The 460,213-nt window shown below is 56.4% G+C and carries 411 protein-coding genes, 5 tRNA genes, 1 other RNA gene, 2 pseudogenes and 3 riboswitches (2 of these 422 only partly in view); of the genes and pseudogenes, 235 read left to right on the forward strand and 184 right to left on the reverse strand.

Features of this window, described 5'->3' with window-relative positions:
• Positions 1 to 41 carry the 3' end of a glycosyltransferase family 4 protein gene (locus KP707_RS00240; protein WP_211501773.1) on the forward strand. 1,027 nt of this gene lie to the left of the window's left edge, so 41 of the gene's 1,068 nt are visible here — the last part of the coding sequence; the start codon falls outside the window, past its left edge; it ends in the stop codon at positions 39 to 41.
• A 7-nt stretch (positions 42 to 48) separates the two neighbouring features.
• Here KP707_RS00240 and KP707_RS00245 read toward each other — a convergent pair whose 3' ends face one another.
• Complete coding sequence (locus KP707_RS00245; protein ID WP_211501774.1) at positions 49 to 5,328, reverse strand: Hint domain-containing protein; 5,280 nt, start codon at positions 5,326 to 5,328, stop codon at positions 49 to 51.
• Between the two features lie 240 nt (positions 5,329 to 5,568).
• Here KP707_RS00245 and tsaE point away from each other — a divergent pair, with 240 nt between their 5' ends.
• From tsaE to KP707_RS00275, 6 genes are all read left to right on the forward strand, one after another.
• Positions 5,569 to 6,018, forward strand: a complete 450-nt coding sequence (gene tsaE / locus KP707_RS00250) for a tRNA (adenosine(37)-N6)-threonylcarbamoyltransferase complex ATPase subunit type 1 TsaE (protein WP_211502203.1) — start codon at positions 5,569 to 5,571, stop codon at positions 6,016 to 6,018.
• Positions 6,015 to 9,050, forward strand: coding sequence for a double-strand break repair protein AddB (addB, locus tag KP707_RS00255; RefSeq protein ID WP_211501775.1), 3,036 nt, complete (start codon positions 6,015 to 6,017; stop codon positions 9,048 to 9,050). The genes tsaE and addB overlap by 4 nt, the downstream gene beginning before the upstream one ends.
• Positions 9,047 to 12,604 (forward strand): double-strand break repair helicase AddA, encoded by a 3,558-nt coding sequence (gene addA, locus KP707_RS00260; RefSeq protein ID WP_211501776.1) that lies wholly within the window; start codon positions 9,047 to 9,049, stop codon positions 12,602 to 12,604. The genes addB and addA overlap by 4 nt, the downstream gene beginning before the upstream one ends.
• A gap of 83 nt (positions 12,605 to 12,687) precedes the next feature.
• Complete coding sequence (trxA, locus tag KP707_RS00265) at positions 12,688 to 13,014, forward strand: thioredoxin TrxA (protein ID WP_211501777.1); 327 nt, start codon at positions 12,688 to 12,690, stop codon at positions 13,012 to 13,014.
• Positions 13,015 to 13,100: 86 nt separating this feature from the next.
• Positions 13,101 to 14,303, forward strand: coding sequence for a ribonuclease D (gene rnd / locus KP707_RS00270; protein WP_064273550.1), 1,203 nt, complete (start codon positions 13,101 to 13,103; stop codon positions 14,301 to 14,303).
• Positions 14,304 to 14,436: 133 nt separating this feature from the next.
• The gene (locus KP707_RS00275; protein WP_211501778.1) at positions 14,437 to 15,084 is read left to right on the forward strand and encodes a GcrA family cell cycle regulator; all 648 of its coding nucleotides are present in this window, start codon (positions 14,437 to 14,439) and stop codon (positions 15,082 to 15,084) included.
• A gap of 57 nt (positions 15,085 to 15,141) precedes the next feature.
• On the opposite strand, the gene KP707_RS00280 is transcribed toward KP707_RS00275, so the two are convergent.
• The 4 genes from KP707_RS00280 to KP707_RS00295 form a co-directional block, all read right to left on the reverse strand.
• On the reverse strand, positions 15,142 to 16,770 hold the full coding sequence (locus tag KP707_RS00280; protein WP_211501779.1) for an efflux transporter outer membrane subunit: 1,629 nt from the start codon (positions 16,768 to 16,770) through the stop codon (positions 15,142 to 15,144).
• The gene (locus KP707_RS00285; protein WP_086634233.1) at positions 16,767 to 17,948 is read right to left on the reverse strand and encodes an efflux RND transporter periplasmic adaptor subunit; all 1,182 of its coding nucleotides are present in this window, start codon (positions 17,946 to 17,948) and stop codon (positions 16,767 to 16,769) included. The genes KP707_RS00280 and KP707_RS00285 overlap by 4 nt, the downstream gene beginning before the upstream one ends.
• On the reverse strand, positions 17,948 to 21,121 hold the full coding sequence (locus KP707_RS00290) for an efflux RND transporter permease subunit (RefSeq protein WP_211501780.1): 3,174 nt from the start codon (positions 21,119 to 21,121) through the stop codon (positions 17,948 to 17,950). The genes KP707_RS00285 and KP707_RS00290 overlap by 1 nt, the downstream gene beginning before the upstream one ends.
• Before the next feature lie 303 nt (positions 21,122 to 21,424).
• Positions 21,425 to 22,108, reverse strand: a complete 684-nt coding sequence (locus KP707_RS00295) for a polymer-forming cytoskeletal protein (protein ID WP_249211332.1) — start codon at positions 22,106 to 22,108, stop codon at positions 21,425 to 21,427.
• On the opposite strand from KP707_RS00295, the gene KP707_RS00300 reads away from it, so the two are divergent.
• Positions 22,002 to 22,268 carry a hypothetical protein gene (locus tag KP707_RS00300; protein WP_167386095.1) on the forward strand — a complete coding sequence of 89 codons (267 nt, stop codon included), beginning with the start codon at positions 22,002 to 22,004 and terminating at the stop codon, positions 22,266 to 22,268. The two genes, KP707_RS00295 and KP707_RS00300, sit on opposite strands and share 107 nt — an antisense overlap.
• Positions 22,269 to 22,402: 134 nt before the next feature.
• On the forward strand, positions 22,403 to 23,383 hold the full coding sequence (locus KP707_RS00305) for an adenosine kinase (RefSeq protein ID WP_211506896.1): 981 nt from the start codon (positions 22,403 to 22,405) through the stop codon (positions 23,381 to 23,383).
• A 55-nt stretch (positions 23,384 to 23,438) separates the two neighbouring features.
• On the opposite strand, the gene KP707_RS00310 is transcribed toward KP707_RS00305, so the two are convergent.
• From KP707_RS00310 to KP707_RS00330, 5 genes are all read right to left on the reverse strand, one after another.
• A complete protein-coding gene (locus tag KP707_RS00310) occupies positions 23,439 to 24,239 on the reverse strand; it encodes a cytochrome c (protein ID WP_249210265.1) in 801 nt (266 codons plus the stop codon).
• A 113-nt stretch (positions 24,240 to 24,352) separates the two neighbouring features.
• Entirely contained in the window at positions 24,353 to 25,177 is an 825-nt protein-coding gene (hpnK, locus tag KP707_RS00315) for a hopanoid biosynthesis-associated protein HpnK (protein ID WP_211506898.1), read from the reverse strand.
• Positions 25,178 to 25,274: 97 nt separating this feature from the next.
• Complete coding sequence (hpnJ, locus tag KP707_RS00320; protein WP_086634238.1) at positions 25,275 to 26,699, reverse strand: hopanoid biosynthesis associated radical SAM protein HpnJ; 1,425 nt, start codon at positions 26,697 to 26,699, stop codon at positions 25,275 to 25,277.
• Positions 26,696 to 27,910, reverse strand: coding sequence for a bacteriohopanetetrol glucosamine biosynthesis glycosyltransferase HpnI (hpnI, locus tag KP707_RS00325; RefSeq protein WP_211501783.1), 1,215 nt, complete (start codon positions 27,908 to 27,910; stop codon positions 26,696 to 26,698). The genes hpnJ and hpnI overlap by 4 nt, the downstream gene beginning before the upstream one ends.
• 58 nt (positions 27,911 to 27,968) lie before the next feature.
• Entirely contained in the window at positions 27,969 to 28,625 is a 657-nt protein-coding gene (locus tag KP707_RS00330; protein ID WP_086634240.1) for an ABC transporter substrate-binding protein, read from the reverse strand.
• A gap of 302 nt (positions 28,626 to 28,927) precedes the next feature.
• Between KP707_RS00330 and hpnH the strand changes: the two genes are divergently transcribed.
• Positions 28,928 to 30,124 (forward strand): adenosyl-hopene transferase HpnH, encoded by a 1,197-nt coding sequence (gene hpnH / locus KP707_RS00335; protein WP_099210969.1) that lies wholly within the window; start codon positions 28,928 to 28,930, stop codon positions 30,122 to 30,124.
• 154 nt (positions 30,125 to 30,278) lie between these two features.
• Positions 30,279 to 31,571, forward strand: coding sequence for a hemolysin family protein (locus tag KP707_RS00340; protein WP_064273570.1), 1,293 nt, complete (start codon positions 30,279 to 30,281; stop codon positions 31,569 to 31,571).
• A 12-nt stretch (positions 31,572 to 31,583) separates the two neighbouring features.
• Here KP707_RS00340 and KP707_RS00345 read toward each other — a convergent pair whose 3' ends face one another.
• From KP707_RS00345 to KP707_RS00355, 3 genes are read right to left on the reverse strand one after another with little or no spacing between them, the layout of a single operon-like run.
• Positions 31,584 to 31,991 (reverse strand): flagellar protein FlgN, encoded by a 408-nt coding sequence (locus KP707_RS00345; protein WP_249202699.1) that lies wholly within the window; start codon positions 31,989 to 31,991, stop codon positions 31,584 to 31,586.
• The gene (locus tag KP707_RS00350) at positions 31,988 to 32,287 is read right to left on the reverse strand and encodes a rod-binding protein (protein WP_211499838.1); all 300 of its coding nucleotides are present in this window, start codon (positions 32,285 to 32,287) and stop codon (positions 31,988 to 31,990) included. The genes KP707_RS00345 and KP707_RS00350 overlap by 4 nt, the downstream gene beginning before the upstream one ends.
• Entirely contained in the window at positions 32,287 to 33,417 is a 1,131-nt protein-coding gene (locus KP707_RS00355; protein ID WP_099210967.1) for a flagellar basal body P-ring protein FlgI, read from the reverse strand. Before KP707_RS00355 ends, KP707_RS00350 begins: the two co-directional genes overlap by 1 nt.
• Before the next feature lie 231 nt (positions 33,418 to 33,648).
• Here KP707_RS00355 and dksA point away from each other — a divergent pair, with 231 nt between their 5' ends.
• The 3 genes from dksA (at position 33,649) to KP707_RS00370 (ending at position 36,362) form a co-directional block, all read left to right on the forward strand.
• Entirely contained in the window at positions 33,649 to 34,062 is a 414-nt protein-coding gene (gene dksA, locus KP707_RS00360) for an RNA polymerase-binding protein DksA (protein ID WP_046900902.1), read from the forward strand.
• Positions 34,063 to 34,117: 55 nt separating this feature from the next.
• Positions 34,118 to 34,192 (forward strand) — tRNA-Thr (locus KP707_RS00365).
• A gap of 718 nt (positions 34,193 to 34,910) precedes the next feature.
• Positions 34,911 to 36,362 carry a phosphomannomutase gene (locus KP707_RS00370; RefSeq protein WP_211502209.1) on the forward strand — a complete coding sequence of 484 codons (1,452 nt, stop codon included), beginning with the start codon at positions 34,911 to 34,913 and terminating at the stop codon, positions 36,360 to 36,362.
• 152 nt (positions 36,363 to 36,514) lie between these two features.
• Here the strand turns inward: KP707_RS00370 and KP707_RS00375 are convergent, their stop codons facing one another.
• Positions 36,515 to 38,524: a glycosyltransferase family 32 protein gene (locus KP707_RS00375; protein WP_211501826.1), complete on the reverse strand. Its 2,010-nt coding sequence runs from the start codon at positions 38,522 to 38,524 to the stop codon at positions 36,515 to 36,517.
• Between the two features lie 24 nt (positions 38,525 to 38,548).
• Positions 38,549 to 40,066 carry a glycosyltransferase gene (locus tag KP707_RS00380; RefSeq protein WP_211501827.1) on the reverse strand — a complete coding sequence of 506 codons (1,518 nt, stop codon included), beginning with the start codon at positions 40,064 to 40,066 and terminating at the stop codon, positions 38,549 to 38,551.
• A 454-nt stretch (positions 40,067 to 40,520) separates the two neighbouring features.
• Between KP707_RS00380 and galE the strand changes: the two genes are divergently transcribed.
• From galE to KP707_RS00395, 3 genes are all read left to right on the forward strand, one after another.
• Positions 40,521 to 41,507, forward strand: a complete 987-nt coding sequence (gene galE, locus KP707_RS00385; RefSeq protein ID WP_211506910.1) for a UDP-glucose 4-epimerase GalE — start codon at positions 40,521 to 40,523, stop codon at positions 41,505 to 41,507.
• Positions 41,508 to 41,919: 412 nt separating this feature from the next.
• Positions 41,920 to 42,720, forward strand: coding sequence for an ABC transporter permease (locus KP707_RS00390; protein ID WP_338085294.1), 801 nt, complete (start codon positions 41,920 to 41,922; stop codon positions 42,718 to 42,720).
• A gap of 145 nt (positions 42,721 to 42,865) precedes the next feature.
• Positions 42,866 to 44,803 (forward strand): glycoside hydrolase family 66 protein, encoded by a 1,938-nt coding sequence (locus tag KP707_RS00395; protein ID WP_211501828.1) that lies wholly within the window; start codon positions 42,866 to 42,868, stop codon positions 44,801 to 44,803.
• Between the two features lie 296 nt (positions 44,804 to 45,099).
• Here the strand turns inward: KP707_RS00395 and KP707_RS00400 are convergent, their stop codons facing one another.
• Entirely contained in the window at positions 45,100 to 46,335 is a 1,236-nt protein-coding gene (locus KP707_RS00400; RefSeq protein ID WP_211501829.1) for a discoidin domain-containing protein, read from the reverse strand.
• 672 nt (positions 46,336 to 47,007) lie between these two features.
• On the opposite strand from KP707_RS00400, the gene KP707_RS00405 reads away from it, so the two are divergent.
• Both KP707_RS00405 and KP707_RS00410 read left to right on the forward strand, forming a co-directional pair.
• Positions 47,008 to 48,174 (forward strand): capsule biosynthesis protein, encoded by a 1,167-nt coding sequence (locus KP707_RS00405; RefSeq protein WP_249202704.1) that lies wholly within the window; start codon positions 47,008 to 47,010, stop codon positions 48,172 to 48,174.
• 13 nt (positions 48,175 to 48,187) lie between these two features.
• Positions 48,188 to 48,838 carry an ABC transporter ATP-binding protein gene (locus KP707_RS00410; RefSeq protein ID WP_211501830.1) on the forward strand — a complete coding sequence of 217 codons (651 nt, stop codon included), beginning with the start codon at positions 48,188 to 48,190 and terminating at the stop codon, positions 48,836 to 48,838.
• Positions 48,839 to 48,857: 19 nt separating this feature from the next.
• Here KP707_RS00410 and KP707_RS00415 read toward each other — a convergent pair whose 3' ends face one another.
• The 4 genes from KP707_RS00415 to KP707_RS00430 all read right to left on the reverse strand — a co-directional run bounded on the left by KP707_RS00415 (position 48,858) and on the right by KP707_RS00430 (position 53,091).
• The gene (locus KP707_RS00415; RefSeq protein WP_211501831.1) at positions 48,858 to 50,078 is read right to left on the reverse strand and encodes a polysaccharide biosynthesis/export family protein; all 1,221 of its coding nucleotides are present in this window, start codon (positions 50,076 to 50,078) and stop codon (positions 48,858 to 48,860) included.
• Positions 50,079 to 50,093: 15 nt separating this feature from the next.
• Entirely contained in the window at positions 50,094 to 51,407 is a 1,314-nt protein-coding gene (locus tag KP707_RS00420) for a glycosyltransferase family 1 protein (RefSeq protein ID WP_306792298.1), read from the reverse strand.
• 588 nt (positions 51,408 to 51,995) lie between these two features.
• Positions 51,996 to 52,649 carry a TetR/AcrR family transcriptional regulator gene (locus KP707_RS00425; RefSeq protein ID WP_211501833.1) on the reverse strand — a complete coding sequence of 218 codons (654 nt, stop codon included), beginning with the start codon at positions 52,647 to 52,649 and terminating at the stop codon, positions 51,996 to 51,998.
• A gap of 301 nt (positions 52,650 to 52,950) precedes the next feature.
• Complete coding sequence (locus KP707_RS00430) at positions 52,951 to 53,091, reverse strand: hypothetical protein (protein ID WP_211501834.1); 141 nt, start codon at positions 53,089 to 53,091, stop codon at positions 52,951 to 52,953.
• Positions 53,092 to 53,127: 36 nt separating this feature from the next.
• Here KP707_RS00430 and KP707_RS00435 point away from each other — a divergent pair, with 36 nt between their 5' ends.
• The 14 genes from KP707_RS00435 (at position 53,128) to KP707_RS00500 (ending at position 69,833) form a co-directional block, all read left to right on the forward strand.
• Entirely contained in the window at positions 53,128 to 54,624 is a 1,497-nt protein-coding gene (locus KP707_RS00435) for an aldehyde dehydrogenase family protein (RefSeq protein WP_064273575.1), read from the forward strand.
• A 2-nt stretch (positions 54,625 to 54,626) separates the two neighbouring features.
• On the forward strand, positions 54,627 to 56,219 hold the full coding sequence (locus KP707_RS00440; RefSeq protein ID WP_083956318.1) for a GMC family oxidoreductase: 1,593 nt from the start codon (positions 54,627 to 54,629) through the stop codon (positions 56,217 to 56,219).
• Between the two features lie 91 nt (positions 56,220 to 56,310).
• Entirely contained in the window at positions 56,311 to 57,882 is a 1,572-nt protein-coding gene (locus KP707_RS00445; RefSeq protein WP_211501836.1) for an acyl CoA:acetate/3-ketoacid CoA transferase, read from the forward strand.
• Between the two features lie 44 nt (positions 57,883 to 57,926).
• Positions 57,927 to 59,186 carry a glycerate kinase gene (locus tag KP707_RS00450; RefSeq protein WP_211501837.1) on the forward strand — a complete coding sequence of 420 codons (1,260 nt, stop codon included), beginning with the start codon at positions 57,927 to 57,929 and terminating at the stop codon, positions 59,184 to 59,186.
• A gap of 160 nt (positions 59,187 to 59,346) precedes the next feature.
• On the forward strand, positions 59,347 to 60,489 hold the full coding sequence (locus KP707_RS00455; RefSeq protein ID WP_046900154.1) for an acyl-CoA dehydrogenase family protein: 1,143 nt from the start codon (positions 59,347 to 59,349) through the stop codon (positions 60,487 to 60,489).
• Positions 60,486 to 61,253: a 3-ketoacyl-ACP reductase gene (locus tag KP707_RS00460; protein ID WP_046900153.1), complete on the forward strand. Its 768-nt coding sequence runs from the start codon at positions 60,486 to 60,488 to the stop codon at positions 61,251 to 61,253. The genes KP707_RS00455 and KP707_RS00460 overlap by 4 nt, the downstream gene beginning before the upstream one ends.
• 9 nt (positions 61,254 to 61,262) lie before the next feature.
• Positions 61,263 to 62,411: a dihydrodipicolinate synthase family protein gene (locus KP707_RS00465; protein ID WP_046900152.1), complete on the forward strand. Its 1,149-nt coding sequence runs from the start codon at positions 61,263 to 61,265 to the stop codon at positions 62,409 to 62,411.
• 2 nt (positions 62,412 to 62,413) lie between these two features.
• Complete coding sequence (locus KP707_RS00470; protein WP_211501838.1) at positions 62,414 to 63,271, forward strand: sugar phosphate isomerase/epimerase; 858 nt, start codon at positions 62,414 to 62,416, stop codon at positions 63,269 to 63,271.
• 16 nt (positions 63,272 to 63,287) lie between these two features.
• Entirely contained in the window at positions 63,288 to 64,049 is a 762-nt protein-coding gene (locus tag KP707_RS00475; protein ID WP_211501839.1) for an electron transfer flavoprotein subunit beta/FixA family protein, read from the forward strand.
• Positions 64,049 to 64,975: an electron transfer flavoprotein subunit alpha/FixB family protein gene (locus KP707_RS00480; RefSeq protein ID WP_211501840.1), complete on the forward strand. Its 927-nt coding sequence runs from the start codon at positions 64,049 to 64,051 to the stop codon at positions 64,973 to 64,975. The genes KP707_RS00475 and KP707_RS00480 overlap by 1 nt, the downstream gene beginning before the upstream one ends.
• Positions 64,976 to 65,009: 34 nt before the next feature.
• Positions 65,010 to 66,662 (forward strand): electron transfer flavoprotein-ubiquinone oxidoreductase, encoded by a 1,653-nt coding sequence (locus KP707_RS00485; protein WP_249202705.1) that lies wholly within the window; start codon positions 65,010 to 65,012, stop codon positions 66,660 to 66,662.
• 122 nt (positions 66,663 to 66,784) lie between these two features.
• A complete protein-coding gene (locus KP707_RS00490) occupies positions 66,785 to 68,185 on the forward strand; it encodes a sugar porter family MFS transporter (RefSeq protein ID WP_099210947.1) in 1,401 nt (466 codons plus the stop codon).
• A gap of 91 nt (positions 68,186 to 68,276) precedes the next feature.
• Positions 68,277 to 69,296, forward strand: a complete 1,020-nt coding sequence (gene gap / locus KP707_RS00495) for a type I glyceraldehyde-3-phosphate dehydrogenase (protein WP_211501841.1) — start codon at positions 68,277 to 68,279, stop codon at positions 69,294 to 69,296.
• Positions 69,297 to 69,368: 72 nt separating this feature from the next.
• A complete protein-coding gene (locus KP707_RS00500) occupies positions 69,369 to 69,833 on the forward strand; it encodes a DUF3465 domain-containing protein (RefSeq protein WP_211499846.1) in 465 nt (154 codons plus the stop codon).
• Positions 69,834 to 69,880: 47 nt separating this feature from the next.
• Here the strand turns inward: KP707_RS00500 and clpA are convergent, their stop codons facing one another.
• Together clpA and clpS are read right to left on the reverse strand one after the other, a co-directional pair.
• Positions 69,881 to 72,193, reverse strand: a complete 2,313-nt coding sequence (gene clpA / locus KP707_RS00505; protein WP_099210941.1) for an ATP-dependent Clp protease ATP-binding subunit ClpA — start codon at positions 72,191 to 72,193, stop codon at positions 69,881 to 69,883.
• Between the two features lie 124 nt (positions 72,194 to 72,317).
• Entirely contained in the window at positions 72,318 to 72,746 is a 429-nt protein-coding gene (clpS, locus tag KP707_RS00510) for an ATP-dependent Clp protease adapter ClpS (RefSeq protein WP_249202706.1), read from the reverse strand.
• A gap of 247 nt (positions 72,747 to 72,993) precedes the next feature.
• Here clpS and KP707_RS00515 point away from each other — a divergent pair, with 247 nt between their 5' ends.
• From KP707_RS00515 to KP707_RS00550, 8 genes are all read left to right on the forward strand, one after another.
• Positions 72,994 to 74,049, forward strand: a complete 1,056-nt coding sequence (locus KP707_RS00515) for a D-alanyl-D-alanine carboxypeptidase family protein (protein WP_046900142.1) — start codon at positions 72,994 to 72,996, stop codon at positions 74,047 to 74,049.
• A gap of 86 nt (positions 74,050 to 74,135) precedes the next feature.
• Positions 74,136 to 74,939, forward strand: a complete 804-nt coding sequence (gene map, locus KP707_RS00520) for a type I methionyl aminopeptidase (protein ID WP_046900141.1) — start codon at positions 74,136 to 74,138, stop codon at positions 74,937 to 74,939.
• Positions 74,936 to 76,735, forward strand: coding sequence for a gamma-glutamyltransferase (gene ggt, locus KP707_RS00525; RefSeq protein WP_211501842.1), 1,800 nt, complete (start codon positions 74,936 to 74,938; stop codon positions 76,733 to 76,735). Before map ends, ggt begins: the two co-directional genes overlap by 4 nt.
• A 46-nt stretch (positions 76,736 to 76,781) precedes the next feature.
• An RNA gene (ffs, locus tag KP707_RS00530) (signal recognition particle sRNA small type) lies at positions 76,782 to 76,876 on the forward strand.
• 101 nt (positions 76,877 to 76,977) lie between these two features.
• On the forward strand, positions 76,978 to 78,921 hold the full coding sequence (locus KP707_RS00535; RefSeq protein WP_211501843.1) for a DNA polymerase III subunit gamma/tau: 1,944 nt from the start codon (positions 76,978 to 76,980) through the stop codon (positions 78,919 to 78,921).
• A 16-nt stretch (positions 78,922 to 78,937) separates the two neighbouring features.
• Positions 78,938 to 79,261 carry a YbaB/EbfC family nucleoid-associated protein gene (locus KP707_RS00540; protein ID WP_211501844.1) on the forward strand — a complete coding sequence of 108 codons (324 nt, stop codon included), beginning with the start codon at positions 78,938 to 78,940 and terminating at the stop codon, positions 79,259 to 79,261.
• 33 nt (positions 79,262 to 79,294) lie between these two features.
• Entirely contained in the window at positions 79,295 to 79,888 is a 594-nt protein-coding gene (gene recR / locus KP707_RS00545; protein WP_211502214.1) for a recombination mediator RecR, read from the forward strand.
• Positions 79,885 to 80,631 (forward strand): SDR family oxidoreductase, encoded by a 747-nt coding sequence (locus KP707_RS00550; RefSeq protein ID WP_211501845.1) that lies wholly within the window; start codon positions 79,885 to 79,887, stop codon positions 80,629 to 80,631. Before recR ends, KP707_RS00550 begins: the two co-directional genes overlap by 4 nt.
• 1 nt (position 80,632) lies before the next feature.
• Here KP707_RS00550 and KP707_RS00555 read toward each other — a convergent pair whose 3' ends face one another.
• Together KP707_RS00555 and KP707_RS00560 are read right to left on the reverse strand one after the other, a co-directional pair.
• Positions 80,633 to 81,112 (reverse strand): hypothetical protein, encoded by a 480-nt coding sequence (locus KP707_RS00555; protein ID WP_249202707.1) that lies wholly within the window; start codon positions 81,110 to 81,112, stop codon positions 80,633 to 80,635.
• Positions 81,113 to 81,173: 61 nt separating this feature from the next.
• Positions 81,174 to 81,506, reverse strand: coding sequence for a TIGR02300 family protein (locus KP707_RS00560; RefSeq protein ID WP_046900134.1), 333 nt, complete (start codon positions 81,504 to 81,506; stop codon positions 81,174 to 81,176).
• A gap of 150 nt (positions 81,507 to 81,656) precedes the next feature.
• Between KP707_RS00560 and aroA the strand changes: the two genes are divergently transcribed.
• The 7 genes from aroA (at position 81,657) to KP707_RS00595 (ending at position 93,637) form a co-directional block, all read left to right on the forward strand.
• On the forward strand, positions 81,657 to 82,982 hold the full coding sequence (gene aroA / locus KP707_RS00565) for a 3-phosphoshikimate 1-carboxyvinyltransferase (RefSeq protein WP_064274152.1): 1,326 nt from the start codon (positions 81,657 to 81,659) through the stop codon (positions 82,980 to 82,982).
• Complete coding sequence (cmk, locus tag KP707_RS00570) at positions 82,979 to 83,617, forward strand: (d)CMP kinase (protein WP_211501846.1); 639 nt, start codon at positions 82,979 to 82,981, stop codon at positions 83,615 to 83,617. The genes aroA and cmk overlap by 4 nt, the downstream gene beginning before the upstream one ends.
• Positions 83,618 to 83,868: 251 nt before the next feature.
• Entirely contained in the window at positions 83,869 to 85,578 is a 1,710-nt protein-coding gene (rpsA, locus tag KP707_RS00575) for a 30S ribosomal protein S1 (protein ID WP_086633806.1), read from the forward strand.
• A 234-nt stretch (positions 85,579 to 85,812) separates the two neighbouring features.
• Complete coding sequence (locus tag KP707_RS00580) at positions 85,813 to 89,163, forward strand: glycosyltransferase (protein ID WP_211506899.1); 3,351 nt, start codon at positions 85,813 to 85,815, stop codon at positions 89,161 to 89,163.
• Positions 89,164 to 89,182: 19 nt separating this feature from the next.
• A complete protein-coding gene (locus KP707_RS00585) occupies positions 89,183 to 92,164 on the forward strand; it encodes a glycosyltransferase (RefSeq protein WP_211501848.1) in 2,982 nt (993 codons plus the stop codon).
• A 47-nt stretch (positions 92,165 to 92,211) separates the two neighbouring features.
• On the forward strand, positions 92,212 to 93,234 hold the full coding sequence (locus KP707_RS00590; RefSeq protein ID WP_086633807.1) for a glycosyltransferase: 1,023 nt from the start codon (positions 92,212 to 92,214) through the stop codon (positions 93,232 to 93,234).
• Between the two features lie 73 nt (positions 93,235 to 93,307).
• A complete protein-coding gene (locus KP707_RS00595; protein WP_211501849.1) occupies positions 93,308 to 93,637 on the forward strand; it encodes a hypothetical protein in 330 nt (109 codons plus the stop codon).
• A gap of 45 nt (positions 93,638 to 93,682) precedes the next feature.
• Here the strand turns inward: KP707_RS00595 and KP707_RS00600 are convergent, their stop codons facing one another.
• Positions 93,683 to 96,382 (reverse strand): pitrilysin family protein, encoded by a 2,700-nt coding sequence (locus KP707_RS00600; protein ID WP_211501850.1) that lies wholly within the window; start codon positions 96,380 to 96,382, stop codon positions 93,683 to 93,685.
• A 145-nt stretch (positions 96,383 to 96,527) separates the two neighbouring features.
• On the opposite strand from KP707_RS00600, the gene KP707_RS00605 reads away from it, so the two are divergent.
• Positions 96,528 to 97,061: a hypothetical protein gene (locus KP707_RS00605; protein ID WP_211495857.1), complete on the forward strand. Its 534-nt coding sequence runs from the start codon at positions 96,528 to 96,530 to the stop codon at positions 97,059 to 97,061.
• A 12-nt stretch (positions 97,062 to 97,073) separates the two neighbouring features.
• The gene (locus tag KP707_RS17105) at positions 97,074 to 98,105 is read left to right on the forward strand and encodes a glycosyltransferase (protein ID WP_211501851.1); all 1,032 of its coding nucleotides are present in this window, start codon (positions 97,074 to 97,076) and stop codon (positions 98,103 to 98,105) included.
• Between the two features lie 9 nt (positions 98,106 to 98,114).
• Here the strand turns inward: KP707_RS17105 and KP707_RS00615 are convergent, their stop codons facing one another.
• Positions 98,115 to 98,708 (reverse strand): DUF4339 domain-containing protein, encoded by a 594-nt coding sequence (locus tag KP707_RS00615; protein ID WP_064273616.1) that lies wholly within the window; start codon positions 98,706 to 98,708, stop codon positions 98,115 to 98,117.
• Between the two features lie 116 nt (positions 98,709 to 98,824).
• On the opposite strand from KP707_RS00615, the gene KP707_RS00620 reads away from it, so the two are divergent.
• The 3 genes from KP707_RS00620 (at position 98,825) to KP707_RS00630 (ending at position 101,509) form a co-directional block, all read left to right on the forward strand.
• On the forward strand, positions 98,825 to 99,226 hold the full coding sequence (locus tag KP707_RS00620) for an MliC family protein (RefSeq protein WP_249202708.1): 402 nt from the start codon (positions 98,825 to 98,827) through the stop codon (positions 99,224 to 99,226).
• Between the two features lie 81 nt (positions 99,227 to 99,307).
• Positions 99,308 to 100,363, forward strand: a complete 1,056-nt coding sequence (add, locus tag KP707_RS00625) for an adenosine deaminase (RefSeq protein WP_211501852.1) — start codon at positions 99,308 to 99,310, stop codon at positions 100,361 to 100,363.
• Between the two features lie 219 nt (positions 100,364 to 100,582).
• Positions 100,583 to 101,509, forward strand: coding sequence for a lysophospholipid acyltransferase family protein (locus tag KP707_RS00630; RefSeq protein WP_211501853.1), 927 nt, complete (start codon positions 100,583 to 100,585; stop codon positions 101,507 to 101,509).
• Between the two features lie 40 nt (positions 101,510 to 101,549).
• On the opposite strand, the gene KP707_RS00635 is transcribed toward KP707_RS00630, so the two are convergent.
• Both KP707_RS00635 and KP707_RS00640 read right to left on the reverse strand, forming a co-directional pair.
• Positions 101,550 to 102,728, reverse strand: a complete 1,179-nt coding sequence (locus tag KP707_RS00635; protein ID WP_211501854.1) for a nucleoside hydrolase — start codon at positions 102,726 to 102,728, stop codon at positions 101,550 to 101,552.
• A gap of 99 nt (positions 102,729 to 102,827) precedes the next feature.
• On the reverse strand, positions 102,828 to 103,304 hold the full coding sequence (locus tag KP707_RS00640; RefSeq protein ID WP_211501855.1) for an Lrp/AsnC family transcriptional regulator: 477 nt from the start codon (positions 103,302 to 103,304) through the stop codon (positions 102,828 to 102,830).
• A gap of 141 nt (positions 103,305 to 103,445) precedes the next feature.
• Here KP707_RS00640 and KP707_RS00645 point away from each other — a divergent pair, with 141 nt between their 5' ends.
• Positions 103,446 to 104,462, forward strand: coding sequence for a 1-aminocyclopropane-1-carboxylate deaminase (locus KP707_RS00645; protein ID WP_211506901.1), 1,017 nt, complete (start codon positions 103,446 to 103,448; stop codon positions 104,460 to 104,462).
• 71 nt (positions 104,463 to 104,533) lie between these two features.
• Here KP707_RS00645 and KP707_RS00650 read toward each other — a convergent pair whose 3' ends face one another.
• Genes KP707_RS00650 through KP707_RS00660 form a run of 3 tightly spaced genes read right to left on the reverse strand, consistent with a single transcriptional unit; the run spans position 104,534 to position 108,676 of the window.
• Positions 104,534 to 106,846 carry a molybdopterin cofactor-binding domain-containing protein gene (locus KP707_RS00650; RefSeq protein ID WP_086633754.1) on the reverse strand — a complete coding sequence of 771 codons (2,313 nt, stop codon included), beginning with the start codon at positions 106,844 to 106,846 and terminating at the stop codon, positions 104,534 to 104,536.
• Complete coding sequence (locus tag KP707_RS00655) at positions 106,839 to 107,315, reverse strand: (2Fe-2S)-binding protein (RefSeq protein WP_046900117.1); 477 nt, start codon at positions 107,313 to 107,315, stop codon at positions 106,839 to 106,841. Before KP707_RS00655 ends, KP707_RS00650 begins: the two co-directional genes overlap by 8 nt.
• A gap of 26 nt (positions 107,316 to 107,341) precedes the next feature.
• Positions 107,342 to 108,676, reverse strand: coding sequence for a c-type cytochrome (locus tag KP707_RS00660; RefSeq protein WP_211498799.1), 1,335 nt, complete (start codon positions 108,674 to 108,676; stop codon positions 107,342 to 107,344).
• Positions 108,677 to 109,106: 430 nt separating this feature from the next.
• Here KP707_RS00660 and KP707_RS00665 point away from each other — a divergent pair, with 430 nt between their 5' ends.
• From KP707_RS00665 to KP707_RS00685, 5 genes are all read left to right on the forward strand, one after another.
• On the forward strand, positions 109,107 to 110,129 hold the full coding sequence (locus KP707_RS00665; protein WP_099210907.1) for an iron ABC transporter permease: 1,023 nt from the start codon (positions 109,107 to 109,109) through the stop codon (positions 110,127 to 110,129).
• On the forward strand, positions 110,126 to 110,908 hold the full coding sequence (locus KP707_RS00670) for an ABC transporter ATP-binding protein (RefSeq protein WP_211501857.1): 783 nt from the start codon (positions 110,126 to 110,128) through the stop codon (positions 110,906 to 110,908). The genes KP707_RS00665 and KP707_RS00670 overlap by 4 nt, the downstream gene beginning before the upstream one ends.
• Positions 110,905 to 111,861, forward strand: a complete 957-nt coding sequence (locus KP707_RS00675; RefSeq protein WP_099210903.1) for an ABC transporter substrate-binding protein — start codon at positions 110,905 to 110,907, stop codon at positions 111,859 to 111,861. Before KP707_RS00670 ends, KP707_RS00675 begins: the two co-directional genes overlap by 4 nt.
• Before the next feature lie 69 nt (positions 111,862 to 111,930).
• Positions 111,931 to 114,081, forward strand: coding sequence for a beta-N-acetylhexosaminidase (locus KP707_RS00680; RefSeq protein ID WP_211501858.1), 2,151 nt, complete (start codon positions 111,931 to 111,933; stop codon positions 114,079 to 114,081).
• Positions 114,082 to 114,215: 134 nt separating this feature from the next.
• Complete coding sequence (locus KP707_RS00685; protein ID WP_211501859.1) at positions 114,216 to 116,285, forward strand: M13 family metallopeptidase; 2,070 nt, start codon at positions 114,216 to 114,218, stop codon at positions 116,283 to 116,285.
• A 43-nt stretch (positions 116,286 to 116,328) separates the two neighbouring features.
• On the opposite strand, the gene metE is transcribed toward KP707_RS00685, so the two are convergent.
• Positions 116,329 to 118,641: a 5-methyltetrahydropteroyltriglutamate--homocysteine S-methyltransferase gene (gene metE / locus KP707_RS00690; protein ID WP_211506902.1), complete on the reverse strand. Its 2,313-nt coding sequence runs from the start codon at positions 118,639 to 118,641 to the stop codon at positions 116,329 to 116,331.
• A 115-nt stretch (positions 118,642 to 118,756) separates the two neighbouring features.
• Positions 118,757 to 118,961: riboswitch (cobalamin riboswitch) on the reverse strand.
• Between the two features lie 67 nt (positions 118,962 to 119,028).
• Between metE and KP707_RS00695 the strand changes: the two genes are divergently transcribed.
• From KP707_RS00695 to KP707_RS00705, 3 genes are read left to right on the forward strand one after another with little or no spacing between them, the layout of a single operon-like run.
• Positions 119,029 to 119,955 (forward strand): metalloregulator ArsR/SmtB family transcription factor, encoded by a 927-nt coding sequence (locus tag KP707_RS00695; RefSeq protein WP_211501861.1) that lies wholly within the window; start codon positions 119,029 to 119,031, stop codon positions 119,953 to 119,955.
• Positions 119,956 to 119,984: 29 nt separating this feature from the next.
• The gene (gene metF, locus KP707_RS00700; protein WP_211501862.1) at positions 119,985 to 120,851 is read left to right on the forward strand and encodes a methylenetetrahydrofolate reductase [NAD(P)H]; all 867 of its coding nucleotides are present in this window, start codon (positions 119,985 to 119,987) and stop codon (positions 120,849 to 120,851) included.
• A gap of 46 nt (positions 120,852 to 120,897) precedes the next feature.
• Positions 120,898 to 121,560 (forward strand): HAD family hydrolase, encoded by a 663-nt coding sequence (locus KP707_RS00705; protein ID WP_211501863.1) that lies wholly within the window; start codon positions 120,898 to 120,900, stop codon positions 121,558 to 121,560.
• 11 nt (positions 121,561 to 121,571) lie between these two features.
• Here KP707_RS00705 and KP707_RS00710 read toward each other — a convergent pair whose 3' ends face one another.
• The 4 genes from KP707_RS00710 to KP707_RS00725 all read right to left on the reverse strand — a co-directional run bounded on the left by KP707_RS00710 (position 121,572) and on the right by KP707_RS00725 (position 124,200).
• The gene (locus KP707_RS00710) at positions 121,572 to 122,660 is read right to left on the reverse strand and encodes a LacI family DNA-binding transcriptional regulator (protein WP_046900105.1); all 1,089 of its coding nucleotides are present in this window, start codon (positions 122,658 to 122,660) and stop codon (positions 121,572 to 121,574) included.
• A 142-nt stretch (positions 122,661 to 122,802) separates the two neighbouring features.
• Positions 122,803 to 123,060 (reverse strand): hypothetical protein, encoded by a 258-nt coding sequence (locus KP707_RS00715; protein WP_373687763.1) that lies wholly within the window; start codon positions 123,058 to 123,060, stop codon positions 122,803 to 122,805.
• Between the two features lie 97 nt (positions 123,061 to 123,157).
• On the reverse strand, positions 123,158 to 123,559 hold the full coding sequence (locus KP707_RS00720) for a helix-turn-helix transcriptional regulator (protein ID WP_215751567.1): 402 nt from the start codon (positions 123,557 to 123,559) through the stop codon (positions 123,158 to 123,160).
• Entirely contained in the window at positions 123,556 to 124,200 is a 645-nt protein-coding gene (locus KP707_RS00725; protein ID WP_211501864.1) for a peroxiredoxin, read from the reverse strand. Before KP707_RS00725 ends, KP707_RS00720 begins: the two co-directional genes overlap by 4 nt.
• Before the next feature lie 105 nt (positions 124,201 to 124,305).
• Here KP707_RS00725 and KP707_RS00730 point away from each other — a divergent pair, with 105 nt between their 5' ends.
• From KP707_RS00730 to KP707_RS00745, 4 genes are all read left to right on the forward strand, one after another.
• A complete protein-coding gene (locus KP707_RS00730) occupies positions 124,306 to 125,232 on the forward strand; it encodes an MBL fold metallo-hydrolase (RefSeq protein ID WP_198942076.1) in 927 nt (308 codons plus the stop codon).
• Positions 125,233 to 125,273: 41 nt separating this feature from the next.
• Positions 125,274 to 126,959, forward strand: a complete 1,686-nt coding sequence (locus tag KP707_RS00735) for a bifunctional protein tyrosine phosphatase family protein/NAD(P)/FAD-dependent oxidoreductase (RefSeq protein WP_211501865.1) — start codon at positions 125,274 to 125,276, stop codon at positions 126,957 to 126,959.
• Positions 126,960 to 126,974: 15 nt separating this feature from the next.
• Positions 126,975 to 127,742: a sulfite exporter TauE/SafE family protein gene (locus KP707_RS00740; protein WP_211501866.1), complete on the forward strand. Its 768-nt coding sequence runs from the start codon at positions 126,975 to 126,977 to the stop codon at positions 127,740 to 127,742.
• Positions 127,743 to 128,016: 274 nt separating this feature from the next.
• On the forward strand, positions 128,017 to 128,562 hold the full coding sequence (locus tag KP707_RS00745) for a cupin domain-containing protein (protein WP_064273653.1): 546 nt from the start codon (positions 128,017 to 128,019) through the stop codon (positions 128,560 to 128,562).
• Between the two features lie 23 nt (positions 128,563 to 128,585).
• Here KP707_RS00745 and KP707_RS00750 read toward each other — a convergent pair whose 3' ends face one another.
• On the reverse strand, positions 128,586 to 128,774 hold the full coding sequence (locus KP707_RS00750; RefSeq protein ID WP_249202709.1) for a hypothetical protein: 189 nt from the start codon (positions 128,772 to 128,774) through the stop codon (positions 128,586 to 128,588).
• A gap of 405 nt (positions 128,775 to 129,179) precedes the next feature.
• Here KP707_RS00750 and KP707_RS00755 point away from each other — a divergent pair, with 405 nt between their 5' ends.
• Complete coding sequence (locus tag KP707_RS00755; protein ID WP_046900097.1) at positions 129,180 to 129,833, forward strand: TetR/AcrR family transcriptional regulator; 654 nt, start codon at positions 129,180 to 129,182, stop codon at positions 129,831 to 129,833.
• 9 nt (positions 129,834 to 129,842) lie between these two features.
• Here the strand turns inward: KP707_RS00755 and KP707_RS00760 are convergent, their stop codons facing one another.
• Positions 129,843 to 132,110 carry a TonB-dependent receptor gene (locus tag KP707_RS00760; protein ID WP_211501867.1) on the reverse strand — a complete coding sequence of 756 codons (2,268 nt, stop codon included), beginning with the start codon at positions 132,108 to 132,110 and terminating at the stop codon, positions 129,843 to 129,845.
• 169 nt (positions 132,111 to 132,279) lie between these two features.
• Here KP707_RS00760 and KP707_RS00765 point away from each other — a divergent pair, with 169 nt between their 5' ends.
• Positions 132,280 to 134,544, forward strand: coding sequence for a TonB-dependent receptor (locus tag KP707_RS00765; RefSeq protein WP_086633769.1), 2,265 nt, complete (start codon positions 132,280 to 132,282; stop codon positions 134,542 to 134,544).
• A gap of 85 nt (positions 134,545 to 134,629) precedes the next feature.
• Here the strand turns inward: KP707_RS00765 and KP707_RS17110 are convergent, their stop codons facing one another.
• The 4 genes from KP707_RS17110 to KP707_RS00785 all read right to left on the reverse strand — a co-directional run bounded on the left by KP707_RS17110 (position 134,630) and on the right by KP707_RS00785 (position 141,018).
• Entirely contained in the window at positions 134,630 to 136,432 is a 1,803-nt protein-coding gene (locus KP707_RS17110; RefSeq protein ID WP_211499873.1) for a GGDEF domain-containing phosphodiesterase, read from the reverse strand.
• 318 nt (positions 136,433 to 136,750) lie between these two features.
• Positions 136,751 to 138,256, reverse strand: a complete 1,506-nt coding sequence (locus KP707_RS00775) for an efflux transporter outer membrane subunit (RefSeq protein WP_211501868.1) — start codon at positions 138,254 to 138,256, stop codon at positions 136,751 to 136,753.
• Between the two features lie 8 nt (positions 138,257 to 138,264).
• Positions 138,265 to 139,341, reverse strand: coding sequence for an HlyD family secretion protein (locus KP707_RS00780; protein WP_211501869.1), 1,077 nt, complete (start codon positions 139,339 to 139,341; stop codon positions 138,265 to 138,267).
• Between the two features lie 18 nt (positions 139,342 to 139,359).
• Positions 139,360 to 141,018, reverse strand: coding sequence for an MFS transporter (locus tag KP707_RS00785; RefSeq protein ID WP_211499876.1), 1,659 nt, complete (start codon positions 141,016 to 141,018; stop codon positions 139,360 to 139,362).
• A 190-nt stretch (positions 141,019 to 141,208) separates the two neighbouring features.
• Here KP707_RS00785 and KP707_RS00790 point away from each other — a divergent pair, with 190 nt between their 5' ends.
• The 6 genes from KP707_RS00790 (at position 141,209) to KP707_RS00815 (ending at position 148,678) form a co-directional block, all read left to right on the forward strand.
• Entirely contained in the window at positions 141,209 to 142,156 is a 948-nt protein-coding gene (locus KP707_RS00790) for a LysR substrate-binding domain-containing protein (protein WP_099210867.1), read from the forward strand.
• Between the two features lie 235 nt (positions 142,157 to 142,391).
• Positions 142,392 to 144,719: a TonB-dependent siderophore receptor gene (locus tag KP707_RS00795; protein ID WP_211501870.1), complete on the forward strand. Its 2,328-nt coding sequence runs from the start codon at positions 142,392 to 142,394 to the stop codon at positions 144,717 to 144,719.
• An 81-nt stretch (positions 144,720 to 144,800) separates the two neighbouring features.
• Entirely contained in the window at positions 144,801 to 145,556 is a 756-nt protein-coding gene (locus tag KP707_RS00800) for a tetratricopeptide repeat protein (RefSeq protein WP_211501871.1), read from the forward strand.
• Between the two features lie 109 nt (positions 145,557 to 145,665).
• The gene (locus KP707_RS00805; protein WP_249202710.1) at positions 145,666 to 147,477 is read left to right on the forward strand and encodes a tannase/feruloyl esterase family alpha/beta hydrolase; all 1,812 of its coding nucleotides are present in this window, start codon (positions 145,666 to 145,668) and stop codon (positions 147,475 to 147,477) included.
• Positions 147,470 to 148,075, forward strand: coding sequence for an O-methyltransferase (locus KP707_RS00810; RefSeq protein ID WP_211501872.1), 606 nt, complete (start codon positions 147,470 to 147,472; stop codon positions 148,073 to 148,075). The genes KP707_RS00805 and KP707_RS00810 overlap by 8 nt, the downstream gene beginning before the upstream one ends.
• Positions 148,076 to 148,123: 48 nt before the next feature.
• On the forward strand, positions 148,124 to 148,678 hold the full coding sequence (locus KP707_RS00815) for a hypothetical protein (RefSeq protein ID WP_211501873.1): 555 nt from the start codon (positions 148,124 to 148,126) through the stop codon (positions 148,676 to 148,678).
• A gap of 42 nt (positions 148,679 to 148,720) precedes the next feature.
• On the opposite strand, the gene KP707_RS00820 is transcribed toward KP707_RS00815, so the two are convergent.
• Positions 148,721 to 149,404, reverse strand: a complete 684-nt coding sequence (locus KP707_RS00820) for a Fe2+-dependent dioxygenase (RefSeq protein WP_086633776.1) — start codon at positions 149,402 to 149,404, stop codon at positions 148,721 to 148,723.
• A gap of 232 nt (positions 149,405 to 149,636) precedes the next feature.
• Here KP707_RS00820 and exbB point away from each other — a divergent pair, with 232 nt between their 5' ends.
• The 4 genes from exbB to KP707_RS00840 all read left to right on the forward strand — a co-directional run bounded on the left by exbB (position 149,637) and on the right by KP707_RS00840 (position 152,561).
• Entirely contained in the window at positions 149,637 to 150,350 is a 714-nt protein-coding gene (gene exbB / locus KP707_RS00825) for a tonB-system energizer ExbB (protein ID WP_046900085.1), read from the forward strand.
• Between the two features lie 8 nt (positions 150,351 to 150,358).
• Complete coding sequence (gene exbD / locus KP707_RS00830; protein ID WP_046900084.1) at positions 150,359 to 150,793, forward strand: TonB system transport protein ExbD; 435 nt, start codon at positions 150,359 to 150,361, stop codon at positions 150,791 to 150,793.
• Positions 150,790 to 151,626, forward strand: a complete 837-nt coding sequence (locus KP707_RS17115; protein WP_211501874.1) for a TonB family protein — start codon at positions 150,790 to 150,792, stop codon at positions 151,624 to 151,626. Before exbD ends, KP707_RS17115 begins: the two co-directional genes overlap by 4 nt.
• A gap of 194 nt (positions 151,627 to 151,820) precedes the next feature.
• The gene (locus tag KP707_RS00840; RefSeq protein ID WP_215751566.1) at positions 151,821 to 152,561 is read left to right on the forward strand and encodes a siderophore-interacting protein; all 741 of its coding nucleotides are present in this window, start codon (positions 151,821 to 151,823) and stop codon (positions 152,559 to 152,561) included.
• A 52-nt stretch (positions 152,562 to 152,613) separates the two neighbouring features.
• Here the strand turns inward: KP707_RS00840 and KP707_RS00845 are convergent, their stop codons facing one another.
• The 7 genes from KP707_RS00845 to KP707_RS00875 all read right to left on the reverse strand — a co-directional run bounded on the left by KP707_RS00845 (position 152,614) and on the right by KP707_RS00875 (position 161,539).
• Positions 152,614 to 154,518 carry a hypothetical protein gene (locus KP707_RS00845; protein ID WP_373687768.1) on the reverse strand — a complete coding sequence of 635 codons (1,905 nt, stop codon included), beginning with the start codon at positions 154,516 to 154,518 and terminating at the stop codon, positions 152,614 to 152,616.
• 327 nt (positions 154,519 to 154,845) lie between these two features.
• Positions 154,846 to 154,921: transfer RNA gene (locus KP707_RS00850), tRNA-Glu, on the reverse strand.
• 41 nt (positions 154,922 to 154,962) lie between these two features.
• The gene (gene recJ / locus KP707_RS00855) at positions 154,963 to 156,762 is read right to left on the reverse strand and encodes a single-stranded-DNA-specific exonuclease RecJ (protein WP_211501876.1); all 1,800 of its coding nucleotides are present in this window, start codon (positions 156,760 to 156,762) and stop codon (positions 154,963 to 154,965) included.
• Between the two features lie 10 nt (positions 156,763 to 156,772).
• Positions 156,773 to 157,774 carry a class II fructose-bisphosphatase gene (gene glpX, locus KP707_RS00860; protein WP_211501877.1) on the reverse strand — a complete coding sequence of 334 codons (1,002 nt, stop codon included), beginning with the start codon at positions 157,772 to 157,774 and terminating at the stop codon, positions 156,773 to 156,775.
• Positions 157,771 to 159,060, reverse strand: coding sequence for a homoserine dehydrogenase (locus KP707_RS00865; protein WP_211501878.1), 1,290 nt, complete (start codon positions 159,058 to 159,060; stop codon positions 157,771 to 157,773). Before KP707_RS00865 ends, glpX begins: the two co-directional genes overlap by 4 nt.
• The gene (locus tag KP707_RS00870) at positions 159,057 to 160,283 is read right to left on the reverse strand and encodes an LL-diaminopimelate aminotransferase (protein WP_046900077.1); all 1,227 of its coding nucleotides are present in this window, start codon (positions 160,281 to 160,283) and stop codon (positions 159,057 to 159,059) included. The genes KP707_RS00865 and KP707_RS00870 overlap by 4 nt, the downstream gene beginning before the upstream one ends.
• Before the next feature lie 98 nt (positions 160,284 to 160,381).
• Positions 160,382 to 161,539 (reverse strand): hypothetical protein, encoded by a 1,158-nt coding sequence (locus KP707_RS00875; RefSeq protein ID WP_373687764.1) that lies wholly within the window; start codon positions 161,537 to 161,539, stop codon positions 160,382 to 160,384.
• Positions 161,540 to 161,557: 18 nt separating this feature from the next.
• Here KP707_RS00875 and KP707_RS00880 point away from each other — a divergent pair, with 18 nt between their 5' ends.
• Together KP707_RS00880 and KP707_RS00885 are read left to right on the forward strand one after the other, a co-directional pair.
• Positions 161,558 to 162,199 carry an ATP-dependent Clp protease proteolytic subunit gene (locus tag KP707_RS00880; protein WP_249202751.1) on the forward strand — a complete coding sequence of 214 codons (642 nt, stop codon included), beginning with the start codon at positions 161,558 to 161,560 and terminating at the stop codon, positions 162,197 to 162,199.
• A 54-nt stretch (positions 162,200 to 162,253) separates the two neighbouring features.
• The gene (locus KP707_RS00885; protein WP_086633786.1) at positions 162,254 to 163,243 is read left to right on the forward strand and encodes a hypothetical protein; all 990 of its coding nucleotides are present in this window, start codon (positions 162,254 to 162,256) and stop codon (positions 163,241 to 163,243) included.
• A 232-nt stretch (positions 163,244 to 163,475) separates the two neighbouring features.
• Here the strand turns inward: KP707_RS00885 and recA are convergent, their stop codons facing one another.
• From recA to flgB, 7 genes are all read right to left on the reverse strand, one after another.
• Positions 163,476 to 164,513 carry a recombinase RecA gene (gene recA, locus KP707_RS00890; protein WP_046900074.1) on the reverse strand — a complete coding sequence of 346 codons (1,038 nt, stop codon included), beginning with the start codon at positions 164,511 to 164,513 and terminating at the stop codon, positions 163,476 to 163,478.
• 197 nt (positions 164,514 to 164,710) lie between these two features.
• Positions 164,711 to 165,787, reverse strand: coding sequence for a flagellar biosynthesis protein FlhB (locus KP707_RS00895; RefSeq protein WP_211506904.1), 1,077 nt, complete (start codon positions 165,785 to 165,787; stop codon positions 164,711 to 164,713).
• Between the two features lie 3 nt (positions 165,788 to 165,790).
• The gene (locus KP707_RS00900) at positions 165,791 to 166,618 is read right to left on the reverse strand and encodes a flagellar biosynthetic protein FliR (protein WP_211501881.1); all 828 of its coding nucleotides are present in this window, start codon (positions 166,616 to 166,618) and stop codon (positions 165,791 to 165,793) included.
• A complete protein-coding gene (locus KP707_RS00905; protein ID WP_086633790.1) occupies positions 166,615 to 166,887 on the reverse strand; it encodes a flagellar biosynthetic protein FliQ in 273 nt (90 codons plus the stop codon). The genes KP707_RS00900 and KP707_RS00905 overlap by 4 nt, the downstream gene beginning before the upstream one ends.
• A 3-nt stretch (positions 166,888 to 166,890) precedes the next feature.
• Positions 166,891 to 167,211 (reverse strand): flagellar hook-basal body complex protein FliE, encoded by a 321-nt coding sequence (locus KP707_RS00910; protein WP_046900070.1) that lies wholly within the window; start codon positions 167,209 to 167,211, stop codon positions 166,891 to 166,893.
• 3 nt (positions 167,212 to 167,214) lie between these two features.
• Positions 167,215 to 167,622 (reverse strand): flagellar basal body rod protein FlgC, encoded by a 408-nt coding sequence (flgC, locus tag KP707_RS00915; protein WP_046900069.1) that lies wholly within the window; start codon positions 167,620 to 167,622, stop codon positions 167,215 to 167,217.
• A 13-nt stretch (positions 167,623 to 167,635) separates the two neighbouring features.
• Complete coding sequence (gene flgB, locus KP707_RS00920; RefSeq protein ID WP_046900068.1) at positions 167,636 to 168,028, reverse strand: flagellar basal body rod protein FlgB; 393 nt, start codon at positions 168,026 to 168,028, stop codon at positions 167,636 to 167,638.
• Positions 168,029 to 168,234: 206 nt separating this feature from the next.
• Here flgB and KP707_RS00925 point away from each other — a divergent pair, with 206 nt between their 5' ends.
• Positions 168,235 to 168,528 carry a flagellar biosynthetic protein FliO gene (locus KP707_RS00925; RefSeq protein ID WP_211501882.1) on the forward strand — a complete coding sequence of 98 codons (294 nt, stop codon included), beginning with the start codon at positions 168,235 to 168,237 and terminating at the stop codon, positions 168,526 to 168,528.
• A complete protein-coding gene (fliP, locus tag KP707_RS00930; RefSeq protein ID WP_211501883.1) occupies positions 168,525 to 169,262 on the forward strand; it encodes a flagellar type III secretion system pore protein FliP in 738 nt (245 codons plus the stop codon). The genes KP707_RS00925 and fliP overlap by 4 nt, the downstream gene beginning before the upstream one ends.
• On the opposite strand, the gene KP707_RS00935 is transcribed toward fliP, so the two are convergent.
• Complete coding sequence (locus KP707_RS00935; protein WP_198942079.1) at positions 169,263 to 170,657, reverse strand: gamma-glutamyltransferase; 1,395 nt, start codon at positions 170,655 to 170,657, stop codon at positions 169,263 to 169,265.
• Between the two features lie 201 nt (positions 170,658 to 170,858).
• Between KP707_RS00935 and KP707_RS00940 the strand changes: the two genes are divergently transcribed.
• The 4 genes from KP707_RS00940 (at position 170,859) to folE (ending at position 174,247) form a co-directional block, all read left to right on the forward strand.
• Positions 170,859 to 171,623, forward strand: a complete 765-nt coding sequence (locus tag KP707_RS00940) for a DsbA family protein (protein WP_167386101.1) — start codon at positions 170,859 to 170,861, stop codon at positions 171,621 to 171,623.
• A gap of 328 nt (positions 171,624 to 171,951) precedes the next feature.
• Positions 171,952 to 172,716: a dihydropteroate synthase gene (folP, locus tag KP707_RS00945; protein WP_211498838.1), complete on the forward strand. Its 765-nt coding sequence runs from the start codon at positions 171,952 to 171,954 to the stop codon at positions 172,714 to 172,716.
• Positions 172,713 to 173,600, forward strand: a complete 888-nt coding sequence (folK, locus tag KP707_RS00950; protein ID WP_211501884.1) for a 2-amino-4-hydroxy-6-hydroxymethyldihydropteridine diphosphokinase — start codon at positions 172,713 to 172,715, stop codon at positions 173,598 to 173,600. The genes folP and folK overlap by 4 nt, the downstream gene beginning before the upstream one ends.
• A gap of 8 nt (positions 173,601 to 173,608) precedes the next feature.
• Complete coding sequence (folE, locus tag KP707_RS00955) at positions 173,609 to 174,247, forward strand: GTP cyclohydrolase I FolE (protein WP_046900061.1); 639 nt, start codon at positions 173,609 to 173,611, stop codon at positions 174,245 to 174,247.
• 6 nt (positions 174,248 to 174,253) lie between these two features.
• On the opposite strand, the gene KP707_RS00960 is transcribed toward folE, so the two are convergent.
• The 3 genes from KP707_RS00960 to queE are packed head-to-tail and all read right to left on the reverse strand — an operon-like array spanning position 174,254 to position 176,123.
• Positions 174,254 to 174,787, reverse strand: coding sequence for a 6-carboxytetrahydropterin synthase (locus KP707_RS00960; protein WP_211501885.1), 534 nt, complete (start codon positions 174,785 to 174,787; stop codon positions 174,254 to 174,256).
• Positions 174,784 to 175,485, reverse strand: a complete 702-nt coding sequence (gene queC / locus KP707_RS00965; protein ID WP_064273714.1) for a 7-cyano-7-deazaguanine synthase QueC — start codon at positions 175,483 to 175,485, stop codon at positions 174,784 to 174,786. The genes KP707_RS00960 and queC overlap by 4 nt, the downstream gene beginning before the upstream one ends.
• Complete coding sequence (gene queE, locus KP707_RS00970) at positions 175,482 to 176,123, reverse strand: 7-carboxy-7-deazaguanine synthase (protein ID WP_211498841.1); 642 nt, start codon at positions 176,121 to 176,123, stop codon at positions 175,482 to 175,484. The genes queC and queE overlap by 4 nt, the downstream gene beginning before the upstream one ends.
• Before the next feature lie 122 nt (positions 176,124 to 176,245).
• On the opposite strand from queE, the gene KP707_RS00975 reads away from it, so the two are divergent.
• Positions 176,246 to 177,085: an ABC transporter permease gene (locus tag KP707_RS00975; RefSeq protein WP_211501886.1), complete on the forward strand. Its 840-nt coding sequence runs from the start codon at positions 176,246 to 176,248 to the stop codon at positions 177,083 to 177,085.
• A gap of 4 nt (positions 177,086 to 177,089) precedes the next feature.
• Positions 177,090 to 177,854 (forward strand): ABC transporter ATP-binding protein, encoded by a 765-nt coding sequence (locus tag KP707_RS00980; protein WP_211501887.1) that lies wholly within the window; start codon positions 177,090 to 177,092, stop codon positions 177,852 to 177,854.
• Positions 177,855 to 177,864: 10 nt separating this feature from the next.
• Here the strand turns inward: KP707_RS00980 and KP707_RS00985 are convergent, their stop codons facing one another.
• Entirely contained in the window at positions 177,865 to 178,110 is a 246-nt protein-coding gene (locus tag KP707_RS00985) for a hypothetical protein (RefSeq protein ID WP_211501888.1), read from the reverse strand.
• Positions 178,111 to 178,300: 190 nt separating this feature from the next.
• A tRNA-Asp gene (locus KP707_RS00990) sits at positions 178,301 to 178,377 on the reverse strand.
• A gap of 313 nt (positions 178,378 to 178,690) precedes the next feature.
• On the opposite strand from KP707_RS00990, the gene KP707_RS00995 reads away from it, so the two are divergent.
• The 10 genes from KP707_RS00995 (at position 178,691) to KP707_RS01040 (ending at position 186,810) form a co-directional block, all read left to right on the forward strand.
• Positions 178,691 to 179,542 carry a retroviral-like aspartic protease family protein gene (locus tag KP707_RS00995; RefSeq protein WP_235271721.1) on the forward strand — a complete coding sequence of 284 codons (852 nt, stop codon included), beginning with the start codon at positions 178,691 to 178,693 and terminating at the stop codon, positions 179,540 to 179,542.
• A 121-nt stretch (positions 179,543 to 179,663) separates the two neighbouring features.
• The gene (locus tag KP707_RS01000; protein ID WP_249202711.1) at positions 179,664 to 181,133 is read left to right on the forward strand and encodes a methyl-accepting chemotaxis protein; all 1,470 of its coding nucleotides are present in this window, start codon (positions 179,664 to 179,666) and stop codon (positions 181,131 to 181,133) included.
• Positions 181,130 to 181,402, forward strand: coding sequence for an STAS domain-containing protein (locus KP707_RS01005; protein WP_249202712.1), 273 nt, complete (start codon positions 181,130 to 181,132; stop codon positions 181,400 to 181,402). Before KP707_RS01000 ends, KP707_RS01005 begins: the two co-directional genes overlap by 4 nt.
• Positions 181,399 to 181,758: a response regulator gene (locus tag KP707_RS01010; protein WP_211501889.1), complete on the forward strand. Its 360-nt coding sequence runs from the start codon at positions 181,399 to 181,401 to the stop codon at positions 181,756 to 181,758. Before KP707_RS01005 ends, KP707_RS01010 begins: the two co-directional genes overlap by 4 nt.
• Positions 181,755 to 183,764, forward strand: coding sequence for a chemotaxis protein CheA (locus tag KP707_RS01015; protein WP_211501890.1), 2,010 nt, complete (start codon positions 181,755 to 181,757; stop codon positions 183,762 to 183,764). Before KP707_RS01010 ends, KP707_RS01015 begins: the two co-directional genes overlap by 4 nt.
• Positions 183,765 to 183,792: 28 nt before the next feature.
• On the forward strand, positions 183,793 to 184,209 hold the full coding sequence (locus tag KP707_RS01020) for a chemotaxis protein CheW (protein ID WP_215769402.1): 417 nt from the start codon (positions 183,793 to 183,795) through the stop codon (positions 184,207 to 184,209).
• Positions 184,202 to 185,029 carry a protein-glutamate O-methyltransferase CheR gene (locus tag KP707_RS01025; RefSeq protein ID WP_211501892.1) on the forward strand — a complete coding sequence of 276 codons (828 nt, stop codon included), beginning with the start codon at positions 184,202 to 184,204 and terminating at the stop codon, positions 185,027 to 185,029. Before KP707_RS01020 ends, KP707_RS01025 begins: the two co-directional genes overlap by 8 nt.
• Complete coding sequence (locus KP707_RS01030; protein WP_211501893.1) at positions 185,029 to 186,090, forward strand: chemotaxis response regulator protein-glutamate methylesterase; 1,062 nt, start codon at positions 185,029 to 185,031, stop codon at positions 186,088 to 186,090. Before KP707_RS01025 ends, KP707_RS01030 begins: the two co-directional genes overlap by 1 nt.
• Positions 186,087 to 186,482, forward strand: coding sequence for a response regulator (locus KP707_RS01035; protein ID WP_211497684.1), 396 nt, complete (start codon positions 186,087 to 186,089; stop codon positions 186,480 to 186,482). The genes KP707_RS01030 and KP707_RS01035 overlap by 4 nt, the downstream gene beginning before the upstream one ends.
• A 4-nt stretch (positions 186,483 to 186,486) precedes the next feature.
• A complete protein-coding gene (locus KP707_RS01040; RefSeq protein ID WP_211501894.1) occupies positions 186,487 to 186,810 on the forward strand; it encodes a hypothetical protein in 324 nt (107 codons plus the stop codon).
• Between the two features lie 7 nt (positions 186,811 to 186,817).
• On the opposite strand, the gene KP707_RS01045 is transcribed toward KP707_RS01040, so the two are convergent.
• The 3 genes from KP707_RS01045 to KP707_RS01055 are packed head-to-tail and all read right to left on the reverse strand — an operon-like array spanning position 186,818 to position 189,888.
• Positions 186,818 to 187,216: a hypothetical protein gene (locus tag KP707_RS01045; protein ID WP_249202713.1), complete on the reverse strand. Its 399-nt coding sequence runs from the start codon at positions 187,214 to 187,216 to the stop codon at positions 186,818 to 186,820.
• A 15-nt stretch (positions 187,217 to 187,231) separates the two neighbouring features.
• Entirely contained in the window at positions 187,232 to 188,128 is an 897-nt protein-coding gene (locus KP707_RS01050) for a 4-(cytidine 5'-diphospho)-2-C-methyl-D-erythritol kinase (protein ID WP_211501895.1), read from the reverse strand.
• On the reverse strand, positions 188,125 to 189,888 hold the full coding sequence (locus KP707_RS01055; RefSeq protein ID WP_211501896.1) for a tetratricopeptide repeat protein: 1,764 nt from the start codon (positions 189,886 to 189,888) through the stop codon (positions 188,125 to 188,127). Before KP707_RS01055 ends, KP707_RS01050 begins: the two co-directional genes overlap by 4 nt.
• Before the next feature lie 54 nt (positions 189,889 to 189,942).
• Here KP707_RS01055 and KP707_RS01060 point away from each other — a divergent pair, with 54 nt between their 5' ends.
• Positions 189,943 to 190,749: a uracil-DNA glycosylase family protein gene (locus KP707_RS01060; RefSeq protein ID WP_211501897.1), complete on the forward strand. Its 807-nt coding sequence runs from the start codon at positions 189,943 to 189,945 to the stop codon at positions 190,747 to 190,749.
• Between the two features lie 165 nt (positions 190,750 to 190,914).
• A complete protein-coding gene (locus tag KP707_RS01065) occupies positions 190,915 to 192,885 on the forward strand; it encodes a transglycosylase SLT domain-containing protein (RefSeq protein ID WP_244591055.1) in 1,971 nt (656 codons plus the stop codon).
• 90 nt (positions 192,886 to 192,975) lie between these two features.
• On the opposite strand, the gene KP707_RS01070 is transcribed toward KP707_RS01065, so the two are convergent.
• Together KP707_RS01070 and KP707_RS01075 are read right to left on the reverse strand one after the other, a co-directional pair.
• Positions 192,976 to 194,343, reverse strand: coding sequence for an MFS transporter (locus tag KP707_RS01070; RefSeq protein ID WP_064274160.1), 1,368 nt, complete (start codon positions 194,341 to 194,343; stop codon positions 192,976 to 192,978).
• 467 nt (positions 194,344 to 194,810) lie between these two features.
• Entirely contained in the window at positions 194,811 to 195,389 is a 579-nt protein-coding gene (locus KP707_RS01075) for a YqaA family protein (RefSeq protein ID WP_046900041.1), read from the reverse strand.
• 125 nt (positions 195,390 to 195,514) lie between these two features.
• Between KP707_RS01075 and KP707_RS01080 the strand changes: the two genes are divergently transcribed.
• Positions 195,515 to 196,045: a cytochrome b gene (locus KP707_RS01080; protein WP_211501898.1), complete on the forward strand. Its 531-nt coding sequence runs from the start codon at positions 195,515 to 195,517 to the stop codon at positions 196,043 to 196,045.
• A gap of 49 nt (positions 196,046 to 196,094) precedes the next feature.
• Here the strand turns inward: KP707_RS01080 and KP707_RS01085 are convergent, their stop codons facing one another.
• The 4 genes from KP707_RS01085 to ccmA form a co-directional block, all read right to left on the reverse strand.
• Complete coding sequence (locus KP707_RS01085; protein ID WP_211501899.1) at positions 196,095 to 199,400, reverse strand: S41 family peptidase; 3,306 nt, start codon at positions 199,398 to 199,400, stop codon at positions 196,095 to 196,097.
• Between the two features lie 151 nt (positions 199,401 to 199,551).
• Positions 199,552 to 201,606, reverse strand: a complete 2,055-nt coding sequence (locus KP707_RS01090) for a Hint domain-containing protein (protein ID WP_252348818.1) — start codon at positions 201,604 to 201,606, stop codon at positions 199,552 to 199,554.
• 181 nt (positions 201,607 to 201,787) lie between these two features.
• Positions 201,788 to 202,453, reverse strand: coding sequence for a heme exporter protein CcmB (ccmB, locus tag KP707_RS01095; protein WP_086634019.1), 666 nt, complete (start codon positions 202,451 to 202,453; stop codon positions 201,788 to 201,790).
• On the reverse strand, positions 202,450 to 203,079 hold the full coding sequence (gene ccmA / locus KP707_RS01100; protein ID WP_211501900.1) for a heme ABC exporter ATP-binding protein CcmA: 630 nt from the start codon (positions 203,077 to 203,079) through the stop codon (positions 202,450 to 202,452). The genes ccmB and ccmA overlap by 4 nt, the downstream gene beginning before the upstream one ends.
• Positions 203,080 to 203,243: 164 nt before the next feature.
• Between ccmA and KP707_RS01105 the strand changes: the two genes are divergently transcribed.
• Positions 203,244 to 204,035, forward strand: a complete 792-nt coding sequence (locus tag KP707_RS01105; RefSeq protein WP_244974517.1) for an amino acid ABC transporter ATP-binding protein — start codon at positions 203,244 to 203,246, stop codon at positions 204,033 to 204,035.
• Positions 204,035 to 205,612, forward strand: coding sequence for an ABC transporter substrate-binding protein/permease (locus KP707_RS01110; RefSeq protein ID WP_046900034.1), 1,578 nt, complete (start codon positions 204,035 to 204,037; stop codon positions 205,610 to 205,612). The genes KP707_RS01105 and KP707_RS01110 overlap by 1 nt, the downstream gene beginning before the upstream one ends.
• Before the next feature lie 75 nt (positions 205,613 to 205,687).
• Here KP707_RS01110 and KP707_RS01115 read toward each other — a convergent pair whose 3' ends face one another.
• Genes KP707_RS01115 through KP707_RS01125 form a run of 3 tightly spaced genes read right to left on the reverse strand, consistent with a single transcriptional unit; the run spans position 205,688 to position 208,509 of the window.
• Positions 205,688 to 206,623: a hypothetical protein gene (locus KP707_RS01115; protein WP_202206345.1), complete on the reverse strand. Its 936-nt coding sequence runs from the start codon at positions 206,621 to 206,623 to the stop codon at positions 205,688 to 205,690.
• 3 nt (positions 206,624 to 206,626) lie between these two features.
• Positions 206,627 to 207,877 (reverse strand): AAA family ATPase, encoded by a 1,251-nt coding sequence (locus KP707_RS01120; RefSeq protein WP_211496058.1) that lies wholly within the window; start codon positions 207,875 to 207,877, stop codon positions 206,627 to 206,629.
• Positions 207,878 to 207,909: 32 nt separating this feature from the next.
• Complete coding sequence (locus KP707_RS01125) at positions 207,910 to 208,509, reverse strand: hypothetical protein (RefSeq protein ID WP_211501901.1); 600 nt, start codon at positions 208,507 to 208,509, stop codon at positions 207,910 to 207,912.
• Between the two features lie 203 nt (positions 208,510 to 208,712).
• On the opposite strand from KP707_RS01125, the gene rimP reads away from it, so the two are divergent.
• From rimP to KP707_RS01175, 11 genes and pseudogenes are all read left to right on the forward strand, one after another.
• Positions 208,713 to 209,330 carry a ribosome maturation factor RimP gene (gene rimP / locus KP707_RS01130; protein WP_046900031.1) on the forward strand — a complete coding sequence of 206 codons (618 nt, stop codon included), beginning with the start codon at positions 208,713 to 208,715 and terminating at the stop codon, positions 209,328 to 209,330.
• Positions 209,331 to 209,361: 31 nt separating this feature from the next.
• A complete protein-coding gene (gene nusA / locus KP707_RS01135; protein ID WP_046900030.1) occupies positions 209,362 to 210,909 on the forward strand; it encodes a transcription termination factor NusA in 1,548 nt (515 codons plus the stop codon).
• Positions 210,857 to 211,561, forward strand: coding sequence for an RNA-binding protein (locus KP707_RS01140; RefSeq protein WP_373321863.1), 705 nt, complete (start codon positions 210,857 to 210,859; stop codon positions 211,559 to 211,561). Before nusA ends, KP707_RS01140 begins: the two co-directional genes overlap by 53 nt.
• Positions 211,558 to 212,374, forward strand: a pseudogene (locus tag KP707_RS17120) (translation initiation factor IF-2 associated domain-containing protein); the annotation flags it as partial. The gene KP707_RS01140 and the pseudogene KP707_RS17120, both read left to right, overlap by 4 nt.
• 92 nt (positions 212,375 to 212,466) lie before the next feature.
• The gene (infB, locus tag KP707_RS01145; protein WP_373687769.1) at positions 212,467 to 214,344 is read left to right on the forward strand and encodes a translation initiation factor IF-2; all 1,878 of its coding nucleotides are present in this window, start codon (positions 212,467 to 212,469) and stop codon (positions 214,342 to 214,344) included.
• The gene (gene rbfA / locus KP707_RS01150; RefSeq protein ID WP_046900027.1) at positions 214,341 to 214,760 is read left to right on the forward strand and encodes a 30S ribosome-binding factor RbfA; all 420 of its coding nucleotides are present in this window, start codon (positions 214,341 to 214,343) and stop codon (positions 214,758 to 214,760) included. The genes infB and rbfA overlap by 4 nt, the downstream gene beginning before the upstream one ends.
• A gap of 100 nt (positions 214,761 to 214,860) precedes the next feature.
• Positions 214,861 to 215,862, forward strand: coding sequence for a tRNA pseudouridine(55) synthase TruB (gene truB / locus KP707_RS01155; RefSeq protein WP_211501903.1), 1,002 nt, complete (start codon positions 214,861 to 214,863; stop codon positions 215,860 to 215,862).
• Complete coding sequence (rpsO, locus tag KP707_RS01160; RefSeq protein ID WP_007283842.1) at positions 215,822 to 216,091, forward strand: 30S ribosomal protein S15; 270 nt, start codon at positions 215,822 to 215,824, stop codon at positions 216,089 to 216,091. Before truB ends, rpsO begins: the two co-directional genes overlap by 41 nt.
• 193 nt (positions 216,092 to 216,284) lie before the next feature.
• Complete coding sequence (pnp, locus tag KP707_RS01165; RefSeq protein ID WP_211497697.1) at positions 216,285 to 218,435, forward strand: polyribonucleotide nucleotidyltransferase; 2,151 nt, start codon at positions 216,285 to 216,287, stop codon at positions 218,433 to 218,435.
• Between the two features lie 64 nt (positions 218,436 to 218,499).
• A complete protein-coding gene (locus tag KP707_RS01170; protein WP_046900024.1) occupies positions 218,500 to 219,918 on the forward strand; it encodes a nitronate monooxygenase family protein in 1,419 nt (472 codons plus the stop codon).
• A 1-nt stretch (position 219,919) separates the two neighbouring features.
• Positions 219,920 to 221,926, forward strand: coding sequence for an FUSC family protein (locus KP707_RS01175; RefSeq protein ID WP_211501904.1), 2,007 nt, complete (start codon positions 219,920 to 219,922; stop codon positions 221,924 to 221,926).
• 8 nt (positions 221,927 to 221,934) lie between these two features.
• Here the strand turns inward: KP707_RS01175 and KP707_RS01180 are convergent, their stop codons facing one another.
• The 7 genes from KP707_RS01180 to KP707_RS01210 form a co-directional block, all read right to left on the reverse strand.
• A complete protein-coding gene (locus KP707_RS01180; protein WP_211501905.1) occupies positions 221,935 to 222,360 on the reverse strand; it encodes a hypothetical protein in 426 nt (141 codons plus the stop codon).
• A complete protein-coding gene (locus tag KP707_RS01185) occupies positions 222,357 to 223,289 on the reverse strand; it encodes a VOC family protein (RefSeq protein WP_211501906.1) in 933 nt (310 codons plus the stop codon). Before KP707_RS01185 ends, KP707_RS01180 begins: the two co-directional genes overlap by 4 nt.
• 108 nt (positions 223,290 to 223,397) lie before the next feature.
• Positions 223,398 to 223,817: a DUF1489 family protein gene (locus tag KP707_RS01190; protein WP_046900021.1), complete on the reverse strand. Its 420-nt coding sequence runs from the start codon at positions 223,815 to 223,817 to the stop codon at positions 223,398 to 223,400.
• A 28-nt stretch (positions 223,818 to 223,845) separates the two neighbouring features.
• Entirely contained in the window at positions 223,846 to 224,928 is a 1,083-nt protein-coding gene (locus KP707_RS01195) for a nucleoside hydrolase (RefSeq protein WP_211501907.1), read from the reverse strand.
• Positions 224,929 to 224,963: 35 nt separating this feature from the next.
• Positions 224,964 to 226,115 (reverse strand): radical SAM family heme chaperone HemW, encoded by a 1,152-nt coding sequence (gene hemW, locus KP707_RS01200; RefSeq protein WP_211497702.1) that lies wholly within the window; start codon positions 226,113 to 226,115, stop codon positions 224,964 to 224,966.
• Positions 226,112 to 228,139, reverse strand: a complete 2,028-nt coding sequence (locus KP707_RS01205) for a potassium transporter Kup (RefSeq protein ID WP_064273768.1) — start codon at positions 228,137 to 228,139, stop codon at positions 226,112 to 226,114. Before KP707_RS01205 ends, hemW begins: the two co-directional genes overlap by 4 nt.
• 99 nt (positions 228,140 to 228,238) lie before the next feature.
• Positions 228,239 to 228,973, reverse strand: a complete 735-nt coding sequence (locus KP707_RS01210; protein WP_099210766.1) for a YggS family pyridoxal phosphate-dependent enzyme — start codon at positions 228,971 to 228,973, stop codon at positions 228,239 to 228,241.
• Positions 228,974 to 228,994: 21 nt separating this feature from the next.
• On the opposite strand from KP707_RS01210, the gene KP707_RS01215 reads away from it, so the two are divergent.
• From KP707_RS01215 to KP707_RS01235, 5 genes are all read left to right on the forward strand, one after another.
• On the forward strand, positions 228,995 to 230,335 hold the full coding sequence (locus tag KP707_RS01215) for an RsmB/NOP family class I SAM-dependent RNA methyltransferase (RefSeq protein ID WP_046900016.1): 1,341 nt from the start codon (positions 228,995 to 228,997) through the stop codon (positions 230,333 to 230,335).
• 363 nt (positions 230,336 to 230,698) lie between these two features.
• Complete coding sequence (locus KP707_RS01220) at positions 230,699 to 230,881, forward strand: hypothetical protein (RefSeq protein WP_211501908.1); 183 nt, start codon at positions 230,699 to 230,701, stop codon at positions 230,879 to 230,881.
• Positions 230,882 to 231,111: 230 nt separating this feature from the next.
• Positions 231,112 to 231,471, forward strand: a complete 360-nt coding sequence (locus KP707_RS01225; protein WP_080951414.1) for a GntR family transcriptional regulator — start codon at positions 231,112 to 231,114, stop codon at positions 231,469 to 231,471.
• Positions 231,468 to 232,343, forward strand: a complete 876-nt coding sequence (locus KP707_RS01230) for an ABC transporter ATP-binding protein (protein ID WP_211501909.1) — start codon at positions 231,468 to 231,470, stop codon at positions 232,341 to 232,343. The genes KP707_RS01225 and KP707_RS01230 overlap by 4 nt, the downstream gene beginning before the upstream one ends.
• Positions 232,340 to 233,260 carry an ABC transporter permease gene (locus KP707_RS01235; protein WP_211501910.1) on the forward strand — a complete coding sequence of 307 codons (921 nt, stop codon included), beginning with the start codon at positions 232,340 to 232,342 and terminating at the stop codon, positions 233,258 to 233,260. Before KP707_RS01230 ends, KP707_RS01235 begins: the two co-directional genes overlap by 4 nt.
• 50 nt (positions 233,261 to 233,310) lie before the next feature.
• Here KP707_RS01235 and aroE read toward each other — a convergent pair whose 3' ends face one another.
• The 4 genes from aroE to KP707_RS01255 form a co-directional block, all read right to left on the reverse strand.
• The gene (aroE, locus tag KP707_RS01240; RefSeq protein WP_211501911.1) at positions 233,311 to 234,171 is read right to left on the reverse strand and encodes a shikimate dehydrogenase; all 861 of its coding nucleotides are present in this window, start codon (positions 234,169 to 234,171) and stop codon (positions 233,311 to 233,313) included.
• A gap of 115 nt (positions 234,172 to 234,286) precedes the next feature.
• Positions 234,287 to 235,885 (reverse strand): ATP-binding protein, encoded by a 1,599-nt coding sequence (locus tag KP707_RS01245; protein ID WP_211501912.1) that lies wholly within the window; start codon positions 235,883 to 235,885, stop codon positions 234,287 to 234,289.
• Positions 235,886 to 235,887: 2 nt separating this feature from the next.
• The gene (locus KP707_RS01250; RefSeq protein WP_046900890.1) at positions 235,888 to 236,613 is read right to left on the reverse strand and encodes a response regulator; all 726 of its coding nucleotides are present in this window, start codon (positions 236,611 to 236,613) and stop codon (positions 235,888 to 235,890) included.
• Between the two features lie 60 nt (positions 236,614 to 236,673).
• Positions 236,674 to 237,717, reverse strand: a complete 1,044-nt coding sequence (locus KP707_RS01255) for a cysteine synthase A (protein ID WP_086634001.1) — start codon at positions 237,715 to 237,717, stop codon at positions 236,674 to 236,676.
• A gap of 58 nt (positions 237,718 to 237,775) precedes the next feature.
• Here KP707_RS01255 and KP707_RS01260 point away from each other — a divergent pair, with 58 nt between their 5' ends.
• The gene (locus tag KP707_RS01260; RefSeq protein ID WP_174694771.1) at positions 237,776 to 238,168 is read left to right on the forward strand and encodes a rhodanese-like domain-containing protein; all 393 of its coding nucleotides are present in this window, start codon (positions 237,776 to 237,778) and stop codon (positions 238,166 to 238,168) included.
• Here the strand turns inward: KP707_RS01260 and KP707_RS01265 are convergent.
• Together KP707_RS01265 and mtnA are read right to left on the reverse strand one after the other, a co-directional pair.
• A complete protein-coding gene (locus KP707_RS01265; protein ID WP_086634000.1) occupies positions 238,144 to 239,064 on the reverse strand; it encodes a DUF2272 domain-containing protein in 921 nt (306 codons plus the stop codon). The two genes, KP707_RS01260 and KP707_RS01265, sit on opposite strands and share 25 nt — an antisense overlap.
• 273 nt (positions 239,065 to 239,337) lie before the next feature.
• Positions 239,338 to 240,435, reverse strand: a complete 1,098-nt coding sequence (gene mtnA, locus KP707_RS01270; RefSeq protein WP_211501913.1) for an S-methyl-5-thioribose-1-phosphate isomerase — start codon at positions 240,433 to 240,435, stop codon at positions 239,338 to 239,340.
• 249 nt (positions 240,436 to 240,684) lie between these two features.
• Between mtnA and KP707_RS01275 the strand changes: the two genes are divergently transcribed.
• Both KP707_RS01275 and KP707_RS01280 read left to right on the forward strand, forming a co-directional pair.
• A complete protein-coding gene (locus KP707_RS01275) occupies positions 240,685 to 240,834 on the forward strand; it encodes a hypothetical protein (protein WP_232309094.1) in 150 nt (49 codons plus the stop codon).
• Between the two features lie 99 nt (positions 240,835 to 240,933).
• On the forward strand, positions 240,934 to 242,013 hold the full coding sequence (locus tag KP707_RS01280; RefSeq protein WP_211502224.1) for a glycosyltransferase family 4 protein: 1,080 nt from the start codon (positions 240,934 to 240,936) through the stop codon (positions 242,011 to 242,013).
• Here KP707_RS01280 and KP707_RS01285 read toward each other — a convergent pair.
• Positions 241,988 to 242,986 carry an aldo/keto reductase gene (locus tag KP707_RS01285; RefSeq protein WP_211501914.1) on the reverse strand — a complete coding sequence of 333 codons (999 nt, stop codon included), beginning with the start codon at positions 242,984 to 242,986 and terminating at the stop codon, positions 241,988 to 241,990. The two genes, KP707_RS01280 and KP707_RS01285, sit on opposite strands and share 26 nt — an antisense overlap.
• 59 nt (positions 242,987 to 243,045) lie before the next feature.
• Between KP707_RS01285 and KP707_RS01290 the strand changes: the two genes are divergently transcribed.
• From KP707_RS01290 to KP707_RS01300, 3 genes are read left to right on the forward strand one after another with little or no spacing between them, the layout of a single operon-like run.
• Positions 243,046 to 244,344: an O-antigen ligase gene (locus KP707_RS01290; RefSeq protein ID WP_249210268.1), complete on the forward strand. Its 1,299-nt coding sequence runs from the start codon at positions 243,046 to 243,048 to the stop codon at positions 244,342 to 244,344.
• Between the two features lie 21 nt (positions 244,345 to 244,365).
• The gene (locus tag KP707_RS01295; protein ID WP_211501915.1) at positions 244,366 to 245,352 is read left to right on the forward strand and encodes a GTP-binding protein; all 987 of its coding nucleotides are present in this window, start codon (positions 244,366 to 244,368) and stop codon (positions 245,350 to 245,352) included.
• Positions 245,349 to 246,389, forward strand: a complete 1,041-nt coding sequence (locus tag KP707_RS01300; protein ID WP_211495938.1) for a WD40 repeat domain-containing protein — start codon at positions 245,349 to 245,351, stop codon at positions 246,387 to 246,389. The genes KP707_RS01295 and KP707_RS01300 overlap by 4 nt, the downstream gene beginning before the upstream one ends.
• A 53-nt stretch (positions 246,390 to 246,442) precedes the next feature.
• On the opposite strand, the gene KP707_RS01305 is transcribed toward KP707_RS01300, so the two are convergent.
• Complete coding sequence (locus KP707_RS01305; protein ID WP_211501916.1) at positions 246,443 to 247,498, reverse strand: aromatic ring-hydroxylating dioxygenase subunit alpha; 1,056 nt, start codon at positions 247,496 to 247,498, stop codon at positions 246,443 to 246,445.
• Between the two features lie 176 nt (positions 247,499 to 247,674).
• Here KP707_RS01305 and KP707_RS01310 point away from each other — a divergent pair, with 176 nt between their 5' ends.
• A complete protein-coding gene (locus KP707_RS01310; protein WP_211501917.1) occupies positions 247,675 to 248,205 on the forward strand; it encodes a DinB family protein in 531 nt (176 codons plus the stop codon).
• Here KP707_RS01310 and KP707_RS01315 read toward each other — a convergent pair.
• Positions 248,190 to 248,471, reverse strand: a complete 282-nt coding sequence (locus KP707_RS01315; RefSeq protein WP_046899997.1) for a SelT/SelW/SelH family protein — start codon at positions 248,469 to 248,471, stop codon at positions 248,190 to 248,192. The two genes, KP707_RS01310 and KP707_RS01315, sit on opposite strands and share 16 nt — an antisense overlap.
• Positions 248,472 to 248,652: 181 nt before the next feature.
• Between KP707_RS01315 and KP707_RS01320 the strand changes: the two genes are divergently transcribed.
• Positions 248,653 to 249,438, forward strand: coding sequence for a phosphatase PAP2 family protein (locus tag KP707_RS01320; RefSeq protein WP_211501918.1), 786 nt, complete (start codon positions 248,653 to 248,655; stop codon positions 249,436 to 249,438).
• Between the two features lie 94 nt (positions 249,439 to 249,532).
• Here the strand turns inward: KP707_RS01320 and KP707_RS16955 are convergent, their stop codons facing one another.
• The 5 genes from KP707_RS16955 to KP707_RS01345 form a co-directional block, all read right to left on the reverse strand.
• Positions 249,533 to 251,488 carry a Hint domain-containing protein gene (locus KP707_RS16955; RefSeq protein ID WP_211501919.1) on the reverse strand — a complete coding sequence of 652 codons (1,956 nt, stop codon included), beginning with the start codon at positions 251,486 to 251,488 and terminating at the stop codon, positions 249,533 to 249,535.
• 401 nt (positions 251,489 to 251,889) lie between these two features.
• Positions 251,890 to 253,140 carry a chloride channel protein gene (locus tag KP707_RS01330; protein WP_373687770.1) on the reverse strand — a complete coding sequence of 417 codons (1,251 nt, stop codon included), beginning with the start codon at positions 253,138 to 253,140 and terminating at the stop codon, positions 251,890 to 251,892.
• A gap of 371 nt (positions 253,141 to 253,511) precedes the next feature.
• Complete coding sequence (locus tag KP707_RS01335) at positions 253,512 to 254,873, reverse strand: L-serine ammonia-lyase (RefSeq protein ID WP_211501921.1); 1,362 nt, start codon at positions 254,871 to 254,873, stop codon at positions 253,512 to 253,514.
• 20 nt (positions 254,874 to 254,893) lie between these two features.
• Positions 254,894 to 255,787 carry a cation diffusion facilitator family transporter gene (locus tag KP707_RS01340; RefSeq protein WP_046899993.1) on the reverse strand — a complete coding sequence of 298 codons (894 nt, stop codon included), beginning with the start codon at positions 255,785 to 255,787 and terminating at the stop codon, positions 254,894 to 254,896.
• Positions 255,788 to 255,795: 8 nt separating this feature from the next.
• The gene (locus KP707_RS01345; RefSeq protein ID WP_211501922.1) at positions 255,796 to 256,842 is read right to left on the reverse strand and encodes a cation diffusion facilitator family transporter; all 1,047 of its coding nucleotides are present in this window, start codon (positions 256,840 to 256,842) and stop codon (positions 255,796 to 255,798) included.
• A gap of 214 nt (positions 256,843 to 257,056) precedes the next feature.
• Between KP707_RS01345 and KP707_RS01350 the strand changes: the two genes are divergently transcribed.
• A complete protein-coding gene (locus KP707_RS01350) occupies positions 257,057 to 257,650 on the forward strand; it encodes a DUF805 domain-containing protein (protein ID WP_211501923.1) in 594 nt (197 codons plus the stop codon).
• Here KP707_RS01350 and KP707_RS01355 read toward each other — a convergent pair.
• Genes KP707_RS01355 through KP707_RS01365 form a run of 3 tightly spaced genes read right to left on the reverse strand, consistent with a single transcriptional unit; the run spans position 257,647 to position 260,233 of the window.
• On the reverse strand, positions 257,647 to 258,447 hold the full coding sequence (locus tag KP707_RS01355; RefSeq protein WP_211501924.1) for an ABC transporter permease: 801 nt from the start codon (positions 258,445 to 258,447) through the stop codon (positions 257,647 to 257,649). The two genes, KP707_RS01350 and KP707_RS01355, sit on opposite strands and share 4 nt — an antisense overlap.
• Positions 258,444 to 259,268, reverse strand: coding sequence for an ABC-2 family transporter protein (locus KP707_RS01360; protein ID WP_086634362.1), 825 nt, complete (start codon positions 259,266 to 259,268; stop codon positions 258,444 to 258,446). The genes KP707_RS01355 and KP707_RS01360 overlap by 4 nt, the downstream gene beginning before the upstream one ends.
• Positions 259,265 to 260,233 (reverse strand): ATP-binding cassette domain-containing protein, encoded by a 969-nt coding sequence (locus tag KP707_RS01365; RefSeq protein ID WP_211501925.1) that lies wholly within the window; start codon positions 260,231 to 260,233, stop codon positions 259,265 to 259,267. Before KP707_RS01365 ends, KP707_RS01360 begins: the two co-directional genes overlap by 4 nt.
• A 195-nt stretch (positions 260,234 to 260,428) precedes the next feature.
• On the opposite strand from KP707_RS01365, the gene KP707_RS01370 reads away from it, so the two are divergent.
• Genes KP707_RS01370 through KP707_RS01385 form a run of 4 tightly spaced genes read left to right on the forward strand, consistent with a single transcriptional unit; the run spans position 260,429 to position 263,642 of the window.
• Positions 260,429 to 261,010: a DJ-1/PfpI family protein gene (locus KP707_RS01370; RefSeq protein WP_211501926.1), complete on the forward strand. Its 582-nt coding sequence runs from the start codon at positions 260,429 to 260,431 to the stop codon at positions 261,008 to 261,010.
• A gap of 26 nt (positions 261,011 to 261,036) precedes the next feature.
• Complete coding sequence (locus KP707_RS01375) at positions 261,037 to 261,360, forward strand: ribbon-helix-helix domain-containing protein (protein ID WP_046899987.1); 324 nt, start codon at positions 261,037 to 261,039, stop codon at positions 261,358 to 261,360.
• 60 nt (positions 261,361 to 261,420) lie between these two features.
• Positions 261,421 to 262,038: a TIGR00645 family protein gene (locus tag KP707_RS01380; RefSeq protein WP_064273814.1), complete on the forward strand. Its 618-nt coding sequence runs from the start codon at positions 261,421 to 261,423 to the stop codon at positions 262,036 to 262,038.
• On the forward strand, positions 262,035 to 263,642 hold the full coding sequence (locus KP707_RS01385) for an NAD(P)/FAD-dependent oxidoreductase (protein ID WP_211501927.1): 1,608 nt from the start codon (positions 262,035 to 262,037) through the stop codon (positions 263,640 to 263,642). The genes KP707_RS01380 and KP707_RS01385 overlap by 4 nt, the downstream gene beginning before the upstream one ends.
• Here the strand turns inward: KP707_RS01385 and KP707_RS01390 are convergent.
• Positions 263,639 to 264,925 carry an MFS transporter gene (locus KP707_RS01390; protein ID WP_046899984.1) on the reverse strand — a complete coding sequence of 429 codons (1,287 nt, stop codon included), beginning with the start codon at positions 264,923 to 264,925 and terminating at the stop codon, positions 263,639 to 263,641. The genes KP707_RS01385 and KP707_RS01390 overlap by 4 nt on opposite strands.
• Positions 264,926 to 265,165: 240 nt before the next feature.
• Here KP707_RS01390 and KP707_RS01395 point away from each other — a divergent pair, with 240 nt between their 5' ends.
• On the forward strand, positions 265,166 to 266,155 hold the full coding sequence (locus KP707_RS01395) for an EAL domain-containing protein (RefSeq protein ID WP_249210269.1): 990 nt from the start codon (positions 265,166 to 265,168) through the stop codon (positions 266,153 to 266,155).
• A 52-nt stretch (positions 266,156 to 266,207) separates the two neighbouring features.
• On the opposite strand, the gene KP707_RS01400 is transcribed toward KP707_RS01395, so the two are convergent.
• Together KP707_RS01400 and KP707_RS01405 are read right to left on the reverse strand one after the other, a co-directional pair.
• Positions 266,208 to 266,567, reverse strand: coding sequence for a YidB family protein (locus KP707_RS01400; RefSeq protein ID WP_086634368.1), 360 nt, complete (start codon positions 266,565 to 266,567; stop codon positions 266,208 to 266,210).
• A gap of 131 nt (positions 266,568 to 266,698) precedes the next feature.
• Positions 266,699 to 267,403, reverse strand: a complete 705-nt coding sequence (locus KP707_RS01405; RefSeq protein ID WP_211499936.1) for a pirin family protein — start codon at positions 267,401 to 267,403, stop codon at positions 266,699 to 266,701.
• Positions 267,404 to 267,515: 112 nt separating this feature from the next.
• Between KP707_RS01405 and KP707_RS01410 the strand changes: the two genes are divergently transcribed.
• Together KP707_RS01410 and hemA are read left to right on the forward strand one after the other, a co-directional pair.
• Positions 267,516 to 268,469, forward strand: a complete 954-nt coding sequence (locus KP707_RS01410) for a LysR family transcriptional regulator (protein ID WP_211499937.1) — start codon at positions 267,516 to 267,518, stop codon at positions 268,467 to 268,469.
• Positions 268,466 to 269,677, forward strand: a complete 1,212-nt coding sequence (hemA, locus tag KP707_RS01415; RefSeq protein ID WP_046899979.1) for a 5-aminolevulinate synthase — start codon at positions 268,466 to 268,468, stop codon at positions 269,675 to 269,677. The genes KP707_RS01410 and hemA overlap by 4 nt, the downstream gene beginning before the upstream one ends.
• A gap of 75 nt (positions 269,678 to 269,752) precedes the next feature.
• On the opposite strand, the gene KP707_RS01420 is transcribed toward hemA, so the two are convergent.
• Both KP707_RS01420 and KP707_RS01425 read right to left on the reverse strand, forming a co-directional pair.
• Entirely contained in the window at positions 269,753 to 270,100 is a 348-nt protein-coding gene (locus KP707_RS01420) for a gamma-glutamylcyclotransferase family protein (protein WP_249202716.1), read from the reverse strand.
• Between the two features lie 31 nt (positions 270,101 to 270,131).
• On the reverse strand, positions 270,132 to 270,629 hold the full coding sequence (locus KP707_RS01425; RefSeq protein WP_211501929.1) for a DUF1543 domain-containing protein: 498 nt from the start codon (positions 270,627 to 270,629) through the stop codon (positions 270,132 to 270,134).
• A 99-nt stretch (positions 270,630 to 270,728) separates the two neighbouring features.
• Positions 270,729 to 270,878, forward strand: a riboswitch (TPP riboswitch).
• A gap of 58 nt (positions 270,879 to 270,936) precedes the next feature.
• Here KP707_RS01425 and thiC point away from each other — a divergent pair.
• Genes thiC through purF form a run of 4 tightly spaced genes read left to right on the forward strand, consistent with a single transcriptional unit; the run spans position 270,937 to position 275,192 of the window.
• Entirely contained in the window at positions 270,937 to 272,790 is a 1,854-nt protein-coding gene (thiC, locus tag KP707_RS01430; RefSeq protein ID WP_249202717.1) for a phosphomethylpyrimidine synthase ThiC, read from the forward strand.
• 13 nt (positions 272,791 to 272,803) lie between these two features.
• Positions 272,804 to 273,160 (forward strand): hypothetical protein, encoded by a 357-nt coding sequence (locus KP707_RS01435; RefSeq protein ID WP_211501930.1) that lies wholly within the window; start codon positions 272,804 to 272,806, stop codon positions 273,158 to 273,160.
• Positions 273,161 to 273,163: 3 nt separating this feature from the next.
• The gene (locus KP707_RS01440; protein ID WP_086634374.1) at positions 273,164 to 273,727 is read left to right on the forward strand and encodes a CvpA family protein; all 564 of its coding nucleotides are present in this window, start codon (positions 273,164 to 273,166) and stop codon (positions 273,725 to 273,727) included.
• 25 nt (positions 273,728 to 273,752) lie between these two features.
• Positions 273,753 to 275,192: an amidophosphoribosyltransferase gene (purF, locus tag KP707_RS01445; RefSeq protein WP_046899973.1), complete on the forward strand. Its 1,440-nt coding sequence runs from the start codon at positions 273,753 to 273,755 to the stop codon at positions 275,190 to 275,192.
• Positions 275,193 to 275,280: 88 nt separating this feature from the next.
• On the opposite strand, the gene KP707_RS01450 is transcribed toward purF, so the two are convergent.
• From KP707_RS01450 to ccmC, 11 genes are all read right to left on the reverse strand, one after another.
• Entirely contained in the window at positions 275,281 to 277,485 is a 2,205-nt protein-coding gene (locus tag KP707_RS01450) for a histidine kinase dimerization/phosphoacceptor domain -containing protein (RefSeq protein ID WP_211501931.1), read from the reverse strand.
• 155 nt (positions 277,486 to 277,640) lie between these two features.
• The gene (locus KP707_RS01455) at positions 277,641 to 279,143 is read right to left on the reverse strand and encodes a S10 family peptidase (protein ID WP_211501932.1); all 1,503 of its coding nucleotides are present in this window, start codon (positions 279,141 to 279,143) and stop codon (positions 277,641 to 277,643) included.
• 114 nt (positions 279,144 to 279,257) lie between these two features.
• Positions 279,258 to 280,664, reverse strand: coding sequence for a lyase family protein (locus tag KP707_RS01460; protein WP_211501933.1), 1,407 nt, complete (start codon positions 280,662 to 280,664; stop codon positions 279,258 to 279,260).
• A gap of 151 nt (positions 280,665 to 280,815) precedes the next feature.
• On the reverse strand, positions 280,816 to 281,100 hold the full coding sequence (locus KP707_RS01465) for a hypothetical protein (protein ID WP_046899971.1): 285 nt from the start codon (positions 281,098 to 281,100) through the stop codon (positions 280,816 to 280,818).
• Positions 281,097 to 281,837, reverse strand: a complete 741-nt coding sequence (gene ccmI, locus KP707_RS01470) for a c-type cytochrome biogenesis protein CcmI (protein ID WP_211501934.1) — start codon at positions 281,835 to 281,837, stop codon at positions 281,097 to 281,099. Before ccmI ends, KP707_RS01465 begins: the two co-directional genes overlap by 4 nt.
• A 4-nt stretch (positions 281,838 to 281,841) precedes the next feature.
• The gene (locus KP707_RS01475) at positions 281,842 to 282,300 is read right to left on the reverse strand and encodes a cytochrome c-type biogenesis protein (protein ID WP_211502229.1); all 459 of its coding nucleotides are present in this window, start codon (positions 282,298 to 282,300) and stop codon (positions 281,842 to 281,844) included.
• Positions 282,300 to 282,854: a DsbE family thiol:disulfide interchange protein gene (locus tag KP707_RS01480; protein WP_211495959.1), complete on the reverse strand. Its 555-nt coding sequence runs from the start codon at positions 282,852 to 282,854 to the stop codon at positions 282,300 to 282,302. Before KP707_RS01480 ends, KP707_RS01475 begins: the two co-directional genes overlap by 1 nt.
• A gap of 12 nt (positions 282,855 to 282,866) precedes the next feature.
• The gene (locus KP707_RS01485; protein WP_211501935.1) at positions 282,867 to 284,846 is read right to left on the reverse strand and encodes a heme lyase CcmF/NrfE family subunit; all 1,980 of its coding nucleotides are present in this window, start codon (positions 284,844 to 284,846) and stop codon (positions 282,867 to 282,869) included.
• Positions 284,847 to 284,854: 8 nt separating this feature from the next.
• Positions 284,855 to 285,358 (reverse strand): cytochrome c maturation protein CcmE, encoded by a 504-nt coding sequence (ccmE, locus tag KP707_RS01490; protein WP_064273832.1) that lies wholly within the window; start codon positions 285,356 to 285,358, stop codon positions 284,855 to 284,857.
• Positions 285,355 to 285,522 carry a heme exporter protein CcmD gene (locus KP707_RS01495; protein WP_143412318.1) on the reverse strand — a complete coding sequence of 56 codons (168 nt, stop codon included), beginning with the start codon at positions 285,520 to 285,522 and terminating at the stop codon, positions 285,355 to 285,357. The genes ccmE and KP707_RS01495 overlap by 4 nt, the downstream gene beginning before the upstream one ends.
• A complete protein-coding gene (ccmC, locus tag KP707_RS01500; protein ID WP_203548383.1) occupies positions 285,519 to 286,280 on the reverse strand; it encodes a heme ABC transporter permease CcmC in 762 nt (253 codons plus the stop codon). The genes KP707_RS01495 and ccmC overlap by 4 nt, the downstream gene beginning before the upstream one ends.
• Before the next feature lie 148 nt (positions 286,281 to 286,428).
• Between ccmC and KP707_RS01505 the strand changes: the two genes are divergently transcribed.
• Entirely contained in the window at positions 286,429 to 286,845 is a 417-nt protein-coding gene (locus tag KP707_RS01505) for an EVE domain-containing protein (protein WP_046899964.1), read from the forward strand.
• Positions 286,846 to 286,860: 15 nt separating this feature from the next.
• On the opposite strand, the gene KP707_RS01510 is transcribed toward KP707_RS01505, so the two are convergent.
• Positions 286,861 to 287,376, reverse strand: a complete 516-nt coding sequence (locus tag KP707_RS01510; protein WP_099210700.1) for a hypothetical protein — start codon at positions 287,374 to 287,376, stop codon at positions 286,861 to 286,863.
• 120 nt (positions 287,377 to 287,496) lie between these two features.
• Here KP707_RS01510 and KP707_RS01515 point away from each other — a divergent pair, with 120 nt between their 5' ends.
• Complete coding sequence (locus tag KP707_RS01515; protein ID WP_086634383.1) at positions 287,497 to 288,330, forward strand: EcsC family protein; 834 nt, start codon at positions 287,497 to 287,499, stop codon at positions 288,328 to 288,330.
• A gap of 31 nt (positions 288,331 to 288,361) precedes the next feature.
• Positions 288,362 to 288,754, forward strand: a complete 393-nt coding sequence (locus KP707_RS01520) for an MAPEG family protein (RefSeq protein WP_232309097.1) — start codon at positions 288,362 to 288,364, stop codon at positions 288,752 to 288,754.
• Between the two features lie 3 nt (positions 288,755 to 288,757).
• On the opposite strand, the gene KP707_RS01525 is transcribed toward KP707_RS01520, so the two are convergent.
• On the reverse strand, positions 288,758 to 288,925 hold the full coding sequence (locus KP707_RS01525) for a hypothetical protein (protein ID WP_157091174.1): 168 nt from the start codon (positions 288,923 to 288,925) through the stop codon (positions 288,758 to 288,760).
• A 92-nt stretch (positions 288,926 to 289,017) separates the two neighbouring features.
• Here KP707_RS01525 and aat point away from each other — a divergent pair, with 92 nt between their 5' ends.
• From aat to KP707_RS16960, 11 genes are all read left to right on the forward strand, one after another.
• Positions 289,018 to 289,677 carry a leucyl/phenylalanyl-tRNA--protein transferase gene (gene aat, locus KP707_RS01530; protein ID WP_211501936.1) on the forward strand — a complete coding sequence of 220 codons (660 nt, stop codon included), beginning with the start codon at positions 289,018 to 289,020 and terminating at the stop codon, positions 289,675 to 289,677.
• Complete coding sequence (locus KP707_RS01535; protein WP_211516013.1) at positions 289,677 to 290,555, forward strand: hypothetical protein; 879 nt, start codon at positions 289,677 to 289,679, stop codon at positions 290,553 to 290,555. The genes aat and KP707_RS01535 overlap by 1 nt, the downstream gene beginning before the upstream one ends.
• Positions 290,552 to 291,124, forward strand: coding sequence for a hypothetical protein (locus KP707_RS01540; RefSeq protein WP_215751565.1), 573 nt, complete (start codon positions 290,552 to 290,554; stop codon positions 291,122 to 291,124). The genes KP707_RS01535 and KP707_RS01540 overlap by 4 nt, the downstream gene beginning before the upstream one ends.
• A gap of 142 nt (positions 291,125 to 291,266) precedes the next feature.
• Positions 291,267 to 291,653, forward strand: a complete 387-nt coding sequence (locus tag KP707_RS01545) for a hypothetical protein (protein WP_046899957.1) — start codon at positions 291,267 to 291,269, stop codon at positions 291,651 to 291,653.
• Between the two features lie 60 nt (positions 291,654 to 291,713).
• Positions 291,714 to 292,199 carry a thioredoxin-dependent thiol peroxidase gene (gene bcp / locus KP707_RS01550; RefSeq protein WP_086634387.1) on the forward strand — a complete coding sequence of 162 codons (486 nt, stop codon included), beginning with the start codon at positions 291,714 to 291,716 and terminating at the stop codon, positions 292,197 to 292,199.
• A 64-nt stretch (positions 292,200 to 292,263) separates the two neighbouring features.
• A complete protein-coding gene (locus KP707_RS01555) occupies positions 292,264 to 295,494 on the forward strand; it encodes a DUF3971 domain-containing protein (RefSeq protein ID WP_211501938.1) in 3,231 nt (1,076 codons plus the stop codon).
• Between the two features lie 77 nt (positions 295,495 to 295,571).
• Positions 295,572 to 296,984 carry a replication-associated recombination protein A gene (locus KP707_RS01560; RefSeq protein WP_211501939.1) on the forward strand — a complete coding sequence of 471 codons (1,413 nt, stop codon included), beginning with the start codon at positions 295,572 to 295,574 and terminating at the stop codon, positions 296,982 to 296,984.
• Positions 296,981 to 297,973 (forward strand): RluA family pseudouridine synthase, encoded by a 993-nt coding sequence (locus KP707_RS01565; protein WP_211501940.1) that lies wholly within the window; start codon positions 296,981 to 296,983, stop codon positions 297,971 to 297,973. The genes KP707_RS01560 and KP707_RS01565 overlap by 4 nt, the downstream gene beginning before the upstream one ends.
• Positions 297,970 to 300,543, forward strand: coding sequence for an AsmA family protein (locus tag KP707_RS01570; RefSeq protein WP_215751564.1), 2,574 nt, complete (start codon positions 297,970 to 297,972; stop codon positions 300,541 to 300,543). Before KP707_RS01565 ends, KP707_RS01570 begins: the two co-directional genes overlap by 4 nt.
• Positions 300,540 to 301,229 (forward strand): ATP12 family protein, encoded by a 690-nt coding sequence (locus KP707_RS01575; protein WP_215751563.1) that lies wholly within the window; start codon positions 300,540 to 300,542, stop codon positions 301,227 to 301,229. Before KP707_RS01570 ends, KP707_RS01575 begins: the two co-directional genes overlap by 4 nt.
• A gap of 140 nt (positions 301,230 to 301,369) precedes the next feature.
• Positions 301,370 to 301,498, forward strand: a complete 129-nt coding sequence (locus KP707_RS16960) for a hypothetical protein (RefSeq protein WP_255376441.1) — start codon at positions 301,370 to 301,372, stop codon at positions 301,496 to 301,498.
• 125 nt (positions 301,499 to 301,623) lie between these two features.
• Here KP707_RS16960 and KP707_RS01580 read toward each other — a convergent pair whose 3' ends face one another.
• Genes KP707_RS01580 through metZ form a run of 3 tightly spaced genes read right to left on the reverse strand, consistent with a single transcriptional unit; the run spans position 301,624 to position 304,551 of the window.
• Positions 301,624 to 302,790, reverse strand: coding sequence for a bifunctional 2-C-methyl-D-erythritol 4-phosphate cytidylyltransferase/2-C-methyl-D-erythritol 2,4-cyclodiphosphate synthase (locus tag KP707_RS01580; protein ID WP_211502230.1), 1,167 nt, complete (start codon positions 302,788 to 302,790; stop codon positions 301,624 to 301,626).
• A gap of 52 nt (positions 302,791 to 302,842) precedes the next feature.
• Positions 302,843 to 303,316, reverse strand: a complete 474-nt coding sequence (apaG, locus tag KP707_RS01585; RefSeq protein WP_086634393.1) for a Co2+/Mg2+ efflux protein ApaG — start codon at positions 303,314 to 303,316, stop codon at positions 302,843 to 302,845.
• 41 nt (positions 303,317 to 303,357) lie between these two features.
• Complete coding sequence (gene metZ, locus KP707_RS01590; RefSeq protein ID WP_211501942.1) at positions 303,358 to 304,551, reverse strand: O-succinylhomoserine sulfhydrylase; 1,194 nt, start codon at positions 304,549 to 304,551, stop codon at positions 303,358 to 303,360.
• A gap of 79 nt (positions 304,552 to 304,630) precedes the next feature.
• Positions 304,631 to 304,710: riboswitch (SAM riboswitch) on the reverse strand.
• Between the two features lie 110 nt (positions 304,711 to 304,820).
• On the opposite strand from metZ, the gene KP707_RS01595 reads away from it, so the two are divergent.
• A tRNA-Gly gene (locus KP707_RS01595) sits at positions 304,821 to 304,894 on the forward strand.
• Between the two features lie 17 nt (positions 304,895 to 304,911).
• Here the strand turns inward: KP707_RS01595 and KP707_RS01600 are convergent.
• The 5 genes from KP707_RS01600 to KP707_RS01620 form a co-directional block, all read right to left on the reverse strand.
• Positions 304,912 to 305,472, reverse strand: coding sequence for a hypothetical protein (locus KP707_RS01600; protein ID WP_064273848.1), 561 nt, complete (start codon positions 305,470 to 305,472; stop codon positions 304,912 to 304,914).
• 53 nt (positions 305,473 to 305,525) lie between these two features.
• A complete protein-coding gene (locus tag KP707_RS01605; RefSeq protein WP_211501943.1) occupies positions 305,526 to 306,275 on the reverse strand; it encodes a 2OG-Fe dioxygenase family protein in 750 nt (249 codons plus the stop codon).
• A gap of 52 nt (positions 306,276 to 306,327) precedes the next feature.
• Positions 306,328 to 307,557: an NAD(P)/FAD-dependent oxidoreductase gene (locus KP707_RS01610; RefSeq protein WP_211501944.1), complete on the reverse strand. Its 1,230-nt coding sequence runs from the start codon at positions 307,555 to 307,557 to the stop codon at positions 306,328 to 306,330.
• Positions 307,558 to 307,660: 103 nt separating this feature from the next.
• A complete protein-coding gene (gene argJ, locus KP707_RS01615; protein ID WP_211501945.1) occupies positions 307,661 to 308,896 on the reverse strand; it encodes a bifunctional glutamate N-acetyltransferase/amino-acid acetyltransferase ArgJ in 1,236 nt (411 codons plus the stop codon).
• Positions 308,897 to 308,906: 10 nt separating this feature from the next.
• The gene (locus KP707_RS01620) at positions 308,907 to 309,827 is read right to left on the reverse strand and encodes a peptidylprolyl isomerase (RefSeq protein WP_099211107.1); all 921 of its coding nucleotides are present in this window, start codon (positions 309,825 to 309,827) and stop codon (positions 308,907 to 308,909) included.
• 272 nt (positions 309,828 to 310,099) lie between these two features.
• Between KP707_RS01620 and secA the strand changes: the two genes are divergently transcribed.
• The 16 genes from secA (at position 310,100) to thiD (ending at position 327,556) form a co-directional block, all read left to right on the forward strand.
• A complete protein-coding gene (gene secA / locus KP707_RS01625) occupies positions 310,100 to 312,838 on the forward strand; it encodes a preprotein translocase subunit SecA (RefSeq protein ID WP_211506708.1) in 2,739 nt (912 codons plus the stop codon).
• Positions 312,839 to 312,870: 32 nt separating this feature from the next.
• Positions 312,871 to 313,620: a YebC/PmpR family DNA-binding transcriptional regulator gene (locus KP707_RS01630; RefSeq protein WP_046899943.1), complete on the forward strand. Its 750-nt coding sequence runs from the start codon at positions 312,871 to 312,873 to the stop codon at positions 313,618 to 313,620.
• Positions 313,617 to 314,123, forward strand: a complete 507-nt coding sequence (gene ruvC / locus KP707_RS01635) for a crossover junction endodeoxyribonuclease RuvC (RefSeq protein WP_046899942.1) — start codon at positions 313,617 to 313,619, stop codon at positions 314,121 to 314,123. Before KP707_RS01630 ends, ruvC begins: the two co-directional genes overlap by 4 nt.
• Complete coding sequence (gene ruvA / locus KP707_RS01640; protein WP_211501947.1) at positions 314,120 to 314,722, forward strand: Holliday junction branch migration protein RuvA; 603 nt, start codon at positions 314,120 to 314,122, stop codon at positions 314,720 to 314,722. Before ruvC ends, ruvA begins: the two co-directional genes overlap by 4 nt.
• Complete coding sequence (gene ruvB / locus KP707_RS01645; protein ID WP_046899940.1) at positions 314,719 to 315,762, forward strand: Holliday junction branch migration DNA helicase RuvB; 1,044 nt, start codon at positions 314,719 to 314,721, stop codon at positions 315,760 to 315,762. The genes ruvA and ruvB overlap by 4 nt, the downstream gene beginning before the upstream one ends.
• A 29-nt stretch (positions 315,763 to 315,791) precedes the next feature.
• Entirely contained in the window at positions 315,792 to 316,217 is a 426-nt protein-coding gene (ybgC, locus tag KP707_RS01650; RefSeq protein WP_046899939.1) for a tol-pal system-associated acyl-CoA thioesterase, read from the forward strand.
• Positions 316,218 to 316,294: 77 nt separating this feature from the next.
• Positions 316,295 to 317,038, forward strand: coding sequence for a protein TolQ (gene tolQ, locus KP707_RS01655; RefSeq protein WP_046899938.1), 744 nt, complete (start codon positions 316,295 to 316,297; stop codon positions 317,036 to 317,038).
• 3 nt (positions 317,039 to 317,041) lie between these two features.
• Positions 317,042 to 317,479 (forward strand): protein TolR, encoded by a 438-nt coding sequence (gene tolR, locus KP707_RS01660; RefSeq protein ID WP_046899937.1) that lies wholly within the window; start codon positions 317,042 to 317,044, stop codon positions 317,477 to 317,479.
• 12 nt (positions 317,480 to 317,491) lie between these two features.
• Positions 317,492 to 318,487, forward strand: a complete 996-nt coding sequence (locus tag KP707_RS01665) for an energy transducer TonB (RefSeq protein WP_211501948.1) — start codon at positions 317,492 to 317,494, stop codon at positions 318,485 to 318,487.
• A 17-nt stretch (positions 318,488 to 318,504) separates the two neighbouring features.
• Positions 318,505 to 319,869, forward strand: coding sequence for a Tol-Pal system beta propeller repeat protein TolB (gene tolB, locus KP707_RS01670; RefSeq protein WP_086634401.1), 1,365 nt, complete (start codon positions 318,505 to 318,507; stop codon positions 319,867 to 319,869).
• 596 nt (positions 319,870 to 320,465) lie between these two features.
• Positions 320,466 to 320,945, forward strand: a complete 480-nt coding sequence (gene pal, locus KP707_RS01675) for a peptidoglycan-associated lipoprotein Pal (RefSeq protein ID WP_046899934.1) — start codon at positions 320,466 to 320,468, stop codon at positions 320,943 to 320,945.
• A gap of 155 nt (positions 320,946 to 321,100) precedes the next feature.
• Complete coding sequence (locus tag KP707_RS01680) at positions 321,101 to 321,988, forward strand: tetratricopeptide repeat protein (RefSeq protein ID WP_211501949.1); 888 nt, start codon at positions 321,101 to 321,103, stop codon at positions 321,986 to 321,988.
• A 61-nt stretch (positions 321,989 to 322,049) separates the two neighbouring features.
• Complete coding sequence (gene tilS / locus KP707_RS01685; RefSeq protein ID WP_249202719.1) at positions 322,050 to 323,210, forward strand: tRNA lysidine(34) synthetase TilS; 1,161 nt, start codon at positions 322,050 to 322,052, stop codon at positions 323,208 to 323,210.
• 167 nt (positions 323,211 to 323,377) lie between these two features.
• Positions 323,378 to 325,282 carry an ATP-dependent zinc metalloprotease FtsH gene (ftsH, locus tag KP707_RS01690; protein WP_064273855.1) on the forward strand — a complete coding sequence of 635 codons (1,905 nt, stop codon included), beginning with the start codon at positions 323,378 to 323,380 and terminating at the stop codon, positions 325,280 to 325,282.
• A 102-nt stretch (positions 325,283 to 325,384) separates the two neighbouring features.
• The gene (glmM, locus tag KP707_RS01695) at positions 325,385 to 326,743 is read left to right on the forward strand and encodes a phosphoglucosamine mutase (RefSeq protein ID WP_086634403.1); all 1,359 of its coding nucleotides are present in this window, start codon (positions 325,385 to 325,387) and stop codon (positions 326,741 to 326,743) included.
• A gap of 3 nt (positions 326,744 to 326,746) precedes the next feature.
• Complete coding sequence (thiD, locus tag KP707_RS01700) at positions 326,747 to 327,556, forward strand: bifunctional hydroxymethylpyrimidine kinase/phosphomethylpyrimidine kinase (RefSeq protein WP_211501950.1); 810 nt, start codon at positions 326,747 to 326,749, stop codon at positions 327,554 to 327,556.
• A 10-nt stretch (positions 327,557 to 327,566) separates the two neighbouring features.
• Here the strand turns inward: thiD and KP707_RS01705 are convergent, their stop codons facing one another.
• The gene (locus KP707_RS01705; protein ID WP_211501951.1) at positions 327,567 to 328,307 is read right to left on the reverse strand and encodes a response regulator transcription factor; all 741 of its coding nucleotides are present in this window, start codon (positions 328,305 to 328,307) and stop codon (positions 327,567 to 327,569) included.
• Between the two features lie 153 nt (positions 328,308 to 328,460).
• On the opposite strand from KP707_RS01705, the gene fliI reads away from it, so the two are divergent.
• On the forward strand, positions 328,461 to 329,837 hold the full coding sequence (gene fliI, locus KP707_RS01710; protein ID WP_211501952.1) for a flagellar protein export ATPase FliI: 1,377 nt from the start codon (positions 328,461 to 328,463) through the stop codon (positions 329,835 to 329,837).
• A 20-nt stretch (positions 329,838 to 329,857) separates the two neighbouring features.
• Complete coding sequence (locus KP707_RS01715; protein ID WP_211501953.1) at positions 329,858 to 330,283, forward strand: flagellar export protein FliJ; 426 nt, start codon at positions 329,858 to 329,860, stop codon at positions 330,281 to 330,283.
• Here the strand turns inward: KP707_RS01715 and KP707_RS01720 are convergent.
• The 3 genes from KP707_RS01720 to KP707_RS01730 all read right to left on the reverse strand — a co-directional run bounded on the left by KP707_RS01720 (position 330,275) and on the right by KP707_RS01730 (position 332,521).
• Positions 330,275 to 330,691 carry a hypothetical protein gene (locus tag KP707_RS01720; protein WP_211501954.1) on the reverse strand — a complete coding sequence of 139 codons (417 nt, stop codon included), beginning with the start codon at positions 330,689 to 330,691 and terminating at the stop codon, positions 330,275 to 330,277. The two genes, KP707_RS01715 and KP707_RS01720, sit on opposite strands and share 9 nt — an antisense overlap.
• A 73-nt stretch (positions 330,692 to 330,764) precedes the next feature.
• Positions 330,765 to 331,277 (reverse strand): hypothetical protein, encoded by a 513-nt coding sequence (locus KP707_RS01725; RefSeq protein WP_211506707.1) that lies wholly within the window; start codon positions 331,275 to 331,277, stop codon positions 330,765 to 330,767.
• Positions 331,274 to 332,521 (reverse strand): aminopeptidase, encoded by a 1,248-nt coding sequence (locus tag KP707_RS01730; protein ID WP_211501956.1) that lies wholly within the window; start codon positions 332,519 to 332,521, stop codon positions 331,274 to 331,276. Before KP707_RS01730 ends, KP707_RS01725 begins: the two co-directional genes overlap by 4 nt.
• A gap of 197 nt (positions 332,522 to 332,718) precedes the next feature.
• Between KP707_RS01730 and KP707_RS01735 the strand changes: the two genes are divergently transcribed.
• On the forward strand, positions 332,719 to 333,510 hold the full coding sequence (locus KP707_RS01735; protein WP_211501957.1) for a glycosyltransferase: 792 nt from the start codon (positions 332,719 to 332,721) through the stop codon (positions 333,508 to 333,510).
• A 19-nt stretch (positions 333,511 to 333,529) separates the two neighbouring features.
• Here the strand turns inward: KP707_RS01735 and KP707_RS01740 are convergent, their stop codons facing one another.
• The 4 genes from KP707_RS01740 to KP707_RS01755 form a co-directional block, all read right to left on the reverse strand.
• Complete coding sequence (locus KP707_RS01740; RefSeq protein ID WP_046899925.1) at positions 333,530 to 333,814, reverse strand: hypothetical protein; 285 nt, start codon at positions 333,812 to 333,814, stop codon at positions 333,530 to 333,532.
• A 133-nt stretch (positions 333,815 to 333,947) separates the two neighbouring features.
• Positions 333,948 to 335,018, reverse strand: coding sequence for a histidinol-phosphate transaminase (gene hisC / locus KP707_RS01745; RefSeq protein ID WP_211501958.1), 1,071 nt, complete (start codon positions 335,016 to 335,018; stop codon positions 333,948 to 333,950).
• The gene (locus KP707_RS01750; RefSeq protein WP_211501959.1) at positions 335,015 to 335,518 is read right to left on the reverse strand and encodes an ankyrin repeat domain-containing protein; all 504 of its coding nucleotides are present in this window, start codon (positions 335,516 to 335,518) and stop codon (positions 335,015 to 335,017) included. Before KP707_RS01750 ends, hisC begins: the two co-directional genes overlap by 4 nt.
• 35 nt (positions 335,519 to 335,553) lie before the next feature.
• The gene (locus tag KP707_RS01755; RefSeq protein WP_338085298.1) at positions 335,554 to 336,573 is read right to left on the reverse strand and encodes an MBL fold metallo-hydrolase; all 1,020 of its coding nucleotides are present in this window, start codon (positions 336,571 to 336,573) and stop codon (positions 335,554 to 335,556) included.
• A gap of 121 nt (positions 336,574 to 336,694) precedes the next feature.
• Here KP707_RS01755 and tkt point away from each other — a divergent pair, with 121 nt between their 5' ends.
• From tkt to KP707_RS01810, 11 genes are all read left to right on the forward strand, one after another.
• Positions 336,695 to 338,752: a transketolase gene (gene tkt / locus KP707_RS01760; RefSeq protein ID WP_086634411.1), complete on the forward strand. Its 2,058-nt coding sequence runs from the start codon at positions 336,695 to 336,697 to the stop codon at positions 338,750 to 338,752.
• Between the two features lie 11 nt (positions 338,753 to 338,763).
• Positions 338,764 to 341,634 (forward strand): bifunctional transaldolase/phosoglucose isomerase, encoded by a 2,871-nt coding sequence (locus KP707_RS01765; RefSeq protein WP_211497755.1) that lies wholly within the window; start codon positions 338,764 to 338,766, stop codon positions 341,632 to 341,634.
• Between the two features lie 2 nt (positions 341,635 to 341,636).
• Positions 341,637 to 342,635 (forward strand): phosphogluconate dehydrogenase (NAD(+)-dependent, decarboxylating), encoded by a 999-nt coding sequence (gene gnd, locus KP707_RS01770; protein WP_046899919.1) that lies wholly within the window; start codon positions 341,637 to 341,639, stop codon positions 342,633 to 342,635.
• A gap of 82 nt (positions 342,636 to 342,717) precedes the next feature.
• Positions 342,718 to 343,578 (forward strand): Cof-type HAD-IIB family hydrolase, encoded by an 861-nt coding sequence (locus tag KP707_RS01775; protein ID WP_099210652.1) that lies wholly within the window; start codon positions 342,718 to 342,720, stop codon positions 343,576 to 343,578.
• Entirely contained in the window at positions 343,575 to 344,315 is a 741-nt protein-coding gene (gene pgl / locus KP707_RS01780) for a 6-phosphogluconolactonase (RefSeq protein WP_211501960.1), read from the forward strand. The genes KP707_RS01775 and pgl overlap by 4 nt, the downstream gene beginning before the upstream one ends.
• Complete coding sequence (gene rpiA / locus KP707_RS01785) at positions 344,312 to 345,004, forward strand: ribose-5-phosphate isomerase RpiA (RefSeq protein ID WP_211501961.1); 693 nt, start codon at positions 344,312 to 344,314, stop codon at positions 345,002 to 345,004. The genes pgl and rpiA overlap by 4 nt, the downstream gene beginning before the upstream one ends.
• Complete coding sequence (locus KP707_RS01790) at positions 344,992 to 345,570, forward strand: gluconokinase (protein WP_046899915.1); 579 nt, start codon at positions 344,992 to 344,994, stop codon at positions 345,568 to 345,570. Before rpiA ends, KP707_RS01790 begins: the two co-directional genes overlap by 13 nt.
• On the forward strand, positions 345,554 to 346,033 hold the full coding sequence (locus KP707_RS01795) for a YaiI/YqxD family protein (RefSeq protein WP_211501962.1): 480 nt from the start codon (positions 345,554 to 345,556) through the stop codon (positions 346,031 to 346,033). Before KP707_RS01790 ends, KP707_RS01795 begins: the two co-directional genes overlap by 17 nt.
• 75 nt (positions 346,034 to 346,108) lie before the next feature.
• Complete coding sequence (locus KP707_RS01800; RefSeq protein ID WP_211501963.1) at positions 346,109 to 346,975, forward strand: LysR family transcriptional regulator; 867 nt, start codon at positions 346,109 to 346,111, stop codon at positions 346,973 to 346,975.
• Positions 346,976 to 347,118: 143 nt separating this feature from the next.
• Entirely contained in the window at positions 347,119 to 348,561 is a 1,443-nt protein-coding gene (gene aldA, locus KP707_RS01805; RefSeq protein WP_211501964.1) for an aldehyde dehydrogenase, read from the forward strand.
• A 57-nt stretch (positions 348,562 to 348,618) separates the two neighbouring features.
• Positions 348,619 to 349,146, forward strand: coding sequence for a type 1 glutamine amidotransferase domain-containing protein (locus KP707_RS01810; protein ID WP_086634417.1), 528 nt, complete (start codon positions 348,619 to 348,621; stop codon positions 349,144 to 349,146).
• A 409-nt stretch (positions 349,147 to 349,555) separates the two neighbouring features.
• On the opposite strand, the gene KP707_RS01815 is transcribed toward KP707_RS01810, so the two are convergent.
• The 6 genes from KP707_RS01815 to KP707_RS01840 all read right to left on the reverse strand — a co-directional run bounded on the left by KP707_RS01815 (position 349,556) and on the right by KP707_RS01840 (position 360,175).
• Positions 349,556 to 351,043, reverse strand: a complete 1,488-nt coding sequence (locus KP707_RS01815; RefSeq protein WP_211501965.1) for a glycosyltransferase family 2 protein — start codon at positions 351,041 to 351,043, stop codon at positions 349,556 to 349,558.
• A 216-nt stretch (positions 351,044 to 351,259) separates the two neighbouring features.
• Positions 351,260 to 352,372, reverse strand: a complete 1,113-nt coding sequence (locus KP707_RS01820; protein WP_211501966.1) for a glycerophosphodiester phosphodiesterase family protein — start codon at positions 352,370 to 352,372, stop codon at positions 351,260 to 351,262.
• A 10-nt stretch (positions 352,373 to 352,382) separates the two neighbouring features.
• A complete protein-coding gene (locus KP707_RS01825; RefSeq protein WP_046899908.1) occupies positions 352,383 to 354,761 on the reverse strand; it encodes a TonB-dependent receptor in 2,379 nt (792 codons plus the stop codon).
• Between the two features lie 99 nt (positions 354,762 to 354,860).
• Positions 354,861 to 356,306 carry an ATP-binding protein gene (locus KP707_RS01830; protein ID WP_211501967.1) on the reverse strand — a complete coding sequence of 482 codons (1,446 nt, stop codon included), beginning with the start codon at positions 356,304 to 356,306 and terminating at the stop codon, positions 354,861 to 354,863.
• A gap of 4 nt (positions 356,307 to 356,310) precedes the next feature.
• Positions 356,311 to 357,534: a TIGR03862 family flavoprotein gene (locus tag KP707_RS01835; protein WP_211501968.1), complete on the reverse strand. Its 1,224-nt coding sequence runs from the start codon at positions 357,532 to 357,534 to the stop codon at positions 356,311 to 356,313.
• A gap of 82 nt (positions 357,535 to 357,616) precedes the next feature.
• Entirely contained in the window at positions 357,617 to 360,175 is a 2,559-nt protein-coding gene (locus tag KP707_RS01840) for a TonB-dependent receptor (RefSeq protein WP_211501969.1), read from the reverse strand.
• Between the two features lie 207 nt (positions 360,176 to 360,382).
• Between KP707_RS01840 and ade the strand changes: the two genes are divergently transcribed.
• Positions 360,383 to 362,080: an adenine deaminase gene (ade, locus tag KP707_RS01845; RefSeq protein WP_211501970.1), complete on the forward strand. Its 1,698-nt coding sequence runs from the start codon at positions 360,383 to 360,385 to the stop codon at positions 362,078 to 362,080.
• 62 nt (positions 362,081 to 362,142) lie between these two features.
• Here the strand turns inward: ade and KP707_RS01850 are convergent, their stop codons facing one another.
• Entirely contained in the window at positions 362,143 to 362,343 is a 201-nt protein-coding gene (locus KP707_RS01850; protein ID WP_046899903.1) for an entericidin A/B family lipoprotein, read from the reverse strand.
• 144 nt (positions 362,344 to 362,487) lie between these two features.
• On the opposite strand from KP707_RS01850, the gene KP707_RS01855 reads away from it, so the two are divergent.
• The gene (locus KP707_RS01855; protein ID WP_211501971.1) at positions 362,488 to 363,675 is read left to right on the forward strand and encodes a glycosyltransferase family 4 protein; all 1,188 of its coding nucleotides are present in this window, start codon (positions 362,488 to 362,490) and stop codon (positions 363,673 to 363,675) included.
• A gap of 28 nt (positions 363,676 to 363,703) precedes the next feature.
• On the opposite strand, the gene KP707_RS01860 is transcribed toward KP707_RS01855, so the two are convergent.
• Both KP707_RS01860 and KP707_RS01865 read right to left on the reverse strand, forming a co-directional pair.
• The gene (locus KP707_RS01860) at positions 363,704 to 364,549 is read right to left on the reverse strand and encodes a YgcG family protein (protein WP_211501972.1); all 846 of its coding nucleotides are present in this window, start codon (positions 364,547 to 364,549) and stop codon (positions 363,704 to 363,706) included.
• 17 nt (positions 364,550 to 364,566) lie between these two features.
• Positions 364,567 to 365,160 carry a LemA family protein gene (locus KP707_RS01865; RefSeq protein WP_046900877.1) on the reverse strand — a complete coding sequence of 198 codons (594 nt, stop codon included), beginning with the start codon at positions 365,158 to 365,160 and terminating at the stop codon, positions 364,567 to 364,569.
• 293 nt (positions 365,161 to 365,453) lie between these two features.
• On the opposite strand from KP707_RS01865, the gene gltX reads away from it, so the two are divergent.
• Positions 365,454 to 366,788, forward strand: coding sequence for a glutamate--tRNA ligase (gene gltX, locus KP707_RS01870; RefSeq protein WP_211497771.1), 1,335 nt, complete (start codon positions 365,454 to 365,456; stop codon positions 366,786 to 366,788).
• A 48-nt stretch (positions 366,789 to 366,836) separates the two neighbouring features.
• Here gltX and KP707_RS01875 read toward each other — a convergent pair whose 3' ends face one another.
• From KP707_RS01875 to cysS, 4 genes are read right to left on the reverse strand one after another with little or no spacing between them, the layout of a single operon-like run.
• A complete protein-coding gene (locus KP707_RS01875; RefSeq protein ID WP_249202720.1) occupies positions 366,837 to 367,706 on the reverse strand; it encodes an aldose 1-epimerase family protein in 870 nt (289 codons plus the stop codon).
• Positions 367,699 to 368,658: an ion channel gene (locus tag KP707_RS01880; RefSeq protein WP_211501974.1), complete on the reverse strand. Its 960-nt coding sequence runs from the start codon at positions 368,656 to 368,658 to the stop codon at positions 367,699 to 367,701. The genes KP707_RS01875 and KP707_RS01880 overlap by 8 nt, the downstream gene beginning before the upstream one ends.
• A 31-nt stretch (positions 368,659 to 368,689) precedes the next feature.
• Positions 368,690 to 369,466 carry an RNA methyltransferase gene (locus tag KP707_RS01885; protein WP_099210616.1) on the reverse strand — a complete coding sequence of 259 codons (777 nt, stop codon included), beginning with the start codon at positions 369,464 to 369,466 and terminating at the stop codon, positions 368,690 to 368,692.
• Positions 369,467 to 369,470: 4 nt separating this feature from the next.
• On the reverse strand, positions 369,471 to 370,829 hold the full coding sequence (cysS, locus tag KP707_RS01890) for a cysteine--tRNA ligase (protein ID WP_211501975.1): 1,359 nt from the start codon (positions 370,827 to 370,829) through the stop codon (positions 369,471 to 369,473).
• An 87-nt stretch (positions 370,830 to 370,916) separates the two neighbouring features.
• Here cysS and KP707_RS01895 point away from each other — a divergent pair, with 87 nt between their 5' ends.
• Positions 370,917 to 372,299 carry an MATE family efflux transporter gene (locus KP707_RS01895; RefSeq protein WP_211501976.1) on the forward strand — a complete coding sequence of 461 codons (1,383 nt, stop codon included), beginning with the start codon at positions 370,917 to 370,919 and terminating at the stop codon, positions 372,297 to 372,299.
• Here the strand turns inward: KP707_RS01895 and KP707_RS01900 are convergent.
• Both KP707_RS01900 and KP707_RS01905 read right to left on the reverse strand, forming a co-directional pair.
• Positions 372,262 to 373,467, reverse strand: a complete 1,206-nt coding sequence (locus KP707_RS01900; protein ID WP_211496010.1) for an MFS transporter — start codon at positions 373,465 to 373,467, stop codon at positions 372,262 to 372,264. The two genes, KP707_RS01895 and KP707_RS01900, sit on opposite strands and share 38 nt — an antisense overlap.
• 97 nt (positions 373,468 to 373,564) lie before the next feature.
• A complete protein-coding gene (locus KP707_RS01905; protein WP_046899893.1) occupies positions 373,565 to 374,035 on the reverse strand; it encodes a BON domain-containing protein in 471 nt (156 codons plus the stop codon).
• A gap of 347 nt (positions 374,036 to 374,382) precedes the next feature.
• On the opposite strand from KP707_RS01905, the gene rpsD reads away from it, so the two are divergent.
• Positions 374,383 to 375,000, forward strand: a complete 618-nt coding sequence (gene rpsD / locus KP707_RS01910; protein WP_007282513.1) for a 30S ribosomal protein S4 — start codon at positions 374,383 to 374,385, stop codon at positions 374,998 to 375,000.
• 118 nt (positions 375,001 to 375,118) lie between these two features.
• Positions 375,119 to 376,666 carry a peptide chain release factor 3 gene (locus tag KP707_RS01915; protein WP_211501977.1) on the forward strand — a complete coding sequence of 516 codons (1,548 nt, stop codon included), beginning with the start codon at positions 375,119 to 375,121 and terminating at the stop codon, positions 376,664 to 376,666.
• A 53-nt stretch (positions 376,667 to 376,719) separates the two neighbouring features.
• Here the strand turns inward: KP707_RS01915 and mtnK are convergent, their stop codons facing one another.
• The 8 genes from mtnK to aroB form a co-directional block, all read right to left on the reverse strand.
• Positions 376,720 to 377,910, reverse strand: coding sequence for an S-methyl-5-thioribose kinase (mtnK, locus tag KP707_RS01920; RefSeq protein WP_211501978.1), 1,191 nt, complete (start codon positions 377,908 to 377,910; stop codon positions 376,720 to 376,722).
• Positions 377,910 to 378,602 (reverse strand): hypothetical protein, encoded by a 693-nt coding sequence (locus KP707_RS01925; protein ID WP_211502233.1) that lies wholly within the window; start codon positions 378,600 to 378,602, stop codon positions 377,910 to 377,912. Before KP707_RS01925 ends, mtnK begins: the two co-directional genes overlap by 1 nt.
• An 88-nt stretch (positions 378,603 to 378,690) precedes the next feature.
• Positions 378,691 to 379,536 carry an endonuclease/exonuclease/phosphatase family protein gene (locus KP707_RS01930; RefSeq protein ID WP_211502234.1) on the reverse strand — a complete coding sequence of 282 codons (846 nt, stop codon included), beginning with the start codon at positions 379,534 to 379,536 and terminating at the stop codon, positions 378,691 to 378,693.
• Positions 379,537 to 379,550: 14 nt separating this feature from the next.
• Positions 379,551 to 380,234 (reverse strand): carbonic anhydrase, encoded by a 684-nt coding sequence (locus KP707_RS01935; RefSeq protein WP_086634437.1) that lies wholly within the window; start codon positions 380,232 to 380,234, stop codon positions 379,551 to 379,553.
• A 116-nt stretch (positions 380,235 to 380,350) separates the two neighbouring features.
• Entirely contained in the window at positions 380,351 to 382,990 is a 2,640-nt protein-coding gene (alaS, locus tag KP707_RS01940) for an alanine--tRNA ligase (protein ID WP_211501979.1), read from the reverse strand.
• Positions 382,991 to 383,073: 83 nt separating this feature from the next.
• Positions 383,074 to 383,637 carry a GtrA family protein gene (locus KP707_RS01945; RefSeq protein WP_211501980.1) on the reverse strand — a complete coding sequence of 188 codons (564 nt, stop codon included), beginning with the start codon at positions 383,635 to 383,637 and terminating at the stop codon, positions 383,074 to 383,076.
• Between the two features lie 145 nt (positions 383,638 to 383,782).
• The gene (locus KP707_RS01950; RefSeq protein ID WP_086634439.1) at positions 383,783 to 384,922 is read right to left on the reverse strand and encodes an OmpA family protein; all 1,140 of its coding nucleotides are present in this window, start codon (positions 384,920 to 384,922) and stop codon (positions 383,783 to 383,785) included.
• A gap of 319 nt (positions 384,923 to 385,241) precedes the next feature.
• The gene (gene aroB / locus KP707_RS01955; RefSeq protein WP_211501981.1) at positions 385,242 to 386,924 is read right to left on the reverse strand and encodes a 3-dehydroquinate synthase; all 1,683 of its coding nucleotides are present in this window, start codon (positions 386,922 to 386,924) and stop codon (positions 385,242 to 385,244) included.
• A gap of 62 nt (positions 386,925 to 386,986) precedes the next feature.
• Between aroB and KP707_RS01960 the strand changes: the two genes are divergently transcribed.
• From KP707_RS01960 to KP707_RS01970, 3 genes are read left to right on the forward strand one after another with little or no spacing between them, the layout of a single operon-like run.
• Positions 386,987 to 387,367 (forward strand): hypothetical protein, encoded by a 381-nt coding sequence (locus KP707_RS01960; protein WP_211501982.1) that lies wholly within the window; start codon positions 386,987 to 386,989, stop codon positions 387,365 to 387,367.
• 17 nt (positions 387,368 to 387,384) lie between these two features.
• Entirely contained in the window at positions 387,385 to 388,293 is a 909-nt protein-coding gene (locus KP707_RS01965) for a tyrosine recombinase (RefSeq protein ID WP_211501983.1), read from the forward strand.
• A gap of 60 nt (positions 388,294 to 388,353) precedes the next feature.
• Entirely contained in the window at positions 388,354 to 389,328 is a 975-nt protein-coding gene (locus KP707_RS01970) for an acetyl-CoA carboxylase carboxyltransferase subunit alpha (RefSeq protein WP_086634443.1), read from the forward strand.
• Between the two features lie 44 nt (positions 389,329 to 389,372).
• Here the strand turns inward: KP707_RS01970 and KP707_RS01975 are convergent, their stop codons facing one another.
• On the reverse strand, positions 389,373 to 390,137 hold the full coding sequence (locus KP707_RS01975) for a molybdopterin-binding protein (RefSeq protein WP_086634495.1): 765 nt from the start codon (positions 390,135 to 390,137) through the stop codon (positions 389,373 to 389,375).
• A gap of 100 nt (positions 390,138 to 390,237) precedes the next feature.
• On the opposite strand from KP707_RS01975, the gene KP707_RS01980 reads away from it, so the two are divergent.
• Positions 390,238 to 391,131 carry an SMP-30/gluconolactonase/LRE family protein gene (locus KP707_RS01980; protein WP_202206456.1) on the forward strand — a complete coding sequence of 298 codons (894 nt, stop codon included), beginning with the start codon at positions 390,238 to 390,240 and terminating at the stop codon, positions 391,129 to 391,131.
• 42 nt (positions 391,132 to 391,173) lie between these two features.
• Here the strand turns inward: KP707_RS01980 and KP707_RS01985 are convergent, their stop codons facing one another.
• Together KP707_RS01985 and KP707_RS01990 are read right to left on the reverse strand one after the other, a co-directional pair.
• A complete protein-coding gene (locus tag KP707_RS01985) occupies positions 391,174 to 392,187 on the reverse strand; it encodes a bifunctional GNAT family N-acetyltransferase/(deoxy)nucleoside triphosphate pyrophosphohydrolase (RefSeq protein WP_211501985.1) in 1,014 nt (337 codons plus the stop codon).
• Positions 392,184 to 393,296, reverse strand: coding sequence for an aromatic ring-hydroxylating dioxygenase subunit alpha (locus KP707_RS01990; protein ID WP_211501986.1), 1,113 nt, complete (start codon positions 393,294 to 393,296; stop codon positions 392,184 to 392,186). The genes KP707_RS01985 and KP707_RS01990 overlap by 4 nt, the downstream gene beginning before the upstream one ends.
• A 261-nt stretch (positions 393,297 to 393,557) precedes the next feature.
• Between KP707_RS01990 and KP707_RS01995 the strand changes: the two genes are divergently transcribed.
• Positions 393,558 to 395,972: a TonB-dependent receptor domain-containing protein gene (locus KP707_RS01995; protein ID WP_211506705.1), complete on the forward strand. Its 2,415-nt coding sequence runs from the start codon at positions 393,558 to 393,560 to the stop codon at positions 395,970 to 395,972.
• A gap of 6 nt (positions 395,973 to 395,978) precedes the next feature.
• Here the strand turns inward: KP707_RS01995 and bla are convergent, their stop codons facing one another.
• Positions 395,979 to 396,902: a class A beta-lactamase gene (bla, locus tag KP707_RS02000; protein ID WP_215751561.1), complete on the reverse strand. Its 924-nt coding sequence runs from the start codon at positions 396,900 to 396,902 to the stop codon at positions 395,979 to 395,981.
• On the reverse strand, positions 396,899 to 397,855 hold the full coding sequence (locus tag KP707_RS02005; RefSeq protein ID WP_211501989.1) for an ATP-binding protein: 957 nt from the start codon (positions 397,853 to 397,855) through the stop codon (positions 396,899 to 396,901). Before KP707_RS02005 ends, bla begins: the two co-directional genes overlap by 4 nt.
• A gap of 17 nt (positions 397,856 to 397,872) precedes the next feature.
• Here KP707_RS02005 and yajC point away from each other — a divergent pair, with 17 nt between their 5' ends.
• Positions 397,873 to 398,217 (forward strand): preprotein translocase subunit YajC, encoded by a 345-nt coding sequence (gene yajC / locus KP707_RS02010; RefSeq protein WP_086634449.1) that lies wholly within the window; start codon positions 397,873 to 397,875, stop codon positions 398,215 to 398,217.
• 80 nt (positions 398,218 to 398,297) lie between these two features.
• Here the strand turns inward: yajC and KP707_RS02015 are convergent, their stop codons facing one another.
• Positions 398,298 to 398,906, reverse strand: a complete 609-nt coding sequence (locus KP707_RS02015) for a superoxide dismutase (RefSeq protein ID WP_046899798.1) — start codon at positions 398,904 to 398,906, stop codon at positions 398,298 to 398,300.
• Positions 398,907 to 398,977: 71 nt separating this feature from the next.
• The gene (locus KP707_RS02020; protein ID WP_211501990.1) at positions 398,978 to 399,850 is read right to left on the reverse strand and encodes an NAD(P)-dependent oxidoreductase; all 873 of its coding nucleotides are present in this window, start codon (positions 399,848 to 399,850) and stop codon (positions 398,978 to 398,980) included.
• Positions 399,851 to 399,929: 79 nt separating this feature from the next.
• Here KP707_RS02020 and msrP point away from each other — a divergent pair, with 79 nt between their 5' ends.
• Together msrP and msrQ are read left to right on the forward strand one after the other, a co-directional pair.
• A complete protein-coding gene (gene msrP / locus KP707_RS02025; RefSeq protein WP_211501991.1) occupies positions 399,930 to 400,874 on the forward strand; it encodes a protein-methionine-sulfoxide reductase catalytic subunit MsrP in 945 nt (314 codons plus the stop codon).
• Positions 400,861 to 401,508: a protein-methionine-sulfoxide reductase heme-binding subunit MsrQ gene (msrQ, locus tag KP707_RS02030; RefSeq protein ID WP_211501992.1), complete on the forward strand. Its 648-nt coding sequence runs from the start codon at positions 400,861 to 400,863 to the stop codon at positions 401,506 to 401,508. The genes msrP and msrQ overlap by 14 nt, the downstream gene beginning before the upstream one ends.
• On the opposite strand, the gene KP707_RS02035 is transcribed toward msrQ, so the two are convergent.
• Complete coding sequence (locus KP707_RS02035) at positions 401,480 to 402,058, reverse strand: hypothetical protein (RefSeq protein WP_211501993.1); 579 nt, start codon at positions 402,056 to 402,058, stop codon at positions 401,480 to 401,482. The two genes, msrQ and KP707_RS02035, sit on opposite strands and share 29 nt — an antisense overlap.
• Positions 402,055 to 402,660, reverse strand: a complete 606-nt coding sequence (locus KP707_RS02040; RefSeq protein ID WP_046899794.1) for an NYN domain-containing protein — start codon at positions 402,658 to 402,660, stop codon at positions 402,055 to 402,057. Before KP707_RS02040 ends, KP707_RS02035 begins: the two co-directional genes overlap by 4 nt.
• 205 nt (positions 402,661 to 402,865) lie before the next feature.
• Here KP707_RS02040 and rpoZ point away from each other — a divergent pair, with 205 nt between their 5' ends.
• From rpoZ to gloA, 19 genes are all read left to right on the forward strand, one after another.
• On the forward strand, positions 402,866 to 403,261 hold the full coding sequence (gene rpoZ / locus KP707_RS02045; protein ID WP_046899793.1) for a DNA-directed RNA polymerase subunit omega: 396 nt from the start codon (positions 402,866 to 402,868) through the stop codon (positions 403,259 to 403,261).
• A 38-nt stretch (positions 403,262 to 403,299) separates the two neighbouring features.
• Complete coding sequence (locus KP707_RS02050; RefSeq protein WP_064273905.1) at positions 403,300 to 405,600, forward strand: bifunctional (p)ppGpp synthetase/guanosine-3',5'-bis(diphosphate) 3'-pyrophosphohydrolase; 2,301 nt, start codon at positions 403,300 to 403,302, stop codon at positions 405,598 to 405,600.
• Between the two features lie 4 nt (positions 405,601 to 405,604).
• Positions 405,605 to 406,009, forward strand: coding sequence for a holo-ACP synthase (gene acpS, locus KP707_RS02055; protein ID WP_211501994.1), 405 nt, complete (start codon positions 405,605 to 405,607; stop codon positions 406,007 to 406,009).
• Positions 406,010 to 406,049: 40 nt separating this feature from the next.
• Positions 406,050 to 406,865: a signal peptidase I gene (gene lepB, locus KP707_RS02060; protein ID WP_249202725.1), complete on the forward strand. Its 816-nt coding sequence runs from the start codon at positions 406,050 to 406,052 to the stop codon at positions 406,863 to 406,865.
• Complete coding sequence (gene rnc / locus KP707_RS02065) at positions 406,862 to 407,596, forward strand: ribonuclease III (RefSeq protein ID WP_046899789.1); 735 nt, start codon at positions 406,862 to 406,864, stop codon at positions 407,594 to 407,596. Before lepB ends, rnc begins: the two co-directional genes overlap by 4 nt.
• A gap of 25 nt (positions 407,597 to 407,621) precedes the next feature.
• Positions 407,622 to 408,509, forward strand: a complete 888-nt coding sequence (gene era / locus KP707_RS02070) for a GTPase Era (protein ID WP_046899788.1) — start codon at positions 407,622 to 407,624, stop codon at positions 408,507 to 408,509.
• A 126-nt stretch (positions 408,510 to 408,635) separates the two neighbouring features.
• Positions 408,636 to 409,373, forward strand: coding sequence for a UMP kinase (gene pyrH / locus KP707_RS02075; RefSeq protein ID WP_086634455.1), 738 nt, complete (start codon positions 408,636 to 408,638; stop codon positions 409,371 to 409,373).
• A gap of 70 nt (positions 409,374 to 409,443) precedes the next feature.
• On the forward strand, positions 409,444 to 410,010 hold the full coding sequence (gene frr, locus KP707_RS02080) for a ribosome recycling factor (RefSeq protein ID WP_046899786.1): 567 nt from the start codon (positions 409,444 to 409,446) through the stop codon (positions 410,008 to 410,010).
• A 14-nt stretch (positions 410,011 to 410,024) separates the two neighbouring features.
• A complete protein-coding gene (gene uppS / locus KP707_RS02085; RefSeq protein ID WP_211501995.1) occupies positions 410,025 to 410,786 on the forward strand; it encodes a polyprenyl diphosphate synthase in 762 nt (253 codons plus the stop codon).
• Complete coding sequence (locus tag KP707_RS02090) at positions 410,783 to 411,631, forward strand: phosphatidate cytidylyltransferase (protein WP_086634457.1); 849 nt, start codon at positions 410,783 to 410,785, stop codon at positions 411,629 to 411,631. The genes uppS and KP707_RS02090 overlap by 4 nt, the downstream gene beginning before the upstream one ends.
• On the forward strand, positions 411,624 to 412,847 hold the full coding sequence (gene dxr, locus KP707_RS02095) for a 1-deoxy-D-xylulose-5-phosphate reductoisomerase (protein WP_046899783.1): 1,224 nt from the start codon (positions 411,624 to 411,626) through the stop codon (positions 412,845 to 412,847). The genes KP707_RS02090 and dxr overlap by 8 nt, the downstream gene beginning before the upstream one ends.
• Complete coding sequence (rseP, locus tag KP707_RS02100) at positions 412,840 to 413,940, forward strand: RIP metalloprotease RseP (RefSeq protein ID WP_086634459.1); 1,101 nt, start codon at positions 412,840 to 412,842, stop codon at positions 413,938 to 413,940. Before dxr ends, rseP begins: the two co-directional genes overlap by 8 nt.
• A gap of 168 nt (positions 413,941 to 414,108) precedes the next feature.
• On the forward strand, positions 414,109 to 416,577 hold the full coding sequence (gene bamA, locus KP707_RS02105; RefSeq protein ID WP_086634460.1) for an outer membrane protein assembly factor BamA: 2,469 nt from the start codon (positions 414,109 to 414,111) through the stop codon (positions 416,575 to 416,577).
• A gap of 58 nt (positions 416,578 to 416,635) precedes the next feature.
• On the forward strand, positions 416,636 to 417,547 hold the full coding sequence (locus tag KP707_RS02110) for an OmpH family outer membrane protein (protein ID WP_174694768.1): 912 nt from the start codon (positions 416,636 to 416,638) through the stop codon (positions 417,545 to 417,547).
• Positions 417,548 to 417,558: 11 nt separating this feature from the next.
• The gene (gene lpxD / locus KP707_RS02115; RefSeq protein ID WP_211501996.1) at positions 417,559 to 418,620 is read left to right on the forward strand and encodes a UDP-3-O-(3-hydroxymyristoyl)glucosamine N-acyltransferase; all 1,062 of its coding nucleotides are present in this window, start codon (positions 417,559 to 417,561) and stop codon (positions 418,618 to 418,620) included.
• A 102-nt stretch (positions 418,621 to 418,722) separates the two neighbouring features.
• The gene (gene fabZ, locus KP707_RS02120) at positions 418,723 to 419,241 is read left to right on the forward strand and encodes a 3-hydroxyacyl-ACP dehydratase FabZ (RefSeq protein ID WP_080951397.1); all 519 of its coding nucleotides are present in this window, start codon (positions 418,723 to 418,725) and stop codon (positions 419,239 to 419,241) included.
• 4 nt (positions 419,242 to 419,245) lie between these two features.
• On the forward strand, positions 419,246 to 420,103 hold the full coding sequence (lpxA, locus tag KP707_RS02125) for an acyl-ACP--UDP-N-acetylglucosamine O-acyltransferase (protein WP_046899779.1): 858 nt from the start codon (positions 419,246 to 419,248) through the stop codon (positions 420,101 to 420,103).
• Between the two features lie 2 nt (positions 420,104 to 420,105).
• A complete protein-coding gene (locus KP707_RS02130) occupies positions 420,106 to 420,951 on the forward strand; it encodes an LpxI family protein (RefSeq protein ID WP_083956267.1) in 846 nt (281 codons plus the stop codon).
• Entirely contained in the window at positions 420,948 to 421,337 is a 390-nt protein-coding gene (gene gloA / locus KP707_RS02135; RefSeq protein WP_046899777.1) for a lactoylglutathione lyase, read from the forward strand. The genes KP707_RS02130 and gloA overlap by 4 nt, the downstream gene beginning before the upstream one ends.
• Here gloA and KP707_RS02140 read toward each other — a convergent pair.
• Entirely contained in the window at positions 421,321 to 421,530 is a 210-nt protein-coding gene (locus KP707_RS02140) for a hypothetical protein (protein WP_232309105.1), read from the reverse strand. The two genes, gloA and KP707_RS02140, sit on opposite strands and share 17 nt — an antisense overlap.
• Before the next feature lie 142 nt (positions 421,531 to 421,672).
• Here KP707_RS02140 and rpmH point away from each other — a divergent pair, with 142 nt between their 5' ends.
• The 6 genes from rpmH (at position 421,673) to argB (ending at position 425,827) form a co-directional block, all read left to right on the forward strand.
• Entirely contained in the window at positions 421,673 to 421,807 is a 135-nt protein-coding gene (gene rpmH, locus KP707_RS02145) for a 50S ribosomal protein L34 (RefSeq protein WP_010501271.1), read from the forward strand.
• Positions 421,804 to 422,151, forward strand: a complete 348-nt coding sequence (rnpA, locus tag KP707_RS02150; RefSeq protein ID WP_046899775.1) for a ribonuclease P protein component — start codon at positions 421,804 to 421,806, stop codon at positions 422,149 to 422,151. The genes rpmH and rnpA overlap by 4 nt, the downstream gene beginning before the upstream one ends.
• Positions 422,148 to 422,396, forward strand: coding sequence for a membrane protein insertion efficiency factor YidD (gene yidD / locus KP707_RS02155; protein WP_086634463.1), 249 nt, complete (start codon positions 422,148 to 422,150; stop codon positions 422,394 to 422,396). Before rnpA ends, yidD begins: the two co-directional genes overlap by 4 nt.
• A 90-nt stretch (positions 422,397 to 422,486) precedes the next feature.
• Positions 422,487 to 424,208 carry a membrane protein insertase YidC gene (gene yidC / locus KP707_RS02160; RefSeq protein WP_099210558.1) on the forward strand — a complete coding sequence of 574 codons (1,722 nt, stop codon included), beginning with the start codon at positions 422,487 to 422,489 and terminating at the stop codon, positions 424,206 to 424,208.
• Between the two features lie 6 nt (positions 424,209 to 424,214).
• Positions 424,215 to 424,895: a ribosome biogenesis GTP-binding protein YihA/YsxC gene (yihA, locus tag KP707_RS02165; RefSeq protein ID WP_086634465.1), complete on the forward strand. Its 681-nt coding sequence runs from the start codon at positions 424,215 to 424,217 to the stop codon at positions 424,893 to 424,895.
• On the forward strand, positions 424,892 to 425,827 hold the full coding sequence (argB, locus tag KP707_RS02170) for an acetylglutamate kinase (RefSeq protein WP_086634466.1): 936 nt from the start codon (positions 424,892 to 424,894) through the stop codon (positions 425,825 to 425,827). The genes yihA and argB overlap by 4 nt, the downstream gene beginning before the upstream one ends.
• A gap of 6 nt (positions 425,828 to 425,833) precedes the next feature.
• On the opposite strand, the gene KP707_RS02175 is transcribed toward argB, so the two are convergent.
• Positions 425,834 to 426,811 carry a diguanylate cyclase domain-containing protein gene (locus KP707_RS02175; RefSeq protein ID WP_211501997.1) on the reverse strand — a complete coding sequence of 326 codons (978 nt, stop codon included), beginning with the start codon at positions 426,809 to 426,811 and terminating at the stop codon, positions 425,834 to 425,836.
• A gap of 275 nt (positions 426,812 to 427,086) precedes the next feature.
• Here KP707_RS02175 and dapD point away from each other — a divergent pair, with 275 nt between their 5' ends.
• The 3 genes from dapD to KP707_RS02190 are packed head-to-tail and all read left to right on the forward strand — an operon-like array spanning position 427,087 to position 429,681.
• Positions 427,087 to 427,917, forward strand: a complete 831-nt coding sequence (dapD, locus tag KP707_RS02180; protein ID WP_099211095.1) for a 2,3,4,5-tetrahydropyridine-2,6-dicarboxylate N-succinyltransferase — start codon at positions 427,087 to 427,089, stop codon at positions 427,915 to 427,917.
• 4 nt (positions 427,918 to 427,921) lie between these two features.
• Positions 427,922 to 429,067, forward strand: a complete 1,146-nt coding sequence (dapE, locus tag KP707_RS02185; protein ID WP_211501998.1) for a succinyl-diaminopimelate desuccinylase — start codon at positions 427,922 to 427,924, stop codon at positions 429,065 to 429,067.
• Between the two features lie 38 nt (positions 429,068 to 429,105).
• The gene (locus KP707_RS02190; protein WP_211501999.1) at positions 429,106 to 429,681 is read left to right on the forward strand and encodes a hypothetical protein; all 576 of its coding nucleotides are present in this window, start codon (positions 429,106 to 429,108) and stop codon (positions 429,679 to 429,681) included.
• Here KP707_RS02190 and truA read toward each other — a convergent pair.
• The 3 genes from truA to def are packed head-to-tail and all read right to left on the reverse strand — an operon-like array spanning position 429,678 to position 431,922.
• On the reverse strand, positions 429,678 to 430,448 hold the full coding sequence (truA, locus tag KP707_RS02195) for a tRNA pseudouridine(38-40) synthase TruA (protein ID WP_046899768.1): 771 nt from the start codon (positions 430,446 to 430,448) through the stop codon (positions 429,678 to 429,680). The genes KP707_RS02190 and truA overlap by 4 nt on opposite strands.
• 1 nt (position 430,449) lies before the next feature.
• On the reverse strand, positions 430,450 to 431,361 hold the full coding sequence (gene fmt, locus KP707_RS02200) for a methionyl-tRNA formyltransferase (protein ID WP_211502000.1): 912 nt from the start codon (positions 431,359 to 431,361) through the stop codon (positions 430,450 to 430,452).
• Positions 431,362 to 431,367: 6 nt separating this feature from the next.
• On the reverse strand, positions 431,368 to 431,922 hold the full coding sequence (def, locus tag KP707_RS02205; protein ID WP_046899880.1) for a peptide deformylase: 555 nt from the start codon (positions 431,920 to 431,922) through the stop codon (positions 431,368 to 431,370).
• A 166-nt stretch (positions 431,923 to 432,088) separates the two neighbouring features.
• Here def and KP707_RS02210 point away from each other — a divergent pair, with 166 nt between their 5' ends.
• The 3 genes from KP707_RS02210 (at position 432,089) to KP707_RS02220 (ending at position 433,302) form a co-directional block, all read left to right on the forward strand.
• Positions 432,089 to 432,601, forward strand: coding sequence for an Hsp20 family protein (locus tag KP707_RS02210; protein WP_046899766.1), 513 nt, complete (start codon positions 432,089 to 432,091; stop codon positions 432,599 to 432,601).
• A gap of 76 nt (positions 432,602 to 432,677) precedes the next feature.
• On the forward strand, positions 432,678 to 432,929 hold the full coding sequence (locus tag KP707_RS02215; RefSeq protein WP_046899765.1) for a DUF1150 family protein: 252 nt from the start codon (positions 432,678 to 432,680) through the stop codon (positions 432,927 to 432,929).
• 10 nt (positions 432,930 to 432,939) lie between these two features.
• Positions 432,940 to 433,302 (forward strand): RidA family protein, encoded by a 363-nt coding sequence (locus tag KP707_RS02220; RefSeq protein ID WP_211502001.1) that lies wholly within the window; start codon positions 432,940 to 432,942, stop codon positions 433,300 to 433,302.
• A gap of 93 nt (positions 433,303 to 433,395) precedes the next feature.
• Here KP707_RS02220 and KP707_RS02225 read toward each other — a convergent pair whose 3' ends face one another.
• Entirely contained in the window at positions 433,396 to 435,783 is a 2,388-nt protein-coding gene (locus tag KP707_RS02225) for a TonB-dependent receptor (protein ID WP_211502002.1), read from the reverse strand.
• Between the two features lie 216 nt (positions 435,784 to 435,999).
• On the opposite strand from KP707_RS02225, the gene KP707_RS02230 reads away from it, so the two are divergent.
• Positions 436,000 to 437,166: a phosphatidylinositol-specific phospholipase C1-like protein gene (locus tag KP707_RS02230; RefSeq protein WP_211502003.1), complete on the forward strand. Its 1,167-nt coding sequence runs from the start codon at positions 436,000 to 436,002 to the stop codon at positions 437,164 to 437,166.
• Positions 437,167 to 437,222: 56 nt separating this feature from the next.
• Here KP707_RS02230 and fucP read toward each other — a convergent pair whose 3' ends face one another.
• On the reverse strand, positions 437,223 to 438,557 hold the full coding sequence (gene fucP, locus KP707_RS02235; protein WP_211502004.1) for an L-fucose:H+ symporter permease: 1,335 nt from the start codon (positions 438,555 to 438,557) through the stop codon (positions 437,223 to 437,225).
• 503 nt (positions 438,558 to 439,060) lie between these two features.
• On the opposite strand from fucP, the gene KP707_RS02240 reads away from it, so the two are divergent.
• Positions 439,061 to 440,680 (forward strand): ABC-F family ATP-binding cassette domain-containing protein, encoded by a 1,620-nt coding sequence (locus KP707_RS02240; RefSeq protein ID WP_046899760.1) that lies wholly within the window; start codon positions 439,061 to 439,063, stop codon positions 440,678 to 440,680.
• 16 nt (positions 440,681 to 440,696) lie between these two features.
• On the opposite strand, the gene rpoN is transcribed toward KP707_RS02240, so the two are convergent.
• The 7 genes from rpoN to KP707_RS02275 form a co-directional block, all read right to left on the reverse strand.
• On the reverse strand, positions 440,697 to 442,022 hold the full coding sequence (gene rpoN / locus KP707_RS02245; protein WP_211506704.1) for an RNA polymerase factor sigma-54: 1,326 nt from the start codon (positions 442,020 to 442,022) through the stop codon (positions 440,697 to 440,699).
• 9 nt (positions 442,023 to 442,031) lie between these two features.
• Positions 442,032 to 442,787, reverse strand: a complete 756-nt coding sequence (gene lptB, locus KP707_RS02250) for an LPS export ABC transporter ATP-binding protein (RefSeq protein ID WP_046899759.1) — start codon at positions 442,785 to 442,787, stop codon at positions 442,032 to 442,034.
• Positions 442,784 to 443,728, reverse strand: coding sequence for an LptA/OstA family protein (locus KP707_RS02255; RefSeq protein ID WP_211502006.1), 945 nt, complete (start codon positions 443,726 to 443,728; stop codon positions 442,784 to 442,786). Before KP707_RS02255 ends, lptB begins: the two co-directional genes overlap by 4 nt.
• The gene (gene lptC, locus KP707_RS02260; protein WP_202206494.1) at positions 443,725 to 444,495 is read right to left on the reverse strand and encodes an LPS export ABC transporter periplasmic protein LptC; all 771 of its coding nucleotides are present in this window, start codon (positions 444,493 to 444,495) and stop codon (positions 443,725 to 443,727) included. Before lptC ends, KP707_RS02255 begins: the two co-directional genes overlap by 4 nt.
• Positions 444,492 to 445,478 carry an SIS domain-containing protein gene (locus KP707_RS02265; RefSeq protein WP_046899756.1) on the reverse strand — a complete coding sequence of 329 codons (987 nt, stop codon included), beginning with the start codon at positions 445,476 to 445,478 and terminating at the stop codon, positions 444,492 to 444,494. The genes lptC and KP707_RS02265 overlap by 4 nt, the downstream gene beginning before the upstream one ends.
• A 21-nt stretch (positions 445,479 to 445,499) precedes the next feature.
• Complete coding sequence (locus KP707_RS02270; RefSeq protein WP_211502007.1) at positions 445,500 to 446,144, reverse strand: ribonuclease D; 645 nt, start codon at positions 446,142 to 446,144, stop codon at positions 445,500 to 445,502.
• A 61-nt stretch (positions 446,145 to 446,205) separates the two neighbouring features.
• Positions 446,206 to 446,292: transfer RNA gene (locus tag KP707_RS02275), tRNA-Leu, on the reverse strand.
• Between the two features lie 110 nt (positions 446,293 to 446,402).
• Here KP707_RS02275 and KP707_RS02280 point away from each other — a divergent pair.
• The 3 genes from KP707_RS02280 (at position 446,403) to gltB (ending at position 453,487) form a co-directional block, all read left to right on the forward strand.
• Positions 446,403 to 447,359, forward strand: a complete 957-nt coding sequence (locus KP707_RS02280; RefSeq protein WP_249202726.1) for a complex I NDUFA9 subunit family protein — start codon at positions 446,403 to 446,405, stop codon at positions 447,357 to 447,359.
• A 177-nt stretch (positions 447,360 to 447,536) separates the two neighbouring features.
• Entirely contained in the window at positions 447,537 to 448,970 is a 1,434-nt protein-coding gene (locus KP707_RS02285; RefSeq protein ID WP_046899753.1) for an NAD(P)-dependent oxidoreductase, read from the forward strand.
• Complete coding sequence (gene gltB / locus KP707_RS02290) at positions 448,967 to 453,487, forward strand: glutamate synthase large subunit (RefSeq protein WP_211502009.1); 4,521 nt, start codon at positions 448,967 to 448,969, stop codon at positions 453,485 to 453,487. The genes KP707_RS02285 and gltB overlap by 4 nt, the downstream gene beginning before the upstream one ends.
• A gap of 75 nt (positions 453,488 to 453,562) precedes the next feature.
• On the opposite strand, the gene KP707_RS02295 is transcribed toward gltB, so the two are convergent.
• Positions 453,563 to 454,132, reverse strand: coding sequence for an NADPH-dependent FMN reductase (locus KP707_RS02295; protein ID WP_211502010.1), 570 nt, complete (start codon positions 454,130 to 454,132; stop codon positions 453,563 to 453,565).
• A gap of 77 nt (positions 454,133 to 454,209) precedes the next feature.
• Positions 454,210 to 455,403, reverse strand: a complete 1,194-nt coding sequence (fdhA, locus tag KP707_RS02300) for a formaldehyde dehydrogenase, glutathione-independent (protein WP_211502011.1) — start codon at positions 455,401 to 455,403, stop codon at positions 454,210 to 454,212.
• A 315-nt stretch (positions 455,404 to 455,718) separates the two neighbouring features.
• Here fdhA and KP707_RS02305 point away from each other — a divergent pair, with 315 nt between their 5' ends.
• Positions 455,719 to 456,531, forward strand: a complete 813-nt coding sequence (locus KP707_RS02305; RefSeq protein WP_215751560.1) for a mechanosensitive ion channel family protein — start codon at positions 455,719 to 455,721, stop codon at positions 456,529 to 456,531.
• Between the two features lie 279 nt (positions 456,532 to 456,810).
• On the opposite strand, the gene KP707_RS02310 is transcribed toward KP707_RS02305, so the two are convergent.
• From KP707_RS02310 to KP707_RS02320, 3 genes and pseudogenes are all read right to left on the reverse strand, one after another.
• Positions 456,811 to 457,791, reverse strand: coding sequence for a GNAT family N-acetyltransferase (locus KP707_RS02310; protein WP_211502012.1), 981 nt, complete (start codon positions 457,789 to 457,791; stop codon positions 456,811 to 456,813).
• Positions 457,792 to 458,092: 301 nt separating this feature from the next.
• A pseudogene (locus KP707_RS16695) lies at positions 458,093 to 458,765 on the reverse strand (IS5 family transposase).
• Positions 458,766 to 458,944: 179 nt separating this feature from the next.
• A protein-coding gene (locus KP707_RS02320) for a hypothetical protein (protein WP_211502013.1) crosses the window boundary here: on the reverse strand, positions 458,945 to 460,213 show its 3' portion. It continues 645 nt past the right edge of the window; 1,269 of the gene's 1,914 nt are visible here — the last part of the coding sequence; its start codon lies beyond the right edge, outside the window — the gene reads right to left on this strand; its stop codon occupies positions 458,945 to 458,947.

Genomic DNA, 460,213 nt, shown 5'->3' on the forward strand with positions numbered 1-460,213 from the left:
CCATCATGGATCGATGGATGGCTCTCCTGGGTCAGTCCTGACTTTTCTTCAGCCTGCTGCCTGAAGCGTTACTTTCCGCTCAAGTGCCATACCTAGTGCCGTTGTCACAGCGTCTTCAGAGAATGTGACGCTGGTGTATGTCTGTCCGGCTTCAATGATGCCAGACAGAGTTTTGGCGGAGTGCAGCGCCACAATCTGTTGGGCCATGTCTTGGGTGGTAGATTGGACGAGGCCACGCAGGCTTTCCGGAAGCGCCAGTCCTTCTGCGGCCACGGGCGTCATGATGCAGGGCACGCCCGCAGACAGGCTTTCCAGCACCTTACCCTTGATGCCTGCCCCGAACCGGAGAGGAGCGACACTGAGGCGCACCTGATTCAGCACGTTGTCCAGGTTCTGGACATGACCAAGAACCCGGATGCGATCGCTGGCCAGAGCATGGATGCTGTCTGGCATCTCTGCCCCAACCAGAGTGCAGGTAATGGTCGGATCCATGGCCCACACTGCGGGCATGATGTCATGCACCAGCCACTGCACGGCATCGCTGTTTGGGGCATGTGCGTAGTTACCAATGAACAGTAGGCCGTTTCTGTCGTGGCTTGTGGACGATGTGCTGGCCGCAGGTGTTGCCCATGGAACCACATGCACAATGGCTTGCGGCAGATCTTTCCGAAGCTGGGCCGCTTCTGCTTCAGAGTGCGTCAGGACAGCATCCGCCTGTAGCGCTGCACGGTATTCCGCCACACGAATCTGATTGGCCTTTGCCATCAGTTCCGGTCGGCCCTGCACTGCAGCCTGACGTGCCAGACGCAGGAAGTGAAGGTCTGCGACGCTGTAGAGGACGTAGGCTTTCTGCTGGTTACGGCGGACGAGTGCCATGTAGCGCGTCGCGATATCTTCACGGTGCAGATACACGACGTCGAAGCTGTTCAACTGGCGGCGCAGAACGTCTTCGACGGACGCAAAGAACGGTAGTCCCTGCACCTTTACACTCGGCAGTGAGTCCAGAGGTGCGGTCATGTCCATTTGGTCAGCGGCTACGAAACAGACGTCATATCCCAGAGTTTCGAGGGCCATCATGTGAGACAGGATCGCCTGCGACCCTGCATCCCGCTTGGCATCGGGGCGAAGGCTGTCAATTACGAGTGCGCGCTTGCGTTGCGTGGTGGCCTTCGTGAGCATTCCCCGGCGACGGCGCGTGGCATGAAGCGACTGTTCTGCCAGACCACTCACGGCCAGCGCACGGGACTGTCGGAGTTTTTCCACCTGTCCAAGGAGGAAGGACAGAACCTGATCGCCGGACTGTTCGTCAGCGGCGGCAGACACAGCGCGGGCTACAGTCTGCTCCATATCCGCGTCGAAGGCCGTTACGGGTTCCAGAACCTGTGGCGTGCCTAGAAGTGCTCCGTCCTCTTCCCGACGCACTTCCAGAACATGGCGTGTGAGGGGGGAGAGGCCGCCGGGCAGGATCACATCGAAGCCGCAGAGCAGGGGCCGTCCGCTCTTGGCAACATCGGGGCGGCGACCGTTCGCCACGATGGAAGCGAGAACCACCCCGTTATCGACAATCTGCAGCGTCACGACATCTTCGGGGTCAGCAGGGTTCGTCGCCCAGCCGGAGATGCGATTGCGTGTAGCGATGTCGATGAAGCCATCCAGAGGGGCCACTGGGGATGGTGCCAAAACGGCCTGTGGAATTTTCTGCTCCATCTGGTCCATCATCCAGGGCGTGTTGCCCAGGGGAGCGTGATCGGTAGCGCGGCGCACTTCCAGAACGTGACGATCCAGCGGAGACAGACCGCCTGGAATTTCAAATCGGAAGCCACAGGCTCCACCAACATCTGGCCTTGCCGTTGCAGTGGTGACTTCGCCGAGAACAACCCCATTATCAAGGATCTGAAGACGAACGGCGTCAGTGCTGCCCGGAACGCGTGCCCATCCTTCAATATGGGTGTGGGTTACGACGTCCAAAAAGCCTTCCAGAGCGCCCGTTGCCACACGTGCTTTCGTCGAAAGAGCGTTCAGGCGCGTCCGGATGGCGGCGAGTTGAGCGCCTTCTTCAACACGTGGCGCACAATAGCGGGCCTGAACCGGCTCTGCTGCAGGATAGAGCACATCGTACTCAGAGGCATTGTGGAACATGCCGCGAGAGCTGTCGTCTACAAAGGTTTCAGATTCCGCACCGTTCGCGAAGATGACGTCGTGGCTTTCCAGCTCAATGTGGAAATAAGCCACCTCATCCATGCGTTCTGCCTGAAGGATGCTCGTGCCATTGACCAGGGCGACTGCAGGGATCAGGACGCCGTCCAGATACATGGCGTGGAGCGGCGAAACGGACAGGTCCTGCTGGGGCAGATTGTTGCCCAGAGAACCGCTTCGGAAAATGACTGGCAGGATGTCGCGGTTGCCATTGGCGAACGTACCCGAATAGCTGCGGCGACCGATCCAGTGAATAGCCCGCAGACCGTTCGAGCGGGTCTGAACCAGGTCACCGATTTCAAGCTGCTCGACGGGAATTTCTCCGCGGTTCGTCAGGATGAGCGTGCCACGGCAGTAGCACGGCGTCCCTTCGGCCAGGAGCAGTGTGCCACCTGTACTGTCAGACTGAACCGTAAAGAAATCAGCGGCGTAATCGCTGTCGAGAGCAATCGTATAGGTGTCTGTGCCGTTGGAGATTTCCAGCGTGGAAGGGTCTGTCAGGGTTGCTGTTGTGCTGCTGGACCAGGCGAGTTCCGGCAGATCCACTTTTGCACCACTGGCAAGATGGATATTCTTGGTCGTGCTGCCGGCATAAAGTGCCAGACGGCTGCCATCACCAACGCTGATGTTCGAGGCTGTGCTTCCGCTGTGAACGGCAGCAGTCTGACTGCTCGTCAGAGCAACATCGGACAGAGCTGCGCCACTTGTGGCGCTGTAATCTGTCATTTCCAACAGGGTCAGGGACGGATCGTGATCCGATTCGCCATCCAGCTGCCCTGTGTTGATATGCAGGGTCTGGAACTGGCCTGCATTGGCGAACCCGTCTGTGCCGATGGTGTGATCAAGGGACTGAGCGTTACCTTCATAGATGTAGGTGTAGCGGTTGCTCGCGTCTTCCTTGGTTTCCATGTCCGTCAGGCCAGCGTTGGCATAGACCTGATTGGCGTCGCTCCACGCTACGTCATTGAAGTCACCAAGGATGCCGATCTTGGCGGTCGGATCGTTCGAAAGCTGGTTCTGGACGTAGTTCGTGATGTACTGGGCCTGCGCGATACGGTTGTTAACCGTCGCCGTCGTGCCGCCATGGTTTACCGGGGGCTGGGTCGCGCCATAAAGCTCCGAACTTCCGGCCTGGGAGGACAGATGCACGTTGATGAGCGTGACGTCCTTGCCGTTGAACTCGAAGGTTCCAACCAGTGGCAGGCGGGTATTCTTGAACGTGCCGCTCAGTTCCTCACTGCCAATGGTGGTAACGGGTTCTTTCAGCGTGACGCGGTCTGCGTTGTACAGGAACACGCTACGGATGTTGCCGCCCGTGACACCGCCCTGCGTGTTATTGGCAGGATCAACCTGAGCCCACGAGTAGGTCGGGCCACCGGCATCTGCGATGGCCTTGACCAGTGCTGCGAGGTTTTGCTCGGCGCTGACCGTACCATCGCTGGTTGTGCCACTGTCGTCCTGGATTTCCTGGATAGCCAGAACGTCCGGGTTGTCGAGGTTCTGCACGATGATCTTGGCAACCTGCGCCAGACGGTCTGCATTGGCCGGATCAAGAGCGTTGAAATTCTCGATATTATAGTCACTGACGAGAAGATTCTGCTCGTCCTTGTGGAAGGTCGTGACCGGAGCAGGCGTTTCCGTGTGAATGACCGTGACCTGTGTGGTCGGGATCAGTTCATAAACGCCGTTATAATAGGTCAGAACACCTGTGATATCGCCAAGCTTGTCACCGACTTCGGCACTGATGGCCGAACCAGGGGTGACGCCGCTGTCGTAATAGATTTCGACGCGCTGGGTGTTGATGCTGCTCTCGGTGCTTTGAAGCGCACCGGTGGGTGTCAGGAGGCCATTACCATTATCAGGCACGACCCATGTGGCATTGGACGCGGTGGCGCCGGTCGCCACGACATCATGCAGGGTAATGACCTGACCGATGAGGTTACGATAGAAATCAAGAGCGTTCGTGTCCGGGCTGAGAGACGCAGTGCTCTTGTTGAGATCGATCGCTTGCTCAAGGTCGCCGAGGTAAGATGCGGCTGGAACCGTCAGGCCACCCTGACCAATGACCGTCGGAGCAATCTCTGCGTAGGTCGCGCCCGTATCGGTGTAAGAGACCAGATTGATCTCCGGCAGCGTGAGGGATTTGCTCCAGGAGGTGCCGGAGTAGTTCGTGACGGTGCCGGTAATGGTAACGGTTTCACCCACGGTCGGAAGGGTGGCTGTCTTGCCCGCATAGACAAAGATGCCCGTGCTGCCGATGCTGTCTTTGTCTTTGCTGGCCTGCTGAACCCAGAAGCCGATGCTGCCATTCGTATCGATTGCCGTGACGACGCCAGTAGTTGTGACGCTGGTACCCGCATACGGGCTGTAATAGCCGACGCCATTGATCTGCTGGATTGTCAGGGTCTGGGGCGTGGTGCTGGTTCCGCCGGACGAGCTTCCGCCTGTTTCCGATCCGGTGCCAGTGCCCGTTCCACTCCCGGTATCGGAGCCCGAAGAGCCTCCCGTGCCGGTATCAGAACCACCTGTGTTGGTGCCTGTTCCTGAACCGCCTGTAGCGCTCCCGTCATTGGCGGCTCCCGGTGTGACCAGAACCGTTCCCGCAGCGGCAGTGGTTCCGTAGCCTTCGATACCAGCCAGTGAGGGGTCATCAATTGCCCAGTCGGAGGCGCTGTTTGTGTCCGTTCCGTCAGGAATGCGGGACGCGCCAGCAATCAGCTTACCCGTCAGAACCGGAGCGCCAGCATAGGTTGGATCACCGCTGCCACCGTCTGAAACGGCAATGGTATCTCCAATCTCAGACCAGGGCGTGGAGGTGAACGTCCCACCATTGGCGGTATCGAGATCATCGCCAGCCTTGCCGGTGAAATTCTTGACCAAAAGGACAGTTTGCGTGCCGTTCTGCAAAGCATTCGTCTGGTATGGCGTCACCCAGTAGCCAGCGCTGTTGGTCGTCCCGAGTTGAAAAACGTTGTCAATTTTGCCCGCAACGCTGCCGTCACCATCAACAACGATCAGTGACCATTCACTGTAATCTGTGTCGGCGTCCCCTTTTACTTCAATAAATTCGTTCGGATCTCCCGATGTACTTGGATTGAACATGAATTCATTGATCAGAAGATTGGACGTCATCGGTAAATACCCTGATTGGAATGGTCTTGTTCAGAATGGTTACTGAAAAGTTAAAAACCATTTCTCTGTGTATGTAATAAAGAGTCAATAAGGATTGTTTGAATTTTTCAAATAATCACAAAACGTTCACTTTATTTCGTTTTGTGTCATGCTTTATGCTTGTGACGAGCAATGCCGTGTTGTCAGAAAGCAGAACATCCACCGCTTGATGGATGAGGCATGCGGCGTCACATTGCGGGGATGCAGATACGTCTTCCTGATCAGTCCTCGACCGAACATCTTGCCGCCCGAATCGCTGGGCTGTGCGCTCCGGGCGATTGCATTGCCCTGTCAGGCGGTCTTGGGGCCGGGAAAACCACCTTTGCGCGGGCATTTCTGCGGGTCTTGGCCCGTGATCCGCAGATGGACGTTCCAAGCCCGAGCTTTGCACTGGTTCAGCCCTATGACACGTCTGCCGGGCCGGTTTTCCACTATGATTTATGGCGGCTGGAGGGGCCGGATGCGCTGTATGAACTGGCCTGGGATGAAGCCTGCGAAGGCATCATGTTGGTGGAATGGCCAGAGCGCGCTGAAGATCTCCTGCCTGCCAATGCGTTGCATCTGACACTGACCTCAGGCGCGACAGAAGACGAACGGTTTGCAGAGCTATCCGGCTGGCCGGACGAACGTCTGAGCGGGATTGCGCTATGACCGTTGTGACGATTGCCGGTACCGAACCGTTTCTGGATCGGGTCGCTCATGAATGGCTGAAACAGGACCCCGCTGCCGGAACGGACGGTCCGGGCCTGCTGCTCGTGCCGAGCCGTCGTGCCGGGCGTGCGTTGATGGAAGCGTTCCTGCGCGTGCTGGATGGCAAGGCATCCCTTCTGCCGCGCATTGTTGCGATCAACGACGTGGATGAAGAGGCGCTGGCGTCCATCGGGATTGATGTCTCGTTGCCCCCGGCTGTTGAGCCACAGAGACGGCTGGCTGTTCTGTCCATGCTGATTCTGCAAACGCCCATTGTCAGTGTCGGAGTGGACAAAACCAAAGGCATTGATCGGGCATGGCCTCTCGCCAAGGCCCTGGCTGACCTGATGGATGAGGCCGAGCGCAGTGGCGTCGATCTGGCAAGAAGCCTGCCGGACGCTGTGGAAGAACGCTTTTCAGAACACTGGCAGCAGACGCTGAAATTTCTGGAAATCGTTACGACCATCTGGCCGAAATGGCTGGAGGAAGAAGGTCTATCGAACCCCGTCGCCCGTCAGGTCGCGCGTCTGAAAGCGCAGGCGGCAGCGTGGTTGCATGTTCCTCCCCACACGCCTGTCTGGGCGGTTGGGTTCGCGGACGGGTCCGCAGCGGTGTCAGATGTGCTGGCGGCAGTGGCGACATTACCGACCGGGCTGGTGATCCTTCCGGGGGTTGATCTGGATCTGCCTCAGACAATGTGGGACGCGCTGCCTGCGTCACATCCACAGGCTGGTCTTAAGGAAATTCTCGCGGATCTGGGGGTGACACGCGACGATCTAACGGACTGGGACGGCGGCAGGGATCGGGCCAGAGAGCGTCTGATGCGTGGCGTCATGCTGCCGGAACAGGGGATTACGGCCTGGGGGCGGGATCTGAACCCGCGTGATATCTCTGGCCTGTCCCTGCTGCCCGCACAGGATCAGCAACAGGAAGCGCAGTCCATCGCGTTGATCCTCAGGAACGTGGTGTCCGTCTCCGGCCAGACCTGCGCGCTTGTGACGCCAGATCGTAGCCTTGCTCAGCGTGTCGGGACCGAGCTTCTGCGGTTCGGAATTTATGCTGATGACAGTGCGGGTGAGCCTCTGGCGCAGACGCCAGCCGCCGTGTTCCTGCGCCTGATCGCCACGGCAGCCGAGGCGCAGCTTTCCCCGGTGGCTCTGCTTTCTGTTCTGAAACACCCTTTGGCGTCTCTTGGTCGGACACCGGGTAACTGTCACGCCTCGGCCCGTCGGCTGGAGCGTCTGTTGCTGCGTGGACCCGCTCCTGCACCGGGTATCGCGGGCCTTAAAGCGGCACTTGAGACGTATATTCAGAACCAGCGTGACCCGGACAATGGGGCAAGCGCAGATGCTCCTGATGAGCCGGAAGGACCAGCGGCATTCATTGCCCGGATTGAAGCCGCTTTCGAGCCTCTGCTCGGTCTGTCCGGCGCGGTTCCACTCCCTGAATTGCTGGAAGCCTTAATTCATACCGCCGAAGCCTTAGCGGCGACCGAAACAGAACTGACTGCAGAGCCCGAAGAAGGACTGCATCCGGGCGGGCGTCTCTGGATGGGGGACGATGGTGAAGCTCTGTCCCGCCATTTGGCTGCCCTGATCCAACATACCGGCATCCTGCCACCCCAAAGGCTGGCGCATCTGGATTCCTTTTTGAATACATCTATGGCCGGGCAGATGCTGACGGGCCTGCGCGCGCATCGGGGTGGTGTGGAACTGGCCCATCCGCGTGTCACCATTCTCGGTGTGCTCGAAGCGCGTCTGCTGGCGTTCGATGTGGTTGTTCTGGGTGGATTAAACGAAACGGTTTGGCCACCTGCAACAGATCCGGGGCCATGGCTGAGCCGCCCCATGCGGACGCGTGTTGGTCTGCCGTCTCCCGAGCGTCAGATCGGCATCAGCGCTCATGATTTCGTCTCAACGGCTTTGGCTGCTGGGGAGGTTGTGTTCTCCAGTTCCGCCCGGCGGGATGGTGCACCGGGTGTACCCGCCCGCTGGATGGTGCGAATGGAAGCATTTCTGGGGGGGCGTGGGCAGAAACTGCCGGTGCATCCCGCGCTCGAATGGCAAAAGGCTATGGATCAGCCGCTGGATGGTGCGGAAACGGTGGCGCCTCCAGAGCCAAGGCCTCCTGTGGCACTCCGTCCGCGTCGTTTGAGTATCACGGAGATCGAGACGTGGATGCAGGACCCGTATGCCATTTACGCCAAGCATGTTCTGAAGCTGAAGGCGCTCAAGCCTCTTGAAGAAGGGGCGGAACACGCGGATTTCGGCATGATCGTGCATGAGGCCATGGATCGGGTTCTCAAGGACTATCCGGATCGCTGGCCGCAGAATGTAGCCTCCTCCCTGAAGCGCGCGTTCACAGAAGAACTGGCCAAGGCCAATATGCGACCTGCGCTGGTCAGCTGGTGGGCCCCAAGGCTGGAGCGTATCGCAGACTGGGTGGCCGTACAGGAGCGGATCCGTCGGGAACAGGAACACGCCGTCGCGCGACATATGGAAGTGTCTGCGTCCTTCAGGATCGAAGCTGCACGTGCACCGTTCGAACTGCGCGGTAGGGCGGACCGCATTGATGTTGATGAAGACGGCAAGGCGACGATCTTCGATTACAAGACCGGCTCTCCGCCCACCGGCAAAGCCGTGGAAGGTGGATGGTCCGTTCAGCTTGTTCTGGAAGGAGCACTGCTGGCCAAGGGTGCTTTTGAAGGCGTTCCGGCTGCCGAGACGAAACAGCTTCTGTACTGGCATCTGACCGGCGGCGATGATCCGGGGAAAGAGAGCGAAGTTCCAAGTCGGAAATCCAGCCTTGATGCGGCTGTCCTGATTGGTGAGGCCATGGAAAAACTGCGTGGCCTTATTGATGAGTATGATCAGCCCGATCAACCCTATCGCTCCCAGCCCTGGGCCGGTCATGTGCCGCGCTACACGGATTACGCGCAGTTGGCGCGGGTGGATGAATGGCGCGCGGCCTATGCGGAAGGAGACGATTCATGAGCGAGACCCGCAACCGCGCTGACGTTATTGCTGAAGCCGATCGAACACAGCTTGCTGCGTCTGATCCGATGGCGTCCGTCTTCGTGTCCGCGTCTGCCGGATCGGGCAAGACCAAGCTGCTGATTGATCGTCTGCTTCGTCTGATGCTGCCCCTTGAAGTAGAAGCAGATGATGGGTCGATTGTGTTGGCCGAAGGGGCAAACCCATCCCGCATCCTGTGCCTGACCTACACCAAGGCCGCCGCCGCGGAGATGGCCAATCGTCTCCAGTCCCGGCTTGGCGAATGGGTGTCGCTTCCGGATGAGCGTCTGGGCCGGGAACTTGAGAAATTACGTGTTCCCAACACGGACGAGACGCGCCGGGCGGCCCGTGGGCTGTTCCTGAAAGTTCTGGACCTGCCGGGCGGTCTGCGGATCGAGACGATCCACGCGTTTTGTCAGTCTCTTCTGCGTCGTTTTCCGCTTGAAGCCTCCGTCGATCCGCATTTCACCCTGATGGAAGATACGGACACGACGCTGGCTTTGCGGGAAGCCATGGAAGATGAACTCGCCAAGGCTCCGAAAATCGTGGCGGAAGTGGCGGGGACTATCGGGATCGACCGGTTCTTCCAGCGGATCCGCGTCCTGAACATGGAAGAAAGCCGCGTCCGTCCCCTGCTGGATCGTTGGCAGATGCTGCCGGATGCTGTGCTGAGCGCCTATCGGGGAGCCCTGAAAGCCGGGCAGGAGGCGGCGTCTGATCTGGAAGGGTTGATCTGTAAGCCTCGCAAGGAAGCGGAATTGCGGGCCGGACTTCAGGCGGCGGTCGGCGTTGTCACGGCCGCTGCGAAGCCGACTGTGGAGCAGATGCTTCTGTGGCTCGGGACTCAGTTGGAAGACCGTTTGGCCCCCGTCTGGAGCAAATATCTGCTCACGGACAAGGGCACCTTGCGGCAGATGAATCGCATCATTAGCAAGAAAGCACAGGACGTCGTTCCTGAAGTCGTGCCGCTGCTGGAAGAGGAAGGCCAGCGCCTCCTCGATCTGACAGAGAGCATCAAGCGCGCCGTGCTTCTTTCCCTGAATCGCGCGCTTCTGTCTCTTGCTGCGCCGATGCTGTCCAGCTTCCGTGAGGGCAAGGCCGCGCGTGGACTGGTGGACTACAACGACCTTATTCAGGAAACGCGGAATCTGCTGGAAGATCCAGGTGCGGCCTGGGTGCTCTACAAGCTGGATGGCGGTATCGACCACCTGTTGCTGGACGAGGTGCAGGATAATTCCGGGCTTCAGTGGGAAATCGCCGGGGCTCTGACATCCGAGTTCTTTTCCGGTGAGGGGGCATGGGAGCAGGGACCGAGACCCCGCACCGTGTTCGCGGTCGGCGACTACAAACAGTCCATTTACGGATTTCAGGGCGCTGATCCTGAGCAATTTCATAGCTGGAGAGCCGAGTTTGCCCGTCGCGTTCAGAATGCGGGTCTGCCGTGGCGTGATCCGGATCTGAACGTTTCGTTCCGTTCGGTTACACCCGTTCTGTCTTTCGTGGATGCGGTCTTTTCGCAGCCGAATGCCGCACATGGCCTGCTGGAGAAGGGGCAGGAGACACTGCTTCCCCATGTCTCCGCGCGTCCGGGGCAGGGTGGGCGCGTTGAACTCTGGCCGCTCGTCCCGGTGCTGGAAGGCGAGGACGATGATGAAGGTCTGACGCCCTGGCAGGCTCCGAAAGCCAATACCGGCCAGCGCAGTGCGCCACAGCGTCTGGCGGAGGCGCTTGCCGGGTGGATTGATCAACAGATTGGCCGTTCGCCGCAACCGGGACAGGCGCCTTTGAAAGCGGGCGATGTTCTGATTCTCGTGCCGCGTCGATCCTCGTTCCTGCGCTCCCTGATCCGGGCGCTGAAATCGCGGAACGTGCCAGTCGCGACACTGGTGCGTGTCGGTCTGACGCAGCAGGTGGCCGTGCGCGATCTCATGACGCTCTGTGCCGCACTGCTTCTGCCACAAGACGATCTGACATTAGCGGCGGTTCTGACCTCACCCCTCGGTGGACTGAGCGATGATTCTCTGATGGCGCTGGCGACAAAAGATGGTCGCGCCCATGCCCTTGGCCCGAAAGGCCAGCCGCTCTGGACTGTCCTGCGGGAACGTCATCGGGAGCGTGCGGAGTGGCAGGCGGCATGGATGATGCTGTCCGCGCTTTATGCTCGGGTGGACTATGCCACGCCGTACCGCCTGCTGACCGAAGCGCTGGGCCCGCATGGCGGGCGCACAAGACTGCTGCGTCGTCTCGGGCCTGAAGCGGCTGAACCGGTGGATGAACTGCTGACAGCCGCCCTGCGCTACGAAGGACTGCACCCCCCTTCGCTTCAGGGGTTTCTGCATTGGCTGGAAGCTAGCGAGATCACCAGCAAGCGCGAAGCGGAAAGCGAAACCGGGGCTGTCCGCGTCATGACTGTGCATGGATCGAAGGGATTGCAGGCCCGTCTGGTCGTGATGCCGGATACGTTGTCCCGTGCGCCAGCCAGTGGAGACTTCCTGTGGGAGGAAGCCGCCGGGCTGGATCTTCCGATCTGGGTGCCGAAGAAAGATGCTGGCACGGATGTCACGACGGCTTTGTCTGCGCGGAATGCGGAAAAGGCCCGGGCGGAGAACAACCGTCTGCTCTACGTGGCTTTGACGCGTGCCAGTGACTGGCTGGTGATCTGCGGAGCATCCACGAAACGCCAGCCGGAAGACACGAGCTGGTATCGTCAGTGTCAGGCCGGGTTCGAAACGCTCGCCAATGCGCAATCCGAACCGCTGGGACTGGGTTGGGACGGAGACCGTCTGGTTCTGGAAGAAGAGCGAAGTGTGGCTCCTGCGCCGGATGCCGCGCCGCAGATCGTCGCGCCCATGCTGGACTTGCCGATCTGGCTAGGCCGTGCGCCCGACTGGCGCGCGGATGTTGCGCCGATGGAAGACGCCATGACGCGCCCTCTGGCTCCAAGCCGCCCGGATGGCGCGGAGTTTGGCGAAGTACCCGCAGCCCGCTCCCCGCTGGAACTTCTGGCAGGCAGGCCAAAGCCCGTTCGGGAACAGGCCATGCGACGCGGTACGATGATCCATCGCCTGCTTCAGCTTTTGCCGGAAACGCCTTCCGAAGATCGGCTGGCACTTGCAACCCGCTGGCTCTCCAGACCTGCGCTCGGGCTGACAGAGATCGAGGTCGGGCGTCTGACGGATCAGGTCATGGGCGTCCTGCATCATCCAGATCTCGCACCCCTGTTTCAGGCAGGCAGTCGGGCAGAGCAGCCGATTTCAGGCATCAGTGAGGGGCGCGTGGTTCTGGGGCAGGTGGATCGTCTCTGGATCGGGGACGGAGAAATCTGGATCTGCGATTACAAAACGAACCGTACTCCACCGATTCGCGTTGAGCGCACACCCGTGGCCTATGTGCGGCAGATGGCGGCCTATCGGGCTGTTCTCCAGCAACTGCACCCCGATTTTGCCATCCACTGCTCTCTGGTCTGGACGGAGGGGCCCTCTGTGATGGTTCTTCCAGATGAGCTTCTGGATCGTGTACTGGAGGGGTCTTGATTTAATGGGCAGGCTCTTGCAGTCCTGGCCAGAGAAGCCGATATCGGTTTGCAGAAACACGTTTCATCACAAGGAACACGTCCATGAGCGCAAATACGGTTGCCGTTACGGATAGCAGCTTTGAAACAGACGTCCTGAAGTCTGAGGGCCCGGTTCTGGTCGATTTCTGGGCAGAATGGTGCGGTCCGTGCAAGATGATTGCTCCGGCGCTTGAGGAAATTGGCGCTGAGTATCAGGGCCGCCTGAAGGTCGCCAAGGTCAACATCGACTCCAACCCGGAAGCCCCGACGCAGTATGGCGTTCGCAGCATCCCGACGCTGATCGTCTTCAAGGACGGCAAGCCGGTTGCACAGCAGATGGGTGCGATGCCAAAGAGCCAGCTCAAGGCCTGGATCGAAAAGTCCATCTGATCTGACGGCTACTCGCTGTTCACTGTCCCTCATTCAGGGACAGTGGGGGCGTGGTCAGAGGCGATTCCTTTGTGTAGGATCGGGCCATGCGTCCGAAAGCCTCTGATTTCCCACCCCCCGTCATCGTAACCTCCAGTGAGGAGGTTGCACGGCTCTGCAACAAGCTGAAGCAGGAGCCGTTCGTTACCATCGATACGGAATTCGTTCGGGAAAAGACCTACTGGCCCGAGCTCTGCCTCGTGCAGCTTGCTGGTGCCGAAGACGTCGCCGTTATCGATACGTTGGCACCGGGTATTGATCTGGCTCCGCTAGGCGAACTTCTCGATGAGCCCGGATGCATCAAGGTCTTTCATGCCGCGCGGCAGGATCTTGAAATTTTCCTTCATATTTTCGACCGGCTTCCGCAGTCCTTGTTCGATACGCAGGTCGCTGCGATGGTGGCCGGGTTTGGCGATCAGGTCGGCTATGACAGCCTCGTAGGGGCCATCACCGGCAATGCGATCGACAAGGCGCATCGTTTCAGTGACTGGTCAGCCCGTCCTCTGACAAAGGCCCAGATTGCTTACGCTGCAGCAGATGTGACGCATCTTCGCACGGTCTATCTTGCGCTTCGCAAGCAGCTTGAAGATGAAGGTCGCCTGCGCTGGGCTGATGCTGAACAGGCTGTTCTCACGTCCGAAGAGACATTCCGCCCTGATCCGCGCCGTCTTTGGGAAAAGCTGAAAGCCCGCACGAATAATCGCAGAATGCTTGGTATCCTGCGTGAGATAGCAGCATGGCGTGAAAAAGAGGCGCAAAACGCCGATATTCCCCGCCAGCGGGTTATTCGGGACGAAAGTCTGCTCGAAATTGCTGCGATCAAGCCGGAAAATGTTGAGACGCTAGCGCGTGTCCGTGGTGTAACGCGTGGCTTTGCCGAAGGGCGCATGGGGCAGGGGCTTCTGGAAGTCGTTCGTGTCGGTGAAAACCTTCCAGAATCCGAGCTACCCAAGCCACCGTCCAAGTCTGATCGTGGACGGCCATCAGCAGCACTGGTTGCGCTTCTTCGGGTGCTTCAGACAGCCAAGTGTGAAATGCACAAGGTTGCGCCGCGTCTGGTGGCGTCTTCCGAAGATCTGGACCGGATTGCGCTTGGTGAGACGGATGTCGGTGCTCTCAAGGGCTGGCGTCGTGAAGTTTTTGGGCTGGATGCGCTGGCGCTCGTACGTGGCGAGATCGCACTGGCTGTCGTAAAGGGATGTGTTGAGCTTCAGCGGGTTGCACCAGACGGTGAACCTGCGGACGCGTGACAAGCACCTTCGACGCGGGCATGACTTTCTGGTAAGGAACGTCACCCAAAAGATTCCGGTCCTGTAAAAAGGGTCGGCGGGTAACAGGATAGTGGGCCAAGACAGGCCCGGATGCGCGACAGAGGAACGATATATGGACTGGACGGACGAGACGATCGCCAGACTTCGCGAGTTGTGGAGTCAGGGACTTTCGACCGCCGAAATCGGCCGCCAGCTTTCCATCACGAAGAATGCTGTTGTTGGCAAGGCGCATCGCCTTGGCCTGCCGCCCCGCCCGTCACCCATCCGGAACCGCAAGGTCAAGGATGGCGAAACGCCGTCAACGGAAGTGCCACGGCGCAAGCCCCCCACCCGGAAGGCTGCGGCACCTGCCGAAGCAACTGCTGACCTTTTGGGTGACAAGGTAGATGCCAAGGCCACCCCAGCCAAGGTGGATGCGCCCAAGGCTGCTCCTGCAAAGGCAGCAGAAACTGTGGCGGCCCGTCCTGTGGTTGCTCCAGTTGCACGCGCAGCTGCGGTTCCACCCCTGAAGGCTGAAGCGCCCGCCAAGCCGCCTGCTCCGGAACCCCGTGTGGCTCCGCCGGTCCGTCCGGCTCCGCCGCCGCGTTTTACGGCCAGCATTGATCGTCCGACGCGTCGTGGTCCGTCCTGCTGTTGGCCGATCGGTGATCCGGGCACCCCGGGGTTCCATTTCTGTGGCGCAATTCCTCTGCCGGGTAAGCCCTACTGTGCGGAACATGCGGCCATCGCCTACGTCAAAATCCGCGACCGTCGCGATTAAAAAAAAGCCGTCCAAATGGACGGCTTTTTTATTGGCTTTTTCTGGCCATCCGCCTGTTCAGGGATGGTTCGCCAGATCTCCCATTGGCAGGGAGGGAAGTTGCCTGTCATGGCCGAGGCCGGGCGTCGAAGGTGCGGTGCCCGTGAGGTTCTCGAACTGCTCCGGATGCTGTGATGCCGTGACATCCCCAACAGCCTTCGGGTGGTGCAGATTGTCATACTGGAGCGGCGCGATAGACAGCGTCTGGTCCATGGTTGGCAGTGCCTTGACGGACCACCCGCCACCCAGACTGCGGATCAGGTCCACATCTGCCGTATAAAGGCGCGTGGCGACCTCCACCTGATGGATGCGGCTTTCCAGTGTGTTTTCCTGACTGAAAATCGCTTCCAGGTATGTGCCAACGCCACCTTGATAAAGGGTCATGGTCATATTCTGGGTGTCGAGATTGGCTTTGACGGCCTGCTCCAAGGCGGTATTTTCTTTGGAGAGGCGCTCAGTCCGGGACAAGCCATCTTCGACTTCGCGGAAGGCATCAAGAACCTTCATGCGGTATTCGTCGCGCGTTTCCCGGTATGCTGACCACGTTCTCTGGAGTTCTGCCCGACGCAGGCCACCATCAAAGAGCGGCATGTCGAGGCTGGCACCATACGTCCAGAGTGAATTGGCCAGGTTGGCCAGATCGAAGCCATTGGATGCGAAGCCGCCGCCGAGCTTCAAAGCGATATGCGGGTAGAATGCCGCACGGGCAATGCCGATTTCCCGGTTGGCCTGCGCCATTTCGCGTTCGGCCGACGCAATGTCTGGCCGACGTTGCAGCAGTTCGGAAGGCACGGTGGTTGGGATGCTCGGCTGGATGAAGCTAAACGTCTGAACCTGCGGAATATGGAACGCCGATGGAGACGAGTTGGTCAGAACGGCAATGGCATGCTCCGTAACCTGACGGGCCGCCTGAATATCCAACTGAGCGGCCTGCGTGGTGTAGAGCTGTGCCTGAGCACGGGCGAGATCCAGACGTGGGGCTGCCTGGTTCTGAACCTGATTTTCCGTGATGGTGACAGCCCGCTTATAGAAGGCGATGGACTGTGAGTAGATCGCATCCTGTGCGTCATAACCGCGCAGTTCAATATAATCGCGCGCCAGTTCAGCCTGGATGCTCAGGCGTGCCATGGCGAAGTCCGCCGCGCGTTGCTGGGCAAACTGCTTCTGGGAGCGAACGCGGTTCCGGATGGACGACCAGAAATCCGGCTCCCAGGACACGAGGCCGCCGTAATCCTCTTCTGTTTGCGTGAGCGTGGCACCATTGCGGAACAGACGGTCAGCAGACTGTTTGTTGTCTGACGCACCGGCTTCCAGGCTGGCATGGGGGAGCAGTTCGGACCGCGCCGCGGCTACGAGGGACCGTGCCTGAATGAAGCGTTCTGCCGCTGCCTGAATGTCCCCGTTGTCTGCGGTTGCGCGTTCTTCAAGCTCATTCAGAAGTGGATCATGCAGCATGATCCACCAGTTTTCCGGCAGGAGCGTATCAGCAGGCGTGGCGACCGCGAACGGTGCCTGACCCTGCCAGCTCGCCGGGACAACGAAGCTGGGGGCCTTGTAGGTCGGGGCGAGATCGCAGGCTGACAGCCCCAGAAGAGAGAGGGCTGAACCGCAGGCGAGTGAAAAACGGCGAAGGATGGGGCTGATCATTGGTCTTTCCCATAGCCTGACTGGTTATAGCCGCGCTGACCTTCCACGACATTGACCTTGTCGCCTTCCAGCACATCGGCTGGCGGGTTGGAGATGATGCGGTCTGTCGGGGAAATGCCATTCTGGATTTCGGTCGACGTGTCGGCCATGCGACCGACGGTGACGTTCCGATAATGGACGCGGCTGTTTTCATCGACGACGGCGACCTGCATGCCCTTTTCTTCGAAGACGAGAGCACTGGTCGGGATTTCGTAGAGATGTGCGTCTTCGTTGTGGGATTTCAGCGCGGCTGACGCAAAGGTCCCGGGCCAGAGCACTTCATCCTTGTTCTCCAGGGTGAACTCGGCCACGGCTGTACGGGTGGTCGGGTCGAAGCCGCGTGATGTCGTCAGGTAATGGGCTTCAAACGTGCGGCCACGATACTGGGGCACACTGATGGTTGCGGTCAGATCCGGCTGCAGAACATAGGAGAATGTTTCCGGCACGGACACGAACAGACGCAGCTTCTGTACATCGGCAACCGTGAAGAGTTCGGATGCGCCACCCGTTGAGTTCAGGCCGCCGCCACCATTGTTGACGTAGTCACCGACGTTGATGTTACGCGCCGTCACGACGCCATCGAATGGTGCAACGATGGTCTTGAACTTCTCAAGAGCTTCGAAGTGATCGACGTTGCGTTGTGCTGCATCCACTTCTGCATGGGCAGACTGTTCGTTTGCGTTGGACACTGAGACGGACTGCCCTGAAACGGACTGAGACCGCCCCATGGCGCGCCAGCGCTCGGCCGTCACGGTGGCGAGGTGGTATTTCGCCATTACAGAGTCCAGATCTGCCTTGGCCTGCGCATACTGTGCATCAAGGGCAGGGGCATTGATCTCGGCCAGAGCGTCGCCAGCCTTCACGTGTGCACCGTAGTCCTTGTACCACATCTTCACGTAGCCAGAGACCTGCGGGTAGATCGGCGCCTGATACCAGGCATCAATCGTGCCGGGGAGCGTCAGGGCGACCTTCTCAGGGGATTGCTTGGGCGTGACGACCGCAACGTTCTGGATCGCGCCAGCTTCAGTGTCAGCCTTCAGTTCCGTTGCCGCATGGGTTTTTTCGACAACGATGAAGCCCACGTAAAGCGCGAGAACGCAGCTTCCCGCAATGGCGAAGATTTTCGGAGAGCTGGCCATTAGACAGTTTCCTTCTGACGCGAAGAACGGTTGTGGAGGATGGCGTAAACGCAGGGGACAAAAAGCAGCGTAGAGATTGTTGCGACCAGCAGGCCGCCGATGACAGCCTTGCCCAGCGGTGCGTTTGTGGAGTTCGAAATGGCCATCGGGATCATGCCAACGATCATGGCGAGTGCGGTCATGAGCACGGGGCGGATACGGCCAAAGCCGGCTTCCAGTGCTGCCTTGAGGGCGTCACCATGGATTTCGAGGCGTTCACGGGCGAACGAGACCACGAGGATGGAGTTGGCCGTGGCCGTTCCCATGCACATGATGGCGCCCGTGAGAGCCGGAACGGACAGACGCGTATTTGTCAGGAACAGAGCCCAGGCAATACCGCCCAGAGCACCCGGCAGAGCCGTGATGATGATGAACGGGTCCAGCCAGGACTGGAAGTTCACAACGATCAGCAGATAGATCAGCACCACGGAAATGCAGAGCCCGAAGACAAGCTGGGAATAGGCCCCATGCATGGTGGTGGCTTGTCCGTGGACGTCGATTTCAGCCGAGCGCGGGACGTTATGTGCGTCGGCCGCCAATACCTTTTTCACGCCGTCCAGAACGGAACCCATGTCCGTGCCCTCGACGTTTACGTAAATGTCCATCTCGGACATCGAGTTGTAGTGAGACACTTCGCCCGGTGTTCCGGCTGCAATCACGTTGGCAACGGCACCCAGAAGCTGCGGGTCGATGTTCTCTGTGTTGCCCTCACCCTTGTCCACCGGAATGGTCAGCAGATCGCTCAGATGCGTCATCTGATCCTGTGAGGTGTAAAGGTTCAGCGGGAAGGTGACGTTGTCTTCCGGGTCAAGCCAGAACTGCGGGTCCACAACGGCTGAGCCCGAGAGCGTGTACAGTTCGTTCTGGGCAATATCGGCTTCCGTCACGCCTGTTGCCTGACCAAAGGTCCGATCACCGTTAACCATCAGCGTCGGCGTGGACATGGTCTGCTGGATCGTGACGTCTGCAGCACCTGGAACCTGACGGATCTTGCCAATGATGTGACGGGCATAATCGTAGTTCAGCAGGGCATCCGGACCGGAGATCTGAACGTCAATCGGAGCAGAAGATCCAAAGTTCAGGATTTTCTGGGTCAGATCAGCAGGCTGGAATGTGAAGACCGTGCCGGGGAAACGCTGTGACAGATCCTTGCGGAGCAGCTTGCGATAGTCCCAGACAGGGGAGGCATCATTTTTCAGGGCAATCGTCAGGTCGCAGTCCTGCGTTCCGACGCTTGGTGTGGGCATGAATGCCTGATTGTGAGGGCCTTCTGGAAGGCCGCAATCAGAAATGATGCTTTCAACCTTGCCTGCCAGATCCTGATGAATGCGATCATCCACGAGGGCAGCGATACGGCCAGCAACCTCGATACGCGTTCCCAAAGGTGCACGCATATGCATCTGGAGAGTGCCGGATTTCACTTCAGGGAAGAAGTCTCGCCCTGCGAAGGCATAGAGTCCGGTTGAGGCAATGGAGATCAGCATGAAGATGCCGACGAAAGCGCCACGGCGGCTGATGCAGCGCTCCAGAAGGCTGCCATAGCCATCGCGGAACCGATTGAAGCGGGTTTCAAATCCGGCCTGGAATCGGCCAAAGAAGCCTTTGGGTTCCGGATGGCTATGATCGGTTTCACCGTGCGCGCCATGATGGACCTGGCCTGCCAGAAGATACTTGGCCATGGTGGGCACGAGCGTCCGGGACAGGATGAAGGAGGCGATCATCGCGAAGATGATGGCTTCTGCCATCGGCATGAACAGGTAGCCCGACACGCCGTCCAGCTCGAAGAGTGGCAGCCAGACAATGCAGATGCAGGTTGTGGAGACGAAGGTTGGGATGACGATCTGGTTCGCCGCATCAATGATGGCGAGTTCCAGATCCTTGCCCATTTCAAGATGGGTATCGATGTTCTCGATCATGACGGTAGCGTCATCCACGAGAATACCGACAGCCAGTGCAAGACCACCCAGCGTCATCACGTTGATGGACTGACCCGCCCAGCCCAGCCCGATGAGCGCACACAGAATGGCCAGCGGAATGGATGTGGCGATGATGACTGTGGAGCGCCAGGAGCCAAGGAACAGCAGAACTACGATTCCTGTCAGGAACGCGGCCGTGATCATTTCCTGAACGACGTCCTTGATCTGGTCTTTCACCATCACGGAGGCGTCTTCAAGGATTGAGACATGCACATCAGGCGGCAGAATTCGACGCAGACGCGGAAGAAGCGCCTTGGTCGCAGCCACAACATCCAGAGTGGAGGCGGTACCACCCTTCTGGGTAATGACTTCTACGGCCTGACGGCCCTTCACCAGCACCAGGTTTGTCTGAGGATGGCCACCACGATAGACGTCCGCGACGTCCCTCACATAGATGACCGCATTGCCAACCCGTTTGACGGGGATATTGGCGATGTCTTCCATGCTCTGCGGGGCTGCATTGGTCTGCACCATCCAGTCGGTCGCATCGATCTTCTGGTCACCTGCCGGCAGAACAATGTTCTGCTTGCGCAGGGCAGCCTGTACGTCCGCAGCAGCAAGATGATGAGCCCGGAGTTCCGCCTGGTTCATGGAAACCATGACAAAGCTGTCCATGCCGCCATTTGGATGGGCAACGACCGCTCCGGGTACTGTTGCAAGAAGCGGACGAACTGTAATTACGCCGAGTTTGAACAGATCGGACGGTGTTTGTTTGTCAGATGTGATCTGCAGGGCAATGACGGGAACCTGAGACGGGTTCAGGGCCATGATCATTGGTGCAGGCACCATGGGCGGAAGGCCCAGGAGCACTGTCTGCGAAATTGCCGTCACTTCTGCTTCGGCTTCCCCGATGGGGGTGCCGGGCTGGAAGTAAATATCTACAATCGACCGGCCATAATAGGAGTTGGACTCCATATGTTCGATGTTCTGAACTGTTGTCGTAACAGCCAGTTCGAAGTTGTAGGTAATACGGCCAGCAAATTCCTGTGGCAGAAGACCTGGATAGGTCCAGACCGCTGCGACGACCGGAATCTTGATATTGGGGAATACGTCCGTTGGCGTCCTGAGGATCGAGAGGATGCCAAGCATCACAATCAGAATCGACAGGACGACGAACGTTAAGGGTCGTCTTAGCGCGGTGACAACAATGGCATTCATTGGTTGGCGCGTCCTGATGCGGTTTAGGTAGATGCGCCGATATACACATTATGTTGTAAAGTTAGATTTAAACTCCCATTTAATACAGAGATTTAATTAAATGCAGATTTAATCTGTTGTTTGATGTCGTAAATTCTATACGGCGTGTAATGAATATATATTTATTAAAAACAAATTTATTATAGAGAAAACGAATTTGTATCGGAAGTTTTCTTTTCTGGTCATTGTGTATACGAAAAAGCCCGCTCCCCAGTCATGGGAAGCGGGCTTTTTCGATACCTTCAGAGAAAGATGGAGGCCGGATCAGCCTTCAGCTTTTTCCTCAGCAGCTTCTGGAGCAGCCTTCGCAGGTTCCACGATCGGGGAACGTGGGGCGACGCCATCCGTGATCATTTCGAGCTGACCGGTAATCTGGCCACCATCTTCAACCTGCAGACGACGGCACTTTGCCTTGCCGATCAGACGACCGCTGCCGCGGATCGTAAGGCTGCCGTTGACGGTCAGGGTGCCGTCAATCGTGCCGGCAACTTCTGCATCTTCAACTTCGATCGCACCGCGGAAGACACCGCCCTGTGCAACAACGACTTCTGCCGCCTGAATCATGCTGGACTCGACAGTCCCTTCAACGACCAGACGCTCGGCATCCTGAACCGAACCCTGAACGCTGATACCACGGCCGACGACCAGCGTGCGACGCTCCGGACCCGTCTGGCGCGGTGCTCCCGGTACGCCTGCTGCACCCGGACGGGGCGCAGTTGCCGGCGTTGCGCCCGGCAGGTTGTTCGGGGATGGCGGCGCCGGGAAAGGGGTACGACCCATAGATGCGGGGTCCTTCTGCTGGTTGGGCTGAGGGCTGGCTGTTCCGGATCCGGACGCAGGAGTGGTCTGGCTGGAAGCATCCGGCCGGTTGGGAAAGATGGGCTGCCCGGCGAGCTTGCTTGTCTCGGCAGGCTTTGCGTCTTCTTCCGGTTTGCGTCTTCTGAACAAGGAAACCCCGCTACGGATCTGGAAAGAACAAGGACTATGTCTCGGCCGCTCGACACCGGACCTGCTGGTGCAGGGTTCGTCAGGAACGGCCTCTGACAAGGCTTACACGGTCACGCCCCGAACGGACAACCCGCGCTTGCGTGCAAATGTCATAATCTGACATGCGCAGAACAGGAGAGTGCATTCGTCCCGGGTGTTGGCGTGTTCCCAGAGGGCACCTATGATCGTGTTGATTTAATGGCGCAGATAGCGTCTTGAACGATTTTTTGCCTTTTTGTGAACTCTGGAGCCTTAATGTCAGTCCCCAAGCACGATCTCCTCTGCATCGGCAACGCGATTGTCGATGTTCTTGCCTCTGTTGATCCGGCTGTTATTGCCGATCTTGGTGCAACTCCAGGCAGCATGACGCTCATCGATGCGGCAACCGCGCAGGACATTGAAAACCGTATTGCTGTTGAACGTGTTGCCGGTGGCGGCTCTGGTGCCAATACGGCGGTGGTTGCGGCTCGTATGGGCGCAAAAGTCTCTTATCTCGGCAAGGTTGCTGAAGATCAGGCCGGGACGCACTTTACGCAGGATATCCGCGATCAGGGCCTGACTTTCCCGTCCCAGCCACTCGCTGCGTCTGAAAAAATTCCGACCGCGCGCTGCATCGTGCTCGTGACGCCCGATGGACAACGCACCATGTTCACCTATCTCGGGGCCTGTACGGAATTTACACCGGCAGATGTTCATGAAGAGACAGTCACGGATGCTGCCATCACGTACATGGAAGGCTATCTTTACGATAAGCCCCATGCTCAGGCGGCTTTCGAACATGCCGCTACGCTGGCCCGTAAGGCTGGCCGTCAGGTTGCTCTGACGCTGTCAGACACGTTCTGCGTGGGCCGTCATCACGCGGCATTCCGTGGGCTCGTTGCCGGTCACGTCGATATTCTCTTTGCCAACGAAGCCGAGCTTCTGGCGCTGTATGAAACGACTGATTTCGAAGACGCTCTGCGTCAGGTTGCTGCAGAAACTCAGCTGGCTATCGTCACGCGGAGCGAAAAGGGCGCTGTCGTCATCAGCAAGGGTGAGCGTCACGACGTTCCGACTACGCCAGTCAAGGTTGTGGATACGACCGGCGCGGGCGATGCATTTGCGGCCGGATTCCTTGCTGGCCTGAGCAAGCAGCATGACCTTGTGACGTGCGCGAAGCTCGGCAATCAGGCTGCTGGCGCCATCATCACGCGCTTTGGTGCGCGGCCGCAGGAAGATTTTGCTCTGCGCGCCTGAGGGCAATACGTGATCCGGGGAAGTTATTTCCCGGATCATCCCATAGCCCTACGCTTCAAAGATGTTTCTGGGCCAATCCTGACTGGCCGACTTCCTGAAGATAGGTCCAGAGTGCATCCAGATCGCTTTCCGAGATGGCACTTTCCGGAAAAGACTCCATGTGTTCGCTTGGCCACTTCCTGACCTGCTTCGGGTTGCGGATGATGGCCCTGAAGCCTTTAGGGGTTATGTACTCTGTTACCGGGATGGGCCGCCCGAGATCCGGTCCCATGCTTCCCTCGCCAACGCCCATGAGCTGATGGCAGGGCAAACAGTTTTCCGCAAAAATGACCTGTCCTTTTGCGGCGGGTTCACTTGTGCCAGACGGCAGCTCATTACTTGAGGATGGGGTTATGGCAGCGAGCTGGTCGACCCATTGTTCCTGCTTGATGATGCCAACTTCCTCACCGGTCCACACAAGGGCAAACGGTCCAAGGTCATGGCCGTGAGGACGGCGTTTAGGCCATTCCTTGTCTTCAATGGCGATCCACGCAGTGACGTGATGTTTGCGAGCCTGCTCAAAGACACTCCTGGGAATTTCCGCCGTAAAAAGATCTGTGGCCTGAAAAGCCAGCGCATCATCCTGATGGATCAGCGCTGAAAGCGGGATCGCGGGAACGTCTGGCCCAAGAGGCTGCTTGATGTGGGACAGATCCAGTCTCTGGGTTTCCGGGCGGTGCAGAAGCTCTTCAACGCTGAATTTATGAACGGTATCGCCGTCTTTGACGCTCAGAACTGTGGATGGATTAGCCCAGGCCGGTGAGGCTATAAGCCCGACGAGAAAAAACAGTCGTTTGAAAACATGCCGTCCGTTCATTCCTGCCTTCACCCCTCTAAATCCTTGTTAATTCAAAAGTCTACAGTTCCCTGATATCATAATGATCTCGGAACGGAGTGAGTAAACAGCAAAAAAACGAGCAGTCCGACGCCTTAAAGATCCGACCAGCCAATCTGCCTTACGTTTTCACGTGTGAAAGCATCGCGAACACCGGGATCGAGAAGCGCCGCGAGTTCACCCTCCTGATCGTAGGTGGGCATGAAGCGATGCATCATGGCGTTTTGAGCTGTGGCGGGGTGGAAATAAATTTCACTGACGCCTTGGGGAAGCTTCGGAATGAAGGCTTGAATGCGGTCAGGGGTCATATGGCCAGACCAGCGCAGCCCGAAGCACCAGTCATTGGTCTTTAGGCCTGCTTTGTGGATCTGATGGCGAAGGACTCCAATCCAGCGACGCAAGGCGCGATCACCGATGCTATCTTTTGCGTCCACAGGCTCAGGTGGCTCAAACGGAGAGCGTACAGCTTTCAGGCCATGCTCCAGCCCCGATTCAATCAGGAAGCGCCCGACAGTGGGGTGGAGATGCATATGCTTGTGGGCATTCGCGTGATCCAGCGGAAGGCCTGTACGGGCAAAGACGCGGTACTGCGCTTCAATTTCACGACGGATGGCGCTTCGGGCATGGGGACTGAAGAAATATTCGACGCCAAGCCGAAGCTGGTTGCGACCAAACCAGCCCTGTTCATCCGTGATGGCGGGAAGATCCAATACGGATTTCCCTTCGATCGCGACGACGTGCAAGCCGACTTTCAGGTCAGGCATGGTTTTCGCCCGACGGACAGCGTCCGCTGCGGCATCTCCGGCGACCATCAGGCTCGCTGTTGAAAGGACGCCCTTGCGATGGGCTGCCTCAATGGCTTCGTTGACTTCCAGGCTCATGCCGAAATCATCGGCGGAAACAATGGCGCGACGGGTCATGATGAAGCTCCGGAATAGGGGGCGAAGGTCATGAAAAAAGGGGCATGGCCGTCAAGCCATGCCCCTTTTCGAGAGAACGAGGCCGTCAGGGACGGTCTCAGGCCGCGTGACGGTCCTTAAGGAACTGGAAGAATTCCACACCTTCGCGCAGACGACGCTTCATCATTTGCGGGCTGCGGATCATCTCGTTCAGGATGGAAGCGATCTTGGAGCCGCGGAAATAGAACTTCCGGTAGAATTCCTCGACGCTTTCGAAGATTTCCGTGTGTGACAGGTGCGGGTAATGCAGGGGGGCAATCTGCACGCCGTTCTCGTCAATCAGCTCGGCCGCATCGACGTTCAGCCAGCCATTCTCGGTTGCCTGCTTGTGGAGTGCCGTACCCGGATAAGGAGCGGCCAGGGAAACCTGCAACGTGTGCGGGTTGATTTCCTTGGCGAAAGCGATGGTCTCCTGAATGGTTTCCTTCGTCTCGCCCGGCAGGCCGACAATGAACGTGCCGTGGATCTTGATGCCCAGTTTGTGGCAGTTCTTCGTGAATTCCTTGGCGACTTCGACGCGCATGCCCTTCTTGATGTTGTGAAGGATCTGCTGGTTGCCGCTCTCATAACCCACGAGGAGAAGGCGCAGGCCGTTTTCCTTCATGATCTTCAGCGTGTCGTAAGGAACGTTCGCTTTGGCATTGCAGGACCACGTAACACCCAGCTTGCCCATCTCACGGGCAATGGCTTCGGCGCGCGGCAGATCGTCCGTGAAGGTATCATCATCGAACATGAATTCCTGCACGTCCGGGAAGTACTGCTTGGCGAGACGGATCTCGGCAGCAACATGCTCCGGGCTACGCGTGCGGTAGCGATGGCCGCCAACCGTCTGCGGCCACAGGCAGAACGTGCAGCGGGACTTGCAGCCACGGCCCGTGTAGATGGAAATGTATGGGTGCTTCAGGTAGCCGATGAAGTAGTCGTTGATGTTGAGGTCACGCTTGTAGACTTCCGTTACGAACGGAAGGCTGTCCATGTCCTCAATCATCGCGCGTTCTTTGTTCGCGATGATCTCGCCGTCAGCATTACGCCAGGTGATGCCGTCCACTTCTGCCAGTGGCTTGCCTTCGGCGATTTCCTTGATCGTGAAATCGAACTCGTTGCGCGCCACGAAGTCGATCGGGCCACCCTGTCTCATGCTCTCGTCAGGCTGCACGGCAACCTTGGCGCCGACCATACCGATCATGATCTTCGGATTGGCGTCCTTGATCATCTGCGCCACGCGGACGTCCGATGCGAAGGACGGCGTGGAGGTGTGCATGACGACGAGGTCGCGATTCTTCACGTCCTCAAGGATCGGATCCATGCCCATCTTCGCCGGCGGGGCGTCGATCAGGCGGGAGCCGGGCACCAGAGCTGCCGGTTGAGCCAGCCATGTTGGAAACCAGAAAGACTTGATTTCACGCTTGGCCTGATAACGGGAACCAGCACCACCATCGAAGCCGTCGAAGGAAGGAGGCTGGAGAAAAAGGGTTCTCATCATGATCGGACACTCCTGTGGGTGGTGGCGCCAGACTGGAACGCTGTGGCGCGCGCCGAAGATTTACGTTTTCTTCGGGCGATATGGACCGTTCTGCCGCGCCATGCAACGCGTGACCCTCTTGCACTGCCCACCATGATGGCTGCGGAGAGCCAGTCACGGATGACCAGAAGAGGGATTGCAGCGGGCAAAGGACACTCCGTTGCACGGTCTATAATGCGGCTTCCAAGGCCACGAATGGCCCAGGTCAGCCCCAGCAGAAGCCAGGTCCACCATGTATTGGGACGAAAAAGAACGGCTGTGACGGCCCAGAACAGCGGAAGCTGAATGGAAGACAGGCCATAGCCGACGGGTTCAACATTCTTGACGGTTCTACCCCAGCGTAACTCGTGAGAGAGCAACTCGCTGAGGGTGTGTTCGCCAACAGTGGTATGGGTGAGGGACGGCGCAATGGCGATGCCCTGACCACGCTGACGGATAAGCTGACCAAGTTCAGCATCGTCCGCCACGTGATCGACAAGAGCTTCCAGGCCGCCAATGTCAGTCAGTGTCTGTCGTGTGAGAGCCATGGTGGCGCCCAGACAGTCCTGACGACCCAGCAGGCGTGACATCATCACGCCTGGCAGGAAATTGTGGTTGATCTGACAGGCACCAAGTTGCTGGACCAGTGTTCCACCAGCTGTGCGCCCGGCATAAAGAGTCGTCACAAGTCCGACACCGGGAGCTTCGAGGCTGGAAACAACGTGCTTCAGGTAAGTCGGAGCGCAGTGAATGTCAGAGTCTGAAATGACCAAAACATCGTGCCGCCCTTCATCGAACATGTTGATGAGGTTGCTGACTTTCCGGTTCGGACCGTGTTCGTCAGCATTGATCACAATGCTGACTGGGATCTGAGGATATTTCTGACGAAGATCCTGCACAACAGACAGAGCCGTATCGGCTTCGTCGTGAACGCCAAAGACAATCTGGAAGTCGGGATAGTCCTGCGCGAAGACACTCTCAAGCGCTTCGCGGAGCAAAGGCTCATTGCCGTGAAGAGGCTTGAGTACTGTAACAGCTGGCCAACGCCTGCCCGACATGCGGACGGCCTCGTCCTCTCGACGTTCCCGCGTGCGGAAACGTGCAAGAAGGGTCGCCCCCGTAAGGGCCTGAATATTTCCAGCTACAGATACGAGTGTACAGAAGCCAGCTGCAATGGAGAGAGGTGAAGGCACGGCGGTCTTTTATCTCCCCTTCACATCAGGAAGGAAGAGCTTCGTAGCCGCGCGGGACTCAATCATGCAGGAATTTGGTCGTTTTCCGGTCCAGCAGATCTGCAAGACCGCTTGCACCGCCCTGAGACAGAGCGCCGCCGAAATCGGCACGTTGTGCGGCAACCTGGCTGATATGGGCATCCAGAAGAATGTCTGTGATGCGCCAGCCTGAGGGGCCACTCGTCATGATGTAATCGATTGGCGTGCCACCATCGGAGCCGCCGCCAATGGTCGTATCCACAATCTGGCCACCCGTTGGGTTTGGGCGGGTCTGCGGCAGGATAGTGAAGACGGCGTTACTTCCCGGTTTGAAAGAAGATGCATATCGCGCGATTGTGAACTGACGGAACGATCCAAGCAGACGGGTGCGATCAGCTGCGCTCAGATTATTATAGCGCACCCCCACAGAGCGACGCAGAATGGCCTCAAGATCAAACGCATGGTCAACGGCCGGCGCAATCATTGTGGCACGTTGCTGTGCGGTCTTGCCCGTCGTCTGCGCAGTTTTCAGAGCATCATACAAACCCTGAATTGGCGCGGCTGGCGCGGATGCAGAGCTTTCGCTGGCTGCTGGGGCGGTCTGGGCTTGCGCTGCTGCCACCGGGACGCCTGCGAAGAGGCTGGTCACAAGAAGGGACAGAGTCGCGTTCTGGGCAAATCGGGAATTCATGGTCATGCTTTCGTCCTCTGAGACGTTTTATGCAAGAGGTCATGCTCTTGCTGCACGGTATCAACCGCCGGATGCGGAAATCGTTCTGTGGTCGAATGGCCACATCACTACATAGAATTGCAACCAACGACATTGAGGCCCACATGGCAATGAGGCTATAGCCAGTCAATCAAGAGTCCGATGCGCCTTCTCGGTGCCGGTTAACACAAACCGACATTGCCTAGGCCATACGGGCCTCATTCAGATGTTTAGGGCCCCGGCGCGCTGTCACGGCGCACACTGTCGGTGGCTAGAACCAGAGGATTATAATGGCCGTTCCTTTGATGCAGGCTGTCCGAGTCGGACGGTACGTTGTCAAGCAGCACCTCACGGGCCGCAAGCGATATCCGCTGGTCCTGATGCTCGAACCGCTGTTCCGCTGCAATCTGGCGTGTGCCGGTTGTGGTAAGATCGACTACCCGGCACAGATCCTGAACCAGCGCATGAGCTTGCAGGAATGTCTGGATGCCGACACGGAAGCAGACGCCCCCGTTATTGCCGTTGCAGGTGGTGAACCCCTTCTGCACAAGGAAATGCCTCAGATCATCAAGGGTCTGATTGCGCGCAAGAAGTACGTTTACCTTTGCACAAACGGTCTTCTCCTTGAGAAGAAGCTCGACGATTACGAGCCATCCCACTTCTTCTCCTGGGACGTGCATCTGGACGGCGACAAGCTGATGCATGACTCGTCGGTCTGTCAGGACGGCGTGTTCGAGAAGGCGACGGCAGCAATCCGGGCCGCCAAGGCTCGTGGCTTCCGCGTTTCCATCAACTGCACGGTCTTTGATGGTGCAGTTCCTGAGCGTCTGGCTGCGTTCTTTGATGAAGTCATGGCGCTTGGCGTTGACGGAATCATGACGGCTCCGGGCTATGCTTACGAGCGCGCTCCGGATCAGGCTCACTTCCTGAACCGCCAGAAGACCAAGCAGCTTTTCCGCGATGTCTTCCGTCTGGGTAAGGGCAAGAAGTGGCGCTTCACACAGTCGCCGCTGTTCCTGAACTTTTTGGCTGGCAACGAGAACTACCACTGCACGCCATGGGGCAAGCCGCTCCGTACCGTGTTTGGCTGGCAGCGTCCCTGCTATCTGCTGGGTGAAGGCTATGCCAAAACCTTCAAAGAGCTGATGGACGACACGGAGTGGGAGAAGTATGGCACCGGCGCATACGAGAAATGCGCTGACTGCATGGTTCACTCAGGCTACGAATCCACGGCTGTGATGGATGCCGTTCGTCGTCCCTGGCACATCGCCAAGGTCGCACTGTTCGGACCGGAAACTGAAAAGCCGATGGTTCCGGAAATCTCGCTCGCCAACCAGCGCCCTGCCGAATACGGCTATGAAGCGCAGGTTGAGCAGCAGATGGAAAAGATCACGACAGGTGGCAAGCCGGCGCGTGGCCCGCGTGTGCGTGTAAATGGCCGTCCGGCAGCCAATACTGTGACTGCGGCAGCTGACGCTGCTGACTGACACAGTCTTTTTTTGACTGGGTTATGCAGAAAGACCGGCCTTCAAGGCCGGTTTTTTTGTATTCTGTCATACAGAACTATGAGTGTGGCATGAATGTCATGGTGTCGAACGGCAGTCCTGACTATCATCAGGGTCTCATTACTCCGGCCGGACCATGTTGACCCCGATCTTTGTTATTTGCCTGCTTATTCTTCTGAACGCTGTTTTTGCCATGGGAGAGCTGGCACTTATTTCAGCCAAGCGCCCCCGGCTGGAAGTCCTTGCAAAGCAGGGTTTCCGCGGCGCGCCCGCAGCACTCCGTCTTGCGGAAGACCCGCATGCGTTTCTTCCTACCGTTCAGATCGGCATGACGCTGGTTTCGATTCTGGAAGGTACGTTTGGTGGAAGCCAGATTGAAGCCAACATCCGGGACTGGATAGCAACCGTTCCCGCTCTGCACCCCTTTGCGGGTGAGCTCTCGATTGTTCTGGTCGTGGCGATCATAACTTTTGCGATGCTGGTATTTGGTGAACTGGTTCCCAAACAGATTGCCTTGCAGCAGCCTGAGATCATCGCGTCTCGCCTGTCCTGGCTTCTGGTGGTCGTTGCCCGCGTTGCTCAGCCTGTCGTGTGGCTTCTGAGCGGCACGTCATCGTTAGTGCTGCGTCTGCTTCGTGTCGGGCCTCTGACCCGTGCCGCTGTGACGGAGGAAGAACTCCGAGCGGTTCTGGCTGAAGGCGCGCGCGCGGGCGTTCTGGAAACGGACGAACAGGCCATGATCGAACGCCTGCTCCGGCTGGCTGACCGGCCCGTCCGAGCCATCATGACACCTCGTAATGAGCTGTTCTGGGTAGATCGTCATGCTGATCAGGAAACGCTCGTGCGCAAGCTCAGGCAGTCATCCTATGCGCGTATCGTGGTGTGTGAGGGGGACGTCGATCATCCGGTTGGTGTCATTCTTGCCAAAGACATCATGGATCGTTTGTTGCTGGGAATGCCAGTGTCCATTGAGGCCGCATTGCGGGAGCCACCTGTCATTCCTGACAGTCTGAGCGCTCAGGACATGATTGAACGCCTGCGCGGCGTGAATATCGGCATAACTTTCGTTCTGGACGAATACGGGTCTTTTGAAGGTATCGTGACGCCGTCTGACGTTTTCGAGGCCATCGTCGGTGAAGAGAAAACCGAAGCCAATTCCTTCGAGCTTCAGGCCGCTGAGGGGGGAGATGAATACCTGTTTGAAGGTTTCATGCCGGCCGATGAACTGCGCTCGCGTCTTGATTTACCCGAGCTCCCAGGGGGTGGCAGCTATCATACCTTGGGTGGGGTGATACTGGCCCTGTTGCGCCGTGTTCCGGCCAGAGGCGATAAGGTAGCTTTCGAAGGATGGCTTTTCGAAGTGCTCGAAATGGATCGCCGTCGTGTTGCCAAGGTCAAGGTTAGTCGGCAGGTCCTGGCGGAAGACTGATTCCAGTCTCGATCAGGCACGGCTCACAAACAGTGCCTGACGTTTTGCCTCTTCATGGGCGTAAGCCCCCTTATGCCCGTAGCTCTGCACCATTTCTGACAATGGAAAAGTCGTCAGAAGCTCTATGACGCGTTTCTGCGAGGCAATTGCGTGCTGGAGCAACTCGCCATTACGCTTGCCCAGTGTAATCATCTTTTCCAGGAGACTACTGTGCTCGGGGAGGAGAGGTGTGCCAGTAAAGGCGCAGGCATCCTTTTCAGAGGCGGTTGCGATTGCCGTCTCCAGTTTTGTCGCGGCAGCCTGCTTCTGAGGGATAAGCTTCAAAGCGTCAGGAAGTCGTGCTTCTGACAGAGCACTGTTTTCAAGTGCCAGAATCGCAATGAGCTCTTCCATTGCCGTAATGATGGACGTGGTCATCATTTCTGCTCCTGCATAGCCAGCATTTGCCGATTGATGGCGTCCGTCATGCCTAGGCCGCCGTTGTTTTCCATCTGCTTCGCAATCTGCTCGACCAGCATGGGACGGAATTGCTGCTCTCCTGCTCCTCCACTGAACATATTCTGACTGTCATCGCTGGATTGGAACATGGGTTGAAGCATCTGGTTGATGGTCATGGATTCAAAATCCCTCGCTGCCTTAAGGGTCTTGGCAGCATCTAGGGCATTATCGTGAAGGGCATAGCCCTGCGATAACGACGGTAGATCTGAGACAGTCATCAGCGCATCTCCAGCTCTGCCTGCAGGGCTCCATCCGCTTTGATAGCCTGCAAAATACTGATCATGTCACGAGGGCCAACGCCGAGTGCATTCAGGCCCGACACCAGTTCCCTTAAAGTCGTTCCACCCGGAAGAACGGCTAAATGGTTGTTCTTGCCCGTATCAACTTTGACATTGGTACGAGGGACAACAGCAGTCTGGCCGTTTGAAAACGGCCCAGGCTGAGAAACCTGTGGGGTTTCCGTGATCTGAACGGTCAGATTGCCCTGCGCAACTGCCACTGTGCTGATACGGACGTCAGCGCCCATGATGATTGTTCCGCTGGCTTCGTCCACGATGACCTTGGCTGGGTTGTCGGGCGTCACCAGCAGGTCTCCAATGCGAGACAGCGTGGGGACCGGGTCACGGGTACTGAGGTCCAGCAGGACTGTTCGAGGATCCTCGACAACAGCGATGGGACCTATTGTGCGGTTGATAACGGCTGCCATTCGGCTTGCTGTCGTCAGATCAGGGTTCCGTAGGCTGAGATGCAGATTCTTGCGGTGACTGAGATCGAACGGAACCTCACGCTCTACAACTGCACCATTTGCGATATGGCCACTGGTCGGAACGTTGCGGGTCACGGAAGCAGCAGCACCGCGGGCACTAAAGGCATTTGTCGCCAGGCTACCCTGCGCGACGGCGTAAACTTCGCCATCTGCTGCCATGAGAGGGGTAACGAGGAGTGTTCCCCCTGTGAGTGATGAGGAATCTCCGGCTGCAGAGACCGTGACGTCAATCCGATTTCCGCCATGGGCAAACGCTGGTAGGTCCGCCGTGACCATGACCGCTGCGACGTCATGAGTCTGTAACTGTGTCTCCTGATCCCGAATGTTGACACCGAGCCGGTTGAGCATGGAAATCAGAGTCTCTCGGGTAAAAATGGAATTTGTCAGCCGGTCCCCCGTGCCGTTGAGACCGACAACGAGGCCATAGCCAATCAACTGGTTGGTTCTGACGCCTTCCATGTCCGTGATGTCCTTGATGCGGACAGTGGCAGCCAGCGTCAGAGACGGGGCGCCCAGGATAAAAGCGCAGAAAATAGCGGTTAGGCGCCGAAAAATTGGATGAGAGCTGAAGAGGACAGACATGAAAGTTCAGTGAAATCCTGACGGGTTAAACTGTAACAAAGACCCTTTGACACTCAGGATGACGCGGTATCGTAAAGAAACACCTAACACGGGCGCGGAATTCTGCGGTTGAAGGAGAGATAGAATAAAGATCTACGGGGTTGGCGAAATGATCTGTGATGGCTATAAGCCGCGCGTTATCGCCCGCGGCTATCGATCGGACGTTGGCGGATTAGCTGGGATTGGATGCGCATGATTACGCTACCGCCGGATTATACCCCTTCCGACGAAGAAGAATTCATGAACCCCCTCCAGGTGGAGTACTTCAGGCAGAAGCTTCTGCGCTGGCGTGCGGACCTGCTGAAAGAGGCTGACGGCACACTCGCCAGCCTCTCAGAAGGCGGGATTCATGAATCTGACATTACAGACCGTGCAAGCGTCGAAACGGATCGTGCTTTCGAACTGAGAACCCGTGACCGTGCGCGTAAGCTTATTGCCAAGATCAATATGGCTCTGCTCCGGATCGAAGACGGAAGTTACGGTTTCTGTGAGGAAACCGGCGAGCCTATCGGTCTGAAGCGCCTGGAAGCACGTCCGATTGCTACGCTTTCCATTGATGCTCAGGAACGTCACGAGCGCATGGAAAAGGTACATCGCGACGATTAAGGGGGTTGCACTTGGCGCGCTGAAGAGATACGAAGCGCGCCAAGGCACCGGTACTGCTGCTGTAGCTCAGTGGTAGAGCACTCCCTTGGTAAGGGAGAGGTCGACAGTTCAATCCTGTCCAGCAGCACCAGTCTTTTCTTCTTAAAATTGATCCTCGTAGGATAAGAATTTTCTGTACCAGCGGGCGCAAAAGGCGATTGCGGCTTGTCTAATGGACAGAGCTCGATTTGAAATTTTTTTACGCATCTCCCGATGCTCTTTGTCATTCCGATATAGCGGCTCAAGCTTATTGTTAAGTAGTGCGGCTGTCGTTCTGTGCCCTCTGAGTGTGCCGCATGGATAAATTTAAAAGGCCGGTCTGCTTATTCGGCCCGGTAAAATTCTGCCGAAAATGCCTAAGCTGTTCTGGCGAACAAAATGACTGCATAAAGTTTGGTAAGGGCGATAGATTTTTACGGCATCTTTTATTAAGCCCGCTTAGGATCCCACGAACGATCTCTCAGAGCCAGCTCCTCACATTCTCACCTTTATCGATAAGATTGCGAATCATGAGAATTAGCTCGGTCTGATACATTATTCAGTCCTAAACTAGATATACAGAATTAAACGTTGCGAAATTCTAAAATAAATTTGGAAGTAACATAGCTGCGCGTTTGTCAGTTCGTCCAATACCACCCATTATTAATCGGTAATGTGCTGGAAATTTGGGAATGAAGAGGCTTTTTTGTTCTGATTTTTGTAAAGCGATGGTCCAGTTGCTTCAGTTGGGATATCGCGGCAATCTGCAATGACTTTTTATAAACTGCGGTAGTCTATGTTGGGGTTAAGGTATGATTATTTCTGATTGGATGTCCCAGTCCAAGGTGGCTTTCGGTACAAGTGGCGCGCGTGGTCTTGTGAACGCGATGACGGACGCGGTTTGCTTTGCTTATACTGTTGGATATCTAAAGCACCTTGAAAGCCTGGGTGAGTTCTATTCAGGAGCGCCTGTTGCTCTGGCTGGCGATCTTCGTCCGAGCACACCTCGTATCCTGCGCGCCTGTGTTGCAGCGATCGTCTGGATGAAGGGCGCACCCGTTTTCTGCGGCTTTGTTCCTACGCCTGCTTTAAGCCTCTACGCGTTTGCACGAAAAATTCCGTCTTTGATGGTAACGGGAAGTCATATTCCGGATAACCGAAATGGTATCAAATTCAATCGTGCGCAAGGAGAGTTTCTAAAGGCAGATGAGGCCGCCATGCACATGCAGGATGTTTTTCTTCCAGACGGATGGTTTGACGAACAGGGTACTCTTGTAAAAGATGTTTCCCTTCCGTCCATTACAAATGTCGAGAAAGAATATATCACAAGGTATCAGAATTTCTTTGGGTCTGACGCGCTATCCGGTCTTGTCCTGGGTGTCTATCAGCACTCTGCAGTTGGGCGCGATACTTTAGTTGAAATTGTAAAAGCGCTAGGCGGAACAGCTATACCCTTGGCGCGTTCGGAGACTTTCGTTTCTGTTGATACAGAAGCAGTCCGTTCAGAAGATATTGTCCTTGCCCGAGAATGGGCAGAAAAGGACCATTATCATGCTATTCTGACGACCGATGGAGACTCTGATCGTCCCCTTTTGGCAGATCATAAGGGACATTGGCTACGAGGAGATGTATTGGGAATTCTTGCTGCGAAAATGCTGGGGGCCGAGGTTGTAGTAACTCCTGTGAGTAGCAATACAGCTCTGGAGGCTGCTGACTTTGTAAGGTCGGTGCGACGTACGCGTATTGGTTCGCCATTTGTGATCGCGGAAATGGATAACGCAGTAGCAGAGAGGTTTTCACCAGTTTTAGGCTATGAAGCCAATGGCGGCTTCTTGGTCGCTAGTGACGTAAAAAGAAACGATCGACTGCTAACGGCTCTTCCAACACGTGATGCAGTCTTACCTATCTTATCTGCCCTGATAGCCGCGCGTGAAGCAGGACTTAGTCTGGCGGACCTTGTGAAAACGCTGCCGCATCGTTTTACAGTGAGCGATCGGCTAGCTGAGCTTCCGACAGACGTCAGTTTGAAACGGCTAGCTGGTCTAAGGCTGAATATATCTGCAGGAATCCACGCCCTAGGTGTGCCGCCAAGCTATGGGGCTGTACGAACAATAGATGAAACAGACGGTTTGCGGATGACTTTCGAGGGGGGAGAAATTCTTCATCTTAGGCCATCAGGGAATGCTCCTGAATTGCGCATTTATGTTGAAGCGGACAGTGAAGAAGAAGCTAAAAATTTATTGATGTTAAGTTTGCACGGCGCAAACTGTTGGAAAGAATAGGGTTTGAAATTTACGTTGAAATTGTTCTGATTTTTTGGGGTGTACATCAGTCCCCCTAAAAGGGCCGATGAACGTCTTAAATTATTTAATATTAAATGAAAATTATAAAAGTTTGGTGTGTGATTATTAATCCACACACCAAACTTAATTTATTAAAAGAAACTCTTTATTTTTTCAAGCAAAGAATTTTTTTCTTCATTCTGTGTGGGTTCTTTTTTTTTATTATCGATAACTGATGATATCGCAGGGACGTTATTGTGCCCGGTGTCCCTATCCAAAGGGCTGATAATGAAAAAATCTAAAATTGCATTGGAAGTACCGTCAGTCTCCAGGCGGAACTCTATTTCAGAAGTTTCCTCTTCCAGACCAAAGACACATTTTAGCGTATTTCCTTTGTTTTTGTTCGTCTGGTTTGCAATTGGATTAGAGCCACCATCGCTGCAAACTTCTAACGTCATTCCTTTGCAGTCGCTCTTTTTCGAAAAAACAGCTTCTACTTCATATTGTCCTGGAGCAAGGGTGATGTATGGCCCGTAGGTGACGCGACGGGAATTCGATTTATCGATGATAATGCCTTCGCGTGTGCGCTTCACATCGATTAATTGAATTCTTGGATCCGTATAAGGAATGACAATCGCATCCATATTTATTAGTCGAATATCGTGTAAGGTGCCTTCAAAATCACCGTAAACAGTCATGCGAAATTCAACACAATCTTCATTGCTAAGAAGCTTGAAGACAAATGCTTCTTCATTGCGAGGATTGCGAGTGTGATGAGTTCGGTTGAATTCTGCAACAACATTAGATCCCCAATCTGTTGCGACATCCAAGAAAATATCCCGAAAAATGGTATTTTCACTAAATTTTAGTAATAATTTATACTGTCCGCGGGGAAGTTTGATAAACGGCCCGTACATGACACGACCAGACTGGCCTTTATGTACTATGATGCCTTGATCTGTTTTCTGCCCGGCCTCATCTGCCGTGAAACATTTATCTGTTGCAAGCCAGGCTACTTCTTTTACATTTTGCAGGCATATCTTGCTAATAGTCCCTTCGAAATCACCAAACACGTTCACACGGAACTCAACGTCCCTGACAGCCCGTTCCAAGCTAAAAAATACTGTATGCTCGTGAGCTTTAGTCTCTTCATCATGCTGAATTTCGTAACGAGCTACAGAATCGGCCCCATATCCTGACGAAATATCAATTACTAAATTTTTAAAAGTTGTATTATCACAGAATTGAAAGGTTAATTTATATTGGCCACCATTAAGGCTTACGAAAGGTCCGTACATAACTCGGCCTTTCTCACCACGCGTTACAACGATGCCTGAAGGCGTTAGAATCCCAGCTTCATCGATGACGATATTGCTATCGCTAGCTAGCCATATATGGTCTTTTTCACCATAGGCTTGTTTGGCCTTCCACATATCGCAGTAGTTGTTAGTTCCCGTCATGCCAAGTTCGGTTACGTCCCCAGCTTTTAGTTTGTTACGCTGACCGACGAGTACCTTGTCTGGAGAAACATAAACAACGTTCTGCGGTTGACGTTCTGGGGTGATATAGCGAACTTCGCCTAGGAATTGATCGTCTGCATCTGCTGTTTGTCCTTTGAGTGCCATAGCTTTCGAAAAGCTCCGGCCCAGCAGTGCACCAGCCGTAGGATAATGATCGTGCGGTCCATAAAAACGATTGCGTGTATTTGCCACGATATTATCGATAGCAATTTTCCATTCCGGGCGACCTGGCAGTGACCACAACAGGCTGGTCTGTGTACATACCCAGCACTCCATACCATCGTAGTTTTCCATAAAAGCTGCTGCGCCGTAGCGTTGCGGGATATTCCAAGGGTTCAGCAACTTTATGGCTAGATCAAAATAGATACCGCCATAAACATACATCAAGCAATAACGTGCCAGGTCACACTTATAAGAATACGGTGCAAGACCATCAAAAGCTGCAAGAACTTCTTCTCCCAACTCTTTCCCAATGAAATAACGTAATTCTTCTCCACCCCATAATTTATACTGAGCCTCTGGGTAGAGATCGCATGCAAGCTGCGCATTGCGCTCAAGATTTTCCGGAAGCTTCGCTGGGACCTGGAAACTATCAACGATAAAAACCTGGTGAAGCCAAGTTACTTTATGAAATTTTTCCATGGGACTTCTCCTTATATTCGTTTCTTATTGAGATGAAATTTCATAGCTTAGAAATTTACCCATAAAGAGCCGGTTCACGCATAACCGAAATTCAACATTCTCTTCATTCTTATCGAGAGTAAAAAAAGTCTCGATAGACCCTTTTTTCATATCGGTAGGCTTTAGTTTGAGTGTCTGGCATGTTTCGTGTTCTTCGCCTGTGGCAATCTGAATGGCGGCGCTGGTGAAGCGAGTTTCTGAAGAAAATTTGGTGCGGAGCTTGTAGCGCCCTTTTGGCAAAGAGGCATATGGGCCGTAAGTAAGCCTTCCCTTTGTCCAAGGACGCGTGGAGATGCCATCTTCTTTTATGAAACCGATTTCCGTTTTGATAGCGGGATCAGAGAACGACCATTTTTGAAGAAAGATAGGATCAAGTACAAATTTTTTAATGGCACCGCGAAATCCGGTTTCCGTTCTTATAACAAATTCAACTTTATCTTCAGGGTGGCTAATTTCGATAAGCATAGTGATGCTGTCATCATTGCTTACGTTTTCAGGGAAGAAAACGCAGGACTTTATACGTTTTTTTTGAAAATCTGCTGTAACATCGACTTCGATTTTTTTAAATTTTGTTCCAGGCTCTAATTCAATACGCAGTTTGTAGGCGCCCTTACTCAAGGATGTGTAGGGGCCATAGCTTAATACGCCCTCAAAATCTTCGGGCGCAACGATCCCGCGTTCATTTTTGAAAATGGGGAAGTCAGTGTGAATAAGGCAGTCATTTGAAGCCCATTCGCAAAGCTTTTCGCCGTAAATTGTCCTTTGATTCCACATATCATTGTAATTATTGCTGCCTGCCACTCCCAAGTGTGCCAAATCGCCCCCAATTAATTTGTTGCGGAAAGCAATAACTTCTCCGCCTTTGGAGACATATGACACATTGAGCATAGCAGAATCCGGTGTAACGCTCCGGCAACTGCCAACATACTGATCGTCAGCTGTAGGTTCTTGCCCTTTCTCTGCAAGTGCAGCGATAAAAGCGCGACCTAGCACCACTGGCCCGGTAGGATAGAGAGGATTTTCTCCATAATATTTTGATTTACAATTTTCCACTATGTATTGAATGGCAATTTGAAATTCTTTTCTTTTTGGTAAAGACCATAGAAGCCCTGTCTGGATAGCTGACCAGCTAGGAGACGTGAAAGGCACATCTCGGCAAGCCGCAACGCTTTTATTGTTAGGAATATTCCATTCCCTCGCAATTTGAACGCCAAGGTCAATATACATTCCACCGAATACATAAAGAATAACAAATTTTGCAAGGTCGGCTTTATAAGAATATGGTTTTAATAAATCATATGAATATAAAACATCATCATCAAAATATTCTTTTATAAGGTCTCGGATTTCTTGGTTGCGCCATAAAGTATATTCTGCCTGCGGATAAACATGCTGAGCAGCTTCGATATTTCTTTTTATGGCGTGTGGAATTGAGGTTGTTGGAGCTTCCTCATCAAGAATGAGGATCTGATGCAGGTGCTTGATCTTATGGTGTGTTTTCATGCTTAGCGTTGTCCGGGCTTGCTTGTGGAATGCTGGATGCTCAAGTTTAAAACAGTTTCCTGCGTGTTCAATACCTACAATTTTCTGCTGCTGAAAGCTTGTGGAGCGCGCCTTTTTTCATTGGGGATGCTTACAAACCATCTTACATGAATTTCTATAATGAAAATGCGTTTGGCGCGGCATTAAGGATGGTAAAATTTTTCATCTGGAAAATTCTTGAAACAATTAATCGCAATTAATTTTATAATTTTAATTTTTAATAAAAAATTACTATTAATAATTTAATTATTTATATCGATTTATTTTAATGAGTGGTTTATGTCAGAAATATAAAAATAATATATTAAAATAGAGATTCACTTTAAGAAAATTTGGCATTTTTTGAGTCCTTAACCTAAAGTGGGTGGAAGGTTTCTTGAGTATTTTGTTCGATTTTGGGCTTCAGGAGAGTATGATGCGTTATCTTGTGACTGGTGGGGCTGGCTTTGTAGGTAGCCATGCCGTTCTAGCTCTGCTCGATGCAGGACATGATGTTGTTGTTCTTGACAATTTGAGCACAGGGTATCGTCAGGCCGTTCCTGCAGGAGTGCTCCTACACGAAGTTGATCTTCTGGATATTCAGGCGACTTCTGCTGTGGTCGCGCAGGGGCCTTGGGATGGAGTTCTTCATTTTGCGGCTCTTTCCTTGGTTGGAGATAGTATGCGCGACCCATTCCATTATCTAAGGCAAAATTATTTAACTGCGCTGAACCTTGTTCAGATTTGTGTTCAGCATGGTGTGAAGAAAATCGTATTTTCCTCGACGGCCGCGCTTTTCGGGGGGCCTGAACGTTTGGACCCTATACCGGAAACTGCACCTGTTCAGCCCGGATCGCCCTATGGCGAAAGTAAATTCATGATTGAACGGGTATTATACTGGGCCGACGCCATCTATGGCTTAAGAAGTGCTTGTCTGCGATACTTTAATGCTGCAGGTGCAGACCCTCAAGGGCGGGCTGGAGAAGATCATCGCCCTGAAACTCATCTTATCCCCCTGACTATCGATGCTGCGCTGGGTCGTCGTCCCCCTCTTAAGTTATTTGGAACGGATTACCCCACCCGAGATGGTTCCTGTGTTCGGGACTACATTCATGTAACGGACCTAGCAGATGCTCATGTGAAAGCATTGAGTCAGATCGACCATAGAAGTGTTACGTATAACATTGGTAACGGTCAGGGGTATTCTAACCTTGAAGTCATCCAAAGCGTCGAAAGAGTTAGTGGCCGGAAAGTACCTTGGGAAGCTGCTCCCCGACGTGAAGGGGATCCCTCTTTGCTCGTTGCCGACTCTACAACTCTGCGGAATGAGACGGGATGGACACCGCGCTTTGGAGATCTGGATAGCATAGTCGAGACAGCGCTTCGTTGGCGCGAGAGCCATCCTCAAGGTTATGAAGCGTAATTCCAGCTGCTAAATCAGGTCAGCAAGATTTCGTTTCGCGCTGGCCGTACCTAAACTTTGTTGCCCTCGATGTCGCCTTAAGTAATTCTGGTTTAAAATTTGAAAAAATATCCAGAATTACTATATTATTTTTTTTGATTTATTTGAAGTATTATGCCGAGGATACCTTTAGGAGATAAGGTTGTTTATTTTATAGGGGGGCGAATGAGAAAGAATTGCTTGCAGTCAGGTCTGGGTTGCGATTTGGCGCTCTAAGCGCTTGTTATCACCCTGCCTTCGAGCCATAAAACCATAGAAGTTTCTTATTTTTGAGTGGTAACCGGCAGAAGAGGGCGTTAAACAAACTTGAAGATGCTTTCTTGTATATAAGCCTTTATAATTAAGGTATGAAATCACTAGGAATTGTGGAACCGTGCCAGCAACGATGAACATCCGGCAATTAATACATCTTTTCACTGTGCAATATAATGTTATCGTGGCTCTGATATTTCGTGAGCTTAATACGAGATTTGGACGGGAAAATATCGGTTTTTTGTGGTTTGCTGGAGAGCCAGCACTTTTCTGCGCGGGCGTTGCAATTGTCTGGACCGCAATACGATCACATTTTGAGCATGGTCTTCCGATGACTGCCATCGTCATTACTGGCTACGTCCCATTAACTATGTGGCGACATTGTATCGGTCGTGCCACTAAAGCTTTTGAGGCTAATGGAAGCCTTCTCTTTCACAGGCAAGTAACTCCTGTAGATATTATAACCGCTAGAATGTATTTAGAGATTATAGGAACTATTGCTGGTGGAATAGTTGTTTATTTTTCTGCGTTTGTTCTTGGTTACATTGAGCTTCCTGCATCTTTAGGGCTTATTCTTTTGGGATTGTTTTTCCAGTCTTGGTTTTCTTTTAATACAGGTTTAATTGTTGCCGCACTTTCTGAGCGTACAGAGTTTCTCGAAAAAGTAGTTGGTATGTTTTCTTATCTCGCCCTTCCTTTGACAGGTGCTTTTGTCATGGTTGACTGGGTGCCCCAGAAATATCGCTGGATTCTTATGTCATCCCCGAGTTCGGAAGCAGTCGAAATGATTCGTGCCGGACAGTTTGGGTTTTATGCCCATGCACACTATGACATCACATACGCGGTGGAAGTTAATTTTATATTAACTATTATTGGACTTCACTTAACGATGACTGTCAAAAAATACATCACGATTCAGTAGCTTATTATTGCTATGGGCCTCATTAATCACGCTTATACGTAAGTATGATCATGGGTTCGTGGGACTAATATAAATCCAGTGCATATTTGTATATATTTATTTGTAATTTTTGTATTTTATATATCTTCTTTTTGAGAAAGCGCAGATGGTCAGAAAATTATTTTTAGCGCTGGCTGGGCTGATTCCCTTTGTGGCTAACGCTGAGCCTCATTTATCTGGATCACTTATACAATCGGTGAACACGGATTTTTCGCATTATCGAGGTGGCGAGCGGATCCGTATGGCGATTACGCTGTCCAATCAAACAGGCGCACTTTTTACAGGGCGTGTAATTGGAATTGTCACCGGTCGTGGCGTTCAGGTTGGCGATCCGGTTGCTATTTCCGTTTCCGGATTGGCGGCTGGTGCAACAGCAATGGCAGAACTCCATTTGCCATCCAATAGCGTGAACTGGCAGGGCTATTTCGTCAATCTGGTTGCAGTCAATCAAAACGGACAACAGATTGATCAGGAAGCCAGCGCGTTTGATGTCTCTTCCGACTGGTGGACCTATCCTCGGCAATGTTGGGTTGTCGGGGCATACACTGATTGGGGAGGGTGGAAACCAAACCTGTTTAGAACGCCTCAGCAGGATGTGCAGAGCCTCAATGCCTACAAGTGCAATAACCTTCAGTTCTACAATATGCTCTACAGATGGCATCAGCCTTGGGTTAAGAGTTCTTCTTGGATCAATGGTGACGGTGAGAATATCAGCGTAGATCTGATCCAACGACACGTCGCAGCAGCAAGGTCTTTGCGTATGGGTACTCTTATGTACATGCCCCTGTACGCAGCAAACGTCGGAATCGCCCCTAATTTCCTTCGTGATGGATCTGGCGTACAGCTGTCATGGGGGGCATTTACCAGTGCTTGTGGATCTAACTGCAAGACCGCTGATCTGTGGCATGACGGATTTTCCAATATAGGCGTCATGAACCCGAATAATACATCATGGCAGACATATTGGGGAAAGCGGGCAGAGATCATGCGCCAAAAGCTCGGCTTTGATGGCATGTTTGTTGATACTTATGGGACCATTAATACGCCACTTTGGGATTGGTCAGCAAACCGCATTATCATGGACACGGCCTATTCCTCGTTCCTAAAAACGGTTCAGGGATATGTGCAGGGGCCAATGGTTCTTAACTCTGCTGGGTCGTACAATGAGCGGGATTTGGTGCAGTCTGAACGCGAGACGTATCATTTCGTCGAGCGGTGGAATAACCCTTCTGATATTGGAAATTTTGGCGATCTTCTGACCAAGGCGCGACAGGTTTGGGGATGGGCGAACCGGACGCCGAATAATATCGGCCTCGACTGGGACATGGGTATGAACAAGACGCTCGGTGCGTCGCAGGCGTGTTCCATCAACGGTGGCTCCACTGCCTGTACCTTCAATACACCAGGGGTGCTGTATCAGGAGGCGGCTGATCTCGCGACAGGCTCACATCATGCCTGGATTGTAGACGGCGAGCAGCAAGTTGGTGATGGTGCGCGGTTTATCAGCAATGATGATTTTCCGATCGGAAACATGCTTAGTCCGAAGCAGGATATGGTGCAGGGTGAATATGATTACCAGAATTTCGGGGTGGCCTATGAAAAGCTACTGCGTCTGAACATCAATCCGTCGAAGGTATCGGCTCCCTCAATTGTGTTAGGTGCCAAAGGCAGCGCGACTGCTGCGGCCGGGTCGGTGTGGCTTTTCCAAAACCATCGCAGCGGTTTTGATATCCTGCATTTGTTGAATTACCAGCAGATAAGTAGCGCGTCGTTTAACGATGTGAATGATAACGCGGGCAATGCTGCCTCGCCGACTCTAACTGGTTCGCTTCAACTTAAGATGTATTATACGCCTGGCGGAGAGCTCGGCGACCTCTATACGGCAAGCCCTGATGTAAGACATGGTGCGCCGGTTAAGCTGACTTATGTGAAGGGCTCGAATAATTTAGGTGACTATATTACTTTCACGCTACCATCACTCAAGTTTTGGGACATGGTGTGGCTTGAAAACGGTGTAGCCTCCAGCGATTATGAAACACCTTGATGGTGGGCATCAATCTTATGAATTGGTTCTATACTGTAGGGCTTACTCACGGACTGTGGTGGCGCATCACTGCTTCACACAAAAATGCGCTAATCCAGTGGGCGTGAGGCGACTCGTGGAAGTAAGGAGGCGAGATAGAAATTCTTTTTTCTAAGTGGTTCACTGGAGCCGATAAAACGAGGAATTACTCTTTATTATTGGAGGTGAGATTCCTCGCTTTATCTGTTCACATCTCGGTATAAAAAATAAAGTAATGGATCGTTGATCAAAGCCAGAAAGGCTTTCAATAATTCAACTTAATTTCCAAATATTTCTATTTTTTGATAGTGTAAAAAATCTTCCATAGCCAAGGATTTAATGCGTATTTCTTTAGCCTTTAGAGGTTTTTTAGGGCGCCATACAAATGGATTTCCATCAATTCCGCCAAACATGTTGTCATTATTTTTTTCAAAAACAGTCATCCAATTTTCACCTTCAAGTATTTCTATTGAAAATCGTAAGCCTCGTTCTGAATCTCTATCTATTCTATTGTAAATTCTTATCTCTTCTACTTCTCTAATATCTTCTAAGTCAATTTTCCACCAGGGGTTACTTTCTAAATCTGTATGGAAAGCATAAAATTCCGGAACATGATCGCTAACAGCCCGGGCGGAGTCTTCTTGCGTCGTGGTTCCCGCTGAATACTGGCAGATTGAGCTTTGATCTGTTGGGCGGTTTGAAGCTAAATCAATACAACCGAGGGGTGCGGGAGCAAAAGGTACTTCACCTACCCTCAAATGGGCGCGCTTCATGGAGGCTTCGAAATTCCATTCTCTATCATCGATCCCATAAGTTGCCAGAATCGGCTCGAGAACCGAGCGGGCGCTCTCTGCATTAAATGGTTTGGAAAAATCTAGGAAATTCTCCAGAAGCAAGGATAGGTAATTCTGCTTGTAACCTTTTTTTAGGTAGGATGCCACAAGATGACCCGAGCCATTAACCATCAGAACAGGATAGCCCTGTAAAGAATATAGTCCGGCATGGGCAGTGTCCTGCCATTGGCGTGTACCATACAGAAGAACCGAATGAGCCTGTGCTTTTTGATCTTCAGAATCAAAAGCCCAGTAACGGGGAGGGATGTCATTGTTCCAACTGGCCGCAAACTGGTTAAACGGATAAGCGAAGCTATATAATGGGGAAAAAGCTAACGTCCGGTCGATCTTATCGAAAAATCGCGGAAAAATAAGAGCGCCAGACCCCCCCATGGATTCACCCAAGACGGCAATTTTTTTGTATGGTCTAACCATCTCCGCAACTTTTGCGAACATATCAGGTGTTTCGGGCTCATGAAACCAAGAGGCATCACGATCACGCACAAATAACATGGACACACCATACTTCCGCAAGGAGCCTTTAAACTCCTCGATAGGCCCCCCGAATCGGGCGCCTGCTGAAGCAAAAACTACAACTACGGTTTCCGGGTTATCGGCGTAATGAGAGAGTGTATACCGGCCGACTTGCTCAGTGGTAGTTGTTTCAGATCCAGAGAGCATTGAGTGTTTCTTTGGCAAAAGGAAATGGAAAAGTTCTGGATACGATAAGGTTATATTGACGACTTTCCAACTTAAAAATCTATAAGGTTTCAGTGCCGTTTAGGTAGGATAAAGGTGCTTGACGGATAGGGTTTTGATGCGAATTGGAATTCAGCACTTCGTAATTTCTGATTGGTTGGACCGCATATCGCGTGTGAATGGTCATTGGGTTTCTGGATGTATGGCAGTTATGACCTTGCCAAACGGGGGCTTAAAATCGATACCCAGCCTATCCAAAAAACTCATAGACTTTATAGAGAGCACGCTCTGAGACTGGCACACAAAATATCGATGAACGAGCGTTAACCCCTCTCGCAGCTTCACGCTCGTTCGTCGATATTTTTATCTGGGGCACGATTCCTTTAAGGGGATGAATTAGAAGTGGGGAAGCGGATCACTGGCCCGCTAACTCCTCTGGTCCATAAAACAGATTTTGCAAGGTCTTGAGATCTAAGTTTGTGGAAATGAGCGTCCGGCCGAATGGTATCTACCGGATATAGGCCGGAGTTTAGAGAAAAATTTCCAAATAGCTCGATATTCCCCAGATTCTAGCCTTATCGGCTAGATTTTTTTCAAACTTATTTATTTCTTGGAGATTGCCTGATGCATCAGTTTCGGGCAAGGCGTAGAGTTATGAATCAGGTGCCTGTGGACGATACCCCTTCCGTAAATCACATACGTCTTGCTCAGAGCAAGATGCCGCGTATTAATGCTTGGGTGCGCGGTAATCTTGGGCTTTGCGTTGGCGTTATTCTGCCCACTTTGTTGTCAGCTGCGTATTATGCCTTCTTAGCGACACCCCAATATGTCTCAGAGGCTGAGTTCGTCGTACGAGGACAGAATAACCAGCCGAATCTGATGTTGGCAGGTCTGCTAGAGGGCAGTGGCGGAGGGGCCACCGAAGATACATATGCCGTTCAAACATATGTAACGTCACGTGACGCTGCGCAGCTTCTGGTGCGGACGCAGAATTTAAAGAGTGTTTACGATACACCTATTGCTGATGCGCTAGCACGGTTTCCGAATTTCTATTCTGGGCATACGTTTGAGCATTTTTATCAATATTATAAGAAGCATGTTGTTGCGGAGCTGGATACCACGACAGGTGTATCAATCCTCCAAGTTCGAACATTCAATGCCAATGATTCCCAGAGATTAGCCAGGGCTCTCCTGAATTCGGCGGAAAATTTGGTTAACGACATGAACACTCGCCAGCGAGCCAATACGATTGCGGCGTCATCCCATGAGTTGCATGTAACGTTGGAGAAGTTGTCTGTCGTCAACGAGAAGATTGATTCATATCGCAATGAAATTGCTATGCTTAATCCAGCGCAGCAGTCTCAACCTGTTTTGAAGGATATTGCTAGCCTTCAAACTATGTTGATCACGACGCGGCTTGAGCTTGCACAGTTACAGCGCTCCACCCCGAAAAGTCCTCTGATAGAGGTACATAAGCGCCGCATTGTTGCTTTGGAATCGGAAATCAAAAATACGGAAACTAAAATAACGGGTTCGGATACATCTTTTGTGCCTAAGATCAGCGGATATGAAGATCTGGTCTTCCAGAGAACGCTTCTTGAAAAAGAGGTTGCTGCTGCCGATACTGCTGTAGCAGCTGCTAAGCTTCAGGCTGACCGTCAACTTCTTTATCTTGATGAAATTACACAGCCTAATTTGCCAGATTATGCTGCTTATCCGCACGCACTTTCTAATATCGCAGTGGTATTTGCTGCGACATTCAGTGTGTATCTGATGGTCGTATTGCTGATCAGTGGTGCGCGAGAGCATAAGCTCACCTGAGGTGGATTAGACCGTGTTACGTTGCATAGATGTTACTAAGGATTATCCATCCGCGCATGGGCGTCGCAGGATTCTGAATAAGGTAAATTTTCAGCTTGCTCCAGGCGAAAAGCTTGGAGTGCTCGGCCGGAATGGTGCTGGAAAATCTACGCTTATTCGCCTCATAGGCGGTGTTGAACCTATGACGAGCGGTCTTATTGAACGGACAATGTCGATCTCTTGGCCGCTGGCATTTGGTGGGGCCTTTCAGGGAAGTCTGAGTGGCTTAGATAATCTAAGATTTATCTGTAGAATCTATGGTTTGGATTACTCAGCTACTCGGGCATATGTTGATGACTTCGCAGAACTCGGGGCACAACTGGCTGAACCTGTTAAGACCTATTCCTCCGGTATGCGCGCACGTTTGGCGTTTGCGCTTTCAATTGTGATTGAATTTGACTGCTATCTGATTGATGAGGTTATCATGGTCGGAGATGCACGCTTTCATAAGCGTTGTCAGGAAGAGCTTTTCGTAAAGCGCAAAGACCGGGCTATGATTCTCGTATCTCACGATATGGGTTTTATGCGCGACACGTGTAACCGCGCAGCGCTTATTGCGAATGGTACCTTCACTCAATATCATGAAGATATTAGCGCGGCCATTTCCGCGTATGAGGCCCTTTGAGAAGGGCCTCATGTATCCCTTAGTGGGCTACGTAAGCTGCGGTAATTGCAGGGCTGATCAGCGTGCTGATTAGCTGATCAAATTTGTAGAATTTGTTCGTCTTTGCATTGGCTATTAGTAAAACATCTTTTGTTTTCATAGGAATGCGCTGAGCAAGGAAGTAGCTGCTCGGGTTCATCATGTCGATTTGGTAGACGACTGGTATTCCTTGAGGTGTAGGAGGGGTATCGAGACCAAGTTGTTTCGCTGCAACGGGATCTTCAAAACGGAAAAGAAAGGCTGCATTTGGATCAGCGCGATTATCGTTCGGTCCGCCAACGCGCGCCAGTGCTTCTGCGAGGGAGACATGTGGGGATTTAAAGGGGGTTTCTGTAGCTTGCGCCCCTGCTGCGCCGAAGACTGTGTAGCTGCGGGGTTGATAAATAACGTGAATTCGGTCTCCGGGATGAGCATGGATATCTTCTTGTGGGAAAGATTCCAGTGTACCCAAATCTGTTGCCCCAACTTTGTCACCGCGTACCAGTTCGACATGAGAGTCTTCTGGGGGATAAACGGCACCTCCCGCTATGGCTACAACATCCGATAAATGTTCTTGAGCTGTGCTCAAGACAACTCGTCCTGGATGATGAACTTCACCTGAAACAATGACTGTATTAGCGATATCGCTTGATATGCGCACCATGACCTGTGGGCTTTGGGATTTTCCGCTCAGATTGCCCCGGATACTTTCCGCAAGTGATTGCGGCGTCAATCCAGCAGCATGCAGGCGCCCGACATATGGAATATTAATGGTGCCATCTGTTTCCACCTGCGTAGGAGGAAGATTTTGGTTGGTCACATTCGCAGAAGGTCCTGGCGCAACACCGGGAGCGGCCTGGCCCCCTGTAGGAGCAAAAAGACCGCTTCCTAATTCAAAAATGGTAATCGTCAGGACATCGCCGGCGCCAATTCGGTCGTTCCTAGATGGGGGTGAGGACGCTGTATCAAGACTGGAAATCAGGGGTGGAATTTCGGCGGACAAGATACCTGCCACCTGAGGTGTTACCGATATAATATGAAATCCGAGTGGATTAAGCTGTTGCGATCGCGCAGCCTCCAACACCTTGCTTTCTGTAGGACCACTGTCGGGCAAGGTATTACACCCGCTGAGTGTTAAAGCTCCTACACTGCTCAGGCAGGCTAAAAATGTTTGCACTGAGTTTTTACGGCGGCGAGCATATTTAAGATGTCCGAGGCGCATCAAAGGTCAAATCTTTCAGTTCTGAGCGGATGAGAGAATTGTACGATACATTTCGCTGAGGCGCCTCTGGTAGGATGGCATGCTAAATCGAGCCGCCTGCTGATATCCAGCTGTGCTTAGGTTCTCACATAAAGCATCGTCTTGATCTAATCTGCGTATCGCGTTGGTGATTGCCTCAATATCATAGGCTTCCGTTCGGAGCGATGCGTCTCCCCCCACTTCCGGAAGAGCTCCTTCCCCTGAAATCAAGGTAGGTACACCGCAGTTCATTGCCTCGATAACCGGAAGGCCAAATCCTTCACTCAACGAGGGAAACAAAAGAGCTCTCGCCTGTCGGATTAGCGCAAATAAAGTTCGTTCTGGCAGATAATTTATAAGCATGATCCGCCCGGCTGCAATCCCACGATCGAGATACCGTAGCTCGTTTTCGGATTTCCAGGCCATAGCCCCAACGAGAACGAGGCGACGCTGACAATTCGAAGCGAGAAATGCTTCAATAATACGGCCAATATTTTTCTTTGGCTCAAGCGAACCGAAGAATATAAAATATTCCTGAGGGTTTAATCCAAAATTAGCATGAATTTCAGATATACATTCCTCATTAGAGTATTTTGAAATAATTTCATCATTGTCCGCTGTTTGGTAAGTATTGTGTAATTTTTTACGAAATTCAGGGAAAAATGATAATATATCTTTTTTTGAGGCTTCGGAAACAGTGCAAAGCGCATCTGCTTTTTCGCCGATCATTTTGATGAGGCGAAAGTAATAAGGTTTGTTATCAAGGGTAGTGTGTGGCAACCGCAGGGGAACGATGTCGTGGAGAGTATAAACGTTTAGTGCGCCTTTTAGCCTCACGGGCACGGGATAGGTCCAATGCATGATATGAGGAGGGCTATCCATCTGCACACTCATCAACCGGCCTGTCAGGCGGAAATGATCTTCCGCTCTACGAAACAGGTTTTGAGCATTAAAGATTTTATCGAAGGCAGGAAGCCGTTCTGAAAATGAGCGACTGTCAATCCGTCCGCTAATTGGAATATTTTCGACCGCTGGGGGTACAACTGTATACTTTCGGTCTTGCCACCATTTTTTTGTGAATATCGATTTTCTACGTGTTGAGGGGGCAGCATTCAGAGTATCAAAAAAGCTGACTTCTCTAAGTGCGGGATCGGAGCTTTTGGGAACGTCTAACCCGTATAGCACATCAACAGGGTGCCCTATGCCTGTCAGCGCACGACTTAACATTCGCGCATAAGTGGCCACCCCTGTCCCCTTTTCAAGGCCAAGATTAAAACCATCTATCCCGATACGAAGCGGTGTATCTTTCAACAATGCGTTTATTATCCTTCAGGTAAAGGTGTGACGGCTTGGGCAAAAAAACAGGGAAGTGGCAGTTAAGGGTATATATGCGGCATGCACAAAGTATAGCGCTCGATAGCGAAATCTTACACCCGTTGCCACCCCAAGATCCCGAGAGTTGTTAGTAGAGGGCGCCATCGTGGCTTAATTATCAATGTTTGATAACGGAATAGGCCTTAGCTGCTCCGATTTTGCGTATGTGGTCTGTCTCATCTTTCACAGGGAAAGATGTAGTTATGGAGTGATGTCCTGCAGATCCAGATATGCGATATTATAGATGATGATGACGACCTATTGAAGAACGGGAGGGTATTCATAGAAAAAATAGGCTTCCGAATATGTGCTGGATAGCATCCGTCAGTATTATATTTGATGTGTGGATCTTTATACAGGCATTGGGTATCAGCTTAGTAAAATAAATTTTCCAGAATGTGGATTGGCCAAAGTTTTTATTAAAATAGAAATGCAATTGTCATTTAATGAAAACGATATTTGTTTTGTCAGCACTCTGTTGCGGAGAGTGCTTCCCAAATGAGATCTCTCTGGGACCTCTATGCTTTATAAAGAAACAATTCTCAAAATTGTCTCGATGTTAAAGCGAATGCGCTCTGCCTGAGCAGCCTCCGACATCAACTCCCGTTCAAAAATGATCGATCCTGTATATTGGTTGGTGAAGTAGTAGTAGCTGACGGCTGCTATAGTGATATTGAGCTGGACCGGGTCAACGCCCTCTCGGAAAAGTCCCTGCGCCACACCGCGCTTTAAAATCGTGTCAACGAGTCCGACGAAGCGTCTGCTGACAATCTTGACGGTTTCTGAAGACTTGAGATGCCGGGCCTGTGCCAGATTCTCGCTATTCACCAGTGAAATGAACTCAGGGTTCCGGATGTAATAATTCCAGGTAAAACGGACGAGTCGTTCAAGGGCTTCCCGGGGATCTAAGCTATCCAGATCCAGCTTTTTCTCAGATTCGCGAATATCAAAATACGCATTTTCCAGAACTGTCTGGAAGAGTTTCTCTTTACTTTCAAAGTAGTGATAAATCATGCGCTTATTGGCATTGGCTTCCAGCGCGATTGCGTCGACGCGAGCCCCTTCAAGGCCATTTTTTGCAAATTCTTTTTTTGCGGCCTCGAGAATCCGGTTTTTGGTAGCTTCTGCGTCGCGGATTCGAGGGCGGGGCGACTGTGTGTCTGGGGACTGTGCACTCAACGGGAAATCTCGCTTTTTGCTGGAGCCGGGCCTGAAGTTCCCGCTTTATGGCCGGAAACGCGCAGACGTCAAAACATCACATAAAAAATAACATATAAAAGAGATTTACTTATCACTATAACGTGATTTATGAGATTTTCCATTCTGCGCTACCAAAGTAACCAGATGGTGCGAAAGGCGCTTTGATCTCTCCATTGTGGAGGGGCGAAACCAGGGGGCAGGATTGAGAAAAATATTCCGCGGTGGCGGTTTTTTCGGAAACATTTTCGAAGGGGCGGCTTTCTTGTGGAGGGTAATATTTTCAAACCGATGCCTGGGTAAGAGATAAATCCTTTTCCAGCGCACCGCTCACAAAGAGCGGTTCAACAGTATCTTGACCGTTAAACAATCCTGGTGCGCTGACCGTCTGCTCACGGGACAATTTGAAACGACGATGCGTCATTGAGCGCTCGTCAAAAAAGACAGGGAGAAGCCGTCAATGAACAAGATGGCACAGAAACTGGCTCCATCCGGAGTGGCTCGTGACTTTGGGTTTTTCATCGATGGTGAGTGGCGCCACGGACGTGAGATGTTCGAGCGCAAGTCTCCCAGTCATGATGTTATTGTCACGCGGATTGCACGTTGCACGGAAGACGATCTGAATGATGCCGTAGCCGCCGCGCGTCGTGCGTTTGAGAACGGCACATGGGCTGGTCTGGCAAGCTCAGAACGCAGTGCGATCCTGCTTAAAACGGCTGAGCTTCTGAAGCAGCGTCGCGATGACATCGCCTTCTGGGAAGTGCTGGAGAACGGCAAGCCGATTTCTCAGGCCAAGGCCGAGATCGACAACTGTATTTCCTGTTTCGAGATGGCTGCCGGTGCCGCACGTCTTCTGCACGGCGACAGCTTCAACAATCTGGGCGAAAGCCTGTTCGGAATGGTTCTGCGTGAGCCGGTGGGTGTCGTTGGCCTCATCACGCCTTGGAACTTCCCGTTCATGATCCTGTGTGAGCGCGTGCCGTTCATTCTGGCATCGGGCTGCACGGTCGTCGTGAAGCCCGCAGAAGTCACCAGCGCCACCACGCTGATGCTGGCCGATATTCTGACGGAAGCCGGCCTGCCAAAGGGCGTCTATAACGTCGTGACGGGCACCGGAAAGAGTGTTGGTCAGGCTCTGACGCAGCATCCGGATGTGGATATGCTGTCCTTCACTGGTTCCACGGGTGTTGGCCGGTCCTGTATCCATGCGTCCGCAGACAGCAACCTCAAGAAGCTTGGCCTGGAGCTTGGTGGCAAGAACCCGATTGTCGTCTTTGCGGACAGCGATCTGGAAGATGCGGCCGATGCGGTGGCCTTTGGGATCAGCTTCAACACCGGGCAATGCTGCGTCTCGTCCAGCCGTCTGATCGTTGAAGAGTCTGTGGCTGACAAGTTTGAAAAGCTTGTTGTTGCCAAGATGGAAAAGATCCGCGTGGGCGACCCGTTTGACCCGGAAACGCAGATTGGCGCCATTACGACGGATGCTCAGAACAAGACCATTCTCGACTATATCGAGAAGGGTAAGGCCGAAGGCGCGCGCGTTCTGTGTGGCGGTAACAAGGTCGATCTGGGTCGTGGGCAGTACATTGCGCCAACGCTCTTCACAAATGTGAAGCCGGATATGTCCATTGCGACGGACGAGATCTTTGGTCCGGTGCTGTCCGTCTTCCGGTTTAGCACCTTGGAAGAAGCGATCTCCCTGGCCAATGACACGGTTTATGGTCTGGCGGCGTCTGTCTGGACGAAGGATATCAGCAAGGCCCTGAAGGTGACGCGCAAGGTTCAGGCCGGGCGCTTCTGGGTCAACACGATCATGGCTGGCGGCCCTGAAATGCCGCTGGGTGGTTTCAAGCAGTCTGGCTGGGGCCGTGAAGCGGGTATGTATGGGGTGGAAGAATACACCCAGATCAAATCCGTTCACGTAGATCTCGGCAAACGGACGCACTGGATCGCATAATGATGACTGGTTTCGATTACGTTATCGTTGGTGGCGGCTCGGCAGGATGTGTTCTTGCCGCCCGTCTCTCCCGAAACCCGGCGGTGCGCGTCTGCCTGATCGAAGCAGGCAAGCGTGACACCAATCCGCTCATTCACATGCCGGTTGGCTTTGCGAAAATGACGACAGGCCCCCTGACATGGGGGCTTGTCACCACACCGCAGAAGCACGCCAATAACCGCCAGATCCCGTATGTGCAGGCGCGTGTTCTCGGTGGTGGTTCATCCATCAATGCCGAAGTCTTCACGCGTGGCCATCCATCTGATTTCGATCGATGGGAGCAGGAGGGAGCTGACGGCTGGGGCTTCAAGAACATCCAGAAGTACTTCATCCGCTCTGAGGGAAATTCCATTCTTGCCGGATCATGGCACGGAACGGATGGTCCACTCGGCGTGTCGAACCTGGATTGCCCGAACCCCGTCAGTCGTGCCTTCGTACAGAGCTGCCAGGAAATCGGAATTCCGTATAACCCTGACTTTAACGGTCCAGTTCAGCAGGGTGCTGGCATTTACCAGCTTACGGTGCGCAACAACCGGCGCTGCTCTACGGCCGTTGGATATCTGCGTCCCGCTCTGAAGCGGAAGAACCTGACGGTTATTACTGGCGCGATGGTTCTGAAGGTCGTCTTCGAGGGGAAGCGTGCAGTCGGCGTGCAGTACATTGCGGACAAGCAAATGCACACTGCCCGCGCTGAGCAGGAAGTGCTGGTCACGTCTGGTGCAATCGGAACGCCAAAGCTGATGATGCTGTCTGGCGTTGGTCCTGCTGCGCATCTCAAAGAGCACGGTATTCCCGTTGTTCATGATCTGCCGGGTGTGGGTCAGAATCTTCAGGATCACTTTGGTGTTGATATTGTTGCTGAGCTGAAAGGCCATGACAGTTTCGACAAGTACAACCAGTACAAGTGGATGATGTGGGCTGGCCTGCAATATTCGCTGTTCAGAAGTGGTCCAGTGGCGTCGAACGTCGTGGAAGGCGGAGCGTTCTGGTACGGCGATCCGGCTGCAAGCTGCCCGGATCTTCAGTTCCACTTCCTCGCGGGCGCTGGCGCGGAAGCAGGTGTGGCCTCTGTTCCGAAAGGGACGTCTGGCATCACGCTCAACAGCTATACGCTCCGTCCAAAAGCGCGTGGGTCTGTCACGTTGCGTTCGTCTGATCCTCGGGAAGCACCGATTGTGGATCCGAATTTTCTGGGTCACCCGGACGATCTGCGGACAACGGCAGAGGGCGTTCGCCTGAGCTATGAAATGTTCGGCAGCCACTCGCTGCAAAAATACATCAGCAAGGTCTGCCTGCCAGAAGGCGGTGGGCGTACGCTCAAGGCATATGAGGATTATGCCCGCCAGCAGGGACGCACATCCTATCATCCGACCTGTACGTGCAAGATGGGCAGGGACGAGATGGCCGTTGTTGATCCACGCCTGCATGTGCATGGCCTGGAGGGCATCCGGATTTGCGATAGCTCGGTCATGCCATCATTGCTTGGGTCTAATACCAATGCGGCAACGGTCATGATTGGTGAACGAGCGGCGGACTTTATTCTGGGGAATGCTTGAGAACGATAACCTTCTCAAGCGGTGCCTCATACATCGCGATTTTTACAAGATCATAAGTAACTAACAAGATAGTTATAGTGGATCAAAGGCAATGACCAAGACCAGAACCGCAGCGGAAGCCGTCAGTCTTATCAGGGATGGTTCCACCATTGCGATCAACGCATCATCCGGGCTTCTGTGCCCCGACGACGTTCTGAAGGCGCTCGGGGAACGTTTTGAAAAGGAAGCGGCCCCGAAGAGCCTGACGACGATCCATCCGATCGCGACGGGTGACATGTTCGGGACCAAAGGCGTGGATCACATCGCCCAGCCTGGCATGATCAAAAAGATCATCGGCGGGTCTTACCCGTCCGGTCCCAGCAATGCTGAGCCACCGCTTATCTGGCAGCGCATTCTGGCCGAGGACGTCGCCGCTTATAACCTACCATCTGGCGTTATCTTCGACATGCTGCGCGAAGGTGCGGCTCTGCGTCCTGGCGTGTTGACGAAAGTTGGTCTCGATACATTCGTGGACCCGAAGCGGGAAGGCGGTGCGATGAATGAGACCGCACGCTCCAATCCCATCGTGCGTCATATGGACTTCGAGGGCGAAGACTGGCTGTATTTCCCGGCGCTCAAGCCGGACGTTGCGATCATTCGCGCCTCGACCGCGGACGAAAATGGCAATCTGACGTTTGAGCAGGAAGGCGCCACCCTTGGTGCCATGGAAATGGCTCTGGCAGCTCATAACAACGGTGGTTTGGTCATCGCGCAGGTCCGCCGCGTGGCAGAACAGGGCACGTTGAAGCCGCATGACGTCAAAGTGCCGGGTATTCTGGTGGACGTTGTTGTGGAAGCCCCGGATCAGCTTCAGACGACTGCCACGCCTTATGATCCTGCAATTTCCGGCGAGATTTTCCGGCCTCTGTCGTCTTTCGCCATTCCGGATTTCAATCCGGGCAAGGTGATTGCGCGACGTGTGGCGCAGGAGTTGAAGGATGGCTGGGCGGTCAATATCGGCTTCGGGATTTCCGCCAATGTGCCGCGCATCCTGCTGGAAGAAGGCCTGCATGGCAGCGTGACATGGGTCATCGAACAGGGACCGGTTGGCGGCGTTCCGCTGTTGGACTTCAAGTTCGGTTGCGCCAGTAATGCCGAGGCGTTCGTCGCCTCTCCTCATCAGTTCAGCTACTTCCAGGCGGGCGGTTTTGACTGCTCCCTGCTGTCCTTCCTTGAGATCGGGGCTGATGGGTCGGTCAATGTCAGCCGCCTTGCTGCCACGCCGCATCGTACGGCAGGGGCGGGCGGGTTCGTGGATATTACGGCACGGGCGAAGCGCATCATCTTCTCAGGCAATTTCAATGCCGGAGCCAAGATGCACATTGAGGACGGGCGGCTCGTGATTGATCGGGAAGGCAAGATTTCCAAGATCGTGCCGGAGGTGGATCAGGTCAGCTTCTCTGGTCGCAGAGCAACTAAAACAGGGCAGGACGTCACCTATGTGACGGAACGCTGTGTTCTCAAGCTGCTGAATGGTGAACTGACGGTCACAGAAATCGCACCGGGCATTGATCTTCAGAAAGACGTGCTCGATCAGGCGTCCACTCCGCTGAAGGTTTCTCCTGAACTGAAGGAAATGGATGCCGTTCTGTTCAGGGATGCCGTGATGGGGCTCATGCTCTGAACGCCCTAGGCCGTTTTTTCCGTGAGTGGAGTCTGAAAGAAGCCATGACAGTCGACGATCACAGTTTCCTGACAGGTCTGTTCAATGCCGCCATTACCGCGGCCGATGCAGACCTCGTGCTGGCTGCCAACCTGCCGGAACGCCCGAAAGGCAAGACGGTCGTGGTTGGGGCCGGGAAGGGGGCAGCCCAGCTTGCCGCAGCCTTTGAGCGCGTGTGGGATGGTCCGCTGGAGGGCGTTGTCGTCACCCGTTATGGCTATGGCTACCCTACAGAACAGATCCGCGTTCTGGAGGCTTCCCATCCTGTTCCGGATCAAGCCGGTCTGGCTGCAACGGCGGCTTTGTTTGAGGCGGTGCGTGGATTAGGTCCGGATGATCTGGTCGTTGCTCTGATCTGCGGGGGCGGCTCGGCCTTGCTGCCATGCCCGCCAGAAGGGTTCACGCTGGAAGATGAAGCGGAGCTCAGCCGGGTTCTCCTGTCTTCTGGCGCGCCGATTTCTGTCATGAACAGCATCCGCAAGCAGTTTTCGGGGATTAAGGGCGGTCGTCTGGCCGCTGCGGCTTCCCCCGCGAGAGTCGTTTCACTCATAGTTTCGGATGTACCGTTTGATGATCCGGCACAGGTGGCCTCTGGACCAACCGTGCCTGATACAAAAACACGCGAAGACGCGCGGCATATGGCCAAGGCCTGGAAGCTCGCACTGCCGCCTAAAGTGCAGGCATGGCTCGACGGAAAACTGGGGCAGGCGCCGCGTCCGGAAGATCCGGCATTTGCCGGGAACGAAGTGCGTATTGTGGCGTCGGCTCATCTGTCTCTTGAGGCAGCAGCCGCAGCGTCCCGGAATCTTGGAATTCCAGCTGTCATCCTGTCCGACGCGATTGAGGGGGAAGCCCGGGATGTCGGGAAGGTCCATGCAGCGATCGCGCGTGAAGTGATTATTCGTAATCAGCCATTCCAAAAGCCGGTTGTCATCCTCTCGGGGGGGGAAACAACCGTGACATTGCGTGGACGTGGACGGGGTGGTCGTAACACGGAGTTTCTTCTGTCCTTTGCGCTCGCGGCCGAAGGTCTGCCGGTTTCCGCACTCGCTGCGGATACAGATGGAATTGACGGGTCTGAGGACAATGCCGGCGCCTTTGCGGATGGCGAAAGTATGGGACGACTGCGCGCGCGCGGGATCAATCCGTCCGTCCTGCTGGCGGAAAACGACGCCTATACTGCCTTTGAGGCACTAGATGACCTATTTGTGCCAGGTCCTACCGGGACAAACGTCAATGATTTTCGCGCTATTCTGCTGAGGTAGAAAAAGATGGCGAAGTAAAAACTGTTCCTTAGCGAGAACGAATTCATTCTGGGTATTATGAACATCAAGTTCTTTTGATTTCAAAACGCAGAATGGCCTTGAAAACAGATCAGTCACCATACTAACTAACTGGTTAGTTACCAATTAAGGGAATCGGGTTATGTTTCTCAATGAAATGCAGGAGCAGGTTCGCGAGACCACACGGTCCTTCGTGGATGAAGTCATCCGCCCTGCTGCTGAGGCCCTCGACCGTGAAGAACGCTTTCCGGCCGAAATTTACGAAGAAATGGGCCGTCTTGGCCTGTTCGGCATTGCAGTTCCGGAAGAGCTCGGAGGGCCTGGCTTCGATACCCTGACCTATGCCGTCGTGATGGAAGAACTGTCCCGCGGCTATGCCAGCATCGCCGATCAGTGTGGCCTGGTGGAACTGATTTCCACGCTCCTGGTGCGTCACGGCACGGATGAGCAGAAGAAACTGCTGCCAGACATTCTCTCCATGAAGCGCAAGGTTGCTTACTGCATCACCGAACCGGAAGCCGGCACGGACGTGTCCGGCATTCGCACCACAGTTGAACGTGATGGCGATGGTTGGATTCTGAACGGCGGCAAAATCTGGATCCATAACGCCCCGGTGGCGGATCTCGGGTTCGTTCTGGCGCGGACGGACAAGGAAGCCGGAAACCGTGGCATGTCCATTTTCATTGTGGACCTGCATGCCAAAGGCGTTGAGCGCGGCCCGAAAGAGCACAAGATGGGTCAGCGGGCCAGCCAGGTTGGTGCGCTTGATTTCTCCGATGTGCGCCTCGGCCCGGATGCTCTTCTGGGCGAGATGAACCGTGGCTTCCACATGATGATGAGCGTGCTGGACAAGGGACGCGTGGGCATCGCGGCGCTCGCTGTTGGCATCGCACAGGCTGGGCTTGAAGCCGCTGTCGATTATGCTGGAACGCGCAAGCAGTTCGGCAAACACATCTCCGAATTCCAGGGTGTTCAGTGGCTTCTGGCCGATATGGCCAAGGACATCGAAGCGGCCCGTCTGCTGGTTCATTCCGCTGCGGTGAAGATCGATAACGGTCAGGACGCCACGCGCTCCTGCTCCATGGCAAAATGCTTTGCTGGTGACGTGGCTGTGGCCCGTACGGCGGATGCTGTGCAGGTCTTTGGTGGCTCCGGCTACATCCGTGGCTTTGAAGTTGAGCGTCTGTATCGCGATGCCAAGATCACACAGATCTATGAAGGTACGAACCAGATCCAGCGCATGATCATAGCGCGTGAACTGCTCAAGAAGGGCGCCCGTACATGAGGCAGGTCGCTCTCGTCACCGGCTCTTCACGCGGGATCGGCCTGGCCGCCGCGGAAGCGCTCGCTAAAGAAGGCTTTTCTTTAGCGGTAAATGGACCGGTTGATGATGCAGAACTGCGTGCAGCCGTGGCCCGTCTGGAAGGGCTGGGCGCCAAGGTTGTAGCCGCCCCGTTCGATGTGTCCGACATCAGCGCCCATGAGGGTGTTCTGGCGCGGATTGAAGACGAACTCGGCCCGCTGACAACGCTGGTGAACAATGCGGGCGTCGGCGTTCTCCAGCGGGGTGACCTGCTGGATGTGTCCGAAGCAAGTTGGGACCGGTGCCTGACGATCAATGCGAAGGCGGTGTTCTTCCTCTCACAGGCTTTTGCAAAGCGCCTTCTGAGCCGGGAACGGTCAGCTGATGCGTTCCATTCGATCGTCAACGTCACATCGTCGAACGCGACGGCTGTGGCGGTGCAACGGTCTGAATACTGCGCGTCAAAGGCTGCGGCGGCCATGGTGTCCAAGGCTCTGGCTGTGCGTCTCGGGATCGAGAATATCGCGGTCTATGACGTTCAGCCTGGCCTGATCGCTACAGAAATGACGGCTGCCGTCATCCAGCACTACCGCCAGCGCGCGGAAGAGGGGCTGACCCTGCTTCCGCGTGTTGGAGAGCCCTCGGACATGGGGCGCATCATTGCGGCCCTTGCCACCGGGAAACTGCCCTACACCACAGGCCAGGTCATTTCGGCGGATGCCGGAATGCTTGTGCCGCGCTTCTGAGAAACGGTTATGAAGATCATCCTGCCCGACGAAACCGGCCGGAAGATGGATTACCATCTGATCGGTACTCCTGTTCCTCGCAGTGTCCTTCCTGCCAATCCGGCCCGGATCGTCTATTCGGCGGCCCATGTCGTCGCTGATCCGTTCACGGATAATGCGCCATCCGGCCGCGCAACGATCGACTGGAAGAAGACGCTTGAGTTCCGTCGCTATCTCGTCGGCATGGGCCTCGGCATTGCGGAAGCCATGGATACGGCCCAGCGCGGCATGGGTCTGGACTGGCCCGGTGCGCTGGATCTGATCCGTCGTACCAAGGCCGAACTGCCAGATGCGATGGTGGTGAACGGTGCCGGGACAGACCATCTGGACCCCAAGGACGCACGGTCCGTCGATCATGTGCTTGCAGCATATCTGGAACAGGTCGAGGCGATCCAGAAAGTTGGCGCACGCGTCATCCTGATGGCCAGCCGAGCCCTCGTCCGCGTGGCGTCCAGTGCCGAGGACTATAAGCGGGTCTACCGCGAGGTGCTCTCTGCCTGTGATGCGCCTGTCGTTCTGCACTGGCTGGGCAAGGATTTCGATCCGGCTCTGGCGGGCTACTGGGGCACGGATGATTTCAATGAGGCACTGGAAACAGTCCTGAGCATCATTGAAGAAAACGTCGCGAAGGTGGACGGCATCAAGATTTCCCTTCTCGACAAAGAGAAGGAAATCATCATGCGCCGCCGCCTGCCAAAGGGCGTGCGGATGTATACGGGTGATGACTTCAATTACCCTGAACTGATCGCTGGTGACGAGCAGGGCTATAGCCACGCGCTTCTCGGCATTTTCGATCCGATTGCACCGCTTGCTGCTCGTGGTGTGAAACTGCTCGGCGAAGGGGACGTGAAAGGCTTTCACGACGCACTCGACCCGACTGTTCCACTTGCTCGGGTGATCTTTCAGGCCCCGACGCAGTACTACAAGACGGGTGTGGTGTTTCTGGCCTGGCTGAATGGCTTTCAGGATCATTTCGTCATGCTGAATGGTGCGCAGTCCATGCGGTCCCTCCAGCATTTCACGGAGATCTTCCGTCTCGCAGATGGCTGCGGCCTGTTGCGGAACCCGGATCTGGCTGTGCACCGCATGAAGTCCCTTCTGTCGGTGTACGGGGCCTGATCATGCGGGACTTTCGCCACGATCATTCGGCTCTCGCCCTCAATACCGCAACGCTTGGCCATAATGTGCCGGGTGTCGGGGCAGGGTGGTCACCGGAACAGACGATCGACGCCTGTGCTGAACGTGGCATCGGCGGGATCGTGTTCTGGCGGCGGGAGATCGAAAGCCGGGCTGCGGAAATTGGAGACCGGGCGCGTCAGGCCGGGGTGCAGGTTGTCGGCCTGTGCCGGACGCCCTTTCTGGTCGGGCCGTTGGGTCTTCAGACAGAAGAGGCAATCCTGTCGGATTTCCGTCAGTCCATCGATCAGACAGCCGCGCTCGGAACCGATGTTCTGACCATCGTTGTCGGTGGTGTGGAAACCGGCACGAAGGGCGTGGCTCACAGCCTGGACATCGTGGCGGACCGGATGGCGAAGGCCATTCCCTACGCTGAAGCCTGTGGCGTGAAACTCGCGCTGGAGCCGCTGCATCCGGCCTACGCCGGAGACCGCTCCTGCCTCACGACCACCCGTGACGCCCTGGATCTGTGCGACCTTCTGGCGTCGGATAGCGTGGGCGTTGCGATCGATATCTACCATGTGTGGTGGGACACGGACCTGCCACGCCAGCTCGCACGTGCGGGAAACCGCATTCTGGGCTTTCACCTCTGTGACTGGCTCGTTCCCACAACAGACATCCTGCTTGACCGCGGGATGATGGGGGACGGCGTTGCGGACCTGCGGGGGATCCGCAGGGAGGTGGAAGCCGCCGGGTATTCCGGCTTCTGCGAGGTGGAAATCTTTTCCGCGAATAACTGGTGGAAGCGCCACCCGGCTGACGTGCTGGACACGATGGTCGAACGCTTCCGCACTGTCTGCTGACCCATCGGAGGGCATCATGAAGATCCTCGTCCCTGTCAAACGTGTCGTCGATTACAACGTCCGCATCCGCGTAAAGGGTGACGGATCTGGGGTCGAGCTTGCAAACGTCAAGATGTCGGTCAATCCGTTTGACGAAATCGCCATCGAAGAAGCCGTCCGTCTCAAGGAAAAAGGCATCGCCACGCAAGTGGTCGCTGTCTCTATCGGTGTGCCGCAGGCGAAAGAAACACTACGCACTGTGCTCGCCATGGGCGCGGACCGCGCCATTTTCGTCGAAGCCACGACGGATGTGAATGTGGATATCGAGCCTCTCGCTGTCGCCAAACTGCTGGCGAAGGTGATTGAGGATGAGAAACCAAACCTTGTCATCGCAGGCAAACAGGCCATCGATAATGACATGAACGCGACTGGTCAGATGCTTGCCGCCCTGCTGGGCTGGGGCCAGGCCACCTTCGCATCATCCGTCGAGATTGAGGGCGACAGTGCAACCGTCAGCCGTGAGGTTGATGGTGGTCTTCAGACCATCCGCGTGAAGCTGCCCGCCATCATCACGTCTGATCTGCGCCTGAACGAGCCACGTTATGTCGCGCTGCCCAACATCATGAAGGCCAAGAAGAAGCCGCTCGAAGAACGCAAGGCGTCTGACCTCGGCGTGGACATTGCGCCGCGTCTGAAGGTCATCCGCACGGCTGAACCGCCTCAGCGTCAGGCTGGTGTGAAGGTCAGTTCCGTTGATGAGCTGGTTTCGAAACTCAAAAATGAAGCAGGAGTGATCTGATGTCTGTTCTGCTGCTCGCTGAAGTGGCCAATGGCCACCTCGTAACCGATACCATTGCCAAGGCCCTGTCGGCCATCAAAGCGCTGGGCGATGTGACAGTTCTTGTTGCTACCCAGAACGGCACGGAAGCCGCCGCCGAAGCTGCAAAGCTTGAGGGTGTCTCCAAGGTCCTACTGGCGGATGATGCGTCTCTGGCTCATGAACTGGCTGAACCTGTCGCGGCCCTCATCGTGTCTCTGGCCTCGGGCTATAGTCATATCGCTGCGGGCTCGACGGCATTCTCCAAGAATGTTCTGCCACGCGTCGCGGCTCTGCTGGATGTCATGATCCTGTCTGATGTGACGGCCGTGAAAGATGCCGAGACGTTCGATCGCCCGGTCTATGCCGGCAATGCGATCCAGACGGTGCAGTCCTCCGATCCGGTGAAGGTTTTCACCATTCGTACGGCGGCTTTCTCGGCTGTTGGCGAAGGTGGCTCCGCCAGTGTGGAAAATGTCTCCGTGCCTGCTGATCCGGGTCTCTCGTCCTGGGTGGAAGACAAGGCAGTTGAATCCGAACGTCCGGAACTGACGGCAGCCAAGAACATCGTCTCAGGCGGCCGTGGCGTCGGATCGAAAGAGAACTTCGACACCATCGCCAAGCTTGCGGACAAGCTGAATGCCGCCATCGGCGCCAGCCGGGCTGCCGTGGATGCCGGATACGCACCGAATGACTGGCAGGTCGGGCAGACGGGCAAGATCGTGGCGCCTGATCTGTACATCGCAGTCGGTATTTCCGGGGCGATCCAGCATCTGGCCGGCATGAAGGATTCCCGGGTGATCGTCGCCATCAACAAGGACGAAGACGCCCCGATTTTCCAGGTCGCGGATTATGGGCTGGTGGGAGACCTCTTCACCATCCTTCCCGAACTGACGGCAAAACTCTGACAGGCCCCGGCGGCCTGCAGGGAGGAGAAAGACCATGACTACGATCGAACGGGAAAGCATGGACTATGACGTTGTCATCGTCGGCGCTGGCCCTGCCGGTCTCTCCGCGGCGATCCGGCTCAAACAGAATGAGCCGGACCTCTCCGTGGTCGTACTGGATAAAGGGTCTGAAGTCGGGGCGCATATCCTGTCAGGCGCGGTCATTGATCCGTGCGCGCTGGATGTGCTGCTTCCCGAATGGCGGACCATGGATGCGCCCATCACCGTGCCGGTAAGGGAAGACAATTTCTTCCTGCTGACGGAAAAGAGCCAGATCCGCCTGCCGAATGTTCTGATGCCAAAGCTCATGGACAACCACGGGAATTACATTGTCTCGCTGGGGAATGTGTGCCGCTGGCTTGCACAGGTCGCAGAGGGGCTGGAAGTGGAAATCTTCCCCGGTATGGCGGCAAGCGAAGTTGTATATGACGATCAGGGTCGCGTTGCGGGTGTGGTGGCTGGCGAGTTCGGTAAAAATCCCGATGGAACGCCAGGAGATGCCTACGAGTCTGGTATGGAACTGCGCGGGAAATACGTGTTCTTCGCCGAAGGTGCGCGGGGATCACTGGCTCGGCAGCTAATGGATCGTTTCGCGCTTTCCGAGGGCAAGGACCCGCAGAAATTCGGGCTGGGCCTCAAGGAAATCTGGGAGATCGATCCCGCCAAACATCATGAAGGCACGGTCACACACACCATGGGCTGGCCGCTGAACAGCAAGGCGGGTGGCGGGTCCTTCATCTACCATCTCGACAACAATCAGGTCTGCGTCGGGTTTGTCGTCCATCTGGGCTATGAAAACCCGTATCTGGACCCTTACCGTGAGTTTCAGGAGTTCAAGCACCACCCGATGGTGGCCGAACTGCTGAAAGGCGGAAAACGCGTGGCTTATGGTGCGCGTGCGCTATCCGAAGGTGGCTGGCAGTCCATTCCGAAAGTGACTTTCCCTGGCGGCGTTCTGCTCGGGTGTTCCGCCGGGCTTGTGAATGTTCCGCGCATCAAGGGCAGCCATAACGCCATTTTCTCGGGCATTGCCGCTGCCGATGCGGCCCTCGCTGCGCTGGCGTCTGGGCGCGCTCAGGACGAACTGACGGATTATGAGGAAGAACTGCGAAACGGCCCTATCGGGACAGACTTAAAGGCCGTCCGTAACGTCAAACCTCTGTGGGAGCGGTTTGGCCTCCTGGGCGGTGTTGCGCTCGGTGGTCTGGATATGTGGATGACAACTCTGACCGGACACTCTCCCTTCAGAACGCTCGGACACGGAAAGTCCGATGCCGCGGCAACAGGGTTGGCTGCTAGTTTCAAGCCGATTGAATATCGCAAGCCGGACGGGCAACTCAGCTTTGATCGCACAACCAATGTGGCGTTTGCCTTCACCAACCACGAAGAACGCCAACCCTGCCATCTGACACTCCGTGATCCATCCATCCCAATCCAGGTGAACCTGCCGCTCTACGCTGAGCCTGCCCAGCGTTACTGCCCGGCGGGCGTGTATGAGGTTCTGCGTCCGGAGAATGAACAGCCACGGTTCCAGATTAACTTTCAGAACTGTGTGCATTGCAAAACCTGCGACATCAAAGATCCAAGCCAGAATATCGTTTGGACAACGCCGCAGGGAGGCGATGGTCCGAACTATCCAAATATGTAAATTCAAATAAAAAGAAATATAACCCATCTCTTTTATTTGATTTTACTTGAATAAACAACCTGAGAACATGCTGCGTTGAAAGACTATTCCCATAATGGGAATCTGAATTAAGGAATAAGGCAATGAGTGGCATCGACCTTTCGGCACCACCGCCGCCAGTGTCTCTGAATGGTAAAAGTGTCCTGACGGCAATTCTGGCTGCTGTTGCGGGTCTGATGTTTGGTCTCGATCTGGGTGTGATTTCAGGGGCTCTGAAATTCATCGGTTTGGAATTCAACGTCACGGACTTCGGCAAGGAGTGCATCGTCTCATCGATGATGGTTGGTGCGGCGGTAGGTGCCGTCTGCGGTGGGCGCCTGTCCTATCTTTTTGGCCGGAAGCGCCTGCTGCTGTCTTCAGCTGTCCTGTTTGTTCTCGGGTCGCTGCTGTGTGCGCTGGCAACATCCGTCACGCTGCTGATTGTGGGTCGTATGGTGCTTGGCGTGTCTGTTGGCATCGCAAGCTTTACCGCTCCACTTTATATCTCCGAGATTGCGCATCAGCACTACCGTGGGTCTCTAATCTCAGTTTACCAGCTCATGATTACGGTCGGGATTTTTGTAGCGTTCATCTCTGATGCGCTGCTGGCTTATTCCGGTTCATGGCGCTGGATGCTCGGCATTGTCGCTATTCCAGGCGTCGTGTTTCTGCTTGGCGTGCTGCTGCTGCCTGACAGCCCCCGTTGGCTCGTATTGCGGGGCCGTAAGGACGAAGCCTTTACGGTTCTGCATCAGCTGCGTGGCCATGAAGGCGACGCACGCGCCGAGATCTCGGACATTGAAGAGCAGCTTGCGCAGATTGAAGGTGGCTACGGCCTGTTCAAGGCCAACGCCAATTTCCGCCGCTCTGTTTTTCTGGGCATCCTGCTCCAGACCATGCAGCAGTTCACGGGCATCATCGTGGTGATGTACTACGCGCCCCGCATCTTCGAAGTCGCAGGTTTTGGCGATAACGCAGCCATGTGGGGCACGGCCATTGTCGGTCTGGTGAATGTGCTGTCGACGTTCATTGCCATTGGCTTCGTGGACAAATGGGGCCGTCGCCCGATGCTGATTGCCGGCTTCATTATCATGACGATCGGCATGGCTTCAGTCGGGACGCTGCTCTACTTCGGAACCGGCAATAGCGAACTTGCGCGATATGGCGCCGTGATCATGCTGCTGGCCTTCATCGTCGGATTTGCGTTCTCTGCCGGTCCACTGGTGTGGATCCTGTGCTCGGAAGTTCAGCCCATCAAAGGGCGTGATTTCGGCATTGGTTGCTCCACCTTCACGAACTGGGTCACGAACATGATCGTCGGCCTGACGTTCCTGACGCTCCTGAATACCATCGGGAATGCCCAGACGTTCTGGATGTACGCGGCGTTCAATGCGTTCTTCATCTACCTCACCCTGAAATTTGTGCCTGAAACCCGCGGTGTTTCCCTTGAGCAAATCGAGCGGAACCTGATGGCGGGCAAGCCACTCAACCGGATCGGTCTGTGATCCTGCCCCTCGGCACGACTGTCCCGGCGCTTTCACACCTGCCGGGACAAACCGCCTTTGCGGCGGTTTTCCCTGACGGAGACCAAAGACAATGACAGTAAAGATCGCCATTAACGGTTTTGGCCGTATTGGCAGACTGGCCCTTCGCAGCATTCTTGAAAGCGGCCGGGACGACGTTGTGCCCGTCGCCATCAATGGCCCTGGGTCCGTTGAAGACAAGATTCACATGCTGACATATGACAGCGTGCATGGCCGCCTGCCAGGGGAAGTCCACGTCGAAGGTGATATGCTGACCCTGACCCATAACGGGCGGTCTTACGGTCCCATTCGCATTTCATCCGAGCGTGACCCGTCGAAGGTGCCATTTGACGGCGTTGATGTGGCCCTTGAATGTTCCGGCCTCTTCACCACCAAGGAAAAAGCCTCCACGCTTCTTCAGGCTGGTGCCCGGAAAGTCCTGATTTCAGCGCCTGGCACGGATGTGGACGCGACCATCGTCTACGGCGTGAACAATGACATGCTGAAGCCGGACATGACGGTCATTTCCAATGCCTCCTGCACAACGAATTGTCTGGCGCCGCTCGTGAAAGTGCTCGACGACAATTACGGTATCGAGTGCGGATACATGGTGACGATCCACTCTTTCACCGGAGATCAGCAGATCGTTGACCGGCGGCACAAGGACCTTCGCCGGGCCAGAGCCGCGTCGCTCAACATGGTGCCTACGTCCACGGGAGCGGCCAAGGCAATTGGTCTGGTTCTGCCGCACTTGAAGGGTCGGTTGGATGGCACGTCCATCCGTGTGCCAACGCCCAATGTTTCGCTGGTATCGTTCGACTTCCTGTCCCGCCGTCCACCGGAAACAGCCAAGGACGTCAATCGCGTCATGCAGGAGGCTGCTGCGGGCCCCTTGAAAGGTGTGCTGGCCTATAGCAGCGCCTCATTGGTTAGTAGCGACTTCAACCATTCACCCGCATCCTCGAATTTTGACGCCACGCAGACGGCCATCATGGAATGTGGTCGAATGGTTCGCGTCTGCTCATGGTATGACAATGAATGGGGCTTCTCGAACCGCATGATCGATACGGCTGTTCTGTTCGGTTCCCTGTAAACGGGCGACGGTATTTGTTTCAGGATGTGTTTCGGCGCATAAAAGCACTTTCCTGACTGGAGAGTGCTTTTGATGATGTCCCGTCTGAGACTTCTGGCTGCGATGGCATGTTTTGGTGCGCCACTTCCTGCTCTGGCACAGGCGATAGCGCCGATGCCGGCAAGCTGTGACAATGCAAAATTCCTGAGTGACCAGCAGACCTTCGAGCAACGTGGCGCCACCCGGACGGATCTTCCCGAGCATATTTGCGGGCGCGTCATCGCCATTGCACCCCATGCGAAGCGGACCCGCAGCGGATGGCATGGCTATTTCTACCTGGATGTAGGGCAGGGCGTGTCCATCCGGATTGTGTCCGGGCTGGATGAAATGACTGCCCCACAATGGCCCTGGGTGCAGAAGGGTGACACCGTCGAGGTTCAGGGCCGGTACTACTACGACAGCCTGCGTAAGCAGGGGATCGACTGGACGCATCACGGCACCAGCCGCAAATGGCCTTGGCCCGGATATGTGACCGTTAACGGACACCGCTACGAATAAAAAAAAGCCCGTAGGAATGTCCTACGGGCTTTTTCGTGACGGGCGGTCTAGTTGGTCGCTTCGTCTTTCTTCTCGGCGCTGCTGTCGCCTTTGACGCCGGTCCCTTCAATGATCTCGAAGTCCAGCACGTCGTTCTTGAGGCCAATCTTGACGGCCCCGCCTTTGGCCAGTCGACCGAAGAGCAGTTCCTCGGCCAGTGGCTTCTTGATGTGCTCCTGAATAACGCGGCCCAGAGGACGTGCGCCATACAGGCGATCATAACCCTTCTCGGCCAGCCATTCTTTGGCAGCAGAGGAGATTTCGATCGTAACGTGACGGTCAGCCAACTGGGCTTCGAGCTGGAGAACGAACTTCTCCACCACGCGGCCCACCGTTTCGGGCGTCAGGTTAGCGAACGGAATGATCGCATCCAGACGATTACGGAACTCAGGTGTGAAGGTGCGTTTGATCGCCTCTTCATCCTCACCCGCACGGCTGGTCCGGCCGAAACCGATCGCTTCCTTGGACAGGTCAGCCGCGCCCGCATTCGTGGTCATGATCAGTATCACGTTGCGGAAATCGACTGTCTTGCCGTTGTGGTCTGTCAGGCGGCCATGATCCATGACCTGAAGCAGGACGTTGTAAAGGTCCGGATGGGCCTTTTCGATTTCGTCCAGCAGCAGGACGGCATGGGGATGCTGGTCGATTGCATCCGTCAGCAGTCCACCCTGATCAAACCCGACATACCCTGGAGGCGCGCCGATCAGACGTGAGATCGAATGACGCTCCATGTATTCGGACATGTCAAAGCGGATTAGTTCGATGCCAAGAGACGATGCCAACTGACGTGCAACTTCCGTCTTGCCGACGCCCGTGGGGCCGGAGAACAGGTAGTTGCCAATCGGCTTCTCAGCATCACGCAGACCCGCACGGGACAGCTTGATTGCCGCAGCCAGTGCGTCAATTGCCTTGTCCTGCCCGAACACCATGTTCCGCAGATCCCGCTCCAGATGGCGCAGGGTCTCGCGATCATCCGCCGTGACGCTCTTGGGTGGGATGCGGGCAATCTTGGCGATTGCATCTTCCACATCCCGTAGCGTCACGGTCTTGCGGCGTTTGTTCTCAGGCACCAGCATCCGCGCCGCACCGACTTCGTCAATGACGTCGATGGCTTTATCGGGCAGTTTGCGGTCATGCACATACCGGGCGGCCAGTTCGACGGCGCCACGCAGGGCTTCGTCGGTATAGCGAACCTTGTGGTGCTTCTCGTAGCTGCCCTTAAGGCCGCGCAGGATCTTGATCGTGTCCTCGACTGACGGCTCAGGGACGTCAATCTTCTGGAAGCGCCGGACCAGTGCACGGTCTTTCTCGAAGTGCTGACGGAACTCCTTGTATGTCGTGGAGCCAATGCAGCGCAGCGTGCCTGCGGCCAGAGCTGGCTTGAGCAGGTTCGATGCATCCATCGCACCACCAGACGTCGCACCCGCGCCAATGACTGTGTGGATTTCATCAATGAACAGGATCGCACCGGGCGTCTGGTCCATTTCCGTCACGACAGCCTTGAGGCGTTCTTCGAAATCACCGCGGTAACGTGTGCCAGCCAGCAGGGAGCCCATGTCGAGAGAGTAGATTGTGCAGTCCTGCAGGACTTCAGGCACGTCTTTCTCAACAATACGCTTTGCCAGGCCTTCCGCGATCGCAGTCTTGCCGACGCCCGGGTCACCCACATACAGCGGGTTGTTTTTGGTGCGGCGGCACAGGATCTGGATCGTGCGTTCGATTTCCTGATCGCGACCAATCAGTGGATCGATCCGCCCTTCACGGGCACGGTCATTCAGATTGACGCAATAGGTCGCGAGTGCGCCGTCCTTGGCTGTTTCCTTGCGCTCTTCACGCTCGGAATTATCCTTGGATGCAGCGGCAGCCTTACGGCCAGCGCCACGGTCCGGCGCTTTGGCGATGCCATGCGAAATGAAGTTCACGGCGTCGAGTCGCGTCATGTCCTGCAATTGCAGGAAGTACACAGCGTGGCTTTCACGTTCCGCAAAGAGCGCAACGAGAACGTTGGCACCCGTAACTTCATCGCGGCCTGTGCTTTGCACATGGATAGCCGCGCGTTGGATTACGCGCTGGAAAGCCGCTGTTGGTTTTGGTTCTGTCGGACGGTCGGATGCAAGACCGGCAAGATCCTTGTCCAGAAAGTCCGTCAGATCCGAACGCAGCTTGTCGAGGTCAATTCCGCAAGCGCGGAAAACCGTCAGTGCATCGGCATCTTCTGTCAGAGCCAGCAGCAGATGTTCGAGGGTGGCATACTCATGACGCCGATCACCTGCGAATGTCAGGGCGCGGTGGAGCGTCTGTTCGAGCGTACGGGACAGCATAGGGTGGCGCTCCTCTCGACCTCTCGTGGAAGAGGTATCTTGTCGTGGTGCAACACGTAACGCCAGTCAGAAACGTAAGGCTGAACAAGAAATTGTCCGATGCCTGTATGACTGTGGCGGGAAATCAGTCTTTTTCGATCGTACACTGAAGCGGATGCTGGTTCTGGCGGGCCAGATCCATAACCTGAGCGACCTTGCTCTCCGCAACTTCGTAGGTGAAGACGCCGCAGACCCCTACGCCCCGCTGATGCACATGCAGCATGATGGTGGTGGCTTCTTCCCTGTTCTTGGAAAAAAACCGTTCCAGCACGTGCACGACAAACTCCATCGGTGTGTAGTCATCGTTGAGCATAAGAACCTTGTACATCGACGGCTTGCGCGTTCGTGTACGAGGGCGAACGACAACGCTGATCTCAAGATCTTCGTCATCGGGCAGGCGTGGATTTGCCGGACCTTTTGGGTCCGATGATCCCGGCCCCATCCTGACTGGTCCGAAAATGGACTCGGCTTCAGAATGGGAGGTGGCTGGTGAAGGGAGATCGTAAGAAGACATGACTGGTATGATATGGGACGCTTCCCCCGACTTGAGAAGGGGGTAAGGATGAGTACATTTCGTGAATATCGCCATCTTCCTGACATGTTCTGGTCGGGTTTGGGTCATGCTTACGAAAAATTAAGCAAACTGCCCCAAACCTTGTGGACGGGCGCTTTTTGTTGCGCCTAGAGTAACGGGATTAAGGACTGCGTTAAACAGTCCGATGTTTCCAGCGTTCAATGTTTTGTTCAGAGGCTGCCACATAATGCGTTTCCCTGTCCGCAAGGCCCTTCTGTTATGCGCTCTGACTGCAGTTGGTGCGGGCTCTGCCAAAGCACAATACGCAGGCCACACGTCCAGTTTCGTGATGGATGCACATTCAGGTGCCGTTCTGTCCCAGTCTGACGCCGATCTTCAGCGGTATCCTGCATCCCTGACAAAACTCATGACGCTGTATCTGACCTTCCGTGCGCTGGAAGCACATCAGATTACACTGGATCAGGAAGTCCCGGTTTCCATTCATGCCTCCATGCAGGCTCCGTCCAAGCTTGGGCTGGTTCCGGGCACCCGGCTGACCGTTGAGCAGGGTATTCTGGCGCTCGTCACCAAATCAGCGAATGACGCTGCCTGCGCTCTGGGTGAGTTCCTGGGTGGTGGCGACGAAGTCCGTTTTGCTCAGCTCATGACGCAGCAGGCGCGTGCGCTGGGCATGGCCAACACGACGTTCCGCAACGCCTCCGGTTTGCCTGACCCTGATCAGGTTACGACAGCGCATGATCTAGGGCTTCTTGCACAGCACCTGATCAACGATTTCCCGCAGTATTATCACTATTTCGGCGTGCCTTCCTTCTATTTCCATCGTCATCTGGTTCCTAACCATGATCCGATGCTGAAAATCTATTCGGGCGCTGACGGCATGAAGACGGGTTACACCGATGCTGCGGGGCGAAATCTCGTCACGTCTGCCATTCGTGGAAATGTTCGTCTGATTGGTGTGGTGCTCGGGTCTTCCTCCAATGCGCGCCGTTCGATGGAAATGGCGTCCATTCTGGACGATGGTTTTGCTTCAGAAGGCGTCGCGCCACAGCCTCTTCTTCATCCGGTCGCGCCGCGCACTGTCATGATCGCGTCTGCGCGTCGTGGTGGTCGTTTCGCTCATCATGGGACGATGGTTGCATCAAGCCGCCCTGTTGAAGTGGCGGATGCGCCAACGTCACCACGTCGTTATGGCCGGGTTGCGCATCATGCTGTCTCGGTTCGCATGGTCAGTGCGCACCATGTTGCTGCCCATCACAAGGCAGGTCGTCACCCACGCGGGTGAAAAACTCGCCTCCGTGCCTTGCGATCCGCTCGTGACGGTCGCATTTTGTCCCGACCAGTTTTGAGATTGAGGATCGGGCGGTAGACATGGATGATAGTTCGCGTGGGATTGTTCTTTATGACAGTGAAGATTTCAAACATCTAAGAACGGTCGGTCATCTTGCAGCGGCAACGCTGGATATGATCACCGAGCATGTGCAGCCGGGCGTTACGACGGAAGAACTCAACACTCTTATTCATGAGTTCACTCTGGCTCACGGCGCCACGCCGGCTCCGCTGAATTATCATGGCTTCCCGAAATCCTGCTGCATTTCGATCAACCATGTTGTGTGTCACGGCATCCCCGGTGAGAAGAAGCTGGCCAACGGCGATATCGTCAATATTGACGTCACGTCCATTCTGGATGGCTGGTACGGGGATAATTCCCGGATGTACATCGTCGGCAAGGCCCCCAAGAAAGCTGAAAAACTGGTTGAGGTGACGTATGAGTCCCTCATGCTTGGTATTGAGCAGGTCAAGCCAGGCAAGACGCTGGGCGATGTTGGTCATGCCATTCAGGCCCATGCGGAAAAGAACCGCTTCTCCATCGTGCGCGATTTCTGTGGACATGGGATCGGCCGGGACTTCCATGCCGCTCCGAATGTTCTGCATTACGGAAAGCCAGGGCAGGGCGTAAAGCTCGTACCGGGAATGGTTTTCACCATTGAGCCGATGCTGAATATCGGCAAACCTGAAGTGAAAATTCTTGATGATGGCTGGACAGCTGTCACGCGTGACCGGACGCTGTCTGCACAATTCGAGCATATGATTGGCGTGACGGACGACGGATGTGAAATCTTCACGCTGTCCCCGAAAGGTTACAACAAGCCCCCATACGGAGCTGGCGCATGAAAAAACTCTTTGCCCTGATTGTCGCGGGCCTGACGGGGGGCACGGCGCTGGCTGCTCCCACGGCAGCCCCTTTGAGCTCTGCCCATGATCCTCTGGCATTTGGCCCGGATCATACCTCCCCGGGCGTTCTGGTCTCTGGCAAGCATGGCATGGTGGTTTCTGCCCAGCATCTCGCTTCTGATGCTGGTGCCAAAATCCTGGCGGAAGGTGGCAATGCCATCGACGCTGCGGTGGCCGTTGGCTATGCGCTTGCTGTCGTTTATCCCGCTGCAGGGAACATCGGCGGTGGCGGCTTTATGACGATCCGTCTGAAATCCGGGCAGACAGTGTTTGTGGATTTCCGCGAGCACGCCCCGGGTGCCGCAACAGCCACCATGTATCAGGATGCGTCTGGCAAAGTCATTCCGGGGCTTTCAACAGAAGGCTGGAAAGCAGTTGCCGTTCCGGGGACTGTCGCAGGCTTGGATACGATCCTTCAGAAGTGGGGGCGTTTGCCACGGGCAAAAGTCATGGCCCCTGCCATAGCGCTCGCCCGTGATGGGTTTGTGCTCAATGAAGGCGACGTGCAACTTCTCGACACGTCCACGAAGTATTTCCGTCAGGACCCATACGCACGTTCTATTTTTCTGCGTCCGGACGGATCATCCTTTCAGCCTGGAGACCGGCTGATTCAGAAAAATTTGGCCAATTCTCTTGAGCTGGTCGCCAAGAATGGTCCGAAAGCGTTTTACGAAGGTCCGATTTCCGCTGAAATCGTGCGGGCCAGTGAAGAAGGTGGTGGCCTTCTGAAGCCGTCAGATTTCACAAACTATCATATCCGGTTTCTTGAGCCGATCCGCTGCACCTATCGTGGGTACACGATCGACACGGCACCCCCTCCGAGTGGTGGTGGCATCGCGCTATGCGAAATTCTGAACATTCTTTCCGGCTACGATATGCACGCCCTTGGCCTGCACACGGCGGCGTCTGCTCAGCGTGAAATTGAAGCCATGCGACATGCGTACTCGGATCGACGCGATCTCGGGGATCCGGCATTCGTCAAGAATCCGATCGAACATCTGAATGATCCGGCATATGCCGCACAGGTCAGGGCAGGGATCCCGCTTGATCAGGCATTGCCGTCCAGCACCCTCCGCGCTGGTGAGGCGCTTCCGGTTAAAGCTGCCCCGGCTGCTCCTGACACGCAGGAAAAGCACGAGACGACCCAGTTCTCGGTATTGGACAAGAGCGGCATGGCCGTTTCCGCGACATATACCCTGAACGGGTGGTTCGGCTCAGGTGTCATGGGTGGCAACACCGGCATCTGGCTCAATGACGAGATGGATGATTTCTCGGCCAAGCCGGGCGCATCCAATATGTTTGGGATTGTCGGTTCAGAAGCCAACGCCATTGCGCCGGGCAAGACACCGTTGTCATCCATGTCACCGTCGATTGTCTCCAAGGATGGCAAGGTGATTATGGTTATCGGCAGCCCCGGTGGTTCCCGCATTCCGACGATCACACTCTCGGCCATTCTGGGTGTGCTCGATTACGGGCTGGACATCCGTCAGGCGGTGGATCTGCCGCGAATCCACGAGCAATGGGAGCCATCTGCTGTGGAGCTGGAACCGGGGGCCCTGACGGACGACGTCATGGATAAGCTGAAATCTGAGGGATATGCGCTGTCTCTGCACCGCCCATGGGGTGTGGCAGAAGGTATTCTTGCGGACCGCCCAAGCCTCTCCGCACACAAAACCGGGCTCATTTATGGGGCTGCTGATCCGCGTCATGCAGGCGGTGAAGCCGTGGGTGAATGATAGGGGGTTGTCAGACACCCCTATCTCCGTGTTAGGAGAGCGCCGGGAGGTCGGCTTTGGACGGATACCTTGCCAACCCGGTCAGGTCCGGAAGGAAGCAGCCGCAGTGAGTTTTATCCGGGTTAAATGTCCGGCCTCCTACCTAGTGCAGCCTGTGGGCGCGGCAGTTTTACTGCCAGGCGCCCCGGTGCAAGACCGACAGAGTGCGGTCTCATTCCCCGCTCTGACGGCTTTCCAGTTTCATGACTGACGACATCGACGATCTTCCCCTGCCGCCCGAGAGCAGTGGTGGCTTCTTTGGTGAAGCCCCGGCCGAGCAGGTTCCAGTTCCTGTTCAGGCAGAAAAAAGCACGCCTTATCGTGTCCTTGCCCGAAAATATCGCCCCCAGACACTCGATGACCTGATTGGTCAGGACTCGCTGGTACGAATCCTGCGTCGTGCGTTCGAGCTGAAGCGTGTGGCGCATGCGTTCATGCTGACGGGTGTGCGCGGCGTGGGGAAAACCACGACTGCCCGAATTATCGCACGCGCCTTGAACTGCATTGGGCCAGACGGGAAGGGTGGGCCGACCGCAGAGCCCTGTGGCGTCTGTGCAAACTGCACTGCCATCCTCGCGGACCGGCATCCGGACGTCCTGGAAATGGATGCAGCGTCTCGCACGGGCGTTGATGATGTGCGTGAAATCATTGAGGCGACCCGTTTTCGCCCGATGCAGGCGCGCATGAAAGTCTTCATCATCGATGAAGTGCACATGCTGTCTCGCAATGCGTTCAATGCTCTGCTGAAAACGCTAGAAGAGCCTCCGTCACAGGTCACGTTCATTTTTGCCACGACGGAATTGCGGAAAGTACCGGTGACGGTGCTGTCCCGCTGTCAGCGGTTTGACCTCCGGCGCGTGCCTCAGGCGCTGCTGACCGAACATTTTGGGCGTATTGCCGAAAAGGAAGGAGCCACTCTTTCCGAAGACGCTTTGGCGCTCATTGCCCGTGCAGCTGATGGCTCGGTCCGTGACGGACTATCTCTGCTGGATCAGGCGATTGCACAGGGTGCGAGCGACGCCGATGCCGTGTCAGACATGCTTGGTCTGGCAGATCGTGGACTGGTCTTTGATCTGCTTGATGCCCTTATGGCCGGCAAGGCAGCAGAGGCCCTGGACCTTACCGATCAGGCTTATGCGCGTGGTGCTGATCTCGGCGTTCTCCTGACGGATCTTCTGGATCTTCTGCATCTTGTTTCCCGTCTCAAAGCGATGCCAGGTCTTCGTGAAAGCCGGGACCTTCCAGAAGCCGAAAGACTGCGTGGTGGCGTGCTGGCAGACAGGCTCTCAACCAGCAGTTTGGGACGAGCCTGGCAGATTCTTCTGAAGGGTGTGAACGAAGTCGAATCTGCGCCGGATCGTCGTCAGGCGGCTGAGATGGTTCTGATTCGACTGTGCCACGCCAGCCTTCTCCCGACGCCTGACCGTCTGATCCGTCAGTTGACTGAAGGCGGGGTCGATCTCTCATTGCCATCAGGCCCTTCGGGTGGAGCAACTCCGTCCGGAGAGATGTCGTCTGGGTTGCAGACTGCGCCTGTGCTGTCGACGTCCGTATCGTCCACTGACACAGGTGGCCCTCGTGCGCATGTCCGTCTGGTGGCCAATGGCGGCGAAATTATTGAGCCGGGTTATGCGGAGGCTGCTCCTGAGCTGGCGCCGGAACCCGAACTTCCTCCGCCCCCGCCACGAACATGGCGCGAGATGGTCGCTCTGGTGTGGGACAAGCAGCCGCAGTTGCATGGGGTTCTGCGCTCGTCGGTGCATCTGGTACGTTTTTCACCCCCCGATGTGCAGGTTCGCCTAGAAGACCAGCACACCAAGGCGGACCGTCTCCTTCAGAATTTTCTTGAAGAGATGTTTCCCGGCCAGTGGCGCATCAGTCTTTCCACAGCCGAAGGTGAGCCAACCCTGGACGAACAGGGTGCGGAAGTGGTGGCCATCAACCGTGCAATGGTTGAGGCACACCCGTTGGTCCAAGCCATTCTTGATGCTTTCCCCGGTGCGAAAATCGGCGATGTGCAAGACCACTCCCTTGATGAATACGGTCTTCCACCCGAAATAACCGCACCATTGACGGAGGACTCTCCTCCGGATCTGGAATTCGCGCCTCTGGACGCTGATTTCCTTGATGAAGATGATCTGAACTGAAAGACCAGGAGACGTTATGAAGAACCTTGCAGGACTGATGAAGCAGGCCAGCCAGATGCAGTCCAAAATGGAAGAGGCCCAGAAAAATCTGGCAAATCTGACGGTAGATGGTTCGGCTGGCGGTGGTCTCGTGACACTTCAACTTACGGGTAAAGGCGAAATGCGGGGTCTGAAAATTGATCCGAAGCTGGCTGATCCAAACGAGATGGAAATGCTGCAGGACCTGATCGTGGCAGCCTATACGGATGCCAAGAACAAGGCTGAAGCGGCCAGCTCTGAAGCCATGCGCGACGTTACGGGCGGTCTGGATCTGCCGCCGGGTCTGAAGCTGCCGTTCTGATCTGAATAGTTTTTCTGCGGGCGTCACATCATGATGATCAGCAATGACATCGAGCAGCTGATTTCCATGCTGTCTCGCCTGCCGGGGCTCGGCCCTAGGTCAGCCCGTCGCGCTGCGCTCAGTTTGCTGCGGCAGCCGGAGGCCCGGATGTTGCCTTTGGCGCAGCTCATGGAACGGGCCGCCACAAGCGTCCGCACATGTTCCCTTTGTGGTAATCTCGACACCATCGATCCCTGCCATATCTGTACGGATTCAACCCGTGATGGCGGTCTGGTGTGCGTGGTCGAAACTGTGGGTGATCTGTGGGCCCTGGAACGAGCTGGCGTACATCGCGGGGTCTATCAGGTTCTGGGTGGGACGTTATCGGCGCTTGCCGGTCTTGGCCCTGAAGATCTGAATGTCTCGTCCCTGCTGGACCGTATTGCCGAAGGTGGAGTGAGAGAAGTCATCCTCGCTCTTGGCGCGACAGTTGAGGGGGCGACCACAGCGCACTGGCTTCAGGAAAAACTGGCATCAACGGGCGTGGTCGTCAGTCGTGTCGGACATGGTGTTCCTATGGGGGGCGCTCTGGATGTGCTCGATGATGGCACGTTGGCCGCTGCCCTGATTGCACGACGCGCATTATGATTTCCGCTCTGGTCCCCCGTACGGCGATTGTGACCGGTGGCGCGCGTCGGATCGGTCGGGCGTTGGTTGAAATGCTGGCCGGGCAGGGTTTTTCTGTTGCCATTCATTATCGCGAAAGCAAAACAGAAGCGCTGGATCTGCTCGATCACATTGGCGGCCGCGGATGTGTGATTGGCGCAGATCTGTCGTGTGAAGCGGATGTGAACAGGCTGGCTGCTGAAGCAGTTCAGCAGCTTGGTCCGATCGGTGTGCTCATCAACAATGCTTCAGCGTTCATTCGTGATGAAGTCGAGACTGTAACTCGCGAAAGCTGGGACCAGCATCTTGAGCCGAATCTGAGGGCTCCGTTCGTCCTGTCTCAGGCGATGGCAGCAGCTCTGCCGGCAGAGGCTGAAGGGCTGATTTTGAATATGCTGGATCAGCGCGTGTGGAATCTGACGCCACATTTTATCAGCTACACCGTGTCCCGAACTGGCTTGTGGACACTGACACAAACGCTTGCGCTGGCACTGGCGCCGCGTATTCGCGTTAATGCCATTGGCCCAGGGCCTGTTCTGCCAACAGTTGGCCGACAGTCTCAGGAGCATTTTGACAAGATGTGCGCGCAAACGCCTCTGAAGCGCGGGTCGTCTCCCGAAGAAATCGCTGAAGCCGCGCTCGCGCTATTTTCTCTCCCGTCCGTCACGGGGCAGATGCTGGCCATGGATGGCGGCCAACACCTGAACTGGTCGCCTGCGCGATAAATCAGGGCTGAGGTTTCAGCGCACCAGGCAGATAATCTTCCACAACCAGAGAAATTGGTGCGTTGTCTGAAGCGCGTCTGAGGACCGCACGGTTTTCGAGCACGATTCCTGTGGTGTTATCTGGAAAACGTGTTTCGAGTCGCTGGCGATAAAAATTCGTCTTCGAGACAGCTTTGCCAAAAGGCGTATCCGTCGTTTCCAGCAGATGGTTCATGTCATCTGTCAGGCGTTCCGGCACATACCAGTTCCAGGCATCCGAGAGCGGGACATCCCCACACAGAAGCTGAACGTGACGTGTGCGAACCTGCCGAGGGTCTGAGACTTCCAGAAGACGCAGGGTTTCCTGTGAAGGCTGTTCTCCAACGGGGAGGCGCACAACGCGGATGGGAACGGAGCAATGCTCCTGAAGAACGGCTGTTGCGCTGGGATGACGCTCCAGGCGGTCCTTTAATGCACGAACGGCTGCGCGATCCGGGGACAAGGCGTCTCCCGGACCGGCACAGCCGCTCAATACTGCTGCAAAGGAAAGAGCACGGACGACCTTAGTGGTCGTCGCGGTCGTCCTTGTCAGTCGAAACTTCGATGTCGTTCGAGAGATCATCGTCATCATCCAGATCGTCGTCTGCTGCGATGACATCGTCATCTGCATCATCGTCCGTGTCCAGATCGACGTCTACATCATCCTCGTTCTCGTCCTTCGGAGCGTTCGGATCTTTCTCCTCAGGCAGCGGTCCTTCGCTACGCTTGAGACGGCCGATATCGTTCGGCTGGGTGGTGCCACATTTCGGGCACACCGTAGGGACGCGGTTCAGGTCATAGAAGCGGGCGCCGCACTCAACGCACGTCCGTTTTAGACCGAGTTCGGGTTTTGCCATGTTGCGCAAGCCTGCCAATGCCTCGGATAAGGAACGCGGCCATGCCAGCTTGTTTCCGCCATGTCAAACTCCAAGTGTCCCGAAATCTGCATGAGGGGACGTATTTCAGGGTGATTGACACACAGGAATGACCCTCGCATGAAAGTGCACATGCAAGCGCGACCTCTGACAGTTTCCGCGTCCCCGAAGGGACTTTCCGGCCGTACCCTCGTACCGGGTGACAAATCCATCAGCCATCGTTCGCTGATGCTGGCCTCCCTCGCACATGGCCGTACGAAGGTTTACGGCCTTCTGGAGGGTGAAGACGTTCTGCGCACCGCAGACGCCATGCGCGCGCTGGGTGCGACGATCACGCGTGACGGCGCTGTCTGGACCATCGACGGCCGTGGCGTCGGTGAGCTGACGGAGCCGGCAGATGTGCTGGATATGGGGAATTCCGGGACAGCAGCACGGCTCCTGTCCGGTATTCTTTCTTCCCACCAGATGAACAGCGTCATGACCGGGGATGCTTCCCTGCGCTCCCGTCCAATGCGTCGTGTGATGGACCCGCTTTCTAAGAACGGTTCCGAGTTTTTGTCCCGTGAGGGCGGCCGTTTGCCGATGGCCGTGCGTGGCAATGGTCAGGCGAAACCGCTTGAATATCGTCTGCCAGTTGCTTCTGCGCAGGTGAAATCAGCAGTTCTTCTGGCCGGGCTGAATGCCGTTGGCCGGACGGTTGTGGAAGAGCCTGTTGCTACCCGCGATCATACGGAAAATATGCTTCGTCATTTTGGCGTGGATGTTGATGTCTCTGTTCTGGATGCTGGTGGACGCCGAATCGAGCTGACCGGACCGGTGAAGCTGACTGCACGGGACGTGACAGTTCCGGGTGATCCGTCGTCTTCTGCATTCCCGCTTGTGGCTGCGCTGCTGGTTCCTGGTTCCGATCTTCTGATTGAGAATGTCGGTTTGAATCCGCTTCGGACGGGTCTGTTCACCACTCTGCTCGAAATGGGTGCGGATCTGACTATCGAAAACGAGCGTGTTGAGGGCGGCGAGCCTGTAGGCGACCTTCGCGCACGACACAGCAAGCTCAAGGGTGTGGATGTGCCGCCAGAGCGCGCACCGTCCATGATTGACGAATATCCCGTTCTGGCCGTTGCCTGCGCTTTTGCGGAAGGTTCCTCCCGCCTGCGTGGTCTGGAAGAACTTCGGGTGAAGGAAAGTGACCGTCTGGCTGCTACGGTTTCCCTGCTGAATGTGAATGGCGCTGAAACCGAAGTGGTGGGCGATGACCTGATTGTCCGTGGTTTTCAGGGCCCCCTAGGTGGCGGAAGCGTGACGACGCACATGGATCATCGCTTGGCCATGAGTGGGATCGTGTTTGGTCTGGCGGCGCAGAAGCCGGTTCATATTGATGATACGGCCTTCATTGAAACCAGCTTCCCCGGTTTCGTTGACCTCATGAATGGTCTGGGTGCGGATATCCGGGCATGAGCCGTCCGCTCGTCATTGCTGTTGATGGGCCAGCAGCTGCCGGAAAGGGGACGCTGGCCAAGGCGCTCGCCTCCCGGCTGTCCTTGCCCTATCTGGATACGGGCCTCCTGTATCGTGCGGTTGCAAGGCGCATGATTGATGCAGGTCTTGACCCTGCGGGCGATGCTTCTGCACAGGCGGAAGCGCTAGAGCAGGAGGATCTGCGGAGAAGCGATCTGCGCGTTCCGGAAATCGACCGCGGCGCCTCACTCGTAGCTAGCCAGCCTGCTGTGCGTGAAGCTCTTCTGGAGCGTCAACGTGTATTCGCCGCCCAGACAGGGGCCGTTGTTGACGGGCGGGATATCGGCACAGTTGTTTTCCCGGATGCGGACGTAAAGTTTTTCATCACGGCCTCCCCTAGGGCGCGGGCCCTTCGTCGCCATCGCCAAGTGCACGGGGACGTAGCGATTGCAGAGGCTGAACTGGACGCTGCAATTGCTGAAATCATTGCGCGTGACTCGCGGGATTCTTCTCGGGATACTGCGCCTCTGGTGCAGGCCGCAGATGCGCTTCTGATTGAGACAGATGAGCTTTCTGCAGAGCAAGTGCTTGAAAAGGCGCATGAAGAAATCAGGCGGCGCATAACTCGGATCTGAGTTGCGGTATCTGCCCATCTGACACCTGTTTTTTTATTGACAGAGCGCCTGTGGAAGGTGTTGTTGCGGGTTAGCACCTTGCCCGAAGGGGGGAAGTGTCGTCCGTCATGCGTTTTGCGTGCGGGCCATAATTTAACGGACCCGGTCTGACCTTTTGAGGCAGCGGGGAGTCGTCATGCCAGATTTCGATCCGCGTGGCGCAGACGTGGATGATCGGTTTCAGGCCGAAAATCCGGGAATATTGTATTTACATGGCTTCAGCCACACAGGCCCCTGCCGCTCACGGCATGGAAGATTTTGCAGCCCTCCTCGAAGAGACCCTGGGCCGCGACACCGGTTTTGACGGCTCCGTCGTCACTGGCCGCGTGATCCGTCTGACCGACGAATTCGCTATCGTTGATGTTGGTCTCAAGAGCGAAGGTCGCGTTTCCCTTAAGGAATTCGGCCCGCCAGGCGCTGCTCCGGACGTAAAGCCGGGCGACGTTGTCGAGCTGTATGTCGAGCGTTACGAAGACCGTGACGGCTCCATCGTTCTTTCCCGCGAGAAGGCTCGTCGTGAAGAAGCATGGACCGCTCTGGAGCGTGCATTCGGCAACAACCAGCGCGTCAACGGCACGATCTATGGTCGCGTCAAGGGTGGCTTCACGGTTGATCTCGGCGGCGCAATGGCGTTCCTTCCGGGCAGCCAGGTTGATATCCGTCCGGTTCGTGACGTCGGTCCGCTGATGGGGCAGCCGCAGCCGTTCCAGATCCTGAAGATGGATCGCGCACGTGGCAACATCGTTGTGTCCCGTCGTGCCGTTCTTGAAGAGACCCGTGCAGAGCAGCGCTCCGAGCTGATCCAGGGCCTGAAGGAAGGCATGATCCTTGACGGCGTCGTCAAGAACATCACCGACTACGGTGCGTTCGTTGACCTCGGCGGCGTTGACGGCCTCCTGCATGTCACCGACATCGCATGGAAGCGCATCAACCACCCGTCCGAAGCTCTGCAGATCGGTCAGCCGGTTCGCGTGCAGGTCATCCGCTTCAACCCGGACACGCAGCGTATCTCCCTCGGCATGAAGCAGCTTGAAGCTGATCCGTGGGAAAACGTCGCCATCAAGTACCCAGCTGGTGCCCGTTTCACGGGTCGCGTCACGAACATCACCGACTACGGTGCATTCGTCGAGCTGGAGCCGGGCGTCGAAGGTCTGGTGCACGTTTCCGAGATGTCCTGGACGAAGAAGAACGTCCATCCGGGCAAGATCGTCGCTACTTCCCAGGAAGTCGACGTCATGGTTCTGGACGTGGACAGCTCCAAGCGTCGTATTTCGCTTGGTCTCAAGCAGGTTCAGCGCAACCCTTGGGAGCAGTTCGAAGAAGAGCACAAGGTTGGCTCTGTCATCGAAGGCGAAATCCGCAACATCACCGAGTTCGGTCTGTTCATTGGCCTCTCCGCAGACATCGACGGCATGGTTCACATGTCCGACCTGTCTTGGGACGAAGCTGGCGAAGCAGCCATGGCGAACTACGAGAAGGGTCAGGTCGTTAAGGCCAAGGTCCTCGACGTGGATCCTGAGAAGGAGCGTATCTCCCTGGGCATCAAGCAGCTTCAGGAAGATCCGGCAGCCGACACCCTGTCCCGCATCCAGAAGGGTGCTGTTGTGACCTGCGTCGTGACGGCAGTCCAGGCAAACGGTATCGAAGTGAAGGTCGACGATCTGCTGACCGGCTTCATCCGTCGTGCAGAGCTGGCTCGTGACAAGGCTGAGCAGCGTCCGGAGCGTTTCGCAGTTGGCGAAAAGGTCGATGCGAAGATTGTTTCCGTTGACCGTGCTTCCCGCAAGCTCGCGCTGACGATCCGCGGCCGCGAGGTCGAGGAAGACAAGGCTGCGATCAGCGAATACGGTTCTTCTGACTCGGGCGCTTCCTTGGGTGACATTCTGGGTGCGGCAATCCGTCGTCGTACTACAGACGTCTGAAGAGACTGAAAATCAGATAACTCTATGTTGTCATGATTTTAGAAAAGGGCCGCGCAAGCGGCCCTTTTTTGTATTTGAGATGTAATGATCTTCTTTCTTGTCAGGGGCTTTTGTTGCTGTAAACCTTCAGGTAAGAATTGAGTATCGTGATGGCAGCGGTCTTGTGGTCTCTTGCCCGGAAGACTGATTGCGTCGGTTTGAGATGGGAGTGGGCGCTTTGCGCTCAGGAGATTGATGGCGGTTATTTACAACACAAATTATACCCACAATCCCAATTCCTACCTTACGCTGGCGGTCGAACGGGCGGCCCGATCTCTATTTGGTAATGACCAGGTTGTTGTCGCTGACAATATGTCCCTGGGCAGTATTGCTGCTTCTGGTGAACATGATGTTCTGATCTGTCTGGATGCGCAGCGGATTAATCTTCCACTGATCCGTCGCGTTCGACCTGCATTCAAGACCTTGATTCTCTGGACGTTTGAAGACCCGTTCATGCGGGACTTCAATGTTGAAAATGCCGGTCTCTTTGATTTCGTCTTTACGAACGATCCGTCCTGCGCCGAATACTACCACGGGAAGGGGCACTACCTTCCCTTGGCAGCAAGCCGCTCCATTCATGAGCGTAAGGTTCTTCCGGCTGCTGAGCTGGAATATGATATCTTTTTTGCTGGTACGATGTGGCCGAACCGCGTCCAAACCCTGCGACGCGTGATTGCTGCCTTTCCGGATGCCAAGCTGAAGCTTGTTTGCCCTGGTAACGAATATCTGCCGCCGCTCCCCGCAGATCTTGCGGCTCTTGCGATCCAGCGCCCGATCAGCCACGAAGCATTTATTGACTTCGCGAATGTCAGCGCTGTCACTTTGACGATGTTCCGTGATTACGCCAGCCATGGTGACGTCAGCCAGGCGACAGCTCCGGGACCGCGCTTTTTCGAACTTGCTCTGGGCGGTACGGCACAGGTTGTCGAAGCGCCGGAAAGCATGGGCAGCGAGCATTTCGATACGGTCGAAGGAATCAGCCTTGCGCGTGATCCCGATGGCGTCGTGGATGCCGTCGCCCGTATCCTGAACAACAAGAACACACGCCGCAAAGCGGCGCAGGCGTCCCAGAAGTCAGTACTGGCGCATCATCTGTACGAGCATCGTCTCGAGAAAATGCGTGATATTACGGGGGCTGATTTTGGCCGCCGCAAAGCCGCCGACATCGTGCCGGTCGAGCGTCGCCGTCGTCTGCGGGTGCTGATGTGCACGCATTCCACAATTCATGAGCAGGCGTGGGGCGGTGTTGAAGTTTACCAGCAGGCGCTTTGCTCCTTGCTTGGCCGCGACGTTGAGTTTTTCTATTGGCTGCGTCGTGGCACGTTCTGCCGTCTGACGACTGCGAGTGGGCAGGAACTCGAGCGCTTTGACGTGCCGGAAGTGGGCTGGCAGGACGCGATGTGCGACGCGCCTGAAGAAATGGCGTTTTCGAGCGTAATCAGTCAGTACAACATGGACATTGTCCATTTCCAGCATCTTGGACATCACGCACTGTCATTGCCCATCATCGCCAAGGCCAATGGTGTGGGCGTGGTTTTCTCCGCGCATGACTTCTGGCTGGTCTCGGCTCGTTACAACCTGCTGAACCACGAACTGCGTTATGTGGAAGATGAGGTCCGGTCAGTCCTGTCGGCAGATATCACGCTAAAGGCTTCTGAAAATGTTGATCATGGTGGTGAACAGACGCGTCGGGCCTTTGTCGCCAAGATGCTTCATTCTGTTGATGCCATCATGTTTGGGACACAGCACTCTCGTGATCTGACGCATGAGATCTATCCGATCCTCAACGAGAAAATCAGTCTGATCACGGGTATCCCGAGCCCTGAGAACACTGTGCCCGTCAAGCCGAAGAGCTATGCTCCGTTGGGTGACGCGCCGCTGAACGTTGCGATTGTCGGTAACTTCCTGAGAACCAAGGGTGCAGATACGATCCTGAGCCTGATCGAGATCGCTCATCCGGATCATTTTGTCTTCCACATCTTCGGTTATGTGCACCCCGAGTATGAAGCTGTTCTGAACGCAAGCAGCCGCTCGAATGTGAAGCTCTATGGCCGTTATGACATGGGTGACATCGAGGCTCTGAAAAAGGCTGATGTCGCGCTCAACCTCTCGATCTGGCCGGAAACTTATTGCATTTCCCTGTCTGAGGCCTGGCAGAACGGTCTGATCCCCATTGTGACCGATGTCGGCGCTCTGGGGGATCGTGTTGAAGACGGTGTCAACGGTTTCAAGGTCCCCATCAATCGCCCAAGCATGGTTCTGGAACGTCTCGAACTTCTGCGTTCTTCCGAGCCTGTGCGTAAAAAGATTATGGCAAACATTGGCCCGCATCTTTGGACGCATGCCCGTGACTATGCGGACGGCTTGCTGAAACTTTATCAGGATGTCGTGCCACGTCGTCCGATGGGCGTTGCGGATCTTCGCCTGGATGCAGGGCAGGTGCATCTTCTGCCGCACGCATCATGGCGTCATCAGGCTCCCCCGCGTCATATTTTTGATCCGCCGACCACGCGTGATCTCTCTGTCGAGCTCCCCATTCCCGTATCGGACTGGTTCTCCATCCAGGGCGCCGAATGCTACATTGACGACGTTTGTCATCATGTCTTTGCCACGAACGAAGACGAAGATTTCAAGGGCGCCAATGAGTTCCATATTCGTGGCTGGTTCCTGCTTCCAGGTGTCAGCACGGCTGGACGTATGCTGACTGTGCTGATTGAAGAAGGCGCGGACAGTCCATTGATCTTCCTTGAATGCGAACGTGAAATTCGTGGCGACATTGTTGAAATGTTCAACGGATCTCCGCGTCGTTCAGGGTTCTCTGGTAAGACAGCCCTGCGTGGAAAATGGTGTGAAGGTCGTTTCCGTGTTGGTCTGATCAATGTCATCAACGGTCAGGCAGCTTTCCAGCTGACGTCTATTCAGATCGAAGTTGAGGGCGGCAAGATTGACGCGATTCATCGCTCAGCGCCTTCGAACGACGTGATCCTCTCTGACTTCAATCGTGTTTCTCACAGTGATGGGCTGCTTCGCGGTATCAAGCTGTCTGGTTTCCAGAAGAATGAACTGCATCCGTATGGCAGTGGCATGCTGGAAAACTTCATTGACGAATTTACAGGCGTCATTGGAGAGCCGGTTCAGGAGATTGAGCCGTTTGGAAGCATCTATGTTCGCGGCTGGGCTTTCCTGAAGAGCCTGTCTCGCGCAGGGCAAATTTATGTTGGCCTGATTCAGACGGAGCGTGACGAAGTGACGTTGTTTGCGACAGACCGTATTGCGCGTCAGGACGTGGCAGGCGTGCATCGTGATGCTCCGCTCTGCGCAGGTTTCTCGGGCACACTAAGCCCGATGCAGGGGTATGCTCGCCCGATGGATGGCGTCTATCGTGTCGCGCTGATCAATGTGACCGGGGATGTTTTCGGCACGCATATTACGGATCTGGTTGCGACGTTTGATGGTGGACGGATTGTATCGACAGGCCGTGAAGGTCTGACACCGGAACAGGCTGAGCGTTCGGAGCGGCTTTTGAATGAGAAAGCCATAGCCTGAACCTGGGGGTCAGTTTTTTATGTCCGATCCGGTTCCTGAGTTTTCTCCCGCTGCGCGCGAGCCTCGCTGGCGCCAGTTTGATGCGCAGTGGTATCTGCTGCGCTATCCGGAGGTTGGGGACTGGATGCGCGATGAAGGCCATCAGGATCTTCATGCGTTTTATCTTGAGACGGGCCAGCGCTACGGCCATTCTCCTAACCGGTATTTTGACGAGATCTGGTATCGGGAAACCTATGCGGATGTCCGCCGGGACCTGATCCAGGAAAAATACCGGTCAGGCTTTGAGCACTATTGTGCCGAGGGCTATCATGGTCATTCGGCACATTGGCTGTTTGACGAAGTCGATTATCTTCGCCGTTATCCGGAACTGACCCGACGCTCCTTGCAGGAGCAGGGGTTCTCCAACGGCTATGATCATTATCTTGAAGTTGGCGAAGCGCGCTATTACAGCGGGCATCGTTTTTTCGACGATGAACTCTGTCGCCGGCTCGCCTTACGTTATCCCGACTATTTTGACAGCCGGATTGGCCTGTTTGCATCGTGGCTCAGCCTCCCGTCCGATATCGCGGATGCTGGGCGTGTCTCTTGGTATTTTGATCCGGTCTGGTATCTGGAGCGCTATCCGGACGTTCGGCGCGATATTGCTGAAGGGCGCTATAGCAGCGCGCTTCATCATTATCTCACCAATGAAACGCCGCGGCTCTTTGATCCGCAGGAAATGTTCTCCGAGCGCTTCTATGCAGACACTCATCCAGATGTGGTCGCCTGTCTGGACATGGGCTCTTTCCGCAATGGCTATGAGCATTTTTTGCTGTTCGGGGCACATGAGGGGCGTGCGCCTGAAGCCGATGTGGATCTCGCCGCTCATCTGAGCCGTCCACAGGTCCGTAACGACGTGCGGAACCATCTTTATGACAGCCCTTTTGCTCATCTGGTTGCGGCCAGAATGGGCGAGGGGCAACGTGCTTCGCTGGTCGAAACCCCTGAGATTGAGGAAAGCCAGTCAAGGCAGGTGTTCGAGCGCGAAGCAGAAGCGCTTCTGCCGGCATTGGCTCGCCATCCGCTGGATTTCACCGTCGTGGGCGTGCCGGAACTCAGTGTCATTGTCGTGGTCTATGACCGGATTGCCCTGACAATGCAGGCTCTGGCCTCATTGCGCGCAAATTATTCCGGGGCCATCCAGCTTATCGTCGTGGACTCTGGGTCACACGATCAGACACGTCGTCTCGACGAAATGGTTCATGGCGCCAAAATCCTGCGCTTCAGATATAACATTGGATATCTGGAAGGCTGCAATATTGGTCTTGCAGAAGTTGATGCGCCGTTTGTTCTTTATCTGAACAACGATCTACGGCTCTATCCAAACAGTGTTGCACACGCTTTGCAGCGTCTGCGTTCAAGTGATGACATTGGTGCGGTTGGTGCCAAGCTCATTCGCTCGAATATGCGTTTGCAGGAAGCAGGCTCCATCATCTGGCGTGATGGTGCGACTTATGGATATCGCCGGGAAGACAGTCCGAACCTTCCTGAAGCAAACTTCGTCCGGGATGTGGATTACTGTTCGGCAGCATTTCTCATGGTGCGGTCGTCCATTCTCATTCAACTCGGTGGCTACGACCTGCGGTACCGTCCTGCTTATTTTGAAGATACGGATCTGTGTGTCCGCATTCTCAAAATGCGCGCGCGGATTGTTTATGATCCTAATGTCGTGGTGGAGCACCTTGAGTACGGCAGTTCCGGCTCTGTGGGATCTCAGACGCTGATCCACGCCAATCTGCGCATTTTTTCGCGTGCACATCAGGATTTTCTACGGCATCAGCAGCCGGCTCATATTCGAAATGCTGTGCAGGCGCGGGAGCGTCGTTCAGATCGCAAGCATATCCTGTTCATTGAAGATCGCCTTCCTCTGAGGCGTCTGGGTTCAGGGTATGTGCGTTCCAATGACGTGGTGCGGGCTATGGCGGGGCTGGGATATCAGGTCACCGTGTTTCCCCTCCTCCCTAGGGACCAGAGTGAACTGGACCTGTTTGGAGATTTTCCGGAGACGGTAGAGCTGATCGCGGATCAGCATCTTTCCACCTTCCCGGATTTTATTCAGGCGCGTGCAGGATATTACGATCTGGTATGGGTTGGCCGCACGCACAACATGGCGCGCCTCCTGCCTATCATGAACGAGGCCAGCCGCTATCTGCCGACAGCGGGTGCTGTGCTGGATACGGAAGTGATTTCCACGCCACGCACGCTGGAACGCATCAAGGTGCTTGATCTGCCGAAGCCGGCATTGAGCTTTGATGAGATGCTACGCCGGGAACTGGAATGTGCTCATTACTGCCAGCAGATCGTCGCGGTCACTGAGCAGGACGCAGATCTGGTGCGTCGCGCCGGGTACGAAAATGTCTCCGTTCTGGGACATGAAATGCGGACCCGTCCGACGAAGGCCACATTCGACGCCCGGCGAGATATTCTTTTTCTCGGTGCGTTGCATGATGAAGGTGCGCCGAATCATGACAGTCTTGAATGGTTTGTAGGGGAGGTTCTCCCTGCTCTGGATGATCTTCTGCCGTCAGACGTTCGATTTACGATTGCGGGCTTCATTCATCCCTCGGTGGATGTGAGTGTGTTTGCGCGGCATCCTCGTGTGGATATTGTTGGTCCGGTGCATGATCTTGCACCGCTGTTCAACAGGCATCGCGTCTTCGTTGCGCCTACGCGGTTTGCCGGTGGCTTACCGTTTAAAGTGCAGGAAGCTGCCGCATTTGGCGTGCCGATGGTTGTAACGACGTTGCTGGCGGGGCAGGTGGGCTGGACAGACGATGTTGAATTGCTGTCTGCGCCTGCGGATGATGCCAAAGAATTTGCGTCTGATGTCGCCCGTCTTTATCAGGACAGTACACTCTGGGCCCGACTGAGAAGTGAAGCGCTGAAGGCGGTGGAGCGGGATTGCGCACCAGCGCGGTTCCGACAGGATCTGTCCAAGATCCTTGAGGCGTGTATAGCTTGAAGACGCCACGCACCCGGGGCATGAAGTTTAAGGAAACAGGTGAGGCTATGTCGACAGAAGTGAAAGATCGTTCCTCTGAAACGGAGCGGAAAGTGTCTGGCCTGACCGGACGTGTTCTGGTGTGCAGTGGCGGCCGCTATGAAAGTCAGGCCAATGCCCAGATCCGTGAATCGATCATGGATGGATGGGGTGAGTGCTTTGGCGAAGAGAACGTTACGGCTGTTCACATTTCTGCGGCAGCAGCGTCCATCAAGATCCTGAAGCCAACGATTGTTTTCGCCATCGGGTCATATCTGCCGGAAAGCACCTATTTTGGTGAGGTCTGCCGTGAGGCCAAGAAGATTGGCGCTGTCACGGTTTTCTGGGCCACAGAAGACCCCTATGAGCAGGATGCGAACTATCGCATCGCCGATGACTTCGATGTCGTTTTCTCCTGTGATCGCTGGGGCCATAACTTCTATCAGCGTGATCTGGTGTTCCACCTTCCGCTGGCTGCAAGCCCGAGCTTGCATTACATGCCAATTGAAGAGAATGTCGAAAAGACGATCGATGTTCTGTTCTGTGGTGTGGCGTTCACGAGCCGTAAGGATATTGTCCGCAATCTGCTTCCGGTTCTGCGAAACCTGAATATCAAGATTGTTGGTCCTGGCTGGGGCGAGCTGGGCATTGGCTTCTCGGATGCCCGTATTGAAAAATCCCAGCTGGTTGAGCTGTATCGCCGTTCCAAGCTGGTGCTGAACCTTGGCCGTTCACTCCACTTCGAGAACAAGCGTTTTGTGATTGCTCCTTCCACGCCTGGCCCGCGGACGTTCGAAGCCGCTCTGGCAGGCGCGTTCCAGGTCTTTCATGAAGATACGCATGAGCTTCGTCGGTATTATAATGCAGACGAAATTCCGGTCTTCTCAAACCGGATCGATTTTGAGCGGCTTGTGGAGAAGTACATCGGAGACGATGAAGCCCGTCTGGCTATGAGCCGTAAGGCACAGGCCAGAACGATGGAGCAGCATCTTTACAAGCACCGTATCCAGCAGGCCCTGTCGGTTCTTCAGGCTGAAGGCTTCCTTGGCTGAAAAGCGACTGGAATTTGTGATTTCATTAAAAGCCGGGCTGTTGTGCCCGGCTTTTTTGTAAGGATATTAGGAAATGCAAACCGTCTGGCTTATGGCATTGTTGCTGATTGCTGCATTTCTGGAGGTCGGCGGTGATGCCCTCGTGCGAACTGGCCTGCATACAGCCGGTCTGGGACGAGTGGGCTTTATATTAGCCGGTGCGCTTGTGCTGCTGATTTACGGAATAACCGTCAATCTTCCCGACTGGGACTTCGGGCGATTGATGGGCGTGTATGTCGCACTGTTTTTTATCGCAGCTCAGGTCGTGGCGTATTTTGCTTTTGGTCAGACCCTGACCTTACCTGTCTGCATTGGTGGACTACTGATCGTCTCAGGCGGTGTTCTGATGACGGTCTGGCGTTGAAAAGGATCAGGCCGGAAAATGATATCCCGGCCTGAAGTAGAGCGTTTACTTCGGCTGTGGGCCAAGGACGATCTGTGCGAGATCATCCGGGCGAACCCACTTGCTGAACGCGGCCTGCACCTGAGCAGGTGTCATGTCGTAAATCGCCTGAGCTGCTTCTGCTGGCGCATTCAGGGGTAACCCCAGATCAATCAGATCCAGATAGCTGCCAGCCAGAGCGCCAAAGCTGGCGCGTGCCATGGGCTGGCGACGCAGCAGAGACGCCTTGGCTAGATCCAGACTTTCCTGAGAGACAGGCTGGCTGCGCATATCCTGCACATCCTTGATTGCAAGGGCGCGTGCCTTGTTCACTTTGTCCGGGTCCGCACCGAAGCTGATGCCGAAGGAGCCGCGGGTCCGGGAGTAACTGAAGGCACTTCCTGCCCCATACACATAGCCTGTGCGAACGCGCAGATCCTGCATCAGGCGGGAAGAGAACCCATCCCCAAGAATTTCGTTTCCGACAGCCAGAGCATGACGATCAGGGTCCGTGACCTTCATGCCAATGGTCTCCACGAGTTTCACGTCATCCTGTGACCGTCCTGGATCTGCGACGACAGCTTGAGAGGCCTTGCTGAGAGGAATGGACGGCAGATCAACGACAGGGGCAGGGCCTTCAGCCTTCCAGCCGCCAAAAGCCTTTTCAACCTGTTCATGAGCATCTTCAGGGCTGATGTCCCCGACAACCACAATCGTCGTCAGGTCTGGGCGATATGTGGCCGTGTAATAGGCTTTGACGTCAGCGAGCGTAATTTTGCTCAATGTAGCTGGAGTGGCCTCGCGAAGGGTCGGGTCAGTTGCAGGGACAAGTGCCCGGCGGGTGGCACGGCCAAAGCGGTAGGTTGGAGACTGAAGCTCACCCGCACGGGCCTGAATGGCTTCCATCTGCGTCACATGGAAGGCCTTTTCCGGGAAGGCAGGGTGCAGTTCGTGCTCTGCCAGCAGGGACAGACCTTTGCTGAAATTCTGGGTGAGTGTGCTGAGACTGAAGCCAGGGCCAGCGCTTTCGTCTGCCGAGATGTCATCAAGCGCGCTGGCCAGGGCCAGACGGTCATGGGAGGTGCTGCCATACAGGAACATGTCAGATGTCAGGCCCGCGACGCCTTCCTTGCCAGCAGGCTGCTGCAGGGATGCATTCTGCCGGATGGAGCCGATCAGCTCGACCGTATGGCTGACATGCTCGGGCTGGACCAGAAGGTGCAGACCATTCGAAAGTGTATAGGCCTTGGGAAGAGGTGCGGCGGCCGGAATGCTCAATCGTGCGAGGGCTTCTTCCGCCCATGCTGGGAGGCTGACTTTGCCTGATGGTGGCGTGTTGAAAGACTCTGCGCCACCAAATCCTTTACCGCCAATGGCTTTGCCCTTTTCACTCGGCGTCAGGGTGGCGCTGATGGCGTGTTGTGGATCAAGGAGCGTCTTGGCCAGCTCATCCACCTGTGCCTTCGTGACGTTCCGGAAGGCCGCGATCATATCATCCGGGCTTTCAAGATGCTGGATGGCGACAGCCTGGGACCAGTTCTCTGCGAGTTCCGAAATGCTGTTCGCATTGAACTCCAGAGACGCAATCTCTTTGCGACGGGCGGCTTCGATCAGATCCGCGGGAATTCCGTTTTTGCGAAAGTCATCCATGAGAGACGCAAGCGTCCGCCGGAGCTCGTCCGGGTTTGCTCCCTTGGGGAATCCTGCGTAGGCGACAGCGAGGCCAGCCTGAGCATCCGGGTCATACATGAACCCTGCGTCCAGAGCCTTACCGTCCGGCACCAGACCGAACAGGACACTGCGCTGGCTGGCAATGGCATCGGCCAGCAGGGTTACGGCAGCATAGTTCGGGTCACGTTGTCCCGGCATCCGCCAGGCCATGGTGACAAGGCCGATCGGTAGATCTGTATCCAACGACAGGGACTGTGCCTTGGCTGGCGTGGGTGTGACAGCCGCGCGGGCTGGAAGTGTAGCCGCTGCAATATTGCCAAAGGCTGCCTGAACTTTCTTCAGGGTGTCCTGCGGGTCCACATCGCCCGTAATGACGAGGATGGCGTTATTGGGAGCATACCAGGAGTTGTAGAACTGCTTCAGCAGCGGGGCAGTCGTGGCATCGAAAGAGGGACGCGTCCCGAGTGCGTCATGCTCGTAAGGTGTGCCTGCGTAAAGTGCGGCACGCACCTGAGAGAGATAGCGGTAGATGGGGCTCGACAGGTCGCGTGAGACTTCCTGCTCAATGGCGCCTCTTTCATGGGCCCATTCTTTCTCTGTGATGTTCAGCCCGCGCATACGACCGGCTTCGATCCGCAGAAGGACATCAAGGTCCGCAGCAGGGGCCTTGAAATAGTATTGCGTAACGTCAGACGTCGTATCGGCGTTATCATTGTTGCCGAGTTGGGCGCTGATGGTGGAAAGCTGGTCCCGTGAGAGTGTTTCGGAGCCGTTGAACATCATGTGCTCAAGGGCGTGTGCCGTTCCCGGAAAACCCTTGGGTGCGTTGACGGAGCCCACTTCATAATTGAGCATCGTCTGTACGACGGGTGCCAGAGTATCCCGCACAATCACGACACGCAAGCCATTGGGCAAGGTGGCACGGGTGACGGAGGCCGGTGCTGCCGTGGCAGCCTGAGGCACCGCAGGGGCAGCATGTGCGCCCGTCAGGAGAGGCGGGGCCAGCATGGAGGCTGCGAGCAGTGTCACACGGGTCAGGCGGGAGAAACCGGGCATAGGTTATTAACTTCCTACGGGTAAAATGTTCTGCCAGGCAGTAAATCGACTGTCAGGGATACTGTCTACCGAGGGAGGATTGCTGAAGGATGAATAAAAAATCATGTGACGCGGTCAATCAGAGGCCGCTAAGAACAAAACTACTATGACCGCTTCCAATTTTATCGTCCGCTTTGATGACTGGCTGATTGACCGGCTCTTTCAGCCCGTCGCAAACAGACTGCCGTCAGTTCTTCCCGTTGTGCAGTTGGGCATGAGCTTTCAGCTCGGTTCGCTGATGCTGAACGGCGCAGCGCTGCTTCTGCCGATTGTGCTGTTTGGCGCAACGATGGGCGGGGTGGTGGATACATCGCTGATCTGGTTCATGAACCTTGCATTCTTTCTGGGCATGAAAAAAACGATCCCGATGATCCGGCCAAACATGCTGAATCCCCTTCGGCCCATGATGCTGAGCATGCGGATGATCGCCATGGCATTCCTCATCTATCAGCTTTTCCGCAGCGTGGACGGGGTCGGCATTGGCTGGATTCTGTCTCAGCTCATGACGCTGTCTCAGCTGACGTTTGTGATCGGTCTGTATTTTGTGGCCTGCCAGCCTCAGCCACCCCGACAGCGGATGTCTTCGCGGACAGGCCCTATCATTGAAGGCGTCTGGGCCGGGAACGGTAGTATTCGCTGAAGGAGACGGGCAGTGAGAATCCTTCACTGTCTTCTAACGCGGGAATTCGCGGGTACTGAGCGTCACGTTGCGGAGCTCGCGAACCAGCAGGCTCTGACACATGACGTGACGGTGCTTCTGGAGCGCCATACCGCTGATCTTCGAACAGGCGGAGATATTGCACATCACTTTTCACCCTCAGTCCGTATCGTAAGGGCTTATCGCGCAGGATATCTGCCGACATTGACGGCGTTGGTATGGAACGAGACCTTCGATATCATCCATACTCATCTGGGTAAGGCGTCGATCCGGGCTGGGGTTTTGAAGATTCTGGGACTGATGGGTGAGACCCCCGTCATCGGTACGCTCCACAATGCTTATCGTGCCAGAACTTATAGAAAACATGACGGTCTGATCTGTATTGCCCGGTGGCAACAGGACAGCCTGCCAGCAGGCTGTCGGAACCAGAGCGCAGTGATTGCAAACTGGACCATTCCTTCCGCCCTCTGCCATCCGGAGCGTACCAGGCTTCGGGAAGGCTTCCGGCAGGAGCATCGCCTTCCATCGGAAGCTTTTGTGATCTGTGCCGTTGGAAGAATGGTGGAAGAGAAACGGTTTGATTGTCTCCTTCAGGCCTGGAGACAGGCCGCTCTGCCGACCGACACATATCTTGTGCTGATTGGGGACGGCCCAGAACGTGCGCGGCTTGAAAACGTCTGCGCAGAGTATAGGGATCGCATCATTTTTGCGGGTTACCGGTCAGATGTGCCGGACGTGTTCTGTGCCTTTGACGGATTTGTTCTGCCCTCCAGACGGGAGCCGTTCGGTCTGGTGCTGCTGGAAGCGATGGCGGCAGGATTACCGGTCTGCGCGACAGCAGCAGGCGGTGTTCTGGATATTCTTGAAAATGTATCGGACTGTCTGGTTAAGCCGGACTGTATCGACGCACTTGCCGCTGGGCTTGTGCGCCTGAGGCAGCAGCCAGGCAGAACATGGGACCTGTCCTTCCATGTTCTGGAAGAGCAGGCCTTAAAGACAGAGCAGTTCTATCGCCGTTTTTGCTGAGTATCGCGATCAGAGATCGTAGTGCTTGGAGACGTAGCTGGAGAGGCCATTCGGGTTGTGCATGATGTGCCAGCTTTCTGAAAAAGACGGCACGAACTGGAACAGGAAGACCAGCAGCGACAGGAAAAACAGTAGCATGCCTTTGCCAACAAACTGGATACGCCGCCAGAAATAGAGTGGCGGGATCAGGATCCAGAATGCAGAGCCGGGACGGAAGCCCGCGGCAATCAGGGCGCGGCGATCTGTCAGCATGGACGTGAAGATGATCGCAAAGCTGAGAAGAACGGCGATGATGCTGGACTGGCGGTCAGGGATGTTGCCGAACCAGGCCAGAACATTGACGATCATGCTGCTGACGAAGGGCCCAAGAATACTCAGCCAGGCCCAGCGGTTCGAGACCCTGCTGGGGGGCAGAGCAGGCGGGACCCCTTCGGGCTGCGGCGGCCAGAACGCGCAACTGCCTGCCGGATGCCATTCCGCACCGAAGGCCTCGGTCCAGCACAGAGTTGAGTGCTCAATACTGCCGGTCGAGATGAGGGCACGCATACCATCTTCAGAAAGCGGGCCTTTGCGGCTTCCGTGTTCTTCGTAAAACCAGCTCACAGTCCGTCCTTGGTTTGGGCAGTTGTCATCATGCTGACAGAATGGCGGCTCAATCTGACTGAAAGAGATGTCTCAGGCAATACTGAAGGCTTCAAACTGCTGGGAAGGGTCAAGTGATGAGAAAATATTCGTTTGGTTTAATGGCTGTTCTTTGTCTGGGGATAAATCCGGCTTTTGCATCAAAGGCCACTAACTTTCAGATCAAACTCGCTTCTCCCACAACAGTTGACCGCCAGACAGTGCTTTATACCTGTCAGGGAAACGGTGATGCGGCCAAGGAGCTTCTCTCGCGCTTGCCGCAGAAACGCGTTGCGGTTCAATATATCAATGCAGATGCCGTCAGCTTGGCTGTCCTGCCAATTGAAGGGCACACGCAGGTGTTTTCAAACGTAATTGCTGCGGATGGCGCCAAATATGCTGCGGCACAGTATGTCTGGTGGAACAAAGGAAACGACGCGTTCTTTTCCAGTGAGATGGACGACAAAGCACTTGTAACGTGCCATGCCGTTTCAAAATAAAGATATCATGTCGGTATCGTTTCAATTTTCCAGCAAACATGCATGATGCGGGCTTATCACGACTGATAAGGAACGCAGGTCATGTCCGTTGTCTGCATGCAGGAATTTCTTGAAAAGCTCCCCAAGGCTGAACTTCATGTTCATTTGGAAGGAACGCTGGAAGCGGACTTGAAAATCAAGCTGGCTGAGCGGAACAATCATCCTCTCAGGTCCAGCTCTGCGGAAGAAATCCGACAAGGTTACATCTATCATGATCTGCCCTCTTTTCTGACGCTGTATTACGAGGGCGTCGAGCTTCTGCAGACCGAGCAGGATTTTCATGACCTCTGCTATGACTATCTGAAAAAAGTCGCGCAGCAGAATGTTCTTTACACTGAAATGTTCTTTGACCCGCAGCTTCACACCCGTCGCGGGATAGCATTCGGAACAGTTATCCGGGGCTTCAATGCAGCGCAGGAGGAAGCAGAGAAGGACTTCGGCATCCGCTCTCACCTCATCATGTGCTTTATACGTGAAATGAGTGCGGATTCTGCCGACGAGACCTTTACCCAGGCTCTCCCTTATCTTGAAAGACCGGGTCGGAGCCGCATCATTGGCGTGGGTCTGGATTCAGACGAAAAGGGTAATCCGCCAGCCAAATTTGCGAAAACATTCGCCCGGGCAAGAGCGCTGGGCCTTCACTTGACCATGCATTGTGATCTCGATCAGCAGAATACGCATGAGCATATCCGGCAGGCTCTTCAGGATCTGGGTAGCGAGCGCCTCGATCATGGATTGAATGTGCTGGAGAAGCCTGAACTGATTGCGATGGCTCGGGACAAAGGCGTGACATTCACGCTGTGCCCGTCTCCGAACGATGTCATCAGGCCGGGGCGGTCCCGTCAGGATATTCGGGACATGCTGGCAGCGGGACTGAAAATCACCATCAATTCCGACGACCCGGGTTACATGCAGAGCGTCTATATGACGGAGAGTTTCGCCAAGGCTCAAAGTGCAGCGGACCTGACGCGGCACGAACTCATACAGATTAGCCGAAATGCCTTTCAGGCGGCCTGGATTTCGGACGACGAGCGAGTGCTTTATTTAAACGCACTAGAAACATTCGCGCGAAACCATAGGGTTGAGATGTCATCCTGAACGTGGAGCGCAGCGACGTCCCCGAGATTTATGCTCTTTGCTACAGGGCATAAATCTGGAAGTTTAAAAATAAAATCAGGAATTATTATTTATTAAAAAATTCAGATATGTTTTATTATTTCTGAAAAATTACCAATAAAGTATAAATTAAGAAACTCAGGTATTAATTAGATACAAAACAAGAATTGATTATCTTTCTTTTAAAGCGACTATCGTCGCATGGCATCAATCGCTCCTGTTCTGTCCCGTCTGTCTCAGCATATGCAATCGGCAGCGCTATGGAGCGTCATTGGCCTCCTGCGCAGTGTGGGGCCGCAATACGCCTCGACAGCGGGCGGCTGGTTGATGCGGAATGTCGGGATGAGGCTCCGGGCAACCCGCATTGCGGATCGGAACCTTCAACTCGCTCTTCCTGATTTATCTTTGCCGGAACGACAACAGATTATCCGGGATGTATGGACGAACCTGGGGCGGAACGTGACAGAACTCCCCCATCTTGCATCCTTTACCCGTACGGAAATGGGACCGGGATGGGAGATCGAGGGTGAAGAGCATATCGATGCCCTGAAAGCGAACGGCTCACAGGCTTTGTTTTTCTCAGGGCATCTGGGGAACTGGGAGCTCATTCTGCCCATCGCAACCAGTCTGGGTATGCCAGTTGCAGGTTTTTATCGGGCCTCGTCCAATCCGGTCATCGATCTTGTGACGCAGACAATGCGACAGAAAGCTCTCGGCCCGACAGGAACCATGTTTCCCAAAGGCCCCAAGGGTGCCCGACAGGCCTTAACGCATCTGCAGAGCGGTGGCTCACTGGGGTTTCTGGTGGATCAGAAAATGAACGACGGGCTCGCCATTCCGTTTCTGGGACGAGATGCCATGACGGCGCCAGCGGTGGCGCAATTGGCCTTGCGCTTTAATCTGCCCATCATACCCGTCCATATCGTGCGACTGGGGAACGGTCGGTTCCGTATGGTGTGTGAAGCCCCGCTTCAGGCTGAACGAACGGGCGATCGTCATGCGGATATCCGGTCAATTTGCATCGCCATGAACGAGACGCTGGAACGGTGGATCCGCGAAAGGCCGGGAGCATGGCTTTGGCTTCATCGCCGCTGGCCCAAAGAGCAGGTCGCTCTTCCCGCCATCTGAAAAAAGCCCCGCGGCCGGATGGCAGCGGGGCTTTTGTGTTTCAGGGGAGAGGATGTCCGCTGACAGGAGCTTGTGGGCTGCCAATCAGATCAAGGATCTGCTTTTCAAGTTTCGGAACATTGATGCGCAGGACAACTTCGTTCTTGCGCTCGCCCAGACCTGGCTCGTAGCCCGGCGTCCAGGAGACAACGTCTCCATAGCCGGGGCCAAACTGGCTGTTTACATCCACGAACAGATCCTGCTTTTCCGTGATGATGCTCGGGTCCAGCCAGACGGATGCTGCAATTTCATCCCAGAGTGGGAAGCCGCTTAGATGCCATTTCATGACATGCCCGACGGGCGTGCCTGTGGCTTCCAGCTTCTTCAGGAATTCTGGCGTCAGTTCGGTATCCGTTGAAGGATCGGCCGGAACCATCACGATGTGCTTCCATGGTGCGCGAAGGGCCGCACTTGCGCTTTCCGGGTCCAGACGGAAATTGAATTCACGACGGGGGCTGTTCAGAAATTCCCGCGCGAACTGGTGGGCCACAACGCCGGGCCGTGTCTGGCGCGGGTTCAGGCCACCGCCCATGTAAACGAGTTCTTTTGCAAGGCTCGCAAATTCCGGATCAAGTGTTTGGGCCAGTGCGATGTTGGTCATCGGACCCGTTGCAATGATGCTGACCTGTCCTGGGTATTGATGGACCATCCGAATGAGGAAGTCAGCTGCGCGCTCGGTTTCCGGCTTCTTGACCGGATTGCCATATGGCAGGTCCGGAACAACATCCGGGCCATGATAGTAGGGAAGGGGCTGCTCGGTCTTTTCGACCCATTTTTTCATCCACACCCCTTTCCAGATCAGCTTTCCGTAAAGGGCTTCCCAGCGGTCCGTCAGCTTTTCCGAGTTCAGGAACGGGTAGGTGGCGCCCGGAACAACGGGAATGTCTGCCCGGCCTGCCACTTCCACGCCACGGAGTGCGTCATTCGTCGCTTCTTTCTGCCAGACGTCACCCGTGACAGTCGTGATGCCAAGCACGCGGACGTTGGGAGCCTTGATGATCATCCACTGGGCGATGCTGAAGCCGTCATCGTCAAAAATGACAAGGCGGGGGTCAGCTTTCGCCTGCGCGGAGGCTGCCAGCAGGCCGCCAGCGACCAGTCCAAGCGCCAGCGTACGGCGCAGGGCCTTTCGCGTCTTGCTAAAACGTTCCGGCTTCGGGACGGTGGGGTGAAGGGGCATGGGCAGAGGGTTCCATAGCTGATGGCAGGCAAGGACGTGACAATACCGCAAAGGAAATCATTGCACAGAGGCAACAGGGCGTTCCATGCGAACGCAATTCTAGAACGCGAGTGGCCCGCTGTCCTTGACTTCCTTGATGACAAAAAACGTCCGTGCCTGTCGCACTCCCGGAAAGGCAATGAGCTTTTCTGCGTGAAGCCGATTGAAATCCGCCATGTCTTCCACACGGATCTTCAGCAGATAATCGAAATCGCCCGCGACCAGATGACAGTCCAGCACCATGGGCATGGTTTTCACAGCCTCTTCCAGTTCTGCGAAGCTCTCGGGAGTGGATCGGTCTAGCACGACGCCCACCAGAGCGATCGTTCCCAGCCCGACTTTGACGGGATCAATCTCGGCGCGAACGCCACGGATATAACCGTCCTGAAACAATCTCTGGGTGCGCCGATGACATGTCGCGGCGCTCACGTTCACACGCTCGGCCAGTTCGGCATTGGACATGCGCCCGTTGCCTTGCAGAAGGCGAAGAATGTTCCGGTCGATTGCGTCCAGATCTGGTGTGATGGAATCTTTCATTATTTCCTCAAAAGATAAGAGAAACATCCATTAAAATTCTATTTTAAGACTAAAATACAGAAATTATTTTCTGAATTAGAAAGCACCTTCGAAGAATATTTCACTACTGCTTTCGGGTGTGAACACCTTGGGAGGCTGTCTGTGAACCTTGAGAAATTTGAGCGCTATCCGCTGACTTTTGGAAAAACGGCTATTGAGCATCTTCCACGTCTGAGCGAAGCCCTAGGTGGCAAAGTGCAGATCTATGCCAAGCGTGAAGACTGCAATTCGGGCATGGCGATGGGCGGCAACAAGCTCCGCAAGCTGGAATATATTGTTCCGGATATTTTGGCCTCTGGTGCAGATACGCTGGTCTCCATCGGCGGTGTGCAATCCAATCATACGCGCATGGTCGCAGCGACAGCGGCCAAGCTGGGTATGAAATGCGTCGTCGTGCAGGAGAAATGGGTCCCGCATTATGACGCCGTTTATGATCGTGTGGGCAATATCCTCATGACACGCCTCATGGGAGCTGAGTCCCGCATTGTGGAAGATGGTTTTGACATCGGTATCCGTCAGAGCTGGGAAGATGCCATCCAGTCCGTGAAGGATGCTGGCGGAAAGCCCTATGCCATTCCGGCTGGTGCATCCGTTCATCAATATGGCGGCGTTGGTTACGCTGCTTTTGCGGAAGAAGTTGCGGAGCAGGAAAAAGAACTTGGCTTCACGTTCGATTATATTATCGTTTGCGTTGTAACGGGCTCGACGCAGGCGGGAATGATCGTCGGGTTTGCAGCGCAGGGCCGTGCAGATCGGGTCATTGGCATTGATGCCTCCGGAACGCCGGAGCAGACGCGCGAGCAGGTGCGGGAGATCGTGGACCGCACAGCCGAGCTGGTAGAGCTTGGTTGGACAGTGCGGGACGATGAGATCGTTATCCTCGAGGACTACGCCTATCCCGCTTACGGCGTTCCTTCCGAAGAAACGAACGAAGCCATCCGTCTGGCTGCGCGCACGGAAGCCATGATGACGGACCCTGTCTATGAAGGGAAATCCATGCAGGGCCTGATTGATCTGACGAAGAAGGGATATTTCCCGGATGGGTCCAAGGTTCTGTATGTTCATCTGGGCGGCGCACCGGCCCTGAACGGCTATAGCTACTATTACCGCAACGGCTGATGCAGCCATAAAAAACGCCGCGTCCCAGTCGGGGACGCGGCGTTTCTGTTTTCCGACGATAAAGCCGGATTTTAGCTGTTGTGACCGTTCAGTTCACGCAGCACATCTGCCGGACGCATTGGCAGATGGCGCAGACGCACACCAATGGCATTGAACACGGCATTGCCGATGGCAGGCGCCACGACCGTCACACCCGGTTCACCAAGGCCCGTAGGCTTTTCGGTGTTCTGGACGAACTCGATGTCCATGTCCGGCACGTCCGGAAGACGGACCGGCGTGTAGGTGTTGAGGTTGCTATCCTTGATCGTACCGTTGACGATCTCGGTGCCTTCAAACAGCGCCATGCTCAGGCCCCATAGAGCTGCACCCTCGGTCTGTGCCAGTGCGCCACCCGGATCAACGATCGTGCCAGCATCCAGAACCAGCCAGAGCTTCTGACAGGTGATGACGCCGGTCTTGCGATCAACGTGGACCTGTGCCGCTCCGGCCGTCCAGGTCGGCATACCGCGTTCCTGTCCGAAGCTGGTCGCGATGCCAATGCCGGTATCCGCCGGAAGCTGCGTCTTGCCGTAGTTAATCTTGTCGGCAAGGCGCTGAAGGGCTGCGGCCTGACGCTTGGCGCCGCCTACAGCATTGGGAGCGGAGCCTTCGTTCCGTCCTGTCGCTGTGAACATAGACAGGCGGAATGCCAGCGGGTCCTGCTTCGTCTGGTGCGCCAGTTCGTCGAGGAAGGACTCAAGCGCCCAGGGCGTCCAGCCTGCAGACACGGAACGGAGCCAGCCCGGACGGAAAGTCTTGTTGGCCAGATCGTTCGTGATGGCACGGACGCGGGTTGGCCCGGTTTCGTACCAGTGATCAGCGCCCGCAATCGCAAACGGATCGTAGGACTTGCCGTCTTCGCCCTTGGCCAGAAACGCCGGTGCCATAACGAGTGTGGGCCAACCTGCTGTTGCAGCGTAATCCATCGCCACAATCTTCTTCTGGTCTGCATCGAGGGCGACGCGAACCGTCTGAAGAGAGGGGGAACGAATGGAGTCAAACGCCATATCGTCCGAACGTGTCAGGATCAGCTTGACTGGTGCGCCGCCAATGGCCTTGGACGCCAGAGCCGCCGGGATGGAATAGTCACCGTTCAGGCGACGACCAAACCCGCCGCCCAGCAGGTAAGTGCGCATGACAACCTGCTCTTCAGGCACCTGAAGCGCCTTGGAGAGCTGCGGCAGAACGAGGGACTGCCACTGGTTGCCGGTATGGATTTCCCACATGCCATCAATATGACGGGCCACCGCATTGACCGGCTCAAGCTGGTAATGCGCGACTGAGGCACAGGTGTAGCTGCGTTCGAAGGAGTGTGCCGGATGGGCAAATGCCTCGTCCACACCCTTATCGTTGAAGACGCGAGCGCCAGTGCTCTGATCTGCAATCAGCTTGCGGCCATGCTCGATGATGTCTGCTTCCGAGACATTGATCGTCGGACCGGGATTCCACTGAACCTTTAGAACGTCCGCAGCTTTGATAGCGGCGGGATAGGTCTTGGCCAGAGCCACAACCCAGCCCGGAACGATGCCGGACGGATCATCCAGAACAACATAGCGAATGTATCCGGGGATCTTCTTGGCTTCGCTGTCATCGACAGACTGCACCTTCGCGGCGTAACGCGTCGGGGGCATCTTCGGGCGGCCATAGACCATCCCTTCGAGCTTCACGTCGATGCCGTAGATGGCCTTGCCAGTCGTTTTGTCCGGAATATCCAGAGCAGGAACCGGCTTGCTGATCAGGCGGCGTTCACTGGCGGGCTTGAGCGGCAGCTTGGCCATTTCGTCAGCCGTGAAGCTGCGCGTCGGCTTGGCTTTGGAAACGATCTCGCCATAGGAGACGCTCTTGCTGCCTGCCGTGACCGTGCTGTTGCGGGCAACGCATTTGTCCGGCGTGGTACCGAGCAGCTTTGCGCCTTCCTCCAGCATGATCGTGCGGGCAGCGGCGCCAGCCTGACGGAACGTGTCCCACGTATCCCAGACGGACCAGGAGCCGCCGGTCACGAACTTGCCAGCCCATTTCGGGGCGGTGTCCACTTCCGTGATCTTGATGTGATCCCAGTCGGCTTCCATTTCGTCCGCGATAATGCGGGCGAGGGCGGTTCCGACGTGCTGACCCATCTCGGCACGGACGACATTGACGTTGATGGAGCCGTCCGGCGCGATGGCGCACCACATGTTCGGCTCGAACGCGGCTTCCGGCGGCATGGCGGACGGGTAGGTCTGCGCAGCTTCGGCCTTGCGGGCGAAGCCGAACATCAGACCTGCGCCTGCTGCCGTCATCAGAAAACTGCGGCGAGACAGGCGGCCTGCGTCGGATCTCTTGGCGATCTGTTCGATCTTAGCCATTGGTGGCGCCTCCCTGCTGCGCGGCAGCTGCTTCCTTGATGGCCTTGCGGATGCGGACATACGTCATGCAACGGCAGAGACTGCCGCCCATGACGCCATCAATCTCTTCATCCGTCGGCTTCGGATAATCTTTCAGAAGGCTTGCGGCCTGCATGATCTGGCCGGACTGGCAGTAGCCGCACTGCGGCACCTGCTGGTCACGCCAGGCAACCTGCACGACGTGATTGCCTTCCGGATCGAGGCCTTCGATCGTGGTGATCGAAGCGCCTTCGATGGAGGAGAGCGGCGTGATGCAGGACCGTGTGGCGCGCCCACCGACATGAACGGTGCAGGCACCACATTCGCCAATGCCGCAGCCAAACTTGGTGCCGGTCAGGTTCAGTTCATCCCGCAATACCCACAGCAGAGGGGTATCATCCGGTGCATCGACCGAAACGGGCTGTCCGTTGAGTTCAAATTTCGTGGTCATATTTCGTTTTCCCTGTCCTGCCCGGATCAGTGCGAGGCGTTAACGGGCGGTGCGGACAGCGTGGCGCGGGCAGCCGCGGCCTTCTTTTCCAGATCCGTCCAGGGGGGCAGAGTGGTGCGGGTGCGGCGGAGATACGCGGCAATACGGGCCATGTCATGGTCCGAAAGGGCCGTGTAGAAGCTTGGCATGGCGATGTTGTCCTGACCTTCGGCAGCGCCGATGCCATGCAACATAACCTGGAAGAGATTGTTCGGCTCATCCAGCCAAAGCGCGTTGTTCAGAGCCAGTTCCGGGCGGCCAGAGACCGGCATCGGGCCGGAATTGTAATGGCAGGCGCCACAGGCCCCCTGATACAGGCGCGCATCCGCATCCAGTGTCTGCGGGCCAGTCAGATCCTTGCCGGACATCTGCATGGCACGGGCAATGGCAGCCTGATCGCCCTGAGAACGCTGGGCAGCCTTCGCGACGTCTGCATAATAATGAGCAATGGCATGCACATCTTCTTCCGGAATCTTGGACAGGAAGCGATGCGGAACCGGAGACATTGGGCCAGCAGCAGAGCCATGCAGCGGAGCGACGCCGAAGCGCAGATACTGGAAGAACTCGTCTTCCGTCCAGACAACCGGCGTTGGGTTGTGGTCGTTCAGCGGTGGAGCAATCCAGCCATCAATGACAGCACCATCATAAGCATGGCTCAGCTTCTCTGCACCCAGAAGGTTACGCGGCGTATGGCAGGCACCACAATGGGCGTTACCTTCGGCCAGATAGGCCCCGCGGTTCCATTGCGCATCATGCTTCGGGTCGTTCTGGTAGCGGCCCGGCGTAAAGAACAGGAGCTTCCAGAAACCCTGACCAATCAGACGGATGTTGATCGGGAAGGGGACCGTGTTGTCACGCGGCTTCAGGTGTACGGCCGGACGCGTCATCAGATACGCATACAGGTCCGAGACGTCCTGATCGTTGACCTTCGTGAAGTGGTCGAACGGGAACGCCGGATAAAGCTGTGAACCATCACGGGCAATGCCCTTGTTCATGGCGCGCTTGAAGGCTTCCAACGACCAGTTGCCGAGACCCCATTCCGGGTCAGGCGTGATGTTGGAAGAGAAGATGTCACCGAATGGGGTGGCCATCTTGAAGTCACCGGCCAGTTCGGGGCCGGGGCTGCCATCCACGCGGGTGTGACATTCGGCACAGTATCCACCGGCGGCAACGATTTCACCACGTTTGATGGCGTCTGCGGAAAAAGAGGCCGCAGCGGGAGGGGAGATGGGGGCGATTGCGGGGTACCACGCATAGGCGAGGAAACCGAGGCCGCCCACGGCACCGAGGCCCACAATACTGGCGGCTATCCGTTTGAGCATTCTTGTACTGTCCCGGCACTGTTTGAAAAACTGCCGTCCACAACGTGACGGATGATTGTTCCCCTCAATATGGCACGGGCACCAGAAAGGGAAGATTGAGATAACTCAAAATTCGGTCTGATCGAGGTCAAAGTGCAGTTTTCATAGGGGGCGGGTTTCAATGTCACACAAATGGGGAGGGTGTTCACTCAAATTTACGAGATGATGCGCCAATATTCATATTTTAAAATAGGGATTTTATTAGTCCTATATCGGCGTGTCATTGTCTGTTCACTCTTGAAAAAACGATTCGGAGTGATTGAATATTTTGTCACTCGGTGCCAAAATGAATTCGTTCTTCTGGGGCTGTTCGCAATCCTGTCGCATGAAAAGAAGAACCTCCCTGTTTCCGAGCGCATCTGAGCCGGAGTAGAGTGGGGCAGATCGTTGTGTGAAAGGGCGGCTCATTATCATTCGTCCGACTTACGTCCGGAGCCTCGCTGGAGGGGCTCTGGTGCTGTCCATTGTGTTGGCCCTGTGCTGCGGTCGTTACCCGCTGTCTCCGCATCGTGTGGTGATGGTGCTTGGGCGGTTACTTCACCTCTGGGGAGGACAGGATCCTGTTGCCGATGCTGTGGTCCAGCAGGTTCGGTTGCCGCGGGTTGTGGCCGGAATTCTGGTGGGAAGTGCGCTATCCTGCGGTGGCGCAACCTATCAGGCCGTTCTTCGAAATCCCCTTGTTTCGCCTGACCTTCTGGGTGTTCTGAGTGGCTCTGCATTTGGGGCGGCACTCATGATTGTTCTGGGTGCTTCACCTGCATGGATTCAGATCGGTGCGTTTGCTGGTGGTGTCGTGGCCGTGGGGTCTGGAATTTCCATTTCCCGTCTGTTGCCACAGGGCGGCCTCCTGACATTGCTGATGGGTGGCCTTGTGGCCAATGCCGTTTTCACAGCGCTTCTGTCTCTTGTGAAATATACCGCTGATCCGATGGATCAGTTGCCTGCTGTTGTGAACTGGCTACTGGGCACACTGTCCCAGACGGGATGGAAAGAGCTTTCCTGGCTGACTGTTCCAGTGCTTGTTCTGGTCGCTGTACTGGTTTTACTTGCTCCTTTACTGGATGTGCTTTCTCTCGGAGACGATGAAGCGCGGAGCCTTGGGGTTCCCATTCAGATTATGCGGCCTTTCGTCATTCTGCTTGCGACGCTGGCCTGTGCCATGACGATTTCCATGGCGGGTATTATTGGCTGGGTCGGGCTTCTGGTGCCGCACATTTCCAGAATGCTGGCGGGCGCAGAGCATCGGCGGATGATGCCGGTCTGTGCCTTGCTGGGAGCTGCCGGTGTTCTGCTGGCGGATACCGTGTCGCGCAGCCTGACCTCAGGAGAAGTGCCACTCGGGATCATGACGGAGCTTTTCGGTGCCCTTGCCTTTATTCTCGTGCTTCGGCGTCTCCGCGGGGACGCGACATGAGTCGGGATTTTCTCTCCTGCCAAGGTATTACGCTGAAACGGTCGTCTCGATCGGTGGTGCTGAATGATGTCAGCCTGACGTTCCGGCGTGGTGAACTGATTGGGCTTCTTGGCCTTAATGGTGCGGGCAAAAGCACCCTTTTGCGCATTCTGATGGGGTTGCTCAAACCGACGTCCGGTGAGGTGTATCTTGAAGGTACGCTGTTATCATCTCTGCGGCCTTTAGACGTGGCGCGGCGTCTGGCGTATGTGCCTCAAGCACACGCGATGACGTTTCCTTACACGGTCCGGCGGATGGTTGAGCTGGGGCGTATTCCCCATCATGGCGTGGCAGGGCGCCTCGGAGCGGAAGACCGGCTCCGCGTTGATCAGGCCATGGATCGTCTGGGCCTCCTGGCCTTGGCAGAGCGTCCGGTGACGGAGCTGTCTGGCGGCGAAAAGCAGCGTGTCGTGCTGGCGCGGGCCCTTGCGCAGGAAGCAGTCGGGCTTCTTCTTGATGAGCCAATGAGCGGTCTGGACTATGGTCATCAGCTTCGTTTGATGAGTCTGCTGGCAGAACTGGCCGCTGAAGGACATCTCATTCTTCTGACGTCCCACCGGCCGGAAGAATTCTTTTCCGCCGGCCATCGCGCCCTTATTTTAGAGGAAGCGCAAATTGTGGCGGACGGCCCACCCGAGCTTATTGTGACGGCTGAGCGGATGTCCCGTCTTTATGGCGTTCCTCTGGCGCAGATTGATCATGCCGGGAAACGTTTTTTCCATCGTGAGGAGAGTGAATGATGAGACTGTCTCGACTGGCTGGAGGGCTTCTGGGTCTTTCGCTCATGGCTACCACAGCATTTGCTGCTCCTCCCACACGTCTGGTGGAGGGATGGTATGCCCATAACGCCACGCTCATTATGCTCGGCGCGCAGGACAAGATCATCGCAACGGTCGCCAAGCCATCAATCATGCCGTGGATGTTCCGTCTGGTGCCGTCGCTTTCCAAAGCTCAACCTCTGGACCCGGGAAATCTGAACGGAGAAGAGCTTTTACGTCTCGCGCCGGATCTGGTGTTTGTCACCGCATCGAGCCATTCCGTCGCGGCCCTCTCCAAGGTTGGTCTGCATGTTGTCCCTGAGGGCTTTGATCGTTTTATAGGGCTTCTGGAATGTGTGGATAGCACGGCCACCCTTCTTCAGACGCCCCTGGCGACGCAGCGTGCGCAGGCTTATCGTGTGGCTTTCCTTAAGGAAATTTCGCAGGCCGCAACCAACCCGCAAGGGCCCAAAGTCCTTCACGTTGAATCTCTGAAACCTCTGCGCGTGGATGGAGATCAGAGCATTATCGACCAGTGGATCCGTTCTGCTGGTGGACGCAATGCGGCTGTGGGCGTGCATGGGAACAAACAGCCTGTCTCTGTCGAGCAGGTGCTCTCCTGGAACCCGGACATTATTATTGTGGGCGCCAATGCAGGGGACCCTGCCCAGCTTGCCAGTGATGGCGTCTGGTCTCAACTCGCTGCTGTCAAAGCTGGCCGTGTTTACCGCAATCCGGCGGGAATTTTCCCGTGGGATCGATACAGCCCTGAATTGCTTTTGCAGGTCGACTGGGCCCGTCAGATTGTTCAGACGGGTCATGTGGATGAGGCCGGAATGATTGCAAAGATGCAGCAGTTCTATCGTCAGTTTTACGGCATTACGCTCCGGACTGAAGATGCGCGGCGCATGCTTGCAGCTCTGCCGCCGGAGTGACACGATACGGCAGAGTGATACGGTGAAAATCGTTTCAGATACTGATCCGTAACTGCAAGGAAGCCTTGAATGACCCGGACCACGCCTTTCCCTTATGGTTCTTTCTGGAAGAAAGTGTATCTGGGGAGTGCTTTGCTGGCTGGCGCGGTTTTTGGAGGCATGGCCCAGGCGGCACCTGCTCTGATGCCTGTGCCGCAATCCGTCTCGGCGTCCAATGGTGTGGCATCCCTTGCAGGAGGTGTCCGGATTGTCTGGGCCACCCCACCGTCACCCCTTTTGCAAAGAGCCGCAGCCCGTTTTTCTCAACGCCTCGGTGCTCTGACAGGCGCATCATCTGCGCATGGTGGCCCATACGTTCTGCATATCAGTGCAGCCTATGATCCGGCCTATCTCACGGTTGGTGCCAAAGAGCATTATGCTCTCACGACATCAGCGGATGGCGCCCATCTGGAAGCTGACGGACCGGCAGGCGTTGTGCATGGGCTGGCCACATTCCTGCAGCTTGTTCAGAAAACATCAGATGGGGTGGTGGTAGAACGGCTGCATATTGATGATGCTCCACGCTTTGCATGGCGTGGCCTTCTGCTAGATGTGTCCCGGCATTTCGCTTCTGTAGAGACCGTCAAACGCCAGCTTGATGCCATGGAGCTTCTGAAGCTTAACGTGCTGCACTGGCATCTGAATGACGGGACCGGCTTCCGCGTGGAGAGCCGTGTTTTCCCGAAGCTGACGAGCGTCGGATCGCACGGGCAGTATTATACGCAGCCTGAGGTTCGAGACATTGTGGCATATGCTGCGGATCGCGGTATCCGCGTTGTGCCTGAATTTGACGTTCCCGGTCATGCGCTTGCGGTGTTGCAGGCCTATCCGGAACTGGCGGCACAGCCGCTGCCGGAGGTCAACGCCGTTGGTGAAAACCTGAACAATCCGGCGATGGACCCGACCAATCCCAGGACGCTGACATTCATTCGTGCGCTGTATGCGGAAATGGAAACACTCTTTCCGGATCATTATTTTCATTCGGGTGGTGACGAGGTTCTGGGCACTCAGTGGACCAGCAATCCAAAAATTGCGGCCTATATGAAGATGCACGGATACAAGGGTGCACCAGCCCTTCAGGCAGCCTTCACGGCGCAGGTGGAAAAGATCCTGTCCAGCCAGGGACGTGTCATGATGGGGTGGGACGAAGTCAGCGAAGCGCCAATTCCCAAAAACGTTGTTGTGGAAGGGTGGCGCGGCTCAAAGTGGACGGGTTCTGCCACACAGGCCGGCCATCCGGTTGTCGTGTCTTCGGGCTATTATCTGGATATGTTGACTCCGTCCCGGACGCATTACGCCATTGATCCGTATGACACCAAGGCGAATGGCATTACGCCGGAAGAACTGGCGGAGACACATCCGAAGATCACCCCGCTGCTTCAGGCTTTCATCCAGGACCCGAATGCAGCGCCTTTGACCGATGACCAGAAGAAAATGGTTCTGGGAGCAGAAGGCGCGCTCTGGACGGAGGTTGTCTCCGAAAACATGTTGGATGCCCGTCTGTGGCCCCGTACCGCAGCTCTGGCCGAGCGGTTCTGGTCTTCTGAAAACGTGCGGGATGTGGATGATCTGGAGCGCCGCCTGCCTGTGGTCATGGCAGAACTCCAATCAACAGGGTTGCAAGCCGTGCAGCATGAAAATGCGTTGAAGGAGGCTTTGGTACCTGCGCATACCGGCCCTCTCTCCACGCTTTTGAGCGTTACGGTTCCGGTGCGCAATTACGCCTTGAATCGTCTGGCCTCCAAAAGTGGCGATGCCATGTTGTCGGCGCCAGTCGCGATTGCCGATCCGGATGCTTTTGAGGCTATCCGCTTCAACGACATGGCTAAACGGTATGTCGCGGGAGAAAAGAGTCTGAAGGCTCCCTTGAAGGCCATGCTGGCAAGCTGGGCTGCCAATGATGAAGCTTTTGTCGCGATTGCCGCAGATGTGCCTGCTCTGGAGGAAGTCACGCCCGTATCTCACACGGTTGCGGCCCTCTCCAATGCGGGATTAAATGTTCTGAATGGAGCTTCAGGAACAGCTTGGCGGCTGGATGCGCAGCATCTGATCGCTGCACAGGAAGAGCTGTTTCACAACTCATCCAACCATCTGCTGTCCCTGAGGCGCGAGCAGCCTCCCGGGGGGCTGCTCATTGCCATTCTCCCTGGCATTAAAGCGCTTATTTCCAGCCAGAATTAATGCCTTTTTCCATACCTCGCTTTTCTGCGCGAGGTATGGCTCTTGGCGTCCAGGTCGTTTCGACTGTAAACTTAAGTTACAGGCCCGCGGACGGACCAAAAGGCCTGCCTGTTTTTCACATTTAGGCCTCTTATATGCATCAGAAGAAACTCTCCCCCAAGGCCGCTCTGCTGTTGTCCGCCAGTTTTGGCTTGGCAGCGCTGCCTTCGATTGCGTCTGCCAAGCCCGCAGCGCCTCAGATTACTTATGACCAGTATGGTCTGGATCTGGCCGGGCGGGATGTGAGCGTCAAGCCGGGAGACAGTTTCTTCGATTATGCCAATGGCAGCTTCCTGAAAGCGCTCGAAATTCCATCGGATATGAGCAGCTACGGCCCGTTTAACGCGCTGGCTGAAGCATCCCGCCAGCGCATTCAGTCCATTCTGAAAGACCTGTCCGCGCATCCGGTCGCTCAGCCTCAGACGATCGATGAGAAGCTGGGCACCTATTATGCGTCTTTCATGGATGAGAAGGCTGTCGAAGCTTTGGGTTCCAAGCCGCTGGATGCTGAAATCGCAAGCATCCACACAATTACGGATCTGAAGGCATTTGCGCAGTTTAGTGGGGCGTCGTCCGATACGTTCGGATCATCGCCGTTCGCGCTGGACGTGGATGTGGATGCGAAAGATCCGACGAAATATGCGCTCAGTGTGGATCACGCCGGGCTCGGGATGCCGGATCGGGACAATTACCTGAAGCCGGAATTTGCATCCAAGAAAGCGGCCTATCAGGCATATGTCACGAAGCTTCTGACGCTTGTTCACTGGGCTGATCCCGCCAAGTCAGCGGCAGACATTGTGGCTTTTGAAACCGAGATTGCCAAAGTTCATTGGGCGCGCACGGAACTCCGCGATCCGGACAAGACCTACAACCCGATGACGGTAGAAGCCCTGGTCAAGAGTGTTCCCTCTTTTGACTGGATGACATGGTTGCGGGCGTCAGGTGTGCCTGAGGGCGGCCTGGCGCAGCGGATTGTTATTGTTGGTGAGCCTTCCGCCATCAAGGCGGAAGCGGACCTGATTGCAAAGACGGATCTGAACACTCTGCGCGCTTGGCAGGCGTTCCATACGGCGAGCAATGCTGCATCGTTCCTGCCGGACGCTTTTGTGCAAACGCGTTTCGCCTATGTGAAGGCCATGTCAGGTCAGCCTGCTCTGGCAGCGCGTTGGAAGCGTGGTGTGGATTTCACGAGTTCCGCCATGGAAATGGCGCTCGGCAAAATCTACGTGGAGCGATATTTTCCGGCTTCGGATCGCGCGGCCATGCAGACGCTGACGGGAAACCTGAAGGCGGCTTTCCACAGCCGCCTCGAACACAACACATGGATGAGCGCGCAGACGCGTGAAGCCGCGCTGAAGAAGCTGGCCAGCTTTGAAATCCAGGTGGGTTACCCGAATGAGTGGCGGGACTATTCCGATCTGGTTGTGAAGAAGGGCGATGTGTACGGCAATGCCGAGCGGGCTTTCGCTTTTGAATGGCACTATCAGTTAAGCCATCTCGACAAGGTTGTTGACCGCAACGAGTGGCTGATGTCGCCCGCAACAGTGAATGCCTACAACAATCCGCGTTTTGTGGAAGTCGTGTTTCCTGCGGCGATCCTTCAGCCGCCGTTCTTCAACCCGAAGGCTGATCCGGCTGTGAATTACGGGGCGATCGGTGGTGTCATCGGGCATGAAATGACCCATTCTTTTGACGACAAAGGCCGCAAGTACGACGACAAAGGGCGTCTGCGGAACTGGTGGACAAAGGAAGACGAAGCGCGCTTCCAGAAGCTCGCAGATCGGTTTGGTGCGCAGTATGACGCGTTCGAGGTTCAGCCGGGTGTGCATGTGAACGGTAAGCTCACGATGGGCGAAAACATTGCCGATCTTGGTGGGCTGACGTTGGCGCTGGATGCATACCATGCGTCCCTGAATGGGAAGCCTGCTCCCGTCATTGATGGTCTGACGGGCGATCAGCGCGTGTTCATGGGGTGGGCACAGGTCTGGCGTGAGAAGGTTCGTCCGGATACGGAGAAGCAGATGGTCGTCATTGATCCGCACTCGCCGCCGAAAGCTCGCGTAAACATCCCGATGCACAACGTCGATCTCTGGTATAAGGCCTGGAATGTACAGCCGGGTGACAAGCTCTATCTGACCCCGGATCAGCGCGTCAAAATCTGGTAATTGCGTATGATGGGGTGGAAAACCACCCCATCTACTCGCTGGTTTACGGACGCATATAATGGGCTGCCGCAACCATGTTGATGAGTGCAGCTTTCGTCTCCGGCCATTTGCGGGTTTTCAGTCCGCAATCCGGATTGACCCAGAGGGCATCCGGGCTGATGGTTTTGCTGGCAGCCCGAAGCAGGTCCACCATTTCCTCAACAGACGGCACGCGCGGGGAATGGATATCGTAAACGCCCGGCCCGATTTCCGCAGGGTAGCGATAAGCTGCGAACGCATCGAGTAGTTCCATGCGGGAGCGGGCGGTTTCAATCGAAATCACATCCGCATCCATTGCGCCAATGGCGGCAATGATATCGTTGAATTCCGAGTAGCACATATGGGTATGGATCTGCGTGGCGTCCTGCACACCTGAGGCTGAAATACGGAAACTTTCTACGGCCCAGTCCAGATAGGATTGCCAGTCTGCGCGACGGAGCGGCAGGCCTTCACGCAAGGCGGCTTCGTCAATCTGGATAATGCCGCATCCAGCTTTTTCCAGATCACACACTTCATCCCGGATCGCGAAAGCGATCTGTCGGCACGTTTCCGAACGCGGTTGATCGTCTCGCACGAAAGACCAGTTCAGGATCGTGACAGGTCCCGTCAGCATACCTTTCATCGGGCGGCTGGTGATGGACTGGGCATATTCCCACCATTCAACCGTCATGGCTTTTGGGCGTGACACATCTCCGAAAATGATGGGGGGCCGGACATAGCGAGACCCGTAGGACTGCACCCAGGCGTGCTTCGTGAACGCAAAGCCGGAAAGCTGCTCCCCGAAATATTGCACCATGTCATTGCGCTCGAACTCGCCATGCACCAGCACATCAAGATCAATTTCTTCCTGCCAGCGGATAGTCCGGGCGGTTTCTTCCCGCAGGAAGACTTCGTAAGCCTCAGAAGAGAGCTCTCCTCGTGCATGATCCGCACGGGCTTTGCGGACTTCAGGTGTCTGGGGGAAGGAACCGATTGTCGTCGTCGGATACAAAGGCAGCTTGAGTTTGGCCTGTTGCAACGGACGGCGCGCGGGGAAGGGTGAATGGCGCTGGGCGAGAGCTGGATTGCGATCCGCAGAGCGTGCCTGAACGGCAGGATCGTTGATTTTTACAGAAGAGCGGCGCGTCCGAAGAGCCGCAGCGTTTTCGGCCAGAGTTGCTTGCACGACGTCCCGGCCTTCATTCAGGGCGCGCGCCAGTGTGTGCAACTCCTCGATTTTCTGAACGGCGAATGCGAGCCACGATTTCACATCTGCGTCCAGATCTGTCTCCCGTTCCAGATCAATGGGTGTGTGGAGGAGAGAGCAGGACGGAGCAAGGATCAGGTCACGCTGGCGCGCCAGCGGTTCAAGATGGTCCAGAAGCGCGTTCAGGTCGGCCTTCCAGATATTCCGCCCATCCACTACGCCCAGAGATAGCAACAGGTCAGGTCGTGCTTTTTCCAGAATGGATGCAAGCTGGTCGGGAGCGCGGACAAGATCCACATGCAGGCCGTGAACTGGCAGGCTTAGGGCGATGTCCTGATTGTCTCCGAGCACACCGAAATACGTCGCGAGCATCAGTTTCAGGTCTGGAACAGCTGCTGTCAAAATATTGTAGGTCGTTTTGAAAGCTGTAGCAGCATTTCCCGGCAGATCCAGAACAAGACACGGCTCGTCAATCTGAACCCAATCTGCGCCTTCTGCTCGGAGGGCGTTTAGAACCCGTTCATAAACGGGCAGCAAGGTAGGGAGCAGATCAAGGCAATCAAACGCCGGGCCGTCACATTTTCCCAGAAGCAGGAAACTGACAGGGCCGAGCAGAACAGGGCGTGTCTCAATCCCAAGCGCCTTGGCTTCACGATATTCATCCACCACTTTTGTGGAGGCGAGGCGGAACGTCTGGTCTGCTGTGAATTGCGGAACAAGGTAATGGTAGTTCGTGTCAAACCACTTGGTCATTTCGGCGGCAGGGACATCCTGAGGGGTGTCATGAGCATGCCCGCAGCCACACTCTTCGGATGTCGTTTGGGAGCCGCGCGCCATGGCGAAGTAGGTTCCCAAGTCCACCTTGCCCTGCACGTTGCCGTAAATGGCAGGAACAGCACCGACCATTGCGGATGTATCCAGCACATGATCGTAAAGCGAAAAATCGTTGGAAGGGATGATCTCTGCGCCGAGGTCTTTCTGGCGCTGCCAGGCTGACGCCCGAAGGGAAGCGGCTGTGGAAAGCAGATCATCGGCGGAAGAATTCCCCGCCCAGTACTGTTCAAGAGCGGTTTTCAGTTCACGGCGGGTGCCGATACGCGGAAAGCCCAGAGTTGCGACGCGGACGGTCATGAAAGCCTCGACAGGTTCGTGGCAGTGCGCTCGCAGGGCATGCAGGATCGTTCACGCCCCGAACAGGAAATGTGCGGCGTGGAGACATGCGTGACCCGTCCGGAACGCCCCGCCGGAGGATGTTATGTGCCGTGGCAGGTCTCCTGGCTTACGGGTCTTCGCGCTGATTCCGCCTTCCCGGACTTTCATCCAGTGGCCTGTATGGAATCGGCACTCGCCGCTGACAGTTGCGGGGGCAGCGCCGGCTTTGCATCGGCTTCCCTCTTAGCCACGCCGGATGCGTGAACATCCGACATGGAACCATGACAAGCCTTATGACTGCCGCATGTTCTGAAAAAGAGTCAATAGCTCTTGCTCATATAAAGAACTCCTTATATGTAAATCCGTATGGAACAGGCCCTCATCATTTTCCAGGCACTGGCAGACATGACCCGTCTGCGGATTCTGGCCCTTCTGCGCGAGATGGAACTGTCCATCGGCGAGGTGGCGCAGGTGCTTGGGCAAAGTCAGCCCCGCGTGTCACGGCATGTGAAGATCCTGGCAGATGCGGGATTGATTGAGCGCCGCAAGGAAGGAAGTTGGGTCTTTTTGACTTTGGGCGTTCCGGATCTTCTAGAGCCTGTCTTTATGGCGTTGGATCGATGGACTGCGCGGGAACCGGCGGAAATCCGTGCGGATCGTATTCGCTTGCAGGCCATTCGAGATGTTCGTGCGCTCGCGGCGGAAGACTGGTTTGAAACCCACGCGGCAGAATGGGACGCATTGCGTTCCTTGCATGTGTCCGAACAGGAGGTCGAAGCAGCGATCGTAAAGACGCTCTCAGCATCTCCGGTCGGCCGCCTTGTGGATATAGGCACTGGAACCGGTCGTATGATGGAATTGCTGGGAAGCGGCGCCCAGACAGTCATCGGGTTTGATCGCAGTCCCTCCATGCTGCGATTGGCGCGGACCAAGCTGGCGGAAGCTGGTCTGGAGCAGGCTGATCTGCGGCAGGGGGACTTTCAGGCCCTTCCGTTGCCGGAGCATTCAGCCGATGTCGCCGTCATGCATCAGGTTCTGCACTATGCACAGCATCCGGCTGCTGTAATTGCGGAAGCCGCGCGGATTCTGGATGCCAACGGTCGATTGCTGATTATCGATTTTGCTTCCCATAATCGGGAAGAACTTCGCACACGGGATGCGCATGTTCGGCTTGGATTTACCGACGCGCAGATGGCGACGTGGTTTCGCGCTGCCGGTCTGGTTCCCGCAGAACCAGTGGCTCTTGAAGGCGAGCTGACTGTGAAACTCTGGCTCGGCCAACGCCCCAACTAAGCTGAATTATTGAATAAGGAGCTGGCGTGATGCCCGCACAGAAAGGGCCTCTGCCCGCAATTTCGTTCGAGTTTTTCCCTGCAAAGTCGGAAAAGGCAGCCGCCACGCTGCTGGAAAACGCAAAAACGCTAGCTGCTTTTGGTCCGCAGTTTATGTCCGTGACGTATGGGGCAGGTGGGTCAACACGGGACCGCACCCTGGCCACGCTGAAAGACATGGTTCGGGAAACTGGCGCGCCAACGGCTGGGCATCTGACCTGCGTGGGGGCCTCCAAAGAAGACGTCAATGCCGTGGCGCAGGCGTACTGGGACGCTGGTGTGAAGCACATTGTGGCCCTGCGTGGTGATCCGCCGCCGTCAGCCGGGGGCGTCTATGAGCCTCACCCGGAAGGCTACGCGGGGGCTGTGGATCTGGTGCACGGATTGAAGGAGATTGCACCGTTCGAAATCTCCGTTGCGGCATATCCGGAAACGCATCCTGCCGCGCTTAGCCCGCAGTCGGATCTGGAGCATCTGCGCGCGAAGATTGATGCGGGTGCGGACCGGGCTTTGACGCAGTTCTTCTTCGAAGCAGACACATTTCTACGCTTCCGGGACCGTGCTGTGGCCATTGGAATCGAGCGGCCGATCGTGCCGGGTATTCTTCCGGTTGGAAGTGCTGCGCAGGCCTGGAAGTTTGCCGATATGTGTGGTGCAAACGTGCCGAAGTGGATGCGCGACCTGTTTGAGGGGCTGGATGAAACGCCCCAGGCACGGGCGTTTGTCGCGGCTACGATTGCAGACCGGCTTTGTCAGACACTGAAAGCTGAAGGGGTGAAGCAATTCCATTTCTATACGTTGAATCATGCAGATACAGCATCAGCCCTTTGCCGCCTTCTTGGGCGACGTCCGATCTGAATCGGAGAGGGCTGGATTTCCTGCGCAAACGGGGTGACAAAAGGGAATGACAAGATTCCCGATCGTTCTTCTCGACTACGATGGTACTCTGGCGGAAACGCAGCCGGCCATTCTTCGCAGCCTGAAGGAAGCCTTTGAAGCCAGTGGCTACAAGGGCCCTTCATCAGACGCCCTGAAGCATCAGCTGTCAAAGGGTGGGACGCTTCAGACGCTGTTTCAGGCGATCATTCCCGACAGTGATGTTGATGATGCGCAGGCTTTTGTTCGTCACTATCGGGCGTATTACCCTAAAGCCGATCAGGAAGAGACCGTTCTGTTTGACGGGGTGAAGTCAGTGCTCGACGACCTTAAGGCTGACGGGGCAACGCTGGTCATCCTCAGCAACAAGCATGCTCCGACTGTTCATGCCAGTATCGAGCGCTTCGGCCTTGGTGGGTGGATCAGTAATGTGATTGCGTCCGAACCAGACTACCCGCACAAGCCGGATCCCCGGGTCATGACAGACCGTGTGCAGCCGTTGTTTCCGGAAGTTCCTGCATCGGATTTTCTAATGGTTGGTGACACAGCGGCAGATCTTGGATTTGCCCGCAATAGTGGCATTGCATCCTGCTGGGCGAGTTATGGGCACGGGTCTGCAACGCAGTGCATTGACCTGAAGCCGGATTTCCAGATCGACAGTATTGCCGGGCTTCTGAACGTCGCCCGCTAATACAGTGTGGTTCAGCCCTTGGGGGCTGGACCAATGCTGCCGCGAGCGACGAGTTCTGTTTCCAGAATGACGTTCTTGTTCTGGCGGCCGTCCTGCTGGGTCAGGAGACGGACTGCCTCCATGCCTTTGCGCTCATGAGGCTGGCGAATTGTGCTGAGGTCCGACAGGGCAGCGGCAGGAATGTCATCAAATCCAAAAATCGACACGTCTTCAGGAATGCTGAGACCCGCCGCACGGATTGTTTGCATGGCGCCAATTGCAACGCGGTCACTCATTGCCAGAATTGCTGTCGGTGCATTCTGCCGGTTTAGCAAGAAGCGCGCGCCTTCAGCACCGGACTCTTCAGAGTTGATCGGAATTTCCCAAGCCGGCACGTTTTCGGGGGCAATGCCTGCTTCCTGAAGGGCTGTTAGGTACCCCTCAAGACGCATGGCAATCGTGCTGTGTGCAATATTGGCGCGACGCTTGGCCGTCAGGATGCCGAAATAGTCGTCATGGGCTGTTTTGAGAGACAGGATACCGAAGCGACGGTGTCCTAGCTCAAGCAGGGTCTTTGCAGCGTTGTAGGCGGCTCCACGGTCATCAATGCCGACATATGGCACGTTGTCCAAACGAGGCTGATCCACCACAACGAGCGGAACGTTCCGCTGCTGCGCCATCAAAACGCACCGGCTATCGGGGGCCACGGAATAAAGGATGTACCCGTCGACCGCAGCATTACCGAGCGAAACAGGTGTGTTCATGTTGCGGAGGCTGCTGCCTGCTGAAATCAGGGCCAGATCCGTTTCCATTTCGTCGCAGCTTTTCGCGACGCCGTTCAGGACGGCGAGAACGGCAGGATCAGAAAATGCGTATGGGAGATCTTCACTGAAGAGAAAGCCCAGTGCCCCGGAATGCCCGGTTGCAAGCTGTTTCGCTGCTGGATCAGGGCCTGTATATCCAAGCTCCTGGGCCGCTGCGAAGATCTTTTCCCTCAGCGCAGCCGAGAGTTGGCCCGGCCGGATATAGGCATTCGAGACTGTCGTATGGGACACCCCGACCTGTGCCGCTACATCCTTGAGCGTAACCTTGCGACGACCGTACTGACGGGTTGTTTTCATATGTTATCCAATAATGAAAACGCTGCCTTCGTGCAATCCTGACGGAAGAACGCGAAGGCACCTAATGTGCAGGTGCCTCAGGTAAATGCTGGTCTGAACGTCGTCTGCCCATCTTCACGATTACGACAAGAGGGTAAACGTCTCAGTTTTTTGGCTTTGTTGTCGCAGTATTTTTCTGCGGAGCTGGTTCAAACATCGCCCGGCATTTTGGGCTGAGCTGATCCATCTTCTTTTTCATACAGGCTGTAATCTTGGCTTCGTTAGGAATGGCAAACGTGCACAGGCGGATGGCGTCACCTTGGCAGGCCTGTTTCTGCTCGTCGCGTGTCGCGGCTGACGCCGTGCCAGACAGGGCGGCAAAACCGGTCAGGCAGGCCAGAAGCATCAGATAGCGGGTCATGGACCTTCTCCTTTTTCCATCTAAAAGCGTTTGAAAAGCAGCACAGTTTCCGTTGGCTCGCACGGTGAAACAGGGTGCGGTGCAAGCCGGGTTCTGATCATCGGGAGAGCGGACGGACGATGCGCGCAAACCTTGCGCCTTCCAGGGAGGAGCGTTGGGCACCTGGTTTGCGTGAAGGGGCTGTAGCCGTCGGTGAGACTGCCAGTCCGTCAGAGCGGAGTGTCATGATGAGCATTCTGGCGCGAGCGGCGTCGGGCGTATCAGCCATGCAGTAGCTGATGGCGCGGGACTCTCGCTGAGACTCAATCAGTCCACTGCGGCGGAGTGTGCCGAGATGCTGGCTCAGTGTTGGTTGGCCAATGCCCGTCATGGTCTCGATTTCACTGACAGCATGTGAGCCATCGAGCAGGGCCGACAGGATCATGAGGCGTTGAGGCTGAGCGAGCAGGCGCAGCCATTCGGCAAGATTTCGGCTTTCTTCGAGGGCGAGAAGAGTCATGGGCGCGGCTTCTTCGGCTGAAGGAACCAGTTCGGACCTGCTTTCTGAACTGCTTCCTGGGTCTGAAGAGGGGGGGCAATAGCGGCCTGTCCAGGCTGCCAGCCTTCCGGTGTCAGCACGTTGGAGCGATCTACTTCCTGCAAGGCGGAAAGCATACGCTGCAACTCGGCCACTGACCGGCCAACGCTGGCAGGATAGCTCAGGATGGCGCGAATAATCCCCGTCGGATCAATGAAAAAGACGGACCGTACCGTGGCGCTGTCCTGTGCTTCCAGATCCATCATTCCGTAGGCGCGGGCGACCTCCATGGAGGGGTCTTCAACGATCGGGAAAGGAATGCGGACATTGAAGCGTTCTTCAATGGCCGTAATCCATGCCAGGTGAGCGGGAAGACTGTCTGCGGAAAGCCCAAGGAGCACGCAGTTCCGTTCGCGGAAAAAGGTCTCCATTTTGGCAAAGGCAATGAACTCGCTCGTGCAAACGGGTGTGAAGTCCGCCGGGTGTGCGAACAGCATGACCCACCGCCCTCTCAGCGAACTCAGTACGAATTCACCGTGGGTTGTGCGTGCCGTAAAATCGGGGGCCTCGTCGCCTATGCGAAGGGGGAAAAAGGCGGAGTCTTCAGTGAGTGGGCCTGTCATGATGCTGTATCCAGCCTGTCCGGGTCTTGACTGTTGATAGTTTATTACTTTATTAAACACATAATTGTTTTCTTGGAAATGTGTAACTCCAGAGGTGAAAACGCCATGCCTGATGCTGCCATTGACGCTGCAACTGCCCAGATTGGACGTGTGCAGAGTGGTGAGGTTCCATCCCCTGTAGTTTGTACGTTCTTTGATGAAGCGACAAATACAGCCAGTCACGTTGTTCACTGCCCGATTACCAAACGCGCTGCGATCCTCGATAGCGTGTTGGACTATGATGCCGCTGCGGGTCGGACATCCAATGGCTCTGCGCAGGCGATTGTAGAGTATGTGCGCCGGGAAGGGTTGTCTGTTGACTGGCAGCTGGAAACCCATGCGCATGCCGACCATCTGTCTGCAGCGCCCTGGCTTCAGGAGCAGCTCGGCGGAAAACTGGGAATTGGCGCGAACATCGTGCGCGTCCAGAATGTATTTGGAAAAATCTTTAACGCGGGTACGCGTTTTGCGCGGGACGGATCGCAGTTCGATCATCTTTTCCAGGATGGTGAGACATTTTCCATTGGCGATCTGCCAGTCACGGTCTTGCATGTGCCAGGCCATACGCCAGCAGACATGGCGTTCGTGATCGGAAACTGCGCCTTTGTGGGCGATACGATCTTCATGCCAGACTTCGGGACCGCACGCGCCGATTTTCCCGGCGGGGATGCCCGTCAGCTTTTCCAATCCATCCGTCGGCTTCTATCCCTTCCGGAAGAAACGCGCCTCTTTCTTTGCCATGACTATAAAGCGCCGGACCGCGAGGACTACGCATGGCTGACCACTGTGGCTCTGGAACGTGCCCATAATATTCACGTTCATGATGGTGTGAGCGAGGACGATTTCGTGGCGATGCGCACAACGCGTGACGCCACTCTGGCGATGCCGAAGCTTCTGATGCCGTCAGTGCAGGTCAATATGCGTGGCGGTCATATGCCAGAACCAGAGGCTGACGGCATCAGCTACATCAAGATACCCGTCAATCGCCTCTGAGCCGGTTGACCGATTCAGATATTTTTGTCGGAGAGCACGTCATGCCAACCACGTCTTTAACGGATCGCTACGCTGTTTCCCCTCAGGTCACGCCGCAGGATGTTGCGGATCTTAAGGCCGAAGGTTTTCGGAGCATCGTTTCGTTTCGCCCCGATGGTGAAGCGCCGGATCAGCCGGATGCGGCGGCTGTAGAAGCGGCTGCAAAGGCAGAAGGGCTGGCGTTTATCGCAATTCCTGTGAAGGCGGGAACGGTGCCAAGCGATGCTCAGGTGTTGCAGGCCAGAGAGGCACTGGCGTCTCTTCCGGCTCCGGTTGTTGGTTATTGTCGGTCAGGAACACGGGCTGCCCAGATCTGGGCTCTCGCAGAAGCTGGTACGCGTCCTGCTGCGGAAATTCTCGCAGATGCCGCGCGTGCCGGTATTGATCTGGGTGGGTTGAAGTCGCGCCTGGATGCTGTGCCAGCTCCGACCATGGCTGCACGTGAAGGCGCGCGGCATTTTCAGGTGCTGGTTATCGGCGGCGGTGCGGGTGGCCTTTCCGCCTCCGCCAGTCTGCTCAAGCGCAATTCTGCTCTGGCTTTGGGAATTGTTGAACCCTCAGAAGAGCATTTCTATCAGCCGGGTTGGACCCTCGTAGGGGGCGGCGTTTTCAAGGCATCCCAGACACGTCGTCGGGAACAGGACCTGATTCCCAAGGGTGCTGTCTGGCTGAAAACGTCCGTTGAACTTTTCCGCCCCGAAGCGCGTGAGGTTGTCCTGAAGGATGGCACGGTTCTGTCCTATGATGCGCTGATTGTAGCGACAGGCATCTCCCTGAACTGGGACGCTATCCCTGGCCTGAGCGAAACGCTGGGCAAGAACGGGGTGACGTCCAACTATCGCTTTGATCTGGCGCCTTACACGTGGCAACTGGTTGAGAAGCTCAAGAGCGGCAAGGCTATTTTTACGCAGCCGCCTATGCCTATCAAATGCGCCGGTGCTCCACAAAAAGCCATGTATCTGGCCAGTGACGCCTGGCGTCGTCGGGGCGTTCTGAAAAATATTTCCGTCGAATTCAACACGGCCACGCCGGGTCTGTTTGGGGTGAAAGAGTTTGTTCCCCCTTTGATGGATTATGTGCGGGATTACGGTATCGCCCTCCATCTGGGATCAAAGCTGGTTGAGGTAAATGGTCCTGCCAGAACTGCTGTTTTTGAGCGGAAGACGGACGCAGGCGTGGAGCGTGTGGAGAGCACGTTTGACATGCTGCATGTCGTGCCACCTCAGGTTTCCCCCAAGGTTGTCAGGGAAAGTGCCATTGCTGGGTCGGACGGTTTTGTTGAAGTGAATCCGGAGACGCTCCAGCATGTTCGGTATCCGCAGATCTTCGCTCTTGGTGACGTGATTGGAACGTCCTGCGCCAAGACGGCAGCTGCTGTGCGGGTACAGGCCCCTGTGGTTGCAACGAATGTTCTGGCTTTCTTGCAGCGCAAAGATCCGGTGTCTGGATATGACGGATATGGCGCATGCCCATTGACCGTTGAGAACGGCAAGATTGTTCTTGCTGAGTTCGCTTATGGCGGGAAGCTTGCGCCGACATTGCCGAAGTGGCTGCTCAATGGCCAGAAGGCGACCCGCCTCGCTTGGTGGCTCAAAAAATACGTCATGCCGGCTCTTTACTGGAAAGGAATGCTCAAGGGGCATGAGCTCTTCGTTGCGCCAAAGTCCCTGAAGTCCGGTAAGAAATAAGTATCGGCCAGACTGATGCAAATTGCGCTTGAGCTGTTCTGTGGTGTCATTATTGGTTTTACGCTGGGGCTGATTGGCGGTGGCGGATCAATCTTGGCTGTTCCGCTGATGGTCTATGTCGTGGGGGTGAAAAATCCCCATGTCGCGATCGGGACAAGCGCCATGGCTGTTGCCGTCAACGCACTGGCGGGGCTTGTCAGTCATGCGCGACAGAAAACCGTTAAATGGCGGTGCGCAGCAGTTTTTGCGCCTTTTGGTGTTGTCGGCGCCTTGGTGGGGGCTGCGCTAGGTAAGGCTGTTGACGGGCAAAAACTGCTGCTTTGCTTTGCAGTCCTGATGATTGTTGTTGGTATTTTGATGCTTCGGGGACGTCGGAACCCTGGTATCGCGGGCGCTGCCTGTAATCGCGACAATATGCCCAAGGTCATGGCCAGCGGAACGGCCACAGGGCTTTTGTCGGGCTTCTTTGGCATTGGTGGTGGGTTTCTTATTGTGCCCTCGCTGGTTGCCTGCACGAGGATGCCCATTCTGAATGCAATAGGGACGTCTTTGGTCGCCGTCGCTGCTTTTGGGGCCAGTACTGCTCTTAGCTACATGCTGTCCGGGTACGTTGACTGGACGATGGGCGCGCTTTTTGTTCTTGGCGGTGTGGTGGGTAGTACGCTTGGGACCTCAGCGGCCCGACGCCTGGCGGGAGCCGGCGGTACCCTCACTACGTTCTTTGCATGTGTGATCTTTGTGGTGGCTACGTATATGATCTGGCGGAGTCTCACTGCCTTCTGAATTTGAATATTGGATTTCTGGTGACGTCCATCATTCGTGACGTGGTGCTGAGGCATTCATAATTAAATTAATTATCCCGTTTCAGGCAGGAAATACTACGCTTCAGCAAGAGCTGAAAGAAACCTGTGAGGGGTTTTTGAACGCGTCTGTCAAAACGAGGCCACCGGAAAAGTAATTTGCCAGCATCTCATTGGTGTATCGGGCTTTTTTCATGTTCCATTCCTCAATCGTTATGACATACTGAGATGTAATGGTCAGACGATTGGGAGAATGAATGGTGACGGATGTTGGTCAGCGGTTGCGGCTCGTTCGTGTTGCAAAAAATCTTTCCCAGCGTGAGTTGGCCAAGCGTACCGGTGTCACCAATTCCACAATTTCCCTGATTGAGTCGGGGGATATGAACCCCTCAATCGGCACTTTGAAACGTGTTCTGGACGGTATTCCCGTCACACTCGGCGATTTCTTCAGTTTCGAAACAGAAGGGCAGGAAAAATACTTCTATCTGGCTGATGATTTAACTGAAATCGGGCAGAGCGGTATCTCTCTGCGGCAGATCGGCGGGAACCTGTTTGGTCGCGCTCTTCAGGTCCTGCACGAGCGTTATGACCCTGGGGCCGACACCGGTGTCGCGTATGCGCATGACGGTGAAGAGGCTGGCGTTGTCATTCGCGGTCAGGTGGAGGTGACGGTGGAGAACCAGTCCCATATTCTTGGGCCGGGAGACGCCTATTACTTTGACAGTCGCAAGCCTCACCGCTTTCGCTGTATCAGCGACGAAGCCTGCGAAGTGATCAGTTCGTGTACACCTCCGACGTTTTAAAAACGCCGCAAGCGCTAATGGCTCTATGCCGTCAGAGCGCGCTTTTCCCTGAAGCCGTCGCGTAGATAATGTTGTAACGGGCCGATTGTGTAGTGGCGCCTTACATCGCGATGGGCAGCAAGATAGGCCTCACTGTTCCACAATGTCGTGGCTAGTCCCGGCCCCTCAACGAAAGCGAGCTCTGTTGCGCCAATCCCTATGAAAACGCGCACGCTGTCATCATACAGATGCGTGTATTCTTCGGCTATTACCAGAAGAGCCTGAACATCACAGATGGAGATTGTCTGTGGATCGACTGAGCTATTATCGAGAATGGTGAGGTTTTCGAACCCGAAGAGCCAGGCGTAATGCGTGATCCACCGCCCCAGTGCAGACAGGTCATGCGTCTGATCGCAGGGGCCGGCTCGTGTTCACAGAAATATATAAAGAGATCGGACCCACTTCGCTATCCTGTCCAAAATGGGCAGAAATGATTGGCCCTGAACTTTACCATTCACTGCTCACAATTTCATGAGGGGTGTTTTTTAGGAGAAACGCACCAATCTTAAGGCTTGTGGAAAGCCTCTCGGTTTCGTTAAGGCTAGACGCAAGACCTTATTCAATCAGGGAGGCAGGGCATGTCCCAGTCATCATCTTTAGCGGTAAAGGAAGCTTTTCCGCCGCATCTGGCAGATATGAGGGTCAGTCGCTCACCGGGCAGGCCTATCAATCTTCTGCTGAAGGATACGATTCTTTCAGCGATTGCCACGGTCCTGACGGAAGAGGGCTATCAGGGCCTCACGATCGGAAAAGTTGCCAAACAGGCAGGTGTGTCTACCGCGACGGTCTATCGCCGGTGGCCTACCAAGCAGGCCATGTTCTTTGATGCCATCCGTCAGTGGAAGTTCAGCCTCACGCCTGAAATCGATACGGGCAGTTTTCTGGGAGACGTCGACCAGCTGATCGAGGCGCGTATTCGCTTCTTGGCAACTCCGCTGGGCCGCACATATGGTACGCTCTTGGGTGAAGCCGTGCATAACCCGGAGTTCGGCACTGTGCTTCGCGAAGTCAGTATTGAGCCGGCTCGGCAGCAGATGCATCGCTTTCTTGAGCGCGCAAAGAAGCGAGACGAAGAGGCTTTCTGCTATCCGGCTGACACAGTTCTGGATGTCATTCTTAGCACCATCCACTTCCGTGCCATGGATACGCTGTGGAACAAGAGCATCGAAACGGAAGTCAACATCCGTGACCTCAAGGCTTTAACCCGCTGCCTGATTGGGACGCGCCAATAGGGGCGTATTTCAGAAACCGCAGGAGACGCGGCCGCCTATGAAACGTGGTGTGCCGGGAATGTAGAAATACGTTGTTGTCGCCATTCCTCCGCTTTCGAAATACTGGCGGTTCAGAATGTTCGAGGCGTAAATCGTTGCTTCCCAGTGCCCGGATGAGGGGCGAAGGGTCGCATGGGCGCCGAGTAGGAAGTAGGGAGGCAGGCGATAAAAGCCGGTGCCTCCTACGGCAATGGCCTGGCTGCCGCGATAAGACCAATCCGGGCCAATATCCAGTCCCAGATGGTCAGTCAGTGCCTGCCGCCACTCTGCCTGTCCGTTCAGGGTGAGTTTTGGCTGGCCGTTATCAACCCCAGCGAAGTTATTGTTAATGGCCTTCCAGACACCGGTCTTGGCATAATAGGCGTTTGTGGCAGCCCGATTGACGTTCGGAAAATCCTGATAATTGCCACGCTGCCAGCCAATGTTCTGCGTGACAAAAACATGCCGAACCGGGTGCATTTCCACCGTACCCTCAAAGCCCCAGCTTTCGGACTTTGGGACATTGGTGATCTCGCTAAGCGGGCCGTAATTCGGGATCATCACGGTCCCGACAACCTGCTGTCCGTGGAAATCATTATAGAATGCCGCACCATTCAGGCGGAGCTTTCCCGGGATTGGATCACTTTTGAAGCCAACCTCGTGGGTCAGGACCGTTTCCGGGCCAAACGGATCGAGCTGCGCCTGGATCTGGGTATTATTGGCGCTGAACCCGCCAGGTTTGAAACCTTTGCTCAGCTTGTAATACACCATCGTGCTCTGCAACATCTGCCAAGACACGCCGACCTGTCCTGCGAACTGAGCCGAGGCAGTGCTTTCAGGCTGAAAAATATGTGTCGAGCCACCAAAAATTTCTGATTTCAGACCTGTCAGAGAGCGGTCGTCGATTTCGTGTAGTAGGCCGCCAAACAGCGTGACGTTATGCGGCAGACGATAGCTGATGTGACCGAACTCGGACGTACTTTCCTGGTTCATTCCGAAATTGGTGGACATCATATAGCCACGGGCCGAGTAGTCTGTGTAATCGAACAGGAAGCGCTGTTTCATACGGCTGCGCTGATAAAATGCTCCGACAACCCATTGCAAACGGCTGTTTGGGTCGTTTGAAGACAGGCGTAATTCCTGCGTAAAGGCGTTCGCACTGATCGTTCTGTACGTATCCGCCTGAGACGCAGATGTGCCGTCCTGATCCGTATATTCCCCTTGGCGTTCCGTCTCGAAAGCGCTGATGGACGTGATTTTGGCAAAGCCGAGATCACGGTCCATATGCAGGTCAAAACCCCAGAACTGGTTGTGCTCACTTGGCTTGAGGCTGCGAGGTCGGTCGATCAGATCGGCGAACTGAGGCTTGAGAGACCATTCAGCTTGCTGTCGTCCCAGTGAGGGCAGGCCCTGTGAGCCGATCAGGCGATAGACCGGAACACCGGTGACGACTTCGCTGTTATCCTGCACGAAATGACCGGAGAGCATGATGGTCGTGCGACTGTCGGGGCGCCAGCGGAGCTTGCCGCGCAGGGCCCAGGAATCTGCGTCCCCCAGATGTGCGCCCGTGAGAGGATTGGTCTGCCAGCCACCGCCCTGTCGCGTCTGACCGGCAAGACGGAAATCCAGTCCTTTCGCCAAGGGGCCGGACACATAGGCTTCGCTCCTGCTGCGGGCATAGGATGCGATGTCTTCGCTCGCGCCATAATGCCAGGTGCTTGTCGGGTCCGCTGTCCGAAAACGGACCTCGCCGCCTGTGTCGGACTGTCCGTGCATGGTGCCGACTGGGCCGGGAGTGACAGTTGCATCTGCCAGATCGAACATCAGGCCACTGGCCATGGTTGAAAACGCAAAAGGCACGTCATCGAAATAGGTCAGAACGGTCGGAATGTTGTTTTGCGTGAAATCGTTGAAGCCGACCCCGCGAAGGTAGAAGTTTGTGGAAGCCGTTCCGTTAATGGACTGGATCGTCAGATTGGGGGCCACGCGTTCGACATCCCGTAACGTGACAACGCCACGTTCAATCAGCCGCTCGGCAGTCAGACGCGTGTCTGCGTCCGGCTGTTTCTGTGCGGCCTGGAAGGCAAAATCCGTTCGTTTGACGCTGACTTTGATCGTCTCATCAGCCTGCGCATTAACCGATTTCAGGTGCGTGTGCCGGGATGTCTTGTCATGCTGTTGTACGGCGGGTGCTGCCCACAGAGCTGATGGGAAGCCAGCAAGACTGGCTCCGAGAAGAAGAACCCTGCGGAACGACATGGGGACACTGGTCTCCGGGAGCGGAAGAACGGGAAATTGTGGCTTTTATACCGCACGTGAGCTGCAGAGCCAACAATCAGGAGGGAAAAGGTCCAGTTCTGCTTGATTTGTTATGATATAACATAATAAGGAGTCGCACTTAGAATCTTCTTCGCCTTCTGAGGACAACATGCTGCCTTTTGTGTCTGCTCGATCTTTTATTCTGCTGCTTGGGTGCACGACTGCCCTGTGTGGTACGGCATATGCTCAGGACGCAACGACAGGCACGACAACTGATACGGAAACGTCCCGTTCCAGCTTCGGTCATTCTGACGACCAGCACGGCACAACCGTGACGGAAACGAGCCGTCAGGGTGAAGACAATATTGTCGTCAATGCCCATTTGGAACGTGCCCGCGACGCGCTCCAGTCTTCCACGGGTGCCACGACCTATCATTTCAGCCGTCAGGATATCGAGACCAATCCGGGCGGTGACAATGCCCCGCTCACGTCCGTTCTGCTTCAGGCTCCTGGTGTTGCGCAGGATAGTTATGGCCAGATCCATGTTCGTGGGGACCACAACGAAGTTCAGTTCCGTCTGGATGGCGTTGCCCTACCGGAAGGCATGAGTGTCTTCGGTCAGGCGCTGATGACCCGCTTCGCACATTCCATGTCCCTGACGACGGGCGCGCTCCCCAGCGAGTACGGATTTCTTCAGGCCGGTGTGATCGATATCAACACCAAGAACGGCTATTCTGATCCCGGTGGCAGCATCTCCATCTACGGTGGCGCGCGCGACTATTTCTTCCCGTCACTTCAATATGGTGGTCACAAGGGGAAGTGGGACTGGTTCGCTACGGCTGATTATGTCCACAACCGTGTTGGCATTGAAAACACGACCCCCAGCTTCAATGCGATTCACGATCTGACCAATCAGTATCACTTCCTCGGTCACGCCCGTTACACGGTTGACGAGAACACCCGGATCAGCCTGACCGCCGGTGTGTCCAATGCCGAATATCAACTCCCGAATAATCCGGGTCAGCAGCGTCAGTTTGCCAATCCGTCCTATACGGGCAGCACCCTGTCCCAGAACCAGTATGGAAACGGCGATAGTAACAGCCTGAGCGAGCACCAGAAGGAAATCACGGATTTCGGCATGTTGTCCCTTCAGAAGGACATGGGCCGCCTGAGCTTCCAGACGTCTGCCGTGCTGAGATACAGCTCTCTGCGTTATTCGCCTGATCCGTTGGGCGATCTAGTTTATAACGGTATTGCACAGCGCGCAGCACGCTCGGTTTTCTCAACCGGCAACCAGACGGATGCGACCTGGCAGGCCGCGAAGAACCATACCGTCCGTTTCGGCTATCAGGTCTATGTTGAGCGTAATACGTCCAAGTCTGATTCAACCGTTTATACGCAGACGGGTGAAGATGATGACGGCAATGCCGTTTACTCCGGCGATACGACCAATATTCATGATGGTTCTGGCCGGACTGGCTGGATGTATGGTCTGTACGCTCAGGATGAATGGCGCCCTATCAAGAACCTGACCATCAATTACGGTCTGCGCTTTGACGGTGTGGATGAATACACCCATTCAAAGCAGGTCAGCCCGCGTATCAATATCGTTTATAAGCCCTGGCATGGTGGAACCTTCCACGCGGGCTATTCCCGTTACTTCACGCCGCCGCCGTTCGAACTCGTGACCGGAACGGCCCTGTACAAATATACGGGTACGTCGGCACAGCCTGCGAACTACAAAAATAGCACGGTCAAGGCTGAGCGCGACCATTACTTTGATGCAGGTTTCTCCCAGACGATCCTGCCGGGCTGGCATGCGTCGTTTGATGCCTATGTCAAACTGGCGAAGAACATGATCGACGAAGGGCAGTTCGGCTCCCCAGTCATCCTGTCTGTGTTCAACTATCGTCGCGGACAGGTCCACGGGTACGAGTTCTCCACAGACTACACACGGGGTGCCTTCAGTGTTTACGGCAACTTCTCCTGGTCGCGCGCCATCGGCAAGGATGTGGTGTCTGGTGAATGGAACTTCGATCCGGAAGATCTGTCGTATATCAAGAAGCACTGGGTCCATCTTGATCATGACCAGCGTTGGACGGCTTCTGCGGGGACGAGCTACACGGCCTTCTACAGAACTGGTCATCCGCTGCGTCTGTCAGCAACGATGGTTTATGGAAGCGGCCTGAGAGCGGATGGGGCGACGCCGAATGGTGCTTCTGTCCCGCAGTATGCGACGTTCAACCTGTCGCTGGTCCAGTCTTTCAAGGATCTGTTCCACGTTCCATTCCTGAAGCAGACGCAGGTTCGTCTGGATGTAACGAACCTGTTCGACAAGACCTATCTCCTGCGTGATGGCAGCGGGATTGGCGTCGGTGCGCCACAGTATGGTCTGCGCCGTACAATCCTGACCGGTATTGATCAGCGGTTCTGATCGTCTGAACTATCCAGAGTTGAAAACGGGGGCATCTGCGAAAGCAGTTTGCCTCCGTTTTTGTATGAAACGCGGCTGAAAAGGCCTATTCGGCAACATCCATTTCAGGGACGATCGACTCACTTCTGATCCAGGGTGGGCCGTCCATATTCAGAACGTGTGGGATTTGAGACAAGGGAACGGCTTTTGAAAAATGCCAGCCTTGCAGGAAGTCACATCCCATCAGACGCAGCTCTTCTGCTTGCTCAGCTGTTTCTACGCCTTCAGCCACAACAACACGGTTCATGCTGTGAACAATATCGATAACACCTTGGATAATGGCCGTATCGATGCCGCGTTCCGTAACGCCTGAGGTAAAGACGCGGTCGATCTTGATATGATCGAACGTCACGGTTCGGAGATGGGTGAGAGACGCAAAGCCGGTTCCGAAGTCATCCAGTGAAATCTGGACGCCGGCGCGATTGAGTTTCTTGAGTTCGTCCAGAATATGCTGGTTGTGCTGGCCGAAGAGAATTTTTTCCGTAATCTCGATTGTTAGTTTTTCAGCCGGGACAGCATATTTCTTCATTTCACGGAAAAGCCGTTCCGTAAAATTATGATCCCGAAAATCATCTGACGTTACGTTGATGGAAATGCGGTCAAAAGGAATCTTGTGTTGCAGCAGATACCGGATGTCCGTGAGAGCCTGTCGCAGCACGAAATTCCCAATTGCAATACTAAGCTCCGCATCGTCGAAAGCATCATAAAAATATTGCGGGCTGAGAAGACCGCGCTCTGGATGATCCCACCGTAAGAGAGCCTCGAAGGAGGGAGGGCGTTCCTGATTTAAAGGGAGGACCAGCTGATAGAAAAGTTTGAACTGCTTCTTTTTCAACGCGGCCTGCATGGCTGTCCGTAGCCGCGACCGACGCTCCGTTTTTTCTTTCATGAAAGGAGCATATTTTTTGATTCTATTGCGGCCGTCTGCTTTGGCTTCGTAAAGTGCAAGGTCTGCACAGCGTAGAATTTCGCGTTTCCGACTGTCATTCAGTTTTGAGACGGCATATCCCAGACTGGCGCTGCACAGATGCGTCAAACTGCCGCTGCGAAACCGAAATCGCATGGCTTCAAGAATTTTCTGAAGCTTGATTTCAAAGATCTGTGGATCGTTTGACACCATGATGATGGCAAATTCGTCGCCACCAATGCGTGCGATGAAACAGTCGGTCGACTGAAAGGTCTTCAGGCGACCTGCAATTTTTTTCAGCAGGCGATCACCGGACTCATGGCCCGATGTATCATTAATGATCTTGAACGTATCGATATCGAGCAGGCAAAGGCAGAAATGCCGGTTGTCCGGATGTTCCTGTGCGAAAAGGACCTTCAGATACTGTGAAAATGATGTGCGGTTGGAGATATTGGTCAGGAAGTCAGTGTTGACGGCTTCCTGCAATTTCAGCCGGTTTGCTGTCAGGCGTTGTTCGGCACGTTTACGGGCGGTGATGTCAAAGCGGATTGCCACATAATTGATGACTTTCCCTTTTTCATTGCATCGGGGAACAATAGTCGTATCGACCCAGTATAATTTTCCGTTCTTCTTTTTATTGCAGATCTCACCGTGCCAAACGCCACCCTGCGCGATGGTGCGGTACATCTTCTGGAAAAAACTGGAATCATGAACGCCTGAATGAAGCATTCGATGATCTTGCCCAATCAGTTCAGCCCTGGAATAGCCACTGATTTCTACGAATTTTTCATTAACGGAAAGAATTTTTCCTTTAGTATTCGTTACGGCAACAATAGCCGAGCAATCAAGAGCATGGAGAACAAAGGAATCGTGAGAACTTTCGGACCATGCCTGAAGTGATTCAAGATAAGTTCCGAAATTCTGTTCCTGAAAAGTGTTCACTAAGCCTGTCCCGCTTGACCATAAATCCGAGTGTCGCGAGAAAACACTAAAAAAATACTAACAACGTTCTTTTGTGTGGGTATATCTGAAAGATAATATCACAAAAAGACCTTTTTTCAGGTCATAAGCGTTAAGGCAAAAGCGTTCTGTTCGCCAGAAATAGCTTTCTGGGAAATACAGAAGGGCTTTAGCGCACGGTATTTCATGGATTTGCTGAATTTATCCTCAGCAGAGGAGACACCGAAAAGGTGTCAGATCTGTCGTCCGGCTGGTGAGACGCCGAACGACAGAATATCGGATTGGGAATATCCGGAGTGTTTAAAAAGAGCCTTCCCAACCGCCCCCTAGAGCGCGGTAAAGATGTGTCATTGAAACGGAAACGCCTGCTCTTGCCTCGGAAAGGGCGCTGCGTGTTGCGAGAAGCGCGTTTTGTGCGGTGAGAACGTTCAGGAAGTCGCCTGCACCCTGACTGTATTGTAGCTGCGCAATGTAAACGGCCGTTTCGTTCTCGGTAACGCTTTCTTCAAGCCGTTTTTGCCGGTCCTGAGCTGTACTGAGGTCCGTCATGGCATCGTCAATTTCCTCCCATGCGCGGAGGATTGTACGCTGCAGAGCAATGGCAGCTTCTTTCTGCTGGGCCTTGCGAAGGTGCAACTGTCCTGTCAGACGGCCGCCCTCAAAAAGGGGCAATGTCATGGTTGGGCCAAAGCCGTACTGACGCGACGCCCATGATCCAAGTCCGCTGAACTGGAGTGCCTGAATATCCAGGCTGCCAGACAATGTGATGCGCGGGTAGAAGTCTGCAATCGCCACACCGATACTTGCCGTTGCAGCATGCAGGCGTTCTTTGGCCGCGCGAATATCCGGTCTCCGGTCCGCGAGTTGAGATGGGAGGCCCGTTGGAATGTTGGTTGGGACGGGCGGAATGATACCAGGTTTGTTCAGTGTACTGGCCAAGGCACCGGGTTCACGTGCCACAAGGAAACTGAGGGCATTGATCAGATGCACGCTCTGGCTTTTCAGAGGAGGCAGACGGGCTTCGAAGCTGTGCATCTGTCCACGGGAATAGGCGACATCCAGTTTGGTGGCAGTTCCCTGTGTAAAGCGCAGCGTTGTCAGGTCCACGCTATGATGGGCAATGTCGATGCTCTGCTGGGTAATGGCGATCTGTGCCTGCACATTGCGGAGCGCAATATAGTCCTGTGCGGTCTCCGCCATGAGGGAGACAAGCACGTTGCGCTGCATGTCTTCCGTTGCATGCATGGCCGCTGTGGCAGCTTCAACCTGCCGCCTGACATGCCCCCAGAAATCAACTTCCCAAGAGGCACTCAAGCCGTACTGGGGAAGGTTGAACGAGGGATTGCCCTTCGCGCCATCAGCGGCGGCTGGGCCAAATCCCTGCGCACCACTGGCAATATCGCCGGGACTGGCCTGCTCGGTTGTTCCCAGAAGTCCAAGGATACCGTTGGTGCTGGCGCGCTCCCGTGCGTAGGACGCTGCTCCATCCAGGCGGGGCATTTGTGCGGCACTGGCAATCCGTCGTTCTGCGGTGCTTTCAGCCAGATTCAGGGCTGCTGTTCGCAGATCAAGGTTGTTGCGAGCCACGTCAGCTTCAAGCTGTGTCAGCACCGGGTCGTTGTAGAGACGCCACCATTGTGGATCGAGTGCAGCCTGCGTCGGATGATCCGCGGCCGGTGTAACGCTCTGGTGGTATTGCGCGGGCGCGTGATCTGGTGGGGCGTGATAGTCCGGACCGACCGTACACGCAGTCAGGGCCGTGACGGACAGCAGGGCCGTAACCTGAGAAAAGAAAGAAAGGCGCATGGGGTGTCTCACTGCCAGGCGTAACGGTTGTCGCGGGCGTGGGGCCCCTCAGGCTGTGAGGCTGTGTCGACTTCCGCTTCAACAGACATGCCGACACGGACCTTGGCCGCGAGAGGCTGACCTGCATCGAATGTGAGTTTGACCGGGACGCGCTGGACCACCTTCGTAAAGTTGCCTGTTGCATTATCGGGCTGGATTGCCGCAAAGGCCACGCCAGTCGCAGGAGCCAGACTGTCCACGTGGGCATGGAGAGGATGACCGGGGAAGGTATCGACCCAGATGGTTGCCCGCTGACCTGTTTGCATTTTGGTCAGTTGGGTTTCCTGGAAGTTGGCGAGGACATAAGCTTTCTGTACCGGCACGACAGCCAGCAGGCCTGTGCCAGGATGCACATAGGCACCCACGCGGACGCCACGCTCACCGATAATGCCATCGACTGGGGCGGGAATGGTGCAATAAGACAGATTAAGTTCGGCCTGATGTTCTGTGCTCTGTGTCTTGAGGAGAGCGCCTTGAGCACGCTGGATTTGTGCCTGAAGAACGGGAATTTGTTGTTTCGCGCTGTCCACGCCTGCTTTGTCGCGCGCGATGGCCGCCATGGCTTCACGAAGACGGGCGTCCGCGCCCTGTTGCTGCTCCAGAGTACTGGCCCCCCCGACAGACAGATTGTGGTAGCGCGTTGCATTCTGCTGGGCGAAGACAAGGCTGGCCTCGTCGGCTTTGACGGTATCGGATGCGGCGGCGATCAGGCTGTCCTGCCTTGCGAGGGCTGCCTGTAGATTACCAATTTCGCCTTCGGCTGCGGCTACATCGCCCTTGGCTGCTGCAAGGGCTGCGCGATAGTCATCGTCTTCAATGTGGGCGAGTTCTTCCCCCGCGTGCACGTATTCGTTGTCTTCCGCTAGAACGCGATCAATACGGCCGGACACCTTCGGCGCGACGGCTGTGAAGTCGGCCGTGACGTAAGCATCATTGGTCTTCTGGTGCACGCCATCACCCACGAAAAAGCGATCGGCGCTCCAGGCCAGTCCGGCCAGCACCACGACGGCACACCCTGCGAGAAGAAGAGGCTTTCCATAAATCATGTCTGAGAGATCCGGATCTTAATGGGCGGGGGCGGAGAGGGGAGCCGCCGGCACAGAGGTGGGAGCGGGTGCAGGTTTGGGGGCCGGCCCTTTGCCGGGCGGATAAACGCGTTTGGGCAGGATAATGGCCAGAACGACGTAAGCTGCGCACAGCACTGCAATCACGAGGTATATGTCTGCCAGAGCAAGCACGACGGACTGTTCATGCACGTAGGTGTGGAAGATTTGCAGCGCATTGCGTGAGACATGCGCACTGTCAGGTGAGCTGTTCTGGATGGCGTTTTCGATCGGATTTCCCATGCCTGACAATGCCGTCGCATTGTTGCCGGAACGGTCGAGCAGCATGTTGGAATGGTATTGCTCACGCCGTCTGAGGAGGATTTCGAACAAGGCCGCAGCAACAGCGTTCGCCATGCCCTTGAGCATATTCACCATGCCGGAAATGAACGGTCCATCTGCCGGTCCGAGAGACATCGTGGCCAGCATCAGGACGGGAATGACCACCATGGGCTGCCCCACGATCTGGAGTCCCTGCAGAAGATAGAAATTATCACGTACCCAGTCCGGTGTGAGCCACGTTCCAAGGAACGCAGCCAGCCCGAGGCAGCTCATGCCAATGCCGAGCAGATAGCGGCAGTCCACTGAACGCATGTTGCAAAGAGCCGCCGTCAGCGGAAGCATGATGAGCTGTGGCAGGGCAACCATGAGCGCAATAGGTGCCGTCTGCGATGGGCGATACCCCCGGACTTCTGCCAGATAGGTGGATGGAACCTCCATCATGAGGCCACAGATCACCAGGACACCCACAAGCGTGAGCATCGACATGGCGATGTTACGGTTCTTCCAGTACTGGAGCCGGAAAAATGGTGTGTGATGGTGCCATTCGTGGAACAGGAAGCCCAGAAACAGGGCGCCTCCCCAGAATGTCAGATGGGAAATAATGGGAGAGCGGAACCAGTCCAGCCGGTCTCCCTGATAGAGAACCGTCACGACGCAGAGAATGGACGGCACACCAATGAAGAACCCGCGCCAGTTGAACTTCATGAAACGTTCGAGGTGTACGGGGTCTTTGGGAAGACCATAGGCCATCATCGCAATGGCTATCGCACTGAGAGGGATGACTTCCCAATACAGCCAGTGCCAGCCGAAATGCTCAAACCATAAGGCTTCCAATGGGCCACCCAGATTAGGGCCAAAGGTCGCACTCATGGCGTAACCCCCAATACCAAACACCTTGATGGGCGGCGGCAGGTATTTGAGCATGACCGTCATCAGGACAGGCGGCAGACATCCTGCGCTCAGGCCTTGTGCCGCGCGCAGAAAACACAGGGAAATCATGTCCGGCATGAACGGCAGCGGAATGGACAGCAGGGCAAGCACTGCCGTCATGAAGATCGAAAAACGGTAGATCGAGAACGTCATGTAAAACCATGGCGTGAAGGCCATGGCGGCGATGTTGAAGGCTTCGTAGGTCGAGATGAACCAGGTGCCTTCATCATGGCCGATATGCATGGCGCCACGGATGTCCGACAGGCCGATTTCGGTGATGTGTTCGTTGAAACCCGCAACATGAACGGCCAGCAGCATGCCAAGGCACCCGATCAGGGTGCGCATCCCGAAGGGCGGCATGTAAGAGGGTTGCGCGGGTGGCGCTGCGGTTTGTGAAGGTAATGCCATCAGCTGCTCTCTTGGTGTCTGAGCGCATCTATCGAGGCATGGCAGGCGCAGAAAACCCTCACTTCAGGTAAGTGAGGATTCCACTTTTCGGAAGAGTGAGCGAGAAGTCTTTCATTTCTGTATGTTGGACCGCATCGTTCCTGTTTATGCTCACAGGAACGTTTGCCGTTACACGCAGGAAGGATGTCGCATGTCAGACAAGCAGCCTCTCGGACGCCGTTATGATCTGGATCTCCTGCGTTACCTTCAGGTGCTGGTGGAGGAGCAGAGCGTCTCCCTTGCAGCGCGCCGTCTCAAGGTGAGTGAGCCCGCCATGAGCCGGCATCTCGCGCGTTTGAGAACCGTGTTTGGGGATCCGATTCTTGTCATGTCAGGGCGACGTATGGTGGCGACGGCCTTCGCGAACCGTATTCGGGATCGTGTGCAGACGCTCGTTCGGGAAGCGGATGACCTGCTCAACGATGGCGCCACGCTGAACCTGAAAGCCATGTCCCCGAAGTTTACCATCCGGGCGAATGATATTGTGGTGGGAGCATTCGGGCGCCCCATTCTTCAGGCGCTGCAAAAGGAGTGTCCTGACTGCCGGATCGTGTTCTCGCCGGAATCGGAAGGGACAGCCAGTGAAGCTCTGCGTGGGAACAAGATTGATCTTTATATCGGCGCGACGGATGAACTGAGTCCGGAAATCATGCGCCAAACCCTGTTTGAAACGTCGTTTAGTGCGCTGGTCCGGAAAGGCCATCCTATCCTGAAGGATAAGATAACGCCCCAGTCTCTGGCCGCGTACGACCATGTGAGTGTGTCCAGAAAAGGCCGCTCGAACGGACCGATCGATGCGATCTTGAAGGAACGCTATGGGTTGTCACGCCGGATTGCGATGGTTGTGCCGACCTATCATTCTCTGATCGCTGCCATTGGCGAAACTGATCTCATTCTGCCGTTGCCCAGAACGGTTATTGAGCGTTTCCCGCTTGAACGCATGGGGTTGGACAGCTTCGAATTTCCGTTCGAACTGCCGCCCGTTCGGCCTTTTCAGGCCTGGCATCCACGCGTTGACATGGACCAGTTGCACCGCTGGCTGCGTGAAACCGTGCATCATGCCGTGCGGCAGGAACTGTGGCGAATTCGCACTGTGTGAGATGTGTTTGAAGAATATTTTATATTATTGTTGAGAATCATTTGCATTCGCACTCGTTCTGAGGAAGATAGCGCCAGTTTCGGCATGCAGATGTGATGTGCATGGTCTTGGAGGAATGCATTTCCCGAATAAGCCGTCCGCTTGAATGCGGTGATGGCGGCGGGATCGTTCCGGGTGATCAAGGCTGGCGACTGTTTCGTCTGTGTGCTGTCGGCCAATCAGTTCAGGTGGTTTCATGCCTTCGAAAAACGAACATCTCAGCCCGCGATCTCTGACAGATAGCCTGATTTCCACCGAGGCAGGTCAATCCTCCACCGTCAAATGGCAGAAACTGGCGCTTCTGGCTCTGGGGGCCGGGCTGGGCGTGACGGAAACCGGAGAGGCAGACGCCCAGGATGCCGGGGCTGCCAACGATGCGGCTTCCGTCAGTCTTCCTGCTGTTAAAGTTCACGGACAGACCGACACGGCTGCACCGGAACCGACCAATACGAACAACACCACACTCGATATAGGGCGTATGCCAGATACCGTTCGGGAAACGCCTCAGATCATCAGCGTTGTTCCTAAGGCGTTGATCGAACAGCAGCGTCTGTTCACGCTGGATCAGGCTCTGGCGAATGTTCCGGGCATCACCATGTCTACCGGTGAGGGGAACGGCGGCCTGAATGGCGATCAGTTCCGTATTCGTGGCCAGCAGGCCCGCGGCGACATTTACGAAGATGGTTTGCGGGATTTCGGCACCTATGTGCGTGACACGTTCAACACCGAAAGTGTTGAAGTGGTCAAAGGCCCAAGCGGCGAGTATTTCGGTGCGGGCAACGTGGGCGGTGTGATCAACCAGACGCTAAAAAAGGCGCATCTTGGAAATCACTACGCGCTCGATCAGTCCATCGGAAGCGGGATGCAGTATCGTGGGTCCGCAGACGTTAATTACCAGCTTGGCAAACATACTGCTCTTCGCGTGAACGGCATGTACAACAAGCAGGACGTGACAGACCGGAATAATGTTCGGTCAGACCGTTATGGCGTGGCGGCAGATCTTGGTTTTGGTTTGGGAACGAAAACCACGTATCACCTGAACTATCAGTGGCTTGGCAGCCGCGGAACACCGGATTACGGTGTGCCGATGATCCAGATTGGCAATACGTACACGCCAATTACCGAACATGGATTGAACCGAAACACGACATATACGCGCAATTTTGACCGGGATAATTCCAATATCCACATGGTCACGTCGAAATTCGCAACTGAAATTGCAAAGTGGCTGACACTCAGCAACGACACGCGTTTCAGCCATTATCATCGTGATTACGCAGCGACCAATCCCAGTGCCTGTTCCGGCACCTGTGCTTCCAGTTTTCTTGCCGGCGGAAATCCGTCTTTGGCCTATGGTGCAGGCGGTGGTGCTGCTTACCAGCAGGATGGCTGGGGCATTCAGAACGTTATGATGACGCGTTCGAAATTTGACACGTGGTTCCTGAAGCATGATCTGCGGGCGGGTGTGGATATCAACTACACCAAGGACGATCGGATCATGGGCACGTATGTGAACCGGACGAACAACCAGACCATCCGCAACCCGTACTACTCTTCGCCGGGCACATATATCACCTGGCCATCCAGTGGGCATCGGACCGCAGATTTCCGTGATCTGGGCCTGTTCCTGGCTGATAAAATTCACCTCACCAAGAAACTGTCCATTTTCGGAACGTTCCGCTGGGATAGCTATAAGAGCACGTACTGGAGTGCTGCGGCTGCCTCTTCTGGTACACAGGCGCAGAGCTCCAACAAGTTCAGTCCGTCTGCCAGCATCATGTATGACATTACCAAAGACGCGACCGTCTATTTTACGTTTGCCCGCTCTTACAAGCCTGTCGGAACGGATGTGTCTTCCCAGATCACCAATCAGGCCAGCGTCGGCGACGTTGCGGTCAACGGGCGTGATCTGAAGCCGCAGCGCAGTGATCTGTTTGAAGTTGGAAGCAAACTGGATTTCTTCAACAAGCGCCTTGGTGTGACGGGAGCTCTGTTTCAGATCAACCAGAACAACTCTTACACGTATGATGACGATGGCAGCATCATCACGGGTTTCCAGGATGCTGGAACAGGCCGCCGGATCCGCGGTGTTGAGCTGAGTGCGACCGGCAAGATCACGCAGGCTTGGGATATCTATGCCACCTACGCATATATGGGCGGCAAAGTGACGAACAGCGCTACGATGTATGGCAATCAGGCGCCCCAGCTTCCGCACAATACGTTCTCGGTCTGGAGCACCTACAACCTGTCGCATCTGGTGCTGAGAGCAGGTCAGGGTACGCTGAAGGCTGGCGGTGGTGCACAGTACAGCTCCGGCTATTGGGCTAATGAGGCCAATACGGCGCGCATGCCTTACAACTTCTCGCTGAACGGCATCGTGTCCTACGACTACGGCCGTTATCATGTGCAGTTTAATGCCAATAATCTGACTAACCATCTGAATTATGGTTCAGCGTTCAGCTCCAGCCGCGCTGTTCCGATGTCAGGGCGGACGTTCATGGGAAGCTTTGGCCTCAATTTCTGAAGCGAGCTTCAGACAGAACTGTTTGCAGCCCTTCCGGTCATTGGCCGGGAGGGTTTTTATGGTGAGTATCGGTGAAATATCATGGCGTCGTGCGGACAGCCCGTTGGTCCAGATTTTGAAAACGAAATGCCAGTGGTGAGTTGCCCTCCGCAGGTACAGGCCCAATTACTTTTGGGCCAAATGCATGTGGACAGGGGATGGCTAGCCGAGGCTTTTCCATATTTTGAAGCCGCTGCACGGAGTGGTCATCCGGTTGCCGTGAATATGCTTGGTCGCGCGTATGAAAGAGGGTGGGGCGTCCCGCGTAACCCTGCTCAGGCCGCCGCATATTTTGAGACAGCCGCCGCCCGCGGAGAAACGTGGGCCATGTTCAATCTGGCGGATCTTCTGCTGCTGGGAGACGGGGTTCCAAAGAACCGCGCGCGCGCCTATCGGCTCTATGTATCGTCTGCCGAAAAAGGCAATGTGAAAGCTCTCAACATGTTGGGGCTCTTGCACGAAGACGGCATCAGCGGGGTGCCCGATCCGGAAGGCGCGAAAGTTTTCTTTCAGGCCGCATCGGAAGGAGGGGACTGCTGGGCAGACCTTAATCTCGCACGTCTTGCGCTGGCACAGCAGGATGTCCCTGTTGCGGTATCCTGTTTCCAGAGGGCTTTGCAATCCGGTTTCCCGGATGTTTCCCAGGCTATTATTGGTCTGATTGGGCTTAGTGAAAATTCTGCTTTGCATGCCGTGAAAGCACAGGCCATCCGGCAGCTTGCACAGAAAGAGCCGCCCCGCATTGTCTCCACCACATTCGATCAGCTTTCGTCCGGCGAAAGATTATGTGCGGAGTAGCGGCGTCTGCATTGGGCTTACAAATTCATACACTTCTGTCGCAGCGCGGGACGGGCAAGCGATGTCATATGATCGGGCTATCAAAACCTTGTTCATGGAGACGTGCGTCTTGAGACCTGTTTTCCAATACTGTCGACGTCCGGTATGGCGCCTGCTGGCCGCGATATTTCCGATCATGCTGGCTCTGGGGATCGTGCAGTCTGCAAAGGCTGCCTCCATTGCAGGCCTGCCTCCGGTTGCTCCTGTCATATCTTGTGAAATGCTTGGAAAAACGGATCTGGCACCCTTTGTCGGTGCGTCTGTTGATCATCAGGTTGCGGTCGTTCTGGAAACGCCAAAAGGCAAGTTCTGCAAGGTTACCGGGCAGATCGCTCCGACCATTTCCTTTGAATTTGACCTGCCCATGGAACACTGGACGCAGCGGTTTCTGCTGGGCGGTTGCGGTGGCCTGTGTGGCATGACGCGCGTCGGTGTCAGCAATGCTGGCGCCTGCGCTCCCGCCTTGAATGGTGAATTTGTCATGGCCGGGGATGATCTGGGTCACACTGGTCCCATGATGGGATTACAACAGGGCTTCTTCGGCAAAAACCCGCAGAAGCGGATCGATTTTGCATATCGCGCCAATCATCTGACGACGGTTGCAGCCAAGGCGCTGACGAAAGCGTTTTACGGACAGGCCCCGAAGTATTCCTATTTTGTAGGCTGTTCGGATGGCGGACGCGAAGCTCTTATGGAAGCCCAGCGCTTTCCGGATGATTTTGACGGGATTTCCGCCGGAGCTCCGGCCGCACTCTTCACGGTGCAGAACTCATTTTACCACGCGTGGAATGTCCGTGGGAACCAGCGCGCTGATGGCACGAACATCCTGCTACAGGATCGTGTTTCTATTCTGCATGATGCGGTTGTTAAGCACTGCCCGACATTATCGGGAGTTGCGGACGGTATTCTGGAAGAGCCGAGAGCCTGTCATTTCGATCCTGCGTGGGTGCGGTGTCCGGCCGGTCAGGCCAATACGTCCCCTTGCCTGACAGCAGAGGAAACACAGGCAGCCCTCCGGATCTATAGTGGTGCAACCGACGCTTCCGGACGGTCCTATATTCTGCACGGGCCATTCCCCGGTTCTGAAACGCAGTGGGCGCTGCCTTCGTCCCCAACGGGCGAGAGCATGAGCAATGGAATTGCCGCGTCTGCCATTGCCTATGCCATTTCACCAGAGGTGAACGAAAAGGCCACGGATCTGACGCTGTTCCAGTTCGATCATGCGACGTTCGACGTCATGAACGAACTGGCACCGCTCTATAATGCCGAGAATACGAACCTTCATCCGTTTCAGCGCCGCGGCGGCCATCTGATCCTTTGGCATGGACTGGCCGATCAATCGATTTCCCCCGTCAACACGATTGCCTATTATCAGGGCGTACAGAAGGAAATGGGACGTACCCTGACGGACCGTTTCCTGCGTTTCTATCTGCTGCCGGGTGTTGGGCATTGTGGAAATGGTGACGGCTTCCCGCAGGTGGACTTCCTGTCTCCGCTGATGGCGTGGACGGAAACCGGGACTGCACCAAACGCGATCCTGACGGAAAAAATCGCACAGTCCGATATGCCCATGGGAAAGGCGGGAAGCGCAGGGAAAGCCGGGGGCGGTCAGATCCATGCAGCGGTGATGCCCAGTCAACCATATGCCCGGCCCAATGGTACACCCACTGCCAGCCGACCGGTTTATCCTTACCCGTTTATCGCCCGCTATACGGGGCGTGGCGATGTGAATTCCGCTGCGAATTACCATCCTGTGAAGACATCTGTCGCCCTGCCAATGATGTTTGACAGTTATTCCAACTCCCTGATCGGGCCCGATAATCAGAAGGATTACACGGTGCGCGACGGGAAGCTGGCCGTACAGGAGCATACTCATGGATGATAAACTGAATGCTGTTCTGGATCTCTATTATGAGCGGATCCTGAAAGAACGGCAGGAGCATGCGGACGGGATTTCCCGCCCCGCGTCCGAGCGTTTCATGGCGGTAGGTCCGCAGACCGGGCAACTGATCAACATTCTGGCGCGCAACCTCAAGGCACCGACGATCCTCGAACTGGGAACGTCTTTTGGATATTCCACCCTGTGGTTGGCGGAAGCGGCACGCCGGACGGGCGGTCGTGTCATCACCATGGAACTGGAACGGGAGAAGGTTGCCTTCGCCAGAGACATGGCTGCGCGTGCCGGTGTGGAAGAGCACATTGAGTATCGTATCGGGGATGCGGTTGAGATGATTTCAGAGTTGAAGGACGGCATTGATTTCGTCCTCCTAGATCTCTGGAAGGATCTCTATGTGCCGTGCCTTGAAGCCCTGATACCGCATCTGCGGTCAGGCGCCGTTCTGGTCGCGGATAATATGGTTATTCCGGGCGGTGAAGACGCTCGGCGCTACCAGGAATTCGTTCGCTCACAGCCGGGGATCTTGAGTGTTCCGCTCTCCGTCGGGACCGGGCTGGAAGTCAGCCGTTTTCTGCCCGGCTGAATTTTTCATTCTCTAACAGGGCGTGTGTGTCCTTTTCTGGAAAGCTCAATGTTCAGAACTTTCATGAACCGTTACGGAACCCCACTGACGACAGGATTTTTCCTGATTTCGGCCATTACCGGGGTGGCACTTTTCTTCCATTGGGGCCCCGGAGCTTTCCATCCGATGCATGAATGGCTGAGCATGGTCCTGCTCGTGCCGTTCGCGCTGCATCTGATCAAGAACTGGACGTCACTCGTCAATTACGCCCGGCGCGGAACACTCTACATTCCGCTTCTGCTGGCGCTGGCTTCAACAGCCTATTTCTTCCTGCCGCAATCGTCCTCAGGCCATGCTGGCAACAAGCAGGTTGCCTTCATGCTGGTACCGTTGGTGACGCAGGCGCCCCTGTCTCAGGTCGCTCCGCTCGCGCATATGGATGGGGGAATGCTGGCCCATAAGCTCTCTGCGCATGGCCTGACGGTGACATCTGAAGACCAGTCGATTGCGCAGATTGCTGAGGCGAATGGCAAGAACACCAACGATGTTTTGGCCATGGCGTTTCAGAGTGGTGGCCATGGACATCAGCATGGCCCATTAGAACACGACCATCACGAGCATTGATAAACGTTGGATTGCCCCGTTCAGAAAACGGGGCAATCCAGCTTAAAGCTCAGCCCATTGCCGCAGAAGGTTGTGGTAGGTTGAGGTCAGACCCAGAACCGCTGGGTGATCATCGGGAAGGGCCTTGCGGGTCTCGATGATGGAGCGGTCAAAATCGTACATAAGAGCGCGCTTTGTATCGTCGCGGATCATGGATTGCGACCAGAAGAACGATGCCCAACGGCTCCCGCGCGTAATGCGGTTAACGCTGTGCAGGCTGGTAGACGGATAGACTACCATGTCGCCCGCCGGGAGTTTGACGTTCTGATTGCCATAGGTGTCCTGGATGACGAGTTCGCCACCGTCGTAATCTTCTGGGGAAGACAGAAATAGTGTGGAGGAAACGTCCGTCCGGATGCGGAAACCAGCGCCTGGAATAGGGCGGATGGCATTATCAACATGTGCGTTAAAATGCATTCCGGTATCGTATCGGTTGAAAAGTGGTGGATAAACCCGCAGGGGCAGGGCCGCGCTATTAAAAGTTGGGTTGCGCCCTAAAGCTCTCAGAACAATTTCTCCAAGCTCACGGCATACTTCTGAATCCTGCGGGATCTGAAGGTTTAACTTTGCCTTTGCAGACTGTTCTCCCGCTGTAACACGCCCATCTGTCCACTGCGCCGTCTCAAGTTGGTCGCGGCAATAGCGTACCTCTTCAGGAGACAGGACATTCGGAATGTGGATCAGCATGGGTGTGGTCTTCCTAAGACGGGTCTTGGGGCTTTTTTCAAAGCAGCTGAGAATCCTGCTTGTAATTAAGAATGACTCTCATTATCGTTCTTTAAAGCTCTTTGCAGACTAGTGCAATCCATGTGGCGCGTGTTGCCCGGATTGTGCGCGGCGACTGTCGGTTTGTTGCAAGGACATCGTGTTTCAACCTCGAGACAGGAGGGCGCAGCGTGTCGCCCCGACAGGCACAGTAATGTCTCTTACCTTCTCCCCCTGGCAGATGTTTCTTGGCGCCGGGCCGGTTGTCCGTTGCGTCATGACGCTTCTGGCGGCGGCATCCGTCGTCACATGGACGATCTTCATTGCCAAAACTGTTGAGCTGATCCGCTTGCGGGCGCAGCTCAAAAAATCAGAAACGGCGCTGGAAGACGCAGACACACTGCATCTGGGAGAAGAATGGACGCGCGATGGTGCGGGTATCGCTCATGCCATGGTGCTAGCCGCAGAAGCGGAGCGCCGCCGCTCGGAAGATATTCCTGCCGATCGTGACGGCATCAAGGAGCGGATTGTCCTGCATCTTGAGCGTCTGGAAGCTGCTGAAGGCCGTCGCCTGATGAGAGGGACTGGCGTGCTCGCCACGATTGGCGCGACGTCTCCCTTCATTGGGCTGTTCGGAACGGTATGGGGCATCATGTCGTCCTTCACGGGTATTGCCGCCGCTCATGCGACCAGCCTGGCCGTTGTTGCTCCTGGTATCGCCGAGGCCCTGCTGGCCACGGCGCTTGGTCTGGTCGCGGCTATTCCTGCTGTTGTGATCTACAATCATCTGGCCCGCCAGACGGCGGCCTGTCGCGCCTGTGTGGCGGATCTGACGTCACTTGTGATGCGTCTGGTTTCTCGTGATCTGGCCCGCGCGGCGCTTGCCGCAAGCGGCAATGTCGTCCGCTTCATGGCTGCTGCGGAGTAATCGCAGGCATGGCTATTCATATTCGTCATGCCGATGAGGCGGTCCTGGAAGCGCACGAAATCAACGTGACGCCCTTTATCGACGTCATGCTCGTTCTGCTCGTGATCTTCATGGTTGCTGCACCTCTAACGACGGTCAACGTCCCGGTTGATTTGCCATCTTCAACCGAAACACCCGCTCCCCGCCCGGACGAACCGGTTTTCCTGACCGTCAAGGCTGACCATACGTTGGCTCTGGGCGAAGATGCCGTCAGTTCGGATCAGCTTATTGATGCACTCGGCAAAGCCAGCAAAGGGAACAAGGAAGAGCGCATTTTTCTGCGGGCGGACAAGACCGTCGATTATGGAACGCTGATGGATGTGATGGGGCAGCTTCGGAAGGCCGGTTTCCTCAAGGTCGCGCTTGTCACGCTCCAGGGGCAGGAGGCTGGGGAAGGGCCGTGAGTTCTTCACCCGCGTCTCTCCCCACAACCTTCCGGGACTGGTATCAGTGGTATCAGCAGACCGAAGACCAGCGGAGTGTCCGTGTCTGGGGTCTGTCTGGTGCTGCCATGACTGTTCTGACAGGCATCGCACTCTGGTGGGCCGTGACACATGCGCCGCCACAGGTTGCGGCCCCAAGTGCTGCCCCCCCGCCTGCCATTGCAATTGACATGTCCCCCATGCCGACACCTGCGCCGGCTCCTCCACAGGATGTCGATCCCGGGCCGCAGCAGATGGTCACGCCGCCGGAACCGCAGCCGGATACGCCTCAGCAGGTGGATGCCCCGCCGTCTCCGGCACCGCATCCGCCCTTGCCTGTTCCAAAGGTGGAGAAGGTCAAGGTTCACAAGAAAACAGCAAAGAGCCTGCCTCAGCCGGTGAAACCGGTCCCGATGCAGGCTCCTGTTGCCGACAAGATGACAGCGCCGCCTGCTGCCGATAGTACGCCCTCCCAGAGCAGCAGCGCGGCGTCTGCGTCTCACGCGAGTCACTCCAGCAACGCACCCGTGACTTGGCAGGGCGATATTCTGGCGCGTCTCGAACGTTTCAAGCGTTACCCGGCAGACGCTCTGGCGCAGCATCAGGAAGGAACTCCTGTCCTGTTTTTCGTCATGGATCGACGTGGGCATGTTTTGTCTGCAAAAATCCGGAAAAGTGGTGGTTTTGCATTGCTGGATGAAGAAACATTAGCGGTTGTCCGGCGTGCAGAACCGTTCCCGCCGCCGCCGGAAGAGATTGCAGGGGCGACAGTTTCTCTCACTGTTCCTATCGAATTTTCGGTCGAGGACCAGTAAAGGGAAAAGCTGAAGGAATGCTCCAGTCAGATCGTGGCTGGAGATGACATCGAGGCTGGACGTCTCCAGTTTCCGTAAGCGTTAACGTCAATCAACGCACAGAACCGAACAGCCCCTGAGCTGTGCCGGGCCTGTGCGTCTGTCGTCATGCAGTCCTCAGACCCGTTGCTCAGGGTTAATTCAAGGATGAGAAGATGACCGTTACTGACCCCACAACTATTGCTCCTCCGGAAATCCGTCGCGTTATGCATGAGCTGAAACGCCGAGACCTGACCGTTGTGGACGTCGGGCGTGTAACGCCACACATGATCCGCATCACGCTTCAGGATGAGAGCCTTCGGGATTTTCCCAGCCTGTCACCGGATGATCACATCAAGATATTTGTCCCGCAGGGTGACGGTGACATGGCCCGTCGGGATTACACGCCGCGCGTGTTTGACCGCGCTGCTGGGACGCTGGTTCTGGATTTTGTGGACCATGATGGCGGACCGGCGGCGGACTGGGCCCGGAGCGCCAAGCCCGGTGATCATCTCGCCATTGGTGGCCCTAAAGGATCGCGCGTCATTACGGGAGATATTCGCAACTGGCTTCTGATTGGGGATGAAACCGCACTTCCAGCTATTGGCAGGCGCGTCGAGGAACTGGATGCCGGAACGCCGGTCACCACGCTGGCTGCGGTGACAGATGCCTCAGAGGAACAGTCCTTCAAAACGAAGGCGTCCTACACACCTGTCTGGGTTCATCGTCCAAGCGAACAGGCGCATGAGGCCGAGCCGTTCTTACGCGCCTTGAAAACCATTCAGATCGCGCCGCAGACATTCATCTGGGTTGCGGCTGAAGCATCCGTTGCACGCTCTATCCGAAGTGTTCTGGAAAACGAGCGTGGAATTTCGCCGCAGTGGATCAAGGCGTCCGGGTACTGGACGAAGGGCTGAAAATGGAAAAAGCCGCGTGTGTTGAACATGCGACTTTTTGTGCGGGCGTGCGTTACTGGAAGGGCAGATAGCGGAAGTCGAAGAAGATCTGACTCATACTGGTATGCGGATCGCCGCCAATGCCTTTCCAGATATCCCGCCGTGCGTACGCAAGTTGGGTGCCACCTTCAACTGTGCCAAAGCGGCCTTTGAAGAACCTCCACCAGGCACCGATCGTCGCCTCTGAAACGCCGCGTGTATTGGCGGAGCAGGTGAGGGACGAAAGCTCCTGTAGGCAGCCCGCATTTGAGTACAGCGGGTTGCCGTAGCCGTAAGACGACCCTTCACTGTTGAAATAGGCATGTCCCACGCGCTGTGTGCCAAAATATCCATACACATCAATATGCGGGTTGGGATGTGCAATCAGGCCTGCCTGCGCCTGAAGACCGAAGAGGGGCACCGGGTCCCCCTTGGCATTCAGTGTCGCGTCCGGAAGCAATACGGAGCCGTAGCGGTTGATGCCCCATCCCGCGAGGCCGGCCGCGCGGAACTCCAGCTTGCCTGAAATGATTGGCAAGATCAGCGATCCCCCTGCGCCACCCGCAATGGCGGTGTTGTTGTGGCCTGTATGATTGATGGTCACGCGATCATGCGGGAAATGCAGAATCCCTTCGACTTCGTAATGGCCCCAGCTGGGATCGTAAGCCAGTTTGCCAATCAGGTCTGGTGCGATTTCGTTTGAGAAGTTCGCTGTGTCATTCGTCAGGCCAACGCCGTTTTCGCCAATCGTGGCCGTGTTGCCGTTTGGAAGGGACACCGTGCCGTTGGTGTTCGTGAAGCCTGTGGTGTCATACAGGGTTGCCGGGTTTTCGATGGAGAAACCTGCCCAGAGGCGGTGGTCCATGAAATCCTTGACGACGCGCACCTGCCATTGGCGAGCCCATGTCTGACCCGCCAGCATGGAGGCTTCAATGGTTTCCGGAAGGCTTTCCTGACGGGCCACGATACCAATACGGCCGGGCGTCAGAAGGCTCCAGGCCTGTCCGCCAAGGAAATGCCAGCCAGCTTTGTTATCATCATAGGCCAGATAGGCCTGACGCATCCGGAACGCATAGCTGTTGCTTTCATACGGATCTGTCGTAACTGCACCAGCACCGAAATCGGATTCAAAGAAGCCTGAAATGGTCGCTTCGGAATTAATGTTGCCGCGTGCCAGGAGGGAGAGGCGGCTATAGCGGGCGCTCCCTTCGAAATTATTGGTGTGATACCGCGGTTCATTCGGATACGGCATGTCCTGCCAATAATTGAATGTGCCGGACGCGACATGGCGGTTCTCAAGAACGGCTGCCATGTCCACAAAGCCACCGAGCATGAGCGTGACAGGCCCAAGGTGAAACACACCATGATCGCCAACGGCACCAGCGGCCTGAGCGCCGATTGTTTCACGCGGATGTGGGCCGACACCATTTTCAGCGAAGCGCACCATGACATCTTCTGTCCGCTTCCCGACCACGGCCAGTTCAGATCCGGCGCCAGACTCAGTCACCCCGTGGTCGCGACGATCTCGTGCAACGCGGTCTCTTGAGTCTGATGAGGGGAGAGCGCGGGAAGCGTGTCCTTCAGGCGAGTTGGCACTGGATGCGAATGTTGCTTCTGAAGCAAGTTCTGTTGGGTGCGGGGACGAATGGAGTTGTGGCGCGTGAGGTGCAACTCCATGAATGGCAGACCTCGAAGACGTGCCGCGAGCGACCAGTGTCGTGTTCGTCGTTGTCTTGTCTGCTGGCTGAGCCGTGTGATGATGCTTGGCCATCTCTGAGCGCAGCATGACAAGATCGCGATTGATCTCTTCCTGTTCCTGCTGAACATGTGCCTGCGCTTCCTGAAGGCGGTGCATCTCCTTTTCCATGCGAGACATCACATCGTCATCTGCGTGCGCCTGTGAATGAACTGCGAGCAGACCAAACGCTGTGCTCATCATCAGGAGCCCGCGGATAGAAAAAACAGTGCCGCAGGCCATGCGCAGAGGGAAACGGGACAACTACGTTCTCCATGTCAAAAGATGTCTGATCTATGACACGGAATCGTGATCTCAAGAGTTAAAAAAGGTTTCAGACTCATGGAAAATCCAGAGCTAGAGCAAAATTTGGGGGGATGTATAAGATTGGAATGTCTGAACATTCAGCTTCGTTCAAAACGCTGGGCACAAACAGAAAATTCCAGCTCTGAGACCGTACAGAGTACGATCAAAGCTGGATATCTGCGTCATTTCATTTTGAGAAATGTGCCTGTAAGCTTTTGAAAAGCTTGGTGTCCCGTACGGGATTCGAACCCGTGTTGCCGCCGTGAAAGGGCAGTGTCCTAGGCCTCTAGACGAACGGGACTGGAGGCGTGAGCGGGTGTATAAGGGGGTTCATTTGTGCCGTCAAGCACTTGAAACGTCAGAAATGAAAAAAGTTAGATTTTGTCGTTCCTGCCAGGTTTCCACCCTCAAATGCCCTGCCAGATGCAGCAGCGGCATCGTCCGATCTTCAAGCAAGGGGACAAATGGTTTGTCCCCCGCTCGGAAGACAAGTGCCTTCAGGCGTGTCCCGCCGTCTTCCCCTTGGAACATCACGCGCAGGGTGTTTCCGTCCTTACCAATGCGATCAGTCTTGACGCATCGCACATTGCTGATTGCCAGAACGGGCTCTTCATTGCCGGGTCCGAAGGGAGCCAACCGCCCAAGCTGAGCAGCGACTTCAAGCGAGGCTCCTCTGAGTGTGGTGAGGCCATCGATCCGTAATGCGTCCTGAACCGGAAGAGCGCGGGCTTCGGAAAGCGTGTTGTCCAGTAGTTCATGGAATGTGGCAGCATTACCGGCTTCTAGCGAGAAGCCGGCAGCCATGGCGTGGCCGCCACCTGTCAGAAGAAGCCCGGACTGTCTGGCAGCGATGATTGCAGCACCGATATCCAGTCCAGGCACCGAACGGGCAGATCCTTTGATAATTCCGTCCGCGAGAGCGCCGACCAAAGCCGGACGATTGAATCGCTCCTTTAGTCGCCCCGCAACAATGCCCACAACACCTGGGTGCCAGGTTTCACCATGCAGGAAGATCACCGCGTGATTGGCTTCGATCTGCTGTTCAGCCTGCTCCATAGCCTGAGCGAGAATGCCAGCTTCGACGCTCTGACGTTGCCGGTTCACGTTATCCAGCTCATCCGCAAGAGCGCGAGCTTCTACGACGTCTTCCGAAAGCAGAAGTCGCAAACCAAGATTGGCCTTGGCAATTCGGCCCCCCGCGTTAATGCGTGGCCCCAGAGCGAAGCCACAAGCCATCGCGCTGGCTTCTTCCTTCACGCCTGCCACAGAAGAAAGTGTGGCTAATCCCAGGCGCTCTCCACGCGCCATGACGCGCAAACCCTGCATGACGAGTGCACGGTTCAGCCCGGTAAGAGGCATGACGTCACAGATCGTGGCAAGGGCCGCGAGATCCAGACGCTTAAGAAGGTCAGGGGCAACGCGTCCATCCGTAAACCAGCCGTCTCGCCGAAGAAGACGGACGGTGGCGACCATGGTCAGGAAAGCGACGGCGGTTGCGCAGATTGCGCCGAGACCAGAGGTGCAGTCGAGGCGGTTCGGGTTAACGACAATGCCATTTGGCAGGATCGAACCATCCGGCTTGTGATGATCAAGGACAATGACGTCCGTTTGGCCGTGAAAGCCGTTCAGAATGTCGATCGCAGCAGTGCCGCAATCGATGCAGACGAGCAGGGTTGCACCCCCGGAAACCAGCTTTTCGAGTGCTGGTGTGTTGGGGCCGTAGCCCTCGGTCATGCGGTCTGGGATGTGTGTGCTGACGGTACAGCCAAGTTCCCGGAGCGTGTCACAGACGAGCGCTGTGCCGCAGGCGCCATCCACATCGTAGTCGCCAAAAAGGCCGATATGTTCATGGGTGCGGACGGCTTGAGCAAGTCTGTCAGCAGCTTTGTCCATATCCTGCAGGCAGGAAGGGTCAGGCATGAGATCCCGCAGACGCGGGTCCAGAAAGGAGGCTGCTTCCGTGGCTGTGACACCACGGGCAGTCAGGATACGGGCCAGAAGTTCCGGAATGGCTGCTCTTTGAGCCATTCCAAGGGCAAGGCGGTTATCCGCCTCTGCCAGACGTGGATCGCGCCAGATCCACCGACGGTTGCCTGCGCTGCGGGATACGCCGAGTACCAGGCCCGTATCGTCTTCTAACATGCTACTCCATTCAGGATGGTCGATTTGTCTTCAGGCTGAAGTCGTGATGGCTCTCAATATAGCGAACTGTGCCAGATTTTGAACGCATAACGATCGAATGCGTCTTGGCGCGGGTTGGGCTGATCCGTTCCACACCCCTCAGCAGAGAGCCGGTGGTGACGCCTGTAGCGCTAAACAAAACGTGACCGGCGGCCATGTCGTGCAGACCAAGAAGACGCGTTGGGTCTTTTCCGTCAGCCATCTCGCGAGCGCGTTCACGCTGTGCGTCGTCTTCAAACAGGAGGCGGCCCTGCATTTGACCATTCATGCAACGGATTGCAGCAGCTGCCAGAACACCCTCGGGAGCACCGCCGGAACCTGCGTAAAGATCTACGCCGCCGCCATCGATACAGGTTGCGATAGCTGCAGCAACGTCACCATCGCTGAGAAGCTGAACGCGGGCACCAGCCTGACGGGCACGGGCAATCAGTTCTTCGTGGCGTTCACGATCCAGCGTACAGAGCACGAGGTCGGACACGTCGCGGTTCTGGGCCTTGGCAAGGTTGCGCAGGTTTTCTTCGATGGAAGAGTCCAGATTGACGACATCGTCCGGCAGGTCCGGGCCGACGACAATCTTTTCCATGTAGATGTCCGGGGCGTGCAGGAACTTGCCGCGCTCGGCGAGGGCGACCACCGTAATGGCATTCGGCAGGCTCTTGGCGCACAGGTTCGTGCCCTCAAGCGGATCGACCGCGATGTCCATGGCTGGGCCGCCGGAGCCGACCTTCTCACCGATGTAAAGCATCGGTGCTTCGTCCATCTCGCCTTCGCCAATGGTGACGACGCCATCAATGGCAACCGTATCAAAGGCGGCGCGCATGGCCTGAACAGCCGCACCATCGGCGTCGTTCTTCAGGCCACGGCCTGTCCAGCGGTCAGAGGCAATGGCGGCCGCTTCCGTGACGCGGACAAGCTCCAGCGCCAGGTTGCGGTCAGTTACGCGGTAGGGAAGAACATTTGTAGGATCGATCACTGGAGAGAATCCTCGATCTTGAGCACCAGGGGAGCTCCCTTAACAACAGGGAGCGCGGAAAGTGCTGTGATAGCTGCAGAAATAGCCTTTTCTGGGGCCTGATGAGTCACCAGGGCCAGATATGCACGTCCCGCTGCAGCATCATGTTGCGAGACAAAGTGCACGGAAACATCATGGTCCCGGAGAACCGATGTCAGATCAGCCATGACACCCGAGCGATCTTCCACATCCAGACGAATATAGAAGGCGCTCTTCAGTTCCCCGAGGCTGGTGCAGGCAACGGGGGCTGGTGTGTTCCTGACGCCCCAGACCGGAAGGTCTGCACCACGGGCCAGATCGATCAGGTCTGCCACCACGGCGCTGGCTGTCGGGCCTTCGCCCGCTCCCCGGCCGGAAATGGTGATAGGACCACTGAACGGGCCTTGTGTGGTGACGGCATTGAATACCCCTTCCACGGCGGCGATGGCTGCCTTGGCGGGGACCAGACATGGGCGAACCCACGCCTCGATCCCGCTGTCATTGCTGGCACGAGCCATGCCGAGCAGTTTGATACGGTATCCCAGTTCGTTGGCGAACGTCAGATCCGCTGCTGTCACATCTCGGATACCGTGGACAGGAAGAGTGTCGAATGCGATGGGCTGAAACGCGATGCCGGCAAGGATGGCCAGCTTGTGAGCCGTGTCCCATCCGTCCACATCCGTGGAAGGCTCAGCCTCTGCATAGCCTTTGGCCTGAGCTTCGGTCAGAACATCTCCGAAATCCCGGCCAGTCGTGCGCATTTCCGTGAGGATATAGTTGCAGGTACCATTCAGGATGCCGCCCACGCTGTGGAGACGATCTGCAGCCAAACCTTCACGCACAAGTTTGATGGCGGGGATGCCGCCAGCAACAGCGGCTTCGAACAGCAGAGGCGCATTATTTCCGGCTGAAAGACGTGTCAGTGCGGAACCATGCAGGGCGACCAGAGCCTTGTTGGCGGTCACAACAGGCAAACCACGCGTGAGTGCCGTTTCTACCATGTCGCGCGCCGGGCCTTCAGAGCCGCCGATCAGTTCGACAACAACGTCGATCTCCGGGTCCTGAGCAACGGATACGGCGTCGTCATGCCAGCGGGTGGCAGACAGATCGACGCCGCGATCCTTGCTTTTGCTGCGCGCTGTCACCGCCACAACTTCGATCGGGCGGCCAGCGCGGGCGGTAATCGTTTCAGCGTTCTCCCGCAGGAGACGAATGACGCCGACACCGACAGTCCCAAGTCCGGCCAGTCCGATCCGCAGTGGTTTCACGATGATGCAGCTCCAAGAAGGTCAGCGGTCGATGCGCCGGCACCGTGCCGGCTCATGAAGCTCTTGATGGCCCGCGTCGCCTGACGCAGCCGCTGAGTATTTTCGACAAGTCCGATCCGGACGAACCCTTCGCCATATTCGCCAAAGCCCAGGCCGGGTGCGACGGCCACGCCAGCTTCTTTCAACAGGAGCTTGGAAAATTCCACGCTTCCCATGTCGGCGAAAGCGGGGGGAATAGGGGCCCATGCGAACATGGATCCGGCGGGGGCAGGAACGTCCCAGCCCGCAGCGCTCAGGCCACGCAGCAGAACATCCCGGCGATCTTTATACATGGCGCGGATGTCCGATACGTAATCCTGTGGGCCATTTAGAGCCGCAACCGAGGCCACCTGAATCGGCGTGAAAGCACCGTAGTCCAGATAGGACTTGATACGCGTAAGGGCCTGAATCAGCTTTGGGTTGCCAACGGCAAAGCCCATGCGCCAGCCCGCCATGGAATACGTCTTGGACATGGAGGTGAACTCCACGGCCACGTCCTTTGCGCCTGGCACGGCCAGCAGGGATGGTGGTGGCTCATCTGCGTTGAAATAGATCTCGCTATAGGCGAGGTCCGACAGGATCCAGATGTTTTCCCGGCGCGCGAAGGCCACGATTTCCTTGTAGAAATCGAGATTGGCGACAAAGGCCGTTGGGTTGGACGGGAAGTTGACAATCAGCGCGGTCGGCTTCGGAACGGAGTGACGCACGGCGCGGTCCAGTGCGCGCAGCATGTCCTCATCCGGTGTGGCCGGAATGGAGCGGACGGACGCGCCTGCGATGATGAACCCGAACTGATGGATAGGGTAGGACGGGTTCGGCACAAGGATCGTGTCACCGGGGCTGGTGATGGCGGCGGCCAGATTGGCCAGACCTTCCTTGGACCCCAGCGTCGCGATGACTTCCGTTTCCGGGTCAACAGAAACGTTGAAGCGCCGCTCATAGTAGTTCGCCATGGCGCGGCGCAGACCGGGAATGCCGCGGCTCACGGAATAGCCATGCGCGCGCGGATCACCCACGGTTTCGACCAGCTTCTGCACGACATGAGCCGGCGGAGCACTGTCCGGATTGCCCATGCCAAGATCAATGATGTCCTCACCGGCCGCTCGCGCGGCAGCCTTGGCCTTGTTCACTTCAGCGAACACGTAGGGCGGCAGGCGGCGGATGCGGTGGAACTCTTCGGTCATGACCAGCTCAGGGTGAGAAGATTAAGGGAGGAGGCACGATAGACAGGTTTTTCCGTAAGAGGAACAGTCCTTTACGGGGGCATGGCGCAGGGAAGGGGTCAGCCCCCAATCCGTACGCGTACACCGTCCCCAATGGCTTCCGCATGAATGCTGATGTCAGATGCCGGAACACCTCTTTTGACAAGAGCATCAGCTACGGTCCGGGCACGCAGAAGGCCCAGAGAGATTTCTCTTGCCTGATCTGCGGCGGAGAGCCCCGCATCCGCACTCATGGCTGCCCCAAAGCCCAGAATCGTCACCTTCTGCTTGCCGCGATGGGATAGCAGGCGCTGGTAATCTCCAGACGGGTCGCCCACCACATGATCTGTGGAAGGCTGAAAGCGGATCAGCGTTCCTTCGGGCGTGGAGCTATCAATATCCGGGCGAAGCGGGCCGCTCAGATTGGCGTCCATTGGAATATCAAAGCCAGGGAACTGGGGCGGCGGTGGCGGTAATACGCCAATCTGCGGATATTCGCCCGGAGGTGTTGGCGGGATCGATTTGGCGATGACGGGAGGAAGCTCTGCTTCTGGCTGCTTTTGCTGCTCAGACTTTACAGTCTTCACCGGTGCGGGCGCCTTGGCGGGCATTACGGGCGCGCTCGTCGCCGTATCTGTTGCGGCAGCATCCTGAGCTGGCTGCCCGGCAGAGGTCATGGTCAGGCTGTTTTGTTCGTCTGAGTCCGTGCCCGTTGGATTAACGGCGGAAGGGGCTGTCCGCGGAGGTGGTGGTGGCGCTACCGGCAACGTGCCGCGTGCTGCGGTTTCACGCTGGGCAAGATTGCGCTGAGCCTCAAGCTGCATCGTGAGGTTGATGCGAGCTTCCGGGGACGGCATTTCCGGGAGTTTCGTGGGGGTGCGCCCTACATGCGGGTATGGCTCGTTCTGGCCCGGCGGAGGCGGACGCAGCTTGGCAATTTCTCCGCCTTCGAAGCTATGCCACCACCCGGCGGTCGTATCGACAGGGTCCTGATGCTGGCAGCCGGCAAAGAGGGGAGTGGCCAGCAGCAGCATGAACGGGATCTTTCCCGCATTTCTGCGCGTTACCACTTTCCCGGGATGCGTCATGTTCCCTGAACCCACTGTGCCGTTCCTGCCTTCGCCAAATCTCTGAACAGGGCGGAGACTAGCCGTTCGTGATCGGGATGGCGAGACTTCGTCTTTCCCGGACTTGGCATGAAGGCAAACGAAGAGCAGGATAGGGGGATGAAGACGCACGATGGATCTGGAAACGACATGGACATCACCAGAATGACCCTTACCCGTCTGGACGACGAGCCCGAAGCCCCAGAGGCCCCGGAAGACGACAACAAGACGCTGAACAGCCCGATCAGCGAACTCGAAAGCCGCCTGTTCGACCAGCGCAAGGTTCTGATCTTTGGTGGGATCAACGACAAGATCGCCCGTGACGTAACGGGGCGCCTGCTGGCGCTGGCCGGGTCGTCCGACAAGCCGATCGACGTCTATGTGAATTCCCCGGGTGGACATGTGGAGAGTGGCGACACCATCCATGACATGATCCGCTTCGTGGATTCGATTGCGCCCATCAATATGATTGGTACTGGCTGGGTCGCCTCCGCTGGTGCGCTGATCTATGCAGCGGGTCGCCCGGAGCGTCGCGTCTGCCTGCCGAATACGCGGTTCCTGCTTCATCAGCCGATGGGCGGTGTGCGCGGTCCGGCAACGGATATCGACATTGAAGCCCGTGAGATCATCAAGATGCGTGAGCGTCTGAACCGGATTTTCGCCAAGGAAACGGGACAGACCTACGAGAAGGTCGCCAAGGATACGGACCGCAACTACTGGATGTCCGCGAAGGAAGCGATCGACTACGGGCTTGTTCACCGTATCATCCACTCCGCGACCGACCTGAAGTAAAACTACAAGCTCCAAGGGGCACGGCGTGCCGCAGGGCACGCCGCGAAGACTATCATGAAAAGCCTGGCCGAAATCTATTCCCACCTTCCCGACGCACCGTCGGAGAAGACGCTTGAACGCGTCGATTATGAAGCGCGCCACTGGAGCAGCCCAATCAAGGGGCCTCTCAAGCCGGGAACGGAGGAGCACAAGAAGGCTGTCGCGCAGATGTTCCGCGACACGTTCAATCCATACAAGCCTTCGGTCATTGACTGGCCGGAACTTGATCCGGAAACGCTGCATCGCATCACGTCCCTGCCAATCTGGGATATTGCTGTTCAGACCGAAGGCAAGGCACGCCTCCGTATGGCCGCTTATGCGGCGATGATTGATGATCCGGACATGAAGGACGCTCTGTCCCGCAATGCCTGGGAAGAAAATCGCCATAAGGAAGTTCTGACCAAGTTGGTTGAAGCCTACAAAATTCCGATGGCGCCTGAGCCTCCCTATGTGGAGCCGAAAGACACGGAATGGGCTTACCTGGTGACGGGCTTCTCTGAATGTGTGGACAGTTTCTTTGCCTTTGGCCTGTTTGCCTTGGCTGAGCGCGCAGGGCTCTTTCCGCCGGAACTGATCGAGACATTTGAGCCTGTGATGCAGGAAGAATGCCGTCACATTCTGCTGTTTGCGAACTGGCTGGCCTGGCACCGGGCGACAATGCCGTTCTGGAAGCGCCCATGGTTTGAAGCGCGTGTTATCGGCGTCTGGATATTCCTGGCGTATGAGCGCATGGGCTTGGCGCGCAGCATCGACGAGAGCGGTGAAGAGCACACGCAGGACAATAATTTCACGGTCACCGGGGCCAAGGACATGACGAATATGGACGTCAATGTTCCTGACCTGATGCAGCTCTGCCTTGATGAAAATGACCGCCGCTTTGCGGGCTATGATCCGCGGTTGCTTCGGCCGACAACCACTCCGGCCATTGCGAGAGCGATTATCAAGGGAGCAAAGACATGGGCATGTCTGCGCAGCAAGCTATGTCCTGCGAAGTCTGCTGCCTGAAATAATTTTTGGGACTTCGGAAAACCAAAAGGATCAGGTTTGCCTGATCCTTTTTTTATGCCCTGTTTCAGGTCTTTAATCTGCCGAAGGGCCCGTAGCTATCAGGTCTATGTCTTGTAATGCTTTGGGCTGAAGACAGGGCAAGAAAGCGTTTCTTCAATCTGATATTGGCTTTGCTGTCTTCCAACAGACAAAAAAAGAGGCCCCTTGTCGGAGCCTCTTTTTGCTGAAATCAGTCTTCAGTTGATGCGTCGTCATCACTCTCTGGGCCTGTCATCATGGCTTCTGCCACGACCCCGGCTTCAGAACGTACGCGACGCTCGATTTCCTGCGCCATTTCAGGATGGTCTCGCAGGAACTGTTTGGCGTTTTCACGCCCCTGACCAATCCGCTGGCTATCGAAAGAGAACCATGCGCCGGATTTCTCGACGATGTTCGCTTTCACACCCAGATCAAGAAGTTCACCAACCTTACTGATACCTTCACCGTACATGATGTCGAACTCAACCTGACGGAACGGCGGGGCCATCTTGTTCTTGACCACTTTKACGCGCGTCTGGTTTCCAACGACTTCATCCTTGTCCTTGATGGAGCCGATGCGCCGGATATCAAGACGAACGGAAGCGTAGAACTTCAGCGCGTTACCGCCGGTTGTGGTCTCCGGGTTACCGAACATCACGCCGATTTTCATGCGGATCTGGTTGAGGAAGATGACCAGCGTGTTCGATCGTGAGACGGTTCCGGTCAGCTTGCGCAGGGCCTGGCTCATGAGGCGGGCATGAAGGCCGACGTGGCTGTCGCCCATATCGCCTTCGAGTTCTGCTCGCGGAACCAGCGCGGCCACGGAATCCACAACCAGAACATCAATGGCGCCGGAACGAACCAGCGTATCGACAATTTCCAGCGCCTGCTCACCGGCATCTGGCTGGCTCAGCAGAAGGTCATCGACGTTGACGCCGAGCTTTTTGGCATATCCAGGGTCAAGCGCATGTTCCGCATCGATAAAGGCGACCGTACCGCCCTTTTTCTGTGCTTCAGCCAGAACATGCAGTGCCAGCGTGGTTTTGCCGGAGCTTTCCGGCCCATAAATTTCGACAACACGGCCGCGGGGCATGCCGCCAATTCCGAGAGCGATATCAAGCCCTAGGGAACCGGTTGAAATGACGTCAGCCTGCTCTTTCGGGCGCTGGCCCATCCGCATGATCGACCCTTTGCCGAACGCACGCTCGATCTGGCTGAGAGCGCCTTCAAGCGCCTTGGTCTTGTCCATTCAATCCTCGTAATCGTTCATGGCTGGTGGGTAGGAACACGATAGACCTTGCCACGCCCTCCGCATAGGAGGGCACCTCTCACCGGAGAGAATTTCATCGTGTTCTGAGGTGTCGTGTTCACAAATGTTCTGGTCACCATATCATGAGAACAAGAGGCTTCGCCAAGGGGGTAGCATTAGAAAAAAGAAGATTCTTTTTATCTGATCGGAGAATGGTTGCCCGCTGGCCTTCTGAGTTTCCACACATAAGCAATGACTGCGGCCACGACCTTGAAATGCTCTGCCGGAATTTCACTTTCGAGAGGCAAGGGATAAAGAGCGCGGGCCAAAGGAGGATTCGCTACGATGGGTACGCGGTGGTCTTGTGCTAGCTCTCGAATGCGCGCGGCTACGTCGTCAACACCTTTGGCAACGATCTTAGGGGCACTTGATGCGCCCTTTTCATAAACAAGTGCGACGGCATAGTGCGTTGGATTAGTCACAATGACCGTGGCGGTTTTTACGGCGTCCATCATGCGCTGCCTGGCCACCTTGGCGCGCATGGCTTTCAGTTTTCCTTTAACGTGCGGATCGCCTTCAGTATTTCGGTATTCTTCCTTGAGCTCTTCCCGGCTCATTTTGAGTTTGGCTGCGTGCCGAAAGCGCATCCAGAAGATGTCGCCTCCAGCAATCACAAGTTGAGCCAAAATCATGCCTGTGGCGCCACTGAGCCCCAGACGAATAACAGTCGTCAGAATGGCGCTTGCGTTGAGGCCTGTCATACTCCGGGCGTCAGGGATAATGCCTTTCGCCAGGTGCCAGAGTACGGCGACGAAGATAAGCAGTTTGACGAGCGCTTTGCATGTATCCGGCAAGGTTCCGCCGCCCAAAATCCTCTTAAGACCTCCCATAGGAGAAACACGGGACATCTTTGGGAGTAATGATCCGGGATGAATCAGAAAGCCGGTTTGCAGGAAGCCCACACCTAGCGTGAGTGCCGTGATGAGTCCTGCTACGGGAAGGGCGAGTGCAAGCCCTGCGGTGATGGTGTGTTGCGTTGTGGAAAGAAGGCCGCCCTGTACCATCGAAATGGTTCCGGCATTGTCCATGAGACTTTTCATGCTGTGCACAAAGTTGGGCACCAAAAACGGAAGAAGCGCGAAAATACCCAGGAGGCCGCCGAGCAGGACAGTAAAGCTCATGGCTTCCCGAGAAAGAACGATTTGTCCGTCGTCTCGGGCTTTCTGGAGCCTTTGTTGCGAAGGGGCTTCTGTTCTGTCTTCCGCGTCTGCCACGCGTTAAAGCCCCGGCAGTGCGCGGAGCACATCAAAAGCCTGCCCTTGCCAGACTGTCAGCATGGCCTGGAGTGTTAACCCCAGCAGCGCAATGCCCCCCAACATTTGTAAGGGGTTCGCGGCATTATAAATTTGTAGGTTTGGGAGCAGCCTCGTCATGATCCCGAGCATCATTTCCCAGACGAGCGACAGGATCAGAAATGGAGCGCTGAGTTCCAAGCCAAGAGTGAAAGCCTTGCCCGTCATCTGAATAATACTGCGAGCGGCATCTCCCAGAATGGGCCAGTGTGGAACTGCAGCATGGTTCATGAGCGCCCCTCCCGGCGGAATGAGGCTGTAGCTGCCAATCACTGCGTGGATTGGCAGAAGGTAGGCACCGGTGATCAACAGGATCAGAGGTGCGAGCAGATTCATGAAGCGTGCGGGCGCTGAGCTACTGGAGCCAAGGTCGGGGTCTGGCTGGAGCACGCTGGAAATACCAATGAACATGGCGATCATCTGACCAGCAATGGGGAGCGCCATCGTAATCAGGCGTGCAATCCATCCGATCAGAAGGCCAGCGAAAAGCTCCACAGATATCATTCCTGCGAGCGCTATCGGGCCGACCGTGTCGAGCTGCGAAGTGTTCAGCAGAGGGAGGACCAAGGGAAGGATCAGAAAGGTAAGCGTCAGGGCAATTCCTGCTCTGATCATCATGGGAAGTGACTGTTCCCCCAGTCCTGGCATCACCATGACCGTTGCACCCGTTCGGCAAAGAACCAGCACAAACGCCAAGGCCCATTCTGTCAGAGCCTGTCCTGAAAGATCCGTTGGAAAAGGAAACGATGTCACGTTGTTCCGACGAGAATGAGCTGATCAAACAGATGTCGGGTGAACGTCAGTAGGGTTGCCGTCATGAAGGAGCCTGCCATCACCATGACAACACCGATGGCGATCACTTTGGGGACAAAGGACAATGTGCTCTCATTCAGCTGCGTGACGGCTTGAAAGAGTGACACCAACAGACCAACGGCCAGCGCAGTGAGGAGAGCCGGAGCGCTCAGTTTGAGGGCGACAATGAAGGTCTGCTCCAGAATCGCGCCCAGATCGATTGCCTGCATTGGTCAGATCGTCATTTTCATAACGTCCTGGTACGCCTGCACCATTCGGTCTCGAAGAACCGTGGATGTTTGAAGCGCGAGCTGGGCGTTGGATACGGCTGTGACGATCTGGGTCATGTCCCCGCCGCCATGCAGTCCGGCAGCAGACTGTGCCTCTGCATCATGGCCAGTGTTGATGACGCTGCTGACGGCCTGCGACATGACAGAGCCGAAATCGCCTGAGGCAGCCGTGCCATCAGGAACGTCGTCCGTCACTCCAGTCTGAAAACGGCTCTGAAGGCTTTGGGCATATGCGCTATGCGCTTGGGAGAGGGACGTGATCATGAGTTATTTCAACAGGTCCAGTGTGCGGGACAGCATGGTACGGGTGCTTTGCATAGTGTTGAGGTTGGCTTCGTACGAGCGTTCGGCTTCGCGCATGTCCATCATCTCCACCATTGAATCCACGTTGGAAATTTTCACATAGCCCTGTGCATTGGCCGCTGGATGAGACGGGTCATACTTCGTCTGGAAGTCAGACATGTCCCGGCCGATTTCCTGCACATCGACGGTGGAACGATCCGTGTCGTTGTCCACGTGTTCTGCGAAAGTGATGGTTTTTCGTCGGTAGGGATCCGCGCCGGGTGTGGAGCCTGTCGTGTCTTGGTTGGCAAGGTTTTCGGCCACAATCCGCAGGCGCTGTGCCTGAGCATCCATCCCGCTGGCAGAAATGCCGATGGTGTTGGAGAGGTTCATGGGTCAGCTCCCCTTATTTGCCGAGAACTGTCTGAAACATGCTCATGTATTTTCCGTAGATATTGACTGCGAGATGCTGCTGGTCGCTCACGTCTGCCACCTGTTCCATCTGCTGATCGAGGGAAACCTGGTTGCCATCCAGAGACTGCTCGGTTTCAACGTCTTGCACATGCGTGACGGAGGCTGATGAGCCTATATGTTGAGGTTGCGTCGCCGTGGGCGTGATCTCGAACTGGCTTAATGCCGCTTCAAAAGGGGAGACATCCTTGGGCGTGTAATCAGGGGTATCTGCATTGGCGATGTTACCTGCAAGAACCTGCTGACGCGCCTGAAGCCAGTTCAGACGGTCCTGACCAAGGGCAAACAGGTTTGTGCCACTGGTCGCTGTGGTGTCCGTGTTGCGCATTGCTGCAGTTTCCCTCCATGCAGAACCCTGTTTCGGCCCGATAGAGTTGATCATGGCGGAAAGTGCTTAATGAATGGTTGATAGCATCCATGATTCTCCGGCCTCCGATGATAATCGGGCGCGTGATGAGCAGAATTCCCGCCGCTATTAGGCGTCTATTAATCTTTGTCCGGCACTCTTTTCCAAAGTGAAGGAAATACGGTGCCATGACCCTCCATGACGGTTTAACTGCCTGTTCGGCGTTAATGTTCATAATAGTGCTTCTTGTCGGTCTGAAGCCTTTGCTGAAGGCCGCCCGCTCTCGCCAGGGAGGGCATGGAAAGTCCGGTGCGGGGCTGTCTCTTGTGGGACAGATGGCCTTGGATCGCACCCGGCGACTTTCAGTCATACGGTACGGTAGCCGCGAAGTTCTGGTTTTGACTGGTGGCAGTCAGGACGTACTGTTGGAATGGCATGGTGACAAAACCGGTTTTGCTACAGCACTGGAGGAGGCTTCGTGAAGTCCTGCCTTCTCCTGTTTGCGCTCCTGCTCTGTCTGTTGTGTCCGCATCTGGCATATGCTCAGGCCGTCAGTATTGATCTGGGGCAGTCCGGCGGGGCTGGAACGACCAGCCGGCTGGTGCAGCTCAGTGCCCTCATCACCGTTTTGTCGCTTGCCCCCAGTCTTCTGGTGATGGTGACAGCCTTTACGCGGATCGTGATTGTGTTGTCGTTGCTCAGAAGCGCACTCGGCGCGCAGGGCACGCCGCCGAACACCGTTCTGATCGGGTTGGCGCTTTTTCTGACGTTATTTGTGATGCAGCCTACGCTTCAGAAATCCTGGGATACAGGCGTTGCTCCCATGATGGCGGGGCAGGTTGGTGAGATGGAAGGGTTAAGCCGGTCTGTGCAGCCTTTTCATGATTTCATGGCCGCTACGGCACGGCCTGCAGACATTTCAACCTTTCTGGACATTGCTCATGAAAAGCCGCCTCAAAAAATTGAGGACACACCGTGGCGTGTTCTTGTGCCGGCGTTCATGATTGGAGAGCTGCGGCGCGGTTTTGAAATGGGATTTCTGCTGTATCTGCCATTCCTCGTCATCGATCTCGTTGTTTCGAGTGTCTTGATGAGCCTTGGCATGATGATGCTCCCCCCCAGCACAGTGTCTTTGCCCTTCAAACTGATCTTCTTTGTAATCGTCGATGGCTGGTCACTGGTGGCGGGGAGCCTTGTAAGAAGCTTTACCGGGTAATCAGTTCGTTGTTCCGGCGGCAAGGCCTGCGCCGCGCGGATCGGTGTTTCCGTGGCAGTTATTGCCGTCAGTGCACGTTACTGCGTTGACGCGACCTGCGCCGGAATGGGCAATTTCTGCCCCCTGAGTTGCAGCTCGTGCCGCATCGCCCACAGCATCCGCAGCGTCATTCTGGCCGGACGCCGCAATCGCAGCCTTCAATCCGCGACGGTCTCTCAGAATTGCCGCTGCGAGGAGGGGGCGAGGTGTCGCGGCGGGAGATGCACCAAGTACGATGCCCGTGCTGCCAGCGATACGACCTGTTCCAAACAGATTGTTCTCGCTCAGGCTGCAAGCAACGGCCATGCCATTACGGTCTGTGACGACAAAGGATGTGGAGGCTGGAAGTGCAGGAAGAGCGCTACCTCCTGTCTTGCCGTTATCCAGAGCCGCCTGTGCGGCAGCGACATCCGTTGCGCCCGAAGCGCGCCAGGCGCTGACAGCGCCCTGAGCAGATGAACCGGTCGTATAGCGAATGGCTGCGCCAAGGCCGCCATCAGCGGGTGGGGCAAGGAACGAAGCGCTGATGCCGTTGGCTTGTGTGGTAAGAGCAACCGTCTCAACCGGCAGCGTTCTGCGTAGATCGCTGGTGTTGAGGCCCCCACCAGCTTTTTGAGCGGCTGTGCTGTAAACGTCCGCCAAGGCACCGTTATACAAATCGCCAACGCCTGCTGACCGAACACGCTCCAGGAAGCCAGCCAGACGAGGCTGGATCAGAGTATCGCCAGAAGTCAGGGTTCCAGCTTCGCCACGACCGAAGATCGCCCGTGCATTTTCGTCAGCCAGAAGGGCAGTGCGTACGACCGCCAGATCAGAGGCAAGAGCCCGGCTCACGGTGATACCGTTGCTGGCAAGGTTCATCGAGGGGGCGATCAGGTCGTTGAATTCAACCGAGCCATAATGGTGATGGATCAGGAACAGGCCGCGAAGCGTGGCAGGCGTGGATGCCGGGCGATTGCCGCCTGCACTGCTACCAGCAGCGGGGAGGAAACTGATGCTCTGAGCAGGGGCGCCGGGCTGGGATATGAGGCATGCGCCTCCACCGCCCAGAGACGCGCGGGAGGGAAGGGTCACACCAAGGGCAATGGCTGTGGCCACTGCGGCGTCTGCAGCATTGCCTTTGCGTGCCAGAACATCGTGGCCAACAAGTGCTGCCTGTGGTTCGTCAGCGACCACTGTGCCGATGCTGCCTGTGAGAGCCGGGGCAGGAGCTGTGCCCACGAGGGACGTGAAGCCAGGAATGCTTGAGCAGGCAGTCAGCAGGAGCCCTGAGGCTACCGAAGCCAGAAGGTGGAACGACACGCGGCCTGCCTTACGGGAGCCGCGGAGGGAAATCTGGTTTCGACGGTGCGCCACCTGGCGTTTCTCCACTATCTGGTCTCGGGTCCGGCAAGTGAGATGCTCCCCATTCGGAAGAGACCTCACATTCAGTTTGCTCAGTCATAACGGTAATCCCTCTGTTGTGGGAGAGGTCTTGGTCGCTTCTCTTTGTGACAGTCTTTCATTAATGGCCGCGGACAGTTACGGTGCCGCGTCTTCTGCAATCCGGAGCCTTCTGTGAAACATCGCCTGTCCGCAACGGTTTTCGCCGTTTTTGCTGCGCTTTCTTCCTACGGGAATGCTGCGATGGCCGCTTCGGGAAGCCCCTCAGAAAACTTTACGCCTGCACAGCGTGCCGAAGTGGTTCAGATCCTTCGGCAGGCTCTGAAAGAAGATCCTTCCATTCTGACGGATGCCATCCGCTCCCTGCGAGAGAAAGCGGAGCAGCAGAAGCAGGATTCGGCTCTTGAGGCTGTAAAAACGCATCTGCATGACCTGCAGACGGCTCCTGACTATGCTGTTCGCGGTAATCCGCACGGAAAAATTACCGTGGTGGAATTCTTTGATCCGCGCTGCTCATATTGCCGGGCCATGATGCCGGAAGTTGATCGTTTCCTGGCCCGTCATCCGGATGTCCGTCTGGTTGAAAAGGTTATTCCAGTTCTGGGAAGCGGCAGCGTGCTGGATAGCCGGGCCATTTTCGCTGCCAGCGCGCAGGGGAAATATGACGTGATGCGTCAGGCCCTGATGGCGGATACCACCAAGCCGACCATGGAACGGATTACGGAGCTTGCGAAGGCAAACGGTCTGGATGCCGATCGCCTGAAAGCAGATATGAGCTCGCCTGCGACTGTCGCTCTGATCACGACCAATCTGGATCAGGGCCGTGCCATCAATCTTGACGGGACGCCGACGTTTATTTTCGGTTCGGCTGCCGTTGCTCCAGGTGCTCTTAATGAAGAGCAGATGGAAGCCTTTCTGGAGCAGGCTAGAAAATCCTGAACCCTTAAGAGAAAATCTTCGGTGCCGGAAGGGCCATCGCCGGGAATGTGAAAAGCGTAAATTTCGGATCCCAATTAGTGCCGTAATTGAGTGCCATATGAGCATGGAAGCGTTCTCGTGAAGATCGTCTTCCATGTAGCAAGGCGGAAACTTCGCCACTGTCCGTTCACATGCGGGCGGACTACGATGCAGGTCTCTTACAGTGGAAGAAGCTGGGATTCTCAGGCTCTTCTCGCACCAAGGTATATCGAAACTGTTCTCTCTGTTTCCGTCTGAAAATAGCGCTTCACGTCTTTCTGGCTCCCCTTCAGGAAGACAGCCCTTATTGATGGGTATCCTGAATGTTACGCCGGATTCGTTTTCTGACGGCGGTCATTTTCAGGCCCCGGAAACAGCGCTGGCACACGCCCGGTCCATGCTCACTGACGGTGCCGACATTCTGGATATCGGGGCGGAGTCAACGCGACCTGGTTTTCGCTCAGTGCCGGCCGATGAGGAATGGGCACGGCTTGAGCCGATTATTAACCGTCTTGCGCCTGAGGGCGTTCCAATCTCGGTCGATACAACGAAAGCCGTGGTCGCTCGGAAATCTCTTCAGGCGGGCGCACGAGTTATCAATGATGTCTGGGGCTTTCAGGCCGATCCAGATATGGCGTTCGTGGTGGCAGACAGGGGAGCCTCGGCGGTTCTCATGCACAACCGGCATGATTGCGATGATCAACTGGATCTACTGGCGGACTGGCGCCGGTTTTTTGATCATTCACTCAATCTGGCTGAGAAGGCCGGGGTAAAGAAAGACTTCCTGATTCTGGACCCGGGAATTGGTTTTGGAAAAACACAGGATCAGAACGTCCAGGCAGTGGCTTCCCTGGGTATCCTGAAACAGGAGTATGGTCTGCCTGTTCTTCTGGGGCTCTCCCGGAAGTCTATGTTTGGATATCTTCTGGGCCGTCCTGTAGATGAACGGCTGGCGGGAACCCTGGCTGCCAATCTTTTCGGTGCAGATGCTGGCGCTGATATTCTGCGTGTTCATGACGTTCGGGAGCATGCAGACGCGCTGGCAATGCGCCAGATCCTGAAGGACTGTAAATGATTTCCGCCCAGCTGACTGCCGTCTTTGTCCGGGATCTTTGTCTGTTCGGCTATCATGGCGTGTTGCCGGAAGAGAACCGGATCGGGCAACGCTTCATCATTGATATCGAGATTCGTGCAGATCTCTCAGGGGCTATCGAAACAGACGACTACCTTCAGGCCGTCTGCTACGGCACTTTGTGCGATATCGCTTCTGACATTGTGACCGGAAAGCCCATGGGCCTGATAGAGGCCCTGGCGGGACGGATTGCTGATGAGGTTTTGAGGCGTTTGGGTCGTGTTGAGCAGGTTCTTGTGACCGTGCGCAAGCCGTCTGCACCCGTGCCCTATCCCGTATCGGAAACCGCGACGACAGTTGAGCGCCAGCGGGTTCATGAGGTTGCGTTCTCGCTGGGCGCCAATCTGGGGGACCGTGAGGCAATTCTGGCAGCCGCAACAGATTGCCTGTCTCTGGAGAGTGGCTTGCAGCTTCTGAACGTCTCCTCCCTGTACGATAGTGCACCGTGGGGTGGGATCGATCAGCCGGGATTCGTCAATCTGTGTGTAACGGGTCAGACAACGCTGCGTCCTCATGCGGTGCTGGCGATTTGTAAGCGGATTGAGCGGGAGTTGGGTCGGCAGCCGGGTGTCCGCTGGGGCGCACGGGCCATCGATATTGATCTTCTTCATTATGATGAATGCAGTATTTCTGACCGCATTTTGACGCTGCCGCATCGTCATCTGTTTGAGCGGGCCTTTGTTCTCGAACCTCTGGCGGAAATAGCGGCAGAGCGTGTGATTGGTGGACGTCGGGTGGCGGACGCGCTAGCAGTCCTGCCTCGAACCAGCGGAGATGTGACCCGGCGTGACCCGGATCGTGCCGCTTCGGGGAACGAAGGAGCCTGAAACCCGACATGACTGACCGGAACGCCACGGCTGCAAAAGCCAGCAATGAAGATCTGCGCCCGCTCGAAGGCTTGTCTCGGCCTGCCGATGCGCAGGAGCGGATTGCGGGCGCAGTTCGCACAATTCTGGAAGCGATCGGGGAAAATCCGGAACGCGAGGGCTTACATGACACGCCTCAGCGCGTGGCGAAGATGTATCTGGAAGTGTTCGAAGGTCTGTATGAAGACCCGCGCGATCATCTGAAGACGCAGTTCTCAGCAGATCAGCACCACGGTGCTGTTATCGTCAAAGATATTCATTTCCATTCCATGTGTGAGCATCACCTTCTTCCGGTGCACGGTAAGGCGCATGTGGCCTATCTGCCGGCAGGCGGGCGTTTGACGGGCCTTAGTAAGCTGGCGCGCGTTGTGGAAGGTTTTGCTCGACGTCCCCAGTTGCAGGAGCGCCTGACCGATCAGGTCGCGCAGGCCATGGAAGATGTGCTGGCGCCGGAAGCTGTGCTCGTTGTGATTGAAGCCGAGCATATGTGCATGAGTATGCGCGGTGTACGCTCGCCTGGTTCCACTACGGTTACAATGATTGCCCGTGGAACCTGGAAGCATGACCATGCAGCCCGCATGGAGATCCTGTCTCTTCTGCGAAGCTGAAAGGCTTTAAAGATCCGAGATGCTCATGTCTGCCCGGTTCCACCAGCAGGCTTGGGCAGCGCGCTTGACTTGCGGAAGATAGAATGAGGGATCGCCGCTGAGCTTGACCGTGTTGGTCGGGGTTTCTTCAAGCTCAATTTCATGAACACGGAGCTTTCCGCCCTGATCGGCCAGAATGGCTGTCAGCTTGGCAAGCAGAAGGGCAGTCATGACTTCGGTCGTGGGGTCGCCTGGCGTGACGACGATCCTGCGTGCGCGTTCAGGCTCGTGATCCCGGAACCATGCCAGCAGCGGGTCTTGCTCCGATAGCTGCAAAGCATGGTCGAGACTGTTATCCACAAAGTCATGCCAGCGGGTTTTGGCCTCTGCGAATGGCAGAATCATGTTCTGATGACCATCCAGCCGTTTCTCTTCAACCGGCCGGAGTGTCACCTTCACATATTCATTATGCCCGTGGGGAACCGCACACTTCTCACTGGTGCCAGTAATAAGCCTGTGGCCCATGCAGAAACGGCGCGTAAAGACGAGTTCTGCGGTCATGCTTTGCTCTCGCAATAACGGCGCCAGCCTTCAGCACGGAGCTGACAGGCCGGGCATGTGCCACAGCCATAACCCCAGGCGTGCTGATGTGTGCGATCTCCCATATAGCAGGAGTGGCTCTCCTGATTGATAAGATCTACGAGCGCTTTTCCGCCAAGTTCTTCCGTCAGATCCCAGGTTTGGGCTTTGTCGATCCACATCAGGGGCGTGTGCAGCACAAAGCGCTGGTCCATGCCCAGGTTCAGGGCAACCTGCAGTGCTTTGATCGTATCGTCGCGGCAGTCCGGGTAGCCCGAATAATCGGTTTCACAGACGCCCGTAACGATATGCTTGACGTTGCGACGATAAGCCAATGCGGCTGCGAATGTCAGGAAGATCAGGTTACGACCCGGCACAAAGGTATTGGGCAGACCACTCTCGTTGAAGCCAATTTCGGCTTCTCGGGTCAGAGCGGTCTCGGACAGGGCACCAAGGGACGCCAGATCAATGGTATGATCTTCACCCAGCCTTGCTTTCCATTCTGCAGAATGGGCTGCCATCTGCGCGCGCAGTGTGTCACGGCACTCAAGCTCGACAAGATGTCGCTGTCCGTAAGCGTAACCTACCGTCTCAACACGATCGAAACGGGACAGAGCCCAGGCGAGGCAGGTTGCTGAATCCTGGCCGCCAGAAAACAGGACGAGGGCGGCGTTGCTCATGGAATTCCGATCATCTTGTGAGTTTGCAGGGAAAGGCGCCAGCGCGGATGTGCCAGACAATATGCAACAGCAGCCTGCGTGTTCTCCAGGCGGTTAGGTCCATCCATTGGCTGCAACCAGAAGTGCTGGAAAGACAGCGTGTCGAACAGTTCGGGCGGAAGCTCGATCTGGGGATATACGAGCTTGAGTTCCGAGCCATTTTTCTGGACCAGGGCGCCGCCCGGCTTGGGGCTGACGCAGATCCAGTCGATCCCGTTCGGTGCGGCGATTGTTCCGTTGGTTTCAACGGCAATCTCAAACCCGCGTGCCTTCACGGCAGCAATCAGTTCCGCATCCAGTTGGAGAAGTGGCTCTCCTCCCGTGAACACAACATAACGGCGGCCCGAAGCATCAGCGACGCTTTGCCAGCATTGTTCGATCGTATCCGCCAGAGTGGCAGCGTCCTGAAAGCGGCCGCCTCCTTCACCGTCGGTTCCAATAAAATCCGTGTCGCAGAAGCGGCATGCTGCCGTTTCACGGTCCTGCTCTCGGCCTGACCACAGGTTGCACCCGGCAAACCGGCAGAATACCGAGGCGCGACCCGTCTGCGCACCCTCTCCCTGGAGGGTGACGAACATTTCCTTCACAGCATAAGACATGACCGCAGCATTTCGGCGAGGACGCGGCCAGATGCAAGGGAAAACATTCTTTTATCTGCGGACAGTCGTTTCGACGGCACGCAGGGGTGGGCAGAAACGTCTTTCATGGTAGGGAGAAGCCCATGGAAGACAGCAACTCCCGTACTCCCATACTCGATCTGGCTCCGCAGAAGGGATTCGGCCGCATCCGGGCCGCATTGGATGACCTGAAGGCCGGCTTTCGGCTGCTGCCACTGGCTGTTGCTCTTGGCTGGCTGGACATCAAGCTTCGTTATCGCGGGTCAGTGCTGGGGCCATTCTGGCTGACACTTTCGACCGCAATCATGACGGCAGCCATGGGGGTGGTCTACGGCTATCTTTTCCATATGGATCTGCCGCATTACCTGCCGTTCCTGTCGCTTTCGATTGTATTGTGGGGGTATGTCAGCGGCGTCATTAATGATGCCGCAACGGCTTTTACTCAGAGTACGTCGCTATTCCATGCCAGAAGAATTCCCGCCACGCTGCCGGTTATTCGACTGATTGTCCGTAACGTGCTGATGCTGCTTCACAACGTGGTCGTGATTGCCGTTGTGTTTGGCATCTATCATATCTGGCCCAAGCAGAGCTGGAGCCTGCTTGTGAGCGTTCCGCTCTGGCTTCTGGACAGTTTTTCGATCATTTTGCTGATTGGCATGCTGGGGGCACGCTTTCGGGATATTGCCCCGATCATGGCGTCACTACTGCAGATCTTCTTTTTCGTCACGCCTGTGATCTGGAAGCCCGATCTGATCTATGCCGGGCGCCAATATCTGCTGCTCGATCCCTTTTACCCCATTATTGAAGTCATGCGTGGCCCACTCATGGGGTACGAGGTCAGGCCTGTTCTTTGGTATGCCGCTATCGGACAGGGCATCCTTCTTTGGGCTGCTGCTGCTGCATTGTTCTGTCGTATGCGTGCCCGTATTCCATACTGGATCTGATGTAATGCCAAGTATTGTCGTTGATCAGCTTCGGATCGATTTTCCCCTGTACCATGGCCAAAGTCGCTCATTGAAGCGGCATGTAGGGGACAGGTTATCCAGTCTTCGTCCTGGTTCTCCGGCAGCGCATCTTGTTCAGGATGGCCGTGAGAGAACTATTGTTAGCGTTTTACAAGATATCAGCTTCAGTCTTGCGCCGGGTGAGCGGCTTGGTCTGATCGGCCGAAATGGTGCCGGCAAAACGACGCTTCTTCGTTCGCTCGCGGGTATTTACGAGCCAGTACACGGGCGTGTTCGCCTGGAAGGCTCAATCGGGACATTGCTGGATAGCAGCCTTGGCATGAACGTGGAGCTGACAGGACGCGAAAATATCCGCCTGTTTGCGCTGCACGGTGGCCTTTCCAAGCAGCAGACGGCGCAGTTGGATCAGGATGTCGAGGCATTTGCTGATCTGGGCAGTTACATGGATATGCCCGTCAAAGCCTATAGCTCAGGAATGACGGTTCGCTTGGCTTTTGGCTTAGCAACAGCCATGACGCCGCAGATTCTGCTCATGGACGAATGGTTCCTGGCCGGAGACGGTGCCTTTATGAACAAGGCACGGGAACGGTTGGAAGCCATGGTTCAGCACGCGGACATCTTGGTGATTTCAACCCATCAGCCAGATATTATGCGGAAATGGTGTACGCGGGTTATCTGGCTGGAAAATGGGAAAATCCGGATGGATGGACCTCCGGGTGAGGTTCTGGAGGTTTACCTCACAGCCTGAGTGAGACGGCTCAGGCCATCGTATCCAGGCTCCTGCTTTGGTCAGTGGCTCCAGACGTGCTGCTTGTTGTGCTTTCAGAAATAATATTGCCGGACGAGTCTGTAACTGTGGTGGTGACAGTGCCATCAGCGTTTGTCGTCGTGGTTGTCTCTTCGGCGGAAGAAGAGGAGGACGACGCGTTCGAGCTCTGGCCGGTTGCTGTGGCATAGAGTGCCGACATATTGGAAGCGGTACCAAGAGCAGAAATGGAAGACATAAGTGCATCCTGAGAAGATGAGAGGATGCTTAGAGTTTCTGCTTGGGAGGTTAAGAATTTCTTACGAAATTAAAGGCTCTTTGTAGCCAAATGTAACGCTAATTACTGAAAAGCTAAAAGACGGAAAATCCCGTTTTTTACTGTAGATTTTTTTTGGGAGGATGATTTAGTGGCCACTCTTTAAGGAGAGTGGCGCGAGTGACGGGGCTCGAACCCGCGACCTCCGGCGTGACAGGCCGGCGCTCTAACCAACTGAGCTACACCCGCAAATCGCTTTAAGCGATCTTTGGACCGTCCGTTCGGGGCCGTGTTGGCTTCCTCTCGGTCGGTGGCGGTGATTTAGCAGCGTGCTCTGGGGGTGGCAAGAGCGTTTTTAAAAAAAATGCTTTTTTCGAACAAAAAAAATGACTTGCAGGAAAAACGTGACCTGCGGACAGTGTAACTGTTTGAAACGTTTGATTGGGTACGTGCGGTAATGCGGGTGTTGAAGCGATTGGGGGCCGTTGGACTCCTTTCAGGGGTTCTATCGGCTTGCGCGCCTACCGGGCCTCATAATTGCAAGCTGTATATCAGTGGCGTCATGCCCATCATCAATGAGTCTGGATCGCCGATTGTCCGAGCCGGCATAAATGGGCATCCGGCGGCTCTTATAGTCGATACCGGGGCTACGACTTCTGTAATCGGGAGTGCCTATATTTCGCCGTTTGGACTGGAAGTCATGGGGCCGGTCGGTACCATGACGGGTGTAGGCGGCAGCGAACTCGTTCAGGCTGTTCGCATCAAGAGCCTGGAAATGGGGCCATCCAGCGCCAAAAATTTTGCGGTCATTGCCGGTGGGAAGTTTGGGGGGCATGCTGATGGTCTGCCTGTCGTTGGGCTGTTCGGGCAGGAATTTCTGGCAAACTACGATACCATCGTCGATGTGCCTGATCATGTTGTCCAGTTGGTTCGCACGGAAGACTGTTCGTTTCCGACACCAGGGTGGGACGGAACAGTCCACAAAATTCCCGTGACCCACTCTTCGACAGATGGATTGAAAACGAGGCTCCAGATCAAGATTAATGGCAAACCAGCCGAGGCGATCCTGGATACAGGTGCTTCCTCAACTCTGGTGACAATGAGTGCAGCACGAAGAGCAGGGGTCACTCAGGCTATGCTGAATAATGATCCCGTCATGCCTGGCTACGGGGTCACGCGAGACCCTATAAAAATCTACCGGCATTTCTTTTCTACGCTGGAAATCGGGGACATTGTTTTCAGAAACATCAGACTGGATGTTGTTGATGATCTTTCAGAAAGCGATGTTCTTCTGGGTAGTGACTTCCTGAAGCATTACCGGGTTTGGATCTCTCGGGATGATTATCTTTACGCTCAACATGATAAAGATATTCCTGCTGCAGACGCGGGCCAGAGTACGGCCTCGCAGCCGTAATCCCTGAACGCCCTGTCAGCGCTGTTAACGGAGTATAAATCAGTCACTGGTAAAACAGCCCTTCATGCCTCTCGTGCCGTGCGGACTTGGGGCAGGTTCTGTTTTGACAGGGTGATCTGGAATGTTCTTTTCGCGCGAGCCTGTACGCCCTGAGAGCAGTGGCATCACATTGCCGCTGCTGTGCGTAATTCTGGCGTTTCCTATGATGCTGCTGTTTGGAGCAGCGTACTGGCGCGTACGAGAAATGTCTGGCTACGGAATTTTAAATTGCCTTGCGCCAGATGCTTTAGTTTTTCTGGGCATAATTCTCTCCGACATTCTGATCTTTTGGAAAGTGTTTCTTCCAGCCAAGCGGCTGTCGTACGGCTTGTCTCAACTGGCAGTTCAGGATGTCTTCTCTTCTGGTAACCTTTTTCCTGATCTCGCTGGCGTGCATGAACGTTTGCTAGGTTTGCAAACTGACCTAGAGAGAAGTCAAAAGCGTGCTGTCGAAGCTCAGGCGTCCATAAAGAACGCTCAGGAAGAAGCTAATCGTTCCCAAAGTGAAGCGATGGCCGAAGCGGGCTCGCGCGATGAAATGATAGACGTACTTGGGGCTGCGTTAAAGAACCTCAAAGCAGGTCGCCTTGACCAGAAACTGGAGGAGGCTTTCCCAGAAAAATACGAGCGCCTTCGACAAGATTTCAATGCGACGCTGACTGATCTTCAGAGAATTCTGATGTCTCTGAATGATAGCGTCGGAACAATCTCTTCCGGATCTGCCGAAATTGCGTCCGCTGCCGATGACCTTGCCCATAGGACGGAACAGCAAGTCAGTCGGCTTGAAGAGACGACTCAGTCCGTTGGAAGTGTGACGGAGACGGTCAAGAAAACCGCAGACGCGGCAATGCACGCCAGTATTGTGGTGACCCAGACGCGTGAGCGCGCCGAGAGTTCTCGAGATGTCATGGCAGCAGCAATGGCTGCAATGCTTGATATTCAGCAATCATCCAAACAAATTGGGCAAATTCTGGGGCTTATCGATGATATTACGTTCCAGACAAACCTACTGGCGCTAAACGCTGGTGTAGAGGCGGCCCGGGCTGGAGATGCTGGACGAGGGTTTGCTGTTGTCGCCACAGAGGTGCGAGCTCTCGCTCAGAGATCGGCCAATGCTGCGAAAGATATCAAAAATCTTATTACGTCCAGCACGCAGCAAGTCAGCAAAGGCACGGTCCTTGTTCAGGAAACTGGTGCTGCCATGAAGACCATCGTTGAAAATGTCGGTGAGATCAGCGTGCTAATTGGAGAAATCGCGACTGCTGCGCAAAGCCAAGCAAACGATCTGTCTGAAATTAGCCTGGCAGTAAACCAGATGGATCAGAATACCCAGCAAAATGCAGCAATGGTCGAGCAAGCGACGGCTGCAAGCCATAACCTCAGCAAAGAAGCGCGAGAATTGGTGCAGATTGTTCATCATTTTCATGTCGGCGATCGGAACGTATTTGGAGCCGTTCATGCGCAGGTCGATCATAATATCGTTCCCGCGACCTCTTTATTTTCAACGAATGATTTTCAGACCTCTGATGACGGCTGGGAGGAGTTTCGATGATGACAATGCTTTGTCTCCCGGCAGATATGGGAACTGCATTTGCAAAGCATTTTTTGCAGCAGCTTAGAGACCAAGCGACAGATATTGTTTTGGATGGTGGCGCTGTCAAACGTCTGGGGGGGCGGTGTTTCGAAATTTTACTCTCAGCTCAAAAAACAGCTCATGGGCGCCAAGCCCGTTTTTTTATTCAAAATCCGTCCGCTGAATTTCAGAAAGCTCTCGAATTGTTGGGAGGCACCTTCCTACTTGAGAAGGAAAATAATCAATGAATATAATGATTGTTGATGATTCTAGAACGATCCGAAATATTCTGCGGAATATATTGGAGAAAGCTGGATATAATGTCTGTCCTGCAGAGGATGGATTGGACGCGCTAGAAAAGCTGAAAGTATTTGATCCGAATATTATTATTACGGATCTGAATATGCCACGAATGGATGGCTTAGAGCTTGTTAAAAAGCTGCGATCCGGACCTAAGACGCAATACGTTCCAATTCTTTTTTTGACGACTGAAGGAAATTCAGAGGTTCGCAACAAAGGACGTGAATCCGGGGCCACGGGATGGCTGTTAAAGCCATTTAATGCAGATCGCTTGCTTGAGACTATTGATCGAGTGTTACCATGAACGATCAAGATGGCTTGGAAGAAATTCGTCAGGTTTTTTTTCAAGAATGCGAGGAACACTTATCTGTACTTGAAGACGAACTCGGAAGCATCGGGACGTCTCCGGATAAACTGTCGAAAATAAATACGATATTTCGTTCAGTTCACTCTATTAAAGGTGGAGCTGCAGCGTTCGGAATGGAAAATCTGGTACGTCTTGCTCATTTATTTGAGGAGGTACTGGAAAAATTTCGATCAGGTCTACTTGATATTGATCAAAGTTCAGTCGAAATTTTTTTAAAAGCGACTGATTTTTTATCTGATATTGTTTCATTTTATCGATTTGGTACTTCATTATCTGATTCGAATGAAACCTACGCTGATCTCAACCATTATTTGAATGATGGAATCGATCCAGATCAAAATTTGATATTGAATTCCATGGTACCGGAAGAGATAGATGAATTTAAATTTCAGCCGGTCAAAATAGATATCGTAGATCAAAAAGAAAATACGTTCTTTTTTGAAATAAATCCGAAATATTCATTTTATTCGAACGGTGACGATGCAATAAATTTTCTTGTATTTTTACAGAAGAAAGGAATTATTGAGGTTGAATTAGATGCTACTGAAATTCCGTCTCTGACGTCTTTTGAAGCAGATGTATGCTATCTCAAATGGAAAATAATTCTGAGGACACCTGAAGCCAGGGAGAATATTGAAGAGATATTTGAGTGGTCAGGGGGAGACCTTGGCTGCAAGTTTATCGAATCTCCCTTCTCCAAAGATAATTTAGAATTACAACCTTTACCCATCCCGACGCATGAAAGTTCAAATGATGGTTTAGTCGATCCTGCATTAGTGAATCGAGTTTCTCAATACGAAAATAAAGAGCATTCTACAATTCGTATTGATACATGCAGAGTAGATAAACTCGTAGATTTAGTAAGCGAGCTGGTCATTAACCAGGGAGCTATACGGACTCAGATGCAATCAAGTAATGTTTTGCCCGGATCGTCACTTGATATCGCAGTTTCTGAATTGAATCAGCTTACCCAAGAGTTACAAGAAAATGTAATGGCAATGCGTGCGCATCCCATTAAAGCTGTTTTTCAGCGTATGAACAGAATTGTGAGAGAGGCAGCGCGTCTTTCTGGAAAGCAGGTGGTGTTTCATATCGAAGGTGAGGAAGCAGAGATTGACCGATCAATCTTGGAAAAACTTTCTGAGCCCTTAATGCACTTGATCCGAAATGCCATAGATCACGGTCTAGAAGAACCAAATATTAGAAAAAATATTAATAAAAACAATGAAGGAAATTTATATTTAAGAGCTTTTATTCGTTCTGGACGGTTTATCATTGAAGTAGAAGATGATGGATCCGGATTAAATTGTAGTAAAATTTATAAAAAGGCAATTTCTAAGAAAATTATCATGCCAGGAATTCATCTTGAAAAAGAAGAAATTCAAAATTTAATTTTTTCCCCAGGTTTTTCTACTCTTGATGTTGTTTCGGAATTGTCTGGTCGCGGTGTGGGGATGGACGTAGTAAAGAAGACTTTATCTGAGATAGGTGGAAATATTTCGGTTTTCTCTGAAGAAGGAAAAGGAACTAAATTCGCTATTTCCCTGCCTATGACGCTTTCTATTATTGATGGTTTAATATTTAAATCCGGAAATCAAAAATTTATTGTTCCAACAAATTATGTTGTTGAAGCCTTTTTATTGGAAGAAAAGAAAATATTAAAAATATCAGAAAATGAGTTAAAATATTTATACAGAAATGAATTAATACCTATAAATATTAAAGAGAAAAAATATCTATCAATATGTTTGGTTTTGCAAAATGAGAAAAAATCGAAATATGCTATAGTTGTGGATGAATTAATAGATCAATCAAAATTTGTGATCAAATCAATAGAAAAAAACTATAAAAAATTATCCGGATTTTTATCTTCAACTATTCTTGGAGATGGAAGTGTAGCGCTAATTATTGATGTCGATTCTGGCATCGGTAGTTTTTTGTAACTAATTATCTGGAATTGGAATTTAACAGATGTCAAAAAGTCTGGTTTTTTTATCCAATAATCAAGAATACTCTATAGATATATCTTATGTGAAAGAAATAAAAAATTGGATAAAATCAACCATTATTCCAAACTCCCCAGAGTTCTTGGAAGGTATTATAAATATTCGTGGGTCAGTTATACCTCTGATAAATTTTGGTAAAAAAATTAATAGTTATAATGAAAATATTTTAAAAAAAGCTATTATAATTTTAGAGGGAGATAATAAAATAATTGCCTTTTCTGTCGATGATGTTTTGGAAATACTATCTTACCATAAGGAGGATTTGYGACGAATAAATTTTAATGAAAATTGCTCTATTTTAGAGGGGATTATTTCTTTTGATGAGAGGAATATATTTAAAATAAATGAGTCGTTTTTTATAAAAGAATGCATAAATGATTAATAATAAGAACGTTCTAAGTAAAAAAGATTTATTAACTATCTCCAAGATTGCGAAAAAAATATCTGGAATTCATCTGAATCAAAGTAAAAAAACTATTATTCATTCAATAATGTCGCGGAGAATCAGGGAGTTGGATGCTGAAAATATAAACGATTATTTTAAGTTAATGGAATCTAGAGAAGGTGAATATGAAAAAGACAAAATGATATCGGCTTTAACAACAAATGTTACGTCATTTTTTAGAGAAAAACATCACTTTTATTATTTACATAAATTATTATGCTGTGATTTTTATGCAGAAATAATGAGAGAAGAGAGAATTCGTATTTGGTCTTCCGCCTGTTCAAGTGGAGAAGAAGCCTATTCTGCTGCAATGACAGCAGCTGAAGCAGTAAATTATTCGCATATAAAAAAAATAAAAATTCTAGGTACTGATATTGATCCGGAGATGATAAGGCGAGCTCAAGATGGCATCTATTTCAAAAATAATATTCCAAAAAATTTCTCAGAAAAATTTAATAAATTTTGTGATTTTTCTGGGGAGGAATTCTATTTTTCAAGAAATATTAAGGATTTAGTTTTATTTAAAAAACTAAATATTATTGGTGAATGGCCTTTTCAAGCGAAATTTCATGCAATTTTTTGTAGGAATGTCACAATTTATTTCGATAAAAAAACGACTGATCTTTTGTGGAGAAGGCTGTCTAGTCGTCTTCACATCAAGGGTGAAATTTATATTGGTCACTCTGAGAGAATAACTAATTTTGAAGAATTGGGTCTCCGCCCTATTGGAATAAACGCTTACAAAAAAGTTGTGTGATGCAAGTGCACCATAAAATTTTCGACCCTTATTTACGGCATTCACCTGTATCAGTCTTGATTGTAGATGATTCGCTTACAAGTCGAGCGCTCATAACGCTTTCATTGAATCGAGACAAACGCATTCAAGTAGTTGGAACTGCAACTACACCTCTTGAGGCGCGGGATATGATTATCCGACTGAAGCCAGATGTTTTGACACTTGATGTTGAAATGCCGGGGATGAATGGGCTGCAGTTTCTTGAAAAGATCATGCGTTTACGCCCGATGCCGGTTGTTATGGTTTCCAGCCTCTTATCTCCACATGGGGAAATTACAGAACGGGCTCAGCAGATGGGCGCTGTAAGCTGCTTTTCTAAAATGCCTTCTTTGCAAGGCGAGGACGCGTTTGCGGGGCTTGGAGAAGCTGTGGTTCAAGCTTCGTTATCGCGAACAGCGGCCCACTCAGTGAAAAAAGACGTAAGCGATGCCATCGTGGCAATCGGTGCATCTACAGGTGGTGTAGAGGCTCTTTCCGAGGTTTTGCAAAGCTTTCCCGTTGATTGCCCACCCACTGTGATTGTGCAGCACATGCCGAGGCAGTTTTCTGAGAATTTTTCTCGGCGTTTAAACTCAATTTCTCGCCCTCAGGTTAATCTTGTGACCGATTTTTGTCGTCTGGAACGGGGGCAAATTTTGATTGCGCCTGGAGGCGAGGCGCACACGGAAATTGCTTATGATGAAAACACTGCGTCTTACATCTGCCATTTGGTGCCGCGGCCGACAGTGAATGGCCATAGACCTTCGGTGGATGCGCTTTTTCTCTCTGTCGCTCGATCAGCTGGCTCCCAAGCTGTTGGCGTCATTTTAACCGGGATGGAAGCTGATGGTGCGCGAGGGCTACTGGCCATGCGAGAGGCCGGGGCCAAGACAATCGGGCAGGATCAACAGACTTCAGTCATCTATGGCATGCCCAGAGCCGCATTTGAGTGTGGCGCTGTAGAGACGCAACTCCCCTTACCTGAAATAGGCGCTGCTATTCTTCGGCTGGCCGATCCCCACAAAATGGAGACTTATCAATGATTTCTGCTTCCTCCATGTCTGTTCTGCTTGTGGATGACCAGACATCCATTCGTTCTCTGTTGAGAAACAGTCTTGTTCAGTTAGGCTTTGTGAAAGTTTCTGGCGTCCGTAACGGGCTGGAAGCTCTTGAACATCTGAATGCAAATTCAACGCACCTGATCATATCAGATTTCAATATGCCAGATATGGATGGTCTGGAACTGTTAAAGGCTGTGCGCGCGTCGTCTACGATCGGAAAAACGGGTTTCATTATGTTGACGGGGCAGGCCAATAAGGAGCTGGTACAGCAGGCTATTTCAGCCGGAGTAAACAATTTTCTGGCTAAGCCTTTTACCACAAGCTCGCTAAAATCACGGATCGAGGCAGTATTCGGTCCCATCTGTGGAGCGTAACTGTGTGGATCAGATCAAACTCGCTGTTTTGTTTCAAGGAATGGCACAGCAGTGGGCTCAGGCATCATCTTCATGCAGAAATGCTGAGACCGTCATGCTGGATGGTTGCGGCCAAAACGCGGTTGGCTCTCTGCAGGGACTGGACGTCCTGATGCAGGAGCTTGAGCAAATGAGTGCGCTCTGCCTGCGTCTTTCGAGGCAGTCTGATGTACAGCGTGTGACAATTGCTAGTCACGAAATTGAACAAGTGACCCTGGAGCATCTTCGCGGGATGCTTAAAGGGCAGCCTGTCGCTCCATTCTCTGTTGCGGATGTAGAACTATTCTAAGTGTCCCTCAGCTTGGCTGACTAGCGTCGCCAGGTTGGGAGTGAACCATTGTCCGATGCTTCTGGAGGCCGCGTAGAAGCTGCTCCGCATCTGAAGGCGTAAAAACAAAACCGACGGGCCCATATGCAGGGTGCTGAAAGGCCAGCAATGACCCCTCGGTTAGCGCATCAATCTGCAAAGCCCAGTTTGTTTTATACACGGGAGCAAAGCGCGCTCCTTCAATCGGCGCTGGTGGACGCTTTTCCAGTAGCGCGGTGCGTGCCATCCCCAAGCTGGTAATCAACTGGTTCAACTGGGTTTCATCCAGAGAAATGTCACCGGTCAGACCGCTTCCATCCAAAAAGGAGAGAATGATCTTTTGCCCGTCTTCTGAGCGGGTTACCTGCATGCGCGGGTTGTTAGTCATCTCGAGCGCCTCTTTTCAGGGGGTTCCAACGGGAGAATTCTGATGGAATGAACCACTCCATGTCCACCAACCCAAGCGTGTAGCAGTTTGGGTAAGAGCTTCTTCGGCTTCGTGTGCTTTTTGTGGGGTCGGGAAGAGGCCAAAGCAGGTAGCGCCTGATCCGCTCATACGTGAAAGAAGGCAATCTGGCTGATTTTGGATCGCAGTGAGAACGTCAGAAATAACCGGGGCATGGGCAATCGCGGGCGCCTGAAGGTCATTTACTGTTTGCCGTAATAGATCCACAAGGTCCCGCATTGACGACCATTGGCTGGGGAGCACCGGTTTTGTACGCTGAACGATGCCCCCCATTGCGGCAAAGCTGCGGAAGATATCGGGCGTTGACACACCAACACCTGGATTAATCAGCAGAATTCCGCCGTTCGGCATTTTTGGCGCTAAGGTCAGAATTTCCCCAATTCCTTCCATGCGTGTCGCCTGCTGACGAACGCAGACGGGAACGTCGGCCCCAAGAGGTTCTGCAAGTGCGCAAAGATCGGATTCTGTTGTGTTCCAGACGCCTGACAGGAGGCGCAGCGTACACGCGGCATCCGCTGAGCCACCGCCAATACCTGATGCGACAGGTAGATCCTTTTTCAGCGTCAGCCGGTATGCGTCATGAGAGCCGCTTTTTGCCTGAAGCGCTCGAGCTGCCTTGAGGACGAGATTGCTGTCGTCGGCTTCAAGGCCTTTGCCAAATCGCCCTTCAATAGACAGAGAAAACCGATCGCACTTTTCTCCCACACTGATTGTGTCGGCTGCTCCGGCGAAGACTGCGAGACTGTCGAGCAGATGATACCCGTCAGGCCGCCGCCCAGTGACATGCAGATAGAGATTGATTTTGGCGTGGGCGGTATCTTGAAGACGGGTCATTTGTTCTGTTCGAATGATTTGAGATGTGGGCCGCCCTGCTGGAGGGCATTCAGAATGAGAGTGCGATCCTGAGGCTGCGGATTGTCATCCAGAGACTGGTTCCATTGATCCTGAGCCTCTGTGTGGCGACCGAGATACCAATATGCAACGCCTAGATGATAGCCAATTTCGGCGTCACTCGAGGCATGTTCTGCAGCCTGAATAAGAATGGGTAGCGCGGTTTTCAGGTCACCTTTGGCCTTGAGAAGGGCCCAGGCGTAGCTGTCCTGAATAGATGGATCGTTAGGCTGGAGTTCCACCGCGTGCTTAAGCAACTGCAGGGCGTGGTCTTGGTCAATATCGTGTTCGATACTGGCATAACCGACGAAGTTGAGAACTTCTGGCTGGTCAGGGGCGAGTTCCAGCGCATGGTGCATATCTTCCTGCATCATGGCCCAGTCTCCGTTTTCCTGGGCAGCCATGGCGCGACCGAGAAGTATCGGCCAGGCAATCTCCTTGCGAGGAGGAGAGGCCTTGAGAGCTTTCGTATAAAGATCGATCGCCTCGGCATGATGGCCCATCTGATCCTGAACTTCAGCCAGTTGAACCAGAAATTGCGGGTTACCCGGAAGCAGGGTTAGCGCGCGATGAAGCGCATCGGCCTGAAGTGGAAGATCGTGGGAGCGGCTGGCCAGATTGACTCGCTCCTGGGCAGCCAGCGCTGCCAGAGAGTCCGTGCTGGAAACCGAATTGAGTGTCTCGAGGCCCTTCGAGATCTGATTGCCGTCACGGAAGGTGTCGGCAAGGAAAATGCGTGCAACCGTGAGGGTGGGATCAAGATAGAGGGCCTGTTGCAATGCGATGATGGCCGGATCGTGAGGAATGCCTTCCTGCTGAATAACGTCCGTGATCATCAGGGCAAGTTGCAGGTTCAGAATTGCCGCACCCTGAGAGGGAGAAAGGGGAGGTCGTTTTTTTAGGTTATGCTGAAGTGGCCCAATGATCATGGAAGCGAGAGGGGAACTCACGCCCAGTGCAGCTACGGCATCGAGTGCCGCCTTATGCTGGCCCTGATTTTCAAGCCAGCCACCATAAATCTGGGCGTAAAGAATCTGGAGTGTCAGCGGATCATCGGGGCTGTTGCCAGTCTTCTGATAGAGAAGTTCCGCCTGATGTTGAGAAGGCAGTCGCTCCGCAATCAGCGCGGCATGGAATTGGTACAAGCGGCGTGTAGGCGCGAAGGTTGCAGCGGCGTTGAGGGTGGAGAGTGCCTGCTCGACATGGCCTTCGTCTGCCTGCGCCCATGCCAGAAGAACGGGCGTTGCAACAGAGACCAGAGGGCCTCGATGGTTGTTGCGGCTCAGCGTCTGGCGCATTTCCGTCCAGGATTTCCGAGTAACCGCGTTCTGGGCAAGGACGAGGGTGGCAATATCGCTGGCGGGAAGCGTTTTGGCGAACGTCACAGCCTCATCTTCATGTCCGGTCATGGCAGCGTAGCGCAGAGCATCTTCGCGCAGCTTCAGATCGCGGGAAGATAACGTCAGGACATGTGAAAGCGCGTTATAGGCAGCGTCGATCTCACCGCGCTGCATCATGACGCTCGACGCCAGCAGCCAGCCGGTCAGGGATTTCCCGGGATCAATAGCGGGCATTGTTTCCGGAGGAGGGGCCGCAAATGCTGAGGGCAGGAGGGTTCCCGCCAGCAGAAGTGCCGAGAGACCCGCGCGAAGCGAGTGCGAAAAAACCGGAATTGATCTGGGCCAGCCGCGCGTGATCTGCATAATGGGTCAATTCTAGACCGCATGCGGTCATACGCCAACCTGAACGGATTTTTCATGACACCCCAGCCTGTTCCGAGCCGGGCAGAACTGCTTGCCGCGCTACAGCTGCAATATGACTGGGGTGTGGACGAGGTTCTTTCGGAAGAGACGATTGACCGCCTTTCGGATGTGCCTCGGAGTCTGCCTGCCCGAGTGGACACCTTACACGCCCGATCAGCGTTACCCAGGGAAGTGCCATCGCCTGCGCCGGTATCACCCGGGCTGGAACAGGCACGTGATCTGCCGGCCCTGATTCGGGCGAGCGAAACGCTTGATGATCTGTTTTTGGCGCGGACGGCAACGCATCGGCTCAAGCCCGTTTTTGTCGATGCTGCTCGCTTCATGCTGATTGGAGAGACGCCGGACGCGGATGAAGATCGCTCTGGAGAACTTTTTGCGGGGCGTGCCGGTGAGCTTTTGGATCGAATGCTGGCCACTGCCGGGTTGGAACGCTCGGTGCTCTCAATGGCACCAGCGGTTCCATGGCGGCCGCCGGGAGGGCGCGGTGTAACGGATCAGGAGATGCGGTCCTGTCGTCCGTTGCTGCTGAAAACGATCGCCCTGTGTCGGCCACCGTTTCTGGTGACGATGGGAGTAACGCCTCTACGGCTGCTTCTGGGGGATCAGGCCATGCTGAATCGGCTGCGTGGCAAATGGACGGAAATTCGGATTCCCGAGTTGGATGCACCGGTTGCTCTGCTGCCTATGCGACACCCGTTACAACTCGCTGCCAGCCCTGCTGCACGCCGGAATGCGTGGCAGGATCTTCTGGTTTTGATGGAGCGATTGAGTGCGGAAAATACAGAACTAAATAAGTCCTGATTTAAGCCTGTAAAAAACTTCGCGAAAACGCAAAAAACTACTCGAAAACAGGTGTTTGCCACTGGATTGTTCCAGTGTGTGACGATATCATCGCTTAGTCCGAGGCTCTGTTCTGGTTAACCAAAACTTGCCAGCGTGCCAGAAACCGGGTAGCACCCGGCGGCTATGCGAAGGATTACCCCTTTCATCTCAGGTGGCACGGCGCGAGCGTTGCTTGTGAGTGTGCTGATTCTGACCGGTGGAACTTTCTCCCCGGTGCGTGCTGACGGTGTGCAGACTCTGCCGCCTCAGCCAGACCATGCTGGCGATGAAACAGCGTTTGCAGAAGCCCGTCCCAGCCTCGGTGGGGACGGCATTGTATCGCTGCCACACCCTCTGACGGCCACTATGGCTAGTCGATATCGTCTGATCCTGCAGGCGCAGCGTCGTGGTGACCTGCAAGAAGCCATGGAGCAGACGCGTTTGCTTACGGATCGCGTCCTGCTGGGCGATGTTCTGGCAGATCGCTATCTTGCGCCTGGTGCTCATCCAGGAGCGGACCAGCTCCGTGACTGGTTGAAAAACTATTCAACCCAACCGGACGCCCCTGCAATTCAGGGGCTTTTGGTAAGGACTGCTCCGGCAGGCTCCGTTCAGCTCCAGACTTTTGCGAGGTCTCTGGCGCCTGAAGATCGTCCTGAAACCGTTCACCTGCCTAATAGTTCCCCTGCAGACCCATTGGCGCATGCCTTCACGCGTAATCCTCTCCTGGATCGTACGGTTCAGGAGCGGGTGATGCAGGGCGTGAAGGGCGCAGCCAGCGCACTGCACCTTGTGGATATTACGCCCGGCATGACCCCTGCCTATGCAGGGCAGCTTTACGGAGAAATTTCTCTGGGGCTGCTTTCACAGGGAGATGCTCAGAGCGCGCTGCGTCATGGTTGCGCCGGCTTCGAGCGAGGGGGCCATCAGGTTGGTCTTCCCGCTTATGTCGCTGGTCTGGCCGCCTGGCGTCAGGGGCATCTTGATGCGGCATATGAGCTGTTTGAATCGGCGGCAAATGCTCCAGTTACATCGCCTGAGCTTCATGCTGCCGCAGCGTTCTGGGCTGCGCGTGCAGAAATTCGCCGTCACGCAATGGCGGCATACGTGTCCTGGCTCCATCGTGCCGCGAACCATCACGAAACATTTTATGGGATGCTCGCCGCTCAGACACTGGAGCTTGGACGTAAGGGTCATGCCCGCCTGCCAGACAGCGTAACGGAAGTCACGCTTCATGATCCTGTTCCGGTTCTTGGGGAAATTGACGTCGAGGCCATCAGTGCGCTCCCACAGGGCCGACAGTTGTTTGCCCTGCTTCAGATTGGCGAGCGTGCACGCGCCGAGGCGCTGATGCGGCGGATGTGGACGGACGTGGCGCCTGACAGTGCGCGGTCCCGGTCCTTGCAGCTCGTTGCTCAGACTGCCGGATTTGAAGATCTCTCCGAACAGCTCGCGTCGCTCATCATGAACGGGGAGAGCCGCCCACAAGCGGCTGGTGCGGATTTGCCGATGCCTCGTCTCAAGCCCAACCATGGCTTTCGGATGAACCCGGCTCTGGTTTATGCCCTCACGCGCGTTGAATCGAATTTCGATGCTGCCGCTACATCCGGGGCAGGTGCGCATGGGCTGATGCAGATCCGGCCGATCACGGCGAGCTTCATCACACTGCATCACCAGACATATGATGCCCATGGGATGGCTGTTATTCCGGTACCGCCTGACATGGTAAACCGCCTCCACAACCCGTCATCCAATCTGGAAATCGGTCAGCTATACGTGCTGTATCTGGCTTCTCAGTCGAGCCATACATCGTTGTCGGCGCGCCCTGAGGGCGGGGATCTTGTACGGGTTCTGGCATCTTACAACGCAGGGCCTGGCGCTATCGCCCGCTGGGAAAGTGCACAGACGGCCGATCTGCATGATCCGCTGTTCTTTATGGAAACGCTGCCCAACACGGAAACGCGTGACTATGTGCATCGCGCCCTGACTTATACGTGGCTGTATGCGCATAAGATGGGGCTCTCTTCGCCGTCTCTGAAAGCGCTGACGCATTCCGAGTGGCCATCGTTTGGCGCGGAGCAGGCTCTGGCTCATGAGCAGATGGCGCTGAACTAAGAATAAAAAAAACCTCGCATCAGCATTTTGATGCGAGGTTTCTTCAGAAAATCGCCCGGCCTGAGTGCCGGGCTTTTTTGTTTTTGGGGCTTAGCTTTTCTGGGTCTGGATGCCCAGATCTTCCATTTCTTCATGAACCGCAGACGCTTTGGCGGAAGAGTAAACTTCCATGGCGGAAGCTCCCTTTGGCTGTTGCAAGCGGATGAAGCAGGTGATGACTGCGGCAAGCAGATACAGTGCTGCGTAGATGTAAACGACGCCCTGCGTGCCGTAGCCGGTCACAAACAGTGTTGCCAGTGCCGGGCCTAGGAAGTTGCTCAGGCCACCGCCAAGGTTCTGCACGGAAACTGCAGCACCCTTGTGATCGGGTGCAATGGCGGGGAAAATTGCTCCCATGGGCACAAATGCGTTGAGCGTTAAAGCCAGGAACAAGGCACCGATAATTGCGGTGAACATGTTGCCGGGCATCAGGTGCGGGATGAAATAGAAGGCAAGGCTTGCCATTGCGCAGCCGACAAAGCCGAACCAACGCATCTGACGCAGCCAGCCGATCCGGTCGCCAATAAGGCCCCAGACCACATTGGTCACAGGCTGAACCAGGAAGAACGCACCATAGATCCGCAGCCATTGCGGCATGGTGAAGCCAACTTCCGGAGACGTGTAGAACAGGGGCATGATGACCGGAAAGCCGAAGAGAGACAGATTGCAGATGACGCGCGTGATGAGTGCCAATGCAATATCGCGGTTCTCAACAATCAGCGTCAGGCTGCGACTGATCTCGATCAGCTGTTCCTTGACGGACACCTTGGCTGCCAGTGGCTTGGCCTCAGAAGGGTCTTCGCGGATGGTCAGGCAAGCCAGTGCGCCGCCAGCCAGAACCCAGGCCAAAGACATCCACAGGGTCGGCATGAACCCGAAAGCGGGGATGGTCCAGCTTGGCAGGAAGGACGCGATGATGCCGTAACCCAGCGTGAACATCGACCAGACCCAGCCGATGGCAGAGGCCAGACGATGATCCGGGGTTTTCTGGACGATCCAGAAGAAGAACGCATAGAAAAACAGCGGGTATGCAAAGCCGCGCAGACCATAGAACAGCATCATCATCGGGAAGGAGTGCTGTCCGAGGCCGAGCCCGAGGAACGCGACGTGGCATAGCGCCCACCAGATGGTGCCGATCGCCATGATGCGGCGCGCGCCATAAACTTCGGCCAGCACGCCAGACAGCCAGCTCGAAATGGCGGCTGTCGCACCGTAAATGGTGAAGAGCATTCCTGCCTGCTTCGGCGTAAAGCCGATTTGCGTGACGTATTTGGCAAGGAACGCAACTTCGATGCCGTCGCCCGTCATGTACAGGGCAACGGCGATATAACCCCACAGCAACATCACCGGCATGCCCCAGAGAATGCGGGATTTGGTGACGGCTGATCGATGGGGTGGAGAAAGCTCTGTGGCACTCATGAATGTCATGCCTTCCTGAAGGAAAGGGAGGATGGAGTGTCTTCACACGGCAACGATGACAGATCGGTGCTTTCCAGAGGGCCAAGCAGTGTGACGATCCCGGGGGAGGCCAGTCCAAGAAACTGTGCTTCGATACCACTGAACACACCTGCCGAGCGTGATGCCGGAGGCAGGATGTTAAAACGTTTAGCGCTAAAGATAGGCTGTTTTCTAAACATGGCGAGCTCCTTTGACAGCGGGAATATGCGTTCGGGTTGTCGTTCGGAGGCCGGCAGTTCCTTTCTCCTCATGTCATCCGCGCAGGACATTCTGACGTGAGGAGAACGGAGCAGGCAGGCCTGCTGGAAAGCCGTCACCGATAACCGTGTGAGTACGATCTCGCGGACGATAACATGATTCTGTTATATTCAAATAGTATTTATGTTATTTTTTATGCCATAAACGCATCATCTGATGTGACTATTCCTCTAGAAGAGCTCAACAAGCGCGACGCCCGCAACGATCACCACAAGAAGAATCAGCAGGATCACCGTCAGGCGCTTTTCGATGAACTCGCGCACAGGTTCGCCAAAGGCCTTGAGGAGGGCGGCTTCCAGGAAGAAGCGTGCGCCGCGCGTTGTGATGCTGGCAGCGATGAACGGCAGCAGCGGGAAGTGTGCCGCACCGGCTGCCAGTGTGACGAATTTGTAGGGGAGAGGCGTGAGTCCCTTGCCCAGAATGATCCATATGCCATATCGGCGGAACAGGTCTTCCAATGCCAGAATGCGACCGTCTGCATGATAGAAATGGGCGATGGGCATACCGATATGCTTCATCAGGAAAGCGCCGAGCAGCCATCCGATCACGCCACCTATTACGCTGGAAACAGTGCAGACTGTTGCGAGAAACCAGGCCCTGTCCTGTCGCGTCAGGATCATGGGAACGAGCATCAGGTCAACGGGGATCGGGAAGACCGACGCTTCTGCCATGGCGATAATGATAAGCCACCATACGGCTTTGGGTGAGGCGGCAAGGTCGGTGATGCGACGATAGAGGGAATGGATCACGGTCTGGTCCTGTGGAGGAATATCCGGTCTTCCTATCCTTCTCTGTCACTGAATGAAAATTCATTGCTTCGGAAAACAGGGTAAAGGAAGCACAAAGCTCTTCCTTTTCTGAAAATGGATGCCCCGTGCCCCAACGTTACTCTCTTCTGGCCCGCCTGTTTCATTGGGGCATGGCGGCTATCATTATCCCGGTCTGGATGATTGGATTCTATGCGGGGCGCCTGTTGCCGCGTGGGGCTTCTCCTTTGAAAGGAGAACTGCTCTCCATTCATAAGGAGATCGCATCGACAGTTGTGATCCTAGTTGTTCTCAGAATGGCTTGGCGCGCAACACATCGGCCGCCAGCATTACCTGGCACTATTCCGGAAGAGCAGCGCATTGCGGCGCGCGTGCTTCAGGGATGTCTTTATCTTCTGATGCTGACCACGCCTCTCACGGGATGGCTGATGGCCTCTGCCCACGGTGCGCCAGTCCAGATGCTGTGGACGGTGCACCTGCCGGCGCTCATTCAGAAAACTGCGTTATTCGCGCCGATCCTGGGTGTCATGCACCAGTTTTCTGCCTGGATTTTGGGGGTTCTGATTGCCGGACATTGTGTGGCGGCGCTGATGCACCGTTTTTCCCGGCGGGATCAGGTCATGGATATGATGCTCTGAATAAAAAAGGCCTCTGCAGATATGTGCAGAGGCCTTGGACTATTTTGCCTTATTGCGGTGAAGCAGGCTGCTGAACCGGGAAAGGCTCAGCCTTGAGCGCAGGGCGCGGATGATCCGTCATCTGCGTCTTCAGATACGAAACCGCCGCATCAAGCTGTTGATCCTGCCCCTTAAAGGTGGCGACCGGCATGTTCTCGATCTCGATATCCGGTGAGACACCCTTGTTCTCGACCAGCCAGTGGCCGTTCATGTCGAAATAGGGGTTTTCGGCTGTCCGGGCATTTCCGTTGTCAATCAGACGGTCACCGTCCGAAAGCCAGACACCGGCGCCTGCTGTGCGTTCCCCAAGGAGCGGCGCGATGTGGAGAGACTTGATGCCTTGAGAGAAGGTCTCACCGTCCGAGTAGGTCATTTCATCTGAAATCACGATAAGATGGCCCTGGAACGCCTGTTGCATGTCGATGGCCGGAGCGTTGCCATAGCGGCTCCAGAACATCCAGGAGCGGCGCATGAGCTGCGTCAGAACCCAGCTGTCAATGTTGCCGCCATTATTGCCGCGGACGTCAACAATGAGTCCATCCTTGTCGATATTGGCATAGAACTCACGGGCGAACGCCTCCATGTCATCGCCGACCATGGCTTGCAGATGCAGATAACCAATGTGTCCATGGCTGGCGTGATCCACAAGATCAGCACGGCTGCCTTCCCAGTCCCGTGCGCGCAAGGACTTCTGCTTGCGCCAGCTTACGGCTGTCACGACTGTTTTGTGTTCTTTGCCATTGCGCAGAAGGGTCAGAAGAACCTGTTTTCCAGCCTGATTGGCCAGAAGCATAGAGAGGTCGGGCTCGTCGGCTGCAGATTGTCCGTTCACGGCAACAATCAGATCTCCGTCCTGCGCATCAACGCCCGGAGCAGCCAATGGAGACTGCTGATCCGGTAGATCGCGGTCTCCTCTATAGATATGTGTGATGCGGAAGCCTTTTGCTTCGCGGGTAATCTGTGCACCCAGTCCAGCAATCAGGTTTGCAGCCGGGTCTTCGAGGCTTTGTGCCGGCCGGAGCTGGGAGTGCATGGCGCCAATTTCAGCAACCATCTGGCCAAGCAGATCATCCAGATCCGCACGGTCTCCAAGTCGATCCACAAATGGCGCGAAATGGGCTCTGACGGCTTTCCAGTCTACGCCATGCAGATCGCGGTCATAATAATGATCACGGTGAAGGCGCCAGGCATCGACAAATTCGTCTGACCATTCCTGAGCAGGGTCGATGCGCAGTCGTAGTCCGTCAAAGCTGACCGCTTTCCCTGCAACATCATCAGGTTTCTTGGCCCCGACTGGTAGCAGAAGAACTTCGGGTGCCTGCTTCGCGCGAGGGGCTACGGTCATGATCGTTTTGCCGTCTGCCGAGAGGCTGAAATCTTCAACCTTGGGGGAGAAGGTTTCGATCTTGTGCTCGTTATTGTCGATATGAATGGACTTCAGAGGGTTGGCGTCATCGTCCGTACCATCCACGGTGAACAGATAATCGCTGGCGGCTGCCAGCCCGTGATAATCTGCGGCAGGGACGGGAACCTGATAGAGACGATCTGTCAATCCGTTCCATTCAAACGCGGGAAGAGGTTTTTTCGGAGCGTCCTTTTTCTCATCTTTCTTGTCGCTTTTTTCCTTGCTGTCATCATGATCCAGCTCGGTTGGGGCCTGGAAAGGAAAGCGTTCTCCGGCCTGGAGTGCGAGGGCATAGATGCCTGTACGATGTGGAAACGCCGGTCCCAGATTGCGGTCTCCCCAGGGAGAGCCGTTAGCCAGCGAGAATGTGCGATCAGACAGGAACCACAGCCATTTCCCATCTGGGGAGAAGCTTGGGCTATAGGATTCGTAACGATCGCTCGTCACCCACTCCGTCCGTCCTGTTTCCGGAGAATACAGGGCAATCTGACGTCGCAGATTAGAGCCGCGCGTGCGTACGAAGGCGAGGGCCTTTCCGTCTGCTGCCCATGAAAGGGAATCGAAAACGTTCGTGCCGTCCTGAGTGGCATCATCCACGAGCTTCTCAGCTTTGCTCGAAAGGTTGAGCAACCACAGGCGCCCCAGCAAATCCGTATGCGCGGCGTATTTTCCGTCTGGTGAGATTTCGAGAGCAACAGGCTCGGTTGAGGATGGCTGGCTGAGTGCTTCTCCCTTGCCGCTGCCATCTGCCGCAAAACGCCACAGCGCAGATTCTCCGCCAGCATCACTGAACGCAATGACGGATTTGCCATCTGGCGTTACGCGGGCAAGGCGCAGGCGGACATTGTCCGGAGTGGGCAGGACGATCAGACGCCTCGGGGAAGCTGCTGCCACGACCGTGTGGCCGCGCATCGTGAAGATAGCGGCATCGCCTTTGGGAGAAATGGTCTCCGACGTGGTGAAGCGGGTTGGTCGATCCAGCCAGTACGGTGCACGAGGTGCATTGTCCGAGACTAAATTGACGGGGATCTGGTGGCTCTCGCCTGAGGTCAGATCCAGCGAAAAGAGGTCTGCCCCTTTGCGGAACACAACATGGTCGCCTGAGAGTGACGCTTCCAGAATGCTGTAATCTGTAAAATGGGTTAGCTGTCGGGCATCTGTTCCGTCTGCTGCGATGCTCCAGAGGTTGTAACGTCCGTTTTCGTCGGAAATAACGATCAGACGATCCCGCCACGGCATGGGACGGATCAGGTTCGCTGTGCGTGTGCCGATACGTTCGGCCTCGGTTCCGGACTGAAGATCAAACCGCCAGAGTTGCGAGAGTGCTCCTCCACGATAGGCCCGCATATGATCGCCTGTTACCGCGAGCCCGAACCGCACGGCATACAGCCATTTACCGTCCGGGCTAATGGAAGCGTCATTGACGTTGGCAAGCGGATAGACGTGCTTTGCACCCGTTTTTGGGTCCAGAGCTGCGACATTGTAGCTGTAGTAAGGGCCAGTTGCGTCCGGCATGGAGTACAGGATGCCTACATGAGCATCCCATCCTGCGATATGAAGTTTGGGCGCGTTTTCAAACGTCATGCGTCGGGGCGTGCCGCCGGAACTCGGCATGATGTAGAGCTCTGTCGGCCCATCAAAATTCGCCAGAAATGCGATTTCTTTGCCATCGGGCGAGAGGACAGGCTGCGGGTCAACGGCATTGGCGCCATGAGGCGCGCTGGTCAGGCGCTGGGCCGTGCCTCCCGTCAGGGGCACACTCCAGACTGACTGTTCCGCACTGAAAAGAACGGTCTGCCCCGTGAGTGACGGCTCCCTGAAGTAACCGGGCTCAGCCTGAGCGGTTAGCCCGTAGGTGCACCCCAGAAGAGCCGCGCATGAGAGAAGGGAACGTCGGAGGGAAAACCGCATGATGTGAAGGACTTCTCATATGAAAATATCCTTCGATGATGCTGCGGTTTCATATCGCCGTCGAGACGGCAGGTGCGTTTTGAGGGTGGGGAAACAAAAAACGCCAGCCCGGGATGGACTGGCGCTTCGTGTTTTGCCGTGAAAACCCGGATTAGGCGGTCAGAGCAATGGCCTTGTCTTCAGCCGCTACCAGGTAGGAGCTGTTGGACAGGACCTGAACAGCCAGCATGGCAATGCTGTGAGAAGACCGGCTGGGGAGCGAGATTGCGGCATGACCTGTGGTCCAGCGCATGGTCGTTCCTTCAGAAACACTCCAGCCAGACAGCTCTTCCTTGGCGAGATGTGCCGGAAGCACAGTGGTGCTGCCTGCCTCGTAGAGGGCAATCTGGCCAACGAGCACACCGAGTTCGCGGCGGTCATCAACAAATGGGCCAATCACATCGGACGGGCGGCTCGTGCGGGACATCAGACGGACAGAGCGAACCTTCTCCGGCAGCATGAACATGGCATAGCCGTTGGTCTCACGCGTTTTCCGGATGATGGTGCCGTCTTCCGTCATGAGATGCAGGTCAGCATCCTGCGTCAGGACTGCACTGTCAGCCTGAGACACCAGACCTGCCATGTCTGCCCGTGCTTCGATTGCGCGGAATAGGGGCTCGACTGTTGTGCGGTCCGTCGTGAGCGGGGCCGCTGCGTCGTCGTTCCAGCTCTTGACGCTGCCGCCGATGCTGAAAACATTTCCGTCCTGACGGAAATCGCCGCGGTTGCCCGTGTCGAGGAAGCTCTCCGTCAACAGGCCATTGGCCATAATGACCGAGTGATCTGCCGTCTCGATGTGGAAGTAATCGTAAGACGTGATGCTTGTGTCGTAGTGAATGGAGCGACCATTGATCAGCATCCGGGCCGGGACAAACTTTCCATCAAGGAACAGGCAATGTTCTGCCGTCACCAGAAGGTCCGTGTGTGGCATGCCAGGTGCGATAGCGTCCTTCAGAATACGAACCGGGTAGCCTGCTTCGTCTGCAAACGGACCTGGACGTACCGTCATGTGACGACGTCCAGCCCATGTGACAGTGCGAACGTCTTCACGGCCGTCCACATACACAACCACGCTGTCGCCAAGGAGCAGGGTCTCGACAGCGACTTCACCGTCCTGCGTGCGGATCATTGAACCTGCGAGGAAGCAGATGACGCCGTTTCCATTGCTGGTGTTAACCGTGACCGGGTTGCTATCGGTCGGAGCGTTTTTGTAGCTGCTGTCGTAGGTGACGCTTTTGGGGCTGACTGTGCCGCTAGACGTGGTCAGAGTTACATTGTCGCTGGTCATGGTGGCAGACGTTACGGTCTGACCATTCACGCCGAGGCTGTCGCCTTCCTTCAGGTTGGCCAGAACCAGCTTGTTGGCTGCGTACTTGTCGCTCGGAAGGATCAGCGTGTTGTTGCCCGTTCCGAAAACGACCTTGGTGCCGTCAGTCGGGTAAGTCGTAATGGTGGCTTTGGCGCCATCATTCAACGTCAGGGTAGACTGGAGGGCAGAGCTGTCCGTGAAGGACGTACCTGCGCCATTGACCGTGATGGGGCCTGTAATGGTGGTGCTGTTGCTGGCCGTCTTGACGGTCGAACCATTGGAAATATTGAGGTTGCCAGCAATTCCGCTGCCGCTGACGCTGCCCAGCGTAATGTTGGAATTATCAAAATTGAGCGTGCCGCCAGTCGCGATCGATGGCTTGAGGCCCGGATAGCCAGACCAGTCCTGCGAGACATTCGAGAATGTCGCAGTGCCGCCGTTATCAACCTGCAGGACGTTGTTAGCCGTCAGCGGGCGCTGGATGTTTGCCGTGCCACCTGAAGCGACTTCCAGATTGTTGACAGCCAGAGCGCTGGTGCCGGAGGCGATGTCGAGAGTGCCTTCAACCTTGATGTTGACGCCGGAAAGCGTTGATGTCGCGCTTGAGACGGTAACGGTCACACCTGATGGGATGGTGACTGTGCCTTGATTCGTCTGCGTATCAGGAACGTGTGTTGCTGGTGCGCCATCGTAGCTCCAGTTCGACACGTCACTCCAGTTGCCGCCGGTTGTTGGGCCGACCCATGTGTAGAGATCGCCGTTTGTCCAAGCGGGTGTAGATGTTGCCATGATGTGATGAAAATCCAGAATGCAGGGGTGCGCCGTATTGTTCGCAGAGTGAAGTGGAATTGCTCCCATCGCTTCTTCTGCAGACAAACGAAAGCTATTGATGGCGTAATTCGTTCAATTAAAGCTAACAGTCAATGTAAATGATGAAGATGAATAATTTGTAAAAAACCAACGCCTCATTGCTCGGCTTATTCAAGCCGGGCAAGAAACGTTCAAATCGAAAAAATTTATGGATTTATCGAGAGATTTTTTAACCGACCGCAGATTTGAGGCCATAGCCTGCTGCGAGTGGGCAAAGTGGCAGCATTGCAAACAGGCATGCTCCCAGAAGGTCGAATCCGGCGCTTGATGATGCACCAAGCTGCCCGGCATAGGACGAAGCCGCACCGAAAATCAGTACCGGCGTTGCGAGAGGCAAAACAAGGAGAGGCAAAAGAACGCCACCACGACGCGCGCCCAACACGATTGAGGCTGCCATGCCACCCATCAGGGACAGGCACATCGTTCCAAGCATCAGCCCGAACAAGAGAAGCGGGAGTTCGCTCCCTTTTACGCCCAGCATGATGCCAAGCGGGATCGCTGCAACAAGAAGAGGCAGGCCAGTTGTCAGCCAGTGAGCAATCATTTTGGCGAAGGCAACGGCATACGCTGGAAGGCCCGTGAGCATCAGCAGATCCAGTGAGCCATCTTCCAGTTCAGAGCCGAAAAGTCTGTCCAGCGGGAGCAGCGATGCGAGCAGTGCACAGACCCAGATGATGCCCGGCCCCATATGACGCAACAAGTCTGGTGAGGGACCAAGAGCCAGAGGGAAAAGGCTGCCACACAATATAAAGAAGAGCAGGGATGCGAGCGTATCCGCCCCAAACCGATAGGCAAGTCGCAGGTCGCGGTCGATCAAGGCAAAGAAAGCGGTCATGACAGCCAGAGCGGTTCAGCGTGAGCAAGGGAAGGGAGTTCGTGCGAGCGCGTGTTATCCAGCGGGAGCGGCACATGCGTCGTAACAATCATGGCGCCCCCATTGTCACGGTGTTGGGCCATGATTGCGCCAAGCCGTTCGATGCTCGCTACGTCCAGACCAACGGTCGGTTCGTCCAGAAGCCAAAGGGGTGCTCCTGACAGCATGACGCGTGCAAAAGCCGCCCGGCGTTTCTGCCCCGAGGACAGGAGGCGTGCTGGAAGGTCAGTCAGGAATGCCAGATCAAGGGCTTCCAACACGTCTTCCATGCTTCCGCTGCCCAGGCGATCGGCCAAGGCAAGATTTTGCGCCAGCGTCAGGCCGGGCTTGAGAGCATCCTGATGGCCCAGCCAGGCCAGTGCTCCATAGCGCTCAATCGTGCCACCATCAGGCTTGCGAAGGCCTGCGATTGTTCTGAGAAGAGTGGATTTTCCCGCACCATTCGGGCCGGTGAGTATCATGGCATCGCCATGAGCAAGCGAAAGGCTCACATCATCCAGAACCAGCCGGTCTCCACGGAAAACCGTAATATCCCTGACATCCAGAAGCACGGAAGGTGTTGTCGGGTCGGGCGGCTGGGTCGTCATGGGAAGCGTTCTGTCCGGTTCACGGTCTCATCAGCTTAGACCCTCTGAGCGCGGGAACTGCAAGGGGGCGTCTGAAAAGCTGCAATCTGGTGAATTCTCATTCCCGCATGCAGGAAAGGTCTCGATAGCCAGTGCGAGGTCCGTTAAGAGGGCTGAACGGTATAATGATCACACGTCTTGTTAAGGGATGTCTGGAACTGACTGATCTGGTGTTACAGGCGAGCGGGATCGCCAAGTCTTTTGATGGCAACGAAATTCTTCGTGGTCTGTCACTTGATGTTGAACGTGGCGAGCTGATCTCGATTATCGGACCGTCAGGGTGTGGCAAGTCCACGTTCCTGCGGTGCCTCAATTTTCTGGAGCATCCTGACGCCGGAACTGTCCGTATTGAAGATGTGACACTCGCCTGCACTGGCAAAAGCTGGACGCGTGCCAATGAGGCACAGGCCCATCGTTTGCGGGCGCATGTCGGCATGGTCTTTCAGGCCTTCAATCTTTTCCCTCATAGAACCGTCATTGATAACGTCATGATGGCGCCGATGCGCGTGAAGGGTGTCTCACGGGATGAGGCGCAGGCGACTGCCTGTACGCTTTTAGAAAAAGTGGGGCTTGCCGGCGTTAAAGACCGCTACCCGGACAGTCTTTCGGGCGGCCAGAAGCAGCGCGCGGCAATTGCTCGTGCGCTCGCCATGAAGCCATCTGTCATGTTGTACGACGAGCCGACATCCGCACTCGACCCGGAACTTTCAGAAGAAGTTCTGTCGGTGATGCGGGATCTGGATGATGATGGGATGACGCAGCTTGTCGTAACGCATGACATGCGCTTTGCCCGTGCCGCCTCGGATCGCGTGCTGTATGTGGAGGCTGGTGAAATCGTTGAAAGCGGTGACCCGGACCTGATGTTCGCCAACCCGAAAGAGGGGCGCACACGGCGCTTCCTGCGGACGCTCCTGTGATGAACAAGTTTTTTGCGTGTCTACTGGCGCTGGCTTTCATGCTGGCACCCTCCGTTCATGCCGTCGCAGCAGACGAGACTGTCGCATCCGCGCCAGACGCTCTGGTCGTGCCGGGGGCTCGGGATAACACCGATCTGCCCTGGGCTTCGGATGGTGAGGCCAATGTGCCTTACGTGTTCCATGATCCCGAGCATGAATCCCGGATGACGGGCTTCGAATACGATCTGGTCAATGCCATCGCTGAGAAAATGCATCGCAAGGCGCGTTTCATTCAGAATGACTGGGATGGCCTGATTCCGGGCCTGTCGCGTGACCTTTACAGCATGGTTGCAGACGGCATTGAAATGACGCCGGAGCACAAAGCGGCGGTCCTGTTCTCCCGTCCTTACTATGTAACAAGCGAGCGGATCATTCTTCGCAAGGAAGAAACGGGTCTCGACACGCTGGAGGCTCTCAAGGGGCATAAGATTGGCACGATCAAGGACACCACAGCCGAGCGAATGCTGCGCCGGCAGGGTGGCTCTACGATCCGGTCTTATGAAGAAGAGACAAATGCCTTTTCAGATCTGCGCAACGGAAGACTGGACGCGATCCTGCTGGATGCGCCCATCGCCCTGTATTACGGCAGCATTTCCGATGACATGAAGCTGGTGGGCGAACCGATCGGCAGCATGGAATATGGTATCGCGTTTGCACCTGGTAGCCGCGCGTTGCGCGATCAGGTGGATGCCGCCCTCGGCGATCTTATCAAGGACGGGACGCTTCACCAGATTCTGGCACGCTGGAACCTGTGGACTCCGTTGATGGAGAACTACACGGGGGACCATACCCATCCGGATATTGCCCCGGTGGAATGGGACCGGTATCGGGCCGCCATGGCCAGCACGACCGGTGGGAACTGGAAAGTTCTGGTTCACCGCTATGTCGGGTTCCTGCCTCTGATCGGCCAGGCAGCCTTGATGACGTTGGCTGTTTCAGCGCTCGCTATGGTGATTGCGGTCGCTCTGGGCCTGCTTCTTGCGTTGGCGCGGCATTATGGTGGGACGGTCCCTCGGCTTGTGGCAGGGCTATATGTGGAAATTGTTCGCGGTACACCGCTGCTGATTCAGGTTCTTTTCATTTTCTATGGCCTGCCAGCCTTTGGCATCCGGCTGTCTCCCTTTATGGCAGGCGTGTTGTCACTGGGGCTCAATTACGCGGCCTATGAAGCCGAGAATTACCGTGCGGGTTTGTTGTCTGTCCCCCGCGGCCAGATGGAAGCCGCTATCGCCCTGAACATGACGCACTGGCAGGCGCTTCGTCTGGTCGTGGTCCCGCAGGCCTTCCGCACGGTTGTGCCGGTCATGACCAATGACTTTATTTCGTTGCTCAAAGACAGTTCGTTGGTGTCCGTCATTACCTTGACGGAACTCAGTCAGACCTATGTCCGTCTGTCGTCCACCTATTACGATTATTTCGGAACAGGGCTGATGGTCGGTGCGGCTTATCTTCTGCTTGGGCTACCGTTCGTGAGATTGGCCCGTATGGCAGAACGGCGCATGGGCCGCGGTATGGGCGGCAATATCGGCCACCACTGACTGGGAGGCATGGAAGACGCCTCGTTCTATGAATTAAAAAAAGCTGCCTCTCTGTTGGAGGCAGCCTTTTTTTTGTCAGGACGCTTTGGGCGCTGACGGATCACTCGTGATGGATGGTGTAAGCGTATTCGGGTCAAGCGTCCCGTCAAACCCTTGCCGCAGAACGTCCGCCCATTTCAGCATCCACCGATCCAGATCCGTGATGAAGCGCGAGGAGTCCGGATTGGAATGAACTGTGCCCTTGCCCCAGATGTTAATGGGCGCCAGCAACTGCCGAGACCCATGCTCAATCGGGGCAATAAGCGTTTCAACAGTCTCGACCTGAACGCCCTGCGTGCCCTGAAGGGCCGCGTGATACCACCCAACATTGATCATGAGGGGTGGAATTGGAAAGCCGAGTGTTGCCATGCGGTTGAAGGCCGCTGTGATGAATGGGTCCGGGCTGACTGTATTGTTCGCCAGAACTGCGTTCCCCATATAGGTGCACTCTTCCGATGCGCCCGGTTTTCCACTGATACGTGATGCATAGTTGCGATCATCATGACAGGGCGTTTCCAGCCCATCCGTCACTTCCTGCGGAAGAGTCTGCTGGCTGGCTCGGACAACAATAACTGCCGAGACAACGCCACTATCCGTACGCGCCAGAACCTGCTGGGAAATTTCTCCGTGAGGGCCGCTACGGGCTGTCAGGATAGTGTGCCAGTCTCCGGTCGGGAGCGGAACAGTGCGCCCGGCAATCTTCAGGCTGTGCCGGAGGGTGATGCCTGGATCGGGAACACCGACCTGATCTACGCCACCGTTTGGGGCATTGCCGCTGGCGGCGTTTTGAGCGCCGCTCGCGCCTGCTGCAGACGCTGGGCTTGCACCAGGGGCATGTCCCGGGAGCCAGGGCATGGCTTTCTTCAAAGCCGGGGTCGGGAAAAACGACGCCATCCCGATCCCGCCGACCATCATGATAAGGCTTGTGCGCCAAAGAGGCGCACGGCGCCAGAGTCGTCCAAATGCTGTCATGGATCAGTGGCTCAGGCGGCCGAGTTGCGCTTCGGTATCCTTGGAAATTTCCGCGACAACGCCCTCATCTCCTGCCGTCAGGCGAACCGTCTTGGCGCCCTGCTGACGGGCGATAATCAGGCTTTCGCTCACCATATCTTCAATGGACCGCACCAGATCACGAGCGCTGGCGCCGGTGCCCAGGTTCTTCTGCTTGACCATGACCTGAAAGAGCAGGGCCGGATCAATACCGCCCGTTTCAACGTGCAGGCCATAGCTTTCGATCATAGCTTCAATTTCCAGAGCGGCCACACGGGCCAGATCCAGACCGCGGAGAGCGCGGAATACAAAGATCCTGTCGAGGCGGTTCAGAACCTCCGGAGCGAAGCCTGCCCGCTTGAGCGCTTCCACCGACTCCGCACGCATTTTGTCAGGTTCATTTTCCAGGCGGTCCGCAATCTCTGTCAGTGCGTCCGTTGCGATGTTGGACGTCAGCATGAAGATGGCGCGGGTGGTGGAGACCTGCTCGCCTGTAGACGCTTCGGTAACGTGACCATCGTTCCACGCAGTGAGGAACTTCTTGAACACGTCCGGATGGGCCTTTTCGATCTCATCCAGCAGCACGACGGCATCTGGCTGATCCTTGAGGCCGCCGGTCAGCTTGCCGAAAGTATCTGAGCCGACATAGCCCTTCGGGGAGCCGAAGAGCTGTGTGGCTGCATGGGGGCTGGACATCTGCGTCATATCAAAATGGAGCAGGGGGCGCTCCATCTGTCGGGCAATCTGCTTGGCCAGATAGGTTTTGCCAGTCCCTGGAGGCCCTGCCAGCAGAAAAATGCCGACGGGCTTGCCACGCACCTGAAGAGCGAGGCGGCGGCGGAGCTGCTGGGCAATGTCTTCGCAGACACGGTCCTGCCCGATGACGCGGGCCCGAAGAGATGCGGCAAGCTCCTCCGCATCAATGACGGTTTCGCGCTGTTCGCGGGCCATGAGTTCTTCAAGCGCACCACGATTGGTCAGCCGGCTGAGAACATCCATGATCAGACCTTTCCTCCGGCGCAGTCCACGACGCGCCAGTTTTTCTGCAGAAGTTTCGTATCCCAGACCCATGACGGTCAGGAGGGCGCCGATCCCCGCAAGGGGGAGATAGGCAGGGCGTGCCCAGTTCAGAGCTCTCCAGAAACCATCCAGAGACAGGTGTAGCATGACGGCCACCTGAATGACCGCCAGAATCAGGAAGGCCGCCATCATAACTGGCATGGCCCGGTTGAGCATGGGAACGAGGGACTTGAACACCGGGGTGGCCTTTACTGAACAATCACGCCAAGCACGATACGCTGACTCAGCGCAGTCAGGCTTGGCAGGGCTTCGGGGCCGAGGGCGGTCATGGCACCAATGGTAAGAGCGGGTGCGTGCGGCATTGTGACAGGATCAATCGTAACCTGTGCGGCTTCGGCAATCGGCAGAATGAGCCGCTGGAATTTTCCTGTCAAAACAACGCGCTGGGTCAATCCGGATACTGTGACATCAACGGTCTGTCCTGTCACGCCTGCCGCATCCAGAACCGGCATTTCCACAAGGCGCATATCGCCACGCTGCACAGCCGCTAAAATCTGGCTTCGCTGTTGGGCATTGAAACTGGTGGCAGCAAGCGCTTTAGGGGCATTCTGTGCGGAGAGCATGGAAAGCTGAACCGCCGCCTGAAGCGCCGGTGCTGTGCCAACGGCAGCATTGTCTGGCGGAAAAGCGGGAACTGCCGCCTTGGGCGTTGTGGCATGAGTGTAGAAAAATGCCCCGGCCCCAATGGTGACCACGGCCAGAAGACTACCTCCCGCCCAGAGAGGTCGGCTCCGGGGAGCATCCTGCTGCGGAAGGAGATGCGGTTTAGGCTCGGGTTCGGCTGTCATCAGGGCCTCATCTCACCCTGACTACCCGTTCAAGGCAAGCATTCTCCGCACTGATAAATGTAAACAAATCTTTCGATATGCTTATGGGGCTGTATCCCTGTCGTTCTACTTGCATTGCGAGGGTGGAGGGCCTAGATAGAGGTCATTCCATTCATCTTCCGCTTCTTTTCGGGGGGTGGCCCTGACGGGCCGCCTTTTTTGTCTTGTCTCAACAGAACACATCTTCCGGTCTCGAACTGCCTCATCTGACGGGCCTTGAAGCCCGCATTGCGGAGCGGATCGTGCCGACGCTGGCGGACCTGGGCTACGAGCTCGTCCGTCTTTCCGTTCTCGGGCGCGACACCCCGACCATTCAGATTATGGCGGACCGTGCAAACGGCTCCCTGATCTCCGTGGAGGACTGCGAGCAGATCAGTCACGCCGTCGGTGCCATCCTTGACGTGGATGACCCGATTCCAGGCGCATGGATGCTCGAAGTATCATCAGCTGGAATCGACCGCCCTTTGACCCGTGCAAAGGACTGGGAACGATTCGCCGGACATCTGGCCAAGGCTGAGCTTGATGTTCCGCTCAATGGCCGTCGTCGTTTCTCTGGAACGGTGATGGGCACGCGGGATGGCAAGGGCGTGATTCGTCTGGACGACGGGACTGAAGCGGAGCTGCCATTGGCGGAAGTTCGCAAGGCCCGTCTGATCCTGACGGATGCCCTGATTGAGGCAAGTGCTGCCCTTTCGGGTATCACACCTGAAGCGGAGAGTGACGGCGAGACGCCTCGCGTTCCGAAACTGAATCCGAAGAAGCCGGGGAAGAAGAAACAATGACCCGTCTCATGCTGGCTGGAGGTCCGATCTGATGGACACATCTGTTATCCGCCCTGAACTGCTGCTGGTCGCAGACGCAGTCTCGCGCGAGAAGAACATCGACCGCGAAGAAGTGCTGGAAGCGATGGAGCAGGCCATTCAGAAGGCTGGCCGCGCCAAGTATGGTCACGAGAAGGACATTCGCGCGACCATCGACCGCAAGACGGGCGAAGTTCGTCTCAGCCGCTGGACGGAAGCTGTCGAGCAGGTGGAGAATGAGGACACGCAGATCCCCATTCACATTGCTCGTAAGTTCCAGCCGGAAATTCAGATTGGCGAACATCTCGTTGATCCACTGCCGCCGATCGACTTTGGTCGTATTGCAGCGCAGACGGCCAAGCAGGTTATTGTGCAGCGCGTGCGTGAATATGAACGCAAGCGCCAGTTCAATGAATTCAAGGATCGCGTAGGCGAGATCGTCAACGGTACCGTCAAGCGGACCGAGTACGGCAACATGATGGTTGAAATCGGCAATGCCGAAGGCCTTCTGCGTCGTGATGAACTGATCCCTCGCGAGTCTTTCCGAAATTCGGACCGTATTCGCGCGTATATCTATGATGTACGTGACGAGCCGCGCGGCCCGCAGATCTTCCTGTCCCGCACGCACCCGGCATTTCTCGCCAAGCTGTTCGCCCAGGAAGTGCCGGAAATTTATGACGGCATCATCGAGATCAAGGCTGTTGCCCGTGATCCAGGGTCCCGCGCCAAGATGGCCGTCATTTCCCGTGATGCTGCAATTGATCCGGTCGGTGCGTGTGTTGGTATGCGCGGCTCGCGCGTTCAGGCCGTTGTGGCTGAGTTGCAGGGCGAGAAGATCGACATCATTCCCTGGAGCCCGCAGGCTGCAACATTTGTTGTGAATGCGCTGGCACCTGCTGAAGTCACCAAGGTGGTGATGGATGAAGAAGCAGGGCGTGTTGAAGTCGTGGTGCCGGATGAGCAGCTTTCGCTCGCGATCGGTCGCCGCGGACAGAACGTGCGTCTGGCCAGCCAGCTGACCCGCTGGGACATCGATATTCTGACGGAGGCCGAGGAATCGGAGCGTCGTCAGGAAGAGTTCCGCAAGCGGACTGGCCTCTTTGTTGACTCGCTGGATGTGGACGATGTGATTGCCAGCCTTCTGGTTACAGAGGGCTTCCACTCCATCGAAGAACTGGCTTATACGGAGCCGGGCGAACTGCATGACATCGAAGGCTTCGATGAGAGTGTTGCCGAAGAGCTGATGCTGCGTGCAAACGAGTATCTGGCTGGCAAGGAACACGAGCTGGACGACAAGCGCAAAGAGCTTGGCGTGACGGACGATGTTGTCGATCTCGGAGTCTTCACGAACCAGATGCTGGTGACGCTTGGTGAGAAGGGTGTGAAAACGCTCGACGATCTGGCGGATCTGGCAGGTGATGAACTCGTGGATATTCTTGGCGCAGACGCCATGGATGAAGATGCCGCGAATGAAGTCATCATGGCAGCCCGTGCCCACTGGTTTGAAGGTGACGAATCGGCTGAAGCCGAAAAGAAGGACGGGGAGTCGACCGACGTCTGATATTTCTGATACTGATAATGGTCCCATTCGCGGTGCTTTAGGGCGCCGCGGTTCAGAGCGCCGCTGCCTCGTGACCCGAGAGCAGAGGCCGCCTGAAAGCATGATCCGTTTCGTGGTCAGCCCGGATAATCGGGTTGTGCCAGATCTGGCTGCAAAGCTGCCTGGTCGGGGAATGTGGTTGAGTGCCAGCCGGGATGTGTTAGATAGCCCCCGCACCCGACAGGCTTTTGCACGTGCTGCAAAGGCCCAGGTGTCTGTACCGGACTGTCTGGCGGATCTCGTCGAGGCGGCACTGGGGCAGAGGATGTTGGACGCTGTCAGTCTGGCCCGAAGAGCGGGGCAGGTTGTCTGCGGGTTTCAGAAATGCCGGGAGTGGCTCATTTCCGGTAGGGCAGGGGTGGTGATCCGTTCCGAAGGTGCAAGCCTGGACGAGTTCTCCAGACTGGTGTCGGGCCGGCGATCTCTGCCGGCGGTGACAGTTCCCGATCGCGTCCTGGCTTCGGCGTTCGGCCGGGACCGGGCGGTCTATGCGGTGATGGCGCCGGGTGCGCTGGCACAGCGCCTGATCGCCGAACATGAGAGATTTTCGGGAGTGGCAGGACGTCCACTCCCAGACCCCAAAGGGGTCAGTAAGGAACAGGCGGAACTATGAGCGACGGCAACGAGCGCAACCAGGACGGAACACAGACCCCATCACAGGGCGGCGAACAGAACAAGACTGGCCGCCTGTCCCTACGCCCAGCAGGACGTCAGGAGGTCGGTCGTACAGTCGACGCTGGCTCCGTGCGTCAAAGCTTCAGCCACGGCCGTTCAAAGGTCGTGCAGGTTGAAGTTCGCAAGCCCAAGCGCGCAGCGTCCGGTCCGGGTGGCTCGGCTGCTGGCGGCGCACGTGGTGGTCGTGGTGCTGGTGCTGGCGGTCGCGCCCTGACGGCTGCGGAGCTTGCAACGCGTCAGCGCGTTCTGGAAGCACAGCGTAAAGCTGCGGTTGAAGAGGCTGAACGCCGCGAAGCCGAAAAGATCCAGATCATGTCGGCTGCAGAAGCAGCCCGTCGTGCTGAGGAAGAACAGCGTCTTGCTGCAGAAGCAAGAGAAGCTGAAGAAGCGGCGCGCATCGAGCGTGATCGCCAGGCGATCAAAACGGCGGAAGACGCACGCATCTTCGCAGAAGAAGAAGCCCAGCGCGCTGTGCGTCAGGCTGAACGCGAAGCTGAAGAAGCTCAGCGTGCTGCTCCGCTTGATCCGCGCACACATTCAACGGGTGGCGTGCAGCTTGCAGCCCCTGTGCAGCGCCTGCGTCCTCTCGCAGAGCGTGCAATCATGCCGGAGCGTCCGGTTCAGACTGCGCGTCCTGCACCTGCCGCGCCGGCACAGCCACGTGGTGGTGAGACGCTTCATCTGCGTTCTCCGGCCGCAGCCGCTGGTGGCGAAGAAGAGCGTCGTGCTCCTGCCCGTCGCAGTGGCGGTGGTGCTCCCAGCGGTCCGGCCCAGCGTCGTTCCACGCAACCTTCCCCACGTAAGAGCCCGGGCGGCAATGACCGTCGTAGCGGTCGCATCGACGTGCGCGCAGCGATTGAAGGCGATGACGGCAAAACCCGTTCGCTGGCTTCAGTTCGCCGTCAGCGCGATCGTGAGCGTCGCCAGGCTGAGCTTGAACGTCTTCGTTCTGATCAGGTGCGCGTTGTGCGTGACGTAATTGTTCCGGAAACCATCACGGTAGCCGAGCTGGCCAACCGTATGGCGTCCCGCCAGGGTGATGTCATCAAGTCGCTCATGAAAATGGGCGTCATGGCGACGGCAACCCAGAGCATCGACGGCGATACTGCTGAGCTGATTGTCGAAGAGTTCGGCCATCGTGTGAAGCGCGTTGCTGAGAGCGATGTGGAAATCGGCATCAAGGGTGTTGAAGATCGCCCGGAAGATCTGGCGCCGCGTGCTCCGGTCGTGACCGTTATGGGGCATGTCGATCACGGCAAGACGTCTCTTCTCGATGCACTGCGCTCTGCTGATGTGGCTGGCGCAGAAGCCGGCGGTATCACGCAGCATATCGGTGCGTATCAGGTCACGGCACCTTCCGGGAAGAAGATTACCTTCATCGATACACCGGGCCATGAGGCGTTTACGTCCATGCGTGCTCGTGGTGCATCCGTGACTGACGTGGTCGTTCTGGTGGTTGCGGCCGATGACGGTGTCATGCCGCAGACGATCGAAGCCATTAAGCATGCCAAGGCTTCGAATGCCCCGATCATTGTCGCCATCAACAAGATGGACAAGCCAGGCGCCAACCCAACCCGTGTCCGTCAGGAACTTCTGAGCCATGAAATCGTGGTCGAAGATATGGGCGGTGATACGCAGGATGTCGAAGTCTCGGCACTGAAGCGTACGGGTCTGGACAAGCTGGAAGAAGCTATTCTGCTTCAGGCTGAAATGCTTGATCTGAGAGCCAACCCGGATCGTATGGCCGAAGGTACGGTGATCGAAAGCCGCCTTGATCGCGGACGTGGCCCAGTAGCTTCCGTTCTGGTTCAGAAGGGCACATTGCGTCGCGGCGATATTGTTGTCGCTGGTGCAGAGTGGGGACGTGTTCGTGCGGTTCTCGATGATCGTGGCCGTCAGCTCAAGGACGCTGGCCCATCCATGCCTGTCGAGATTCTCGGCATCGCGGGTGTTCCGGGTGCAGGTGAGCCGTTCGTTGTTGTTGAAAACGACGTCCGCGCTCGTGAGATCAGCGAATTCCGTCAGCGGACCATCAAGGAAAGGCAGGCTGCGACGCAGGTTGCTGCCCGTGGCACGCTCGACCAGATGCTGGCTCGTATTCAGGCCGGTGATCAGAAGGAAGTTGCCCTTCTTATCAAGGCGGACGTTCAGGGTTCTGCGGAAGCAATCTCCACGACAGTCCAGAAGCTGGCTCATGAGGAAGTTGCAATTCGCGTCCTGAACGCCAGCGTCGGTCAGATCACGGAAAGCGATATCCAGTTCGCCAAGGCTTCTGATGCCATCATCGTGGCGTTCAACGTTCGTGCGACGACGCAGGCTCGTGAACTGGCGCAGCGTGAAGGTGTGGATATCCGCTACTACTCCATCATCTACCAGGTGGCGGACGACGTAGAGCAGCTCGTGAAGGGCAAGGTTGCGCCCAAGCATCGCGAGAAGTTCCTGGGCTATGCGGAGATCCGTCAGGTCTTCAACATCACGAAGACTGGCAAGGTCGCTGGTTGCTACGTCACCGAAGGCCTCGTCAAGCGTGGCTGTGGCGTGCGTCTGCTGCGTGAGAACGTGGTCATCCATCAGGGTGAACTCAGCCAGCTCAAGCGCTTCAAGGACGACGTCAAGGAAGTGGCTCGTGGGTATGAGTGCGGTCTTTCCTTCGCAGGTTACAATGATCTGCGCGAAGGCGATGTCGTCGAGTGCTACGAGATGGAAGTGATCCCGGCTTGAGCTCACGTTCCAGAAATGACCTGAAAGGCCCGGCCGGCGTCGTTGCCCAAGGGCCGAGCACTCGCCAGCTTCGGGTGGCAGAAGAGGTTCGCCGGACTCTGGCGGACATCTTCGCTCGCACGGAGTTTCGTGATCCTGACCTGCTGGATGTTCGCATCACAGTTACGGAAGTTCGGGTTTCCCCGGACTTTGGTCACGCAACAGTGTTCGTGACCCGACTGGGCAGAAGCGATGTGGAAGAAGTTCTTCCCGCTTTGAAGCGGGTTTCTCCCTTCCTTCGCTCCGGGTTGGCCAAGGTGCTGCGACTGCGAAGTGTTCCGGAAATTCATTTCCAGCCAGATACGGCGCTGGATAATGCGATGGAACTGGATCAGCTCTTTCGTTCACCGGAAGTTAGCCGAGATCTGGAAGACTGATTTTGCACAACACCTCTGGCCTTCGGGTCAGGGGTGTTTTTGCATTTACAGGTCAGACTGGTCTATCAGCGCCCGATCATGAGTGAGGGATGCTGGACCAGTGGCAAGAAAACGCGGACGCGAGATTGACGGATGGCTGATTCTCGACAAGCCGCTTGGCCCAACGTCTACGGACATGGTCAATAAACTGCGTTGGGAATTTGACGCGAAAAAAGCGGGCCATGGCGGTACGCTCGACCCCTTGGCCTCGGGCGTCCTGCCGATCGCATTTGGCAAGGCCACGCGAACAATCCCCTATATTATGGATGCGACAAAGCGTTACCGCTTTACCCTTTCTTTGGGGGAAAGCCGCACAACCGATGATCGCGAGGGAGAAGTTCTTGCGACGTCGGTTCATCGACCAATAGATGATGATCTGCGCGCCTGTCTCCCTGCTCTGACGGGCGATGTGATGCAGATTCCCCCCGTGTTCTCTGCATTGAGAGTTGGTGGAAAACGGGCTTACGATCTCGCGCGTGCTGGCCGTCCGCCGGAGCTTCCGCCACGCCCGGCCCGGATAGATTCGATAACGCTGGTAGAACGTCCGGATGCGGATACTGCGGTTTTTGAAGTGCAGTCTGGCAAGGGCGTTTATATGCGGTCTCTGGCGCGAGACATCGCTCTTGCATGCGGAACGGTGGGGCATATTTCTGTCCTGCGTCGAACGAAATGCGGGCCGTTTGATCTGTCCCATGCCATGACGATTGACGAGATAGCACTGGACAAATCGACTCAAACTGTGGACAACGCCGATGCTCTTCCGGCTCCTCTGCTGGATGTAGCGACCGCGCTGGTCGACATCCCGGCGCTGGCCGTTACCGAAGCGGAGGGAAGAATACTGATCTGGGGCCAGTCTCTTGACCCCTCGGATCTCACATATTCTCTGCCGGCCGTGTCACAGGAGGGAGACCATCTGTGGCGTGCGATGATCGGAGAGCACGTGATTGGCCTGTGTCAGATCCGCGATGGACGGCTCAGGGCAGCACGGATGCTGGAAAACCACGAGTTTTTTGGAGAACACGATGTCGATTACTGCAGAACGCCGCACGGCTCTGATCGCTGAATACCGCCAGAACGAGACCGACACGGGCTCGCCGGAAGTTCAGGTTGCGATCCTGACCGAGCGCATTGTTAACCTGACCGAGCACCTGAAGACCCACAAGAAGGACTTCCACTCCCGTCGTGGTCTTCTGATGATGGTCGGTCAGCGTCGTAGCATGCTGGACTATCTGAAGCGCAAGGATCAGGCTCGTTACCAGAGCGTGATCGAGCGTCTCGGCCTGCGTCGCTGATACGTCGTCCGGGGGCTTGCCCCCGGACACCCCTGCCATCGGTCTTTCCGGGGGTGGGGTGCGCGACCGGCGTTTCAGGCCACATGGTGTCGTGCCGGGGGCTTCCCGCCACCACCGCCATGCCGTCCGAAACGCTGCTCCGTCACCTGCCGGATGTCCAGATGATGGCTCGTTCCTAATCTAGGAGAACGATATGTTCGATTATTTCCGTAAGGAAATCGAGTGGGCCGGACGCCCGCTTATTCTTGAGACCGGCAAGATTGCCCGTCAGGCTGACGGCGCTGTCATGATCACCTATGGTGACACGGTGGTTCTGTGTACGGCTGTTGGTGCCAAGAGCGTCAAGCCGGGACAGGATTTCTTCCCGCTGACAGTTAATTATCAGGAAAAGGCTTACGCCGCAGGCAAGATCCCAGGTGGGTTCTTCAAGCGCGAAGGTCGTCCGTCTGAAGCAGAAGTGCTGAATGCACGTCTGATCGATCGTCCGCTCCGTCCACTGTTCCCGGACAACTTCCGCAATGAAGTCCAGGTTACAGCTACGGTTCTGAGCCATGACATGGAAAACGATCCGGCGATCGTTTCCCTGATTGGTTGTTCTGCCGCCCTGACGCTGTCTGGTATTCCGTTCTTCGGTCCGGTTGCTGCTGCCCGTATTGGTCGCATCGATGGCAAGCTCGTCGTGAACCCGACGCTGTCCGAAGTTAAGGACAGCACGCTGGATCTCGTTGTGGCCGGTACGTCTGAAGGCGTGCTGATGGTTGAGTCCGAAGCCAGTGAGCTTTCGGAAGAAACCATGCTGGAAGCCGTGACTCTGGGTCACACGTCTTTCCAGCCTGTGATTGAAGCCATTATCGCTCTGGCCGAACACGCAGCCAAGGCTCCGTGGGATCTGCCGACGCTGACGAAGGAAGAGATTGCTCTTCGCAAGCGCGTCGAGAAGGTCGGCAACAAGCTGATGGCCGATGCCTACAAGGAGCGCGTCAAGCAGGCACGCTACAAGAAGGTTGCTGAAGCCAAGGACCGCATCAACGAGATTCTTGCTGAAGAAGGTCTCGACGTTGAGCTGGCCAAGCCGATGCTCAAGGAGCTGGAAGCTCAGGTCGTTCGCGGGACCATTCTCAAGACCGGTATCCGCATCGACGGCCGCGACCTGAAGACGGTTCGCCCGATCCTTGCAGAAGTCGGTATCCTGCCGCGCGCCCATGGTTCTGCCCTGTTCACCCGTGGTGAAACGCAAGCTCTGGTCGTTGCAACGCTTGGCACTGGCCAGGACGAGCAGATCATTGATGCGCTGGAAGGCGAATACCGCTCGAACTTCCTGCTGCACTACAACTTCCCTCCGTACTCGGTGGGCGAGTGTGGTCGTATGGGTTCTCCGGGCCGTCGTGAGATTGGTCACGGCAAGCTGGCATGGCGCGCGCTGCATCCGCTGCTGCCGTCCAAGGAGCAGTTCCCGTACACGATGCGTGTCGTCTCCGAGATCACGGAGAGCAACGGCTCCTCATCCATGGCAACCGTCTGCGGTACGTCCCTGGCGCTGATGGATGCCGGTGTTCCGCTGCCGCGTCCGGTTGCTGGCATCGCAATGGGCCTGATCAAGGAAGATCGTGGCTTTGCAGTTCTGTCCGACATTCTGGGTGATGAAGATCATCTGGGTGACATGGACTTCAAGGTTGCCGGTACGGATCAGGGCATCACGGCCCTTCAGATGGACATCAAGATCACGTCCATCACGCCGGAAATCATGCAGATTGCCCTGGAGCAGGCTCGTGGCGGTCGTATCCACATCCTAGGCGAAATGGCCAAGGCTCTGACGGAAGGCCGTACGGATGTGTCCGGCAATGCGCCGAAGATCACGACGATGTCCGTGCCGAAGGAAAAGATCCGCGATGTGATCGGTTCCGGTGGCAAGGTGATCCGCGAGATCGTCGAGTATTCCGGTGCCAAGGTGGACATCGGGGATGACGGCACGATCACGATCGCTGCTTCCAATGACGAGCAGGCCCAGAAGGCTATCGCCCGCATTGAAGGCATCGTGGCTGAGCCGGAAATCGGTCGCATCTACGATGGTAAGGTTGTGAAGACGGCCGACTTCGGTGCGTTCGTGAACTTCCTTGGGCCGCGTGATGGTCTGGTGCACATCTCCGAGCTGACGCAGGGTCGCGTTGCCAAGACGTCCGACGTTGTCCAGCAGGGCGACGCCGTGAAGGTCAAGGTCATCGGTTTTGATGACCGCGGCAAGGTGAAGCTGTCCATGCGGGTTGTCGATCAGGAAACTGGTGCCGATATCACGGAGAGTGTGGGGGCCAAGGCCGGCCGTCCGCCCCGTCGCGACGCCGAGTGAGTCCTCGGGCGGGGCTCGCAAGGCCCCGCCTTTTTTGTGTGAGTATCGGAGACATCGAGTCCCCATGAAGTTGATCGACACCCTTCGTTTTGGTGGTCAGGATGTTCTGCCTCTCGTCGAGGGGGGCAAAGGTGTTTCTGTCTCCACCGGTACTTCGGCAGGTCATTGGGCCGCTGCCGGCGGAATTGGAACCATTTCCGCCGTCAACGCTGACAGCTACGACGAGCAGGGGCGTCCTGTTCCCCAGATTTACCACGGACGGACCCGCCGTGAACGGCAGCGCGAACTGATCCGCTACGCCATTGATGGCGGCATTGCCCAAGCGAAGATTGCCCGTGAGATCTCAGGTGGCAAAGGACGCCTCCATGCCAATATCCTTTGGGAAATGGGCGGCGCCGAAGAAATCATCGAGGGTATCCTTGAGGGCGCTCCGGGCGTTATCAATGGCCTGACCTGTGGTGCAGGCATGCCATATCGCCTGTCTGATATCGCGATCAAGTACGGCATTCCTTATTACCCGATCGTATCTTCAGGGCGTGCATTCAACGCGCTCTGGCGCAGAGCGTACAGCAAGGCTCCGGAACTGCTGGGTGGCGTGGTGTATGAAGATCCGTGGCGTGCGGGCGGCCATAATGGTCTCTCCAACACGGAAAACCCATTACACCCGGAAGATCCGTTCCCGCGCGTGCTGGAGCTTCGTCGGGTCATGCGTCAGTATGGTCTGGATGAGACGCCTATCATCATGGCTGGTGGCGTCTGGGCTCTGGAAGACTGGCAGGACTGGATTGGTAATCCGGATCTGGGGCCAATTGCCTTCCAGTTCGGAACGCGCCCTCTGCTCACGAAGGAAAGCCCAATTCCGGAGGCCTGGAAGCGCCGTCTTTTGACGCTGAAGAAAGGGGATGTTTATCTGAACCGCTTCTCTCCGACCGGCTTCTATTCCTCTGCTGTCAACAACAGCTTCATGCATGACCTGCGAGGCCGCTCGGAGCGTCAGGTTGCGTACAGCCCGGAAGCCACGGCAGAGCTGGATGCACCTTACGGCGTCGGTGCACGCAAGCGCGAAGTGTTTGTGTCCTCAACCGACCGTCAGCATATTGCAGGTTGGGAGGCCGCGGGCTTCACCGAGGCGCTGCGCACGCCTGATGACACGCTGGTTTTTGTCACCCCTGACAGTGCCCGTGAAATCCTGGCTGACCAGACGAACTGCATGGGCTGCCTGTCGGCATGCAAGTTCTCCAACTGGATGCAGCGTGAGCCCTACACCAACGGTCAAAAAGCTGACCCGCGGTCTTTCTGCATCCAGAAGACGCTTCAGACGATTGCGCATGCTCCGAATGACGAGCATGCGGATGATGTGGTTGACCACAACCTGATGTTTGGTGGCACGAATGCCTGGCGCTTCGGAACTGATCCTTTCTATGCGAATGGATTTGTTCCTACAGTTGGTCAGCTCGTGGAGCGTATTCTGACAGGACGATAACATGACGGTGCGTGATCCACTGGCGCGACAGGCTTCATTGAACCGCACCCGTCATCTGACTTTCCTGTCACAGTTTCTGGCCCGTCATTCCGTTCCCCTCAGCCCGGAGCAACTTGCTCCTGCTGAGGGTGTTCGGGCCGCCCTTGCAACAGTTGTTGCCCTTCTTCCTGCTCTTTATTTTCATCAGGCTGTTTTTGCCTGGGCTGCTTTTGCAGCATTCTGGTGTTGTCTGATTGAACCCGGTGGCACACCGCGTGAGCAGATGCGCATCCTCGGCATCTTTACGGTTGCGGGTGCGGTACTGGGCGGTGTGACGTCCCTGATTGCGACATTCCCGTATTGGGGGGTTATTCCCTGGTTGATCGTGACGGGCCTGTTCGCGGGGCTGGCACGTGCCTTAGTCCCCAGCATGGCACTCCTCTGCGCGTTGCTGGGTTGCGTCATGCTCGCCGGGATCGGGTTTCCGGCGCATTCATTCAACGATGCTCTGACGATTGCGCTCGCCTTTGGTGGCGGTGGTACATGGGCGATCGTGCTGTGCCTGATCCTGTGGCCGCAGCATCCCTATGCGCCTGCACGGCGGGCTGTTGGGGGCTGCTATCAGCTTCTGGCCGTGATGGCTGGAGAATTGGCCGCAGGTCGTCTTCAGGAGACGGTTCATCGCCAGACGATCCGCACGGCCATTGAGCGGGCGAGGGGCGTTGCCCTTCAGATTGACGCAGGCCATGCCAGTTACAGTATGCGTGGTCGCCTGATTGCCTCTCTTGCTGGCGCAGAACGTCTTTTCACAGCGATGCTTGCTGTTGAGCATCTTGTTGAAACGCGCGGACTGGATTTTGAAGCACGGGGAACGCTCGCAGCATTTTCAGCGCTTTGTCAGCATGCCAGTGAGGCTGCTTTGTCGCCAAATCCGGACTTAAAGCGTCTGTCCGGAGAGGCTCTCGGTTTAGCTGATCGTATTCGTGTGCGGTCTGGCACGATCGGAGAGTTGGTGGCGACCAGTGCACGGACGCTTGGTACGCTCGCGGACGGTCTGGCTGAGAAAGCCCGGCTCCCTTTTGATGCTGATGCGCCCAAGCACGTTGCCCGGCTGACGCCTGTGATCTGGCGTCATGCCCTCCGCATGGTCGTTGGTCTTCTGGGGACCTATCTGGCAACGCAGTGGCTTGGTCTTAGCTATGGCTTCTGGGCTCTCGTGGCCGTACTGCTTGTTATCCAGCCCTCCGGCCAGACAACCTTGGTGCGGGCCCTGGAGCGCGTTCTGGGAACAATCGGCGGGGGTGTTCTGGCACTTCTGGCAACGCCGTTCCTGCCGGGGCCGACAGAAATGATGGTCGCGCTTGCGTTGTTCGTGATTGGCGCGATTGCCATGCGGGCGGTCAACTATACGCTTCTGGTCCTGTTCCTGAGCGCACATTTCATTATCGTCACGGAAATGACGATGCCTTCTGATGGTGTCGCGTGGCTCCGTATTCTGGATAATACGCTTGGTAGCCTGATTGGCCTTGGCTGCGCTTTTGCACTTTTTCCCCAACGGCAGACGCAGGACATGGACGGTCTGTTGCGCGCCGCGATTGTGGGGAACATTCGCTATCTGTCCGCCGTGCTGAATGGCAATGATACGGTTTCTACAGATCGGACGCAGCGTCAGGCAGGTATTGACACTACACGGGCGGAGTTTGCCCGTGGCTCGCTTCCGCTTCTTGGTGGGCTTTCTGGTGTGGGGCCGGGGGCAGAGCGCATGCATGCCTTGTTACGCGCGCTCAGAAGCCTGAGCGGAGAAGTCACGCTGCTTCGGTTTGATATGGCTGCCGGTTTATGTGCGCCTGATCCTCAGACCGGCCAGTTCTGGAAGGAAAAGGCCGAAGCTCTTGAAGCACGAGAGCCCCTCGCGGAAATTGCGGGGCAGCTTGAGAGTGGTGAAATCATGTCGAGCATTGCGGCGCTGAAGCGTTCTGATCGACCTGTTGGTGAAGAAGCTCAGGGACCGGTTCTCTCCGGCCCCTGAGCAGGGTGTCAGTGGCGTCCACCACCACCGGGGCCACCGTGACCGCCACCACCATGTCCACCCCCTCCAGGGCCTCCTCCGCCGCCCGGGCCTCCGCCATGGAAGCCACCGCCGCCGGGGCGGCCACCACCACCAGAGAAGCCTCCGCCCGGACGACCGCCTCCTCCGGGTCTCCCTGGTGGTGGGCCACCCCCAGGTCGGCCGCCACCGCGGTATCCACCTCTCCAGCGGCCGCCTCCGGCCGGTCCGACAGCATAGCCCGGTCCCCAGCCGCCCCAGCCACCGCCGCCCCAGCCAGTGTTGTAGTAGCTGCCGCCGTAGCCACCCCCACCATAATATCCGTCGTAGCCGTCATAACCGACGCAGCCTGACAGAAGCGGGACGAGGGAAAAGGCGCCCATGAGGGCCAGTGTGCGAGATAAACGTCTGATCATTTTGCGTCCCCCGATGCGTTGGGGTCATGCCACTCCATCAGCCCGAAGGCCGCGCCTGCAGGGTCGGCGACAATGGCAATCGTGGTGTTTTGCCGGTCTGGATGGGGCTGTACGAGAATTGTTCCGCCAAGCATCACGGCTTTCTTGGCCGCAGCATCCACACTGTCCACCTGCACGAAGTTCATCCAGCGTGCGTGCGCCCCTTCAGGGAGGCGAGCGGGGAGCGGATTAATTGTAGCGCGCGCGAAGGATTGGGATTCCAGCAAATAAGCCGTGCCACGCTTGGCGTCCTGAACTGCTTCGACCGTGTATCCAAATAGCTTCTGGTAAAATCCGGCCGCTGCGTAGGGATTGTTCGTCAGTAGGGCGCTCCAGATCCATGTTCCCTGAGCGGGTGGCGTCTCAACATCCGGCTCGTCACCTGCGCTGGAATGGAGTGCGGCGAACAGGCCACCCTGCGGATCTGCCAGGACAGTCTCGTGGCCTCGTCCTTCAACCATTTGAGGTTTGAAGAGAATATGGCCCCCCCAGATTTTCGTTGCTTCTGCGGCCGCTTTTACGTCTGACACGGAAATGAACGGGAGCCAAAGCGGGTCCCCGTGATGTGCCATGCGCGGAAGCTCGACCAGTCCTGCGACTGGCGCTCCGTTAACCAACGCCTGTGCATATTGCCCTTTTGAGACGGGAACGTCCTGAAAGGTCCACCCCAGAAGCGAACCGTAAAAAGCTTTGGCGCTTTTGAGGTCTGGCGTTGTGAGTTGGGCATAGACAATTTTGCCCGGCAGGAGTTGCGCCTTTGACGGTGCACTGGTGGTCGCAGGTGCATCAGCGGCCTGAAGCGCAGGAGCCGCACCCAGCCACAGACTTCCGGCCAGAAACAAGGACGCGTGACGCAGTCTTTTGCGGGAAATTGAATGGAACGGAGGCAAGGAAAATCTCCTTCAGGGCAGGAGAGAGCCTGCAATGCAGTCTCAGCGTTCAGGCTCAACGCTTGAATGACTGTATTGTTCCATATCGGCCCTTTTGAGGGGGCGTTTTCAGATTAAAGCGAGTTCCGCCAGTTCTCTGCGGAGTTGAGGCGGAAGATCAGCAACCCCATCACTGCCCGCGGACTGGCCGAGATCAGGGGGCGCATCTTTTGGATCCAGATATCGCCATCCCTGGAAGGGGCGCATGGTGCGGGGCTGAACGGGGATGATGTCGTCTGAGACTACAATCAGCGTTCCTTCCGTCCCATCCGGGCGACGGCAGGCCTCAAGCCCTATGATGGGCTGACGGCACAGAATCATACCGTCCATCACGCGATAAAGAGAGCCGCCGTCCAGGACTTCGGCTGCACGTTTGGGCATTGTCCGCGTGGGGACGGCGCCATGACCGTTCACACGCGGGTGCTGCATGCGCTCACGCAGCACTTCGATGGTCGGACAACCGACGGCCAGCTTGATGATGTTCAGCATGTCGGGTGCCCTTCCGGAAAGTCTGGTGTCAGTGCGTTCCCATGGCATTCTGAGCTTGGGCGACGAACTCGTTGATAAAGCGCTTCGTATCCACGGACTGGACGATTTTCACCTTGCGAAGGCCCATGCCCTTGGGTGCAGTCGCGTCCGGCCAGACATGCGCATGTCCGTAATCCATGCCGGGTGCCGTGTTGATGTCCATATAGGCATCGACAGACTTCGTAACCAGATCTGGCTCTACAGCAATTGCAGAGGTCAGTTCATCCCACAGCGGAAGCGGGCCGTAGAACTTCTGAAGATACTCGGTGACCGGCGTTTTCTTCTCCGCGATGCGGTTCATCAGTTCATGCGTCATCATGACGTCGTTCGAGACATTGCCGACGCATGTGATGGCAGCCCACGGCGCGGTCAGTGTGATGTGGGCTGCTTCCGGATCGCCGATCATGTTGAAGTCTGAGGCAAAGTCCGCATTGCCTGTGATGGACATCATGCTGGAGTCCAGCAGGCCACCCATGAATACAAGCTGCTTGGCCGTAGCGGCAAAGGTGGGGTCCAGACGGATGGCAAGGGCGAGGTTGGTCAAAGGACCTGCCGCAATAATCGTGACCTGATGCGGGTGATCATGAACGGCCTTGATCAGCACCATCGCCGCGGGGAGCGGATCGACGGCCATGTGTGGTGTGCCTTCGGCCATCTTTCCGAGTGCGGGCTGTGTCTCTGGAGTGTGGTCAATGGAGCCCAGCCCACCCCATGCGCCCTTCCAGGGAATGGTGCCGTACTGCTTCTCACGAAGCTTCGTTGCCGCGACGGTGTTGACGAGTGGCATGGTAGCGCCATCCGCTACGGGTACCTGGGTTTGCTTTGCAATTTCCAGGAAGCGACGGAGATGCGCGGATTCAGCATTCTCCCAGTCGTCGCCGATCGTCACGGTCAAAGCCAGAAGATTGACGTTTTCGCGGTTGAGCAGCGGGATGACGGACTGGATGTCGGAGCCGCCTGGGCCGAGATAGTCGTTATCCTGAATATAATATCCCGGAGCCACAGGGGCAGCGGACGCAATGCCGGTCAGAGCGCAGGCAGCAAAGAGGGCAGAGAGAATGGATCGGCGCATGGTCTCGTCCTGTTAATTAACGCCCGATCATGCCTTCATGTGACCAATCTTGCCAGTAATGCTTCAAGACGAAGTCTTCCTTCACCCGTGGCCTTTAGAATTCCGCCGTCACGGGTGAGGTAGTTTTCTTCCAAACAGGCCTCAAGCATGAACGGATCGACGCAATCTTCCATCGGTCTACCCGTGCGTTCGGCAAATCTGGCTTCATTGATGCCTTCAGACAAACGCAGCCCCATCAGAAGCGCTTCCCGGCCACGTTCTTCCGCAGACAGAAGGGTCTCGTCCGTACTGCCGGAACCCGTTCTTTCAACGCGGTCCGCCCAGGGTTCGGGGGCACGGTGACGACGGGTTGCGTAAAGCTCTCCATCCAAAGTCAGGCGACCATGCGCGCCGGGGCCGATGCCGATATAATCGGCGTAGCGCCAGTAGGTGAGGTTGTGGCGGCTTTCCGCGCCGGGCCGTGCATAGTTGGAAACCTCGTAGGGCAGCAGGCCGTGCTTTGCGGCCGTATCGCCGGTGAGGTCATAAAGGCGCGCAGCATCTTCGGCATCCGGGAGTGTCAGTTCTCCTCGCCGGTGCAGGGCTTCGAACTTCGTGCCGGGCTCAATTGTGAGCTGATAAAGCGACAGATGATCCGCCACCAAATCCAACGCGGTGGACAGTTCATTTTGCCAATCAGCATCGCTCTGGCCGGGGCGGGCGTAGATCAGATCAAACGAAATGCGTGGAAACAGCGTGCGTGCAATTTCGAGTGCACGAATGGCCTGTCCTGAAGAGTGTTCCCGACCGAGCATCTTCAGGGCGTCGTCGCGAAGGCTTTGCACGCCGAGCGAGACGCGGTTTACGCCAGCCTGACGGAAAGCCGCAAATTTTCCGGCTTCGACGCTGGTCGGATTTGCTTCTAGCGTAATTTCCAGATCCGGCTCGGCATCAAAAAGCTGATGCGCATCTTCGATAAGAGCTGCGACCGTTTCCGGAGCCATCAGGGACGGTGTGCCGCCACCGAAGAAAATGGAGCGGAGTGGACGGCGGCCAAGACGGGCCGCGTCATGCGCCAATTCACGACGCAAGGCTGCGGCGAAGCGCTTCTGCGGAATTTCATCTCGGACGTGGGAATTGAAGTCGCAGTAAGGGCACTTCGCCAGACAGAATGGCCAGTGAATGTAGAGAGAAAGAGGTTCGGTCAAATTGCAATCCGGACGCCAAACTCCACCACGCGATCAGGCGGGATACGGAAGAATTCCGTGGTCGAGGCAGCATTACGCAGGAGAAGCAGGAACAGCCACATCCGCCAGAGCTGCATCTTGGGAACGCGGGAGCGAACCACAAGCTCATGAGATGTAAAATACGAGGCCTGAATGGCATCAAACGCCACACCAAGTGCCTTCAGCTCCATGAGCGCACGCGGCAGGTTTGGCATTTCCATGAAGCCGTAGCGGACGATCACGCGATTGATGTTCGGCGCCAGTTCCTGAACGATCGTGCGGTGCCCGCGCTCGGCTTCCGGCTGATCAAGGTTCTGCACGGTCACGAACATGACATGCTCATGCAGGACCTTGTTGTGCTTCAGATTATGTAGCAGCGAGTTGGGGACCACGTCCGGATTGGCCGTCAGGAAGACAGCCAGGCCCGGCACGCGGATGGTGCGGGACTGCGGCAGGCGAGCCAGGAACGAGGCCATGGGCATGGAGTCCGCCTGCTGCTTGGCAGCAATCAGGCCACGTCCGCGCTTCCAGGTGGTCATGACGATGGTGCTGATAATACCGATGGCGAGTGGGACCCAGCCGCCATCCGGGATCTTCAGGACGTTGGCGGAGAAGAACACCGCATCCACGACAAAGAACAGTCCGAACACGGCGCCGACGGCAGCAGCACTCCACTTGAAGGTGCGGCGGAACACGACCATTGCCAGAACGCAGGTGCACAGGAACGTACCGGTCACGGCGATGCCGTATGCGGCGGCCAGTGCAGCGGAGGACCGGAAGGATAGAACCAGTACCAGTGCGCCGAAACCGAGGATCCAGTTCAGGGACGGTAGGTAAATCTGTGCTTCTTCTGAGGCATTGGTGTGCACAATGCGGGTGCGGGGCAGGTAGCCGAGCTGAATAAGCTGGCGGCAGAGCGAGAAGCTTCCCGAAATTCCGGCCTGAGATGCAATGACGGTCGCAAAGGTGGCAAGGATCAGAAGCGGGATCTGCGCCCAGTGTGGCCCGAGATGATAGAACGGGTTGGCCAGTGTTGCCGGATCATGGATCAGCAGAGCCGCCTGGCCGAAATAGTTCAGGGTGAGGGATGGCAGCACGAAAAACAGCCATGCCTTGCGGATCGGGGCCCGGCCAAAATGGCCCATGTCAGCATAAAGTGCTTCTGCACCCGTCACGGACAGCACGACAGATCCCAGCGCGATAAACGACAGGTATCCGTGCAGGACAATGAATTCGAGGGCAAACGTGGGAGACAGCGCCAGCAGGATGTGCGGGTAAAGCAGAATCCCGCGGACACCGAGAATGGCCAGAACGGTGAACCAGAGCACCATGATCGGCCCGAAAGCCTTGCCGATCTTGCCTGTTCCGAGGGCCTGCGCCGCAAAGAGTGCGACCAGAACCACCATCGCGATCGGGATGATGACATGGCTGGCAGAGGGGACGGCGATTTCGATGCCTTCAACGGCAGAAAGCACCGACACGGCAGGCGTAATGATGCTGTCGCCGAAGAAAAGACAGGTGCCTGCAATGCCGACGAGACCGAACAGCCATCGGAATTTCTGGGATTTGCAGACGCGCTGGGCGAGGGACATCAGGGCAATGATGCCGCCTTCACCATCGTGGTCTGCCCGCATGATGAGGATGACGTATTTGAACGTCACGATCAGCATGAGCGCCCAGAACGTCAGGCTGGCCAGTCCCATGACTTCCCAGGCTGCTGCCGGATGTTTGGCAGAACCTACAATGCCGACGGAAGACTGAAGGGCGTAGAGCGGGCTCGTTCCGATATCGCCATACACGACACCCAGAACAGCCAGAAGTGCGCCAAAGCCGCCGGGCTTCTTGTGGCCGCCAGCGCCCTCTGTGTCACCGAGTTCAGAAGTGTTTCCGTCTTTGTGCGCCTGTTCGATGGTCTGAAGGACTTCGCCGCTGTCCACCGGAACCCCGGCGCCGGGGTAAGGAGGGGAAGCGTGATCGCCGTCGTGTTCTGGCATCGGTGGTTCCATTTACGGGCATCGCAGGAAACCATCGCCTCACAGGGATGTGTCGAAGCGTGGTCTATTCCCCCTCATGACAAGATTTCTTACAGGGATGCAAGGTGCGCGTTAGGATCCGGTCATGGGACGGGAACCAAAAATGGCACTTCCAACCCTTACAAGGGTGGCGCCTTCGGCAATGGCTGTCTCGAAATCAGCCGACATGCCCATGGACACCACGGGGAGTCCGTGGCGCTGTGCAAGCTGTGTCAGGAAGTGGAAATGCGGAGCGGGGTCTTCATCTTCTGGCGGGATACACATCAACCCACGCACCTTCGCTCCAAAGCGCAGCATTGAAGCCTTGATGAACGCGTCTGCTTCATCGCGGGGGATGCCAGACTTCTGTGGCTCGTTCCCTGTGTTGACCTGAATGAGCAACTCCGGAAGGCGGCCTGTCTTCTCTGCAGCCTTTTCCAGCGCATCAGAAAGGGCGGGGCGATCCAGAGTCTCGATCACATCTGCGATGCGGCAGGCATCTACGGCCTTGTTAGTCTGGAGGCCACCGATGATATGCAGGCGCAGATCTGGCCAGGTCTCACGAAGCGCTGGAAATTTGGAGGCTGCTTCCTGAACGCGGTTCTCACCAAAGACGCGCTGACCGGCCTTCAAGGCCGCTTCCACGGCATCCTGCGGATGAAATTTGCTAACGGCAACGAGGCCCACATCCGTGGCAGGGCGGCCTGATGTTTCGCAGGCCTGAATGATGCGACTACGGATGGCGGAGAGATTTTCTGCAATCTGATCGGACATTGCGGCAGAAGACTCCATTGCGTCCGGCGCCGCAAGATGCGATTTCGGCAGCATGCGAGAGATCAACGCCCGATAATGACACAGAATACGCCCCCTCGCGGCTCCGGCCGTCCGAAGAACCCGTCCGCGTCCCGCCAGGGAGGACGCCGTCCGAAGCCGGGACAGGAGCGACGCCCCAGTCCGGATCCGACACGTGATCTTGCCTTCGACATTGTCTGCGGTGTGGTTGAACATCGCCGTATGCTCGAAACGACGCTGGACCGTGCCGGGCCGATGGACCCGCGGGATCGTGCTTCTGCGCATCGTCTGGCGGCAACAACGCTACGGTACATGGGGAGCATGACTGAAATTCTTCAGCCGATGCTGCGCCGTGAACCGCCCGAGCCTGTTCGGTGTGCGTTGCTTCTGGGTGTGGCGCAGCTGTTGCATCTGGAAACGCCACCACATGCAGCGGTAGGCACGATTGTTGACCTGCTGCGTCGTCGCGGTCTGGCGCCTTTCGCCGGGCTGGCGAATGCTGTGCTTCGGCGTGTGGCGCGTGAAGGGCGTGATCTTCTGGAAGGGCTCGATGACGCCAGACTGGATGTTCCGGCGTGGTTGTGGAGCGCCTGGGGTCATCGCGCACGGTCCATTTCCCGCGGACTGCATCGTGAGGCGCCGCTGGATCTGAGCCTGCGCCCGGGGGCAACGGCGCCTGAAGGTGGCGATGTCCTGCCGACGGGGACTGTGCGTTATCCGGCGGGGACACGGATTGCGACAATGGAAGGCTTTGAAGAGGGGCAGTTCTGGGCGCAGGATGTGGCTGCTGCCATGCCTGTGAAGCTTATGGGGGATGTCGCCGGGAAGACGGTGATTGACCTTTGTGCGGCCCCAGGAGGCAAGACGGCTCAGCTTTCTGCTGCGGGCGCAGATGTCACGGCCATCGAAAAGGAAGAGTCCCGCGCAGTTCGCCTGCGTGAGAACATCACCCGGATGCGCGCAACTGCTGAGACGATTGTTGCAGATGGCTTGAAATGGCGCCCGAAAGCACCCGTTGATGCGGTGCTGCTGGATGCACCGTGTTCAGCAACAGGGACGTTCCGCCGTCATCCGGATGTGCTGTGGATCAAACGCCCGCGTGATGTCACGGCATTGGCGGAAGGTCAGGACGCGTTCATCGACGCAGCGCGTGACATGCTGAAGCCCGGTGGCATGCTGATGTATGCCGTCTGCTCTCTTCAGGATGAAGAAGGTCCAGATCGCATCGCAGCCGCGCTTGAACGCGGGGGCTGGAAGCATGTGCCGTTCACTGATGAGGAACTGGCGGACATGGCGATTGCCCGGACGCCGGAAGGATTTTTCCGAACACATCCCGGTCTCTGGTGGGATCGGGGCGGAATGGACGGCTTCTTTGCCGCCAGATTAATCCGCGTTTGAGACGTAAAGCCTGCCTGATTTTCAGGCAGGCTTTTTTTTTGCATTCGCTCCGAAAATACCAATATTTTAGAAATAATATGCAAAATACTTTCGTGCGAAGGTTGCCCGCTCAACCTGCGAGTATTTGCCGCGAAATTGCACCTCAATGTGTAGATGGAGAGCTTTTTGGGTCTTTATCAAAGTGCGCTTGTTTCCTCTAAAGATATGAAAATAAACAGAATAATTTCAACGCATATGTGCTTTTGTAGCGCCAAATTCCTTCATAAATTTTTTTTATAAATAGGTTTTCATGATCCAAAATATCTAATTCTAATATTTTTTTTAAGGAGTATGGTCCGAAAAAAACAAGAAGAGGACGAGAAAATGACAAAAAACAAGACAGTAAAACCATTATTCTCTTTGGCATTTATTCCATTGTTTCTGGTGATGTCTGCATGTTCTGGTGGTGGATTCTCGGATTCTTCTAAAAATAATGAAAAATTTTCTCAGACGATTGAGAACATTTCACCGTACGGAAATACAATTCCAGATCGCGCCATGTTCTGATCTGCCAGCATGGCTGGATCTGAGGTTTTTTAGAGCGTCATCTCTTGGGAGATGGCGCTTTATTTTTGTCCAAACCTGAAAGGACCTGACCTGCAGTTGGATACTTCGCGGGCAGGCCGGTGTGGAAATCTCCTTGCCTCCGATTTGGTGATATAGTTATGTAAATCACCAGAACGGAAATGAGGCGTACGAAATGGAGTCCCGGGCAGAGAGATTTGAGGAGGTGTGTTGTGGATGGTGCGTGGAATGAGAGCCAGCCGATCTATCAGCAACTCCGGGACAGGGTGGTCGGCATGATGCTGGATGGTGCTGTCGCTGAGGGTGATGCAATCCCGTCGGTTCGACAGGTTGCAGCCGAATGTCAGGTTAATCCTTTGACCGTGATGAAGGCGTATCAGCAGCTTTCTGATGAAGGGCTGGTCGAGAAGCGTCGTGGTCTTGGACTGTTCGTGGCGCAGGGTGCGCTGGCGCGTCTCGGTGAGAGCGAACGTCAGAAATTCCTGACGGAACAATGGCCGGAAACGCTACGGACAATCCGTCGTCTTGGTCTCAGCCTGGATGATCTTCTCAAAGAGGGAGATGTCGCATGATCTGTATTGAAGCACAGGGTCTGCGAAAAGTGCATCGCGGCGGCAAAGGTGTTCTGGGCATTGACCTCAGTATTCCATCAGGCCGGATTGTTGGGCTGATCGGGCCGAATGGCGCAGGCAAGACGACGGCTCTGAATGCCATTCTGGGCCTTGTCCCCTACGAAGGTTCCCTCAGGGTTCTGGGGCGTGATCCCTGGCGTGAGCGCGAAGCGATGATGCAGGATGTCTGCTTTATTGCCGATGTGGCTTTGCTGCCGCGCTGGATGAAGGTCTGGCAGGTTCTGAACTATGTCGAAGGCGTTCATCCTCGATTTGACCGGAGCCGGGCGGAGCACTTTCTCTCCCGGACAGACATTCAGAAGCGTTCCCGCGTGCGGGACTTGTCCAAGGGTATGGTCGCGCAACTTCATCTGGCGCTGGTCATGGCTATTGATGCCAAGCTGCTGGTGCTTGATGAGCCGACGCTGGGGCTGGACCTGCTGTATCGCCGCGAATTCTACATCACGCTTCTTAATGATTACTTCGACCATGACCGCACCATTCTGGTGACGACCCATCAGGTCGAGGAAATCGAGGATATCCTCACGGATGTGATCCTGATCGGGGATGGTCGCATCACCCTACAGGACAGCATGGAAAATCTGGCGCAGCGTTTCGTGGAACTGAAACCCAGAGCGGAGACCTCGGACGCTGCCCGACATCTGGGGCCGATCAGTGAAAGGCTCATCATGGGGCAGCCGATCATGCTTTTCGATGGTGTGCCGCACAGTGAACTGGCGACCCTTGGCGAAACACGCCAGCCGCGACTGGCCGATCTGTTTCTGGTGCTGATGGGACAGAACCGCGGGAACAGGAAAGGGGCAGGGGCATGAGCGGATATGGAAAAATGACGTGGACGCTGAAGCAATACGTCTGGTCTGTCAGGCGAGAGCTTTGGGGAAACCGGTTTTTGATATTCGGCCCTTTGGTAATGGTTTGTCTGCCATTGGTTCTTCTCTGCTTGAAGCTGCACACGAGCCACCTCAAGGTCATAAAAGGGACGGCAGAAATTGTTCCACCAACCCTGTTGTTCAGGATCACGGCGGAAATGCTGTTTGGGATCGCCAATGTCGCAGCCCTGACGGTGGGATGCATCTATGCGCTCGGTACGTTCTATAATGAACGTAAGGACCTGTCGGTGCTTTTCTGGAAGTCTCTGCCTGTCTCGGACCGATTGAGTGTGGCGGCCAAGGCGAGTGTTGTGCTTGCGATCGGCCCTCTTTTGTCGCTGTTTTTAAGCTGGGTGGCGACGATCGTTCTTATTATCGCGACTGCACAGGCATACGGAATTTCTCCGGTGGGTCTGGCAGAACAAGCCAGTGTAGGTCATCTGCTAATCTATGATGTTGCCTATATCGTGCTGAATACTCTGTGGTGGTTACCGATTTATGCTGTTCTGTTCCTGGTCTCAGCCAGTGTCAGAACGGTGCCTGCGGTGTGGGTATTAGGGGGACTGGCGGGTCTCTATATTGTGGAAGCCATTGGTCTGCGTACGAACCATATTACGGCCATCATATGGGACCGCTTTTTGCATTTTCCTGGGACCGGCTTCCACGATGCCCAGATGAAGATCATCGCCACCCAGTCTGATGGGTTTGATGTACAGCATACGCCAACAGATAAGATCGTAACCGGACATCTGGACTTTCTAGCCCTGTTTTCGATGCCTTCACTTTGGTGGGGTGTGTTGCTGGCGGCGGTCTGTCTCGTTCTGACAGTCTGGCTGCGTCGCCGGGCAGAGCCTATCTAGGCTAAATGTAAAACCCTCCGTCTGTGTGCCAGACGGAGGGGCCTCGGAGGTCAGTCTCCGGATGATTCAAAAATTTCTTCCAGTGTCTGGGCCATAACGTCTCCATCGAGCGTTTTGCCCAGCCAGATCTCAACGCCAATCAGGCCTTGGTTGACCAGCATTCCCAAGCCATCAAGGGTTGTGCAGCCTTGCGCGTGGGCTTCCTGAAGGAAGCGTGTTTGCGGTGGGTTGGGAATGACGTCCGCAACAATCTGCCCTTTGGTCAGGCTTTTGATGTCCACAGGAGGAATCGCCTCCGGATCACCAAGGCCGATGGATGTGGCATTGATAATGATATCTGTGCCTTCGGGAACGGAAACGTCGCCCTGCCAAGGCTTAGCTTCGGCATCTGCGCTTGAGTTGTCACGCACGAGTGCAGCAATGGTCTCGGCTTTCTTGACGTCACGATTGACGACGGTGAGATGGGCGACGCCGGCCAGTGCCAGTTCAACGGCAATCGCACGCGCAGCTCCACCTGCACCAAGAAGGAGAACGCGTTTTCCGGCTGGATCTGTGATCTCTTTCAAGGAAGCCAGAAACCCCTTGCCGTCCGTGTTATGGCCCGTCAGGCGCCCGTCTTTGATAGCGACGCAATTAACTGCCCCGATCAGTTTTGCTGACTCATCCAGAGCATCGAGATGCTCCAGAACCGCGACCTTATGGGGCAGGGAGCAGTTGAACCCGACCCATTCCATGGCCTTGGCACCTTTAACGGCGTCAGCGAGATTGTCTGCCTTGACGTCACAGTTGATGTAACGCGCGTTCAGCCCTTCATGGATGTATGCGGCTTCGATCATGGCGACAGTCGGATTGTCTGCGCATGGTGTCGAAAATGATCCTGTCAGAATGCTGCGAAAGTTCTGGTCACTCATGCCTTGGCTCTCCTGTGTTGGGGCGTCCCTGACATAGAAAGACATGCTGAACAGATTGGAACCGCCTTTGAGCGGTTCAGGCTATGGATGGCAGAGAAGTGATGAGGAGAGGGGGCTAAGCCGCCAGTGTGATGATCGTCCGCAGGCCGCCTTCGCCACGGTTCTGAAGGCGCACGTCGCCGCCCTGTGCCCGCAGGATTGTCCGGGCGATGGAAAGTCCCAGGCCGGTGCCGCCTGTTTCGCGGTTCCGGCTGGTTTCGATCCGTACAAAAGGTTCGAAAACCCGTTCAAGCTCGCTCTCGGGAAGGCCGGGGCCATTGTCCTCGATGATGATGCGGGCAGTGCGATCTTTTTCTTTCTTTTTTGTCGGTGGAATGAGCGTGACATGGGCACTTCCACCATACTTCAGAGAATTGAGAATGAGGTTGTTCAGTGCGCGCTTGAGTGCCACGGACCGTGCCTGAATGCGGACTGGCTGCATCGGCAACTCATAGACAAGCGCGTCTGCCTGATCTGGATGGCTCTCGGCTGCTTCATCCATGATGGTTTGTAGCAGGGTGCGCAGATCAAGGAAGACAACCTGTTCGTTAGAGGCGCTGTCACGACCGAAAGCCAGTGTGGCGGCCACCATGGCCTCCATTTCATCAAGATCCGCCAGAATCTTGTTGCGGAGTTCATCATCGTCAATGAATTCGGCGCGCAGCTTCAGTCGTGTGATGGGTGTGCGCAGATCGTGCCCAATGGCCGTGAGCATGAGCGTTCGATCCGAGACGAAACGACGGATCCGCATGGACATCGTGTTGAAGGCGATAGCAGCGCGACGGATCTCTGATGGGCCGTTTTCCGGAAGAACCGTTGAGCTGTTCACGTCCCGGCCAAGCGCCTCGGCAGCGGTGGCCAGTGTCGTGACGGGGGCGATCAGACGACGCGTCGCCCAGAGGATCAAGGCGCCTCCGAAAAGGGACATCATCAGGAACGCAATGATGAATGTCGGCGCTTCGAAAGGGTTGGGCAAGGGCATGACGTAACGGATGACAAGCCAGCACTGACCATCCGGCAACAGCATTGACGTGGAATGTGTACGAAGTTCCTGCCCGGCCCAGACTTCAAGTGGATAAAGGGATGAAGGCAGGAATGATCCGCGCATGAAAGGTGGGATTTCCCGATATCCTTCGCGGCCACCCAGTCCCGGCCCGTACCATCCTTCGGGGCCGCCTTCATGAGGGCGGTCAAAGTTCCGTTCGTCAGGGAAAGGGCCGTGTTCCGGAGCGCCAGATGGATGTTCTTCACCCGGCGGGGCTGCTCCCGGAAGGCCCGGCTCAATCATCCCTCCTGGACCAAACGGAGCCCCGCCCGGACCGAAGCCTGGCGGCGGTGCATGAAACCGCCCCTGAGAGAGCCCCCCAGATGCGAAAAAGGGGAGCGGGATTTTGTGGCTATGGATTTCCTGATCCGGTGTCCGAAGCAGCAGAACTGTTGTGTTCGACGGGATGTGCAGGTCGTCTATGGCGTTTTTCCGGTCTTCCGCCTTTGTTTCCGCAATCGTGCGGTAAATGGAAAAGACCTGGATCTGATAGTCATGCATCTGGCTGCGTTCAGCCAGATCAAGGCGGTCAAGCGCGTGGATCCCCAGTCCCGCAAGTTCAATAACGCCCAGCCCAACAATCAGGAGCAGGCTGGTGCGGGCGACAAGGGAACTGGGAAAAAAGCGCACGGTCAGACGCGTTCGACTTCTGCTGCAAGAACATAACCACCACCACGCACGGTCTTGATGACCTGTGCATTCCGGCCGTCATCTTCCAGCTTGCGACGCAGGCGGCTGATGGCGACGTCAATGGCGCGGTCAAACGGTCCAGCCTGACGGCCGCGAAGCAGCTCAAGCAGCATGTCCCGGGTCAAAACGCGGTTGGCGCGTTCCAGCAGCGCGATCAGAAGGTCATATTCGCCACCCGTCAGGGAGATTTCTGCTCCATCCGGGTTGAGCAGACGGCGGCGGACCGGGTCGAGGCACCAGCCGGCAAACATGATCTTGCGGGTATCTGTGGCTTGGCGCTTTTCGGAGGCATCAACCGTCCGGCGCAGAACAGCGCGAATGCGGGCTAGGAGTTCGCGGGGATTGAACGGCTTGGCGACGTAATCATCGGCACCAAACTCCAGCCCGATAATCCGGTCGGTTTCATCGCTCATGGCCGTCAGCATAATGATGGGGACATTATCCTGGGTGCGCAGCCAGCGTGCGACTTCAAGGCCGCTTTCGCCCGGAAGCATCAGGTCCAGAACCACAAGCTGGTAATGACCATTGGCCCAGGCTTTTCGGGCTTCACGACCATCGCGCGCAGCCGTGACGCGAAAGTGGTTCCGTTCGAGGAACTTGCTCAGAAGCTCCCGGATTTCACGGTCATCATCGACGACCAGAAGATGGGGAAGGGTTTCTGTACCCATGATGATGTTACCTTCCATCGGCTTGTGGCGCGGTTCAGGTCCGCCGCGCCACTTTCGTGCTTACGCCAGCCAGGAGGGAACCGGGAGGTTTTTCGCACGAAGGAACTCAGGGTTGAACAGCTTGGACTGATACCTTGCCCCTCCATCGCACAGGATTGTAACAATCGTATGTCCAGGACCAAGCTTCCTTGCAGTTCGGATAGCTGCTGCAACATTGATGCCTGACGAACCACCTACGGACAGGCCTTCTTCTGCGGTCAGGGCAAAGATCTGCTCCAGCGCTTCCGGGTCTGCAATTCGCTCTGCATCATCAGGTGCGCAGCCCTCAAGGTTGGCTGTGACACGTCCTTGGCCAATGCCTTCCGTGATGGAACCGCCGCTGATGGTCAGATCGTTGGATTTCACCCAGCCATAAAGTGCGGAACCTTCCGGATCAGCCAGAACGATTTTTGGGGCTGTCTTGCCGGCTGCCGCAGCCTGTTCCCGCAGGCCCATTCCGATGCCTGCCAGAGTGCCGCCGGTGCCGCAGGCGCAGGTGAAGGCATCAATCTTTCCGCCCGTCTGGTTCCAGATTTCGACGGCTGTCGTAGTGCGATGGCCTTCGCGGTTGGCAGTATTGTCGAACTGGTTAGCCCAGAAAGCACCGGTTTCTTCAGCCAGACGACGCGACACATGAACGTAGTTACCGGGGTCACGGAAGGGCTTGGCGGGGACCAGTCGCAGGTCTGCGCCGATCATGCGTAGAAAGTCGAGCTTTTCGCGGCTCTGGGTTTCCGGCACGACGATGATCGCCTTGCAGCCCATGGCCTGCGCCACCAGCGTCAGTCCGATGCCAGTATTGCCAGCTGTTCCTTCGACAACGGTTCCGCCGGGTTTGAGAGCGCCAGTGCGGAAAGCATCTTCGATGATGGCAAGTGCCGCACGGTCTTTGACAGACCCGCCGGGGTTCATGAACTCTGCCTTGCCGTAGATGTCACAGCCGGTTTCTTCGGAGGCGCGCTTCAGACGGATGAGCGGCGTTCCGCCAATGGCGGCCGTCATGCTGGAGGAGGTGCTCTGCCACCCTGCCGAAACGGACTGGTGTGGGCTGGTGATGTCAGTCATACGTTCACTCCTGTGCTAACGGAATTATAGACCGCGTTTTGTAGGGATGAGGAAGGCCATGAAGGTACTGACAGCAAAGCAGGCATGGGACGTGCTTGCAAATGAAGCCGACAGCATCCTCGTCGATGTGCGGACACCTGTGGAATGGGCGGAGATTGGTCTGCCCGATTCTTCTGCCCTGCCAAGGCCCGTTGTGTGTCTGACGTGGCAGCCGGGTCTGGAACAGATGTTTCTGGAAGGGCTGCTGAATGCCGTGCCTGATCAGAACAGCCGCGTCCTGTTTCTGTGCCGGTCGGGGATGCGCTCCCATAATGCAGCGCTTCTGGCTGAACATGCCGGATATGCGGATGTAAGCAATATTGTTGACGGCTTCGAAGACAAGCATGGCCCCGGCACGGGCTGGCGCGCCGGGGGACTGCCATTCGTTCACATGCCGCTGTCAGGTTCCTGATCGGCGTCATAACGGACTTCAAGGACGACGCACCACGGATAGCGGCTGTCGTAGCTGTGGCCTGAACCATCAGCGATCCGGCCGTTCGCATCTGTGGGAACATGTGTCAGGGACACGGCGTCGTCCACATTGCCGCCAACGATGCTCAGCTCATGACCGAAAGGCTGGTCATTCTGATTGACGGCCGCGACGATGCCGCAATGGGCCGGGAAACCGTAAGACGTAGGCAGCATCGAGAATGTCACGGTCTTGCTACGGCCACGGCCTACGCAGATCAGATCGCCGATCTTCGGAGTGTAGCTTCCCGGATCATGCGCGCTGACACCGCTGGACTGCCCACTGGCGGCCGCGTTGATATAGGTCGCGTGGTTAGGCGAGTACGGGAAGCGGTCATTCGCGCCGGCGACACGCATGACGTAAGAAATGAATGCTGCGGACCAGGCGTAGCGCCCGTCATGCACGGCTTCGAAACGTGTGCCGTTCGCATCGGTTTTGCCCGTCCAGCCAGCTTCCGTTTCATACGGGTCCTGGCCAATCCACCAGTATTCACCAATGCGCTGCCACAATCCGGGAATGCGTTCCGGTTTCAGGGCAGGATCGGTGGGTTCCGGCCGGTCTTCCGGGTCATCATCTGACACGGGGGCACCGAACATCCGCCATTCACGCAGGGCAATGGCTGCGACGTCCTGACGGTTGAACGGCTCGAAATTACGGGTCGCAAAGTCCGGAACGTGGCTGTTGTAGCCCACCGGACCTGTTGTGCCGTTCGCATACTGTGCGTTGGGAGTCTGGGCCGGATACGGACGGACACTGTTCTGACTGGCGCAGCCGGTCAGTGCGAACAGGGCGGCCGTAGCAGCTGTTCGCCAGAAAATATGCGAGTCTGACACAATCATCCTCATGCTGGCTCGATGAACCTGCATCTTGAACGGCAAGTGCGATGGGGCGTCAAGAGTTGGGGCAGAGCATGGCGTGACTGCTCGCAACCGATGCCGTTATTTTGCGGAGAGTTTTAGCCGGGCAGACTAATCAGGCGCACCCTAATGAGGAAACTCTGACGGAGTGCAAACCCGGGTGCATCGACAGAAGCGTACACCCTCATTTTGAAGGCAAGTCAGGCCCCTGCTGCTGGCAGGGGCCTATCCTCACAGGACTGTTAGGGCGTGGGTTTAGTGCCCGTCAGGGAACAGCCCCTTTAGTCCTTCTTCCGAAGCATCACAGCGGCCGCGTTCCGTAATCAGGCCCGTAACCAGACGGGCAGGTGTGACGTCGAATGCCGGGTTGGCGGCCGGGCTGTTATCCGGTGCAATGCGCACGCGTCCCGGAGCGCCGTTATCCGTCAGACCCGTCATGAACAGGACTTCGTTCTGGCTACGCTCTTCAATCGGGATTTCCTTCACGCCGTCCCGAACACGCCAGTCGATCGTGGACGACGGGAGTGCCACCCAGAACGGGATGTTGTTGTCTTTGGCTGCGAGCGCCTTGAGGTAGGTGCCAATCTTGTTGGCCACATCGCCCTGCGCGGTCACGCGGTCGGTGCCGACAATGACCATGTCCACATCGCCAGCCTGCATGTAGTGGCCGCCGGCGTTATCCGCGATGACGGTATGTGCGACACCATGGCTGCCGAGTTCCCAGGCTGTGAGTAGGCTACCCTGATTGCGGGGGCGGGTTTCATCCACCCAGACATGCACCGGGATGCCTTCGTTGTGCGCCATGTAAATGGGGGCCAGTGCTGTTCCCCAGTCTACTGTGGCAATCCAGCCGGCATTGCAGTGCGTGAGAAGATTGACGCGGCCTGTCTTACCCTTGCGCTCCCAGATTTCGCGGATCAGGTCCAGTCCATGGCGGCCGATGGCTTCATTGACCTGCACGTCTTCATCACAGATCGCATCGGCTTCCACATATCCGGCTTCAACGCGCGCTGCTGGCGTGAGCGCGCGCAGACGCGTCACCATGCGTTCAATCGCCCAGCGCAGATTGATGGCGGTCGGGCGTGTCTCGATCAGATCAGCAGCCGCTTTTTCCAGCGCAGCATCGGATGCGTCGTTCTGCAGGGCAAAAACCAGACCATAGGCCGCAACGGCACCAATCAGCGGAGCACCGCGAACCTGCATGCTGCGGATTGCATGCGCGACAGCGTCGACGTCGCGGAGTTCAAGCATCTCCACTTCCCAAGGAAAGCGGGTCTGATCGAAAATGCGGATGCTTTTGGCGTCGTCAGACGGGCGCCAGATGCTGCGATAGGCAATGCCATTGATCTTCATTGGATGCTCCTGGGAGACGCTCCGGCATTCAGGGCGCGGAACAGAAAAGACGTCTTATAGCGCATGTGCGCGATACACTCCGCGAACTCAAGAGTGGAAACCCCCGGGCCGTATTGCGCGTTGGGCGGATATTGCCTTGCGAGTGTTCAGAAACCGGTAGTATGAATTGTATTACGTTTCGTGTCTGGATTCTCTTTCTAGCTGTAGGGAAAGATAATGGCCTCTCTCGTGAACTCCGGAAATACAGCCGTGCGCTCGTCTGACGCTCAGCCACGTCTTTCCACGAAAAACAGGTCTGCCAACATGACGGCGCTGGAAAAATACCGTTTGCTACGGGAGAATCGTAAGGTGGTGCGCCGCCAGAAGCTTGAACAGGAAAAGCGCCAGATCTCTTCCTGAGCAGGCCTCTTTCACTCTTCTGTCTCAGGCTGTTAAGCCTCATCCTCGCTCGGCCCCTTGTTTGTCGGGCCGGATCTGGAAAAGGGCTGAGCAGTGTCTCTGCGTGTACTGACGGTTCTGCCGCCGCGTGAACTTTATGCTGAGGGCCACGCTGGCGCGATTTCCCTGCTCGTCAGCCGCGTGGCCCTTTGTGATGATCGGGTTATGGGCAGAGCTGTCTCCGGCGTGCCATTGTCGGGCGGCAAATTTGTTCCTCTGAAGCGTGGCATATGGCCACTTCCTCAACGCCTGAACTATGCGCTGTCCTGCGTTCGCGCAGCCCGACACTTCCGGCCTGATCTGATCGAGGTTCATAACAGGCCGGATCTCGCCATGGCGCTGTCCCGTGTCGCTCCCGTCCGTCTGATTCTGCACAATGATCCGCGCTCCATGAGGGGCGCCAAAACTGCGAAAGAAAGATCTCGGCTCGCCGCGAGGGTGCTGGTGTGCGCTGTGTCCCGATGGGTTGCGACGTGTTTTGCAGAAGGCAGCGATACATCGCCACGCGTCGAAATTCAGCCGAACTGTGTGGATCTGTCCGTATTGCCAGCTGAGCGCCCGCGGAAAAAACAGGTTCTGTTCGCGGGACGGGTCGTTGCAGACAAGGGGGTAGATGCTTTTGTCTCAGCCTGGGCAAGTCTTCGGCATCAGTATCCGGACTGGACAGCTGTCATTATGGGCGCTGACAGATTTGGCCCGGATTCACCGGAAACTCCGTTTTTGACTCGGCTGCGGCCTCAGGCGGCACAGGCTGATGTTCTGATGACGGGCTATCGGTCTCATCCGGATGTTCTGGAAGCCATGACGGAAGCGGCTATTGTTGTTGTGCCAAGCCGCTGGCCGGAGCCATTTGGCATGACGGCGCTGGAAGCCATGGCGTGCGGGGCGGCTGTGATCGTCTCGCCACTTGGCGCGCTGCCGGATGTAGTCGGGGACGCGGCCCTGCTAGCGGCTCCGGATGCTACCGGAGCGCTAGAGGCGGCGCTGGGTCAACTGATGGATAACCCAGCACTCAGAGCGGAGCTGGGCCGTAAGGGCCGCGAACGGGCCGCTCTGTTCAGTCTGGAGGCTGCCCGCGCGCGCCTTGTCGCGTTGCGTCAGGCAGCCATTGCTTTCAGTCGCGGTTCGGCGGCCCCATGAAGGTCGGGTCAATCGCATCCGGGACGTGACGTGCCAGAATTTCGTCTACGGCCTTCTTTTCCTCGTCGGTCAGAGACCAGCCGAATACATCCTTCACGCCGGAGACCTGTTCAGGCTTGCGTGCGCCCCAAAGTGCGATAACTGGCCCCTGATCCAGAACCCAGCGTACAGCGAAGGCGAGAACGGACTTGTCGCGCTTGGCGGCTAGCTCCTTGAAGTCTTCGACTGCGGTGAGATAGCTCTCGAATTTCGGCTTCTGGAACTTCGGATCACCTGAACGCAGGTCATCTTTTGGGAAGCTCGTGTCCTTGTTCATCTTGCCGGAAAGCAGTCCGCGGCAGAGCGCGCCGTAAGCGAGCACCACGGCGTTATTCTTCTTGGCGTATGGGAGAATATCTTTTTCGCAGGTGCGTTCGAACAGGTTCAGCGGGGGCTGAATTGTTGCGAGTGGGGCAACTTCGCGAAAAATATCCATCTGCTCCGGCGAGAAGTTGCTAACGCCGAGCGCCCGGATCTTGCCTTCCTGATGAAGTTTCTGCAGCTCGCGTGCGCTTTCATCGATGGGCGTCTTGTCATCGGGCCAATGGATCTGTTCGAGATCAATCGTCTCGACCCGCAGACGGCGCAGGGAGTCTTCCACTTCCTTGCGGATGCGGGCAGGGCGGGAGTCACGGAAAACCTTGCGGTCTTCGGGTTTATCATCCGTCCAGTTCAGGCCCAGCTTTGTCGCGACGAAAGCCTTGTTGGGCTTTTCGGCCAGTGCGCGGCCAACAACTTCTTCTGAGTGCCCGAAGCCATAGACGGGTGCCGTGTCGATGAAATTGATGCCGTCATCGAGAGCTGCATGGATGGTGCGAACGCCGTTTTCATCGTCCGGCCCGCCCCACATCCAGCCGCCAATGGCCCAGGTGCCGAGAGCTACGCGGGAAACCGGAGTGTCGATGCCGGGAATGAGAATGGTGTCTGAGGACATGCCTGTCTCCATAAGAAAGGGACTGTTTCAAAAAAGCGCATTCGGATGGAGGTGGTTGCATGGAAAGTCGAAACCCGCCATCCACAATGTCCATGCGCCTGTCTTCTTTTTCCCTGACCCGCCTCGGCCAGTGGCTTGCTGTTCTGCTGCCGCTGACACTCACGCATCTTAGGGGGCTGGCGGAAGCAGACCTCGATATTCTTGCCGTTCTACTGTTGGTGCAGTCGGCACGAACGCGGCAATGGGACTGGGCAAGAGAGCCCTGGGTCATCGCGACCTTTTGTTGGTGGGGCTGGCAGGTTTTGTGCACAGTCTGGGTCTCGCCCGGGCATGGGGCACTGGGCCAGTCTCTGGCAGCCATCCGCTTTCCGCTGGCTGCCGCAGCGCTGGGCTGCTGGCTATTACGCGATGACGTCTGGCGCAGAAGAGCGCTCTGGGTCACGTGTGGATGCGGGCTCTACATTGCATTCCAGATTATGGTTCAGGCGGCGTTCGGACGAAATCTGTTCGGCGTGCCGCGCTTCCATGATGGCACTCTCACAGGCCCCTACACGCATCCCCGTGCCGCTGCCCCATTGTCACGCCTTATTCTGCCGATGCTGATGCTTGGTTGTACGTTGATCGAGGGTTGGAAAAGTCGTTGGTCCCGCACTCTGGGGCTCTGCGCCGCGACGGTTCTTGCTGTGGCCGTCATGGTCCTCGCGGGGCAGAGAATGCCGTTCGCGCTTTCGCTGTTCGGAATTGGCATCTGCGCGCTTCTGTATCGGCCGATGCGCCCGGCAGCGCTTGTTGCGACGGCAATGATGCCGCTTCTGATCTTTGCAGCAAGTGCGCTGTCGCCCGGTAGCTTCTCACATCTCGTTGTGCTTGCCCGCCAGCAGTTGACGCATTTCAGCCAGTCTCCTTACGGCGAGATTTACACGCATGCTGTGGTGTTGGCGCAGGAACATCCTTTGCTGGGGCAGGGCTATGACGCCTATCGCCATCACTGTGATGACCCGGCGACGTTCCACGGTCTGTCGTGGCTTTCCATGGCAACGCCAGAAAAAGGCTGGCGCGATCTCTGTGTTCAGCATCCGCACAATCATTATCTTCAGGCTCTGGTAAATGCCGGCATTCCGGGCCTGATCCTGTTTGTGCTGATGGTGGCCTGCTGGCTCAAGGCGCTCTGGCCGGGACGGCAGGGTTCAGCCATTGCAATCGGTCTTTTTGCTGCGGTCTTCATTCAGGAATGGCCCATCGCGTCCTCTTCGGATTTCATGAATCTGCCGTTGGGTGGATGGGGATTTCTGATGCTCGGTCTGGGGTTGGCCTATCGCAACGGCTTTCAAGACACGGCGCGCGGGCCTATATCGTAAGCAAATTACGGAGGCACCCCCATGTCCAGCACCAGTGATCCGGCACGCGCCGGAACCGTTCCCGTTACTGTTCTGACCGGCTTTCTTGGCGCCGGTAAAACCACCCTGCTTAACCATATCCTGACTGCTGAGCACGGCCGCAAATATGCCGTGGTCGTCAATGAGTTCGGTGAGCTTGGCGTGGATAACGACCTCGTGGTGGATGCCGACGAGGAAGTGTTCGAAATGAACAACGGCTGCATCTGCTGCACCGTGCGTGGCGATCTGATCCGCATTCTCGGCGGCCTGCTGCGCCGTCGTGGTCGTTTTGACGGGATCATCGTTGAGACAACAGGCCTTGCCGACCCGGCGCCTGTCGCACAGACGTTTTTTGTAGATGAGAACATCCGCGAGAAGGCCCGTCTTGATGCTGTCGTGACAGTTGTTGATGCCTTCAACATCATGCAGACGCTGGAAGAAAGCCCGGAGGCCGCCAGCCAGCTCGCATTTGCGGATGTGATCGTTCTGAACAAGACCGACCTTGCCGATGAAGAGCGCCGCAAGGAAATCGTTGCCCGCATTCGCCAGATCAATGCCGTGGCTGAAATTCACGAAGCCCAGCATGGCGGCGTGAAGCTGACGGACATTCTGGATCGGGGTGGCTTTGATCTTCAGCGTGCCCTGTCCACGATGCCGGACTTTCTGGAAAACGATCATCACTCCCATGAAGAGGGCATCGTCAGCATTTCCCTCTCTGTGAAGGAGCTGATTGACCAGCGCCGTTTCCAGGCCTGGATTGGCGCGCTCCTGCAGGAACAGGGTGGTGATATCCTGCGCTCCAAAGGCATCCTGCACTTCAAGGGTGAAGATCAGCGCTTTGCGTTTCAGGCCGTGCATATGATGGCAGATGGTGATTTCATCGGCCCCTACCGTGAGGGAGAAAGCCGGGACTCCCGTCTGGTTTTCATTGGCCGTAATCTGAACCGTCCGCAGCTTCGTCGCGGCTTTGAAAGCTGCATCGCGGAATGACACGGGAAATCATTGAAGATCGCGGCGCAGAACGTCGCTTTGAAAGCCCGATCATCGGTGTCGTGTCATCGCGTGATGGCAAGACGCTGGCTGCGGCCACCGCAGACGGTGAGATCATTCTCATTCCACGCGACAAGATGAATACGCTTGGCGCCTGGACGGTTCTCTCGGTTCACGAGGGGGCGTTGTGTCTGTCACAGGACAGCCTGCCGGATGCATTTCTGACGGGTGGTGAGGACGGAAAACTTGTCCGCACCTATGCCGACGGTCGGACAGAGGTTCTGAGCGAAGGGCGCCGTTGGGTCGATTGCATTGCGTCATCCACCACGCATTTCGCGTTCTCGGCTGGCCGGGAGCTTGAAGTCCGGGCGGCTGAAGGCACGACAACGCTCAAGAAGCTGGATCATCCATCATCTGTGACGGGCATTGTTTTTGATGCCAAGGGCAAGCGCGTTGCGGCCTCGCATTACAACGGTGCGTCTGTCTGGTTCGTGCAGGCCAAGGTCGATACGGTGCGCCCGTTCGAATGGAAAGGCAGCCATATTGGCATTGCCATTCATCCGGGTGGGGAAGCTCTTGTGACGTCCATGCAGGAAAATGATCTGCATGGCTGGCGTCTGGCCGATGGGCACAACATGCGCATGAGCGGCTATCCGAAGCAGGTGCGGTCCATGGCGTTTACGCGCAATGGTCGTTGGCTGGCGACGGCCGGGGCGGATGCCATTGTGCTGTGGCCGTTCTTCGGTGGCGGCCCGATGGGCAAGGCCCCGTCCGAACTGGCCCGTCTTCCGGGGCTGTTTGTCAGCGCTGTGTGTCCGAACCCCAAGGAAGACATCATTGCGGCCGGCTACGAAGACGGGACTGTTCTTCTGGCTGAGATCGGGGGCGGGGACCAGCGTGTGTTGCCTCTCTGCTCAGGCCAGAAAGCTGCCCGTGGCAAGGTGACGTCCGTGTCCTTTACCCCGCAGGGCGGGGCTATCATCTTCGGAACGGAAGATGGAACGGTTGGTGTTGTGGACTTGTCTGCTGCAAGCTGAGCGTCGCTTCAGACCGTCATGAAAAGGAGGCCTTTGGGCCTCCTTTTTTGCGTTCAGGCAGTGAAAAAATGGCTCAGCCCCATCCCACGCAGGCCCCGGCGATAGGCGATGGAACTGCGATCTGCCATCACATGCGCCTCAAGGTTAGGGTCAAGCGGCAGGTTTTCCGGCTTCTGCGCCTCAACAATCTGACGGTCTTCTTCAAAGACGCGGCGATTGAATTCGTAAACATCCTCAACGGAGCCAGTCGTATCGAAATTCCGGCAGATTGGCGCGAACATGCGTGTCAAACGAGCCGAAACCGGTGAGGCTGCATTCATGATGACGAGCCTGCCATCGTTCGGGAAGTGGATTTCCAGCGTTGCCGTGAAGGGCAGGAAAACCCGGAAATGCCGGAGCCATTCGAAGTTCGCAAACTCTTCAACGCCCAGAAGCCCGTGCGGAAAGTTGGAGACGTTGCTGCGATATTCAGCCTCGAACCCCGTTTCCGTCAGCTTGGGTGAATAGGATGGAACGATCGGGTTTTCAGGGTCTGCAAAAGTCTCGGTATGGACGAAAGCAAAATGTGCCACGTCAATAAAGCCTTCGACCTGACGTCCTGCGAAGCCCTTGATGTCGATGGACGGGCAGGTGATCTGCTGGAAGGCTGGATCGTCCCAGTGTGGCATCGGTGGGAGATTGATTTCTCCTTCGGGGCGCAGGCACGTCCAGATGAGGCCGAACCGCTCTACAACAGGGTAGGTCTTCAGGTGGAGCTTCGGCGGGATCTTGCTGTCTGGATGTGCAGGGACACGCACGCAACGGCCATCCTGACCAAACCGAAAACCATGATAGGCACAGGCAATCGTCTCGCCGTTTCCATTCCCCATGCTCAATGGCACACCACGATGAGGGCACAGATCATCGGCAATAACGATATCATCTCCAGAGCGGTAAATGACGAGAGGTGCATCCAGCAGCACCGCCCCGAGCGGGCGCTCCCCGAGTTCACGGGACAGGGCGACAGGATACCAGGACTTGGCAAGGATCTGCCAGTCTGCGGGTTCGAACGTGCAGTTCCGTGGCAGGTCAACGGATGCAGGAGAGCGGCTGGCGCAGGCTGCGGTCATGGAAGGGTCCCCGCGGGCTGAAAAAGGATCTCGCAAATCATTTCATGGATAGGGTGTTCTCGGATATAGCATAAATATGCTTGTCGCGTTCTAATAATGAGGCACTATAGGCTGACTGAATTGTCTCGATTGGCTAAATACGGCCCATATGGAACGATATCGGAATGAGGTGCCTTATGCCCAGACTATCTTCTCCGCCTCATTTGCAGACGCTCATCATGTTCCTGGAATATCGCGCCTGGGCTGACAGCCTGACATACAACGCTCTGCTCAAGTTACCGCAGTCGGAGATTGTGAAACCGCGGCAGACAACGTTCAGCACCCTCTTGGGCACCTTGAACCATGTCTATGTCGTCGACGATATTTTCCGCCATCATCTTCAGGGTCAGGATCATGGGTATCGGTCACGTCAGACCGATGAGGTACCCGATCTCGAAACGCTCTGGCAGGCCACGCAATCCATGCATCAGTGGTATCTGAATGACGTCAGGCAATGGAGCGTGGATGATTTGAGCTGCCCGATTTCATTCACATATGTTGATGGCCAGCCTGGGGTGATGACCCGTGAACAGATCATTCTTCATGTCGTCAATCACGCCACTTACCACCGGGGATTTGTAGGCGACATGCTCAAGCAGATCCCGGAGAGCTGGCCTTCCAATGACCTGACAGTCTTTCTCCGGGATGAGTATCAGCGGTCTGTGTGACCAAGGTCCTGTTCAGGTGCGATGATATCCCTGACACGCTGTTTGAGCTCTTTCGGGCCAGGAAATCCTCCATCGCGCTTGCGTTCCCAGACGAGCACGTCATCCACATGAATTTCAAAGCGTCCACCGGTATCAGGGATCAGGGCAACTTCCCCGAGAGCCTGCCCGAACGTGGAGAGCAGTTCCTGCGCCATCCACCCAGACCGCAGAAGCCAGTTGCATTGCGTGCAATATCGGATTGAGACGCGCGGTGCTGTGGAGGACATGTCTTTTCTCCTGGGGTGAGGCGTTGAGGAGCATCATTGCACAGCACGGCAACTCTGCCATCTTTCAGATGTGTCTCTAGGCACGACTTGCAACGGTCATAAAGAAACACTTTCCCCCGACAGGAAGAGAACATTATGAAAGTGGATCGTCTTTATTCCCTTTCGTGAGACCCTGCGCCGTATGATGTCGTCTGTCCGCCTGCCTGTTGCACTTCTGATGTGCGCCACTCTGCTTTCTGCCTGTGAAACACCATCCCGGCAGCCATTACCAGAATCTGCAGTGCCGGATGCCCGTCTGGTTCTGCCGCAGCCTCCAGCCTCAGGCAGTGCCGCGCAGGCGGATGATGACCGTATTTTCCGTGAGACACGCGCTTTGAAAGATACGCCACGCTGGGCGCTTGCACAGAAAGATGCAGATCTGGAAGTGCCGCATCTTGTGCGCGATTTCTCCTGCTCCGTCGGCTATACGCTGGATCTGGCGAAGGCGCCCCATCTGGCGATTGTGCTGAAGCGCATGGAAAATCCCATCATTCACCGGACGTCAGAAGCCAAACATTACTGGCATCGGACACGGCCGTTCGTTGGCACGAACCTACCAATCTGCACCTCTCCCGAGGGATTGGGTCTGCATTCCTCATATCCATCAGGCCATACGACGGCGGGATATGGCATGGCTCTTCTGCTTGCTCATCTGATGCCTGAACATGCCACCATGCTTCTGCAGCGCGGGCGTGTTTTCGGTGAGAGCCGGATTGTCTGTGGGGCGCACTGGAAGTCGGACGTGCAGGCTGGCTTCCTGAATGCATCGTCTGAAATGGATGCGCTTCTTGCGGCTCCGGAATTGCAGGATGATCTTGCCGCCGCCCAGCAAGAACTACGCGCCATGAAGGCTACGGCCCCTGCACCAGATGCTGCTGACTGTGCTGCAGAAGCAGACGCTGCCGCACATTCCATTCTGTCTGAATGATAAAAATCCGGCCAAGAGCAGAAAGCTCCACGGCCGGATTGTTTTTGAGTCATTCGTCACACGGCCACCCTGCTTAGGGTGGCCGTTTTCAGTTTTATGCCTGAAGAGCGGAGACTTCGGTGGTCGGTTGGTCGATGTATGGTCCGCCAGCAACGATCTCTACGGCAAGAAGAGACATGCCGTGTTCTACAGCACTGGAGCCAAGATCGAGTTGGGCATCGCCGAGTGTCCAGCGAATGGCAGAGTTCTCTTTGTCAGCCCAGCCTGAGAGATCAGCATTTTCCAGATGCGACGTGATCGTACGTGTGCTCTCAGGAGTATACAGGGTGATGTTCCGAACCAGCACGCCCAGTTCACGACGATCATCCACAAACGGGCCAATAGCGTCGGATGGTTTGGCTACTCTTGAGACAAGGCGCACGCTGCGGACGTTTGATGGCAGCGTGAAGATCGCACGACCATTGCTCTCACGGGACTGACGGATCACTTTACCGGCTGGTGTGATCAAATGCAGGTCCGGGTCTGTCACCACTGCTCTGGCGTCACGGACGTCATCAAAGCCGAGGTTTATCGCGCGCTCGGCGAGAGAGTGATGAACAGGCTCAACCTTGCTGCGGCTGACAGTCAGCGGTGCAGCAGCATCAGCTTCCCATGTGCGGACCGGGCTACTCAGGCTGACGACAGCGCCATCCTGTGTGAAGCCGTCCCGGTTGCCTGTGTTGAGATAACTCTCGGTCAGCATTCCGTCAGACGTAAGGACAGAATGCACATCCGTCTCGATGTGGAAGTAATCGTAGGATGTGATGGAGGCATCGTAAATAATGCTGCGGCCATTTACGAGCATACGGGCCGGGATCAGGCCGCCATCAATGAACAGGCTATGCTCTGGTGTCACCAGAAGGTCTTTGGATGGAACGCCATCTGCAATCGCATTCTTGCAAATGCGAACCGGATAACCCGCGACATCGGGGGCCAGTCCTTGACGGACAATGGCATGCTTCCGACCAACCCAGACGACCGGGCGAACCTGCTCTCCCTCGGGCGTCCAAGCGAGAACTTCAGCGCCGATTTGGACGTCCTGAACGGGCATGTCACCGGTTGTGGTACGGATCATCGTATCCGCGAGGAAGCAGACTTCTGCTCCCTTATCCAGCGAGATGATTGTCTTGCCATTTCCGTCTGGGGAGAAATGGGCGTGATACTGGGAGTAATCGCCTACGAGCTTGATGGTGTAGGATGCCTTGCCCTGTGTCACGGTCAGGACGTTACCGACGATCTTGGCAGCCGTATTGCCCTTATAATCCAGGGTGCCGATGTCGATCTGGCCACCGGGGACAAGCATCGTATCGGTGATGCTTCCGCCTTGAATGACAAGAGATCCGCCAGACGAGATTGTCGTCCCGCTTGCGATGCCCTTACTTCCGACAACGATGTTGCCTCCAGCATTGACGATCGTGTTGACGGCGCGGCCACCACTCGAAACATTCAGTCTCGCGGCAGCGCCCGAAACAGTCGCACCTGAGGCAACGGCATTCTGGCTGATATTCTCAACGCCACCTGCCTGAATACGATCACGAACTGTCGTGCCGCCGGTCGCAGCAACTGTGCCGCCAGAGGTCACGGTGTTGGCCGTTGCCGTTCCCGATGTCAGGGTCTGCTTGCCGCCGCTCTGGATGGAGGCATTGAAGCTCGAACCGCCAAAGATGAACTGATTGCCGTTGCTTGCAACCGTGTCACTGGCAACGCCGCCGGTGTTGACGGTCTGGCCCGCGCCTTTGGTGGCGATTGTGCCTGTTGCCGTTCCGCCGGAGTAAATGACTTCCTCAGTGTCTGGAACCGTCAGAATGGAGCTAATGGTTCTGCCACCAGAGTAAACCTCCACATGGCCGCCTGCTGTGACTGTTGTCTTGATGGCGGTGCCACCAGAATTCACAATGAGGTAGTCATTCTTTCCTGAAATATAGAGTCCGCTGACGGTCGTATTGTGCTGACGACGGTTCAGTCCATCATGGCAAGGATCAGGATATCTGGAAGGATTTCTGTGATTCACTAGGATGTCTTTTCTTGGGGAAAGACGCATGTGCGCCCATAATGAATGCCCTTGAATCAATCAAAGATAATTTTGATTATGGGCATATAGGATTGTTATTGCGGTGAAGCGCCTGAAATAGCGTTCTTTTCGGGCGCGGCGGTTCAATCGCATGTTCGAATTTTAAAAACAATACGGATTTTGGATTTTTGTATCTTTATGTGAAATTTATTTTCACGGTGGCATCTCTGAATAGATGAAGAAATGCCGGAAAACTCACGATTAATCAGGCGTTATCGTGCAGTAAAATAGATTTACTGATGGATAGAGAGATCGAAGCGTATTGGAAGAGTTTGGGGTCGAATTAATTACTTATTAACGAAAAGAATCTTAAGCCTCGTTTCTTAATAAAAAAGCGCTCCTCAGAGCGCTTTTTTATTTTCGGTGGCTGCTGTGTTCGATTCTGGCGCCTCAGGTCTGGGCGGTCGCAGGGCATGTTCGTTGGCTTCCATGAATCTGTCAGCCAGCGCGGTGTACAGTGGGCGAGGACACACCATGCGAGAGACACCAAACGCCAGAAAGGACGTGGCCAGCAGCGCAAGCGTCACCTGCTGGTTGTCACACATCTCCATGACGATGATCGTCGCTGTAAGGGGAGACTGCGCGACGCCACAGAAATAGGCGACTGTCCCTAAGAGTACGACTGCGCCGGGCGTGGTGTGGGGCAGAAACTGCTCAACCCAGCCTCCAATCGCAGCACCAATCGCCAGCGATGGCGCAAACATGCCGCCCGGAATGCCTGAGCAATAGGACACCAGCATCGCTAGATATTTCAGGACGAAGAAAGAAGCTGGGTAGTGCTCTGTGCCCGAGAAGATGGCGCGAGCCTGCGCATAGCCCGTTCCATAGGTTGTCCCTTTGGAGATCAGGCCAATGATAGCCAGTACGAGCCCACAGGCTGCCGCAAAGGCAATCGGGCGCTTCCCGGCGAAACGGCCGACAGGGCCTGGAAGACCACGCGACGCCTTGATGACCAGTGCTGCAAACGTTCCACCTGCCAGGCCGCCGAGGATGCCACACGTGAGCACCGCGATCCACGCTGTACCAACCGGGATATCAACGTCGGCATGGCCGAAATAGGTGTAGTTTCCCAACAGCGCGATGGCCGTCACACCGGAGACAACAACGACGGTCAGCGTCCGACCGGAGGTGCGCTGTTCGAAAGAATGGGAGAGTTCTTCAATCGCAAAGACGATGCCGGCTAGGGGCGTATTGAATGCCGCGGCCATACCAGCCGCGCCACCGGCAAGGATCATGCTGCGCTTTGCGGCAATGTTGGATTGTCCGAGGAGGCGGGAGAAGGCATGCATGATGGATGCCCCAACCTGAACGCTTGGCCCTTCGCGCCCGATCGATGCACCGCAAAGCAGGCCCATACAGGTCAGAAGAATCTTCCCAACCGAGATCTTGAGCGCCAGAACCCTGTCGACCATCGTGTAATTCTCGATGTGCAGGGTGGCAATTGTCTGCGGAATACCTGAGCCCTGTGCACCTTTGAAAAGGGTCCGGGTCATCCATGTGATGAAAGCGAGACCTGCTGGGGCCACAAACAGCATCGCCCAGGGGTGCCATTCCAGAATTCGCGTTCTCAGATCAGCCGCAGCGTCACCCATGCGGGCGAAAAGCACGGCAACAACACCAATGAGAACGGCGCCAATCCAGTAGATGACAGTGCGCCGCCACTGGGTTGTCGTGGCGCGGGCCGAGCGTCTCAGATGATGGATACGATCCTTACGGCGCAGGGCGTGCTGTGAGGAGACATGTCCCGGAGGTAAGGGCTTGGGAGCAGGGCTTGGAGGAGTGGGCAAGGTATCGGCCAATGGAGGACGTCCAAGAAGGAGTGTCGGGCAAGGGAAGATACGCCCGGTTCAAACCCCGCGCGTTACATGTCCGGTCCTGCCAGCCTTCTTCGCGCCGGGTCAAGAAGTCTGAACCGATCAAGTAGAAAATGAACGCAATAACTCGCAATGTGGCTGCAACGGTCTCAGCATTCCGGAAAGCTGACGGCCAGACCGCCCAGCGATGTTTCCTTGTAGCGATGGTTCATGTCTGCGCCGGTTTCGCGCATCGTCTGGATCACCTGATCCAGCGAAACATGGTGCACTCCGTCACCGCGCATCGCGAGTGAGGCCGCGTTAATGGCCTTGATGGCTCCAAACGCGTTGCGCTCAATGCAGGGGATCTGGACGAGGCCACCAATCGGATCACAGGTCATGCCCAGATGATGCTCCATGCCGATTTCAGCAGCATTTTCAACCTGATCCGGTGTGGCGCCCAACGCTGCGGCAAGCCCGGCTGCGGCCATGGAGCATGCGACACCCACTTCGCCCTGACAGCCTACTTCTGCACCAGAAATGGAAGCATTGCGCTTGAACAAGGCGCCGATAGCCGTGGCGGTCAAAAGAAAATCCCGCATGCCTTCCCGTGAGGCGCCGGGACAGAAGTCCCTGTAATAACGCAGGACGGCAGGAATGACGCCGGAGGCACCATTGGTCGGAGCTGTTACAACGCGTCCGCCCGCAGCGTTTTCCTCGTTCACGGCGATCGCGAAAAGACTCACCCAATCCATGATTTCATGGGGTGCGCGCTGATTCCAGCGGGTTCCACTTTCCAGCTTGCGGTGAAGAGTGCGTGCGCGGCGTTTGACATGCAGTTTGCCAGGAAGAATGCCGTCTTCTCTTAGTCCCCGGTCGATGCAGTCCATCATCGTATCGAGAATACGATCAATATAGACAGTGACCTCGTTATCTGCCCGAAGGGTTGTTTCATTGGCCCAGATCAGGCCAGCAATAGTCAGGCCGCTTTTCTGGCAATCATCCAACAGTTTGCGCCCCGATATGACATCATGAGGAACGGCGACGGGCGGGATGATAGTAGTCTCGGTAGAGTGGTCTTCCCGAACAATAAAACCGCCACCGATGGAGCAGTAGCGCTCCCGTAAGAGAGACCTTCCAGCACTGTCAAAAGCTTCGAACTGGAGCGTGTTCGGATGGACAGGAGGAACGGTTTCGTAATCGAAGACGGTATCGGACGCCGGGTCGAAAGGGGTGGTCTGGCCCCGGAGAGTCAGATGTTTCGTAGACTGGATTTTTTCGATGACCTGTTTGGCATGATCAGGCGAAATCTGATCCGGGAGCCATCCTTCAAGGCCGAGAAGAACAGCTGTGTCTGTTGCATGTCCAACGCCGGTCCATGCCAGAGAGCCATAGAGGGTTACCTGAATTCTGGCGACAGATAGGCTTTCTGGAAGGGCCTCGGCAAAGGCGTGTCCGGCCCGCATGGGGCCGACCGTGTGGGAAGAAGACGGGCCGAGGCCAATGCGGAACAGGTCGAAAAGACTGATCATGGTCGGAATGTCCGAAGCTGTCAGGACAGGACCAGAACGCCGGAATGCTTGGCCTTGTCAGCAGGTTCTACGTGAATATGGATCGAAGCCCGGCCCAGTTCTTTCCGCAGACCCGCTTCAATACAATCGCAGATTTCATGCGCGTCATGCACACTCATTTCGCTCGGAACGACGAGGTGAAACTCGACGAAATGTAAGGGGCCCACTTTCCGCAGACGCAGATCATGCGCTTCGAGAGCGCCCGTTCCGCTTGAGGAGATGACAGCCTTTACGGTTTCCACCGCCTCTGTGCCCGGAATTTCATCCATAAGACCTGACATGGACAGGCTCATCATCGAGAAGCCAGCCCGCAGAACGTTCAGGGCAACCAGGGCAGACAGAACGGCGTCCAGCCGGTCCCATTTGATTACGGGGATCAGGGACACGCCGATGACCAGCGCAACAGTCGCCCAGACGTCTGACTGAACGTGCTCGCCCGCAGCCAGCAGGGCCTGTGAGGAGTTCTTCCGGCCGAACCCGATGAGAATGCGTGCCCAGACCAGATTGACGACACCGGCGAGTGCATTCAGTGCAACGCCCTGGAAGGGGGCATGAACCGGCGTCGGATGCATCCAGTCATGTACGGCCACGACGAGAATGCCTAGTGCCGTCAGAACAACCAGAACGCCTTCGATCACAGCGGACAGGTATTCTGCTTTGCCGTGGCCATAAGGGTGATTGTCGTCAGCGGGCAGCGCTGCAATGGAGAGTGCCCACAGGGTGCCGAACGCCGCAATGACATTCAGAATGGTTTCAATCGCATCAGACAGCAGCGCATCGGAGCCGGAAACCCAGAATGCTGCGTACTTGATGGCCAGAACCACTACGCTCACCCCAATGGAAGCGTAGGCAATCTTGATACGTGTGGACGTCATTGAAGCTCTCAGCAGCAGACCTGTTGAAGATCGCAGGACGCTGGTGGACTTTCGATCTGGAAGGTGGGGTGAGAAATTTTGAACTTGTCACGCAGGAGGATTGTGCCCTGCGTGATGATCTGTTCGGGGCTTTGCTGTGCCGTCTCATCCCGCAGCAGATGGACTGTAAGAGCTGTTTCTGTCGTGCTCATCGGCCAGATGTGCAGGTGATGCAGTCCACTGACGCCGGGAACGGCCAGTAGGGCGGTCTGAACGTCCGCGGGTACAATCCCGGCAGGAACGCCATCCAGTGATAGGGAGACCGACCCTTTAAGCAGAGACCATGTCGCGACAATAATGGACACAGAGACAATCAGGCTGACGATCGGATCAATGATCTGAAAGCCGGTCCATGTGATCAGGAGTCCTGCAATCACAACGGCAAAGGCCATCATGGCATCAGACGCCATATGCATGAACGCGCCACGGATATTGAGGTCGTTCGAGGCCCCCTTCATGAACAGGAGGGCAGTAAATGCATTGACGGCAATTCCGACGAGCGCGACCCAACTGACGACCGATCCCTCGACGGGCGCATTCGCGAAAAGACGAACGATGGATTCCCAGATGATCCCACCCGTTACCAGCAGCAGGACCGTCGCATTCACGAAGGCCGCAAGAATAGTAGAACGACGCAGGCCATAGGTGAAGCGTGTCGTGGGTGCACGACGGGCCAAACTTTCCGCCAGCCATGCTGCGCCAAGGCCCAGAATGTCCGACAGGTTGTGCCCTGCGTCTGCCAGAAGGGACAGGGAGTGTGCCCAGACACCCCAGAGGGCTTCGGCCACAACATAAATTGTGTTCAGGACGATCCCGATAGCGAACGCACGGCCGAAATTCGCCGGTGTATGCGTATGTGGACGCCCAAAACCAAACCCATGATCGTGCCCGTCACAGCTCTCATGGTCATGATCCTGGTGATCATGAGAGGCATGGTCGTGCCCATCTGCATGAGAATGGTCATGATCGGTGTGGTCATGGCCGTGTGCGCACGTGTGGCTGTGATCTGATGTCATGTCCGGGCAAATCTGTGGCTGGGGTCTCGCATCATATAGCATCTCGTTCCATCAACCCAAGCGATGATCTGGCTCGTCCAGAATTGTCAGGGCGCGCATGTTGATAGAGCACGGTTTTTCAACGCTGTGGGTGGACGCGTCGGTTATATTCCGTAACAAAGAGGAGACCTAGCCCTGCAATGTCAGCAGAGGGGGACTTGCAGGGAGAGTGTCCATGAAAGGCACCGTTCTCGGATTTGATGTTCAGACGGGCGAAGGCGTGATCCTGAATGATCAGGACGTCCGGTATGCATTTTCGAAAATGAACTGGCGGGACACTCTGGCGCCCATGAAGGGGCAGCGGGTGGATTTCGAGCCCTGGGGTACAATGGCCAATAATGTGTTTCTGGATATTCAGGCCGGGCAGTTTGCGTCTTTGCCCGCTGCGGACATGTCTTTCACTGACGCCGTTCGCAGCTGTTTCCGCCGGGCGACAGACTTTCAGGGCCGCTCCCGCCGAAAGGAGTACTGGTACTTCAGGATTGTTGAAATCTGCTGGACGATCCTGGTCTCCCTGATTTCCGATGATCTCAAGCACAGTGGCAGTGTGATTGCAGGGCTGCTGAACCTTCTCCTTATTCTGCCCTGCCTCTACATGTTCGTTGTGGATCTCAGTGTGTCTGTCAGGAGGTTGCACGATACCGGCCGGTCAGGCTGGTGGATGCTCCTGTACTTTACGGTGATTGGAATGATTCCGGTGTGGATCATGATGTGCTTCGACACTGACTATCGCATCAACAAGTGGGGCTATCCGGCCAAGCAGCCCTAACTGCCGCTTGAAACATATCCGGCTACGCCTCTTTGCCAGCACAGAACCATCAGACCGAGGAACGCAAAGCCCATCCCTGGAGACAGCAGGCCGAACCAGAGAGGCATGCCCAAAGGATCAGGATGGTTCAGCATGGCTAGAGCCGGATAGTAACAGACAGCCGATAGTGGGAGCGCCCATGTCAGGAAGCGACGGAGCCAGCGTGCGAACATGGTGAGTGGGTATTGTCCTGCTTCCACGCCGCCATAGGTCAGGACGTTTACAACCTCCAGCCCTTCAACCGTTACGAAGCACAGGGCGGCCTGCCCGATCAAAACGCCCAGAAACATGGCGGCCCCACCCGTCACTGCCCAGGGCAAAAGCCAGACTGTCGCCCATGAGACATGTGGCGAGAGCCAGAAACCTGCTCCCATAACGAATGCCCCCTGAAGGAAGCGGCCGATCGGGCGAAGTCGCAGTTCGTGACCAAGAAGCAGGACGAGTGTCGAGCGTGGGCGAAGAAGAAGCCGGTCAAATGAACCTGTCTTGACGTATTCGCCGCCAAAAACCTCAAAGCCGCGGCCAAGGGTTTCGGCAATCGCGAAAGACAGGTTTACCAGTCCGTAGAGGACGGCCACGGCACCAATATCCCAGCCCGCGATGCTGCCAAACCGCTGGAACAGGCTCCAGATTCCGAAGAAGCTCAGCAGGGTGGTGACGAAATTTCCAATGAGCTGAAGTGCGAATGTCCCGGGATACCGCAGTTGTGCCTTGATCGAGGCTGCTGCCATGCGCCGGTAGAGGGAAAATGCATTCATGCGCCCTGAACCTCCATCCGGGAGATGGTGCGATGCATCCAGAAACGCCCCACAAGGGTGAGTGCGGCCAGCCAGAAACATTGAATGCCCAACGCGGTCAGAACGCCGCCCGGGATGGCCATGCCCATGTAAAGCCGGATGGGAATGTCAGAAATTCCGGCAAAAGGCTGGAACAGGAGCAACTCACGCGCCCAGTCCGGATAAAGCGGCAGCGGCAGGAGCATTCCTGAGAGCAGAACAGCCAAGGGTGTGCCGACAGCATACGTTCCGAGAGGCGATAACGTTCGGGCCGTGACGATATTCCACCACATCACGATGCTTGCAGAGATGAAAGCACCAAGGATGAAGGAGCACAGAGCCAGCATTGCGGCCCACAATGAGGCGGGCGGGGCAAGGCTCCAGCCATTCAGCCCAACGAGGGCAGCAAGTGGCCCTGCGACAGCGGCAAGAAGAACTGCGCGCGGGATGGCGTTGCCAAGAAGACGGGCAAGCGAGGCCGAAAGCCACCAGTTCCATAGATCGACGGGGCGCAACAGGTCATAGACAATTGCTCCGCTCTTTGCCGCTTCACCAATAGCGGGGAGGCAGCCAAGGGGAAGCAGGGTGAAAAGGGATTGCTGGATCCAGGTGTACGTCATGGCCTGACGCAGCGTCATGGGAGCATCCACGCCGGGGGCATGATGGTAAACCGCGGCATAGGCCATGAGAGAAATCGCGCCGAACCACATCTGCGCCACAAGCCCCGCCAGTACCGCAAGACGATATCGCAGACCAATTTTCCATTGCAGGACGAAGGACGTCACATAGGGTTTGATGGTCACGATGCGTGGTCCGCGTAGAAGCGTGTAATAATTTCTTCAATCGCCGGGCGCCCGATCCGCAGATCACCCAAGCCCGGTAGTGTTGAAAGATGCGCCACAAGAACAGGCGCGGGCAGGCGTTGCGGATCAAACGTGATCGTCACGCTGCGAGAGCCACGCGCGGTTTCTGTCGCGCCATCGGGCAGGAACAGGTCTGGCAGAGGTCCGATAAAATCGGCTTCCAGAATTCGCTCCGACAGAGTGGTCGCCTGAAGGGCTTCAAACGGGCTATCTGCAAGAATACGACCGTGACCGATGACGATGACCCGGTCTGCCAATGCTTCGATATCATGCATGTCATGCGTGGTCAGAAGCACTGTCGTGCCGCGCTCGCGTCGCAGATCCCGCACAAACGCGCGCACCGCCAGCTTGGACGGGGCATCCAACCCGATCGTGGGTTCATCCAGAATGATCACATCCGGATCATGGATCAGGGCAGCGGCGATTTCTGCCCGCATGCGCTGGCCGAGAGACAACTGCCGGACGGACTGATCCATGATGCCGTGCAGATCCAGCGCATCTGCCAGACGCTCCCGGTTGCGGAGGAACCTCGCTGGCTCCACGCTGTAAATATCCCGGAGAAGCGCCAGACCTTCCCCAACAGAAAGATCCCACCAGAGCTGCGTGCGCTGGCCAAACACCACGCCAATCCGCGCGACATGTGCGATCCGGTTTTCCCAAGGGATCAGGTTGCCAACACGGACGGTCCCGGAGGTCGGGCGCAGAATACCTGCCAGAATTTTGATGGCAGTGGATTTCCCAGCGCCGTTCGGCCCGATGAAACCGGCAATCTCGCCTGCGGGGACGGTGAAAGAAATGCCGTCTAGAGCCGTGATTTCGCGCGTTTTGCCGCGCCAGCTGCCGCCATCACGGACCTGATATGTCTTGCGGAGGTCATGTACCTCAATCGCGGCAGCATTCTTCATGACGGAACAGGGCCTTCTGACGGCACCAGAGTGCCATGACGGAACGGAATAATAGTTCTGCGTGAGCTCTCATATTCAGGCAAGTGGGAGGCCATGGTGACAGAGCGGAATGTCGTCACCACCTATTACCCACGCGCTTCCCGAATGCGGTAAGACGGGAGCAGTATTGTGAACCTTGATTGTCAGGATGATCCAATGGCCGGTAAACGTATTCTCATGCTCGCAGGTGATTTCGTTGAAGATTACGAGATCATGGTGCCATTTCAGATGCTGCTGATGGTGGGCCACAAGGTTGATGTGGTGTCGCCGGGCAAGAAGTCTGGAGAGCAGGTGGCAACGGCCATCCACGACTTCGAAGGCCATCAGACTTACACTGAAAAGCGCGGTCATAACTTCACGCTGAACGCCACTTATGCGGGCGCAAAAGCGGAAGACTATGACGCACTGGTCATTCCCGGCGGCCGTGCCCCGGAGCAACTCAGCACCGATGAGAGCGTGCTGGACCTGATCCGCGCTTTTGTCACGGCTGACAAACCGATTGCCGCTGTCTGCCATGGTCCGCAACTTCTCGCCGCAGCAAATGTCATTTCAGGCCGCAAGGTCTCCGCTTATCCGGCCTGTCGTGCTGAAATGATCCTTGCGGGGGCTGACTATCAGGCCATCGCAATTGACGGCGCTGTGACAGACGGCAAGCTCGTAACAGCGCCGGCCTGGCCAGCACATCCGGCATGGATTGGTCAGTTCCTGAAGGTTCTGGGAACCAAAATCGAAGCCTGAGCCTTTGTTCCGTCAGGAGAGCCCATATGTGTGAACTCTATGTCCGTGCCGATCCGATCTTTTATGAAAGCCGCACGCGGTCGCTGCGGATTCATGGGGTCGTAACGACGATCCGGCTGGAAAACATGTTCTGGGACATCCTGACGGAAATCGCGGCGGCAGATGGCATGACCGTCAATCAACTCATCACCAAGCTTTCGGACGAAATTCTCGAACTTCGTGGTGAACTGCCGAATATGGCGTCGTTCCTAAGGGTCAGTTGCCTTCGCTATCTGGACCGGGAACGTCGCGTGCAGTCAGGTTCCAGTTCCGCCGTTGGTCAGACTGTTGCCTTGCGTCGGGTTGGATAATCGATACGGCGTAGCAAAGAGGCATTGGCGGAAACGCTCGCAAAATCGTACAGAAGGACCATGACGACTCCTTCTTCCCCACAGGGCCAGAAACCTGGCAGCAATCCCTTGTCCTCGCGACGCGCAGAACACGTCATGGAACGTGCCTTCTTCGCAACCCGCTGGATTGCCGCACCGCTGTATTTCGGCCTGACCATCGGGCTGCTGCTCGTAGCCTTCAAGTTCTTCCAGCAGCTTCTGGGGCTTGTTCTTAAGGCAACAGGCCTGGATTTCGATGACGTTTTCGTTGGTGTGCTGGATCTGATCGATCTGGTCCTGCTGGCGAACCTGCTGCTAATCGTCATGTTCTCGGGCTACGAGAACTTTGTTTCCCGTCTCGATATCCGCCAGCACGAAGATTATCCGTCCTGGATTGGTCACGTGACGTTCGGGGATATCAAGATCAAGCTCATGGCGTCCATTGTCGCCATGTCTGCCATCCATGTTCTGGCTGATTTCATTCGTGTGGATGACACCTCCACGCGCGCTCTGGAATGGAGCGTCGGGATTCATCTGGCCTTTGTTGTGTCCGGTGTTCTGATGGCCGTCATGGATCGCATCATGGAAGGTTCGCCGGATACGCATCATGCCGATCCGCAGCCTGACGCCGCCCAGCACAAAGAAAAGCACGACGCATGATTCGCCTGACAGAACTGCGCCTGCCGCTGGAGCACTCTGAAGAGGCGCTCCGGGAGGCGGTGCTGACGCGCCTCAATATCCCGTCCGAGGCCCTGAAAAGTTTCAAGATCGCCCGCCGCGGCTACGATGCCCGCAAGCGCGGCCATATCGTTCTGGTGTACAGCATCGATTGTGACGTGACGGACGAAGCGTCTGTCCTTGCGGCTCATGAAGCGGACCAGCATGTTCGCTCTACGCCAGACACAACCTATCATCTTCCCAAAGCCACCTTGCCCGAAGGGATGCCGCGCCCTGTGGTTATCGGGGCAGGTCCTTGCGGAATCATGGCGGCGCTGACGCTCGCACAGGCCGGTCTCAAGCCTATCATCATCGAGCGTGGCAAAGAGGTTCGCGCCCGAACGGTTGATACGTTTGCCCTCTGGCGGAAATCCGTTTTGACCCCCGAGAGCAATGTCCAGTTTGGGGAAGGCGGAGCCGGGACGTTCTCTGACGGCAAGCTCTACTCTGGCGTGTCTGACCCTCGTAATCTGGGCCGACGTGTCATTGAAGAGTTTGTTCGGGCGGGTGCGCCGGAAGAGATCCTATACGTCTCCAAGCCCCATATCGGGACCTTCCGACTGGTCACGATGGTGATGTTCATCCGCGAGGAAATCGAACGTCTCGGCGGCGAGTACCGGTTTGAGACGCGCGTCGATGGCTTTGACATGGAGGGTGAGGGAACGGAACGCCGTTTGCGAGGCCTGCGCCTTTCAACGGGAGAGACCCTGCCTGCCGAGCGCGTTATCCTGGCCGTTGGGCATTCCGCACGCGACACCTTCGAAATGCTCCGTGATGCGAATGTCGCCATGGATGCCAAGCCGTTCTCTATAGGTGTGCGGATCGAACACCCCCAGTCTGTCATTGATACAGCCCGTTTCGGCTCATACGCCGGGAACGATCTGCTGGGTGCCGCTGATTACAAGCTGGTTCATCACGCGTCGAATGGCCGGGCTGTGTATTCGTTCTGCATGTGCCCGGGCGGACAGGTCGTGGCGGCGACGTCTGAAATCGGACAGGTCGTGACCAATGGCATGAGCCAGTATTCCCGTGCCGAGCGGAATGCGAACAGTGGAATTGTCGTTGAAGTGACGCCGGAAAAGGACTTTCCGAACGATGTTCTGGCCGGTGTCGAACTTCAGCGGAAATGGGAAAAAGCGGCGTTTGTGGCCGGTGGCGGTGATTACCGTGCTCCTGCCCAGCGCGTCGGAGATTTTCTGGCCGGTCGCCCTTCCACAACGCTGGGGGACGTCGTGCCGTCCTACCAGCCGGGTGTGACACCAACTGATCTGACACTCTGTCTGCCGGATTTTGTTTCGGACGCCATTCGTGAGGCCTTGCCGCGTTTTGAGCGCAAGTTAAAGGGCTTCTCGATGGATGATGCTGTCATGACCGGAGTGGAAACGCGTACGTCTTCCCCGATCCGGCTTCAGCGAGACCGTGATGGCCAGAGCCCAACATTGCGTGGGCTTTTCCCTGCGGGCGAAGGGGCAGGATATGCCGGCGGTATCCTGTCCGCCGGCATAGATGGAATCCGTACCGCCGAGTGGCTGGCAGCCTCTCTTTAAGAGGCTGCTTCTTCGTCGCCTTCCATGGTTTCGCCCGGAAGGTGCTTCGGCTGAAGCAGGGCGATACCGGCCGTGACAGCACTGGACCCGACCACGAAGGCTTCCGCAGTAAGCGGGAGTGTGATCGGGGTCCGGCCAATTCCCGGGATCAGCCATCCGGCAATACCCTGCCCGATAGACCCTAAAGCATAACCCAGCCCCATGCCGAAGCTACGTGTCTCGGAAGGGAAGCATTTCGCCAGATAATGCGGCACGAGGGCGAAGATACCAGACGCTGCAGCGCCCATAACGAAGGCTGCCGTCAGCAGCATGCTCCAGGACGGAGCGCTCAGGAACGGCCAGATTGTCAGAACGACAATCGCAATCGCCCCAAGCATGACCTTCAGGTCACCCCATCGTTCTGCCAGCCAGCCACACAGGATTTTTCCAGCGAACGATCCGATGCAGTAGAGGGTAATGGGAATGAAGATGTCCTGTGGTGTCAGGTGGTGGCTGCCACGCAGGATCGTCGGGTAAAATGTGTAAATGGCCGCTTTCTGAAATTCCAGAAACGCCATGAAGGCAATTGCCTGTATGGCCGCTCCGTTCAGGCGGAATTTTACCTTGGGAAGAGGCTGTGTCGGCGTTTTGGCCTGACCGGCCGCCCGGTCTGCCCGGTTCCGCAGCCAGACCGGGCTTTCCTTGACCCCAAGACGAATGAAAATCGCCAGAAGGGCAGGCGCCAGCCCGATGAAGAACAGCACGCGCCAGCCATAATGCGGCAGGATCAGAGCCTGCGCACCGGCTGCTGCAAAATATCCGACTTCATAACCTGACATCATGAGCGCAGACGCCATCGGGCGTGTCCAGGCGGGAACACTTTCCATCAGCAGGGCTGCAGAGGCCGTCCATTCGCCACCAAAACCGATGCCGAACAGGAACTGGACAATGCCCAGCATCAGAAGACTGTGCGACAGACCCGTCATGGCAGAAAAGACACCGAACCAGACCACGCCGAGCATAAAGGCCAGACGACGGCCATATCGGTCCGCGAGCCAGCCCCAGCTTGTGTTGCCTATGGCGCGTCCAAGGGACTGGGCCGTCAGAACCATCCCCAGTGTGCCAATGGTGCAGCTGAAATCATGAGCGATGTCCGGCAGTGTGAACATCAGGGATGTCTGGTCAAAAGCGTCCAGAAACCATCCCAGAAAGGACGCGAACGTCACCTGCCAGAAAGGTAGCAAAGCCTTGAGAGAGTTGCGGGAAGACGTGTTCGGGGCGGAGCGAGCGAGAGCATCCGTCATCAACAATGTCCTGACAGGCAGATTGAACCTGCGCGCTTGAAGGAAGTGGCACGGAAAATCCGCTTGAGCAGAATCGGTAGCAGAATTGTCCTGATTGAGCGAACGAAGAATTTCACTCTTGGTTCCACAGCCATTTTGTTGCGCCCCCACGGGAAAGTGAGCGGGAAATGGGAGTTGTTAAGGGAAAATTAGCCTTCTTCCGTCATTCTGTCGCACAGATGGAACAGGAGATGTTCGAAATTGGATGATGCAGGACGGGATGTCAGTTTTGCGGACGCAGCCTCATTTGGCCCCGGAGTGACTGGCGCTTTGACCAGAGACCGAAGAGATGATCCTGTGAGGTCCGAGACGAATATTTCTCCGACGAGTGCCACGATGTTCGCTACCACCCTGCGCAGTCGCCGGGCGCGCCAGAAAAGTGCACCGCCGCCTTTGCGATGGCTGCCTCGGATGGGGGCTGGCCGAGCGGGAATGGAAAAGCTGATTGGTGCTCAGGTGGACATGAGTCAGCTCTGGTTGGCTATTCCCCGACGGACCGTGAGGCGAAGTCGTCGTAAGCCACTTGAGCAGCAGCAGAGAGAGTTTGATCTGGAGCTCCTGCAGGTTGCCTGTACACAGGCTGCGAGCTGGCCAGACGGTATGCGGCTCATGGTTTCACTTGAAGACGATCAGGCGCCTGACACCGCTTTCAATGGTCGCTTGAACAGTGTCCTGGATCAGAGTGGGTTTCCGATTTCACGTCTGGATCTGGTTTTCCAGGAAAGCGGGATCGCTCAGGAGGAGCGCGAAGTCTGTTACACGCTGGCATCTCTTCGGGACCGTGGCGTTCAGATCTTCACGAACGGATTTGGCTCCTCGGTCTCCAGTCTGACTTTACTGAGAGAGCGCGCTATCAGCGGCCTGCTGGATGGCGTGCAGTTTGATCTCGCAGTTCTGTCTGCATCTACGCTGTCCTGGAGTTTGCAGGGGAGTGTGCCAGAGCTCGATGAAGGTGCAGTTGTTTTCTATCGTGCTGCTCTGGAAGCCGTCAAAGCGCTGGGCTTGTGCATTCGTGCCACGGGTGTGGATACGCCAAAGCAACTGGAATTCGTTCAGAAAACCGGTTGCTCTGAGGCGTCTGGCCTTATTTTGGCGGGCGCTGAAACGACCGCTCAGATTACCGAGCGGTTCGCCAGTGTAGACGGTCGGTCAAGACGACGACGTATGACCCGGACAGCCGAAGGGCTGTAGCCAGCATAACCGGCAGCTCTCTACAAACATGAAAGAGCTGCCGGTTATGACTTCAGATCTTGCACTGGTACTGGAACAGGCGCTCTGGGTCCACGCGAAGCAGATTAGCAAGCATGGGAAGGACTTGTGTCAGGGCATCCTCAATCGCTTCAAGTGACTGTCCCGTCTGATCTGCAATATATTTGAGATGCTTCTCACCCATGAGCGTTTCGACTTCCTTGGGGGTGAGCGGGTTGGTTTCCGTATTGTGAATTTCGCTCACACGGGTGGCAAGGTGACAGTCGTCACGCATCAGACGGATTGTCACTTCCGTCAGGCCAGACCTGTCCATGCTTGCATTGCTGAGCCAGTCCCCGAAGCGGACGAACAGCGACGTGGATTTCTGGCCTTTGGTCTCAGTCGTGGTTGTCATGACCCGTACTCCTCATCAAGGGAGAAACTGGCCGCATCCGGTGGGACTTGGCCCTGTCATAACAACGTTTGAAGAAGGCGTGTGTAGCATGAGGCGGAAACACCTTTGCGTGATGTTTCCGCCCTTCCGCATCAGTCTAATGGGCCACTTTCTACCAGCACGATCTCTGCGTCTTCCAGGGCCGTCATGACGATGGTTTCCACATCCGTCAGAGCTGCCCCGTCCCGCGTTGCAACGGTGCGGCCCTCGATTTCCAGACTTCCTGTTGCGGGTACGAGATAGGAAAAATTCTCCCGGCTCGTTTCGAAAGTCAGGGTCTCTCCCGCTTTCAGGGTTGCCCCAAGAACGCGTCCCTTGGCCCGGATCGGCAGAGCGTCATCCTCTGGAAAGCCGGAGGCAAGGGTTACGAACCGTCCACTGCGGGCGTCCTTAGGAAAAGGACGCGTGCCCCAGTTGGGCGTGCCACCTGGTTCATTGGGGATAATCCAGATCTGGAAGAGGGTGGTGTCTTCAGTTTCCTTATTGAACTCGGCATGGACGATGCCGCTGCCGGCAGACATGACCTGAACGTCACCAGCTTCCGTACGGCCTTTGTTGCCAAGGCTGTCTTCGTGAGAAATGGCTCCGGTGCGAACATAGGTGATGATTTCCATGTCCTTGTGCGGATGAGCGCCGAAGCCTGTCCCACCTTCGATTTTATCATCGTTCCAGACGCGCAGACGGCCCCAGTGCATGCGGTGCCGATCCGTGTAGCCAGCGAAAGAGAAATGATGCCGGGCGTCCAGCCATCCATGGTTGGCGTGGCCAAGCGAGGAGAAGGGTCTGATATCGAGCATTGGTCGCTCCTCAGTAAAGGTTATGGTCTTCAAGATGGGCGCAACTTGGCGTAAAGAAAATGGAATTGATGGAAATATAAAGTTTCCATAAAGCGCATCTTAGAGAGGCTGTATGCTCCCCGATCTGGAAGGCTGGGCTGTTTTTGCTCGTGTCGCTGAAAGCGGCTCGTTCGCCTCTGCAGCGCGCGCTCTTGGGCTGTCCCCGCCTACAGTGTCCAAGGTGATTGCGCGTCTGGAGCATCGCCTGAAAACGACTCTCTTTCAGCGAAGTGCGCGTCATCTTTCCCTCACATCGGCCGGAGTGGCGTGCCTGGAACGCGCCCGGCGGATGTTGGCTGATGGCGAAGGATTGGAAGCAGAACTGCGGGAAGGCTCAGTCAGCCCGAGAGGAACGATCCGCCTGGCGGCTCCCATGGGGTTCGGGCTGGATATTCTCGGGCCTGTTCTGCCGGAATTTATGGACCGGTATCCGGATATTTCCATGGAGATTGATCTGGATGACCGGACCGTCGATCTGCTGAGTGGCCGGTTTGAAGCAGCCGTCCGCATTACACCGGGAGATCTTGCTCCCGTAACCAACGGCGGGGCTCATCTTCTTTGCCGTTCCGTGATGCGGCTGGTCTGCTCGCCACAGATGAAAGAGAGACTCGGGACGATCGAAAAGCCGGAAGATCTTTCAGGCAATGCAGGGTTGCTCTACGCGAATTCCGATCTGCCAGACCTGCTTCGACTTACGTATGAGAGCGGCCAGCAGGCCTCTGTTCGTCTGCGAAGCAGGATGATGGTGAATAGTGGGGACATGCTTTTGCCCGCGCTCCGAAATGGCTCAGGCCTAGCACTTCTGCCAGATTTCATGCTGCGGAGGGATTTGGATGCGGGGCGATTGGTTGAGGTTCTGCCGAGGTGGCGGGGCAGTGTTCTGTCGGTCTGGTTTATGGTCGTGGGGTGTGGTGCCACCCGGATGCAGATGCCCGCGCGGCTTCGTGTTCTTCTGGCCTATCTGGAGCAGGCACTTGGCGGAAAGATTTCACAGGATTACAGTGCCGCGCAGGAGAAAACGCGATGAATTATGATGCGATGTTCCAGTCCGCCCTGGACGGTCTGCGCGCCGATGGCAGCTACCGTTACTTTGCGGAACTTGAGCGCCGGTCCGGCAATTTCCCGAAAGCCTATCATCATGGGCTCGGTCGTGACGTCACAGTGTGGTGTTCCAACGATTATCTCGGCATGGGGCAACATCCGGAAGTCCTCAAGGCGATGCATGATGCCCTTGATGAGACGGGCGCTGGCGCAGGTGGAACGCGCAACATTTCCGGCACGAACCACTATCATGTGGAACTGGAAAAAGAGCTGGCTTCCCTTCACGGGAAAGAAAGCGCCCTGCTTTTCAACTCGGGCTATCTGTCCAACTGGGTAACGCTCGGCACTATTGCGGGCCGTCTGCGGAACTGTGTGGTCCTGTCGGATGAACTGAACCATGCCTCCATGATTGAGGGCATCCGTCATTCCCGCGCTGAAAAGCAGATTTTTCGTCATAACGATGTGGAAGATCTGGAGCGTCGCCTGAAGGAACTTCCAGCAGACGTTCCGAAGATCATCGCGTTTGAGTCCGTCTATTCCATGGATGGCGATATCGCCCCGATCGAAGCGTTCTGTGATCTGGCCGACAAATACGGCGCCATGACTTACCTTGATGAAGTTCATGCCGTGGGAATGTACGGCGATCATGGTGCGGGCGTGGCTGAAAAGCTGGGCCTGTCCCATCGTCTGACGGTGATCGAAGGGACGCTCGGCAAGGGCTATGGCGTCGTGGGTGGCTATATTGCTGCCTCTGCACCGCTTTGCGATTTCGTGCGCTCTTTCGGTTCAGGCTTCATTTTCTCCACGGCTCTGCCGCCGATGATTGCTGCGGGTGCTCTGGCCAGCGTCCGTTATCTCAAGCGCAGCAGCGCAGAACGTGAAGGACAGCAGCGCGCTGTTGCCTATCTGCGGGCCGCTCTGGACAAGGCAGGCATTCCGCATGTCGGCAACCCGAGCCATATCGTACCCGTCATGGTGGGCGAGGCTGAGCTATGTCGGGATCTCTCCGATGAGTTGCTGAACCGCTTCGGGCATTATATCCAGCCGATTAACTTCCCGACCGTCCCGCGCGGAACGGAGCGTCTGCGTCTGACGCCGACGCCGCTTCATACAAACGAAGCAATTGATGAACTGGTTGAAGCACTCTCTACGCTATGGCGCGAACGGCAGCTCAAGCGCTCTGAAGCTGCCTGAAGTCAGGTAGGTCAGCGTTCTGAATTCTGGAAAAGGCAGCCGGGTCACTGGCTGCCTTTTTTGATTCCGAGCTGGTCAGGCGAGCACGTAGACCCATGCGTTCTTGCCTGAGCGCAGTGTAACTTGCACCCTCTTGTAGCTGGACACTTCATAAGCATCCGCAGCAAGAAGCTCAGCTTCAGTGATGCGGAAGACTTGCCCTGTGATTTCGTCCTGTGGATTGTCACTCGGGTGAATAACAGGATGAAAGCGTTTGCCGCTGGCCTTGATGACAGCAGCGTCCGTGATTTCCATCATCGACGCCTGATAGCCCGTCATCGCATCTTCTTCGCCATGCAGCAGGCGACCGAATGAGGAAAGCTGAACCTCGGGTTGCTGGAGTGTTCCGTAAGAAAACAGGTAAACTGGCATTTGATCAGGCATGAGTAGCTCCGTGAGATAAAGCGCAGGGACGTCAGATCTTGCGGTAGCCTTGCCAAAGCGCTGTGACAGGGTGCCCGTCGTCCTGTGGAGTCAGATGGATGTAAAGCCCATCAATCTGTTCCAGCGGCAGGCAGTCATCCACTTCCATGAAGTTGTCGCGGTGGCGATGGTCGTAGCCTGGTAATAGGGTCTTTTTGGCCTTTGCTTTGGCATCCTCTGCCGATGTGGCGACGAGGAAGGTAAAAGCGTGCTCTTCCTTCAACTCACCGGCCGCATATCCACCCATATTGATGAAATAGAGCGATTGGGTGCCTGCAGGTTTTTCAGGGCTGAGTGTGACGGCGTGTCCGTCCGCCCATGTGATGATGCCATAAGCATCGACGTGCAGGGAATTCCGAACTCCAAACCAGCGTTCTGCAAGTGATGGATAAGCATCTTCGGGCTTTTTCGCGATTGCAAACTGAACATCATGAACTTCGATGTTTGCGCCGGGTGCTGCGCCACCGAGATAGAAAACATACAGGTTCAAGAGCGTGTCTCCTCAAAACGTAAAGCGGGTCATAGCCGGTTCCCCGGCTCACTTCACGGTGAAACGCATTGACAGGACGAAGCTGATGCGATGAGTGTGGCCCCTACCAGGGGGAGCTTCGCCAAAAGAAGCTGAGAGGTCACTGAAGGACTGTAAGGTCTGCGGTGTGACGACCCTGCCGGGTGCATCCTGCATCCGGGAAACCTGATCCGGTTAGAACCGGCGGAGGGAATGGTGTTGAGACACAACGAAACTGGCTTTGCCAGTGGTGCGTGCTGTTGCTCCCTCTGCCTCAGAGGGGGCGAACATGGGTGACATTCCACAAAACCTGAACCAGAGACCAGCTGTAGGTCATGTGACGACAGGCCCGATTCAGGGTTCCTGCAAGAAATGGTCCGAAGCGCCGGGACGCCCGGATATTCTGGTCCCATATCGCGAAATTGCGCTGCATCCGTCAGCGAATGAAGCGCCTGTCAGAGTTTATGATACCTCCGGTCCTTATACAGACACGTCTGTCACGATTGATGTGACGAAGGGCCTCTCGGCTCCACGTGCAGAATGGCTTGCCAAGCGGGGCTTCGAGCGGGTTGCAGCGCGGGCCGTCAAGCCAGAAGACAACGGCTTCGCAAGTGAGGCGCAAGCTGTTCCGGCGTGTCCGGCACCGCACGAAGTCTATTCGGGTGAGAGCGCACAGCACGTCACGCAGTATGAATACGCAAGGGCCGGGATCATCACGGAAGAGATGATCTATATTGCTCATCGCGAAAACGTCTGCCGTGCTGAAATGGCTGAGGGAGCGGAAGAGCGCCGGGCAGATGGCGAGGATTTCGGTGCGGAAATTCCAGCGTTCATCACGCCAGAATTCGTGCGCGAAGAAGTGGCGCGGGGGCGGGCTGTCATTCCCGCCAATATCAACCATCCGGAACTTGAGCCGGTTATTATTGGCCGCAACTTCCTTGTGAAGGTGAACGCCAATATCGGCAATTCGGCTGTGACGTCTTCTGCGGCCGAAGAGGTGGAAAAACTGGTCTGGTCCATTCGCTGGGGCGCGGACACGGTGATGGATCTCTCTACAGGGCGGAACATTCACAATATCCGTGACTGGATCATGCGGAACTCTCCAGTGCCGATCGGAACGGTGCCGCTGTATCAGGCGCTGGAGAAGGTGAATGGTGTTCCTGAGAAGCTGACGTGGGAGATCTTCCGCGACACGCTGATCGAACAGGCCGAGCAGGGCGTGGATTATTTCACGATTCATGCTGGTGTCCGTCTTCAGCACATCCCACTGACAGCAAAGCGTACCACGGGAATTGTCTCCCGTGGTGGCTCCATCATGGCGTCCTGGTGCCTGGCGCATCATCGCGAGAGCTTTCTCTACGAGCACTTCGAAGAGATCTGCGACATCATGCGCCGGTATGACATCACCTTTTCACTGGGGGATGGGCTGCGTCCGGGGTCGATTGCCGATGCGAATGATGCGGCGCAGTTTGCTGAACTGACGACGTTGGGCGAACTGACGAAGGTGGCCTGGGCAAAGGGCTGTCAGGTCATGATTGAAGGGCCGGGTCATGTGCCGATGCACAAGATCAAGGTCAACATGACCAAGCAGCTTAAGGAATGTGGCGAAGCGCCGTTCTATACGCTTGGCCCGCTAACGACCGACATTGCGCCGGGCTATGATCACATCACGTCGGGTATCGGGGCGGCCATGATTGGCTGGTTCGGGACGGCGATGCTTTGCTACGTGACACCGAAGGAGCATCTGGGTCTGCCGGACCGCTCAGACGTGAAGACGGGTGTCATAACCTACCGGATTGCGGCTCATGCTGCTGATCTGGCAAAGGGGCATCCGGTAGCTCAGTTGCGGGATGACGCCCTGTCCCGCGCACGGTTCGAGTTCCGGTGGGAAGATCAGTTCAATCTGGCGCTGGACCCGGATACGGCACGGAGCTTCCACGACGAAACGCTTCCAAAAGAGGCTCACAAGACGGCTCATTTCTGTTCGATGTGCGGCCCGAAGTTCTGCTCCATGAAGATCAGCCACGACATTCGCCGTGAGGCAGAACGTCAGGATGGGATGGCGCAGATGAGTGAAGTCTTTCAGGAACATGGTGCAAAACTTTATGTTCCGGAAAATGAAGTAGAAACGATTGCGGAATAACACCTGACGCGGAATGATTGAGGGTGGTGGCCTTGCGTCCATAGGCCATCACCCTCATCATAGAGTGATGCCGCTTAAGGAAGACCTTCTCCCATTCCGGAAAACCCGCAAAGTCACGAAACTGGCGACCCGGCTGGGCAATTCGGCTTCAAACTGCGTTCTGCATGTCATGGTCAATGATCGCGCCGGTTTGGTCCGTGAAAGCGCGGCTTTCGTCGGTCTTCTTGAGAAGGTGTGGAAAGCCCGTGGCGTTGAAGCTGATCAGGTCTGGGCAGAGCTGAATGAAAGAATCCGCCTTGCGGAAGAACTTCGTGCTAATGGCATCCGTCCGCGTAAAGGCGGCCACTATCGTTCCACCAAATTGCCCTGAGCCATGCCCTCTCTTCCAGATCTGTCTCATATTTCGCCGGATGACCTGAGCCGGCTGGATATCGGCGTGCTGATCGTGATTGGTCTGTCTGCTCTTTGGGGACTGACACGCGGTTTTACCACAGAGCTTTCCGGGCTTGTCGCGTGGGCTTCGGCCGTCATTCTCACCTATCGGTTCCATGCTGCCCTGGTTCCATGGATTTCTCCCTATCTGCATGAGAGCTGGCTGGCGGAGAGCGCAAGCGCGGCAGTCCTGTTCATCGTCATCCTGCTGACGCTGACGACGATCGCCGGGCGTGTCGGCGCAGCTGTGAGGGGCACTCTTTTTGGTGGCGTAGACCGCATACTGGGCGCTATTTTCGGCATTCTGCGCGGATATGTGATGCTGATCGCACTTTATCTGCTGGCAGGGTCTTTTTTCGGGTCCTGGACCTCCTACCTGATGCAGGGAAGCTTCACCGGGCCATATATTGAGGCCGGAGCATCCCGACTTGCCGGTTATCTGCCACATTCATTGCAACCACATCTTGCATCGCCGCCCACAAGCGGTCATGACGCGTCGTTGTGAACCCAGTCCGGAAAGGCCGAACTGCATGACTGCCTCCGATACTCTCAACCGTCCTTACGAGGAATGTGGCGTTTTCGGCGTCTGGGGCGTGCCTGATGCGTCTGCCCTGACCGCTCTAGGACTCCATGCGCTTCAGCATCGTGGTCAGGAAGCTGCCGGAATCGTCAGTTTCGATAACGAACGGTTCCATCAGCACAAAGGTCTGGGGCTGGTCGGTGATGTCTTCGGAGACAGCCGTGTCATGGCAACGCTGCCTGGAAGTGTCGCCATCGGTCATAACCGATACGCCACTACAGGTGGAACGCATGTCCGGAATGTGCAGCCGCTATATGCGGATTACGAGTTCGGTGGTCTGGCCGTTGCCCATAACGGAAATCTGACCAATTCTGCCACACTGAAGCAGGCGCTGGTAAAGCGCGGATGTATCTTCCATTCCTCCACGGATACGGAAGTCTTCATCCATCTCATCGCCATTTCCCTCTACACCACGGTGCTCGATCGCTTCATTGATGCCGTCAAGCAGGTGAAGGGAGCTTACTCCCTCATTACCCTGACGCCCGATGATGGCCTGATCGGCATGCGTGATCCACTGGGCGTTCGTCCGCTGGTTCTGGGGCGGATGCCGGGTTACGAAGATTCGAACGGTGGCTGGGTTCTTTCCAGTGAGACCTGTGCGCTCGACATCATTGGCGCAGAATACGTTCGTGACATCGAGCCCGGCGAAATCGTAGTGATAAACTCTGAGGGGCTTCGGTCCCTTCGCCCGTTTGGCGATCAGGGTGGGCGCTTCTGCGTTTTTGAATACATCTACTTTGCACGGCCTGATTCAGTGCTTGAAGGCCAGCCTGTCTATGAAGCCCGCAAGCGCATTGGTGCAGAGCTGGCGCGCGAGACGGCAGTTGAAGCAGACGTTGTCGTGCCAGTGCCGGACTCCGGCGTTCCGTCTGCTATCGGATATGCGGCTGAGAGCGGTATCCCGTTTGAGCTGGGCATTATCCGCAATCATTACGTCGGCCGGACATTCATTGAGCCAACGGATCAGATCCGAAATCTTGGTGTGAAGATGAAGCACTCCGCCAATCGGCCGGTTCTGGCCGGGCGTCGGGTCGTTCTGGTTGATGACTCGATTGTACGTGGAACGACGTCTCGCAAGATTGTGGATATGGTGCGCGCGGCCGGTGCGACGGAAGTGCATATGCGCATTACGTCCCCGCCGACGCGCCACCCTTGCTTCTATGGCATTGATACGCCCGAAGAGAGCAAGCTGATGGCAGCAACCCACACGATGGAAGAAATGGCTGCTGTTATCGGCGTGGATAGCCTCGCCTTCATCAGCTTTGATGGCCTCTATCGGGCGCTGGGTCATGAAAGTCGTACGGATGGCGCAGGTCGCTACTGCGATGCCTGTTTCACGGGTGATTATCCGATCACGCTCGTAGACAAAGAAGGCAATTTGGTTTCCTGAGTGATATTCGCTCTATTGCGACCTTATGGAAAAAGCGCCTGCTCTCATGAGGGAGCAGGCGCTTTTTTTTGTGCTCAGACAGATGCTTTCAGGAATACAGACCGTCAGGAATGTCTTCATGCGCTGAGGCAGGTCCGTTGATGTCGAGCGGCACAGCCATGACAGCCTCAAGGCCAGGGGAAAGCGGCGTATAGGTGAGGGTGCCACCAAGACTGCCGACGACAGCCTTCATCATGCGTGTCCCGAAACCGCTTCCGTTCAGATTGATGTCATGACGGCCCTGATCGGAAACAGTCAGCGTCAGACGGTCGCCAGTGACGGAAAGTGAGAGGTAAAGCGGACCGGCCTGGCCGCCGTAGGCATATTTGCTGGCATTGATGACCAGCTCCGTCAGTACTAGCCCGACATTAATGGCGCGGTCAGCCGAAATGGAGACGGGTGACAGAACCATGCGAAGCTGCGCCTGCCATTCCTCGCCAAGTGAAGAGCAGAGCTCTTCCATCAACTCTTCAAGGTAGCGGCTCAGATCAACCATGCCCATCTGATCGCCACGATACAGACGCCGATGTACCAGCCCGATGGCCGCAATCCGGTGCTGGGCTTCAGAAAGGGCTTCGGTGGTTTCTTCGTTCGTGGACGTCCGGGCCTGAAGCTTCAGGAAAGATGCCACCATTTGCAGTGAGTTCTGCACACGATGGTTTACCTCACGGATCAGGAAGTCTTTCTGTTGAATCAGGCTCTCACGTTCCTGAACTGTCGCCGTCAGGGTCGCATTTAGCTCGCGGAGTTGCTGGGTCTGATAATCGGCAATCAGGCTGCGGCGAAGGCGACGGGCGGCCTGCTTCTGTTCTGTCGTCCATCGATGGGAATGACCCAGAACGGTCTGCTCCCAGGACTCAAAAGACTTGCGAGGATGCAGAATCCCGTCGTGGTCAGGCGCTCCCTTGTGAGGATTGCCAGCCCACTCAATGACCTGAACGATCTCGACCCGGCTCCAGACAAGCGTCAGGGAGGTTCGGAAAGGCAGTGTGATGGCCAGAATTCCGGCAGAAGCCTCGGGCCACATTTCTGCGGGAGGGTAGTCCTTGCCCAGGCAGGAGCTACAGAAAATCCCGCCGTTGCTGCCCAGGCGGAGCCAGTCCCGAATGGCCAAGAGATCCGAATGTTCAGGAACCTTGCCAGACGTCTTAATCTCTTTCTGATCAATGACTGCAAAGCCATCGCAGGGAAACAGGCTGCGTAACTCCGTAACGGATCGCTGGAGGTTGTCCTTTACGGACGCGGCAGGGTCGAAATGGGACGTCGCGAACTCAATGGCATTTCTCAGGCGCAGACGCTCCTGATACGTGATGAGTTCTTCCTTGTTTCGAAGCTGACGTGACATGACGCCAGCGAGCGTCCGGCATGCGGCTCTGATGTCCTCAGAGAGGATGCGCGGTGTCGCGTTGTGGCAGGTGATCATGCCCCACAAAATGCCGTCCACGACCAGAGAGATGGAGGCTGAAGCCGCCACGCCCATGTTCGACATATACTGCAAATGGACGGGTGAGATGCTGCGAAGCTGCACATCACTCAGGTCGATGCCTGTGGTGCCAGCCTCAACAGGGCGAATAGGGGCAGCTTCGTAATGAATGTCTGGAATGACACGGATACGGTTGCGCAGATAAAGCGCACGCGCCTGCCGGGGAATATCGCTGGCCGGAAAGTGGTGGTTCATGAGGGATGGGAAAGCCTCATTGCGCTTTTCCCCCATCACGCAGCCAGAGCCGTCTTCCTGAAAGCGGTAGACAAGCACACGATCAAATTCGGTCAGCTTCGCGAAGACCTGTGCGCCGTGATGGCACACGGCAGCAATGTCCGGGCAACGCTCGAAACGATCAGCCGTGGCATCAATCTGGCTGAAGATTTCCCACGTCAGGAAATTACGACTGTCCAGAGGCTCCAGCTCGACCAGAAGGTGCTCGCCAGAGACGTGGAACTGGGCATTGAACGTTTCGTCCTGCAGGCCGGAGACCCGGGTATTGTTCAGGGCCTTGCCGCCTGACTGTTTCAGCCCATCTGCTGGAATGTTCAGAAGATCAGGCAGGCTCTGGCCCAGCCAGTTCGGATTGAGGCGCGCTTCCAGATCGCCTGCGCCGGCAATAATCTGAAGAGTATCGGCCTTGGCAATCAGGAGAAGCCCGTAGGGCTGGATCGCATCCGGGCGATGGATCTGCTCACGATCACAGGATGTGAGCAGCGCATCTGAAAGGGGCTGCCCCGACTGGAGAGAGATCTTCGACGATAAGGTCAAGGTCTGAAAATCCCTCTTGGCGGAAATGCAGAAAGTGTTTGGTCTTGTCATCTAGGCAGGGGCTGCTCGAAAAGCAAACCCCTGTGAAAATACGACAATTCAACAGGAATATATCGTGAACCTTAAGGTTTTCGGCCCCCTGTTGTCAATTTGGCTTACTGCTGGATTGTGTCCTGCTGCATCCAGGATGCGACGTCCAGAGACAGGGCATGACGGCTGGCGGGGCGCGTATAGAGCATGTGGCCACCCTGATAGAGATGCAGGGAAACGCGGTCTGCTCCGACCGTCAGATGGTCCTTCATCCAGCGGGCTGTGCCGAACGGGCAGGCAAGATCGTAGTACCCGTTTGCAACGAACACACGCAGACCCGGATCAAGCGCCAGCAAACGGTTCAACACTGGAATCTGATGGACAGGAGCAGGACCGCCTTCGCTCCATTTCCAGCTTGAATTGACCTTGAAGGAGAGCAGATCATAGGTCAGCGGAGTCTGGAAACCGAGGTCGTTGGCGGCATAACCAGAGAACGCGTTGCCATAGGCCCGGCCAAAGCCGAACAGCGTTGGGTCAGGGCTTTCGTCCAGACCGTCTGCCGCAGGGTCGGCAATCGTCTGGGTAAAGTCATACAGGCCATGAAGGCGACCGTTCTGGGACATGACGTCATGCGACCCGATAGCCGGAACACCATGCTGGCGTGTTACCACATCTTCCGGAAGGCCCGTACGGTGAGCGACTTCGGCGTAGAATGTCTTTCCGTCTTCGCCGCTGGGAATTTTGCCAGCAACCTTGGGAAGATAAGTGCCCATCGCCCATTCATATGCTGCATCAGCCGACTGCTGGGTGACGTTCGGGCTTTCATGCGCCGAAATCAGACTTGGGATCATGAGGGCAGCAGACAGAGGGTTCTCGTCCGTGTCCAGAAGCGGCATTTCGATGGCAGGCGACAGCATCACGACGCCGTTCAACAGAATTCCCTGTTCCATCTGAAGCGCATTGGCGACCTGGATGGAGCGGATGCCACCGTAGCTTTCACCTACTAGATAATGCGGGGAGGACTGACGACTGTTCTTGGCTGTCCAGAGCTGGATGGCCTTGGCAAACGTGCTAGCATCCTGCTTGACGCCGTAGAACTGGTCTCCAGCCTTGGCGGTGTCGAGCGGACGGGAATAGCCCGTGCCCACGGCATCGAAGAACACCATGTCCGTGAACGGAAGCCAGCTATCCGGATTGTCACCGAGCTTCGCGTGAGTGCCGTCGGTTGCATCCTTGGGAGGCATGGTCAGGGCGACCGGGCCTGCGGCGCCAAGGTTCAGGTAGGCTGTTGCGGCACCGGGGCCACCGTTGAAGAAATACGAGACAGGACGCTTGGCGTCCGCTGCGCCGTCCTTGGTGTAGGACACGTAGAACATGCGCGCCGTCGGCTTCCCATCCGGGCCACGGAGGGTCAGGGTGCCAGCATGAGCGGTGTAGGCGATGCCATTCAGATGATGCTTCGTAACGGAGTCAGTGGGAAGCAGAGCGGCTTCACCGGTAAAGCTGTCTGAGGCCTTGGCTGCGTCAGCTTTGAGCGTGTCCTTCGGGGCATCTGCCGCCAGGGCAGGAAAGGCAGAAACGGGGGAAAGAAGGGACAGGGCAAGCAGCAGCGCGCGGCGGGACATCATCTGTCTGTCATCTCCGATGAGAATTGCAGGGTTGTTTCTGCCCTACCAGCACGGATGCTCGTCTGCCACCGGCCCCGCATGAAGTTTTCGTCATGCGGGGCCGGTATTGTCTTGTTACTGGCCCTGAGGTGCCTTGATGTTGGGAGACAGCATCAGCCGCGGATCTGCAACGCGATCATAGTCATCGGCTGTCATGAAGCCCAGTTCCAGAGCTGCTTCCTTCGGGCTCAGGTTCTTTTCCATCGCATGATGGGCGACCTGTGCGGCCTTGTCGTATCCAATGGCAGGAGAAAGCGCCGTAACAAGAACGAGGGAGCGGTCCAGATCCTGCTTCAGTTTGTCTTCGTTAGCGTGAATGCCTTCGACAAGATGCTGACGGAAGTTCTCTGACCCGTCATGAAGGAGCGTGATGCCCTGCATAATGTTGTGGATCATGAGTGGCTTGTACACGTTCATGTCGATCATGCCAGACGCGCCACCCAAGCCAACCGCCACATCATTGCTCATGACCTGCAAGGCCAGCATGGACAGGGCTTCAGCCTGTGTCGGGTTGATTTTGCCTGGCATGATGGAAGAGCCTGGCTCGTTTTCCGGCAGCAGCAGTTCGCCGAAACCAGCACGAGGGCCACAGGCCAGCAGGCGGATGTCATTGGCGATCTTGAACAGGCTTCCCGCCGCAGTCCGCAGGCAACCCGACAGGTGGACCAGTGCATCGTGCGCGCCCTGAAGGGCGAATTTGTTTTCGCCAGCCGTGAAGTCCAGTTGCGTCAGATGCGCGATTTCTCCACAGGCACGCGTGTCAAATCCGGCGTCTGTATTTACGCCAGTGCCGAGCGCCGTTCCGCCAAGAGCCAGTGGAAGGAGGCCATCCCGGGCCGCTTCAAGGCGTGCAATATTGTCTGTCAGCATCCCGGCGTAGCCATACCATTCCTGACCAAGCGTAATGGGGACAGCATCCTGAAGATGCGTGCGGCCAACCTTGACCAGATCCTTCCACTCTTCCGCTTTGGCAGCGATGGCATCCCTCAGTCTGGTGAGGGCAGGAATAAGGCGGCGATGTACACCCAGAACAGCCGCAATGTGCATGGCGGTTGGGAAGTTGCAGTTGGTGGACTGCGCCATGTTGACGTGGTCGTTCGGATGCAACGGTGCCTTGCTACCTAGCGGCTGACCCGTGAGTTGGCTGGCCCGGTTTGCGATGACTTCATTGACGTTCATGTTGAACTGCGTGCCAGAGCCCGTCATCCAGACATGGAGTGGGAACATCCGGTTATGCTGTCCGGTCATGATCTCATCGCAGACGGTATGGATCAGATCCGCGCGATCCTGGGACAGGCGGCCACTGGCCGCATTGGCCGAGGCGCAGGCACGCTTCATGATCGCATAAGCCTCGATCATTTCCTGCGGCATCAGTTCGCGGCCGATGCTGAAATATTTCAGGGAGCGCTGTGTCTGGGCGCCCCACAGAACATCATCAGCAACTTCGATCTGGCCCATGCCATCGGTTTCAATACGGCTCATGCGGTCTGGAGCTTTCCTGCAGGACGGAGTTCATGCCTGCGCGGAAACTATCCCAGAAGGATCAGGGGGAAAACAGGGGAAGGGACGCAGACAATCAGCAGATGGTGCTTCCGCTTGAAGCACAGACAACTGCTGACTGAGATGTCGGCCTTTAACGGCCGAGCCAGCGATCCCCACCGAAGCGATTGTGGGAGAACAGAAAACCCGCGCAAAGACCTGCGGCCGCAAAGACGATCGTCCACAGGGAGATCGGGAGGAGCATGGTCGAAACGGCTGAAAGCAGAACCATCCCTGCGAAGGCACAGATGGCGGATTCGATCATCCGGGGCCCGAAATGACGTTCAGCACCGCAATTCGGACAGTGCTCTGCGGTCGACCGGATTTTTTGCCGGCAGACCGGACAGATTGTGACGGCTGTGGAAAGGGGTTCCATCATTGGCCGTGATTCTCCTCATGTTCACCGACGGCGATCCGCGCTTCCACAGCCAGGCGCCATTGCGCATCAGCCGGGGCGGCCGCCAGGGCACGGCGATACAGATCAAGACTGCTCGCGGAAATGTGCCCGTCCTTCTGGGTCTGGAGTTCTGCGAGCTGGATTGCAAGCTCTGGAGTAAAATGAATGTCCAGAGCGGACTTCCAGTCGGCGATGGCTTCTGAAGTCAGGCCAGCGCGCGCCTCGATCTGACCCAGCAGGACATGACCAGTCTCGTAGGTCGGATTGTCCTTTGGAATCGTGGCGACCTGCGCCTGAAGCTTCTGGATCATGACCATCGCTTTAGCGTCTGGCTTGACCTGACGTGCGCTTAAAGGCTGTGGCGGTAGGGACGGGTGCCCGTTCACGATATACAGCGCAAATGCTGCAACCGGGATGCCAAGACCAACGGCGAAAACGGGGAGAAAGCGCTTCGAACGGGCCGTTGCGTCTTTCAGGTCTGGTGTGGCGGAAGATTCGTCAGCAGCCAAAAGCCTCCGCTGGATCTCGATGCGGGCTGCCCCGTATTCGTCTCCGTTGACGAGACCCAAATCCCGGTCCCGATCGAGTTCGGCGAGCTGGCCGCGATAGAGCGTCAAAGCAGAGTCCCGCGCGTCCACGCGGCGGCGGAGGCGGCGGAGGCCATAAAGGGCCGGTAGCAGCGTGATAGCTGCAACACTCAGGATTCCCAACCAGAACAAGACTTTACTCCCGGCCCGACAGGGCATCCAGGCGTGCACGCTCATCATCCGAGAGCGGCACAGGTGTAATGATGCGACGTCTCGTCGCACGCCACGCAATAACAAGACCGGCCACCAGAGCCAGAGCAGGCATCAGCCAGAGCAGGGCTGTGGACCATGAAAACTGGGGAGCCAGACGGATGAATTCGCCATAGCGATCTCCCATCCAGTCCATGATCTGTTGGTCAGACTTCCCCGCCGCGACCTGCTCGCGAACAACTTTGCGCAGATCGCGGGCCAGCGGTGCACTGCTGTCTTCGATGCTCTCATTCTGACAGACGAGGCAGCGGAGGTGAGCACCGATGGCTTCCGCACGTTTTTCCTGCATTGGGTTGGAGAGCATTTCTGACGGGTCATCAACTGCGAGAGCGATGCCGCCTCCCGCCAGTGCTACAGCGAGCAGCAGGGCAGACAGACGTTTCATCATAGTCCTGTAAGCCTTGGCCGGATTTCCGCGTCGTAGATTTGCGGATCGAGAGCGGCACTGCCATGCCAGAGAATCCGGCCGCCGGGGGCGACAAGAAAGCTCTCCGGCACGCCTGTTACACCCCAGTCAATCGCGACGCGGCCATGTCTGTCAGAAGCCACGCGGGCATAAGGCGTGCCATCACGCTGAACAAAGGCACTCGCGTTTTCTGGCTTGTCTTCATACGCGATGCCCCAGATGGGCATATTGCGGGAAATGGATCGTAGGCCAGGCATTTCCTGAACGCAGGGAATGCACCAGGACGCAAAGAAATTTACCAGAACCGGGCGTGTTTCAGCCTTCAGCTCCTTATCCGTAAATCCGTCACCCAGTCCGGGCAGACCTGGCATGGCAAATTCAGGAATAGGGCGGCCGACATTCGGGTTTTTGATGGCCCGCGGGTCAAAGCCGCCACTTTCCATTCCTTGCAGCATTTTCCAGAACCCGACGCCCAGCACGCCAGCGCCAACAATCGGAAGGGCCGTCAGGAGGCCGCGTCGTGTTGCATTCATGCGTGTCTCTCCTCAGGCTTTGGCCATGGTCCGTGCGGCAGACCGCTTCGGTGCGCCAACGCGCAGACGACGATCCGAGAGCGAGAACGCTCCGCCGATGGCCATAACAAGCCCGCCCAGCCACATCCACGGGGCAAGCGGGTTCTTGTGCAGACGTAGCACATAGGTCGCATCGGCGCCCGTTCCGTGCCGGTCTCCCACGACGCCATAAAGATCCGTGATGAAGTTCGTATGGATCGCGACTTCTGTTGTTGTCTGGTTCTGTGTGGTGAAGTCCCGCTTTTCCGGATGCAGCATCGTGACCAGTTTGCCGTTATGGCGTACGGCAATATCTGCCTGCATCGCGCGGTAATTCGGCCCGGCATAGTCATGAACATTGACGAGCCTCCAGTCATCACCGGCGAGGCTGCGGGTCTCGCCAACGTGGATCTCTACGATCGCATGCTGGGCACCAGACATTCCACACAGACCCAGCACGGTAATGCCTGCACCGATATGTGCCAGCGCTGCTCCCCAGCTTGAACGGGGAAGGCTCTTGGCGCGCGCCAGCATGTCACTGCGGCTGGAATGACCAAGGCCAATGCGGCGCAGAACATCCGTAACGGAGGCCGCCATGACCCAGATCGCCAGAGCGCCACAGGCGATGGGCAATGCTCCAGAGAACTTCCAGAAACACAGGACCAGGCCGATGGCAGCGAGAATGGCTGCAACAAACAGATGGGAGAATGTTCGTGCCAGTTGCGCCCGTTTCCATGGCAGCGCTGTTCCGACGCCCATGGCCAAAAGGAGGGGAATTGTGAGTGGGATGGTTGCCGCATCGAAGAATGGCTTGCCCACTGAAATGGTGCGCCCCGCCAGAAGCTGCATGAATGGCGGATACATCGTGCCTGTCACAACAACCGCACAGATCGAGCACAGCAGGATATTGTTCAGAACGAGCGAGCCTTCTCGCGAGACGGGTGAGAACAGGCCGCCAGATGTCAAAGACGGTGCGCGCCATGCAAAGAGAGCGAGCGAACCGCCAATGACCAAAGCCAGAAGTGCCAGAATGAACACGCCACGGGCCGGATCATTCGCGAAGGCATGAACAGAATTCAGAATACCTGAACGGACGAGGAATGTGCCGGACAGGGAGAACGAGAATGTCGCAATAGCCAGCAGAACCGTCCAGATTTTCAGGCCCTCGCGCTTTTCTACGACGATGGCGGAATGAACGAGTGCGGTTCCGGTCAGCCACGGAATGAGCGAAGCGTTCTCAACAGGGTCCCAGAACCAGTAGCCGCCCCAACCCAGCACATAATAAGACCACCAGGACCCAAGTGCGATGCCGCAGGTCAGGAAGCACCAGGCCGCTACGGCCCAAGGGCGAACCCAGCGGCCCCACGCGGCATCCACTCGGCCTTCAAGCAAAGCCGCAACGGCAAACGCAAATGGGACGGCAAAGCCAACATAGCCCGTGTAGAGAATGGGCGGATGGAAGGCGAGGCCCGGGTCCTGAAGCAGGGGGTTCATGCCCTGACCATCCATGGGAGCCGGAAAAACGCGGTCGAACGGGTTGGAGGTCAGGAGGCAGAACAGCTGGAATCCGGCTGAAACACCGCCAAGAATGGCCAGAACGCGGCCACGGAGAATATCCGGGAGATTGCGCCCAAATGTCGATACGGCTGCGCCACAGACGCCGAGGATCAGCGTCCAGAGCAGGACAGACCCTTCATGGTTTCCCCAGACACCCGTGATTTTATACAGCAGCGGTTTGGAGGCAGCTGAGTTTGCCGCGACATTCTGGACGGAGAAATCATCCCGAACGGCACACATGATCAGGCTGAAGAAAGAGATGGCCAGAGCGAAAAGCTGTGAAACCGCGAGAAATGGCGCCATGGCGACAAGGCGGGCATTGCGCTTGTGAGCGCCCCAGAGGGGAACGACAAACTGAATGAGTGCGAGAACGCAGGCGAGGGCCAGGGCAAAATGGCCCTGTTCTGGTCCAAACATTATGGCGTTCAGCCTCCGGTTTTCTTGGCTGTCATGGTGTCCCAGCTTGCCGCGTCAGGAGCTTTACCAAAACGTGGGTCCCACTTGCCGGTACGCTTCAGTTCTTCGGCCACTTCCTTGGGCATGTAAGTCTCGTCATGCTTGGCGAGCACTTCACTGGCCGTGAAACCACCATCCTTCTGCACCGTGCCTAGTGCCACGACGCTCTGGCCTTCGCGGAAAAGGTCAGGAAGGATGCCGGTGTAGTGAACTTCGACTGAAGCCTGGCCATCCGTCACGTTGAAGGAGTTTACCGGGGCATCGTGTTCCGTGATGCGGTGCAGTGAGCCCGCAACGACCATTCCGCCCAGGCGGATCGTGCGATCAGGCGCCGGGGGGTGCGCCTTGACCTGAGACGGGGCCATGAAGAACACGATGTTGGACGAGAAGGCCCTCAGCGTCAGGGCTGCCGCGGAACTGATACAGGCGAGGCAGGCGATAACAATCCACAGGCGACGTGTCTTGCGGGTCATGATGCAGAGCTTTCACGGTGGCGGAGCTGGCTTTCGACAGCCGCCAGCCGGGCTTTGGCACGGCGCAGACGCAAAGCCGCGCCGATACCGAGAACCAGCGAGCAGCCGATGGTGAGACCATAAGCTGCGGCGATATAGGGCCAGTGATTGGGAAGGTGCATCATGCTGCGGACCTGTCCGGACGGTTGAGCCTGGAGCGTGCCATCAGCTGACGCGCGCGGCTCTCGTGGATTGCGGCACTCAGCCGGGCGAAAATGACAGCGGCGACACCAAGTGTGAAGCCGATGGTGGTGATGAGAAGCGGCCAGAGCATCGTCATGGACATGGTCGGTGCACCAGTCAGCGTGATGCTGTCCGGCTGATGCAGCGTATTCCACCATTGGACGCTGAACTTGATGATCGGTAGATCAATGGCTCCGGCCAGTGCCAGAATGGCAGCGGCGCGCTGTCCACGGGCAGGTTCATCGAAGGCCCGGATCAGGGCGATGTGCCCCAGGTACAGGAAAAACAGCACCAGAACGGAGGTCAGGCGCGCGTCCCATACCCACCAGGTGCCCCACATCGGCTGTCCCCAGAGGGAGCCTGTGACGAGGCAAAGAGCGGCTGCGCAGGCCCCGACCGGACCGATTTCAATGGCCGCGAGATCCGCCAGAGGATGCCGCCACACGAGGGAAAGAAGCCCGCAGACAGCGAGACCGAGATAGCAGGAGGACGCAAGCCAGGCCATCGGGACATGCACATACATGATCCGGACTGTCTCGCCCTGTTGCCAGTCAGCGGGAGCGAAAAAGAGGCCCCAGACAATGCCGACGGTCAGGAAGATGATCGCACCTGTGGATAGCCACGGCTGAAGCGCACGGGCCAGACGCAGGAATTGCCCCGGATTGGCATAACGATGGAGCAGATTGGGCGTAGGGCGCACGGGAACTCTCAACTCGGAGAAATATTTCTACTTGAAATAGTCCGAACCCCACGCATTCGGAAGGGGCGCATTGTCCCATTGTTCCTATGACTGTTATCACGTTTCACGGAAATGAGCGCGAAATGGGAACTTTCCGCAGGAGAAAGACGTGGCGTACTGGCTGATAAAATCCGAACCCGAAGCCTTTTCGTGGAATGAACAGGTTCGTAATGACATCGAACCATGGACCGGCGTTCGCAACTATCAGGCGCGGAACAATCTTGCGGCCATGAAGACGGATGACCTGGCGTTTTTCTATCACTCGGTGAGCGAAAAGCAGATCGTTGGTGTCGTCAGGGTCGTGAAAGAGGCTTATCCGGACCCGACTGCGGACGACCCGCGTTGGGTTTGCGTGGATGTGAAGGCGAATGGTGCTTTCACGACTCCGGTAACCCTGGCTCAGATCAAGGCAGATCCGGCTCTGGAAGAGATGGCTCTTCTCAGGCAATCCCGCCTTTCTGTCGCCCCTGTGACGGAGCAGGAGTTCCAGCATCTGACAAAAATCGGCGGATGGGTCCGCGCCTGACGGACCCGCTCCCGGTCAGTGAATGTCTGACGCATCCCCGTTGACGAGAACATTGGTCTGCCCGTTGGACGGGTGCCCGGCGTAGGTGAGGGGAAGATCTTCGCTGTGATAGGGCGCCGTAACGGGGGCGTTGAACTTCACCGGCATACCGAAAATGCTGAAGTGGGACGGCAGGTTGTTTGTGCCGTTGGTTTTCTGCTCAGCATTGGTGCCCGGCATGCCGACAGGAAGATGCGTCCGCACTTCACCGCTGAAATTTGCGAGTCTTTCCTCGGAGTCTTCCACGGCAACATAGCCGTGCGGCGGCGGAGGAGCTCCACCGTCTGGCAGTGCAACCTGCTGGGCGGGCGTCAGGTTTTTCTCTGGCGGGTTGTTCAGCTGATGCGCCGTTGACGGCGGGATCTGTGGCAGATCGGCTGTACTGTGGCTACGATGGGCATGATGTGGAGCGGACAGAGCCGGTGTGGCTGCTGTCACAAGGAGGCTGGCTACCAGCGGGGCAGACAGGATCCAGCGGGAAAATGTTTTCATAATATGTCCTTCTCCACACCCGGCCGGGGCACCCGTCAAGCAGGGGGCTTTCGTGATGCGATATGAAACCTGCTATCGGGTAAACGGTTTCAGGTCTTACGAACAGGAGTTTTGATCGTCATGACCGTAGAGAATGGCTCGCAGCTTCCGAGTAGCGAATTTGCATCACTGGCGCTGGACGGGGACTCGTTGGCCCAGCTTCAGTCCGTGCTGGAACGCGTCGAACAGGGGCGTGGTGTCCTTGTCCGTCTGGCGGACCTGATGGGAGGAGCCGTCGGGCAGGCTGCGCGACTCGGGATGAAAGGCCTCGGCCTTGCGCCCACGGTGCAACAGAAAATTCAGAAGACGGCTGAAATCGCAATTGAACGTGCTTTCAATATTGCGATTGTCGGGATCAAGAATGACGTCCCGCTCGTTCGTGAACCGTGGCGTGAGAATGCCGGACAGGCTGCTGTTGCCGTGTCGGGCGCCGTCGGTGGTTTTGGTGGAATTTTTGGACTGGCCCCTGACGTCGGGTTCACAACCCTGACTATCATGCGGGAAATCGCGCGGATTGCCCGTGAAGAGGGCGAAGACCTGCGTGATGAGGGAACACGCCGCGCGTGCCTTGAAGTGTTTGCACTCAAAACTTTCCCTGCCCGTCAGGAAGAGGACGATGGGGAACTCGGGTTCTTCTCCGCGCGTGCTTTGCTGCGTGGACGTCCGGTTGTGATGCTGATTTCCGAAGTGGCCTCTCATTATGGAATTGGCCTGTCGCGGAAGTTCGCGTTGCAGATGGTTCCTGTTGCAGGTGCGCTGTGTGGTGCTTCGCTTAATGCTGCCTTCCTCGCCCATTATCGCGCACTTGCGCGGGCACATTTCACGATCCGTCGTCTGGAGCGCACTCACGGTCGCGCTGTTCACGAAGCTGCAGTGGACATCCGCTCAGGTGCTGCGTCAGAAACCTTTTCCTGATTTTTCAGGACGCTGAACGAAAGCTGGAAATATGATGCCGAGCAGTCTTGTCTGGCTGAGTTTCACATTGGTTCTGGCTGTCGTGCAGCTATTTCTGACGTCAGCGGCCTGCCGCAGGCAGGATGGTGTGCAGTGGGCCACGAGTAACCGGGATGGCGAAGCCCCGCGATACACAGGCGTTGCCGCCAGAATGCGGCGGGCACAGGCAAATTTTCAGGAGACGCTCCCGATCTTTATCGGGGCAGTCCTTGTGGCCCATGTGGCCGGTCGGGACGGAAGTCTGGTGACCTGGGGAGCAGGTCTCTACTTCCTGGGGCGACTGGCTTATATTCCAGCCTATGCCCTGGGTCTGGGAAGCATCCGCAGTTTGATCTGGGGTGTGTCGATGATCGGGCTGTTTCTGGTTCTGGGCGGACTGATCTGACGATCAGCTTCGCTTGGGGCGAAGGCGCCAGAAGTCCAGTAGGCCCCAGAACACAATTCCTGCAAAACAGATTTTGACGAGTGCCATCAGCAGGCCGTCAGCTTCAGGGAGCAGGAAGCGTGCGAGCCCGAGCGGAATCAGACAGATCAGATAAACAAACGCTATAGGCAATGCAGTACTCCATCGAGATTGGAGTACTATGTACCACATCCGGGTACAGAAAGGTGAATAATCCCCCATGTGCGACGCGAAGCAGAAACCGGATGTCTGACATTACGCCTGAAATCCTGCTGGATGCTTACGCCTCGGGGATTTTCCCGATGGCCCCTGATCGGGACAGTGATGAGCTCAGCTGGTATTTTCCAGAGGAGCGTGGAGTACTTCCGCTCGACGCAATGATTGTTCCCCGCAAACTGATGCGTACGATCCGGTCCGGCAAGGTTCAGGTTACATCGGATCGGGCCTTTGGAGATGTCATGTTGGCCTGTGCAGACCCTGCGCCGGGCCGGGAAGAGACGTGGATCAGCCCAAAAATCTGTGACCTCTATGGCGCTCTGCATCAGCGTGGTTTTGCACATTCGATCGAAGTCTGGGACGACAGTGCCCTGGTAGGGGGGCTGTATGGCGTTGCCCTTGGCGGAGCATTTTTCGGGGAGAGCATGTTTTCCCGCCAGCGCGATGTTTCCAAGATTGCATTGGTTCATCTCGTTGCAGGATTGCGAAAGGGAGGGTATCGCCTTCTGGATACGCAATATACCACTCCCCATCTGACAACGCTTGGGGGCATCGGTATTCCGGCGGCAGATTATCTGGCGCTGCTGAACCAGGCTTTGACTGTCCGTACCATCTGGCCGGATGATTTCAGTCTGCACGCCCTGCGCGATGACATCGCGTCTCTGCGCCCACATCCAGGAGAATCCTGATGATTTCATTCCTCCGGCGGCATCAGTCTGCTCTTCTCATTGGCCTGCTTCTCGCAGGCAGTGGCGGATCGGCTCTCGCTGATGACCATCCGAGACTGGCGCCCGCGCGTGATGCGACCGTGACCTATCACCTGTCTGCTCCGGCCTCTCAGGGCGGCGATGTGAAGGTCTATTTCTCAGGCTCGGGTGATCTGCTGCGGATCGATTCAGCGGATGGGCAAGGCATCACGATTCTGGACCGGCCGGGGCAGGTCGTGACGCTCGTAATGGTGCCGCGCAAACTGTACGCACATATTCGTCCCCAGCACGGACTGCATAATCCGTTCATGCTGGATCTGGGCATGAAGTACACCAAGGGCGGTAAAGAGACGATTGCCGGGGCCGTTTGTGATCATTGGGATATCCAGACAGCCCATGGCAAAGCTTCGGCCTGCGTGACTGACGATGGTGTCATTCTTGCCGAGGATGGTGTGGATGCCGATGGTGCCTCGGGCTCTATCCGCGCTGTAAGCCTGTCCTATGGGGATCTCCCTACCGCGACGTTCCAGCCCCCGGCTGGTTTCCAGGAAATTACACCCCGCACAGCGTCTCGCCGTCAGGGGGGAGCCAGCAATCAAGCGAACACACTAACGCCATCTCCTGTGCCGGAAGGTGGCGCTGCAGGCGATTCCAGTGTGCAGACGCCGGGTCATATTGCAGCAGAAGGTACTCCTGCGGAAACCTCAGGTCCTGCGGCTCCAACGCTTTTGCCAGGGCAGGTTGCGCCTTCGCAGGATACAACCCAGCCATCTGTTCCTAATGATTCTGCTGGCGACGGAACGGTCTCCTCACCTGATCAGCCGCCAAGCGGACCAGTAAACGGTGGCATGAAAGAATGAAGCGTATTTCTCTGGCCGCCGCCTTTACCTTGGCCGTTTTCGTAACTGGCGCAGCGAACGCTGCTGACACCATGACAGCCCCTTTTGTCACACCGATGCACGATGCGGATATCGATTACGTCATGGTGGGGCCGGGAGGGCAGCATCTGCACCAGCGGATGCGTTGGAACTCGCAGATGTGGCGTCAGCGCGTTGATCCGGAAGGGGCCTCAACGGTCATGCTGACGGATTACCGGCTTCATCGTCTGATGGTTCTGGATACGGCTCTGAAAACTGCCACGGTCACCGAAGCGCCGGGCGAATCGTTTTCCGCTCCGGGAACACCTGCGCCAGGGGCGTGGAAACAGGTCGGTCCGGCCACAATTGCCGGGGAGCCGTGCGTCATCTGGGAAGCTGCGGACACCGACAACAAGCCCACAGACTTCTGTTACACGGCAGATGGTCTGCTGCTCGGCGCGACCCAGAGCGGGCGACTTGTGGTACAGGCTGCCTCGGTAAATCGTGCGTCTCAGCCAGCAGAACTCTTTGATCCACCAGTCGGTTATCACCGGATTGACCCGAAGCACTGAGAGGGGCGGGCAATAGTCATAATTTGAGAAAATCTTGCCATGATTGTTGCCTTTTCCTGCCATTTTCGTGTGGCAGATTTCTTCTCACAGGACGGACAGGATCTCTTCTGATCCCCCGTCTGACGTAATGAGGAGATTTGCCATGCGTCGCATCACCCGTGCAGTCCTTCTGGCTGCGCCCCTGCTGATCGGCACGGCAGTAGTTGCCCCGAATGCCGTAGTTCCCGCCGCTGAAGCTCATTGGCATGGCGGATATGGCGGCCCCGGATACGGTGGCCCAGGGCGTGGATATTATGGCCCGGGACCGGGCTGGCATCGTGGCGGTCATCGTGGAAATACCGGTGCCGTCGTCGGTGGCATCCTAGGCGGTCTGGCAATCGGCGCCGTTGGTGGTGCCATGCTGAGCAACTCTTATGGTCCGCCACCGCCGCCGGTCGTCTATGCCCCGCCGCCACGTGTGGTTTATGCGCCACCGCCGCCGGTCGTTTATGCTCCGCCGCCGCCAGTTGTGGTTTATCCGCAATACTGAGCCCTTTTTACCCTTCGTCCGCCTTGATCGGGCGAAGGGTGTCAGGCAATCATGGTGCCTATGACAGATCATGCTCTTCAGGTGGGCGACCAGGCCCCTGCGTTTTCGCTTCCCGTCTCGGGAGGCGGTACCGTCAGCAGCGATGCGCTGAAGGGTAAGCCATATCTGCTTTATTTCTATCCGAAAGCTGACACGCCCGGCTGTACGACGCAGGCCTGCTCAATTCAGGAGAATCTGCCGTCTTTTGACAGTGAAGGCCTGACCATTATCGGTGTCAGCCCGGATGCCGTCTCAAAAATCGAACGGTTCGCTGCAAAGTACTCACTGACATTCCCGTTGGCGTCGGATGAAGACCATGTGGTGGCTGAGGCCTATGGCACGTGGGTTGAGAAATCCATGTATGGCCGCACCTACATGGGTATGGAGCGCAGTTCCTTTTTGGTGGATGGGAGCGGCGTAATCCGCCACATCTGGCGCAAAGTTAAGCCTGCTGAGCACTCTGCCCTTGTGGCAGAAGCGTTCCGGAGCCTGACCTCAGGGGCCTGAGAGCCTCTCCAGCCATCTCTTTCACAGACAGGGAGAACGCCGGAGGCTTCCCGGCAAACCAGTCATGGCCCTGCCTGATCCTTACACACCCGGCCCGTTTCATTTGCCCCGTCATCTGCATGTTGCACGGTGGGCCTGCATTGCCTTTGTCGCTCCTGTCGCCGTGGCCGGGGCGCTGTCGGCTGTCCTGTTGTGGAAGTTGGCACATGGGCCAGTCGATATCACAGCAGTTTCACGTCTCATTGAACCGGTGTCTGTCGTCGCAGGCAAAAAGCCGGGGCATCCCGCCGGGCGCCTTTCGTGGTCCCGGCTGCGTGTTCAGTGGCAACCAAGCTCTGGCGGTATTTCTGCCGGGCTGATGCTTGAAGCGCGCGGGCTGACGGTTGCCCGGCTGGATGGCACGCCTGCCGAACAGGCCGGGGAGGCCGATACGGTTCTGGCACTTGCGCCGCTTCTGCACGGCATCATCGCCCCGCGCAGATTGCGCCTGCAGGATGTCACGCTGGTTCTGCGTCGTCAGCCGAATGGCGATGTCGATCTGGATCTGCCCTCCCAGAAACACGGCGGTCGCGGTGTTCCGACACAGATGGACCGACTGGCCGCCCTGGACCTCAAGAACGTCAGCATTACGCTGCTGGGGCTTCCCAATGGACAACGACTACTATTGGGGCCGATTGAAGCGCACGGGCAGCGGCTGAAAGTCGCTGCTGCGTCTCATGATTACCTGTGGAATGGTTGGTGGCGCAGTTCCGTGCGCGTTGGATCATTCCAAACGCTTCTGACGGCAAAAGGCGGACAGACATCCGCGACCACTGGCCAGTGGCATCTGACGTCCACGACGTTCAGACCGTCCGGGTTGAATATGTTCGCTCCGGCTCTGGCGGCATGGGACGTCCCGCTGACCGTTGGCGCGGATATTCATGTCGTGCCTCATGGCATGGGAGAGCTTCCAGCCAGCATTGAGATGCAAGTTGCCCTTGGAGCCGGGCATGTTGCGCAGAAAGAAGCGCTGCCCGTTGATCTGCGTGACGGCAAGGCATCCCTTCATCTGGTTATGGCAAAACCTGGCACAGAGGGGGCCGCAAGGCTTTCCGTTCCTGACTGTTCGCTGACGATTGCTGATACCAATAATGCCCTGACGCACCTTCATGCGACCGCTGATCTGACCGTCGATGATCTCCAGCATATTCATGTGCTGGATGGAGATGCGACGGCCAGTCTAGATGGGTTTGATTTTGCGACGCTCGGGAGCGTTTGGCCTGCTGGTATCATCAGGGGCGGGCGGAAATGGATCGCTGCTAACATCACCAGCGGGCAGGGCCGTGACCTCATGGTCCGAACCCATCTTCATACGAGCGATGGGCTGTCGCACATTCTGCCGACCAGTATGGATGGCCAGTTGCTCGGCCATGACCTGACCGTGCACTGGCTGCGGCCTGTGCCGCCCGCGACGGGGATTGATGCACGTCTCGGATTTGATGGATTTGATACGCTGGTTCTTGATCTGGAGCATGGTCAGCAGGCCACGCCAGATGGAAACATCAGCATCCCTGACGGTCAGGTGCGCATTGGCAATCTGTATGAGAAAGGTCCGACGACAGGGGACATCAAAACCCATTTTCAGGGATCAGTCGCGGCTTTTCGGGATATTCTCTCTCACCCCAGGCTGCATCTTCTGTCACGGCATCCGCTTCCGTTCACGGAGCCTTCCGGGACTATTGATGCGGAGGCTCGGCTAACGCTGCCGCTGACGGCGCGTCTCAAAAACAGTGACATTCATGTTCAGGCCAAAGCCTCATTCGCCAACGTGCATCTGGGCAATGTTCTGATGGGGCGGCCTGTTGATGGAGCGTCCGGCACACTGGGGGCGACGGAAAACGGCCTGAACCTGACAGGGGATGGGCGGTTGTCAGGTATCCCTGTTCATGTCGCGCTGGATGAAAATTTCCAGCAGGGAGCGCCGGGAAGGGTGTTGCAGGATATTCGTGCAACGGCGCTTCTGGACCCCCTGTCTGCAGTGAAGTCGCATCTTGTGCCGGCGGGTTTGTTCACGGGGCAGGCCACGCTTTCAGCACATTATATTGAGCATGCTGATACGCTTGCAGATCTTGCTCTTTCCCTGAACATGGAGAAGGCCGGAATTACTGTTCCGGTCTGGACCAAGCCTGAAGGTGAGGCAGCTGTCGCGTCTGCCCATATTGGCTTTCGGGGCCATGACATGGTGGCGCTGGATGGGTTGCAGGCGCATGGTCAGACGCTTTCTGTCGCAGGTCGCGGCGTAACGCAGGCTGGACGTTTAAGCAGTATCATTATTGAAGGTTTCCGTCTGGGCCGAAGCGAAGGTGACGCCCAGATTACGTTACCGAGGGAGCCGTCCGCTCCCATTCAGATCGCTCTGGACGCTGATCCGCTGGATCTTGCGCCACTCTTCGATCCGGCCTCGCGCAAGGCTGCCCGGGATGCGGCAGAAGCTGCGTCACGCGAAGCAGGGAGCCCTGCCGCCGACAAGACTTCCGGTGTTGGCGATGCCTGGTCCATCGATCTGCACGCCCCGCGGGTCTATTTTGGTCCTAAAGGGCTGGTTGGGGGCGTCGTGTCGCATATTGAGCTGCGAAACGGCAGCCTGACATCCGGGCGATTTGCATTGGATGCCCCATCGCGTGTGAGAGCCGTTCTGGCCGATACAGGCCGGAGGCAGCCCTTCGTTCTGGATGTGGACAATCTGGGAGCACTGCTGAAAGGGTTGGGCTTATATGATCGGATCGGCGGCGGCGCGGCACATCTGGATGGAAATTTCCTGCGCGAGAAAGCTGGCACGTCAGGCCTTGGGCTGGGACTTCCGCCCTTCCGGGGGCAGCTGGAAATCGGGCCGTTCCAGTTCCTGCAGCCGCCCTTTACCCTGACGGCCGTTTCCGATCTTTCCCCGCTTCACTGGTCGCAAAGCCGCACGGATCGTTTCAGCGTAAGCCACGTGTCCACGAAGATTGCTCTGGAAGGGCGAAAGCTCGTTCTGCGCGATGGAACAATCGGGAATCAGGCGCTTGGCGCCACTGTAGAAGGGCCGGTGGATCTGGATACGTCAGCGTTGGCTCTGCATGGCACTATTGTGCCACTCTTTGGCCTGAACGCGCTGCCGGGGAAACTACCGGGGATCGGGCATATTCTGGCGCCAGAGAAGGGCGGGGGCGTCTTGGCCGCGACATTTGATGTGACGGGTGTCGTTGGTCAGCCTGAGTTGACCGTCAATCCGCTTTCCATGCTTCTTCCTGGAGCTTTACGGAAAATTCTCCAGTAGGCGCTCTTCCTTAAAGTCACAGCTGTTCCGAAATATGTACGGGAGTTCTATGATCGTTCCCGTATCAGGAGGCAGCCATGGCGGACATGACAGATCTGTTCGGGACAAATCCCGGACCTGCGGGGCGCGAGCCGCCGTCCCGTGGGAACACGCAGTCTGCTCGGCAGCCTTCATCGCCCCGCCCTATTGAGGCGCCCAAAATACCCGCTCGTCCGCCTTCACGAACGCAGCCCCTCGCAGATCGTCTGCGCCCGAAAACACTGGAAGAGGTGCGCGGCCAGGATCATCTGCTGGGGCCAGAAGGTACTCTGACGCGAATGCTTGCGCGGGGCACATTGTCCAGCCTCATCCTGTGGGGTGGGCCCGGCTGCGGCAAAACGACCATTGCGCGGCTGTTGGCAGGCAAAGCCAATCTTCATTATGCACAGATTTCGGCTGTTTTTTCGGGTGTGGCTGAACTGCGCAAAGCCTTTGAAGAGGCGGATCGGCGTCAGGAAGTAACAGGCCGTGGCACGTTGCTTTTCGTGGATGAAATCCATCGGTTCAACCGGGCGCAGCAGGATGGATTCCTCCCGTATGTCGAGCGCGGGACGGTCGTTCTGGTGGGGGCGACGACAGAGAATCCATCTTTTGCACTGAATGCCGCGCTTTTATCCCGGTGTCAGGTTCTGGTGCTGAACCGGTTGGACGATGCCAGTCTGGAAGCGTTGCTGACGCATGCGGAAAAAGACGTAGGCCATCGCCTGCCGCTGGACCGGGAAGCGCGTGCCAGCCTTCGGGCAATGGCGGATGGCGATGGACGCTACCTGTTGAACATGGTGGAGCAACTGGTTGTTCTGGACCCTGACAGGGAACTGACCCCGAAAGATCTGGCGGCTATCCTGTCCCGACGGGCCATTCTGTATGACCGCGACCGGGAAGAGCATTACAATCTCATTTCTGCACTGCACAAATCCCTGCGGGGGAGTGATCCGGATGCTGGGCTGTACTGGTTCGCCCGGATGCTCGAAGGTGGCGAAGATCCGCGGTATATCGCCCGACGCCTGACCCGGTTTGCAGCGGAAGACGTCGGGCAGGCGGACCCGAACGCTCTGCCGATGGCCGTAGCGGCCTGGCAGACCTATGAGCGGCTGGGGTCTCCGGAAGGTGAGCTGGCGCTGGCGCAGGTTGTGGTTCATCTGGCGACGGCGCCCAAGTCGAATGCGGTGTATATGGCTTACAAGGCGGCGCGGAAGCTGGCCCGTGAGACGGGAAGCCGCATGCCGCCGTCTCATATTCTCAATGCCCCGACGACGTTGATGAAAGACATCGGCTACGGGAAGGGCTACGAGTACGACCATGATTCCGAAGACGCATTTTCGGGACAGAATTATTTCCCGGAGGGCATGGAGCGGGTCTCGCTCTATCAGCCGACAGACCGGGGTTACGAGGGCCGTATCAGAAAACTTCTGGACATACGGGCCGCCAAAAGGGCATCCCGCGATCCATGAAAGTTTCCAACCGCATTGTAACCGAAGACGAAGCCGATCTGCGCCTCGACCGCTGGTTCAGACGTCACTACCCCAATCTCACTCAGGGCGCGCTCCAGAAGCTGTGCCGTAAAGGCCAGATCCGCGTTGATGGTGGCCGGGTCCAGAGCAACGCACGTCTTGCTCCTGGGCAGAACGTGCGTATTCCGCCGCTGCCGGACATGACCCGTCAGGCCCCGCTGCCGCCGCCAGATCCGATGCTTGTGCGCGAAATCGAGAAGATGGTGATCTATCAGGATGATCATCTTCTGGTGCTGGACAAGCCATCTGGTCTGGCTACGCAAGGTGGCCCGGGTATCACCAAGCATGTGGACATGATGCTGGATGGCCTGCGCAAGGAAGACGAAGACCGTCCGCGCCTTGTGCACCGGATTGACCGGGATACGTCCGGTATTCTCCTGATTGCGCGTACGCCTGGTGTGGCTGCCAAGCTGGCAGCAGCGTTCCGTGGGCGTGATGTTGGCAAGACCTACTGGGCGATTGTTGTCGGTCGCCCCGCACAGGCGTCTGGCATTATTGACCAGCCTCTGGCCAAAATCGGTGCGGGCGGTGCTGCGCTTGTTGTGGCGGCTTCCCGCGGTGAAGAAGATGCGGTTTCTGCCAAGAGCGAATACGAGACGATCGACGCTGCGGGAAAGAAGTTCTCCTGGCTCGGCCTGTCTCCACTGACGGGACGGACGCATCAGCTTCGTGTGCACTGTGAGTCTCTGGGCACGCCGATTGTGGGTGATCCGCGCTACGGTGGAAAAACCGCTCATCCGGAAGGCTTCATCGACAAGCTGCATCTGCATGCCCGTCAGCTGGATATTCCGCATCCGGCCGGTGGTCGTCTGATCGTGACGGCACCACTGCCGCCGCATATGCGTGAAACGTTCCGTTCACTTGGGTTCGTGCCGGGCGATACACCTGCGCCGAAGCGCATCAAGGGAAGCAGAGGGCCTGCAAAATGAGGAAACTCACTGGCGCGCTCATCGGGGTCATCGTTGCCTTCGTGGGCGTCAGCATTGCTGCACATGAGCTGATTGATCAGGATGCGCTGCGCCAGCGTGTGGCCGAGGCTCTGAAAAAAGAGACGGGTCTTTCGATGGTGGTGAAAAGCTCCACCATCCAGATCCTACCATGGCCGTCTTTCGAGGCGCGCAATCTGGTGTTGCAGCGTCCGGGCCAGGCTCCGGTGTTTCAGGCTAGGACCGTGCATGCGGGTCTTTCCGTTCTGGCGCTTCTTCACCGCGAGGTCCGCTTTCAGGACTTCGTAGTGGATGGCGCCACACTCTCTTTGGAGCGCGATGCGGACGGGAATGCCAACTGGACGTTCAGTCAGCCGTCGCGTTCAGACGCAGGTGGCGCAGAGGCTCCGTTGCCGGTTCGACAGCATGTTGGTGAACGTGTGCAGGCTCACTGGGATCTTTCTCTGGATGCACTGCACCTGACGAACAGCACAGTGAACTGGCGCGATCAGGCTCAGAAGATGAGCGGTAGCTTCCAGATCGGCACGATGGATCTGGCTGGTCTGCGAAGCCAAAGCCCTTGGATCAATTTGCAGGGGAGCCACGGCGGAACTCCCTTCACGGTGCAGGGGCATGTGGGTGATCTGGCCCTTCTGCGCTCTGGCGCAAAGCCATGGACTTTCAGCCTGGGTTCAACGCTTGGAACGGATGCCAAGCGTGACTGGCTGAATGTGGACGGTCAGATTCATGATGCATCGAATCTGCGCGGCCTCGTTCTGACTGCGCAGGGAGAATGGCCTAATCTGCAGGATGCTCATCGCCTGTTTCCCCATGCCAGCCTGCCTGACATGCGTGGACTGGGTGGAGACATCACGGTGCAGGGTGATGCCGGGCAAGTGGCGAATGCGACCTGGACCGAGAAGGCACAGGCCTTACTGGCGAGTCTGGCACCCAGTCGCATCCATCTGCATGTTGCGGGTCTGACGGTTCGTGGAACAGCGGTCAGTAATCTGCACCTTGATGCTGATGCAGCATCTGCGCCGCTTTCCGTGGCAGCAGATGTGCTGTGGCGCGATACGGGCTGGAGAATCCTTGGTAAAGCCGGGACCCTTGAACAGGTTGATCTCGCAAGACGTGATCATTTCCATACGGAAGTGCCTGTTGAGGCTGAACTGCGGTCCATGCCGCTATCTCTGTCCACCGCGTTGAATGTTGAAGGCGCGACGCCGCCCATTAATGCTCAGGATGATGCCAAAGTAACGATCTCCGGCACGGTGGGAGCCGAGAAAAGTCATCTCGTGGTGCAGGGCGGGGCTAAAGCGCTTCACCTGCCGCGCGTTCTTTTGCATGACGTTTCGCTTCAGAGCACGGTCAGCAGTAAAGGGCTGAGTGAAGCCACGCTGGATGATATGGCTTTCAAAAGCCGCGAGGCAGACTTCGATGGCGCCCTTCATCTTCTAACTGATGAAAACTCCACACCGCTCCTCAACGGGCATCTGCACGCGACCCAGCTTGATCTGGATGCGCTGAGAGATGTCTGGCTGAAGGATGTGAAGGCAACTGCTCAACAGCCTGCGAACGCTCCGCCTGCGACTATTCCGGGAGCGACGGGGACCGTAGAAAAAGCAGCGACACAGCCTGTTCAGATGCAGGATCAGTCTTCTGTTCCCGCCGTGTCTGATGCAGGTGTTGTGGAAAGCGCAGCTGTGCCTTCATGGGTCAAGCGTCTGCGAGCCCAGGACCTTGACCTTCATCTGACGCTCGACCGGGTGGTGTTCTATGGACATGACTACACCAATCTGGCCACGCACCTGACCCTGTCAGACGGTCATCTGCGCCTTGAGCCGATTTCCGGACAAGGCCAAGGGCTGACCCTGTCGGGACAGGCGGATCTGGATGCATCCCATCTGCCGGTCACAACTCATTTGACGTTCCAGCCTTTGGTACTCCCGATCGGTCTTCTGGAAGAGGGGCTCGGGCTGCCATTGCTGCTTCAGGGGCCAGTCCAGCTTGTGGGGGAAGTGTCGAGTCAGGGCCAGACGGCTGAGGATCTGCGGCAGTCTTTGAACGGGCATCTGGGCGTCTCCATGGTAGACGGAAAAGTGGACAGCCAGATCCTGGGCCGCATCGCTGGCCCAGGCGCGGATTCCCTTCTGGGAAGCGGAGTGCGGCCGCTGCGTTGTATCGGTTTGCACATGGCGCTTGCCAACGATACGGCCACGCTGGACACGATTGGGCTCCAGTCTGGCCGGTTCTCTACGGCTGGGCATGGTGAGGTCCGTCTGGGATCGCAGGAACTCCAGTTGCATCTCGTGCCCAGTATCGACTTCGAAGGTGCCGGTGCTTCCACCCCTGTTATCGTAACAGGCACCTTGTCTGCGCCACAAGCGAAGCAGGACAGGGATGCCGGTGGCCGATTCCAGCTTTCGATTGGTGGGGAAGCCCCGGCTGATCCCTGCACAGCCGCGCTTTCGGCTGCCCGTGAAGGGCAGGCTGGACCGCCGCCGTCCGAGCAGTCTCATCATCACAACAAAGCGGGTGACATTCTGCGCGCGCTGGGAGTTCTCCATTGAGCAGCCGCAAACGATTCTGGCAGAGCGTTTCAGTTGGGGAGCGGGACGGGCTGTTCTCTCCTGAGTTGGACGGGCGGCCCATCCGGCTTCCTCAGGGAACTGTACTGGCCGTTGCCTCGCAGTCTCTGGCGCAGGCGATTGCGGCAGAATGGGAGGCTATTCCAAAGGATGCCTCCTTTACGCCTGAACAACTCTCCATGACCCGCGTTGCCGGAACCATGATCGAGCGGATTCGCCCGGATCTGATTGAGGCTCGGGAAGCGCTTCTACGGTTGGGTCTGGATGACGGGCTCTGCTATCGCAAAGGACCTGCCGATTCGACGGTTGAGCGTGTCTTTGCCTGGCTGGCGACGCAGGGCATTCGTCCGGAAGTAACAGACGGGCTTATGCCTGTAACGCAGTCTGGCGATTACGTGACGGGGCTGGAGCGTCTGCTATCCCGGCAGGGAGAAGCGGAGCTCGCGGCCCTAGGGGTGCTGACACAGTGTTTTGGAAGTCTGCTGCTATCTCTGGCGCTGCTTTACGACGCGATCAGCTTGGAAGAGGCGGTTTTTGTCGCGAATGCTGATGAACGGCAGCAGCTTCTGGTCTGGGGACAGGACGATGAGCTGATTCGCATCATCGCAATTCGGGAAAAAGATGCTGCGGAAACCGTTCAGTTTCTAAAGTTGGCCCGAAACACCTGATTTCCCGGTTTAGGGCATGATCTTGCCATAATCGGGGCGCATCTGGCGCTGTGACAGAACGAGATGATTAGTGACTGGCTTCCACAGGGAGTTATGGCGCAGTTTCCGCTCTGTCCTGCAATGTCAGAGTCGAGGAAGATATGTCGGTATCCGTCAGTCGTCCCATGCGTCACATGGGTAAACGTCTTGTAGCAAAGTGCTCTATGGGGGCATGGTTTCTGCTTGCCGCTACGCCGATTATTGTCGTGGTCTGCGCTATCCACGGTTGAAGCGCCATGAACTGGGCCTGAGAACCTGTCAGGCCTGTCGCTTTTGTTAGTGCGACAAGAAAAAAGCCCACTCTCCGCTATGAAGAATGGGCTCTGGATTTTTCCTCGAAAGTAAACCTGGACGCTCAGGCGTCTCCGTTATCCGGCACCATAATGCTGACGGCAGCTGTTGCTGCAATCCCTTCCTCACGGCCCGTGAAGCCGAGGCGTTCCGATGTGGTGGCCTTCACGGAGATACGGCTGACATTCACCTGTAGCAGCTCTGCCAGACGGTCCTGCATCGCCTTGGCATGAGGGCCGATTTTCGGGCGTTCGCAGATCAGAGTGATGTCAGCGTTGACAAGGAAGCCGCCACGGGCACGGATACGTTCGCCAGCGTGGATGAGGAAGCGGGCGGAATCCATATCCTTCCACTCGTTGTCAGTCGGCGGGAAATGACGGCCAATGTCGCCCTCAGCCAGCGCGCCATAAATGGCGTCACAGAGCGTATGGATGCCGACATCGGCGTCTGAATGACCGGCCAGACCCTTTGTATGGGGAATTTCAATGCCGCAGAGGATCAGCTTGCGGCCTTCCTCGAATGCGTGGACGTCGTAGCCAAGCCCAACGCGGGGCAGCAGGTTACCGTCGATTACACCTTCAAGACGCATCAGATCCTCCGCAACTGTCAGTTTGATATTGTTGTCCGAGCCCTGAACGATTGCGACCGGATGGCCTGCATGTTCCAGCAATGCGGCATCATCCGTGCGGGCATCACGTTGGGTTCGGTGAAGTTCGAGCAGGGTCGGGAAGTGAAAGCCCTGCGGGGTCTGTGCGCGCCACAGGCCTTCACGGGAGACGGTATCGACAATGATACCGTTTTCCACTTTCTTGATCGTATCGCTGACCGCAACGGCAGGGATAACACCGGCATGAGCCTTCAGTGCTTCAATAACGTTCTGAACCACCTCGGGCGGCACGCAGGGGCGTGCGCCGTCATGGACAAGCACCAGATCCGGAGGCTCTGCCAGATTAGCGAGCGTTTCCAGTCCGTTGCGTACACTGTCATGGCGCTCTGCGCCGCCTGATACGGGCGGCAGAACATTCAGGCCGGCCAGACTGTCAGCCAGTAGTGGGTCATCTCCTACGGGAAGCAGGATATCCACGTGTGGAAGCAGAGCTTCAGCGGCACGGCGGATGACGGGTTTTCCCCGCAGCATCCGGAATTGCTTGCTGGAGCCCTCACCCTCGGGCGAGCCAGCTGCAAAGCGCCGGCCACGACCGGCGGCGAGAAGAAGGGCAGCAATACGCATGCGGGCAGGAATGGGCTGCCGGGCGCGCAACGTCAAGGGTAGGTGTCAGGAGTTAGTGCAGCAGCCCGGCTTCGTGGGGGCTGTCGAGGCTGAACGTGGGGATATGCACGTCAAAGCGCTGGCCTGAAACCGGCTCGAGCATGTGGTACGTGCCGCGCATGAAACCGCTTGGCGTGGTGAGCATGGCGCCAGACGTATAATCATACTGGTCTTTCGAACCGATGATGGGCTGTTCTCCAACAACGCCATCTCCGTGAACGTGCTCAGTCCGTCCAAGACCATCCACAATTTCCCAACTCCGGGAAATCAGCTGGAAGGTGTCCTTCCGACCATTTTCAATGCAGATATGATACGCCCACGCAAAGCGGTGGTCTTCCGGCTGGGACTGGTCGTCCAGCCAGAACGTGCGGACGGTTACGGTCACGTCGTCCGTTATCTGGCTGAAACGGGGGGCGTTTTCCATGGCTTCGGCCATTGCCGCTTCCGGATCAGCCAGGAGATGGGGTTGGGATGACTTGTCAGGCATAACGCCATTCTAATGTCATCCCGCGCCTTTGTCAGGAAAACTTATTTTGCAGCGTGAGCAGCGGCGGCACCGGCGGTGACGTCTGCAATCAGATCGGCTGCATCTTCCAAACCAACGGAAAGACGAATCACACCGTCAGTGATGCCCAGACGTGCGCGTTCATCTTCGCCAACACGCATATGCGTCGTGGTTGCCGGATGCGTGGCCAGACTGCGGGCGTCACCCAGGTTGTTGGAAATTGCGATGAGACCGAAGGCGTTGAGGCATGCGAAAGCACCGGCCTTGCCGTTCTCGACTTCGAAAGCGACGAGAGATCCACCGTTGCTCATTTGCTTCTGAGCAAGCTCATGCTGCGGGTGATCGCTACGGCCTGGATAGCGGACATTCACGACGCCCGGCAGGCCAGCAAGTGCATCTGCGACGTCTGCCGCATTGCGCGCCATGGCTTCGGTCCGGAGCTTGAGAGTTTCCAGCCCCTTCAGCAGCACCCATGCATTGAACGGAGACAGCGCGTTACCCGTGTTGCGGGTGAAGGGCTGGAGGGTCTCCTTGACCCATTTGTCGCTGCCCAGAACGGCGCCACCTAGGACACGGCCCTGACCATCAATGTGCTTCGTGCAGGAATACAGCACCACGTCAGCACCAAGCTTGAGGGGAGACTGTCCGATGGGGGATGCGAACACATTGTCCACCATCAGCAGCGCGCCTGCCTTGTGAGCAAGGTCTGCGATGCGCTGGATATCGAGAACGTCCAGCATTGGGTTGGACGGGCTTTCAATCAGAACAGCGGCTGTCGGGCGGGACAGCGCGCGCTCCCATGCCTCATAGTCATCACCATCAACCAGCTCCGTCTCAATGCCGTAGCGCGGCAGCAGGCTGGTGACGATCCAGTAACAGGACCCGAAGATGGCGCGGGATGCGACGACGCGCTCCCCGGTTTTCACATGGGCCAGAAGAGCCGAAGAAACGGCACCCATGCCTGTAGAGGTCGCGATGCAGGCTTCAGCCCCTTCGAGCAGAGCGAGACGCTCCTGCAACGTGTCAACAGTGGGGTTGCCGAAGCGGGAATACTGGAAGTGCTCAACGTCACCGGTAAACGTCGCCGCAGCCTGTTCGGCGCTATCGTAGACAAAGCCCGATGTCAGGAAGATGGCTTCGGACGTTTCACCGAATTCAGTGCGGTTCGGTGCGTCGTGCAGGAGACGGGTGGCAGTACGCCAGTTTTCTGAAGACATAGATCAGTCCCTCCATAAGGTTTCCACCCGGATAGGCGGAAAGCATGTGGCGGGCCGTGGAAGTCCTGGGAAATCTTGGATGGAAAACCGCAGGGCCTCTTTAGCGCAGTTATTTATCCTCGCCGCAAGCCGGCCGCTCAAATCACGAGGATGAAACGGTCTTTATGGCCATTTCACGAGCGGACTATGGGCCGAGGAGTGGTTTTGCGTCAACACCCCTTCGGCATGGATTGCAGAGGCGCGAAGGGGGGGATATAAGCAGCGACGTCGCGGGTGTAGTTCAATGGTAGAACGGCAGCTTCCCAAGCTGCATACGAGGGTTCGATTCCCTTCACCCGCTCCAAACTCTCCTAAAAATTGTCAGTTCGGCCCGTTCATTTTGGGCATGGGTGGCGCGCTGAGCGTGTCCTGATACTCATTGCCGTCCCAGATCCACTTGTCGTTCTTGCCAACCAAAAGGTCATGCATGCCTTTATGGCGTGTGGGGAGAACGGAAATATCGCCGTTCACGGAATCCAGAACTGTTTTCCAGCTGTCGTTGTGGCGTAGATAGACGGATGTGGTGCAGCCAGCAGACCCGCAGAGCCGGGCTGACTGAAGCTGAACGAACAGGGCTTCGTCATTCTTGCCAGCAGAAAGCGGGGCAGAGCCGACGAGCACGACCGGCTGATCGTGATGCTTGGCGGCATCTTCCAGATCGTCCGTGTTCAGTTTGCGGGCATCGATATCCAACTGCGTGCCAGGATGGGCAGACAGGATGACCGGTGCGGCCCCTGCGCTGACGGCATTTGCCTGACGCGTGTGATGCGTCCGGTGATGCGTTGTCGCAGCGCTCACCGTAGCGGCGACCGAGAGGGCTGAGACTGTGAGCAGCGCCAGATGGCGAAGCCGGATACGGGAAAGAATCTGCTGGATCGTCATGATGTTATTCTTAACACGGAATTAAGCCTGTCGATCCATCGGAGATTTCAGGTTTATTCGTGGCGAAGGGTGATAACCAGCACATCACGATAGGCAGGTTCGTCTGCATCCTGTGGGGTGACGGCTGTAACGCCGTGGTAAACGCGATGATCGTCCACGATCGCAGCATCAAATGGCTTGGTCAGGGTGAATGAGCCCAGAAGATCTTTCTGGTCATCATGGATTGTCGTCACACCCTGCTCAACATTGTGGCGGCCGATCATCAGAACGAGCACCCAGTCCACGCCGTCGCGGTGCATGCCTTCCGGGGTGGGGCGCCCTTCACTGTCAGGATTGGCTTCAATTCGGAACTGGTGAACTTCTGCATGCCATGTTTCGGGCCGTGATTCGGAGGGTGTCAGGGCATCTGCGAATCGGCCAATTGTCCGGATAGCTGCCAGCATGGCCGGATGAGTGGCAATCGCGTCTTCAATCGGCCCGAACCAGCGCTCGATGCCGCCATTGAGCAGGTTGTGATCCCGGCTCTGGTAGTGGGGCTGACTTGGTTTGCGCGTGATGTTTTCGGAACTGACCGTAAAGGTCGCATAGCGACGGCGGCGGTATCGGCCTCCATCGGCCATGTAGAGATCAAGGCCGAGGTCGTTCCAGCTGGCGGCAAAACTGTCCCAGTCTGTCAGGCCTTCGTGCTCCAGAAGCGGACGCATAGTATCCGCTTGGAGGAATTTGAAGCCCTTGTCAGACAGGACGTTTTCGACCCGCTGCATGGTCTGATCGAACGTGGAAGGCAGATGTGCGTCGGTCATGTCCGCTCACTTGGTGATGCCACGGCCCGACGGTCACATCTGTCGGGCGATTTCAGGCGCCGAGGTCTGGCTTTACGGGAGAAAGATGCTCTTTCACCGTTGTGCAAGCCGTCTTTACCAGGCCCACGATACCAGCCTGATGCTGGCGGTACAGCCCTTCGTGAATAAGGCGAGCAAACAGACCGGACACCAGACCGCCACCGAAGCTGCGATTGGCATCCAGCATGCCCCAGCCGTTATAATCGCCGAGGGCCACGACGGCGCCGCGATCATTATAGACGAATGGTGCAGGTGTCTGGCCGGCAACGATCTGCGGCAGGACGCGCCCAACATACTGGCCTTGCTGGCGGGCAGCCTGAGCCGTTGGGGCCACTGGTGCGGCGTCAATGCGGGCGCAGTCGCCAATCGCAAAGATCTTGGCGTCTTCAGTTGTCTGAAGAGTCTGTGTCACACCAAGCTGCCCTGCACGGCCGCGTTCCAGGCCATCAAAAAGGCTTGTGGCATCAGAGGCTCGAACACCGGCAGCCCAGACCCGAAGGGTCGCAGGAATTTGCTCGCCGGATTTAAGATTAAAGCCATGCTCGTCCGCGCCAACAACCATGGCGCCCGTACGCACAGAAATGCCAAGCTTTTCAAGCTGGCTGGCTGCCGCCGTGGACACGGCTTCCGGGAAGGCGGGAAGGATGCGCGGCCCGGTTTCAATCAGGACAGCATCAAGACCCGTTTTGCGAACTGACGGGCCGAGGCCGGGCGCTTCATCAATGGCTTTGCAAAGCTCGGCAGCGAGCTGAACACCCGTGGCGCCACCGCCAACAATACCCAGGCTCAGCTTCTGACCGGCTGCGCGGGCTGTCTGAAGGGCCTTGCGGAATTCGGAGTACAGAGTGTCTGCATCATTGAGGCTGTCAATGAAGCGACAGTGATCGAGAATGCCTGGAATGCCAAAATCATTGGCGCGGGAACCCAGCGCGACAACCAGATAGTCGTAGGGGAGGGTGCTCCCGTTTTCGAGCGTGACTGTCTGAGCGGTACGGTCAACGGCGGTGGGCAGGCTCTGGACAAAGCTGAAACCGAATTTTCCAGCGGTTTCTGCGAAAGGAATACAGTTGCCGTCGTGCTGCATCGTGCCTGCTGCAAATTCATGCAGGGAAGGCTTCCAGTAATGGACCGGGCTGCGGTCAACGAGTGTCACGGCTATGTTGTTTCGGCGACCAAGGGCCGTAGCAGCCTCAAGACCTCCGACACCGCCACCGAGAACAACGACACGAGTTGCAGCAGACATGGACAGTTTCCTCATACCAAGCGCCCGCCAATTGGAGCGATACCTGTGCTAACGGGAGGCGGAGGGCTGCACAACCCCCGCTCCCGCTCTCGTGTTGATCGCTCTAGCTGCGGTAAGAACCATTGATGTCGATGTAGCCATGCGTCAGGTCACACGTCCACACGCGGGCCTGTCCATCATCAAGCCCCATATCGACTGTAATTTCGATGTCCTGGCCCTTCATGTGTGCGACGACGGGGGCTTCATCGTAGTTCTCGACAACGCCACCATCGCGCGCGATCCAGGTTCCGCCGATGGCAACGGACAGAAGGTCACGGTCTGCGGGTTCACCACTCTTGCCTACAGCCATCACGACACGGCCCCAGTTTGCGTCCTCACCAGCGATAGCCGTTTTGACCAGTGGCGAGTTGGCAATTGAAAGCGCAATGCGATGTGCGGAAAGATTGGAGTCTGCACCGGTGACTTCAACGCGGATCTGCTTCGTCGCCCCTTCGCCATCCCGGACAACCAGCAGGGCAAGCTCCAGAAGCAGGTCATTCAGGGCGAGGGTAAATTCGGCGAGAGCGGGATCGTTGACGTCATCAACGGCCGGATTATCGGCCAGGCCGGTTGCGAACAGCATCAGGGTGTCTGACGTGGAGGTGTCCGAATCGACTGTGATGGAATTGAAGCTCTGTGCGCAGCCAGAGGCCAGAAGGGACTGGAGAACATTCTGAGGAAGCTTCGCGTCCGTCGCGACATAGGCCAGCATCGTGGCCATGTCGGGGGCGACCATTCCAGAACCCTTGGCAATACCCTGAAGCCGAACCGGCTTGCCACCAATCGTCACGTCACGACGTGCGGCCTTGGGGAAGGTGTCCGTCGTCATGATGGCGCGGGCAGCCTGTGCCCAGTTATCTTCCGCGAGGCCAGCCTGTGCGGCGGGCAGGGCAGCAATAATTCTGTCCTGTGGAAGTTTTTCCCCAATGACGCCTGTCGATGAGAGAAAAACGTCCTGCGGGGGGCAGTCGAGCAGCTTGCTCACCGCGTCTGCACAGTCTTCGCAGGCCTGAATGCCGGCCCGTCCTGTGAAGACGTTAGCGTTTCCGGCATTGACCAGAAGAGCGCGCGCATAGGGAGTTGTCTGAGCCTGGCGGCACCACAGGATGGGTGCGCCAGGGCAGGCGTTCTTGGTGTAAACGCCTGCGACAATCGTGCCGGGGACAAATTCCGCGAGCATCAGGTCTGTTCGTCCCTGATAGCGGACGCCCGCGGCGACGGCGGAAAGCCGAACACCAGCAACCGTTGAAAGGTCCGGGAGAGGACGGGCCAGCGGAGAGACGGGGATCGGCTTTGCCATGGTCTTAGTCTTACTTCTTGACAGGAGCCGGTGCCGGAGCGGCCGTGACCGGCTTGCCCTGTGCGTCGAAGTGAACAACCTTCACCTGGGATTCAGCCTGCTGAACGATCTGGCGAACCTTCTCGCGGATCAGTTCCTGACGGACCTGGTCATGGATCTGGTCAAAGCTCGGGATCGGAGCCGTGCGGGAGCCCAGAACCTGGATCACATGGTAACCGTACTGCGTGTGAACCGGCGTCTGGGAGATTGTGTTCGGCTTCATGGAGAAAGCGGCTTCAGAGAAAGCCGGCAGCATGTCGCCCTTCTTGAACCAGCCCAGATCGCCACCATTGGCACCAGCGGAGCCCTTGTCCTTGGACAGTTGGCCAGCAAGCTTGGCGAAGTCAGCGCCCTTGTTGAGCTGGGCGATGATGTCCTTGGCCTGAGCTTCCGTCTCCACCAGAATGTGGCGAGCGTGGACTTCCTGCTCTGGCTTCTGGTTGGCGTAATGCGTCTGGTAGTAGTCGTGCAGGGCAGCATCCGTGATCTGCGGGCCGACCTTGGTTTCAAGGTAAGCATTCTGCAGCGCGCTGTTGGCAGCGTTCTGCATGGCTTCCTTGACTTCAGGCTTGTTGGTCAGGCCTTCCTTGCCAGCGGCAATCTGGATTGCCTTCTGATCGACGAGCTGGTTGACCAGCAGCGGGATCAGCATGGACGGCTGAAGCTGACGAGCCTGCGGCGGCAGGTTGCCAGCAGCCTGCTGAACGTCACCCAAGGTAATTTTTTCGCCGTTAACGGTTGCAATCACCATGTCCGGGTTCGGAGCAGGTGCAGCAGCCGGGGCCGGAGCGGTTGCAGCAGGTGCGGCCGGAGCAGCAAATGCGAGGGGAGCCGAAACCGACGTGCCAGCCAGAAGAGCTGCACAGGCGAGAGTGGAGCGGGAAAGCCGCATGAAAATACCTCGGACCATAAAGAATAAGAAAAACCGAATGGACTGCACCATGACAAAGGCCGCTCAACCCTGCAAGTGCGCGCACCCTTACCATTCCGTCACGTAGCGGAAATGGGTATTTTGAGGGCCTTCTCTGGTCCCTCTCCATTGACCCATGGGCACACGGGTCCTATCTCCACCTGACGTGAAAATCGTCATTGCCCGGTTTGGGAGGTCTTTCCGATGGTGGAAAGAGCTTTTCCGGCCGGGTGCTCGGCATCTCAAGGTTCAGCATGTTCGCACGCCTCGCACGCGCCCTTTTCGGCTCCGCCAATGATCGTTCGCTCAAGGCGTATCAGCGCCGTGTGCCGGAGATCAACGCTCTGGAGCCCACGGTTCAGGGGCTCAGTGACGAGCAGCTTCAGCACAAGACTATAGAATTCAAGGAGCGGGTCGCCCAAGGCGAAACCCTTGATAAACTGCTGCCTGAAGCTTTTGCCGTCTGCCGTGAGGCCTCCCGCCGTGTTCTGGGCAAGCGTCATTTTGACGTGCAGCTGATCGGCGCGATGGTTCTGCATGACGGTCGCATTGCGGAAATGCGGACCGGTGAGGGCAAGACCCTTGTTGCGACGCTGGCTGTTTACCTGAACGCGCTGTCCGGCAAGGGCGTGCATGTTGTGACGGTGAACGATTATCTGGCCCGTCGTGATGCCGAGGAAATGTCGGTTCTTTACAGCTTCCTCGGTCTGACAACCGGCGTGATCATCCCGAATCTAAGTGATGAAGAACGTCGTGAAGCTTACGCAGCAGATATTACTTACGGAACGAACAACGAGTTCGGGTTCGATTATCTGCGCGACAATATGAAATATTCGCTCGGCGATATGGTGCAGCGTCCGTTCAACCACGCAATCGTGGATGAGGTGGATAGCATCCTGATCGACGAAGCCAGGACGCCCCTGATCATCTCTGGCCCGGCAGATGACAGCTCCGACCTTTATCGGACTGTTGATGCGGTTGTGGCCAAGCTGGTGCTGGAGCCGGAAGCTTACGATAAGGATGAGAAGCTGCGCAGTGTTACGCTGACGGAAGCTGGCTCACACCGTATCGAAGAGCTCCTGAACCAGGACGGTGTTCTGCAGGAAGGTGGTCTGTACGACATTCATAACGTGGCTGTTGTTCACCACGTTCAGCAGTCGCTTCGCGCCTATACGCTGTTTACGCGGGATGTTGATTACATCGTCCGTGACGGCAAGGTGATCATCATTGATGAATTCACCGGACGTATGATGGACGGCCGTCGTTATTCCGATGGCCTACATCAGGCTCTGGAAGCGAAAGAGCACGTCGAGATCCAGCAGGAAAACCAGACGCTCGCATCCATCACATTCCAGAACTACTTCCGCCTGTATCCGAAGCTCTCCGGCATGACGGGTACGGCTATGACGGAGGCGGATGAGTTTGCGGAAATCTATAACCTGACGGTTGTTGAAATTCCGACGAACCGTGCCGTCAAGCGGATTGATACGGACGATGAAGTCTATCTGACTGCGGGCGAAAAATATAACGCCGTTGCAGATCTGATCCAGGAAGTGAGCGCCAAGGGGCAGCCAATCCTGGTGGGTACGACGTCTATCGAAAGAAGCGAGTACCTTTCCAGTATTCTGGATCAGCGCGGCATCAAGCATAGCGTGCTCAATGCGCGTCATCATGAAAAAGAAGCCAGTATCATTGCGCAGGCTGGCGCGCCGGGTGCGATTACGATTGCCACGAACATGGCGGGTCGTGGAACGGACATCAAACTGGGCGGCAATATCGAGATGCTGACCCATGCTTATACAGATGGGATCGAGGATGACGCAGAGCGTGCGCGCATCACCGAAGAAATCCGTGCAGCCGTTGAAGCCAATCATGGCGCAGTTCATGAATCCGGCGGCCTATATGTCATCGGGACGGAGCGTCATGAGAGCCGTCGTGTTGATAACCAGTTGCGTGGCCGTTCAGGGCGTCAGGGTGATCCGGGTAATTCCCGCTTCTTCCTGTCCCTCGAAGACGATCTGATCCGCATTTTCTCTGGCGACCGTATGGGCGCGATGATGCAGAAGATGGGTCTGAAGGAAGGGGAGGCGATTGTTCACCCCTGGCTGAACAAGGCCGTCGAGAAGGCTCAGAAGCGCGTTGAAGCCCGTAACTTCGACATGCGCAAGAACACGCTGAAATACGACGACGTCATGAATGACCAGCGCAAGGAAGTGTATTCCCAGCGCAAGGAATATATGTCGTCCGAAGATCTGTCGGGTGTGATTGCGGAACTGCGCCTGCACACCGTTGAAGATCTGGTTCACGCCCACATTCCTGAGAAATCCTTTGCAGAAGCTTGGGATACGGCTGGGCTCACGGCTGAAATTTCCCGCGTCCTGAATCTTGAGCTTCCGATCGCTGACTGGGCGAAGGAAGACGGCATGGACGCTGACAGCGTGATCGAGCGCGTGGAAGCTGAAGCCCAGAAGGCTCAGGCTGCCCGGACGGCCAATATGGGGCCGGACCTCATGCGCATGATCGAGAAGCAGGTTGTTCTCACCACGTTCGATGCCGTCTGGAAAGAGCATCTGCATGGGCTGGATCAGCTTCGCCAGGGTATCGGCCTGCGTGCGTATGGTCAGCGGGATCCGCTGAACGAATACAAGCAGGAAGCCTTCCAGATGTTCACGGCGATGCTGGATGATATGCGCCTGCGTGTGACGCAGACGATGTGCCGGATCCAGGCTGTGAGTGAGCCGCCGCCGTATCCGGTCGTCGATAGCTCAGCACACCATGAAAGCTTTGAAGCGCCGCCAGCAGCGCCCGCACTGACGCAACCAGAGCCTGTTGTGAGCTTTGCTGCGCCGCAGGCACAGTTTGCGGCCGCGGGCTCAGTTAACGAGCCGGATGCAGCGACGCTTCAGCAGTGGTATGAAGAAACGCCGCGCAATGCGCTTTGCCCGTGTGGCTCGGGCCAGAAGTTCAAACACTGTCATGGCAGGCTCGTCTGAGCCTCTGACACCCGTAGAGGAAGGAGCGACCGATGGCCGGTCATTCACAGTTTAAGAACATCATGCACCGCAAAGGTGCGCAGGATGCCAAGCGCGCCAAGCAGTTCGCCAAGATTTTGCGTGAAATCACGGTTGCAGCGCGGTCCGGTCTGCCTGACCCGGCATCCAACCCGCGTCTGCGTGCTGCTGTCACCGCAGCGCGTGAAGCAAATATGCCAAAAGACAATGTCGAGCGTGCCATCAAGAAGGCATCTGGCGCTGCTGGTGGCGAAGACTATGTGGAAGTGCGCTACGAAGGCTACGGCCCGGCTGGCGTGGCGATCATCGTCGAAGGTCTGACCGACAATCGGAACCGGACGGCCGGTGAAGTCCGTGCAGCGTTCTCCAAGCATGGCGGCTCGCTGGGTGAATCGAACTCCGTGTCCTTCATGTTCCAGCGCCTGGGTGTTGTGACGTATCCGGTCGATGCCGCCTCGGAAGACGAGATGCTGGAAGCCGCCATCGAAGCTGGTGCGGATAATGCCGTGCTGACCGAGGAAGGGCACGAGATCACCTGCGAGATGGAAAACTTCTTCGCAGTGCGTGACGCTCTTGAAGGTCGTTTCGGCGAGCCACAGTCCGCCAAGCTCGACTGGCGTCCGGAAAACAGCATTTCTCTGGATGAAGAGAAGGCCCGGACAGTTCTGAAGCTGATCGACGTTCTGGAAGATAACGACGATATTCAGGCTGTTTACGCCAACTTTGATCTTCCAGACGATGTGGCGCAGGCGCTCGCCGCTTGATCCGTCTGATGGGAATAGACCCCGGCCTGCGTTTCATGGGCTGGGGAATTATTGATGTGGATGGCAACCGCCTGAAGCATGTGGCCTCTGGTGTGATTGCGACAGATGGTCATGAATCGGTTCCCCTGCGGCTCTGTGAGCTGCACGGGAAACTCCAGAACCTGATTCGTGAGTATGCTCCCGCCGAAGCCGCGGTTGAGGAAACTTACGTAAACCGCAATGGCTCTTCCACGCTCAAACTCGGTTATGCCCGCGGCGTGGCGCTTTTGACGCCTGCCTACGAAGGCCTCCCCGTGGCAGAGTATGGTGCTATGACAGTCAAGAAATCTGTTGTGGGAACCGGGTCTGCCACGAAGGAACAGGTCACGATGATGGTGAAACGGCTTTTGCCCGGCGTCGCCATCTACAAGGCCGACGCTTCCGATGCGCTGGCTGTAGCGATCTGCCATGCCCATTATCGTGCAAGTGCGGCCTATGTAACGGCTGGAAGGCGGATGGCGTGATTGGACAGCTTACAGGGCTCGTCGGGCAGATCGAAGGAGAGCGCTGCATCGTTGACGTCAATGGCGTTGGTTATGTGGTGTCAGCGTCAATACGCACACTCTCATCTGTTCCGCAGCCTCCGGAAGTTGTGCGTCTTCTGATCGAAACCGTCGTTCGGGAAGACGCGATCCTTCTGTATGGGTTCGTGACAACGGACGAACGCGAGTGGTTCCGCCTGTTGACGACCGTGCAAGGTGTGGGCGCCAAGGTCGCGCTAGCGATCCTTTCGGCCAACTCTCCTAGTGAGCTTCTCTTGGCAATCAATGCGGGCGATCGTGGTTCTCTGACGCGGGCGGCTGGTGTTGGCCCTCGTCTAGCTGATCGAATTCTGAGCGAACTTCGCAACAAGGTTGCCAAGATGCCCGGTGGTGGCGCGTCCGCCCCTATGCCAGGCGTGGTGACCGGGCCAAACGTCGAGAATGATGCGCTTCTGGCTCTGGCTGGTCTCGGCTTTCGGCGGGCAGAGGCCTGGCCTGTTCTCAGTCGTGTTCTGGCCGAAAACGAAAATGCCTCGCTTGATCTGGCAATCCGCCTTTGCCTGAAGGATCTCGCCCGATGAGCGAATTTCGTGAAACGGACGCCGCACGCCTGCCGGACGATATTGCCGAAGGCGGCTTACGGCCTGAAACGCTCGCGGATTTTACAGGGCAAAAAGCAAGCCGTGAAAATCTGGCTATCTTCATCGAGGCAACAAAGGCCCGTGGAGATGCTCTGGATCACGTGTTGCTGCATGGACCGCCAGGTCTGGGCAAGACCACGCTGGCGCAGATTGTAGCGCGTGAACTGGGCGTTGGATTTCGGGCGACGTCTGGGCCAGTGATTCAGCGCGCTGGAGATCTTGCGGCAATCCTGACGAATCTCCAGCCTCGTGACGTGCTGTTCATCGATGAAATTCATCGTCTTCAGCCGGCGATCGAGGAAATTCTCTATCCGGCGATGGAAGATTTCCAGCTCGACCTGATTATCGGGGAAGGGCCGGCAGCACGTTCGGTGCGGATTGATCTGGCGCCATTCACGCTTGTTGCCGCCACAACCCGTGCAGGTCTGTTGGCAACGCCTCTCCGGGATCGTTTTGGTATCCCTTTGCGGTTGGTGTTCTATACGCCGGAAGAGTTGCGAGCGATCGTATCACGCGGCGCCACGAAGCTCGGGGTTCATCTGAATGATGACGGAGCAGAGGAAATTGCCCGTCGTTCTCGCGGCACGCCCCGTATCGCGGGCCGTCTTCTGCGCCGTGTTCGGGATTTTGCGCTTGTCGCAAAGAAGCCGATCATTGATCGCGCGACGGCTGATGCCGCACTTTCCCGTCTTGAAGTTGATGAGCGCGGTCTGGATGCGATGGACCGCCGCTATCTTCAGCGTATCGCAGAGCATCACCATGGTGGTCCTGTGGGTGTCGAGACGCTGGCTGCCGGTCTGGCAGAGGCGCGTGACACACTGGAAGACGTCATCGAGCCTTATCTGATTCAGGAGGGGCTCATCCTGCGGACAGCGCGGGGGCGCATGTTGGGTGAGGCTGGGTGGAGACATCTGGGCCTGAACCCGCCAGCGAGCCAGGTTGATCTTCTGTCCGGGCTCGACGACGACACGGCAGGCTGAAGAGCCACTGCCAATGAGCGGAGAAACTGATGGCAACGCATAAGATCCGTTTCCGGGTTTATTACGAAGACACGGATGCAGGTGGCATCGTCTATCATGCCCGCTATCTCGGCTTTGCGGAACGTGCGCGCAGTGAAGCCATGCGCGATGCAGGGGCTTCGGTGACGGAGCTTCTGCGCGATTTTGGTCTGGCGTTTGTCGTGCGGCAGGTTGGGGTGCGTTATCGCGCGCCGTTGCGACTCGATGATGAAATGGAAATCGAGACAGCGCTGGTTGCAATGACGCCAACGCGGTTGAAACTTGAACAAACTGTTCGAAACAGCACGAATGGCAACGAAACGGCCGTCGTCATTGACGTAGAGCTGGCGTGTCTTTCTGCCGAAGCCATGAAACCTGCCAAAATTCCGCCTCGGTGGTGTGATGCTGTTCGAAAACTCGAGGCTGGAGAGGTCTGACCCACTTTCCTGTTTCCTCACGAAGTGCAATGGAGAGTCCTGACCCGTAAGGGACAGGATCTGGACAGGAGAGAACAGTGGATCATGAGGTAAGTTCGAGTGCGCTTGGGGCGGTCGGTGCGGCCGGTCTGTCGCCTCTGGACCTGTTCCTGCACGCGTCCATCGTCGTTAAGCTGGTCATGGTCGGGCTCGTCCTGTGCAGTGCAGGCGTGTGGGCGATCATTGCGGAAAAAATCCTTCTGATGCGTCGCGTCAATCGCGAAGCAACGGAATTTGAAGACCGTTTCTGGTCCGGCGGTTCGCTGGACGACCTTTACGAATCTGATGGCGCACGCCCGACACATCCGATGGCTGCCGTGTTCGGCGCTGCCATGGGCGAATGGCGTCGCTCGGCACGGATTGTCGGAATTGATCTGGCGCGCGGTGGCGTGCGGGACCGTATCGACCGTGCCATCAACATCACCGTTTCGCGCGAAAACGACCGTCTGGGTCGTCGCGTGATTTTCCTTGCCACGATTGGCCCGGTTGCGCCGTTCGTCGGACTGTTCGGAACGGTCTGGGGTATCATGCATGCGTTCGGCTCAATCGCTGCCATGCACAACACCAATCTCTCCGTTGTGGCTCCGGGTATTTCCGAAGCTCTGTTCGCAACGGCGATTGGTCTTGTGACCGCTATCCCCGCCTATGTGGCCTATAACGTCATCAGCAACTCGCTGGACAAGTTCGCGGACCGCATGGATGCGTTCGGGACCGAATTTGCCGCCATTCTTTCCCGTCAGTCGGAAGAACGTGCGGACGAGACGTCCAGCGGGAAGGCCTGATCCATGGGGATGTCCGCTGGAGGAGGTGGGCGTATGGGTGGCCGTCGTCGGCGCCCCGCGTCTGAGATCAACGTTACGCCGCTTGTGGACGTCATGCTGGTGCTGCTCATCATTTTCATGGTGACAGCGCCGATGATGACCAGTGGCGTCAATGTCGATCTGCCCAAGACGGATGCCAGCCCGGTCAATGCTGACACCAAGCCGATCACGGTTTCCCTGCGCAACGATGGTTCGTTGTACCTGGGGGAAGACCCGATCACACCCGAGCAGCTTGTGGACCAGCTCAAGGTCCAGTCCCAGAACGATCCGAACCATCGGATCTTTGTCCGGGCTGATGCACATATCGACTATGGTCGCGTGATGCAGGTCATGGGACAGATTACGTCTGGCGGCTTTACGCATGTGGCACTGCTGGCTCAGCAGCCTCAGAGCGGCCAGTAAGAGGACACCGCAGTGGTGCGTCCACGTCGTTCGGACAGGCGTCGCTTTCGCAACGCGCTTCTGGGTTCAGTCGGTGTCCATGCGGCACTGATCCTGTACCTGGTTGTGCGGATCCCGTTCGAGAAACCACCTGAACCGCCGGAGCCTCCGGCGGTGCAGATGGAATTTGAGGAGGCAGGGCCTCCCACCCATCCCATCAAGGCTGACCATCCGGCTCCGAAGCCGGCTCCTGCGCCTGCGCCCGTGAAGAACGAGGCTCCTCCGTCTCCGACGCCTCCTCTAAAGGCGCCGACGGAAGAACCGCCTCCGCCACCGCCGCCGCCGCAGCCTGTTCCGCCTACGCCTGAGACCAAGCCTCAGCCTCTGCCGCCGACGAAGCTTCCGCCAAAAATTACGGAACCGTCGCCTGAGCCTGTTCCTGCGTCTCCGCCGAAGCCGTCTTCGCCGTCAAAGTCTACAATGGTGGCTCCCCCGAGCCCGCAGACACAGAAGGCTGACAAGCTGCCGGATACGCCGAAGTTCTCGCATCTGACCCAGCCGAATGCGTCCAAGAATACGCAGGCGGACAGTCACTCCCTGCTGGCCACACTGGATAGTTTCCGGTCTGACCAGAAGCAGACGCATGCACCCAAGGCGAAGGCCAATCCGCCACAGGGTGGTGCGCCGGATGGCGGCGGTGTGCCGAATGGCGATATCACTAAGTCTCTGTCCATGGCGGATCAGAAGGCGATCGGTGGCTCCGTGCGGCGTTGCTACACGGAAGACACGGAAGCACGGAACTATGCGAGCTTTGTCGCGCATCTGATTGTGACGGTGGATGCAACGGGTGAGGCGCGTCTTGTGAAGTATGCTCCTGATACGGCAGCGAAGATGGCGTCAGACCCATCCTATCGTGTGCTGGCCGAGCGTGCGCGGGATGCGGTTCTGAGCCCGACCTGTGCCCATCTCCCCATTCCTTCCAACCTGCTAGGCCAGACGCATCAGCTGCGTTTTGTCTTCAGGCCGTAAACCCTAGAGGAATCATCATGACCTTCATTTCCGATTCCGAAGCTGATGCTCTGAGCGCGCTGCTGTCGCGCCGTTCCATCCTCGGTGCCACAGCCGCGGCTGGTGGTCTTCTTGCAACCCCGCTTTCCGCTTTTGCGCAAGGAACTGCGGCCGGTGGGGCTGGGGAAGCTGAAATTACCGTAGATCAGGCCCGTCAGGCGCCTATTCCGATTGTCATTCCGAGCTTTGGTGCTGGAATGGGTGAACAGATCTCCAGTGTCATTTCTTCCGATCTGGCTGGGACTGGCCTGTTCAAAGTGATGACAGGCGATGTGTCGCCCAGTGGCACGCCGGATTTCAGTGCGCTCAAAGCTCAGGGCGCGCGCGCTGCTGTTGCCGGACGTGCAGTTGGTTCGGGCAGTGTTCGCGTTGAGATGCGCCTGTGGAATGTTGTTGCCGGTGAGCAGCTTCAGGGTACGGCCTATACGGCGTCGCCATCCAACTGGCGTCGGATTGCACATATTATTGCTGACGTGATTTACGAGCGGATGTTGGGCGAGAAGGGGTACTTCGATACCCGTATCGCTTATATTGCCCGTACAGGTCCGCGCCGTCATCAGATCACCCGTTTGGCGCTGATGGATCAGGACGGGTTCAATTCCCGGATGCTGACAGGCGGCCAGTGGCTGACCCTGACGCCGCGCTTCAACCCGGCGCGCGATCAGGTTGCGTTCATGTCGTATGCGAACAACCGTCCGCGCGTGTATCTGTTTGACCTGGGCTCTGGCCGTCAGCAGATGCTGGGTGAGTTTGACGGCATCTCCTTCGCGCCGCGCTTCTCTCCGGATGGAAGCCGCGTTGTTCTGTCTGCAACGCGCGGTGGTGGATCTGACATCTTTGTTGTGGATCTGGCCTCCCGCAGCAAGCATCAGATCACCAGTTCTGGCGGTGCGATTGATACCAGCCCGTGCTTCAGCCCGGATGGCAGCCAGATCGTGTTCAACTCCGATCGTGGTGGTAGCCCGCAGCTTTACATCATGGGGGCATCGGGCGGTGGTGCACGCCGGATTTCCTATGGCTCTGGCCAGTATGGATCTCCGGTCTGGTCACCTCGTGGTGATCTGATTGCCTTTACCCGCATTGGGCATGGTGGCTTCTCTCTGGGCGTCATGAACCCGGATGGTACGGGTGAACGTATCCTGACACAGGGCTTTACTGTTGAGTCTCCGACGTTCTGCCCGAATGGCCGCGTGCTGGCGTTCTGCCGTCAAAGCGCTTCGGGTGCGGGCGGTGCCGGGTTTGCGTCTGGCATCGGTACAATCGACATCACGGGCTTCAATGAGCGCCCAATTCGCACGGCAACAGGGGCTTCTGACCCAGCCTGGTCTCCACTGAACGGCTGATCAGCTTTTCCCTCCCCGTTGGCAATGATCAACGGGGAGTATTTTTCCCTGAACAGATCTGGAGCGTTCGCTCGATCACACAGGGGCACGAAACATCTGTCCTGATGAAATGCGTAAAAAATGGCTTCGAACGGAGTCGATTTTGGGCGTTCTCTCCAGGTGTCAGAGTCCGGCGTTCCATCGCATCTTCTGTAAATCGACTTTAGCGCCTCAGCTCCCGGATTGAATGTGCCCCGCATGCGGCGCTTGGCTGATACGCAAGGCTTGCATGAGGATAAAACGATTAAAGAATGTTCAGCAAAACAACTGGCAGAATTCCGCCACATTCCTGTCTAACTGCTGTGACATTTATGTTGCATTTTCTAGTTTCGAAACAGAATCGTTCTCTGGCTCGGGGGTAGGCCCTCACAGGATGCTTGACCCCGGATTTAAGTCATGGGTATGGGCGCTAGTGGCCAGTGCTTTTCCAGTGGTTCGCAGAGAGTTCGTAAAGGATTCTTGAGCGTTCCTGAGTGGAAGGGTGTGTGGTCCGGAACAACGCGGCAATATGCCGCATTTCGGTTTCTGATACGGAACCGTTCTCAGGGTTGAGACACATGAAGTTCAAGGTGTTTGGTGCGCTTGGTCTGGCGCTTGTTCTCGCAGCCTGCTCCGACGGCAAAACCGATACGGGCAACAGCACCGGTGCTGGCGCAGCCACGCAGGAAGCCGGCCCGACGCCGGGCAGCGAAGCTGACCTGGTTGCCAATGTTGGCGACCGTATCTTCTACGAGCTGAATGTATCCCAGCTTTCTGAAGAAGCTCGTGCAACGCTGGACAAGCAGGTTGCATGGCTTGCGAAGTACCCGCAGGTCAGCGTTCAGATCGCTGGTAACTGCGATGATCGCGGCACCGAAGAATACAACATTGCTCTCGGCCAGCGTCGTGCGAATGCTGCTCGTGACTACCTTGTTGCCAAGGGCGTGAGCGCTTCCCGCATCACGACGATTTCCTACGGCAAGGATCGTCCGACGGCTGACGGTGACGATGAAGCCTCATGGGCTCAGAACCGTAACGCGATCACCTCGGTTCGCTGAACCCAGGTCATCCGTCTGACGGACTGACAGTTTGAACGGCCGGGGGAGTTTATCCCCCGGCCGTTTCTGTTTTAAGACTGTTCATCAGCCGAACTCGCCGGTGATTGCGAGAGGGCGCTCAGGCCGGGCGTCAAACATGTTTCAGGAGATCTTGCATGGCCCTGTCCCGTCCCCTCCGTGCCGTCATGCTCGGAACGGCGCTTTCTGTGCTTTGTCCTGTCCTGCCAGTCATGGCTCAGGACGCGTCAGATGGTGGGGGTATTTCCTCCCGCGAGGCGATTGCCCTTCAGGACGAAATTGCCTCATTGCGGCAGCAGCTTTCGCAGATCCAGAATAGCGGGCCTTTGCCTGCGCCGAGTTCGTCATCATCGCGTGGTTCCTCCTCGTCGGGAACTGATGGCAACATGACGGCCCAGCTTCTCGAGCGTGTTGCTGCGCTTGAAGAGCAGAATCGTCAGATGCGGGGTGAGCTGGATCAGCTCAGCAACGCGCAGAAGGAAACGCAGGCCAATCTGTCCAAGCAGATTTCTGACATGCAGTTCGCCTCCCAGAATGGCGGCGGTGGAGGTGGAGCGTCTGCTCCTGCCGCCGCCGGAGCTGCGGTAGCCACGTCTAAAGCAGCAGAGACAGCGCCTGCGTCTTCCGATGAGGCCCCCAAAACGGCTCTTGAAGCTTTGAAGGCCGGCAATGCTGCCCTCAAGGCTGGCAAGTATGAAGATGCTGAAACGAATGCACGCTTTGCCGTGAAGACCGCCAAAAGCGCTTCGGGTAAAATGGATTCTCAGTTTCTGCTGGCTCAGTCCCTAGCGGGGCAGAAGCAGTATCGTGAGTCTGCAGTCGCCTATTACGACGCCTACAATAAAGCTCCGAAAACGCCGAAAGCACAGGACTCCCTCCTGGGTGTTGCGGCTTCTCTGCTGGCTATGGGCGATAAGAACTCGGCCTGTCAGGCACTTGATAAGCTGAAGACCGAATTCCCGACACCGACGCCTCGCGTCAAATCGGCAGCAGCGACGTTCCGTGGGCGTGCAGCCTGTCACTGATGTAAAAACTCCCATCCAGGCGGCAGAGTTTTCTGCCTGGATGGAGTCTTTGGGGCCTTGGTTGCCTGATGCGCCAATCGCGCCGGTCGGGCTTGCAGTTTCCGGAGGCGCAGATTCTCTGGCGCTCGCATGGCTTGCACATCGTTGGCGCCAGTATGTTCTCGCCTTCATTGTTGACCATGCCTTGCGTCCCGAGTCCGCGGCAGAAGCAAGACTAACGGCTCAAAGGCTGTCCGAGATGGGCGTGGAAGCCCGGGTATTAACTCTGGCGCCATTTCCAAAGGGGCGGCTTCAGGAGCGAGCCCGGGATGCGAGATTTGATGCTCTGGAACGGGCATGTGTCGACGCAGGGTGCCTGGACCTTCTGGTGGCGCACCATCTTCATGACCAGGATGAAACCGTCTCGATGCGGCATGGTGCTGGAAGCGGACAGGCCGGTTTGGCTGGGATTGCTGCCTCTGCCATTCGGGGGCGGATCAGGATTGTTCGGCCGTTGTTGGCCTGTCATCCCGAACGCCTGAGAGGGACGCTGCGAGCTGCCAGCCTGAGTTGGGTCGAAGATCCTTCCAATCAGAATCGTCGATTTGAACGGGTGCGATGGCGCCAGGACCTGACGCAGAGCGAGCGGATTCAAGCTCGCGAGTGGCAAGCGAGCGCTGTGCTGAACCGCGCGCTAAAAGATGCTGGTCTAGCTGACTTACTGGCGAATGAGGCCGTATGGCATCCTGCGGGCTGGGTTTTCTTAAGAAAAAACGGCGTTTGCGAGGACAGCGTGTCTGCTCTGGTGCGGTTGGTTTCTGGCGGTCGTTATCGTCCATCGCGTGAAAAAGTCCTGTCCCTCATAAAGCAGGGACGAGGCTCACTCGGGGGCGTGATCATGCGGACAGCTGGGCGGTTTGGGGACGGCGTTATCTTTGTCAGAGAAATGCGATCTTTAGAGGCCTCTGTCTGTGCTGCCGGGGAGCCTCTCTGGGATGGGCGCTGGCGATGCCTGCAAGAGGATGTACCTGAAGGAACTCTTATTGGGGCTCTTGGAACCGGGGCTCAGGGTCTTGATGCCAGACGATTGGGAATTCCTGTCGAAGCGTTACAGGCGCTCCCCGCTCTCTGGCGCGACGGCCGTGTCATAGGGTTGCCAGATCTTCTGGAAAGGGCCGGAACGGTTCCATTCGTCTGGGCTGGAGGGGTTCCAGTTACCGGCGAAAACGGCGTAAACGGGTGAAAAGCGTACCAAAATGCGTGGAAATGCGTTTTCCTGCCCTTGATGGGGTAGGATCATGGGCAGGACCGCCTATGTTATGAAGTCAACGCAGACTATGACGTCGGCCTGTTGAGATGATGAAGCCCCGCTGCATCTGACGGACAGTCTGAAGGACGACAGAGAACGAGATGAACAATTTAGGCCGTAACGTTGCGATCTGGGTGGTCATCATCATGGTCGGAATGGCAGTGCTGACCGCCTTCCAGCCCGGTGGAAGCCAGCATGCTGCCCAGCAGATCGCCTATTCCGATTTTGTCCATGATGTGGACGAGCACCAGGTGCGCTCGGTGGTTATCCAGGAACAGAATATTTCTGGAACACTGACGAACGGTACCTCCTTCGAAACCTATGCACCGATGGATCCGGGCCTTCCGGCTCGTCTGACCGGCGCGGGTGTTGAAGTGACAGCCAAGCCAATGGATAGCGGTGAGAACTCCATCCTGCGGTATGTGGGAAATTATCTTCCCGTTCTTCTGCTTGTTGGCCTGTGCTTTATGGTGTTTCGCCAGATGCAGGCCGGTGGTGGCCGTGCGATGGGTTTTGGCAAGTCCAAGGCTCGTCTGCTGACGGAAAAGACGGGCCGCGTCACATTTGACGATGTGGCAGGTATCGATGAAGCCAAGGCTGAACTCGAGGAAATCGTCGAATTCCTGAAAGACCCGCAGAAGTTCACGCGTCTGGGCGGCAAGATCCCCAAGGGCGCCCTGCTGGTCGGCCCTCCGGGCACGGGTAAGACGCTTCTGGCCCGTGCCATTGCGGGTGAAGCCAATGTGCCGTTCTTTACGATTTCCGGTTCGGACTTCGTGGAGATGTTCGTTGGTGTCGGTGCATCCCGTGTGCGTGACATGTTCGAGCAGGGCAAAAAGGCTGCTCCGTGCATCATCTTCATCGATGAAATTGACGCCGTTGGCCGCCATCGTGGTGCCGGTCTTGGTGGCGGCAATGATGAGCGCGAGCAAACTCTCAACCAGATGCTCGTCGAGATGGATGGTTTTGAGAGCAATGAGGGCGTTATCCTGATTGCAGCAACCAACCGTCCGGATGTTCTAGATCCGGCTCTGCTGCGTCCGGGGCGTTTTGATCGTCAGGTCGTTGTGCCGAACCCTGATGTTGCCGGTCGCGAAAAGATCCTGCGCGTTCACATGAAGAAAGTACCGCTGTCTTCAGATGTGGACCCGAAGGTGATCGCTCGTGGTACGCCAGGCTTCTCCGGTGCTGATCTGGCCAACCTTGTGAACGAAGCTGCTCTGATGGCTGCCCGTCAGGGACGCCGCACGGTCGGAATGGCTCAGTTCGAAGAGGCCAAGGACAAGGTCATGATGGGCGCAGAGCGTCGGTCCATGGTCATGACCGAAGACGAAAAGCGTTCGACGGCTTATCATGAGGCCGGGCATGCCATCTGCGCGATCTTTACGCCGGGTAGTGACCCCATTCACAAGGCCACGATTGTGCCGCGTGGGCGCGCTCTTGGTCTGGTGATGACGCTGCCTGAGAAAGACAACATTTCCTACAGCCGGAAATGGTGTCTGGCGCGTCTGGTGATTGCCATGGGTGGCCGTGTTGCTGAAGAAATCATCTTTGGCCCGGAAGAAGTCAGTGCCGGTGCGTCTGGTGATATCAAGAGCGCTACTGATCTGGCTCGCCGAATGGTCACGGAATGGGGCATGAGCGACAAGCTCGGCATGATTTCCTATGGCGATAATGGACAGGAAGTCTTTCTGGGTCACTCTGTCACGCAGAACAAAAATCTGTCTGAGCAGACGGCGCGCGATATCGACGTAGAGATCAAGGCTCTGATCGATACGGCTTACCAGCAGGCGCATCATCTGCTTCTGACGCGGATTGATGATCTGCATCGTCTGACAGCGGCTCTGCTCGAGTATGAAACCCTGACCGGAGACGATGTCGGTCGGATCATGCGGGGAGAGGCGATCGAGCGTCCGTCCGATGACGAGCAATTGCCGGATAATCGCCGCGCCTCTGTGCCAACGACACGTCCGGGCGCGTTTGATCCGGCTCCTCAGGCAGGCTAATCAAGCCGTTAACCGCACCGCAAGGCGCGTCATTGGAGGGGAATTTCCTCTCCGGTGCCGCGCCTTTTTCTTATCTATCGAGACAGGCAGGATTTCATAACCATGGCCAGCAAGAGGGCTCTGTTCGGGACGGACGGCATCAGGGGAACCGCAAACACCGCTCCAATGACGGTGGAAGTTTCTCAGAAGCTTGGACAGGCCGCAGGCCTGTATTTCATGCGCAGTCAGAGCCGTCGACACACTGTTGTGCTGGGCAAGGACACACGCCTGTCCGGGTATATGATTGAATGTGCGCTTGTGGCTGGCTTTCTGTCTGCAGGTATGGATGTGATCCTTGTCGGTCCGCTTCCGACGCCAGCGATTGCCATGTTGACGCGGTCTTTGCGGGCAGACCTAGGTGTCATGATCTCGGCCTCTCACAATCCCTTCACCGACAATGGCATCAAGCTGTTTGGCCCAGACGGTTTCAAGCTCTCCGATGAAGTGGAAGGGGAGATTGAAGCCATGATGGGACAGGACCTGTCTCAGCGTTTGGCTTCACCGGCAGAAATCGGGCGTGCCTCTCGTTTGAACGATGCCGCTGGCCGCTACATTGAGAATGCCAAAGCTTCCTTCCCGCGCGGACTGCGTCTGGATGGTTTGAAGATTGTTCTCGATTGCGCAAATGGGTCTGCATATCGCGTGGCACCAACTGCTCTCTGGGAGCTGGGTGCGGAGGTCATCAAGATTGGTTGTTCACCGGATGGCCTGAACATCAATGATGGTGTTGGCTCTACCCACCCAGAGACGCTTTGTGCTGCCGTGAAGGAACATGGCGCGGACTTCGGCATTGCGCTGGACGGAGATGCTGATCGTGTTCTGATCGCCGATGAGAACGGCAATCTGGTTGATGGCGACCAAATTCTTGGGTTGATCGCCCGATTCTGGAAGCAGCATGGACGTCTGCGGACCAACACGGTCGTGGCCACGGTCATGTCCAATATGGGGCTGGAGAAGGCTCTTGCGGAAGATGGGCTGGAGCTTCAGCGGACGGCCGTCGGGGATCGCTACGTCGTTGAGCGCATGCGTGAGAATGGTGGGAACCTGGGCGGGGAGCAGTCCGGGCACATGGTCCTGTCCGATTACGCTACGACCGGAGATGGGCTGATTGCCGCCCTTCAGGTTCTGGCTGTTTCGGTGGAGACCAAGAAGCCTGCCAGTGAGATCTGTCAGGTCTTCCAGCCGTTCCCCCAGCTTCTCAAAAACGTTCGCTACTCAGGGGCTAATCCGTTGAGCAGTCCCGAGCTGGCTGCTGCCAAAGCCTGGGCGGAAGAACGTCTTGCCGGGCGCGGTCGTCTGGTTCTGAGGGCCAGTGGCACCGAACCTCTGATTCGCGTGATGGCGGAAGCAGAAGACGACGCTCTGGTTCTTCAGGTCGTGGATCATGTCTGTGAGGCGATCAGAGCAATTACGGAGGCCTGACGTATGCGTGGCCGGGTTCTGACAGTAGCGGGAAGTGACTCCGGTGGTGGGGCCGGGATTCAGGCCGACCTAAAGACTATTACTGCTCTGGGCGGCTTTGGAATGAGCGCCCTTACAGCTCTGACGGCACAAAATACACTCGGCGTCTTTGGGGTGGAGGCTGTTTCCCCATCATTTGTTCGGCAGCAGATGCAGGTCGTTCTTGATGATCTGGGTGCAGATTGCTGCAAAACCGGAATGCTGGCGACTGCAGACATTGTTCATGCAGTTGCTGACGAACTGGAATGCCATCCGCATCTCCCGTTGGTGCTTGACCCGGTCATGGTGTCCACCAGCGGGTCAGCTCTTCTAGCCGACGATGCTGTAGACGCTGTGATGACCCGTCTTTTGCCCCGGGCCTTGATCGTGACCCCCAATATTCCCGAGGCAGAAGTCATGACGGGAGAGATCATTCATGATCTGGCAGGAATGCGTCGGGCAGCTCATATCCTGCAAGAGCGGGGAGCCGCGGCCGTTCTGCTTAAGGGGGGGCATATGACGGGAGAGGATCTCGAGGATCTTCTGGTCTTCCCAAATGGTGATGAGTACGTACACCGTGCAACGCGGATTCATACGCGTCATACTCATGGAACGGGTTGTACGCTTGCCAGTGCCATTGCGACGGGCATTGCACAGGCCATGGATCTTGAAGCGGCGGTGCGTCGGGCTCATGCCTATCTACGGCTCGCGCTCGCGGATGCTCCGGGATATGGCGCTGGTCACGGGCCGGTCAATCATGGCGTGACGATCCGGCCGGACTGGTACCAATCCTGAAGAGTACGCTTTAGGCTACTGTCAGTTCAGAGGCAGCTCTGGTTATTGGGCTGACAGAGGCAGGCAGGGGCTCGGCCGCTGTTTCTTCACGCAGAATGTAGCCACGTCCCCACACTGTAGAGATGAGGTTGCTGGCCCCTGCTTTCTGAAGCTTGCGGCGGAGTTTGCAGATGAAGACATCAATGATCTTCATCTCAGGCTCATCAATGCCGCCATAAAGATGATTCAGGAAAGCATCCTTGGTCAGGACAGAGCCCTTCCGAATAACCAGAAGCTCCAGAATGGCGTATTCCTTGCCCGTCAGGTGTAAGGGATTGCCCTCAACGGTGACGTTTTTCCCGTTCAGATCCAGTTCCAGATTGCCAATGCGCAGGCAAGGCTCCGAAAATCCGCGAGAGCGACGCATGACGGCCTGAAGACGGGCAACAAGTTCGCCTGAGTCATAAGGCTTTGTCATGTAATCATCGGCACCCATCGAGAAGGCACGGATTTTGGCCTGGGGGCGGAGAAGGGCAGAGAGAACGAGAACAGGCGTTGTAATCCGGGCTGCGCGGACACGGCGGATCACATCGTAACCTTCGATATCGTTCAGCATCAGTTCCAGCACCATCAGATCATAATCGTAATGCCGGAGCATCTCGATTGCTTCCTCGCCAGAGGACGTATGATCGACGGTGAAGGCAGCCGTACGAAGGGTCTGAGACAGGTGGGCTGCGGCCTGAAGATCGCTATCGACAAGAAGGATACGCATGTTTCTCAACTCCCGGATTGGTAAAGCAATGGTTACTACCCAGAGTTGTGTTTGTCGATAGATACAAATCAAAAAGCGTAAAATTTTCATCATTGCTTCATTAAAGGGTGCGTGTTCAGGGTTTGTTAAGGTTGCGCTCCTTATGGTTGTTTGATGACATCACACCTCGGAAATCCTCAGAAAATCCAGGGAAAAGGCGGGTTGAAGAGCCTTCTCGAAAAGCTCTCATCCCTGCACGTTGACGGTGCAACCGGAGTTGTTCGGGATGTAACGGGGTTGTGCATGACCATTCACGGCCTTGAGGGACTCGTTTCTATCGGTGACAGAATTAACGTGAAGGCACGTTCTGGAGTGTCGATACAGTCTGAGGTTGTAGGGTTTCATAATGCACACGCCCGGGTCATGGCTTTTGGTAGCCTTGAAGGGATTGGGCCTGGGTGTGAGGCGCGTATTTCTTTGAGTGGGCGTCAGTCTGCCGGTCTGGGTGTGAATGAAAGCTGGCTTGGAAGAGTTGTGGACCCCCTCGGGATGCCGATCGACGGGAAGGGGCCATTAGCGCCGGCATTCCAGCAACAGCCTGTCAGTGCCGCACCTCCAAACGCTGCAACGCGGGCACGGCTTGGAGAGCGCATAGATTTGGGAGTGCGGGCTCTCGATGCGTTTACAACCTGTCGGCGTGGTCAGAGGCTGGGATTGTTTGCCGGGTCTGGGGTCGGAAAATCCACTCTGCTGTCCATGCTGGCGCGCGGTGCCAACTGCGATGTGGCGGTCATTGCACTGGTCGGTGAGCGCGGTCGTGAAGTTCGTGAATTCATTGAAGACGATCTGGGGGCTGAGGGGCTGGCGCGGAGTGTGGTGGTCATTGCCACATCAGATGCCCCGCCGTTGATGCGTCGGGATGCTGCCGTTGCGGGTATGGCGATTGCAGAGCACTTTCGTGATCAGGGTAAATCCGTACTTCTGCTGATGGATAGTGTGACCCGCTATTGCATGGCCCTGCGTGAGATCGGTCTGTCAGCTGGCGAACCTCCTGCTACGCGTGGCTATCCCCCATCTGTTTTTGCTGAACTGCCGCGATTGCTGGAACGCGCGGGGCCTGGTTATCCGGGAGAAGGTATGATTACCGCCCTGTTCACTGTGCTTGTGGAGGGTGACGATCATAACGAGCCGGTTGCGGACGCCGTTCGTGGAATTCTCGACGGACATATTGTGTTGGATCGGCGGATCGGTGAGCAGGGGCGTTACCCCGCGATTGACGTTCTTCGGTCTCTGTCACGTGCCGTACCGGGATGTAATTCAGCTGAGGAAAACAGGATCACGAAGCAGGCGCGGGCGACCATGGCAACCTATGAACGGATGGCCGATATGATTCGTCTGGGGGCGTACAAGGCTGGAACGGAGCCGGACGTCGATGAGGCTGTGCGGCTTATGCCCAGGCTTGAAGAGTTTCTTTCTCAAGGCAAGAGCGAACGGTCTAACTGTGCGGAAGCGTTTGAACAGCTTTCCAGTATTGTGAATGCCGAGGCCTAGACACGATGGGAGCAGGTAAAATGAAGCAGATGCCCTTGGATACGCTCAAGCGCCTGCGGCGCCATGAACTCGAGGTGGTTGAGAAGGTGTTTGGCGAAGCAGTAGCGCGCGAGACTGCTGCTGAAGCAGTGTTGAGCAAGGCCCATCTGCTCCTGAATCAGGAGCAAAAGCTGGCGTCAGATCCGCAGGCCGATGACGATGCAGTAGAAGCGTTCAGCCGTTGGTTGCCCGTTGGCCAGCGTGCGATCGCTGACGCACAGGAGCTTTGCCGGGAGGCAGCCCTTGATCGGGATTGTCTTCGTTCGGCTCTTCTGATGGCTCAGGCAGCTCTAAAAGCTGTTGAGAAACTGCAGGATAAGCAGCGGCTTGAGATGAATTATCTCGCTCTTCGTAAGGAGCAAGCCGCTCTGGACGAACTGGCGCTGCGTCAGAGGGCCCTATACTGACGTTGCTGAGCGTAGAACGCCTGCGAGTTGGTGTGCCGTTCCAATAAGTGTGCAGGCAACAGGGTGCGTTTCATCACGGACGAAGGCGAGAATCAAAGTCCCGTCGCTCGGGAAAAGATCGCTTTCAAGGCTGACGACGGGAGCAGTCCCGCCTTCTTCCGACGCTGCCTGAGCGGCATGGGCCAAGAGTCGCGTTACGGCTTTTTCGAGCGCCGGAAGCACGATGGTGTGCGGCGTATCATGTTCTGCGGCGTGGGCGGCAACAAGCTCGTCCCATCCTTCTCTTGTGATGAACGCAGGAACACCATCGGGCGGTGTTTCCCGTTCAGCACGGAGAATAGCTCCAGACTGGGCAAGCCCCAGAATGTTGACGGCAGGGAGTGAGGAAGGATCAAGCACGACAGACATGTCGGCTTTTTATCAGTGAGAAGGTGGGAAAAGAAGGCGCGCCCTGCACAAAGTCAGAGCGCGCCCGTAAAAATTAGTGGGGAGGGTTGCCCATAGCCTGCATCAGGGCGTTGACCTGATCCGGATGGGCTTTGAACAGCGCAACGTTGTTCGGGGTGGGAGACGGCATGCCTGCTGGAACCTGTCCGTTGCTTACGGCAAGCGTCATACCAAAGGTCGTCATGCCCGTGATGAAGCTTTCCGGCGTAAAGCCATGGGATGAGAGCACAGCGGCAAAACCCGGAACCTGACCTGCTTGGCTAATCATCGCCTGCAATCCAAGCCCCTGAGAATTGGGTGGCTGGATATTACGGGCCTGAAGCTCCCCAATCGCGCTCGTTGCACGTGGCATGAAGTCTGCCGGCAGGGCGTAGCGCATGGCGCGCTCTGTGTCGGCCTTGAACTGCGGGGGAACCTGTGCCGGCTGCTGGGCTTGCTGCCCATCAACCTGTGTCTGGCTTGGGTAGCCCTGTGCGTGCGCAGAAAAAGGAAGAGCCGCGCTGGCGAAGAGAGCGAGCGCTGTGAGCGTTTTTATATTCAAAGTCATGCGTTTACCCATTCGCCGGAACGCATCAGAGGCGTGCGGCTGCCGTTTTTGATCCCATCGAGATCGATTTTATCCGAGCCAATCATCCAGTCGATATGGATCAGGGAGTCATTAACGCCACGCTCCAGAAGCTGTTCCGGCGTCAGGCCTTCAATGTCGACCATGCACTTGGTGTAGGCTTGGCCTAGCGCAATGTGGCTGGATGCGTTCTCATCGAACAAGGTATTTCGATAGAGGATTTCGCTTGCGGAAATTGGCGACGAGTGGGGCACAAGGGCCACCTCGCCAATCCGGCGTGCGCCTTCATCAGTGTCCAGAATACGATGGAGAACGTTTTCACCCTTGCTCGCGTGCGCTTCAACGATGCGACCATCTTCAAAACGGACGGAAATGTCGTCGATCAGTGTGCCCTGATGGAATAGTGGCTTGGTACTGCAGACGGTGCCGTTCACGCGGGAGCGATGCGGGGTTGTGAAGATTTCTTCAGTTGGAATGTTCGGATTGCAGACAATGCCGTTCAGTGCCTCTTCCGATCCGCCAGCCCAGGCATGGCCATCTGCAAGGCCAACCGTAAGATCAGTACCGGGGCCGGTGAAGTGCAGGGCGTCAAAGCGTGTGTCGTTCATGAATTTTGCCCGGGCATGCAGACGGGCGTTATGGGCCTTCCAGTCTGCTACCGGGTCTGGGACATCCACGCGCGAAGCTTTGAAGATGCCGTTCCACAGCGCCGTCAGTGCATCTTTCGGAGCCAGATCGGGGAAGACCTGTGCGGCCCATGCCGGGGTGGCGCAGGCGATGATGTTCCAGTTCACTGCGAACTGGGTAATGATTTCCATCGCCGGGCGGTTGGCCGCTGAGTTGGCGCGGTTTGCGCGTGAAATCCGCTCTGGATCCTGGCCTGCAAGAAGGATTGGGTTGGCCCCAGTAATAGCCATGCGCGCCGCTCCCTCACGGAAGGCGCGGGCAATGCCGTCAGCCAGCCAGGTCGGGGCTGTATCGAAGGCGGCGTCAGAGGCATGGACATAACGGGCGAGTGTCGTCTCGTCATCGGCGTACAGCGTTGTGACGAGAGATGCTCCAGCCTTGTAGGCGTGTTCGGTAACGCGCCGGACCAGCGGAACGGCATCCAGCGGGGCTGTAATGAGGAGCTGCTGCCCCGGCTTGATGTTCAGTCCGACGCGAACTGCGACTTCGCCAAGGCGGTCAAGAAGCTGCTCGTGCGAAAATTGGGAAGTAGCGGACACATCTTGCTCTTTCGCAGTGGAATTCTGTTTTTCATCGTGGGGGCTGCACGACCGAAGTGCAAGAGCATGCCCTGTGCAGTCTGAAGTGGTTGGGCCGCCGTTTTAATGCGGTTGGTGCGGGGCTTGGAGCTGGGACGTGATTAAGTGCCAGATTGACCAGCATGGACGGAGAGTGCTGCACGCCGTAGTCTTGCAGGATGCGTCCTGGACTTCATATTTTCGCTGACGATGGTCAGCCGGACCAGCAGCCTTTTGATGTCGCTGTTGTCATGCCCAGCCTGCTGAGGCCCTCATTATTTCACGCTTTGCGGTCGATCTTCGCCCAGAGTGGTGACCTGCGCGTGCAGATTATGATCGGTGCGGATACTACGCCACCAGATGGAGCGCAGGAGATGCTGAAGAGTGCCTGTCAGGCGCGTCCGGAGGGCTGGTCAGTGGACGTGCTATGGCCGGGATATTCCACGTCTGTGCGGCATGGAGGGTTTGGCCGCGCACGTGATGGAGGCGTGCTGCGGAGTGTCCTGAGCCAGCTCTCCAATGCGCCTCGGGTGGCTTATCTGGACGATGACAACTGGTGGGCACCGGATCATCTGTCATCGCTTCTTGAAGCGATTGAGGAAAAGGACTGGGCCTGGTCAGGTCGATGGTTTGTACATCCCAAAACGTTAAAGCCGGTCTGCGAAGATCAGTGGGAATCTGTGGGCCCGGGCGGGGGGCTCTTCCGCGAGTCCTTTGGAGGGTTTGTAGACCCGAATTGTCTGATGATTGATCGGACGAGAGTTCCGGAGGTTCTGGATCTCTGGAACCAGCCTCTTCCGCAGGATCAGGGCGGGATGACGGCAGATCGAAGTGTTTTTAACTGGCTGAAAAGCAGGCCCGGCAAACCTACCGGAAAGTACTCAGCATTCTATGTTCTGACAGAAACGGACGGCATGCATCCGGTTCGTCTGCAATGCATGGGAGAGGCGTGGAACCGGGCAGGCCTGTAAGGCTGCCCGGTTCGCAATTTTACATGGAGCGAATGGTGTTCCGGCGCGGCGCGCGGCGCTGACGCTGCTGGTCCTGCGGTTGGGCGCTCGGGTTGGCGGCACGGGTAGCCTTGTCACGGGCTGCGGCGCGGAGTTCGGTTTCCAGTTCCTTGATACGGCGCTGGACGCTCTCTTTCAGAGCAGGGGATGTGTGAGACTTCATGGAAGCAAGTGTTTCCTTGAGGTCCCGAAGCTGCTTTTCCTTCTCTGCCTGGTTACGGCGGATAGGCTGATTGTCGGACATCTGTCCGTGGAATGCGCGCATGGTCTTGGTCTTTCAGCACGAAACGCCAGAGGCCTCCGCATCATCACTGAATGCGGAACGGTGCGCGAATGCACACCGGGCAGCCTCTGAAAGGTCATGATCGTGAGGGCGGATCAGTCCGCCCAACTGTGGTTCAGGATCGGTTTGTGAGAATGATGGCCCGCAGGGCGTCAATCAGGCGTGTGCAGGCCTCGTCAGTTCCGATCGTGACGCGTAGCCAGTTCTGGATACGCGGGGTTGAAAGATGCCGCACCAGGATCGAACGCTCGCGCAGGGCGCTCGCAACCGATCCGGCCGGATGCGCCGGGTGGCGCATGAGAATGAAGTTGGCACAGGATGGAAGGACTTGGAAGCCGAGATTTTCCAGTTCAGGGACAAGTGTTTTCCGGCTGGCAATCACTCGGGCTGTAATCTCTTCCAGCCAGTCCGTATCCTTGATGGCAGCGATGGCCCCTGCCTGCGCCGGGCGTGAAAGCGGATAGGAGTTGAAGCTGTCCTTGACACGGATCAGTCCTTCAATCAGCTCCGGCGAGCCGATTGCGAAACCGACGCGCAGCCCCGCCAGAGCATAGGATTTTGACAGTGTCTGAACGACCAGAAGGTTGTCATGACGCTTCGTCAGTTCGATGGCCGAGTCGGCACCGAAATCCACGTATGCTTCGTCAATGATGACCGTCCGGTCCGGATGACGAAGAGCGAGCATCTCGATCTGTTCAAGCGAGAGGGCCAGACCCGTATTGGCGTTGGGGTTCGCGACGACAACGCCACCGCAGGGGCCATCATAAGCGTTGATGTCGATCTCGTAGTCGTCGTTGAGCGGGAACTGCTTGAAGGGCTGTTCAAACAGGCTGCAATAGACCGGATAGAAGCCGTAAGTGACGTCCGAGAAGTAGAGCGGTGCGTCATCGTGAAAGAGGGCACGAAAGGCGTGAGCCAAGACTTCATCGGAGCCATTTCCAACGAAAACCCGGTCTGTTGTGACACCGAAGCGCTTTGCGATGGTTTCACACAGGACCGTTGCAGTTGGGTCCGGGTAAAGCCGAAGGTCGTCCGTTGCAGTCTCTCGAATAGCCTCCAGCACCCGCGGGCTCGGGCCATACGGAGACTCGTTCGTATTGAGCTTCAGCAGGTTGGTTAGTTTAGGTTGTTCGCCAGGGACGTAAGGGTCCAGAGCGTGGACGCGTTTGTTCCAGAAGCGGCTCATGCGCCTGTTTCCTGATCGAAAAAGCCGGTCACACCCTGTCGCTCTGCGAGGTCACGGGCAGAAACGCCGTCGCCGTCCCGATGATCCGGATTGGCGCCCGCAGACAGAAGAAGCCGTGCCATGTCCGTACGGCCAAACATGATGGCGAACATCAGTGGTGTCCGGCCCGAGAAATTTGCGTGATCAACCTGAGCCCCATTGTTGATCAGGACTTGTGCAATGTCCGTCATGCCTTTGAAGGCGACGCCGGACAGGGCCGTGGCCCCCTTCAGATCAACGGATTCCGTATTGGCTCCGCGTGCGAGGAGTAGCCGCGCGGCATCCAGATGTCCGTTGTAGGTCGAGACGATGAGGGCCGTGTAGCCGCGACTGTCAGGTGTATCGATGACCATTCCTGCGTCCAGAAACTGGGTCAGGAGGTCCGTGTCACCCTCACGGGCGGCGTCAATGAACAGGGCAGTGATCTGTTCAGGCGTGAAATTGACGGTCTGTGCGTTCATGACGGTTTCCACAAGGGGGACATAGTGCCGTTAGGTTAGCGGCTTGCGGGAGGGGGCGAAAGAGCCAGGGTTTCCCCGTTTTCCAGAGCTTTAAAGGGACGGGCACGGTCCTGAAAGGCCAGATTGAGGCGTGCCGCAGGCTCCAGAATAGCTTCATCAGTCAACTGGAATGTCCCGAAGTGAATGGCCATCGCCTGGGTGGGCTTGAGGGTATCAAAGGCCATGACCGCCTCTTCCGGATTCATGTGCACACGACGCATGAAATTGCGTGGCTCGTAGGCGCCGATTGGCAGGATTGCGAGGTCAATCGTGTTCCAGCGATTATGGATCGCATCAAAGTGACGGCCCCACGCTGTGTCCCCGGCAAAGAACACGGTTTTGTCCTGAGTTTCGATCACGAAGCCGCCCCAGAGGGCCTTGTTCTGATCGAACGGAGTACGGGCACTTCCATGCAGGGCGGGCGTTGCAGAAATGCGCGCGCCTTCCGCCTGCGTGCTGTTCCACCAGTCAAGTTCGACAATACGGGGCAAGCCAGCTTTTTCCAGATGGCTACGGTTTCCCGGCAACGTAATGCACAGCGGATCACCTTTGCGCGCCAGAATGCGCAGGGTCGGGAGATCCATGTGGTCGTAATGGCAATGTGAAACCAGAACGAGATCGATTGGCGGCAGGTCTTCAAAACAGATGCCGGGTGGCCGAACGCGTCGGGGGCCGAAACTCCGGAACGGGGAGCAGCGTTCTGAAAACACCGGGTCCGTGATGATGCGTAATGGTTCACGTCCCTGCCGGCCGAACTGGAGCAGAACGGTGGCATGGCCGATGAACGTTGCGAGACATTCACCGGGCGCGGGAGCAGTCAGGGTGTGGGGTTGCTGAGGGGGCAGGGCATCAGGCCAGCGGGGACGCAGGCTGAGCTGCCACTTCAGGATATTGCGGAAGCGCTGGGCAGGGGTTCGTCCTGAAACAGCGTTATCCGGGCGCCACGAAGGTGGGTTGAAATAACGTGTTCCATCGAAGTGAGGCGGGTTGTCGTCAAGCACAAGACCGTGTTTCACAATATGGTTTACCCATCAAGCATTGCGTCAGACGTGATATCGCGTCATGCCGTGGCTGCAGAAGGTGCGGGGGCATCATTGACCTTTCCCCCGCTCGTCACAAGCCGGAGACCCTATACCGATGAGTACGCTTCCTGAACTCGGTATCAATACCATCCGCACCCTTTCCATGGACGCCGTCGAGCGTGCGAATTCCGGGCATCCCGGAACCGCAATGGCTCTCGCCCCGGCCATGTATGCGCTTTGGCAGCATGATCTGAACTACGATCCTGCCGATCCGCTATGGCCAGCCCGTGACCGGTTCGTCCTGTCCGTCGGACACGCCTCCATGCTCCTGTACTCGACGCTGTTCCTGACAGGCGTTCGGGACATTCAGGATGGAAAGGTCGTGGACCAGCCAGCTCTCACTGTCGAGGACCTGAAGCAGTTCCGCCAGCTAAGCTCCCGGACGCCGGGCCACCCGGAATATCGTTTCACGTCAGGCGTTGAAACAACGACCGGCCCGTTGGGGCAGGGCTGTGGCAACTCCGTGGGTATGGCCATTGCTGAAAAGTGGCTGGCTGAAACGTACAACCGCCCGGGCTTCAAGCTGTTCGACTATCACGTCACGGTTTTCTGTGGTGATGGCGACATGATGGAAGGTGTGGCTTCGGAAGCGGCTTCAACGGCCGGTCATCTGGGCCTCGGCAACCTGACCTGGGTTTACGATTCCAATCAGATCTCCATTGAAGGCTCGACCGATCTTGCCCTGACCGAAGATGTTGGCAAGCGTTTCGAGGCGTATAAGTGGCACGTTCAGACGCTGACGGACGGTAACGACGTTCAGGCAATTCTGAAGGCCCTTCAGGAAGCCAAGAAGGTCACGGACCGCCCGAGCATGATCGTTCTGAAGACGGTCATTGGTTACGGTGCGCCGAAGAAGGCCGGCACGGCATCTGCTCATGGTGAACCGCTGGGCAAAGATGAAATCAAGGGCGCAAAGGCAGCTTATGGCTGGCCGGAAAATGCCGGTGATTTCTATGTTCCGGATGGTGTCCAGGAGCATTTCGCCGAAGGTCTCGGCAAGCGCGGTGCGGCAGCCAGTGCCCAGTGGCGTGAACTGTTCTCGGCTTACAAGGAAGCGCATCCGAAGGAAGCCGCCGAGCTTGAAGCAATCTTCGAGCACCGTCTGCCAGAAGGCTGGGACAAGGACATTCCGGTTTATGAGGCTGATGCCAAGGGCGTTGCATCCCGTGCAAGCTCTGGCCAGGTGCTGAATGCCGTTGCCAAGAACCTGCCTTGGATGATCGGTGGGTCTGCTGACCTGACGCCGTCCACGAAGACGGACATCAAGGGTGGTGGATCGTTCCAGCCGCCGCAGTGGGGTGGCACCTATGGTGGCCGCAACCTGCATTTCGGTGTGCGTGAACACGCGATGGGTTCGATCTGTAATGGTATCGCGCTGTCCGGCATCCGTGCCTATGGCTCTGGCTTCCTGATCTTCTCTGATTACATGAAGGCTCCGATCCGTCTGTCGGCCATCATGGAACTGCCGGTCACGTATATCTTCACGCATGACTCCATCGGCGTCGGTGAAGATGGTCCGACCCATCAGCCGATCGAGCAGCTTGCTCAACTTCGCGCGACCCCGGGCATCATGACGATCCGCCCATCCGACGCCAACGAAGTGGCAGAGGCATGGCGCACGCTGATCCCGATGACGCACAAGCCTGCTGTTCTGGCTCTAAGCCGCCAGAATCTGCCAACCATTGACCGCACGAAGTATGCAGCGGCTTCCGGTCTGGCCAAGGGCGCGTACGTTCTGGCCTCCTGTGAAGGTAAGCCGGATGTGATTCTGATGGCTTCGGGTTCTGAAGTATCGCTGGTTGTCGAAGCTTATGAAAAGCTTACGGCAGAAGGTGTGAAGGCCCGCGTGGTGTCGATCCCGAGTTTCGATCTGTTTGAAGAGCAGAGCCAGGAATACCGCGATTCCGTTCTGCCGCCTGACGTGATCGGCCGCGTGGCTGTCGAGCAGGCTGCGGCCTTCGGCTGGGACCGTTATGTCGGTCTTGGCGGCTCGATCATTGCCATGAATTCGTTTGGTGCATCGGCTCCTGCCTCTGCACTTCTGACCAAGTTCGGTTTTACGCCGGAAGCAGTTTATGGCGCCGCGAAGCGTCAGGCTGCCCGTAGCAAGTAAGGAGAGAACCTGTGGCGGACACAATCTCTAACACCGGCCTAGACAAAGTGGGCAGTGTCCTGCGGGATCTGGAAAAGCACGGCCAGTCCCCCTGGCTGGACTTTATCCAGCGCAGTTTTACGGAAGATGGCAGCCTCAAGAAGCTTGTCGAGGAAGACGGGCTTCGCGGGGTCACCTCCAACCCGGCTATTTTCGAGAAGGCCATCGGTAAGGGGACGGAATACGATCCCCAGATCCGCAAGCTTCTCGAAGGCGAAGGTCTCTCTGCTGGAGACCTTTACGAGCACCTCGCGATTGACGACATCCGCGCTGCCTGCGGTGTCCTTTATCCGGTGTTCGAAAAGACAAAGGGTCTGGACGGGTACGTCAGCCTCGAAGTCTCTCCGTATCTGGCCTTTGACGCGCACGGCACCATCACGGAAGCCCGTCGCCTGTGGAAGGCCGTCGGTCGCAAGAACCTGATGGTCAAGATTCCGGGTACGGAAGAAGGCACGGGTGCGATCCGCGAAGCGATTGCAGACGGCATCAACATCAATGTGACGCTGCTGTTCTCTCTGGATGCCTACAAGGCCGTTCTGGAAGCTTACATTTCCGGTCTTGAAGCCCGAGCAGCCCGTGGGGAAGACATTTCCCACATCTCCAGCGTTGCTTCCTTCTTCGTCAGCCGTATTGACGCAAAGATCGATGGCGAAATCGATCGCCGCGTCGCTGCTGGTGACAAGGATGCGGAAGCGCTCAAGGCTCTGCGTGGCAAGGTTGCCATCGCAAACGCCAAGGCCGCCTATCAGTATTACCTTGACGTCAAGAAGAGCCCGCGCTGGCAGGCACTTGCTGCCAAGGGTGCAAATCCGCAGCGTCTGCTCTGGGCCAGCACCGGCACGAAGGACAAGGCTTACTCTGACGTCCTGTACGTCGAAGAGCTGATTGGTCCTGAGACGGTCAACACCATTCCGCCAGCAACGTTCGATGCGTTCCGCGATCACGGCAAGCTCCGTGAGAGCCTGACGGAAAACATTGAAGAAGCCCGTCACGTTCTTGCTGAGGCCGAGCGCCTTGGTCTGGATCTGGCCGGTGTCACGGCGAAGCTGGTGAAGGATGGCTGTGCCTCCTTCTCTGAATCCTTCGACACTCTTCTCGGTGCGGTCGCTGAAAAGCGGGAGTCTGTGCTGGGAAAACGGTTGCTCCACGTCACAGCTGACCTTCCCTCGGATATCCGCGACGATGTTGCTGAATCCGAGACGGCGTGGAGCAAGGAAGGTCTGGTCCGTCGCATTTGGGCGAAGGACGCCTCTGTCTGGACGAATGGTGCTGAAGCCGGTTGGCTGAACTGGCTGACCATCGTTCAGGATCGTCTGTGGCACATTGAGGAGCTGGAACTTCTGGCTCGTGATGTCCGCAGTCGTGGTTTCTCTGACATCCTGCTTCTGGGTATGGGCGGTTCGAGCCTTGGCCCAGAGGTTCTGGCCGAAACTTTCGGTCAGCAGGAAGGTTGGCCGAAGCTGCATGTTCTTGACAGCACTGACCCGCAGCAGGTTCGTGCTTACGAGAAGGCCGTTGATCTCAAGAAGACCCTGTTCATCGTGGCCAGCAAGTCTGGCGGTACGCTGGAGCCGAACATTCTGTTCGCGCATTTCTGGACGGTTGCCGGTCAGGCTCTGGGCAAGGCTCCGGGCGATAACTTCATCGCCATCACGGACCCTGACTCCCACATGCAGAAGGTCGCCGAAGAGAACGGCTTCTGGCGTATTTTCTACGGTGATCCGAAGATTGGTGGCCGGTTCTCTGTCCTGTCAAACTTTGGACTGGTGCCAGCCGCAGTCAGCGGTCTTGATGTTCGCAAGTTCCTGACCATCACCAATCTGATGGTCGAGAGCTGTGGTCCAAGCGCACCGGCACACGTTAACCCGGGTGTGACGCTGGGTCTGATCCTTGGTCATTCCGCCAAGTGCTTCGGTCGTGACAAGGTGACAATCCTTGCGTCCAAGGGCATTGCGTCCTTCGGGGCCTGGCTTGAGCAGCTTATTGCGGAAAGCACAGGTAAGAAGGGCACAGGTCTGATCCCGATTGACGAGGAAGTGCTCGGCACGCCTGACGTCTACGGCAAGGACCGTGTTTTCGTGGACATCCTGCTGGGCGACGACGTTCCGGACAGTCGTCTTGGGGCGCTGCGTGAAGCTGGAGCTCCGGTGATTACGGTGCGTCTGGCAGACAAAAACGAGATCGGGCAGGCCTTCTTTGTCTTTGAATTTGCAACTGCTGTTGCAGGTGCGGTTCTGGGCATTGACCCGTTTGATCAGCCGGATGTCGAGTTCAGCAAGGTTGAAACCCGCAAGCTGACGAACGCCTATGCTGAAACTGGTTCATTGCCAGCAGAAGAGCCGTTCGCAATCGACGGAAAGCTGTCTTTCTACGCAGATGAAAAGAATGCGGGTGTTCTTGGGGGAGGAGACGCTGTTTCCGTTCTCAAGAAGCACTTCAGCCGTGTTGGTGCGGGCGATTATGTCGGTCTTCTGGCCTATATCGAGCGCAACCGCGAAACACGGGACTGGGCGCAGGACGTTCGGATGGAATTGCGCGACGTGCTGAAGGTTGCCACGGCAGCCGAGTTCGGTCCGCGGTTCCTTCACTCGACAGGCCAGGCGTACAAGGGTGGCCCCGACAGTGGTGTTTTCCTTCAGGTAACTGCGGCTGATGCTGCTGATGTCCCGGTTCCGGGGCATGGTTTCAGCTTCGGTGTCGTTAAAGCGGCACAGGCACGCGGTGACTTCGAAGTTCTCTCGGCCCGTGGGCGTCGTGCCCTCCGGGTGCATATCGATGGACCGTTGGAAGAGGGCCTGAAGACCCTTGCCACGGCAATCCATAAAGCGGTGGCAGGAGCATAAACATGCGGATCGGTATCATTGGTCTGGGTCGTATGGGCGGCAATATTGCCGTCCGTCTGACCCGGCATGGACATGATGTTGTTGTGCATGACCGCACGGCTGCCGTGACGGCTGCGACTGTGGAGCGATCCGAAAAGGGTCGCGCCACAGGCGTGGACAGCGTCGAGGCGCTTGTAAAGGGTCTTGAAGGTGACACGCATCGTGTCGTCTGGGTCATGCTTCCGGCTGGGGCGATTACCGAAGCCTGCGTGAAGCAGCTCGGCACGCTTCTCGGCAAGGGAGATGTCATTATTGATGGTGGCAACAGCTACTATAAGGATGACGTCCGTCGTGCGGAAGAGCTGGCAGCGAAGGGGATTTCCTACGTTGACGTTGGCACGTCCGGCGGTGTGTGGGGCCTCGAACGTGGCTACTGCATGATGTATGGCGGGCCTAAAGAGGCTGCGGATTATATCGATCCAATTCTGGCGGCTCTGGCCCCTGGAAAGGGCGATGTTCCCGTCACGCCGAACCGCGATGCGACCAATCTCGATCCGCGTGCCGAGCAGGGTTATCTGCACTGTGGTCCGTCCGGTTCGGGCCACTTTGTGAAGATGATCCATAACGGCATCGAGTACGGCATGATGCAGGCCTTCGCTGAAGGTTTTGACATCATGAAGAGCAAGAACTCGCCCGTTCTGGCCGAAGGTGAACGCTTCGACTTGAACATGGCGGATATTGCCGAAGTCTGGCGTCGCGGCAGTGTCGTGTCGTCCTGGCTGCTGGATCTGACGGCGGAAGCGCTCGCGAAGTCGGGCGAACTGTCCGAGTTCTCGGGTGAAGTTGCTGACTCTGGTGAAGGTCGCTGGACGATCGAAGCCGCCATTGAAGAAAATGTGCCGGCGCCAGTGATGACGGCGGCTCTATTTACCCGTTTCCGTTCGCGGTCGGGCAATAACTTCGCCGAGAAGATTCTCTCGGCGCAGCGTTTCGGCTTTGGCGGTCACGTCGAGCAGAAATAAGCCCCTCTGACGGATGGGCAAGGGGGAGTGGGCACAGTATGCTCACTCCCCCATTCAATATGGCCGACCGACAGGGGCTTGTATGTCCATTGACCTAGATACCATTCACGCGGAACTTCCAGCGCTTCCGGATACGATCCGGATGGTTGTGTCCGACATGGATGGAACGCTCCTGACACCGGAAAAGACAATCGCTCCCTCTACGATGGCGATGGCAAAGGAGCTCCAGAAGCGCGGTATTCCGCTCTGTCTGGCAAGCGCGCGGCCCCCGGCTGCGATGACAAAATACATTTCACAACTCGGCTTGAGCGGTCAGAACGCGGGTTTCAACGGCGGCATTATTTTCTCGCCGGACGGAACACCGACAGTGAGCCGTGTCCTTTCGCGTGATGTGCTCTCCGTGGTGCATGACATGCTGCATGTCCATGGGATTGAAACGTGGCTGTTGCGTCAGTCTTACTGGATGGTCAGTGACGCCGCGACGCCGTTTGTCGAGCATGAGCGCCGTATTACCGGGCTGACGCCTCATGCCGTGCCGGATCTGCGTCATGAGTTTGATGGGATCGGTAAGGTCATGGGTGTGAGCAACAACTACGATCTGCTTCAGCGTGTCGAGACGGAACTGGCTGTTATGCTTCGTGGTGAAGCCAGTGTGCGCCGTTCCTCCGAAATGCTGCTCGATATTACGCCTGCGCTCGCCAACAAGGGCGAAGCCGTCCGTGAGTTGGCTCTCGCTCACGGTGTAAAGCCGCATGAAGTGGCCTGTCTGGGTGATGCCCATAACGACCTGCCGATGTTTGCTGTCGCGGGGTTGGGCATTGCCATGGGACAGGCTGAAGACGATGTGAGAGCCGCTGCCCAGGTTCTTACTGACACCAATGAGCGTGATGGCTGGGCCAAAGCCATTGAGCGCTACATTCTGCCAAGGGTCAAAAACACATGACGACCGATATCCGTACTGCCACACTGGAAACACTGCCGAGCTCAGAAGCAGTAGCCCTTCGAATGGCGGATCTTCTGGTGGAAGGTGTTTTTGACAAGACGGACGGCAAGTTCCGTGTGGCTCTGTCTGGCGGTTCGACACCCAAGCGACTGTTCGAACTGCTGGCAGAGCCAGAGCTGGCAAAGCGCATTCCGTGGGATCGTATTGAGATTTTCTACGGGGATGAGCGCCATGTTCCCGAAGGGCATGCAGACAGCAACCATACGGTTGGCCAGTCTGTTCTGATCAGCCGTGTTCCGGTTCCTGCCGAGAATGTTCATCCGATCCCGACGGGTGGAACGGTCGAGGCGGATGCGCGCGCCTATCAGAAAACTCTTGAGACTTCATACGGCGCGACGGAGCTGGACCCGGCTCGTCCGCTGTTTGATCTCGTAATGCTTGGCCTGGGAACGGATGGACATACGGCCTCCCTATTTCCGGGCGAGCCTGTGCTTCAGGAAAAGACGGCATGGGTCGGAACGGCAGCTCCGAAGACCGCGCCTTACGAGCGTATTACGCTGACGTATCCTGCCATCCATTCCAGCGCGCTGGTCGTCTTTCTGGTGACCGGGGCATCCAAGGTTGAAATGCTTCAGCGTCTTCGTGAAGGCGACAAAACTCTGCCGTCTGCAAATGTGACCAGTGAAGGTCGGATCGTCATTCTGGCAGATCGTGCCGCAACGGGAGACGCCGCATGAGCTCGGATATGGAGGCGCACAAGCGCACTGCCGCTCGTCGTGCTGCCGATATGGTCAAGAGTGGCATGGTGGTTGGACTCGGCACGGGAAGCACCGCCACCTACATGATCGAGCGGCTCGGTGAGCGCGTGGCAGAAGGCCTTCACATTGTCGGGATTCCGACATCCGAAGACAGTGCCCGCAAGGCCAAAAAAGCGGGGATTCCGCTGACGGATTTTTCCGCTCATCGTCAGCTCGATATTGCCATTGATGGCGCGGATGAGGTTCAGCGGGGGCCGTTGCACCTCATCAAGGGCCTTGGCGGGGCGCTTCTGCGTGAAAAGATCGTGGCTCAGGCTTCGAAGATATTTGTGGTGATTGTGGATGGCAGCAAGCCGGTTGATCACCTCGGGGAGCGTACTCCTGTTCCCGTGGAAGTGATTCCTTTTGGTTGGGAATGCACGGCAGAACGGTTGTCAGCCTGCGGTGCCAAGGGCGTTAAGCCCCGGACCGACCGTGATGGGAACCTGTTCGTCAGTGACAATGGCAACATGATCCTGGACTGCACGTTCGGCCCGATCGAGGACCCGGAAGATCTGGCGCGCCAAATAGACGCGATCGTGGGCGTGGTGGAACACGGCATGTTCCTTAACATGGCGTCTGAAGTTCTGGTTGCGACAGAACAGGGAGTGGAGCGATGGGAACCATAGAGACTGCGCACGTCAGTAAGGCCATAGGTGTCCGGCCGCGTTTTCTGGTCGTGATGGGTGTTTCCGGGACAGGCAAAACAACAATCGCCACCGGCCTTGCCACCCGCCTGGGGTGGCATTTTCAGGAAGGGGATGCGCTCCATCCCCAAAGTAACGTTGACAAAATGAGCTCAGGTCAGCCGCTGACGGACGAAGACCGCAAGCCCTGGCTGGAGCTCTGTCATGACTGGCTGAGCAGGGAAGTAAAAGCGGGTCACGGTGCTGTCCTGACCTGCTCCGCTTTGAAGCGCATTTATCGCGAACAGCTGCGCCGCGATCTTCCCGTTGAATTTATTCATATCCGTGTTGCTCGTGACACTCTGGCTGATCGTATGACCCATCGAAAAGGTCATTTCATGCCGCCAAGTCTGCTACCGAGCCAGCTTTCCACATTTGAAGAGCCGGGTGATGATGAACCGGTCATTCATGTCTGTGGTGAAGATCACCCCGATGTTGTGCTGGAGAAGCTGATCCAGCAGTTTCGTGATGAAGAAAACCAGAAGGAACTCCATGCGGCTGTTGGTTGATGCAGATGCCTGCCCTGTAAAGGACGAGATTTACCGTGTGGCAGGCCGTTATGGCCTCCAGACGCTGGTTGTTGCCAATCGCTGGATCAATATCCCCCAGTCGCCACTGATTGAACGTGTGGTCGTGCCGGAAGGGCCAGACGTTGCGGATGACTGGATTGCAGAGCAGGCTGTCACAGCAGACATCGTGGTCACGAATGATGTACCATTGGCCGTGCGGTGTCTGGAAAAGGGGGCGGCCGTTCTGCGCCCTAATGGCGAAGAAATCGATGATCGGTCCGTGGGAATGGTCTCGGCCATGCGGGATCTGATGCATGACCTGCGCGAAACCGGGGTGGTGAATACATACAATCCATCCTTTGGAAAAGCGGATCGAAGCCGGTTTCTTTCCGCTCTCGATACGCTCATCGTGCGACTCCGCAGGAAAGCTACCCTTTCGAGAGTGATCCCCAGTTCTTCATAAAACATCCACAGGGACGTCCCCGGAGATGTTCCATGAATCTGGGGATAAGAGTCCGCTGCTGAGGAAAAATCGTCCATGAATCCGTTGCGTCTTGCACAGCTGGAAATGTTCTGTGCTGTCGTCGAGACAGGAACGGTGGTGGCAGCGTCACGGAAACTGAACTGTGTGGCGTCCAACGTGACGGCGCGCTTGCGGGAACTGGAGCAGCTTCTGGGGCGGGAGTTGTTTACGAGGGAAAAGAACCGTCTCTTTCTGACGCCGGAAGGACGATTGTTTCACCAACAGGCCAAAACCGTCGTGGAAGAGGCACGGCACCTGACAGATCTCTTTTCTGAAGGCGTGCCTCGCGGGATACTGACTGTTGGGGCCTTGGACGTCGCACTGAAGGAATATTTACCCAGTCGAGTGCCGCAGTTTCTGGCAGCGGCACCGGGTGTAGAGATCAGGATACTGATCCGGCCGACAGATACGCTTGAGCGTATGCTGGTTGATGGCGAGATTGATCTTGCTCTGACGGATGGGCCAATCGAGCATCCCATGATGGGCAGCGCATTTGCCTTTCGCGAACGTCTGGCACTTATTTTGCCCGAAGGACAGAAGACACTTCAGTCAGGCCAGACAGTCTTTCTGTTCAATACAGACTGTTTGTATCGCCGGTATTTTGAGGCTTGGCTGGAGCAGAAGGGCTTTGGCGGTGGTCTTATCCATACCGTTGAGTCTTATGACGTCATTATGGCCTGCGTAGAGGCGGGGTTGGGAATTTCGTGTATTCCTCAGAGTGTTCTCTCAACTCTGGGGGCTGTCCGTAAGACAGGCATCGCTGTGCAGTACCCCACAGATCTTCAGGGCAGTGATATCTATTCGGTCTGGCGGGAGCCGCGAGTGAGCGTGTTGGCCCGGCTGTTCATGGATGGTTTGGGTTCAATCTCTAAAGACTCATAAATAGTGAACGAAACACTGATTTATCATCACTTTTAATAAAACATATCTCTTGCCAGTGTCGGGTCATCGATTGAACCGGCAGCGGTCTCATGCGTCTGGAATAAAGCGGCGCAGGATGCGCTTCCTGCAAAACAGGAGCACTCATGGCTCAGAAATACGATCTCTTCATTAACGGTGAATGGGTTTCCCCGCAGACGGGAGAATGGATTGCTGTCGAAAATCCTGCCACGAAAGAAACGGTCGGCCAGGCGGCTCGGGGTAGTGAAGCCGATCTGGATAAGGCAGTAGCAGCAGCCAAGGCGGCGTTTCCGGCTTGGAGCCGAAAGACAGCTACGGAGCGCGCGGATTATGTCCATGCGCTGAAAGATCTGGTGAAGCGGGACAAGACGGTTCTGGCCCAGATCATTACGTCCGAAATGGGTAAGCCCCTGAAAGAAGCTGAAGTCGAAGTTGATTTCGCAATCGGGCTGCTGCGGTTTTCGGCTGAAAACACGCTGCGTCTTCAGGGGGAAATCATTCCGGGGAGTACCCCGGACGAGAAAATTCTGATTGATCGTGTGCCTCTTGGCGTGATTGGCGCCATTACGGCCTGGAACTTTCCGCTGGCTCTTTGTGCTCGCAAGATTGGGCCGGCCATCGCTGCGGGGAATACGATCGTTGTAAAGCCGCACGAACTGACGCCGCTTGCGTCGCTTCATCTGGCAAAGCTGGTTGAGGAAGTCGGCATTCCCAAAGGTGTCGTTAATATTGTCACGGGTGATGGCCCGGAAGTCGGAGTTCCGCTGGTCGCGCATCCGGATGTGAAGCTCATCACCATGACCGGCTCTACGCCTGCCGGGAAAAAGATCATGGCCGCCGCGGCGGAGACGCTGAAGGAAGTTCGACTGGAACTTGGTGGCAAGGCTCCTTTCCTGGTGATGGAAGATGCTGATCTGGAAAAGGCGGCGGAAGCGGCTGTGCAATCTCGCTTCATGAACACGGGGCAGGTCTGTACCTGCAATGAACGTACCTACATCCATGAAGCAGTTTATGACGACTTTGTGCAGAAGGTTCGTCAGAAGATCGACGCACTGAAGGTTGGTCTGCCGACTGACCCTTCAACGGACATGGGCCCCAAGGTGAGCGAAGACGAACTCACCAAGGTTCACGAGATTGTCGAAAAGGCTGTTCGCCAAGGTGCCACGCTGGAAACTGGTGGGAAACGCTTAACGGGCGGTGTCTACGATAAGGGCTATTTTTACGCACCCACACTGCTGACGGACGTCTCGCAGGATATGGACATTGTTCATAACGAGGTGTTTGGCCCTGTCATGTCGCTTATCAAGGTGGCGGATTTTGATCAGGCGCTCGCCTGGGCCAATGACTGCCGGTATGGGCTGTCAGCCTACCTCTTCACGAAGGATCTGAGTCGTATCCTGCGTATGACGCGCGAACTGGAGTTCGGGGAGGTCTACGTGAACCGTCCTGGCGGTGAAGCGCCGCAAGGTTTCCACCATGGCTACAAAGAAAGTGGCCTTGGGGGGGAAGACGGACAGCACGGGCTGGAAGCCTATGTGCAGACCAAGACGATTTATCTCAACGCTTGATGTTCAAAAGGGCAGTCCGAAACCGGACTGCCCTTTTTTTATGAAAGGACCGGAAACATGGTTAAAGTTGCTGCACTGGCCACTGATGGCCTGGAAGAAATCGAACTGACATCTCCACAAGAGGCGCTGGAGAAAGCGGGCGCGACTGTTACTGTAATCTCGTTGAAAGCTGGGGAATTTCAGGCGGTCAACAAGGACATTTATCCGTCTCGCAAAATTAAAGCAGAGCTAGGCATTGCAGATGCGAAAGCTTCCGATTTTGATGCTCTTTTGCTGCCGGGAGGGCTTGCCTCACCTGATAGCCTCCGCATGAACCGGGATGTCGTGGCGTTCGTGAAGGAGTTTGTGAAGGCCAACAAGCCGATCGCTGCAATCTGTCACGGAGCGCAGGTTTTAATCGAAGTAAACGAGCTACGAGGCCGTACCGTTACATCATGGCCTGCAATCAAGACCGATCTTGAAAATGCGGGAGCAAGCTGGGTGGACACAGAAGTTGTGACAGACGGCCCTTATGTTTTCTCACGATGCCCCGACGATCTGCCTGCTTTCAACAAGGCGATTATCAAGCATTTCAAGGTGGGGTGATACATCGCATCACCAAGGCTGGACGAACGAGTCATGAATTGGATGGTCGGTCGTCTGGCTTTGAGATGTAATTTTCCAATGATCTTTCACAAACCGATAGCGTAGGCCGCTCCCTTTTAGGGATCGGCTGAATGCCTGTCGGGGTGTCAGGACACCTGAGACGGCTGGCGCTTTCATGGTGCCTAGAAGCGCCGGATCCGCGTCTACGAAACACCCTGTCTGGTGAGCAAGGTTTTGCAGTCGCTCATCCATACGTTGACTAGGAAGTTCCAGAGAAAACGGGCTCTTCTTGCATTCAGATGATGCTTCGATTGGACTGATATAAGATAATATGGAATATATAAAAATGGATGATAGATGCTTTCAAGAATATTTTGAAAGCATCTGATTCTACATTTTGGATTAATTACTATATTATATAGGAGCTGCTATCCTTGAGCTTTGCACGAACGAAATCTTTTCCATCTTTATCTAACAAGTCAAAAACTATTTCTGTTGCGCATGATAAATCTTTTTTTGTTATCTCTTCATTGCTCGTGGTAATTAACCTATTTGGAAAATTACAAACAAACATGGAAATATGCTGTAAGCGTTCCTTAAGTGTTTCTTCAGTAACGTTAACCTTTTCTATATGAAACTTTTCCCAATCTCCTGTTTTTTTTCTGTCGGAAATTATAGTTCCGCCTATATGAACTGGCTCGGAAGTTAAAAAATGTTTTGTGTTAGGATGTCTTAAAAAGAACTGGTTTTCTTTTCCTGTTGGGAAAATTTCATAAGAAAAAAACCGGCGTAATCTGCGATCATGCAGAATAGAAAATCGATTTAAACTTTTAGAAAAAATAAAAATTTTATTTTTATCTGTAAATTTTATACCATATATTTCTTGTAAATTGCCATCATTGGCAACGGTCAGCCCGCGGGAATCAACGCCGCAATATTTATCATGAAATGTTTTCAGCTTAAATAAATTAACGTGTGGGAGTATATTAATGCTTTGAAAAAGATCCGATTCAAATTTTTCCATTGAAATATATTTGTATTGCTTTCCAAATACGCCAATTTCATTAGCAACTCTTTGAATGGTATTTTCAAAAAATTCTCCCATTATTTCACGTAATTTTAGAACATTTTTACTCCCTTTATCATCGTATTCATGGCCCTTATTGTATTCAAGCCATAGATGGGTAGAGGGGTTTATATTTGTTCTCTTTTTAAATCTCTCTACAAAGTGCTCCATGCTTCTGCATTGGAAGTGCATAACCTTTCCATTGGTCCAGTCTGGTTCATCTTCCATGATTCCGACTGTATCTGACCAGGTAAAATTTTTTCCTGAAGAGCTTACGGTTTCTATGTCATTTTTCATTTTGAAAGAATGAACTGTTTGCCATTCTCCGGACCAGTATTTTGGTCGTATGAAAGATTTTGTATGTTTGTTGATTGACTCTTCTTTAGAGAGGTGATGCCTGTAAGAAAAAGTACTTGGCCATGCAGGCTTTGTGATATTATCAGAGCTTCCGTAATTGCACCAATTAAAGCAAATTTGACCCACAGTGGGTCTGAATTCGCCAAGGAAGTCTTTTAGGTTCTGATGTTTTTCTAAAAGAAGATATTCATCACAGTCTAAGAATCCGATCCATTCGAATTCATCTTTGAAGTTATTTATAGCAGAAATATAAACTTCTTTTTGTCTCCATGAGTGAGGAGTTTCTGACGGAGGTAATCTGGTAACTCTAACGTCAAAACTGTTGGAAATGTCGGAGAGCGCCTCAAATGTTCCGTCATTGGAATTATCATCGGCAACTATTATTGTGTCGACACCAATGAGTTTGTACCATGATATCCAAGAATATATTTCTTCTACTTCATCTTTTGTAAATAAAACAACAGCAATTTTCATTGTAATCTCCATTTTTAAAATACCAGATCAGAAGCGTTTTTTGTATTTAAATCATGGAGAAAATTTAAAGCCAAGCGAAAATTTTATTAGAAAAATAGGCTGCAGAAGCCTGTTTTTTGCATTTTACAGAGGGCCTGTTACCTTAATTTCAAGAAGATGAAATCTCGTCTCCACATAGATTGATTTATACGTTTCTGAGTGACATGTGGGTTCTATTTAGAAGTTTGTGTCCACTAGATGGCGTCCGAGGGCTGGGTCATCTGTGAAGAACCCGTCGATCCCCATATCTAGGTAGCGGCGGACCTCTGCGATCATACCTTGGGGGTTGCGAGCTGCTGGGCCTGCGTCATTTCGAAGCTGAGCAGGAAGAAAGTAGTTTTCCGGGCGTGCTGTGTAGGAATGAACAAGCAGACCTGCACGGTGCGCGTCATCCACCAGTGTGCTGGGTTCAAGCCATGCGCCTTTGGAATCCCGGGGGATCAGATCCGTGTTCGATGGGCCGATGACGTCGGAATAATGACGGACCTCCTTGAGGCCGCTCGGTGTCATCAGGTCGCCGAAGGTTGTTGTTTTTCCTGCTGCGGCAAGATCAGGGGGAACCTGTCTGCGTTCACCCATCAGAAGCATCAGTCGTGTCTGTGGGTTGATGGCCAGTGCCTGCTCCCGGATACGGGCAAGGTTGGACGTTTCGAAAGACTGGATTTCGAGCGGGGCCTGGCGCGTATATTCGTGAGCCGCGATGGTCTTGAGGAAGATTGCTTCCGGATCATGGCCCAGGCTGTGAAAATGCGTGGAATGCTTCAGTTCCGGGATCAGACCGAAGGTCTTGCCGGTGGCAGCAGCCTGAGCCGCCACAACTTCGATGACCTCCTCAAACGTCGGGATTTCGAAGCGGTCGTTGTAGCGGGTGTTATGGACACGAAGGGTGGCCAGACGCTCACGGGCGCGGAGTGTTTTCAGTTCCGCAAGCGTGAAATCCGTGGTGAACCAGCCGGTCTGCTTCTGGCCGTCGATGATGACGGTCTTTTTGCGGTCGGCAAATTCCGGATGATCGGAAACATCCGTCGTATCGGCGATGTTGCTTTCATGACGGACGACCAGATGGCCGTCTTTTGTCATGACTAGATCGGGCTCGATGAAATCAGCACCGTCCAGCATTGCCTTGGCATAAGCACCGAGTGTGTGTTCAGGACGGAGAGCCGACGCGCCACGGTGGGCAAACACCAGTGGCTTTGGAGCCAGGGAGGGAGCCGCCTTTGCGGAGCGGCTCAGGTGAAGGGCAGGGAGGGCGGCGGAAAGCAGCCCCAGAGTGCGGCGGCGCGTCAGCATGGATCAGTCCTTACAGCGTGGCGTTCAGTGTCAGGAAGAAGCTGCGCGGGGCAACCGGGAAGGCACTGAACTGACCAGAAGTCTGGGTCGCGTTGATGGTGGACCAGGCGTGTGTGTTGGTCAGGTTGGTGATGTTACCCTGAACACGCAGGGCTGCGATGTGTGGGATGCCATGGAACGTGTAGCCGGCGTTCATGTCAAACTGAGCAAATGGGGCGGCGTACATGTCGTTGGTGTAGGTTGCATAACGCTTCCCGGTCACGACACCGATGAACTGGCCATAAGCATTGCCCCAGTTGGTGCTGAAGACGAACTTCTCAGACCAGGCAGGCATACCCACAACGTTCTTGCCAGCCGTATGCACGACTGTCGTGCCGGTGCTGTAGTTATCGTTGTAGGTGGACTTGTTATAGGACAGGCCGTTGTAGAGCGAGAAATGCTCGCCGAAATGGGACGTGAAGGAGAAGTCCATACCATCGGTTGTGACAGAACCAACGTTGGCAAGCGTTGTGGCAGACCCGATGATGGAAGACAGCGTCTGCGTGGTGGCAACAGCCAGAAGGCGGTTCGAGAAGTGCACGTGATAGTATGACAGCTGTCCTTCGATAGACGTCAGCGGGCCAAGATGGATCTGGCGATGCTCACGCAGGCCGGTCTCGTACGTCCATGATGTTTCCGGCTTGCCGTTCTTCTTGAAGTCTTCGAACGCAGCCTGACTGGTTGCGCCCCAAGGTGTGGCGTTGCCGTAGCCTGCGTCCTGGAAGGAGCGCATGTTTTCCTGAATTGTGGCGAACCACTGTTCATTTGGCGTGATGTTCCAGACCGCACCAAAGGATGGCAGGAACGGACGTTCCGCAGCGATCGTACCACCCGGAGCCGTGACAGCGTAGGACGGAGAGAGCGAGCCCGCCTTGGCAGCAACAGGCAGTGTGCCGTTCGTGTAAACCAGCTCAGACTTGAAACCAGCCGTCAGGGAGAAGTTTTTGGAAATCTGCCAGTTGTCCTGCAGATGGGTGACGAACGTGTTGGTGTAGAAGTTGTTCGTATACTGGTCGATCAGGGCATTCTGCTGGCGCTCGTATGGTGTGGTCGGGTTGTTGGCATCCAGCGGGTACCAGCGACGAGCCTGCGTATTGTTGTTGCGCTCATACCATCCACCAACTTCAATGGAATGCTTGCCGAGGTGGTAGCGCAGTGTGGAGATCAGGCCACCGCGGTTATCCCAGTATTCGGTTGTACGCGTGGCGTAACCGGATCCACCGAAGACCGTGCTGAGATCCTGACCGGGGAAATAAGCTGCGAAGAGGGTGGGCAGACCCGCAGCCGTAATCGGGCCTGCGACGACGCCTTCACCTAGATCATGATGGTAATAGATCGAGTTATCCCAGTGCAGGTTCGCATTGAAATCATGCGTCCACTTTGCATAGGCCAGGAAATCTTCACGCTGGGCAGCGGAATAGTAGTTGCGGTAGTTCAGGCCTGCATTCGTGTAGGCAGCTGAATTAATATAAGATTTTGCGTAATTATAGTTCGGGTACGTGAAGGGTCGGACATAAGTGCCGTAGCCCTGTGGCAGAGTTACACTGTCTTCGTTTGGCTCCACTTTCTGGGACCAGTCAAAGAAGACCGAGAAGCGGTCATGGGCGCTATGGTGAACGAACTTGGCATTGACCTGATAGCCGCCCTGATGGCCAGCGAAATCCCATGCGCGCGCATCCTGACGAGCGAATGAGACATAGGCTGAGTTGCCATTTCCGAACTCACCCGTGTCGAGACGCGCGAAGGTGCGGAATGTGGACCAGCTGCCAAAGACCTGTTCGATCTGAGCACCGCGCTTGCGCAGTGGATCCTGCGTCGTAAATTCGAGTGTACCGCCGAGATTGGACGTGGATGCCGTGCCCAGACCGCCTGCACCGGTGGCAATGGACGCAGAGCCGATGTTTTCGCTGATGGATGCGCGCTGCGGTGAAAGACCGTTGTAGTTACCGTAGGCCTGATCACCGAGGGGAATTCCATCAAGCGTATAACCGAGCTGCTCTTTGGCAAAACCATGCACATACAGTGATGAATTCTGTTCGTTGTTGCCCCAGGGATCAGCATTGTTGAACACAACACCTGGCAGGATCTGCAGCGCCTTGATGGGGTTGATGCCCGGCATGATGCGCTGGATCTGAACGCGGCCAAGTGTTTGCTCGGAGCGGGTGCGCTTTGCGGTAATAACCAGCTGTTCCGATCCGCCGGAAACGGCTGCGGCCTTGTGTGCTGCGGTGTGTTTCTTGCTGTTTGTCGACGCGGTGGCAGCTTTGGCTGAAGGCAGTGCCATGCTCACTGCCAGCGGAGAACAGAAAAGAAAGAGCAGCGCGCGGTTGCGCTGGGATTTGGATGACATGGATAGCTTTCCCGTAACGAAGCGGAGTCGGAACGGGCGGAAACTAGTCTCAATATCGTGATGGTTGTGTGAACCTAGTGTGAAGGCGGCGTGACAGTTTTATGACGCCGTTTGCCAGCCTAGGCCCACGATCGCGACGCGCCGTCCGAACGGGGTCTCCTGCAATACTATGACTTCTCTTTCCTCAAGATATGTCAGCTGGCGGCGGGCCCGTCCCAGTGAGTGCGTGCCGTAGGCGCGGGCAAGAGCACTATCATCCGGGCAGGTTTCCGAATCGAGTGCCGTGCGCGCCAGCAACAAAAAGACGCCCTGAACGTCTTCCGGCAGAGACGCGGCTATGGCTTCGGCTTTCTGCCACTCTTCACTTTCAGCACGTTCCCGGTCCAGACCCGCGCGGATGGTTGCAAGAATGCGCTGGAAACGACCGAGATCGAGGATATTTCGTGATAGCCCCTGAATGCGCGCCCGGAGCTGGAAGTCCTGATAGAGGGTGGCAAGCGGCTTGTAATCCGCGCCTTCCTCGGATGCCACGCCAGCAACCATGTCCCAGATATGGGCTGGATCAATCTCGGTCGTTTCAGCTGCTGTGGCGGGTTCTTCAGCCGCTTCGCGGGTTGCGCCATAGGCATCAAGCTGTGCGAGAAGATCCGGCGGAGGGGGGCGTGTTTCGCGGCGGGGGCGCGGCGAAAATTCGTGAACGGGCTCGAGAATAATGTCTCGCAGGTCCTCGGCATCCATGGGCTGCAGGGGAACGAGCACTGGCCCCGTGTTGTGGCTGGCTGTTTCTACGGGGCCAATTGTCAGCAGCTTCGGGCGACGGGACAGAGCGGGGCCGAGCGCCATGAACTGCCCGCGGGCAAGATCACGAAACGATTCCGCGGCCCGACGCTCCATGCCCAGAAGATCTGCCGCACGGGCCATGTCGATGTCGAGGAAGGTCCGGCCCATCAGGAAGTTCGAGGCTTCTGCCGCGACGTTCTTGGCCAGTTTAGCCAGACGCTGAGTTGCGATGACACCGGCCAGACCACGTTTACGCCCACGACACATGAGGTTCGTCATGGCCCCGAGTGAGAGGCGACGGGCTTCATCGGAAGTGTCACCACCAGCAACGGGTGCGAAAAGCTGGGCTTCGTCCACCACAACCAGAGCCGGATACCAGTTGGCGCGGGGTGCTTCGAACATGCCGTTCAGGAAGGCACCGGCTGCACGCAGCTGCATTTCGGCTTCCACCTGTTCAAGGTTCAGCACAACAGATGCACGATGCGCCCTGACACGTTCACCGGCTGCACGCAAACTGGCTTCGGACTGGTCTTCAACGTCAATGACCAGATGGCCATAGCGGTCTGCCAGGGTGACGAAGTCGCCTTCCGGGTCGATCATGACCTGTTGAACGAGGGTTGCTGTCTGTTCCAGCAGGCGGCGCAGAAGGTGGGATTTGCCCGAGCCGGAGTTACCCTGAACCAATAGGCGCGTGGCCAGCAGTTCCGGCAAATCAATGCAGGTGTCTGAGCCGTCGCGGCCCTGTCCGAGAACGATGGATGTCATGGCGTCAGCGGATACCCGAAACTGACGATTCTAGCCACCCAAGGACGCCTTTTGCTGCGGCAAGACCGGTGGAAAAACATCCCTGCAGAAGATAACCCCCGGTTGGGGCTTCCCAATCCAGCATCTCGCCAGCTGCAAACACCCCGGGATGAGCCTTTACCATGAACTTTTCGTCCAATGCGTCCTGACGTAATCCCCCTGCGGTCGAAATAGCGCGGTCGAGGGTGTCTGTCCCGGTCAGGACGATGGGGAGGGCTTTAATGGCCCGGGCCAGCTGGAGGGGTGTCGCTTGTTTTGGCGTTGCCTGTCGCAGAAGTTCTCGGGAGGCACCATCGAGAGACAGAGCTTTGCGGAGGCGGTTAGACTGGCTCTCTCTTGGTCGCTGGGCCTGAAGGCGTTTGAGAATGGCATCTTCAGAAAGGGTAGGGCGCAGATCCAGTGACAGGGTAGCGGTGCCCGTAGAGGTGATGGCATCACGGAGAGAGGCCGAGAGGGCATAAAGGGCAGAGCCTTCCAGTCCGCGCGGCGTAATGGTGAGGTCTCCACGGGTTTCCGTTCCCTGAAACAACAGTCCGACGGAATGGAGCACTTCCCCGTCATGGCGTTGCAAGACGTCATCGGGCCAGTTGGGCATGAAACCGCAGTTTGACGGTTTAAAAGGGGATGTTTCCGTAGGGAACAGACTGGCCCAGCGCCCGTCTGATCCCAGGCGAGACCAGCTTGCTCCGCCTGTGGCCATGAGCGTGGCGTCCGCAGCAAAGGTGACAGGACCTGAAGGGCTTTCAAAGGTCAGTCGTGAACCCTCCCATCCTGTGAAGCGATGGCGTGTCCGGATCTGAACGCCTCGTTCTGCAAGGCGACCGAGCCAAGCGCGAAGGAGGGGAGACGCTTTCATGCTTTTGGGGAAAACTCGCCCCGAGCTTCCACTAAAGCACTCTTGCCCAAGGCTTTCAGCCCAGCAACGCAGAGCGTCTGGCGGGAAGTTCAGCAAGGCTGGGGTCAGCCAGTCCTGAGTTGGTCCATAGCGTGTTATGAAAACGTCGAGTGGCTCAGAGTGGGTCAGGTTGAGGCCACTTCGGCCTGCCATGAGCAGTTTCCGCCCCACGCTGGGCATCTGCTCAAAGATTTCGACGTGACATCCATGACCAGAAAGATACTCAGCGGCGAACAGTCCGGCGGGACCTGCGCCAACGATGGCAACAACTGGAGGCGTGGAAAAAGGGCTCATGGCTGTCTGATTGCCATGAGCCGGATGGTTTGTCAGGTTCTACGTGCTTCTGGGGCCAAGGAGGATCAGCCTCAGCAGGGCATCAGAAACCGGCGCTGATGGAGCCCGTTGCGGCGAAAGGTGCTGCAATGGCGTAGGTCGGGGCCGTGCCCTTTACCGTATTGCCGAAAATGCCCTTCATGGTTGTTGCATTCGTCTGCACGCTGAGCGGGAAGCCCAGATAGTGCTTGTCGGCAATGTTGGAGATGTTGAGCTTGACGTTGGGGCTCTGCAGGAAGCCAACATTGTGGAAGCGATAACCGACGGTCAGGTTCATGCGCACGTAAGACGGGAGTGCCTCGTCGTTCATGAACGTTGAATACTGCTTGGCGACGTATTTCAGGCTGTAGGCGCCGAAGAGATTTCCGTCATCGTAATCCAGATTGAAGCCAACCTGATATTTTGGTGTTTCAGGCGCGAACTTGCCCTTGGTGTGCAGGTAATCCACGGAGCTTCCGCTGCCGCCGCGCAGGTTGCTGGTTGTGCGGGCATCAACATACTCAAAGGATACATACGGGCGCAGATGATAGAAAATCGGACGCGTGCCGATTTCTGCATCCACACCGTTTGTGCTTTGGCCGCCCGCATTGATGTTGTTGCTGTAGTAGTTTGAGCAGGCGTCATCGGTGCACTGGCTCTGCGAGAAGAACCGGTTGGTGAAATTATAATGGAAGTACGTGATCGATCCCATGACGGTTGAACCGGTGTAACGCCAGCCCGCTTCTTCCGAGATGGAAATTTCCGGGTTGAGGTTTGAGGTGCCGCGTGTGGCGTAACCGCTGCTGGCCTGGTTGGGAGCCTTCACATTGTAATACGTGCCGGCATCGAAAAGCGCGTAGTTCGTCGGCATCCGGAAGTTGGTCGCACCGGAGATGAAGATCTGGTTTTCCGGGTTGATCTGGTAGCGGATCGACGCCGTTGGCAGCGGCTCATAGTAAGTCTTGTTGATGTACGGGCCGGTGGATGTGTTTGGCAGCATATTCTGCGCATCACGGGTGACGATGGCGTATTTCAGGCCGCCCTCGATCGTGAGCTTGTTGTTCAGCAGCGACAGGCTGTCACCGATGAACATTGTGTGCACGCGGGTCTGCGTCAGGTTAGAGCGATACTGATAGGTCTGCCCATTATCAAAAACGTAGTTTGCAGCCTGTCCCCAAACGCTCCAGGGCGTTCCGTCCGCGCCAATGCCCGTGGCGGGGCCGCTCTGGATCTGCTTGGAATATTCGAACCAGTAACCAACCATGAGGCGGTTTACGCCTGTTGTCAGTGTCAACTTCGTGACGGCACCGGGACGGTAGGTTGTGGTGATGGACGGTTCATAGAGCAGGCTGCCCTTGGCAACGGACTGCCCTTCAAGCGTTCCGCCCATTGTTGTCGCACCATAGCTGGTGGGAACCGTGTATGCCCCGCCGCCACTGCCGCTGCCGTACCAGAAGTAAGGTGTTTCCGTCAGTGTCAGGTGATCGGTCAGCTTAAAGGTGGACGGTGCACTGACATAAATGTTGGTGAACGGGTTCTGATGGAACTTGTAATAGTCCGCATCGCTCTTCGTGGTCTGGCCGGTCGGATCTTTGTACATGCCATTATAGACGGTGTTGGAGATCGTGGACGTGGTGGTGTTCTTGAATGTGCTGCCATTCGGGCGCGTGCAGGTTGCACCAGCCGAGCAGGACGTCACGTATTTGTCTTTCACGCCCAGGCCGTATTCGTCCCACGAAGCCATGTTCACGGAACGGTTTAGGTAGTTGTAGAGGCGATTGCCAACGATCGCGAGAGAGACGCGGTTGCCGTCGCCCCAGTCATTCACGATCTTGCCTTCGGCGTGCAGCTTCCGGTTCGTTGCTTCACTATGAACGGCATCTTCCGTTGCATAAGAACCTGAAAAATAGGCGCGCAGGTTCGTGTGGCCAATCTTGCCGGTGTCGAGGCGCAGGAAGCCGCGGGTGTAATCATAAGACCCGTAGGACACGTCGAATGCGCCGCCAGCCTTCATCTTCGGATCGATCATGTACATGTCGACCACGCCGCCCGTGGCGCTCAGATGTGGGCTGTCCAGATCCGCGGAACCCTGAGCGAGATTAACCTTCTGAAGGTTTTCTGAATCCACGATTTCCTGAGAATACGTCTGAAAGGAGCCGACGTCGTTGATCGGGAAGCCTTCAAGGGTAAAGCCCATCTGCGTCTGATCGAGGCCACGGGAGCTCATGTGGCTTCCTGTCAGGCCAGCCGGGTCGGAAGACGACACGTTGGCGCCTGGAAGCAGGGAGATGAGCTGCATCGGGTCCTGACCTGGAGCCTGCTTTTCAATGAAATCGCGAGACACGCTGGAAACAGACTTTGCTGCGTCCTGCTTCTGCATCAGGCCGCCACCAACGTCACGGCGTGTAACCCCGTCAAAATACTTGCGACGACCGCTGACGGACACGTGCTCTTCATGCACTTCATCTGTTGGCGCGGTATTACCCATCATGGACGGTGCCGCTGCGGCTGCCTGATGGCGGTTTGACTTATGATCAGGGGACGACGCGGCGGGAGCGGCCAGTGCAGGCGCAACCCCTAAGGCAATGAGTGCAGACGTTGAAAGCAGGCGTGCAAGGCGCATCAGGAAGATGGTCTTTCTCGGATAGTGAAATAAGCGAGAAGGGGAAAACCACGCTTTGTCACAATCATCAACAGTTTGGCATATGAAACATTACGACATAAATAATCGTGATATTTTCGCAACAAAAAGTGTCCCGAAAGCTTGCTTTGAGTGCCGGGGCGTCTGCGCGCTATAAGTGGTCATTGCTGACATTCGGAGGTTTCAGGCATGCAGAACGCAATCCAGCGCCGGGTGGCTCAGGGGCAGGGACGGGAACCAGCAGATCTGGTGATCCGCAACGTCCGTCTTCTGGATCTCGTGACAGGCGAACTGGTCCCGACTGATATTGCGATCTGCGGTGACCGGATCGTTGGAACGTACGGGACATACGAAGGCAGGAAGGAGATCGACGGACGCGGGCGGGTCGCTGTTCCCGGTTTCATTGATACCCATCTTCATGTTGAGTCCTCTCTGGTCACGCCTTTCGAGTTTGATCGGTGCGTTTTGCCGCATGGCGTGACGACCGCCATCTGTGACCCCCATGAGATGGCCAACGTCCTTGGGCGGTCAGCCTTCGATTATTTCCTGGCAGCGGCGGAGCGGACCGTCATGGATCTGCGGGTCAATCTGTCGAGCTGCGTTCCTGCAACGCCTATGGAAACATCCGGGGCCACACTGGATGCAGCTGATCTGGTGGCCTACCGGGACCATCCCAAGGTGATCGGGCTAGCAGAATTTATGAATATCCCGGGTGTTCTGAACGGCGATCCAGGTTGCCTGGACAAGCTGGCCGCATTTGCTGGCGGTCATATTGACGGTCATGCGCCGCTGATGCGCGGCAAGGCGCTGAATGGCTACCTGGCTGCGGGCATTTCGACGGACCATGAAGCGACCGCAGCGGAAGAAGCGCTGGAAAAAGTCCGCAAGGGTATGACCGTGCTGATCCGGGAAGGCTCTGTCTGCAAGGATTTGGAAGCTCTGGTTCCGCTGTTGAATGTTGCAACGTCGCCCTTCTTTGCCTTTTGCACAGACGATCGTAATCCGCTTGAAATCGCACATGAAGGGCATCTGGACTTTCTGATCCGCCGGGCAATCGAACTGGGGGTTGAGCCGTTGGCTGCGTATCGTGCAGCGTCACTTTCGGCTGCCAATGCCTTTGGTCTGAGAGACCGCGGGCAGATTGCTCCAGGCAAGCGGGCAGATGTTGTGCTTCTGGATAATCTGGAGGTCTGCCTGGTGTCAGACGTCATTTCTGCCGGGCGTCTGGTCACGGATGCCCTGTTTGCTGAACGGGAGATTATTCCACCCGTGGGGCTGGGCAGCGTGAAGCTCCCAGGTGTGGTTTCTGCGTCGGATATGGAAATTCATGGCAGCGGAACAGACCGCCCTGTGATGGGGCTCATTCCTGGGCAGATTATTACGGAATATCTGCGGCTGACATTGCTGGAAGAGAACGGGCAGGTTCTGTCAGATGTGCCGAACGATGTGGCCAAGGTCTGTGTAGTGGCGCGACATGGACATAATGACAATATCGGCAGGGGGTTTGTGAAAGGGTTCGGCCTGAAGCACGGAGCACTGGCGTCATCTGTCGGGCATGACAGCCACAATATCTGCGTTGCGGGCACCAACGATGCGGATATGGCGACTGCTGTGAACCGGTTGGAAGCGACGGGCGGCGGATTTGTTGCCGTTCAGGATGGCAAGGTGCTGGCAGAACTGAAGCTGCCGGTGGCGGGCCTCATGAGTGATGCGCCGTTCGAACAGGTCCGCGACGAACTGATCGTGTTGCGGAAAGCTGCGAAAGAGATGGGCGTTTCTCTGGAAGAGCCGTTTTTACAACTGGCTTTTCTGCCTCTTCCTGTTATCCCGCATCTCAAGATTACGGATCTTGGAATGATTGACGTCCAAACGATGGAACTGGTCTGAAACGAAAAAAGACCCGCCCCTGTGAGAGGCGGGTCTTTTTTATCAGGCCTGACGAAGGCTGATCAGTGGGTGGAGGCACCCGTTGCATTGGCAATGCCCTGCTGCGCACTGGTTGCAGCGTGGGACGTTGCATGGCCAACAGCACTGACATCCTGGCCTGCGCCACGCGTCGTGTTGCAGGCGGACAGAGACACTGCCGTACCTGTAAGCAGGGCAGAGACCAGCATCAGGCGAGCGAACGTGGATTTACGGGTCTTGGTCATGCGGGCATGTCCTTATGTTCTGTGTGTTTGTTCAGGGGTAAAAGCCTGTCGTGTCAAAAAGTTGCGTTTTTAAGTACTGACCTGCGTCGGCAGGAACGGAAAAAGGCCTGAAAATTGTTAGAGAAATTTCATTGGGCCACAGCGATGTTCAGAGTGTTTCGTCGTAACCCGGAGCGTTCGCCTGGAAAGTCAGTTCTGATTGTGGACTGTAATTTTCCGCGGCCCCTCCATGATTCCGGTTCGATGGATCTGGACGCGCTGATCCACTCGCTGCTGCGTCAGGGATGTAAGGTCAGCTTCCTTGCGCTGGGGGAGTATTTCCTTCCCAGAGAGCAGCGGGATAGGAACGCGAGGGAAGAATATCGCGCCTGTGGAGTGACCTGCCTGACGCCCGGTGATGATATGGCTTCACCCGGATGGAAGGGGATCGAAGAGGCTCTTCAACAAATCGGGCCAAATCTTGATACCTGCATCCCATGCCGCGTGAGTTGTGGGGGCGCAGCTTACGATCGGCTTCGTGCGGCGTTTCCATCGGCTCGCATGATTTTCTACGCGTGTGATCTGCATTTTCTACGAGAAGAACGGGCTGCGCGTCTGGCCGGAGATTATACCGCGCTCAAAGCAGTTGAGGTCACGCGGGATAATGAATTCGCCATTATGCGTCGTGCAGATGCGACACTCGTAGTGTCTAGCTATGAGAAAAATCTTTTACGTCAGAAATTGCCGGAAGCGCTGGTTGTTCATCTGGCTTTTCCCCGCCCCTCTGCCGAGGGAGATGGCTGGGACGCGCGCCGCGATATTGGTTTCATCGGCAATTTCGGGCATCGGCCGAATGAAGATGCGGTGCGTTATTTTCTGGAGCATGTCTGGCCGGATCTAGCTGTCCGCATGCCGGATTGCAGATTTCTGATCGTGGGAACGGGGGCGCCGGACTGGCTGACAGAATGGGCGGAGAAAGACGCGCGTCTGGTTGTGCTAGGGCACGTTCCAGATTTGGCGGCTGTGTTGAACAGTTTAAGAATAACTGTCGCGCCGCTTCGGTATGGAGCTGGGACGAAAGGAAAGGTTTTAAGCAGCCTGTCTCATGGGGTGCCCTGTGTCATGACATCCGTTGCCGCTGAAGGTTTCGACTTCACGCCGCAGCTCAAAGAGCTGGTTGTTGCTGATCTTCCGCAGGATATGGTGGAAGCCATTGTGGCGCTCTACACACAGGCCTCTCGATGGGAGATGGTCGTTCGTCACGGGCGTGATCTGATATTGCAGAATCATACACCCGAGAAGCTTGATGCGGCGGTGGCTCAGTTGCTGCGTATTGATGCTGCTGGCCGCTGACCGAAGGATAAACTTACGTAGGCGTCCGTTACCAGGAGTCCTTCGCGCCGCCTCCGCCAGAATCGCCTCCGCCGGATTTGTAGGAGTTTTTCTTCTTGTCGCCGCCGGACGAGTTGGCGTTATTACGTGAGGCGGCTGATAGAATATTGATCAGCAGGCTCAGGATCACGTCCCAAGGAATGCTGATCAGAAACCTGTCAAAAATTGAAAGAGGCAGGCCCTGAGCTTCGCGGCGTTGAGCGCGGACGGTAAAGCCAGAGCCAAGAGCAAACAGCACCATCCCTCCGACACCGAGTGCGAGATCAAATCCGTTGATGTTGAAATCCGTATCAGATGTGGCCTGCTCCTCGTGAACCTGCGTCTCGCTTTTACGCAAAATGTCGGCGATGGAATCCAGAATCCCGTTTAGTGCGGCGGCATAGTGACCGGCTTTCAGGTTCGGTTGGGCAGCATGCAGGATATTGAAGGTCTGAAGGTCGGTCAGGTCGCCTTCAAACCCATACCCGACTTCGATGCGAGCCTGATTGTCCGGAATATCCAGAACGATCAGAAGACCGTTGTCCTGACCTTTTTGACCAATGCCGGAGGCATGGAACGTCTCATTTGCATACTGATCGATATCGTCCACATGGCCGGGAAGAACGATCAGAATGTGCGGGTGACTTGGGAGTGTTTGCCGAAGATCCGTCAGCTTCTGGACGAGCTGATCCTGTTCCGGCTCGGACAGGCTCTGATGCGGATCTGTCACGAGCTCGGTCAAAGGTGTGGCCGCCCCTGCTGGACCAGTCAGGGACAGGCATAGCAGGGCAGTCACGGCAAGGACCAGATGCAGGGTGCGCGTTAGAAGCGGGTGGGAAACAGTCGGCACGTTCATCCGGTCCTTCCGTCAGATCAATGCTTGGAGAAGTCTACGACTGGCGGCGTCTGTGCGGCTGGGGAAGCCTCGTAGTAGACGCGCTGATGGTAGCCCATGATCCCGGCGGCGAGGTTGCCCGGGAAGTGCATGACCGTCTGGTTGTAAGCCAAAATGGCCTGCTGCAGACGCTGGCGTGCTACAGTGATGCGGTTCTGTGTGCCTTCAAGCTGAACCATCAGGCTCGTGAAGTTCTGATTGGCCTGTAGCTGCGGGGACTGTTCAGCCACAACGTTGATGGCCTTGATTTCCTGTGCGTTACGGGTCTGTGCATCCAAGATCTTCTTTTGAAGGTCTTCATCACTGACCGAGCGAGGGTCAATGCGGTTCAGGGGCGTTTCACCCGAACGGGCCGCAGCGTAATCCGTCAGGGTGTCATGCTCGTGGGTGGCATAGCCTTTGACTGTGTTGACCAGATTGGGAATCAGGTCGGTCTGGCGCTGAACTTCGTTCTGAAGCTGACCCATCTGTTCCTTGACGTTCTGGTCCGCTCCCATGAAACGGTTATAGCTTGATCCCAGCAGGGCAATAATGCCGATTACCAGAATGGCAGGAATGAGAAGTTTTCTCATTAGGGGGTCCTCTTAAATCAAAAAACGGATCATCACTCCGATCGCAGAAAAAATCGTCAGTCGTGAGTGTCTGTTCTTCGCCTTTATACAACAGAATGGACTGAAGGAAAAAACGTTTCTTTTTAGTCCATGTTTGTGGGGAAAGTATTCCGGTTTCCCGTTATGTTATATCGGTAGAATGGCCATGTTTTATTTGCCCGCTGGAGTGTCGAGAAACTGGAGAGTGTCGGGTGTTCTGAACACGATGCTTCATGCATCTGGCATGACGCGCAATCATGCGGCATTAAGGCGGCATGAAACTGCGCTTTGCCCCATCGCCAACCGGCTATCTCCACGTTGGTAACGCCCGTCAGGCCGTCGCCAACTTCCTGTTCGCCCGCCGCCATGGCGGCAAGTTCCTCCTGCGTATCGACGATACGGACGTCGCGCGCAGCAAGCCTGAATATGAGGACGCGATCCGTAAGGATCTGGCGTGGCTCGGTCTGGACTGGGACGAAGAGGCCCGTCAGTCCTCGCGGATGGAGCGGTATGCTGCGGCGATCGACAAGCTGAAAGCCTCTGGTCGGCTGTATCCGTGTTTCGAGACCGAATACGAACTGAATGCCAAGCGCGAGATGCGCATCCGGGCTGGCAAGGCCCCGATCTATGATCGCGCTATGCTGAAGCTGACGCCAGACCAGCGGGCGCGTGCGGAAGCCAATGGTAAGACGCCGCACTGGCGTTTCAAGCTGACGGATGGCAGCCGCAAGTGGCAGGATCTCGTCATGGACGATTGCTCCGTCAAGCTGACGGCAATTTCCGATCCGGTTCTGATCCGCGCAGACGGCACGATCCTATACACGCTGGCGTCGGTTGTTGATGATCTGGAAATGGGCATCACGCATATCGTCCGTGGTGAAGACCATGTGACGAACACGGGTGTTCAGATCGATATTGCAGAAGCGCTGGGTGCAAAGCCGGATCGCTTTACGTTCGCGCATCTGCCGCTGCTGCTGGATTCTGACGGCGGGAAGCTGTCCAAGCGTTTTGATGCGTTGGGCCTGAAGTCGCTTCGTCAGGATGGGATCGAGCCGATGTCCATCGTGTCGTATCTGGCACGCGTTGGGACGTCCGATGATCCGGAAGTCATGACGATGGAAGAGGCGATTGCGGCCTACGAGATTTCCCATGTTTCCAAGTCTGCGGCGCGGTTCGATATGCGCCAGCTTCTGGCTCTGAACCGCAAGGCTTTGCACAATCTGCCGTTTTCGGTGGCGAAGGAACATCTGCCAGCCGAGGCGACGGAAGAATTCTGGAATGCAGTGCGCGGTAATGTCGATCTGACGGCTGAAATCCCGCATTGGTGGGATGTGACGCAGGGCACGATCGTTCCGCCGTCCCAGCCGGAAGACCGTGAATTCCTTCAGCAGGCGCTTGAAACCCTTCCTGCCGAGCCATGGGGCGAAACCACATGGCAGGACTGGACCACGGCTCTGAAGGAAAAGTCAGGTCGTAAGGGCAAGAGCCTGTTTATGCCGTTGCGCCTTGCCCTGACGGGTGAGGATAACGGCCCAGAATTGCATGTTCTTCTGAGCCTGATGGGACACGCCCGGACGGTGTCACGTCTTCAGGACGCTATTGGCGCCTGAGTGATGAGTGGGAATGCCCGTTTGTCCGGGCATTCCCACTTCCGGAATTCAGACGGGTTCGACGCTCCAGAAAGCTTCCCAGCTTTCGCCAGGCTGTAGATGCAGCAGCCCCGGCTTTTCCGAAAAATCTCCGGTGAATCCAACGGGTGTAGCGTAGCCATACCAAGGTTCGATGCACAGGAAACCGGCACCGGGTTTGGTCCAGATCCCGAGATCTTTGAACCCGTCCCAGCGGACACGCAGGCCGCTTCCGTCCGGGCCTGTGAAATCGACAGCCTTGCTGCGGGCATCCAGCATGATAATGGCATCAGCCTCGAACAGGCTGTCCTGCAACGGAAGAAGCCGGTCATGGATTGGGGACGGGACTGCCTCCGGAAGCAGACCATCCGGGCTGATGCGCCGGATATGATCGGCTTCATTCGTGTCAAAGGTCAGGCGATGATTTTCGCGGCCCGTTTCTGGGTTCAGGGGCCACATGAAAGCCGGATGCACACCAAGGGACGCGTGTAGTGTGGCATCTTCGGACGGGTTGGTCAGAACATAGCCGACGTGCAGGCCGGTTTCTTCCATCCGATAAATAAGATGCAGGCGAAATGCCGCCGGGAAGAGCTGCCATGTTTCGGGTGTATCTTCCAGCTCCAGAACACAGCCGGTTTCTGTTCGTTCGAGCCAGCGGAATGTCATGTCACGGGCGAAGCCATGCTGGGTCAGCGTAACCGGCTGGCCATTCAGCGTTGTATTTTCCGGTGGTTTTCCAACGATAGGGAACAGAACGGGCGAATGGCGTTTCCATGCGGGGCCAGCGTTCCAGAGCAGGTCCTGCCCCGAAGTGGTCCGCAGGGAGGTCAGCTCTGCGCCATGGGCGGAAACCGTTGCCGTCAGGCCATTTTTTCCGAAGCTGTGCCGGGTGTCAGACATGGTGATAGTGCCTTTCATGCGCGGTGGACGGATCAATCGGCTCGTGGTCCCCGTGTTCGGTTGTGTGGAACCGGGTAAAGTCGACCTCGACCCTGCCATCCGGACGGTGATGGATCATGTCCGAGAAACGGTATCCGTGTTTCACATGGCCGATCTCGTAGGCATGTCGTGCGAAAAGTGTCTGGGAAGAGATTTCGTCTGTCCCATCCATCGTGATGATGATTTCCGCATTCTGGTCAATCAGCGTGTCTGCTGACAGGCCATAAAGCGGGCTGGTCTCATCAATCATGTGTGTGGCGTTCAGGCTGATCCGGAAGATCGGAACATGCGACTGGATTAGCGCCAGTCTGTCGAAACGGCGGACCAGTCGCCCATGATCGTCCGGCATCAGGCGCGTCAAGGTCATTTCAACATTGGCAGACAGGATCAGCGTGCGGCGCCGGTTGGCGATACGGATGGTCAGTGTGGGGATCAGGTCATCATAGGACACGACGGCGACGTGGCTGAACAGGATACGGGCTCTTGGGCGCGAGAAGCGAGCAAAGACCAGTCCCGTCGCGAGTGCGTTGAGCATCATGCCGGCGAGCACTTCAAAGGACACGATGGTGTTGGTCAGGCGTCCGACGGGGGCCATCGTGCCGTATCCGACTGTTGAGATCGTCTGGACACTGAAGAACACGTCATCAAGAAAATCCCCATGCGGGACGCCGCTGACGCTGCCGGGGATCATGTAGTAAAGGCAGGCAAAGCCGATATTGATGCCCAGATACAGAGCGAGGGACGCCCAGAAGAACGCCCCCCATGTCATGGTCATCAGATGGTGATAGAGGTCCCCGAGGGAGCCGTCTTTCAGACCGGTACGGATAATGTCGCCCCGACCGTTTTCTTCCAGAACATGGGCCCGGATGCGGTTGGCCGTTTCGACCACCAGCGCCTCAGGCCGTGGAGTCATCCGGTGCCTGTGTCGCCAGTGGATCATGGTCTTACCGTCTTGCCTTTCTGGCGCTGACCAGTTCGCTGACCACGCCATGGAGCGTGCGAAGTTCCTGTTCGGTGACTTCGCCTCGTGTGAAGAAATGCCGCAGATTGCGGATCATGCCCGGTTTCTTCTGCTCGTTCCGCAGGAAGCCACAGTCATCAAGTTCCCGCAGCAGATGGGACATGAAGTTTTCCAGCTCGCCCTTGGTAGCCACATGCGTCTCATTGGTCATGAGCTCGCGCGGGGGCGTCATGTCTTCGGTCAGATACCACTCATAGGCCATGACGAGCACGGCCTGCGCGAGGTTGAGAGACATGAACTTCGGATTGAGCGGGTAACGCACCAGCGTATCGGCGCGGGCCATGTCTTCGACGTCGAGGCCAGCGCGTTCCGGCCCAAACAGGATACCGGTGCGCAGGCCACGCGTGGAAGCCACGCGGAGTTCTGCCGCAGCGCCGCGAGCCGTCATGACAGGCTTCACGACATGGCGGGGGCGGGGGCAGGTGGCGAAGACGCGGTGCAGGTCAGCCACGGCCTCATCGACCGTTTCGAAAACCTGCGCGTTGTCGAGGATGCGATGGGCGCCGGAAGACGCAGGCCAGGCGCGTTCCTGCGGCCATCCGTCCCGTGGGGCGACGAGGCGCAGGTGAAACAGGCCGCCATTTGCCATGGCGCGAGCGGTTGTGCCGACGTTTTCGGCTAACTGCGGGCGCACGAGAATAACAACGGGGTCAAATTCGCCGATCGGTTCCAGATCGGCACCACCATCACGTCCGGTCATGAGATTATGCCTTCCGCCATGTTGTGCCGCCGGGGCCGTCTTCCAGCGTGATGCCGTCTGCAGCAAGCTGGTTCCGGATTTCATCCGCGCGGGCGAAGTTGCGGGCTTTGCGGGCTGCCAGACGTTCCTCGATCAGCGCTTCGATGGCGGACGCATCAACGCCTGAGCGGAACCATTCAGCCGGGGAAGCCTGAAACAGACCAAGCTGTTTGCCAGCGGCCAGAAGACCAGAGGCAGCTTGCTGATCGCCCTGCATGGCAGCGTCTGCCAGCGGGTGAAGTGCTGCGATGGCGAGTGGTGTATTCAGGTCATCGCACAGGGCATCGAGCACACTTGCCGGAACATTTGCTCCTTGTTGCGCATCACCGCGCTCAAGAGCACGGTAGAGGCGATCCAGAACGCGGCGGGCTTCTTCCAGCTTCTCCCACGTGAAATCCAGCGTCGAACGGTAATGCGCGCCCAGATACAGGAGACGCAGCGGTTCCGCCGGGGACTTTTCCAGAACTTCCCGGATGGTGAAGAAATTGCCCAGAGACTTGGACATCTTCTCCCCGTTGGAGAGCAGCATGCCGTTATGGAGCCAATGCGTGGCGAACTTGCTGCCCGGATAGCAGCACAGAGACTGCGCACGCTCGTTTTCATGATGCGGGAAGAGCAGGTCGTCGCCACCGCCATGAATATCGAAGCTCTCACCCAGATACCGGTGTGACATGGCCGAGCACTCGATATGCCAGCCGGGACGACCACGACCATAAGGGCTGTCCCAACCGGGTTGATCGGGTGTTGACGGCTTCCAGAGCACGAAATCTCCGGGGTCACGTTTATAAGGAGCCACTTCAACGCGGGCGCCAGCGATCATGTCATCCAGTGAGCGGCCGGAAAGTTCGCCATAAGAGGAGAAGTTCCGGACTGCGAACAGGACGTGCCCTTCGGCTTCATACGCATGCCCGTTTTCGATCAGGCGGCCGATCATGTCCAGCATCTCACCGATGTGGTGGGTTGCGCGGGGTTCGATATCCGGGGGCAGAATCCCGAGTGACGCCAAATCTTCATGAAAGGCTTCAGTCGTGCGGGCGGTGAGGGCGGAGATGTCCTCACCGTTTTCTTTCGCGCGGGCTGTGATCTTGTCGTCCACGTCCGTGACGTTGCGGACATAGGTGACACGTGGATACAGCACGCGGAGCAGTCGGATCAGGATATCCGCGCCCATCATGGCGCGCAGATTGCCCAGGTGCGCCCGGTCATAGACTGTGGGTCCACAGAAATAGACCCGCACATTCTGCGGATCGAGTGGTGTGAACAGTCGCTTTTCGCGCGCGTGGGTGTCGTGCAGACGGAGCACGTGAGGAACGGGATCGGCCATAGATGGGATCAATGCGCCAGCCACCGTTTTGGTGCAACAGGCTTTGTTACTCTTGTCTGTATGATCTGCACTGCGATAGTGAGGCTTATGTGTAGAACCTTCAAAGATCCGACCTCTTCACGCGGGCATGCTCTTGCCCTGCTTCGCGTGGCTCTTCCGCTTGCACTTTCCCAGCTTTCCGAAATGTCGATGGGCGTTACGGACACCATCCTTCTGGGCGGTCTGGGGGTAGCTGAAGTGGCGGTCGGCGGTCTGGCCAATACTTTTTTCTTTACCACCATGGTGACCTGCCAGACCATTCTGGGTGGAGCTGGCGTTCTTCTATCTCATAGTCGGGGGGCGGAAGACCACGGACGGGATTCTCATGACGGTCGCAGTGTCATGAGCGCTGCGTTCGTTCTGGCACTGCTGATCTTCATTCCCTGTGCGTTGCTCTTATGGTTCGTGCAGCCATTGTTTGCGTGGCTGGCGGAACCCGGGGACGTGGTGACCCAGGGTAGCCACTTCATCCATATCCTTTTGTTATCCCTGCTGCCGGATTTGGCCGTGATTGGTGTGCTGCGTGTGGCGCTCCCATCGCTCGGGGCGGAAACGCTTCTGTTGTGGATCATGCCTGCCATGGCGCTCTGCAATGGCATCACCAATGCAGCGCTCATTCATGGATGGTTCGGGCTGCCTGCGATGGGGATGTATGGCTCCGCCACAGCCACGACCCTGACAGGCTGGGCGATCAGTTTTGCCCTGACCGGATTGTGTCTGATGCACCCGCGAGTGCGGGCCGTTATGAAGCCAGCTCCTGTGCGCTGGCCTATCATGAAGGAACTATTGAAGCTCGGTTTGCCCATGATGATGGGAGCTGCTGCTGAAATTCTCATGTTTCAGATCACAAGCCTGCGGGCCGGGCAGCTTGGAACACAAAGCCTGGCAGCCCATCAGGTTGCTGTAAACGTGAGCGCACTGCTGTTCATGGTGTGTCTGGCTATTGGTCAGGCCACCAATGTTCGGGTGGCATACTGGCGGGGTTCAGGGCGAATGGATCAAAGCCGCCGGGCTGCGTGGACCGGTATCTGGGTGGTGCTCGTCTGGTCCATTCTGTCTTCAGCCTTGTTGCTGATCTGGCCAGAAAAAATCGTCAGCCTGTACTTCACGGGGCATGCTCCTGATCCCTCTACGGCTGCATTGGTGATCACGCTTATGAAGATTGCCGGGATCTACCAGATTGTGGACGGACTTCAGGTTGTGTTCAGCGGCGCCCTGCGTGGGTGCGGTGATGCCGTCTGGCCAATGGTGATTGCGGTCACGAATTATGGCCTGATTGGCCTTGTCTTTGGGGGATGGTTGGCCTTCCAGCAGCACTGGGGTGCGGAAGGCCTTTGGATCGGCATGGCGGCAGCGCTCACGGTGAGCTCTGTCGCCTTGGGAATTCGGCTGTTCAGCGTGATGCGGAAAGCCGAGCCTGTGCCATCGTAATCAGATAAGCCACAAACCCACCGGCGGAGAGCAGTGCGGCGCCCCATCCGATCGAGCCCAAACCATGCCCTGAACTCACCAGATAGGCCCCGAGCCATGTGCCCGCAGCGTTGGCAATGTTGAAGGCTGAATTGTTCAGGGATGCGGCAAGGGTTTGGGCATCGCCCGCAACTTCCATCAGATGTGTTTGAATGGCTGGGGAAATGCCGATCAGCGTTGCCGGAATCAGGAACGTGATCAGCAGCATGGCGACAGGGGATGGCAGGAGTAGCCAGAACCCGATCATGAACACGCAACTGGCAGCCAAAGAGAAAAGGATCGTCCGGTTGATATTCCGGTCCGCCATGGCTCCGCCAAACGAATTGCCAGCAACCATGCCGAGCCCCCAGACAATCTGATAAAGCGCAACGGCCCAGTCCGGGAGATGCGTTACGTCTGACAGGGCTGTCGTGAGGAACGTGTACACTGCAAAGAGGCCACCAAAGCCAATGGCGCTTGTCAGAAGCGTCAGGAGCACCTGAGGCCGCTTGAAAGCTCCGAGTTCAGCGAGTGCATTTGCGTCTGGATGGGGCTTGTCGCGTGGGGCGAAGTACCAGAGTGCCAGGAAGCAGAGCAATCCCAGCGCAGAGATTGCACCATAAGCGACGCGCCAGCCCAGATGATTGGCGGCGTAGGTGGACAGGGGCGACCCCACGACCGTGGAGATCATGATGCCCGACAGAACGCGTCCGACTGCGCGGCCACGTCTTGCGCGCTCAACCATGGAGGCGCCAACGAGCGCGGAAACACCGAAAAAGGCGCCGTGAGGGAGCCCGGTGATGAAGCGCATGACTTCAATGTCGAGCAGGTTCGGCATCAGGATTGTGCCGATATTCCCGACAAGGAACAGCACAAGCATAGCCAGCAGAAGTGTACGACGGGGGAGTTTTGCACCAGCAACCGCAATGAGGGGTGCTCCGACCACGACACCCAGCGCATAAGCTGAAATGACGGAACTGGCGCGGGAAATGGAAATACCAAGGGAATGGGAGAATTCGGGCAGAAGGCCCATCATGGCGAATTCGCCAGTCCCAATCGTAAATGTCGCCAGCATGAGAGCAAACATGGCTGGCTCGACACCGTGGGGTGGACGCACCCGCTCGACATCGACTGGTTCGATTAATTCCATATGGAAAAGGTCCGGAATAAGGGGAAAACCCGCCTACCATCCGGACCCTGAAAAGCTACCCGAACACGCTCACATGGAAGTGTCCGGGCAGGTCAGTTCAATTCTCCGTTGGCAGGCGAATTGTCTGACCCGGATAAATGTCATCCTTGCTTGTGACAAGCGGTTGATTTGCATCAAGAAGCTCATCGCCAGAAATATCTTCCGGCAGTTTCTCGGCAACCTCATCAAGGTTATGGCTTGTCTTGATTTCAAGGAACTTCGGATCAGGTGTGCCGGGGGGAACCTGGATTTCCGCTTCCACAGCAGCCACGCCAGCGACGTTACCCGCCGTGAGGATCATCTGGTCACGCGCTTTGGCGGAATCGGCCTTGCCGCGCAGATAGATCGTGCGGTCATCAATCACGAGATGCGACATATGCATCTGCGCGAGACCAAATCTCTTGAAGGCGCGCTTGATGGCGCTCTCGCCTGGCTTGGGCGGGGGCGGTGAATCCAGAGACTGGATCAGCCCTTCGAGGGAACCCTCAGCGATGCGGCCAGCCTTGGGATTGAAGCGATAGATTTTCATGGGCAAACTCAAAAAGACATGGCTCCCGGATTCATGGGGAGTACCAGACCGTTAGCGCAAATCCCCAGGGAAGGGTTGCGCGCTTTATAGGCCTCCGATGTGAGAAAATAACAAGGGTCAGACTCGTCCTTTCATTGACATGACAGAGCGAGACCTGTTAGGCGCGGGTCCACTGCCGGAAACGTGGACGTACCGGCCGGACCAATAAAGCGGGTTTCTGTACCCCGCAGGCTCCGGTTTTTGGGTGCGCGCCCGTCTTTCCCAATCCGGGGAGAGGCCTACCGGTGCAACAAAACGGCTCGCCAAGCAGCATGGGGCGGGCCTGATGTATGAACAGGGGTTAACCCATGTCAAAGCGTCTTGAGAGCAAGTACAAGATCAATCGCCGTCTCGGCGTAAACCTTTGGGGCCGTGCAAAGTCCCCTGTGAACCGTCGTGAATACGGTCCGGGTCAGCATGGTCAGCGTCGTAAGCAGAAGCCTTCTGACTTCTCCATCCAGCTGATGGCCAAGCAGAAGCTCAAGGGCTACTACGGCAACATCAGCGAGAAGCAGTTCCGCAAGTACTACGACGAAGCCGTCCGTCGTAAGGGTGATACCTCCGAGAACCTGATCGGTCTGCTGGAGCGTCGTCTGGACGCCGTTGTGTACCGTCTGAAGTTTGCGATCACGCCGTTCGCAGCACGTCAGTTCATCAGCCATGGCCACGTTACGGTCAACGGCAAGAAGGTGAACATCCCGTCCTACCTCGTGAAGGAAGGCGACGTCATCGAAGTGCGCGAGAAGTCCAAGCACCTCGCCATCGTTCTTGACTCCGTGCAGACGGGCGAGCGCGACACGCCGGAATACGTTGAAGTCGATCACCGCCAGATGAAGGGTACGTTCCTGCGTACGCCGGTTCTCTCTGACGTGCCGTATCCGGTGCAGATGGAACCGAACCTGGTCGTCGAGTTCTACTCCCGCTAATTCCGATCCCGGGTCTTCGGACCTGGATCAGCAAGCGACCGGAAAACGCCGGGCGGGTCATCCCGTCCGGCGTTTCTCATTTTAAAGCCCCCGGCTTCCAGTCTCTCCCGGAGTCTCCATGTCCGAAGCTCTCAGCGCCGAAATTAACCGCGAGATCGCCCGTCGGCGGACTTTCGCCATCATCTCCCATCCGGATGCCGGTAAGACGACCCTGACCGAGCGTATTCTTCGGGCTGGTGGTGCCATTCAGCTTGCCGGAAACGTGCGCGCCAAAGGTGAGCGCCGCCGCACCAAGTCTGACTGGATGGGTATTGAGCGCGATCGTGGAATTTCGGTTGTGACGTCCGTCATGACGTTTGAATACGGTGGATGTGTCTTCAACCTGCTTGATACGCCGGGCCATGAAGACTTCTCCGAAGACACCTATCGTACCCTGACGGCTGTGGACTGTGCGGTCATGGTGATCGACGCTGCGAAGGGTATCGAAGACCGGACGCGCAAGCTCTTCGAAATCTGCCGCCTTCGCGACATTCCGATCATCACGTTCATCAACAAGATGGACCGTGAAGCACAGGATTGCTTTGCGCTTCTGGACGAAATTTCCAACTCTCTTGCTTTGGACGTCTCGCCTGCTACGTGGCCAATTGGCCGTGCCGCGACGTTTATCGGCACGTTTGATATCCGCACGCGTGAAGTTCACACCAAGGATGCGGTTGATGAGACTGATCCGCGGATGGTGCAGCTCCGGGAAGATCTGGAACTGGTAGAAGCCGCTCTACCTGAATTCGATCGTGAGTCCTTTGATGCCGGGCATTTGTCTCCGGTGTTCTTTGGTTCGGCCATGAAAGAAATCGGTGTGACCGATCTTCTGGATGCGCTTGTTGCTTACGGCCCGGCTCCGCGTGCCCAGCCGACGGAAACCCGTGAAGTTCAGGCCAGCGAACAACAGGTAACGGCGCTGATTTTCAAAATTCAGGCCAACATGGACCCGAACCACCGTGACCGCATGGCTTTTGCCCGTGTGTGTTCGGGGCGTTTGACGCGCGGTATGCGCTTGAAGCATGTGCGGACGGGCAAGCAGTTCGCCCTTCATACGCCGCAGTTCTTCTTCGCGCGTGATCGTCAGTTGGCTGAGGAAGCTTTTGGTGGGGACGTGGTTGGTATTCCCAATCACGGGACGCTCCGCATTGGCGATACCCTGAGTGAAAGTGAAGAACTTCGTTTCACAGGTGTGCCACACTTCGCGCCTGAAATTCTGCGTCGTGTTCGTCTCGATGATGCCATGAAAGCCAAGAAGCTGCGTCAGGCTCTGGTAGAGTTGGCCGAGGAAGGCGTTGTGCAGCTTTTCCGTCCGCAGGATGGCTTGCCGCCGATTGTCGGCGTGGTGGGAACGCTACAGCTGGACGTGCTTCAGTCTCGCCTGAAAGGTGAGTACAGCGTGTCTATCGGGTTCGAAAACACACCCTTCACGTTGGCACGCTGGATTACGGGAAGTCGCGAGAAGATCGAGGTGTTCATGATGGTGAACCGCTCGTCCATGGCCGACGATCTGGATGGAGATCCGGTTTTCCTTGCCAGTTCGTCCTTCATGATGCGCCGGACTATCGAAATGAACCCTGACCTGGCGTTCCACGATATCAAGCAGATCGGTCTGGCTTCGGTCTGATTTTTAAACCTCGCTCCTGTTTCAGGGAGCGAGGTTTTTTTGTCTGTATGATCTCAAGCGAGTGTCAGTAAGGCGAGAACGTCGCTCAGGTTCTGGACGGTGGATGCGTCAAGGATGAGACGCTGGCCTGTCTGAAGAGCTTTGCGGCGTGCCTGCGTGCGATTTTCTGGGGTTGGGCAGAGTGTATAATCTGCAACCTGGGCAAAACCGATAGTTCGTCGGATCATTTCGAGACCACAGAAACCTGCCGTGTCTTGAAGGATGCTCGTCAAGAAATTTTCGAGCAGCTCCTCACGCTGTGTTTCGTCTGACAGCGCCCACACGTCTCCTCCGCCCGTTTTCAGCAGGGCGCGGAATTCGTTTGTAAAGCTGCTCCAGAAGGCAATGATTTCGGTTCTAATGAAATCCTGCTTGTGGGGCGCTGCGCAGGCGTGAAGGGCCAGATTGCCCAAATAAAGTCCACAGTCGAAGCCGATTGGCCCCATTGTGGCAAACTCGCCGTCAATCACACGAACATCATCGCGATGTAGCATGATAGAGCCTGTGTGAAGGTCTCCATGCAGAAGGGCCTGTCGTGCCGTCAGGAAACGATCCTGAAGTACCCCGACTGCGCGGTGAAGAGGCTTGTTGTCCTGCAGGGCCGTCACATCCGACAGAAGAGCCGCCTCCGCTTCCGGGTTGCGGGAGCAGGGACGGAATGGATCGGTGAGTATCAGGTCGACGGTAATACGGGTGAGGGCCGTGTTGCCTGAGAACTCCTCAAGAAGTTTCGAGCCGACCTCAAAGGGGCGGCTGATCCAGCTCGTCGCGTGTACGCTACGAGCGACATACTGGCCGATACTGGCCGAAAAGCCCGGCTGCGCATCATCGCGAATCAGGGCAGAGCGCAGGACCTCATGTGGCGTCAGGCACTCCATGACGAGCAGGAACATCTCCTCATCGTAGAAATACAGCTCTGGCGCGGCTGGGCGAACGGCGTCTGCCGTTGCGCGCATATAACGGGCTTCATACAGTGCACGTTGCAGAGGCATAGGCCATTCTGGTGCCACGCGAACATGAGGCAGAGCCTGCTTGCAGCAAAGCTGCCCATCCGGACCGGCCACAATAAAAACCGTGTTCAGATTGCCGTCGCTGACTTCGCGGATCATCCAGTCTTCCGGGTTTCCACCAAGGCGGGATGCAAGATCGGCATGCTCTGTCAGCCAGTGTCGAAGGCTGGAAGTATCGAGAGTGAAATACGGCATCAGGACAGTTCCAGCAGAGCGGCCAGGGTCGGGACCATTGGGCCTTCAGGTGTGTGGTCTGGGCGGATCAGATGCAGTGCGCCATATTCGGCGTTGCCCTGCTCGCGGCATCGCGTCTGAAGGTCCTCAAAAGTCAGGGAGACGTCAATGCGCATCCCGATATCCACGATATGCGATGAGGGATGCTCGCAGGCCAAAAGGGACGGTCCAACCCTGCATTCCGCTGGGACGAGCCCAAGTTCTTCTTCACATTCCGCCAGAAGCTGCGCGGGGAGATCTATGGTACTCTCCTGCGCGCGGCTTTCAACATTTCCTGCTGGAGCGCCCTGCCAGTATCCGGGAAGGTAGATCGAGGTCTCAGCGCGTCTGCCAATGACAATGCCGTCTGGCGTAAACATCAACCCCACAACGGCCAGTGGGCGCAGGATGTGCGCTCCATAAACGTCTGGTTCTTTCATCTGTGCAAGAACGCGGCGGTATTCGGACCAGTGGCCGTGAATTCGGGCTGGGGTGATTTCATCTGCACAGAAGACACGGCCATTGTAGAGGCTGGGATACGCCGCAAGTGCCTTAGCCCAGATGCGCGAGACGGTCTCTTCCTGCTCAGTCGTCAGGGCAGGGAGGGGGCGGTCAGCCAACACCTGAACATCTGGCTGAAGTGGTGTGATGGGCCAGGATAGAGACTGCGGCATGTTGGAACCTTGAACAATAGGCGGGAAGCACATGCCTTCATGAGGCATAATTCCGTTCTGGAAAACACTTTCCCCGATGTCGCTTCGGTCAAGGCAGATGCATGCGCACCGAAACTGGGCAGTGGTCAGACAATCCTTCCGGCGCACTATCGTTTTGATAAGTCATAACCCGTAGACTCTCCGGGACGAGCCAACTGCGGGCTTCGTTACCAAGGAGGATGTGGTCGATGAAGTACTCTCCATTCCAGCAGGGACTGGCTTTGCCTGCTGTGGTGAGAAGAACGGGCGCATCATGCTCGATCTGCTGCATGAGTGGGTCGTGCATGGTCAAGCGGCGGTTGAAGTCACCAAGAACAGCATAGGGTTCTCCTTCGTCCTGACGCTCTGCAATCCAGTCTTCCAGGACTTGGAACTGTTGATACAGGGTCGGGCAGGAATGTTTGCGCTGAGTGAGAGGCTGATCCCAGCAGCCGGTTTTCAGATGCACAATAAGAATACGGAGATGGCTTTTTCCGTCTGACACCGTGACATCAAGGCCGGTTCTCAGGTGATGGGGCGCATTGGGAGCCACGACATCCAAGGCTGAGAGTTCTTCATTCACCGTAACGTTCAGCGGGCGTCTGACGGCTAGGCCGACATGCTGGATAACGGGCGCGTTGGACAGAATGATCTGGTAGGTTTGGGGATCGAAGACCTGCGCTGCAGGTTCGGGGCCGTCCACTTCCTGAAAAGCAATGAGATCTGCGTTCAGGTGGGTCGCGTATTGATGCAGCCGAATGAAGTCGCGGGGTTTACGACCGTGAACATCGTCGGGGAGTGCTGGATCTCCCGTCTGGCGAAGGGAGAGCCAGTCCAGATTCCAGGTTGAGAGCTTGATGTCTCTGGCCTGGGCTGGAAAAGCCTCGCCGCATAGAAAACATGCGGCGAGGGTCAGTGTGTAAAGAAACCTCAGACGGCTTCTTTCTGTGTTGCGCCCATTTCCGAAAGAACGCTTTCGATAGAGCGGGTCGTACGAGTTTTTTCATCCAGAATGAGAATTTCACCCTTCGGAATGTCGTAGAACCAGCCCTGCAGGGTCAGTGTGCCCTGAGAGAGGGCGCGAACGACCGCGGGGTGAGTTCTCAGATGGGCAAGCTGAAGCAGGACGTTGTATTCTGCCAGCTGGCGGATGTCCGCCGGGCCAGCATCGTCTGCTTTCAGATCACCCATGGCCGCGCGTGCTGCCTCTGCGTTGCGCAGCCAGCTGCGAACGGTTGGAAGAGCGTCCAGCTTCGGCGCGTTCAGATCCAGCAGGGCGTTCATGGCGCCACAGTTGGAGTGGCCGCAGATGACGACGTTCTTCACCTTGAGCGCCGCAACGGCGTACTCGATGGCAGAAGACACGCCACCCAGCATCTCACCGTAAGCCGGCACGATGTTGCCAACATTCCGGACAATGAACAGCTCACCCGGTTCAGTCTGGGTGATGAGGCTCGGGCTGATCCGACTGTCGGCGCAGGTGATGAACAGCGTGGAAGGAGACTGGCTGGAGGCCAGGCTCTCAAAAAGCTCCGCACTGTCAGGATAGACGTCCGTCTCGAATGTACGGACACCGCTCAGCAGTTTTGCCAGAGTATCACGACCACAGGCCATGGTGTTCTCCTTTTTATAAACTAGTGAGCAGTTAGGAGGCTTTGTCAGGGCAGGTAAAGCAGTAAAACGGTAGTCTCATGATTTGTTACTGCCCTGACATCTGTTGTCGTTACGGTTTATGACGCAGCAAGGTGCTCGCGCAGCTTTGCAAAGACTTCATCTGCATTTGCATTGGGGCCACCAGCCTGCGCCATATCTGGCCGTCCGCCGCCACCTTTTCCTCCCATGACTTCAGATGCTGCACGGACAAGCGTGACAGCATTCAGTCGATCTTTGAGATCTGGTGTGACGGAAATCACGATGCTGCCCCGGCCATCGGCTTCCGAGATAAGAGCAACAACGCCAGATTCGATCTGCTTGGAGATGCTGTCCGCCAGGCTTTTGAGTTCCTTGGGGCTGACGTCTCCCAGATTGCGGGCTGAAAGTGTGATGCCGTTGATGGTCTCGGTTGCCGCCGTGCCTTCGCCTGTGGCCAGTTTCCGCTGCAATTCTGAAATCTGGCTGTTGAGCGATTTACGCTCTTCCAGCAGAGCTGAGACCCGTGTGACGGCATCAGAAACCGGAACCTTCAGAAGATCGGCGATCTGTTTCAGGCGGCTTTCAGTTTCAAGTGCCAGATTTTCTGCGGCAATTCCGCAGACGGCTTCAATGCGCCGAACGCCCGCAGACACACCGCTTTCTGACACGATCCGAAACGGGCCGATTTCTCCCACGCGACCAACATGCGTGCCACCACAAAGTTCGATGGAGTAGGCGGGACGGCCTTCCTCTCCGACGCCCATGGAAACAACGCGCACTTCGTCGCCGTATTTTTCACCGAAGAGCGCCATTGCACCCTCGGCAACAGCCTGTTCCTGCGTCATGAGGCGCGTTTCGACAGGCGCATTTTCACGGATACGGGCGTTGACTTCGGCTTCAACAGCCTGAAGTTCTGCGTCCGTCAGCGGGCGAGGCTGGCTGATGTCGAAGCGTAGGCGTTCAGGGGCGTTCAGGCTGCCCTTCTGAGTGACGTGCGTGCCGATCTGGCGACGCAGAGCCTCATGCAGAAGATGCGTTGCTGAGTGATGGCCACGGACAGCCGTACGGCGACTATGGTCGATCTCTGCATGAACGGCCATACCAGGCTTCAGTGTGCCTTCGACAACCTTGCCGTAGTGGACGATTAGATCGCCATTGCGCTTCTGGGTGTCTGTGATGTGCACCCGCAGACCGTTCGCCGTGAGTGTGCCGTGATCGCCAACCTGACCGCCGCTTTCGCCATAGAACGGTGTCTGGTTCAGTAGGATGGCAATAATGTCTTCTCCAGCCGGCGCTTCGGCGAGTTCGTCGTTTCCACGGAAAATACCTTGCACTTCAGCATCGGCTTTTTCAGACACATAGCCTAGGAATTCGCTGGGGCCATGCTTGTCGCGTGCGTCAAACCAGACGGTCTCGGCCGCCGTATCGCCGGAGCCGACCCACGCAGCGCGAGCACGCTTGCGCTGTTCAGCCATGGCTGTTTCGAAGCCGGATTCATCGACAGTGCGACCCTGCTCGCGGAGGGCGTCCTGCGTCAGATCGAGCGGGAAGCCAAAAGTGTCATACAGCTTGAAGGCAACATCGCCCGGAAGGGCCTGCTTGTCTCCAAGGTTGCTGACTTCGTCGGACAGAAGGGTCAGGCCGCGTTCCAGAAGGGCTGTGAAGCGCTCTTCTTCACCCTTCATCGTTTCAGTGATGAGAGCCTGGTGCTGCACGAGTTCCGGATAGGCCGCGCCCATTTGCTGGATCAGGGCCGGGAGCAGGCGATAGAAAACTGGTTCCTTGGCGCCCATCATGTGCAGATGGCGCATGGCGCGACGCATGATACGACGCAGCACATAGCCTCGGCCTTCCTTGGACGGAAGAACGCCGTCCGCGATCAGAAAGGCCGTGGAGCGGAGATGATCCGCCACGACGCGATGGCTGGACTTGAACTGTCCGTCTGCATCGTGATGCATGACGTCAGCAGAGGACTCAATGAGCGCCCGCATTGTGTCTGTGTCGTAGTTGTCGCGCTTGCCCTGCATGATTGCAGCGAAACGCTCCAGGCCCATGCCAGTATCAATCGAAGGACGCGGCAGATTGTCGCGGGAACCGTCGGCCTGATCCAGAAACTGCATAAATACGAGGTTCCAGATCTCGACGAAGCGGTCGCCGTCTTCGTCCGGGCTGCCCGGAGGGCCACCAAAGACGCTGTCGCCGTGATCGTAGAAGATTTCGGAGCAGGGACCGCACGGACCGGTGTCGCCCATCCGCCAGAAGTTGTCGGACGTACCGATACGGATGATGCGATCATCACTCAGGCCGGCGACTTTTTTCCAGAGATCTGCAGCCTCTTCATCTTCAGCGTAAACCGTGGCGAGAAGCTTTTCCTTGGGAAGGCCAAAGTCTCTCGTGAGTAGGTTCCAGGCGAACTCAATGGCTTCGGCTTTGAAATAGTCACCGAAGCTGAAGTTGCCCATCATCTCGAAGAATGTGTGATGGCGCGCGGTGTAACCGACGTTGTCGAGATCGTTATGCTTGCCGCCTGCGCGGACAACCTTCTGAGCGGTTGTGGCGCGGGAGTAAGGGCGCGTTTCTTGGCCGGTAAAAACGTTCTTGAAGGGAACCATGCCAGCGTTCGTAAACAGCAGGGTAGGGTCGTTCTGCGGTACGAGGGGCGCTGAAGGAACAATGCGATGGCCGTTCGACCCGAAATATTCGAGGAAGGCTGAGCGGATGTCGTTTGTGCTGGTCATGGGATGAAGCGTCAGATTCCGGAGAAAACGGGAAAAACCAGCGTTACTCCTAGACCATTGTGAACAGCTTGGAAATGTGCGCCTCAGGGGGCCTTGTGCTCAAAGGGTTCCATGGTTGGTTGTGGAATAGGCATTTGAGGTTCCGGGGCAGGAGAGGTCAGGCCTGCTGCCGGGATCTCCACAGCCATCTGCATGAGTTCCATTGGGGTTTCGGGAATTTTGGCTCTGAAAACCAGACGCCTGGACAGATTGAAATTGGCCATCATTCCGCAACCCGCACCAATTGCGAGTGCCGTAACAGGGTGGTGCACTGTGAAGGGCACGAACGCGTAGAGCAGGAAGACTGCTCCGCGGTTCAGAAGGAACCCGAAGGAATTTGCGATCAGGAACCGGAGCCACTGAAGGATCAGATGCTGGTTATCGGCCGCCGAGGTTCGAAACGTCCAGGCGCGGTTCAGAATCCAGTTGACGGTGGCCGCAACAAAATAGGCTGCAATGGTTGCAGCGATCAGGCCAATTTCTGGCCGCAAAGCTTCCACGCTTCCCCAGTCTACGAAGAAGCCGAATGCCCCAACGACGCCAAATCGAAGGAACTGATCAATCACCTGCGGGCGTGAACGGGGATAGAAAATTCGGGTGCGTCGCAAGTGGACATCTCCGGAGGGGCTGTGGGTATTGCTCTAGCGTGTGCAGATTGGGGCTGCAAAGGCTCTGAAACAGAAAAAGGCGCCCCGAAGGACGCCTTTTCCAGAAACCCGGAGCCCGAGGGCTCCGACGTCTTTTCAAACTGAATTACTTCAGGATGATTTCGACGCGACGGTTCTGCGGCTCGCGGGTGTTCGGGCCGGTCGGAACCAGTGGCTTCTGCTCACCGTAACCATGGATGTCCACAGCAGCTGCTGGAACGCCATCACGGATCAGCTCAGCCTTAACGCTCTGTGCGCGGCGGAGGGACAGACCCATGTTGTACTTCTCACCGCGCGGGCCCGGGTGGGCTGCGGAGTTATCGGTGTAGCCGTTAACTTCGATGCGCGTCGTCTGGACGTGCGTGGAAGCCTGAGCTGCCTGAGCAACGATCTCACGAGCGCGGCCCGTCAGGTCAGACTTGTCCCAGTCGAAGAACACAAGGTACGTACGAGCTGGCGTCGGAGCCGGCGGAACGATGACCGGAGCCGGCGGCGGCGGCGGCGGAGCTGTGTCGAACGCATAACGCAGACCCAGGATGAACTGGTGCGAGAAGCGTGGGTCGAAGTTCACGTTGCCCTTGTGAACGCCAGAGCCGTTGTAGGCCGTGGAGCGGTACGGGCCGTCAGCAAACTGCTGACCGATGAAGCGGTATTCGGTCGTGACAGCAAGACCCGGAACGCCTGGAATGTCGTAAGCTGCACCGACGATACCCTGGTACGCGAAGCTGCCCTGCGTGCCACCGATACGGTTGACGGAACCATTGGCATAGTTCGTCGTGATCGGGTTGTAGTGCTGCCACAGGTAGCCAGCGCCAACACCAACGAACGGCGTGACAGGAACGTTCAGGCCGAAGTGGGCCAGATCGATGTCATACAGGACGTTGACGAAACCGCCATAAGCCTGGTCAGAACCGTTCGTGGAGCCACGAACTGCCGTCGGCGTGCGGTGGTTGATCTGGGAGTAGTTGTACACACCCTCCACTTCAACGCGCAGACCGTTGCCGAAGCCCCAGCCGAACGAACCGAAGCCCGTGAAGCCGTCCTTGTGGCGGAGGCGTGAGCTGCTAGCGTTGTTGCTAGACGTGCCGTCAGCCTGTGTGGTTGGTGAGAAGCGGCCGTGCTGCTGCTGAACCAGGTTGTAACCACCGCCGATGTTGACGTACGGGCCGGTGATCGTGCTGGCCATGGCGAGCGACGGTGCGGCGACCATCGACGTCATGGCAAGGAGTGCCGTGCGGAGACGCATGTTTTCGTCCTCTTAGTGACTAACGTTTCGAGCCGTTGGAAAAACTGCTTCAACCAACGGACCCAGCGCGATGCATAAGCGCATATAGATCGGGGAGTTCCCTCGGACAAAGCCAGACAGAGCCTTCCAGACCTACTCGGGTGGAAGGAGTGACAAAAAAGTCACATTTCATTCCGCCCGCTTCACGATCTACGCCTCGCGTCCCTGCTGCCATAGCTGAACACTTGCAGGGACGCCAGACTCTTCCGGGAATTTCTGCTGCTCAAATGCAGTTAAAAAACAAAAAGTTAGGCTGAACCATAAAGGACTGTAACGGTCCTTATGGTTTGCAGCCTTCATTTATCAGCAAGTTACGGACCGTATCCATGGGAACGTCACGACTTGTGAATGCTTTGCCAATACCGTGCAGGAGGACAAAGGAAATTTTCCCGTCTTGCATTTTCTTGTCCCGAGTCATGTGATCGAGAAGTATCTGCGCTGAGAAGGGAATATCGAACCAGTCAAAGCTGACCGGCATTCCGAGGCTGCGCAGATGGGCGTCCAGACGGGAAAGGTCTTCAGCGGGCGCATATCCGAGCTGAACAGACAGGGCCATCGCGAGATGCAACCCTATGGAAACGCCTTCGCCATGCAGGAGACGTCCATCGTAACCAAGCTCCGCCTCAAGGGCGTGACCAAAGGTATGACCAAGGTTTAGCAAGGCGCGGCCATTCAGCTTCGCCTGTTCGCGCTCATCTGCCGCGACGACTGCAGCCTTGAAAGTACAGGCACGTCGAACGGCTTCTGCGAGAGCCGCCGGATCCCCATCAAGAACGGATCGCCCGTTGGTTTCGCACCATGCAAACAGGTCAGGATCTGCGATCAGGCCTGACTTCACAATTTCGGCATAACCCGCAATCCGCTGCCTGCGCGGTAGAGTCGCGAGTGCGGAGTTGTCTGCGAGAACGATGATGGGCTGATGGAATGCGCCGATCAGATTCTTGCCGGACGGGGAATTGATGCCGGTTTTTCCACCGACGGAACTATCCACCTGTGCGAGCAGTGTCGTGGGAATCTGGATGAACGGGATTCCGCGCAAGGCTGTTGCGGCTACAAAACCGGCCAGATCGCCAACAACACCACCACCCAGGGCGACAATTGTTGTGCCACGCTCGATTCCCAGTGACAGGAGACGCGTCATTACGTCGCCATAGCAATGAAGGGACTTGCTCTCTTCGCCTCCAGCCACGGAGATGACGTCTGCCTGAATGCCTGTTTCCTGGAAGGAAAGAAGCAGACGGGGCAGGTGGAGGGCTGCCACGGTGTCATCCGTGATCACCACGACTCTCTTCTGGCGCAGATATGGAGCAACCCACGCCCCCGCACGCGAGATCAGATCCGGCCCGACCAGAACATCGTAGCTGTGCTGTGTCAGAGCGACAGGAACTTTCTGTGGATGTTGATATTCTGCGAGGGTTTCACGGACGCGCTGCACGCCTTGCTCCACGGTTTCGTCTCCGCAATCAATAATGATGTCTGCTTCCGCATAGACAGGGTAACGAACGCCCACCAGCCGGGTCATGACCTCTTCCGGGCTACCTTGAGCAAGCAGAGGCCTGCCGCCGCGGCCCTGAACGCGTCTGAGCAGAACATGCACAGGCGCGCGAAGCCAGATCGAGACGGCATGTTTGCGAACAAGGCGGCGTGTCTGGGCGTCCATCCATGCTCCGCCACCCGTGGCGAGAATGCAGGGAGGGCCTTTGATCAGGCGCTCGATGACCCGGCGTTCGCCAGCACGGAAATAGGCTTCTCCGTGACGGGAAAAGATTTCCGGAATCGTGCAGCCTGCGGCGCGTTCGATTTCTGCATCCGCATCAACGAAGGGCAGGCGGCAGACCTGCGCCAGGCGGCGGCCTACGGTGGTTTTTCCAGCTCCCATCATGCCAACCAGAACAACAGTGCAGGTCGGGACGGGAAGAGATACCGCCGGATCGGCGGAAAGTGAGGGTGGCAGAGGTGACATGCTCTGCTACCTATCATAGGAGAGGGCATCACGTCCTGCCCGCACTTTGAGACCTGAACATAATGGCACAATCTGATCGTTCATCTTCCCGTTTGCCCATGATTGCTGGAGCTGGTGCTCTGGTTCTGGTGGTGGTGCTGGGAGGGCTTTTCCTGCGTCTGGGGATGGGGGTTGTCCCCCCTGAGCAGACACAGGTTCACAAAGAGCTGCCAGCGGCGATGTTCGCCACATCCGGTTCTGCTGCTGCGGCTCTTCCGGCGATGCCGCCGGTTCCGACCGTTCCGGCCGCAGGAGCTGCTCAGCCTGCGCCTGTCCCGGCCCCCGTGGCTCCAGCCGCTCCCGCTCTGACGCCATCCACGCCGCTGCCCACAATGCCTGCACCCAAGCCTGCTCCTCTGCAGGGAGCTGCTGTTCCGGCGCCTGCTGGCGTTCCCGCGCACTGATCAGGCAGGCCTGACGCATGTCAGAGGTGGTTGATCGGCATGTCGAGGCATTTCTTGAAATGCTTGCGGCAGAGCGGGGCGCAGCTCTGAAAACGCGTCAGGCCTATGCCTCGGACCTCGCGGATTTTTCCCGTCATTGTGCTCGAACGTCTTTGGCGCAGGCGACGGGAGAGCAGGTCAGGAGTTACCTGACATCACTGTCACAGGCTGGGATGGCTGCCCGTACGGCAGCGCGCAGACTGTCCTGTCTCAAGCAATTTTATCGATTCCTGATGTTGGAATCGATTCGGAGCGATGATCCAACGGATCGCCAGCAGGCTCCGAAAGTCAGTTCTTCGCTTCCTCGTCCTCTGGATGAGAAAGAAATTCGACTGCTTCTAGAAGAAGGCACCAGAGGGCACGACAGTGAACGGCGTGATCTGCTGTCCCGTGCGGCTCTGGAACTTCTTTACACAACAGGCCTTCGAATTTCAGAACTCCTGTCTTTGCCCGCGACATGTGTGAAGGCGAAGGGGGCGATGCTTCTTGTGAGAGGCAAAGGCGGCCGTGAGCGGTTGGTTCCTCTGTCTCGAAGTGCGCGGGAGGCTGCTGAAGTTCTGGTTCACTATGACCGGGATTTGGGAAGCCCGTATCTTTTCCCAGGCAGAAATCCTGACAAGCCATTGACCCGGCAGGGGTTCGACAAAATTCTGCTGGCCTGCGCACTAAAGGCGGGAATTGACCCTGAGCGTGTGAGCCCGCACGTGCTCAGGCACTCCTTTGCCAGCCACCTTCTGGCTCATGGCGCGGATCTGAGAGCGCTTCAGATGCTGCTGGGGCATGCGGATATCGCGACGACCCAGATTTACACACAGGTCATGGCGGAACGTCTGAGGCAGCTTGTGACGGCGCATCATCCACTGGCGAAAATCCAGTCCGGGGACTGATCTGCCCCGTAAAAAACCGGGGGGCTGTTTCCGGATGCGTTGCCGTGCTATCCGGCAGCCATGCGCCAATTCCTAGATTTCGAGAAGTCGGTCGCCGAACTCGAGACCAAAATCGACGAACTCCGCCAGATGGGCAGCCAGGAGAAGGACTCCGGCACCAGCGGCATCAACATCGATGACGAGGTTGCCCGTCTTTCTGACAAGGCGGACAAACAGCTTCGTGCAACCTATGCAAAGCTTACGCCGCTGCAGAAGGTGCAGGTTGCCCGTCACGCCCAGCGCCCCAAGGCTCTGGACTATGTTCGTCTTCTGACAACAGACTTTACGCCGCTGGCCGGAGATCGTGCTTTCGGAGACGACAAGGCCATGATTGGTGGTCTTGCCCGATTCCGTGGTGAGCCGGTTGTCGTGGTTGGGACGGAGCGTGGTCACGACACGGAAACGCGTCTGCTTCATAATTTTGGCATGGCCCGCCCGGAAGGTTACCGGAAGGCACAGCGCCTTGTGGAAATGGCCGGCCGTTTCGGACTGCCGATTCTGAGCTTCATCGATACGGCTGGAGCATGGCCGGGTATCGATGCCGAAGCACGCGGTCAGGCCGAGGCCATCGCGCGCTCAATCGATATCTGCCTCAAGGCTCCTGTCCCCCTGATCGCAACTGTGATTGGTGAGGGTGGTTCCGGTGGTGCGATTGCTATCGGCGCGGGTGATCGTGTTCTGATGCTTGAGAACTCGATCTACTCCGTTATTTCGCCTGAGGCCGCAGCATCCATTCTCTGGCGTGATCCGAAGCTGGCTCCGGCCGCTGCTGAAGCTCTGAAGCTGACAGCTCAGGATCTTCTGGGGCTTGGTCTGATCGACCGTATTATTCCTGAGCCCGTCGGCGGGGCGCAGCGTCTTCCGGACGATGCCGTGCACGCGGTCGGCAATGTCATTGCTGAAGAACTTCTGGAACTCCAGAAGCTGACAGGCCCGGCTCTCGTTCAGAAACGCAGAGAAAAGTTCCTGGCCATGACCCGTGGTCCTCTGAACTAGTCTAAAAAAACCGCTGCCCTCCGGAGCAGCGGTTTTTTTTGCTTTTACGCTTTGTGCGGCGGGTCACCGCTGATTGGATCGCGTCCATGCGCCATGATCAGATCATGCAGAAGAGAGCCCGCACTCTTAACTGCTGATGCATCGTATCCTTTGGCGACCAAAGCTGTTCCCGTCGTGCCGTTCGTCAGGCCGTATGGATAGGATCCCAGATCAATTCCCGGGAACTGTTCCTGCAAACGGCGCAAATCATCCGCGAAGTCACCTTCTTTCAGCCCCGCGGCATGCCAGCTGACGGACGTCAGGGGCGGCCCTTTCTCCATCTGGGGCACCAGCGAGTCCACCATGGCTGCGAAAATGGAGGGGACACCCGCCATGACATGCACGTTCCCGATGCTGAAGCCGGGAGCCGCCGAAATGGCGTTTTCGATGGGTGTTGCGCCTTCCGGGAGCATGGCCATGCGCTGGCGGGCCGCGTTGAACTTTTCTTTCCCCATAATGGCTTCCAGCTTCTGGAATGTCGGCTCGTGACGCAGCAGCGGAACGCCCATGGCTTTGGCAATACATTCAGCCGTGATGTCGTCATGGGTAGGACCGATGCCGCCACATGTGAAAATTACATCGAATCGCTCCCGACATTCCGTAACGGTTCGGATGATGTGGTCTTCGATGTCCGGAATGACACGGACTTCGAGAAGCCGGATACCCTGGGCATTCAGCGCACGCGCCAGAACCTGTGTGTTGGCGTCCTGAGTGCGACCGGAAAGAATTTCGTTGCCTATGACGAGCAGGCAGGCGTTTTTTTGAAGCATGAGTCTCGTCCTGATAGTCTGTGGACCAAACGTAGCGCGTTGTGCCGCGTTGTCGAGCAGAGTCGGACGTCTGGCCATGCCCATTTCAAACAGGACACTCATGAGCACTCTGAAGCACCATCTCCCTGAATGTATTCTCGATCTGCGTGCAACGCTGGGTGAGGGACCCGTCTGGAGTGAGGCTGAAAAGTCGCTTTATTTCGTCGATATCATTGCCGCCAAAGTTCATCGCTTTACGCCGGAAACAGGCGATCACAAGACATGGGATGCTCCGGACCGTCTGGGTTTCCTGCTTCCTGTTGCCAACGGCACTTTTCTTGCAGGCCTTCGCGATGGCCTGCATGGTTTTGATCCAGAAAGCGGTGACTTCGAAGCAGGTCCGGAAATTGAGCCCGAGCGGCCGGACAATCGTCTGAATGACGGTTGTGTAGATCCGCTGGGCCGTGTGTGGTTTGGCACAATGGATGATGGCGAAGAGGAACCGACGGGCTCCATCTATCGTGTGGTTCATACGGAAGACGGTCTTGAAATCACGCACCATAACGAGGGGTATATTGTCTCGAATGGTCCGGCTGTCTCGCCATGCGGGCGTGTCCTGTATGTTTGCCATAGCCCGAAACAGACGATCTATGCCTTCGATGTTGATGAGAACGGAGATCTCTCGAACGAGCGCGTTTTTGCCACGCTGACGAAGGGCTATCCGGATGGAATCGTGACGGATAGTGAAGGCAATCTGTGGTGTGGCACCTGGGGAGGCGGCCGCGTCGCGCGTTTTCGTCCCGACGGCACAGAACTCCCGTCCATTGATATGCCCGTGACGAACGTGACGAAGGTCGCGTTTGGTGGGGATGATCTCAAGACGGTCTTTGTGACAACGGCGCGCAAAGGTCTGGATGACGATGTTCTTGCCAAGGAGCCGCAGGCCGGATCGCTGTTTGCGTTTCGCACCGATATTGCCGGTGTGCCGCAGAATCAGTTCCAGCTGAACGATTAATCCCTAACGGGCAGCCGGAATGATTAAAGCGGTTCCGGCTGTTTATCCCAGAAGTTCTTGAAGGAGTGGGATGAGTGGTAGATCCGGATCTGGCATTGGATATTTTGCCAGATCGGCTGCCTCCACCCACGCCAGCGCCTGCCCTTCCCGTGGGGCAGGAACGCCGCGCCACCGCCGCACAACATACAGTGGCATCAGAAGATGAAACGGGCCTGCATTTTCACTGACGAAGGTGAAAGGGGCGAGGCAGGCTCCTGTCAGATCGACATCCAGCTCCTCTTTCATTTCCCGGATGAGGGCCTGTTCCGGTGTTTCGTCCCGTTCGACCTTTCCGCCTGGAAACTCCCAAAGCCCAGCCAGACGTTTTCCTTCAGGGCGGCGTGCGAGAAGAATACGTCCCTGCGCATCCAGCAGAGCTGCTGCGACGACCAGAAGAGTCCGTGGTTTGCGTATCGGTGCGGGAGCGGACGGTTGATCTTCCAGTGCAGCCGGAGAAGCCGTTTCAACGGGGGTCGGTATGTCGAGTTGAAGGAAGGTCGACCGCGCCAATTCGTGCACAATGATGGGACACTCGGTCCCACGTGAGACAAAGCGACGGCTTGAACGGCCAGTTTCCCGAAAGCCAAGTTTGCGGAGGACGGCGGAAGACGCGGGGTTATCAACCGCGACATCTGCCGTGAGCTTCTCAAGCTTAAGCACTTGAATGGCCCATTCTGTGACGCGTCGGGCCGCAGATGTTGTCATGCCCTGTCCCCATGTGGCGGGGGACGCCCAGTACCCTAGAGAAGCAGAACGCTTGTCGTCCGACAGCACCAGCCCGACAGCTCCCAGAAGGATGCCGTCGCGCGTGATGGCAAAGTGATGAGCGCTTCCTTTGGAACTGTCTTCCAGCGTGGAGGCAATCCATTTCTCAGCAAGGTCACGCGGGTAAGGGAAGGGAAGACGACTGAGCATGCGGACCACGCTCCAGTCGTTCACGAGGCGATGGACGGCTGGCGCGTCTTCCGGGCGAAGGGGACGTAAAAGAAAATCCCCCGCTTTCAGTTCAGGTGTCATGTCGGCCTTGTTGTATCCTGCTCCTCAGGAACACCGCAACGTGCCAACAGTCGGCGCAGCGTATTGATGACAGGGAAAACTTCCTGATTGTGGTCTCCGCCCAGTTCGTTCCAGGCAGCCTGTTCGAGCTCGACGATATCACGGTCTTCCTTAAAGATCCGTTCCGTAAAGGCGACAAGGAAAGGCCATGCCATATCCAGCACAACGCCGACTTTCGGTTTGCGCACTGAGAGGAGGCCGAAAACGCGACAGGTTTTCTCTTCTGCATCCTGCGGCACATACACGATCCACAGATCCATGACGGGCGGTTCGTCACCCGTGGCGATCCTCAGGGTTTGATAAGGATACTCTGTCCGGATCGTCATGACGTCGCGGTGAGCGTAGCGCTCGCTGGCGTCCCGACGTTCACCGAAGATCAGCGCTTCGCCCCAGGGCTGCTTGCCGCTTGTCCGTGCGAAGCTATAGCGGGCCTCTACGAGGGTGGGCTCATCCTTGCCACCAAGGAAGCGGGGCTTCATCTGGCCCATCTGCTTCATGTGCATGAACTGATGGTTCATATCCATCAGGTTTTCATGCATGAAACTGTAGTGGCAGGCGACTTTTTTGCCGAAACGGCGCGTCTTGTACGCGGGATCACGAACTGAACCGAGCGCAGGAAAGGGTGTGGTTTCTGCTTTTCCCGGATTACCTGGGAAAATGAAGATCAGGCCGCCTTCTTCCCGACAGGGATAGGTTCGCACACCGTTCGGAAGCTTGTTCTTTCCCAGATACGGGACATCGATGCACCGACCCGAGCGCCCATAGGCCCAGCCATGATAGCAGCACTGTACCGCTTCACCACTGACACGGCCGAGGCTGAGCGGGACCTGCCGGTGGGCACAGCGATCTTCCAGAGCGAATACACTGCCATCCAGAGGGCGAACGAGCGCAATGGGCTGCCCGGCGTAACGTGTGCCTATGGTTTTTCCGCTTTTGAGCTCGTGAGACCACGCGACAGGGTACCAGTAGTCCGGGTTGGAACGGATACGCCGTAGGTCCGCATTGTGTCCTTGGGGCTCTGGAGAGACGCTGCTGACAATATCAGCTTCTTCTAAGGTACTCTGCGACATGGATATCCCGATCCTGAGTAAAGACGGGCCTTCAAAAGGCATGTTTTCTAAACGAGCCTAACAGGCAAAGGGTTCTCGCAGGAAGAGGGCAGGATGTATCAAGGCAAGTCGCGTCATTTGCGCAACATGAGGCAGGAAAAGCACAGGCTAGATGTCATGGAAACATCATCCTGAGCCTCAGAGGCTTTGCCTATGAGTATTGCTTGGCTAGGACACCGCTTCCTTTCTTCTTGCCCTTATGTTCCCGGAGTATTGGCCTCAGTGCGCACGAAACCCCTGCTTCTGTCTTCCATTGCACTGTTGGCTATTCAATCGCAGGCATACGCTGCTGAGACGACAAAACAGGTCGCTCCAGGGCATCGGCATGCGCCATCGCGGCATGGCGTGACATCATCGGCAGCAACTTCGACCGCGCCTGCTCAGAAAACAGCTGTTCCTGCGAAGCGCCCACAGCGGGCGAATCTGGAATCCCGTTCAACAGAAAGCGTTTCGGTCACGGCGCGCCAGTTGACGGGTCGCGATGCGGAGCAGGCTGTTTCGAAAGCCGTCATGCGCCAGTTTGTGCCGGGAACCAGCCCTTACCGCATGCTGGACCGGATGCCGGGTGTCAGCTTCACATCCACGGATCCATTCGGAATCGACAGCTTTGGCGCGAATCTTTACGTCCGTGGGTTCTTCATGAATCAGATGGGGGTGACGGTTGATGGCGTGCCCCTCAATGATCAGACCTATCAGTCTGTGAGTGGTATGAGCCTTGCTTCGGCCATTATCCCGGATGATATCCAGTCCATGCGGATGTCTCAGGGGGCCGGGTCCGTCGAGCTACCTTCCACAAACACGCTGGGTGGAACAATCCAGATCGGGTCGTCTGACCCGAACGACAAGCGTGGCGGCAAGATCAGCCAGTCTTTCGGCAGCTATAATTCTTATCGCACCTATGTTCGGCTGGATTCCGGCAAGCTGAACAGCTCTGGCACGAAGTTCTACACGTCCTATGCCCGTACCGACGAGGGCATGTGGATGGGCAGTGGTGACCAGTTCATGCAGCAGGTTGATGCCAAGCTTGTGCAGCCCATCGGGCAGCGCAGCCGCATGTCTGCCTTCTTCAACTGGTCCAGCCTTGCTCAGTGGAACTATCCGGATACGTCCGTCGGGATTTTGAAAAATCTTGGATGGCGGACGCCGCATCTCTATCCGAATTATGGTCTGGCCTACGGCATTGCAAAGGGTACGGCAGCGCTTCCGGCTGGGTATGGTGGCGTGCCGGGTATCGATGGCTCCGAAATCGCGATGTACGATGGCGGTCAGGCTGAAACCAACTACATGGGCGGCCTGCACTTCGATCTGGCTCTTACGGATAACCTGACCTGGAACACAACGGTCTATGGCCACAGCCAGACCGGCTATTACAGCTACACGGACTCCGAAGACCCATCCCCGAACGGTGCGCCATTCTCAGAAGAAGTCTGGCAGAACCGTCAGGAGCGTTACGGTCTTGATACGAGCCTTCGTTACAAGTGGGGACGCCACACGATCGAGGGCGGTGTCTGGTATGAAAACAACAACCAGCAGGCGGGCCTGTTCAATTACCAGCAGCCGGTGCTAGGCGAGGGCGCTCCGCTCAAGGCCGTGGGTCCCTATGACGTTTACGGAAAGGCTTTTCTGGAAGGATACAACTTCCAGTGGACGACCAACGTCATGCAGTTTCACCTTCAGGATAGCATCCGCCTGACCGAAGGTCTGACGCTGCACGCCGGGTTCAAGTCTATGGTTGCGACGACCTCAGGCGGCGCGAACTACAATAATGCGGATTGGACCGGCTCTGACGAACTGCCGAATGGCTCGCTAACGGCGTCTCAGGCCTTCCTGCCGCATCTTAACCTGGACTGGCACATCAACAACCACCATGAGCTGTATGTGGATGTGGCCGAGAATATGCGCGCCTACGAAGTCTCGGCCTATGGCGTGGCGAACTCGGTTTATTCGGTTGAAGATCAGGCGACCTTTCAGGCGCAAAAGAAGTCTCTCGAGCCGTCCAAGGCCTGGGTCTATCTGGGTGGATACCGCTACACGTCCAAGTATCTTCAGGCGAATGCGACCGTCTATCATGCCAGCCTGATCCATCCGATCCTGGCGGCGGCTGTTGGCTCTCTGACCAATCCGGTGTCTCAGGTGATCGACTTCGGTCATATCTCCATGACGGGTGCCAATGGTGATATCACGCTGACGCCGATCGAAGGTCTGAGCATCAGCAATAACCTGAGCTACAACAAGGGTACCTACGACCGGGACGTCGATACGGCGGGTGGTTTCTACGCGCTGGCAGGCAAGAACATCGTCAATTACCCGGCGTGGATGTACAAAACGTCCGTCTCATACACTTGGAAGGGTGCGACGGCGCATTTCGATGCCAACTACTATAGCCGCCGTTACTACAGCTTCATGAATGATACGTCCGTTGGTGGATACTGGCTGGCGAATGCCGGGATGCAGTACCGTTTCGGCAAGCTGAGTGTGCTAAAAGACGTCACGGCGAGCTTCAACGTCTATAATCTGTTCAACACGAAATACATCGCCATGATGGGCCAGAACGACAATCCTGCGACAGGGGATTATCAGTCCATGGAACGCGGAGCAGTTCGTGAGTTCTTTGGAACGGTCAGCGCATCGTTCTAAGTATGTTCAGAGGCTGGGAGACACAGATCTCCCAGCTTTTTTTAATGCCGCTGTAGCCAGTCGGGGTCTGTTGCACGATGAGCGATATCGGCAAACCAGCCCTCTTTCTCTGATTGAGGAATGGAATATCCTGCTGCATAGGCGGCTACGAGAACGGGCTTGCCCGTAGGGGGGAAGCAGGATCGCCACATCTCCGGACGCTGCCCGTTCCACAGCTGGATTGTAGCCGGGTTTCACAGTCCATGTTCCGGTCTTGTGACCGATGCGCCATCCTTCTCTCAATCCGGCCGGCATACGTTTTGGACCGGTTGTGGTGGCCAGGAGCCATTTGAGAAGCTCGGCCTGAGAAGCCGAACTCAGATTGTTGCCATAGAGCGTGTTCTGAAGGTTCGAGACCATGGCGCGTGGCGTGGTGGTGTCTCGCAGATCCCCCATTGGAACACGGTTCAGCGCCGTTTCGTAACGATCTACCCTTGTCACTGGGTAATGATGATCGCGCAGCCAGTGTGTGAGGGCTGCCGGGCCGCCAAGCCTCTTCAGAAGGAGATTTGCGGCGGTGCTGTCGCTCAGTGAAACCGTTGCAGCGCAAAGCTCTCCAACAGACAGACTGGCGTGCGCTGTTTTTGACGCCGCCAGAGCGTCTTTCACCACCGGGGACGCAGCAATAAGATCCTTGCGGCTGAAGGCAATCTCCCGACCCAGGTGTTCACGGCCGTAGTCCGTTCGTGACAAGGTGGCAGCAGCCAGCAACCATTTGAATGTCGAGCACATGGGCAGGTGCATGTCCGGGTTTTCACCGAGTGTTCGGTTCGTTTCCAGATCCAGTGCCCACCATCCGGATTGCTCCTGCTCCCGGGGTTCTGCTGACGCAACGTGTGGGAGCGTAGTGAAGGCGCAGGTGGCCCCTGCGAGAAAAGAACGGCGTTTCATGAGTTTGGAATACCGAGATCTGCACTCAGGTCATCAATGAACTGCGCCGCGACACGTCCAGAACGACTGCCACGCGTGAGAGCCCACTGAAGCGCTTTGCGGCGCAGGTCTTCTGGCGAAACAGGAAGTTTGCGGGCTACTGCATAAGTCTGGACGATATCCAGATATTCGTCCTGACTGGCGCCATAGAGGCCAATCCAGAGGCCAAAACGGTCTGACAGGGAGACCTTCTCCTCAATGGCTTCAGACGGATTAATGGCACTCCCGGTTTCGTTCTCGATCATGTCGCGCGGCATGAGATGGCGGCGGTTCGAGGTTGCATAGACCAGAACATTGTCCGGACGTCCGCCGATACCACCATCCAGAACGGATTTGAGGGATTTGTAATCAGCATCCTGGCTTTCGAACGACAGATCATCGCAGAAGAGGATGCAGCGGCGATCGGTTGTGCGCAGAACGGCCAGAAGTTTCGGCAGGGTGGAAAGCTCGTCACGCTGGATTTCGATGAGCGCGAGCGTCGGCTGTCCCTTGGCGCGCTGCTCGGCGTTCACTGTGGCAATCGCAGCCTTCACCAGCGAGGATTTGCCCATGCCGCGAGCGCCCCAGAGCATCACGTTATTGGCCGTGAAGCCTTCTGCAAAATGACGTGTGTTCGTCATGACCTGTGAAATCTGTCGCTCAATCCCCCGAAGCAGTGAAAGGGTAACGCCGGAAACTTTCTCGATCGGAGCGAGCGTTCCCATCGCGGCCTGCCAGATGAACGCATCATGATGTTTCAGGATATCAGCACTCGGCGGCTTGGGGCTCATGCGTTCGAGGCTGTCCGCAATACGTTCAAGGACGCTGAACAGGGCGTGATCGGTCATGGAATTCGCTTTGTGCCAGTGATGAAGGAAGCGCCCGTCCTTGACGGGGAAACTCCGGACGATATGGTCCCCGCACGTTTCACTCAAGACTGGACCAATATTCCATGAGCAGTCTGTTCATTTCTTCAGCACAGGCCGCCGATGGCGGCGGGCTCCTCGCGAACCCGACGGTGCTTCAGTTCGCCCCGATGATTTTCATCTTCGTTGTTTTCTACTTCCTGCTGATCCGTCCGCAGCAGCAGCGTCAGCGCAAGCTCCGTGAAGAGCAGGGTGGTCTGCGCCGTGGTGACAAGGTTGTGACGGCCGGCGGTATCGTTGGCATCGTGCAGGCAACCCGTGACGGCAGCGACGAAGTTGATGTCGAAATCGCTCAGGGCGTCCGTGTGAAGATAGTTCGCACCACGATCACGAACATCGTGTCTCGCGACAAGGCTGCAAACGACTCCTGATCGGGTCGTAGCGCGCCAAGAAAAACGCCCCGCCGGGAGACCGGTCGGGGCGTTTTCCGTCTTCAGACTGTCTGAAAGATTCAGGCAGACTTCAGTTCAGCTTCTGCGAACTCATAGTTCGCCAGCTTGTCCAGATAGTTCGTGATGTAGTCCGGACGACGGTTGCGGAAGTCGAGGTAGTAGGCGTGCTCCCAGACGTCGAGGCCGAGAAGAGCCTTGCCCTGACCTTCGGCGAGCGGGTTGGAGCCGTTGGCCGTCTTCGTCACGGCAAGCTTGCCGGACTTGTCGAGAACGAGCCAGGCCCAGCCAGAACCGAACTGCGTGGTGGCAGCCTGCTTGAATGCGGTCTTGAAAGCATCCACGGAGCCGAAGTCTTCCGTGATCTTCTTTTCAAGCGATGTCGGCAGCTTGCCACCCGTCGGGGACAGGTTCTTCCAGAACAGGATATGGTTCCAGTGCTGGCCGGCATTGTTGAAAACCGGGGCAATGTCAGACTTGCCATGAGAGAATGCGATGATCTCTTCAAGGGACTTGCCAGCCAGTTCCGGCTTGCTTTCGACGAAGCCGTTCAGCGCCGTGACATAGGCCTGATGATGCTTGCCGTGGTGAAGTTCCAGGGTCTCCTGGCACATGCCAGCGCCTGCGAGCGCGTTGGCGGCGTAGGGCAGTGAGGGCAGTTCGAAGGCCATGATGTTACTCCTTGGCAAAATGAAGAAGTCACTCTCTCAGGGATGAGGGGTGACCACTGTCATAATCGATCTCATTTATGAGGCGTGTTGGCAACGCTGTGTTCCATCGCGCCGATGAGAGCTGAGTAGTCCTCGTCAGCGTGCTGGCGGTTGGAAAGGCCCAGAGCCTGATCGGCTATGGCCATGGCAGGCATGAAGGCACCCACTTTACGTCCCGCATCAATCAGAAGGCCCATGTCTTTGGACATCAGTCGCGTCGGGAACTGGGATGGGAAGGACTTGTCCTGGCCCATTTTCAGTTTGCGCTTGTGATGGGGGCTGACAACGGCGACCTGCTGGAGTGTATCAAACAGGACATCGCGGTCGATACCCGCTTTCAGGCCGTAGCTCACACCTTCGGCAATGACATTGAGCGTGGCACCCATGACGCCATTCACGACGAGTTTAAGCCGAGCGGCAGAGCCAGCGGGGCCGGCATGGATTGTCAGCTTGCCAACAACGTCCAGAATCGGCTTGGCGCGTTCGACAGTCTCGGCATCTCCACCAACCAGCATGACCAGGTCGCCGGTTTCGGCTTCTGGTGTACTGCCGGACATCGGGGCGTCCAGAACGACAAATCCGTTTTCTGCGGCGATCTTGGCAAGAGCCAGTGCTTGCTCCGGAGACACTGTTGACGTGTCGAGCACCAGCTTCCCTGCTGAAATACCCGCAAGCATTCCATTTTCCCCCTGAAGGGACTGATGTTCAGCCACATCGTTGGGAACGCAAAGGATGATGACGTCGGCAGCCTCGGCAATGGCGCGCGGGGAGGGAAGCATCTCCGTCTCGTCTTTGCCACCGGAGGGCGCAAAGGCCACGACGGAATATCCGGCACGGCGGAGATTGGCGCCCATCCGCTGGGCCATGGCGCCGTAGCCGATAAAACCGATTTTCATATCGGGCATGCAAACAGGCTCCTTACGATGCGTTGCTTCAGTTCACGCACTATGGCTGCCAGAGTTTCATTCAGATCGGAAATTGATCATGGCGATTTTTCGCTATCCACGTCCTGCACCATCGGAGATCACCCCAAAAGAGGTCTATCTTTCTCGCCGGGGAATGCTGGGAGGGAGTGCCATGAGTCTCATGGCTGCTCTTGCCGGGACGGCTGAAGCGGACGCTCTAAAAGCACATCCTGGCCCTTATTCAAGCGGCCTCACGCCCACGCCGGAAGAATTCGTAACCGGGTACAATAATTTTTACGAATTCGGGATGGAGAAGGATGATCCTGTTTCTCATGCAGGTGATTTCCACCCATTGCCTTGGACACTCGAAATCTCAGGGATGGTGAAAAAGCCTCAACGCATTGATGTTGGAGCACTATTAAAATCCTCTGACATTGAAGAGCGCATTTACCGGATGCGCTGTGTCGAAGCGTGGTCCATGGTTATCCCGTGGGATGGCATTCCTCTGGCGAAGCTTTTGGCCTTGGCTGAGCCGGATAGCGCTGCTCGCTATGTCGCGTTTGAAAGTGTTGTCAGGCCCTCTGAAATGCCGGGGCAAAGCAGTGCATTTTCAGGAATTTCGTGGCCCTATGTTGAGGGTTTGAGGCTGGATGAGGCCATGAACCCGCTCACATTGCTGGCCGTCGGTATTTATGGCGAAAGCCTGCCCAACCAAAACGGTGCTCCCATCCGGCTGGTTGTGCCGTGGAAATATGGTTTCAAGGGAATTAAATCCATCCAGCGTATCCGTCTGCTGGATCGGCAGCCTCCGACGACATGGAACCGATTGGCGCCAGACGAATATGGCTTTTACGCCAACGTCAATCCGCAGGTTGACCATCCGCGATGGAGCCAGGCGAGTGAACGTGTCATTGGCTCCAAGACTCTCTTTGGCACGAAACGTCAGCCAACACTGATGTTCAACGGTTATGCCGAGCAGGTCGCCAGTCTCTATAAAGGCATGAACCTGCATGAAAGCTTCTAGAGTATCAGGGAAAAGCACTGCTTTTCTGCGGAGATACTGGCACGTCGTGCTTTATCCCCTTGGCTTTATTCCGGCTGCCTGGCTGGTCTGGCAGGGACAAAGCGGAGAGCTTGGTGCTGATCCAGTCAATGTCTTTGAGCGCAGCTTAGGTCTTTGGGCTTTCCGGTTCCTGCTGATTTGCCTTGCGCTCGCTCCGATGCAAAAAATTATCGGCATCAATCTGCTAAGGTTCAGGCGGTTGACCGGATTGCTAGCGTTTTTCTACGCTGTAATGCATCTGGCCTCTTATCTCGCGCTGGATCTCCAGTTTGATATTTCAATTTTCTGGCGAGATGTAACGCGGCGCCCATTCATCATTTTGGGAATGGTGGCGCTGGTGCTGCTTCTGCCGCTTGCCGTGACATCAAACCGCATCTCCATGCGAGGGCTCAAGCGAAACTGGAAGCGGTTGCATCGACTGGTCTATGTCGCTGCCGTTCTGGCAGGCATACATTTCTTTCTCTCGTTCAAAACGCTGAACAGCACGACTGCCTTTTATCTGACGGTAATGGGGCTAGTGCTGATGACAAGAGTGCCAGCGCTTGTGAGCGCTGGCAGGCGCGTGTTTATGCACTCGGGCGCAAGGCGCTCCTGATCTGCGGAATAAGCTTTATCAAAGCATTTTTACGCTGAGTTAGAAGATCGGGGTCGGCCTCGTCAGAGAGGGGGTGACATGCATCGGCAAGCAGGAGCCCGTCTGGCAGACGTGTAATTTCGCCGGGCCGGAAATCGAGCCGTGTCAGGGGAATACCGCACGCACCAAGAACAGCGATGTGAGCGCTTATGCCCAGAACCAGGACAAGGCGCAGTCGCCCCATGTCCTGTAATTCGTCGCAGAGCGCGGCACTACAGGATTCCATATCGGTCGGGAGAGATACCTGCTCCGGAGGTAGGTGTCGGGTGACAGACGTGATACGCGCCTGAATGAAAAGCGGATCACGTCTGTCTTCAGCAAAACAAATTCCCTGTGCTTCAAGAAATGGCACAAGGGTCTTGGTGGCTTTTTCCGGATCAAGGCAGACAACCAGCAATTCAGCGGATAGGGACCCAAGGCCTTGCTTTAAAGACAAGGATGGCTGGACGTCTGAACGAACTGGTGGGTGACCGTCTGATGGTGTTGAACCGGAAGAAGCCTGGGGCGTCATGTGTCGCTGCTCTCGTCACTGTTGATGTCTGCTGGATGACGAACCGGCGGAGCCTGACGCGGCCTCGTTTCTGACTGGCGCCGTGTGAAGGACGGAGCGATGTCAGCCAACTCCACGAAGCGGTCAGCTTGTCTGCGCAGGTCATCGCCGATCATGGGCGGGGTCGAGCGCATGGAAGAAATGACAGTCACGCGCACGCCACGGCTTTGTGCGGCCTCAACAGCACGGCGCAGATCCGAGTCGCCGCTGATGATGACGGCGTGATCCAGTCTGGAGGACTGCTCAAGCAGATCTACGGTGAGTTCGACATCCATATTTCCCTTGATACGGCGTCTTCCTGAATGATCCGTAAACTCGCGGGCATTTTTCAGAACAAGGTGGTAGCCGTTGTAGGCCAGCCAGTCTGTCAGGGGGCGAAGTGGAGAATAGTCGTCCGTCTCAGGCATGGCGGCGTAATAGAAGGCGCGCTGAAACTGGCTCTGGCTTTCAAACAGACTGCGAAGGCTACGAAAATCTACTTCAAATCCAAGGTTGCGTGCGGCGTGATGAAGGCTCGCGCCATCGATGAAGAGAGCGGTGCGTTCGTTTTGACGCAAAATCATATGATATTCCTGGTTGTAAAATGTGTTGTCTCGCCTGACAGAGACAGGCCCCAACGATAGAACATGAAACGATTCAGCCAGCGATTAAGTTTGGTCAGGATTATGGCAGAAAAGCGGGGCTGCGTTGCATTGGCATGAACAGCGTGCTAATGCCAGCCTCTTCTGTATTCATTTTCTATAGTTTTACCCGAAGGGGGCCAGTCGCATGGCGCGTGTAACCGTCGAAGATTGCATCGAGAAGGTTCCAAACCGTTTCGAGCTGGTTCTGCTGGCTGCCCAGCGTGCCCGCGCACTCTCCCGTGGCGAAGAGATGCTGCTCGATCGTGATAACGACAAGAACCCGGTCGTTGCACTTCGTGAGATCGCTGAAGACAAGCTGAACCTTGGTGGCCTGCGTGACGGCATCATCCGTTCGCTCGCCCGTGCTCCCGAGCCGGAGCCTGTGGACGAAGAAGTTATGGACATCATCCCGACGGACCAGAACATTTTCGGTCTGCAGGATGTTTCGGCTGAAGAAGAGCATGCTCACATGGCAGACAACATGTCTGCCGATGAAGCTGCTGCCATTGAGGCAGAGCTGGGTGGCCGGGGCCGCCGCTGATTTTCTCTGCTTTATCCTGACTGAGGGGGGTATGCTTCATGCCTGACGCATCTCCTCCTGTTGAGCGCACCGCTGTCGCGACGGGAGACTTCAAACCTTCCATCAGCGGGCTGCTCCGTCGGATCGAGAGTTACGATCCGACTGCTGATCTATCCCGCGTCGAGGCTGCCTATGATCTGGCAGCCGATGCTCATAACGAGCAGCGACGGGATAACGGCGACGCCTACATCACTCACCCGATTGCTGTTGCCAATATTCTGGCAGGTTTCAGGATGGACACGACGTCCATCATCGTGGGGCTACTGCATGATACGGTTGAGGATACAGGCGTTTCCTGTGCCTCTCTGAAAAACCGATTTGGCGAAGACGTTGCATCCCTCGTCGATGGTGTGACGAAGTTGACGCGGCTTGAGCTGCAGTCTGACCGGACGAAGCAGGCGGAAAACTTCCGTAAGCTTGTGCTGGCCATGTCGCGGGATATCCGCGTCCTGATCGTCAAGCTCGCCGATCGTCTGCACAACATGCGGACGCTGCATTATGTGCAGCGCCTGGACCGGCGGCAGCGTATTGCCCGTGAGACCATGGATATCTATGCGCCGCTCGCCGAGCGCATTGGTATGGACCGGGTCAAGACAGAGCTTCAAAATCTTTCTTTCGCCCAGCTCGAGCCGGAAGCAGACGCCACGATCCGTGCGCGGCTAAACTTCCTTCGTGGGCAGGGCGCAGACATTATTGAACATATTCGCAAGGAGCTGATTGCTCTTTGTGCGGAAGCAGGTCTCGACAAGGTCGAAGTGACCGGTCGCGAAAAATCTCCCTTTTCAATCTGGGAGAAGATGCAGCGACGCAATGTGGCGTTCGAGCAGCTTTCGGACATCATGGCATTTCGTCTGCTCGTTCCAACTCGTGATGCCTGTTACATGGCTTTGGGTGCCATTCATGGCGCCTATCCGATGATTGCGGGGCGGTTCAAAGATTATATTTCCACCCCCAAGGCCAACGGCTACCAGAGCCTGCATACGGGGGTGACACTCCGTCACCCGCGTAATCAGAAGATTGAAGTGCAGATCCGTACGGCGGAAATGCACGATCTCGCTGAAAACGGCGTGGCCTCGCATTGGGCCTATAAAGAAGATGCGACGCCAAGCGAGCGTGAAGCCGCAGCGCTATCTTCGGCTTTTGGCGCAGGTAGCCGGAAGCTGCGTTGGGTGCAGGATCTTCTGGATATTCTGGAAGACAGCCAGGCCCCGGATGAGTTCTTGGAAAATACCAAGCTTGAACTCTATCAGGACCAGGTTTTCTGCTTTACGCCCAAAGGGCAGCTGATCTCGCTTCCCCGGGGCGCGACACCTGTCGACTTTGCCTATGCCGTTCATAGTCAGGTGGGCGATACCTGCGTCGGAGCCAAGGTGAACGGGCGGCTTCTGCCGTTGCGTCATGAGCTCCAGAACGGAGATCAGGTCGAGATCATGACGGCTCGTGGCGGTACACCGTCGCCGTCATGGGAGCGGTTTGTTGTTACGGGTAAAGCTCGTGCGCGCGTGCGCCGGTTTGTGGCCGCACAGCAGCGTCAGGTGCATCTGGACAATGGGCGTGCAGCCATTGCCAAGGCCTTCCGTCAGGAAGGTGTCGATGGCTCCGAAAAGGTTCTTGACGGAATCCTCAAGGAGCTTCGGCAGAGTTCCATCGAAGATCTCTATGTGGCTGTCGGGAACGGGCAGTTGGGTCCGAAGGATGTGGTCAATACCGCATATCCGGATCTGCGGCAGAATGGTCGGGCGCCTCGGATGGTGCCGGGGTTGTCACCGCGCTTTGGTCAGTCGCTTCTTTTGGGGGCGGGAAGTGGACCGGCACGTCAGTCGCCTGTTGTTCAGTCTACGAATATTCTCAAGGGTATCGGCACAGGGATTGCGACGAGTTTTGCCGGATGCTGCCGCCCGCTGCCGGGTGACCCGATTGTTGGTATCATAGCGCAAAGTAAGGGCGTGACGATCCATCGTCGTGGATGCCAGAACTTGTCGAGTTTTGCAGACACGCCCGAGCGCTTCATTGAGGTGGACTGGGATTATGAGGCGCTCGGAAGACGTAAGGATGCGGTTCCTTACACGGCGCGCCTGTCGGTTATTGCGGCAAATGAGCCCGAAGTTCTGGCGACCCTGACCAATACCGCGGCCAAATATAATGGTAGCGTCATCAACCTCAAGATTGTGAACCGTCAGCTCGATTTTATGGAGATCTTGGTTGATCTTGAAGTTCGCGACCTAAGGCATCTCTCGTCACTTATTGCCGCGTTCCGGACTGCTGTGGGCGTGATGCAGGTGGAGCGCGCGAAGGGATGACGGCGTGATTCTTGGCATGGGAACAGACCTGTGCATGATTTCCCGCATCGAACGCAGCATTGACCGGTTTGGAGATCGCTTTCTTGACCGGGTATTTACGGAAGCCGAGCGTAGTCACGCCGAGCGTCTGTCTGGTCCGGCGCGAACGGGAAGTTATGCCAAGCGTTGGGCAGCCAAAGAAGCGTGCGTCAAAGCTTTGGGGACGGGAGTTGCTGACGGTGTGCAACTCCAGGACATCGGGGTTCTGAACGATAAAAAGGGCGCTCCAAGGCTTGTTCTTTCCGGCGGAGCTCAACTTGCTCTGGAGCGTCTGACGCCCTCAGGATGTCGGGCAGACGTCCTTGTGAGCCTGACGGATGACCCTCCCTTTGCATTGGCGCAGGTCATCATTCAGTCTGTTAGGGTTTGAAGCGCTCGCCATTGCGGGCAAGCTGCGTTAAGAGCGTCCCATGACTCAGGAGAAAAGCCCCGTGAAGGGTTCAGAGAAGGCTGGTGCAAAGCCGGCGGCCCGTGAAGAATCTCTGGGAGAGAGCGTGCGCTGGCTTGCCCTAATGGTGCTGGCTGTCGTCGCCGTGCGTTCTCTGGTGTTTGAGCCGTTCAATATCCCCTCAGGCTCGATGATCCCGACCTTGCAGATCGGTGATTTCGTTTTGGTATCGAAATCCAGCTACGGCTATTCACGGTTTTCGTTTCCGTTTTCGCCCAATCTCTTTAACGGACGGATCATGGACTCTGAGCCGCATCGTGGCGATGTGGCTGTTTTCCGGTTCACCCAGAACACCTCCGTTGATTACATCAAGCGGATTGTCGGGCTGCCGGGTGACCACATTCAGATGACGGGCGGAAAGCTCTTTCTTAATGGAATTGAAGTGCCGCGGACGTCCCTGGGGCATTACGAGGTTGTCGACGAAAATAACCGTCTGCTGAGTGGTGACCGATATCGGGAAGCGCTGCCTGGGAGTGGCGGGCGCCCTCCTGTTGAGCATGATATTCTCAAGCTGACGGACGAAGGCTTTGCCAACGACACGCCAGAATATGTCGTGCCGCAAGGTTATTTCTTCGCGATGGGGGACGACCGGGACGATAGCGCTGACAGTCGTTTTCAGGGCGATGGTCCGGATGATCTCGGCTATGTCCCGATGCAGAACCTTGTAGGGCGGGCGCCGCTTGTTCTGTTCTCCATGGATTTGCGGCATCCGGCATGGCAGTTCTGGTACTGGCCGGTCGAAATTCGCTGGAACCGTTTTCTGCATCCTGTCACATGAAACTTTCACAGGAAGAGGCCATGGAGGCCATGGAGCAGGCGCTTGGTCATCGCTTTGCGAACCGGGATCTGCTCGTGGAAGCTCTGACGCATCGTTCTGCGGTCAGTGGGCGTGATCCTCGTCGTGGCAAACGCACGCAGGGCCCTAAGGGAACCGGTTCGAACGAGCGACTGGAATTCATTGGAGACCGGGTGCTGGGCCTTCTAATGGCGGAGTGGCTGTTCGAACACTATCCGCTGGAGCAGGAAGGCGCGCTGGGTCCGAGGCATGCGCATCTTGTTTCGCGACCTGTTCTCGCCGAAATCGCGGATAACATCCATTTATCTTCGGCTCTGACGATTTCCCCGCATGAAGAGGCTGCCGGTATTCGCCGCCTGTCCAGCATCCGGGCAGATGCCATGGAAGCGCTGTTAGGTGCTCTTTATCTGGATGCCGGGCTGGAGCCTGCACGGCGTGTCGTCCGTCAACAGTGGGAAGGGCGGATCGACAGTCATGCCCGGCCTCACAAGGAGCCCAAGACCCTTTTGCAGGAATATCTCCTGTCCAAAGGGCTCCCGCTCCCGAAATATGAACTCCTCGCCGCAGAGGGGCCGTCTCATGCGCCCGTGTTTCGTGTGGCCGTTCAGGCATTTGGCCTGACGGGGCATGGAGAAGCAGGCAGTAAGAGAGTGGCCGAAAGTGCGGCAGCAATAGATCTTCTGAAACGTCTTGGTCAGAACGTAGCGTCGTGAGGCGCATGTGGAAAAGGATTGGTACATGACCACACGCTGCGGTTTCGTGGCCCTTGTCGGGTCCCCGAATGCTGGAAAATCAACACTTCTGAACCGGATTGCCGGTGCCAAACTGTCGATTGTGAGCCCCAAGGCTCAGACGACACGCTTTCGCACGCTGGGAATTGTGGTTCGCAACAATGCTCAGATCATCCTTGTGGATCTGCCCGGTATTTTCAAGCCGCGCCGTCGGCTTGACCGGGCCATGGTCAACGCGGCTTGGACGGGATCCCAGGATGCCGATCTGACACTTCTCCTGATCGACGCCAAGGCCGGCTTGCGGGATGATGTCCGTGAGATCATTGGCAAGCTTGCGGGTAGCGGTAAGAGAGTGTGGCTTGTTCTGAACAAGACGGATCTTGTTGGTGCGGAAGAATTGCTGCCGCTGACGAAGGATGTCAGCAGCCTGATCAGCGTTGAATATGTGTTCATGCTGAGCGCCCGTTCCGGGGACGGTGTTGATGACCTGATGGATCATCTGGCACGTGAACTGCCGGAAGGCCCGTATCTCTACCCGGAAGATGATCTGACGGATCTTCCAGATCGTCTTCTCGCGGCTGAACTGGTGCGCGAACAGATATTCATGCAGACGCATGAAGAGATTCCATATCAGGCGACAGTCGAGACAGAGAGCTTCAAGGAGCGCCCCGATGGATCAGTGCGTGTGGAAGTTACAATCTACGTGTCACGCCCGGGTCATAAGGCGATCCTGATTGGTGAAGGCGGCCATAAAATCAAATCCATTGGCGCACGAGCACGAATGGAGCTTCAGGGCCTGCTTGAGCGAACCTGCCATCTTTTCCTGAACGTCAAGGAGCGGGCAGGCTGGGATGAAGAGAAGGCACGCCTGAGGGCGATTGGCCTCGAAGAGTAACTGGGTGGAAACGCTGTCAACGGGGCTTTTCATAAGAAGCCTCGTGTCTGACATCGCTTGTTCCAAGCCCTCTGCGTCTGTATGACAGGCGCAAAGTCACCACAAATCCAGCAAGAGACGGGCACGATGACCGAACAACGAGACAAAAGCCCCTCCTACAAACGTGTTCTGCTCAAGGTGTCAGGGGAAGCCCTGATGGGTAAGGGCTCGGGTGGAGTGGACCCGGAAATGGTGGACATGGTCGCCGCCGATATTGCCGCAGTTGTGGCGTCTGGTGTGCAGGTCTGCCTCGTTGTCGGTGGTGGCAACATTTTCCGTGGCCTGTCCGCGGCGGCACGTGGCATGGATCGTGCGCAGGGTGACTATGCCGGTATGCTGGCAACGGTCATCAACGCACTGATGCTCCAGAACGGCCTTGAACGTCAGGGACTTGAAACGCGCGTCATGACGGCCATTCAGATGGCCGCGATTGCTGAGCCCTACATCCGTCGTCGGGCAGTCCGTCATATGGAGAAGGGACGCGTTGTTATCTTCGCTGCCGGAACGGGCAACCCGTACTTCACAACGGATACAGCTGCCGCCCTGCGTGCCAATGAAATGGAATGCGACGTCGTGTTCAAGGGAACGCAGGTTGATGGCATCTATTCCGATGATCCGCGTCGTAATCCTGATGCCGTGCGTTATGATCAGTTGACGTACATGGATGTTCTGGCTCGTCAGTTGAATGTCATGGATGCCGCAGCGATCAGTCTTGCCCGCGAAAATAAATTGCCCATCGTGGTCTTCAACATGCATGCTCCGGGCGCGTTTGCAGCCGTTGTGCGTGGCGAAGGTCGCTTTACACGGGTTATCGAAGCAGGCTGATCGCCTCATTTTTAACGAACCTTTCAGGATATTCTCCTGAACTTACGTTGATTCAGAAAGGAACAGCTTAATGTCTGCTGACCTGAAAGACCTGATGGCTGACCTCACGCGCCGTATGGATGGTGCGATTGAGAGTCTGCGTCGTGACCTCTCTGGCCTGCGGTCTGGTCGTGCCAGCCCGAACCTGCTGGAGCCGATCCGGGTTGAAGCCTACGGCTCCGAAGTGCCGCTTTCTCAGGTGGGATCTATCGCTGTTCCGGAAGCCCGGATGCTGACGGTTTCCGTCTGGGATCGTACGCTGGTTGGTGCAGTGGAACGTGCCATCCGTGATGGTGGCCTGGGTCTTAACCCTGCAGCTGACGGTCAGACGATCCGCGTTCCCATTCCGGTGCTGACGGAAGAGCGTCGTAACGAACTGGCGCGCGCAGCCAATCGTTATGCCGAAAACGGTAAGATCGCTGTACGTGGTGTTCGTCGTGACGGCATGGAACAGACGAAGTCGCTCGAAAAGAAGGGTGACATCAGCCAGGACGACATGAAGTCCTGGACGGATTCCGTGCAGAAGCTGACAGATCAGTACGTCAAGAAAGTTGACGATATTCTCGCGGAGAAAGAACGCGAGATCAAACAGGTCTGATACTTTCGTTGACAATGGGATCTCTTCCTCAGACCAGCACGCCGTCTCTTTCATCAAAAGAGGGGGAAGGCGCCGCTGTTCCCGTCCATGTCGCCATGATCATGGACGGGAATGGGCGTTGGGCGCGCTCGCGCAATCTGCCAGTTGCAGCCGGACACCGGAAAGGTGCTGAGGCTGTGCAGGATTGCGTTCGTTCGGCCATTCGTCAGGGTGTGCGCTATCTGACGCTTTACGCTTTCTCTTCGGAAAACTGGCGGCGGTCTGCTGAGGAAGTCGGTGACCTGACATCGCTCCTGCGTTTCTATCTGCGCCACAAGCTCAATGAATTGCATGAGCAAGGGGTGCGTTTGCGCGTTATCGGAGAGCCTGAGCGGTTCGAAGGAGCGTTGCGCGAGGAATTGCGCCGCGCGGAAGCAAAGACTGCTTCCAACACGACCCTGACTCTGACGCTCGCCCTGTCCTATGGCGGGCGAGCAGATATCGTTCAGGCGGCACGACGTCTTGCGGATCAGGTTGCCAATGGAACATTGGCATCGTCGGATATTACTGAGGAGCGTCTGGATCAGGCGCTTCAGACGTCCGATATGCCAGATCCGGATCTCGTTATTCGGACAAGTGGAGAATGCCGTCTCTCCAACTTTCTGCTCTGGCAGAGTGCTTACGCGGAACTGGTGTTCATGGACGTCTTGTGGCCAGATTTCGGGGAAGCCGAGTTCGTTCAGGCTCTCTCGCATTTTGCCGGGCGTCAGCGCCGTTTTGGCGGTCGGCCAGCATGAGCGGATCTTCCCGGTGGTCTGATCTGAAGCTGCGTTTGACGTCAGCTGTCATTCTCGTTGTCGTTGCCGGGGGATGCCTCTGGCAAGGCGGCATGATCTATAACGCTCTCATCCTGCTGGCCATGTTCGGGCTGGTTTGGGAAGGGCTTACCCTCATCAAGCAGCCATTACACACCTGGCGCGGCGTCCTCCTTCTTCTCTGGCCGATGGTGTCAGGGGTTGCGGCCCTTCGCGGCGAGTGGAGCGGCGCATTCTGGATGGTTTGGCCAAGCCTCATCTTTGGTATTCCAGCCTGTATTCCTGTTGTCGTCTCCATTCTGGGCGGTCTCTCGCTCCTCTGGCTTCGACATTTGCCCTATGGTTTGGAGAGCGTTCTGTTCGTGCTGTGCGTTGTGATCGCCAGCGACAGTTTTGCTTATCTGACAGGGCGCATCTTTGGTGGCCCTAAACTGGCCCCTTCAATCTCTCCCGGAAAAACCCGCTCCGGCGCCATTGGCGGCCTGATTGGTGCGTCTTTTGCCGGGGGAATGGTGGCTTGGCTTTCTGGAGCAGGCTTTGTGGGTGGTGGTCTCCTGTGGGGCGCGGTTCTGGGTGTTTTCTCCCAGAGTGGTGATCTGCTTGAAAGTGCAGCCAAGCGTAGACTGAACGTCAAGGATTCCGGCCGTCTGATTCCAGGCCATGGCGGCCTGCTGGATCGTTTTGATGGCCTACTGGCTGCGGCACCGCTTGCCGCGCTTTTGTCACTGGCAGTTGCGGGGCAGGTGTTCTGGTCTGCCACTCCTGCGGATCTGATAGGCGGGTCTGCGCATCGTATCATTCCTCAGGGGGAATCTTCTCATGATTGACGGTTCTGTGGCCAAGCCTCGGCGGATCAGCGTTCTGGGCAGTACAGGTAGCATCGGGACTTCGACGGTCGATCTACTCAAGCAGATGGGCGGCGATATTGAAGTGCGGGCGCTGGTCGGGGGGCGGAATGTTGCGCTTCTTGCGGAGCAGGCTCGTGAACTTCGCGCTGAAATTGCTGTCATTCACGATGAGAGCCTGCATGATGATCTGAAAGCACGGTTGGCAGGGAGCGGTATCCGCACAGCAGCCGGGCGTCAGGCCGTTATCGAGGCTGGTGCGATGGAAGCAGACTGGACCATGGCTGCCATCACAGGTGCAGCGGGTCTGGAGCCAACACTTGCTGCCGCACGCAATGGTCATGCAATCGCGCTCGCCAACAAGGAAGCTCTCGTCTGTGCGGGCGATGTGATGCTCCGGGCTGTTGGCGAAGCTGGTGCGACGCTTCTTCCTGTCGATTCAGAGCATAATGCGATCGCCCAGGCTCTGGGTGGTTGCGATATGAGCACGGTCGAAAAGATCGTGCTGACAGCTTCCGGCGGCCCCTTCCGTCAGTCCACTCTGGAAGAGATGCGTGATGCGACGCTTGAAAAGGCGTTGAAGCATCCTACCTGGACGATGGGTGCGAAAATCACGATTGATTCGGCTTCCATGGCCAATAAGGGCCTTGAGGTTATTGAGGCCGCACGTCTGTTTGGCCTGACAGAAGACCGGATTGATGTTTTGGTGCACCCTCAGTCTGTGGTGCATGGGCTTGTTCAGTTCCGGGATGGCAGTCTGGTCGCGCAGATGGGGTCAGCAGACATGCGTATCCCCATCGCTCATACCCTTGCATGGCCTGACCGCATGGAAACACCATGCCAGCGTCTGGATCTGACGGCTTTCGGGCGCCTCGATTTCGAGGCACCGGATGAGACGCGCTTTATTCCCCTGCGACTTGCCCGTCAGGTTCTTAGGGCAGGAGGAGCTGCTCCCGCAGTTTTCTCAGCAGCCAACGAAGTTGCCGTGGACGCTTTTCTGAACCGTCGGATAGGATTCCTTGGTATTGGTGAAACCATCGATAGCGCTCTTCAGGCCATGACGGAAAATCCAGAACTGACGACGCTGGATGAAGTCCTGGAATGGGATGCGCGCGGCCGGGCATTGGCAGAAGAGCATATTCTTCGCGAAAGCGGCCGACTGCGGAACACAGTAAGCGAGACTGCCCTGCATGCATGATTTTCTGCGTACCATTCTTGCCTATGTTCTGATTCTTGGTGTTCTCGTGTTTATCCACGAGTTGGGCCATTACCTTGCTGCCCGGTGGCGCGGGGTAAAGGTTGAGACATTCTCCATCGGTTTTGGGCCTGCTCTTCGCCGGTGGCACGACAAATCCGGCACTGAATGGCGCCTGAGCGCGATTCCGCTCGGTGGGTATGTCAAACCGCACGGGTTTGAAGGGCCTGACGATGCCACGGATGAGCAGAAAGCGGCCTGGATTCCTGGGCGCACCTTTCATGACAAGCCTGTCGGCTCTCGCGCGCTGGTGATCGTGATGGGGCCTGTTTTCAATTTTCTGTTTGCGATTGTGGCGTTTACCCTGCTGTTCGCAACGGTGGGCAAGCCGCAGCTTCGCGGGGATATTTCCCAGGTTGTGGCAGGCAGTGCCGCAGAGAAGGCGGGTGTAAAAACGGGTGATGTCATTACCCGGATTGGCTCGCTGTCCATTTCCGGTCCTGAAGATGTCATGGGGACGGTAGCGGCAAGACCAGGCGCTGAGACCACACTTGAAGTGCGCCGGAATGGCCAGGATCTGACGTTGCCCGTTACACTTGGCAGCGTAAAGGCTGGCTCCCATCCGACTGGTGTTCTGGGCGTTGGTTTTGCGGCTTCTCCGGGGAAACCGGTTTCGCCGATCAAGGCGGCGGTCATGGGTGTTCAGGAAACCTGGACCATGTCAGTGCGGACGTTGCAGGGGGTCTGGCAGATCATTTCCGGGCAGCGCAGTGCACGGGAGCTGGGTGGAACAATCCGAATCGCGCAGATCTCCGGACAGGTCGCCAGCTATGGCATGGCCAGTATTGTGTCGTTCATGGCGCTTCTTTCCATCAATCTTGGGCTGATTAATCTGTTTCCGATCCCGGTCCTCGATGGTGGACGACTGATCTTTTATGCTGTCGAAGCCATTAAGGGGCGCCCGGTTTCACGCCGTGTTCAGGAAGTCAGTATGCAGGTCGGAATGGCGCTTATCGGCGCGCTTTTCCTCTTTTCAACAGTGAATGATCTCACGAATCTGGGTCTGTTTCACTGGATGTTTCACGCCGGAAGCTAATGTGAGATACGCCCGGTAACTCTTCGTGAGTGAAGGGAGATCTTGCATGGTGGGGGGATTTTCGGATACCTCCGCCAATGGCGTAGCGTGTCAGGCGCCTGCGAAAAATCTGTTACAAGGAAAACCGGTTTGTCAGGATCACGGTCAAGAGGTTCCCGGTCCCCGAACATGCGTTTGATGCTGCTGGCATCCGCATGTCTTCTCCCGACCGCTCTCGGTGTGGCGGAGGCCCGCTCTGCTCGTCAGCACCAGACATCAGGTGCAACCTCAGGCAACAACGTGATCCAGGCCATTTCGGTCACTGGTAACACGCGTATCGAGACCAGTACGGTTCTGTCGTACATGGTTGCTCAGCCGGGTGACTCTTTCAATCAGGACGATCTGGATCGTTCCCTGAAGACGCTCTATGCAACGGGCCTTTTCAAGGACGTCACCCTTCACCGCGATGGTAATACGCTGCTGGTGAATCTGGTTGAAAATCCGATCGTCAATCGTATTGTCTTTGAAGGCAATCATGCCCTGAAGGATGAGGATCTCCGTAAGGAAATCAGTCTTCGTCCCCGTGCGGTATTTTCGTCTCAGACCACGGCTGCCGACCGTCAGAAGATTTTGAACCAGTATGCAGGCAAGGCGCGTTTCGGCGCGACGGTCACGCCGCAGATCATCAAGCTCTCTCACAACCGTGTCGATGTTGTTTTCAAGATCAACGAGGCTCAGCAGACGCTGATCCACAAGATCGTTTTTGTTGGCAACCACGCTTTCAGTGAAGCACGTTTGGCACAGGTGATCTCGTCCAAGGAGAATACCTGGTATCGCTTCTTCTCATCCTCGGATGAGTATAATCCTGAGCGTATCAAGTACGATGCGGAGCTTCTGCGCCGCTTCTACCTTCACAACGGATTTGTCGATTTCCACATGATCGACGCGACGGGCGAGCTCTCTCCCGATCATAAGTCTTTCTACGTGACGTTCACCATTCATGAAGGTGAGCAGTATCGCATTGGCAAGATGGACGTTCGTTCCACGGTGCGTCGTGTAACGCCGGAAATGATGCGCAAGCACATCGAGCTGTTCAAGCATCAGATCTACGATGGCACTGCCATCCAGCATAACACGACGAACATGCAGGAATGGTTGCAGGCTCAGGGGCATCCGTTTGCGATGGTGCGCTCTGAAATCGCCCGTAATCCGGAAAAGCGGATTGTTGACCTTCTGTTCGATGTGACTGAAGGGCCGCATGTGTATGTTGAGCGTATCGACATCAACGGCAATACCATCACCCGGGATAACGTGATCCGACGCAACCTGCCCATGGCAGAGGGCGACCCGTACACCCCGTTTGACAAGAAATACTCCAAGCTGGCCCTTCAGGACCTCGGATATTTCAGCACGGTATCTGTTGATCAGACGCAGGGCTCCGCTCCTGACCGTGTGAACGTGTCTGCCAACGTGGTTGAGAAGCCGACTGGTGAGTTCTCACTGGGTGGTGGTTACTCCACAGACGTTGGTGTGTTGGGTAATGCGTCCATCAAGCAGCACAACATGCTTGGCACGGGTATCGACGCCGGTATCTCGGGTACGGTTGCGTACTATGAGAAGCAGGCTGACATCTCCATTACGGATCCGTACTTCCTGAACCGTAACCTGGTGGCTGGCGCTGATTTCTACTTCATCCAGAACAACTACCAGACGTATCAGAGCTACAAAGAATCCCAGTACGGTATGAGCCTGCGGCTTGGTTATGCCTATAACCGCTATCTGTCGCAGTCCTTCAGCTACACTCTGGTCGATCGTCAGGTTGGCAACTTCTATGATGCCGCAACGGTTGCAGCTGACCCGTCCTATATCGAATGGGTGCCGTCTGTTTACGTTCAGCAGTCTGCAGGTTGGTCGCTCCTGTCGCAGCTGAGCACCTCCCTGACCTATGACCGCCGTGACCGTCGTATGAATCCTCACGACGGTTACATGATGAAGCTGGGTGGTGATTTCGCGGGTGTTGGCGGAAACGCCAAGTATTTCCGTGTGAAGGCTGATGGCGCGTACTACCTGCCGCTGGACAGCATTACCGGCAGCCATGACTGGACCATGCAGTTCAAGGGCGGCGTGGGTTACATGGGCGACTGGGATTCCAACAGCAAGCGCAACATCATTGATAACTTCTATCTTGGTGGTGAAAACCTGCGAGGCTTCCTGCAGGGTGGTGTAGGCCCGCGTTCTGGCCATATCTGTACGGGAGCATATGTCAGCGGGTCCTGCCCGACGCTTGATTATCTTCCGCGGCAGGGTCAGGAAGATTTGCTTGGTGGCCGTTTCATGTACACGGCTTCCGCGCAGCTGAACTTCCCGATGCCGATGGGTGACGATCTTGGTATTTCCGGTCGTTACTTTGTCGATGCTGGTAGCCTGTCGAGCGTGCGTGTGCAGAAGAAGTACACAGACTATTCTCGCCGCTTCGAGGCCGGGTATCCTTATACCCCGATCAATGGTGACACCATGATCCCGCGTGTTTCCACTGGTCTTGGTATTTCCTGGAAGAGCCCGTTCGGCCTTGTGAATATTGATGGTGCCATTCCGCTGCGTAAGGAAAAGGGCGATCGTCTTTACCCGCTGCGCTTTGGCTTCGGACAGCAGTTCTAAGAACTGCGTGTCTGATTTCGAGCTCCAAGCAATTCCATCCCCTTTCCCAGAGGTGGTTATGACCTTTATTTCCCTGATGCGCCCGGCTTCGGTCGGTGCGCTTCTGGCTGCGACGGTTCTTGCTGTTGCACCCGCTGCTCACGCCCAGGCTGCCAACAACGGTGGATGGTTTGTTCCCAAGGCCGCACATCCGGATGCACCGGCTGCTGCACGTCCGGCACCTCGCCGTAGTGTGCCTATGGCTGAGGCACCTGTTGAAGACGAGCAGGCTGCTCCGAATGCACAGCAGGCTCCACCGGTTCTGCCGTTGCCACCGATCCCTAATCCGCCAACTGTTGCGAAGGGCGCTGCGCCGCCAGCTGCGGTCATTGGTGTGATCAATGTTCAGGCTGTCATGCAGATGTCGTCTGCTGCGCAGGAGATCCAGCAGGTTCTTGGCGCACGCCGTGACAAGCTGGCACAGGCTGTGCAGCGTGAAGAGGGTGCATGGCGTGGTGAGCAGCAGAAGCTGCAATCCGAAGCCCGCAGTCTTACAGCTGATCAGATCCAGCTTCGTGAGCGCCATCTTCAGGAGCGCCGCGCCAAGGATCAGCGCGATTTTGGTAATCAGGCTCGTATTGTTCAGGAAGCTGCGCAGGTCGCCTTCCACCAGATCGAGCGTGAGCTTGAGCAGGGCAACGGCATCATTGCCGCCGTTGCTGGTGCCCATAACATGAACCTGGTTCTGCATGCCGAGCAGGTTGTCCTGCACGTGGGCGAGCAGGACATTACGGAAGAAGTGGCAAACCAGCTGAACAAGACGCTGCCACACGTGTTTATTCCTGACGAAGGCGTTGATCCTGAGCAACTCGCCAAGTCTGGCAAGATGCCAACGACGGCAGATGAACAGCGTGCCCCGCAGGGTCCTGAACAGGCAGCGCCGGCTTCGGCTCCAGCGCAGCCTGAGTCCGTTCTCCGGCAGCATCACTGAGGCCTGATCCCGTGGCTGATAAGGTACTCACCGAAAACCGACCTGGTGATGAGCGCTTCTTCCTGAGAGCTGGACCTTTTGGTCTGGCTCATCTTGCGGAAGTATCGGGAAGCGAGGTTCGTTCCGCTGCTGAAGGGCAGGAGGATCAAGTCAGTTTCCGCGGGGTTGCCCCATTGCACGTTGCGGGACCGGAAGACGTCAGTTTTCTGGATAATCGCCGCTACCTGCCTCTTTTGGAAAAAACGCGTGCAGGAGTAGTGATTCTTGCGCCGGCTTTTGCCGACAAGCTGCCAGCACATACGGCGGGCCTTGTCTGCAAAACGCCCTACCTTGCATGGGCACGCATTGCAGCGCTCTTTCATCCTGCACCGTCATCGACGGGTGTTCGCCATCCTTCGGCTTATGTCAGTGAGACGGCTGAGATCGGTGAGAATGTCGAGATCGGGGCTTTCGCTGTTGTCGAAGACGGCGCGAAAATTGGCTCGGGCACACTGATTGGTGCGCATGCCGTGATTGGTCGGAGTGTCGAGATTGGTGAGCGTTGCCGCATTGGCAGCCATGTCAGTCTGACGCACGCCCGTGTCGGGAACAGGGTAACACTGTATCCGGGCGCCCGCATTGGTCAGGACGGATTTGGTTTTGCTGTCGGCCCTGCTGGTTTCGAGACCGTGCCGCAGCTTGGTCTGGTTGTCATTGAGGACGACGTTGAGATTGGTGCTAACTCAACGATTGATCGTGGCTCCATGCGCGATACGATCATTGGGGCAGGCACGCGGATCGATAATCTGGTTCAGATCGGACACAATGCTCAGCTCGGAAAATGCTGCATTGTTGTTTCGCAGGCTGGTATTTCCGGTTCGACCGAACTGGGCGACTTCGTCACAATCGCTGCTCAGGCCGGCCTGATCGGTCACATCAAGATTGGTGACAAGGCCCGTGTTGGGGCTCAGTGCGGTGTCATGTCTGACGTGGATGCGGGAGCGGATGTTATCGGCAGTCCCGCCATGCCCTTCCGGGAATTCTTCCGGAACGTAGCCACTTTGCGGAAGCTCTCCCGCAAAAGCGGCGACTGACCTTTCCGGTGACGGATGGTATCCCGTAGCCAGTTTTGCTAAGGGAGGCCATCCGCACTGCTCGGAGAGCAGAAAACTGACAAAATTTTCCCTTAGAAGGGCATGGTGAACAAAATGGATCGAGTGGACGCTCCGGCTGAAAAGACGACCCCGGCAGAAGGGGCTTCGGGAACGCACCAGGTTCCTGAGAGCATCGACATTCTGCAGATCATGCAGGCGATCCCTCATCGCTATCCGTTCCTGCTGATCGACAAGATGCAGGAAATCAAGGCTGGTGAGTCCGCTGTTGGCATCAAGAACGTCACGGTGAACGAGCCCTTCTTTCAGGGGCACTTTCCTTCCCATCCGGTGATGCCAGGCGTTCTGATCATCGAAGCCATGGCCCAGACAGCGGCAACGCTCGTTGTCCTGACGCTTGGCAAGGCCTTCGAAGGAAAGCTGGTGTATTTCATGACCATTGAAGGCGCGAAGTTCCGTCGCCCGGTAGGCCCTGGCGATCAGCTTCGTATTGAGGTGGTCAAGGAACGGTCCCGGGCGAACGTCTGGAAATTCAAGGGTACTGCACGTGTTGACGGCGTTGCTGTTGCAGAGGCAACCTTCAGTGCCATGATCATGGGCTGAACTGATGCAGATTGCAGGAAAACGATCCGATAGCGCTGAGATTCACGCGACTGCTCTTGTCGATGAACGTGCCCGAATTGGGGAAAATGTTCGCATTGGCCCGTGGTGCATCGTCGGGCCTCATGTGACACTTGGCGACGGTGTGCACCTGCATGCTTCGGTGATTGTCGACGGGCACACGACCCTGCGTGAGGAAGTGGAAGTCTATCCGTTCGTCACGATCGGGATGGCACCGCAGGACCTCAAATATGCTGGTGAGCCGACACTTTGTGAGATCGGCGCGAAAACCATCATCCGTGAAAACGTCACCATTCATCGTGGAACGGCGCAGGGACATGCTCTGACGAAAATCGGTGCGTCCTGTTTGATCATGGCGAATGCTCATGTGGCGCATGACTGTGTTCTCGGTGATCGTGTGATCATCGTAAACAATGTTGTCATGGGTGGTCATGTCGAGATTGCTGATGATGCAAAGGTTATGGGATCAGCAGCGCTCCATCAGTTCGTGCGCATTGGTCGCGGCGCTGTTGTTGGTGGCGTTTGCGGTGTCGAGATGGATGTCATCCCCTACGGAAGTGTTCTCGGGAACCGCGCCCGCTTGGTCGGTCTGAATTGGATCGGATTGAAGCGGTCTGGTGTGGGCCCGGAAGAAATGCAGGCCATGCGTCGTGCGTTCCGGACGCTTTATCCACGTCATGGCAGTACGGATGTGGTGCTTGAAGCCCGACTTGCGGACGTGCGCCGTGAATATGGGCATTTGCAGCGCATTGCTGAAATGCTGGACTTTATGGAAGCGCCAAGCCGCCGCGGGCTGACACGTGTGGCCCGCAATGAGGGGCTTTCCGAAACCGAAGGGGCCTGAGCGTGATGGGGGCAGGTTGCGTCGGTATTCTGGCCGGGGCGGGCCCCTTGCCTGCAAAGGTCGCTGCGGCTGCCCTGGAAAAGGGGAAGTCGGTTTTCGTGGTCGGCTTTCGTGATTTTGCGGACATGGCCCGTCTGGCGCCTTATCCACATGAAATCATCCGCCTTGCTGCTGTAGGAGAAATCCTGACAGCCCTTAAAAAGCATGGATGCCGGGAGTTGGTTCTGATCGGACCGGTTCGGCGCCCTGCATGGCGTGACCTTCGCCCTGATGCGGAAGGAGCGCGTGTTCTTGCGCGTCTGGGACGCGCAATCTTCCTTGGCGACGACGGGCTTCTCGGAGCAGTTGTGCGCGTGCTCGGGGAAGAAGGGTTCATTGTTCGTGGCGCCCACGAATTCCTTGATCATGCTACCGGTAAAAGCGGGACGCTCGGTCGCGTTGTGCCGGACGAACAGGCGCGTCAGGACATAGCGCGTGGTGTTCAGGTGCTGCGGGCCATGGCTGCGCTGGATATCGGGCAGGGGTGTGTCGTTCAGAGCGGTCTGGTTCTGGCTGTCGAAGCTCTCGAGGGCACGGATGCCATGCTGGGACGCTGCGGCAAACTGATGCAGGCTGGCAGTGGCGGCGTTCTTATCAAAATGCCTAAAAGCGGACAGGACCTGAGGGCAGATATGCCGACAATAGGTCCTGAGACGCTGGAAAATGCGGCCCGGAACGGATTGCGGGGCGTCGCGTTTCAGCCTGGTGTCACGTTGTTGACAGACCCTGACCGCTGCGTCGCCTTGGCTGACCGATACGGGCTATTCCTTTACGGGCTGACAAGCGAAGATCTGAAAGAAGAAAAATGAGCACATTTCTGCACACGATGGTTCGTATTCGAGACATTGATCGCAGTCTGGCGTTCTACAGCCTTCTTGGCATGAAAGAACTGCGCCGCAAGGAAGTTCGTGAAGGCCGTTACACACTCGTTTTCATTGGATTCGCTGATAATGAGAACGGACAGGCTGAAATTGAGCTGACCTATAACTGGGATCAGGAAACGGATTACGACGTTGGCACGGGATTCGGCCATTTTGCGATTGGCGTGCCGGATGTGGCTGCGCTTGTAGAGGCTGTTCGGATCGGCGGCGGCAAAGTGACCCGTGAAGCCGGGCCACTGAAGTTCGGCACGATCATCATTGCCTTCGTGGAAGATCCAGACGGCTATAAGATCGAGCTTATTGAGAAGAAGTAGGTTTCTTCAGGAGGCGCAGTGCTTTTTCCAGCGCCTCGACAATTGTTCCTGCATGTTTTCTGACGGATTCGTCTGAATGGGATGTCAGGATGTCCGCACACAGCATTGCCGGGGACAGGGCATTTCGCAGATCATGTCGAAATGCCTTGGAGTCGTCAGTTGATGACGGTGGTAGAGCGGGATTCTGGCTCATATCCTTAAGTTCCTGAGGGTGTAGCATTGACAGGGGAGGGTCGGGTGAGTACAAGCCCGGGTCTCATTCACCGGGCGTTTCGTGCGCCCGATCGACGCGGATGTCCAGAGAGGCGTCTGCATGGTTTTAAAGGATCGATGTCATGAAGCGCACGTATCAACCCTCCAAGCTGGTTCGTAAGCGTCGTCACGGTTTCCGTGCACGTAGTGCTACAGTCGGTGGCCGCCGCGTGCTGGCAAACCGTCGCACCAAGGGCCGCTCGAAGCTCTCCGCCTGAGCCGGAACCACACAGCTGGCCGCCTGAAAAAGCGGCCGCAGTTTCTGCGTGTTGCCGGGAAGGGGCGTAAAGTCGCTACCCCGGGAATGGTTGTGCAGATGCTGCAGGATGATAGCCAGCCTGATAGCCGTGTCGGCTTTACCGTCACGAAAAAGGTTGGAAACTCTGTCATTCGTAACCGCACAAAACGCCGCCTCCGTGAGGCGCTGCGTCTTGTAGCGCGTGAGGACGGTCTTCCTTCGGGAGACTTTGTCCTGATCGGCCGCGATGGTACGCGCCGACGAGAATTTCCCCTTCTTCAGGATGATCTTCGTAAAGCGCTCCGCAAAGGCCTGGAAAAATGACACGCCTTTTCAATAAGGCTGTCACCGTCTTCCTGCTTGCGTTGATTGACGCTTACAAGCTCTTCATCAGTCCCTATCTGGGTCGAAACTGTCGTTTTGAACCCGGGTGCAGCACCTATGCCATCATGGCGATCAAGGGGCATGGGCCTGTTCGGGGCGGCTGGCTGGCATTGAAGAGAATCCTCCGCTGTCACCCCTGGTCAAAAGGGGGATGTGACCTCCCGCCCGAGGCTCATCGGCATTAAAAACGCGTGCGCCTATTGTTTTGGTAACGGTTTTCGGCCACTTGAGGCTCAGCATTCCTCCGTTAGAGACGAAAGACCGGCATCAGCCCGATGGAAATCAAGCGCATCATTGCGGCCATTATCCTCTCGGCCCTCATCCTGATCGGTTTCGACTATTTTATGCCGAAACCCCGTCCGGACAGTCATCCGGCTGTGACGCAGACCACTGCGACACAGTCTCCGTCCACTCCGGCTGTTGCTGGTCCGGCTCAGGCGTCGCCTGAACCGGAAGTGGTCGCTCGTCGCATTGCGATTACCAGCGACGACGTGCAGGGCTCCCTTAACCTCAAGGGTGCGCTTCTGGATGATGCGGTGCTGACGAAGTACCGTGCCACTCTTGCAAAGGACAGCCCGCTTGTCCGTCTGCTGGACAAGCCCGGCAGCGAGCATCCGAACTTCTTCGTAATTGGCTGGAGCAACGCTCCGGGGTCCAATGCGAAGGTGCCGGATTTGAACACTGTCTGGACCAGTGCGGACGAGGCACTCTCTCCTGGCCACCCGGTCACGCTGACATGGGATAACGGCGAAGGTCTGATCTTCTCGATCCACCTTTCAGTTGATGAGCATTATATGTTCTCGGCTGTGCAGTCGGTGGAGAATCATTCCTCCCAGCCTGTTGCACTGCTTCCGTTCCAGCGTGTGCAGCGTGACTATCAGGCTCCGGAAGGTTTCTGGACGGCACATGAAGGCCCTATCGCCGTCATGGACGGTCGCCTGAACGACGAGACCTACAAAAACGTTCGCAAGGGTGCTGAGCATCCCGACCATACGTTCTGGGCCAAGGGTGGCACCGGTGGCTGGGGCGGTATCAGCGACAAGTACTGGCTGACGGCGGTTGCACCTGACTCCACGTCTTCTGTGACGGCAAGCTTTGCTTACGTTCCGGAAAATGCAGGGTCCTATCGTATCGGCTTCGTGTCTCAGGCTCCGCAGCAGATCATGCCGAATGGCACTGTTACGCAGACAAGCCATCTTTTTGCTGGTGCAAAGGTGCCAAGCCTTCTGCAGGCTTACAGCAGCAACCTACACATTACAGATCTCGATAAAGCCATCGACTTTGGCTGGTTCAGTTTCCTGACGCGTCCGATCCTGTATCTGCTGCACTGGCTGTATCTGCATCTGGGCAATTTCGGTCTGGCGCTGATGGCGCTGACGCTGATCGTCAAGATTGTGCTCTTCCCGCTGGCATCCAAGGCGGCAGGATCTTCAGCGCGCATGCGTCTGCTGGCCCCGAAGATCAAGGAGATCCGTGAGAAGAACAAGGACGACCCAATGGTGATGAACCAGAAGGTCATGGCGCTCTACCGCGAAGAGGGTGTTAGCCCTGCCAGTGGGTGCCTTCCTGTTCTGATCCAGGCTCCGATCTTCTTCTGTCTCTACAAGATGCTGAACATCAGCATTGACGAGCGTCATGCCCCGTTCTTCGGCTGGATTCACGATCTGTCCGTCCCAGATCCGACGAACATCTTTAACCTGTTTGGTCTGATCCCCTTCGACCCGACCGTGTATTTCTCCTTCCTGCACGTCAGCATCTGGGGAGCCGCACTGGGCGTGACTTTCTGGCTGCTCCAGCGCCAGACAATGGTCAGCATGGACCCGGCTCAGGCCCGCATCATGCAGTTTATGCCGCTGGTCTATGTGTTCGTGATGTCCAACTTCCCGGCCAGCCTTCTGGTTTACTATACGTGGAACAACCTGCTGACATTCGCCCAGCAGTCCTTCATTCAGAGCCGTGCCAAGTTGCCGGTTCCTGTTACTAAAAGTGGACGCTGAGACATCATGAAAGAAGCCGCTGGCCCTCCTACCCCTGAACAGATCGAAGACGGTCGCCTGCTCTTCGCAGGGGAGTGCGAGTTCTTTTTTGGTTCACAGAAGATCGACCAGCTTCCGCCGGTCGGTCGGCCGGAAGTTGCTTTTGCCGGGCGTTCTAATGTTGGCAAGTCCAGCATCATCAACGCCCTGACCGGGCGTCGTGCGCTAGCGAGAGCATCTTCGGAGCCGGGGCGCACCAAGCAACTCAACTTCTTCAATCTCGCGGACCGCATTTCTCTTGTGGATATGCCCGGTTACGGTTTCGCGAAGGCTGCAAAATCGGTCAAGGAAGACTGGCAGAACATGATGTTCGCCTATCTTCGTGGACGGACGACGCTGGCCCGCGTCATTCTGCTTCTGGATGCGCGGATTGAGATCAAGCAGTCCGACAGGGACGTCATGGATCTGCTGGGGCGTGCGGCTGTGGTATTCCAGATTGTGCTCACCAAGTGCGATCAGGTTCGGCCGACTGCACTGAAAGCCAAGATTGCAGAAGTTGAAGCGATCGCTCTCAAGCAGGCTGCGGCCTACCCACGGATCGTCTGCACCAGCAGCCAGACCGGGGAAGGGATTGAAGATCTCCGGGCGGAGATTGCCCGTTTCGCAGATCCTGTTCAGACGTCAGGGGAAGGAGATGTCCGGCCATGAGTAAAAAGACCCACAGTGAAAAGCTGCCGGAGATTCCCCCGGCGGTGAATATGGATGATGCCCAGCAGCAGGCTGCTATTCTTGCAAGCGCTCTGCCGTACCTGCGTCGTTATGCCGGTGACACGATCGTCGTGAAATATGGCGGTCATGCAATGGGTGAGGGCAAACTCGCCAGTGCTTTCGGGTATGACATTGCCCTGCTGAAACTGGTCGGGATCAATCCGATCGTTGTGCATGGTGGCGGTCCCCAGATCAGCTCCATGCTGGATCGTCTCAATATTCGCTCAGAGTTTGTGGATGGTCTGCGCGTTACCGATAGTGCCATGGTCGATGTGATCGAGATGGTTCTGGCCGGGAGTGTGAACAAGCAGGTTGCCCAGCTTATAAACCGTGCTGGCGCCATGGCTGTTGGAATTTCGGGCAAGGATGGAAGTCTTATCCAGGCCCGTAAGGTCACCCGTACGCGGCGTGATCCGGACAGCCAGATCGAGAGCGTCATTGACCTCGGTTTTGTAGGGCAGCCTGAGAAGATTGATCCGCGCGTTCTTTATGCTCTGCTTGGCTCAGGTCTTATCCCCGTGATTGCGCCTGTGGGTGCTGGCGAGAATGGTGAGACCTACAATATCAATGCCGACACGGCAGCAGGCGCGATTGCCGGTGCAGTTCATGCATCACGACTGCTGATGCTGACGGACGTTCCGGGCGTGCTGGACCGTGAGGGTAAGCTGATTGAAGAGCTGAGCGCAGAAGAAGCGCGCAATCTCATCAAGGATGGCACGATTTCCGGCGGCATGATCCCGAAAGTTGAGACCTGTCTGGACGCTGTTCAGAGCGGTGCCAAGGCTGCGGTTATTCTCGACGGTCGCGTGCCCCACACCTGCCTTCTGGAACTCTTTACCCGAGCAGGTCCAGGAACTCTCATTAAAGCCTGATGTGGCTTATGGCGCTTCATGTGAGAAGCGCCATTTTTTTTGCTCTTCTTCTCCGGTCTGGAGAGCCTGACTGGCTCTTTCCAAAAGATTGTCTGCCGTATTTTCCGGATCATTCGCTTCGCGGCACATCAGTCCGATGTGTAACGGGAGATGCACTGGTGGATTAATCAGGATCGGGATGCCATGCGCCGTCATCCGTTCGGCACGCTCAGCCATAGCGAAGCGATCCCCTCCGTCCAGCCAAAGCGCAAACATGTTGCCACTAAGCCGGGCAATAGCATCGGTTGGGCGTACGGCTTTGCGGAGTAAGGCAACGCATTGCGTGAGCGCTTCTTCTCCTGCCTGAAACCCATGTGTTTGGGTTATTTCGCTCAGGCCGGGAACATGCGCGATCATGAGGGTCGCCGCGAGGCAATCACGATCCAGACGCGGAATGCGTCGCTCCATTTCCTGCTTCAGACCTTCCCAGTTGAGAAGGTTGGACGAGAGGTCATAGTGAGCGCCTTTCAGGACGGTCCTGTGCAGCCCTTCCAAATCTTGCAACGTCGCAATGAAGGCCAGAAGAGTACGGATAAATTCGATCTCTTCCGCTGACCACGGTGTTTCTTTCCAGCACAGAAGGCCGAGAGGTGCCTGGCTTCTGATGGCCTCGCACACCAACAGCGCGTGACGGGCGGCTGAGAAAAACTGAATGACGTCGTGATTGAGCAAAAAGTCGTACCGTTGCAGTTCATTCTGAAACCCCTCTGGAATTGGGGCGGATTGATGCAACATCAGACTATGATCTGAGGCTTTGAATGCGCTGAAGAGCAGGCACTCAGCCCCAAGTGCTTCCTGTACTTTGGAGAGAGCCGCTGCGATGCCTAGCCGCGGCAGAATGGCGCTGCGCATACAGGCCAGGCTCTCTCGCAAGAGTTGCAAGCTTTGAGGGGAGGTGGGCTCGGTCACCGGAGGGGGCGGGCTTTTCAGGCCAATGTCATGCATTGCCGCAAAGGATCCATGATTTTGCGGCTGAACGTGCCGCATCGTTGAAGCGAGAGATGTACTGCGTCGTGAATCGATGTGAGAACACGGTCTGGCGCCTTGGGCATTCCGGGTCTTTTCCAGAAGCGAAAGGGCTTGGATTTTTCATAGGATCAAAAGGTAAACAAAGCCTTAACGTTGGTCTGGATGTTGCTCACAGGGAAAGAGCCGTTGACAGTCGGGATCGGGGACCGCATGGTCCGGCGGTTTTCTGCTCCTTTTCCGGATTGGTCCTGATGCCTCACGATACGCTCCGCACCGCTATTGACGCTCTTTGGGAGCGTCGCGCTACTCTGAACGCCCAGACTGAGGGAGAGGACCGCGAGGTCGTCGAAACCGCTCTCAAAGGGCTGGACGCTGGTACGCTGCGTGTTGCCGAGCCGAGCGAAGATGGCTGGGTTGTCCATGAATGGCTGAAGAAGGCTGTTCTGCTCTCATTCCGCCTGTACGACAGCCGCGTGATGGTGGGTGGATGTGGCGGTCAGCCTGCTTTCGATAAGGTTCCGCTGAAGTTTGAAGGCTGGGATCAGTTCCGGTTTGCTGAAGCCGGTTTCCGTGCCGTTCCAGGTGCCATTGTTCGTCGCTCAGCGTTCATTGCGCCGAATGTTGTTCTGATGCCGAGCTTCGTGAACGTGGGTGCCCGCGTAGATAGCGGCACGATGGTCGACACCTGGGCAACGGTTGGTTCCTGCGCCCAGATTGGCAAGAACTGCCATATCAGCGGTGGTGCAGGCATCGGTGGCGTTCTTGAGCCGCTTCAGGCTGCTCCAGTCATCATTGAAGATGATTGCTTCATCGGTGCCCGTTCGGAAGTTGCTGAAGGCGTGATCGTGGAGAAGGGCTCCGTCCTGTCCATGGGCGTGTTTATCGGTGCCTCTACGAAGATTGTGGACCGTGCGACGGGTGAAATCTTCATGGGACGTGTGCCGGCTTATTCTGTGGTTATCCCAGGCACGCTACCACCGAAGGAGCCAGGTCAGCCGTCCCTCGCATGCGCTGTGATCGTCAAGCGCGTTGACGAGCGTACCCGCTCCAAGACGTCCATCAACGAACTGTTGCGCGACTAAAGTCATGCCGTCCCCATCTTTTCCGACTGATCCTGTTGCTCTCGCGCAGGATCTGATCCGCTGTCAGTCCGTCACACCCGCCGATGACGGGGCACAGGCTCTTCTGGCATCTGTGCTGGAAGGGATGGGGTTTGAAGTGGTCCATTTGCCGTTCGGGCCAGCGGACGCTCCGACGCCGAATTTTTACGCTAAAATTGGTACTGGGCGTCCGTCTCTCTGCTTTGCGGGCCATACGGATGTGGTTCCCCCCGGTGAAGGGTGGGCACACGATCCTTTCGCAGCGCAAATTCAGGATGGGCGACTGTATGGCCGCGGGATCGCGGACATGAAAGGTGGCGTCGCCTGTTCCGTGGCAGCCATCGCTCGTTTTCTTCAGAACAATACCCTCAAGGGGTCAATCTCCCTGCTCATTACAGGTGATGAAGAAGGCCCGGCTCATTTCGGTACGAAGCCTGTCATTGAATGGCTGGCGGCTCGAAATGATGTGCCTGATTTCTGCCTGCTCGGAGAACCCACAAATCCTTCGGCTCTGGGGGATACGATCAAGATTGGTCGCCGGGGCAGCATGAACGCGGACATTGTGGTTCGGGGCGTTCAGGGACATGTTGCCTATCCGCATCTGGCCGATAACCCCATTCATCGCCTTCTTCCGGCGCTCAGTGAACTGACTGGACGCTGCCTTGATGAGGGGACGAAGTGGTTCTCCCCGTCGTCATTGCAGGTTACGAGCGTTGACGTCGGCAACCCTGCGACGAACGTCATTCCCGCTGAGGCCAAGGCCCGCTTGAACATCCGGTTCAATGACTGTCACACCGGTGCTGCTCTGGCTGAGTGGATCCGTGATGTTGTGGCCCGGCATGCACCTGACAGTGACGTGACGGTTTCCATCAGCGGGGAGGCGTTTCTGACGCAGCCGGGCCCAGCAGTTCAATGTCTTGAGCGGGCTGTTCAGGATGTGACAGGGCGGCAGCCGAAACTCGATACGGGCGGAGGAACGTCTGATGCGCGCTTCATTTCGCAACACTGTGCCGTAGCGGAGTTTGGTCTGGTTGGGGCGACAATGCATAAGCGGGACGAGCATGTTGACGTCTCGACCCTTGAAGATCTGACGCAGATCTATCTGACGTTCATGGAAAGATTTGGCCTGTGACCCCAGACCGTCCAACCGGTATTCCCCCGCTTGGAGGAATGAGTATTCCACTGGGCGTCTGGCTGCTGGGGCGCGGACGTGCGGTGGGGATCAACTGTTTCTCCCCCGGGGTTCAGCCGCTGATGGCGGCTCTGGCACCCACCATTGCCATAACCCTGATCGAACTGGTGAGTGTCTTCCTGTTGCCAGCGGATCAGCGGGAATTGCAGGCCATACGCGCATTGGTTCAGCTGGTTTGCCCGTTGCTTCAGCTCATCGTCTCGGAACGTTATGCCGTGTTCGTGGGCCGGAAAGGCTTGTGGACCCGGTATGCGACGGCCTCGCTCTGGTGTGCGTGGCTACCGGTTATCATGATGATCATGGCCGAAGGCATCATGAGGATCATCATGCCTGCCGCTGCCTCGTCTTCTGCAGCGCTGGCGGGTGTTGCGGTGGGTGTATGGCTCTATAGCCTGTGGCTAACCTGGTATGTCACACGGGTTGGGCTTGTGATGACGGCATGGCAGGCCGCCATTATGACCGTATTGCAGACGGTGAGCGTGTTTGTCCTGATCGGCCTGCTCTTACTGGTCCCACCGCATTACAATGCGATAGCCGATCTGTTCGGAGCTTAGGCGAACGGATCTTCCGGATAGCCGACGCCTGTGAGGCAAAGGCCATCCGGTGGAGAAGTCGGTCCCGCAGCGCAGCGGTTCCGGGCTTCCAACACTTCGCGCATCTTTTCCGGTGGCCACTGGCGAGAGCCCACCATGACCAGAGAGCCAACCATATTCCGGACCTGATGGTGCAGGAACGAGCGTGCCTTCGTGTTCACGATGACCAGTTCGCCTTCCCGGTGAATGGTCAGAACATCAAGGGTGCGGACAGCACTTCGGGCCTGACAGGCGATCGCCCGGAATGACGTGAAGTCGTGCGAGCCCAGAAGGTAATTCGCGCCTTCCTGCATCAGGTCTACATCCAAAACGCGCTTGACGTGCCAGACGTGTGTTTCCTGCAAGGCGGGGCGCGCCTGACGGTTTAGGATCTTGAACTGGTAGCTGCGCCAGATGGCGGAGAAACGTGCGCTCCAGTCCAAGCTGACCTGTGCGGCCTCCAGAACTACAACCCTGTGAGGCTTGAGGTAATAACCCATGCCATCGCGGATCTGGCGCCCGTTGATCTTGGCGTCGCCCGGGAAATCGATGTGAATGACCATTCCGGAGGCATGGACACCGGCATCGGTACGGCCTGCGGTGATGCTGGAGACCGGACGATTTCCAACAAGCCGAGACGCTGCCGCCTCAATGAGGCTCTGGATAGAGACGCCGTCTTGCTGTTTCTGCCATCCCACAAAGCCCGTTCCGTCATATTCGAGACGTAACGCCCAGCGGGAGATATCCATTTCAGTCAAAGCGTGTGCCTGCCGGAATTGCTTGTCCGCGTACGAAATCTGCAGCGTCCATCATGCTGCGTCCGGGTTTCTGGATACGGTCAATGCGCAGTGCACCGGTGCCGCAGGCAATCGTCAGAGCATCATCCAGTGCGCTACCGGCAACAGGTCCTGCAATTTCGGGGCGTGGGGTAGCTGCGCCGATTTTGAGGACGACATCGTTTAGCGTCGTGAATGCGCCGGGCCATGGTGTCAGCCCCCGAATTTGGCGATCGATTTCTTCGCAGGACCGTGACCAATCGATACGTCCGTCTTCGCGCTTCAACATATGCGCGTATGTCACGCCGTCTTCAGGCTGTGGCACAGGCTGAGGCTGCTCACTCAGTGCTCGAACAATCAGCCTGCCGCCAATTTCTGCCAGACGATCGTGGAGCGTGCTGGCGGTGTCTGAAAGACTGATCGGCGTGGCTTCTTCCAGCAGGACCGCGCCCGTATCGAGACCCTCGTCCATCTGCATGATGGAAACGCCGCTTTTGGTATCTCCGGCCACGATTGAGGACTGGATAGGCGAAGCTCCGCGCCAGCGGGGAAGCAGGCTTGCGTGAATATTCAGGCATCCCAGACGGGGGGCATCCAGCATGGCTTTCGGCAGGATCAACCCGTAAGCGGCGACTACTGCGGCGTCTGCATTAAGCGCGGCAAAGGCTTCATGCTCCGCTTCGTCCCGGCGAACGCGGGCAGGCGTACGCACTTCAATGCCTGCCGCTTCGGCGGCTTCATGGACAGGGGAGCGCCGTACGGCCTTGCCACGTCCTGCCGGACGAGGGGGCTGCGTATAAACGGCAACGATTTCGTGTCCTGCGGCCATGAGGGCATGCAGGGCCGGAACCGCGAAATCCGGCGTACCCATGAAGATCAGACGCATCAGAGATTAACGCCTTCTCAGCTTCTGCTCTTTGGCCAGGCGGCGCATGATCATGTTGCGCTTGAGTGTGGAGAGGTGATCCACGAACAGGATACCCTCCAGATGATCCATTTCATGCTGGATGCATGTCGCCAGCAGGCCATCAGCATCACGCTCGATGATCTCACCCGCGAGGTCGCGGTAACGCACGCGAATCGATTCGGGACGGATGACTTCCGCATATTGGTTCGGCAGCGAGAGGCAGCCTTCTTCCCGTACGGCCATCTGTTCGGAATCCGTGACGATCTCCGGATTGATGAGAACCATGGGTTCGCGGGGGGCATCTTCTTCAGCGACGTCCACAAGGGCGAAGCGCATATCAAGACCAACCTGCGGGGCCGCGAGGCCAATGCCGGGGGCCTTGTACATGGCGGAAAACATGCCTGGAAGCTGCTCACGCAGGAACGCCATGTCCTCTGCGCGGACGTCACGGGTGACCTGACGCAGCACGGGCGCAGGGGCAATCAGGATCGGGGTCGGCGGCACCGCGTCGATGCCGGACAGGAAATCGAATTCGCTCATGCCTTGCGATGTAGCGAGCGACGGCTGTTTATGCCAGTCCCGAGCAAGCATTTCCCGAGGCAGAACTTGCATAGAAAGCCTGCTCCACCATATCCTAGGGTCACGTCAGATGCCTCATGGAGGGTCTGGTTCCCGCTGTCTCGCTCATGGAGGAGGCTCTAGCCCTATGTCCGGTCGCTTGTTTACATCCCCGATGTTCCTTGGTTTTGATCATCTTGAGCAGATGCTCGAGCGTGCCTCCAAGTCTACGTCAGACGGTTACCCGCCCTACAACATCGAACAGCTGAGCCAGACGGCGCTCCGGATTACCTTGGCTGTAGCCGGGTTCGTGATGGATGACCTTCAGATCACGCAGGAAGACAACCAGCTGGTGATCCGTGGACGTCAGACCGATGACAGCCAGGGACGGATCTTCCTGCATCGTGGTATTGCTGCACGGCAGTTCCATAAGGCGTTTGTTCTGGCTGAAGGCATAGAGATTGGCGGGGCATGGCTTGATAATGGCCTGCTTCATATCGATCTTCTACGTCCGGAGCCTGAAGTCCGTGTCAAACGGATTGCTATCACGCAAGGACGGCGCACTGGCGGGAGCCCGCAGACGGTTCAGCACGAAGTTGTCCCGCCTGTGGTCAAGACGGCACGGCGGACCCGGCCGGTGCGGGAACTCGACGACGAGTAAGTCACGTATCGACAGTATGAATGTTTCAACCTGACTGCGGCTGAAAAGGCCCTCAGGTGTCAGTAAGGATTATGAATTGAACAACCCGTTCGAAAACAGTGATGGGCAGGAAGATGTGCTCCCCGCAGATCTGAGGCGGATCACGGGGCCGCAGCTCCGGACGCTGGGCATGTCCCAGCTGGCCTATGTCAAATCAGTGCTGCATGACGGCGAGCTGATGGTGGCGATTCACGCTGCTGACGGCACACCGATGGCAGTTGCTGAGGATGAGGAAAGCGCTATGGACGCGATCCTCGAACACGAATTGATTCCTACTCTTCTTCAGTGAAGGTTCCGGCGTGAGCACTAATCCCGACATTACCCGCCATCTTGAAGAAAATCGTCTTGCTGGCGTCGTGACCCATAATGGCTTGGCTTATCTCGCCGGTCAGGTCGCGGATGATGCCACGCTGGATACTGAAGGCCAGACGGCTGATATCCTGCACCAGATTGACGTGCTTCTGGCGGATCTGGGTACGGACAAGACGCGTATCCTGTCTGTTCAGATCTTCCTGACCGACATCAACGAGATCGGGAACATGAACAAGGCTTGGGATGCGTGGCTGGATACGGGCCATAAGCCCGCTCGTGCCACGGTTGAGGCCAAGTTGGCCGATCCGGACTGGCGGGTGGAAATTACGGCGATTGCTGCCCTGCGCTGAGCAGAAGCAACTCCCAATAAAAAAGCGGTACGGCCAAAGAGGCTGTACCGCTTTTTTTGTTTGTTCGGGAGCGTTCAGATCCCGGTATGGGTTTTATTCAAACGTGCCAGAGACGGAAACAACCGCAGCGAAGCCGGTGCCGACGCTGTAGGTCGGCTGAGATGCTGAGAGGGTCTTTCCATAGACGCCGCGTGTTGTTGTGGCGTTGCCGGAGAAGCCGTTGACCTGCGCCAGATAGTGACTGTCCCCGACATTCATGAGGCTCAGCATGGCCTTCGGGCGAACCCGGCCGATTTTCGGAAGGTATCGACCCAGCGAAATATCGGACGTGATGTAGGACGGAATGGACTGGTCATTCATGAGCGTTGCGTACTGGGAGTCCGTGTAGCGCAGGTTGAAGTTCGCGAAGTTGGTGCCATCGTCATAGGTCAGGCCCAGAGCGCCGGTGAACTTCGGGGACGCGACTTCCTGCTTGCCCTTCGTGCGCAGATAGTCACCCTGGTAGGCGATGTTGTTGCCAACACGCGTATGCATGAACTGGCCGGATGCATAGGCGCTGATATGGTGCCAAGGGCGCGTTGAAATTTCAGCCTGTACGCCCTGTGCGCTTTCGCCACCCGCATCGATCGGCTGGCTGATCATGATGGTGGAGTTGGGAAGATAAGAGACGCTGGTGATCTGGTGATGCGTCAGGTTGTAATTGAACAGCGCCACGTTGAACATGATATCACCCGAATGGCGATATCCGATTTCCTCACCGATCATGTATTCCGGCTGGAAATTTGTCAGCGGAAGTGAGGCTTTGTTTGCGCTGGTGAAGCTGTAAACCGGGACCTGTGCCTGGAAGGAAGACGGTGCGCGATAACCGGTCGTGCCGTTCACGTAGATCTGGTTTTTCTGATCAAACTGGTAGCTGATCAGGACCTGCGGGATGGGAACAAACATGTTCTCCACGGATTTGAAATTGGCTCCTGGCAGATCCTGACTGAAGCTGCGGGAGATCATGTTGGCGCGCAGGCCCGCGTCGATGGTAAGGCGGTCATGGAAGAGCTTGACCTGATCTTCCAGACCGATGGCGTTCAGCTGCTGAAAGCCATTGATGTTGTACTGGCTGACGGACACGTTGTTGAAGGCGGTCAGGTACCCGTTATTCTCGGTGTACTGGCCGGATGCATTGACCGGATAATGGTTCTGGTACTCGGTATGGACTGCATAAGAATACCAGTAGGAGAGTTTCAGCGTATTGAAACCACGATGCCAGGCACCAACAAGGTTGATGCCGCTGGACGTCTGGACCCATGGGTGAATACTGATGGCTGTGACATTTCCGGTCTGGCCTTCATATCCGTTCAAGGATGAATATTGCTGGGTGCCGACATAGCCGTTGGACGCTGGAATATTGACGCCGTAGTTGTTGGGGCCGAACGTCTCGATGGCATAGGGTTCAGCGTCAAGCGTCAGGCCATGTCCGAAGTCGAAATGGTTTTTAAGCGCACCGACTACGGCATTCGTCGCCTTGGTGTTGAGCTTGTAATAGAGCGTGTCACCCTTCGTGTAGGTCCCGTGCGTGTTGTAGCCGGTGCCGTAAGTGTTCCACTGCGCAAGCGTCGGGTAGAGCCACTCGGTCTGGTTGGCTTTGTTATATCCGAAAATCAGCTCGGAGCTGCTTTTGGGCGCCCAGCGCTTTTCGATGGCGGCGTCCACATGCCAGCGATCCATCTGGCCGGGGCCGCGCCAGAGATTGGCGCTGGAATAAGAGCCGGACGCAAAGGCCCGGACGCCACTATGCCCGATTTCACCTGTGTCAAACCGGACGAATTCCTTGTTCGTGCTGTGTGTACCGCCGGAGGCTTCCGCATAGGCTGTCATTTTGTCTGCGGGGTGTCGCAGGGACAGTGTCATCTGTGCGCCATCAGCGTTGTAAACGGGTGCCGTGAGGTCTGACGAGCCTTGGCTGACGGAAACGGACCCCAGGTTCTCGTTATCGACCATAGCGGACGTATAGGCGCCGTAAGTGAACGGGTCGGCGAGGGGAATGCCTTCATACACCATGCCGATCTGCGTCTGATCCAGGCCGCGGATATGGATGGTTTCTGCCGTCGTGCTGAGCGGCCCTTCGTTGGTGGCCTGCACGCCGGGAAGACTTGAGGCCAGAACGCCGGGCGTAACGGTTGGGGCCTGTTTGGAAATATAGTCCTGTGTGACGGTGCTGATGGTTTTGGCTTCCGTATGATGTACCATCATTCCGCCGCCCAGTGCCCGGCGACTGGCGCGAATGCTCATGCTCTCGGCCGAATGGCCTTCCAGATCGTGCGGAACTTTTGGTGCGGCTTTTGGAGCTGAAGCGACAGGCGCCTGTTTTGTCTGGGTTTTGCCGGTGTGATGGACGCGGGCATGTGCCGGGCCGGTGCTGCATACCAATGCTGGAACGAGTGCGGAGGCGCAGAGCAGATAAAAAGAACGTCTCTTGTAGGAAGGCATTGTTATTCCATCACACGGCACGTTTGGCCTGGGGCCACCTCCCGGAAGGAGGCATGAGTGGAACTACGGGCGCTTCCGGATCATTTCAAAGGATGTTTTTATGAACATGAAATGAAATAAATAAGTCATCATCATAAAACGTTCAAAACATTACGGTTGTCATATGTCTTGTAGTGATCTGTCATCCCGTCGCTTCTGAGAAATGGATGGCATCGCATGAACCGCTTCACGTATGGACTGGTCTTTTCTTTCTTTGGTCTTTCATCATCGGCTTTGGCGCAGGAAATTCCCAAGGATTTACATCTGAATCAGGTTCAGATCATTGGAACCCATAATAGTTACAGAACGGATCTTTCTCCCGCGACGCTGAAATGGCTTCAGGCGGTTTCCCCAAAAGCCGCAGAAGCGTTGGACTACAAGCACACGACACTGGACCGGCAGCTTGATGGTGGCGTTCGCCAGCTCGAAATTGATATTTATGCCGATACGCAGGGCGGCCAGTACAGTCATCCAAAGGGGCCGGAGTGGGAGCGTAAAAGCGGTATTACCCCCGATGCTGATCCGGCATCCGCCGCAGCCATGCAGGGTACCGATTTCAAGGTCATGCATATTGTGGACATTGACCAGCACTCGAACTGCGAACCTTTCAGCAAATGCCTTCAGATCATCCGGACGTGGTCAGATGAGCATCCGGGGCATTTCCCGGTGTTCATTGATGTCGAAACAAAACAGGACATCCCATTTAAAAGCGACAAGATGACATTTACGGTTCCCGAGACGTTTGTGCCTGCAACCTATGATCGTCTGGACAAGGAAATCACGGATATTATTGGCCGTGATCATCTTCTGATTCCTGACGATGTTCGGGGGACGTCAGCCTCGGTCAATGAAGCGATCCGAACGAAAGGCTGGCCTACACTGGCGTCTGCGCGTGGCAAGATCATCTTCGTGCTGGATCGCCCTCAGGATACCGCCCGTTATGTGCTGAACCATCCGGGCCTGAAAGGGCGCGTTCTGTTTACCAATGGCCGACCGGGTGATCCGGATGCGGCTTATACGGAGGTCAATGAAGGTTTCGCCGGTCAGAAGGGCGCGTCTTTTGATAATGCTGAGGCTGCCCGGAAAATCCCGGAGCTGGTTCGGCAGGGTTATCTCGTGCGGACGCGGGCGGATGCCAACACGATTGAGGCGCGCCAGAATGACCTGAGCCGCCGAGACGTATCTTTTAAGAGTGGCGCGCAGATTATCAGCACTGATTATCCGGCCATCGAGCCTGCGCCCTGGCATGACTACAAGGTTCAGTTTGCCAATCAGGCGGTGGCTCGGTGCAACCCGGTTAATGCGCCCAAGGACTGCCGGGATGGCGCATTAATCAAGGACTAAGACCTTCAGGCTGTTGGGTCATGGGGGGCGAGCAAGTGCTCGCCCTTTTTTGTGGATCAAAGCGTGGCGTCGAACACGACGTGTTCTGCCGTTTCGTCGCCGCTTTTCATGCAATACGCCGCGAACATCGCAATCACGACGAAGCATCCCATCGGAACAATGTATGCAAGCTGCATGTTTCCGCCGGTAGCGTCCGAAATATAGCCCTGCAGAAGCGGGAGAATGCCACCGCCACTGATGCTCATCACCAGAATGGACCCGCCATATGCGCGGTCATGGCCAAGTTCATCGACGGTCAGGCCATAGATGGTTGGCCAGCAAGGGCCGAGCAGTCCACTGACGAGGATGGCCGCGTACACAGCCGTAAAGTCATGCACCATAACCGCATAGCCCAGCGCAACGATGCAGAGCAGGCTGTAAACAAACAGAACACGTGCCGGGCGGGCGTGCCGCATGAAGAAGTTGGCTACCAGCTTGCCGACAAAGAACGCACAGAATGAGGCGATCAGGTACACGGAGGCCTGTCGTTCGTTGATGTGCCCCAGCCGCATGGAAAGGCGAATAATGAAGCTCCAGACGCCAACCTGTGCGCCGACATACAGAAACTGTGTCAGGATACCGAGGACAAAGCGTTTGTTGGCAAATAGCCGTTTGAGGGCGCCGGCCGTATCCAGTTCGTGGCTACGCTGCTGATCGCGCCCTTTGCAGGCCGGATAACGCGTGATGCCAATTGCGATCATGACGACCAGCAGAACCCCGAGAATGTAGACATACGGCTCAAGGGTGGCGTGGATCATGCCGAGTTGATGCTGCCAGGCCTGAGCGGCTGGCATGGCGGAAAGCTGTTCGCGGGAAAGATCGCCATCCTTGAAAATCAGGTAGGCCCCCATGCTGGACCCCAGAATGGCTCCAATCGGCTGAAATGCACTGGCAAAGTTCAGGCGATGTGTTCCGCGTCCCGGTGGGCCGAGCAGGGTGCAATAGGTATCGGCCGCAGTTTCGATGAAGACCAATCCTGCCGCGACGACAAAGAGCGCGACGAAGAAGATCTGGTATGTCGCGAAATGGGCAGCAGGGAAGAAGAGGCAGCAGCCGATCAGATACAGGAGCAGCCCGAGTTGGATCGACCATTTGTAGCTAAAGCGCTTGATGATCATGCCTGCCGGAATGCCGAGCACGAAATAGCTGATGTAGAACGAGAACTGCACGAGCGCGGACTGAAAATCCGACAGCATGAAGGCTTTGCGGAACTGCCCGATCAGCACGTCATTGAGGCTCATCGCACAGCCCCAGAGGGAGAACAGGCAACATAGGAGGCCAAAAGCCAGAAGGGGTGTGCGGTTCAGATAAAAGCCGTCCGGGAGTTGGACGACAGGATCGGACTTGGCCACGGATTGCCTCACAGAAGTTTATTGAGCGCTAAAGTTTGGGATTAAGGATGTATCTGCGTGAGAGACGTATATGATTGGTTTGTTGTTATATTAAGCGGATATATCACACATAAAATGTTTTAAAAGCGATAATGCTCATTCGCTTTGCTATGCCGTCTCGAACATGGATCACATTCGATGGAGGTCAGTTGGGATTGGGGGAACGGTAAAGCGCCATAAGCCCGGTCAAAGATCATTTTGCCCTTATTTTTTATTTGAGAGGCTTGTCCTTGCGTGATGCGTGAGTTTCATGCCGTGACAGGGTTAGCGCTCCTCAACCATTTGCAATGACCGGCCTTTTCAGCATTGCCCGAGATAGGTGCGACGTGAAGAAGATGTCGTCTGTCGCGTGAATAAAGCGGGTTCCCGTATGGACTTTGGCTTTCAGGGGTTCCGCCCGTGTTGGGATAACGGTAAGTCCCGACAATCCCTTGTTTCCCGCTTTTCAGTTCCTCTGAGGATCCATGATTCGTCTCGACAACATCAGCAAGCATAACGGCCAGCGCGTCATTTTTATTGAGGCCTCGGCCGCTCTTCTGAAGGGCGAGAAGGTGGGTCTTGTCGGTCCAAACGGTGCGGGAAAATCCACGCTGTTCCGCATGATCACAAAGCAGGAAGAGCCGGATGAAGGGAACGTTCTGACGGATCGTGGCGTCACCATAGGCTTCTTCAGTCAGGATGTTGGTGAAATGTCCGGCCATAGTGCTGTGGCGGAAGTCATGAACGGGGCAGGTGCCGTTTCGGAAGTGGCTGCCGAGCTGGCCGAGTTGGAAGCCGCTATGGCGGACCCAGAGCGGATGGATGAACTGGACAGCATCATTGAGCGCTTTGGTGAAGTGCAGAGCCGCTTTGAGGATCTTGGTGGCTATGCGCTGGATGGCAAGGCGCGTGAGGTTTTACACGGTCTCGGGTTCAGCCAGGAAATGATGGACGGAGACGTCAGTCTTCTGTCTGGCGGCTGGAAAATGCGCGTGGCGCTGGGCCGTATTCTTCTGATGAAACCTGATGTCATGCTGCTCGATGAGCCGAGCAACCATCTTGATCTGGAAAGTTTGATCTGGCTTGAGCAGTTTCTTGCTGGTTACGATGGCGCATTGCTCATGACGTCTCATGATCGTGCCTTCATGAACCGTATCATCAATAAAGTGATTGAAATTGATGGCGGTAACCTGACGACGTTCTCTGGAAACTACGAATTCTATGAAGAACAACGGGCCCTGAACGAGAAGCACCAGCAGGCACAGTTTGAGCGCCAGCAGGCCATGCTGGCCAAGGAAATCAACTTCATCGAGCGCTTCAAGGCCCGTGCGTCTCATGCCGCGCAGGTTCAGAGCCGTGTGAAGAAGCTCGACAAGATCGACCGTGTGGAGCCGCCGAAACGTCGTCAGGCCATGAGCTTCGAATTCGCACCGGCTCCGCGTTCGGGCGATGTGGTCGTGAATATTCAGGGCGTGGACAAGCGGTATGGCAGCCGCACAATTTATGATGGATTGGATCTGATGATCCGTCGGCGTGAGCGCTGCTGCATCATGGGTGTGAACGGTGCCGGCAAGTCCACATTGCTAAAGCTCGTGACAGGGACAACAGAGCCGGATTCCGGAACGGTGACCGTCGGCAGTAATGTAAAGATCGGGTATTTTGCCCAGCACGCCATGGATCTTCTTGATGGAGACCGAACAGTCTTCGAGATGCTGGAATATACGTTCCCGCAGGCCAATCAGGGCGCTCTACGCTCGCTCGCCGGTGGTTTCGGATTTTCGGGTGACGAAGTGGAAAAGAGTTGCCGGGTTCTGTCTGGTGGCGAAAAGGCCCGCCTTGTCATGGCTCTGATGCTCTTTGATCCACCGAACTTTCTTGTACTCGATGAGCCAACCAACCATCTGGACATGGCTACGAAGGAAATGCTGATCACGGCCCTCGCAGACTATGACGGAACCATGCTGTTCGTTTCCCATGATCGTCACTTCCTGGCAGCCCTGTCTAATCGCGTTCTGGAAGTCACGCCGGAAGGTGTGCACCAGTATGGTGGCGGATATACGGAATATGTGGCGCGTACGGGGCAAGAAGCGCCGGGCCTGCATTAAAAGCCGGCTTGGGACATCAGGAGGTTTTCCTCAGGCGTCGCCTCTGGCTGGATTTTGCGATCCCCATGCCTTCCCGATATTTTGCCACGGTTCGGCGCTGGATGGCGAACCCTTCTTTTTGAAGTTGGGTCGTCAGGGCATCATCTGACAGGATGCCATCGCCTTCTGAAGCGATCAGCGTTTTGATACGGTGCTGAATGGCGCTGGCACTTTGCGTGGAGCCGTCGCTGGCCTGAAGAGCCGTAGAGAAAAACATACGAAGCGGAAGAATGCCGCGGGGTGTGTCTATGTACTTCCCGTTCACAACCCGGCTGACCGTGCTTTCATGGACATCTGCGCCTGTGGCGAGGTCGCGCATGGTGAGCGGGCGGAGAGCAGCGAGGCCCTCTTCAAAGAACGCCGCCTGCTGACGGACGATCTCGGCTCCGATCTTCAAAATAGTCTGGCGACGCATTTCCAGCGCGCGGATGACAGCATTGGCCTCGTTTGCATAAGCAAGTAGCTGTCGCCCGGCGTCTGTTGAACTGTCGAGCGCGCTTTGCATCTCCAGATCCACGTGACAGTGGGGCAACAGACGATGATTGAATGTCAGGCGGAACCCTAGACCATTTTTGCGGAGGATCAGGTCTGGCTGAATGGGGGAGACTGGCTGGCGCGGATCAAAGCCCGGTCTGGGATTGAGGGCCTGAATTTCCGCGAGCATATCGAGCAGGTCGTCCTGTTCGAGCTGACATTTCTGGCGGAGCAGCCGCCAGCCCCTTCGGGCTAAAAGATCGAGATTAGCCAGAAGAATTTTCATGGCAGGATCTAGCCGGTTTTTTTGTTCCAACTGGACTGCCAGACATTCGTCTAAAGAACGTGTAAAAAGACCAGCAGGCTCCAGTCGCATCAGAACTTGTCGGATAGTTTCAAGAGCGGCGGGCTCGACACCAAGTGCGACCGCAAGGCCTGAAACTGCTTCCGGTAATCGTCCGGCCTCATCCAGGCAAGCCAGAAGATAAAGAGCGGCAGCACAGTCCTGCTGGACGGGAAACCGGAGATGGATCTGGGCAATCAGATCATCATGAAGTGTGGGGCCGGGGGCCGCAGTCTCTGGTCGTTCCGAACCTGAAGTAAACCGTTCAGGGTCATCGTCGTGCAAATCAGATGTAGGATCTGCGGGCTCTGTGTTGGGAGCAGTGTCCGTGGATTCCAGAACGAGAAGGGGGTTCAGTTCCGCAATCTGCTGAAGTGATTGCGTCAGTTCCTGATGGCCCAGTTGCAGCATCGCAATCGCCTGACGCAACTGTGGCGTCATGACAAGCGACTGCGACTGGCGCTGTATCAGACCGGGACTGAGCATCCCGTCAGATTAGAGCGAGAAGTTCTCTCCAAGATAGACCCGGCGCACATCTTCGTTGGCGACGATGGCCTCCGGTGTCCCTTCCATCAGAACCTGACCACCATGCATGATGTAGGCGCGGTCAATGACTTCGAGCGTTTCGCGGACGTTATGGTCCGTAATCAGCACGCCGATGCCACGATCTTTAAGGTGAGACACAAGATCGCGAATTTCGCCCACGGCAATCGGATCAATACCGGCCAGAGGCTCATCCAGCAGGATATAGTTCGGCTGGCTTGCCAGGGCGCGGGCAATTTCCAGACGACGGCGTTCGCCGCCGGACAAGGCTAGGGACGGCGAGTGACGCAGATGCGTAATGCCGAACTCTGCGAGAAGGCCGTTCAGCATGGTTTCGCGCTTTTCCGGATCGGATTCGATCACTTCCAGCGCGGCCATGATGTTCTGTTCGACGTTCAGGCCGCGGAAAATGCTGGCTTCCTGTGGTAGATAACCAACGCCCAGACGCGCCCGTCGATACATCGGCAACTGAGTGATGTCTGCGCCATCCAGCGTAATGGTGCCAGTGTCTGGCTGGACCAGTCCTACGATCATGTAGAAGCTTGTTGTCTTGCCTGCGCCGTTCGGTCCGAGCAAGCCAACAGCCTCACCGCGTTGAACCTGAATGGACACGTTCTTGACGACAGCCCGCTTTTTGTAGGTCTTGCCGATCCCGCTGGCGACCAGACCGGTCTGGAGCACGGGAAATGAGGGGGATGTGTCTGTCACTTTGGTGCCTGGCTGCTGTTGGCTTCGTTTGGAACGACTAGTCCCTGAATAGGAGAGTCAGATCCTGGCAGCATCGTGGCAATGCCGGTCTTCATGTTGACGATAGCCTGAGACCCGTTGTTCTGGTTCTGGCCCTGCGTCACATGCACGTGGCCGATCAGGCGGGCAATCTGGCTGGCAAAGACATAGACGCCTCTGTCCCCGGTTGCTGTCTGGGTAGGGGTGCGCAGCACGACATGGCCCCAGCCATAAGCACGATCCAGTTTGGAAGAACCGCCACCGAGAGGGCTGCCGTCGCTTTTCGCCGGCTGGGCCTGTCCTGCTGGTGCGGGGGAGTCCGGTGCACTGAAGGAGACCAGCACGTCAGCCTTGATCTGGCGCCCGTCATTGGTGGTGACAGTGGCGTTTCCACGCCCGACCGACATGCGGGTCTTGGAATGATATTCCATGACGTCACGTGCAGTGAGCACATCCTGCGGCGTCGTAAGCTTCAGGTTCTTGCCAGTCATGACCATGACAGCCTGATCCATGTCATACAGGGCACGGTCGCCCCAGCCCTGGTCCGTCTGGTTATAGATATGGACGTGACCGCGAGCTTCGATGCGGTACAGCTCAAGGGAGCCGCCCATCGGGTCGGCTTCACCCGTCTGTCCATTTGCGGCCGGCGGCGGTGTGGCTGGTTGCCCCTGTGAAGCCGCTTTCTTGCGCAGATAGCCAATCAGCGTATCGGCATCGACCGTTACATCCCCTCGTACGGCACGGGCGCCGCCGGTCAAGGTAACTGTCTGGGCGTTGCGGTCGTAGATTTCCTCGCTTTTCCAGAACAGCTTAACGGCCTCGCCGTGAGACATATCCAGCCCATCCGCATAAGCGGCAGGTGTGGCGGTGGTAGCGAGGAGAAGTCCTGCAACGGGAAGCAGTCTGGCGATGCGGCTCATCATTTCTCTGTCTTGGCTCCTTCCTGGCGGAGGCGGGCCGCCATGGAAGGGGGGCCGTTATCGTCGTTGCGGACCGTCAGACCCGGCCCTGTAAACTGCATGATACCTGCATGCTGGTCCAGGAAATAGCCCTGCGCGTCCTGCTTGCCAAATGGGCCTTCGGCGTGGACCCAGTCGCGGGATGCAATAACGTCCTGCTTCAGGTCCATATCGGCGGAAGGGCCGTTCATGAGCGTCCCGTCATCGCGGTAAAGCACCACGTTGTCGTCCAGATTCAAGGTCTGCTCGTGCTGCATGTAGACGCCACGATCCGCCTTGATGTGCGCCCAGGAATTGCCTGCCAGCTCGATATCCGCCACCGGATCAACCAGATCTACACGGTCTGGGCCTTCCTGATGCGTAACGCGTGCCGTGATCATGTACAGGTGGTTATGGGCGTCCAGGCCGCGATAGACGGCATTTTCCATATTGCCGCTCTCAACGCGTAGGCGTGCCATTTCTTTCAGAGCGGCACGGTTCTGATTGACGAGATGAGAGATCTCGGGCCATGCCGCAATTGAACTCAGCAGAACAAGTGCAAGCCCCGGGAGTGCCCATTTGGCGAACCCCAGAAGAGAGCGGCGGCGGGCCAGCTCTTCCGGATTTGGGGCGGTCCGTACCTTTTGGAATGCTGCACGGCGCAGGGCGTCAAGCTTGGCGAGGCTTTCGCTCCGGTTTCCTGAAAAGTCGTCCCGTTTGGGGCGTTTGTCATCCTTGGACGAGTCGGTCATGCTAGGCCCGCCCTCAGGAGATCGTGCAGGTGAATGATACCCTGTGGGCGTCCGTCCTCTCCAACAACGAAAAGACTCGTGATCGGTTTGGAGCGTGCATTCATAAGGAGAAGGACGTCCTGTGCCAGGGTCGAGGGGGCAGTCGTGGTCGGAGAGAGATTCATGACCTCTTCCGCCGTGGTCGTGTCAAGATCGCTGTGGAGGGCCCGTCGGAGATCCGCATCCGTGATGAGACCGCACAGCACGCCATTTTCGTCTGTCACGCCCATGCAGCCAAAGGCTTTGTGAGTCATTTCCAGAATGACCGAACGAAGCGAGAGAGATTTTTCCCCAAGTGGAAGGGCCTCTCCGGTGTGCATAAGTTCCCGCACCGGGCGCAAACGCGCGCCCAGACGGCCGCCTGGGTGAAACACGCTGAAATCGTTGGCTGTGAAGCCGCGTTTTTCCAGAAGGGCGATGGCCAGCGCGTCTCCAAGGGCAAGCTGAAGAAGCGTGCTCGTGGTTGGTGCCAGCCCCATGGGGCAGGCTTCTCTGGCGGGAGGGAGAACCAGAGCAATCTTGGCAGCGCGGGCCAGAGCCGAGGTCTCGACGGATGTTATGGCAATCACATCCAGCTGTCTGTGCGACGCATACGACAGAATTGCGGCAAGTTCTGTGGTTTCGCCGGAATTCGAGAGAGCAAGGATGACATCCCCTGCCGCCACCATGCCCAGATCACCATGTGCGGCTTCTGCGGGGTGCACGAAAAGAGACGGAGTTCCGGTAGAGGCAAGGGTGGCTTGGATCTTGCGGCCAATATGACCGGATTTCCCGATGCCCGTGACAATCAGCCGGCCAGAACAGAGAAGGATCCGCTCAATGGCGTGGCTGAAAGCTTGGCCCAGAGAGCCGCCGAGGGCGCTTTCGAGCGCTTCAAGCCCCTGTCGCTCGACAGCAAGAGTGTGCAGGGCCGAGGGAAGGGGCGAGGTAGCCGGGTTTATCATGTCGGGGCGCAGTGTAGGCGATTACGCGCGGTGTGCGAAGATGTCGGGCTCGTCGTAGCCCAGAAGATCCAGACGGGTGCGCGCTGAAAGGAAGTCGAAGCAGGCCTGAGCCAGCTCCCGGCGCTCTTCCCGGATCAGCATGGCTTCAAGCTTGTCCCACAGGGCATGGAGATAAAGCACGTCAGATGCAGCATAGCGCTTCTGATCGTCCGTCAGGATTTCAGCGCCCCAGTCCGAGCTCTGCTGGTGCTTGCTGATTTCGACGCCAAGTAGGTCGCGGCACAGATAGGCCAGTCCATGACGGTCCGTGAACGTATAGACGAGGCGGGCAGCGATCTTGGTGCAGATGACGGAAGAGATCGTGATGTCGAAGGCCTTCTGAAGCACCGCCACGTCAAAGCGGGCGAAGTGCATCAGCTTGGTGATCGAGTCATCCGAAAGGAAGGCTTTGAGATTAGGGCAATCATAGCCACGGCCACCCATGGAGACAGGCTTGATCTGCACAAGATGTGCTTCACCGTCACCGGCGGAAAGCTGCACAAGGCAGAGGCGGTCTCTGTAGGGATTGAGACCCATAGTCTCGGTATCTATGGCGACAACAGGGCCAATATCAAAATCTTCCGGCAGGTCGCCGTCATGAAGATGGATGGCGTTCTGCTGGCTCATTTTGTTGTCACCGAATTTTTATGAACTCAGAGGGGAAGGTTCGTATGAACCTGACCGTCTGTGGTGCCCAGAAGAAGACTCGAACTTCCACGTCCTTTCGGACACAGGTACCTGAAACCTGCGCGTCTACCAATTCCGCCATCTGGGCTCAGAAAGCACCGGGTTTTTTCAGTTTCCTGAGGCATCCCGGGTTGGTGAAGAGGCGTTTACATTGACTGAATGAGAGCGTCAACAGTTGGAATGAAAGAAAACAGGGAAATGGAAAAACTTTTTTCGGGTACGGGGCAGCAGAAGGTCGCTGTCATTGGTGGTGGTGGTTTTATCGGGCGCAGCCTGGTGAGAAAGCTGGTTGCCACGGGGCATGTCGTTCGTGTGGGGAGTCAGAATCCCGAAAAAATTCAGGGGCTTGGAAAAGCGCGCGGAACAGGGCGCGTCGAGTTCCTGAAAACGTCGGTCAATGATGCAGCGCAGCTTGATCGTCTGTTTGATGGTGTGGATGCCGTCATCAATCTTGTGTCTGTCATGACGCCAGATGTGCAGACTCTGCATCGCATTAATGTTGAGGGCGCTCGGCTCGCAGCTGTGCGGGCTCATCTGGCAGGTGTGAAGCATTACGTTCATATGTCTGCCATTGGTGCTTCTTTGACGTCTCCAGGGGCATATGGCCGGAGTAAAGCGGCTGCAGAACGTGTCGTGCGGGACGTTTTTCCTGATGCGCGTCTGCTTCGCCCGTCTGTGGTGTTCGGGACAGATGATAGCTTCTTCAATCTGTTTGCCTTGATCGCGGCGCTATCGCCTGTTTTGCCGGTTTTTGCTGGTCGCACATATTATCAGCCGGTATTTGTGGAAGATGTTGCAGAAGCAGCGCTACGACTTCTGCAGCCGGAGAATGCAGGTCTAACGGTTGAGGCCGGTGGTCCCGATATCCTGAGTATGCGTGAGCTTATGGCATTCGTACTCGAAGCGTCGGGTCGTAAAAGAATCCTGTTCCCGATCCCGCAAGTGTTAGCCCGCCTTGAAGCAACTGTTCTGGAGAAGTTGCCTGGCCATCTGCTGACGCGGGACCAGGTGGCCATGATGTCTGTCGATAATGTCGTGCAGCCGGGGGCTGAGACCTTGCAGACACTCGGAATCCATCCGGCATCAATGGGAATGGTGGTTCCGGGGTATCTGAATGGAAGCGTCTGTAAGCTTTATCGCCAGCTAAAAGCCTGATTGGTCCGTATCGGACCTATAAAATGTGACACTGACGCAAGAAAAGTGACGCTATGAGGTCGGTTTTTTTATATTGGTAAGCATTGCTGACTATTATCGCGTAAACTGACGGAATAGCTGGTATTCCACAAATTTCGTACGCTTTGGTGTGCGTTCTGTTTTTAGGAGACACGGCGCATGGCCGAACGGATGTTGCAGTTCGTCAATCACCCACAGATCCTTCCGGAGAAGCGTGACGCTGCTGAGCGTCGTGCAGACTTTGGAGAGATTTACCGTGGGTTTGCGATGAGCCGCGCTGAAGAGCAGGCCTCTCGCTGCTCTCAGTGTGGAATTCCGTTCTGCTCCGTGCATTGCCCTCTTGGTAACAACATTCCGGACTGGCTGAAGCTGACGGCAGAAGACCGTTTGCAGGAAGCCTACGAGATGTCTTCGGCTACCAATACCTTCCCGGAGATCTGCGGTCGCATCTGCCCGCAGGATCGCCTGTGTGAAGGCAACTGCGTGATCCAGAAGGGGTTCGAGAGCGTCACGATCGGTGCTGTCGAACGCTTTATTACGGAAAATGCTTTTGAGCAGGGCTGGGTGCAGCCGCGTCTGCCGGATCGTGAACTCAAAGTCAGTGTCGGCGTCGTGGGTTCCGGTCCTGCCGGTCTGGCCTGTGCGGAGCGTCTGCGGGCACGCGGGTATGAGGTTCATGTCTATGAACGTCAGGACCGTGTGGGCGGCCTGCTGACGTACGGTATTCCTAGCTTCAAGCTGGAAAAGCATGTCGTGGCCCGTCGTCACAAGCTGCTGGAAGAGCAGGGCATCATCTTCCACCTTTCCACCCCAATCGGTGCGGGTGAGGGGGAGACGTCACTGGATGATCTGCGGACGCGCCATAACGCGGTGTTCCTTGGAACGGGCGTGTATCGTTCGCGCTCCGTGGATGTTCCGGGGGCAGACCTGAACGGCGTTGTGGATGCGATTGACTTCCTGACGGCGTCAAACCGTCGTGGATATGACGAAGACCCCGGCGAAGATGCAGCACTTCATGCCAAGGGCCGTCGTGTTGTGGTCATCGGTGGTGGTGATACGGCCATGGACTGCGTTCGGACGTCCATCCGTCAGGGCGCCGAGAAGGTCACCTGCGTCTATCGCCGTGACCGGGCGAACATGCCGGGTTCCCGTCAGGAAGTTTACAACGCCGAGGAAGAAGGCGCGAACTTCGAGTGGCTGGCTGCGCCGGAAGAGTTTCTAGGCGAAGGCACGGTTGAAGGTGTGAAGGTGCTGAAAATGCGTCTTGGTGCACCGGATGCCACGGGCCGCCGCTCTATCGAAGGCACGGGCCAGCATTCCATTATTGAAGGCGACATCGTGATCCGCGCGCTGGGCTTCGACCCGGAAGATCTGCCGGGTCAGTGGCAGCAGCCGGAGCTCGCCGTGACGCGCTGGGGCACGCTGACGGTTCCACCAGGCGGCTTCCAGACGAGCCTGCCGGGCGTGTTCGCTGGTGGCGACATTGTCCGTGGTGCGAGCCTCGTTGTCTGGGCCATCAAGGACGGCCGTGATGCGGCTGATGCAATTCACCTTTCTCTGACCGAGACCCTGGCGCTGGAGGCCGCGGAATGACACAGAACACCGATTTCATCCGCGAATACACTGAGAACGTCGAACGCCTGAAGGGTCTGTATGACCCGACGCAGGAGCGCGATTCCTGTGGTGTGGGCCTTGTGGCAGCTCTGGATGGCAAGCCGTCCCGCGCTGTTGTGAAGGCCGGGATCGAGGCGCTGGGCAACATCTGGCATCGTGGTGCTGTCGATGCTGATGGCAAGACAGGCGATGGTGCGGGTATCCATGTCGAAATCCCGCAGGATTTCTTCGCGGAAGCCATTCATAACAGTTCCAGCGATGACACGATCGACGGTCGCATTGCCGTCGGTATGGTGTTCTTGCCGAAGACGGATCTGGCGTCGCAGGAAGCGGGTCGTCAGATCATCGAAACCGAGGTTCTGAACTTTGGCTACGGGATCTATGGCTGGCGTCAGGTGCCGATCGACACGGCCTGCATTGGCGAAAAGGCCAACCAGACGCGCCCTGAGATCGAACAGATCATGATCCGTAATACGCTGGCTCGGTCGGAAGACGAGTTCGAGCGTGATCTGTACGTTCTGCGTCGTCGCATCGAGAAGCAGGCGACCCGTCAGCAGGTGGATCTGTATATCTGTTCGCTGTCCTGCCGTTCGGTCATCTATAAGGGCATGTTCCTTGCCGAGAACCTGACGGATTTTTATCCGGATCTTCTGGACGAGCGCTTCGTTTCGCGTTTTGCGATCTACCATCAGCGTTACTCGACCAACACGTTCCCGACCTGGAAGCTGGCCCAGCCGTTCCGCAAGGTGGCGCATAACGGTGAGATCAACACGATCTCCGGCAACACCAACTGGATGCGGTCGCACGAAACGCGCCTCTCGAACGCAGCTCTCGATCCTTACATGGACGATCTGAAACCGGTCGTGCAGGCTGCTGGCTCGGATACAGCGGCGCTGGATAACGTCTTCGAACTCATGACCTTTGGTGGCCGCAGTGCGCCGATGGCCAAGATGATGCTCATTCCGGCCTCCAGCGGCGCGAACTCCGCGATTTCTCCGGCAGCGCGGGCCATGTTCCGCTACTGCAATGCGGTCATCGAGCCGTGGGACGGCCCGGCTGCGGTCTGTGCAACGGATGGCCGCTGGGTCATCGCCGGGCTGGATCGTGCGGGTCTGCGTCCGCTGCGGTATTCCATCACGAATGACAACCTGCTGATCGTGGGTTCGGAAGCGGGCATGGTCCGCGTGCCGGAAGCGCGCATTCAGCGTCGCGGGCGCCTTGGGCCGGGGCAGACGCTGGCGCTCGACCTCAAGGAAGGTCGCCTCTACCAGCCGGATGAACTGCTTGAAATGCTGGCCTCCCGTCAGGATTTCCAGTCTTGGGTCAAGCGCATCCGCAATATCGAGCCGATCGTGCGAGATGTGGTCGAGCCGGAAGGTATGGCTGCGGACGTGCTGCGTCGCCAGCAGATGGCCGTCAGCCTGACGCATGAAGAGCTGGAGACCATCCTTCACCCGATGGTCGAGACGGCTGCCGAAGCCCTTGGCTCCATGGGTGACGACACGCCGCTTCAGGTTTTGTCCAAGATCTATCGTGGTCTGTCGCATTATTTCCGTCAGGGCTTCAGCCAGGTTACGAACCCGCCGATCGACTCTCTCCGTGAAACACGGGTGATGAGCCTGATTACGCGTCTGGGTAATCTGGGGAACATTCTCGACGAGCGCCCGGAACAGTGCGATCTGCTTCAGCTTCCCAGCCCGGTTCTGACGGTTGGTGAGTTTGATGAACTGCGGAAAGTCTGCGGTGAGAACGCTGCCTCGATCGACTGTACTTTCCCGGTTGAGGACGGCGAAGAAGGTCTGCGTGCGGCGATCGCGTCCATCCGGGTTCAGGCGGAAGATCATGTCCGTGGTGGTTGCACCCATCTGTTCCTGACGGATGAGAATACCGGGCCGGATCGTGTGGCCGTGCCGATGATCCTTGCGACGGCTGCGGTGCATGTTCATCTTGTGCGTCATTCCCTGCGCACGTTCACGTCCCTGAACGTGCGGACGTCCAGTGCCATCGACGTTCACGCCATTGCCGTGACGATCGGTGTTGGTGCGACGACGGTGAATCCGGCGCTGGCCCAGCACAGTATCGCGGACCGTCTGCGTCGTGGCCTGTTTGGCCAGATGACAATGCGTGAGGCGATGGAGCGTTACCGCAAGGCAGTGGACAAGGGTCTGCTCAAGATCATGTCCAAGTTCGGTATTTCCATCATCTCGGCTTACCGCGGTGGTTACAACTTTGAAGCCATTGGTCTGTCCCGTGCGCTGGTGGCCGAGTTTTTCCCGGGGATGCCGTCTCGTATTTCCGGCATTGGTCTGCCGGGTATCGCCCGCAACATCCTGAAGGCTCATGCGGCTGCGTGGGATCAGAAGGTTGAAGCCCTTCCGGTCGGTGGTCGCTACAAGCTGCGTCGTCAGGGAGAGACGCATGCGTTCTCCGGCCAGCTTGTGCACATGCTGCAAAGTGCGGTTTCGGCCAACAGCTATACGCTGTATCGCCGTTACGCGGATGCCGTGCGTCAGATGCCGCCGGTTGCCTTACGTGACCTGCTGGACTTCAAGGCGCCTCATGCGCCGATCCCGGTGGACGAGGTTGAGAGCATCACACAGATCCGTCGTCGTCTTGTCGCGCCGGGCATCTCACTGGGTGCCCTGAGCCCGGAAGCGCATGAAACGCTGGCGATTGCCATGAACCGGATTGGCGCGAAGTCTGATTCCGGTGAGGGTGGCGAGGACGCTGAGCGTTCCAAGCCTCGCCCGAACGGGGACAATGCGTCTTCCGCGATCAAGCAGGTGGCGTCTGGCCGGTTCGGTGTGACCGCGCAATATCTGAATGACTGCCGCGAAATCGAAATCAAGATGGCCCAGGGCGCGAAGCCGGGTGAGGGTGGACAGCTTCCGGGCTTCAAGGTCACGGAGCTGATTGGCCGCCTGCGTCATGCGACGCCGGGTGTGACACTGATTTCCCCGCCACCGCATCATGACATCTATTCGATCGAGGATCTGGCCCAGCTCATTTATGATCTGAAGCAGGTCAACCCGACAGCAACCGTCACCGTGAAGCTGGTTGCCCGAACGGGTATCGGCACGATTGCGGCCGGTGTGGCGAAGGCGAAGGCTGATGCCATCCTGATCTCTGGTCACTCCGGTGGTACGGGTGCCAGCCCGCAGTCTTCGATCCATTACGCGGGTCTGCCGTGGGAAATGGGCCTGTCCGAAGCGCATCAGGTTCTGATGCTCAACCGTCTGCGCCATCGTCTGGTGCTACGGACGGATGGTGGCATCAAGACGGGCCGTGACGTTGTCATGGCGGCGATGCTGGGTGCGGAAGAGTTCGGCATTGGTACGGCCGCGCTGGTGGCCATGGGCTGCATCATGGTGCGTCAGTGCCATTCCAACACCTGCCCGGTCGGCGTCTGCGTTCAGGACGAAAAGCTGCGCGCGAAGTTCGAAGGCTCACCGGAGAAGGTCATCAACCTTTTCACGCTGATTGCTGAAGACATTCGCCATATCCTTGCCGATCTGGGCGTTCGTTCTCTGAAGGACGTCATTGGACGGACGGACATGCTGCGTCAGGTCTCCCGTGGCGCGGACTATCTGGACGATCTGGATCTGAACTCCCTGCTGGTGCAGGCCGATCCGGGTGAACATGCGCGTTACTGCACCCGTGAAGGCCGCAACGAGGTTCCGGAAACGCTGGACGCACAGATCGTGGCGGATGCGATCCCGCTGTTTGAGCGTCGTGAGAAGCTGCATCTGCACTACAACGTGCAGAACACGCATCGCGCGATCGGGACGCGTATTTCCGGCATGATCACCCGTCAGTTCGGGATGCATGAACTGCCGGAGGGTCAGCTCACGCTGTCGCTTCGTGGGTCGGCTGGTCAGTCCCTTGGTGCCTTCGCGGTGCAGGGACTGAAGATGATCGTGGAAGGGGATTCCAACGATTACGTCGGCAAGGGTTTGTCGGGTGCGACGATCGTTGTGCGTCAGTCTCCGTCGTCCCAGTGGCGTTCGGAAGAGAACGCGATCATTGGCAACACGGTCCTGTACGGTGCAACGAGTGGTAAGCTCTTTGCGGCTGGGCAGGCTGGTGAGCGTTTCGCGGTTCGTAACTCCGGTGCGACGGCTGTTGTTGAAGGCTGTGGCTCGAATGGTTGCGAGTACATGACCGGCGGCAAGGTCGTGATCCTCGGTGAAACGGGCGATAACTTCGGTGCCGGCTTCACGGGCGGCATGGCCTATGTGCTTGATCCGAAGAACCGCTTTGAATCCCGCATCAATCCGGACACGGTGATGTGGAACCGCGTGCAGCCGGGTAGCCGCTGGGATGTGGAACTGCGCACGCTGGTCGAGCAGCATGTGGAAGAAACGGGCAGCACTTACGCCGCGGACCTGCTGCATTGCTGGGAGCACACGCTGGAGCGGTTCTGGCACATCGTTCCCCGCGAATATGCCAAGGTCATTGGCTATGTGCAGGAAGATCTGTCCAAGCTTTCGGCTTGATTGCTTCGATCGATAAAGTCTGAAAAGCCCCGCATCAGGTTTCTGGTGCGGGGTTTTCTTTTACCTTCTGCGGGGTCAGTTCCTAAGCTTTCGAGCTAATGCAGCAAGGGCAACGATCTGGCCGGCAATGAACTTGCAGGTAGGTTCGTCAGTCAGTTTCAGCGTTTCCGGATCTACTTTCCCTGCGACCATGCCAATCATGACCTCTGGGCGGTTAAGAACAAAGGCGTCCAGAAACACCATATTCTGTCGGAGGTTGTATTGCGCTCTGGCCCCTCCGATCATGCCGGGGGACGCCGTCTGGATGGCGACAGGTTTTCCACTAAAAGGTTGAGGCGCTACGCGGGAGAGCCAGTCGATGGCGTTCTTCAGTACGCCGGGAATGGAATAATTATATTCCGGGGTCACGATAATGACGCCGTCTGCAGCCTGGATCTGTTCCGCCATGGCCAGAACGGGGGGCGGAAAGCCTGCGTCCTGAAGATCCGCGTTGTAATGGGGAAAGTGTCCGATTGATCCGAGCGGGGTAATGGAAACCCCTTCGGGCGCAAGTTCGGGCAAGGCGCGCGCAACCGACGCGTTAAAGGAGGCTTTGCGGAGGCTTCCGAGCAGGGTGACGAAATGTAGAGGCGTGTCGTTGGGCATGGACTGGTCTCCGTCGAAGAGTCGCATTTCCTGTTGTCATGACCCAACAGGGAACGGGTCATGACACAAAGCAGGAGTCAGGCTGCGTTTTTCAGCATTCCATGAGGATCGAGAACGAACTTGCGCGGAGCGCCGTTGTCGAAGTCATGGTAGCCGCGTGGTGCGTCTTCCAGTGAAATCACAGTGGCGTTGACGATATCTGCGATGGGCAGGCGTCCATGCAAAATGGCCTGCATCAGTTGCCGGTTATATCGAAGAACAGGGGTCTGGCCGGTGTGGAAAGACTGGCTTTTGGCCCAACCCTGACCCAACCGGAGTGTCAGGTTGCCTTTCTGCGCCGCAGATTCATGAGCGCCCGGATCTTCCGTTACGTACAGGCCCGGAATACCGATGGCACCGGCTGGACGGGTGACTTCCATGGCCTGATTGAGGATGACGGCTGGTTGTTCCTTTCCGTCATATCCCTTGGCCTCGAAACCGACGGCATCGATGAAGCTGTCGACTTCCGGTGTCCCGATGACCTGTTCGATAAGGTCTCCGAGCCGGTCATGGTTCTGGAGGTTGATAGGTTCAAACCCGACTGCCTTCGCGTGGGCGAGGCGCTCAGGATTGAAATCGCCGATCATGACAACAGCCGCGCCAAGAATGCGCGCCGACGCGGCCGCTGCCATGCCGACGGGGCCTGCTCCTGCGATATAGACCGTTGATCCCACACCTACCTTGGCATTGATGGCGCCATGAAAGCCGGTGGGGAGAATGTCGGTCAGCATTGTGAGGTCTCTGATGTGCTCAAGTGCCTGAGCCTTGTCAGGGAAGCGCAGCAGATTGAAGTCGGCATAAGGGACCATGACGTAGCGGGCTTGCCCGCCGATCCATCCGCCCATATCCACATAGCCATAGGCGCCGCCCGCGCGGCTCGCATTGACTGTCAGGCACACGCCCGTGTGTTGTTCCCGGCAGCATCGGCATCGGCCACAGGCGACGTTGAACGGAACGGAGACCAGATCGCCCTTGCGGACCATCTCGACATCCGATCCGGTTTCGATGACTTCGCCGGTAATTTCATGGCCGAGAACCAGCCCGGATGGCGCTGTTGTACGGCCCCGAACCATATGCTGGTCGGAGCCGCAGATATTGGTGGAGACGACCTTGAGAATGACGCCGTGGTCAATCTTCCGGCCATCGGGTGTTTCCATTCTGGGGTCGTCGATCCGCTGGACTTCAACATGATTGGGGCCGAGATAAACGACCCCTCTGTTTTCGTCAGACATGGCTTCTCTCCAGGTTCGGGCAGCGGCCATCCCTTGCGGCCGGGGTCGCCCGGCACGACGAAATGTTGTCGTACAAGGGCCTCAACGTTCGCCGCGTGTTCTGGAACCGTGACATAGGGCTACAGACGCGCCTCTCGCTCGAACGTGATGGAAATTTCTATCCTTTGCCTAAGGCTACCTTCTGAGCCGGATGATTTGTGGACTAAGAGGCGACCAACTTTTCAAGCCAGACTTGAAGCCGCCCATGGAAGCCCACTACCCTGTGAGCCATCTGTAGGCACGGCTGTGCCAACTGAACGAGCGACAGAGGGGTTCATGGAAAATCACGTCAATACATTGTGGGGACAGTTTTATGGCTGGCTTCCCACTCTTCTGAGTTACGTCGGGCAGCTTGTTCTGGCGATTATCGTGCTGTTGGTGGGTTGGTCCATCATCAACATGATCACGCGCGGCATGGGCCGCATGATGGCTGCCAGCAACATTGAGCCGACCCTCCGGGGCTTTCTGCTCAGTGTCGTCGGGCTGCTGCTGAAGGCGCTTCTGCTAATCAGCGTTGCTTCGATGGTTGGCATTGCAACGACGTCCTTCGTCGCTGTTCTGGGTGCGGCTGGCCTGGCTGTTGGCATGGCTCTTCAGGGTAGTCTTGCTAACTTTGCGGGCGGCGTGCTGATCCTGCTGTTCCGTCCGTTCAAGGTGGGTGATTCCATTACCGCAGCGGGCAATACCGGAACGGTTGTTTCGATCGAGATGTTCCGCACCGTGCTGCAGGATGCCAGCAATGACATCGTCTATGTGCCGAACGGGACGCTCTCGAACAATGTTGTCATCAACAACTCGCAGTCAGAGCGACTTCTGGCGTCGGTCAGTCTGCTGATTGATTACAACGACGATATCGACAAGGCTCGTGCACTGCTTCTGGGGCTGTTTGAAAATGACGCTCTGGTTCTCAAAACGCCCGCGCCATCCGTTTCGTTTCTGCCTCGTCCGGCCAATGTCGCCGTGACGCTGGGCTTCTGGTGCGCACCGGGTAACGTAACGCCGCTGGTTGCCAAGTATTCTGAAGCATCCATTCAGGCGCTGAAGAAAGAAGGCTTCCGTCTGGGTGTTACGGCCCGCACTGCTGCTTGAACCTTTTCGAGGCCTGTCCAGGATTATGCTGGGCAGGCCGCGTTATGGTCTTTGGAGCGTGTTCCATTAAGAACGCAGCGCCGTTGTTCTCCTCAGGAAAACTCACTCGGTTTAAGACGGCGATTTCTGAAATTGGTGTGTGGACCCGACGTACTAGATAAAGTCTTTAAAAACAGTTTCTTATCGGGTCAAACCATCAAATTTCTATCGCGGACAAGCAACGCGTAAAACGTTGGGTGTCAAACCTAAATCTTGATCTCGAGTGTTCATTTCCGGGCTTCAGGATGCCAATTTATTTTTCCAGCTATCTCTTAGAAAAATAAGAGTTGAATTGGCAGCACGCTCCCATTGATACCGAACTGACGATCCGATGACCTGTGGTCTGATAACGGGAGGTTGACCGAAGCTGGCAAGCATTTTTGCAGCACGAACAGATGCAAAACTATCAAAATCAAAAGTCAGGTTTTTGGACGCTGAGAGTTTCAGGGCTTCCCAGATCAGGAGCATGTTCGCGCCCGGCGTGGAAAAGGAACGGTCGCGCGCGGATTGCCAAAAGTAGAGATTTTTATCGTCCCAGATCAGGACACACGAAGACACCCTCTGATTTTTCTCACCATACGCACTTAAGACGCATGTTTGATTACGTAATAAGCAAGCCTCAAAAATCTTAGTCATTCTTGGGAAATCGTGACTGTTTTTCGAGTGTGGCTGGTCAATCAAAGACATCTGGATGAAGTCTTCAATATCTGTACTCTGAACAACATCTAGTTTTTGTGCTGCTGAACGAATGAGATTTCTCGTTTTCTGATCGCACTGTTCGAGAACGACACAAGGAGAGGTATTTTTGTCGACCCGGAATGTAAAAGCATTTCTGATTTGTAGCCCCGAGATAGAAAATGCGAAGGCAGCCTCGTCTGACGGGTCCAGACTGATTTTCAGATGATCGTATTTTGGCAGGGCTTCTATGAGCTCAGAAACGATGTTTCTTATTTTTTGAGATCGACGAAACGCTTTTGAGGCAGGAAGAAAAAACCGAGGCCCTAAAGTACGCGTGTAGGGCGGTGGGATGATATACTTCATCCCGAAATGCGTTTTTTTGTAAAAACTGAAATCAGAAACAATTGCGCCGTTGTTTTTAATTTCAATTCTGTCGCATTGGTCATCAGTGGCCGCCGAAAGCCACCAGTTTTCATGAAAAATCGAATGCTCTGAGGGGAGAGACGACGGAGCGAACTGAAGGGGAGATGTAAGCATCTTCATACTGTGACTCGAGCTGTAGGCTCGGTACTTATTTCTCAACCCGACAAAAAGTAACAGACAGTTTCATATAAAAAATAATTATGCCAAATTTCACTTGGTGGAAGAGTGATTCGTGCCAACCACAAGACAACCAGTATGGTCGAAAAAGATGGCAAGAGCATTTCACGCAGGAGGAGGGAATTTTGACCAACCTTTTGGACGGCTGATCAGCAGCCACAGTATTTCTCAGCGCGAAAGCCAAAAATTTCATCAGAGGCTATGGCAGCCACGGATGCGATCACCGCGTGGTTTGGGATTGGTGTCATCTTTCCGTCTTCCAGAGCCTTAGGCTCAGGATGCATAGCCAAAACATGACGGTTGCGGCGAGGCAGATGGCTGAGAAGACGACGGTCGGGCATCTGTCGTAGCGGGTTGCGACCCGCCGCCGGTCCTTGAGCTTTCCGAACATCATTTCGATACGGTTTGCGGCGTTTGTATTTCCGCCTGTCGTATTTGACAGTTCTTCCGCTGGACCTCTGTCTTGGAATGCAGGGCTTTATCTCTTTCTGTTCTAGGCATACCCAGAACCAGTCGGCGTCATGACCCCAGTCTCCCAGCATCTATTGTGCAGCAAGAAGGTTGTCCAGCAGAGCAGAGGCGCCGGCATAATCACTATCGGTCCCGCTCTCATGAAGAAGCCCAGCAGTCGTCCATTCTGATCGGTGGTCGCATGCAACTTCGTGGTCATGCCGCCGTTGGTTTTTCCGATTGGTCGTCTTGGCCCCCCTTTTTAGCCGCAGGCTCAAAGCGGTACGGTGTGCCTTGAGATACAATAGCATCAATCATGATTGTCTGGGGCTCTGCATTTCCGGCAGCCAGACTGTTTATCTTCATCCCTATGGTGCTTATCAACGCGGGGTCTGTCGTGACTCTTTGGCAAGAGGGGGCGCAGACGGATCCATTTGGTCGTCCGTCAGCCAGTACAAGTTGCTTATCTCCAGTCTTCTCACAAAGCCTGAAGGAAAATTCCCATACTTAATCAATGGGTTCTGAGCAAACGCGTCAGACAAATCAACAGTAGCAGGGAAACAGGGGGCCAGAGTTTAGTCTTCAAACATACGAAACTGCCTCGAGGGCGGTTTGCAATACGGTGACGGGCATAACTTGCACTCATTCAGTGCGTGAGCGGCGCACCATTCGCGAACCAGCGCTTCTGCATAGTGCAGTAGGCAATTACACCAGTTCCAGCCCCTGCAGCTTCTCCTGTATTCCGACCGTCCGTGACGAAAACAGACGATGCAGGAACGCAGGAACCGTCCGGATGCAACATTGTGGAGAAGGTGAATTGGGCCAGCGAAAACCCACCAGACCTTACAGCCAAATCCCCTTTGGTATCATTGGCGAGATAAACAACTTGCTCCGGACCGGCAGGATCATTTGCGCCGAATGAAATATAACTGGTCCCGAACATATTTATGGCACCAGAAGTAGTTCTATCATTTCCTGAAGAATCTATTGCATGATGCATATGGATATTTTGTTCCGAACTTGAAATTTCTTTTGATACAGTTATTTCTTCAAGACCTTGATTGCCAAATCCAACGCTTATCGTCTGGTTGTTCCCAAGGCCAGACCAGAGGTTATTGCTTCCGAAAATATGACCATCGGTTTCGTTTTTATATCCACCAGAAGCCCAGCATCTATTGTCGGAAATTAACATATTGTCTCCTCCGCCGGTTTTTGGGAACAGGTCAAAACAGGGTATGCTTGAACTCGGGGACAGGCCGGTTATGTTATTACCAGTCGCGACGACAGCCCCCCCTAGTACGATTGGTGATGTCGTCTGTCCTTTCCGATACCCGTCGATCGTATTCCCGATAACTGTGCCACCGAATTGCCCAAGTGCGTGGATAGCTGCCCAGTTGGAAGCTACTCCTACTGATGGGGTATCGAAGTTTGTGTTGATGATGTGGAACAGGCCCAGGTTATCCGCGCTAATGCCACCGAGATACCCTTCGAGATAGCTGTTTCGCACTTCTAACGCTTCACTATAGTTCTGCGGGCTACCATCCTTGGCTCCGATAGCCTGAACACCCCATCCACGAGATTCCAGCGTTGCAAAATTATCCAGACGTACGCCCTGTACAGCGTTTCCTATGTATGCGCCTGTGCCATATACAACTGTCGCACCACTTACTGTGTTATTCGCACTGAACTTAGTCTGGGCCGCTGTCCACCCCGGCTTCCATGTGCCTTCGATATAAATGCCATATGAATTAGCGCCATTAGATATCGAGCTATCAGCATCGATATGCACATTATTGATGCGCTGCTGAGACGTGTTTAGTAGGGCTATTCCAATATGAAATCCCGAAATACTGACGTTATCGATAATACCACGGAATTTTCCGCCGTTGATGCTGATGGCCGTCCCTGAAAAATT

The organism is Gluconobacter sp. P5E10 (assembly GCF_018812145.1).
Lineage (GTDB): Bacteria > Pseudomonadota > Alphaproteobacteria > Acetobacterales > Acetobacteraceae > Gluconobacter > Gluconobacter cerinus.

What these genes read in the sequence shown, in the direction of transcription:
- KP707_RS00245 (WP_211501774.1), bottom strand. Translation starts at nt 5,328, where the DNA reads ATGACGTCCAATCTTCTGATCAATGAATTCATGTTCAATCCAAGTACA.
- tsaE (WP_211502203.1), top strand. Translation starts at nt 5,569, where the DNA reads ATGCAGATACGTCTTCCTGATCAGTCCTCGACCGAACATCTTGCCGCC.
- addB (WP_211501775.1), top strand. Translation starts at nt 6,015, where the DNA reads ATGACCGTTGTGACGATTGCCGGTACCGAACCGTTTCTGGATCGGGTC.
- addA (WP_211501776.1), top strand. Translation starts at nt 9,047, where the DNA reads ATGAGCGAGACCCGCAACCGCGCTGACGTTATTGCTGAAGCCGATCGA.
- trxA (WP_211501777.1), top strand. Translation starts at nt 12,688, where the DNA reads ATGAGCGCAAATACGGTTGCCGTTACGGATAGCAGCTTTGAAACAGAC.
- rnd (WP_064273550.1), top strand. Translation starts at nt 13,101, where the DNA reads ATGCGTCCGAAAGCCTCTGATTTCCCACCCCCCGTCATCGTAACCTCC.
- KP707_RS00275 (WP_211501778.1), top strand. Translation starts at nt 14,437, where the DNA reads ATGGACTGGACGGACGAGACGATCGCCAGACTTCGCGAGTTGTGGAGT.
- KP707_RS00280 (WP_211501779.1), bottom strand. Translation starts at nt 16,770, where the DNA reads ATGATCAGCCCCATCCTTCGCCGTTTTTCACTCGCCTGCGGTTCAGCC.
- KP707_RS00285 (WP_086634233.1), bottom strand. Translation starts at nt 17,948, where the DNA reads ATGGCCAGCTCTCCGAAAATCTTCGCCATTGCGGGAAGCTGCGTTCTC.
- KP707_RS00290 (WP_211501780.1), bottom strand. Translation starts at nt 21,121, where the DNA reads ATGAATGCCATTGTTGTCACCGCGCTAAGACGACCCTTAACGTTCGTC.
- KP707_RS00305 (WP_211506896.1), top strand. Translation starts at nt 22,403, where the DNA reads ATGTCAGTCCCCAAGCACGATCTCCTCTGCATCGGCAACGCGATTGTC.
- KP707_RS00310 (WP_249210265.1), bottom strand. Translation starts at nt 24,239, where the DNA reads ATGAACGGACGGCATGTTTTCAAACGACTGTTTTTTCTCGTCGGGCTT.
- hpnK (WP_211506898.1), bottom strand. Translation starts at nt 25,177, where the DNA reads ATGACCCGTCGCGCCATTGTTTCCGCCGATGATTTCGGCATGAGCCTG.
- hpnJ (WP_086634238.1), bottom strand. Translation starts at nt 26,699, where the DNA reads ATGATGAGAACCCTTTTTCTCCAGCCTCCTTCCTTCGACGGCTTCGAT.
- KP707_RS00330 (WP_086634240.1), bottom strand. Translation starts at nt 28,625, where the DNA reads ATGACCATGAATTCCCGATTTGCCCAGAACGCGACTCTGTCCCTTCTT.
- hpnH (WP_099210969.1), top strand. Translation starts at nt 28,928, where the DNA reads ATGGCCGTTCCTTTGATGCAGGCTGTCCGAGTCGGACGGTACGTTGTC.
- KP707_RS00340 (WP_064273570.1), top strand. Translation starts at nt 30,279, where the DNA reads ATGTTGACCCCGATCTTTGTTATTTGCCTGCTTATTCTTCTGAACGCT.
- KP707_RS00345 (WP_249202699.1), bottom strand. Translation starts at nt 31,991, where the DNA reads ATGATGACCACGTCCATCATTACGGCAATGGAAGAGCTCATTGCGATT.
- KP707_RS00350 (WP_211499838.1), bottom strand. Translation starts at nt 32,287, where the DNA reads ATGACTGTCTCAGATCTACCGTCGTTATCGCAGGGCTATGCCCTTCAC.
- KP707_RS00355 (WP_099210967.1), bottom strand. Translation starts at nt 33,417, where the DNA reads ATGTCTGTCCTCTTCAGCTCTCATCCAATTTTTCGGCGCCTAACCGCT.
- dksA (WP_046900902.1), top strand. Translation starts at nt 33,649, where the DNA reads ATGATTACGCTACCGCCGGATTATACCCCTTCCGACGAAGAAGAATTC.
- KP707_RS00370 (WP_211502209.1), top strand. Translation starts at nt 34,911, where the DNA reads ATGTCCCAGTCCAAGGTGGCTTTCGGTACAAGTGGCGCGCGTGGTCTT.
- KP707_RS00375 (WP_211501826.1), bottom strand. Translation starts at nt 38,524, where the DNA reads ATGGAAAAATTTCATAAAGTAACTTGGCTTCACCAGGTTTTTATCGTT.
- KP707_RS00380 (WP_211501827.1), bottom strand. Translation starts at nt 40,066, where the DNA reads ATGAAAACACACCATAAGATCAAGCACCTGCATCAGATCCTCATTCTT.
- galE (WP_211506910.1), top strand. Translation starts at nt 40,521, where the DNA reads ATGCGTTATCTTGTGACTGGTGGGGCTGGCTTTGTAGGTAGCCATGCC.
- KP707_RS00395 (WP_211501828.1), top strand. Translation starts at nt 42,866, where the DNA reads ATGGTCAGAAAATTATTTTTAGCGCTGGCTGGGCTGATTCCCTTTGTG.
- KP707_RS00400 (WP_211501829.1), bottom strand. Translation starts at nt 46,335, where the DNA reads ATGCTCTCTGGATCTGAAACAACTACCACTGAGCAAGTCGGCCGGTAT.
- KP707_RS00405 (WP_249202704.1), top strand. Translation starts at nt 47,008, where the DNA reads ATGAATCAGGTGCCTGTGGACGATACCCCTTCCGTAAATCACATACGT.
- KP707_RS00415 (WP_211501831.1), bottom strand. Translation starts at nt 50,078, where the DNA reads ATGCGCCTCGGACATCTTAAATATGCTCGCCGCCGTAAAAACTCAGTG.
- KP707_RS00430 (WP_211501834.1), bottom strand. Translation starts at nt 53,091, where the DNA reads ATGACGCATCGTCGTTTCAAATTGTCCCGTGAGCAGACGGTCAGCGCA.
- KP707_RS00435 (WP_064273575.1), top strand. Translation starts at nt 53,128, where the DNA reads ATGAACAAGATGGCACAGAAACTGGCTCCATCCGGAGTGGCTCGTGAC.
- KP707_RS00440 (WP_083956318.1), top strand. Translation starts at nt 54,627, where the DNA reads ATGACTGGTTTCGATTACGTTATCGTTGGTGGCGGCTCGGCAGGATGT.
- KP707_RS00445 (WP_211501836.1), top strand. Translation starts at nt 56,311, where the DNA reads ATGACCAAGACCAGAACCGCAGCGGAAGCCGTCAGTCTTATCAGGGAT.
- KP707_RS00450 (WP_211501837.1), top strand. Translation starts at nt 57,927, where the DNA reads ATGACAGTCGACGATCACAGTTTCCTGACAGGTCTGTTCAATGCCGCC.
- KP707_RS00455 (WP_046900154.1), top strand. Translation starts at nt 59,347, where the DNA reads ATGTTTCTCAATGAAATGCAGGAGCAGGTTCGCGAGACCACACGGTCC.
- KP707_RS00460 (WP_046900153.1), top strand. Translation starts at nt 60,486, where the DNA reads ATGAGGCAGGTCGCTCTCGTCACCGGCTCTTCACGCGGGATCGGCCTG.
- KP707_RS00465 (WP_046900152.1), top strand. Translation starts at nt 61,263, where the DNA reads ATGAAGATCATCCTGCCCGACGAAACCGGCCGGAAGATGGATTACCAT.
- KP707_RS00470 (WP_211501838.1), top strand. Translation starts at nt 62,414, where the DNA reads ATGCGGGACTTTCGCCACGATCATTCGGCTCTCGCCCTCAATACCGCA.
- KP707_RS00475 (WP_211501839.1), top strand. Translation starts at nt 63,288, where the DNA reads ATGAAGATCCTCGTCCCTGTCAAACGTGTCGTCGATTACAACGTCCGC.
- KP707_RS00480 (WP_211501840.1), top strand. Translation starts at nt 64,049, where the DNA reads ATGTCTGTTCTGCTGCTCGCTGAAGTGGCCAATGGCCACCTCGTAACC.
- KP707_RS00485 (WP_249202705.1), top strand. Translation starts at nt 65,010, where the DNA reads ATGACTACGATCGAACGGGAAAGCATGGACTATGACGTTGTCATCGTC.
- KP707_RS00490 (WP_099210947.1), top strand. Translation starts at nt 66,785, where the DNA reads ATGAGTGGCATCGACCTTTCGGCACCACCGCCGCCAGTGTCTCTGAAT.
- gap (WP_211501841.1), top strand. Translation starts at nt 68,277, where the DNA reads ATGACAGTAAAGATCGCCATTAACGGTTTTGGCCGTATTGGCAGACTG.
- KP707_RS00500 (WP_211499846.1), top strand. Translation starts at nt 69,369, where the DNA reads ATGATGTCCCGTCTGAGACTTCTGGCTGCGATGGCATGTTTTGGTGCG.
- clpA (WP_099210941.1), bottom strand. Translation starts at nt 72,193, where the DNA reads ATGCTGTCCCGTACGCTCGAACAGACGCTCCACCGCGCCCTGACATTC.
- clpS (WP_249202706.1), bottom strand. Translation starts at nt 72,746, where the DNA reads ATGTCTTCTTACGATCTCCCTTCACCAGCCACCTCCCATTCTGAAGCC.
- KP707_RS00515 (WP_046900142.1), top strand. Translation starts at nt 72,994, where the DNA reads ATGCGTTTCCCTGTCCGCAAGGCCCTTCTGTTATGCGCTCTGACTGCA.
- map (WP_046900141.1), top strand. Translation starts at nt 74,136, where the DNA reads ATGGATGATAGTTCGCGTGGGATTGTTCTTTATGACAGTGAAGATTTC.
- ggt (WP_211501842.1), top strand. Translation starts at nt 74,936, where the DNA reads ATGAAAAAACTCTTTGCCCTGATTGTCGCGGGCCTGACGGGGGGCACG.
- KP707_RS00535 (WP_211501843.1), top strand. Translation starts at nt 76,978, where the DNA reads ATGACTGACGACATCGACGATCTTCCCCTGCCGCCCGAGAGCAGTGGT.
- KP707_RS00540 (WP_211501844.1), top strand. Translation starts at nt 78,938, where the DNA reads ATGAAGAACCTTGCAGGACTGATGAAGCAGGCCAGCCAGATGCAGTCC.
- recR (WP_211502214.1), top strand. Translation starts at nt 79,295, where the DNA reads ATGATCAGCAATGACATCGAGCAGCTGATTTCCATGCTGTCTCGCCTG.
- KP707_RS00550 (WP_211501845.1), top strand. Translation starts at nt 79,885, where the DNA reads ATGATTTCCGCTCTGGTCCCCCGTACGGCGATTGTGACCGGTGGCGCG.
- KP707_RS00560 (WP_046900134.1), bottom strand. Translation starts at nt 81,506, where the DNA reads ATGGCAAAACCCGAACTCGGTCTAAAACGGACGTGCGTTGAGTGCGGC.
- aroA (WP_064274152.1), top strand. Translation starts at nt 81,657, where the DNA reads ATGCAAGCGCGACCTCTGACAGTTTCCGCGTCCCCGAAGGGACTTTCC.
- cmk (WP_211501846.1), top strand. Translation starts at nt 82,979, where the DNA reads ATGAGCCGTCCGCTCGTCATTGCTGTTGATGGGCCAGCAGCTGCCGGA.
- rpsA (WP_086633806.1), top strand. Translation starts at nt 83,869, where the DNA reads ATGGCTTCAGCCACACAGGCCCCTGCCGCTCACGGCATGGAAGATTTT.
- KP707_RS00580 (WP_211506899.1), top strand. Translation starts at nt 85,813, where the DNA reads ATGGCGGTTATTTACAACACAAATTATACCCACAATCCCAATTCCTAC.
- KP707_RS00585 (WP_211501848.1), top strand. Translation starts at nt 89,183, where the DNA reads ATGTCCGATCCGGTTCCTGAGTTTTCTCCCGCTGCGCGCGAGCCTCGC.
- KP707_RS00590 (WP_086633807.1), top strand. Translation starts at nt 92,212, where the DNA reads ATGTCGACAGAAGTGAAAGATCGTTCCTCTGAAACGGAGCGGAAAGTG.
- KP707_RS00595 (WP_211501849.1), top strand. Translation starts at nt 93,308, where the DNA reads ATGCAAACCGTCTGGCTTATGGCATTGTTGCTGATTGCTGCATTTCTG.
- KP707_RS00600 (WP_211501850.1), bottom strand. Translation starts at nt 96,382, where the DNA reads ATGCCCGGTTTCTCCCGCCTGACCCGTGTGACACTGCTCGCAGCCTCC.
- KP707_RS00605 (WP_211495857.1), top strand. Translation starts at nt 96,528, where the DNA reads ATGACCGCTTCCAATTTTATCGTCCGCTTTGATGACTGGCTGATTGAC.
- KP707_RS00620 (WP_249202708.1), top strand. Translation starts at nt 98,825, where the DNA reads ATGAGAAAATATTCGTTTGGTTTAATGGCTGTTCTTTGTCTGGGGATA.
- add (WP_211501852.1), top strand. Translation starts at nt 99,308, where the DNA reads ATGTCCGTTGTCTGCATGCAGGAATTTCTTGAAAAGCTCCCCAAGGCT.
- KP707_RS00630 (WP_211501853.1), top strand. Translation starts at nt 100,583, where the DNA reads ATGGCATCAATCGCTCCTGTTCTGTCCCGTCTGTCTCAGCATATGCAA.
- KP707_RS00635 (WP_211501854.1), bottom strand. Translation starts at nt 102,728, where the DNA reads ATGCCCCTTCACCCCACCGTCCCGAAGCCGGAACGTTTTAGCAAGACG.
- KP707_RS00640 (WP_211501855.1), bottom strand. Translation starts at nt 103,304, where the DNA reads ATGAAAGATTCCATCACACCAGATCTGGACGCAATCGACCGGAACATT.
- KP707_RS00650 (WP_086633754.1), bottom strand. Translation starts at nt 106,846, where the DNA reads ATGGCTAAGATCGAACAGATCGCCAAGAGATCCGACGCAGGCCGCCTG.
- KP707_RS00655 (WP_046900117.1), bottom strand. Translation starts at nt 107,315, where the DNA reads ATGACCACGAAATTTGAACTCAACGGACAGCCCGTTTCGGTCGATGCA.
- KP707_RS00660 (WP_211498799.1), bottom strand. Translation starts at nt 108,676, where the DNA reads ATGCTCAAACGGATAGCCGCCAGTATTGTGGGCCTCGGTGCCGTGGGC.
- KP707_RS00670 (WP_211501857.1), top strand. Translation starts at nt 110,126, where the DNA reads ATGAGTCGGGATTTTCTCTCCTGCCAAGGTATTACGCTGAAACGGTCG.
- KP707_RS00675 (WP_099210903.1), top strand. Translation starts at nt 110,905, where the DNA reads ATGATGAGACTGTCTCGACTGGCTGGAGGGCTTCTGGGTCTTTCGCTC.
- KP707_RS00680 (WP_211501858.1), top strand. Translation starts at nt 111,931, where the DNA reads ATGACCCGGACCACGCCTTTCCCTTATGGTTCTTTCTGGAAGAAAGTG.
- KP707_RS00685 (WP_211501859.1), top strand. Translation starts at nt 114,216, where the DNA reads ATGCATCAGAAGAAACTCTCCCCCAAGGCCGCTCTGCTGTTGTCCGCC.
- metE (WP_211506902.1), bottom strand. Translation starts at nt 118,641, where the DNA reads ATGACCGTCCGCGTCGCAACTCTGGGCTTTCCGCGTATCGGCACCCGC.
- KP707_RS00695 (WP_211501861.1), top strand. Translation starts at nt 119,029, where the DNA reads ATGGAACAGGCCCTCATCATTTTCCAGGCACTGGCAGACATGACCCGT.
- metF (WP_211501862.1), top strand. Translation starts at nt 119,985, where the DNA reads ATGCCCGCACAGAAAGGGCCTCTGCCCGCAATTTCGTTCGAGTTTTTC.
- KP707_RS00705 (WP_211501863.1), top strand. Translation starts at nt 120,898, where the DNA reads ATGACAAGATTCCCGATCGTTCTTCTCGACTACGATGGTACTCTGGCG.
- KP707_RS00710 (WP_046900105.1), bottom strand. Translation starts at nt 122,660, where the DNA reads ATGAAAACAACCCGTCAGTACGGTCGTCGCAAGGTTACGCTCAAGGAT.
- KP707_RS00715 (WP_373687763.1), bottom strand. Translation starts at nt 123,060, where the DNA reads ATGACCCGCTATCTGATGCTTCTGGCCTGCCTGACCGGTTTTGCCGCC.
- KP707_RS00720 (WP_215751567.1), bottom strand. Translation starts at nt 123,559, where the DNA reads ATGACTCTTCTCGCCCTCGAAGAAAGCCGAAATCTTGCCGAATGGCTG.
- KP707_RS00725 (WP_211501864.1), bottom strand. Translation starts at nt 124,200, where the DNA reads ATGACAGGCCCACTCACTGAAGACTCCGCCTTTTTCCCCCTTCGCATA.
- KP707_RS00730 (WP_198942076.1), top strand. Translation starts at nt 124,306, where the DNA reads ATGCCTGATGCTGCCATTGACGCTGCAACTGCCCAGATTGGACGTGTG.
- KP707_RS00735 (WP_211501865.1), top strand. Translation starts at nt 125,274, where the DNA reads ATGCCAACCACGTCTTTAACGGATCGCTACGCTGTTTCCCCTCAGGTC.
- KP707_RS00740 (WP_211501866.1), top strand. Translation starts at nt 126,975, where the DNA reads ATGCAAATTGCGCTTGAGCTGTTCTGTGGTGTCATTATTGGTTTTACG.
- KP707_RS00745 (WP_064273653.1), top strand. Translation starts at nt 128,017, where the DNA reads ATGGTGACGGATGTTGGTCAGCGGTTGCGGCTCGTTCGTGTTGCAAAA.
- KP707_RS00755 (WP_046900097.1), top strand. Translation starts at nt 129,180, where the DNA reads ATGTCCCAGTCATCATCTTTAGCGGTAAAGGAAGCTTTTCCGCCGCAT.
- KP707_RS00760 (WP_211501867.1), bottom strand. Translation starts at nt 132,110, where the DNA reads ATGTCGTTCCGCAGGGTTCTTCTTCTCGGAGCCAGTCTTGCTGGCTTC.
- KP707_RS00765 (WP_086633769.1), top strand. Translation starts at nt 132,280, where the DNA reads ATGCTGCCTTTTGTGTCTGCTCGATCTTTTATTCTGCTGCTTGGGTGC.
- KP707_RS00775 (WP_211501868.1), bottom strand. Translation starts at nt 138,256, where the DNA reads ATGCGCCTTTCTTTCTTTTCTCAGGTTACGGCCCTGCTGTCCGTCACG.
- KP707_RS00780 (WP_211501869.1), bottom strand. Translation starts at nt 139,341, where the DNA reads ATGATTTATGGAAAGCCTCTTCTTCTCGCAGGGTGTGCCGTCGTGGTG.
- KP707_RS00785 (WP_211499876.1), bottom strand. Translation starts at nt 141,018, where the DNA reads ATGGCATTACCTTCACAAACCGCAGCGCCACCCGCGCAACCCTCTTAC.
- KP707_RS00790 (WP_099210867.1), top strand. Translation starts at nt 141,209, where the DNA reads ATGTCAGACAAGCAGCCTCTCGGACGCCGTTATGATCTGGATCTCCTG.
- KP707_RS00795 (WP_211501870.1), top strand. Translation starts at nt 142,392, where the DNA reads ATGCCTTCGAAAAACGAACATCTCAGCCCGCGATCTCTGACAGATAGC.
- KP707_RS00800 (WP_211501871.1), top strand. Translation starts at nt 144,801, where the DNA reads ATGGCGTCGTGCGGACAGCCCGTTGGTCCAGATTTTGAAAACGAAATG.
- KP707_RS00810 (WP_211501872.1), top strand. Translation starts at nt 147,470, where the DNA reads ATGGATGATAAACTGAATGCTGTTCTGGATCTCTATTATGAGCGGATC.
- KP707_RS00815 (WP_211501873.1), top strand. Translation starts at nt 148,124, where the DNA reads ATGTTCAGAACTTTCATGAACCGTTACGGAACCCCACTGACGACAGGA.
- KP707_RS00820 (WP_086633776.1), bottom strand. Translation starts at nt 149,404, where the DNA reads ATGCTGATCCACATTCCGAATGTCCTGTCTCCTGAAGAGGTACGCTAT.
- exbB (WP_046900085.1), top strand. Translation starts at nt 149,637, where the DNA reads ATGTCTCTTACCTTCTCCCCCTGGCAGATGTTTCTTGGCGCCGGGCCG.
- exbD (WP_046900084.1), top strand. Translation starts at nt 150,359, where the DNA reads ATGGCTATTCATATTCGTCATGCCGATGAGGCGGTCCTGGAAGCGCAC.
- KP707_RS00840 (WP_215751566.1), top strand. Translation starts at nt 151,821, where the DNA reads ATGACCGTTACTGACCCCACAACTATTGCTCCTCCGGAAATCCGTCGC.
- KP707_RS00845 (WP_373687768.1), bottom strand. Translation starts at nt 154,518, where the DNA reads ATGATGAGCACAGCGTTTGGTCTGCTCGCAGTTCATTCACAGGCGCAC.
- recJ (WP_211501876.1), bottom strand. Translation starts at nt 156,762, where the DNA reads ATGTTAGAAGACGATACGGGCCTGGTACTCGGCGTATCCCGCAGCGCA.
- KP707_RS00870 (WP_046900077.1), bottom strand. Translation starts at nt 160,283, where the DNA reads ATGACCGAAGAGTTCCACCGCATCCGCCGCCTGCCGCCCTACGTGTTC.
- KP707_RS00880 (WP_249202751.1), top strand. Translation starts at nt 161,558, where the DNA reads ATGGACATCACCAGAATGACCCTTACCCGTCTGGACGACGAGCCCGAA.
- KP707_RS00885 (WP_086633786.1), top strand. Translation starts at nt 162,254, where the DNA reads ATGAAAAGCCTGGCCGAAATCTATTCCCACCTTCCCGACGCACCGTCG.
- KP707_RS00905 (WP_086633790.1), bottom strand. Translation starts at nt 166,887, where the DNA reads ATGCAGGCAATCGATCTGGGCGCGATTCTGGAGCAGACCTTCATTGTC.
- KP707_RS00910 (WP_046900070.1), bottom strand. Translation starts at nt 167,211, where the DNA reads ATGATCACGTCCCTCTCCCAAGCGCATAGCGCATATGCCCAAAGCCTT.
- flgC (WP_046900069.1), bottom strand. Translation starts at nt 167,622, where the DNA reads ATGAACCTCTCCAACACCATCGGCATTTCTGCCAGCGGGATGGATGCT.
- flgB (WP_046900068.1), bottom strand. Translation starts at nt 168,028, where the DNA reads ATGCGCAACACGGACACCACAGCGACCAGTGGCACAAACCTGTTTGCC.
- KP707_RS00925 (WP_211501882.1), top strand. Translation starts at nt 168,235, where the DNA reads ATGACCCTCCATGACGGTTTAACTGCCTGTTCGGCGTTAATGTTCATA.
- folP (WP_211498838.1), top strand. Translation starts at nt 171,952, where the DNA reads ATGGGTATCCTGAATGTTACGCCGGATTCGTTTTCTGACGGCGGTCAT.
- folK (WP_211501884.1), top strand. Translation starts at nt 172,713, where the DNA reads ATGATTTCCGCCCAGCTGACTGCCGTCTTTGTCCGGGATCTTTGTCTG.
- folE (WP_046900061.1), top strand. Translation starts at nt 173,609, where the DNA reads ATGACTGACCGGAACGCCACGGCTGCAAAAGCCAGCAATGAAGATCTG.
- KP707_RS00960 (WP_211501885.1), bottom strand. Translation starts at nt 174,787, where the DNA reads ATGACCGCAGAACTCGTCTTTACGCGCCGTTTCTGCATGGGCCACAGG.
- queC (WP_064273714.1), bottom strand. Translation starts at nt 175,485, where the DNA reads ATGAGCAACGCCGCCCTCGTCCTGTTTTCTGGCGGCCAGGATTCAGCA.
- queE (WP_211498841.1), bottom strand. Translation starts at nt 176,123, where the DNA reads ATGTCTTATGCTGTGAAGGAAATGTTCGTCACCCTCCAGGGAGAGGGT.
- KP707_RS00975 (WP_211501886.1), top strand. Translation starts at nt 176,246, where the DNA reads ATGGAAGACAGCAACTCCCGTACTCCCATACTCGATCTGGCTCCGCAG.
- KP707_RS00980 (WP_211501887.1), top strand. Translation starts at nt 177,090, where the DNA reads ATGCCAAGTATTGTCGTTGATCAGCTTCGGATCGATTTTCCCCTGTAC.
- KP707_RS00985 (WP_211501888.1), bottom strand. Translation starts at nt 178,110, where the DNA reads ATGTCTTCCATTTCTGCTCTTGGTACCGCTTCCAATATGTCGGCACTC.
- KP707_RS00995 (WP_235271721.1), top strand. Translation starts at nt 178,691, where the DNA reads ATGCCCATCATCAATGAGTCTGGATCGCCGATTGTCCGAGCCGGCATA.
- KP707_RS01000 (WP_249202711.1), top strand. Translation starts at nt 179,664, where the DNA reads ATGTTCTTTTCGCGCGAGCCTGTACGCCCTGAGAGCAGTGGCATCACA.
- KP707_RS01005 (WP_249202712.1), top strand. Translation starts at nt 181,130, where the DNA reads ATGATGACAATGCTTTGTCTCCCGGCAGATATGGGAACTGCATTTGCA.
- KP707_RS01010 (WP_211501889.1), top strand. Translation starts at nt 181,399, where the DNA reads ATGAATATAATGATTGTTGATGATTCTAGAACGATCCGAAATATTCTG.
- KP707_RS01015 (WP_211501890.1), top strand. Translation starts at nt 181,755, where the DNA reads ATGAACGATCAAGATGGCTTGGAAGAAATTCGTCAGGTTTTTTTTCAA.
- KP707_RS01025 (WP_211501892.1), top strand. Translation starts at nt 184,202, where the DNA reads ATGATTAATAATAAGAACGTTCTAAGTAAAAAAGATTTATTAACTATC.
- KP707_RS01030 (WP_211501893.1), top strand. Translation starts at nt 185,029, where the DNA reads ATGCAAGTGCACCATAAAATTTTCGACCCTTATTTACGGCATTCACCT.
- KP707_RS01035 (WP_211497684.1), top strand. Translation starts at nt 186,087, where the DNA reads ATGATTTCTGCTTCCTCCATGTCTGTTCTGCTTGTGGATGACCAGACA.
- KP707_RS01045 (WP_249202713.1), bottom strand. Translation starts at nt 187,216, where the DNA reads ATGACTAACAACCCGCGCATGCAGGTAACCCGCTCAGAAGACGGGCAA.
- KP707_RS01050 (WP_211501895.1), bottom strand. Translation starts at nt 188,128, where the DNA reads ATGACCCGTCTTCAAGATACCGCCCACGCCAAAATCAATCTCTATCTG.
- KP707_RS01055 (WP_211501896.1), bottom strand. Translation starts at nt 189,888, where the DNA reads ATGCAGATCACGCGCGGCTGGCCCAGATCAATTCCGGTTTTTTCGCAC.
- KP707_RS01060 (WP_211501897.1), top strand. Translation starts at nt 189,943, where the DNA reads ATGACACCCCAGCCTGTTCCGAGCCGGGCAGAACTGCTTGCCGCGCTA.
- KP707_RS01065 (WP_244591055.1), top strand. Translation starts at nt 190,915, where the DNA reads ATGCGAAGGATTACCCCTTTCATCTCAGGTGGCACGGCGCGAGCGTTG.
- KP707_RS01070 (WP_064274160.1), bottom strand. Translation starts at nt 194,343, where the DNA reads ATGAGTGCCACAGAGCTTTCTCCACCCCATCGATCAGCCGTCACCAAA.
- KP707_RS01085 (WP_211501899.1), bottom strand. Translation starts at nt 199,400, where the DNA reads ATGCGGTTTTCCCTCCGACGTTCCCTTCTCTCATGCGCGGCTCTTCTG.
- KP707_RS01090 (WP_252348818.1), bottom strand. Translation starts at nt 201,606, where the DNA reads ATGGGAGCAATTCCACTTCACTCTGCGAACAATACGGCGCACCCCTGC.
- ccmB (WP_086634019.1), bottom strand. Translation starts at nt 202,453, where the DNA reads ATGACCGCTTTCTTTGCCTTGATCGACCGCGACCTGCGACTTGCCTAT.
- ccmA (WP_211501900.1), bottom strand. Translation starts at nt 203,079, where the DNA reads ATGACGACCCAGCCGCCCGACCCGACAACACCTTCCGTGCTTCTGGAT.
- KP707_RS01105 (WP_244974517.1), top strand. Translation starts at nt 203,244, where the DNA reads ATGATCACACGTCTTGTTAAGGGATGTCTGGAACTGACTGATCTGGTG.
- KP707_RS01110 (WP_046900034.1), top strand. Translation starts at nt 204,035, where the DNA reads ATGAACAAGTTTTTTGCGTGTCTACTGGCGCTGGCTTTCATGCTGGCA.
- KP707_RS01115 (WP_202206345.1), bottom strand. Translation starts at nt 206,623, where the DNA reads ATGACAGCATTTGGACGACTCTGGCGCCGTGCGCCTCTTTGGCGCACA.
- KP707_RS01120 (WP_211496058.1), bottom strand. Translation starts at nt 207,877, where the DNA reads ATGCTCAACCGGGCCATGCCAGTTATGATGGCGGCCTTCCTGATTCTG.
- KP707_RS01125 (WP_211501901.1), bottom strand. Translation starts at nt 208,509, where the DNA reads ATGACAGCCGAACCCGAGCCTAAACCGCATCTCCTTCCGCAGCAGGAT.
- nusA (WP_046900030.1), top strand. Translation starts at nt 209,362, where the DNA reads ATGGACACATCTGTTATCCGCCCTGAACTGCTGCTGGTCGCAGACGCA.
- rpsO (WP_007283842.1), top strand. Translation starts at nt 215,822, where the DNA reads ATGTCGATTACTGCAGAACGCCGCACGGCTCTGATCGCTGAATACCGC.
- pnp (WP_211497697.1), top strand. Translation starts at nt 216,285, where the DNA reads ATGTTCGATTATTTCCGTAAGGAAATCGAGTGGGCCGGACGCCCGCTT.
- KP707_RS01170 (WP_046900024.1), top strand. Translation starts at nt 218,500, where the DNA reads ATGAAGTTGATCGACACCCTTCGTTTTGGTGGTCAGGATGTTCTGCCT.
- KP707_RS01175 (WP_211501904.1), top strand. Translation starts at nt 219,920, where the DNA reads ATGACGGTGCGTGATCCACTGGCGCGACAGGCTTCATTGAACCGCACC.
- KP707_RS01180 (WP_211501905.1), bottom strand. Translation starts at nt 222,360, where the DNA reads ATGATCAGACGTTTATCTCGCACACTGGCCCTCATGGGCGCCTTTTCC.
- KP707_RS01190 (WP_046900021.1), bottom strand. Translation starts at nt 223,817, where the DNA reads ATGCTGAACATCATCAAGCTGGCCGTCGGTTGTCCGACCATCGAAGTG.
- KP707_RS01195 (WP_211501907.1), bottom strand. Translation starts at nt 224,928, where the DNA reads ATGCGCCGATCCATTCTCTCTGCCCTCTTTGCTGCCTGCGCTCTGACC.
- KP707_RS01205 (WP_064273768.1), bottom strand. Translation starts at nt 228,139, where the DNA reads ATGGAACCACCGATGCCAGAACACGACGGCGATCACGCTTCCCCTCCT.
- KP707_RS01210 (WP_099210766.1), bottom strand. Translation starts at nt 228,973, where the DNA reads ATGCTGCCGAAATCGCATCTTGCGGCGCCGGACGCAATGGAGTCTTCT.
- KP707_RS01215 (WP_046900016.1), top strand. Translation starts at nt 228,995, where the DNA reads ATGACACAGAATACGCCCCCTCGCGGCTCCGGCCGTCCGAAGAACCCG.
- KP707_RS01220 (WP_211501908.1), top strand. Translation starts at nt 230,699, where the DNA reads ATGACAAAAAACAAGACAGTAAAACCATTATTCTCTTTGGCATTTATT.
- KP707_RS01230 (WP_211501909.1), top strand. Translation starts at nt 231,468, where the DNA reads ATGATCTGTATTGAAGCACAGGGTCTGCGAAAAGTGCATCGCGGCGGC.
- KP707_RS01235 (WP_211501910.1), top strand. Translation starts at nt 232,340, where the DNA reads ATGAGCGGATATGGAAAAATGACGTGGACGCTGAAGCAATACGTCTGG.
- aroE (WP_211501911.1), bottom strand. Translation starts at nt 234,171, where the DNA reads ATGAGTGACCAGAACTTTCGCAGCATTCTGACAGGATCATTTTCGACA.
- KP707_RS01250 (WP_046900890.1), bottom strand. Translation starts at nt 236,613, where the DNA reads ATGGGTACAGAAACCCTTCCCCATCTTCTGGTCGTCGATGATGACCGT.
- KP707_RS01255 (WP_086634001.1), bottom strand. Translation starts at nt 237,717, where the DNA reads ATGACTGACATCACCAGCCCACACCAGTCCGTTTCGGCAGGGTGGCAG.
- KP707_RS01260 (WP_174694771.1), top strand. Translation starts at nt 237,776, where the DNA reads ATGAAGGTACTGACAGCAAAGCAGGCATGGGACGTGCTTGCAAATGAA.
- KP707_RS01265 (WP_086634000.1), bottom strand. Translation starts at nt 239,064, where the DNA reads ATGATTGTGTCAGACTCGCATATTTTCTGGCGAACAGCTGCTACGGCC.
- mtnA (WP_211501913.1), bottom strand. Translation starts at nt 240,435, where the DNA reads ATGAAGATCAATGGCATTGCCTATCGCAGCATCTGGCGCCCGTCTGAC.
- KP707_RS01285 (WP_211501914.1), bottom strand. Translation starts at nt 242,986, where the DNA reads ATGTCCTCAGACACCATTCTCATTCCCGGCATCGACACTCCGGTTTCC.
- KP707_RS01290 (WP_249210268.1), top strand. Translation starts at nt 243,046, where the DNA reads ATGGAAAGTCGAAACCCGCCATCCACAATGTCCATGCGCCTGTCTTCT.
- KP707_RS01295 (WP_211501915.1), top strand. Translation starts at nt 244,366, where the DNA reads ATGTCCAGCACCAGTGATCCGGCACGCGCCGGAACCGTTCCCGTTACT.
- KP707_RS01300 (WP_211495938.1), top strand. Translation starts at nt 245,349, where the DNA reads ATGACACGGGAAATCATTGAAGATCGCGGCGCAGAACGTCGCTTTGAA.
- KP707_RS01305 (WP_211501916.1), bottom strand. Translation starts at nt 247,498, where the DNA reads ATGACCGCAGCCTGCGCCAGCCGCTCTCCTGCATCCGTTGACCTGCCA.
- KP707_RS01310 (WP_211501917.1), top strand. Translation starts at nt 247,675, where the DNA reads ATGCCCAGACTATCTTCTCCGCCTCATTTGCAGACGCTCATCATGTTC.
- KP707_RS01315 (WP_046899997.1), bottom strand. Translation starts at nt 248,471, where the DNA reads ATGTCCTCCACAGCACCGCGCGTCTCAATCCGATATTGCACGCAATGC.
- KP707_RS01320 (WP_211501918.1), top strand. Translation starts at nt 248,653, where the DNA reads ATGATGTCGTCTGTCCGCCTGCCTGTTGCACTTCTGATGTGCGCCACT.
- KP707_RS01330 (WP_373687770.1), bottom strand. Translation starts at nt 253,140, where the DNA reads ATGGGTGACGCTGCGGCTGATCTGAGAACGCGAATTCTGGAATGGCAC.
- KP707_RS01335 (WP_211501921.1), bottom strand. Translation starts at nt 254,873, where the DNA reads ATGATCAGTCTTTTCGACCTGTTCCGCATTGGCCTCGGCCCGTCTTCT.
- KP707_RS01340 (WP_046899993.1), bottom strand. Translation starts at nt 255,787, where the DNA reads ATGACGTCCACACGTATCAAGATTGCCTACGCTTCCATTGGGGTGAGC.
- KP707_RS01345 (WP_211501922.1), bottom strand. Translation starts at nt 256,842, where the DNA reads ATGACATCAGATCACAGCCACACGTGCGCACACGGCCATGACCACACC.
- KP707_RS01350 (WP_211501923.1), top strand. Translation starts at nt 257,057, where the DNA reads ATGAAAGGCACCGTTCTCGGATTTGATGTTCAGACGGGCGAAGGCGTG.
- KP707_RS01355 (WP_211501924.1), bottom strand. Translation starts at nt 258,447, where the DNA reads ATGAATGCATTTTCCCTCTACCGGCGCATGGCAGCAGCCTCGATCAAG.
- KP707_RS01365 (WP_211501925.1), bottom strand. Translation starts at nt 260,233, where the DNA reads ATGAAGAATGCTGCCGCGATTGAGGTACATGACCTCCGCAAGACATAT.
- KP707_RS01370 (WP_211501926.1), top strand. Translation starts at nt 260,429, where the DNA reads ATGGCCGGTAAACGTATTCTCATGCTCGCAGGTGATTTCGTTGAAGAT.
- KP707_RS01375 (WP_046899987.1), top strand. Translation starts at nt 261,037, where the DNA reads ATGTGTGAACTCTATGTCCGTGCCGATCCGATCTTTTATGAAAGCCGC.
- KP707_RS01380 (WP_064273814.1), top strand. Translation starts at nt 261,421, where the DNA reads ATGACGACTCCTTCTTCCCCACAGGGCCAGAAACCTGGCAGCAATCCC.
- KP707_RS01385 (WP_211501927.1), top strand. Translation starts at nt 262,035, where the DNA reads ATGATTCGCCTGACAGAACTGCGCCTGCCGCTGGAGCACTCTGAAGAG.
- KP707_RS01390 (WP_046899984.1), bottom strand. Translation starts at nt 264,925, where the DNA reads ATGACGGATGCTCTCGCTCGCTCCGCCCCGAACACGTCTTCCCGCAAC.
- KP707_RS01400 (WP_086634368.1), bottom strand. Translation starts at nt 266,567, where the DNA reads ATGACAACCACGACTGAGACCAAAGGCCAGAAATCCACGTCGCTGTTC.
- KP707_RS01405 (WP_211499936.1), bottom strand. Translation starts at nt 267,403, where the DNA reads ATGCTCGATATCAGACCCTTCTCCTCGCTTGGCCACGCCAACCATGGA.
- KP707_RS01410 (WP_211499937.1), top strand. Translation starts at nt 267,516, where the DNA reads ATGCTCCCCGATCTGGAAGGCTGGGCTGTTTTTGCTCGTGTCGCTGAA.
- hemA (WP_046899979.1), top strand. Translation starts at nt 268,466, where the DNA reads ATGAATTATGATGCGATGTTCCAGTCCGCCCTGGACGGTCTGCGCGCC.
- KP707_RS01420 (WP_249202716.1), bottom strand. Translation starts at nt 270,100, where the DNA reads ATGCCTGATCAAATGCCAGTTTACCTGTTTTCTTACGGAACACTCCAG.
- thiC (WP_249202717.1), top strand. Translation starts at nt 270,937, where the DNA reads ATGGGTGACATTCCACAAAACCTGAACCAGAGACCAGCTGTAGGTCAT.
- KP707_RS01435 (WP_211501930.1), top strand. Translation starts at nt 272,804, where the DNA reads ATGATTGAGGGTGGTGGCCTTGCGTCCATAGGCCATCACCCTCATCAT.
- KP707_RS01440 (WP_086634374.1), top strand. Translation starts at nt 273,164, where the DNA reads ATGCCCTCTCTTCCAGATCTGTCTCATATTTCGCCGGATGACCTGAGC.
- purF (WP_046899973.1), top strand. Translation starts at nt 273,753, where the DNA reads ATGACTGCCTCCGATACTCTCAACCGTCCTTACGAGGAATGTGGCGTT.
- KP707_RS01455 (WP_211501932.1), bottom strand. Translation starts at nt 279,143, where the DNA reads ATGATGTCCCGCCGCGCGCTGCTGCTTGCCCTGTCCCTTCTTTCCCCC.
- KP707_RS01460 (WP_211501933.1), bottom strand. Translation starts at nt 280,664, where the DNA reads ATGAGCCGTATTGAAACCGATGGCATGGGCCAGATCGAAGTTGCTGAT.
- KP707_RS01465 (WP_046899971.1), bottom strand. Translation starts at nt 281,100, where the DNA reads ATGATGGAACCCCTTTCCACAGCCGTCACAATCTGTCCGGTCTGCCGG.
- KP707_RS01475 (WP_211502229.1), bottom strand. Translation starts at nt 282,300, where the DNA reads ATGAAACGTCTGTCTGCCCTGCTGCTCGCTGTAGCACTGGCGGGAGGC.
- KP707_RS01480 (WP_211495959.1), bottom strand. Translation starts at nt 282,854, where the DNA reads ATGAATGCAACACGACGCGGCCTCCTGACGGCCCTTCCGATTGTTGGC.
- KP707_RS01485 (WP_211501935.1), bottom strand. Translation starts at nt 284,846, where the DNA reads ATGTTTGGACCAGAACAGGGCCATTTTGCCCTGGCCCTCGCCTGCGTT.
- ccmE (WP_064273832.1), bottom strand. Translation starts at nt 285,358, where the DNA reads ATGACCCGCAAGACACGTCGCCTGTGGATTGTTATCGCCTGCCTCGCC.
- KP707_RS01495 (WP_143412318.1), bottom strand. Translation starts at nt 285,522, where the DNA reads ATGATGCACCTTCCCAATCACTGGCCCTATATCGCCGCAGCTTATGGT.
- KP707_RS01510 (WP_099210700.1), bottom strand. Translation starts at nt 287,376, where the DNA reads ATGAAAACATTTTCCCGCTGGATCCTGTCTGCCCCGCTGGTAGCCAGC.
- KP707_RS01515 (WP_086634383.1), top strand. Translation starts at nt 287,497, where the DNA reads ATGACCGTAGAGAATGGCTCGCAGCTTCCGAGTAGCGAATTTGCATCA.
- KP707_RS01520 (WP_232309097.1), top strand. Translation starts at nt 288,362, where the DNA reads ATGATGCCGAGCAGTCTTGTCTGGCTGAGTTTCACATTGGTTCTGGCT.
- aat (WP_211501936.1), top strand. Translation starts at nt 289,018, where the DNA reads ATGTCTGACATTACGCCTGAAATCCTGCTGGATGCTTACGCCTCGGGG.
- KP707_RS01535 (WP_211516013.1), top strand. Translation starts at nt 289,677, where the DNA reads ATGATTTCATTCCTCCGGCGGCATCAGTCTGCTCTTCTCATTGGCCTG.
- KP707_RS01540 (WP_215751565.1), top strand. Translation starts at nt 290,552, where the DNA reads ATGAAGCGTATTTCTCTGGCCGCCGCCTTTACCTTGGCCGTTTTCGTA.
- KP707_RS01545 (WP_046899957.1), top strand. Translation starts at nt 291,267, where the DNA reads ATGCGTCGCATCACCCGTGCAGTCCTTCTGGCTGCGCCCCTGCTGATC.
- bcp (WP_086634387.1), top strand. Translation starts at nt 291,714, where the DNA reads ATGACAGATCATGCTCTTCAGGTGGGCGACCAGGCCCCTGCGTTTTCG.
- KP707_RS01555 (WP_211501938.1), top strand. Translation starts at nt 292,264, where the DNA reads ATGGCCCTGCCTGATCCTTACACACCCGGCCCGTTTCATTTGCCCCGT.
- KP707_RS01560 (WP_211501939.1), top strand. Translation starts at nt 295,572, where the DNA reads ATGGCGGACATGACAGATCTGTTCGGGACAAATCCCGGACCTGCGGGG.
- KP707_RS01565 (WP_211501940.1), top strand. Translation starts at nt 296,981, where the DNA reads ATGAAAGTTTCCAACCGCATTGTAACCGAAGACGAAGCCGATCTGCGC.
- KP707_RS01570 (WP_215751564.1), top strand. Translation starts at nt 297,970, where the DNA reads ATGAGGAAACTCACTGGCGCGCTCATCGGGGTCATCGTTGCCTTCGTG.
- KP707_RS16960 (WP_255376441.1), top strand. Translation starts at nt 301,370, where the DNA reads ATGTCGGTATCCGTCAGTCGTCCCATGCGTCACATGGGTAAACGTCTT.
- KP707_RS01580 (WP_211502230.1), bottom strand. Translation starts at nt 302,790, where the DNA reads ATGCGTATTGCTGCCCTTCTTCTCGCCGCCGGTCGTGGCCGGCGCTTT.
- apaG (WP_086634393.1), bottom strand. Translation starts at nt 303,316, where the DNA reads ATGCCTGACAAGTCATCCCAACCCCATCTCCTGGCTGATCCGGAAGCG.
- metZ (WP_211501942.1), bottom strand. Translation starts at nt 304,551, where the DNA reads ATGTCTTCAGAAAACTGGCGTACTGCCACCCGTCTCCTGCACGACGCA.
- KP707_RS01600 (WP_064273848.1), bottom strand. Translation starts at nt 305,472, where the DNA reads ATGACGATCCAGCAGATTCTTTCCCGTATCCGGCTTCGCCATCTGGCG.
- KP707_RS01605 (WP_211501943.1), bottom strand. Translation starts at nt 306,275, where the DNA reads ATGACCGACGCACATCTGCCTTCCACGTTCGATCAGACCATGCAGCGG.
- KP707_RS01610 (WP_211501944.1), bottom strand. Translation starts at nt 307,557, where the DNA reads ATGTCTGCTGCAACTCGTGTCGTTGTTCTCGGTGGCGGTGTCGGAGGT.
- argJ (WP_211501945.1), bottom strand. Translation starts at nt 308,896, where the DNA reads ATGGCAAAGCCGATCCCCGTCTCTCCGCTGGCCCGTCCTCTCCCGGAC.
- KP707_RS01620 (WP_099211107.1), bottom strand. Translation starts at nt 309,827, where the DNA reads ATGCGGCTTTCCCGCTCCACTCTCGCCTGTGCAGCTCTTCTGGCTGGC.
- secA (WP_211506708.1), top strand. Translation starts at nt 310,100, where the DNA reads ATGTTCGCACGCCTCGCACGCGCCCTTTTCGGCTCCGCCAATGATCGT.
- KP707_RS01630 (WP_046899943.1), top strand. Translation starts at nt 312,871, where the DNA reads ATGGCCGGTCATTCACAGTTTAAGAACATCATGCACCGCAAAGGTGCG.
- ruvB (WP_046899940.1), top strand. Translation starts at nt 314,719, where the DNA reads ATGAGCGAATTTCGTGAAACGGACGCCGCACGCCTGCCGGACGATATT.
- ybgC (WP_046899939.1), top strand. Translation starts at nt 315,792, where the DNA reads ATGGCAACGCATAAGATCCGTTTCCGGGTTTATTACGAAGACACGGAT.
- tolR (WP_046899937.1), top strand. Translation starts at nt 317,042, where the DNA reads ATGGGGATGTCCGCTGGAGGAGGTGGGCGTATGGGTGGCCGTCGTCGG.
- tolB (WP_086634401.1), top strand. Translation starts at nt 318,505, where the DNA reads ATGACCTTCATTTCCGATTCCGAAGCTGATGCTCTGAGCGCGCTGCTG.
- pal (WP_046899934.1), top strand. Translation starts at nt 320,466, where the DNA reads ATGAAGTTCAAGGTGTTTGGTGCGCTTGGTCTGGCGCTTGTTCTCGCA.
- KP707_RS01680 (WP_211501949.1), top strand. Translation starts at nt 321,101, where the DNA reads ATGGCCCTGTCCCGTCCCCTCCGTGCCGTCATGCTCGGAACGGCGCTT.
- ftsH (WP_064273855.1), top strand. Translation starts at nt 323,378, where the DNA reads ATGAACAATTTAGGCCGTAACGTTGCGATCTGGGTGGTCATCATCATG.
- glmM (WP_086634403.1), top strand. Translation starts at nt 325,385, where the DNA reads ATGGCCAGCAAGAGGGCTCTGTTCGGGACGGACGGCATCAGGGGAACC.
- thiD (WP_211501950.1), top strand. Translation starts at nt 326,747, where the DNA reads ATGCGTGGCCGGGTTCTGACAGTAGCGGGAAGTGACTCCGGTGGTGGG.
- KP707_RS01705 (WP_211501951.1), bottom strand. Translation starts at nt 328,307, where the DNA reads ATGCGTATCCTTCTTGTCGATAGCGATCTTCAGGCCGCAGCCCACCTG.
- fliI (WP_211501952.1), top strand. Translation starts at nt 328,461, where the DNA reads ATGACATCACACCTCGGAAATCCTCAGAAAATCCAGGGAAAAGGCGGG.
- KP707_RS01715 (WP_211501953.1), top strand. Translation starts at nt 329,858, where the DNA reads ATGAAGCAGATGCCCTTGGATACGCTCAAGCGCCTGCGGCGCCATGAA.
- KP707_RS01720 (WP_211501954.1), bottom strand. Translation starts at nt 330,691, where the DNA reads ATGTCTGTCGTGCTTGATCCTTCCTCACTCCCTGCCGTCAACATTCTG.
- KP707_RS01725 (WP_211506707.1), bottom strand. Translation starts at nt 331,277, where the DNA reads ATGACTTTGAATATAAAAACGCTCACAGCGCTCGCTCTCTTCGCCAGC.
- KP707_RS01735 (WP_211501957.1), top strand. Translation starts at nt 332,719, where the DNA reads ATGCGTCCTGGACTTCATATTTTCGCTGACGATGGTCAGCCGGACCAG.
- KP707_RS01740 (WP_046899925.1), bottom strand. Translation starts at nt 333,814, where the DNA reads ATGCGCGCATTCCACGGACAGATGTCCGACAATCAGCCTATCCGCCGT.
- hisC (WP_211501958.1), bottom strand. Translation starts at nt 335,018, where the DNA reads ATGAGCCGCTTCTGGAACAAACGCGTCCACGCTCTGGACCCTTACGTC.
- KP707_RS01750 (WP_211501959.1), bottom strand. Translation starts at nt 335,518, where the DNA reads ATGAACGCACAGACCGTCAATTTCACGCCTGAACAGATCACTGCCCTG.
- tkt (WP_086634411.1), top strand. Translation starts at nt 336,695, where the DNA reads ATGAGTACGCTTCCTGAACTCGGTATCAATACCATCCGCACCCTTTCC.
- gnd (WP_046899919.1), top strand. Translation starts at nt 341,637, where the DNA reads ATGCGGATCGGTATCATTGGTCTGGGTCGTATGGGCGGCAATATTGCC.
- KP707_RS01775 (WP_099210652.1), top strand. Translation starts at nt 342,718, where the DNA reads ATGTCCATTGACCTAGATACCATTCACGCGGAACTTCCAGCGCTTCCG.
- pgl (WP_211501960.1), top strand. Translation starts at nt 343,575, where the DNA reads ATGACGACCGATATCCGTACTGCCACACTGGAAACACTGCCGAGCTCA.
- rpiA (WP_211501961.1), top strand. Translation starts at nt 344,312, where the DNA reads ATGAGCTCGGATATGGAGGCGCACAAGCGCACTGCCGCTCGTCGTGCT.
- KP707_RS01790 (WP_046899915.1), top strand. Translation starts at nt 344,992, where the DNA reads ATGGGAACCATAGAGACTGCGCACGTCAGTAAGGCCATAGGTGTCCGG.
- KP707_RS01795 (WP_211501962.1), top strand. Translation starts at nt 345,554, where the DNA reads ATGCGGCTGTTGGTTGATGCAGATGCCTGCCCTGTAAAGGACGAGATT.
- KP707_RS01800 (WP_211501963.1), top strand. Translation starts at nt 346,109, where the DNA reads ATGAATCCGTTGCGTCTTGCACAGCTGGAAATGTTCTGTGCTGTCGTC.
- aldA (WP_211501964.1), top strand. Translation starts at nt 347,119, where the DNA reads ATGGCTCAGAAATACGATCTCTTCATTAACGGTGAATGGGTTTCCCCG.
- KP707_RS01810 (WP_086634417.1), top strand. Translation starts at nt 348,619, where the DNA reads ATGGTTAAAGTTGCTGCACTGGCCACTGATGGCCTGGAAGAAATCGAA.
- KP707_RS01815 (WP_211501965.1), bottom strand. Translation starts at nt 351,043, where the DNA reads ATGAAAATTGCTGTTGTTTTATTTACAAAAGATGAAGTAGAAGAAATA.
- KP707_RS01820 (WP_211501966.1), bottom strand. Translation starts at nt 352,372, where the DNA reads ATGCTGACGCGCCGCCGCACTCTGGGGCTGCTTTCCGCCGCCCTCCCT.
- KP707_RS01825 (WP_046899908.1), bottom strand. Translation starts at nt 354,761, where the DNA reads ATGTCATCCAAATCCCAGCGCAACCGCGCGCTGCTCTTTCTTTTCTGT.
- KP707_RS01830 (WP_211501967.1), bottom strand. Translation starts at nt 356,306, where the DNA reads ATGACATCCATCGTTCTCGGACAGGGCCGCGACGGCTCAGACACCTGC.
- KP707_RS01835 (WP_211501968.1), bottom strand. Translation starts at nt 357,534, where the DNA reads ATGAGCCCTTTTTCCACGCCTCCAGTTGTTGCCATCGTTGGCGCAGGT.
- KP707_RS01840 (WP_211501969.1), bottom strand. Translation starts at nt 360,175, where the DNA reads ATGCGCCTTGCACGCCTGCTTTCAACGTCTGCACTCATTGCCTTAGGG.
- ade (WP_211501970.1), top strand. Translation starts at nt 360,383, where the DNA reads ATGCAGAACGCAATCCAGCGCCGGGTGGCTCAGGGGCAGGGACGGGAA.
- KP707_RS01850 (WP_046899903.1), bottom strand. Translation starts at nt 362,343, where the DNA reads ATGACCAAGACCCGTAAATCCACGTTCGCTCGCCTGATGCTGGTCTCT.
- KP707_RS01855 (WP_211501971.1), top strand. Translation starts at nt 362,488, where the DNA reads ATGTTCAGAGTGTTTCGTCGTAACCCGGAGCGTTCGCCTGGAAAGTCA.
- KP707_RS01860 (WP_211501972.1), bottom strand. Translation starts at nt 364,549, where the DNA reads ATGAACGTGCCGACTGTTTCCCACCCGCTTCTAACGCGCACCCTGCAT.
- KP707_RS01865 (WP_046900877.1), bottom strand. Translation starts at nt 365,160, where the DNA reads ATGAGAAAACTTCTCATTCCTGCCATTCTGGTAATCGGCATTATTGCC.
- gltX (WP_211497771.1), top strand. Translation starts at nt 365,454, where the DNA reads ATGAAACTGCGCTTTGCCCCATCGCCAACCGGCTATCTCCACGTTGGT.
- KP707_RS01875 (WP_249202720.1), bottom strand. Translation starts at nt 367,706, where the DNA reads ATGTCTGACACCCGGCACAGCTTCGGAAAAAATGGCCTGACGGCAACG.
- KP707_RS01880 (WP_211501974.1), bottom strand. Translation starts at nt 368,658, where the DNA reads ATGACTCCACGGCCTGAGGCGCTGGTGGTCGAAACGGCCAACCGCATC.
- KP707_RS01885 (WP_099210616.1), bottom strand. Translation starts at nt 369,466, where the DNA reads ATGACCGGACGTGATGGTGGTGCCGATCTGGAACCGATCGGCGAATTT.
- cysS (WP_211501975.1), bottom strand. Translation starts at nt 370,829, where the DNA reads ATGGCCGATCCCGTTCCTCACGTGCTCCGTCTGCACGACACCCACGCG.
- KP707_RS01895 (WP_211501976.1), top strand. Translation starts at nt 370,917, where the DNA reads ATGTGTAGAACCTTCAAAGATCCGACCTCTTCACGCGGGCATGCTCTT.
- KP707_RS01900 (WP_211496010.1), bottom strand. Translation starts at nt 373,467, where the DNA reads ATGGAATTAATCGAACCAGTCGATGTCGAGCGGGTGCGTCCACCCCAC.
- KP707_RS01905 (WP_046899893.1), bottom strand. Translation starts at nt 374,035, where the DNA reads ATGAAAATCTATCGCTTCAATCCCAAGGCTGGCCGCATCGCTGAGGGT.
- rpsD (WP_007282513.1), top strand. Translation starts at nt 374,383, where the DNA reads ATGTCAAAGCGTCTTGAGAGCAAGTACAAGATCAATCGCCGTCTCGGC.
- KP707_RS01915 (WP_211501977.1), top strand. Translation starts at nt 375,119, where the DNA reads ATGTCCGAAGCTCTCAGCGCCGAAATTAACCGCGAGATCGCCCGTCGG.
- mtnK (WP_211501978.1), bottom strand. Translation starts at nt 377,910, where the DNA reads ATGCCGTATTTCACTCTCGATACTTCCAGCCTTCGACACTGGCTGACA.
- KP707_RS01925 (WP_211502233.1), bottom strand. Translation starts at nt 378,602, where the DNA reads ATGCCGCAGTCTCTATCCTGGCCCATCACACCACTTCAGCCAGATGTT.
- KP707_RS01935 (WP_086634437.1), bottom strand. Translation starts at nt 380,234, where the DNA reads ATGGCCTGTGGTCGTGATACTCTGGCAAAACTGCTGAGCGGTGTCCGT.
- alaS (WP_211501979.1), bottom strand. Translation starts at nt 382,990, where the DNA reads ATGACCAGCACAAACGACATCCGCTCAGCCTTCCTCGAATATTTCGGG.
- KP707_RS01950 (WP_086634439.1), bottom strand. Translation starts at nt 384,922, where the DNA reads ATGCGTCTCCGCACGGCACTCCTTGCCATGACGTCGATGGTCGCCGCA.
- aroB (WP_211501981.1), bottom strand. Translation starts at nt 386,924, where the DNA reads ATGTCACCTCTGCCACCCTCACTTTCCGCCGATCCGGCGGTATCTCTT.
- KP707_RS01960 (WP_211501982.1), top strand. Translation starts at nt 386,987, where the DNA reads ATGGCACAATCTGATCGTTCATCTTCCCGTTTGCCCATGATTGCTGGA.
- KP707_RS01965 (WP_211501983.1), top strand. Translation starts at nt 387,385, where the DNA reads ATGTCAGAGGTGGTTGATCGGCATGTCGAGGCATTTCTTGAAATGCTT.
- KP707_RS01970 (WP_086634443.1), top strand. Translation starts at nt 388,354, where the DNA reads ATGCGCCAATTCCTAGATTTCGAGAAGTCGGTCGCCGAACTCGAGACC.
- KP707_RS01975 (WP_086634495.1), bottom strand. Translation starts at nt 390,137, where the DNA reads ATGCTTCAAAAAAACGCCTGCCTGCTCGTCATAGGCAACGAAATTCTT.
- KP707_RS01980 (WP_202206456.1), top strand. Translation starts at nt 390,238, where the DNA reads ATGAGCACTCTGAAGCACCATCTCCCTGAATGTATTCTCGATCTGCGT.
- KP707_RS01985 (WP_211501985.1), bottom strand. Translation starts at nt 392,187, where the DNA reads ATGACACCTGAACTGAAAGCGGGGGATTTTCTTTTACGTCCCCTTCGC.
- KP707_RS01990 (WP_211501986.1), bottom strand. Translation starts at nt 393,296, where the DNA reads ATGTCGCAGAGTACCTTAGAAGAAGCTGATATTGTCAGCAGCGTCTCT.
- bla (WP_215751561.1), bottom strand. Translation starts at nt 396,902, where the DNA reads ATGAAACGCCGTTCTTTTCTCGCAGGGGCCACCTGCGCCTTCACTACG.
- yajC (WP_086634449.1), top strand. Translation starts at nt 397,873, where the DNA reads ATGAGCAGTCTGTTCATTTCTTCAGCACAGGCCGCCGATGGCGGCGGG.
- KP707_RS02015 (WP_046899798.1), bottom strand. Translation starts at nt 398,906, where the DNA reads ATGGCCTTCGAACTGCCCTCACTGCCCTACGCCGCCAACGCGCTCGCA.
- KP707_RS02020 (WP_211501990.1), bottom strand. Translation starts at nt 399,850, where the DNA reads ATGCCCGATATGAAAATCGGTTTTATCGGCTACGGCGCCATGGCCCAG.
- msrP (WP_211501991.1), top strand. Translation starts at nt 399,930, where the DNA reads ATGGCGATTTTTCGCTATCCACGTCCTGCACCATCGGAGATCACCCCA.
- msrQ (WP_211501992.1), top strand. Translation starts at nt 400,861, where the DNA reads ATGAAAGCTTCTAGAGTATCAGGGAAAAGCACTGCTTTTCTGCGGAGA.
- KP707_RS02035 (WP_211501993.1), bottom strand. Translation starts at nt 402,058, where the DNA reads ATGACGCCCCAGGCTTCTTCCGGTTCAACACCATCAGACGGTCACCCA.
- KP707_RS02040 (WP_046899794.1), bottom strand. Translation starts at nt 402,660, where the DNA reads ATGATTTTGCGTCAAAACGAACGCACCGCTCTCTTCATCGATGGCGCG.
- rpoZ (WP_046899793.1), top strand. Translation starts at nt 402,866, where the DNA reads ATGGCGCGTGTAACCGTCGAAGATTGCATCGAGAAGGTTCCAAACCGT.
- KP707_RS02050 (WP_064273905.1), top strand. Translation starts at nt 403,300, where the DNA reads ATGCCTGACGCATCTCCTCCTGTTGAGCGCACCGCTGTCGCGACGGGA.
- lepB (WP_249202725.1), top strand. Translation starts at nt 406,050, where the DNA reads ATGACTCAGGAGAAAAGCCCCGTGAAGGGTTCAGAGAAGGCTGGTGCA.
- rnc (WP_046899789.1), top strand. Translation starts at nt 406,862, where the DNA reads ATGAAACTTTCACAGGAAGAGGCCATGGAGGCCATGGAGCAGGCGCTT.
- era (WP_046899788.1), top strand. Translation starts at nt 407,622, where the DNA reads ATGACCACACGCTGCGGTTTCGTGGCCCTTGTCGGGTCCCCGAATGCT.
- pyrH (WP_086634455.1), top strand. Translation starts at nt 408,636, where the DNA reads ATGACCGAACAACGAGACAAAAGCCCCTCCTACAAACGTGTTCTGCTC.
- frr (WP_046899786.1), top strand. Translation starts at nt 409,444, where the DNA reads ATGTCTGCTGACCTGAAAGACCTGATGGCTGACCTCACGCGCCGTATG.
- uppS (WP_211501995.1), top strand. Translation starts at nt 410,025, where the DNA reads ATGGGATCTCTTCCTCAGACCAGCACGCCGTCTCTTTCATCAAAAGAG.
- KP707_RS02090 (WP_086634457.1), top strand. Translation starts at nt 410,783, where the DNA reads ATGAGCGGATCTTCCCGGTGGTCTGATCTGAAGCTGCGTTTGACGTCA.
- dxr (WP_046899783.1), top strand. Translation starts at nt 411,624, where the DNA reads ATGATTGACGGTTCTGTGGCCAAGCCTCGGCGGATCAGCGTTCTGGGC.
- rseP (WP_086634459.1), top strand. Translation starts at nt 412,840, where the DNA reads ATGCATGATTTTCTGCGTACCATTCTTGCCTATGTTCTGATTCTTGGT.
- bamA (WP_086634460.1), top strand. Translation starts at nt 414,109, where the DNA reads ATGCGTTTGATGCTGCTGGCATCCGCATGTCTTCTCCCGACCGCTCTC.
- KP707_RS02110 (WP_174694768.1), top strand. Translation starts at nt 416,636, where the DNA reads ATGACCTTTATTTCCCTGATGCGCCCGGCTTCGGTCGGTGCGCTTCTG.
- fabZ (WP_080951397.1), top strand. Translation starts at nt 418,723, where the DNA reads ATGGTGAACAAAATGGATCGAGTGGACGCTCCGGCTGAAAAGACGACC.
- lpxA (WP_046899779.1), top strand. Translation starts at nt 419,246, where the DNA reads ATGCAGATTGCAGGAAAACGATCCGATAGCGCTGAGATTCACGCGACT.
- gloA (WP_046899777.1), top strand. Translation starts at nt 420,948, where the DNA reads ATGAGCACATTTCTGCACACGATGGTTCGTATTCGAGACATTGATCGC.
- KP707_RS02140 (WP_232309105.1), bottom strand. Translation starts at nt 421,530, where the DNA reads ATGAGCCAGAATCCCGCTCTACCACCGTCATCAACTGACGACTCCAAG.
- rpmH (WP_010501271.1), top strand. Translation starts at nt 421,673, where the DNA reads ATGAAGCGCACGTATCAACCCTCCAAGCTGGTTCGTAAGCGTCGTCAC.
- yidD (WP_086634463.1), top strand. Translation starts at nt 422,148, where the DNA reads ATGACACGCCTTTTCAATAAGGCTGTCACCGTCTTCCTGCTTGCGTTG.
- yidC (WP_099210558.1), top strand. Translation starts at nt 422,487, where the DNA reads ATGGAAATCAAGCGCATCATTGCGGCCATTATCCTCTCGGCCCTCATC.
- yihA (WP_086634465.1), top strand. Translation starts at nt 424,215, where the DNA reads ATGAAAGAAGCCGCTGGCCCTCCTACCCCTGAACAGATCGAAGACGGT.
- argB (WP_086634466.1), top strand. Translation starts at nt 424,892, where the DNA reads ATGAGTAAAAAGACCCACAGTGAAAAGCTGCCGGAGATTCCCCCGGCG.
- KP707_RS02175 (WP_211501997.1), bottom strand. Translation starts at nt 426,811, where the DNA reads ATGCATGACATTGGCCTGAAAAGCCCGCCCCCTCCGGTGACCGAGCCC.
- dapD (WP_099211095.1), top strand. Translation starts at nt 427,087, where the DNA reads ATGCCTCACGATACGCTCCGCACCGCTATTGACGCTCTTTGGGAGCGT.
- dapE (WP_211501998.1), top strand. Translation starts at nt 427,922, where the DNA reads ATGCCGTCCCCATCTTTTCCGACTGATCCTGTTGCTCTCGCGCAGGAT.
- KP707_RS02190 (WP_211501999.1), top strand. Translation starts at nt 429,106, where the DNA reads ATGAGTATTCCACTGGGCGTCTGGCTGCTGGGGCGCGGACGTGCGGTG.
- truA (WP_046899768.1), bottom strand. Translation starts at nt 430,448, where the DNA reads ATGGATATCTCCCGCTGGGCGTTACGTCTCGAATATGACGGAACGGGC.
- fmt (WP_211502000.1), bottom strand. Translation starts at nt 431,361, where the DNA reads ATGCGTCTGATCTTCATGGGTACGCCGGATTTCGCGGTTCCGGCCCTG.
- def (WP_046899880.1), bottom strand. Translation starts at nt 431,922, where the DNA reads ATGAGCGAATTCGATTTCCTGTCCGGCATCGACGCGGTGCCGCCGACC.
- KP707_RS02210 (WP_046899766.1), top strand. Translation starts at nt 432,089, where the DNA reads ATGTCCGGTCGCTTGTTTACATCCCCGATGTTCCTTGGTTTTGATCAT.
- KP707_RS02225 (WP_211502002.1), bottom strand. Translation starts at nt 435,783, where the DNA reads ATGCCTTCCTACAAGAGACGTTCTTTTTATCTGCTCTGCGCCTCCGCA.
- KP707_RS02230 (WP_211502003.1), top strand. Translation starts at nt 436,000, where the DNA reads ATGAACCGCTTCACGTATGGACTGGTCTTTTCTTTCTTTGGTCTTTCA.
- KP707_RS02240 (WP_046899760.1), top strand. Translation starts at nt 439,061, where the DNA reads ATGATTCGTCTCGACAACATCAGCAAGCATAACGGCCAGCGCGTCATT.
- rpoN (WP_211506704.1), bottom strand. Translation starts at nt 442,022, where the DNA reads ATGCTCAGTCCCGGTCTGATACAGCGCCAGTCGCAGTCGCTTGTCATG.
- KP707_RS02255 (WP_211502006.1), bottom strand. Translation starts at nt 443,728, where the DNA reads ATGATGAGCCGCATCGCCAGACTGCTTCCCGTTGCAGGACTTCTCCTC.
- lptC (WP_202206494.1), bottom strand. Translation starts at nt 444,495, where the DNA reads ATGACCGACTCGTCCAAGGATGACAAACGCCCCAAACGGGACGACTTT.
- KP707_RS02265 (WP_046899756.1), bottom strand. Translation starts at nt 445,478, where the DNA reads ATGATAAACCCGGCTACCTCGCCCCTTCCCTCGGCCCTGCACACTCTT.
- KP707_RS02270 (WP_211502007.1), bottom strand. Translation starts at nt 446,144, where the DNA reads ATGAGCCAGCAGAACGCCATCCATCTTCATGACGGCGACCTGCCGGAA.
- KP707_RS02280 (WP_249202726.1), top strand. Translation starts at nt 446,403, where the DNA reads ATGGAAAAACTTTTTTCGGGTACGGGGCAGCAGAAGGTCGCTGTCATT.
- KP707_RS02285 (WP_046899753.1), top strand. Translation starts at nt 447,537, where the DNA reads ATGGCCGAACGGATGTTGCAGTTCGTCAATCACCCACAGATCCTTCCG.
- gltB (WP_211502009.1), top strand. Translation starts at nt 448,967, where the DNA reads ATGACACAGAACACCGATTTCATCCGCGAATACACTGAGAACGTCGAA.
- KP707_RS02295 (WP_211502010.1), bottom strand. Translation starts at nt 454,132, where the DNA reads ATGCCCAACGACACGCCTCTACATTTCGTCACCCTGCTCGGAAGCCTC.
- fdhA (WP_211502011.1), bottom strand. Translation starts at nt 455,403, where the DNA reads ATGTCTGACGAAAACAGAGGGGTCGTTTATCTCGGCCCCAATCATGTT.
- KP707_RS02305 (WP_215751560.1), top strand. Translation starts at nt 455,719, where the DNA reads ATGGAAAATCACGTCAATACATTGTGGGGACAGTTTTATGGCTGGCTT.
- KP707_RS02310 (WP_211502012.1), bottom strand. Translation starts at nt 457,791, where the DNA reads ATGAAGATGCTTACATCTCCCCTTCAGTTCGCTCCGTCGTCTCTCCCC.